Annotated in this window: 448 protein-coding genes, 5 tRNA genes, 10 pseudogenes, 1 riboswitch and 1 other annotated feature (1 of these 465 cut by a window edge); of the genes and pseudogenes, 208 read left to right on the top strand and 255 right to left on the bottom strand. The window is 58.3% G+C overall.

Annotation, left to right across the window (positions count from 1 at the left end):
* Nucleotides 1-98 precede the first annotated feature (98 nt).
* From PVE98_RS07700 to PVE98_RS07600, 21 genes are all read right to left on the bottom strand, one after another.
* Complete coding sequence (locus tag PVE98_RS07700; protein ID WP_333620326.1) at nt 99-713, bottom strand: hypothetical protein; 615 nt, start codon at nt 711-713, stop codon at nt 99-101.
* Nucleotides 703-828: a YlcG family protein gene (locus tag PVE98_RS07695; RefSeq protein WP_313619256.1), complete on the bottom strand. Its 126-nt coding sequence runs from the start codon at nt 826-828 to the stop codon at nt 703-705. Before PVE98_RS07695 ends, PVE98_RS07700 begins: the two co-directional genes overlap by 11 nt.
* Entirely contained in the window at nt 825-1,211 is a 387-nt protein-coding gene (locus PVE98_RS07690) for a hypothetical protein (RefSeq protein WP_048781791.1), read from the bottom strand. Before PVE98_RS07690 ends, PVE98_RS07695 begins: the two co-directional genes overlap by 4 nt.
* Complete coding sequence (locus PVE98_RS07685; RefSeq protein WP_333620325.1) at nt 1,208-1,570, bottom strand: RusA family crossover junction endodeoxyribonuclease; 363 nt, start codon at nt 1,568-1,570, stop codon at nt 1,208-1,210. Before PVE98_RS07685 ends, PVE98_RS07690 begins: the two co-directional genes overlap by 4 nt.
* The gene (locus PVE98_RS07680) at nt 1,567-1,857 is read right to left on the bottom strand and encodes a DUF1364 domain-containing protein (protein WP_333620324.1); all 291 of its coding nucleotides are present in this window, start codon (nt 1,855-1,857) and stop codon (nt 1,567-1,569) included. The genes PVE98_RS07685 and PVE98_RS07680 overlap by 4 nt, the downstream gene beginning before the upstream one ends.
* 264 nt (nt 1,858-2,121) lie before the next feature.
* Complete coding sequence (locus tag PVE98_RS07675) at nt 2,122-2,376, bottom strand: hypothetical protein (RefSeq protein ID WP_333620323.1); 255 nt, start codon at nt 2,374-2,376, stop codon at nt 2,122-2,124.
* Between the two features lie 2 nt (nt 2,377-2,378).
* Complete coding sequence (locus PVE98_RS07670; RefSeq protein WP_333620322.1) at nt 2,379-2,579, bottom strand: hypothetical protein; 201 nt, start codon at nt 2,577-2,579, stop codon at nt 2,379-2,381.
* A complete protein-coding gene (locus PVE98_RS07665) occupies nt 2,572-2,778 on the bottom strand; it encodes a hypothetical protein (RefSeq protein ID WP_333620321.1) in 207 nt (68 codons plus the stop codon). Before PVE98_RS07665 ends, PVE98_RS07670 begins: the two co-directional genes overlap by 8 nt.
* Complete coding sequence (locus tag PVE98_RS07660) at nt 2,775-3,332, bottom strand: phage N-6-adenine-methyltransferase (protein ID WP_333620320.1); 558 nt, start codon at nt 3,330-3,332, stop codon at nt 2,775-2,777. The genes PVE98_RS07665 and PVE98_RS07660 overlap by 4 nt, the downstream gene beginning before the upstream one ends.
* Complete coding sequence (locus PVE98_RS07655; protein WP_333620319.1) at nt 3,329-3,763, bottom strand: recombination protein NinB; 435 nt, start codon at nt 3,761-3,763, stop codon at nt 3,329-3,331. The genes PVE98_RS07660 and PVE98_RS07655 overlap by 4 nt, the downstream gene beginning before the upstream one ends.
* A complete protein-coding gene (locus PVE98_RS07650) occupies nt 3,735-3,932 on the bottom strand; it encodes a hypothetical protein (RefSeq protein WP_333620318.1) in 198 nt (65 codons plus the stop codon). The genes PVE98_RS07655 and PVE98_RS07650 overlap by 29 nt, the downstream gene beginning before the upstream one ends.
* A gap of 3 nt (nt 3,933-3,935) precedes the next feature.
* Nucleotides 3,936-4,205: a hypothetical protein gene (locus tag PVE98_RS07645; RefSeq protein ID WP_333620317.1), complete on the bottom strand. Its 270-nt coding sequence runs from the start codon at nt 4,203-4,205 to the stop codon at nt 3,936-3,938.
* A 273-nt stretch (nt 4,206-4,478) separates the two neighbouring features.
* Complete coding sequence (locus PVE98_RS07640) at nt 4,479-4,823, bottom strand: hypothetical protein (protein ID WP_407568560.1); 345 nt, start codon at nt 4,821-4,823, stop codon at nt 4,479-4,481.
* Entirely contained in the window at nt 4,820-5,017 is a 198-nt protein-coding gene (locus PVE98_RS07635) for a hypothetical protein (protein WP_033748095.1), read from the bottom strand. Before PVE98_RS07635 ends, PVE98_RS07640 begins: the two co-directional genes overlap by 4 nt.
* Entirely contained in the window at nt 5,017-5,202 is a 186-nt protein-coding gene (locus PVE98_RS07630) for a hypothetical protein (RefSeq protein WP_033748098.1), read from the bottom strand. The genes PVE98_RS07635 and PVE98_RS07630 overlap by 1 nt, the downstream gene beginning before the upstream one ends.
* The gene (locus tag PVE98_RS07625) at nt 5,195-6,550 is read right to left on the bottom strand and encodes a replicative DNA helicase (protein ID WP_033748101.1); all 1,356 of its coding nucleotides are present in this window, start codon (nt 6,548-6,550) and stop codon (nt 5,195-5,197) included. The genes PVE98_RS07630 and PVE98_RS07625 overlap by 8 nt, the downstream gene beginning before the upstream one ends.
* A 1-nt stretch (nt 6,551) precedes the next feature.
* A complete protein-coding gene (locus tag PVE98_RS07620; RefSeq protein WP_096073377.1) occupies nt 6,552-7,424 on the bottom strand; it encodes a replication protein in 873 nt (290 codons plus the stop codon).
* A gap of 53 nt (nt 7,425-7,477) precedes the next feature.
* Complete coding sequence (locus PVE98_RS07615; protein ID WP_033748106.1) at nt 7,478-7,666, bottom strand: hypothetical protein; 189 nt, start codon at nt 7,664-7,666, stop codon at nt 7,478-7,480.
* Nucleotides 7,663-7,806 carry a hypothetical protein gene (locus PVE98_RS07610; RefSeq protein WP_158086851.1) on the bottom strand — a complete coding sequence of 48 codons (144 nt, stop codon included), beginning with the start codon at nt 7,804-7,806 and terminating at the stop codon, nt 7,663-7,665. The genes PVE98_RS07615 and PVE98_RS07610 overlap by 4 nt, the downstream gene beginning before the upstream one ends.
* A gap of 39 nt (nt 7,807-7,845) precedes the next feature.
* Nucleotides 7,846-8,124, bottom strand: coding sequence for a lambda phage CII family protein (locus tag PVE98_RS07605; RefSeq protein ID WP_033748108.1), 279 nt, complete (start codon nt 8,122-8,124; stop codon nt 7,846-7,848).
* A gap of 151 nt (nt 8,125-8,275) precedes the next feature.
* Entirely contained in the window at nt 8,276-8,494 is a 219-nt protein-coding gene (locus PVE98_RS07600; protein ID WP_072010384.1) for a helix-turn-helix transcriptional regulator, read from the bottom strand.
* A gap of 108 nt (nt 8,495-8,602) precedes the next feature.
* Here PVE98_RS07600 and PVE98_RS07595 point away from each other — a divergent pair, with 108 nt between their 5' ends.
* The 4 genes from PVE98_RS07595 (at nt 8,603) to PVE98_RS07580 (ending at nt 10,451) form a co-directional block, all read left to right on the top strand.
* The gene (locus tag PVE98_RS07595) at nt 8,603-9,250 is read left to right on the top strand and encodes a LexA family transcriptional regulator (RefSeq protein WP_033748110.1); all 648 of its coding nucleotides are present in this window, start codon (nt 8,603-8,605) and stop codon (nt 9,248-9,250) included.
* A gap of 4 nt (nt 9,251-9,254) precedes the next feature.
* A complete protein-coding gene (locus PVE98_RS07590) occupies nt 9,255-9,353 on the top strand; it encodes a YoaK family small membrane protein (RefSeq protein ID WP_143807664.1) in 99 nt (32 codons plus the stop codon).
* 127 nt (nt 9,354-9,480) lie between these two features.
* Complete coding sequence (locus tag PVE98_RS07585; RefSeq protein ID WP_033748113.1) at nt 9,481-10,050, top strand: Panacea domain-containing protein; 570 nt, start codon at nt 9,481-9,483, stop codon at nt 10,048-10,050.
* The gene (locus PVE98_RS07580) at nt 10,047-10,451 is read left to right on the top strand and encodes a hypothetical protein (protein ID WP_072010385.1); all 405 of its coding nucleotides are present in this window, start codon (nt 10,047-10,049) and stop codon (nt 10,449-10,451) included. Before PVE98_RS07585 ends, PVE98_RS07580 begins: the two co-directional genes overlap by 4 nt.
* A 466-nt stretch (nt 10,452-10,917) precedes the next feature.
* Here PVE98_RS07580 and PVE98_RS07575 read toward each other — a convergent pair whose 3' ends face one another.
* On the bottom strand, nt 10,918-11,124 hold the full coding sequence (locus PVE98_RS07575) for a hypothetical protein (protein ID WP_033748118.1): 207 nt from the start codon (nt 11,122-11,124) through the stop codon (nt 10,918-10,920).
* A 331-nt stretch (nt 11,125-11,455) separates the two neighbouring features.
* Here PVE98_RS07575 and PVE98_RS07570 point away from each other — a divergent pair, with 331 nt between their 5' ends.
* The 18 genes from PVE98_RS07570 to PVE98_RS07485 all read left to right on the top strand — a co-directional run bounded on the left by PVE98_RS07570 (nt 11,456) and on the right by PVE98_RS07485 (nt 19,382).
* Nucleotides 11,456-11,824, top strand: a complete 369-nt coding sequence (locus PVE98_RS07570; RefSeq protein WP_033748120.1) for a hypothetical protein — start codon at nt 11,456-11,458, stop codon at nt 11,822-11,824.
* Nucleotides 11,825-11,830: 6 nt separating this feature from the next.
* Nucleotides 11,831-12,334, top strand: a complete 504-nt coding sequence (locus tag PVE98_RS07565) for an HNH endonuclease (RefSeq protein WP_033748122.1) — start codon at nt 11,831-11,833, stop codon at nt 12,332-12,334.
* A 97-nt stretch (nt 12,335-12,431) separates the two neighbouring features.
* Nucleotides 12,432-12,746: a hypothetical protein gene (locus PVE98_RS07560; protein WP_075203268.1), complete on the top strand. Its 315-nt coding sequence runs from the start codon at nt 12,432-12,434 to the stop codon at nt 12,744-12,746.
* Between the two features lie 19 nt (nt 12,747-12,765).
* Nucleotides 12,766-12,975, top strand: a complete 210-nt coding sequence (locus PVE98_RS07555) for a DUF551 domain-containing protein (protein WP_075203267.1) — start codon at nt 12,766-12,768, stop codon at nt 12,973-12,975.
* A gap of 143 nt (nt 12,976-13,118) precedes the next feature.
* On the top strand, nt 13,119-13,604 hold the full coding sequence (locus PVE98_RS07550; RefSeq protein WP_075203237.1) for an HNH endonuclease: 486 nt from the start codon (nt 13,119-13,121) through the stop codon (nt 13,602-13,604).
* Nucleotides 13,605-13,616: 12 nt separating this feature from the next.
* Entirely contained in the window at nt 13,617-13,784 is a 168-nt protein-coding gene (locus tag PVE98_RS07545; protein ID WP_161801262.1) for a hypothetical protein, read from the top strand.
* Nucleotides 13,781-13,918 carry a hypothetical protein gene (locus tag PVE98_RS07540; protein WP_161801238.1) on the top strand — a complete coding sequence of 46 codons (138 nt, stop codon included), beginning with the start codon at nt 13,781-13,783 and terminating at the stop codon, nt 13,916-13,918. The genes PVE98_RS07545 and PVE98_RS07540 overlap by 4 nt, the downstream gene beginning before the upstream one ends.
* Nucleotides 13,915-14,112, top strand: a complete 198-nt coding sequence (locus tag PVE98_RS07535; protein WP_127908386.1) for a hypothetical protein — start codon at nt 13,915-13,917, stop codon at nt 14,110-14,112. The genes PVE98_RS07540 and PVE98_RS07535 overlap by 4 nt, the downstream gene beginning before the upstream one ends.
* Nucleotides 14,109-14,264 carry a hypothetical protein gene (locus tag PVE98_RS07530; RefSeq protein WP_161801239.1) on the top strand — a complete coding sequence of 52 codons (156 nt, stop codon included), beginning with the start codon at nt 14,109-14,111 and terminating at the stop codon, nt 14,262-14,264. Before PVE98_RS07535 ends, PVE98_RS07530 begins: the two co-directional genes overlap by 4 nt.
* 14 nt (nt 14,265-14,278) lie before the next feature.
* Nucleotides 14,279-15,151, top strand: coding sequence for an ATP-binding protein (locus PVE98_RS07525; protein ID WP_407568559.1), 873 nt, complete (start codon nt 14,279-14,281; stop codon nt 15,149-15,151).
* Nucleotides 15,152-15,628 carry a single-stranded DNA-binding protein gene (gene ssb, locus PVE98_RS07520; protein WP_048781560.1) on the top strand — a complete coding sequence of 159 codons (477 nt, stop codon included), beginning with the start codon at nt 15,152-15,154 and terminating at the stop codon, nt 15,626-15,628.
* Nucleotides 15,629-15,651: 23 nt separating this feature from the next.
* Entirely contained in the window at nt 15,652-15,960 is a 309-nt protein-coding gene (locus PVE98_RS07515; RefSeq protein ID WP_033750859.1) for a hypothetical protein, read from the top strand.
* A gap of 49 nt (nt 15,961-16,009) precedes the next feature.
* Nucleotides 16,010-16,570 carry a hypothetical protein gene (locus tag PVE98_RS07510; RefSeq protein ID WP_033750861.1) on the top strand — a complete coding sequence of 187 codons (561 nt, stop codon included), beginning with the start codon at nt 16,010-16,012 and terminating at the stop codon, nt 16,568-16,570.
* Between the two features lie 159 nt (nt 16,571-16,729).
* Nucleotides 16,730-16,948, top strand: coding sequence for a hypothetical protein (locus PVE98_RS07505; protein ID WP_033751915.1), 219 nt, complete (start codon nt 16,730-16,732; stop codon nt 16,946-16,948).
* Nucleotides 16,945-17,181, top strand: coding sequence for a hypothetical protein (locus tag PVE98_RS07500; RefSeq protein WP_033750864.1), 237 nt, complete (start codon nt 16,945-16,947; stop codon nt 17,179-17,181). The genes PVE98_RS07505 and PVE98_RS07500 overlap by 4 nt, the downstream gene beginning before the upstream one ends.
* Nucleotides 17,182-17,237: 56 nt before the next feature.
* Nucleotides 17,238-17,717 (top strand): class I SAM-dependent methyltransferase, encoded by a 480-nt coding sequence (locus PVE98_RS07495; protein WP_048781562.1) that lies wholly within the window; start codon nt 17,238-17,240, stop codon nt 17,715-17,717.
* A 97-nt stretch (nt 17,718-17,814) separates the two neighbouring features.
* Nucleotides 17,815-18,072, top strand: a complete 258-nt coding sequence (locus PVE98_RS07490) for an excisionase family protein (RefSeq protein ID WP_313619244.1) — start codon at nt 17,815-17,817, stop codon at nt 18,070-18,072.
* 32 nt (nt 18,073-18,104) lie between these two features.
* The gene (locus PVE98_RS07485; protein WP_048781566.1) at nt 18,105-19,382 is read left to right on the top strand and encodes an Arm DNA-binding domain-containing protein; all 1,278 of its coding nucleotides are present in this window, start codon (nt 18,105-18,107) and stop codon (nt 19,380-19,382) included.
* 35 nt (nt 19,383-19,417) lie between these two features.
* Here PVE98_RS07485 and fliE read toward each other — a convergent pair whose 3' ends face one another.
* Nucleotides 19,418-19,729 (bottom strand): flagellar hook-basal body complex protein FliE, encoded by a 312-nt coding sequence (fliE, locus tag PVE98_RS07480; RefSeq protein ID WP_033749815.1) that lies wholly within the window; start codon nt 19,727-19,729, stop codon nt 19,418-19,420.
* A gap of 232 nt (nt 19,730-19,961) precedes the next feature.
* Here fliE and fliF point away from each other — a divergent pair, with 232 nt between their 5' ends.
* The 15 genes from fliF to PVE98_RS07405 all read left to right on the top strand — a co-directional run bounded on the left by fliF (nt 19,962) and on the right by PVE98_RS07405 (nt 33,783).
* Entirely contained in the window at nt 19,962-21,665 is a 1,704-nt protein-coding gene (fliF, locus tag PVE98_RS07475; protein WP_096073379.1) for a flagellar basal-body MS-ring/collar protein FliF, read from the top strand.
* Nucleotides 21,662-22,654, top strand: a complete 993-nt coding sequence (fliG, locus tag PVE98_RS07470) for a flagellar motor switch protein FliG (protein WP_033749817.1) — start codon at nt 21,662-21,664, stop codon at nt 22,652-22,654. The genes fliF and fliG overlap by 4 nt, the downstream gene beginning before the upstream one ends.
* Nucleotides 22,647-23,339, top strand: coding sequence for a flagellar assembly protein FliH (gene fliH, locus PVE98_RS07465; RefSeq protein ID WP_096073380.1), 693 nt, complete (start codon nt 22,647-22,649; stop codon nt 23,337-23,339). Before fliG ends, fliH begins: the two co-directional genes overlap by 8 nt.
* Entirely contained in the window at nt 23,339-24,691 is a 1,353-nt protein-coding gene (gene fliI / locus PVE98_RS07460) for a flagellar protein export ATPase FliI (protein WP_033749819.1), read from the top strand. Before fliH ends, fliI begins: the two co-directional genes overlap by 1 nt.
* A gap of 26 nt (nt 24,692-24,717) precedes the next feature.
* Nucleotides 24,718-25,161 carry a flagellar export protein FliJ gene (fliJ, locus tag PVE98_RS07455; protein WP_033749821.1) on the top strand — a complete coding sequence of 148 codons (444 nt, stop codon included), beginning with the start codon at nt 24,718-24,720 and terminating at the stop codon, nt 25,159-25,161.
* Nucleotides 25,158-26,435 (top strand): flagellar hook-length control protein FliK, encoded by a 1,278-nt coding sequence (locus PVE98_RS07450; protein ID WP_096073381.1) that lies wholly within the window; start codon nt 25,158-25,160, stop codon nt 26,433-26,435. The genes fliJ and PVE98_RS07450 overlap by 4 nt, the downstream gene beginning before the upstream one ends.
* Before the next feature lie 129 nt (nt 26,436-26,564).
* Complete coding sequence (gene fliL / locus PVE98_RS07445; RefSeq protein WP_033749823.1) at nt 26,565-27,050, top strand: flagellar basal body-associated protein FliL; 486 nt, start codon at nt 26,565-26,567, stop codon at nt 27,048-27,050.
* A gap of 4 nt (nt 27,051-27,054) precedes the next feature.
* The gene (gene fliM / locus PVE98_RS07440; protein WP_033749825.1) at nt 27,055-28,062 is read left to right on the top strand and encodes a flagellar motor switch protein FliM; all 1,008 of its coding nucleotides are present in this window, start codon (nt 27,055-27,057) and stop codon (nt 28,060-28,062) included.
* The gene (fliN, locus tag PVE98_RS07435; RefSeq protein WP_033749826.1) at nt 28,055-28,459 is read left to right on the top strand and encodes a flagellar motor switch protein FliN; all 405 of its coding nucleotides are present in this window, start codon (nt 28,055-28,057) and stop codon (nt 28,457-28,459) included. Before fliM ends, fliN begins: the two co-directional genes overlap by 8 nt.
* 5 nt (nt 28,460-28,464) lie before the next feature.
* A complete protein-coding gene (gene fliO, locus PVE98_RS07430) occupies nt 28,465-28,854 on the top strand; it encodes a flagellar biosynthetic protein FliO (RefSeq protein ID WP_096073917.1) in 390 nt (129 codons plus the stop codon).
* A complete protein-coding gene (gene fliP / locus PVE98_RS07425; protein ID WP_033750714.1) occupies nt 28,854-29,585 on the top strand; it encodes a flagellar type III secretion system pore protein FliP in 732 nt (243 codons plus the stop codon). The genes fliO and fliP overlap by 1 nt, the downstream gene beginning before the upstream one ends.
* A 25-nt stretch (nt 29,586-29,610) precedes the next feature.
* Complete coding sequence (gene fliQ / locus PVE98_RS07420) at nt 29,611-29,880, top strand: flagellar biosynthesis protein FliQ (RefSeq protein WP_033749828.1); 270 nt, start codon at nt 29,611-29,613, stop codon at nt 29,878-29,880.
* Nucleotides 29,880-30,665: a flagellar biosynthetic protein FliR gene (gene fliR, locus PVE98_RS07415; RefSeq protein ID WP_033749829.1), complete on the top strand. Its 786-nt coding sequence runs from the start codon at nt 29,880-29,882 to the stop codon at nt 30,663-30,665. The genes fliQ and fliR overlap by 1 nt, the downstream gene beginning before the upstream one ends.
* 635 nt (nt 30,666-31,300) lie before the next feature.
* Nucleotides 31,301-31,936, top strand: coding sequence for a transcriptional regulator RcsA (gene rcsA / locus PVE98_RS07410; RefSeq protein WP_033749830.1), 636 nt, complete (start codon nt 31,301-31,303; stop codon nt 31,934-31,936).
* A 134-nt stretch (nt 31,937-32,070) separates the two neighbouring features.
* Nucleotides 32,071-33,783, top strand: a complete 1,713-nt coding sequence (locus PVE98_RS07405; RefSeq protein WP_051905601.1) for a methyl-accepting chemotaxis protein — start codon at nt 32,071-32,073, stop codon at nt 33,781-33,783.
* Nucleotides 33,784-33,909: 126 nt separating this feature from the next.
* Here PVE98_RS07405 and dsrB read toward each other — a convergent pair whose 3' ends face one another.
* Both dsrB and PVE98_RS07395 read right to left on the bottom strand, forming a co-directional pair.
* A complete protein-coding gene (gene dsrB / locus PVE98_RS07400; RefSeq protein ID WP_096073382.1) occupies nt 33,910-34,104 on the bottom strand; it encodes a protein DsrB in 195 nt (64 codons plus the stop codon).
* Between the two features lie 54 nt (nt 34,105-34,158).
* Complete coding sequence (locus PVE98_RS07395; protein WP_033749833.1) at nt 34,159-34,317, bottom strand: YqaE/Pmp3 family membrane protein; 159 nt, start codon at nt 34,315-34,317, stop codon at nt 34,159-34,161.
* 357 nt (nt 34,318-34,674) lie between these two features.
* On the opposite strand from PVE98_RS07395, the gene PVE98_RS07390 reads away from it, so the two are divergent.
* The 3 genes from PVE98_RS07390 to PVE98_RS07380 all read left to right on the top strand — a co-directional run bounded on the left by PVE98_RS07390 (nt 34,675) and on the right by PVE98_RS07380 (nt 37,300).
* On the top strand, nt 34,675-34,911 hold the full coding sequence (locus PVE98_RS07390; RefSeq protein WP_096073383.1) for a DUF2525 domain-containing protein: 237 nt from the start codon (nt 34,675-34,677) through the stop codon (nt 34,909-34,911).
* Between the two features lie 346 nt (nt 34,912-35,257).
* Nucleotides 35,258-36,046, top strand: a complete 789-nt coding sequence (locus PVE98_RS07385; RefSeq protein WP_096073384.1) for a mannosyl-3-phosphoglycerate phosphatase-related protein — start codon at nt 35,258-35,260, stop codon at nt 36,044-36,046.
* 33 nt (nt 36,047-36,079) lie between these two features.
* Nucleotides 36,080-37,300, top strand: a complete 1,221-nt coding sequence (locus tag PVE98_RS07380) for a glycosyl transferase (protein ID WP_033749838.1) — start codon at nt 36,080-36,082, stop codon at nt 37,298-37,300.
* On the opposite strand, the gene dgcQ is transcribed toward PVE98_RS07380, so the two are convergent.
* From dgcQ to PVE98_RS07350, 6 genes are all read right to left on the bottom strand, one after another.
* On the bottom strand, nt 37,297-38,946 hold the full coding sequence (gene dgcQ, locus PVE98_RS07375) for a cellulose biosynthesis regulator diguanylate cyclase DgcQ (RefSeq protein ID WP_096073385.1): 1,650 nt from the start codon (nt 38,944-38,946) through the stop codon (nt 37,297-37,299). The two genes, PVE98_RS07380 and dgcQ, sit on opposite strands and share 4 nt — an antisense overlap.
* Nucleotides 38,947-39,055: 109 nt before the next feature.
* Nucleotides 39,056-39,235, bottom strand: coding sequence for a YodC family protein (locus PVE98_RS07370; RefSeq protein WP_033749842.1), 180 nt, complete (start codon nt 39,233-39,235; stop codon nt 39,056-39,058).
* Nucleotides 39,236-39,413: 178 nt separating this feature from the next.
* On the bottom strand, nt 39,414-39,545 hold the full coding sequence (locus PVE98_RS07365; RefSeq protein WP_255351574.1) for a hypothetical protein: 132 nt from the start codon (nt 39,543-39,545) through the stop codon (nt 39,414-39,416).
* 41 nt (nt 39,546-39,586) lie between these two features.
* Nucleotides 39,587-40,498 carry a DUF808 domain-containing protein gene (locus PVE98_RS07360; protein ID WP_033749843.1) on the bottom strand — a complete coding sequence of 304 codons (912 nt, stop codon included), beginning with the start codon at nt 40,496-40,498 and terminating at the stop codon, nt 39,587-39,589.
* Between the two features lie 10 nt (nt 40,499-40,508).
* Nucleotides 40,509-40,781 (bottom strand): hypothetical protein, encoded by a 273-nt coding sequence (locus PVE98_RS07355; RefSeq protein ID WP_033791378.1) that lies wholly within the window; start codon nt 40,779-40,781, stop codon nt 40,509-40,511.
* A gap of 65 nt (nt 40,782-40,846) precedes the next feature.
* On the bottom strand, nt 40,847-41,323 hold the full coding sequence (locus PVE98_RS07350) for a very short patch repair endonuclease (RefSeq protein ID WP_033791379.1): 477 nt from the start codon (nt 41,321-41,323) through the stop codon (nt 40,847-40,849).
* Nucleotides 41,324-41,510: 187 nt separating this feature from the next.
* Here PVE98_RS07350 and dcm point away from each other — a divergent pair, with 187 nt between their 5' ends.
* The gene (gene dcm, locus PVE98_RS07345; RefSeq protein ID WP_407568558.1) at nt 41,511-42,905 is read left to right on the top strand and encodes a DNA (cytosine-5-)-methyltransferase; all 1,395 of its coding nucleotides are present in this window, start codon (nt 41,511-41,513) and stop codon (nt 42,903-42,905) included.
* Nucleotides 42,906-43,020: 115 nt separating this feature from the next.
* A complete protein-coding gene (locus PVE98_RS07340) occupies nt 43,021-44,613 on the top strand; it encodes a methyl-accepting chemotaxis protein (RefSeq protein ID WP_096073386.1) in 1,593 nt (530 codons plus the stop codon).
* 40 nt (nt 44,614-44,653) lie between these two features.
* On the opposite strand, the gene PVE98_RS07335 is transcribed toward PVE98_RS07340, so the two are convergent.
* Nucleotides 44,654-44,905 carry an Arc family DNA-binding protein gene (locus PVE98_RS07335; RefSeq protein WP_048781596.1) on the bottom strand — a complete coding sequence of 84 codons (252 nt, stop codon included), beginning with the start codon at nt 44,903-44,905 and terminating at the stop codon, nt 44,654-44,656.
* Nucleotides 44,906-44,983: 78 nt separating this feature from the next.
* Nucleotides 44,984-45,682 (bottom strand): phosphohydrolase, encoded by a 699-nt coding sequence (locus tag PVE98_RS07330; RefSeq protein WP_033749854.1) that lies wholly within the window; start codon nt 45,680-45,682, stop codon nt 44,984-44,986.
* Nucleotides 45,683-46,286: 604 nt separating this feature from the next.
* On the opposite strand from PVE98_RS07330, the gene PVE98_RS07325 reads away from it, so the two are divergent.
* The 3 genes from PVE98_RS07325 to PVE98_RS07315 all read left to right on the top strand — a co-directional run bounded on the left by PVE98_RS07325 (nt 46,287) and on the right by PVE98_RS07315 (nt 48,080).
* Entirely contained in the window at nt 46,287-46,964 is a 678-nt protein-coding gene (locus tag PVE98_RS07325) for a hypothetical protein (protein WP_033749856.1), read from the top strand.
* A 160-nt stretch (nt 46,965-47,124) separates the two neighbouring features.
* Entirely contained in the window at nt 47,125-47,901 is a 777-nt protein-coding gene (gene mtfA, locus PVE98_RS07320; RefSeq protein WP_048781600.1) for a DgsA anti-repressor MtfA, read from the top strand.
* A 103-nt stretch (nt 47,902-48,004) separates the two neighbouring features.
* Nucleotides 48,005-48,080, top strand: a tRNA-Asn gene (locus tag PVE98_RS07315).
* Nucleotides 48,081-48,473: 393 nt separating this feature from the next.
* Here PVE98_RS07315 and PVE98_RS07310 read toward each other — a convergent pair.
* Nucleotides 48,474-48,731 carry a LysM peptidoglycan-binding domain-containing protein gene (locus PVE98_RS07310; RefSeq protein ID WP_096073387.1) on the bottom strand — a complete coding sequence of 86 codons (258 nt, stop codon included), beginning with the start codon at nt 48,729-48,731 and terminating at the stop codon, nt 48,474-48,476.
* Between the two features lie 415 nt (nt 48,732-49,146).
* Here PVE98_RS07310 and PVE98_RS07305 point away from each other — a divergent pair, with 415 nt between their 5' ends.
* The 3 genes from PVE98_RS07305 (at nt 49,147) to PVE98_RS07295 (ending at nt 50,235) form a co-directional block, all read left to right on the top strand.
* On the top strand, nt 49,147-49,407 hold the full coding sequence (locus PVE98_RS07305; protein WP_096073388.1) for a GlsB/YeaQ/YmgE family stress response membrane protein: 261 nt from the start codon (nt 49,147-49,149) through the stop codon (nt 49,405-49,407).
* A gap of 21 nt (nt 49,408-49,428) precedes the next feature.
* Entirely contained in the window at nt 49,429-49,809 is a 381-nt protein-coding gene (locus PVE98_RS07300) for a YidB family protein (RefSeq protein ID WP_096073389.1), read from the top strand.
* Between the two features lie 81 nt (nt 49,810-49,890).
* The gene (locus PVE98_RS07295) at nt 49,891-50,235 is read left to right on the top strand and encodes a hypothetical protein (protein ID WP_033749866.1); all 345 of its coding nucleotides are present in this window, start codon (nt 49,891-49,893) and stop codon (nt 50,233-50,235) included.
* Between the two features lie 273 nt (nt 50,236-50,508).
* On the opposite strand, the gene PVE98_RS07290 is transcribed toward PVE98_RS07295, so the two are convergent.
* The 11 genes from PVE98_RS07290 to PVE98_RS07240 form a co-directional block, all read right to left on the bottom strand.
* Complete coding sequence (locus PVE98_RS07290) at nt 50,509-51,261, bottom strand: alpha/beta hydrolase (protein WP_333620292.1); 753 nt, start codon at nt 51,259-51,261, stop codon at nt 50,509-50,511.
* Between the two features lie 8 nt (nt 51,262-51,269).
* Nucleotides 51,270-52,334 (bottom strand): class I mannose-6-phosphate isomerase, encoded by a 1,065-nt coding sequence (locus tag PVE98_RS07285; protein WP_096073391.1) that lies wholly within the window; start codon nt 52,332-52,334, stop codon nt 51,270-51,272.
* Between the two features lie 18 nt (nt 52,335-52,352).
* A complete protein-coding gene (locus PVE98_RS07280; protein WP_096073392.1) occupies nt 52,353-53,210 on the bottom strand; it encodes a glucose 1-dehydrogenase in 858 nt (285 codons plus the stop codon).
* Nucleotides 53,211-53,421: 211 nt separating this feature from the next.
* Nucleotides 53,422-55,224 carry a DNA/RNA non-specific endonuclease gene (locus tag PVE98_RS07275; RefSeq protein ID WP_227741486.1) on the bottom strand — a complete coding sequence of 601 codons (1,803 nt, stop codon included), beginning with the start codon at nt 55,222-55,224 and terminating at the stop codon, nt 53,422-53,424.
* A gap of 123 nt (nt 55,225-55,347) precedes the next feature.
* Nucleotides 55,348-55,518: a hypothetical protein gene (locus tag PVE98_RS07270; RefSeq protein ID WP_187143647.1), complete on the bottom strand. Its 171-nt coding sequence runs from the start codon at nt 55,516-55,518 to the stop codon at nt 55,348-55,350.
* A 107-nt stretch (nt 55,519-55,625) separates the two neighbouring features.
* On the bottom strand, nt 55,626-57,044 hold the full coding sequence (locus PVE98_RS07265; RefSeq protein ID WP_033749875.1) for an EmmdR/YeeO family multidrug/toxin efflux MATE transporter: 1,419 nt from the start codon (nt 57,042-57,044) through the stop codon (nt 55,626-55,628).
* A gap of 119 nt (nt 57,045-57,163) precedes the next feature.
* Nucleotides 57,164-57,913, bottom strand: coding sequence for an ABC transporter ATP-binding protein (locus PVE98_RS07260; RefSeq protein ID WP_033749877.1), 750 nt, complete (start codon nt 57,911-57,913; stop codon nt 57,164-57,166).
* Nucleotides 57,906-58,781 carry an ABC transporter ATP-binding protein gene (locus PVE98_RS07255; RefSeq protein WP_048781748.1) on the bottom strand — a complete coding sequence of 292 codons (876 nt, stop codon included), beginning with the start codon at nt 58,779-58,781 and terminating at the stop codon, nt 57,906-57,908. Before PVE98_RS07255 ends, PVE98_RS07260 begins: the two co-directional genes overlap by 8 nt.
* Nucleotides 58,774-60,051 carry a high-affinity branched-chain amino acid ABC transporter permease LivM gene (gene livM / locus PVE98_RS07250; protein ID WP_096073394.1) on the bottom strand — a complete coding sequence of 426 codons (1,278 nt, stop codon included), beginning with the start codon at nt 60,049-60,051 and terminating at the stop codon, nt 58,774-58,776. The genes PVE98_RS07255 and livM overlap by 8 nt, the downstream gene beginning before the upstream one ends.
* A 7-nt stretch (nt 60,052-60,058) precedes the next feature.
* Nucleotides 60,059-60,973 carry an ABC transporter permease subunit gene (locus PVE98_RS07245; RefSeq protein ID WP_096073395.1) on the bottom strand — a complete coding sequence of 305 codons (915 nt, stop codon included), beginning with the start codon at nt 60,971-60,973 and terminating at the stop codon, nt 60,059-60,061.
* A gap of 83 nt (nt 60,974-61,056) precedes the next feature.
* Nucleotides 61,057-62,172 (bottom strand): branched-chain amino acid ABC transporter substrate-binding protein, encoded by a 1,116-nt coding sequence (locus PVE98_RS07240; protein WP_333620291.1) that lies wholly within the window; start codon nt 62,170-62,172, stop codon nt 61,057-61,059.
* 346 nt (nt 62,173-62,518) lie between these two features.
* Here PVE98_RS07240 and PVE98_RS07235 point away from each other — a divergent pair, with 346 nt between their 5' ends.
* On the top strand, nt 62,519-63,973 hold the full coding sequence (locus PVE98_RS07235) for an AMP nucleosidase (protein ID WP_096073397.1): 1,455 nt from the start codon (nt 62,519-62,521) through the stop codon (nt 63,971-63,973).
* 76 nt (nt 63,974-64,049) lie between these two features.
* Here the strand turns inward: PVE98_RS07235 and PVE98_RS07230 are convergent, their stop codons facing one another.
* The gene (locus PVE98_RS07230) at nt 64,050-64,691 is read right to left on the bottom strand and encodes a hypothetical protein (protein WP_096073398.1); all 642 of its coding nucleotides are present in this window, start codon (nt 64,689-64,691) and stop codon (nt 64,050-64,052) included.
* Between the two features lie 397 nt (nt 64,692-65,088).
* The gene (locus PVE98_RS07225) at nt 65,089-66,387 is read right to left on the bottom strand and encodes an NCS2 family permease (RefSeq protein WP_222707488.1); all 1,299 of its coding nucleotides are present in this window, start codon (nt 66,385-66,387) and stop codon (nt 65,089-65,091) included.
* A gap of 429 nt (nt 66,388-66,816) precedes the next feature.
* Between PVE98_RS07225 and PVE98_RS07220 the strand changes: the two genes are divergently transcribed.
* Nucleotides 66,817-67,551: a response regulator gene (locus PVE98_RS07220; RefSeq protein WP_096073399.1), complete on the top strand. Its 735-nt coding sequence runs from the start codon at nt 66,817-66,819 to the stop codon at nt 67,549-67,551.
* Nucleotides 67,552-67,573: 22 nt separating this feature from the next.
* On the opposite strand, the gene PVE98_RS07215 is transcribed toward PVE98_RS07220, so the two are convergent.
* The 3 genes from PVE98_RS07215 to PVE98_RS07205 form a co-directional block, all read right to left on the bottom strand.
* Nucleotides 67,574-68,512 (bottom strand): ABC transporter substrate-binding protein, encoded by a 939-nt coding sequence (locus PVE98_RS07215; protein WP_033749891.1) that lies wholly within the window; start codon nt 68,510-68,512, stop codon nt 67,574-67,576.
* A 69-nt stretch (nt 68,513-68,581) separates the two neighbouring features.
* Nucleotides 68,582-69,562, bottom strand: a complete 981-nt coding sequence (locus PVE98_RS07210; protein WP_033791420.1) for an ABC transporter permease subunit — start codon at nt 69,560-69,562, stop codon at nt 68,582-68,584.
* A gap of 13 nt (nt 69,563-69,575) precedes the next feature.
* Nucleotides 69,576-71,090: a sugar ABC transporter ATP-binding protein gene (locus PVE98_RS07205; protein WP_096073400.1), complete on the bottom strand. Its 1,515-nt coding sequence runs from the start codon at nt 71,088-71,090 to the stop codon at nt 69,576-69,578.
* Between the two features lie 144 nt (nt 71,091-71,234).
* On the opposite strand from PVE98_RS07205, the gene PVE98_RS07200 reads away from it, so the two are divergent.
* Nucleotides 71,235-73,811 (top strand): ATP-binding protein, encoded by a 2,577-nt coding sequence (locus PVE98_RS07200; RefSeq protein WP_096073401.1) that lies wholly within the window; start codon nt 71,235-71,237, stop codon nt 73,809-73,811.
* On the opposite strand, the gene phnE (PVE98_RS07195) is transcribed toward PVE98_RS07200, so the two are convergent.
* The 14 genes from phnE (PVE98_RS07195) to phnF all read right to left on the bottom strand — a co-directional run bounded on the left by phnE (PVE98_RS07195) (nt 73,765) and on the right by phnF (nt 85,208).
* Nucleotides 73,765-74,649: a phosphonate ABC transporter, permease protein PhnE gene (gene phnE, locus PVE98_RS07195; RefSeq protein ID WP_096073402.1), complete on the bottom strand. Its 885-nt coding sequence runs from the start codon at nt 74,647-74,649 to the stop codon at nt 73,765-73,767. The two genes, PVE98_RS07200 and phnE (PVE98_RS07195), sit on opposite strands and share 47 nt — an antisense overlap.
* Nucleotides 74,646-75,506, bottom strand: a complete 861-nt coding sequence (gene phnE, locus PVE98_RS07190; RefSeq protein WP_313621336.1) for a phosphonate ABC transporter, permease protein PhnE — start codon at nt 75,504-75,506, stop codon at nt 74,646-74,648. Before phnE (PVE98_RS07190) ends, phnE (PVE98_RS07195) begins: the two co-directional genes overlap by 4 nt.
* A 283-nt stretch (nt 75,507-75,789) precedes the next feature.
* Nucleotides 75,790-76,716, bottom strand: coding sequence for a phosphonate ABC transporter substrate-binding protein (gene phnD / locus PVE98_RS07185; protein WP_313621338.1), 927 nt, complete (start codon nt 76,714-76,716; stop codon nt 75,790-75,792).
* 26 nt (nt 76,717-76,742) lie between these two features.
* Nucleotides 76,743-77,573: a phosphonate ABC transporter ATP-binding protein gene (gene phnC, locus PVE98_RS07180; protein WP_096073404.1), complete on the bottom strand. Its 831-nt coding sequence runs from the start codon at nt 77,571-77,573 to the stop codon at nt 76,743-76,745.
* A gap of 83 nt (nt 77,574-77,656) precedes the next feature.
* Nucleotides 77,657-78,427 carry a phosphonate metabolism protein PhnP gene (gene phnP, locus PVE98_RS07175; RefSeq protein ID WP_096073405.1) on the bottom strand — a complete coding sequence of 257 codons (771 nt, stop codon included), beginning with the start codon at nt 78,425-78,427 and terminating at the stop codon, nt 77,657-77,659.
* Nucleotides 78,424-78,960: a ribose 1,5-bisphosphokinase gene (gene phnN / locus PVE98_RS07170; protein WP_096073406.1), complete on the bottom strand. Its 537-nt coding sequence runs from the start codon at nt 78,958-78,960 to the stop codon at nt 78,424-78,426. Before phnN ends, phnP begins: the two co-directional genes overlap by 4 nt.
* Nucleotides 78,960-80,090 carry an alpha-D-ribose 1-methylphosphonate 5-triphosphate diphosphatase gene (phnM, locus tag PVE98_RS07165; RefSeq protein WP_096073407.1) on the bottom strand — a complete coding sequence of 377 codons (1,131 nt, stop codon included), beginning with the start codon at nt 80,088-80,090 and terminating at the stop codon, nt 78,960-78,962. The genes phnN and phnM overlap by 1 nt, the downstream gene beginning before the upstream one ends.
* On the bottom strand, nt 80,087-80,791 hold the full coding sequence (phnL, locus tag PVE98_RS07160) for a phosphonate C-P lyase system protein PhnL (protein ID WP_096073408.1): 705 nt from the start codon (nt 80,789-80,791) through the stop codon (nt 80,087-80,089). The genes phnM and phnL overlap by 4 nt, the downstream gene beginning before the upstream one ends.
* A 14-nt stretch (nt 80,792-80,805) precedes the next feature.
* Entirely contained in the window at nt 80,806-81,567 is a 762-nt protein-coding gene (phnK, locus tag PVE98_RS07155) for a phosphonate C-P lyase system protein PhnK (protein WP_033749912.1), read from the bottom strand.
* Nucleotides 81,557-82,405: an alpha-D-ribose 1-methylphosphonate 5-phosphate C-P-lyase PhnJ gene (locus PVE98_RS07150; protein ID WP_033749914.1), complete on the bottom strand. Its 849-nt coding sequence runs from the start codon at nt 82,403-82,405 to the stop codon at nt 81,557-81,559. Before PVE98_RS07150 ends, phnK begins: the two co-directional genes overlap by 11 nt.
* The gene (locus PVE98_RS07145; RefSeq protein WP_096073409.1) at nt 82,398-83,474 is read right to left on the bottom strand and encodes a carbon-phosphorus lyase complex subunit PhnI; all 1,077 of its coding nucleotides are present in this window, start codon (nt 83,472-83,474) and stop codon (nt 82,398-82,400) included. Before PVE98_RS07145 ends, PVE98_RS07150 begins: the two co-directional genes overlap by 8 nt.
* Entirely contained in the window at nt 83,474-84,049 is a 576-nt protein-coding gene (phnH, locus tag PVE98_RS07140; RefSeq protein WP_033749918.1) for a phosphonate C-P lyase system protein PhnH, read from the bottom strand. Before phnH ends, PVE98_RS07145 begins: the two co-directional genes overlap by 1 nt.
* Nucleotides 84,049-84,495: a phosphonate C-P lyase system protein PhnG gene (phnG, locus tag PVE98_RS07135; protein ID WP_033749920.1), complete on the bottom strand. Its 447-nt coding sequence runs from the start codon at nt 84,493-84,495 to the stop codon at nt 84,049-84,051. The genes phnH and phnG overlap by 1 nt, the downstream gene beginning before the upstream one ends.
* Nucleotides 84,495-85,208 carry a phosphonate metabolism transcriptional regulator PhnF gene (phnF, locus tag PVE98_RS07130; protein WP_096073410.1) on the bottom strand — a complete coding sequence of 238 codons (714 nt, stop codon included), beginning with the start codon at nt 85,206-85,208 and terminating at the stop codon, nt 84,495-84,497. Before phnF ends, phnG begins: the two co-directional genes overlap by 1 nt.
* 316 nt (nt 85,209-85,524) lie before the next feature.
* Here phnF and PVE98_RS07125 point away from each other — a divergent pair, with 316 nt between their 5' ends.
* Nucleotides 85,525-87,684: a bifunctional diguanylate cyclase/phosphodiesterase gene (locus PVE98_RS07125; RefSeq protein ID WP_096073411.1), complete on the top strand. Its 2,160-nt coding sequence runs from the start codon at nt 85,525-85,527 to the stop codon at nt 87,682-87,684.
* Nucleotides 87,685-87,723: 39 nt separating this feature from the next.
* Here the strand turns inward: PVE98_RS07125 and PVE98_RS07120 are convergent, their stop codons facing one another.
* From PVE98_RS07120 to PVE98_RS07020, 21 genes and pseudogenes are all read right to left on the bottom strand, one after another.
* A complete protein-coding gene (locus PVE98_RS07120; RefSeq protein WP_033749924.1) occupies nt 87,724-88,566 on the bottom strand; it encodes an oxidoreductase in 843 nt (280 codons plus the stop codon).
* Between the two features lie 117 nt (nt 88,567-88,683).
* Complete coding sequence (locus tag PVE98_RS07115) at nt 88,684-90,462, bottom strand: thiamine pyrophosphate-requiring protein (RefSeq protein ID WP_333621426.1); 1,779 nt, start codon at nt 90,460-90,462, stop codon at nt 88,684-88,686.
* A gap of 56 nt (nt 90,463-90,518) precedes the next feature.
* The gene (locus PVE98_RS07110; protein ID WP_096073920.1) at nt 90,519-92,480 is read right to left on the bottom strand and encodes a hydantoinase B/oxoprolinase family protein; all 1,962 of its coding nucleotides are present in this window, start codon (nt 92,478-92,480) and stop codon (nt 90,519-90,521) included.
* Nucleotides 92,481-92,482: 2 nt separating this feature from the next.
* A complete protein-coding gene (locus PVE98_RS07105) occupies nt 92,483-94,534 on the bottom strand; it encodes a hydantoinase/oxoprolinase family protein (protein ID WP_096073413.1) in 2,052 nt (683 codons plus the stop codon).
* 49 nt (nt 94,535-94,583) lie between these two features.
* Nucleotides 94,584-94,997 carry a GNAT family N-acetyltransferase gene (locus tag PVE98_RS07100; RefSeq protein ID WP_407568557.1) on the bottom strand — a complete coding sequence of 138 codons (414 nt, stop codon included), beginning with the start codon at nt 94,995-94,997 and terminating at the stop codon, nt 94,584-94,586.
* A 189-nt stretch (nt 94,998-95,186) separates the two neighbouring features.
* Complete coding sequence (locus PVE98_RS07095; RefSeq protein WP_033749928.1) at nt 95,187-95,465, bottom strand: type II toxin-antitoxin system mRNA interferase toxin, RelE/StbE family; 279 nt, start codon at nt 95,463-95,465, stop codon at nt 95,187-95,189.
* Nucleotides 95,466-95,493: 28 nt separating this feature from the next.
* Nucleotides 95,494-95,754 (bottom strand): type II toxin-antitoxin system RelB/DinJ family antitoxin, encoded by a 261-nt coding sequence (locus tag PVE98_RS07090; RefSeq protein WP_033749930.1) that lies wholly within the window; start codon nt 95,752-95,754, stop codon nt 95,494-95,496.
* A 93-nt stretch (nt 95,755-95,847) separates the two neighbouring features.
* On the bottom strand, nt 95,848-96,360 hold the full coding sequence (locus PVE98_RS07085) for an Lrp/AsnC family transcriptional regulator (protein WP_033749932.1): 513 nt from the start codon (nt 96,358-96,360) through the stop codon (nt 95,848-95,850).
* A 141-nt stretch (nt 96,361-96,501) separates the two neighbouring features.
* Nucleotides 96,502-97,818: a 4-aminobutyrate--2-oxoglutarate transaminase gene (gabT, locus tag PVE98_RS07080; protein WP_096073415.1), complete on the bottom strand. Its 1,317-nt coding sequence runs from the start codon at nt 97,816-97,818 to the stop codon at nt 96,502-96,504.
* 113 nt (nt 97,819-97,931) lie between these two features.
* Nucleotides 97,932-99,066: pseudogene (locus PVE98_RS07075) on the bottom strand (M20 aminoacylase family protein).
* 5 nt (nt 99,067-99,071) lie between these two features.
* Entirely contained in the window at nt 99,072-99,998 is a 927-nt protein-coding gene (locus PVE98_RS07070) for a glyoxylate/hydroxypyruvate reductase A (RefSeq protein ID WP_033749937.1), read from the bottom strand.
* A complete protein-coding gene (locus PVE98_RS07065; RefSeq protein ID WP_096073417.1) occupies nt 99,998-100,846 on the bottom strand; it encodes a GNAT family N-acetyltransferase in 849 nt (282 codons plus the stop codon). Before PVE98_RS07065 ends, PVE98_RS07070 begins: the two co-directional genes overlap by 1 nt.
* Nucleotides 100,847-100,856: 10 nt before the next feature.
* On the bottom strand, nt 100,857-102,188 hold the full coding sequence (locus tag PVE98_RS07060) for an FAD-binding oxidoreductase (RefSeq protein WP_096073418.1): 1,332 nt from the start codon (nt 102,186-102,188) through the stop codon (nt 100,857-100,859).
* 157 nt (nt 102,189-102,345) lie between these two features.
* On the bottom strand, nt 102,346-104,010 hold the full coding sequence (locus PVE98_RS07055) for an ABC transporter ATP-binding protein (RefSeq protein WP_033749943.1): 1,665 nt from the start codon (nt 104,008-104,010) through the stop codon (nt 102,346-102,348).
* On the bottom strand, nt 104,007-104,855 hold the full coding sequence (locus tag PVE98_RS07050) for an ABC transporter permease (RefSeq protein ID WP_033749946.1): 849 nt from the start codon (nt 104,853-104,855) through the stop codon (nt 104,007-104,009). The genes PVE98_RS07055 and PVE98_RS07050 overlap by 4 nt, the downstream gene beginning before the upstream one ends.
* A complete protein-coding gene (locus PVE98_RS07045) occupies nt 104,852-105,808 on the bottom strand; it encodes an ABC transporter permease (RefSeq protein WP_033749949.1) in 957 nt (318 codons plus the stop codon). Before PVE98_RS07045 ends, PVE98_RS07050 begins: the two co-directional genes overlap by 4 nt.
* 24 nt (nt 105,809-105,832) lie before the next feature.
* The gene (locus PVE98_RS07040) at nt 105,833-107,419 is read right to left on the bottom strand and encodes an ABC transporter substrate-binding protein (RefSeq protein WP_096073420.1); all 1,587 of its coding nucleotides are present in this window, start codon (nt 107,417-107,419) and stop codon (nt 105,833-105,835) included.
* Nucleotides 107,420-107,464: 45 nt separating this feature from the next.
* The gene (locus PVE98_RS07035) at nt 107,465-108,742 is read right to left on the bottom strand and encodes an FAD-binding oxidoreductase (RefSeq protein ID WP_096073421.1); all 1,278 of its coding nucleotides are present in this window, start codon (nt 108,740-108,742) and stop codon (nt 107,465-107,467) included.
* 10 nt (nt 108,743-108,752) lie between these two features.
* Entirely contained in the window at nt 108,753-109,421 is a 669-nt protein-coding gene (locus PVE98_RS07030) for a haloacid dehalogenase type II (RefSeq protein ID WP_033749958.1), read from the bottom strand.
* A 28-nt stretch (nt 109,422-109,449) separates the two neighbouring features.
* A complete protein-coding gene (locus PVE98_RS07025; protein ID WP_033749961.1) occupies nt 109,450-110,919 on the bottom strand; it encodes an aldehyde dehydrogenase in 1,470 nt (489 codons plus the stop codon).
* Between the two features lie 375 nt (nt 110,920-111,294).
* Nucleotides 111,295-112,755 carry an NAD-dependent succinate-semialdehyde dehydrogenase gene (locus PVE98_RS07020; protein ID WP_033749965.1) on the bottom strand — a complete coding sequence of 487 codons (1,461 nt, stop codon included), beginning with the start codon at nt 112,753-112,755 and terminating at the stop codon, nt 111,295-111,297.
* A 162-nt stretch (nt 112,756-112,917) separates the two neighbouring features.
* On the opposite strand from PVE98_RS07020, the gene PVE98_RS07015 reads away from it, so the two are divergent.
* A complete protein-coding gene (locus PVE98_RS07015) occupies nt 112,918-113,583 on the top strand; it encodes an O-methyltransferase (protein ID WP_096073423.1) in 666 nt (221 codons plus the stop codon).
* On the opposite strand, the gene cbl is transcribed toward PVE98_RS07015, so the two are convergent.
* A complete protein-coding gene (cbl, locus tag PVE98_RS07010) occupies nt 113,580-114,539 on the bottom strand; it encodes an HTH-type transcriptional regulator Cbl (RefSeq protein WP_033749969.1) in 960 nt (319 codons plus the stop codon). The two genes, PVE98_RS07015 and cbl, sit on opposite strands and share 4 nt — an antisense overlap.
* 250 nt (nt 114,540-114,789) lie before the next feature.
* Here cbl and PVE98_RS07005 point away from each other — a divergent pair, with 250 nt between their 5' ends.
* The 3 genes from PVE98_RS07005 (at nt 114,790) to PVE98_RS06995 (ending at nt 116,181) form a co-directional block, all read left to right on the top strand.
* Complete coding sequence (locus PVE98_RS07005; protein WP_227741487.1) at nt 114,790-114,933, top strand: hypothetical protein; 144 nt, start codon at nt 114,790-114,792, stop codon at nt 114,931-114,933.
* A gap of 117 nt (nt 114,934-115,050) precedes the next feature.
* On the top strand, nt 115,051-115,503 hold the full coding sequence (locus PVE98_RS07000; RefSeq protein ID WP_227741488.1) for a hypothetical protein: 453 nt from the start codon (nt 115,051-115,053) through the stop codon (nt 115,501-115,503).
* 198 nt (nt 115,504-115,701) lie between these two features.
* Nucleotides 115,702-116,181 carry a type VI secretion system tube protein TssD gene (locus PVE98_RS06995; RefSeq protein ID WP_096073424.1) on the top strand — a complete coding sequence of 160 codons (480 nt, stop codon included), beginning with the start codon at nt 115,702-115,704 and terminating at the stop codon, nt 116,179-116,181.
* A gap of 89 nt (nt 116,182-116,270) precedes the next feature.
* On the opposite strand, the gene nac is transcribed toward PVE98_RS06995, so the two are convergent.
* From nac to PVE98_RS06975, 4 genes are all read right to left on the bottom strand, one after another.
* Nucleotides 116,271-117,188 (bottom strand): nitrogen assimilation transcriptional regulator NAC, encoded by a 918-nt coding sequence (gene nac / locus PVE98_RS06990; RefSeq protein ID WP_033749973.1) that lies wholly within the window; start codon nt 117,186-117,188, stop codon nt 116,271-116,273.
* A gap of 402 nt (nt 117,189-117,590) precedes the next feature.
* Nucleotides 117,591-118,613 carry an ABC transporter permease gene (locus tag PVE98_RS06985; protein WP_187143682.1) on the bottom strand — a complete coding sequence of 341 codons (1,023 nt, stop codon included), beginning with the start codon at nt 118,611-118,613 and terminating at the stop codon, nt 117,591-117,593.
* Nucleotides 118,614-118,636: 23 nt separating this feature from the next.
* A complete protein-coding gene (locus PVE98_RS06980) occupies nt 118,637-120,121 on the bottom strand; it encodes a sugar ABC transporter ATP-binding protein (RefSeq protein WP_033749979.1) in 1,485 nt (494 codons plus the stop codon).
* 32 nt (nt 120,122-120,153) lie between these two features.
* Nucleotides 120,154-121,077, bottom strand: a complete 924-nt coding sequence (locus PVE98_RS06975) for a sugar ABC transporter substrate-binding protein (protein ID WP_033749982.1) — start codon at nt 121,075-121,077, stop codon at nt 120,154-120,156.
* 506 nt (nt 121,078-121,583) lie between these two features.
* Here PVE98_RS06975 and PVE98_RS06970 point away from each other — a divergent pair.
* Nucleotides 121,584-121,659, top strand: a tRNA-Asn gene (locus tag PVE98_RS06970).
* Nucleotides 121,660-121,756: 97 nt separating this feature from the next.
* On the opposite strand, the gene PVE98_RS06965 is transcribed toward PVE98_RS06970, so the two are convergent.
* Nucleotides 121,757-122,230 carry an Lrp/AsnC family transcriptional regulator gene (locus PVE98_RS06965; RefSeq protein WP_096073425.1) on the bottom strand — a complete coding sequence of 158 codons (474 nt, stop codon included), beginning with the start codon at nt 122,228-122,230 and terminating at the stop codon, nt 121,757-121,759.
* Nucleotides 122,231-122,445: 215 nt separating this feature from the next.
* Here PVE98_RS06965 and PVE98_RS06960 point away from each other — a divergent pair, with 215 nt between their 5' ends.
* The 3 genes from PVE98_RS06960 (at nt 122,446) to PVE98_RS06950 (ending at nt 123,460) form a co-directional block, all read left to right on the top strand.
* Nucleotides 122,446-122,748, top strand: coding sequence for a Dabb family protein (locus PVE98_RS06960; RefSeq protein WP_313620904.1), 303 nt, complete (start codon nt 122,446-122,448; stop codon nt 122,746-122,748).
* A gap of 29 nt (nt 122,749-122,777) precedes the next feature.
* On the top strand, nt 122,778-123,200 hold the full coding sequence (locus PVE98_RS06955) for a DUF2000 domain-containing protein (protein WP_033749990.1): 423 nt from the start codon (nt 122,778-122,780) through the stop codon (nt 123,198-123,200).
* An 89-nt stretch (nt 123,201-123,289) separates the two neighbouring features.
* Nucleotides 123,290-123,460: a hypothetical protein gene (locus PVE98_RS06950; RefSeq protein WP_187143648.1), complete on the top strand. Its 171-nt coding sequence runs from the start codon at nt 123,290-123,292 to the stop codon at nt 123,458-123,460.
* A gap of 496 nt (nt 123,461-123,956) precedes the next feature.
* On the opposite strand, the gene PVE98_RS06945 is transcribed toward PVE98_RS06950, so the two are convergent.
* The 3 genes from PVE98_RS06945 to PVE98_RS06935 are packed head-to-tail and all read right to left on the bottom strand — an operon-like array spanning nt 123,957 to nt 126,548.
* Nucleotides 123,957-124,604 (bottom strand): methionine ABC transporter permease, encoded by a 648-nt coding sequence (locus PVE98_RS06945; protein ID WP_407568556.1) that lies wholly within the window; start codon nt 124,602-124,604, stop codon nt 123,957-123,959.
* Nucleotides 124,585-125,703 carry a methionine ABC transporter ATP-binding protein gene (locus PVE98_RS06940; RefSeq protein WP_096073427.1) on the bottom strand — a complete coding sequence of 373 codons (1,119 nt, stop codon included), beginning with the start codon at nt 125,701-125,703 and terminating at the stop codon, nt 124,585-124,587. Before PVE98_RS06940 ends, PVE98_RS06945 begins: the two co-directional genes overlap by 20 nt.
* A gap of 11 nt (nt 125,704-125,714) precedes the next feature.
* A complete protein-coding gene (locus PVE98_RS06935; protein ID WP_096073428.1) occupies nt 125,715-126,548 on the bottom strand; it encodes a MetQ/NlpA family ABC transporter substrate-binding protein in 834 nt (277 codons plus the stop codon).
* Between the two features lie 213 nt (nt 126,549-126,761).
* Between PVE98_RS06935 and PVE98_RS06930 the strand changes: the two genes are divergently transcribed.
* The 3 genes from PVE98_RS06930 to PVE98_RS06920 all read left to right on the top strand — a co-directional run bounded on the left by PVE98_RS06930 (nt 126,762) and on the right by PVE98_RS06920 (nt 129,706).
* Nucleotides 126,762-127,403: a TetR family transcriptional regulator gene (locus PVE98_RS06930; RefSeq protein WP_033750734.1), complete on the top strand. Its 642-nt coding sequence runs from the start codon at nt 126,762-126,764 to the stop codon at nt 127,401-127,403.
* Nucleotides 127,404-127,476: 73 nt separating this feature from the next.
* Nucleotides 127,477-128,859 (top strand): D-arabinono-1,4-lactone oxidase, encoded by a 1,383-nt coding sequence (locus PVE98_RS06925; protein WP_096073429.1) that lies wholly within the window; start codon nt 127,477-127,479, stop codon nt 128,857-128,859.
* A gap of 19 nt (nt 128,860-128,878) precedes the next feature.
* Nucleotides 128,879-129,706, top strand: a complete 828-nt coding sequence (locus tag PVE98_RS06920; protein ID WP_096073430.1) for a glycosyltransferase family 8 protein — start codon at nt 128,879-128,881, stop codon at nt 129,704-129,706.
* Between the two features lie 37 nt (nt 129,707-129,743).
* Here PVE98_RS06920 and PVE98_RS06915 read toward each other — a convergent pair whose 3' ends face one another.
* Complete coding sequence (locus PVE98_RS06915) at nt 129,744-130,865, bottom strand: Gfo/Idh/MocA family protein (protein ID WP_096073431.1); 1,122 nt, start codon at nt 130,863-130,865, stop codon at nt 129,744-129,746.
* Nucleotides 130,866-131,194: 329 nt separating this feature from the next.
* Here PVE98_RS06915 and PVE98_RS06910 point away from each other — a divergent pair.
* A tRNA-Asn gene (locus PVE98_RS06910) sits at nt 131,195-131,270 on the top strand.
* A gap of 70 nt (nt 131,271-131,340) precedes the next feature.
* Here the strand turns inward: PVE98_RS06910 and PVE98_RS06905 are convergent.
* Nucleotides 131,341-132,552 carry an MFS transporter gene (locus tag PVE98_RS06905; RefSeq protein ID WP_096073432.1) on the bottom strand — a complete coding sequence of 404 codons (1,212 nt, stop codon included), beginning with the start codon at nt 132,550-132,552 and terminating at the stop codon, nt 131,341-131,343.
* A 201-nt stretch (nt 132,553-132,753) separates the two neighbouring features.
* On the opposite strand from PVE98_RS06905, the gene PVE98_RS06900 reads away from it, so the two are divergent.
* Together PVE98_RS06900 and PVE98_RS06895 are read left to right on the top strand one after the other, a co-directional pair.
* Complete coding sequence (locus tag PVE98_RS06900) at nt 132,754-133,296, top strand: TetR/AcrR family transcriptional regulator (protein WP_033750028.1); 543 nt, start codon at nt 132,754-132,756, stop codon at nt 133,294-133,296.
* 76 nt (nt 133,297-133,372) lie between these two features.
* Complete coding sequence (locus PVE98_RS06895; RefSeq protein ID WP_096073433.1) at nt 133,373-134,569, top strand: MFS transporter; 1,197 nt, start codon at nt 133,373-133,375, stop codon at nt 134,567-134,569.
* 42 nt (nt 134,570-134,611) lie between these two features.
* Here the strand turns inward: PVE98_RS06895 and PVE98_RS06890 are convergent, their stop codons facing one another.
* Complete coding sequence (locus tag PVE98_RS06890; protein ID WP_096073434.1) at nt 134,612-135,634, bottom strand: LLM class flavin-dependent oxidoreductase; 1,023 nt, start codon at nt 135,632-135,634, stop codon at nt 134,612-134,614.
* 210 nt (nt 135,635-135,844) lie between these two features.
* On the opposite strand from PVE98_RS06890, the gene PVE98_RS06885 reads away from it, so the two are divergent.
* Both PVE98_RS06885 and PVE98_RS06880 read left to right on the top strand, forming a co-directional pair.
* Nucleotides 135,845-136,903, top strand: coding sequence for a fatty acid desaturase (locus tag PVE98_RS06885; RefSeq protein WP_033750038.1), 1,059 nt, complete (start codon nt 135,845-135,847; stop codon nt 136,901-136,903).
* Entirely contained in the window at nt 136,809-137,567 is a 759-nt protein-coding gene (locus tag PVE98_RS06880) for a phosphate/phosphite/phosphonate ABC transporter substrate-binding protein (RefSeq protein ID WP_096073435.1), read from the top strand. Before PVE98_RS06885 ends, PVE98_RS06880 begins: the two co-directional genes overlap by 95 nt.
* A gap of 12 nt (nt 137,568-137,579) precedes the next feature.
* Here PVE98_RS06880 and fusA read toward each other — a convergent pair whose 3' ends face one another.
* Nucleotides 137,580-139,676 (bottom strand): elongation factor G, encoded by a 2,097-nt coding sequence (gene fusA, locus PVE98_RS06875; RefSeq protein ID WP_096073436.1) that lies wholly within the window; start codon nt 139,674-139,676, stop codon nt 137,580-137,582.
* Between the two features lie 141 nt (nt 139,677-139,817).
* On the opposite strand from fusA, the gene PVE98_RS06870 reads away from it, so the two are divergent.
* Together PVE98_RS06870 and PVE98_RS06865 are read left to right on the top strand one after the other, a co-directional pair.
* Nucleotides 139,818-140,123 (top strand): helix-turn-helix transcriptional regulator, encoded by a 306-nt coding sequence (locus PVE98_RS06870; RefSeq protein WP_033750046.1) that lies wholly within the window; start codon nt 139,818-139,820, stop codon nt 140,121-140,123.
* Between the two features lie 72 nt (nt 140,124-140,195).
* Nucleotides 140,196-141,107: a ketopantoate reductase family protein gene (locus tag PVE98_RS06865; protein ID WP_033750048.1), complete on the top strand. Its 912-nt coding sequence runs from the start codon at nt 140,196-140,198 to the stop codon at nt 141,105-141,107.
* On the opposite strand, the gene PVE98_RS06860 is transcribed toward PVE98_RS06865, so the two are convergent.
* A complete protein-coding gene (locus PVE98_RS06860; protein ID WP_096073437.1) occupies nt 141,108-141,887 on the bottom strand; it encodes an ElyC/SanA/YdcF family protein in 780 nt (259 codons plus the stop codon). It lies immediately after the preceding gene.
* A gap of 85 nt (nt 141,888-141,972) precedes the next feature.
* Between PVE98_RS06860 and PVE98_RS06855 the strand changes: the two genes are divergently transcribed.
* Genes PVE98_RS06855 through PVE98_RS06845 form a run of 3 tightly spaced genes read left to right on the top strand, consistent with a single transcriptional unit; the run spans nt 141,973 to nt 143,567 of the window.
* Nucleotides 141,973-143,034: a LacI family DNA-binding transcriptional regulator gene (locus tag PVE98_RS06855; RefSeq protein WP_096073438.1), complete on the top strand. Its 1,062-nt coding sequence runs from the start codon at nt 141,973-141,975 to the stop codon at nt 143,032-143,034.
* A 52-nt stretch (nt 143,035-143,086) separates the two neighbouring features.
* The gene (locus tag PVE98_RS06850) at nt 143,087-143,323 is read left to right on the top strand and encodes a DUF4160 domain-containing protein (RefSeq protein ID WP_096073439.1); all 237 of its coding nucleotides are present in this window, start codon (nt 143,087-143,089) and stop codon (nt 143,321-143,323) included.
* Nucleotides 143,304-143,567: a DUF2442 domain-containing protein gene (locus PVE98_RS06845; RefSeq protein WP_096073440.1), complete on the top strand. Its 264-nt coding sequence runs from the start codon at nt 143,304-143,306 to the stop codon at nt 143,565-143,567. Before PVE98_RS06850 ends, PVE98_RS06845 begins: the two co-directional genes overlap by 20 nt.
* Before the next feature lie 123 nt (nt 143,568-143,690).
* On the opposite strand, the gene tmaR is transcribed toward PVE98_RS06845, so the two are convergent.
* Nucleotides 143,691-144,011, bottom strand: coding sequence for a PTS system regulator TmaR (gene tmaR, locus PVE98_RS06840; protein WP_033791495.1), 321 nt, complete (start codon nt 144,009-144,011; stop codon nt 143,691-143,693).
* A 161-nt stretch (nt 144,012-144,172) separates the two neighbouring features.
* Nucleotides 144,173-145,231: an FUSC family protein gene (locus tag PVE98_RS06835; protein WP_187143649.1), complete on the bottom strand. Its 1,059-nt coding sequence runs from the start codon at nt 145,229-145,231 to the stop codon at nt 144,173-144,175.
* A gap of 207 nt (nt 145,232-145,438) precedes the next feature.
* On the opposite strand from PVE98_RS06835, the gene PVE98_RS06830 reads away from it, so the two are divergent.
* Genes PVE98_RS06830 through PVE98_RS06820 form a run of 3 tightly spaced genes read left to right on the top strand, consistent with a single transcriptional unit; the run spans nt 145,439 to nt 149,162 of the window.
* Complete coding sequence (locus PVE98_RS06830) at nt 145,439-146,191, top strand: gluconate 2-dehydrogenase subunit 3 family protein (RefSeq protein WP_102990973.1); 753 nt, start codon at nt 145,439-145,441, stop codon at nt 146,189-146,191.
* Nucleotides 146,188-147,951: a GMC family oxidoreductase gene (locus PVE98_RS06825; protein ID WP_096073441.1), complete on the top strand. Its 1,764-nt coding sequence runs from the start codon at nt 146,188-146,190 to the stop codon at nt 147,949-147,951. The genes PVE98_RS06830 and PVE98_RS06825 overlap by 4 nt, the downstream gene beginning before the upstream one ends.
* Nucleotides 147,948-149,162 carry a cytochrome c gene (locus tag PVE98_RS06820; RefSeq protein WP_333620475.1) on the top strand — a complete coding sequence of 405 codons (1,215 nt, stop codon included), beginning with the start codon at nt 147,948-147,950 and terminating at the stop codon, nt 149,160-149,162. Before PVE98_RS06825 ends, PVE98_RS06820 begins: the two co-directional genes overlap by 4 nt.
* Nucleotides 149,163-149,196: 34 nt before the next feature.
* Here PVE98_RS06820 and dacD read toward each other — a convergent pair whose 3' ends face one another.
* A complete protein-coding gene (dacD, locus tag PVE98_RS06815) occupies nt 149,197-150,360 on the bottom strand; it encodes a serine-type D-Ala-D-Ala carboxypeptidase DacD (protein ID WP_187143650.1) in 1,164 nt (387 codons plus the stop codon).
* 267 nt (nt 150,361-150,627) lie between these two features.
* Here dacD and PVE98_RS06810 point away from each other — a divergent pair, with 267 nt between their 5' ends.
* The 3 genes from PVE98_RS06810 (at nt 150,628) to sbcB (ending at nt 152,800) form a co-directional block, all read left to right on the top strand.
* Nucleotides 150,628-150,795 (top strand): type II toxin-antitoxin system HicA family toxin, encoded by a 168-nt coding sequence (locus tag PVE98_RS06810; protein ID WP_096073443.1) that lies wholly within the window; start codon nt 150,628-150,630, stop codon nt 150,793-150,795.
* 46 nt (nt 150,796-150,841) lie between these two features.
* The gene (locus PVE98_RS06805) at nt 150,842-151,246 is read left to right on the top strand and encodes a type II toxin-antitoxin system HicB family antitoxin (protein WP_033750073.1); all 405 of its coding nucleotides are present in this window, start codon (nt 150,842-150,844) and stop codon (nt 151,244-151,246) included.
* 129 nt (nt 151,247-151,375) lie between these two features.
* Nucleotides 151,376-152,800, top strand: a complete 1,425-nt coding sequence (sbcB, locus tag PVE98_RS06800; protein WP_096073922.1) for an exodeoxyribonuclease I — start codon at nt 151,376-151,378, stop codon at nt 152,798-152,800.
* 75 nt (nt 152,801-152,875) lie between these two features.
* Here sbcB and PVE98_RS06795 read toward each other — a convergent pair whose 3' ends face one another.
* The 5 genes from PVE98_RS06795 to ltnD form a co-directional block, all read right to left on the bottom strand.
* Nucleotides 152,876-154,231: a GntP family transporter gene (locus tag PVE98_RS06795; protein ID WP_096073444.1), complete on the bottom strand. Its 1,356-nt coding sequence runs from the start codon at nt 154,229-154,231 to the stop codon at nt 152,876-152,878.
* Nucleotides 154,232-154,339: 108 nt separating this feature from the next.
* Nucleotides 154,340-155,125 carry an HPr family phosphocarrier protein gene (locus tag PVE98_RS06790; RefSeq protein ID WP_096073445.1) on the bottom strand — a complete coding sequence of 262 codons (786 nt, stop codon included), beginning with the start codon at nt 155,123-155,125 and terminating at the stop codon, nt 154,340-154,342.
* A complete protein-coding gene (locus PVE98_RS06785; RefSeq protein WP_096073446.1) occupies nt 155,125-155,751 on the bottom strand; it encodes an aldolase in 627 nt (208 codons plus the stop codon). Before PVE98_RS06785 ends, PVE98_RS06790 begins: the two co-directional genes overlap by 1 nt.
* On the bottom strand, nt 155,744-157,012 hold the full coding sequence (otnK, locus tag PVE98_RS06780; protein WP_096073447.1) for a 3-oxo-tetronate kinase: 1,269 nt from the start codon (nt 157,010-157,012) through the stop codon (nt 155,744-155,746). The genes PVE98_RS06785 and otnK overlap by 8 nt, the downstream gene beginning before the upstream one ends.
* A gap of 2 nt (nt 157,013-157,014) precedes the next feature.
* Nucleotides 157,015-157,914: an L-threonate dehydrogenase gene (gene ltnD / locus PVE98_RS06775; RefSeq protein WP_033750092.1), complete on the bottom strand. Its 900-nt coding sequence runs from the start codon at nt 157,912-157,914 to the stop codon at nt 157,015-157,017.
* Nucleotides 157,915-158,175: 261 nt separating this feature from the next.
* Between ltnD and ygbI the strand changes: the two genes are divergently transcribed.
* Nucleotides 158,176-158,937, top strand: a complete 762-nt coding sequence (ygbI, locus tag PVE98_RS06770) for a DNA-binding transcriptional repressor YgbI (RefSeq protein ID WP_033750096.1) — start codon at nt 158,176-158,178, stop codon at nt 158,935-158,937.
* A gap of 65 nt (nt 158,938-159,002) precedes the next feature.
* Here the strand turns inward: ygbI and PVE98_RS06765 are convergent, their stop codons facing one another.
* Both PVE98_RS06765 and PVE98_RS06760 read right to left on the bottom strand, forming a co-directional pair.
* Nucleotides 159,003-160,358, bottom strand: coding sequence for an APC family permease (locus PVE98_RS06765; RefSeq protein WP_033750099.1), 1,356 nt, complete (start codon nt 160,356-160,358; stop codon nt 159,003-159,005).
* 349 nt (nt 160,359-160,707) lie between these two features.
* Nucleotides 160,708-162,123, bottom strand: a complete 1,416-nt coding sequence (locus PVE98_RS06760; protein ID WP_096073448.1) for a glutamine synthetase family protein — start codon at nt 162,121-162,123, stop codon at nt 160,708-160,710.
* Between the two features lie 209 nt (nt 162,124-162,332).
* Here PVE98_RS06760 and puuD point away from each other — a divergent pair, with 209 nt between their 5' ends.
* The 3 genes from puuD to PVE98_RS06745 are packed head-to-tail and all read left to right on the top strand — an operon-like array spanning nt 162,333 to nt 164,953.
* Entirely contained in the window at nt 162,333-163,097 is a 765-nt protein-coding gene (gene puuD, locus PVE98_RS06755) for a gamma-glutamyl-gamma-aminobutyrate hydrolase (RefSeq protein WP_096073449.1), read from the top strand.
* Nucleotides 163,094-163,651 carry an HTH-type transcriptional regulator PuuR gene (gene puuR / locus PVE98_RS06750; RefSeq protein ID WP_033750109.1) on the top strand — a complete coding sequence of 186 codons (558 nt, stop codon included), beginning with the start codon at nt 163,094-163,096 and terminating at the stop codon, nt 163,649-163,651. Before puuD ends, puuR begins: the two co-directional genes overlap by 4 nt.
* Nucleotides 163,652-163,675: 24 nt before the next feature.
* Nucleotides 163,676-164,953, top strand: a complete 1,278-nt coding sequence (locus PVE98_RS06745; protein ID WP_096073450.1) for an FAD-binding oxidoreductase — start codon at nt 163,676-163,678, stop codon at nt 164,951-164,953.
* 7 nt (nt 164,954-164,960) lie between these two features.
* On the opposite strand, the gene PVE98_RS06740 is transcribed toward PVE98_RS06745, so the two are convergent.
* Nucleotides 164,961-165,788: an SDR family oxidoreductase gene (locus tag PVE98_RS06740; protein WP_096073451.1), complete on the bottom strand. Its 828-nt coding sequence runs from the start codon at nt 165,786-165,788 to the stop codon at nt 164,961-164,963.
* A 147-nt stretch (nt 165,789-165,935) separates the two neighbouring features.
* Here PVE98_RS06740 and hisL point away from each other — a divergent pair, with 147 nt between their 5' ends.
* From hisL to PVE98_RS06680, 12 genes are all read left to right on the top strand, one after another.
* Entirely contained in the window at nt 165,936-165,983 is a 48-nt protein-coding gene (gene hisL / locus PVE98_RS06735) for a his operon leader peptide (protein ID WP_100396937.1), read from the top strand.
* Nucleotides 165,959-166,079 (top strand) — a sequence feature (His leader region). (Overlaps the previous gene by 25 nt.)
* A 50-nt stretch (nt 166,080-166,129) precedes the next feature.
* Entirely contained in the window at nt 166,130-167,029 is a 900-nt protein-coding gene (hisG, locus tag PVE98_RS06730) for an ATP phosphoribosyltransferase (protein WP_033750117.1), read from the top strand.
* A gap of 3 nt (nt 167,030-167,032) precedes the next feature.
* Nucleotides 167,033-168,340, top strand: coding sequence for a histidinol dehydrogenase (gene hisD, locus PVE98_RS06725; RefSeq protein ID WP_096073452.1), 1,308 nt, complete (start codon nt 167,033-167,035; stop codon nt 168,338-168,340).
* A complete protein-coding gene (hisC, locus tag PVE98_RS06720) occupies nt 168,337-169,413 on the top strand; it encodes a histidinol-phosphate transaminase (RefSeq protein WP_033750121.1) in 1,077 nt (358 codons plus the stop codon). Before hisD ends, hisC begins: the two co-directional genes overlap by 4 nt.
* Entirely contained in the window at nt 169,410-170,477 is a 1,068-nt protein-coding gene (gene hisB / locus PVE98_RS06715) for a bifunctional histidinol-phosphatase/imidazoleglycerol-phosphate dehydratase HisB (RefSeq protein WP_407568555.1), read from the top strand. Before hisC ends, hisB begins: the two co-directional genes overlap by 4 nt.
* Entirely contained in the window at nt 170,478-171,068 is a 591-nt protein-coding gene (gene hisH / locus PVE98_RS06710; protein ID WP_033750126.1) for an imidazole glycerol phosphate synthase subunit HisH, read from the top strand.
* Nucleotides 171,068-171,805: a 1-(5-phosphoribosyl)-5-[(5-phosphoribosylamino)methylideneamino]imidazole-4-carboxamide isomerase gene (hisA, locus tag PVE98_RS06705; protein ID WP_096073453.1), complete on the top strand. Its 738-nt coding sequence runs from the start codon at nt 171,068-171,070 to the stop codon at nt 171,803-171,805. Before hisH ends, hisA begins: the two co-directional genes overlap by 1 nt.
* Nucleotides 171,787-172,563, top strand: coding sequence for an imidazole glycerol phosphate synthase subunit HisF (gene hisF, locus PVE98_RS06700; protein ID WP_048784158.1), 777 nt, complete (start codon nt 171,787-171,789; stop codon nt 172,561-172,563). Before hisA ends, hisF begins: the two co-directional genes overlap by 19 nt.
* Nucleotides 172,557-173,168, top strand: a complete 612-nt coding sequence (gene hisIE / locus PVE98_RS06695) for a bifunctional phosphoribosyl-AMP cyclohydrolase/phosphoribosyl-ATP diphosphatase HisIE (RefSeq protein WP_033750134.1) — start codon at nt 172,557-172,559, stop codon at nt 173,166-173,168. The genes hisF and hisIE overlap by 7 nt, the downstream gene beginning before the upstream one ends.
* A gap of 79 nt (nt 173,169-173,247) precedes the next feature.
* Complete coding sequence (locus PVE98_RS06690; protein WP_096073454.1) at nt 173,248-173,724, top strand: YbaK/prolyl-tRNA synthetase associated domain-containing protein; 477 nt, start codon at nt 173,248-173,250, stop codon at nt 173,722-173,724.
* A 62-nt stretch (nt 173,725-173,786) separates the two neighbouring features.
* Nucleotides 173,787-174,581 carry an ABC transporter substrate-binding protein gene (locus PVE98_RS06685; protein WP_096073455.1) on the top strand — a complete coding sequence of 265 codons (795 nt, stop codon included), beginning with the start codon at nt 173,787-173,789 and terminating at the stop codon, nt 174,579-174,581.
* 106 nt (nt 174,582-174,687) lie between these two features.
* Nucleotides 174,688-175,986 carry a succinylglutamate desuccinylase/aspartoacylase family protein gene (locus PVE98_RS06680; RefSeq protein ID WP_096073456.1) on the top strand — a complete coding sequence of 433 codons (1,299 nt, stop codon included), beginning with the start codon at nt 174,688-174,690 and terminating at the stop codon, nt 175,984-175,986.
* A gap of 33 nt (nt 175,987-176,019) precedes the next feature.
* Here PVE98_RS06680 and gndA read toward each other — a convergent pair whose 3' ends face one another.
* The 24 genes from gndA to wbaP all read right to left on the bottom strand — a co-directional run bounded on the left by gndA (nt 176,020) and on the right by wbaP (nt 206,026).
* On the bottom strand, nt 176,020-177,429 hold the full coding sequence (gndA, locus tag PVE98_RS06675) for an NADP-dependent phosphogluconate dehydrogenase (RefSeq protein ID WP_096073457.1): 1,410 nt from the start codon (nt 177,427-177,429) through the stop codon (nt 176,020-176,022).
* Nucleotides 177,430-177,594: 165 nt separating this feature from the next.
* Complete coding sequence (locus tag PVE98_RS06670; RefSeq protein ID WP_313619070.1) at nt 177,595-178,809, bottom strand: hypothetical protein; 1,215 nt, start codon at nt 178,807-178,809, stop codon at nt 177,595-177,597.
* A 12-nt stretch (nt 178,810-178,821) separates the two neighbouring features.
* Nucleotides 178,822-179,949 (bottom strand): glycosyltransferase family 4 protein, encoded by a 1,128-nt coding sequence (locus PVE98_RS06665; RefSeq protein WP_096073459.1) that lies wholly within the window; start codon nt 179,947-179,949, stop codon nt 178,822-178,824.
* Complete coding sequence (locus PVE98_RS06660; RefSeq protein WP_096073460.1) at nt 179,949-180,851, bottom strand: glycosyltransferase; 903 nt, start codon at nt 180,849-180,851, stop codon at nt 179,949-179,951. The genes PVE98_RS06665 and PVE98_RS06660 overlap by 1 nt, the downstream gene beginning before the upstream one ends.
* Nucleotides 180,848-182,002: a UDP-galactopyranose mutase gene (gene glf / locus PVE98_RS06655; RefSeq protein WP_096073461.1), complete on the bottom strand. Its 1,155-nt coding sequence runs from the start codon at nt 182,000-182,002 to the stop codon at nt 180,848-180,850. Before glf ends, PVE98_RS06660 begins: the two co-directional genes overlap by 4 nt.
* Complete coding sequence (locus PVE98_RS06650; RefSeq protein WP_096073462.1) at nt 182,003-183,907, bottom strand: DUF4422 domain-containing protein; 1,905 nt, start codon at nt 183,905-183,907, stop codon at nt 182,003-182,005.
* A gap of 11 nt (nt 183,908-183,918) precedes the next feature.
* Nucleotides 183,919-184,656 carry an ABC transporter ATP-binding protein gene (locus PVE98_RS06645; protein WP_096073463.1) on the bottom strand — a complete coding sequence of 246 codons (738 nt, stop codon included), beginning with the start codon at nt 184,654-184,656 and terminating at the stop codon, nt 183,919-183,921.
* Nucleotides 184,656-185,423, bottom strand: coding sequence for an ABC transporter permease (locus PVE98_RS06640; protein WP_096073464.1), 768 nt, complete (start codon nt 185,421-185,423; stop codon nt 184,656-184,658). The genes PVE98_RS06645 and PVE98_RS06640 overlap by 1 nt, the downstream gene beginning before the upstream one ends.
* Before the next feature lie 302 nt (nt 185,424-185,725).
* Entirely contained in the window at nt 185,726-186,739 is a 1,014-nt protein-coding gene (galE, locus tag PVE98_RS06635; protein WP_096073465.1) for a UDP-glucose 4-epimerase GalE, read from the bottom strand.
* Between the two features lie 53 nt (nt 186,740-186,792).
* Nucleotides 186,793-187,689, bottom strand: a complete 897-nt coding sequence (gene galF / locus PVE98_RS06630) for a UTP--glucose-1-phosphate uridylyltransferase GalF (RefSeq protein ID WP_048784187.1) — start codon at nt 187,687-187,689, stop codon at nt 186,793-186,795.
* A 275-nt stretch (nt 187,690-187,964) separates the two neighbouring features.
* A complete protein-coding gene (locus tag PVE98_RS06625; RefSeq protein ID WP_096073466.1) occupies nt 187,965-189,305 on the bottom strand; it encodes an MOP flippase family protein in 1,341 nt (446 codons plus the stop codon).
* The gene (locus tag PVE98_RS06620; protein ID WP_033750174.1) at nt 189,302-190,525 is read right to left on the bottom strand and encodes a glycosyltransferase; all 1,224 of its coding nucleotides are present in this window, start codon (nt 190,523-190,525) and stop codon (nt 189,302-189,304) included. The genes PVE98_RS06625 and PVE98_RS06620 overlap by 4 nt, the downstream gene beginning before the upstream one ends.
* 4 nt (nt 190,526-190,529) lie before the next feature.
* Complete coding sequence (gene wcaK / locus PVE98_RS06615) at nt 190,530-191,792, bottom strand: colanic acid biosynthesis pyruvyl transferase WcaK (RefSeq protein ID WP_033750177.1); 1,263 nt, start codon at nt 191,790-191,792, stop codon at nt 190,530-190,532.
* A gap of 185 nt (nt 191,793-191,977) precedes the next feature.
* The gene (locus PVE98_RS06610; protein ID WP_096073468.1) at nt 191,978-194,188 is read right to left on the bottom strand and encodes a phage tailspike protein; all 2,211 of its coding nucleotides are present in this window, start codon (nt 194,186-194,188) and stop codon (nt 191,978-191,980) included.
* Nucleotides 194,189-194,278: 90 nt separating this feature from the next.
* Nucleotides 194,279-195,313 (bottom strand): glycosyltransferase, encoded by a 1,035-nt coding sequence (locus PVE98_RS06605; RefSeq protein WP_033750181.1) that lies wholly within the window; start codon nt 195,311-195,313, stop codon nt 194,279-194,281.
* Between the two features lie 40 nt (nt 195,314-195,353).
* Nucleotides 195,354-196,106 carry a glycosyltransferase family 2 protein gene (locus PVE98_RS06600; protein ID WP_033750743.1) on the bottom strand — a complete coding sequence of 251 codons (753 nt, stop codon included), beginning with the start codon at nt 196,104-196,106 and terminating at the stop codon, nt 195,354-195,356.
* 65 nt (nt 196,107-196,171) lie between these two features.
* Nucleotides 196,172-197,089, bottom strand: coding sequence for a glycosyltransferase family 2 protein (locus PVE98_RS06595; protein WP_033750183.1), 918 nt, complete (start codon nt 197,087-197,089; stop codon nt 196,172-196,174).
* An 84-nt stretch (nt 197,090-197,173) separates the two neighbouring features.
* Nucleotides 197,174-198,376, bottom strand: coding sequence for an acyltransferase (locus PVE98_RS06590; RefSeq protein WP_096073469.1), 1,203 nt, complete (start codon nt 198,374-198,376; stop codon nt 197,174-197,176).
* A gap of 33 nt (nt 198,377-198,409) precedes the next feature.
* Nucleotides 198,410-199,132 (bottom strand): SGNH/GDSL hydrolase family protein, encoded by a 723-nt coding sequence (locus PVE98_RS06585; protein ID WP_033750188.1) that lies wholly within the window; start codon nt 199,130-199,132, stop codon nt 198,410-198,412.
* Between the two features lie 13 nt (nt 199,133-199,145).
* Nucleotides 199,146-200,282: an EpsG family protein gene (locus PVE98_RS06580; RefSeq protein ID WP_033750190.1), complete on the bottom strand. Its 1,137-nt coding sequence runs from the start codon at nt 200,280-200,282 to the stop codon at nt 199,146-199,148.
* A 238-nt stretch (nt 200,283-200,520) separates the two neighbouring features.
* Entirely contained in the window at nt 200,521-202,698 is a 2,178-nt protein-coding gene (gene wzc, locus PVE98_RS06575; RefSeq protein WP_033750193.1) for a tyrosine-protein kinase Wzc, read from the bottom strand.
* Nucleotides 202,699-202,710: 12 nt separating this feature from the next.
* A complete protein-coding gene (locus tag PVE98_RS06570) occupies nt 202,711-203,145 on the bottom strand; it encodes a protein-tyrosine-phosphatase (RefSeq protein WP_033750196.1) in 435 nt (144 codons plus the stop codon).
* An 8-nt stretch (nt 203,146-203,153) separates the two neighbouring features.
* Nucleotides 203,154-204,293 (bottom strand): polysaccharide export protein, encoded by a 1,140-nt coding sequence (locus PVE98_RS06565; protein WP_033750198.1) that lies wholly within the window; start codon nt 204,291-204,293, stop codon nt 203,154-203,156.
* 299 nt (nt 204,294-204,592) lie between these two features.
* Nucleotides 204,593-206,026 (bottom strand): undecaprenyl-phosphate galactose phosphotransferase WbaP, encoded by a 1,434-nt coding sequence (gene wbaP / locus PVE98_RS06560; RefSeq protein WP_096073470.1) that lies wholly within the window; start codon nt 206,024-206,026, stop codon nt 204,593-204,595.
* Nucleotides 206,027-206,824: 798 nt separating this feature from the next.
* On the opposite strand from wbaP, the gene PVE98_RS06555 reads away from it, so the two are divergent.
* Nucleotides 206,825-208,399 (top strand): TerC family protein, encoded by a 1,575-nt coding sequence (locus PVE98_RS06555; RefSeq protein ID WP_048784200.1) that lies wholly within the window; start codon nt 206,825-206,827, stop codon nt 208,397-208,399.
* A 1-nt stretch (nt 208,400) separates the two neighbouring features.
* Here the strand turns inward: PVE98_RS06555 and asmA are convergent, their stop codons facing one another.
* From asmA to udk, 3 genes are all read right to left on the bottom strand, one after another.
* Nucleotides 208,401-210,224 carry an outer membrane assembly protein AsmA gene (gene asmA / locus PVE98_RS06550; RefSeq protein ID WP_096073471.1) on the bottom strand — a complete coding sequence of 608 codons (1,824 nt, stop codon included), beginning with the start codon at nt 210,222-210,224 and terminating at the stop codon, nt 208,401-208,403.
* A gap of 20 nt (nt 210,225-210,244) precedes the next feature.
* A complete protein-coding gene (gene dcd, locus PVE98_RS06545) occupies nt 210,245-210,826 on the bottom strand; it encodes a dCTP deaminase (RefSeq protein WP_033750209.1) in 582 nt (193 codons plus the stop codon).
* A gap of 83 nt (nt 210,827-210,909) precedes the next feature.
* Nucleotides 210,910-211,551 (bottom strand): uridine kinase, encoded by a 642-nt coding sequence (gene udk / locus PVE98_RS06540; protein ID WP_033750212.1) that lies wholly within the window; start codon nt 211,549-211,551, stop codon nt 210,910-210,912.
* A 297-nt stretch (nt 211,552-211,848) separates the two neighbouring features.
* Here udk and PVE98_RS06535 point away from each other — a divergent pair, with 297 nt between their 5' ends.
* From PVE98_RS06535 to yegD, 3 genes are all read left to right on the top strand, one after another.
* The gene (locus tag PVE98_RS06535) at nt 211,849-212,463 is read left to right on the top strand and encodes a phosphatase PAP2 family protein (protein ID WP_033750215.1); all 615 of its coding nucleotides are present in this window, start codon (nt 211,849-211,851) and stop codon (nt 212,461-212,463) included.
* Nucleotides 212,464-212,629: 166 nt separating this feature from the next.
* Nucleotides 212,630-215,191, top strand: a complete 2,562-nt coding sequence (locus PVE98_RS06530; protein WP_096073472.1) for a diguanylate cyclase — start codon at nt 212,630-212,632, stop codon at nt 215,189-215,191.
* 63 nt (nt 215,192-215,254) lie between these two features.
* Complete coding sequence (yegD, locus tag PVE98_RS06525) at nt 215,255-216,607, top strand: molecular chaperone (RefSeq protein ID WP_096073473.1); 1,353 nt, start codon at nt 215,255-215,257, stop codon at nt 216,605-216,607.
* 205 nt (nt 216,608-216,812) lie between these two features.
* Here the strand turns inward: yegD and PVE98_RS06520 are convergent, their stop codons facing one another.
* Complete coding sequence (locus tag PVE98_RS06520) at nt 216,813-218,153, bottom strand: carbohydrate porin (RefSeq protein ID WP_187143653.1); 1,341 nt, start codon at nt 218,151-218,153, stop codon at nt 216,813-216,815.
* A 212-nt stretch (nt 218,154-218,365) separates the two neighbouring features.
* A complete protein-coding gene (locus PVE98_RS06515; protein WP_096073474.1) occupies nt 218,366-219,325 on the bottom strand; it encodes an aldo/keto reductase in 960 nt (319 codons plus the stop codon).
* 238 nt (nt 219,326-219,563) lie between these two features.
* Here PVE98_RS06515 and PVE98_RS06510 point away from each other — a divergent pair, with 238 nt between their 5' ends.
* From PVE98_RS06510 to PVE98_RS06450, 13 genes are all read left to right on the top strand, one after another.
* Nucleotides 219,564-220,787, top strand: coding sequence for an MdtA/MuxA family multidrug efflux RND transporter periplasmic adaptor subunit (locus PVE98_RS06510; RefSeq protein ID WP_313621043.1), 1,224 nt, complete (start codon nt 219,564-219,566; stop codon nt 220,785-220,787).
* Nucleotides 220,787-223,909 carry an MdtB/MuxB family multidrug efflux RND transporter permease subunit gene (locus tag PVE98_RS06505; RefSeq protein ID WP_096073476.1) on the top strand — a complete coding sequence of 1,041 codons (3,123 nt, stop codon included), beginning with the start codon at nt 220,787-220,789 and terminating at the stop codon, nt 223,907-223,909. Before PVE98_RS06510 ends, PVE98_RS06505 begins: the two co-directional genes overlap by 1 nt.
* The gene (gene mdtC / locus PVE98_RS06500; protein ID WP_033750233.1) at nt 223,906-226,980 is read left to right on the top strand and encodes a multidrug efflux RND transporter permease subunit MdtC; all 3,075 of its coding nucleotides are present in this window, start codon (nt 223,906-223,908) and stop codon (nt 226,978-226,980) included. Before PVE98_RS06505 ends, mdtC begins: the two co-directional genes overlap by 4 nt.
* 14 nt (nt 226,981-226,994) lie before the next feature.
* A complete protein-coding gene (gene mdtD / locus PVE98_RS06495; RefSeq protein ID WP_096073477.1) occupies nt 226,995-228,401 on the top strand; it encodes a multidrug transporter subunit MdtD in 1,407 nt (468 codons plus the stop codon).
* Nucleotides 228,398-229,786: a two-component system sensor histidine kinase BaeS gene (baeS, locus tag PVE98_RS06490; RefSeq protein WP_096073478.1), complete on the top strand. Its 1,389-nt coding sequence runs from the start codon at nt 228,398-228,400 to the stop codon at nt 229,784-229,786. Before mdtD ends, baeS begins: the two co-directional genes overlap by 4 nt.
* 6 nt (nt 229,787-229,792) lie before the next feature.
* On the top strand, nt 229,793-230,500 hold the full coding sequence (gene baeR, locus PVE98_RS06485) for a two-component system response regulator BaeR (RefSeq protein WP_033750242.1): 708 nt from the start codon (nt 229,793-229,795) through the stop codon (nt 230,498-230,500).
* Between the two features lie 117 nt (nt 230,501-230,617).
* Nucleotides 230,618-231,982 (top strand): tRNA 5-hydroxyuridine modification protein YegQ, encoded by a 1,365-nt coding sequence (yegQ, locus tag PVE98_RS06480; RefSeq protein WP_096073479.1) that lies wholly within the window; start codon nt 230,618-230,620, stop codon nt 231,980-231,982.
* Nucleotides 231,983-232,204: 222 nt separating this feature from the next.
* Complete coding sequence (yegS, locus tag PVE98_RS06475) at nt 232,205-233,104, top strand: lipid kinase YegS (RefSeq protein ID WP_033750248.1); 900 nt, start codon at nt 232,205-232,207, stop codon at nt 233,102-233,104.
* 221 nt (nt 233,105-233,325) lie between these two features.
* On the top strand, nt 233,326-234,540 hold the full coding sequence (gene manD, locus PVE98_RS06470) for a D-mannonate dehydratase ManD (RefSeq protein WP_333620664.1): 1,215 nt from the start codon (nt 233,326-233,328) through the stop codon (nt 234,538-234,540).
* A 10-nt stretch (nt 234,541-234,550) separates the two neighbouring features.
* Nucleotides 234,551-235,558, top strand: coding sequence for a Zn-dependent oxidoreductase (locus tag PVE98_RS06465; protein WP_033750254.1), 1,008 nt, complete (start codon nt 234,551-234,553; stop codon nt 235,556-235,558).
* A gap of 82 nt (nt 235,559-235,640) precedes the next feature.
* The gene (locus PVE98_RS06460; protein WP_033750256.1) at nt 235,641-236,924 is read left to right on the top strand and encodes an MFS transporter; all 1,284 of its coding nucleotides are present in this window, start codon (nt 235,641-235,643) and stop codon (nt 236,922-236,924) included.
* 64 nt (nt 236,925-236,988) lie between these two features.
* Nucleotides 236,989-238,449 carry a mannitol dehydrogenase family protein gene (locus PVE98_RS06455; RefSeq protein WP_333620663.1) on the top strand — a complete coding sequence of 487 codons (1,461 nt, stop codon included), beginning with the start codon at nt 236,989-236,991 and terminating at the stop codon, nt 238,447-238,449.
* Nucleotides 238,450-238,549: 100 nt separating this feature from the next.
* Nucleotides 238,550-239,236, top strand: coding sequence for a GntR family transcriptional regulator (locus tag PVE98_RS06450; protein WP_333620662.1), 687 nt, complete (start codon nt 238,550-238,552; stop codon nt 239,234-239,236).
* A 337-nt stretch (nt 239,237-239,573) separates the two neighbouring features.
* Here the strand turns inward: PVE98_RS06450 and fbaB are convergent, their stop codons facing one another.
* The 3 genes from fbaB to thiM form a co-directional block, all read right to left on the bottom strand.
* Entirely contained in the window at nt 239,574-240,626 is a 1,053-nt protein-coding gene (fbaB, locus tag PVE98_RS06445; RefSeq protein ID WP_096073483.1) for a class I fructose-bisphosphate aldolase, read from the bottom strand.
* Nucleotides 240,627-240,773: 147 nt separating this feature from the next.
* Nucleotides 240,774-241,574 (bottom strand): bifunctional hydroxymethylpyrimidine kinase/phosphomethylpyrimidine kinase, encoded by an 801-nt coding sequence (gene thiD, locus PVE98_RS06440; RefSeq protein ID WP_033750269.1) that lies wholly within the window; start codon nt 241,572-241,574, stop codon nt 240,774-240,776.
* Nucleotides 241,571-242,365: a hydroxyethylthiazole kinase gene (thiM, locus tag PVE98_RS06435; RefSeq protein WP_369826201.1), complete on the bottom strand. Its 795-nt coding sequence runs from the start codon at nt 242,363-242,365 to the stop codon at nt 241,571-241,573. Before thiM ends, thiD begins: the two co-directional genes overlap by 4 nt.
* Nucleotides 242,366-242,399: 34 nt before the next feature.
* Nucleotides 242,400-242,496, bottom strand: a riboswitch (TPP riboswitch).
* A gap of 181 nt (nt 242,497-242,677) precedes the next feature.
* On the opposite strand from thiM, the gene PVE98_RS06430 reads away from it, so the two are divergent.
* Together PVE98_RS06430 and PVE98_RS06425 are read left to right on the top strand one after the other, a co-directional pair.
* The gene (locus PVE98_RS06430) at nt 242,678-242,875 is read left to right on the top strand and encodes a hypothetical protein (protein ID WP_033750751.1); all 198 of its coding nucleotides are present in this window, start codon (nt 242,678-242,680) and stop codon (nt 242,873-242,875) included.
* Between the two features lie 76 nt (nt 242,876-242,951).
* The gene (locus PVE98_RS06425) at nt 242,952-243,911 is read left to right on the top strand and encodes an AEC family transporter (RefSeq protein ID WP_096073485.1); all 960 of its coding nucleotides are present in this window, start codon (nt 242,952-242,954) and stop codon (nt 243,909-243,911) included.
* 53 nt (nt 243,912-243,964) lie between these two features.
* Here PVE98_RS06425 and ahpF read toward each other — a convergent pair whose 3' ends face one another.
* Nucleotides 243,965-245,533, bottom strand: coding sequence for an alkyl hydroperoxide reductase subunit F (gene ahpF / locus PVE98_RS06420; RefSeq protein WP_096073486.1), 1,569 nt, complete (start codon nt 245,531-245,533; stop codon nt 243,965-243,967).
* A 71-nt stretch (nt 245,534-245,604) separates the two neighbouring features.
* On the bottom strand, nt 245,605-246,168 hold the full coding sequence (ahpC, locus tag PVE98_RS06415) for an alkyl hydroperoxide reductase subunit C (protein ID WP_033750273.1): 564 nt from the start codon (nt 246,166-246,168) through the stop codon (nt 245,605-245,607).
* A gap of 287 nt (nt 246,169-246,455) precedes the next feature.
* Between ahpC and PVE98_RS06410 the strand changes: the two genes are divergently transcribed.
* Nucleotides 246,456-246,884: a GNAT family N-acetyltransferase gene (locus tag PVE98_RS06410; protein WP_096073487.1), complete on the top strand. Its 429-nt coding sequence runs from the start codon at nt 246,456-246,458 to the stop codon at nt 246,882-246,884.
* A 22-nt stretch (nt 246,885-246,906) separates the two neighbouring features.
* On the opposite strand, the gene apbC is transcribed toward PVE98_RS06410, so the two are convergent.
* Nucleotides 246,907-248,019: an iron-sulfur cluster carrier protein ApbC gene (gene apbC / locus PVE98_RS06405; protein ID WP_033750276.1), complete on the bottom strand. Its 1,113-nt coding sequence runs from the start codon at nt 248,017-248,019 to the stop codon at nt 246,907-246,909.
* A gap of 163 nt (nt 248,020-248,182) precedes the next feature.
* On the opposite strand from apbC, the gene metG reads away from it, so the two are divergent.
* The 6 genes from metG (at nt 248,183) to sanA (ending at nt 255,253) form a co-directional block, all read left to right on the top strand.
* Nucleotides 248,183-250,213, top strand: coding sequence for a methionine--tRNA ligase (gene metG / locus PVE98_RS06400; protein ID WP_096073488.1), 2,031 nt, complete (start codon nt 248,183-248,185; stop codon nt 250,211-250,213).
* Nucleotides 250,214-250,460: 247 nt separating this feature from the next.
* Nucleotides 250,461-250,850: a CidA/LrgA family protein gene (locus PVE98_RS06395; RefSeq protein WP_096073489.1), complete on the top strand. Its 390-nt coding sequence runs from the start codon at nt 250,461-250,463 to the stop codon at nt 250,848-250,850.
* Nucleotides 250,843-251,535: a CidB/LrgB family autolysis modulator gene (locus PVE98_RS06390; RefSeq protein WP_096073490.1), complete on the top strand. Its 693-nt coding sequence runs from the start codon at nt 250,843-250,845 to the stop codon at nt 251,533-251,535. Before PVE98_RS06395 ends, PVE98_RS06390 begins: the two co-directional genes overlap by 8 nt.
* A 119-nt stretch (nt 251,536-251,654) precedes the next feature.
* Nucleotides 251,655-252,545 (top strand): cytidine deaminase, encoded by an 891-nt coding sequence (gene cdd, locus PVE98_RS06385; protein ID WP_096073491.1) that lies wholly within the window; start codon nt 251,655-251,657, stop codon nt 252,543-252,545.
* 155 nt (nt 252,546-252,700) lie between these two features.
* Nucleotides 252,701-254,398 carry an NAD-dependent malic enzyme gene (locus PVE98_RS06380; protein ID WP_048780743.1) on the top strand — a complete coding sequence of 566 codons (1,698 nt, stop codon included), beginning with the start codon at nt 252,701-252,703 and terminating at the stop codon, nt 254,396-254,398.
* 135 nt (nt 254,399-254,533) lie between these two features.
* The gene (gene sanA / locus PVE98_RS06375) at nt 254,534-255,253 is read left to right on the top strand and encodes an outer membrane permeability protein SanA (protein WP_048780744.1); all 720 of its coding nucleotides are present in this window, start codon (nt 254,534-254,536) and stop codon (nt 255,251-255,253) included.
* A 299-nt stretch (nt 255,254-255,552) separates the two neighbouring features.
* Here sanA and mglC read toward each other — a convergent pair whose 3' ends face one another.
* The 4 genes from mglC to galS all read right to left on the bottom strand — a co-directional run bounded on the left by mglC (nt 255,553) and on the right by galS (nt 260,523).
* Nucleotides 255,553-256,563 (bottom strand): galactose/methyl galactoside ABC transporter permease MglC, encoded by a 1,011-nt coding sequence (gene mglC / locus PVE98_RS06370; protein ID WP_033750298.1) that lies wholly within the window; start codon nt 256,561-256,563, stop codon nt 255,553-255,555.
* Nucleotides 256,564-256,582: 19 nt separating this feature from the next.
* On the bottom strand, nt 256,583-258,103 hold the full coding sequence (gene mglA / locus PVE98_RS06365; RefSeq protein WP_048780745.1) for a galactose/methyl galactoside ABC transporter ATP-binding protein MglA: 1,521 nt from the start codon (nt 258,101-258,103) through the stop codon (nt 256,583-256,585).
* 69 nt (nt 258,104-258,172) lie between these two features.
* Nucleotides 258,173-259,168: a galactose/glucose ABC transporter substrate-binding protein MglB gene (gene mglB / locus PVE98_RS06360; protein ID WP_033750304.1), complete on the bottom strand. Its 996-nt coding sequence runs from the start codon at nt 259,166-259,168 to the stop codon at nt 258,173-258,175.
* Nucleotides 259,169-259,482: 314 nt separating this feature from the next.
* Nucleotides 259,483-260,523 (bottom strand): HTH-type transcriptional regulator GalS, encoded by a 1,041-nt coding sequence (gene galS / locus PVE98_RS06355; RefSeq protein WP_033750307.1) that lies wholly within the window; start codon nt 260,521-260,523, stop codon nt 259,483-259,485.
* Between galS and PVE98_RS06350 the strand changes: the two genes are divergently transcribed.
* Nucleotides 260,522-260,677, top strand: coding sequence for a hypothetical protein (locus PVE98_RS06350; protein ID WP_187143654.1), 156 nt, complete (start codon nt 260,522-260,524; stop codon nt 260,675-260,677). The genes galS and PVE98_RS06350 overlap by 2 nt on opposite strands.
* Here PVE98_RS06350 and yeiB read toward each other — a convergent pair.
* From yeiB to PVE98_RS06335, 3 genes are all read right to left on the bottom strand, one after another.
* Complete coding sequence (gene yeiB, locus PVE98_RS06345) at nt 260,670-261,830, bottom strand: DUF418 domain-containing protein YeiB (protein ID WP_096073492.1); 1,161 nt, start codon at nt 261,828-261,830, stop codon at nt 260,670-260,672. The genes PVE98_RS06350 and yeiB overlap by 8 nt on opposite strands.
* A 67-nt stretch (nt 261,831-261,897) precedes the next feature.
* Nucleotides 261,898-262,563 carry a GTP cyclohydrolase I FolE gene (gene folE / locus PVE98_RS06340; protein WP_033750312.1) on the bottom strand — a complete coding sequence of 222 codons (666 nt, stop codon included), beginning with the start codon at nt 262,561-262,563 and terminating at the stop codon, nt 261,898-261,900.
* A gap of 122 nt (nt 262,564-262,685) precedes the next feature.
* Nucleotides 262,686-263,816 carry a YbfB/YjiJ family MFS transporter gene (locus PVE98_RS06335; RefSeq protein WP_096073493.1) on the bottom strand — a complete coding sequence of 377 codons (1,131 nt, stop codon included), beginning with the start codon at nt 263,814-263,816 and terminating at the stop codon, nt 262,686-262,688.
* Between the two features lie 104 nt (nt 263,817-263,920).
* Between PVE98_RS06335 and ptrR the strand changes: the two genes are divergently transcribed.
* The 3 genes from ptrR (at nt 263,921) to fghA (ending at nt 266,900) form a co-directional block, all read left to right on the top strand.
* On the top strand, nt 263,921-264,832 hold the full coding sequence (gene ptrR, locus PVE98_RS06330) for a putrescine utilization regulator PtrR (protein WP_033750317.1): 912 nt from the start codon (nt 263,921-263,923) through the stop codon (nt 264,830-264,832).
* An 88-nt stretch (nt 264,833-264,920) separates the two neighbouring features.
* Nucleotides 264,921-266,045, top strand: a complete 1,125-nt coding sequence (locus tag PVE98_RS06325; RefSeq protein ID WP_033750320.1) for an S-(hydroxymethyl)glutathione dehydrogenase/class III alcohol dehydrogenase — start codon at nt 264,921-264,923, stop codon at nt 266,043-266,045.
* A gap of 12 nt (nt 266,046-266,057) precedes the next feature.
* Nucleotides 266,058-266,900: an S-formylglutathione hydrolase gene (gene fghA, locus PVE98_RS06320; protein ID WP_033750323.1), complete on the top strand. Its 843-nt coding sequence runs from the start codon at nt 266,058-266,060 to the stop codon at nt 266,898-266,900.
* Between the two features lie 31 nt (nt 266,901-266,931).
* On the opposite strand, the gene PVE98_RS06315 is transcribed toward fghA, so the two are convergent.
* The 5 genes from PVE98_RS06315 to PVE98_RS06295 all read right to left on the bottom strand — a co-directional run bounded on the left by PVE98_RS06315 (nt 266,932) and on the right by PVE98_RS06295 (nt 271,774).
* A complete protein-coding gene (locus tag PVE98_RS06315) occupies nt 266,932-267,720 on the bottom strand; it encodes an ABC transporter ATP-binding protein (protein WP_096073494.1) in 789 nt (262 codons plus the stop codon).
* On the bottom strand, nt 267,717-268,775 hold the full coding sequence (locus PVE98_RS06310; protein WP_033750328.1) for an iron ABC transporter permease: 1,059 nt from the start codon (nt 268,773-268,775) through the stop codon (nt 267,717-267,719). The genes PVE98_RS06315 and PVE98_RS06310 overlap by 4 nt, the downstream gene beginning before the upstream one ends.
* 146 nt (nt 268,776-268,921) lie before the next feature.
* Nucleotides 268,922-270,388 (bottom strand): amino acid permease, encoded by a 1,467-nt coding sequence (locus tag PVE98_RS06305; RefSeq protein ID WP_096073496.1) that lies wholly within the window; start codon nt 270,386-270,388, stop codon nt 268,922-268,924.
* Nucleotides 270,389-270,517: 129 nt separating this feature from the next.
* The gene (gene yieE, locus PVE98_RS06300) at nt 270,518-271,384 is read right to left on the bottom strand and encodes a DNA-binding transcriptional regulator YeiE (protein WP_033750334.1); all 867 of its coding nucleotides are present in this window, start codon (nt 271,382-271,384) and stop codon (nt 270,518-270,520) included.
* 9 nt (nt 271,385-271,393) lie between these two features.
* Complete coding sequence (locus PVE98_RS06295) at nt 271,394-271,774, bottom strand: YkvA family protein (RefSeq protein ID WP_033750337.1); 381 nt, start codon at nt 271,772-271,774, stop codon at nt 271,394-271,396.
* Nucleotides 271,775-271,874: 100 nt separating this feature from the next.
* Between PVE98_RS06295 and PVE98_RS06290 the strand changes: the two genes are divergently transcribed.
* Both PVE98_RS06290 and nfo read left to right on the top strand, forming a co-directional pair.
* A complete protein-coding gene (locus tag PVE98_RS06290; RefSeq protein WP_096073497.1) occupies nt 271,875-272,927 on the top strand; it encodes a YeiH family protein in 1,053 nt (350 codons plus the stop codon).
* Between the two features lie 54 nt (nt 272,928-272,981).
* Nucleotides 272,982-273,827 carry a deoxyribonuclease IV gene (gene nfo, locus PVE98_RS06285; protein ID WP_033750342.1) on the top strand — a complete coding sequence of 282 codons (846 nt, stop codon included), beginning with the start codon at nt 272,982-272,984 and terminating at the stop codon, nt 273,825-273,827.
* 286 nt (nt 273,828-274,113) lie between these two features.
* On the opposite strand, the gene fruA is transcribed toward nfo, so the two are convergent.
* The 4 genes from fruA to PVE98_RS06265 form a co-directional block, all read right to left on the bottom strand.
* Nucleotides 274,114-275,811, bottom strand: a complete 1,698-nt coding sequence (fruA, locus tag PVE98_RS06280; RefSeq protein ID WP_033750344.1) for a PTS fructose transporter subunit IIBC — start codon at nt 275,809-275,811, stop codon at nt 274,114-274,116.
* A gap of 16 nt (nt 275,812-275,827) precedes the next feature.
* Nucleotides 275,828-276,766 carry a 1-phosphofructokinase gene (gene fruK, locus PVE98_RS06275; protein ID WP_033750346.1) on the bottom strand — a complete coding sequence of 313 codons (939 nt, stop codon included), beginning with the start codon at nt 276,764-276,766 and terminating at the stop codon, nt 275,828-275,830.
* On the bottom strand, nt 276,763-277,893 hold the full coding sequence (gene fruB / locus PVE98_RS06270) for a fused PTS fructose transporter subunit IIA/HPr protein (protein WP_096073498.1): 1,131 nt from the start codon (nt 277,891-277,893) through the stop codon (nt 276,763-276,765). Before fruB ends, fruK begins: the two co-directional genes overlap by 4 nt.
* 274 nt (nt 277,894-278,167) lie before the next feature.
* Nucleotides 278,168-278,422, bottom strand: a complete 255-nt coding sequence (locus PVE98_RS06265) for a YkgJ family cysteine cluster protein (RefSeq protein WP_033791692.1) — start codon at nt 278,420-278,422, stop codon at nt 278,168-278,170.
* Between the two features lie 160 nt (nt 278,423-278,582).
* Here PVE98_RS06265 and yeiP point away from each other — a divergent pair, with 160 nt between their 5' ends.
* The 9 genes from yeiP to yejF all read left to right on the top strand — a co-directional run bounded on the left by yeiP (nt 278,583) and on the right by yejF (nt 289,463).
* Complete coding sequence (yeiP, locus tag PVE98_RS06260) at nt 278,583-279,155, top strand: elongation factor P-like protein YeiP (protein ID WP_033750350.1); 573 nt, start codon at nt 278,583-278,585, stop codon at nt 279,153-279,155.
* A 72-nt stretch (nt 279,156-279,227) separates the two neighbouring features.
* Nucleotides 279,228-280,214: a GTP-binding protein gene (locus PVE98_RS06255; protein ID WP_096073499.1), complete on the top strand. Its 987-nt coding sequence runs from the start codon at nt 279,228-279,230 to the stop codon at nt 280,212-280,214.
* Between the two features lie 33 nt (nt 280,215-280,247).
* Nucleotides 280,248-280,949 carry a phosphatase PAP2 family protein gene (locus PVE98_RS06250; protein WP_096073500.1) on the top strand — a complete coding sequence of 234 codons (702 nt, stop codon included), beginning with the start codon at nt 280,248-280,250 and terminating at the stop codon, nt 280,947-280,949.
* A gap of 545 nt (nt 280,950-281,494) precedes the next feature.
* Entirely contained in the window at nt 281,495-282,064 is a 570-nt protein-coding gene (gene mepS, locus PVE98_RS06245; protein ID WP_065426286.1) for a bifunctional murein DD-endopeptidase/murein LD-carboxypeptidase, read from the top strand.
* 225 nt (nt 282,065-282,289) lie between these two features.
* Nucleotides 282,290-283,870 (top strand): cyclic di-GMP phosphodiesterase, encoded by a 1,581-nt coding sequence (locus tag PVE98_RS06240; RefSeq protein WP_333620709.1) that lies wholly within the window; start codon nt 282,290-282,292, stop codon nt 283,868-283,870.
* A 65-nt stretch (nt 283,871-283,935) separates the two neighbouring features.
* Entirely contained in the window at nt 283,936-285,744 is a 1,809-nt protein-coding gene (locus tag PVE98_RS06235) for an extracellular solute-binding protein (protein WP_033750361.1), read from the top strand.
* Between the two features lie 10 nt (nt 285,745-285,754).
* Nucleotides 285,755-286,840, top strand: coding sequence for a microcin C ABC transporter permease YejB (locus PVE98_RS06230; protein WP_033750363.1), 1,086 nt, complete (start codon nt 285,755-285,757; stop codon nt 286,838-286,840).
* On the top strand, nt 286,837-287,862 hold the full coding sequence (locus PVE98_RS06225) for an ABC transporter permease (protein WP_187143683.1): 1,026 nt from the start codon (nt 286,837-286,839) through the stop codon (nt 287,860-287,862). The genes PVE98_RS06230 and PVE98_RS06225 overlap by 4 nt, the downstream gene beginning before the upstream one ends.
* Complete coding sequence (gene yejF / locus PVE98_RS06220) at nt 287,859-289,463, top strand: microcin C ABC transporter ATP-binding protein YejF (RefSeq protein WP_187143655.1); 1,605 nt, start codon at nt 287,859-287,861, stop codon at nt 289,461-289,463. The genes PVE98_RS06225 and yejF overlap by 4 nt, the downstream gene beginning before the upstream one ends.
* On the opposite strand, the gene PVE98_RS06215 is transcribed toward yejF, so the two are convergent.
* The 3 genes from PVE98_RS06215 to rsuA all read right to left on the bottom strand — a co-directional run bounded on the left by PVE98_RS06215 (nt 289,450) and on the right by rsuA (nt 292,200).
* The gene (locus PVE98_RS06215; RefSeq protein ID WP_033750373.1) at nt 289,450-289,770 is read right to left on the bottom strand and encodes a hypothetical protein; all 321 of its coding nucleotides are present in this window, start codon (nt 289,768-289,770) and stop codon (nt 289,450-289,452) included. The two genes, yejF and PVE98_RS06215, sit on opposite strands and share 14 nt — an antisense overlap.
* Before the next feature lie 503 nt (nt 289,771-290,273).
* Complete coding sequence (locus tag PVE98_RS06210; protein WP_096073504.1) at nt 290,274-291,470, bottom strand: Bcr/CflA family multidrug efflux MFS transporter; 1,197 nt, start codon at nt 291,468-291,470, stop codon at nt 290,274-290,276.
* Nucleotides 291,471-291,480: 10 nt separating this feature from the next.
* Nucleotides 291,481-292,200 carry a 16S rRNA pseudouridine(516) synthase RsuA gene (rsuA, locus tag PVE98_RS06205; RefSeq protein ID WP_096073505.1) on the bottom strand — a complete coding sequence of 240 codons (720 nt, stop codon included), beginning with the start codon at nt 292,198-292,200 and terminating at the stop codon, nt 291,481-291,483.
* Nucleotides 292,201-292,363: 163 nt separating this feature from the next.
* Between rsuA and PVE98_RS06200 the strand changes: the two genes are divergently transcribed.
* Both PVE98_RS06200 and rplY read left to right on the top strand, forming a co-directional pair.
* Nucleotides 292,364-294,118 (top strand): DEAD/DEAH box helicase, encoded by a 1,755-nt coding sequence (locus PVE98_RS06200; protein ID WP_033750382.1) that lies wholly within the window; start codon nt 292,364-292,366, stop codon nt 294,116-294,118.
* 130 nt (nt 294,119-294,248) lie between these two features.
* Entirely contained in the window at nt 294,249-294,533 is a 285-nt protein-coding gene (gene rplY / locus PVE98_RS06195) for a 50S ribosomal protein L25 (protein ID WP_033750384.1), read from the top strand.
* Nucleotides 294,534-294,596: 63 nt separating this feature from the next.
* Here rplY and yejK read toward each other — a convergent pair whose 3' ends face one another.
* Entirely contained in the window at nt 294,597-295,601 is a 1,005-nt protein-coding gene (yejK, locus tag PVE98_RS06190) for a nucleoid-associated protein YejK (protein ID WP_033791618.1), read from the bottom strand.
* A gap of 158 nt (nt 295,602-295,759) precedes the next feature.
* Here yejK and PVE98_RS06185 point away from each other — a divergent pair, with 158 nt between their 5' ends.
* From PVE98_RS06185 to PVE98_RS06165, 5 genes are all read left to right on the top strand, one after another.
* On the top strand, nt 295,760-295,987 hold the full coding sequence (locus PVE98_RS06185; protein WP_096073506.1) for a YejL family protein: 228 nt from the start codon (nt 295,760-295,762) through the stop codon (nt 295,985-295,987).
* 21 nt (nt 295,988-296,008) lie between these two features.
* Nucleotides 296,009-297,763, top strand: coding sequence for an LPS biosynthesis-modulating metalloenzyme YejM (yejM, locus tag PVE98_RS06180; RefSeq protein ID WP_033750389.1), 1,755 nt, complete (start codon nt 296,009-296,011; stop codon nt 297,761-297,763).
* A 71-nt stretch (nt 297,764-297,834) separates the two neighbouring features.
* A tRNA-Pro gene (locus PVE98_RS06175) sits at nt 297,835-297,911 on the top strand.
* A gap of 481 nt (nt 297,912-298,392) precedes the next feature.
* On the top strand, nt 298,393-298,596 hold the full coding sequence (locus tag PVE98_RS06170; RefSeq protein WP_033750392.1) for a hypothetical protein: 204 nt from the start codon (nt 298,393-298,395) through the stop codon (nt 298,594-298,596).
* Nucleotides 298,597-298,657: 61 nt separating this feature from the next.
* Nucleotides 298,658-299,410, top strand: a complete 753-nt coding sequence (locus PVE98_RS06165) for a 4'-phosphopantetheinyl transferase (protein ID WP_227741491.1) — start codon at nt 298,658-298,660, stop codon at nt 299,408-299,410.
* On the opposite strand, the gene PVE98_RS06160 is transcribed toward PVE98_RS06165, so the two are convergent.
* The 3 genes from PVE98_RS06160 to apbE all read right to left on the bottom strand — a co-directional run bounded on the left by PVE98_RS06160 (nt 299,407) and on the right by apbE (nt 302,828).
* Entirely contained in the window at nt 299,407-301,077 is a 1,671-nt protein-coding gene (locus tag PVE98_RS06160; RefSeq protein WP_096073508.1) for a multidrug ABC transporter permease/ATP-binding protein, read from the bottom strand. The genes PVE98_RS06165 and PVE98_RS06160 overlap by 4 nt on opposite strands.
* An 84-nt stretch (nt 301,078-301,161) precedes the next feature.
* Nucleotides 301,162-301,803, bottom strand: a complete 642-nt coding sequence (alkB, locus tag PVE98_RS06155; protein WP_096073509.1) for a DNA oxidative demethylase AlkB — start codon at nt 301,801-301,803, stop codon at nt 301,162-301,164.
* 17 nt (nt 301,804-301,820) lie between these two features.
* Nucleotides 301,821-302,828 (bottom strand): FAD:protein FMN transferase ApbE, encoded by a 1,008-nt coding sequence (apbE, locus tag PVE98_RS06150; protein ID WP_227741492.1) that lies wholly within the window; start codon nt 302,826-302,828, stop codon nt 301,821-301,823.
* A gap of 400 nt (nt 302,829-303,228) precedes the next feature.
* Here apbE and PVE98_RS06145 point away from each other — a divergent pair, with 400 nt between their 5' ends.
* Nucleotides 303,229-303,378, top strand: coding sequence for a hypothetical protein (locus PVE98_RS06145; RefSeq protein WP_187143656.1), 150 nt, complete (start codon nt 303,229-303,231; stop codon nt 303,376-303,378).
* Here the strand turns inward: PVE98_RS06145 and PVE98_RS06140 are convergent, their stop codons facing one another.
* Complete coding sequence (locus PVE98_RS06140) at nt 303,379-303,834, bottom strand: nuclear transport factor 2 family protein (protein WP_033750406.1); 456 nt, start codon at nt 303,832-303,834, stop codon at nt 303,379-303,381.
* A 105-nt stretch (nt 303,835-303,939) separates the two neighbouring features.
* Between PVE98_RS06140 and PVE98_RS06135 the strand changes: the two genes are divergently transcribed.
* A complete protein-coding gene (locus PVE98_RS06135; protein ID WP_033750409.1) occupies nt 303,940-304,503 on the top strand; it encodes a TetR/AcrR family transcriptional regulator in 564 nt (187 codons plus the stop codon).
* 25 nt (nt 304,504-304,528) lie between these two features.
* On the opposite strand, the gene ompC is transcribed toward PVE98_RS06135, so the two are convergent.
* Nucleotides 304,529-305,641 carry a porin OmpC gene (ompC, locus tag PVE98_RS06130; protein WP_033750412.1) on the bottom strand — a complete coding sequence of 371 codons (1,113 nt, stop codon included), beginning with the start codon at nt 305,639-305,641 and terminating at the stop codon, nt 304,529-304,531.
* 925 nt (nt 305,642-306,566) lie between these two features.
* Here ompC and PVE98_RS06125 point away from each other — a divergent pair.
* From PVE98_RS06125 to rcsB, 3 genes are read left to right on the top strand one after another with little or no spacing between them, the layout of a single operon-like run.
* A complete protein-coding gene (locus tag PVE98_RS06125; RefSeq protein ID WP_096073511.1) occupies nt 306,567-307,721 on the top strand; it encodes an MFS transporter in 1,155 nt (384 codons plus the stop codon).
* Between the two features lie 23 nt (nt 307,722-307,744).
* Nucleotides 307,745-310,399 (top strand): phosphotransferase RcsD, encoded by a 2,655-nt coding sequence (gene rcsD / locus PVE98_RS06120; protein ID WP_333620492.1) that lies wholly within the window; start codon nt 307,745-307,747, stop codon nt 310,397-310,399.
* Between the two features lies 1 nt (nt 310,400).
* Complete coding sequence (rcsB, locus tag PVE98_RS06115; protein WP_033750421.1) at nt 310,401-311,051, top strand: response regulator transcription factor RcsB; 651 nt, start codon at nt 310,401-310,403, stop codon at nt 311,049-311,051.
* Between the two features lie 65 nt (nt 311,052-311,116).
* On the opposite strand, the gene rcsC is transcribed toward rcsB, so the two are convergent.
* Together rcsC and gyrA are read right to left on the bottom strand one after the other, a co-directional pair.
* A complete protein-coding gene (gene rcsC, locus PVE98_RS06110; protein ID WP_096073512.1) occupies nt 311,117-313,969 on the bottom strand; it encodes a two-component system sensor histidine kinase RcsC in 2,853 nt (950 codons plus the stop codon).
* A 195-nt stretch (nt 313,970-314,164) separates the two neighbouring features.
* Nucleotides 314,165-316,804, bottom strand: a complete 2,640-nt coding sequence (gene gyrA, locus PVE98_RS06105; protein WP_033750427.1) for a DNA topoisomerase (ATP-hydrolyzing) subunit A — start codon at nt 316,802-316,804, stop codon at nt 314,165-314,167.
* Nucleotides 316,805-316,981: 177 nt separating this feature from the next.
* Between gyrA and ubiG the strand changes: the two genes are divergently transcribed.
* From ubiG to yfaE, 4 genes are all read left to right on the top strand, one after another.
* Nucleotides 316,982-317,710 carry a bifunctional 2-polyprenyl-6-hydroxyphenol methylase/3-demethylubiquinol 3-O-methyltransferase UbiG gene (ubiG, locus tag PVE98_RS06100; RefSeq protein WP_033750429.1) on the top strand — a complete coding sequence of 243 codons (729 nt, stop codon included), beginning with the start codon at nt 316,982-316,984 and terminating at the stop codon, nt 317,708-317,710.
* 395 nt (nt 317,711-318,105) lie between these two features.
* The gene (gene nrdA, locus PVE98_RS06095; protein WP_048780900.1) at nt 318,106-320,391 is read left to right on the top strand and encodes a class 1a ribonucleoside-diphosphate reductase subunit alpha; all 2,286 of its coding nucleotides are present in this window, start codon (nt 318,106-318,108) and stop codon (nt 320,389-320,391) included.
* 78 nt (nt 320,392-320,469) lie between these two features.
* Entirely contained in the window at nt 320,470-321,600 is a 1,131-nt protein-coding gene (gene nrdB / locus PVE98_RS06090) for a class Ia ribonucleoside-diphosphate reductase subunit beta (RefSeq protein ID WP_033750434.1), read from the top strand.
* Nucleotides 321,601-321,602: 2 nt separating this feature from the next.
* On the top strand, nt 321,603-321,863 hold the full coding sequence (yfaE, locus tag PVE98_RS06085) for a class I ribonucleotide reductase maintenance protein YfaE (RefSeq protein WP_033750437.1): 261 nt from the start codon (nt 321,603-321,605) through the stop codon (nt 321,861-321,863).
* 187 nt (nt 321,864-322,050) lie between these two features.
* On the opposite strand, the gene PVE98_RS06080 is transcribed toward yfaE, so the two are convergent.
* Together PVE98_RS06080 and elaB are read right to left on the bottom strand one after the other, a co-directional pair.
* On the bottom strand, nt 322,051-323,247 hold the full coding sequence (locus PVE98_RS06080) for a nicotinamide mononucleotide deamidase-related protein YfaY (RefSeq protein WP_333620489.1): 1,197 nt from the start codon (nt 323,245-323,247) through the stop codon (nt 322,051-322,053).
* Between the two features lie 167 nt (nt 323,248-323,414).
* Entirely contained in the window at nt 323,415-323,726 is a 312-nt protein-coding gene (elaB, locus tag PVE98_RS06075; RefSeq protein ID WP_033750444.1) for a stress response protein ElaB, read from the bottom strand.
* Between the two features lie 272 nt (nt 323,727-323,998).
* Between elaB and PVE98_RS06070 the strand changes: the two genes are divergently transcribed.
* Nucleotides 323,999-325,657, top strand: a complete 1,659-nt coding sequence (locus PVE98_RS06070) for a glucan biosynthesis protein (protein ID WP_313619115.1) — start codon at nt 323,999-324,001, stop codon at nt 325,655-325,657.
* Between the two features lie 35 nt (nt 325,658-325,692).
* On the opposite strand, the gene PVE98_RS06065 is transcribed toward PVE98_RS06070, so the two are convergent.
* The 15 genes from PVE98_RS06065 to lrhA form a co-directional block, all read right to left on the bottom strand.
* Nucleotides 325,693-326,142, bottom strand: a complete 450-nt coding sequence (locus PVE98_RS06065; protein ID WP_096073515.1) for a GNAT family N-acetyltransferase — start codon at nt 326,140-326,142, stop codon at nt 325,693-325,695.
* A gap of 63 nt (nt 326,143-326,205) precedes the next feature.
* On the bottom strand, nt 326,206-327,663 hold the full coding sequence (nuoN, locus tag PVE98_RS06060) for an NADH-quinone oxidoreductase subunit NuoN (protein WP_033750453.1): 1,458 nt from the start codon (nt 327,661-327,663) through the stop codon (nt 326,206-326,208).
* Nucleotides 327,664-327,669: 6 nt separating this feature from the next.
* A complete protein-coding gene (nuoM, locus tag PVE98_RS06055; RefSeq protein ID WP_033750456.1) occupies nt 327,670-329,190 on the bottom strand; it encodes an NADH-quinone oxidoreductase subunit M in 1,521 nt (506 codons plus the stop codon).
* Nucleotides 329,191-329,402: 212 nt separating this feature from the next.
* Complete coding sequence (gene nuoL, locus PVE98_RS06050; RefSeq protein ID WP_033750458.1) at nt 329,403-331,238, bottom strand: NADH-quinone oxidoreductase subunit L; 1,836 nt, start codon at nt 331,236-331,238, stop codon at nt 329,403-329,405.
* A complete protein-coding gene (nuoK, locus tag PVE98_RS06045; RefSeq protein ID WP_003854236.1) occupies nt 331,235-331,537 on the bottom strand; it encodes an NADH-quinone oxidoreductase subunit NuoK in 303 nt (100 codons plus the stop codon). The genes nuoL and nuoK overlap by 4 nt, the downstream gene beginning before the upstream one ends.
* The gene (gene nuoJ / locus PVE98_RS06040; RefSeq protein ID WP_033750465.1) at nt 331,534-332,073 is read right to left on the bottom strand and encodes an NADH-quinone oxidoreductase subunit J; all 540 of its coding nucleotides are present in this window, start codon (nt 332,071-332,073) and stop codon (nt 331,534-331,536) included. The genes nuoK and nuoJ overlap by 4 nt, the downstream gene beginning before the upstream one ends.
* 10 nt (nt 332,074-332,083) lie before the next feature.
* The gene (nuoI, locus tag PVE98_RS06035; protein WP_033750468.1) at nt 332,084-332,626 is read right to left on the bottom strand and encodes an NADH-quinone oxidoreductase subunit NuoI; all 543 of its coding nucleotides are present in this window, start codon (nt 332,624-332,626) and stop codon (nt 332,084-332,086) included.
* 12 nt (nt 332,627-332,638) lie between these two features.
* On the bottom strand, nt 332,639-333,616 hold the full coding sequence (gene nuoH / locus PVE98_RS06030; RefSeq protein WP_033750471.1) for an NADH-quinone oxidoreductase subunit NuoH: 978 nt from the start codon (nt 333,614-333,616) through the stop codon (nt 332,639-332,641).
* Nucleotides 333,613-336,336, bottom strand: a complete 2,724-nt coding sequence (gene nuoG, locus PVE98_RS06025; protein ID WP_313620756.1) for an NADH-quinone oxidoreductase subunit NuoG — start codon at nt 336,334-336,336, stop codon at nt 333,613-333,615. Before nuoG ends, nuoH begins: the two co-directional genes overlap by 4 nt.
* Nucleotides 336,337-336,439: 103 nt before the next feature.
* Entirely contained in the window at nt 336,440-337,780 is a 1,341-nt protein-coding gene (gene nuoF, locus PVE98_RS06020; protein ID WP_187143684.1) for an NADH-quinone oxidoreductase subunit NuoF, read from the bottom strand.
* Between the two features lie 2 nt (nt 337,781-337,782).
* Nucleotides 337,783-338,298, bottom strand: coding sequence for an NADH-quinone oxidoreductase subunit NuoE (gene nuoE, locus PVE98_RS06015; RefSeq protein WP_033750480.1), 516 nt, complete (start codon nt 338,296-338,298; stop codon nt 337,783-337,785).
* A 2-nt stretch (nt 338,299-338,300) separates the two neighbouring features.
* Nucleotides 338,301-340,100, bottom strand: coding sequence for an NADH-quinone oxidoreductase subunit C/D (gene nuoC, locus PVE98_RS06010; protein WP_033750485.1), 1,800 nt, complete (start codon nt 340,098-340,100; stop codon nt 338,301-338,303).
* Between the two features lie 117 nt (nt 340,101-340,217).
* A complete protein-coding gene (locus tag PVE98_RS06005; protein ID WP_033750488.1) occupies nt 340,218-340,895 on the bottom strand; it encodes an NADH-quinone oxidoreductase subunit B family protein in 678 nt (225 codons plus the stop codon).
* A gap of 15 nt (nt 340,896-340,910) precedes the next feature.
* Nucleotides 340,911-341,348 carry an NADH-quinone oxidoreductase subunit A gene (locus PVE98_RS06000; RefSeq protein WP_033750490.1) on the bottom strand — a complete coding sequence of 146 codons (438 nt, stop codon included), beginning with the start codon at nt 341,346-341,348 and terminating at the stop codon, nt 340,911-340,913.
* A 661-nt stretch (nt 341,349-342,009) separates the two neighbouring features.
* Entirely contained in the window at nt 342,010-342,933 is a 924-nt protein-coding gene (gene lrhA, locus PVE98_RS05995) for a transcriptional regulator LrhA (RefSeq protein WP_033750492.1), read from the bottom strand.
* 960 nt (nt 342,934-343,893) lie between these two features.
* On the opposite strand from lrhA, the gene PVE98_RS05990 reads away from it, so the two are divergent.
* Together PVE98_RS05990 and yfbR are read left to right on the top strand one after the other, a co-directional pair.
* Nucleotides 343,894-345,111 (top strand): pyridoxal phosphate-dependent aminotransferase, encoded by a 1,218-nt coding sequence (locus PVE98_RS05990; protein WP_096073518.1) that lies wholly within the window; start codon nt 343,894-343,896, stop codon nt 345,109-345,111.
* Between the two features lie 68 nt (nt 345,112-345,179).
* On the top strand, nt 345,180-345,779 hold the full coding sequence (yfbR, locus tag PVE98_RS05985; protein WP_033750499.1) for a 5'-deoxynucleotidase: 600 nt from the start codon (nt 345,180-345,182) through the stop codon (nt 345,777-345,779).
* A gap of 30 nt (nt 345,780-345,809) precedes the next feature.
* On the opposite strand, the gene PVE98_RS05980 is transcribed toward yfbR, so the two are convergent.
* The 3 genes from PVE98_RS05980 to yfbV form a co-directional block, all read right to left on the bottom strand.
* A complete protein-coding gene (locus tag PVE98_RS05980; RefSeq protein WP_096073519.1) occupies nt 345,810-346,469 on the bottom strand; it encodes a sugar phosphatase in 660 nt (219 codons plus the stop codon).
* A 12-nt stretch (nt 346,470-346,481) separates the two neighbouring features.
* Nucleotides 346,482-346,976: a YfbU family protein gene (locus tag PVE98_RS05975; protein WP_033750503.1), complete on the bottom strand. Its 495-nt coding sequence runs from the start codon at nt 346,974-346,976 to the stop codon at nt 346,482-346,484.
* 144 nt (nt 346,977-347,120) lie between these two features.
* Nucleotides 347,121-347,573: a terminus macrodomain insulation protein YfbV gene (yfbV, locus tag PVE98_RS05970; protein WP_033750506.1), complete on the bottom strand. Its 453-nt coding sequence runs from the start codon at nt 347,571-347,573 to the stop codon at nt 347,121-347,123.
* 339 nt (nt 347,574-347,912) lie between these two features.
* On the opposite strand from yfbV, the gene ackA reads away from it, so the two are divergent.
* Nucleotides 347,913-349,115: an acetate kinase gene (gene ackA, locus PVE98_RS05965; protein ID WP_033750509.1), complete on the top strand. Its 1,203-nt coding sequence runs from the start codon at nt 347,913-347,915 to the stop codon at nt 349,113-349,115.
* 67 nt (nt 349,116-349,182) lie between these two features.
* A complete protein-coding gene (gene pta, locus PVE98_RS05960; protein ID WP_033750511.1) occupies nt 349,183-351,327 on the top strand; it encodes a phosphate acetyltransferase in 2,145 nt (714 codons plus the stop codon).
* A 168-nt stretch (nt 351,328-351,495) separates the two neighbouring features.
* On the opposite strand, the gene yfcD is transcribed toward pta, so the two are convergent.
* Both yfcD and yfcF read right to left on the bottom strand, forming a co-directional pair.
* Complete coding sequence (gene yfcD / locus PVE98_RS05955; protein ID WP_033750514.1) at nt 351,496-352,014, bottom strand: NUDIX hydrolase YfcD; 519 nt, start codon at nt 352,012-352,014, stop codon at nt 351,496-351,498.
* A 113-nt stretch (nt 352,015-352,127) separates the two neighbouring features.
* A complete protein-coding gene (yfcF, locus tag PVE98_RS05950; protein WP_033750516.1) occupies nt 352,128-352,769 on the bottom strand; it encodes a glutathione transferase in 642 nt (213 codons plus the stop codon).
* A gap of 172 nt (nt 352,770-352,941) precedes the next feature.
* On the opposite strand from yfcF, the gene PVE98_RS05945 reads away from it, so the two are divergent.
* On the top strand, nt 352,942-353,838 hold the full coding sequence (locus PVE98_RS05945) for a TIGR01777 family oxidoreductase (protein WP_033750518.1): 897 nt from the start codon (nt 352,942-352,944) through the stop codon (nt 353,836-353,838).
* 94 nt (nt 353,839-353,932) lie between these two features.
* On the opposite strand, the gene PVE98_RS05940 is transcribed toward PVE98_RS05945, so the two are convergent.
* From PVE98_RS05940 to dalD, 3 genes are read right to left on the bottom strand one after another with little or no spacing between them, the layout of a single operon-like run.
* Nucleotides 353,933-355,213: an MFS transporter gene (locus PVE98_RS05940; protein ID WP_096073520.1), complete on the bottom strand. Its 1,281-nt coding sequence runs from the start codon at nt 355,211-355,213 to the stop codon at nt 353,933-353,935.
* 29 nt (nt 355,214-355,242) lie between these two features.
* Nucleotides 355,243-356,712 carry a xylulokinase gene (gene xylB / locus PVE98_RS05935; protein ID WP_033750522.1) on the bottom strand — a complete coding sequence of 490 codons (1,470 nt, stop codon included), beginning with the start codon at nt 356,710-356,712 and terminating at the stop codon, nt 355,243-355,245.
* A 12-nt stretch (nt 356,713-356,724) separates the two neighbouring features.
* Nucleotides 356,725-358,107, bottom strand: coding sequence for a D-arabinitol 4-dehydrogenase (gene dalD, locus PVE98_RS05930; RefSeq protein ID WP_033750525.1), 1,383 nt, complete (start codon nt 358,105-358,107; stop codon nt 356,725-356,727).
* A 196-nt stretch (nt 358,108-358,303) separates the two neighbouring features.
* On the opposite strand from dalD, the gene PVE98_RS05925 reads away from it, so the two are divergent.
* Nucleotides 358,304-359,251 (top strand): sugar-binding transcriptional regulator, encoded by a 948-nt coding sequence (locus tag PVE98_RS05925; RefSeq protein WP_033750529.1) that lies wholly within the window; start codon nt 358,304-358,306, stop codon nt 359,249-359,251.
* A gap of 89 nt (nt 359,252-359,340) precedes the next feature.
* Here the strand turns inward: PVE98_RS05925 and hisP are convergent, their stop codons facing one another.
* From hisP to PVE98_RS05850, 15 genes are all read right to left on the bottom strand, one after another.
* Entirely contained in the window at nt 359,341-360,114 is a 774-nt protein-coding gene (gene hisP / locus PVE98_RS05920) for a histidine ABC transporter ATP-binding protein HisP (RefSeq protein ID WP_033750531.1), read from the bottom strand.
* A gap of 8 nt (nt 360,115-360,122) precedes the next feature.
* The gene (locus tag PVE98_RS05915) at nt 360,123-360,839 is read right to left on the bottom strand and encodes an ABC transporter permease (RefSeq protein WP_033750535.1); all 717 of its coding nucleotides are present in this window, start codon (nt 360,837-360,839) and stop codon (nt 360,123-360,125) included.
* The gene (locus tag PVE98_RS05910) at nt 360,836-361,522 is read right to left on the bottom strand and encodes a histidine ABC transporter permease HisQ (RefSeq protein WP_033750538.1); all 687 of its coding nucleotides are present in this window, start codon (nt 361,520-361,522) and stop codon (nt 360,836-360,838) included. The genes PVE98_RS05915 and PVE98_RS05910 overlap by 4 nt, the downstream gene beginning before the upstream one ends.
* Before the next feature lie 127 nt (nt 361,523-361,649).
* Entirely contained in the window at nt 361,650-362,432 is a 783-nt protein-coding gene (gene argT / locus PVE98_RS05905; RefSeq protein WP_033750540.1) for a lysine/arginine/ornithine ABC transporter substrate-binding protein ArgT, read from the bottom strand.
* Nucleotides 362,433-362,700: 268 nt separating this feature from the next.
* Nucleotides 362,701-363,270 carry a UbiX family flavin prenyltransferase gene (locus PVE98_RS05900; RefSeq protein ID WP_033750543.1) on the bottom strand — a complete coding sequence of 190 codons (570 nt, stop codon included), beginning with the start codon at nt 363,268-363,270 and terminating at the stop codon, nt 362,701-362,703.
* Between the two features lie 112 nt (nt 363,271-363,382).
* A complete protein-coding gene (gene purF / locus PVE98_RS05895; RefSeq protein WP_033750546.1) occupies nt 363,383-364,900 on the bottom strand; it encodes an amidophosphoribosyltransferase in 1,518 nt (505 codons plus the stop codon).
* A 36-nt stretch (nt 364,901-364,936) separates the two neighbouring features.
* Nucleotides 364,937-365,422, bottom strand: coding sequence for a colicin V production protein (gene cvpA / locus PVE98_RS05890; protein ID WP_021509181.1), 486 nt, complete (start codon nt 365,420-365,422; stop codon nt 364,937-364,939).
* 252 nt (nt 365,423-365,674) lie between these two features.
* Complete coding sequence (gene dedD, locus PVE98_RS05885) at nt 365,675-366,451, bottom strand: cell division protein DedD (protein WP_096073522.1); 777 nt, start codon at nt 366,449-366,451, stop codon at nt 365,675-365,677.
* Complete coding sequence (folC, locus tag PVE98_RS05880; protein WP_407568554.1) at nt 366,441-367,715, bottom strand: bifunctional tetrahydrofolate synthase/dihydrofolate synthase; 1,275 nt, start codon at nt 367,713-367,715, stop codon at nt 366,441-366,443. Before folC ends, dedD begins: the two co-directional genes overlap by 11 nt.
* 86 nt (nt 367,716-367,801) lie before the next feature.
* The gene (accD, locus tag PVE98_RS05875; protein WP_033750560.1) at nt 367,802-368,713 is read right to left on the bottom strand and encodes an acetyl-CoA carboxylase, carboxyltransferase subunit beta; all 912 of its coding nucleotides are present in this window, start codon (nt 368,711-368,713) and stop codon (nt 367,802-367,804) included.
* A gap of 150 nt (nt 368,714-368,863) precedes the next feature.
* Nucleotides 368,864-369,526: a DedA family protein gene (locus PVE98_RS05870; protein WP_033750563.1), complete on the bottom strand. Its 663-nt coding sequence runs from the start codon at nt 369,524-369,526 to the stop codon at nt 368,864-368,866.
* Nucleotides 369,527-369,553: 27 nt separating this feature from the next.
* Nucleotides 369,554-370,357, bottom strand: coding sequence for a tRNA pseudouridine(38-40) synthase TruA (gene truA / locus PVE98_RS05865; protein ID WP_096073524.1), 804 nt, complete (start codon nt 370,355-370,357; stop codon nt 369,554-369,556).
* Nucleotides 370,357-371,367 carry an aspartate-semialdehyde dehydrogenase gene (locus tag PVE98_RS05860; protein ID WP_096073525.1) on the bottom strand — a complete coding sequence of 337 codons (1,011 nt, stop codon included), beginning with the start codon at nt 371,365-371,367 and terminating at the stop codon, nt 370,357-370,359. The genes truA and PVE98_RS05860 overlap by 1 nt, the downstream gene beginning before the upstream one ends.
* Nucleotides 371,368-371,471: 104 nt before the next feature.
* A complete protein-coding gene (gene pdxB / locus PVE98_RS05855) occupies nt 371,472-372,605 on the bottom strand; it encodes a 4-phosphoerythronate dehydrogenase PdxB (protein WP_096073526.1) in 1,134 nt (377 codons plus the stop codon).
* A gap of 58 nt (nt 372,606-372,663) precedes the next feature.
* The gene (locus tag PVE98_RS05850; RefSeq protein ID WP_096073527.1) at nt 372,664-373,443 is read right to left on the bottom strand and encodes a helix-turn-helix domain-containing protein; all 780 of its coding nucleotides are present in this window, start codon (nt 373,441-373,443) and stop codon (nt 372,664-372,666) included.
* A 95-nt stretch (nt 373,444-373,538) separates the two neighbouring features.
* Here PVE98_RS05850 and PVE98_RS05845 point away from each other — a divergent pair, with 95 nt between their 5' ends.
* Both PVE98_RS05845 and flk read left to right on the top strand, forming a co-directional pair.
* On the top strand, nt 373,539-374,435 hold the full coding sequence (locus tag PVE98_RS05845) for a DMT family transporter (protein ID WP_096073528.1): 897 nt from the start codon (nt 373,539-373,541) through the stop codon (nt 374,433-374,435).
* Nucleotides 374,436-374,535: 100 nt separating this feature from the next.
* A complete protein-coding gene (flk, locus tag PVE98_RS05840; protein WP_096073529.1) occupies nt 374,536-375,567 on the top strand; it encodes a flagella biosynthesis regulator Flk in 1,032 nt (343 codons plus the stop codon).
* A gap of 17 nt (nt 375,568-375,584) precedes the next feature.
* Here flk and PVE98_RS05835 read toward each other — a convergent pair whose 3' ends face one another.
* Both PVE98_RS05835 and fabB read right to left on the bottom strand, forming a co-directional pair.
* The gene (locus PVE98_RS05835) at nt 375,585-376,760 is read right to left on the bottom strand and encodes an arabinose transporter (protein ID WP_096073530.1); all 1,176 of its coding nucleotides are present in this window, start codon (nt 376,758-376,760) and stop codon (nt 375,585-375,587) included.
* A gap of 97 nt (nt 376,761-376,857) precedes the next feature.
* Nucleotides 376,858-378,078, bottom strand: a complete 1,221-nt coding sequence (gene fabB / locus PVE98_RS05830) for a beta-ketoacyl-ACP synthase I (protein ID WP_033750590.1) — start codon at nt 378,076-378,078, stop codon at nt 376,858-376,860.
* 156 nt (nt 378,079-378,234) lie between these two features.
* On the opposite strand from fabB, the gene mnmC reads away from it, so the two are divergent.
* A complete protein-coding gene (gene mnmC, locus PVE98_RS05825; protein WP_096073531.1) occupies nt 378,235-380,247 on the top strand; it encodes a bifunctional tRNA (5-methylaminomethyl-2-thiouridine)(34)-methyltransferase MnmD/FAD-dependent 5-carboxymethylaminomethyl-2-thiouridine(34) oxidoreductase MnmC in 2,013 nt (670 codons plus the stop codon).
* A gap of 28 nt (nt 380,248-380,275) precedes the next feature.
* Here mnmC and PVE98_RS05820 read toward each other — a convergent pair whose 3' ends face one another.
* The 6 genes from PVE98_RS05820 to prmB are packed head-to-tail and all read right to left on the bottom strand — an operon-like array spanning nt 380,276 to nt 384,866.
* A complete protein-coding gene (locus PVE98_RS05820; protein ID WP_096073532.1) occupies nt 380,276-380,557 on the bottom strand; it encodes a YfcL family protein in 282 nt (93 codons plus the stop codon).
* Nucleotides 380,558-380,588: 31 nt separating this feature from the next.
* Nucleotides 380,589-381,134, bottom strand: a complete 546-nt coding sequence (locus tag PVE98_RS05815; RefSeq protein WP_033750599.1) for an elongation factor P hydroxylase — start codon at nt 381,132-381,134, stop codon at nt 380,589-380,591.
* Nucleotides 381,135-381,184: 50 nt separating this feature from the next.
* Nucleotides 381,185-381,982: a sulfite exporter TauE/SafE family protein gene (locus PVE98_RS05810; protein ID WP_033750601.1), complete on the bottom strand. Its 798-nt coding sequence runs from the start codon at nt 381,980-381,982 to the stop codon at nt 381,185-381,187.
* Nucleotides 381,983-381,991: 9 nt separating this feature from the next.
* Entirely contained in the window at nt 381,992-382,816 is an 825-nt protein-coding gene (gene mepA, locus PVE98_RS05805) for a penicillin-insensitive murein endopeptidase (protein WP_048780928.1), read from the bottom strand.
* A 4-nt stretch (nt 382,817-382,820) separates the two neighbouring features.
* Entirely contained in the window at nt 382,821-383,906 is a 1,086-nt protein-coding gene (gene aroC / locus PVE98_RS05800; protein WP_096073533.1) for a chorismate synthase, read from the bottom strand.
* Nucleotides 383,907-383,933: 27 nt separating this feature from the next.
* Nucleotides 383,934-384,866 (bottom strand): 50S ribosomal protein L3 N(5)-glutamine methyltransferase, encoded by a 933-nt coding sequence (gene prmB, locus PVE98_RS05795; protein ID WP_096073534.1) that lies wholly within the window; start codon nt 384,864-384,866, stop codon nt 383,934-383,936.
* A 160-nt stretch (nt 384,867-385,026) separates the two neighbouring features.
* On the opposite strand from prmB, the gene smrB reads away from it, so the two are divergent.
* Nucleotides 385,027-385,575 (top strand): endonuclease SmrB, encoded by a 549-nt coding sequence (smrB, locus tag PVE98_RS05790; protein WP_033750612.1) that lies wholly within the window; start codon nt 385,027-385,029, stop codon nt 385,573-385,575.
* 32 nt (nt 385,576-385,607) lie between these two features.
* Here smrB and sixA read toward each other — a convergent pair whose 3' ends face one another.
* The 4 genes from sixA to PVE98_RS05770 form a co-directional block, all read right to left on the bottom strand.
* Nucleotides 385,608-386,090 (bottom strand): phosphohistidine phosphatase SixA, encoded by a 483-nt coding sequence (gene sixA / locus PVE98_RS05785; protein ID WP_033750613.1) that lies wholly within the window; start codon nt 386,088-386,090, stop codon nt 385,608-385,610.
* 204 nt (nt 386,091-386,294) lie between these two features.
* Entirely contained in the window at nt 386,295-388,412 is a 2,118-nt protein-coding gene (fadJ, locus tag PVE98_RS05780; protein WP_096073535.1) for a fatty acid oxidation complex subunit alpha FadJ, read from the bottom strand.
* Nucleotides 388,412-389,722, bottom strand: a complete 1,311-nt coding sequence (gene fadI, locus PVE98_RS05775) for an acetyl-CoA C-acyltransferase FadI (protein WP_096073536.1) — start codon at nt 389,720-389,722, stop codon at nt 388,412-388,414. Before fadI ends, fadJ begins: the two co-directional genes overlap by 1 nt.
* Nucleotides 389,723-389,883: 161 nt before the next feature.
* Nucleotides 389,884-390,180, bottom strand: coding sequence for a YfcZ/YiiS family protein (locus tag PVE98_RS05770; protein WP_096073537.1), 297 nt, complete (start codon nt 390,178-390,180; stop codon nt 389,884-389,886).
* Nucleotides 390,181-390,541: 361 nt separating this feature from the next.
* On the opposite strand from PVE98_RS05770, the gene fadL reads away from it, so the two are divergent.
* Nucleotides 390,542-391,825 carry a long-chain fatty acid transporter FadL gene (gene fadL / locus PVE98_RS05765; protein ID WP_033750620.1) on the top strand — a complete coding sequence of 428 codons (1,284 nt, stop codon included), beginning with the start codon at nt 390,542-390,544 and terminating at the stop codon, nt 391,823-391,825.
* A gap of 240 nt (nt 391,826-392,065) precedes the next feature.
* Here the strand turns inward: fadL and mlaA are convergent, their stop codons facing one another.
* Genes mlaA through ccmA form a run of 10 tightly spaced genes read right to left on the bottom strand, consistent with a single transcriptional unit; the run spans nt 392,066 to nt 399,820 of the window.
* Complete coding sequence (gene mlaA, locus PVE98_RS05760; RefSeq protein WP_033750623.1) at nt 392,066-392,830, bottom strand: phospholipid-binding lipoprotein MlaA; 765 nt, start codon at nt 392,828-392,830, stop codon at nt 392,066-392,068.
* Between the two features lie 35 nt (nt 392,831-392,865).
* Nucleotides 392,866-394,077, bottom strand: a complete 1,212-nt coding sequence (ccmI, locus tag PVE98_RS05755) for a c-type cytochrome biogenesis protein CcmI (protein ID WP_096073538.1) — start codon at nt 394,075-394,077, stop codon at nt 392,866-392,868.
* Nucleotides 394,074-394,532, bottom strand: coding sequence for a cytochrome c-type biogenesis protein (locus PVE98_RS05750; RefSeq protein ID WP_033750627.1), 459 nt, complete (start codon nt 394,530-394,532; stop codon nt 394,074-394,076). Before PVE98_RS05750 ends, ccmI begins: the two co-directional genes overlap by 4 nt.
* Nucleotides 394,529-395,083 carry a DsbE family thiol:disulfide interchange protein gene (locus PVE98_RS05745; protein WP_033750630.1) on the bottom strand — a complete coding sequence of 185 codons (555 nt, stop codon included), beginning with the start codon at nt 395,081-395,083 and terminating at the stop codon, nt 394,529-394,531. Before PVE98_RS05745 ends, PVE98_RS05750 begins: the two co-directional genes overlap by 4 nt.
* The gene (locus PVE98_RS05740) at nt 395,080-397,038 is read right to left on the bottom strand and encodes a heme lyase CcmF/NrfE family subunit (RefSeq protein ID WP_096073539.1); all 1,959 of its coding nucleotides are present in this window, start codon (nt 397,036-397,038) and stop codon (nt 395,080-395,082) included. Before PVE98_RS05740 ends, PVE98_RS05745 begins: the two co-directional genes overlap by 4 nt.
* Complete coding sequence (gene ccmE / locus PVE98_RS05735) at nt 397,035-397,520, bottom strand: cytochrome c maturation protein CcmE (protein ID WP_033750634.1); 486 nt, start codon at nt 397,518-397,520, stop codon at nt 397,035-397,037. The genes PVE98_RS05740 and ccmE overlap by 4 nt, the downstream gene beginning before the upstream one ends.
* Nucleotides 397,517-397,750: a heme exporter protein CcmD gene (ccmD, locus tag PVE98_RS05730; RefSeq protein WP_033750637.1), complete on the bottom strand. Its 234-nt coding sequence runs from the start codon at nt 397,748-397,750 to the stop codon at nt 397,517-397,519. Before ccmD ends, ccmE begins: the two co-directional genes overlap by 4 nt.
* Complete coding sequence (locus PVE98_RS05725) at nt 397,747-398,487, bottom strand: heme ABC transporter permease (RefSeq protein WP_048784707.1); 741 nt, start codon at nt 398,485-398,487, stop codon at nt 397,747-397,749. The genes ccmD and PVE98_RS05725 overlap by 4 nt, the downstream gene beginning before the upstream one ends.
* A gap of 56 nt (nt 398,488-398,543) precedes the next feature.
* Nucleotides 398,544-399,203 carry a heme exporter protein CcmB gene (ccmB, locus tag PVE98_RS05720; RefSeq protein ID WP_096073540.1) on the bottom strand — a complete coding sequence of 220 codons (660 nt, stop codon included), beginning with the start codon at nt 399,201-399,203 and terminating at the stop codon, nt 398,544-398,546.
* On the bottom strand, nt 399,203-399,820 hold the full coding sequence (gene ccmA / locus PVE98_RS05715) for a cytochrome c biogenesis heme-transporting ATPase CcmA (RefSeq protein ID WP_096073541.1): 618 nt from the start codon (nt 399,818-399,820) through the stop codon (nt 399,203-399,205). The genes ccmB and ccmA overlap by 1 nt, the downstream gene beginning before the upstream one ends.
* A gap of 243 nt (nt 399,821-400,063) precedes the next feature.
* Here ccmA and PVE98_RS05710 point away from each other — a divergent pair, with 243 nt between their 5' ends.
* From PVE98_RS05710 to PVE98_RS05675, 8 genes and pseudogenes are all read left to right on the top strand, one after another.
* On the top strand, nt 400,064-400,981 hold the full coding sequence (locus PVE98_RS05710; RefSeq protein ID WP_084882585.1) for a formate/nitrite transporter family protein: 918 nt from the start codon (nt 400,064-400,066) through the stop codon (nt 400,979-400,981).
* Between the two features lie 75 nt (nt 400,982-401,056).
* Nucleotides 401,057-401,131, top strand: a tRNA-Arg gene (locus PVE98_RS05705).
* 175 nt (nt 401,132-401,306) lie between these two features.
* Complete coding sequence (locus tag PVE98_RS05700; protein WP_007851503.1) at nt 401,307-402,506, top strand: phage integrase central domain-containing protein; 1,200 nt, start codon at nt 401,307-401,309, stop codon at nt 402,504-402,506.
* Nucleotides 402,507-402,649: 143 nt separating this feature from the next.
* Nucleotides 402,650-402,871: pseudogene (locus tag PVE98_RS05695) on the top strand (transposase); the annotation flags it as partial.
* Between the two features lie 236 nt (nt 402,872-403,107).
* Nucleotides 403,108-404,190: a DNA-binding transcriptional repressor LacI gene (gene lacI, locus PVE98_RS05690; RefSeq protein ID WP_007851507.1), complete on the top strand. Its 1,083-nt coding sequence runs from the start codon at nt 403,108-403,110 to the stop codon at nt 404,188-404,190.
* A gap of 121 nt (nt 404,191-404,311) precedes the next feature.
* On the top strand, nt 404,312-407,386 hold the full coding sequence (gene lacZ, locus PVE98_RS05685) for a beta-galactosidase (RefSeq protein WP_015386474.1): 3,075 nt from the start codon (nt 404,312-404,314) through the stop codon (nt 407,384-407,386).
* 51 nt (nt 407,387-407,437) lie between these two features.
* A complete protein-coding gene (gene lacY / locus PVE98_RS05680) occupies nt 407,438-408,691 on the top strand; it encodes a lactose permease (protein WP_003846917.1) in 1,254 nt (417 codons plus the stop codon).
* 65 nt (nt 408,692-408,756) lie between these two features.
* Nucleotides 408,757-408,897, top strand: a pseudogene (locus PVE98_RS05675) (maltose acetyltransferase domain-containing protein); the annotation flags it as partial.
* 14 nt (nt 408,898-408,911) lie between these two features.
* On the opposite strand, the gene PVE98_RS05670 reads toward PVE98_RS05675, so the two are convergent.
* The 3 genes and pseudogenes from PVE98_RS05670 to PVE98_RS05660 form a co-directional block, all read right to left on the bottom strand.
* Nucleotides 408,912-409,609, bottom strand: a protein-coding gene (locus tag PVE98_RS05670; protein ID WP_407568553.1) for an IS1 family transposase whose coding sequence is annotated in 2 segments (ribosomal slippage) — nt 408,912-409,360 and nt 409,360-409,609 — 699 coding nt in all. Because the reading frame shifts where the segments join, the coding sequence is not laid out codon by codon here.
* 184 nt (nt 409,610-409,793) lie between these two features.
* Nucleotides 409,794-409,898 (bottom strand): annotated as a pseudogene (locus PVE98_RS05665) (transposase domain-containing protein); the annotation flags it as partial.
* Nucleotides 409,855-410,118, bottom strand: a complete 264-nt coding sequence (locus PVE98_RS05660) for a transposase (protein ID WP_004118209.1) — start codon at nt 410,116-410,118, stop codon at nt 409,855-409,857. The pseudogene PVE98_RS05665 and the gene PVE98_RS05660, both read right to left, overlap by 44 nt.
* A gap of 14 nt (nt 410,119-410,132) precedes the next feature.
* On the opposite strand from PVE98_RS05660, the gene PVE98_RS05655 reads away from it, so the two are divergent.
* From PVE98_RS05655 to PVE98_RS05615, 9 genes and pseudogenes are all read left to right on the top strand, one after another.
* A complete protein-coding gene (locus PVE98_RS05655) occupies nt 410,133-410,396 on the top strand; it encodes a hypothetical protein (protein WP_015386469.1) in 264 nt (87 codons plus the stop codon).
* Nucleotides 410,397-410,639: 243 nt separating this feature from the next.
* Nucleotides 410,640-410,921: a helix-turn-helix domain-containing protein gene (locus PVE98_RS05650; protein WP_004152118.1), complete on the top strand. Its 282-nt coding sequence runs from the start codon at nt 410,640-410,642 to the stop codon at nt 410,919-410,921.
* Nucleotides 410,922-410,955: 34 nt separating this feature from the next.
* Nucleotides 410,956-411,525 carry a small heat shock protein sHSP20 gene (gene hsp20 / locus PVE98_RS05645; protein ID WP_004152117.1) on the top strand — a complete coding sequence of 190 codons (570 nt, stop codon included), beginning with the start codon at nt 410,956-410,958 and terminating at the stop codon, nt 411,523-411,525.
* Nucleotides 411,526-411,630: 105 nt separating this feature from the next.
* Nucleotides 411,631-414,426: a heat shock survival AAA family ATPase ClpK gene (gene clpK, locus PVE98_RS05640; RefSeq protein WP_004152116.1), complete on the top strand. Its 2,796-nt coding sequence runs from the start codon at nt 411,631-411,633 to the stop codon at nt 414,424-414,426.
* Entirely contained in the window at nt 414,426-414,623 is a 198-nt protein-coding gene (locus tag PVE98_RS05635; protein WP_004152115.1) for a hypothetical protein, read from the top strand. Before clpK ends, PVE98_RS05635 begins: the two co-directional genes overlap by 1 nt.
* A 237-nt stretch (nt 414,624-414,860) precedes the next feature.
* Nucleotides 414,861-415,007 (top strand): annotated as a pseudogene (locus tag PVE98_RS05630) (diguanylate cyclase); the annotation flags it as partial.
* A gap of 114 nt (nt 415,008-415,121) precedes the next feature.
* Nucleotides 415,122-415,610, top strand: a pseudogene (locus PVE98_RS05625) (phosphate-starvation-inducible PsiE family protein).
* A complete protein-coding gene (locus tag PVE98_RS05620) occupies nt 415,597-416,559 on the top strand; it encodes a zinc metalloprotease HtpX (RefSeq protein ID WP_004152113.1) in 963 nt (320 codons plus the stop codon). The pseudogene PVE98_RS05625 and the gene PVE98_RS05620 overlap by 14 nt, the downstream one beginning before the upstream one ends.
* A 155-nt stretch (nt 416,560-416,714) precedes the next feature.
* Nucleotides 416,715-417,901 (top strand): annotated as a pseudogene (locus PVE98_RS05615) (IS3 family transposase); the annotation flags it as partial.
* A 153-nt stretch (nt 417,902-418,054) separates the two neighbouring features.
* On the opposite strand, the pseudogene PVE98_RS05610 reads toward PVE98_RS05615, so the two are convergent.
* Together PVE98_RS05610 and PVE98_RS05605 are read right to left on the bottom strand one after the other, a co-directional pair.
* Nucleotides 418,055-418,429, bottom strand: a pseudogene (locus PVE98_RS05610) (GNAT family N-acetyltransferase); the annotation flags it as partial.
* Nucleotides 418,430-418,452: 23 nt separating this feature from the next.
* Nucleotides 418,453-419,573 (bottom strand): IS3-like element ISSen4 family transposase gene (locus PVE98_RS05605; RefSeq protein ID WP_087451024.1). Its coding sequence is split into 2 segments (ribosomal slippage): nt 418,453-419,315 and nt 419,315-419,573, totalling 1,122 coding nucleotides; the frame shifts between segments, so codons are not numbered across the junction.
* A gap of 641 nt (nt 419,574-420,214) precedes the next feature.
* On the opposite strand from PVE98_RS05605, the gene PVE98_RS05600 reads away from it, so the two are divergent.
* Together PVE98_RS05600 and PVE98_RS05595 are read left to right on the top strand one after the other, a co-directional pair.
* On the top strand, nt 420,215-420,406 hold the full coding sequence (locus PVE98_RS05600) for an AlpA family transcriptional regulator (RefSeq protein WP_013098166.1): 192 nt from the start codon (nt 420,215-420,217) through the stop codon (nt 420,404-420,406).
* Between the two features lie 229 nt (nt 420,407-420,635).
* Complete coding sequence (locus PVE98_RS05595) at nt 420,636-421,634, top strand: hypothetical protein (protein ID WP_015386466.1); 999 nt, start codon at nt 420,636-420,638, stop codon at nt 421,632-421,634.
* On the opposite strand, the gene PVE98_RS05590 is transcribed toward PVE98_RS05595, so the two are convergent.
* The gene (locus tag PVE98_RS05590) at nt 421,631-422,578 is read right to left on the bottom strand and encodes a hypothetical protein (RefSeq protein ID WP_333620403.1); all 948 of its coding nucleotides are present in this window, start codon (nt 422,576-422,578) and stop codon (nt 421,631-421,633) included. The two genes, PVE98_RS05595 and PVE98_RS05590, sit on opposite strands and share 4 nt — an antisense overlap.
* Nucleotides 422,579-422,670: 92 nt before the next feature.
* Between PVE98_RS05590 and PVE98_RS05585 the strand changes: the two genes are divergently transcribed.
* The 11 genes from PVE98_RS05585 to PVE98_RS05535 all read left to right on the top strand — a co-directional run bounded on the left by PVE98_RS05585 (nt 422,671) and on the right by PVE98_RS05535 (nt 428,401).
* On the top strand, nt 422,671-423,555 hold the full coding sequence (locus PVE98_RS05585) for a GTPase family protein (protein WP_007869717.1): 885 nt from the start codon (nt 422,671-422,673) through the stop codon (nt 423,553-423,555).
* Nucleotides 423,556-423,815: 260 nt separating this feature from the next.
* Nucleotides 423,816-424,553 (top strand): DeoR family transcriptional regulator, encoded by a 738-nt coding sequence (locus PVE98_RS05580; RefSeq protein ID WP_013098169.1) that lies wholly within the window; start codon nt 423,816-423,818, stop codon nt 424,551-424,553.
* 56 nt (nt 424,554-424,609) lie between these two features.
* On the top strand, nt 424,610-424,882 hold the full coding sequence (locus PVE98_RS05575; protein ID WP_007869719.1) for a hypothetical protein: 273 nt from the start codon (nt 424,610-424,612) through the stop codon (nt 424,880-424,882).
* Between the two features lie 43 nt (nt 424,883-424,925).
* Complete coding sequence (locus tag PVE98_RS05570) at nt 424,926-425,222, top strand: hypothetical protein (protein ID WP_015386464.1); 297 nt, start codon at nt 424,926-424,928, stop codon at nt 425,220-425,222.
* A gap of 126 nt (nt 425,223-425,348) precedes the next feature.
* Nucleotides 425,349-426,170, top strand: coding sequence for a DUF932 domain-containing protein (locus PVE98_RS05565; protein ID WP_007869723.1), 822 nt, complete (start codon nt 425,349-425,351; stop codon nt 426,168-426,170).
* A 23-nt stretch (nt 426,171-426,193) separates the two neighbouring features.
* Nucleotides 426,194-426,433 (top strand): DUF905 domain-containing protein, encoded by a 240-nt coding sequence (locus PVE98_RS05560; RefSeq protein WP_007869725.1) that lies wholly within the window; start codon nt 426,194-426,196, stop codon nt 426,431-426,433.
* A 103-nt stretch (nt 426,434-426,536) separates the two neighbouring features.
* Complete coding sequence (locus PVE98_RS05555; protein ID WP_013098170.1) at nt 426,537-426,995, top strand: antirestriction protein; 459 nt, start codon at nt 426,537-426,539, stop codon at nt 426,993-426,995.
* Nucleotides 426,996-427,010: 15 nt separating this feature from the next.
* Complete coding sequence (radC, locus tag PVE98_RS05550) at nt 427,011-427,487, top strand: DNA repair protein RadC (protein WP_013098171.1); 477 nt, start codon at nt 427,011-427,013, stop codon at nt 427,485-427,487.
* A gap of 8 nt (nt 427,488-427,495) precedes the next feature.
* A complete protein-coding gene (locus tag PVE98_RS05545) occupies nt 427,496-427,723 on the top strand; it encodes a DUF987 domain-containing protein (RefSeq protein ID WP_013098172.1) in 228 nt (75 codons plus the stop codon).
* A 13-nt stretch (nt 427,724-427,736) separates the two neighbouring features.
* Entirely contained in the window at nt 427,737-428,054 is a 318-nt protein-coding gene (locus PVE98_RS05540; protein WP_007869729.1) for a type IV toxin-antitoxin system YeeU family antitoxin, read from the top strand.
* A 20-nt stretch (nt 428,055-428,074) separates the two neighbouring features.
* A complete protein-coding gene (locus PVE98_RS05535) occupies nt 428,075-428,401 on the top strand; it encodes a TA system toxin CbtA family protein (RefSeq protein ID WP_007869731.1) in 327 nt (108 codons plus the stop codon).
* Nucleotides 428,402-428,789: 388 nt separating this feature from the next.
* Here PVE98_RS05535 and PVE98_RS05530 read toward each other — a convergent pair whose 3' ends face one another.
* Together PVE98_RS05530 and PVE98_RS05525 are read right to left on the bottom strand one after the other, a co-directional pair.
* Entirely contained in the window at nt 428,790-429,257 is a 468-nt protein-coding gene (locus tag PVE98_RS05530) for a hypothetical protein (RefSeq protein ID WP_313620403.1), read from the bottom strand.
* A 10-nt stretch (nt 429,258-429,267) separates the two neighbouring features.
* On the bottom strand, nt 429,268-429,642 hold the full coding sequence (locus tag PVE98_RS05525) for a hypothetical protein (RefSeq protein WP_127908387.1): 375 nt from the start codon (nt 429,640-429,642) through the stop codon (nt 429,268-429,270).
* A 392-nt stretch (nt 429,643-430,034) separates the two neighbouring features.
* On the opposite strand from PVE98_RS05525, the gene PVE98_RS05520 reads away from it, so the two are divergent.
* Nucleotides 430,035-430,292, top strand: a complete 258-nt coding sequence (locus tag PVE98_RS05520) for a hypothetical protein (RefSeq protein WP_096073543.1) — start codon at nt 430,035-430,037, stop codon at nt 430,290-430,292.
* A 110-nt stretch (nt 430,293-430,402) separates the two neighbouring features.
* Here the strand turns inward: PVE98_RS05520 and PVE98_RS05515 are convergent, their stop codons facing one another.
* On the bottom strand, nt 430,403-430,792 hold the full coding sequence (locus tag PVE98_RS05515; RefSeq protein ID WP_096073544.1) for an antiterminator Q family protein: 390 nt from the start codon (nt 430,790-430,792) through the stop codon (nt 430,403-430,405).
* A 461-nt stretch (nt 430,793-431,253) separates the two neighbouring features.
* Here PVE98_RS05515 and PVE98_RS05510 point away from each other — a divergent pair, with 461 nt between their 5' ends.
* The 5 genes from PVE98_RS05510 (at nt 431,254) to PVE98_RS05490 (ending at nt 437,078) form a co-directional block, all read left to right on the top strand.
* Complete coding sequence (locus tag PVE98_RS05510) at nt 431,254-431,973, top strand: hypothetical protein (RefSeq protein WP_096073545.1); 720 nt, start codon at nt 431,254-431,256, stop codon at nt 431,971-431,973.
* A 9-nt stretch (nt 431,974-431,982) separates the two neighbouring features.
* The gene (locus PVE98_RS05505) at nt 431,983-433,092 is read left to right on the top strand and encodes an ImmA/IrrE family metallo-endopeptidase (protein ID WP_096073546.1); all 1,110 of its coding nucleotides are present in this window, start codon (nt 431,983-431,985) and stop codon (nt 433,090-433,092) included.
* A gap of 352 nt (nt 433,093-433,444) precedes the next feature.
* Complete coding sequence (locus PVE98_RS05500) at nt 433,445-434,944, top strand: AAA family ATPase (RefSeq protein ID WP_096073547.1); 1,500 nt, start codon at nt 433,445-433,447, stop codon at nt 434,942-434,944.
* Nucleotides 434,941-435,825 carry a hypothetical protein gene (locus tag PVE98_RS05495; protein WP_096073548.1) on the top strand — a complete coding sequence of 295 codons (885 nt, stop codon included), beginning with the start codon at nt 434,941-434,943 and terminating at the stop codon, nt 435,823-435,825. Before PVE98_RS05500 ends, PVE98_RS05495 begins: the two co-directional genes overlap by 4 nt.
* A gap of 683 nt (nt 435,826-436,508) precedes the next feature.
* Complete coding sequence (locus PVE98_RS05490; protein ID WP_127908388.1) at nt 436,509-437,078, top strand: hypothetical protein; 570 nt, start codon at nt 436,509-436,511, stop codon at nt 437,076-437,078.
* Between the two features lie 213 nt (nt 437,079-437,291).
* Here the strand turns inward: PVE98_RS05490 and PVE98_RS05485 are convergent, their stop codons facing one another.
* Entirely contained in the window at nt 437,292-437,582 is a 291-nt protein-coding gene (locus PVE98_RS05485) for a replication protein P (protein ID WP_187143657.1), read from the bottom strand.
* Entirely contained in the window at nt 437,557-437,661 is a 105-nt protein-coding gene (locus PVE98_RS05480) for a replication protein P (protein WP_407568592.1), read from the bottom strand. The genes PVE98_RS05485 and PVE98_RS05480 overlap by 26 nt, the downstream gene beginning before the upstream one ends.
* A gap of 396 nt (nt 437,662-438,057) precedes the next feature.
* On the opposite strand from PVE98_RS05480, the gene PVE98_RS05475 reads away from it, so the two are divergent.
* Both PVE98_RS05475 and PVE98_RS05470 read left to right on the top strand, forming a co-directional pair.
* Entirely contained in the window at nt 438,058-438,621 is a 564-nt protein-coding gene (locus tag PVE98_RS05475; RefSeq protein WP_333620405.1) for a hypothetical protein, read from the top strand.
* Nucleotides 438,622-438,936: 315 nt separating this feature from the next.
* Nucleotides 438,937-439,257 carry an ASCH domain-containing protein gene (locus tag PVE98_RS05470; RefSeq protein WP_096073552.1) on the top strand — a complete coding sequence of 107 codons (321 nt, stop codon included), beginning with the start codon at nt 438,937-438,939 and terminating at the stop codon, nt 439,255-439,257.
* A 364-nt stretch (nt 439,258-439,621) separates the two neighbouring features.
* Here the strand turns inward: PVE98_RS05470 and PVE98_RS05465 are convergent, their stop codons facing one another.
* Both PVE98_RS05465 and PVE98_RS05460 read right to left on the bottom strand, forming a co-directional pair.
* The gene (locus PVE98_RS05465; RefSeq protein ID WP_096073553.1) at nt 439,622-439,999 is read right to left on the bottom strand and encodes an Ltp family lipoprotein; all 378 of its coding nucleotides are present in this window, start codon (nt 439,997-439,999) and stop codon (nt 439,622-439,624) included.
* Between the two features lie 293 nt (nt 440,000-440,292).
* Nucleotides 440,293-440,748 (bottom strand): annotated as a pseudogene (locus tag PVE98_RS05460) (replication protein P).
* 341 nt (nt 440,749-441,089) lie between these two features.
* Here PVE98_RS05460 and PVE98_RS05455 point away from each other — a divergent pair.
* Entirely contained in the window at nt 441,090-442,103 is a 1,014-nt protein-coding gene (locus PVE98_RS05455; RefSeq protein ID WP_096073555.1) for a hypothetical protein, read from the top strand.
* Between the two features lie 736 nt (nt 442,104-442,839).
* Here PVE98_RS05455 and PVE98_RS05450 read toward each other — a convergent pair.
* Nucleotides 442,840-443,808, bottom strand: a complete 969-nt coding sequence (locus PVE98_RS05450; RefSeq protein ID WP_013087110.1) for an IS5-like element IS903B family transposase — start codon at nt 443,806-443,808, stop codon at nt 442,840-442,842.
* 82 nt (nt 443,809-443,890) lie between these two features.
* Here PVE98_RS05450 and PVE98_RS05445 point away from each other — a divergent pair, with 82 nt between their 5' ends.
* Nucleotides 443,891-444,112 (top strand): hypothetical protein, encoded by a 222-nt coding sequence (locus tag PVE98_RS05445; RefSeq protein ID WP_407568552.1) that lies wholly within the window; start codon nt 443,891-443,893, stop codon nt 444,110-444,112.
* A gap of 8 nt (nt 444,113-444,120) precedes the next feature.
* On the opposite strand, the gene PVE98_RS05440 is transcribed toward PVE98_RS05445, so the two are convergent.
* Nucleotides 444,121-444,342, bottom strand: coding sequence for a hypothetical protein (locus PVE98_RS05440; RefSeq protein ID WP_096073557.1), 222 nt, complete (start codon nt 444,340-444,342; stop codon nt 444,121-444,123).
* Between the two features lie 162 nt (nt 444,343-444,504).
* Here PVE98_RS05440 and PVE98_RS05435 point away from each other — a divergent pair, with 162 nt between their 5' ends.
* Entirely contained in the window at nt 444,505-444,696 is a 192-nt protein-coding gene (locus tag PVE98_RS05435) for a hypothetical protein (protein WP_096073558.1), read from the top strand.
* Nucleotides 444,697-444,838: 142 nt separating this feature from the next.
* On the opposite strand, the pseudogene PVE98_RS05430 reads toward PVE98_RS05435, so the two are convergent.
* Nucleotides 444,839-445,228, bottom strand: a pseudogene (locus tag PVE98_RS05430) (antiterminator Q family protein).
* Between the two features lie 264 nt (nt 445,229-445,492).
* Here PVE98_RS05430 and PVE98_RS05425 point away from each other — a divergent pair.
* Complete coding sequence (locus PVE98_RS05425; RefSeq protein WP_096073559.1) at nt 445,493-446,716, top strand: anaerobic sulfatase maturase; 1,224 nt, start codon at nt 445,493-445,495, stop codon at nt 446,714-446,716.
* An 81-nt stretch (nt 446,717-446,797) separates the two neighbouring features.
* Here PVE98_RS05425 and PVE98_RS05420 read toward each other — a convergent pair whose 3' ends face one another.
* From PVE98_RS05420 to PVE98_RS05410, 3 genes are all read right to left on the bottom strand, one after another.
* Nucleotides 446,798-448,477: a sulfatase gene (locus tag PVE98_RS05420; protein ID WP_096073560.1), complete on the bottom strand. Its 1,680-nt coding sequence runs from the start codon at nt 448,475-448,477 to the stop codon at nt 446,798-446,800.
* A gap of 34 nt (nt 448,478-448,511) precedes the next feature.
* A complete protein-coding gene (locus PVE98_RS05415) occupies nt 448,512-449,957 on the bottom strand; it encodes a carbohydrate porin (protein WP_096073561.1) in 1,446 nt (481 codons plus the stop codon).
* Between the two features lie 569 nt (nt 449,958-450,526).
* Complete coding sequence (locus PVE98_RS05410; protein WP_096073926.1) at nt 450,527-451,378, bottom strand: helix-turn-helix domain-containing protein; 852 nt, start codon at nt 451,376-451,378, stop codon at nt 450,527-450,529.
* A gap of 202 nt (nt 451,379-451,580) precedes the next feature.
* On the opposite strand from PVE98_RS05410, the gene PVE98_RS05405 reads away from it, so the two are divergent.
* Nucleotides 451,581-452,480, top strand: a complete 900-nt coding sequence (locus PVE98_RS05405) for a DMT family transporter (RefSeq protein ID WP_096073562.1) — start codon at nt 451,581-451,583, stop codon at nt 452,478-452,480.
* Between the two features lie 36 nt (nt 452,481-452,516).
* Here PVE98_RS05405 and PVE98_RS05400 read toward each other — a convergent pair whose 3' ends face one another.
* Nucleotides 452,517-452,753 carry a hypothetical protein gene (locus PVE98_RS05400; protein ID WP_033753607.1) on the bottom strand — a complete coding sequence of 79 codons (237 nt, stop codon included), beginning with the start codon at nt 452,751-452,753 and terminating at the stop codon, nt 452,517-452,519.
* Nucleotides 452,754-453,028: 275 nt separating this feature from the next.
* On the opposite strand from PVE98_RS05400, the gene PVE98_RS05395 reads away from it, so the two are divergent.
* Complete coding sequence (locus tag PVE98_RS05395; RefSeq protein ID WP_096073563.1) at nt 453,029-454,249, top strand: MFS transporter; 1,221 nt, start codon at nt 453,029-453,031, stop codon at nt 454,247-454,249.
* Nucleotides 454,250-454,307: 58 nt separating this feature from the next.
* Here the strand turns inward: PVE98_RS05395 and PVE98_RS05390 are convergent, their stop codons facing one another.
* Nucleotides 454,308-454,470 carry the 3' portion of an SMP-30/gluconolactonase/LRE family protein gene (locus PVE98_RS05390; protein ID WP_096073564.1) on the bottom strand. It continues 713 nt past the right edge of the window, so 163 of the gene's 876 nt are visible here — the last part of the coding sequence; its start codon lies off the right edge, out of view; it ends in the stop codon at nt 454,308-454,310.

The raw sequence follows: 454,470 nt of genomic DNA, 5'->3' as shown, positions 1-454,470 counted from the left end.
GTGATGGAACAGAGTGCTCAACGACTACTGCCGCGAGCATATCAGAACTCTAGCACTTTCATTTTGCGTTTTCAAATTATTTTTGCGATTTCTCCGATTTAAGCTGCAATCTTCTGCTTGTTAGCCTCCAGTTCGAACACGATCGCGTGAAACACGCTTGCTTCTAGCAGCTCTCTGCACCACTTAATGCGTCGCCATGCTGACTGACTGTCGATGCCAGTGAGCCTTGCCAGCTCTACCGCGATATCTTGCGAGCATTTGCGCTCGCAGTAGTATTTAATTGCAACATGTCGGATCGGGTTGTTGGGTGCAAAGAGACGGCAGATTACAGATTCAACCAAGTCGGCATCTTCTTGCTCGTTGGCGCGCTCGAGAAGATTGCTGACTGAGTTCTGAGGGTTGATGATTTGCTTTGCTCTAATAAAAAGCTCATCGCCTTTGTAACCCTGCTTGTGCAGATTCTCCACCACTTCCATGATGCGTTCTGACTCCCGGTCATTCCATTCCTTACGAATCATCAGGCGCCCTATCACGCTTACCTTTCCGCTGTCGGGGCCGACGTGGCCGCCATACTTCTCTCCCCATACATCGAGCAGGCAGCGAACCCATGCGGACTGCAGTGGAGTAATAAGCTTAACGGGGTGAAGGTATCGCTTCTTCAGGTCTGATTTGCGCATTACCTGCGCCAGCTGTGCGAGTGCGTCAGATTGCATGTTTTACCCCCAGCATTTTTGCCATGCGCTTGATGATCTGATAATCGACTGCAAAGCCGCCTTCGCGTTTGTATATGCGCAGCTTCTGCCATTTCTCTCTGAGGTATTCGTTCATGATTCCACCTTCTCGTTTTGCCAGAGAGGAAGCGGTGCTTTATGCCCAGAATTACGGATTCTTGCTTTGGCATTTCGCTCTATCTGGATGAGCTTTACGATGTTCTGGCGGCGCTGCTTTTCTTCTCGACGCAGATATTTGACGTTCTCGATGTACCGCGACTCCGTGTCACACAGCGATGCGACGTAGTCAAAAGGATCGAGCAGCGTTTCGCAGCGGCGACACCTCAAGGTTCTTTCTTTGTCGTTAACCAAAACAGCGTCGTGAGTACAAAAAGGCTTGAATGCCGCCTCTCTACCAATGACCTGCGAATCCTTTAGGTCTTCCTTCCTCTCCGGGAATGAAACCACGTTGTTAAGCTCATCTTCGGTTTCTGTATTCATGCTGACTCCATCTCGGTGATGATGATTTCCAGCCTGCCGCCCTTAACCACTTCACAGCGCACCATGCGCACGTCATCAATGAGGCTGTCGTCAGCGATGACGCCTGCCTGGGTGAGTGAGTCGAGGGGTGCTTTGAAGAGGTTGTCCAGGTCACGCCGGGCGCGTGTAGGTGGATATGCGAGGATTTTTACTTTTAGCCTGCCGGCCAGTTGGTATTGCTGATTTGCTTCGGTGACTTGTTTTGCTACTGCGGTGGTGTATTCCCTGCCTTTCTTGCTTTTGATTTTCCTGCCGCGAAACACTGAAAAGAGGTGATTGTTTCCGGGCGGCCAGGGTAGCTCTATTCGGTATTCGTTCATCGCTTCACCTTTCCTTCCCGCAACAGAGCGTCCTGCGTGCGAATAACACCCTCCAGATGGGCTATGCGCGCTTCGGTGACATCACAGTGACGTGTGCGCCGGTCTATCTCGTCGTGGCATCCTGAGCAGGCCCATGCGCCAAAAAGGTCGTCTGGCTTCATTCCGGTTCCGCAGATGCCGACCATGCGGTAATGCGCGAGTACGACTGTTTCAGGATTGCCATTGCAAATGCCCGGCAGCCTGACCTGGCATTCCCTGCCCCGCGCTTCATTTCGTAGCTTGCTCATGGCTCTCTCCGCACATCCGGTAATTGGGGTCCTGCATCAGGCTTATTTCGCAGCTTGTGCAGCAGTACACCACTGACTCTGGCAGCGCCGCAGAACAGAAAGCGCACACAGAAACAGATGGCTCGCCAGCGCCAGTAGGCTGACTTGATTGGCTGGTCCCGTTCTTGGTCTTCATAGCGGTAATCTACCTCGCAGTTTTCGCAGTTAGCCCCGTAGTGATACTTGTCTTCTGAGGTGAGGGTTATGTGGCAGCGGCAGCAGCGTTCACGCATTGGGTTGCCCCTTCTCATGCTGGCGGATGGCACTGATAGCCTGGCGCAATTCATCTTTTTCCTGCTCAGTCCACGCATCGTTCAACTGCTTGCTTACCCGGGCCAACCTCTCGGATTCATCGCGGTCCATCAGCATTAACCGCCGTCCGCTTTCAAGCCAGATATCAACCTGCGTTACTTTCTCGCCATACAGCTTTTCCGCTGCAAAGGCAGACAGATGAAGTAAGGCGTTCCATAGAATTTTCATCTTCAGCTCCACATTGGGTTTTTATACTGCCGGCTCGGCTTTGGCTCTTCCCGGAACTCAGGCAGCAATGCGGACACAACCCACAGGCGCGGATCGAGTGCGAGTGTCTTCTGAGTTTTGATATTGCGGGAGGCGTAGCGGGAAAGGAGTTCTGAAGCGGTTTCGGTGTCTACAGGGTCATGCACGAACCACGTCTCACGCATGATGCCTCCAGCTCTGCATTCCGGCTGCAGCCCTGACCGTCTCCAGATACTCAGGCGCTTTGCGTAGCCCAAGCTCACGGGCTTTGTTTGTAACCTGCTGGCGGGGTTTATCGAACATGATTGCCAGTAAATCAGTTGATGCATTTGCGTAGTCTCTGGCGAGGATTTCGAGATGCTCGCGGCTCCAGGTGTTTATCATGCTGCTCTCTCCAGTTTGCTGTTTATGAGCTTGCGGCCATATGCCATCAGCGCGTCACGCTCTACGTAGGTAGTCACCGGCACCGCCGATCGGACAGGTCGCCAGATGAGAAGCATTGAACCTTTGTTGTTGCCGTTTACTGGCTGCTTTGTGTCGGCTCTTACGAACGACAAGCGGCCGGAGGTGATGATCCTTACTTCGCTCACGCTCAGCAGCGCCTCGCGGAACCAGCCCACGGACATATCAGCCGGGACAAGCATCACGGTGCCAACTGAACCATACCTATTCTGGTCGGCAGCCTTCTGCACCCATGGAGTAATGTCGCTGTATGGTGGATTGCACCAGCAGTAACCGCTCAGGCCGGGAACAGACCACGATTGCGTCAGCCCGCTGTTGTGCTCAGTGAAGTAGTTCGGATAGAGGTGATTCTGATCGCTTGCGGCCACATCCAGTACGAAGTTGAATTCATCGTGCAGTGCCGCAGCAATTTCTGGCGGGGTTTGCCAAAGGTTACGAATATCGATCGGAGTATTGCTTCCTGTGTAATCGCTCATGCTGCACTCCCAAATCTTCCAGCCCATTCAGCAGCACGCGCTGACTCGTCGCTAAACCTGACGTTCTGCTCGGCACCGAAGGCATGGATTAAGGTGATTAGGTCACGCATCTCGCCGACGCGCATTTTGCTTGTTGACTGGCCCAGCACCACAAAGCCGCCATTGATACCCGGCACCGTCTCCTGCCCTTTCAGGCTGGCGCTGAATATGTGCTTCCAGCTCTCTGAGTCGAGTTTCCTCCCGTACCAGACCACCTGGCTTGATACGTCATGCAGGCAGGCCCAAAGCATGCGATTCTGCGCAAGGCTTCTGGTGTCTTCCTGGATGGTTACCTGCAGAGGTTTGTCGGGATTGGCGGGGAGTTGCTGGATGGCGGTGATGCAGTTCTGTCGGATGTTGCTGTCACGCAACAGGTAACGTTGAGTCTCCATCGCGTTTGTCTCGCTTTAATGCGTCGCTGAGTAACTTCCTGATGCCGTGGCTCAGGCACATTGAGTCCGGGTAGCGTTTAGCAAAGCTGCTGATGTCATTTGCCAGCTTATCCAGTTCGGCGTCTGATATGACGTGCTCAGAGCGTTTTAAGGGGATTACGTTGTTCATGAGCTACTCCTTTACGATTATTCCACGTTTAGCCAGAGTCCGGATTAACTCGGTAGTCCAGACAGCATCTTCACCGCAGTCGTAAGGCGAAAAACTATCAAAGTCATAGATTTCAATTTCGATAGCAGCGCGACTTGCCTGCCATGCTTCCCATCTGTCACGAATGCGTGAATGAAAATAAGTCTCTTTCGCTGGGCCAACTTTCAGCAGAGATTCATCTCTTACTCCGCATTTTTCTTTAAGCCACAACTCAAATCTATCTCTTTCACCCATATCACTGCTCTCCGTTCTGATTAGTTGGCATGTAAAGCGCGATTATCCAGCATGTAACTGGCAGCGTGATTGTCACGGCAATCATCCAGAACACTACCCAGACTGAAAAAACAAAATCCCTCACCGAATCATCAAGGCTGATAGCTGGAATATGCCGTCCCCAGGCCTTGGAGGAAAATGCACGATTAATTACAGCGCTAACCTTGGTTAGGTAGCATGGGCAGTACCCTTTTTTTACGGCCCCATCTGGACTTTCGATGTAATCGTAAATGTTCAGACATCACCTCCGTTCTGATTGGTGGCCCGCTCCGAGATGATGCGGTAGGCGATGATATTAATCATGAAGCGTGAGTGCTCCCAGCGCCAATCTCTGGCATATCCAATGTCGGTTGAACCGGAAGACCACCTCACCTCTACAACCCCACTTACTGGAGAAACAGGTCCTCCACCCCACTCAACCCACTCACCCTCACCCCGCTCCTGCTGCTCCAGTACAGGGAGTGCAATGCGGTAGGCCTGAAGGTGCATTTCATATACTTCTGCCAAAGTGCCTGCCTCTTGCATGAGAGACCACATCTCAATTTTCTTTCTGCACTTCTTAGCGGTTAGCTTGTTCATTTGGTGGCTCCTTTCTGTGCTGCGATTGCCTCTGCGCATTTCTCAGCTAATTCGATAGCCACGTCGAAGCCTGCGCTCATGTAGATTTCTGTCACATCCTTTGGATTATCGTCCGATGCGCGTTGCTGTCTGGCTGCATGAACGAAAGCCATGATGCCGGCCACCATTGAATCGATGTCGTGTACCTTTTCCATCAGAATCCCCTCAGATGGTCTTCAAGTCGCAACGCATTGTCAGCGGCCATCCTGCGCGCACTGTCGAGCCGCAGTTGCTCATCTTCGTTTTCAGCTGTGACCAGAGTTAGCTCTGCTGCGATCCGGTAAAACATCGCTTTTGCTCTTTCGAGTGCCATCTGGTCTTCTTTGGTTCGATTAGCCATTGCTGCCTCCATAGCGCCAGTCGTTGGCCGGCTGCTCTTTGTTCTTGTTGTCGGAATACTGACGCGCCGCTGTTTCCTGGTCGATGTTGACGAAGTGACCATTCTTCCAGCCCATGTAGAACGTCTTTGGCTGGCCGGAGCGGTATTTGCCGATGATGATTTCTGCCAGACCTTTAAGGTCGGTGTTGTCGTTGTAGACCTCATCGCGGTACGGGAAGATGATGACGTCTGCGTCCTTTTCGATTGAGCTGGAGCCTGCCAGATCGCCCATGTTTGGCCGCTTGTCGCCTCGCCCGTCAACGTTGCGGTTGAGCTGGGCCAGCAGCACCACGGGAACCTTGTTGCGCAGGCAGAACTGCTTCAGCTTACGGGTGACTTCTGCAATCGCGAGGTCTGCACGCTCAGCTTTCGGCATGTCGATAAGGGTCAGGTAGTCGATAGCCAGAAAGCTCAGGCCGCCATCCATGTTCATGCGCTCCGCCTGGCTGATAATTTCGTCGATGGTGAACGAGCCAACCAGAGCATGGTTGTTTTCATCAAGCAGGGTGCCGGTTGCAGTCGTCAGTCGGGTGTAATCCTCCTGAGTCATGCCCAGCGGGTTGCGCAGCGTTCCAATTGACAGCCCGCCACGGTCAGCGATGTGGCGCTCCACTACCTGCGTCTCTGACATCTCCATTGAGATAAGCAGCCCTGTTCCCTTTTGCCGGCCGATTGAGTTAGCGATGTTGATAGCCAGCTCTGTCTTGCCCATGCCGGGACGACCAGCGATGATAATCAGGTCGGTGCGGTCGAAGCCGCCATACTCGTTGTCCAGCGCCTCAATGCCAGTCTGAAGATACAAACCAGACTCAGCGCCCCTCATGCGATCTTCCAGCACATTCAGGTAGTCCTGAATCATGTCTCCAATGCGGCGAGGAAGTTTGTCGTTGGTTTCCAGCTGGAGCTTTGAGGCAAGGCGCGCAGCTTCGGCAATGCTTTCGTTCAGGTTATGCGGTGTAGCGCTGGCAAGCAGCTGTGCTGCCCTTGTCAGCTCTTCAGCGCCTTTGCGAAGCATCCAGCACTGGCGAACCTTCTTGGCCCATGCCTTGATGTTCGCGGCACTCTTACAGGCTGTCGCGATGCTCAGCACGTAATCACGGCTCTCCTGCGGGATGGAGTCACGAACAGTAAACGGGTCGATTGGCTCAGCTTTGTCCAGCAGGGTGACGATTGCCTGATACATGCTGCGCAGGTGGTGATTGGCGAATGCCGCCACCGGGAGCTTGCTGGCAATGTCACGGCAGTCGATATGGTCTCCCTTGATGAGCATTGCGCCGATCAGCTGCTCTTCGTAATCGAGGCTTTCCATGTCATTCCTCCTGGCTGATGATTTTGTCGATCATCTTCTGAGTTAGAGCAGTATCGATGCCGTATTTTTTGCCAGCATCGTTTTTCCCGCAGGCATAATCGGAAGGCGTGTAACCAAACTCGATATAACCATTGATGAACGTGTCAACGTTCTGAGGCGGACGCTTGGTCTCTTTGCAGTGCTCGAGGTGTGATTCGTAGAGTCGCTTAATTCCAGCAAGGGTGGTTTTGCTGATGCTTATCACGCGAGGCAGACCGTACTGTTGAGCTTTGCGGTTCCACGTTGCCTTGAATCGCTCTCGGTCGAATTCAAAGGGCTCAGAAGGTTTTCGCTTTTTCTTTTCAGGCTTATCAGACGAGTCCCCTTCAGGGGATATAGGGGTATTATTTAATTCTTGTTCTAGTAACTTCTTGTTCTGTTCATCGGATGGTTCATCGCGAGGTTCATCGGGTACAGCCCTTGAAGCCGCGCCAGCACTGGGTTTGATGTTATCGCGAGGTCTTTCGCGAGGTTCATCGGGTAAAACAGCCTGATATTCTGCGTAATTTGTTATGCAAACCACTGTTCCGAAACGAGTTCCTTTTGTGGTTATCATTCCCTCTCTGGCGAAGAAGTTAAGCATCCGGGTAACAGCCTGCGGACTCTTTTCCTTGTCATCCTGATCGCGTAATTTTCTCGCCATAATCGCCGCTGTCGTTACAAGCTCGCCGGGCTGAAGATTCCATGTCTTACCGGCAAACTCCACTGTACGAGGCCTATAAGCAGCATCACCGATAAGGCGTATCCACATGGCTAGCTTGGCTGTGTCTTTGGCCCAATCCTTAGACAGAAGGCTCCTGAACAGGGCAAAATGCCCCTGCTTTTGGTTTTCCATCCGTGAACTCCTGCGCTCATGTGCAGCGCTGAAATCGTATAATCTGGCGGTTGTCATTTCATGCTCCTGCGCGGGTCAAAAATTCGGAGGATTTCGTTAAATTGATCCACCGAGAAATCACATTTAAGTAGCTCATCCATAAAGCTATTAGGTAAAAACACGTACCCAGCTTCTGATGGACAGCGTTTAACTTCTTCCCGCGCCTTAGCTTTGAAAAGCTCGAAATCTTTAACGTTACTCATTTGCCCTTCTCCTTCGCTTTGGCCTCTTCCAGAATGTGCTTCAGTTTCTCCGCGACAGTCGGGTTGAAGCCTTTGCAGAACTCGATGCGGGCAAGGTTTTTGCGCATTTCTGCCTGGCGTAAAACGTGTTTCTTTGGCATAATCATCTCCGGGATATGCATCGTGGTTGTTGCCCCACCCTACGCCTCAAAGAGTTCATTGCTCTTTGGGGCGTTTCCTTTTGCGAGAAGCTGCGCCACCTGCCGGGCTAAATGAGCCATCTCGTCATCCACGACACCCCATTCCAGTACTGCCAGAAGCATCGAGAACTTCGGTATCCAGTCTCGTTTCCAGCGGCTTATCTGCGCCTTATCGACACCAACAGCAGCTGCTGTCTTTTCAGTGCCTAACAGGGCGATTTTGTTGAGCAAGGCGCTTTCAATGCGCAATGCCTCGTTGCGTTTCTTTGCATGATCCATTTCGTATGATTCCTTGGTGATAAGTTGTTGTTCAGACGTGACAAAGCCGCAGCTATTGCCACGAACGTTTTGTTGTTTCGTTTGAGTTAGTCGCCACGTTCTCGGTGGCTTCCGTAGGACTTCATGTCCGTTGTAAAAAGAGCGGGTACTGCTAAGCGGCTTTACTTTTTGAAGGTGGGAAAACATCATCTAGAGAACAATGGCATCCCAGCTTCTTTAGGCCTTCAACAATCAGTCGACAATCGTTGAGTCCAGGGGTACGGATATTCAGCTCATAGTTGGCAATTCGTGACTGTCCCCAACCAATCGCCGAAGCAAGAACAGCCTGCGAAACTCCGATTTTCTTTCGCTGCTGTGCAATGTTGTTCATTGCGTTCTCCTTGGCGTTAAACAGAACACCATTACACACAAAATGTGATTAACAGTCAACCTCAATTAGTGTACGGAGTGCAATCACGAACCGTGGTAAATTTATTGGATGAAAACAATGCATGAATTAATCGGGGAAAGGATTAAGTCCCTGCGTGAAGCAAAAGGACTTAGCCAGGTACAGCTAGCCAAACTTTGCGGTTGGGCGGCTCCGTCTCGTCTGGGGAATTATGAGTTAGGCACACGTAAGGTAAGTGCTGACGACGCGGTAATCCTTGGTTCTGCCCTTGGCGTATCACCAGCCAAGATCATGTTTGGTGATGAGTCTGATTCAGTTTTCAAACAATATGAATATCCATTGTTCGCGCACGTCCAGGCTGGCCCATTTGCCGAGGTCGGCAGCTACACGGCCAGTGACGCTAAGGCATGGGTGCCAACGACGAAGAAAGCCAGTGAGAAAGCGTTCTGGCTTGAGGTAAAGGGACATTCAATGACGGCACCACAGGGTGTGCGCCCGAGCTTTCCTGAAGGGATGCTGATACTGATTGATCCGGCTGAACCGGTAGAGTCGGGTGATTTCTGTATTGCATCTGCGAACGGTGACTCAGAAGTAACGTTCAAGAAGTACGAGCTGGACAGTGGCGTTAGTTACCTGGTGCCGCTGAACCCTGCATACAGGATTCTGGACTGCGACCACAGTATCCGCATCATTGGCAAGGTGGTTAAGGCTCAGTGGCCGGAAGAGACGTTTGGGTGATGAAATGAAGATTGGATACATCTTCCCTGCTGTTTGTGGGATAGCAGGGATAGCACTCCTGGTATGGTTCATTGCCAGCGGCGCCTGGATGCCAGGTGCTTAGGCCGGAAGATACGTTTGGGTAAAATGAGGCTGAAGGGTTACAGGCCAATAAGCCTGATTGACTACAGCATCACTTGTATTCATAATCACACTTGAGATTACTAATTAGGTAGTCTGGGAGGTTGAGTATGTACAGCGAAAATAAAGCAGCTCAAATGGCTGGTTACCTACTGTTGAAACGTGGTGGGCGCATGGCATATATCAAACTCATGAAACTGCTTTACCTGGCTGATCGTGAGTATATGATCAGTTATGGCGACTCAATGACTGGTGACCGCGCAGTGTCCATGAACAATGGTCCTGTATTGTCACGAACCTATGACCTGCTTAAGTCAGGCAGCCCTCTTGAAGAATCACCTTGGGATGACTGGATAAAAGGTGAATCGAATTATGAGGTTTCAGTCAAAAAGCCAGTTCATGGGCTTGAAGACGATGATGCTTTCGATGAGCTAAGCCGAGCTGATATAAAAATTCTGGATAAAGTTTTCTCAGAGTTTGGTCATTATAAGCGCTTTGAGCTTTGTGAATTAACGCACCGAATTTGTTCTGAGTGGCAAGATCCTCACGGGTCGTCTGTTGCGATCAATCCAAAATCCATTTTCATGGCTGGCGGGAAATCTGAAGCGGAAGCCGAAGCTCTCCTTGATAGAATGAGAGCGCGCGACCAACTCAAAAAATTCAGCAGTGAGCTAGCATGACAGTTTACTCACCATACAGGAAAGGCACCGTATTGGCCCCTGTTGGTGGGTCTAAACATCTACATATCATTTGTAACGATCCAGTGTACCATCCTGTCCATGGTTGCGAATGCGTACTGGTCGTTAATATCACCACGGTATATCCGGCTCCAGTACACCACGATCCAGCATGTATTTTACGTGCTGGAGAGCACCCATTTGTGCATCATGACAGTTATGTTTTCTATGCCGATGCTATTGTATGGAAAGTCCCTAATGTGGTTTCTAGGGAAGAAAGCGGAGAATTGGAAAAACACGCTGATATGGAAGAAAGCGTTTTTCAGCGTGTACTATCAGGATTCGAATCTTCTGATTTTACACCTAACAAGGTGCTAAAGTTTTATCGCCAACACTGCAAATAAACCCGGCCACAGCGCCGGGTTTTTTATTGCGCCGATCCCCATATGACCGCCACCCTATCTCGTTGATATACCAGTAGAAGATCTCAATACCTTCAGTTTTGCCCGCCACACCGATCCCTATGGTTAACGATGTCATTAATGGTAAACGGTTTACCAATGGTGAACTCGTTGCCACTCCTGCACCCGCCACCGCACCGGGTTTTTCATGCCCACCCCTAAAGCTATCTCCTGCCGTGCCGATAACACTAATGTCCAGAGAGACACGGCCTCAGGGCCGGAACAAGCTGATTGTCCGCATCACTCTTGCCCGCCGTGTGCGGGCTTTTTTTGCCGCTTACGCTTGCAGGTAAAAAAATATCGGCCAATAATGAAAGTGAAATATATCCATCACTTTGCTTGTTGCTCGACAAGTTACCGCCAGCGCTGGTCTGGCGGTTTTTTTTGCCCGCAATCCTGACCTGCACCGTCAGTGCGTCGTCGACAGCAGAGCCAGCGCCATCTGCACTACTATGTCATCTGCTTTATCAGCATAAAGACCTGTTATCTTCTCCTTTATTGCCAGATTAGTTATCGCCCGCCCCTCCCTCAGCAGCTCCATAGTCCCCCTACCAAGAACCTCTCCCACCTCAGGCATCATCTTCCTGTGCAAGTCAGCCACATCTTTGTTTCTCATGCCACCAACCTCCTCCTGTTAAGCCATGAAATCTTAGCACTGAGTCGAGCGCTGTACGGGTTTTTTGCGGCTGTAGAAAAATAAATACACAAAAAAATCACACACATAGCGTGTCATATTAAATTTATACACAATTTGTGATTGACCATTAAATCACAATATGTGAATATCTCTCCATCAGCAGGACGCTGGCGCAGTACGAAACGGATAGCAGCTCTTTGTAACAACGAGCGGGAAGCTCTACGGAAGGTGCCGAGAACGCACCGAACTCAAACAGTGGTTACTGAGTGCATTGTTGCGACAGTGCAGCCAGTAACTAACCGGAGGATTTATGGCGAACATCGTCTATGGCAAATCACTTAACCCTGTTGGAAAAGATAACGCGAAGTCACGCCGCAACGCTCGCCGGGCTGAAGAGGCTATTAAGGCGCGTGAGATTGAAGCGATTCTGGCGAGCGCATTTAGTCAGGAAGCGCCGCAGCGTCGCGTGGAACTGAGCCGCGCTGAGATTGCCTGCAAACGGCCGGCAGCTGACCGCGTAGTCAAGGCTGTAGAAACAGAGACGGAGTATCACAAGCAGATTCTGGCGGGCGCTGAGAAGTATGTCGGCGGCCAAATCGAAAACGGCATGTGCCTGCCGCAAGTTTCCATCTACGCAGCTGGCTATCGCAAATCTAAAGACATCGTAACGGCACGGTAACTATCTATGAACCAGAGCAGAATCACGGCAGCCCGACTTAGGGAGCAACTCACCTACGACGAAGAAACCGGGGTGTTTTGCTGGAAGATTCAGAAGGGATGGAAGTTCCCCGGAGATGTGGCCGGGTACATCCGTCAGGACGGATACGTTTATATCAGGGTTGATGCAATTCTTTATGCCGCGCACCGTCTTGCCTGGCTATACATGTACGGTGAGTGGCCTAAGGAATGCGTTGATCACATCAACAATGTCAAAAGCGATAACAGCAAAAATAACCTTCGAGCTGCTACCAATCAGGAAAACATGTGGAATCGTGTTGCGCAGAAAAATAACACCTCTGGATATAAAGGTGTTGGCTTCAACAAGCAAACGAAGAAGTGGAAAGCCACGATCAAATGCCACGGTGTAAAGATTCCACTGGGCGAATTCAAAACGCCTGAGGAGGCCCACAAGGCTTACTCGGAGGCATCTGAGAGACTTCACGGAAAATTTTCAAATACGGGCCTGTAAGGCCTTTTTACTGGAGCCCACAATGAGCAACACAGACTGGATTATCTGCTGGATAGTCACCGGGGCGCTTATGGTGGCGGGTTATTTAGGAGGGTGAATGAGCAAAGCAATTGAAGATGTTGTGAATGAGCGTCAGAGGCAGTATTTGATTGAGGGTTACACCAATGAGGGTGACGACAACTACACGCACGGAGAGCTGGCGGGCGCAGCGGCGTGCTATGCACGGCATGTTAACGGTCGATCATGGGTGTTCGGTAGCAATCCGGAAGATTACCAATGCGAACCTGTTCCAGATAGCTGGCCCTGGGATGAAGAATACTGGAAGCCCAAATCACCTCGTCAGGATTTAGTACGAGCAGCAGCACTTATCATCGCGGAAATTGAGCGCATCGATCGAGCATCGGGCCAGTAACCACTACAGGAGAGAGAGGATGGAGTGGATAAAGTGCAGTGAGAGCATGCCTGGAATTGACGCCCGTGTGCTAGTAGCTCTGCATGGAAAGTACGTTCAAAGCGCAACTTATCGACAGTGGTCAGGCGCAAAAACGGAGAAAGGTCGCACCCCTCGATTTGAGGATCAGCGGGGAATTGTTTATGGCGCAACCCACTGGATGCCATTACCTGAACCGCCAACTGATTGACACCGTAAAGCTGTCTGCTAAGACGGCTTTGAGGTGCTAGTCACCAACGCCTTTAGAGGGCTTGAAATAACCAGACAGTAGCATTCCCTATGGGCGCCGCAATGGCGCCCAACTTTTTTTCAAAAACAAAGCGAGGGTAAAGAATGCCTCCTCTCAATCTAATCAGAGATTTGCTTTTTTATAATGAAAAGACAGGGGTGTTTTTTTGGCGAGTGACTCGCGGGGTGCGTAAGAAAGGAGCGGTGGCTGGCACTATTGACCCTAAGGGATATGTCTCAATAACCATTAGCAAAAAAAGATACAGAGCACATCGGTTGGCTTGGTATTACTTCTATGGTTCAGAGCCTGACTTAGATATTGATCATATAAATAGAAAGCCATCTGACAATCGCATCTCAAATTTAAGACTGGCCACAAAATTTCAGAATCACCACAACCAGGGAGTTTCAAAGAATAATAAGACCGGATTTAAAGGGGTTCACTTCTCGCAAAGAGAAGGAAAGTATTTATCCCAAATAACCATCAATCATAAACGAATTTCTCTCGGGTATCACAATACCGCGGAAGAAGCTAATCAAGCCTATCTAAAAGCGGCCGAGCTTTATCAAGGCAAATTCTCATTAAAATAACAGGAACCCACGATGTCATATGCAATCGCGGGCGATGCCATCGTGGCTCGCCCACAAAACACCATGTTCGCATTCAAATTAACCGGCGCCGACGTTATGTCGTGGAAGCCGAAGAGCCGCCTGCAGAAGCTTGTAGAGCGCCTGATTCAGTCAGTAACGCAACCGGGTAATCCGCAATGAACGCCCCGGCAGCAGTTGAGCAGTATCGCAAGCAGCAGGAAGAGCTGGAGCGCCAGCGTCGCGAAGAAGAGCGACTGGCTGGCTTCGATTTCACCCGCATGCTCCTGCAGAAATTAGGCCTGAGAGGTAAGTGATGAAGCTGAAACTCGAATGCGGCGAGCTGAAGACTCGCGCCGGTTATCGCCCCGGCATGATGGTTATCGAAGCTGATGAAGTGTCTCTGCTCGACTTCAACGGCAAGCAGTTGATCAACCAGTTCGACATTAAAGACGTAATGGAGTGGCTTACAGAGCAGGGTTACACGATTCGTCAGGAGATAGCAGCATGATTGACCCGGATATGTATTTCATCGAGATGATGAAAGCCATCTTAGAGCCAGTGCTGGAAGAGATGACACCACAGCAGGCTGCAATGGATGCAGCTGCTGATCATCGTACGGAGCAACAACAGAGCCGCATCGACTGGTGCGCCCATAACTGACACTGAGGTGTGTGATGAAATTTGAAAAAGCCATGAGGAAGAAAGCCAAGCTGCGGCTGGCACTTACCGGGCCAAGTGGTTCAGGAAAGACATACAGCGCGCTGCTGGTAGCCAAGGGTATTGGCGGACGCATTGCGGTGATAGATACGGAAAAAGGTAGCGCGTCACTTTACTCAGATGTTGCTGGGTTTGACGTGCTGGAACTGGATCCCCCATTTACCCCAGAGCGCTTCATTGAAGCTATCAGCGCCGCTGAGCAGGCAGGATATGACACTCTCATCATTGACAGCATCACCCACGAATGGGGTGGAGTTGGCGGCTGTCTGGAACTGGTAGACACCATCGCCAAGACAAAGTACCGCGGAAACCCATGGTCTGCATGGAGTGAAATAAACCCACGCCACCGATCATTCCTTGACGCCATTCTTCGCTCATCAATGCACATCGTTGCCACCATGCGCAGCAAAACTGAAACCGCTCAGGTGGAGGAAAACGGCCGCAAAAAGGTCGCTAAGCTCGGTATGAAGTCAGAGCAGCGCGACGGCGTTGAATACGAATTCACTACCGTTCTGGATATCGGGCACGAAACGCATCATGCGATCGCCAGCAAAGACAGGACGAAACTCTTCAGCAATGCGGATCCGGTAATCCTGAGTGAGCAAACGGGTAAGCAGTTACTGAACTGGCTTGAGTCCGGCGCTAATCCGGCAGAAGAGTCGCTGAAGGTGTTCACGCAGGCGGCCTCAGAAGCTGGCGGCATTGACGAACTGAAGCCTCTATTTGAAGAGGCTTGGCGCACACTGCGCGGCACCGAATATCAGGCTAAGGCCAAAGAGATTTATGACATCCGCAAGGCGGAACTTGAGCAGAAAAGCGAGGCAGCATAAATGGCAAGTCGTGGAGTCAATAAAGTGATACTGGTCGGAAACCTCGGGAAGGATCCGGAGGTTCGCTATCAGCCATCAGGCGGCGCAGTAGCCAACCTGACCATAGCGACGTCAGAGCAGTGGCGGGACAAGTCGACCGGCGAGAACAAAGAGATAACTGAGTGGCATCGCGTAGTCATCTTCGGAAAGCTGGCAGAGGTGGCTGGCGAGTACCTGCGTAAGGGCTCGCAGGTTTACATCGAAGGCCAGCTGCGCACACGGAAGTGGCAGGCGCAGGACGGCTCTGAGAAGTACACCACTGAGATAGTCGTCAACGTTGGCGGAACGCTGCAGATGCTCGGCGGCAAGCAGGAAGGTGGTCAGGGAAACCGACCGCAAACAAATCAGCAGCAGCGACCGCAGCAGCAGGCTGGGCCATCTACTCCACCGGCAAACAATGAGCCTCCTATGGAATGGGATGACGCTCCACCCTTCTAACATTTACCAATAAGGCACCGACCATGAACCTCACCGAAACTTCGGCGGACTCTGCACGCCCTGATGAAACGCAATCACAGCGTCTGCATCGGCTGGCTATGCAGGACGCACAGCAGCAGATTGCCGCCCGGTACGGTGAGCGGTGCCGGATTGAATCACGCACGAAGGAATCACTGGAGACACGGCGCAGGGGGCGCGCCACGAAGGAATACGCACGACTGGCAGCCTTCTATCCGCAGCTGCCACGCATCATCGTGACGAAGCCTGATGTTGTCTGGAATGACTATCAGACAGAGCTGCGCGGACGCTTTGGTGCCGTGGTGCAGGACTAACTATTTTCGCCGCGGCATTGAGCCTGACAGCGGCATAAGGGGTAAGAGAATGAGTGAAGAAGAGAAGCAGGCGCTGACAGGTCTCTGCAAGATTGAGATTAAGCGCTGGAAGCAGGCATCAGAATCGAATCCTGACATGCGTTACATGGTCGAATTGATGGAGGTGGCGCTTGCCACTCTGAATGCGCCTCCAGATGACTGGCAGCAGCGCGCAGAAGCAGCAGAGACGAAACTGGCAGAGCTGGAGAATCAGGAGCCTTTTGCATGGGTTCTCAAAGATGCCCACCGAGAAACCAGTCATGTCGAGCGAAACAAGCAGGTGGCTGACTTGTTTTCGGTGTTTAAAGGCAATCAGGTTACGCCACTCTTCGTCCGCCCCGCGCCCGCCGTCAGCCTGGCGGAGCTGGTGCAAGAAGGCTGGAAGCTGGTACCGGTTGAACCAACGCAGGAGATGAAAGGTCAGCGCCATACGCTTGCCGATGCTGATTGCCCGGAATGCGGTAAGAATTTCGGCGTGGACGTTACCTTTAATATTGTCTACTCATGGGAAGATATGCTGGAGGCGGCACCACTACCAGACTTACTGTGCAACATTGATGAGGCGAAATGAAAAGCAAAGAGGACATCATGATTCACATCTGGTGGGTGCTTGTGGTGGGTGTTATTGCGTATTTATCCTGGTGGCTTGCATGAAAAACTACGAACCCATTGAGCATCAGCACATGACCGCGCAATGCGGTTTTTTTACGCCTGTAATTTGGAGAAGACAATGAACTTTCCAGACCCTATTGATGAAGCCGCAGAACGCGAGCAGCAGATGATTGAGATTGCCCTGGCTAACCGACCCAAGCCCACGATGACCTACACCGGCCTTTGCCATAACGGCGACTGTGGAGAGAAGACCACGAAGGGTTTCTTCTGCTGCAGCGAGTGCCGGGAATACTACGAGCGTATTGAGCGCGCTAAGCAGCAAAGGAGGGTCGCATGAGTGTTTACACGTTGGTAGTTGAATTCCCGGATGGCAAAGAGCCACCAATTGGCCCGCTAACAGATATCCTTGGCGGCAGAGCAATGACTGTCGCTTTCTTCGACCATCGGGATGATCACCTTTCTGCTGAACAGGCATCTCTAATCGAGAAGGCAGTTGAGGAGTACTGCGAGAATCACGACAAGGATGATTTGGATATCTGGCACAAATTGCAGTTTCTCACCAAAGAATAACCTCTCTACACCCCCACTCACCCTATTCACTATCGCGCTCTGCGTGAGGAGTTGTTATGTCTGAAGTAAGCATATTGGACATGTGCTGCGGTTCTCGCATGTTCTGGATGGATAAGCAGGATGACCGCGCGGTGTTTACTGACCGACGCGCTGAGCAGCATGTTTTATGTGACGGGCGCACACTGCAGATTAGCCCGGATATCATCGCTGATTTTCGCGCGCTACCATTTGCTGACAACACATTTGCTCAGGTTGTGTTTGATCCGCCTCATTTAGACAGAGTCGGCGAAAATGCCTGGATGAAAAAGAAGTATGGCGCTTTGGATAAGAAAACATGGACAGACGATATCCGCGCAGGATTCGCTGAGGCATTCAGGGTGTTGCGGCCACACGGCACGCTGATATTCAAATGGAACGAAACACAGATTCCCGTCAGCAAAGTTATCGCTCTTACCGACCAAAAGCCAACTATCTGGCAGCGAACTGGCAAAAGCGATAAGACGCACTGGATTCTCTTTCTGAAGCCTGCAGCATGAACACCATCCACGACATCTCCCCCGGCGAGTTCCTTATTTGGCTCGCCGTTTTTATTTGTATCGTGCTGGTCTGGAACTGGCCGGATAAGGAGTAGATATGGAAAACGTAATTCAGCTGGCTCCCAATAAGTGGGTAACTGAATCAGTTCTGATGGCAGTAACAGGGATGCGTCCCGGCACGATAAAGCGGGCACGCGAAAAGGCGTGGATGCAAGGAAGGGAATACCTGCTGTTCTCACCAGAGGGTGAGCCGGGGCTTAATAGCCAGTGCATGTATAACCGCGAGGCTATCGACAAGTGGATCGAGTCGCAGCTGAAGAAGCAGCCTGATGCGAGAGACCGAAAAAAAGCATAACCTGATCGCCCTTTTCACCCAGAGGATAAACAATGGCAGCATACCCAAAAGGCGTCGAGAACCACGGAGGGTTCTTGCGCATCAGCTTCCAGTATCAGGGGGTGCGAGTGAGAGAGTCGCTCGGCATTCCCGATACTGCTAAAAACAGGAAGTCGGCAGGCGAGCTGCGGGCTAACATCGTCTACGAGATAAAGACCGGATCGTTCAGTTATCAGAAGACCTTCCCCGAATCAGCCAACCTTTCCCGCTTCTGTGCAATAAAGGAAGAACTCAGCGTAAAAGAGATGGCAGAGCGCTGGCTCGCAATAAAGGAGTCAGAGATAAGCCGCAACACTCTGGCCTCATACAGAACGCGACTGAACACCACCATCGGCATCATTGGATCCGACAGGATGATACGCGCCATCCGGACAGAAGATATTCAGCGCATGCGCATGGAGCTTCTGAAAGGCAGCTACGTATACGGGCGAGGCAAGAATATGCACGGCAAGGGCCGGTCAGTGGCTTACGTCAATACCTGCATGTCAGACCTGCATTCGCTATTCAAATTCGCCCACGAGAACGGCTATGCCGATCGCAATGTTATCTCTACCCTGTCGCCTCTTAAAAAGGACAAGCCGCAACCTGACCCGTTAACCCGGGAGGAATTCACCAGGCTGATTGATGCCTGCCAGTCGCGCCAGCTGAAAAACTTCTGGTCACTCGCCGTCTACAGCGGCATGCGCCACGGTGAGCTTTGCGCGCTGGCGTGGGAAGACATCGACCTGATTAAGGGCAGGGTTACGGTGAGACGCAACCTGACCATTCAGGACGATTTTACTCCACCTAAGACGGCATCCGGAGAGCGCACAGTTTTCCTGGTTGATTCAGCGGTCAGGGTGCTGAAAGACCAGTTGGAACTGACGCGCATGCGGCCGCCAGCATCTGTCACTATGCATTCCCGCGAGTACGGCAAAAGCAGCAAAGAAGAGCTTACCTTCGTATTCAATCCCAAAGTTACCGCAGTTAACAGAGCAAGCGACGATTACTACACGGTAGCCTCTATTCCTCAGACGTGGCGTTCTGCAATAAAGCGCGCCGGCATTACCTACCGAAAGCCATATCAGTCCAGACACACCTACGCGTGCTGGTCATTGTCTGCAGGAGCAAACCCCAACTTCATCGCCAGTCAGATGGGGCATGCTAATGCGCAGATGGTGTATCAGGTATACGGATCCTGGATGAAGGAAAATGACGAAGCACAAAGGAGCCTACTCAACGAAAAACTGAACGAGTTTGTCCCATCCATGCCCCACACCAAAGCGATCTAACCTTTAATTTTATATTTATTAGTTAGTTAGATGACCTAAACCTGCATATTCATAATATCGGTATAAGCCGCCACCAGCTTATTCCTCACCTGAATCCCCATCTGCATCGAGATAGAAGACTTCTGCATATCCACCATTACATCGTTTAGCGCGATGCCCGGCTTGCCCATTTCAAAATCCTGCGCCTGCGTGCGGGCGGTGTTCTGCGTATCGCTGATCTTATCAAGCGCCGCTTTCATGGTGGCGGCGAAGTCGACCGGCTGCGTCGCCTCGCTGCTTTTGTTACTGGCCTGCAGCGAAGTCAGCTGAAGCTGCTGTAAAACGCCGTCGATTGCCTGAATGGACATGCCGTTACCTCATTGAAAGAGAGATGGAATTTTCTACGTTCAAAAAGTTATCACATTGTCAATGAGACAAAGGCGCTAAATAACCGCAAAAAACCCGGCTTATTCGCCCATCGAATTTTGCGATAAAGAAAATAATGCCATGCATTGAAGTGGAGTTTCTTTTACGCAGTGTCAGGGAGTCTGTTTTGTCACTACAACAAACCCGGTCAATTATGTCAGGCAGGAATAGGTCATGAACGCGAGCGCAGCCGCTACACAGGATTCAGCCAAAAAAGGTTTCAGTGACCTTATCGCTCGCCTGCGCGCTAACCCGCGTATTCCCCTTATCGTTGCCGCCGCCGCCGCTATCGCCATCGTGATGGCGCTGGTGCTGTGGGCGAAAGCGCCCGATTACCGCGTGCTGTACAACAATCTCTCTAATGAAGACGGCGGCGCGATTGTTACCCAGCTCACCCAGATGAACATCCCCTATCGCTTCGCCGATAACGGCGGCGCGCTGATGGTGCCGGCGGAAAAGGTGCATGAGCTGCGCCTGCGCCTGGCGCAGCAGGGGCTGCCGAAAGGCGGATCGGTGGGCTTTGAGCTGCTCGATCAAGAGAAGTTCGGTATCAGCCAGTTCAGCGAGCAGGTCAACTACCAGCGCGCGCTGGAAGGCGAGCTGGCGCGCACCATCGAAACCTTAGGGCCGGTGAAAACCGCGCGCGTCCATCTGGCGATGCCGAAGCCGACGCTGTTCGTGCGCGAGCAGAAAGCGCCTTCCGCCTCGGTCACCCTGAACCTGCAGCCTGGCCGCGCGCTCGATGAGGGCCAAATCCAGGCCATCGTGCATATGGTCTCCAGCAGCGTGGCGGGCCTGCCGCCGGGCAACGTTACCGTTGTCGATCAGAGCGGACGCCTGCTGACGCGTTCAGACAGCGAAGGCCGCGACCTCAACGATGCACAGCTGAAATATACCGCCGAAGTCGAAGCGCGCTACCAGCAGCGCATCGAAGCGATCCTGAATCCGATTCTCGGCCAGGGCAACGTGCACGCGCAGGTGACGGCGCAGATCAACTTCGACAAGAGCGAGCAGACCGACGAGAAGTATCAGCCGAACGGCAACCCGAGCAGCACCGCTATCCGCTCGCGTCAGACCAGCACCAGCGATCAGACCGGTAGCCCGTATCCGGGCGGCGTGCCGGGTGCCCTCTCCAACCAGCCAGCGCCGGCCAACACCGCGCCGGTCAATGCGCCGAACGCGCAGAACGGGCAAAACGCGCAGAACGGCCAGCAGAACAACGCGAACAACGGCACGGCCAGCAGCAGCGTGCCGACCAACTCGCGCCGCGACGATACCGTGAACTATGAGCTGGACCGTACCATTCGCCACACCAAAATGAACGTCGGCGACGTGCAGCGCCTCTCAGTCGCGGTAGTAGTTAACTATCGTGCCGACGACAAAGGCAAGGCGATCGCCCTTAACGAACAGCAGCTGAAGCAGGTTGAAGATCTGACGCGCGAAGCGATGGGCTATTCCCAGCCGCGCGGCGACAGCGTCAACGTGGTCAACTCCGAGTTCACCGCAGCCGATCCAACCAGCGGCGACCTGCCGTTCTGGCAGCAGCAGGCCTTCTTCGATCAGATGATGAACGTCGGCAAATGGCTGCTGATCGCGCTGGTCGCCTTCATCCTCTACCGCAAAATGGTGCGTCCGCAGCTGATGCGTAAACGCGAAGCGGAAAAAGCCGCCGTGGAAGCCGCAGAACAGCGCGCCGCCGCCGTGCAAGAGGAAGAAGCCTACAGCGTACAGCTCAGCAAAGATGAGCAGGATGCAGAGCGCAAGTCTAGCAACCGCATGAGCGCCGAGGTGATGAGCCAGCGCATCCGCGATATGTCCGAGAACGATCCGCGCGTCGTTGCGCTGGTTATCCGCGAATGGATGAGTAAAGAACTATGAGTCTGACCGGAACTGAAAAAAGCGCCATCCTGATGATGACCATCGGCGAAGAGCGCGCCGCCGAGGTGTTCAAGCACCTTAACCAGCGTGAAGTGCAGCACCTGAGCGCCGCGATGGCGAATATGCGCCAGGTGTCGCACAAGCAGCTTACCGAGATCCTGCGTGAGTTCGAGACCGACGCCGAGCAGTTCGCGGCGCTGAGCCTCAACTCCAACGAGTACCTGCGTTCGGTGCTGACCAAAGCGCTGGGCGAAGAGCGCGCCGCCAGCCTGCTGGAGGATATTCTCGAGTCCCGCGAGACCACCAGCGGCATGGAAACGCTCAACTTTATGGAGCCGCAGGCTGCCGCCGATCTTATCCGCGACGAGCATCCGCAGATCATCGCGACTATCCTGGTGCACCTTAAGCGTGGCCAGGCGGCGGATATCCTGGCGCTGTTCGACGAACGCCTGCGTCATGACGTCATGCTGCGTATTGCCACCTTCGGCGGCGTACAGCCGGCGGCGCTGGCAGAGCTGACCGAAGTGCTCAACGGCCTGCTGGACGGCACCAACCTCAAGCGCGCGAAGATGGGCGGCGTGAGAACCGCGGCGGAAATCATCAACCTGATGAAAACGCAGCAGGAAGAGGCGGTTATCGAAGCGGTTCGCGACTTCGACGGCGAACTGGCGCAGAAAATTATCGACGAGATGTTCCTGTTCGAGAACCTGGTGGAAGTGGACGACCGCAGCATCCAGCGTCTGCTGCAGGAAGTGGAGTCCGAGCAGCTGCTGGTCGCGCTGAAAGGCGCCGAGCAGCCGCTGCGCGAGAAGTTCCTCAAGAACATGTCGGCGCGCGCCGCCGATATCCTGCGCGACGACCTCGCCAACCGCGGTCCGGTACGTATGTCGGCGGTGGAGAACGAACAGAAAGCTATCCTGCTTATCGTGCGCCGTCTGGCGGAATCGGGCGAGATGGTAATTGGCAGCAGCGAGGAAACCTATGTCTGATGCCTTTTCCGCCCGCCCGTGGCAGCTCTGGCAGCCTGATGATTTAGGCCGCCGCGACGAGCCGGCGCCGGAAATCCTGCCGGAGCCTGAGGTGTTTGAATCGGAAGCCGACGAGCAGCAGCAGCTCTTCGAGCGCATGCAGCAGCAGGCGCGCAAAGAGTCGCAGGCGCAGGGCTATAACGAAGGCCATCAGCAGGGCTTCACCGAAGGCCAGAAAGCGGGCTACGACGCCGGCTTTCAGCAGGGGCTGGCCGATGCGCAGCAGCAGCAGGCGCCGCTTCAGGCGCGCATGCAGCAGCTGGTTACCGAGTTCCAGCACTCGCTGGAGGCGCTCGACAGCGTCATCGCCTCGCGTCTGATGCAGCTGGCGCTGGAAGCCGCGCGCCAGGTCATCGGCCAGGCGACCACGGTGGACGGCAGCGCCCTGCTGCGTCAAATCCAGCAGCTGCTGCAGCAGGAGCCGATGTTTAGCGGCAAACCGCAGCTGCGCGTGCATCCCGACGATCTGCAGCGTATCGAGCAGACCCTCGGTCCGACGCTCGATCTGCACGGCTGGCGTTTGCTGGCCGACAGCACGCTGCATCCTGGCGGCTGCAAGCTGAGCGCCGAAGATGGCGATCTCGACGCCAGCGTGGCGACGCGCTGGCAGGAGCTGTGCCGTCTCGCCGCGCCAGGAGAGTTTTAATGACCTCGCGACTTTCCCGCTGGCTGGGCGCGCTCGACGCCTTTGAAACCCGCATCGCGCAGGTGCAGCCGGTGCGCCGCTACGGCCGTCTGACGCGCGCCACCGGTCTGGTGCTGGAGGCGACCGGCCTGCAGCTGCCGCTCGGCGCCACCTGCGTTATCGAACGCAACGACGGCAAGAACCTGACCGAAGTCGAAAGCGAAGTGGTGGGCTTTAACGGCCAGAAACTCTTTCTGATGCCGCTGGAAGAGGTCGACGGCATTCTGCCCGGCGCCCGCGTCTATGCGCGCGACAGCGGCCACAGCGGCAAACAGCTGCTGCTCGGCCCGGAACTGCTGGGCCGGGTGCTCGACGGCAGCGGCAAGCCGCTCGACGGTCTGCCGTCGCCCGATACCGGCTACCGCGCGCCGCTGATCACCCCGCCCTTCAACCCGCTGCAGCGCACGCCGATTACCGACGTGCTCGACACCGGCGTACGCGCCATCAATGCTCTGCTTACCGTCGGGCGCGGCCAGCGTATGGGCCTGTTCGCCGGTTCCGGCGTCGGCAAGAGCGTGCTGCTCGGCATGATGGCGCGCTATACCCAGGCGGACGTCATCGTGGTCGGGCTGATCGGCGAGCGCGGCCGCGAAGTAAAAGATTTTATTGAAAATATTCTCGGCGCCGAAGGCCGTGCGCGTTCGGTGGTGATCGCCGCGCCCGCGGACGTCTCGCCGCTGCTGCGTATGCAGGGCGCCGCCTACGCCACGCGCATCGCTGAAGATTTTCGCGATCGCGGCCAGCACGTGCTGCTGATCATGGACTCCCTGACGCGTTACGCCATGGCGCAGCGCGAGATCGCGCTGGCCATCGGTGAGCCGCCTGCCACCAAAGGCTATCCGCCCTCGGTGTTCGCCAAGCTGCCGGCGCTTGTGGAACGCGCCGGCAACGGCACGCACGGCGGCGGCTCGATTACCGCCTTCTATACCGTACTGACCGAAGGCGACGATCAGCAGGATCCTATCGCCGACTCGGCGCGCGCTATTCTCGACGGCCATATCGTGCTGTCGCGTCGGCTGGCCGAAGCGGGCCACTACCCGGCGATCGATATCGAGGCCTCTATCAGCCGCGCCATGACCGCGCTGATCGACGAGGATCATTACGCGCGGGTGCGTCAGTTTAAGCAGCTGCTCTCCAGCTTCCAGCGCAACCGCGACCTGGTGAGCGTCGGCGCCTACGCCGCAGGCAGCGATCCGATGCTGGACAAGGCGATCCGCCTCTACCCGCAGATGGAAGCCTTTCTGCAACAGGGCATTTTTGAACGCAGCCACTACGACGACGCCTGCCTGCATCTGCATGCGCTGTTCGGCTAACGGCGGCGTAACGGGAGGAGTAAGCGATGAAGAGCGCCAGTGCCATCGACACGCTGCGCGATTTAGCGGAGCAGGATCTGGAGAAAGCGGTGATGCACCTCGGCGATATGCGCCGCGGCGTGCGCCAGGCGGACGAGCAGCTCACCATGCTGCTCGACTACCAGGATGAGTACCGCAATAAGCTAAACAGCGATATGTCGGGCGGCATCGCCACCACGCGCTGGACCAACTACCACCAGTTTATTCAGACGCTGGAACAGGCGATCGAGCAGCATCGCGCTCAGCTGAGACAGTGGAATCAGCGTCTGGAGCAGGCGCTGGCCAGCTGGCGCGAGAAGCAGCAGCGTCTTAACGCCTATCAGACGCTGATCAGCCGCGCGGCGGACAACGCATTACGAGTAGAAAACCGTCTCGATCAGAAACGGATGGATGAATACGCCCAACGGGCCGCATTGAGGAAAGGCGAATGATTACGCTGCCAAATATTGTCACCGCCGCCAGCGCGAAAGGCGAGCTGAAAAGTTCAGATTCCGCTGAGGTTTTGCACAGCGTCAAATCGCTGCCGCAGGACTTTCTGACCGAGCTGGGCAACCGTCTGCTGACGCTGGCGAAACAGCAGGGAAACGCGGCGCAATCTGCTGAAAGCGCAGAGGAAAAGGAGGACGCGCCTGCGCTAAAGGGTCAGCCTGACGCGCTGCTGACCGCCTTTGACAAAACCGAGGGTTTGAATGCGCTGCTGACGCCGGAAAATATTAAAGCCGCCACCAAATCCGCCGATGATAAGGATAAGGCGAGCGCGGAAACCTTAACCAGCAGCGAGGCGCAGACCATGCAGGCGCTGTTCGCCATGCTGCCAGCGTCGCCGGTTGCGCAGAGCAGCGTTTCCGCCGCTTCCGTCGCCGCCGAGTCGGGCGCCGACACGCGCCGCGGCGCGCTCGCAGGCAATGCGCTCTCGACGCTGAGCCAGGCGCTGAGCAATTCGCTGGCGCAAAGCGCGTCGCCATCGGCCAGCGCGCCAGCGCACGCTGAGACGAAGGCGAGCCCAACGCAGCTGAACGCCGCATCAACGGGCGCGGCAGCCAGCACGGCCAACGCCAGTGCGCCGCTGACGCTGGACGGCAGCTTTCAGCAGGCACTGAGCAACTTTAGCCGACAGGATGAAAAAAGCGCGCCGCTGACGCAGACGGACAGCAGCGCGCTGACCAGTACGCCGGCCAGCAGCAGCACGGCGCCGCTGATGACGCAGACCGCCTCGGCCACGACCAGTACGCCGTCGACGCCGATGCTCAACGCGCAGCTGGGCAGCGACGAATGGCAGCAGGCTCTGAGCCAGCAGATTGTCATGTTCACCCGCAACGGCCAGCAAAACGCCGAGCTGCGGCTACATCCGGCGGATCTGGGCGCCATCCAGATCAGCCTGAAGCTGGATAACGACCAGGCGCAAATCAGTATGGCCTCCAGCCACAGCCACGTCAGGGCCGCGCTGGAAGCCGCCCTTCCGCAGCTGCGTAACGCGCTGGCGGAAAGCGGCATTAACCTGGGACAGAGTCAGGTAAGCAGTGACAGCTTCGCGCAGAGCCAGGGCTTCCAGCAGCAGCAACAGCAGCAGGAGGCGCGCCGCGACGGACAGCACGGCACCTTCTCTCTCTCCCAGGATGACGATAGCGAGATAACGCCGATCGCCGTTCCCGCCGCCCTTCAGGCGCGCATCCTCGGCACCGGCGCTGTCGATACTTTTGCCTGACAGCGACAAACGCTGAAGGTAAGCGTAAAACCCGCGTCTTTTCTTCCCATTGTTTGACTTAAGACGCGGGATAATCTGTCCAGGCAAACCGAGAGGTTTGCCGATAATTCACAGGAAGTTACTGCAAAAATGTCTGATAACGCGAAAGCAAAAGGCCGCAAACGTTCACTCTTAATTCCGGTGTTGCTCATTGTAACGCTGGCCGCTTGTAGCGTGGCAGGCTATGCAGTCTGGCGAATGATGAATAAACATGAGAGTGGCACACCGGAAGCTGCGAAAGTAGAACCGCCACCCGCTCCCGTCTTTTTTGCGCTTGATACCTTTACGGTCAACCTGATCAATCCCGACAACGATCCGGACCGCGTACTGTACGTAGGCTTTACCCTGCGTCTGCCGGACGAGGATACCCGTCGTCGGATGAATGATTATCTGCCGGAAGTGCGTAGCCGCCTGCTGCTGCTGCTCTCGCGACAGAGCGCCGCCGCGCTGGCGTCGGAGCAAGGTAAGCAAGCGCTGATTGAACAGATTAAGCAGGTGCTGTCACCTCCGCTGGTGAAAGGACAGCCTGCGCAGGTGGTAAATGACGTACTGTTTACCGCCTTCATTTTGAGGTAAACCAATGGGCGATAGCATTCTCTCCCAGGCTGAAATTGACGCGCTGCTTAATGGCGACAGTGACAGCGCGGTAGATGAAAAGAGTCAAAGCGGGCCGGAAGGCGACATTCGTCCTTACGACCCTAATACCCAGCGTCGCGTGGTGCGCGAGCGCCTTCAGGCGCTGGAGATTATTAACGAGCGTTTCGCCCGACATTTCCGTATGGCGCTGTTTAACCTGCTGCGCCGCAGCCCGGATATCAGCGTCGGTGCGATCAAGATTCAGCCGTATCACGAGTTTGCCCGCAACCTGCCGGTGCCGACCAACCTGAATCTTATCCACCTGAAACCGCTGCGCGGAACGGCGCTGGTGGTGTTCTCGCCGAGCCTGGTGTTTATCGCCGTGGATAACCTGTTCGGCGGTGACGGCCGCTTCCCCACCAAGGTGGAAGGCCGTGAGTTTACCCACACCGAGCAGCGCGTGATCCGCCGCATGCTGAAGCTGGCGCTGGAAGGCTACAGCGACGCGTGGAAGGCGATCTACCCGCTCGACGTGGAATATGTCCGCTCTGAAATGCAGGTGAAGTTCACCAATATCACCACCTCGCCGAACGATATCGTGGTCAACACGCCGTTCCAGGTCGAGATTGGCAACCTGGTGGGCGAGTTCAACATCTGTATTCCGTTCTCGATGATTGAGCCGCTGCGCGAACTGCTGGTTAACCCGCCGCTGGAGAACTCCCGCACCGAGGATAACCACTGGCGCGAGAACCTGGTGAAACAGGTGCAGCATTCGGAACTGGAGCTGATCGCTCACTTTGCCGAAACCTCGCTGCGGCTGTCGCGCATTTTGCAGCTGAAGCCTGGCGACGTGCTGCCGATCGAGAAACCAGAGCGCATTATCGCGCACGTCGATGGCGTCCCGGTGCTGACCAGTCAGTACGGCACCATGAACGGCCAGTACGCCCTGCGCGTCGAGCATTTGATTAACCCGATTTTGAATTCGCTGAATGAGGAACAGCCCAATGAGTGACAGCAATAAACCGTCCGACGACATCTCTGCGGACGATCTGTGGGCTGAGGCGATGAATGAGCAGGCCGTTAGCAGCGCACCGCAGGCCGACGACGTCTTCAAAACGTTCGAAAGCAGCGCTGCCGCCGGTTCGCTGCAGGACATCGACCTGATTATGGATATCCCGGTCAAGCTTACCGTCGAACTGGGCCGCACCAAAATGACCATTAAAGAGCTGCTGCGCCTGACGCAGGGTTCCGTGGTGGCGCTGGACGGTCTGGCGGGCGAGCCGCTCGATATCCTGATCAACGGCTACCTGATCGCCCAGGGCGAAGTGGTGGTGGTTAACGATAAGTATGGCGTACGCATCACCGACATTATTACGCCGTCTGAACGTATGCGTCGTCTGAGCCGCTAAATATGATGAACACCCAGTCCCACGCGCTGCAGCCCGCAGCGCCGGCCATCTCCGGCGGTTCCGTCGTGACCCAGGTCAGCAGCGTGCTGGCCGTGATTGTCCTGCTGATCCTCGCCTGCGCCTGGCTGGCGCGCCGCCTCGGCTTCGCGCCGAAAACGGTAAGCAGCCAGGCGCTGAAGGTGAGCGCCAGCGTACAGGTCGGCCAGCGCGAACGCGTGGTGATTGTGGATACCGCCGAGGCGCGCCTGGTGCTGGGCGTTACAGCAGCGCAGATTACCCATCTGCACACGCTGCCGCCGGTGGCGCCGGATGCCCGTCCGGCCGCCGCGGCCGCACCGCAAGATTTCCGTCAGCTGTTGCAAAACCTGGTTAAACGTCCCGGAAAACCCCAATGATGCGTCGACTGCTCTCTCTTCTGCCGCTATTACTGCTGGCGCCGGCCGCTCATGCCCAGCTGCCGGGACTGGTGAGCCATGCGTTGCCCAATGGCGGACAAAGCTGGTCGCTGCCGGTGCAGACGCTGGTTTTTATTACCTCGCTGACCTTTATTCCCGCCGTGCTGCTGATGATGACCAGCTTTACCCGCATCATCATCGTGTTCGGCCTGCTGCGCAACGCCCTCGGCACGCCCTCCGCGCCGCCGAATCAGGTGATGCTCGGCCTCGCGCTCTTTCTGACCTTCTTTATTATGGCGCCGACCTTCGACAAGATTTACGACGACGCCTATCTGCCCTTTAGCCAGGACAAAATCAGCATGGACGTCGCGCTGGAGAAAGGCGCGCAGCCGCTACGCGACTTTATGCTGCGTCAGACGCGCGAAGCGGACCTGGCGCTGTTCGCCCGCCTGGCGAATACCCCGCCCATCGAAGGGCCGGAAGCGGTACCGATGCGCATTCTGCTGCCCGCCTACGTCACCAGCGAGCTGAAGACCGCCTTTCAGATTGGCTTTACCGTTTTTATCCCGTTTCTGATTATCGACCTGGTGGTCGCCAGCGTGCTGATGGCGCTGGGGATGATGATGGTGCCGCCGGCAACCATCTCGCTGCCGTTCAAACTGATGCTGTTTGTACTGGTGGATGGCTGGCAGCTGCTGGTCGGTTCGCTGGCGCAAAGCTTCTATTCCTGATTATTCCGATTTCCCGGAGAAACTAATGACGCCAGAATCCGTTATGGCAATGGGCCAGGATGCGCTGCGCCTGGCGCTGATGCTCGCCGCGCCGCTGCTGCTGGCGGCGCTGGTCAGCGGGCTGATTATCAGTCTGCTGCAGGCGGCGACCCAGGTGAACGAGCAGACGCTTTCCTTTATACCGAAGGTGCTGGCCGTGGCAGCGACGGGCGTGATTGCCGGCCCCTGGATGCTGAATCTGGTGCTGGACTATATCCGCACCCTCTTCAGCAACCTGCCTTATATGATCGGCTAATGGTTACCCTCGACAGCGACCAGCTGGTCCACTGGGTCAGTCAGTTTTTCTGGCCGCTGGCGCGTATGCTGGCGCTGTTCGCCACCGCGCCGCTGCTGAGCGAGCGCGCTATCAGCAAACGCGTCAAAATCGGCCTGGCGGCGTTAATCACCTGGATAATGGTGCCAACGCTGCCTTCAGTCGAGGTAACGCTGTTTTCGCCCGCGGGCTTCTGGCTGCTGCTGCAGCAGATGCTGATTGGTATCGGGCTGGGGTTCACGATGCAGCTGGCGTTTGCTGCGGTGCGCCTCTCTGGCGAGGTGATCGGTTTACAGATGGGCCTCTCTTTCGCCACCTTTTTCGATCCAGGCAGTCGCTTAAATATGCCGGTTCTGGCCCGTTTTCTCGATATGCTGGCAATGCTGCTGTTCCTGACCTTCAACGGACACCTCTGGCTGATCTCGTTGCTGGCGGACAGTTTTCATACATTGCCGATTGGCGGGCAGCCGTTAAACGCCAACGCTTTTAATGCACTGGTCAAAGCAGGCGGTTTAATTTTCCTTAATGGCATGATGTTAGCGCTACCCTTAATCGTTTTGCTGCTTCTGATTAACCTGGTACTGGGTTTGTTAAACCGTGTTACACCTCAGCTCTCTATTTTCGCGGTTGGCTTCCCAATTACCTTAACAGTGGGAATTTTGACCATGGGGTTGATGATGCCTTTGGTTGCGCCCTTCTGTGAGCATCTGTTCAGCGAAGTCTTTGATTTGCTCGCCCAGTTCCTATCGGAACTGTCTCACCCCTGATGATTAAGTATCTCACTATCTTTCTAAAGTGATACTTAAGCCACCTAAAACATTCTGTGCATTTTTCAAACCAGTTTTCTCAGAAATCAACTAAGGAAATTCTGATAAGTGAGAAGTAACTCTGAAAATTATTCTTATTAAACCGCGCTTCAAGTATTTTATTTCACAGATTCCCGGTACAGCTAACTTGGTGGAATCGTTGACAAAATCGGCAACAGATTGTTTTGGAACAAAAAAAATCCTTTAACGATTTTTCTTGTCAGGACCTTTTTTTTCCGGCATTGTCAACACTCGCTAAAACGTCACACTTTCGTGAATCAAATGTTTTTAAGAATCGTCCTATCAGAATTGACTGTGTTATGCGCGATAGTGACGAGGATCTCAAAACAGGGTGTTATGCACGCTTATTGCAAACCGCCAGCGATTCCCGCTATCACTGGAGGGATAAGTGACGTTAAGGCAGCACAAAAACAACTTTGCAGAAACGGGTCAGGGAAGAATACTTTTGGCAGGCGTATGGCCTGTCGCCAGACTGCTGAGCAGAATAAAAAAGTGTCTTAGAAATCTCTCTCGTACCGCAACGCGTAATTCATCGTTGATTTAAACGGATAACAAATTGGTGAGGGTCGCTAAACATGCCAACGATTATTATGGATTCATGCAACTACACACGCCTGGGATTATCGGACTATATGTCCTGTAAGGGAGTCAAAAAGAAAAACATCTTTTCTGTCTCCGATATTGAGCAATTACAGCAGCGCTGCGAACAGTTAAAACCTGGCGTAGTGTTTATTAACGAAGAATGTTTTATCCATGAATCAGATTCCAGCGACCGCATCCGAAATATTATTATGCAGCACCCGGAAACGCTGTTCTTCATCTTCATGGCCATTTCTAATATCCATTTTGAGGAATACCTCTACGTTCGTAAGAACTTGATTATTACATCAAAATCGATAAAAACGACGACACTTGACTCCTTACTCAGCACCTATTTGCAGAAAAAGCTCAACGCGTCTACCCGTATTTCATCAGGTCTGGATGTACACCCTCTGACGTTAAGTCAGACGGAGTCAAATATGCTGAAAATGTGGATGTCAGGTCATGACACCATTCAGATCTCAGACAAGATGCAAATTAAGGCCAAGACCGTTTCGTCACACAAAGGAAATATTAAACGCAAGATCAAAACCCATAATAAACAGGTTATCTATCATGTGGTGCGTTTAACTGACAATGTGACGTCAGGTATCTATGTCAACGTGAGATAGTCAACTCGCGAAAGAACCGGCCGCCAGGCCGGTTTTTTTTCGCCTTTTTTGCGAGCCAGATCTCACTCCACCCTCTAACCCTTTCCCCTTCTCTGCCGATGTTAGTTTCATAACCCCGACATGAGATCAAGGATATGAACACACCACTGGATTCTTCCACGCCGTCCAAGGCTGGCCTGTGGCGCAACCTGCGCCTGGTGCCGCTCTTCAGTATGATTTTCGGCGGTATTCTGCTGCTGTTTGCCCTCTGTATCGCCCTTGCCAGCTATTTTCTCATCCAGAGCAACCAGTCGCTTAAGGATGCCACCGACGAGATCCAGGTACGTATGGGGATCTCCAACAGCTCTAACCACCTGCGCACCGCGCGCCTTTATATTATCCAGGCTGGCGCCGCCGCTCGCATCGGCGAGATGGATGAGTTTAAAGCCAGCGTCGCTGCGACCGAAAAGCGTATTCAGCAGGCGCAGGAAGGCTTTAAGGTTTATCAGGAACGGAAGATCAAAACCCCTGAAGATATCGCGCTCGACGCCCCGCTGACGGCGCGCTTCAACGACTATGTCGAAAAGGGGCTGAAGCCGATGATCAACGCCGGCAAACAGGGCAGCTTCGAGGGCATTATCGCGCAGGAGACCGACGTCACGCGCAAACTCGACAACGCCTATAACGACGTGCTGCTGCAGGCGATTAAATTGCGTAACCAGCGCGCCGACGCCATTAACGCCACGGCGGCGCATCAGTCGCGCATCGGCTTTATCGCGATGGCGGTCGCCTTCGCCGCCGCCTTGCTGCTGACGCTGATGACCTTTGTGTTCTTGCGTCGCGTGGTGATCAGTCCGCTGCGCCAGTCGGTCGCGCGTATTGAGCGCATTGCGCAGGGCGACCTCACCGCCCCGCCGGAACCGCACGGCCGCAGCGAAATTGGCACGCTGCTGCATAACCTGCAGCTGATGCAGGATTCGCTGGTGAAAACCGTCGGCACGGTGCGTGAAGGCGCGGTGGCGATCTATCAGGGCTCCGGCGAAATCTCTGCCGGGAATACCGATCTCTCTTCCCGTACCGAGCAGCAGGCCGCCGCGCTGGAGCAGACCGCCGCCAGCATGGAGCAGTTAACCGCCACGGTGAAACAAAACGCCGAGAACGCTCACCACGCCAGCCAGCTGGCGGCAGACGCCTCCGGCAAAGCCCGCAGCGGTGGCGAGCTGGTGAGCGGCGTGGTGAAAACCATGACTAATATCTCCGGCAGCTCAAAGAAAATCGCCGAAATCACCAACGTCATCAACAGCATCGCCTTCCAGACCAATATTCTGGCGCTGAACGCCGCGGTGGAAGCGGCGCGCGCCGGCGAACAGGGTCGCGGCTTCGCGGTAGTCGCCAGCGAGGTACGCAGCCTGGCGCAGCGCAGCGCTCAGGCGGCCAAAGAGATTGAGTCGCTGATTGCGGAGTCGGTCAATTTGATCAAAGACGGTTCGCATCAGGTCGGCGAAGCGGGCGAAACCATGGGCGAGATTGTCGAAGCGGTACGCCGCGTCACCGATATCATGGCGGAGATCGCTGCCGCCTCGGATGAACAGAGCCGCGGCATTCAGCAGGTCAGCCAGGCGGTCACCGAGATGGATAACGTCACGCAGCAAAACGCCTCGCTGGTGGAAGAGGCCTCTGCAGCAGCCGCATCGCTGGAAGATCAGGCTGGTAAACTCACCAAAGCTGTCGCCGCGTTTCGCCTGCAGGAGCATCCGGCGCTGACAACAGCAACGGTGGCTGCTGCTGCGCCCGCGCTGAAATCGCCGCGCCTGACGCCGCGTCCGGCACTGGCGACCTCCGGCAACGACAACTGGGAAACGTTCTAAGGCAGAGAAAAATAAAGGCGCTCTGAGGCGCCTTTATTATTGTCGATTTAGCATGAAATAAGGCGCCGTCTGGCGCCTTATTATTGCCGCGATATTCAGAGAGAATAAAAGCAACGCCCTGCGCATCTATTCCGCCACATAAGGCTCGACAAATATCCCTTCCGGATGATCGCCTTCATTAAAAAACCAGATGCCGAGCGGATAATCTTCCAGCGCCACCAGATACATGACCCCTTCGTTAAACGGCTCTACAGCGAGAATAGTGCCGAGGCGGCGCGGGCCGCCATCGGTCTTTACGGTGACGCGGTCATTGACCTTCATGCGCGTTGCTCCTGATGATTTTCCTGTGCATCAGTGTAAACGATGAGGCCCGCCTCAGCGACGCGCAATCACCCAAACCGCATGAATGATACCGGGGATATAGCCGCACAGCGTCAGTAGAATATTGAGCCAGAAAGCGCCGCCAAAACCGACCTGCATAAATACGCCCAGCGGCGGCAGAATAATAGCGATAATAATGCGTAACAGATCCATGGTCTCTCCTTGTCACGTTATGGTTTAACTCCGCCTGTAACTATAGACGATGCCGCTGATAACAAAGGAAAAACCAGGTAAATTTACGTAAGCGGGCGCTTTTTCGCTTTCTTAACGTTTCGCGACAAGACTTCTGACACGGCAACCTTTTACACTTCTTTTACTGCTCCACCCCAAAGGGGCAGTCAACCTAAAAGTAACAAGGATTTTGCCCGCGCAGCGCGGGCTTTTTTTTTGCCTGTTTCTTTTCCTGCCGCAGAGTTATTCACCTGCCCTGGCCGCCGTCTATACTTAGCTGATCCGTCGCAATCCCTGGTCGGAGATAAGCGAAATATCCTTTTAAACAAAAGGAGAGCGATGATGGCGCAAATTAATCCAGGCGGCCCTGACCTTCAGCCCGGCGAGAAACCCGACGTGGACTCGCTGCTCGACAGCCTGCCGCGCAGCACGGCGGCCCTCCCGCAAACCTTCCCCGAGGTGGACAACAGCCGCCATCTCAGAACCGGCGGCCGGGCCTGGGGAAGCAGTATTGAACTGGCGGACGAGTATGAACTCGATATTCGCGACTGCACCTGTAACGAAATGAACCGCTAATCGCAGGCCAAAAAAAACCCGGCAGGGAGCGCCGGGTAAATAACCACGTAAATTCGTTACATCAGGAAATGCTTGATACCTCTGCAGAGTACGCCTGACCGACGCTAAGACAAGTCCTGGCTATGCACAATACTGCTGCCCTTTTTGTATGAAACCCCCTGGCGTTACCGGAAACAGCCTGATTTCAGCCGCTTTGCGCCATGCGTTTTTTGTGCATCCCGCTTCGCTTTATCGTCAGGTTTTAAGAATTATCCTGGATGTGCCGTACGACAGACGAAAAGCAGGCGCAATCTGGTATCAACTATAATACTGAAAATCCGCCAGTTAATGTCGCAAGGAGCCTGCTATGCCCAGTTTGCAACAGCCGCTGTTAGTGATTACCGATCTGGATGGTTCCCTGCTCGATCATCATACCTACCGCTGGGATGCCGCCGCAGAATGGCTGGCTGAACTGCAGCGTCAACAGGTGCCGGTCGTGCTCTGCTCCAGTAAAACCGCAGCGGAAATCGCGCCGCTGCAAAAGCGTCTCGGCCTGACGAATACCCCATTTATCGCGGAAAACGGCGCGGTGGTGCAGATGTCGGCGCAGCGACGCGAACGGATCCCGCCGCAGAGCCTCGCCTATGAGGCGCTCTGCCGCACGTTGAGCACGCTACAGCCTGGCTTTCGCTTTCAGGGCTTCAGCCGCTTCACCGATGCCGAAGTCGCCGCGATGACCGGTCTGACCGAAAGCGACTCGGGGCTGGCGCGCCAGCGCGAAGCGTCGGAAGTGATTGTCTGGCGCGACGACGAAGAGAAGCTGGAGGCGTTTCGCGCCGCGCTGGCGCAGCATCAGCTGCAGCTGACCCAGGGCGGGCGCTTCTGGCACGTCATGCCCGCAGGCAGCGGCAAAGGCGAAGCGCTGCGCTGGCTGCTCGGCCAGTATGACAGCGCGCCCGCCACCATCGGCCTCGGCGACGGCCCCAACGACGCGCCGATGCTGGATGCGGTTGACTACGCCGTGGTGATAAAAGGCTACAGCAAAACGCCGGTGACGCTGACCCGGCAGGACAGGCAACGGATCTACCATACGGCGCACTACGGCCCCGAAGGCTGGAAAGAGGGACTCGACTATTTCCTGACTCAGCCCGATTAAGCCGCAACCACTGATGATTAAAAGGATGGCGCGATGAGTGATTTTTATCAGAATGGCGTGATTACCAACTTTCATAATCTGACCAACCGCAGCGTTGAGTCGCTGGAAAAAGAGATGGTGCGCTTCGCGCGCAAACGCAAAATGGGGCTGATTCTCCCGTCGCTCTTCTCCGAACTGGAAGGACCGGCGCTGGGCAATATCGTCGATGAGCTGGCCAAAGTGCCCTACCTCGACGAGATCGTTATCGGGCTCGATCGCGCCGACCGCGATCAGTTTCTCTTCGCGCGCGAATTTTTTTCGCGCCTGCCGCAGCGCCACCGCATTTTATGGAATGACGGCCCGCGCCTGAAGGCGATCGACGCCGAGTTGGATAAAGAGGGGCTTTCGCCTTCCCAGCCGGGCAAAGGGCGCAACGTCTGGTTCTGCACCGGCTTCACTCTCGCCTCGGATCGCACACAGTGCGTGGCGCTGCACGACTGCGATATCGTGACTTACGAACGCGGCATGCTGGCGCGTCTGCTCTATCCGCTGGCGAACCCGGCGTTTCAGTATGAGTTCTGCAAAGGGTTTTACGCACGCGTCGCCGACGGCAAGCTGAACGGCCGCGTAGGCCGCTTGCTGGTCGGCCCGCTGCTGCGCTCGCTGCAAAAGGTGTATGGCCACTCCGAATATCTCGACTATCTCGCCAGCTTCCGCTACCCGCTGTCGGGCGAATTCGCCATGCGCACCCACGTGCTCAACGGCATTAAAATTCCCGGCGACTGGGGGCTGGAGATTGGCGTGCTGTCGGAAATTTACCGCAACTACACCACGCGTCAGACCTGTCAGGTCGAGATCGCCGACAACTATGACCACAAACACCAGCCGCTGGCGGAAGATGACGGCACCGGCGGCCTGAAGCGCATGAGCAGCGATATCGTGCAGTCGCTGCTGCGTAAGCTGGCGACGATGGGCGTGCCGCTGACCAGCGACTCGTTCCGCGTGCTGAAGGCAACCTACTACCGCAACGCGCTCGATATGATGGAGATCTACAACCACGAAGCGGCGATGAACGGCCTGAAGTTTGACCAGCATATCGAAGAAGCGGCGGTAGAGATGTTCACCCAGTCGATTCTGGAGGCGGGACAAGCCTTTATCGAGCGTCCTAACGATAAGCCGTTTATTCCCAGCTGGAGCCGCGTTCAGTCCGCCTTCCCCGATATCCTGCAGCGTATCTATCAGGCGGTGGAAGAGGACAACGCCGGCAACGTTTAACCTCCAGCTACCACGCGGTTGCGGCCCTGACTTTTCGCCAGATAGAGTCGGCGGTCCGCTTCCGCCTGCAGGCTAGTCGTCTGGTAGTCGCCCTGCTCTTCGCTGCTGGCGACGCCTGCGGAGAGCGTTACGCTAAAACAGTGGCTGGCGTTGACCAGAATGGTTTTCGCCGCCAGACGCTCGCGCATCCGCTCCGCTACCTTTTCCGCATCCGCCAGGCCGGTTTCCGGCAGCACCACGCAGAACTCCTCGCCGCCGACGCGGCCGGCCAGGTCGTTTTTCCGCAGCGCCTGGGAAACGATCGCGGCGACGCGCATCAGCGCCTGGTCGCCCGCCTGATGGCCCCAGGTGTCGTTCACCGCTTTAAAGTGGTCGATATCGAGCTGGATCACCGCCAGCGGCGCGTTAAGCGCCCGGCAGCGCGTCGCCTCCGCTTCGAAGCGTTCAAAAAAGGCGCTGCGGTTAAGCAGCCGCGTCAGGCCGTCGTAGCTGGCGCGCCACGCCAGCCGGTCGGAGAGCTGGCTCAGCCGTCGCACCAGACGCACAATGATTTGATGCGCCAGCAGCAGCAGCAGCACGAACAGCAGCCACATCACCAGCATAAACAGCATGGCGCGTCCTAAATCCTGGCGTAGCCCTTGTGCCAGAATTTGCTGATTCACCAGATAGCCGTCTACGTTTTTCAACCTGCTCCAGCTGATGAACTGATGCTCAAGCCGCAGCGTGCCCTGCGGCTGACGCGCAATCTGCGCATAGAGCTGCCGCTGCGCGCCGTCGCTCAGCGGCTTAGCATCCGACGCGTTAAGGGAGGCCACGAGCTGCTGCGCTTTGTCGAGCAGCACCACGCTGCCCTGCAGCGCGCTGTGGTGCATGTTACTCAACTGACTGGCGATACGCTGCTGCGTGAAATCCATCGACAGCGCGCCATACCAGTAGCCGTTGATAAAGATAGGCGTGCTGACCGTCAGCATCGCGCCCTCATCCTCCCCGCCCTGATAGACGGCAGACCAGCGCAGCTCCTGAGGCGACGCCAGCGTCGCCATGGCGCGAAACCAGGGGCGGGAAACCATGGTGGCGTAGTTGGCGGCGAGCGCGGAGAGGCTTTGCGGCGGACGCGAGGTGATAAAGAATCCGGCGCGCGAGGTGTACCAGAAGCGCGAATGGAAATCGGCTTCCGCATCGCTGAACTGCATAATAAAGCTGAACTCCAGCGCCGCGAGCACCTCGCCGTCAAGCCGGGCCGGATCGCGCTGCAGCAGCGCGTCCTGCGCCAGCCCGCTGTCGCCGACACCGTTGATCGGCATGCTGCGCGGCATATTGAGCCGCAGCTGCCATGCCGGTTGCGCGCGCAGCTGCTGAAACTCCGCCAGCGCGCGGCGCGCGTGGTGAGCGTCGAGCGGATGCGCCAGCGCATAGGTGAACATGCGCCGGTAATAGATCATCCCGTCGATGCTCTCCTGAAACTGGCTCTCCAGCCCGTTCTGCATATCCGCCAGCGCTGCGCGCTGCCGATCTTCATAGTTGATTTTCAGCGTGTGGAGTTCACGCCAGGTCAGAAAAAAAGAGAAAAGAAAGACCGCTAAAAACAAGAGATGAACGCGCAGTTCGGGACGCAATTTACGAATAGAGAGCGGCAAAGCAGCCATCAGCAACGGTGCTCCGAATAACGGGGATCAGGCGAGTATAGCAGGCGCAGGGGATCAAAAAATGAGGGAAATCACGGGGGATGAATAGCGCATCCCCGTTGAATAGCGCTTAGCTGGCGAGCTGCGTCTCAGAAATCGCGTGGCTCAGCTCATCCTGGTGAAAGGCTTCGCGGCGCACGGCGTAGCCATCATACCAGCGACACTCTACCATTCCGCTGGCGTAGCCGGTAACAACCATGGCAGGCCCGCCCTCTTTATGCTGCACTTCATCGCTAATCGTAAAGCTCATAACGCATCCCTCTTTTGACCGTTAAAAGAACCTTTTTATCTATAGCAGCCATCTGGACACCCTGCCCGTTAAGGCATGGAAAAAAAGCGTAAATTCAGAATAAAGTGGTAATAAATGTTGAAAATAAAAAAAGCGGATAAAAAGGCTTATCCGCTTTTAACATCTACTGGCGCTGAAATCAGATTTTGCAGCCTTCGCAATCCGCTTCGTCGCCTAAGTCGTCAGGCACTTCATTGACCTTTTCCGCCGCTTTGGCTTCGGCCTGCTCAAGCTGGGCATCAATATCAAATTCAAACATATCGTCGTTCATAGCGTCTCCTCTCCTGACTTCACATCATATGGCAGTGCGCTTTATACCGATTTACCGCGCAGTTTAGCAATCAGATTCACCGCTAACAGCACGATCGACCCAACGATAAAACCGAGCACCAGGTTGGCGCCGTTGCTGAGCAAACTGGCCACTAGCCCGCTCATATCGCCGGTAATCGATTCGATCAGATGATGCAGCGGCGTCAGTCCGTGCACGATAATGCCGCCGCCGACCAGGAACATCGCCAGCGTGCCGACCACCGATAAAATTTTCATCAGCCAGGGCGCGAACGCCAGCAAAAAGCGACCGATGCCCTGCGCGATCGAGGAGGATTTCTCATTCAGCCAGTAGCCGAGATCGTCGATTTTAACGATGGCGGCGACGATGCCATAGACCCCGATCGTCACCAGAATCGCGATGCCGGCGAGGATAAGAACCTGATTAAGCAGCGGCGCATCGGAAACGATGCCGAGGGTAATGGCGACAATCTCTGCGGAAAGAATAAAGTCGGTGCGCACCGCGCCCTTGACTTTGTTCTTCTCGAATTCGCGCGGATCCTGCTGCGCCAGCTTGTCCAGCCGCTGCTGGCGCGCCTCCGGGCTTTTCTCCTGCTTATCGTGCTGCAGGCTATGCATCACTTTTTCTACCCCTTCATAGCAGAGGTAGGCGCCGCCGATCATCAGCAGCGGCGTGATAAGCCAGGGGGCGAAGGCGGAGATCAGCAGCGCCAGCGGCACCAGGATCAGCTTATTAAGAAAAGATCCCTTGGCGACGCCCCATACGACCGGCAATTCGCGATTGGCCTTAACGCCCGTTACCTGCTGCGCGTTCAGCGACAGATCGTCACCCAGCACGCCCGCCGTTTTTTTCGCCGCCACTTTGCCCATGACGGAAATATCATCCAGAAGTGTTGCAATATCATCTAATAAAGTCAGTAAGCTGGATCCTGCCAAAATATCTTCCTTATTCCGGTTCGTTATGTTGACAACAGGGACAGCGTTCCAGCGTCGCGACGGTGATGTCAGCGATGCCGTCGCACTCCCACTCTACGCGGACCGCGCCTGCCAGCTCGCCTGCATGCAGGTATTTGCTGACCGGGCTTTCCGTCATGCCGGTGATCTCCTCCGTCGCGACCAGGGTGTCGCCGATATAGACGCGTGCGGTCGCATGGGCGTTGACCATGCGCTCGTCGCGCAGCTGATAGAGGCGTTTTACCGTCAGTTTAATACTGCTCATCCACAACTCCTGATCGCGGGGGAAGGCGAAATCTAACCCGGCGAAGCCGACAAGGCAAGGCGACCTCAGCGCGGGCGATAGTGCTGAATGCCGTTGTGATCGATCTCGGCGCTCTGGTCCATCGCCAGCAGCCACTCCTCCAGCCGCTCCTGCAGATCGCCGTCGCTGAGCCGCAGTTTGTTGCGCAGCGCGCACTCCCAGATAATCAGCACCTTCCAGCCGCTCTCCTGCAGCTGGCGCACGTAGCGATTATCGCGCTCGACGTTGCTGTTGATCTTGCCGACCCAAAACTCGGTGCGCGTCGCCGGCACCTTAAAGAGATAGCAGTGGTGGTGATGCCAGAAACAGCCGTGCACGAAGATAATCGCCTGCTGCTCCAGCAGAACGAAATCGGGACGGCCCGGCAGATTCTTATCCTGAACGCGGTAAGCGAAACCGCGATCCTTTAGCAGCTGCGCCACCCGCAGTTCAATGGCGGTGTCCTGCTGGCGTATCGCACGCATATTTTTGCTGCGCGTCGTGCTGGAGTGTACATCGGCCATGGCGTCTCCTTTTTGCCTTCTCTATCAACTTTAGCCTGACTCACTGAAAGCGAAAGCCTGCGCCGCGCTTAGCGAGGCGGGTAAAATCCCGGCGATGCGTCCTGCAACGGCCTTAAGGCATCGCACGCCAATTTCTTCGCAGCCAGAGGAGTGTTAGCATAGCCCGTTCACAGTTAAGGAAAAACGCATGCTTGTCGATGACGCCACCGCAATGACGGAACCCGCTTCTCCCCTGCTCTCTGCCGATAGCGAAACCGCTGACCTGATGCGCCAGGCGCTGGCGATTTACGCCGCGCGCGATTTAGCCGCGACATTTCACCAGGCGGGCTTCCACGACTGGACGCCGCAGCAGCTGACCCGTCTGCGGCAAAACAAAAGCGCGCTGCCGCCGCTGAGCGAAGGCGAACTCACGCTGTTGCGCACTCTGCTGCCGACGCGTCCGGCCCACTACGACAACCCGCTGTTTCGCTTTATCGATCTCTTCGCGGGCATCGGCGGCATCCGCCGCGGCTTCGACGCCATCGGCGGAAAGTGCGTTTTTACCAGCGAGTGGAACAAAGAGGCGGTGCGCACCTACAAGGCGAATCACTACAGCGATCCGCAGGAGCACAGCTTCAATACTGATATCCGCCTGATAACCCAGCCAGACGGCCTGCGCGACGAGGCGGCTATCTATCGCCATATCGACGCGGCGATCCCCGATCACCAGGTGCTGCTGGCCGGTTTTCCCTGCCAGCCTTTTTCGCTGGCGGGCGTCAGCAAAAAGAATGCGCTGGGCCGCGCGCACGGCTTCGAGTGCGAAGCGCAGGGCACATTGTTTTTCGACGTGGCCCGCATTATCGCCGCCAAAAAGCCGCCGATCTTCGTGCTGGAGAATGTCAAAAATCTCAAAAGCCACGATAAAGGCCGTACCTTCGCCGTCATTATGGCGACGCTGGACGAGCTGGGCTACGACGTGGCGGACGCTGATGCCGCCGCGCCGGACGCGAAAATCATCGACGCGCGCCACTTTCTGCCGCAGCACCGCGAGCGTATCGTGCTGGTTGGCATCCGCCGCGACTATCCCTTCAGCAACACGCTGTCGCTGCGTCAAATCCAGCAGCTTTATCCGCCTGCAGTGCCGAGTCTGCAAAGCCTGCTGGAGCCTGAACCGGAAGAGAAATATATTCTTTCCGCCCAGCTGTGGCGCTACCTCTACGACTACGCCAGAAAACATAAAGCGAAAGGCAACGGCTTCGGCTTCGGGCTGAACGATCCGCGTCAGGCCGACGTCTGCGTCCGCACCCTCTCGGCGCGCTACTACAAAGACGGCTCAGAAATCCTTATCGATCGCGGCTGGGATCGCGCGCTGGGCGAAGCGGACTTCAGCAACGCCGCCAATATGGCGCGTCGTCCACGCCGCCTCTCGCCGCGCGAGTGCGCGCGCCTGATGGGCTTTGAGGCGCCAGGCGAACGCCGCTTCCGCATCCCCGTTTCCGACACCCAGGCCTACAAGCAGTTCGGCAATTCGGTGGTGGTGCCGGTTTTCGCCGCGGTAGCGAAGCTGCTGTTGCCCTATATCAGGCAGATAAATCAGCCGTAACAGGTCCAGAGTTTAGCTTAGTCACGCGCATTATGCTGTTTTTCGGCGAATGCGCTCGCTGTCACAATGCTGTCACGCAACCGGCGAATACTCGCTTTTATTTTCAGGTTGCGCTATGTCCTCTGTCACTCTGTTCCCTCGCCGTTTTCATCTGCGTAAGCCGGGATTTCCTGGCTGGCTTAGCAGCCTGCGCGGCAACTTTACCCTGTTCGTCATCCTTTTCTGCCTGCTGCAGGCGCTGGGCGTCACGCTGCTCGCCGCGCAGGTCAGCCATACGCAAAGCGCGCTGGCGCAAACCGCCCTGCTACGGGAAAGGCTGGCCCTGCTCGATAAAGCGCGCATCGAACTGCTTACCGCCAGCGACAGCAGCCACCGCGCGGGTATCTATCTGATGCAGGATCAGCAGAGCGGCTCGGTAGACAGCTGGAAAAGTCTGGCCGACGGCGCCAGCGCTTCGCTGAAGCAGGCGAAAGCGCTGTTCGCGCGCTACCATGCCGACGAGAAAGGCGCGCTGGCGCAGGGCTTTACGCTGCTGGCGCAGGGGCTGGAAGAGCAGCTAAAAGGATTGAAGGATAACCAAATCGACGCCTTTTTTATGGTGCCGATGCAGGCCTATCAGCAGCAGTTTAACGACGCCTGGTTTGCGGAGATCGACGCGGCCAACAAAGCGCTCGGCGCGGTCAACCGCAGCACGCTGGCGAGTATGACGCATAGCCGCAACCTGTCGCTGCTGGTCAGCGCACTGCTGTTCGCGCTGCTGCTGGTGGGCGGCGTGCTGCTGGCGCGCGGCGTTATCGCACCGCTGCGCCACGCCAGCGTCCAGCTGCAGCGCATCGCCACTGGCGACCTGCTTCCGCCGCCCGCCGCCGGACGGCTGCAGTCGCGCGAAACGCAGCAGCTGTTCAGCGCCATGGCGGAGATGCGCCACGGGCTGCGTCATATCGTTGATGAGATCAATACCATCGCCGCCGGCGTGGCGGCGGGCGCAGGCGAGATGCAGCAGCATAACGCGCGCGTAAGCGCTCAGCATCAGTCGCAAAACGCCAGCTTCACCCATTTGTCGCAGCGGCTGCGTCGCGTGGCGGACGAGGTAGAGAGCAGCGCGCAGGTGTCGCAGCAGGCGACGCAGCAGGCGTACGACGCCGATCGGCTGATGCAGCAGTGCGTCTCGCGGGTAGACGAGATGGAGACGCAGATGCGCCAGATTGTCGCCGCCTCCGGGGATATCGCTGGGATCGTCGAGATGCTGGATAGCCTTTCGCTCCAGACGCGCCTGCTGGCGCTTAACGCGGCGATTGAGTCTGCGCATGCCGGCGTATACGGCCGCAGCTTTTCGGTGGTGGCGAAAGAGATCGGCATGCTCTCCAGCCAGAGCAGCGGGTCGACGCAGCGCATTGACGGTTTGATCCAGCATACGCAGCAGCATGTCGCTCAGGGTTTTAACAAGGTCAAAGTGCTGGAAACGCTGTTTCAGACCATCAGCAGTGCGGTAGCTGATATCGCCGTACAGCTGCAGGCGCTTCAGCAGAACGCCACGGCGCAAAGCACGCGCGTCAGCCATATCGCCGCCGAGATCCACAAGCTGGACGAGACGCTACAAGCCAACGCCGGTCTCAGCGCGCAGCAGCAGCAGGCCGCCGACGCCCTGCAGCAGCAGGCGGCGCGTCTGGCGCAGGGCGTGCGGCAGTTCCGCATTGAGCAGGCGTAAACGACGCCCATAAAAAAACCCGTCTCGCGACGGGTCTTTTTTATTTCTTCTTCTTGGTCTGTTTCTTCAGCAGGGCGCGAAGCTGTTTGACCTCGTCCGCGGAAAACGCGTTTGACGCAGTTTCCGCCGTATCCTGATTGTCTACCGCAGAGGCGGTGGGCGGCAGCAGGCTCTCCTGTAAACGCTGAACAATCTCCTGACTCATTGAGATTTGATTCTCCAGCGCCAGCTGTTTCAACTGCTCTTTCAGCGCCGGATCGATCTTAATCGTCAAATTTACCGTCTCAGTCATTCTGTTACTCCCTTCGTTATTTATCATCAACGTAGCGGAAGTCACGGGCGTTTAACATACTGTCATAAAAATTTAATATTAGGCGCGTAAGGGGCTGAAATCACGCAACACTGACTCATCGAAGCTGGTGAGGTTGCCCTGCAGCTCAGCGCATAGCTTGGCCATATAGTGCACCAGGAAGTCGGCGTTATGCTGCGCCAGCGCCCTGCCCGCCTCGGTCTGCATCGTATCGGGGAGCCGCAGCAGCTTCTTCTGAAAGTGATCGAGCGTCCAGTTGACGTCGTTGAGCTCGCGCATCTTGCCGAGCGGATCCTCATTATCGAACAGCGGCCGGTTAAGCGCGCCGGCCGTATAGAACACGCGCGCCAGCCCGATAGCGCCCAGCGATTCGAGTCGATCGGCGTCCTGGACGATTTTCGCCTCTAGCGTTTCCGGCGCGATAGCCGCGCTGAAGCTGTGCGCCTTAACGGCGTGCGCCACCGCCGGGATCAGCGCATCAGGAAAGTCGGGAAAATCCTGCGTCAGAATGCGTGCGGTCTCTTCGGCAGCATAGGTCGAGGCAAGATGGCGTTCGGGGTGATTTTTCGGCAGGTTGACCACATCGTGAAAGTAGCAGGCGGTGAGCACGACCAGCGGACTGGCGTCGCTGCCTGCCATAATACGCTGCGCGCTCATCCAGACACGACGCAAATGGGCGATATCGTGCGCCTTGTCATCATGAACCCAGTTAATCTGAAACCAGCTTTCGAAGCGCGTTTGCCAGAGTGAGAGCGACATGGCTTATCTCCCTGTTAATGTTTTGGTACTGGTCTTAACATCGGACCGTACGCAGTGGGACGTCATCTTACCGAGTAGCTGATGACAAATTTTTGACACAGGGTGGTGTAAAATGCGCAGTGACAAAACCGGTTCGAAAAAAATGAGACCGGGATCGAGTTATAGCGCTAATTCAAGCATTATCCCAGTTTTTAACAAACTTTCAGCATTAACCCATATCAATTAGCTTAAGCAAAACTTATTAATATCGCTCAAAATTGACGCGCTGCGTCTGAAGCCGGCAAGGAAGCTCACCTGAGGCGAAACCCAGGCCCATTCAGGATATCGCCGCTTTGTGAAGGTTAAAGAATCTGAAAAGGTTTCAAAAATGCCCGATATAACGTACTGTATCCGGGTTATACCAGGTAAGGGACCACTTAGTAGACTCGGACTGGTGCGTTTTTTGCATTTTCGCTTTTTCCTAAAGGCAAATCGTTGTGTTGCCGTTACTGTAAGGCATCAAATTGTTAAGCGGATTGATGTAAATTCATCACCCCTGCACGCAGGCGCAAGACAGCGGTTTAATGTGTGTCCACCGGGTTCTATGTATATTCAGAGGTAATCAATGAAAGAACGGCCGATTCTTTTTTCCGAACAGCGGGTTCGCGCCCTGCTGGTTGGCCAGCAAACCCAGACCCGGCGCATCATGAAAACGCAGTCTTTCGGACCCGGTCAGGATCACCATGAAGGCGTGCATGCCTTTGACGTTAACGCCAACCATCTGCACGGCTATAAGCTGATGTCGATGGCCGATATCAGCCAGCACTGCCCTTACGGCAAGCCGGGCGATATTCTCTGGGTGCGCGAAACCTGGCGCGGACCTATCGTGCCGGAAAACGATCTGGCGGAGTATGAGCGCGATCCGGCGCCGTTCCGCCTGCCGGCGTTTTGCCAGTACCGCGCCGACAATAACGAGCTGGGACACCATGCCCAGAGCGGCCCGGAAGCCGATCAGTTCGGCTGGCAGACCGCCATTCACATGCCGCGCTGGGCCAGCCGCATCAACCTGCAGATCACCGCCGTGCGCGCGGAAAAAATCCAGGATATCAGCGAAGATGACATCATGGCCGAGGGCGTGCAGACCGATTCGCACTTCCTCAATAACTTCTTCACCATGAACATGAATGCGGAGTCGCCTAAAGAGGCCTACCGCAAGGCGTGGCAGAAGCAGTACGGCGCCACCAGCTGGGAAGTGAATCCCTGGGTCTGGGTGATTGAATTTGAGCGCGTCGCGCGCAATTAATAGCGCTTTGCGGGCTGAATCACAGACAAATTGCATGCTAAGCGGTTGAATAGACAGCTTTCACCCCTGCAGCCTGATTAAGGTGCCAGCGACCGCTTCGGATGCTGGCATTTTTTCTGGCGGACAGGATAGCGCGGGTAATTCGTCAGCGAGTATTGCGATGTTTAAATGGCCATGGAAAAACGAGAACCGCACCGTGCTTGCCGATCTTCCCTGGCGTCAGGCGCTGGCGCAGCCGGTGTTCAGCTGGCTGGACGAGGATGAGCAGCAGGCGCTGATCGCCATGGCGCAGCGTTTCCTGCAGCAAAAGAAACTGGTGCCGCTGCAGGATGTCGAGCTGGATGAACTGCACAGCGCGCGGCTCGCCCTGCTCTTCTGTCTGCCGGTATTAAAGCTGGGGCTGGAGTGGCTCGACGGCTTTCACGATGTGCTGATCTACCCGGAACCTTTTGAGGTAGCGGACAGCTGGGAAGATGAACAGGGACTGGTGCATCACGCCGCTGCGGTGCATGCCGGACAGAGCTGGACGCAGGGTCCAATCGTGCTCAACTGGCTCGACCTTCAGGACGCTTTCGATCTCTCCGGCTACAACCTGGTGATCCATGAGGTGGCGCACAAGCTCGACGCGCGCGGCCGCGGCTATACCAGCGGCATACCGGTGATGCCGCTGCGTGATGTGGCGGTGTGGGAAAAAGATCTGCGCGCCGCAATGGACGAGATTGAAAACGAGGTTGAACTGGTCGGCGAACAGGCCGCGACGATCGATCCCTACGCTGCCAGCGATCCCGCCGAGTGCTTTGCCGTGCTCTCCGAATACTTTTTTACCGCGCCTGATTTGTTATACGAGCGTTTTCCGGCGATGTACCGTCACCTGAGCCAGTTCTATCGTCAGCATCCGCTGCCGCGTTTTGACGGCTTTTTCACCGCCACCGCCTAATTCGCGATCGCTTTGCTGCAAAGCTAGCCAGTTGAATGCTAATGTGTTTTTCGCTGTTGACAGGCCGGAGCGCGGCCATTAATATGCGCCCCATCGACACGATTCCTCTGTAGTTCAGTCGGTAGAACGGCGGACTGTTAATCCGTATGTCACTGGTTCGAGTCCAGTCAGAGGAGCCATATTTGTACTTTCATGCCGCTTCGCGAATCTCGCTACGATGCAGATTCAACGGGTAAGCGTGAAAAGCCTTTCCGATGCGTGTTCTCTACCCGCAGCGCATCGGACAAGAGCGGTGGTCAGACTTCGCGTACTTTCATCGCCATGATGGCCTGGCCGCCCTCTCTCTCCGAAGCTCCCTCAATACGCAGCCTCAGCTTTCTCATAACTCTCTTTATGCGCATTCACTATTTTAATCATCCCGACTATCTTGCTATACAAGCGTATTAAGTAAAATTTTTCTTCCTGCCGCCTCGATGACGAGCAAGCGCTGAAAAAAGATTCACCGGCAGGCAAAATAAAAACGCCAGCTGCTTTTTATTCACTGCAACTGGCATAGAGAGATAGTCTGGCTATCACTCAGGAATATGCAGCACCTGACCCGGCATGATTTTATCAGGGCTGGTCAGCGTAGATTTATTCGCGTCGAAAATCTTCATATAGAGAGCAGCATCGCTGTAAAAATGTTTGGCAATAGAGCTTAACGTATCGCCTGACTGTACAGTATAGGTACGCTCATCTTTATTAGCGGTGGTGCTTTTCGCTTCATCGCTGTTTTCCACTGTTTTAAGCAGATCGCTGCCGATATCCTTAACCTTATCTAAAATACTCATATTCAAACCCTGTTTATTAAAACAATGCGTTTTTGAAATCGCTATATAAAGCTTAGCCTTTAGAGTGTAAGAAAATCTCAACGCATAAACAATTAATAGAGAATAAACAGAGAAACTATTCTCTTTTGTTAATTTAATTATCAATCATCTACAAGTGTATACATACATTCCATTATGATTATTTAAAGTATCGGCACAATCAGAAGAGAAACAAAGAATTAACAGTACCCCTGTAATAAACAACATCAGCTTAGCCTTCTTGTCATTTTTTAGCGCGACGAAGCGCACCCTCTTTATTAACTCTTCGATTGTTTACCCGAGGTTTAGAATGAAGATTGTCATAAAAATAACTCGCCATATACCATATACGCCTGACGATTTTTAATCAGATCAACCGATAACTAAGGAATGCGCAATGGGTATATTGTCATGGATTTTTTTTGGATTAGTCGCAGGCGTTCTGGCGCGATGCGTTATGCCTGGTAAGGAACATTTAGGGATTATCATGACTATCCTGCTCGGGGTCACAGGCGCGCTGATCGGCGGCGTAATCAGTACCGCGCTTGGATTCGGCCAGGTCAGCGGATTCAACCTTTACAGCATTTTAATTTCTACCGCGGGCGCCATTATCGTTTTGTTTGTGGTGCATAAAATCAGAGCGCTAAAACAAGCATAATATTTACTTAAGGTGATAAAGATGGGTTTACTGGATACTATTCTGGAACTGGTTGGCGTTAATGATAAAGCTGGGCAGGAATTAAAAGGCGTTTTGCAATGGATAGAACAACAAGGCGGTATTCAAGCCATTATTAATCATCTGCAGGCGGGTGAATTTAGCGATATCGTCAAATCCTGGCTCGGCGATGAGAATAATATGGCCATTAGCAGCGATATCGTGCAAAGAATGTTTAGTACGGAAGCGGTTCAACAGTTAGCCAGTAATGTCGGCGTAAACAGCGAGGATGCCGCTAACCTGCTGGCTAAATATCTTCCTCAGTTAGTTGACAAAATCTCTTCTGCCGGGGCTATTGCTAAAGAGGCCGATCTTGCCTCTGCGATTAGCGGGTTCAAGCGCTAAGGTAAGCACCAGAAAATTCGAGCCCCGGCGCATTAGCCGGGGCTTATGATCCTGCCCGATATCGATACAGTTGAGTGACAGATGATCATTCCGAAAGCCAGATTTTTAAGGCAATGCTATTTGAAAAATCTATCCCAGTCGCAACATCTCGCCCAGAGAGAATCTTTTAAAATCACCAACGACATTGTCAACGCACTGCGACAGCCTGAAACGCACAAACTCGGCTCTTTCGTCTATGCCGGCCTAAAAGAGAAGTATCCTCTGCTGTCGAGCGGCGCATTCGAAGAATACCTGACAGAGATAAAAAACAGGTTTGAAGATGCAGGCTATAAGGTGGAATATGCATTTGCTAATAACGGCCTCTCTTTCCATATTGACTGGAGAAGCGAAGAGATAAGCCAGGAGATAACCGATAAGAGTGAATAGTTGCATTACCTTAGTCCTGAGTAAACGCCACACCTGAGTTAACAGACTTCCAGCCGCACTGCCTCAGCCGCGCTTTATGCCCGCTTCTTTTAACAGCGAACGACTTTTCGTTCAGTTTGTCCTCCAGCCGTTTATCTTATCAGCCTCAGCGGCGACCAGCGTCACGCACCTCTGCCAATCGCCAACAGCCAGAGCGGTTTTCAGAAGGTTAAAAAGCCCGCTCAGAGCAAACTGAGCGGGCCATGTGGGTAGTTTAACGCTTTAACCACAGGCTCAGAGATGGCGCTGTGCAAACGCCAGCATCCGCTCCGCCAGCGCCTGCGGCGTCTGCATCGGCATCAGGTGCCCGGCGCCGTCGATGATCTCCAGCTCGCCCTGCGGCAAATGGGCGCGCATCACCTCCAGCTGCGCCTCAACGCCTGGCACGTTGCCATCCTCGCTGCCGAGCACCATCATGGCGGGCAGCTCAAGACGGCCAATCTGCTCGCGCAGATCTTCCCGACTGCCGTGCAACGCCCAGGCGTGAAAAGCAGCCGGCGCGGCACTTTGCGCATCGGCAATCGCCACCTCGCGCAGCCCGTCCGGCAGGCGCGCAGAGCAGGCGCCGTCGACAAAGGTCTCTGCCTGCTGGCGCGAGCCGTCAAAAGCGGCCTGCGCCTGACGATCCTGCTCGCTCATCGGCTGCGGCCCGGGCGGCGATGGCGCCACCAGCACCAGACGCTGAAGGTAATCGGGCCGCCGGGTGGCAAGCGCCAGCGCCACTTTACCGGTCATAGAGTGGCCGACAAGGATCACCTTCTCCAGCTGCAGATGGCGAAGGGTTTCATCAACCCGATCCGCCATTGCAGCCACATCATAATCGTCCATGCCCGATGCTGCGCCAAAGCCCGGCATATCTAGCGCCACGCAGCGGGCGGCGCGGTCAAGCCAGGGCAGCGTGGGAAACCAGGTGCGATGCGATCCGCCCAGATAGTGCATCAGCACAAATGTCGTCTCGCCCTCTCCCTGCAAGCTGTAAGGCAGCATAGCCCCTCCTATATCATCGTGCCGTGAATGTCGCCCAGCTGCGCAATCGCCGCCTCGCTATAGCCCGACTGCCGCAGCGGCGCGACCACCTCGCGCGCCAAATCGGGTACATAGCCGATTAGCAGTTCACCGGCGTCGCGCAGCGTCGCCTCCGCCAGCGCGGCGGGCAGTAGCAGCGATTCGGCGCGGCCCAGCGCGACGCTGACGCCGTTCGCCTCGACCGTTAACGGCTCGCCGAGGTTGGAAAGGATACGCGCGCTGTCGAAGCTGAGCCGCTGCGGCTCGCTAAAGCGCCAGCGCTCCAGCGCAAAATAGGGGCCCGCGCAGCAGAACAGACGCGTCAGCCCTTTCGCCTCCAGCGCCAGTCCCGGCTGCGGCGCGCAGCGCAGTTCCGGCCGCAGCTCCTGCAACAGCGCGTCGATATTGTTTTCCCACTCCCTCTGAGAAAGGCGCGAACCATCCTCCATACGCCACGGCATCGCATGCTGCTGGATATTGGAGGTTTGCTCAATTTCATAGATCAGGGTGTCGGGGCCGAAGCTGTGCAGCATGCCGCCGGGCACATAAAAGGTGTCGCCCGCTTTTACCGGCACCCGATGCATCACCGCATCGTAATCCTGCGCCAGCAGCGCGGCCTTAAGGCGAGCGTTATCTACGCCGTCGCGCACGCCCAGCAGACAGGTGGCGTCAGGCGCGGCCCACAGGATATGCCAGGCTTCGCTTTTGCCGTTCGGCTGTTGCTCAAGCCGTTGTGCCAGCGCGTCGTTAGCGTGCAGGTGAACCGGCAGCATGCCGCTTCCGTCGATAAACTTACTGAGCAGCGGAAAAAAGGGGCCGCGCCAGCCAGGGGCGACCATCTCGTCAGGATAGCGTTCGGTGAGCTGGCGCAGCGTCTGGCCCGCCAGCTCGCCGTTGGTGACGGAGGCGATCATGCCGTCCACGTCGCTGATTTCCCAGCTCTCCGCCACGCGCGTCTCAGGCAGCTCCGCTTTTCCCAACTGCTCTCTGATACGCTGCCCGCCGAAGATATGCGTGGCGAGGGGCGTAGTCAGCTTTAAAGGATAAGCGTTCATCTCTCCTCCTGGACGAAATCAGATAACCGCGACGCCGCCTGTCACTGCAATAGTCGCGCCGGAAATATAGCTGGCTTCGTCACTGGCCAGCATTACATAGGTCGGTACCAGTTCGGCAGGCTGCCCCATACGCTCCAGCGGCACTTCGCTGCCGAAGCTTTCCACCTGCTCCGGCGGCATAGTGGCCGGGATCAGCGGCGTCCAGATGGGGCCAGGCGCAACGGCGTTGGCGCGGATCCCTTTCTCCGCCAGCAGTGCCGCCAGACCGCCGGAAAAGTTTACGATAGCGGCTTTGGTCGCTGAGTAGGGAAGCAGTTTCGGCTTTGGCTGGTCGGCATTCACCGAGGCGGTATTGATAATGGAACCGCCGGCCGGCATGTGCGGCACGGCCGCCTTGCAGATATAGAACATGGCGTAAAGATTGGTTTTCATGGTGCGATCGAATTCGTCATCGCTGATCTCCTCCAGCGCGGTGCGCGTCATCTGGAAGGCGGCGTTATTCACCACGATGTCGATTTTGCCGAAGCGCTCAGCCGTCTGCGCCACGATGCTGCGGCAATGCTCTGCTTCGGTCACGTCGCCGGCGATCAGCAGCGCCTGCTGGCCCGCCTCTTCCACCAGTTTCGCCGTATCTTTCGCGTCTTCATGCTCATCCAGGTAGGAGATCACCACGTCCGCGCCTTCGCGGGCGTAGGCGATGGCAACGGCGCGGCCGATACCGGAGTCGCCGCCGGTAATAATGGCGGTTTTGCCTTTCAGGCGGCCGGATCCCTGATAGCTGGTTTCACCATGGTCGGGTTTAGGATCCATTTTGAGGAAGCTGCCGGGCCATTCCTGCTGCTGCGCCTGCTGAGGATTCTGGGGACGATCTGTCATAGGTTCTCTCCTTTTAGCAACTCTCGCACGCTCGTCAGTAGAGCTGAATCGTTATCAGCCTCGAGCCCTAAGTGTAGCAGCCATGTCAGAATCGCAAGTCTGCGTGCTAAGCGTAACGGTTTGAAGGAACAACGATTTTAGCGAAAAGAGAGCGTAAAAAAGCCCGCGCAGACGAGGCTGAGCGGGCTTTCAGGCGCAGCAGGCGCAGCGGCTAAAGCAGATCTTCCCAGCTCATAATCAGCTTCGCCGGCAGCGGTTGCGCCAGTAGAGTTTCATCCGGCTGCCAGCTCTCCCAGTCGCGAAAAGCGGCGAAGTTCAGCCCGGTCAGCGTCTCCAGCGCGCTGACCGTCACACGGTACTCGTCAACGTTGGGGCGCGGCGTCGTCTGCGCATGAGGCAGCACGCGGCGCGGCTCATCCAGCAGCTCCGCCTGGCTGACCAGCAGCGCCGTTGCCTGCGGCTTGCCCGCGGCGTTGATGCGCAGCACCACCTTCCAGAACATCAGCGGCACCTGCCATTCTGCATACTGCCGCCACTGATCGTTCAGGACCGGGCCGGTCAGCACGCTGATTTTCTGCTTCGACGCCAGCACGCCCGACTCCAGAATATAGCGCTCGACGCCCTGCCAGTACTGCAGGCTCTGATTGAAGCGAAAATGCTGCGGCGAACAGTTGGTAAAGTGAAAAGTATCTTTGTTGGCGCGTACCGCTTCCGCCGCCGTGCCCCAGGTGGGATCGCTGCGGCGCGTGAGATGGCCGCGATCGAACCAGCGGCTGAACTCGCTGTAAAAGGCCTGGCCGGTAACGTAGCGGCTGTCGATACGGCTCTCGTCGACCCAGCGATCTCCCTCCTCCAGCAGCGACGGCTGACCGTTGCCGCGATCGATGGCGATATAGCGCGCGCCGTCGATGTTGGTGGCGGTAAAAAAGGCGAGACGCCGTTCGGCGTTCATCAGCAGAGAGAAGTGCTCATAGTCGAGCTGCGCTGCTGCGCCCTGACGGCCGTCGCGCAGCGGCGCCACTTCGGCGGCGCGCGGCGCGATAATAGCTGCCAGATCGATCGGCGCGTTCTCAAGGAAATCTGCCTGAAAGCCGTCGCGGTTGCCGTAGCCGTTCTCCGACGCGGCAGAGGTTGCCAGCGGAGCCGCGCTGTCGCTGGCGGTCAGCGCCTGTATCAACAGCGCCTGCTGCGGCGCAGGCAGCTGTGGCAGCTCGCCCTTCAGCCAGTCGATAACGGCGCTGATGCGAATCCCTTCATTCACCCAGCCGTCGTCGCTCTCCACGCCGCCGTGGTGCAGCGCCACCAGCTGCCAGCCATCGTTGAATACTGGCGCGCCGGAGGAGCCGCCGTCGGTATCGGCCGCGTAGTGCAGCAGCTGCTCGTGACGCGCCAGCAGCGCGTTGTTGCGCAAGGTAATCTGCTGCGGCGCGCCGCCCGGATGGTGGATAAGGTTGAGGCTGATGCCCAGCGCATGTTTGTCGTTGCGATCGTTAAGCGCCAGCGGCTGCGGCGCATCGCCGTCTCCACCGGTAACCTCCCCCAGCGCAATCAGGGTGCAGTCGAGCTCATCGGTGGGGCTGGTGAGAAAAAAACGCGCGGCATCGACGCCACAGGTGACGCCGTCCACCAGCTCGCCCGCCTCGGTGCGCCGCCAGCCGAACTGCAGAGTAATACGGCCCGGCGCAGGCGGCTCTGGCAGCAGATGATGGTTGGTGATAAGCAGGCCGCCGTGGGTTAAAAACGCGCTGCCAGCAGGCACGCCATCGTCGCGTAGCAGCGCCACGCCGCGCGCACAGGCCAGGCCCTGCGCTAAAAAGGCGACCGGCAGCAGATCGTTACTGTTGCCGGTGATGACGCCCTGACGCAGATGCTGTTGAAAGGCGTAGCGCTGCGCGCGGGCGCGATCCGGCTCCGCGGTAACGCCCTGCGCCAGTGCGGCGCGGGTCTGCGCACGCTGCTGCGCGGTCAGTGCCAGCCGCGCGCTAATCAGCGCGGCACTCTCTTTATCGCTCATTCGCTTCTCCAGGATAAAAGGCATGCTGCCCTGTTAACCATAGCCGCTGCGGCTCTACCACAGACGAAAAAAAGCCCGCCGGGTGAGAGCGGGCTTTAGTGCCGATAGCGATAACAGGGCGCGCTATTTTTCATGGTAGCGATGCACGGAGGGAAAATATTCAAAGCCGTAAAGCTGGCTAATGGGAAGCAGCAGCTCCTGCTCCAGGCTTAATTCACTCTCGCCGTGCAAATCGCGTTTGCGCGCCTGCCAGACGGCGACGCGTTTTTTCCACAGCTGCAGCAATGCTTTCATCGGGTTGATCCTCCGTTGTTGAGAGGTTCAGTAAACCCTCGGCGCTGCCGCAGCTGAACCATTAATTTCTGCGTTTTATTGCCGAAAAACAGCTAAACGCCGGACGGCTACTGCTGCTTCGCCATCTTCGCCATCATTTTGCGGTAATTATCTAGCCACTTGCCGCTCTTCAGCCGCCACCAGAAACAGGCGCCGCGCACCGCCCAGTCGAGGAACATGCCGAGCCAGACGCCGACCACGCCCATGCCGAGCATGATGCCCAGCACGTAGCCCACCACGACGCGCGCGCCCCACATGCTGAACATTGAGACGTACATGGTGTAACGCGCGTCGCGCGCGCCTTTCAGCCCCGCAGGCAATACCCAGGAAGCGGCCCAGATCGGCATAAAGGCGGCGTTGAGCCAGATAAGATGCTGCGTCACGCTGATAACGTCCGGATCGCGGGTATAGAAGCGCGCCAGCACGCCGGAGAGCGGCACGGTCATAAACGCCAGCGCGCAGAGACAGAGGCTCGCCAGCCAGAAAACGTGCCTGATCTGCCGCTCCGCCTGATAGACCTGGTTGCGCCCCAGACGGGTGCCGGTGATGATGGTCGAGGCAGAGCCCAGCGCGTTGCCCGGCAGGTTAATGAGCGAGGCGATAGAGAAGGCGATAAAGTTGCCGGCGATGGCGTCGGTGCCCATGCCCGCCACAAACACCTGGGTCAGCAGCTTGCCGCCGTTGAAGAGCACCGATTCGATGCTCGCCGGCACGCCGATGCCCAGCACTTCCATCAGGATTTTTAAGTCCCAGCGGCGGAAATAGCTCGGCAAGCTGATCTTCAGCGAGGCGTTAAAACCGATCATCAGCACGTAAATCACGCCGATTGCGCCAATATAGCGCGAGATGGTCAGCCCCAGGCCGGCGCCGACGAAACCCAGCCCCTCCCAGGAGAAGGCGCCGTAGATCAACACGCTGCTGATGACGATATTGAGGATGTTCATCCCGCCGTTGATCAGCATCGGGATTTTGGTATTTCCTGCCCCGCGCAGCGCGCCGCTGCCGATCAGCGCTATCGCCGCCGCCGGATAGCTCCACGCCGAAGTCTGCAAATAGCTCAGCGCCAGCTCTTTGACTTTGGGCTCCGCGCCGCCGGCGATCAGATCGATGATCAGATGCCCCCACAGCTCGATGGCGAACACCAGCACCAGCGACAGCACCGTCATCAGCGCCAGCGACTGGCGCGTGGCGGCGCGGGCGCGCTTGCCGTTGCGCTTCGCCAGGCTGAAGGCGACCACCACCGTGGTGCCGAGATCGATGGCGGCAAAGAAAGAGATGATGATGATGTTGAAGCTGTCCGCCAGCCCAACGCCCGCCATCGCCTCTTTGCCCAGCCAGCTCACCAGGAATGTGCTTAATACGCCCATCAGCATCACGCACAGGTTTTCGATGAAGATGGGCACCGCCAGGGGCGTGATCTCACGCCAGAACAGCGTGCGATAAAAGCGGCGTTTGGGATACCACGCCGTGCGCTTTATCGCCTGCATCACTGCTACGCCAGGATTTTGCAAGGGAATAACCAAATCAGAACAGATTGGACAGGAGTTGTAATGATGGGTCCGCTTAACTATTTATGCAAAGCGTTTCCCTGTCTTTTCAATCATTATTACACTCTTTTCTCGCTCTTCACCGCAGCGGCTGCCGCGCCGCCCAGATAGGCGCTGCGCACCTCTTCGTTATCGAGCAGCTCCCGACCGCTGCCGCTGAGGCGAATCTCGCCGTTCGCCATTACATAGCCGCGATCGGCGAGCGCCAGCGCATGACGGGCGTTCTGCTCGACCAAAAACAGCGTCATGCCCTGCTGCGTCAGCTCGCGCAGAATGGCGAAGATCTGCTTAACCACAATCGGCGCCAGCCCGAGGCTTGGCTCGTCGAGCAGCAGCAGCCTGGGACGGCTCATCAGCGCGCGGGCGATGGCCAGCATCTGCTGCTCGCCGCCGGAAAGGGTCATCGCCCGCTGCCTGCGCCGCTCCAGCAGGCGCGGAAAGAGTTCATACATGCGCGCCAGATCGGCTTTCTGATGCGCGCTGCCGATGGCGATGGTGCCCATCAGCAAATTCTCTTCCACCGTCATATCGGCGAAAATCCGCCGGCCTTCTGGCGCCTGAGCGATGCCGCTGGCGGCGATAAAGTGGGTCGAGCGCTGGCTGATGGGCTCTCCCTGAAAGTAGATTTCTCCCTGCGCGATGCGCGGCTGGCCGAAAATCGACATCAGCAGCGTCGATTTGCCGGCGCCGTTGGCGCCGATCAGCGCCACGGTCTCGCCGGGCTGCACGCTAAGCGACACCTTTTTTAACGCCTGCACCGGGCCGTAGTAGAGATCGACCGCGTCAAATTTCAGCATCGGTTCAGCCATGAAGATCTTCCTCCTCTGCGCCAAGATAGGCGGCGATAACGCGTGGGTCCTGCTGGATCTGGCGCGGCGCGCCCTGAGCGATCACGTCGCCGTGGTCGAGCACCACGATATGGTCGGAGATCGCCATCACCATCGGCATATCATGCTCAATCAGCAGCACGCTGATACGGTGATCGGCGCGCAGGCGGTGCAGAATCGCGCTCAGCGCCTCGGTCTCCACGGGATTGAGCCCTGCCGCCGGTTCGTCGAGGCAGATTAGCTCCGGCTGGGTGCACATAGCGCGCGCTATCTCCAGCCGCCGCTGCTGGCCATAGGAGAGCGTTCCGGCCAGCCGATTGGCCGTCGGCGTCAGATCCACCGTCTCCAGCCAGTAGAAGGCGCGATCGAGCGCGCGGCTCTCCGCCTCGCGATAGCCGCGGGTATTGAAAATGCCCGCCAGCAGGTTGCGATTCGCCAGCATATGTTGCGCTACCAGCAGATTCTCAATCACCGACATCTCGCGGAACAGGCGGATATTTTGAAAGGTGCGCGCCAGTCCGGCGCGGTTCACCAGGTGCGCGCCGCCGAACATCTTGTACCAGAGCCGCGATCCCAGCTGCGTCGGTCGCAGCCAGTCCTGCGGCTGGATTTTCTGGCCGAGGATCTGAATGACGTCGGTGCTGCGCGCCTGAGCGTTCAGCAAGATGCGGCCGCCGCTGGCGCGGTAGAAGCCGGTCAGACAGTTAAAAACCGTGGTTTTGCCCGCGCCGTTAGGACCGATCAGCGAGGTGACCGAGCCGCGCTGCACGCGCAGGCTGACGTCGTTAAGCGCCTTGATGCCGCCGAAGCGCATCATCAGATGATCGACCTGCAAAATAGCGTCACTCATGGCGCACTCCTTTACGCGGCGCGACGCCGACGCGGCTGGTGCGCACCAGGCCGCGCGGCCGCCAGATCATCATCACCACCATCAGCATGCCGAACAGCAGCACGCGGTATTCGGCGAAGCTGCGCAGCAGCTCCGGCGCCACCGTCAGCACAAAGGCCGCCAGCACCACGCCGAGCGTCGAGCCCATTCCCCCCAGTACCACAATGGCGAGGATCAGCGCCGACTCGAAGAAGGTGAACGAGGTCGGATTGACGAATCCCTGATAGCTGGCGAAAAAGACGCCCGCGATGCCCGCCGTCGAGGCGCCGAGCATAAAAGCGGAGAGTTTCACCAGCACATGGTTTAGCCCCATCGCGCGACAGGCGATCTCATCTTCGCGCAGCGCTTCCCAGGCGCGCCCGACCGGCATGCGCGTCAGGCGATGCTTGATAAACAGCACCAGCGCCACCACCAGAACCAGCACCACATAGAGAAAGATAAACTTCATATTGGGGTTGTAGTCGAGGTGGAAAAACTCATGAAAAGGCACGCCGCCTTCGCGCGCGCGCCGACCAAACTCCAGACCGAGAAAAGTCGGCGACGGCACGGACACGCCGTTCGGGCCGCCGGTAAAGCTCAGCCAGTTGGTCAGCACCAGGCGGATGATCTCGCCAAATCCCAGGGTGACGATCGCCAGATAGTCGCCGTGCATGCGCAGCACCGGAAAGCCGAGCAGCGCCCCGGCGAAAGCGGCCAGCAGTGCGGCCAGCGGGAGCATGCTCCAGAATCCCAGCCCGAGATACTGATAGCCGAGCGCCAGCCCGTAAGCGCCGATAGCGTAAAACGCTACGTACCCGAGATCGAGCAGGCCCGCCAGCCCCACCACGATATTCAGCCCCAGCCCCAGCAGCACATAGATCAACCCGAGGATCGCCACGGTCAGCAGATATTTGCTGGAGAGAAAGGGAAACAGCAGCGCCGCCGCCAGCAGCAGCGGCAGGATCCAGCGCAGCCGCGAGCGATAGCCCGGTTCGCGCACGTAAACGCCGTCGTCCGCGCCTTCGAAGCGCCGCAGCAGCGCCCGTCCGCGCTCGGTCTGCAAAAAGAGACTGAGCAGCAGCCGCCCCGCCATCACTCCCGCCACCAGCAGCGCCACGCGCGCAGGGGCGAGCTGGAAGGCGTACCCTTTCAGCACCACGCCGACGATCGGTCCAAACACCACCACCGCAATCAGCCCGGCCAGCAGGGTTTCGCGCAGCGCCTGAGACACATTGATAGATCGACTCATCATCGCGCCCTCATACTTTCGCTACCAGCGGACGGCCAAGCAGCCCCTGCGGGCGGAAGATCAGGATCACCACCAGCAGCGCGAAAGAGAAGACATCTTTGTAGTCCGAGTTCACCAGCCCGGCGAACTGCGCCTCCGCCACGCCGAGCAGCAGCCCGCCGAGCATCGCGCCGGGCAGCGACCCGATGCCGCCCAGCACCGCCGCGGTGAACGCCTTGATGCCGATGATAAACCCGGCGTAAAAATCGAAGGTGCCGTAGTTCATCGTCACCAGCACGCCCGCCAGCCCGGCCATCGCCGCGCCGATAACGAAGACCAGCGAAATCACGCGGTCGGTATTGATGCCGAGAATGGCCGCCATACGCCGATCCTGCTGCACCGCGCGACAAATCCGGCCGAGGCGCGTGTACTGAATAATCCAGGTGAGCAGCGCCATGCCGCAAAAGGCGGCGGCGAGAATAAAGAGCTTGGTCCAGGTGATCTGCACCAGCCCGCCGTCGAACTCGACGCGCAGCACGCCAGTCAGCAGCGTCGGCACACCCTGCTGATTCGGTCCCTGACTCAGCTGAACATAGTTCTGCAGGATCAGCGACATGCCGATGGCGGAGATCAGCGGCGCCAGCCGCGTCGAGTGGCGCAGCGGCCGGTAGGCGATACGCTCGATGGTCCAGCCGTAGACCGCCGTCACCACCACGGTGAAGAGCAGCGTGCCGAAAATCAGCAGCGGGAAAGAGTGCACGCCGAAGAAGGAGAGCAGCGCCAGACCGATAGCGCAGAGATAGGCGGAGATCATATAGACCTCGCCGTGCGCGAAGTTAATCATACCGATGATGCCGTACACCATGGTGTAGCCGATCGCAATAAGGCCATATACCGCGCCCAGCGTCAGCCCGTTGATCAGTTGCTGAAGTAAAAAGGCGTCCATAACGAAGTCTCTGCGCAAAGCGGACCGCGCAACCGGGCGGTCCGGACAGGAAACGCCCTGCGCTGCGCAGGGCGGGCTCAGGCTTACAGCTGGTGATACTTGCCTTTGTCGTCCCACTGATAAACGACGTAATCGGAGACTTTCAGATCGCCTTTTCCGTCCCAGGCTTTTTTACCCATCACGGTCGGCACGTCGTGAGATTTCAGCCATTCGCTGGCTTTCTCGTTATCTTTGCCCGCGCCTTTGTAGGCGGCCGCCAGCGCCTGGATAGAGGCGTAGGCGTAAAGGGTATAGCCTTCCGGCTCGAAGCCGCCCTTGCGGAATTTATCGATCACCGCTTTGCCGTCGGCGATCTGACGCGGATCGTTGCCGAAGGTCATATAGATGCCGCTGGTGTACTGCGGCCCGCCCGCGGCGGTAACCAGCTCCTGCGTTACGATACAGTCGCCGGAGAAAAAGTTCGCTTTTACGCCCTGCTCACGCATCTGGCGCACCAGCGGACCCGCCTCGGGATGACAACCGCCGAAATAGACCACGTCGGGATTCGCCTGGGCGATTTTGGTCACCAGCGCGTTAAAATCTTTCTCGCCGCGCGACAGGCCCTCATACATCACCTCTTTGACGCCGCGCTTCTCCAGCGCCGCTTTGGTGGCGTCGGCCAGCCCCTGGCCATAGGTATCTTTATCGGGGATAACCGCGACCTTCTTCGCTTTCAGCTTGTCGAGCATAAAGTTGGCGGCGATGGCGCCCTGCTGGTCGTCGCGTCCGCACATGCGAAACAGGGTTTTCATGCCGCGCTCGGTGATCTGCGGGTTAGTGGAGCCAGGCGTAATCGACAGCACGCCGGCGTCATCGTAAACCTCCGAGGCGGGCATGGTGCTGGAGGAGCAGAAATGGCCGACGACCGCCATCACCTTATCCTGATCGACCAGCCGGTTCGCCACCGCGACCGCCTGTTTAGGTTCGCAGGCGTCGTCGCCCTGCACCAGCACGATTTTCTCGCCGTTAATGCCGCCCGCCGCGTTGATATCCTCCGCTGCCTGTGTCGCCCCTTTCCAGTACTGCGCGCCATAGGTGGCGTTAGGGCCGGAGAACGGCCCGGCGACGCCGATTTTAATATCGGCCTGCGCGCTGAGCGCCGCACCGATACAGCCTGCAATTACGACGTTTAACGACAACTTGATCAGTTTCTGAGACATGCTGTCTATCCTCGACACAGTGAGTTTGCGTTCGCCAGACCACGGCGCAGGAGCGGTGAATGTTTTTATTCGGTTCGGACATGCTATGCGCGGCGACAGAGGCCGCTATCAATCGCAAGCAAGAATCTCGCCAGAACGCAACGGGCCGCGAGATTTCGCTAAAGGAAGGTGGCAACGCCAGCGACAGCGCACGACGTCACCTTCTGATTCATTTAAACGTAGGCGGGGATTGGCAACACGCCAGCACCCTGTTGGTGCATAATGCGGTCGATCACAGATTCTTGCTTTGCGGCGGCGGCAAACCCGCTAAGCTGTGGGGAAAGTTCGCTACATATCAGGAGAGTTTATGCCTACACAACGGAACGGCCTTACCCGCCAGCAGGCGCTGGATGAACTGGAGCGTCTGTACGACGACGCGGTGAACGCGCTGCGCGCGGCGATAAAAACCTATACCGAACAGGGCACGCTGCCCGAGGCGGAGGCGCGTCGCCAGGGGCTGTTTGTCTACCCTGAACTGCGCATTACCTGGCGCGGCGAAGGCCCGCAGCAAAACCGCACGCGCGCCTGGGGACGTTTTACCCATACCGGCAGCTACAGCACCACCATCACGCGTCCGGCGCTGCTGCGCCACTACCTCAGCGAACAGCTGGCGATGCTGGAAAAAGAGTATGAGGTGGAGATTCAGGTCGGCCCGTCCAGCCAGGAGATCCCCTACCCTTACGTGATTGACGGTTCCGATCTGTCGCTGGACCGCACCATGAGCGCCAGTATCGCGCGCTATTTTCCCACCACCGAGCTGTCGCAGATCGGCGATGAAACCGCCGACGGCCTGTTCAACCCGGACGCGATTTTCCCCCTGTCGCACTTCGATGCGCTGCGCACCGACTTCTCTCTGGCGCGTCTGCGCCACTACACCGGCACCTCGGTAGAGCATTTCCAGCCGTTTGTGCTGTTCACCAACTACACGCGCTATGTGGATGAGTTCGTCCGCTGGGCGACTGAGCAGGTGCGCGATCCCGCCAGCGACTATGACAGCCTGGCCTGCGCGGGCGGCGCGGTGATTACCGCCGATACGGCGGAGAGCGACGCGGCGATGCTGGATCTGGCGTGGAAAAAGCATCAGATGCCGGCCTGGCATCTTACCTCGCCTGGCCGACGCGGCATCACGCTGGTGAATATCGGCGTCGGTCCGTCCAATGCCAAAACCATCTGCGATCACCTGGCGGTGATGCGGCCGCACGCGTGGCTGATGATCGGCCACTGCGGCGGCCTGCGCGAAAGCCAGCGCATCGGCGACTACGTGCTGGCGCACGCCTATCTGCGCGACGACCACGTGCTCGACAGCGTGCTGCCGCCCGACATTCCGGTACCGAGCATCGCGGAGGTGCAGCGCGCGCTCTATGACGCCACTAAAGCGGTGAGCAATATGCCAGGCGAAGAGGTCAAACAGCGACTGCGCACCGGCACCGTGGTGACCACGGACGATCGCAACTGGGAGCTGCGCTACTCCGCCTCAGCGCTGCGCTTTAACCTGAGCCGCGCGGTGGCGGTGGATATGGAGAGCGCCACTATCGCGGCGCAGGGCTATCGGTTCCGCGTCCCTTACGGCACGCTGCTCTGCGTTTCGGACAAGCCGCTGCACGGCGAAATCAAGCTGCCGGGCCAGGCGAACCGTTTTTATGAAGGGGCGATTTCAGAACATTTGCAGATCGGTATTTGCGCGGTAGAGCTGCTGCGCGCCGAAGGGGATAAGCTGCATTCACGCAAACTGCGTACCTTTAACGAGCCGCCGTTCCGTTAACTGAGCAGAGCACGAGACACGCCTCTCGTGCTCTGCCTTAGCAAAATATAGACAATAGGCAACAACGCCCGCTTTGCTACATTTTCAGCCAGAACTCTCTCGCCAGCCAGCCAAGCACGGCTAACACCGCTGGCACCAGCAGCGTCCAGGTCATGCGATCGTTGAGACGGTCAAATCTTTCATCAATGCGTTTAAACTTCTCGTCAATAGAGACAAAGTTCTCGTCTGCACGCTTAGTCCATTCATCTATACGGGCAAACTTCGTGTCAATACGAGCAAACTGTTCAGCAGTCTGCTTCTCAGACCGGGCAAACTGTTCGGCGGTCTGCTTCTCAATCCGGGCAAACTGTTCGGCGGTCTGCTTCTCAATCCGGGCAAACTGCTCGGCGGTCTGCTTCTCAATTCGGGCAAAGCTCGTGTCATGCCGGGCAAACTGTTCAGCGGTCTGCTTCTCAATTCGGGCAAATTGTTCGGCGGTCTGCTTCTCAATTCGGGCAAAGCTCTTGTCATGCCGGGCGAACTGCGCGGCAGTCTGCGTTTCAAGCCGCGCAAATCCCTCAAGCATTTCGCAGCGCAGTTTGAACTGGTCCGTGCGCAACCCTTCCACATCCGCCTTAGTGGCAAAATTTTGCGAGCGTTCGGTCAGCACAGCCAGGTCGGTTTTAATCTGATGCGTATCCTGTTCTAGCCGATCAACACGTTTAGTCAGTCGTTCCATCTTGTTTCCTCCTGGCTGACGAAGAGGGAGTAAAAGCGGAGGCAAATAGCGCGGCTCAGGGTTTAATGAGTGCTCTATGAGGTTCCTTCTCCTTACGACGTTGTTCATTCTGTCGCTAACGCCTGCCCTTGCTGCTGGCAATTTAACCAAATTTCCGTTTACATAACATTCCACGTTCCGCTAATTCGTTGAAAATTAGCCATGGGGTAGCAGAGCAGAGTGGTTTCAAGAGTGGCAGCCTATCTGCAGACAGGCGGCGGTAACAGGTTTTTCGACGCACACTGGAAGCCAGTACGCAAACCGGTTGGAAAGACAAAAAAAAGCGCGGAAGAGAACATTTGTCTTCCGCGCAGAGGGTGAATAAGCCGCACAGTCTGCATCAGCGCGGCGATCGCTATCAGGCGCTGAGCCAGCCCAGCTTGATCACGAACAGTAAAGAGAGGATCACCAGCGCCGCGTTGACCTCTTTCGTGCGGCCGCTCAGCAGCTTCACCACCGTCCAGGTGATAAAGCCGAAGGCGATGCCGTTAGCGATAGAGTAAGTCAGCGGCATGGTCAGCGCGGTAACGGTGACCGGCGCCGCGGTGGTGATGTCTTTCCAGTCGATCTCCGCCAGGCCGGAGGCCATCAGCACCGCGACAAACAGCAGCGCCGGCGCGGTAGCGTAGACCGGCACGCTGCCCGCCAGCGGCGAGAAGAACAGCGCCAGCAGGAACAGAATAGCGACCACGACCGCCGTTAAGCCGGTGCGTCCGCCCGCGCTCACGCCCGCTGCGGATTCCACATAGCTGGTGGTGGTCGAGGTGCCGAGCAGCGCCCCAAACAGCGCCGCGGCGCTATCGGCCACCAGCGCGCGCCCCATTTTCGGGATATTGCCCTGTTCGTCCGCCAGTCCGGCGCGTTTGGTCACCCCCAGCAGCGTGCCGGTGTTGTCGAAGACGTCGACAAACAGGAAGGCGAAAATCACGCTGACCAGGCCGACGTTAAAGGCGCCGGCGATATCGAGCTGCATAAAGGTGGGCGCGATCGACGGCGGCGCGGAGAAAACGCCGGCAAATGGCGACAGGCCAATGCCCATAGAGATAAAGGTAATCAGCAGAATGCCGATCAGCACCGCGCCGGTGACGCGACGCGCTTCCAGCACCACAATCACCACAAAGCCCAGCAGCGCCAGCAGCGGGCCGGGTTTGGTCAGATCGCCCAGCCCGACCAGCGTCGCCGGGTTATCCACCACGATGCCTGCGCCTTCCAGCGCGATTAGCGCCAGGAACAGCCCAATGCCCGCCGCAATGCCGGCGCGCAGCGGCAGCGGAATGCTGGCGATAATCCACTCGCGGATTTTGAAAATCGACAGCGCAAAGAAGATGACCGCCGACAAAAACACCGCGCCCAGCGCGATCTGCCAGGTGTAACCCATATGCAGCACGACGGTATAGGTGAAGAAGGCGTTCAGCCCCATGCCCGGCGCCAGCGCGATCGGGTAGTTGGCGATCAGCCCCATCAGGACCGATCCGATCGCCGCCGCCAGACAGGTGGCGACGAAAACCGCGCCTTTGTCCATCCCCGTAGCGCCCAGAATGCTTGGGTTAACAAACAGGATATAGGCCATCGCCAGGAAGGTGGTGATCCCGGCGATCACTTCGGTGCGGACCGTCGTGTTATGCGCTTTTAGCTTGAACAATTTTTCTAACATCATCATCTCTCAAGAGCGGAGACGGCACGAATGCGCGTTCTCACTTGCCAGTGTGGGTTACATGCTGATTATTGTGGTACCGCACGACGCGCCGCTGCATGCTGACGGCCGCTGTCGTCACGCCCTGAATCTCCATAAGGCCTGAAGTCATAGCAATCGCTATGCCAGCCGCAAACGCAATCGTTTACCTTGTCAGGCCTGGCATTTTCTAAGAGAAATCTGAACCAAAAGAAGGCGCGATTATGGTGCATTGCCCCGCTACCGCGCAATCGTTTTCATCGCCTCCCCTGCGACGCCGGAAAATTCTGCGCCAACGCACGCTTCAGTAAAGCCGATGGCGATATCGCTCACGTTTCCATCGCTTGTCGATGCGGCGTAAAACGCGCCATGTACACTCTTGTTAACCTTTTTTTAACCCCGAGGTCGCGCTGCATGAAGCCCGCCATTCTGGTTGTCGATGATGATAAAGCCGTCTGCGAACTGCTGCAGGATGTGCTGGATGAACAACAGTTTAGCGTTTACTGCTGCCACTACGGCCGCGACGCGCCGGCGCTGCTGGCGCAGCACGGCGACATCGCGCTGGTGATGCTGGATATGATGCTGCCCGATACCAACGGCCTGCTGGTGCTGCAACAGCTCCAGCGTCAGCGCCCGGACCTGCTGGTGATCATGCTGACCGGCATGGGCTCCGAAGCGGAAATGGTGGTCGGACTGGAGATGGGCGCGGATGACTATATCGCCAAGCCTTTTAATCCGCGCGTGGTGGTGGCGAGAGCGCGCGCGGCGCTGCGGCGCGGCGGTCGGCTTATGCAGCCGGCGGCGGCGGAGAGCGGCTGGCGCTTTAACGGCTGGCAGCTGGATGAAGCGCGCTGTCAGCTGCTTAATCCGCAGCACGAATCGGTGCCGCTGACGCAGGGCGAATATGCGCTGCTGCGCGCGCTGGTGCGCCATGCGCGCAAGGTGCTGACGCGCGATCAGCTGCTGGAGCTGACCCACGGCGAAAGCCTCGACGTTTTCGACCGCACCATCGACGTGCTGATTATGCGGCTGCGGCGCAAAATTGAAACCAATCCGCATCAGCCCAGCCTGATCCGCACCATTCGCGGCCTCGGCTATGTCTTTTCCGCCGATGTGGCACGTCCGGAAGCGGTCCGGCTGAGCGCCTGAGGGCGAACAGCCGGGAACGCGGCTATTTCACCGTCCAGCCCTTGTAGCTGCCGACGTTGTTGCGATCAATCAGGGAAACCGGGATCAACACCGGCTTATCCGGCGCCGGTTTGCCCTGCAGAATGTCATAGCCGATCTCGACCGCTTTCGCCGCCATCACCTGCGGATCCTGCGCAGGGGTGGCGACGAAGAGCGAATTCTTGCGCTTCAGCGCCTCTTCGCCGTCGGGCGATCCATCGACGCCGACAATAAAGAACTCGTTGCGCTGCGCCTGTTTCGCCGCCAGATCGGCGCCGATGGCGGTCGGATCGTTAATGGCGAACACCGCGTCCACTTTCGGATTGGCCGACAGCAGGCCGGTCATCACTTCCAGCCCACCTTCACGGCTGCCTTTGGCGTTCTGGTTCCAGGAGAGCAGCTTGATCTCGGGATGGCGTTTCAGCTCGGTCATGCAGCCCTCGACGCGGTTCTGCACGGCGGAAACCGGCGGGCCGTTGATGATCAGCACATTGCCCTTCTCCTTCAGGCGATCGGAGATGTATTTACAGGCCATCTCGCCCGCCTGGGTGTTGTCCGAGGTAATGGTGGCGTTGGCGCCGTCGGCCGCTACGTCGACCGCCACCACCACGATCCCGGCGTCGCGGGCGCGTTTCACCGCTGGCGCAATACCTTTGGAATCGGCGGCGTTCAGGATAATCATGTCGACTTTCGCCGCGATAAAGTTATCAATCTGCGCCACCTGCTGGCCCAGATCGTAGCCGCTGGAGACCAGCGTCACGTTGACTTTGTCCCCCGCCAGCTCGCGCGCTTTCATCTCCGCGCCTTTGGTAATTTGCACGAAAAACGGGTTGGCGAGATCGCCGACGGTGACGCCGATGGATTTGAGATCTTTCGCCTGGGCGAAGGCGCCGCTGAACAGCGTTGCCGCCAGCAGCCCGGTTACGATCGGATTAAAACGCATAGAGCTTCTCCTGCTGTTATTAGAATCGCCAACGGCTGAATGGCGTAGGGTAAAAAAGGGGCGCCGCGCTCAGGAGACGTGGTGCCGGGTGCGATATTTATCGATCAGCACCGCAATAATGATCACCGCGCCTTTGATCACCAGCTGCCAGAAATAGGAGACTCCCATTAGCGTCATGCCGTTATTGAGCGTGGCGATAATCAGCGCGCCGATCAGCGTGCCGGTAATGGTGCCGATGCCGCCGACGAAGCTGGTGCCGCCTAATATCACTGCGGCGATGGCGTCCAGTTCATAGCCGACGCCGAGATTGCCGTTGGCGCTATAGAGGCGCGACGCCGACATCAGCCCGCCTAATCCGGAAAGCAGCCCGCTCATGGCGTAGACGAACACCAGCACCGCGCCGACCTTAATGCCGGTCAGCCGCGCCGCCTGCATATTGCCGCCTACCGCGTAGATATGAACGCCCAGCGTGGTGCGGCGCAGGATAAACCAACAGACGGCGATCACGGCGAAGGCGATCACGATCAGCCAGGGCACCGGGCCGAGATAGCCGTTGCCTATCCACTCGAAGCTGATATCGGAGTTAATCACCGTGGTGCCGTTGGCCAGCAGATAGGCGGCGCCGCGCAGCGCCGTATAGGTGCCGAGGGTGACGATAAAGGGCGGCAGCCCGGCCCAGGCGACCAGAATGCCGTTGAACAGCCCCATCACCAGGCCTGCGCCGAGCGCCATGGGGATGGTCATGCCGGCGAGCATCGGATCGAGCGAGGCGACCATCGCCACCACCGCCGTGGTGCCGAGCATCGAGCCCACCGAGAGGTCGATGCCGCCGGTCAGGATGACAAAGGTCATACCGGCCGCCAGCACGATATTAATCGAGGCCTGGCGGGTAATATTAAGCAGATTGCCCTCGGTGAAGAAGTTCGGCGCGACAAAGCCGAATACCACCACAATCAGCACCAGGATCGGCAAAATGCCGACGGTTTGCAGCATGTCGCCTATCAGCGCCCGCTTAACGGTGGGCGGTTTCGCCCGCGTGGTCTCTGTCATCGATCTCTTCTCCTTATATTTCCTGCGGCGAGGCGCTATGCGCCCCGGTGGCCAGCGTCATAATGTTTTCCTGGCTGATCTGATCTTTACCCAGCTCCCCGGCGATAGCGCCCTCGCGCATCACGTACACCCGATCGCTCATGCCGACCACCTCAGGCAGCTCGCTGGAGATCATCAGGATCGCCACGCCCTGCTGCGCCATCTGATTCATCATGCGGTAGATCTCGCTTTTGGCGCCGACGTCGACGCCGCGCGTCGGCTCATCCAGAATCAGGATGCGCGGCCCAATGGATACCCAGCGCGAAATCAATAGCTTCTGCTGGTTGCCGCCGGAGAGGCCGCCCGCCCGCACCTGCGCATGCGGCACGCGAATGTTGAGTGTGGCGATGGCATCGCCGGCGATCTGCCTGCCTTTGCGCCGGTTAAGCAGCCCGTAGCTGGCGTCGCGCTCCAGCGTCGCCATCACAATGTTCTCCTGCGCCGCCATCTCCAGAAACAGCCCCTGCTCTTTGCGGTTTTCGGTAAGAAATCCGATGCCGCGCGCAATGGCGTCGCGCGGCGAGTGGATAGCGACCTGCTGACCGTCGATCCAGATCTCGCCGCCGCTGGGTTTATGCACGCCAAAAATCAGCTGCGCCAGCTCGCTGCGCCCTGCGCCCACCAGTCCGGCCAGCCCGACGATTTCCCCGGCGCGCACCGCCAGGCTGCTCGGCCGCACCTTGCCGCCGTCAGTCAGGTGATTGACCGCCAGACGAATGTCGCCGAACGGGATAGTGCGATCCTTGTTAAAGAGATCGCTCAGCGGACGGCCGACCATCATGCGCACTAGCTCGCTGGCGTTCAGGGTGTCATGAGTCAGGCTGCCGACATACTGCCCGTCGCGCAGCACGCTGACGCGATCGGAGAGTTCATAGACTTCCGCCATGCGGTGGCTGATATAGATAATCGCCATGCCTTCGGCGCGCAGGCGCTTTATTAACGCGAAGAGCTGCTCGGTTTCGCGGTTGCTTAGCGCGGCGGTGGGTTCGTCCATTACCAGAATGCGGCTGTTGCGGTGCAGCGCGCGCGCGATCTCGACCTGCTGCTGTTCGGCGATGCTGAGGCGGCTGACGCGGTCGGTGGCGCTAAACTGCGCGCCGAGGCGATCGATCACCTGCTGCGCCTCTTCGGCCATCTGGCGACGCCGAATCAGCCCGCCGCGCGTCATTTCGCTGCCGAGAAAGATGTTCTCCGCTACCGTCAGGTTGGGCGCCAGGTTGATCTCCTGATAGATCAGCGTAATGCCCGCCGCCAGCGCCTCTTTCGGTCCCCGGATCGCATAGGGACGCCCGTCGATCAGGATTTCGCCGCTGGTGGCGCTGTAGGCGCCGGCGAGGATCTTCATCAGGGTGCTCTTGCCCGCGCCGTTCTCGCCCATCAGCGCGTGGATTTCGCCGGCATACACCGTGAGATCGACTCCCTTTAGCGCATAAAACTGGCCGAAGCGCCGCGTGATGTCGCGCATTTGCAGTATCGGTGTGGCTGTCATGGACCGCTCCAGATAACGGTGATGAGGGCTGAGTAAAGCAGCGCCAGATAAATGGAAAATGTCAGCAGCCGTTCATATTTGTCATAAATGCGCCTGAGCCGCGCCCTATACTCGCCTCAGTCACGGCGGGCGCGGAGGCGCGGTATGCGACATCAACATCCCTGGCAGGCGGGCGCGCGCGGCCGCCTGCTGCTGTTTAATCTGCTGGTGGTGTGCGTCACGCTGATGGTGAGCGCGGTGGCGATACTCGGCTTTCGCCATGCCGGACGCATCCAGGAGCTGGCGCAGGCGCAAACCCTGAGCGATATGAGCGCCAGCCTGGCGCTGGCGCGCGATACCGCCAGCGTCGCCACGGCAGCGGTGCGCCTGTCGCAGGTGGTGGGAGCGCTGGAGTATCAGAGCGAATCGCAGCGGCTGCAGCAGAACCAGCAGGCGTTGCAGCAGTCGCTGACGCTGCTCGCCTCGGCGCCGCTCGCGGCGCGTCAGACGGCGCGGGTAGCGCGCATCCGCGCGCGCAGCCTGATGCTGGAGCAGACCATTACTCAGCTGCTGATCAACGGCCATCAGCGCCATCTGCAGCGCAACGCCCTGCTCAGTGGTCTGTGGCAGTCGCAGCTGCTGCTGGATCATATCAACCAGCTCGTCGCGCGACGCGGCCCGGCGGCGGAGCTGCGTCAGCAGACCGAGCGGCTGCTCGCGGCGGCGATCCGCACGCCGTCGCCTGTCGCGGTCGTCGACCAGCTGCAGCAGGTGATGACGGCGTGGCGGCCCGATTCCGGCGATGCGGTGCTGGATGAGAAAATCGCGCGGCTGATCGCCACCCAGCAGTCGCTGCGGCCGCTGGCGGATCGCCTGGCGGAGAACGATCTCGCTATCGCCTATTCAACCTATCGCATCAAGGCGCTGGTGGCGGCGCTCAATGACGACATCACCGCCTGCGTGCAGCAGGTGGCGCAGCAGAGCGAAATGCGCAGCGCGGAGACCCATCGCGAACTCAACTCGGTGATCCTGTTTATCGCGCTGTTCGCCCTGCTGGCACTGGCGATCACCGGCTATGCCGGGATCTATATCTACCGCAACCTCGGCTCCAGCCTGACCGCCATCGCCGACGCCATGACGCGGCTGGCGCAGGGAGAACAGCATGTTTCGGTGCCGGGCCTGCAGCGGCGCGACGAACTGGGCGATCTGGCGCGCGCCTTTAACGTCTTTGCCCGCAATACCGCCTCGCTGGCGCACACCTCGCGCCTGCTGAAGGAGAAGAGCAGCCAGCTTGAATCCACCTTTCTCGCCATGCGCGACGGCTTCGCGCTGTTCGACAACCAGGGTCAGCTGGTGGTGTGGAATGCGCAGTATCCGCAGCTGCTGGGTCTCTCCGGCGAGGCGCTGCATCGCGGCCTGCACTATCGCCAGCTGCTGGGGCGCGTGGGCGTGGATCTGCAGCATCCGGGCGAGCCGCAGGAGGTGCGGCTGGCGGACGGGCGTACGCTGGAGCTGCGCTTCAGCCCGGTGCCGCGCCGCGGCATCGTCAACACCGTGCTGGAACGCACCGCGCGCAAGGCGCTGGAAGAGGCGCTGGTGCACAGCCAGAAGATGAAGGCGGTCGGCCAGCTGACCGGCGGCATCGCGCACGACTTCAATAACCTGCTGGCGGTAATCATCGGCAGCCTGGCGCTGACGCAGGGCCAGCTGGCGCCGGGCAGCCTGGCGAGCCGCATCGAACGCGCGCGTCAGGCGGCGGATCGCGCCGCCCTGCTCACCCAGCGGCTGCTCGCCTTCTCGCGCAAGCAGGCGCTGCATCCGCGCGCCGTGTCGGTGGCGCAGCTGGTGGAGGAGCTGCAAAATCTGCTACAGCACTCGCTGCTGCCCGGCCAGCGCCTGATGGTCGAAGCGCCGCGGCCCGGCTGGCTCGCCTGGATCGACGCCAGCCAGCTGGAGAACGCGCTGATGAATCTGGTGGTGAACGCGCGCGACGCTATGCAGCAGAAAAGCGGCGAGATCCGCCTGCGTATCGCCAGTCAGCGGCGCGAGCAAGGGGAACGCGTGGTGATTGAGGTGATCGACCAGGGCTGCGGTATGACGCCGGAAGTGCGGGAACAGGTGTTCGAGCCTTTCTTCACCACCAAAGAGACCGGCAGCGGCAGCGGGCTGGGATTGTCGATGGTCTATGGCTTCGTGCGGCAGTCAGGCGGCCAGATCGAAATCGACACCGCGCCCGGTCAGGGCACTACCGTACGCCTGCTGCTGCCGCGCGCGCCGGACAGCGCGGTCGCATCGCCGCCGGCGCAGCCGATCGCCCCGCCGACGCCGCGCGACAAGCTGGTACTGGTGCTGGATGACGAACCGGCGGTGCGTCAGACGCTCTGCGAGCATCTGCACCAGCTCGGCTATGTGACGCTGGAGTGCGCCAGCGGCGAAGAGGCGCTGGCGCTGCTGCGCCAGACGCCCGATATCGATCTGCTGATCAGCGATCTGATGCTGCCCGGCGACCTGAACGGCGCCGAGGTGATCCGCCAGGCGCAGCAGCAGTGGCCGCAGCTGGCGACGCTGCTGATCAGCGGTCAGGATCTGCGCCTGCAGCCGGTGGCGCTGCCGCTGTGCGAACGGCTGGCGAAACCCTGGCAGAGCGCGCAGCTGGCGCAGGCGCTGGCGCGCGCCTGGCAGCGCAGCGAACGGCTCAGTCGCGCGCGGCTGGCTGCCAGAGTGGCACCGGCTTCCCGCTGATATAGCGCTTGCGCAGGCGGCTGGAGAGCGCATCCATGATCATCACCACCGCCACGAGGATCAGGGTTAAAAACATCACCACGTCCCAGTTCCACAGGCGCATATTCTCGGCGTAAACCAGCCCGACGCCACCCGCGCCGACAAAGCCCAGCACCGCCGCCGAGCGGGTATTGGATTCGATCTGATAGAGGCTAAGCGCCAGGAAATGGGGAAACGACTGGGTAAAGATGCCGAAGCGGTGTTTTTGCAGGCTGTTGGCGCCGACCGCGCTCAGGCCGCGGCTCGGCGAGCGCTCTACCGCCTCGTGTCCTTCCGAGTAGAGTTTGCCCAGCAGGCCGACATCCTGCATCACAATCGCCAGCACGCCCGCCAGCGGCCCCATGCCGACGGCACGGACGAATATCAGCCCCCATATCGCCATATCAATGCCGCGCAGCAGATCGAGCAGGCGACGCACCGCCCAGGCGATCGGCCGCGTCGCGCGGCCGTGCATCACGTTGCGCGCGGCGAAAAACGACAGCGGCAGCGCGATAATCGATGCGGTCAGGGTGCCGGCGAAAACGATCGCCAGCGTAATGCCGATTTGCGAGAAGTAGTAGCTGAACGGCCAGTTAACGAAATCGTGCCAGACGAACATGCGCAAAAAATAGCGGCCGAGCTGCTGCGCGCCCATTGCGGCGCGGCTCCACTCGATACCGTAAAATTCAAAGAAGAACAGGTAGTAAAGCAGGATGGCGATCGCCGCCAGCGCGAGTCGGCGCAGATAGCGCTTCTGCGCCGCGAACAGCGCAGGGTTTTCCTGCCTGATTTTGCCGATGTCCGGCGCCAGCGCGATCATGCGGAACCCTCCACGACGCGGCGGCGCAGCCGACCGGAACAGGTGTCCAGCAGCGATACCACCACGATAATCAGCAGCAGCGTAATGCTGACCTGATCGTAACGATCGAGTTTGATATTGGTCATCAGCTCCTGGCCGATGCCGCCCGCGCCCACCAGCCCCAGAATGGTCGAGGAGCGAAAGTTAATCTCCAGACGCATAAAGCTGTAGGAGAGAAAGATCGGTTTCACCTGCGGCCAGAAAGCGAAGCGCATGCGCTGCAGTTTGCTGGCGCCGCAGGCGGCCAGGCCGCGCACCGGCCTGTCGGAGGCGCTTTCAATCGCCTCGTAAAAGAGCTTGGTCAGGCTGCCGACGGTATGCAGCGCCAGCGCGAGAAAGCCGGGAATGGCGCCGATGCCGAACGCCATCACGAACATCACCGCCCAGGCCAGCTCCGGCATGGTGCGAAGAAATGCGACAAAGGCGCGAATAGCAAAGCGCAGGCTCGCCGGAGTTTTGGTGTTGTCGGCGGCGAAAAAGGCCAGCACCGCAGCGATACAGACCGCCACGATAGTGGAGGCGAGCGCCAGCTGCAGCGTCTCCCAGATCAGCGGCAGCTGAAAATGAAGGCGGTAGCCCCAGTAGGCAAGCGATCCTTCCGTTTTTAAGCCGTCGAACAGCGTGGAAAAATGCAGTACCGGCAGCGTTTCCCACAGGTAGTCGAAGAAGTGCGGCATCGACGCCCACAGCGTGGTCAGGCTGAACTCTGACATTTTGCCTGCCAGCAGGTAGAGCATCACCAGCAGCAGCGACCAGATCAGCGTGTCGCGTTTCTGCTGGCTGCGGATGCGTTGGTAGTAGCGTTCAAAGTCAGTCAAAAGAAGATTCCTGCGTAATAAAAGAAATTAACTGAGCGTGCAACAGGCAGATTCTCAGGCCGCAGAATGGCTTACTCAGCGGGTTACAGGGGGAGAAGAGCAAAGCGTCCCGCGCCATGGACAAAAACGCCGGGAGCGTTTTTGAACAACGCCGCGCGTTGGCCCGTTTACGAGCGCATCTCACGGATGAGATGCGTACCCGCGCGGGCCGAGCCGGCAGGGATGCCGTCCTTGCGTCTTTGCGATCTCTCCCTGTCACCCGCGTCAGCACCGGGTATCGACCTTAGCCGCGCTGTCCTTTCGCCAGGTCGCGCTTCATATCGATAATATTCTGATAATCCGCCACCGACGCCGGACCGATATGCTGCGCGCCGCCGACGGCCTTCACGAAACAGGCGTGCTGCTCTTTATCCAGCTTCTGAATCGTCTCAACTACTTTCTGTTTGAAATCGGCCGGCAATTTATTGCTCACCAGCAGCGGGCCGTTCGGGATCAGCGGCGACTGCCAGATAATGCGGATCTGCCTCATCAGATCGGGGTGATCCATGCGGATCAGACGACCAAAAGCGCCGGAGCTGTAGCCGCTGTTGTAGTCGCCCACCAGCGAGCTCCAGGTCACCGCGCCGTCGAACTGGTTGTTCAGCACGCCGAGAATGTCCTGCTCGTGGCCGCCGGAAAAGGTGACGCTGGAGAAAAAGCCGTTGTACTTGTCATCGACGCTGCCGCCGAACTGCTTCTTAAAGGCCTGGTTCGGCATCAGGAAGCCGGAGGTCGAGTCAGGATCGGCCATGCCGAACGATTTGCCCTTCAGGTCTTCCAGTTTTTTATAGGGGCTGTCGTTTTTCACGATCACCACCGAGTGGTAGCCTTTCGAGCCATCTTTGTCGTCCACCAGAATGCCCACGATATCCACGGCTTTGGCATCCTGCAGATAGACGGAGGCGTAAGAAGCGGGCGACATGCTCAGCACCATATCGATCTTGCCGCCGAGCAGCCCCTGAATTACGCCCGCGTAGTCGGAGGAGTTGCGCAGCTTCGTATCAACCTTGAGTTCCTTATCAAAAAAGTCCTTCACGCACTGGTTATCGCCAATCTGCTGGGTGGCGTTCTGGCCGCCGAGAATGCCCAGATTCAGCTCTTTCGGCGCATCCGCTGCGTTCACGCCAAAGGTCATTACGCTGGTCAGTAACGCTAATAAAGTCAGTTTCATTCGAGGTTTTTCTCTTGCCGTGGAGGTTAGTGAAGCTGATTAATTTCATCGCCGTACAGCTGCTGCAGCAGGCTGTCGGTCAGGTGCGCCGGATGGCCGTCGAACAGCACCCTGCCGCGCTGAATGCCGATCACGCGCGTGCAGTAGCTTTTCACCAGCTCAACCGAATGCAGGTTCACCATCACGCTGATGCCCTGCTCGCTCACCTGGCGCAGAACATCCATGATGCGTTTGGTATTTTTGGGATCGAGCGACGCCACCGGCTCGTCTGCCAGCAGGATTTTCGGGTTCTGCATCAGGGCGCGGCAGATGGCCACGCGCTGCATCTGGCCACCCGACAGGTTCTCGGCGCGCTGCAGCGCCTGCGGCAGCATATTCATCCACTGCAGCAGTTCGATGGCATGGGCGCGGTCGCTGTCGGAGAAGAGTTTAAAAAAGGATTTCAGCGTCGAGGTCTGGCTAAGACGGCCCAGCAGCACGTTGGTCAGCACGTCGAGGCGCGGCACCAGACAAAAGTCCTGAAAAATCATGCCGCATTCGCTGCGCCACTGGCGCAGCTGGCGGCTGTTGAGCGCCAGCAGATTGCGCTGCGGCTCGCCGCCGCGCAGGCTGTACACCGCGCCTTCCGAGGCGTCGATAGTGCCGTTAAGCATATGCAGCAGCGTCGATTTGCCTGCGCCCGAGCGGCCGATCACGGCGACCATTTCTCCCGCATGCAGATCAAAACTGACATTGTCCAGCACGCGGTTCTCGCCCCAGCGCTTGCCCAGACCCTGCACCGACAACACTTTCTCTCCGGTCTGGCTTAGCGGCGCGCTGCTGTTATCCACCACCGTTCTTAACAGTGCCTGTGCCATGATTCACTCCGTATGCGTTGACAAGGGATAAGTTGACGTCTATTACGGCCCGGCGTGATGACTCTCTGATGACAGTGAGGTGATCAAACGGTGACAGGGTCGTCCGCGCTCAGCGACAGCGTCAGTCCGTCGGCAGCAGCATAAACTGACTCGGGCAACCGGTTGTTTGCTAACCAGTTATCCATTTGATGCGACAGATGGATCAGCCAGGCGCGACGCGGCGCCAGCCGGTCGACGATCGCCAGCGCGCGCGTCAGATCGTTATGGTTGCGCGCGACCGGAGACGGCGGATCGTTGCAGTCGATCACCAGCTCATCGATGCGCTGGCCGGCGAGAAAATCTTCGGTGTCGGGCGGCAGACCGCAGGTGTCGCACAGCCAGGCGAGCCGCGCGCCGTGCCAGTCGAACAGGTAGCCGTGCGTCAGCTTCGAGTGCTGCAGCGGCAGCGGCGTCACCTGCAGCGCGCCGAAAAGATGGGGTACGAAGGGCGTCAGCGACGGGCGGAAATCGAGCAGGCCGGGATGCTTAAAGAGATCGTCGCAGCCCCGCTCGTCCGGCGGCCCCCAGACGGGGATCGCCTCGCCCACGCCCCAGCGCAGCGCGAACAGCCCCTGCACGTGATCCATGTGGTAGTGCGTCAGCAGAATGCGCGACAGCTCGCCGGGGGCGAAGCGCTCCGCCAGCAGCGGCAGCCCGGCGTCGAGCAGGATGCGCTCGCCGCCCGCCTCGATTAACGCGCTGCACGGCGCGCGTTGCCGTTTCCTGTCGCCGCGCGCCCTCAGGCAGGCGGCGCAGTCGCAGCCGAAAAGCGGCGCGGCGGTGACTCCGCCGGTGCCGAGAAATGTCAGCTTCATGATAACGGCTCCAGCAGCTGGCGCAGCTGCAGCAGGGTATGCGACAGCGCGCCGTTGTTGTTCAGCAGGCGGCAACCCGCCGGCAGCGGCTGCGCGGCGCGATCCAGCCGTCGCGCGATCTCGCTCTCGCTCTCCCGCCCGCGCTGGCGCAGACGCGCCGCCAGCAACTCCGGCGACACCGTCAGGCAGAGCGGCAGCAGCCGCGCGCCGTAGCGCGCCTGCGCCTGCGGCAGATGGTGGCGCGAGCCGTTGACCAGCACGTCGTGGCCGCGTTCAAGCCAGAGATCGAGTTCCAGCCCAAGTCCGTAGTGCAGGCCGTGCGCCGTCCAGCGCAGGGCGAACAGCCCCTGCGCCGCGCGGCGCGCGAACTCCGTTTCGGTCAGGGCGATATGGTTCTCGCCGCCCGCGTCGGCCGCGCGCGTAATATAGCGATGGGCGATCAGCAGATTCGGCGGCGGCGCTTCACGCAGCGCGTTGAGCAGGCTGTCCTTGCCCGAGCCTGACGGCCCGATAAGCCAGATCAGGCGCGCCATCAGTAAACCTGCCTGCCCTGCGCCCAGACGTGACGAATATGCGGATGGCCGTGGTCGGTGTGCGCCAGCACCAGATCGGCGCGGCGGCCTTCGGCAATGACGCCGCGATCCGTCAGGCCAAGCGCGCACGCCGGATTGCGCGTCACCAGCGCCACCGCCTGCGGCAGCGGGTTGCGCTCGTCGGCGGCGAGACGGAACGCCGCGTCGAGCAGCGACGCCGGATAGTAGTCGGAGGAGAGAATATCGAGCAGTCCCTCCGCCGCCAGCGCCCAGGCGGCGACGTTGCCGGAGTGAGAGCCGCCGCGCACGATATTGGGCGCGCCCATCAGGATCTGCATCCCCCTGGCGCGCGAGGCGCGCGCCGCCGCCAGCGTAGTGGGAAACTCGGCGATGGCGCTGCCGACGCCGTGCGACTCCTCGACGTGCGCCTCGGTGGCGTCATCGTGGCTGGCGATCGCGATGTGGCGCGTGCGGCAGAGCGCGGCGATCGCCTGGCGATTCGGCTGCGACCACTGCGCCGCCAGCGTCAGCTGCTCATGCTCGAACGCATCCATCTCCTGGTCGTTGAGCGCGTATTTGCCCTGGTAATATTCACGGTACTTCTCCAGCGAGGCGTACTGACGCTGACCCGGCGAGTGATCCATCAGCGACACCAGCGACAGCTCCGGCGTGCCCATCAGCGCCTCGAACAGCGGCAGCGTGGCGTGGTGCGGCAGCTCGCAGCGCAAATGCAGCCGGTGTTCGACGCGGTTTAGCCCTTTGCGGTTGCTGTCGCGAATGGCGTCGATCATTTTGCTCAGATTGTCGAGACGATGGCCGCCGTCGCGCACGTCGCCGACGCCGATGGCGTCCAGCACCGTGGTAATGCCGCTGGCCACCATCAGCGCGTCGTGGCTGCTCATCGCCGAGTGGGCGGGCCAGTCTACCTTTGGCCGGGGTGCGAAGAACTTATCGAGGTTGTCGGTATGCAGCTCCACCAGGCCCGGCAGCAGATAGCCGCCCTCGCCGTCCAGCGCGCCGGGCTGGCGGCTCGGCGTTTCGCTGAAGCTGGCGATCAGGCCGTCGCGCATCTCCAGCGATCCCGCCACCAGCTCGTTTTCCAGAATCAGTCGAACATTGTTGATAATCATGCTTCCGCTCCGCTGTTGATCGGCTGCATGACGTGCAGGCGATCCGCCACCCGTTCGCGCACCCCTTCATCGTGAAAAATGCCGACGATCGCCGCGCCGCGCGCGCGCGCCTGCTCAATCAGCTCCACCACCGCCGCGCTGTTGGCTTTATCCAGCGAGGCGGTCGGTTCATCCAGCAGCAGCACCGGGTAGTCGGCGATAAAGCCGCGCGCGATATTGACGCGCTGCTGCTCGCCGCCGGAGAAAGTCGAGGGCGCCAGCGACCAGAGGCGCGGCGGCACGTTGAGCCGCGTCAGCAGCTCTTTTGCGCGCTTCTCGCAAAAGGCGCGCTCCACGCCGCGCTCCAGCAGCGGCTGCATCACGATCTCCAGCGTCGGCACGCGCGGTATCACGCGCAGGAACTGGCTGACCCAGCCGAGGGTGTCGCGGCGCATCGCCAGCATCTGACGCGCCGGGGCATGCGCCATATCGACCCACTCGCCGTCGTGACGCAGCCAGATATGGCCGCTGTTGGCCTGGTAGTTGCCGTAGAGCGCGCGCAGCAGCGTCGATTTGCCGCTGCCGGAGCGGCCGTGCAGCACCACCACTTCGCCCTGCGCCACCTCAAGCGAGGCGTTCTGCAAAACCGGCAGCTCGACCCCGCTCTGATTGTGCAGCACGAAGGTTTTACACAGATTCTCGACGCGCAGTTGTATGTTCATGCGTTTATCCGTCATTAGTTGAGCACCGATGAAACCAGCAGCTGAGTGTAGGGATGGTGCGGATCGTCCAGCACGCGGTCGGTCAGGCCGCTCTCCACCACGCGGCCCTGCTTCATCACCAGCAGCCGGTGCGCCAGCAGGCGCGCCACGCCAAGATCGTGGGTGACGATAATCACCGCCAGGTTCAGCTCGCGCACCAGGGTGCGCAGCAGATCGAGCAGCCGCGCCTGCACCGAGACGTCCAGGCCGCCGGTTGGCTCGTCCATAAACACCAGCTTCGGCTGGGTGACGAGGTTGCGGGCGATCTGCAGGCGCTGCTGCATGCCGCCGGAAAAGGTCGTGGGCAGATCGTCGATGCGGCTGGCGGCGATCTCCACCTCCTGCAGCCAGCGGCTCGCCTGGGCGCGGATGTCGCCATAGTGGCGGTTGCCCACCGCCATCAGCCGCTCGCCGATATTGCCGCCCGCCGTGACCTGCGCGCGCAGCCCGTCGAGCGGATGCTGATGCACCACGCCCCATTCGGTGCGCAGCAGGCGGCGGCGGTCGCTCTCCGACAGCGCGTAGAGGTCGCGCTGGTTATAGAGAATGTTGCCCTGCTGCGGCGTCAGGCGCGCGGAGAGGCTGCGCAGCAGCGTGGTTTTGCCGGATCCCGATTCGCCGACGATGCCCAGCACTTCGCCGGGATAGAGATCGAAGCTCACCGCTTCGAAGCCTTTGCCCGGCGCATAGAGGTGCGTCAGGTTATTGACCGCAAGCAGCGGCTGTTCACTGTGCATGGTGCTGTTCCTGCTGCTGGTGGCAAAAATCGGTGTCGGAGCAGACGAAGAGGCGCGTGCCCTGGTCATCCATCACCACCTCGTCGAGATAGCTGTGGCGCGAACCGCACAGGGCGCAGGGCTCATCCCACTGCTGCACGGTAAAGGGGTGATCCTCGAAGTCGAGGCTCTCGACTCTGGTAAAGGGCGGCAGCGCGTAGATGCGCTTTTCACGGCCTGCGCCGAACAGCTGCAGCGCCGGCATCATATGCATCTTCGGGTTGTCGAATTTCGGGATCGGCGACGGATCCATCACGTAGCGATCGTTGACCTTTACCGGATAGGCGTAGGTGGTGGCGATATGGCCGTAGCGCGCGATATCTTCATAGAGCTTCACCTGCATCACGCCGTACTCCTCCAGCGCGTGCATGGTGCGGGTCTCGGTTTCGCGCGGCTCGATAAAGCGCAGCGGCTCCGGAATCGGCACCTGGAAAATCAGGATTTGATCCTCCCCCAGCGGCGTCTCCGGAATGCGGTGGCGCGTCTGGATCAGGGTGGCATCGGTGGTGCGTTCGGTGGTCGCCGCGCCGCTGACGCGCTGGAAGAAGCGGCGGATCGACACCGCGTTGGTGGTGTCGTCCGCGCCCTGGTCGATCACCTTCAGCACGTCGGCGTCGCCGATGACGCTGGCGGTGATCTGAATGCCGCCGGTGCCCCAGCCGTAGGGCATCGGCATCTCGCGTCCGGCGAACGGCACCTGATAGCCGGGGATCGCCACCGCTTTCAGGATGGCGCGGCGAATGGCGCGCTTGGTCTGCTCATCGAGATAGCCCGGGTTATAGCCGCTCAGCTCAGCCATGATTGCGCTCCTGGTGATCCTGACGCAGGCGCTTCAGCAGCTCCAGCTCCGCCTGAAAATCGACGTAGTGCGGCAGTTTTAAGTGGGAGACGAAGCCGGCGGCCTCGACGTTGTCGGCGTGCGCCAGCACGAACTCTTCGTCCTGCGCCGGACTGGTGATGCGCTCGTCGTGCTCGCGGGTTTGCAGCGCGCGATCCACCAGCGCCATCGCCATCGCCTTGCGCTCGGCGCGGCCGAACACCAGGCCGTAGCCGCGGGTAAAGTGCGGCGCCTCTTCGCCCTGCGTGGTGAAGCCGTTGACCATTTCGCATTCGGTCAGCAGCACTTCGCCGATCTCCAGCTCGAAATCGAGCTCTTCCGGGCAGATGCTGACGCTGAGGTAGCCGGTGCGGATCTCCCCGGCGAAGGGATGGGTGCGGCCGTAGCCGCGCTGGGTGGAGTAGCCGAGCGCCAGCAAAAAGCCCTCGTCGCCGCGCACCAGCTGCTGCAGGCGCGCCGCGCGCGTCGCCGGGAAGCCCATCGGCTCGCGGGTGATATCCACCGGCTTGCTGCCGTCGTCGATCTCCCTTGCCGCCAGTCCTTCATCGCTCATCATGGCGAACATATGCGGACAGCGCGTTGCCAGCGCCTCGTCGCCGCGCGGCGCGGCCGGCGCCTCGCCGTTGGCCAGCAGCGTAAAGTCGAGCAGGCGGTGGCTGTAGTCGTAGGTCGGCCCCAGCACCTGGCCGCCAGGCAGATCTTTATAGACGGCGGAGATGCGGCGCTCGAGGCGCATCTCGCCGGTCGCCAGCGGCGCGCTGTCGGCCAGGCGCGGCAGCGTGGTGCGGTAGGCGCGCAGCAGGAAGATCGCCTCCACTAAATCGCCGCTCGCCTGTTTGATCGCCAGCGCCGCCAGTTCGGGATCGTAGATGCCGCCCTCGGTCATTACGCGGTCGACCGCCAGCCCGAGCTGCTGCGCCACCTGATCGCAGCCCAGCTCTGCCACCTCGCGCGCGCCGCGCCGCAGATCCGCCTGTAGCTGATGGGCGTTGGCAATCGCCTTCTCGCCCCCTTTCACGGCTACGTACATCAGCACACCTCCACGTCGGTGGTGCGCGGCAGCGCCATCATCGCTTCGCCGCAGGTAAAGATTAGATCGACGCCCTGCGGGAAGGGATGCGGGCGGTTGCGCAGGTAATCCAGCACGCTCTCCGGCAGCTGCGGCGCGATAGCGCGCGACTCGCGCAGGCCTGGCCCGGAAAGACGCAGCGTCAGCCCGCCGTTGAGCGACGGCACTTCAATAATCAGCGTGGTGCTCTTTTCCGGCGCGAGGTTGTCGCCGGCGGCGAAGTCCGCCGGGCGCGGGCTGCTGGCGGCATGGCTCAGTGCAAACGGCGCGTCGCGGCTCTCGCTCAGCGGCGCGCCGGTATGGAAGCGCAAATTGCTACGCAGGATCTCATTATCGACCTGCGGCTCGATCCAGAGCGGGCTCTCCTGATCCACCAGCGTCAGCAGCACCGCGGTCGCGGCGGGCGACAGCGCGCCCCAGCCCTGCGCCAGCGGCAGCGAGACCATCACGCCCGGCTCGCTCATCGCTTTCAGAATGCGACGGAAGGCGCGCTGCGCATCGGCCACCGGATGGTTAAAACTAGCCAGTAAAGTCATCAGTTATCTCCGCGAACCAGCGTAAAGAAATCTACTTTCGAGCTGGCGACTTCCCGTGCGCGCAGCTGGCGCTGCTCCTCGCGCAGTGCCGCCAGCGGCGTTATTACTTTTTCCGTCAGCAGCGCGTGGGTCTGCGGCTGCTGCAACAGCGCGTCAATCAGGGCGCAGCGCTCGGCGTGCGCCTTGTCGCGGCCCAGCACGTAGCTGTAACCGAGCGTGCCGTCCTCGAGCTGCACCACGGCGCGCGTCACGGTGGCGTCGCCCATCACAAAGCGCTTGCCGCTGGCGCCCATGCGCGCCATCAGGCGCGTCAGGCCGATTTCCGCCGGGCGAATCAGCGAGAAGCGCGGCGCGAGGCGCAGCGCCTGCCAGTGCTGCGCCAGCGCCGGGGCGCTGCTGTGCGCCAGGACCGACAGCCACTGCTGTCGTTGCGTTAAGCTTTCCATCAGTGCTCCAGGGTCAGTTCGATCATGTCGCCGCGCGTCAGGCTGACGGAGTACTCCGCCAGCGCGCCGTCGCGGGTCTTATTCAGGGTGCGCACGCAGAGCAGCGGCGCGTGCAGCGCGATTTCCAGCAGGCGGCACTCTTTGGCCTGAGCGCGACGCGTGCTGATGCGGGTCTGGCTGCGCACCATCTGGTGGCCGCCCTGCTGCTGCAGAAAGTCGTGCAGCGAGCCGCTGCTAAAGCGCTGCAGCGCCGGCCACCAGCTCAGATCGGGCAGAAAGTGATTAATCACGCAGACCGGCACGCCGTTAACCCGGCGCAGGGTGCGCAGATGGATCACGCTGTCGCCCTCGACGACGCCCAGCGCGCTGGCGACGTCGGCGCTGGCGGGACGCACCACCGCCAGCAGACGTTCGCTGGTGGGATGGCTGCCCTGCTCCATCAGGTTCTGGCTAAAGCGCGCCTGCGCATGCAGCGGATAGTCGTAAGGACGCATCAGCACCAGGATGCCGACGCCGTGGCGGCGCTGCAGCAGACCTTTATTGACCAGTTCGTCCACCGCGCGCCGCAGCGTGTGGCGGTTCACTTCGTAGCGCTCGGCCAGCTGTTGCTCGGAAGGCAGATAGTCGCCGCTGCGGTAGTTTTCCCGCAGCGCCTGCTCCAGCTGTGCGGCGACGGCCTGGTAAACAGTGGTCGGATGTCTGGATATCTCCATCTTGAACAGATCCTCAACCTTGACTGAGTGGGGAGCGCAGCGATAAGTCCGGCTGCGTGTTGGCCACTACCTTGACCTGCGCAGATGACAGAAGGGTGACCGTGCAGTGACGCGACGATGAATTCCAGCCGGAAGCGCCGGACGGCGCAGCCAGATGCGGCACAATTAATTAATGCTGCTGAACGGTTTCACCTGCGCAACGGGGCCTGTTTTTTGATGCATAATCAATAACAACCTTGCGCGCCAGTCAGCGTGCAGGCTGGAAGATTTCTGCCAGGCTAATAACTGACATATCTTTGCTACGTGAAAAATCAAAATGATTAACAGCGCCAAACTTTCCGCGGGCCTACGCGGCAGTTTTATTCGTGAAGTATTGCTGCCGCTGGCGGCGATTCTGCTGCTGACGCTGGCGGGCGCCGGAACCGGCCTTTTTCTCAGTACCGCTATCAGCAACCAGAAAGCTCAGGCGCAGCAGCAGCGAATGATCGAGGCTTCGTTTTCGCAGAGCCTGACGGAACATCAGCGCCAGCTGCACAGCCTGTCGAGTTGGGCGCCGCTGCAGGCGCATCTCGACGCGGCGCAGCCCGACCAGCGCTGGCTGGATGATAATGTCGGCCGCTGGCTCTACGAGATGTTCGGCCACCAGCTGATTATGGTGCTGGACGAGGCGCGTCGGCCGGTGCAGGCGTGGCGCGACGGCGCGCTGCTGGCCGACCCGACGCGCGATGCCGGCGTGCAGGCGATTTTGGCCAGCCTGCAGCTGCGCGCCGCGCCGCAGCGGGAGACGGCGGATCTCGCCCGCGTCGACGGTCGCGTGGCCGCGCTGGGGATCGGCGCCATCCGCCGCGATGCGCAGGCCGCGTCTCGCTTCATGCTGGTCAGTCTGAAGTATCTCGACGATGGCTACCTCGCCGCGCTGGCGGAGCGCAGCCAGCTCAAGGGACTACGCTTCTCCGACCCTGGCGCGCCGCCGGTTGCGCCGGCGCGCTTTATGCTGACGTCGCAGACAGACGGCGACGTCGGCTATATCAACTGGGAGCCGGCGCGGCCTGGCGCGGAGATGCTGCGCGCCATCGGCCCCTCAACCGGCGTCGCCGTGCTGGTGGTGACGCTGCTCTGCCTCTATATGGTTCGTCGGCTCTGGACCTCTTCCCTTAACCTGTCGCAGTCGATGCTGAAGCTCGGCGCCAGCGAAGCGCAGGCGCTGCACCTGGCGTTTCATGACGTGCTGACCGGACTGCCGAACCGCGCGCTGGTGGAAGATCGGCTGACCCAGGCGCTGGCGCTGGCGACGCGCCACGAGCAGCGCGTGGCGCTGCTGCTGATCGATCTCGACCGCTTTAAAAATATTAACGACACCTACGGCCATCACGCCGGCGACGAGCTGATTATCGCCGTAGCCCATCGTCTCGCCGGCCTGATGCGCCCCTGCGATACCGTGGGGCGCATCGGCGGCGACGAATTTCTGGTGGTGATGCCGGAAGTGGACAACATCGGGCAGGTCGAGGCGCTGGCGCAGCGTATTCTCGAGGCGCTCAGTCAGCCTTTTCCGCTGTTTGGCGGCGAAGTGTGGAGCGGCGCCAGCATCGGGCTGGTGCTGGCGCCGAAAGACGGGGTAGATCGTCAGGAGCTGGTGCGCAAAGCGGACATCGCGCTCTACGAAGCGAAAAGCAGCGGGCGCGGCAAATATCGCCAGTTTGAACGGGTGATGGACGAGTCGATCCGCACGCGACAGAGCATCGCCGCCGATCTGCGCGCCGCGCTGCAAAACTTTAAGGGGCTGGCGGTCTGGTACCAGCCGTTGATGGATATTGGTGGCAAGAATATGGTGGGCGTCGAGGCGCTGTTGCGCTGGGATCATCCGACGCGCGGCGCCATCCCGCCAGGGGATTTTATCGCCATCGCTGAAGAGACCGGGCTGATTATTCCGCTGGGCGAGTGGGTGCTGCGCGAAGCCTGCCTGACGCAACAGCGCTTTCCCGATTTGATGGTGGCGGTCAACGTCTCGCCGGTGCAGTTCCGCGCCACGGGGTTCGTCGCGCGCATGGTGGAGATCGTGCGCGAGAGCGGCGGCGATCCCCAGCGGATCGAGCTGGAGATCACCGAAGGGGTGCTGATAGAGGATGAGCATGAGGCGCGCGCCATTATCATCGCGCTGCGCGACGCCGGTTTCCGCATTGCGCTGGACGACTTCGGCACCGGCTACTCCAGCCTTAACTATCTCAGCACCTTCCCGGTGGATAAAATCAAGATTGATCGCTCTTTTACCCAGTCGCTGGGCGTGGCGGAGAATTCGGTGGCGATTATCGAATCGGTGGTGAAGCTGGGGCATGCGATGGGACTGACAGTGACGGCGGAAGGGGTCGAAACGCCGGGCCAGATGAGCGCGCTGGCCGACGCCGGCTGTAATCAGCTGCAGGGCTATCTGTTCAGCAAGGCGGTGCCGTTTGAGCGGCTGGAGGAGTGGAAACGCTAGCGAAAACGCGCGCTGCTGCGCAGCAGCGCGCAGGCTACGTTATTCGGGAAAGTCGGTCTCGACAGAGGTCTGCTTCCAGGCTTCAATCTGCGCCAGACGCTCTTTCAGCTTCGCCGTTACCGCGTCATAGCCCCAGGCGCCCATCACCAGATGGCGCGGCGGGTCATCGCGCTCGGTAATGGCGATCATCGCCTGCGCCGCGCGCGCCGGATCGCCCTTCTGCGTGCCGCTGTACTCTGAGGTCGCCTTCATGCGTGCGGCCGCGGTTTCCGCGTACTCCGGCAGCCTGCTCGGCGTCTGATGCAGCGAGCGGCCAGCCCAGTCGGTGCGGAACGGGCCCGGCTCGACGCAGGTGACGTGAATGCCGAGCGGCGCGGTCTCCAGCGCCAGCGAATCGGACCAGCCCTCGACCGCGTGCTTGCTGGCGGAGTAGTAGCCGGAGCTGGCGAAGCCGATGAAGCCCGCCACCGAGGTAATATTGATGATATGACCGCGACGCTGCTGGCGCATGGTCGGCAGTACCGCGCGCGTCAGGGCGAACAGGCCAAAAACGTTGGCGTCGAACTGGTCGCGGATCGCCTGTTCTTCACCCTCTTCCACCGAGCTCTGGTAGCCGTAGCCGGCGTTGTTCACCAGCACGTCGATAGTGCCGAATTTTTCCAGCGCCGCCTTAACCGCGCCGTCGATGCTCTGCGACTGGGTGACGTCGAGCGCCACCGCCAGCGCGTTGCTGTGGCCTTCCACCAGGTCGGCGACTTTCGCGGTGTCGCGCGCCGTCACCACTACGTTGAAGCCGCGCGCAATGGTCTGCTGCGCCAGTTCGCGACCAAAACCTGTCGAACATCCTGAAATAAACCATACCGGATTGTTATCTGTAGCCATGAGTGACTCCCAAACTGATTGGTGGCGAATCGCCTGAACCCCGACGCGAACGGCCTGGGGAAAGAGAGTGGGTAAGCGTAGCGGCCCGCGACCGGGCCGCTTAACGCTTCGTGCCTGTTACTTTTTATGCAGCAGCTGGCTGGCGGTGTCGCTGATAATTTGCGCCGCGCCGCGATCGCCCTTCGCCATCGAGCTCATAAAGGCTTTCGCCTGTTTAAAGGTGATGTGCGGCGGCAGCGGCGCCACTTCCGGATCGGTTTTCACCTCCAGCACCACCGGACGATCGGCGCTCAGCGCGCGTCGCCACGCATCTTCCAGCTCATCCGGGTTGTCGACGAAGATGCCCTGCAGGCCAAGCGATTCGGCAAACTGGGCGTAGCGCACGTCCGGCAGCAGCTGCGTCGCCTCGAAGCGCGCATTGCCCTCCATAACGCGCTGCTCCCAGGTGACCTGGTTCAGATCCTGATTGTTGAAGACGCAGACGATAAGGCGCGGATCGCTCCACTGCTGCCAGTATTTCTGAATGGTGATCAGCTCCGCCATATTGTTCATCTGCATCGCGCCGTCGCCAACCAGCGCTACCACCGGTTTGTCGGGATGGGCGAATTTAGCGGCAATGGCGTAAGGCACCGCCGCGCCCATGCAGGCGAGCCCGCCCGACAGCGTGGCGCGCTGACCCTGCTTGACGCGATAGTCGCGCGCGAACCAGTTGGCGCAGGAGCCGGAATCGGAGGTGACGATAGCGTTGTCGGGCAGCTGCGGCGACATCTCCCAGACCACGCGCTGCGGGTTAACCGGGTTAGCCGGCGCGTGGGCGCGATCTTCCATCACTTTCCACCAGTCGCGCACCTGCACCGCAATCTCCTCCTGCCAGCTGCGGTCCTCTTTATGCTCCAGCAGCGGCAGCAGCGCGCGCAGGGTTTCCGCCGCGTCGCCGTGCAGGTTCACTTCGCAGGGGTAACGCAGGCCAAGCATCGCCGGATCGATATCGATCTGCACCGCGCGCGCCTTGCCCTCTTCCGGCAGGAATTCGGTCCAGGGGAAGCCGCTGCCGATCATCAGCAGCGTGTCGCAGTTCTGCATCAGCTCCCACGAGGGTTTGGTGCCGAGCAGGCCGATAGAGCCGGTGACGAAGGGGGCGTCGTCCGGCAGCACATCTTTGCCGAGCAGCGCCTTGGCGACGCCCGCCGCCAGCACGTTGGCGGTCTGCACCACCTCCACCGCCGCGCCGCGCGCGCCCGCGCCGATGAGAATGGCGACTTTTTTCCCGGCGTTAAGCACCTCGGCGGCGCGCTGCAGATCGGCCTCGTAAGGCACCACTTTAGGACGCTGATAGCCGGGGCCGGAGTGGGTAAAGCCGTGCAGATGCTTCGGCGCTTCCCAGGGTTCGTCCTGAATATCTTTCGGCACAATCACCACCGCCACGCCGTTTTGCGCTTTGGCGATACGCACGCCACGGTCGATCAGATGACGTACCTGCGCCGGCGCGGCCGCCTCCTGCACAAAGTTGGCGACGTCGGCGAAGACGCGATCCAGATTCATCTCCTGCTGGTAGCTGGCGCCGCGCGCCGTGACCTCCGCCTGGCCGGCGATCGCCAGCACCGGCGCGTGATCCATTTTGGCGTCGTAGAGGCCGGTCAGCAGATGGGTCGCCCCCGGCCCGCCGGTCGAGAGGCAGACGCCCAGCTCGCCGGTAAACTTGGCGTGACCAGCCGCCATAAAGGCCGCCATCTCTTCGTGCCGCACCTGAATAAATTCAATGCCGTCGCCCTTCTCATTGGCGCGCTGGATGGCACCGAGCACACCGTTAATGCCGTCGCCGGGATAGCCGTAAATACGGGTTACGCCCCAGGCTTTTAGCCGCTGCACAAAGAAATCGCTGGTTTTCATGCTCATCGTTGTCGCCTCCTTGAAAATCCGTGTCAGAGAATAAGGGTAGTCGACAATCTGGCTTATTCGCCTGCTAATGCGGGAAAGCGCAGCCGTAACTCGCTGAATATTTGCGCCATATCCGCCGCTTCCCCTGCCTGCTCGACGGCGTGAAACACCTGGGTTTTCAGAAAATGACGCCAGCTGACCGGCGCGTCGGCGAGAAAGGCGGTGAGCGCACGGTAGCGTTGCGGCGTCCAGATCGCCTCGAATGCCTGGCGTGCCGCACCGTGATGAAAATGCGCCTCGACCTGCTGCGGCATCGCGGCGCGCAGCTGCGCCGTCGCCGCCTCATCTAACTCGCCGTCCGCTAGCGCCACGCCGTACTGCGCGCGCGCCGCCGCCGCGCTGAGAAAGCCGCAGCGCACGTCGCTGAGCACCGCCTCAACGTCGCGCTGCGACGGCAGGCCGTAGCCGCCCGCTCCTGGCCCGCGCACCTCGACCACATCGCCCGGCTGGCAGTGGATTACGTCGCGGTTGCCGTGCTCCAGCGTCTTGCCGTCACGCAGGGTGCGAAAATGAGAAAGCCCGCCCGCGCGCCCACCCGCCGCGCCCGCCGAGGCGAACACCGAACGGTTGCGGTTGCGCGCGGTGACGGTGGTCTCCGGCGTAAAGATCTCAAAGGCCATTTCGGTTGCCAGCCCGCCGCGAAAGCGTCCGGCGCCGGCGCTGTCGGGCGCCAGGCCGTAGCGCAGAAAGCGGATCGGCACCTCCGCTTCGTTGATCTCGATGGGGGTGTTTTTTAGAAAGGCGGAGAGCCCGCCGGAGCCGTCCGGGCCGTCGTGACGCGGCGTGCCGCCGGCGCCGCCGCCAACCGGGCCGAGCGACGCCACAACGCTGCGGTTGCGCGCGTCCAGCGTGCGGATATTCATAATCGAGTTGCCGCCCGGCGAGTTGGCCGGCAGCCGATCCGGCAGCGCCAGCGAAAAGACGCCGACGGTGGCGATTTGCGACAGCGCGCAGGTGAGCGAGCGCATGCCGACCGCGGCGGGCGCTTCGCAGTTCATCACCGTGCCCGACGGCAGAATGGCGCGTGTCGGGCGCAGCGTGCCGGCGTTAAGCAGCAGCCGCCGGTCCAGCGTCGAGAGCACGTAAGTCACGCCTACCAGCGCCAGCGGATGGCGCTCGCGGCCGCCGGTCGGCATGTTCAGCGACGAGGCGAGCTGCGGATCGCTGCCGGTATAGTCCAGCTCCAGCCGATCGCCGCACACTCGCAGCGTAATCGCCACGCGGCAGGGATAGCCGCCTTCGCCATCTTCGTCAGCGTAATCGGCGTAGAAGTATTCGCCGTCGGGGATGGTGCGGATAATGGCGCGCGCCTGCTGCTCGGCGTAGTCCAGGATCCCCTCAATGCCCTGCAGGAAATCCGCCGCGCCGAAACGGGCGACAATCTCGTGGATCTTGCGTTCGCCGATGTTGACCGAGGCGATTTGCGCTTTGAAGTCGCCCCAGTTCTGTTCCGGCACGCGCACGTTCAGCCGCAGGATACGCGCCACATCCTCGTTCAGTTCACCGTTGCGGACAATCTTCAGCGGCGGAATGCGGATGCCCTCCTGCACGATATCGGTCAGCGAGCGCGACAGCGAGGCGGGCACCGCGCCGCCGATATCGGTGTTGTGGATATGGCCGACCACGAAGCAGAGGATTTCGCCGCCGTAAAAGACCGGCTTCCAGATATGAATATCGGGGGAATGGGTGGCGACGTTGCCCGCATAGGCGTCGTTGGTAATGCAGATATCGCCTTCGTCGTAATTGTCGATCAACGCCAGCACCGGCGCATAGTCGATGCCGCTGTACCAGGGCGCGCCGAAGCTGCGCGGCGAGGCGAACGCCAGCCCTTCTCGGCTGACGATCTGGCAGGAGAAGTCCTCCGTCTCTTTAACAAAGGTGGAGTGCGCGGTGCGCATCAGGGTAAAGGCCATGGCGTCAGCCGCCGCCGCGCAGTAGTTAGCGAGTATTTGCAGATTACGTCCGTCGATAGCCACGATCACTTCTCCTCGCTCAGCGGGGTAATTAACAGATTGCCGAAGCTGTCCACATCGACCTGCATGCGCGGTGGCACGCAGGTGGTGCAGTCGTCCTGCGCCACGATAACCGGCCCGCGCAGCCGATGACCGGGACGCAGCGTCGCGCGCAGCACCAGATCGACCTGATGAAAAGCGCCGTCTATCCACGCTTTGACCTGCTTCGCCACCTGCACCGGCTCGCGGGCTGTGGGAAGGCGGTTCAGCGCCGGTTTCGGCGTAGGCGAGGCGATAACCAGCCGCAGGTTGATCAGCTGCACCGGCGCAGCGGCGTCGCTGTGGCCAAACAGCTGGTGATGCTGCTGGTCGAACGCCGCGTGCAGCGCCGCCACGTCGGCACTCGCCAGCCACGCCGCCTCCAGCGGCACGTCAATCTCGAACGACTGGCCGCGATAGCGCATATCGGCGCTGAACTGCAGCGTGAATGGCATCTCCTTGCCGTGCTCGGCCGCCAGCCAGGCCTGCGCCCGCTGGCTCAGGCCCTCCGCTTCGGAGGCGAGCCGATCCGCCAGCTGCGCGTTGAGATCGCCGTACAGCGTGCGGATAAAGTCGTTGCGGATATCCGCCACCAGCCCGCCCAACGCCGAGAGCACGCCCGGCGTCGGCGGCACAATAACGCCTTTCATGTTGAGTTCGCGCGCCAGAAAGCAGCCCATCATCGGCCCTGCGCCGCCGAAGGCGAGAAACCAGAACTCGCGCGGATCAAGGCCGAAGCGCGACAGCAGGCCGCTGGTGTCGCCGTACATGCTGGAGATCGCCAGCTCGATAGCGGTTTCGGCGGTCTGCTCCACCGAGACGCCGAGGCGATCGGCCAGCGGCTGCCAGGCGGCGCGCGCGGCGGCGACATCCACCTGCACGGCGTGGTAGCCGAGATCGCCATGGCCGATCATGCCGCAGGCGGCGAAGGCGTCGGTAGCAGTCGGCTGGGTGCCGCCGCGCTGAAAACAGACCGGGCCCGGCAGCGAACCGGCGCTGTCCGGCCCCATTTGCATCACGCCCTGCCCGTCGATCCACGCCAGCGAGCCGCCGCCCTGTCCGACAGAGGTCACCGCCACCGAGGGTATATAGATCGGGAAGTCGCCGATGATTTCGCCGTTGCCCTGCGCCACCTCGCCGTTAACGATCACCGCCACGTCGGCGCTGGTGCCGCCGATATCCAGGCTAAGGATGCAGTCGAAGCCGCAGGCGCTGGCGAGATAGCTGGCGCCGATCACGCCCGAGGCGGTGCCGGAGAGCACCATCTGCACGCATTCGCGCTTCGCCTGCTCGACGCCCATCACGCCGCCGTTGGATTTGGTGATGCGCGGCGGCGTGGTCACGCCTCTGGCGCGCAGCGCGCCTTCAAACTTCTCCAGATAGTTGATCACCATCGGCTGCACGTAGGCGTTGATGGCGGCGGTGATGGTGCGCTCATATTCGCGGATAATCGGCCAGATGTCGGCGGAACAGGAGGTCAGCAGGTCGGGCGCGACCTCTTCGACGATCGCCTTAACCGCCGCCTCGTTGTGCCCGTTGCGGTAGCTGTGCAGCAGCGCCACCACGATGCCCTGACAGCCCGCCGCGCGCGCGCCGTCGATGGCGGCCAGCACGCTCCCGCGATCGACGGGCTGCAGCACGTTGCCGTCGCGGTCGGTGCGCTCGTGGATGGCGAAGACGCGATCGCGACTAATCAGCGGCGCGGGCCGGCGGGAGAAGAGATCGTGGATATGGGGAATTTTCAGCCGCGCCAGCTCCAGCACGTCGCAAAAGCCGGCGGTGGCGAACAACGCCAGCCGGACGCCGCGCCGCTGGATAACTGCGTTGATGCCGACCGTGGTGCCGTGGGTAAAGTAGCCAATCTCTGTGGGATCGAGGCCGTCGCGCTCGGCGAACTGCGCCAGTCCGGTGAGAATTTCGCTGCCCGGCGCATCGGGCCGCGACAGCACTTTAAGGGTATGGATCTGGTTGGTTTGCCGATCCAGCACGGCGAAATCGGTAAAGGATCCGCCAATGTCCACGCCAACGCGGTAACGCATCTGTATCACTCCAGAGTCAGGAGAGAGGGAACTCCATCAGCTTGTGCGGCTACTGCACCACGCGCCAGCCAAGCCGCTGGTAGAGCTGATGGGCATCATTTGTCGAAAGCATCCAGCGCCGCACCGTGGCCAGTTCCGGATGCTCGCGCACGCAGCTTGCCAGCCAGCTGCCCAGGCCATGTCCACGCCACGCTTCATCGATAATGACGTCGCATAGCCAGCCGAAACGGGTGTAGTCGGTAATCAGCCGACCAAAACCGATCTGCGCGTCAACGTGATAGAGCCCGAACGGCAGCGATGCGGCGATGGCCCGCTCGGTGGCGGCGCGCGACTGCCCTTTCGCCCAGTAGGCGCGCTCGGCCAGCTGGAAATGAATCCAGTCCATATCTAGCCGCGCTCGTTTGGTAGAAAGGATAAAGGCGTCGCGCTGCCAGATATGGTCGGCGATGATGGGTGCGGTCATAAATAACTCCTTGTCGCGGCTTGGGTTTATAGTAAGCGCGCAGGCTCAGCCGACGCGGCTGAAGAGGCGCGGCGAACCGGTCAAATGCGGTGAAAAAAGCACGGAAAAGAAATTTTATGCTGCTTGAAAGAGGCTGGCTGCAGGCTTAAAAAAGCCCCATAGCGGGGCTGAATATAGAAATGCGCTTTGTTAAAACAGGTCGGCGTGCGTGCCGGTTCTTTCGAACCTTACTAGCTCATTTGTGATTTTGTAGATCAGTAGCCAGTCGGGTTCAATATGCGCATCTCTGTAACCGTTATAGTTGCCTTGGAGCGGATGATCTCTATAAGCCGCAGGCAGAGGCAATCGATTGTTGATGAGCAGCGACATAAGCGTTTTAAGTTTGCTCATCTCTTTGCGTCGCTTCTGCATCTTTTTCACGTCTTTGTAGAACTGGCTTGAGTAGGCAATTTCCTTTTGCTTAGCCATGAGGTTTCCTTCCCGTCGCGCTGCCCTGTTAAATACCTAACTGATCAAACAGATCCTTTTCATCTTTCGCTTTTTTCACGCCTTTCCCTTGCTCACTTGCTTCAATACTGCTGGCTGTAATGTCGTTGGGAATGCGCATATCAAAAGGCAGCGCCTTTTCCCTGGCGACCTTAGTCAGGGTGATGCGTACCAGGTCAGAGACGGTTAATCCCATTTCAGCCAGCACGGCGGCGGCTTCATTTTTTAATGTCTCGTCTATACGGGCGCGTACGAATGCATTTGCGGGCATAATCGTTCATCTCTCTTAAAGTAGAGAGAGTGTAGCTCAGCTGAGCTACAGCATCAAAGTGGTATATAAGTGATACGCAGTACGCGTTGAAAGCTACAGCGCGCCCAGCACGTCATTCTGCCGGGTAATCAGCGAGCGCAGCGGCACGCTGCTCTTCATTACCGGCGATTTGATCACGATATAGCTGAAGTATTTGTCGATGCCGATTTGCGCATCCAGCATCTTTTCTATCACTTCCTGATAGTGCTCGATGCTGCGGGTGATAAAACGCAACAGATAGTCGTAGCCGCCGGTAATCAGATGACACTCCATCAGCTCGTCCACGTCGCGCAGCGCGCTCTCGAACTTCATAAAATCTTCGCGGCGATGGCCGGAGAGCGTCACTTCGGTAAAGACCGTGACCGAATCGGTAATTTTAGTGAGATTGATATGGGCTTCATAGCCGGTGATAAAGCCCGCCTGTTCAAGGCGCTTGACGCGCTGCAGGCAGGGGCTGGGCGAAAGTCCCACGGCATCGGCGAGATTAACGTTGCTGATACGGCCATCTTTTTGCAGTTGCACCAGAATGTTGATATCGATGCGGTCAAGTTTCATTAAGCCGTTCATACCACCCCTCATTGTTAACCAATTGTGCAGGACGTGCTGATGGTATAACACGCTTTGCGCCGCCAGCGCCAGCGGTAACGCGCGCGTTATCCATCAGGAAAAATTATAATTATTCCAGCAATATCAATGAGGAAGATAGCATCAGCCCAGACGGCCGGTGGCGCGCGCCAGCGCAATATCGAAGATATGCAGCGCCTCCTCCAGCTGTGAATCCGTGGTGACAAGCGGCGCCAGGAAACGCACCACATTGCGCTGAACGCCGCATTTGATCAGCAGCAGCCCTTCCTGACAGGCGCTGTCGAGGATCTTCTGCGTCAGCGCGGCGTCAGGCTTGCCGGTCTCGAAGTCGAGGATCTCTACCGCCAGCATAAAGCCGAGGCCGCGCACGTCGCCGATGCAGGCGTACTTCTCCGCCAGCAGCTGTAGCCGCGCCAGCAGCTGTTCGCCAAGCACATTCGCCCGCGCCAGCAGGTTGTCATGCTCGAGCAAATCAAGCACCGCCAGCGCCGCCGCGCAGCCCAGCGCGTTGCCGCCGTAGGTGCCGCCCAGGCCGCCCGGCGTTGGCGCGTCCATGATCGCCGCCTTGCCCACCACGCCGGAGATCGGCAGGCCGCCGCCGAGGCTTTTGGCCACCGTTACCAGATCGGGTTTGATATTGAGATGCTGGAAGGCGAACATTTTTCCGGTGCGGCCAAAGCCGGTCTGCACTTCATCGCAGATCAGCACGATGCCGTGCTGCTCGGTAATGCGGCGCAGCGCCTGCATAAACGCCGGACCGGCGGGCAGGAAGCCGCCGTCGCCCTGCACCGGTTCGATAATGATCGCCGCCACGCGCTCCGGCGCGATCTGCACGGCGAAAAGCTGATCCAGCGCCTTCAGGCAGTCCACTTCCGTCACGCCGTGCAGCGGATTAGGAAACGGCAGTCGATAGATATCCGCCGGGAACGGGCCAAAATTCTGCTTATAGGGCTGGCTCATACCGGTCAGGGTCACGCCCAGCAGCGTACGCCCGTGAAAGGCGCCGTCGAAAGCGATCACGCCGGAGCGGTTGGTGTGTGCGCGGGCGATTTTAACCGCGTTCTCTACCGCCTCTGCGCCGCTGGTAAAGAAGACGCTCTTGTAGGCTTCTTCGCCGCCGACCAGCTGATTAAGCCGCTGCGCCAGTTCGATATAGCCCGGATAGGCCACCACCTGAAAACAGGCGTGCGAGACAAGGCCCAGCTGACGCGTAACCGCATTGACCACCGCCGGATGGTTGTGCCCGACGTTGAGCACGCCGATACCGCCGACGAAGTCGAGATAGCGGTTGCCCTCGACGTCCCAGACTTCGCTGCCCCTGGCGCGCTCAATCACCAGCGGATGGGCGGTCACCACGCCGCGCGGCACATTCTGCTCGCGCGCGTCCAGCAGCAAACTGTTGTCTGAATAGGTCTGTTGTTCGGCCATGACATTCTGCATTTTTATACCTCATCCACGTAACGTTCGGTTGGCTCAAGTATCGCAACCCACTGGTTTCGCATGCTGCCGTTATGGGTAGTGCTGCGGCATATCCTGTTAAAATGCGTGCCCTTTCAGCAGGGAAATTTCTTAACGCAGCGCGCGTCGGGCGAGTGCCGTCCAGGCGCGTACGCCGTAAGGGATCAGCGCGTCGTTGAAGTCGTAGGCGGAGTGGTGCAGCGGCCGCGAAGGCGCGGAGCCGATCCAGAGATAGGCGCCGGGTTTCACCTGCAGCATAAAGGCGAAATCCTCCGAGGTAAGCGCGGGCTGCCGCGCGACGCCGGCGCTGAAACCCGCCTCGCTGAGCGCCGCTAAGGCGAGATTCACCTCCGCCTCGCTATTTACCGTGGCCGGGTAGTAACGCAGATAGCTGACCTCCGCCTGCAGCCCGTGCGCGGCGGTGACGTGCCGCGCCATCTCGCGCAGCCGCGCTTCAAGCGTATCCTGCGCCGTCGGGCTAAAGGTGCGCACCGTGCCGGTGATCGACGCCTCCGCCGGGATCATATTGTGCGAAAAGCCGCCCTGTATGCGCGTCACGCTCAGCAGCGCCGCCTCGCAGGGATCGATGGCGCGCGCCACCAGCGTATTGAGCTGCACCACCAGCTCGCTGGCCGCCAGCAGCGTGTCGCGCGTCAGATGCGGCTGCGCGGCATGGCCGCCACCGCCTTTGACCGTAATATCGAAGCGATCCGCCGCCGCCATAATGGCGCCGGGCCGGGTCTGCACCTCGCCGAGCGGCAACTCCGGCCAGTTGTGCAGCACATAGACCGTCTCGCAGGGAAAGCGGCTGAACAAGCCGTCGTCGATCATCGCCTTCGCGCCCGCCAGCCCCTCTTCCGCCGGCTGAAAGATAAAGCAGAGGGTGCCGTCGAGATCCTCGGCTGCGGCCAGCTGCTGCGCCGCGCCGAGCAGCATCACGGTATGGCCGTCGTGGCCGCAGGCGTGACAGACGTTTTCCGTCCTGCTTTTCCAGGGCGCGTCGCCCTGATCCTGCATCGGCAGCGCGTCCATATCGGCGCGCAGGCCGATAACGCGCGGACTGTCGCCGCGCTTCAGCACGCCGACCACGCCGGTTTGGCCGATATCGCGATAGACCTCCAGTCCGAGCTGCTGCAGAAAGCGCGCCACGATATCGCTGGTGCGCCTCTCCTGATAGCCGAGTTCCGGGTGGGCGTGCAGATCGCGTCGCAGCGCGATAAGAGAGTCAATGTCCATCAGTAACCTCGCGCGCGGTCGATAAGGCCGATCATCGGCTCGCCGCGCTGATAGCGACGCAGGTTCTCCAGCAGCGCGGCGACGGCGCTCTCGTTTTGCGTCTGGCTGGCGATGTGCGGCGTCAGCCAGATGGCGGGATGACGCCAGAAAGGATGCGACGGCGGCAGCGGTTCGGGATCGGTGACGTCGATCACCGCCGCGCCGAGTCGGCCGCTGTCGAGCGCCGACAGCAGATCGGCATGATTAAGCTGTGCGCCGCGTCCCGCCTGCACCAGCGCCGCGCCGGGCGGCAGCTGCGCAAACAGATTGCGGTTAAGCAGGCCGCGCGTCTCCGCCGTTAACGGCAGCAAGCAGACCAGTATGTCGCAGCGCGCCAGAAAGTCGCCCAGCTGCGCCGCGCCGTGAAAGCACTGCACGCCGTCGAGCTGGCGCGACGTCCGGCTCCAGCCTGCGCAGTCGAAACCGAGCGAGACCAGCTGGCGTAGCGCCGCCTGGCCCAGCTCGCCCAGCCCCATGACGCCGACCCGTCGCGCGGCGGCGGGCGTAACGCTGTGCGCCTGCCAGCGCGCTTCGCGCTGCTGTTGCAGGTAGCGCGGCATGTCGCGATGGATGCCGAGCACCGCAAAGGTCACGTACTCCACCATGCCCTGCGTCAGTCCCGGCTCGATCATGCGCACCACCGGCAGGTCGGGCGGCAAGGCGGCGAGATCGAACTGATCCGCGCCCGCGCCTACCGACAGCAGCGCTTTCAGGCCAGGAAAGGTTTCCAGCAGCCTCTCCGGCGGCTGCCAGGCGATCAGCATCTCCACCTCCAGCGGGTCGCCGATGTCGGGCCAGAGATGCAGCTGAATATCGGGCGCGTGCTGCGCCAGCCACTGCTGCCACAGCGCGCCGCGCTGGGGATCCGATTTATAGAGGATATGCATCAGGCCATCGCCTGGGTCATCAGGCCGAACGCCTGCATGCCGCTCGCTGGCGGCGCCCAGGGCGTGCCGCGCACCATGGTGGTGGGGTTATCTACCTGCGCCAGGCCGAGCGTGGCGAGCCAGGGGGCCAGCGGCAGCGCGGCGTCGGTGTCGATACGGACAAATTCGCCGCGCAGGCCCTGCATCAGCGAGGCGACCAGCGCCTGCGCTGTCGGGAAATCCGACGCGATAACCGGCCCAATCGCCCAGCCGTGGCCGAAGCGGCGCAGGCTGGCGAAACCGCGGATGTCGCCCTGCACGTCTTCCAGCAGCACCGTCTGATGCTGGTTAATCAGGTGATCGATCAGCTGCGGACGCAGCATGCCGTGCGCCTGCTGGTCGAGGGCGGTGAGGGAAGACGCATCCTGCGCCTGCGCGCGGCGCAGCGTTAATCCCGTCGGGATAGCCACGGGCGGCACCGCCTCCAGCGCACGCGTCTGGTGCTGGAGAATCAGCCCGGTCGTCACAAAGCCGAGCTTTTCATACAGCCCTTTGCCCATCTCGGTGGCGTGCAGCCGCACGTTATAGTCGGGCACTTTTTCCAGCAGGGTCAGCATCAGCTGCTTGCCCAACCCGCGCCCCTGCTGCTGGCCATCCACGATCACCAGCCCGATGGTGGCGGCGCGTTCGCCCCAGCGCCAGAGGATGGCGCTGCCGAGCAGCTTGCCCTGCTCTTCAATTACCACGCCTTCGCCTAGCGCCAGCGCCTGCTGCCAGTCTTCGCGGCGATGCGGCCACTTCAGCTGCTGCGTCATGGCGTAGCAGGATTCGATATCGTGCGCCTTCATGGCGCGAAAAGTAGTGGTCATGCGTTGCTCCTTACATCATGCCAGGCGTTTCAAGTGCGCTGCCGTCAACCAGACGGCTGTAGCGATAAGGTGTAGGGTCGACAATCGGCGCGTCGCTGGCGGCGAGATCGGCGGCGAGCCGTCCCGCGCCCGGCCCGATGCCGAAGCCGTGCGCGCTGTAGCCGGCCGACAGCACCAGGCCCGGCAGCTGCGCCACGGTGGAGATGACCGGAATGGCGTCGGGCGTGCTGTCGATCATGCCGCCCCAGGCCTGCGCCAGCTTAAGACCCGCCAGCGCCGGGTATTCGTTGCGCATCGCGTCCAGCCCCGCCTGCACGGTCGCCGCGTCGGCAGCGGGATCGAGAATGCGCGCGCGCTCAAACGGCGATTCGCGATCGAAGGCCCAGCCGCCGAGCGCTTCCGGGCCGTGGAAAAAGGGTTTAAGTCTCATGTTCAGGCGCAGATTTTTACGGCGGCTCTTAAAAACAGGATAGAAGTGGCGCGCATAGCGGATGCCCTGCGCGCCCGGCTCCAGGCGGCCGCGCCCGGATACGGAAACGGTATAGCTGCCGTCGAGCTGCGGACGGCAGGCGAAGCCTGGCGTATAGAGCGGCATCGCAATCGCCTGCGCGATGGGCTGGGTGCGAAACGCGGTGCCGATAACGTTGCCGAGCGGCAGGTCGATGCCGTGGCGGCGGCAGAACATTGAGGTCCATGCGCCTGCGGCGCAGATCACGCGGCTGGTTTTGATCAGGCCGCGCTCGGTCCAGACGCCGCTGACGCGACCGGCGGCAATGTCCAGCCCGCGTACCGCGCACTGCTGGAACACCCGCGCGCCGAGCCGCTGGGCGGCAATCGCCAGGCCCGGTGCGGCCAGGCGGGGTTCGGCATGGCCGTCGGTCGGCGATGAGACGCCGCCGAGCCAGCGCGTGGTGCTGCCGGGCGTCATCGCTTTCGCCCGATCCGCCGTCAGGATCTCGCTCTGCACATCATAATTTTTCGCCATGCGGTTCCAGCGCTCCCATGCGGCGATATCCGCCTCGCTGCGCGTCGCGTAGATCAGGCCGCTGCGGCGGAAGCCCAGCTCTTCGCCGGTCTCTTCGCCCAGTTCGCCCCAGCGCTGGAGCGCGTAGATGATCAGCGGCAGCTCGCGCTCGTCTCGGTTCTGCTGGCGGCACCAGCCCCAGTTGCGGCTCGACTGTTCGGCCCCGACCAGGCCTTTTTCCAGCAGCGCCACCGTCAGCCCTTTTTTGGTCAGTTCCCAGGCCGCGGCGGCACCGGCGATACCGGCACCGATAATCACCACGTCGACGGCGTCGGGGAAGTCGACGCTGTCCTGTACATAGCGGAGTGGAGCGGGCATAGCGTTGATACCTCTTTTTTTGCAGTGAAAAGCTACCATGTCAGAGCGTTATCTGCGCAGCCAGATTGTTCACGGCCAGCGCACAGCCACCGGAGCGTACTCAAGTACGTGAGAATGGCGCGCACTGCCCGGGAACAATATGGCAAGCAAGATAGCCCTATTCCGCTTTTAAAATCTCTTCGTGCTCATCCAGCCACCCCTGCCGCAGCTCCGGCACCGCGCGCTTCAGGCGCTCGAAATAGAGCTCGCTGGTGGGCTTGTCGTAATCTTCCCGCGCCAGTTGGGTGACGATGCGTCCCGACTTCATCACCACGATGTTGTCGCACACCGCCCGCACCGCGTGCATATCGTGGCTGATAAACAGCACCGACAGGCCCAGCTCGCGCCGCAGCTCGCTGATAAGATCCAGCACCGCCGCCGCGACCACGGTGTCGAGCGCCGAGGTCACTTCGTCGCACAGGATCAGATCCGGCTCCGCCGCCAGCGCGCGCGCCAGATTAACGCGCTGCTTCTGACCGCCGGAGAGCGCCCAGGGCCGCCGCCAGAGCACGCTGCGCGGCAGCTTCACCAGATCGAGCAGCTGATGCAGGCGCTGAGTCAGCGCCTGGCCGCGCAGGCCGTGAAACAGCGCCAGCGGCCGCGACAGGATGCGCTCGACGCTGTGCGCCGGATTGAGCGCGGTGTCCGCCATCTGAAACACATACTGAATGCGGCGCAGCTCGTTGTCAGGCCGCTTGTGCATATCGCCGGCGATATAGTGGCCGTTAAACAGCATATGACCGTGACAGGGGGCGTTGAGCCCGGCGATGGCGTGCGCCAGGGTGGTTTTACCCGAGCCTGACTCGCCGATAATGCCGATCGCCTGCCCTTTCCACAGCTGGAGATTGATATCTTCGAGGATGCGGATCTTCGGCTGGCCGTCGCTGCCGCGCGGGCCGTAGCCGGCGCTGAGGTCGCGCACCTCCAGCAGCGGCTGCCGCTCGCCGCTCTCCGCGCGCCACGGGCTGGGGCGCTCTTGCTGACGCGCCGCGTCCATCAGCAGCCGCGTGTAGTCCGCCTGCGGCGCGCCGATCAGCCGTTCGGTGGTGCCGTATTCGGCGATCTGGCCGCGCAGCAACACCAGAATGCGGTCCGCCATCTGCGCCACCACCGCCAGATCGTGACTGACGTAGATGGCGGTGACGCCGCGCTGCGCCACCACGCGACGAAAGGCCTTCAGCACTTCCACCTGCGTAGTGACGTCAAGCGCGGTGGTCGGCTCGTCGAGGATCACCACGTCGGGATCGCCGATCAGCGCCATCGCGGTCATCAGACGCTGCAGCTGCCCGCCGGAGACCTGATGCGGCCAGCGGTCGCCGATGGTGTCGGGATTGGGCAGCGCCAGCTCGCGGAACAGCGCCACCGCTTTGGCTTTCGCCGCTTTGCGCGTCATGGTGCCGTGGATCACCACCGGTTCAATCACCTGATCGATGATCTTCATGCCGGGATTAAACGAGGCCGCCGCGCTCTGGGCGATATAGGCGACTTTGTTGCCGCGAAACGCGCGCAGCTGCTGCGGGCTCAGGCTGTTGACGTCGACGCCCGCCACATGAATATTGCCCTCGGCGATGCGGCAGCCGGGACGGGCATAGCCCATCAGCGCCATGGCGATGGTGGTTTTTCCCGATCCCGATTCGCCGATCAGGGCGAGCACTTCCCCTTTCTGCACGGTAAAACGGATATCCGACACCAGGTCGATCGGGTCGCCCCTGTCGCTCTGCGCCGTGACGCGCAGCTTTTCCACCGAGATCACCGGCATTGCGGTATGCGGCATCACGTTCATACGCCCTCCTTCGCCAGCGTCAGCGGACGCATCTGTTGCAGGCTATCGATAAACAGGTTGGCGCCGATGGTCAGGCTGGCGATGGCCAGCGCAGGCATCAGCACCGCCGGCGAGCCATCAAACAGCCCCTGAATGTTTTCGCGCACCAGGGTGCCCCAGTCGGCATAGGGCGGCTGGACGCCGAGGCCGAGAAAGCTCAGGCCGCTCAGCAGCAGCACGATATAGACGAAGCGCAGTCCGAAATCCGCCAGCATCGGATGCACCATATTGGGCAGAATATCGTGAATGGCGACGTACCAGCGGCTTTCGCCGCGCAGCCGCGAGGCACGCACGTAGTCCATATTGCGCAGGCTGCCCGCCATGGCGAAGGCGATGCGGAACGCGCCCGGCCAGTAGGTGAAGATGGCGGTAAGCAGCAGCATCGGCAGCGACGAGCCGAAAACCGCCACGATCATCAGCGACAGCACCTTGCCCGGCAGCACCAGCATGGCGTCGTTGACGCGGCCGAGGATCTCCTCCAGCCAGCGGCCGGTCACCGCCGCCAGCAGCGCCAGCAGCGTGCCGATCAGGCTGGCGCCGATCGCCGCGCCCAGCGCCAGGCCGATAGAGAACTTCGCGCCGTAGAGAATGCGGCTGAGAATATCGCGCCCCAGCGCGTCGGTGCCGAGCCAGTTGTCGGCGGTAAAGCCGCCGAACAGCGGGCCGCCGCCGATATCTTCGACGTTGTGCGGCGCCAGCTGGTTGCCGAACAGCGCCATCAGCAGCCAGAAGATGGATACCGTCAGGCCGAGCCGCCCGGAGATCGACAGCGACTGAAAGAAACGAACGGGAAGTAAAGTATTCATGCGCTTCTCCATTTCGGGTTGAAGGCGATGGTCAGCACGTCGGCCAGCAGCAGCAGCAGCAGATAGCAGCCGGCGAACAGCATTACGCAGAACTGCACCACCGGCAGGTCGCGGTTGCTGACCGCATCCACCAGCTGGCTGGCGAGGCCGGGATAGCTGAAGATGGTTTCGATAATGATGACGCCGCCGAACAGATAGGAGAGGCTGAGCGAAATGGCGTTGGCGATAGGGCCGACCGCGTTAGGCAAGGCGTGGCGCAGCACGGCGCGCAGCGGCGAAACGCCTTTCAGCAGCGCCATCTCCAGATAGGGGCTGTCGAGCTGGTTGATAATGGCGGCGCGCGTCATGCGCGCCATCTGCGCCACCAGCACGCAGCAGAGCGTCAGCACCGGCAGCGCGTAGGCTTTCAGATAGCTGACCAGATCCATATTGGGCGAGCCGAAGGACATGGCCGACACCCAGTGCAGCTTCACGGCGAAGATCAGCACCGCCACCGTCGCCACCAGAAACTCCGGCACCGCCACCGTCGCCATGGTGCCGATCACCAGCACGCGATCCAGCAGCGAGCCGCGCGTCATCGCTGCCGTTATGCCGATCAGCAGCGCCAGCGGCACGCAGATCAGCGTGGTGATCGCCGCCAGCTCAAAGGTGGCGGGAATGCGCTGCGCCACCAGCTGCATCACCGGCAGGTGGCTGGCGAACGAGGTGCCGAAGTCGCCCTGCAGCATGCCGCCCAGCCAGCTGAAGTAGCGCAGCAGCAGCGGCTGATCCAGCCCGAGCTGGGCGCGCAGCGCCGCCACCGTCTCCGGCGTGGCGTTTTGCCCAAGGATCATCTGCGCCGCGTCGCCCGGCAGCAGGCTGGTGATAAAGAACACCACCGCCGAGACGATCAGCAACGTCAGGATGCCGGCGCCGGTGCGCCGGGCGATCAGGAACAGCATGTATCGGTTCATCGGCGTTCTCCAGTGTCGAGAGGGTTAAGCGGACAGCCAGGCGAATTCGTGAAAGCGATAGCCCATCATCATGCCGGATGGCCAGGCTTCGACGCCCTTCACCTTTTTGCTGTAGCCGTCGGTGGAGCTGATAAAAGTCGGGATAATGGTGCCGCAGTGGTCGTAGATCAGCTTCTGCATATCGCCGTACATCTGTTTGCGCTTCGCCTGATCCCGTTCGCCGCGCGCCGCCACCACCAGCTGGTCGAACTGCGCGTTCTTCCAGCCCGACTCGTTGTTGGGCGCGCCGGAGAGATAGAACTGCGAGAAGAGCATATCGAGCGTGGGACGCGGGTTGATAGAGCCGTAGCCCACCGGATCTTTGGTCCAGTGCGTCGACCAGTAGCCGTCATAGGGCACACGGCGCACCTTGATGTTGATGCCGGCGTTGCGCGCCACCTGCTGGATCAGCTGGCCGCCTTCTACCGCGCCTTCGATGTTAGGCGTGGTGACGATCTCCACCGTTGCGCCCTTCATGCCCGCCTTTTCGATGTGGAATTTCGCCTTCTCCACATCAAGCGGACGCGGCTTCAGCTCGGCGTTGTAAAGCGGATGCCACGGCGGCACCGGCGTATCGTTACTGACGTCGCCGTAGCCCTGCAGCACGGTTTTCACCAGCATCTCGCGCGGCTGCAGATATTTCAGCGCCAGCACGAAATCTTCGTTGCTGCCGGGCTTGATATCGGTGCGCACGATCAGGTTGGTGTACATGCCCGATTTGCTCTCCAGCACGCCGAAGTCGCTGGTCGCCTTAATGCGCTTGCAGTCGTTGGCGCTCAGGGTCGAGACGATATGCAGGTCGCCCGACATCAGCGCGTTGACGCGCGCCGCCTGGTCGGTGACGCCCAGCAGCTCTACCTCGTCGAGATGCGGCAGGCCTGGCTTAAAGTAGTTAGGGTTTTTCGTGCCGACCGAGCGCACGCCCGGGGTAAACTCCTTGCAGACGTAAGGCCCGGTGCCGATGCCCTTAGTAAAGTCTCTGGTGCCGTCCTGCACGATCAAAAACGGCGGCGCGGCGAGGATATAGGGCAGATCGAAGTTCGCCTGGCTCAGCACCAGCTGCACTTCGTTGTCGTTAACGACGCTGATAGCCTTAAACTGCTCGGCAATTTTAAAGGCGTTCGAGGCGACCGCCGCGTCTTTGTGTCGGCTAAGCGAGTAGACCACATCTTTCGCGGTCAGCGGCTTGCCGTCGTGGAAGGTCACGCCGCTGCGCAGCTTGATCTGCCAGGTGACGCCGTCGGCGGAGTCGAGCGACGCTGCCAGCGCCGGCAGCGCTTTGAGATCTTTATCCAGTTCGGTCAGGCCGTTGTAGAACATACACTGGCGGGTATAGTCGCCGCTGTTGTTGGCTTTGGCGGGATCAAGGGTATCGGTGGCGGAGGCGTTGGACATGGCGGCGCGAATTTTGCCGCCTTTCACCGGCGTTTCGGCGGCGAAGCCCAGCTGCGGAAAACCGATAATGCCGCTGCTCATCACCGCGCCGGCGGAGAGCATTTTCATCAGGCCGCGGCGCGACAGCGTGCCTTCGGTCAGCATGCGCGTCAGCGCGTTATTATCATTTTGACTCATCTGCGTACCCTCAATAAGCGTTTAAGTTCACCTGGAATGCAAGCATCAAGAGAAACGATCTTTGGCTTTGTAATAGAGTCCGGCCAGCGGCAAAAACCACGGTTTGCCGTGATAACCGGGCAGCGCAGGCCAGGCGTCGCGCTGCCAGGGGTTGCGGTTGCTTTTTTCGGCGATCAGATCCGCCATCACCGCGCCCATCCACACCGACATCTGGGTGCCGTGTCCGCTGTAGCCCATGGAGTAAAAGACGCCGTCATGTTCGCCCGCGTGCGGCAGCCGATCGGCGGACATATCCACCATGCCGCCCCAGCAGTAGTCGATGCCCGCCTGCGCCAGCGGCGGAAAGAGGCTGGCCAGCGTCGCCTGCAAAATTTCGCCGCTGCGCGAATCGGAGGTAGGATTGCTGACCGCGAAGCGCGCGCGACCGCCGAACACCAGCCGACGGTCGGCGGTGGTGCGGAAGTAGTTGCCGAGATTGAGCGAGGTAACATAGGTGCGATCCTGCGGCAGCACCTGGCGGATCAGCGCGTCGCCCAGCGGCGCCGTGACCACGATAAAGCTGCCCACCGGCACGATGCGGCGCTGGAACCAGCGAAACGGTCCGACGTTGGAGCAGCCGGTGGCCATCAGCACTTTATCGGCAATGATCTCGCCTCTGGCGGTCTGCACCCGGTGGCGGTAGCCGTCAAGGCGCGACAAGCCGGTCACCGCGTGGTGCGGGAAGATTTTCGCCCCGCTGCGCGCCGCCGCTTCCGCCAGCCCGATGCCGAATTTGCCCATATGCATCTGGCCGCCGCGCTTTTGCAGCAGGCCGCCGTGAAAGGCGTCGCTGCCGACTTCGCGGTGGATCTCCTCTTTGCCGATCAGCTCGATATCGGGGTCCACGGTGCGGCGCATTAATTCCCAGGCCTCGCGCAGCCCGGCGAAATGGGACGCCTTGCTGGCGAGCTTGAGCTTGCCGCACAGGCGGAAATCGCAGTCGATCTGTTCGTCGCGCACCAGCTGTTCGACGTAGCTCACCGCGTCGTCGTAGGCGCGGTAGAAGCGCGTGGCTTTCTCGATGCCCTGGCTCGCCACCAGCGAGGCGAAGTTCTGCGCCACGCCGGTATTGCAGTGGCCGCCGTTGCGCGCCGAGGCCTGACTCATCACCTCGCCGCCCTCCAGCAGCACTACGTCGAGGCCGCTGCGCGCCAGGCTCAGCGCCGCTGAGACGCCGGTAAAGCCGCCGCCGATCACCACCACGTCGGCGCGCGACGGCAGCGAACCTTCCGCCGCGCCGTGAAACGTCGGTGCGGTGGCCTGCCAGAACGATTCGAGTTTCATAGCGCGATCCTCAGAGTCCGACCAGGGCAGGCAATCCGCCGATGTCAGGGATTTCGGTATAGCCGTAGTAAGGGTTGGCCGGTTCATGGCCGCGATTAACCCAGGCTTTATGGGTGATGCCGAGATCGTGCGCCGTCATCAGGTCGTAGCGGAAGCTGGAGGAGACGTGCAGGATCTCCTCCGGCCGGCAGTCGAGCTTCTGCAACATATATTCGAAGCCTTTCATCTGCGGTTTGTAGGCACCCACTTCTTCGGCGGTAATCGCCAGGTGGATCGGCGCGCCCAGTCGCGGAATATGGTGCGGCAGCAGATCCTTCATCGAGTTGCTGAGCAGCACCAGCGGGAATTCGGTCGCCAGCTTCGCCAGTCCGGCCGGCACGTCGGGATGCGGGCCCCAGGTGGCGCAGTCGGTGTAGATAAAGTCGCTGTCCGCCTTGTCCCACGCGACGCCCCACTTTTTACAGGTGCGCTGTATCGCGTTGCTCACCACGTCGTAGTAAGGCTTCCAGGCGCCCAGCACTTCATCCATGCGGTAGCGGGAGAAATCGGTAGTGAAGGCCTGCATCTCCTCTGCCGCCACGCGCTCGCTAAAACAGCGCGCCGCCGCGCCCGCCATGTCGAAGTTAATCAGCGTGCCGTAACAGTCAAAGGTGATGAATTTCGGTTTAAACAGTGCCATGACGCGACCTCGTCTTGATCAGGAAAGGTTAAAAATCGATGAGTACGCTTTTCTGGCGCTGGCAGGCCTGAAACGCCTGCCGCCCCAAATCTTTGCCGATGCCGGAGCCGAGAAAGCCGCCGGTGGGAATGATGAAATCGCCGGAGCGGCCGTAGCGGTTGACCCATACGGTGCCCGCCTCGATGGCGCGTATCGCCCGCATAGCGCGCGGCAGGCTCAGGGTATGCACGCCCGCGCACAGCCCGTAAATCTCATGCGCCGCCAGCCGCAGCCCCTCTTCTTCCTCGTCGAAGGTCTGCACCGTCAGCACCGGGCCGAAGATCTCCTGCTGCACCGCCGGGTTATCCTGCGCCACGCCGCACAGCAGCGTCGGCTGCCAGAACCAGCCCTCCTCGGTGTCGGCGAAACGCTCGCCGCCGACCAGCACTTCCGCGCCCTGCGCTTTCGCGGCGGCGATCACCGACGCGACTTTTTGCCCCTGCCGTTCGTCGATCAGCGGCGCGTAGCGGCTGTCGCCGTGCCAGGTCGCGCCGGGCCGCACGCTGCGGCACAGCGCGGCGAGGCGATCGAGCAGCGGCGCGGCGATGGCGCGCTGCACGATAAGGCGGGTGCCGGCGACGCACGCCTGGCCGCCGTTAGCGGTAAAGCCGCGCAGGATGCGCTGCGCCAGCACCTCGATGTCGCCCGCGTCGTCAAACACCAGCTGCGGGCTTTTGCCGCCCAGCTCCAGCGTTACCGGCTTCATGCCGTGCTGCGCCACGTCGCTCATGATGCGCGCGCCGGTCAGGGTCGAGCCGGTAAAGGAGACTTTGCGTACCAGCGGATGGGTCACCAGCGCGTGGCCGGTTACCGCGCCGCTGCCCTGCACGATGTTGAGCACGCCAGCAGGCAAACCGGCCTGCACCGCCAGCTCCGCCATGCGCACCGTTGAAAACGGCGTCAGTTCAGAGGGTTTGAGCACCACCGCATTGCCCGCCGCCAGCGCCGGGCCGCACTTCCACGACGCCATCGACAGCGGGAAATTCCACGGCGTAATGGCGCCGACCACGCCGTACGGCTCCGCTATCAGCATGCCGAGGCTGCTGTCGCGGGTCGGGAAGAGATCGCCGCTGTACTTGTCGGCGCACTCGGCGTAGAAGCGGATCGCTTCGGCGGTAAACGGAATTTCATGCTGCGCCACGTCGCCGATGGGACGCGTGGAGCCAAGCGCCTCCAGCTGCGCCAGCAGGCTGTCCTGCTCGATAAGATCGGCCCAGCGGCGCAGCACCCGGCCGCGTTCGCGCGGCGCGCAGCCCGACCAGCCGCTGGTTTTCAGCGCCTGATGCGCCGCCTGCACCGCGCGATCGACATCGGCAGCGTCAGCCTCATGCAGCGTGGCGTAGACTTTGCCGTCCGACGGGCGTTTTACCGCGAACGCCGCACCCTGGGTCTGAATGTGATGGCCGTCAATATAGTGGCCGACAGGAAGCAAAACTTTTTCAGGGTCGAAACTTAACATGGATAAATCCTTATTTGTTACACCCGTCAACCATTATGGAATTAGCGCGCTGGCAGGGCTTATATTCAGCGCGAATAAGCTCATGACAAAAGGTAATGCAGAAAGTATGCCAGCCAGCTAAAAAATAAAAATGCGTTTAAAACTGCGCAAAAAAATTTTCTGCCGTATTGAAAGCGGAAATTTTGCGTAATTGCCGAACCAATAAACAGATGATTTAGCTCACAAATTTCATGCATTGCCGTGGTGCATCGCGCATGAAACTTGCACTAAAATGGCCAGTGAAGATAAAAACACGACATAGCGCACAAAATAAAAAAGCGTTTGCCGCGGGTGCGACAAACGCTTGCATTAGGGGAATTATATAAGAAGGAAAAATTAATTCAGGCTGCCAATATGGAACGCTTTCTGCTCCAGATATTCTTCAATGCCATAGCGCGATCCTTCCCGACCTATTCCCGATAATTTTACGCCGCCGAACGGTGCGACCTCTAATGAGATGGCGCCGGTATTAAAGCCGACCATGCCAAATTCCAGCGATTCGGCGACGCGCCATGCGCGGCGAATATTTTCCGTAAAGAAATAGGCGCCCAGGCCATAGGGCGTATCGTTGGCCATCGCGATCGCCTCCTCTTCCTCGTCGAAGATAAACAGCGGTGCCACCGGCCCGAACGTCTCTTCATGGGCGATACGCATCTGGGTCGTGACCCTGCCGAGCACCGTCGGCTGTACGTATGTGCCGTTGCCGTGGCTGGCGCCGCCGGTCAGCAGCTCCGCGCCCTGGCCCAGCGCATCCTCGATGTGGCCGTTAACTTTCTCTACCGCGCGGTCGTTGATCAGCGGGCCGATGGTGCTGCCGGGCGCAAAGCCGTCGCCCACCTTGAGCGTAGCGACCGCCTCGAGCAGCTTCGCCGCGAAGCGGGGATAGATGCCGCGCTGCACCAGAATACGGTTGGCGCAGACGCAGGTTTGTCCGGCGTTGCGGAATTTGCTGACCATCACTCCCGCCACCGCGATATCGATATCGGCGTCGTCAAAGACGATAAACGGCGCGTTGCCGCCCAGCTCGAGGCTCAGACGTTTAACGCTGTCGGCGCTCTGCTGCATCAGCAGCTGGCCGATGCGCGTCGAGCCGGTAAAGGAGATCTTGCGCACCAGACGGCTGCTGGTCAGCGCCGCGCCAATCTCCGTCGGCAGGCCGGTCACCACCTGCAGCACGCCGGCCGGAAAGCCCGCGCGCTCCGCCAGCACCGCCAGCGCCAGCGCCGACAGCGGCGTCAGCTCCGACGGCTTCACGATAATCGGACAGCCTGCCGCCAGCGCAGGCGCGACTTTGCGGGTGATCATGGCGATGGGAAAGTTCCACGGCGTGATGGCCGCCGCCACGCCGACCGGCTGCTTCAGCACCAGGATGCGGCGATCCTCGCTCGGCGCAGGAATGGTGTCGCCGTAGATGCGGCGCGCCTCTTCGGCGAACCATTTGACGAAACTGGCGCCGTACAGCACTTCGCCCTTCGCTTCCGCCAGCGGCTTGCCCTGCTCGGCGGTCATGATGGTCGCCAGGTCGTCGGCGTTGTCGAGGATCAGCTGATGCCACTTCTCCAGCAGCGTGGCGCGGCTGGCGTTGGGGGTCTTGCCCCAGGCGAGGCGCGCCGCGTCGGCGCAGGCGATGGCGGCTTCGGTCTCCGCACGGCCCAGCGCCGGAATGGTCGCCAGGGTTTCACGGGTGGCGGGATCGACCACCGGCAGGGTTTCGCCGTTGTGTGCATCCTGCCAGCGGCCGCCGAATAGTGCCTGCTGGCGCAGCAGATCGGAATCCTTTAGTTGAAGACGCGACATCTTACTCCCCTGTTTAATCGGTTTTCTTCCACTCTATCGCGTCGCCTCAGCGCAGGATGTTTTTCTCGCCGAGCAGAAACCTTAAACGGCGAGTTTTGCGCGCGGAAAGAAAATTTTATGCCGCGCGGCTGCTATGCTCAGTTTTTAAACAAGGAGATAACCATGAGCGATCATATGTGGCGAGCGGTCGATGACTACTTTATTCAGACGCTGGTGAAACCGGATGCGGCGCTCTCGTCGGCGCTGGCGCGCAACGCGGCCGCCGGCCTGCCGCCGATTGACGTCGCGGCCAACCAGGGCAAGCTGCTCTATCTGCTGGCGCGCATGATGAACGCCTCGCGTATTCTGGAGATCGGCACGCTGGGCGGCTACAGCACGCTGTGGCTGGCGCGTGCGCTGCCGGAGAACGGCAAAATCGTCACGCTGGAGTTTTCGCCGCAGCATGCGCAGGTGGCGCGCGAGAATTTCGCCGAAGCGGGCGTGACAGATAAAGTCGAGCTGCTGGTCGGGCCGGCGCTGGAGAGTTTGCCGACGCTGCAGGGACCGTTCGATATGATCTTTATCGATGCCGATAAGCGCAATAATCCGCACTACCTGCGCTGGGCACTTAAGCTGGCGCGCGTCGGCAGCGTGATTATCGGCGATAACGTGGTGCGCAGCGGGCGGATCGTCGACTCGCAGTCCACGGATGAAAACGTGCAGGGGCTACGGCAGTATCTGCGCGATATCGGCGAGAATCCGCACCTGACGGCCACCGCGCTGCAAACCGTCGGCAGCAAAGGCTGGGATGGCCTGCAGCTGGCCATCGTCGAGTCGCTGCCGGATTAAATCTGAAAGTCGATCGCCGGCTCTTCTTCGCTTTGATAGGAGAGCGCCTGCCGTTTGATCTCCTCCAGCGACAGGTTGGCGTTGCACAGCTCCATAAACTGCCAGACGTAGTTGCGCTGCAGTTGCCCGCGCTTCAGACCGAGCCAGACGGTATTGGCGTCAAACAGATGATGCGCGTCGATACGCACCAGCGCCTCTTCCGGCTGAATTTCGCACGCCTGATCGGCAAGGATGCCGACGCCTAATCCCAGTTCGACATAGGTTTTCACCACGTCTGAATCCTGCGCGCTCAGCACGATATCCGGCTTCAGGCCCGCGCTCTGGAAGGCGCGGTCGACGCGCGAGCGTCCGGTGATGCCCTGGCGATAGGTAATCAGCGGGTAGCGGCTCAGGGTGCTGAGCGAGACCGGCTGCTGCTGCACCAGCTCGTGATCGCTCGGCACCAGCAGCGCATGATGCCAGCTGAACCAGGGAAAGGCCGCGAGGCTGGGGTTGTTCACCAGCAGTTCGCTGGCGATGCCGACGTCCGCTTCGCCTGCCAGCAGCATGGCGACGATCTCCTGCGGCGAGCCCTGGTTAAGCTCGAGCCGCACGTTGGGATAGAGCTGGCGAAACGCCTTGATAACGCGCGGCAGGCTGTAGCGCGCCTGGGTGTGCGTGGTGGCGATCGTCAGGATGCCGCTGGTTTCGTTGGTAAAAACGTCCGCCAGCCGGCGTACTTTTCCTGCCTCGTCGAGGATGCGTTCGGCGATGGTCAACAGCGCTTTGCCCGGTTCCGTCATGCCCAGCAGGCGCTTGCCGCGGCGAATAAAAATCTCCACGCCCAGTTCATCTTCCAGATCGCGGATATGACGGCTGACGCCTGACTGCGAGGTAAATAGCGTGTTTGCCACTTCCGTCAGATTGAACTCGCAGCGCGCCGCCTCACGGATGATTTTAAGTTGCTGGAAATTCACGGTATTTACCTCCCTTTACGAAATTGTTACCTCCGATGGTAAGAAGGTTTATTGATATCAACAAATAATAAAAACTTTGTGCTTATGCGCAGGGGGAATATAAGGCAGCGGGTATGCGCACTGTGGGAGAGCCTTTCTTACGCTTTAGCGCTAACGGGGTCACAAAACGAGAGCGCGACTGCTAAAGCGGCTTGAAGACGAAACGCTTCAGCGCATACCCTGATAACACCACAAATAGTAGGGATACTTTATGCAGGCTGCAGATGTCTTAAAGATGAAGTTGCAAAGCGACAGGCTGCTGGCGCTTTATGCGCAGCAGGGCGTGACCTCAACCTGGAAGGCAATGAAGGGAATAGGCTCTGATATTTACTCTGGCGTGGAGCGGGCAAGCTAGTATGCGTCGTGCCTGATTCCGGCATATCACGATGTATGCAAGCAATTGTATTCCGAAGACAAGAGAATGCTCTGCTCTATTCGCTCTCTTTACCGATATCGGGACGTAATTGGCCATATGCTTTATCTGTATTTCAAAAAGGTTATTGAGGATATAGATAATGGCAACGAGGATGATATGGCGCGTTCTGTTAATTCAAATCTTGCAGGAAGCATTGCCAGAATGCCGGCAGGAAAAGCAACCCGTTTAAGCCTGGCTGTCGCGCTATCTGAGGCGCTTTCCATGTCTGAAGTTGTATCGCGTTCAGTTGTTGAAAGGCTAGCTGCACGTGTGCCTAACGTTGTTTGGTTATTCCAGGTATTTGGAACAGATCAGAAATGTGCTCTTGCAGCCCGCAGGCTGAAATATATGGATGAAAAATACTATTTAATACTTTATAGCGCGGAATTAGAAATGCTCTATTACTTTATTGAACCTGTCTTATCTGAAGTTATAAAAAACGTGCAGATGGAACGCTATCGTAACTTCGATGAAGTTTACAAAGCTATCAAGAGCAAATATCATGTTTAAAACTTTCCTGTCGCTCATTTTTAATGAAGGACTCATTCTGGTCAGCCTAATCGGATTTGGTTTATTTTACCTGAAGTTTTTTCCGACATACTGGCTGCTATTAACGATAATCTCAGTCATTGTGCTTATCATTCTGTTGCCGAAGTTTACAGCCAGGTTTGATAAATACGATAAGTAATCACTTTAAAAGGGAATTTTATGTCTAATCCAGCTTACCTGTGGTTAACAGATGAAAATGGCTCGCCGATAATGGGGCCGTCGCTTGTGTCAGGCCGTGAAGGGGCGATCGAGCTAAAATCATTTACCCACAACGTCAATATTCCTGTGGATGGCAACACCGGCAGATTAACGGGAACGCGCGTCCATATGCCTATTATGTTTCAGAAAGAATTTGATCGCGTGACGCCGCTGCTCTTTCGGGCGTTAAGCACCGGTAAAACGCTCAGGTCCGCGACGATTAAAATGTACCAGATTAATGAAGCGGGTATAGAGCAAGAATATTTCAATATTATCCTCGAAGGGGTAAAGCTGACCTCTATTACGCCAGACCTCTATCCCGGCGCGCAGACGGGCACGCACCTTGAAACGATTTTGTTACGCTATGAGAAAATTACCTGGAAGCATTGCGACGGGAATATTCTGTTCACCGACTCGTGGAATGAGCGAGCAACCTATTAAGGCGGTGGGCTGCCATATAAACAGGCCAGCCACTCTTCGATACCCTGCCTGAAGGCGCAAAAGCGGTCCCGCAGGACCGCCTGACAGTCTTAACTTACCAGCAGCAGCGCCCGCTCTTCCGCCATCGGCTTATTCAGCAGCGACAGCAAAATATCCTTTACCGCCTGCGCGGACGGCGAGAGCGGCAGACGCGCGGACACGTTCAGCGACAGCGGCAGATTAAGCGCCGGACTGTTGATGCGCGCCATCCAGGCCTGGGTTGAGCCGACCAGCGCACGCGCGGCGGACTCCGGCAGCACCGTGACGCCCATACCGCTGGCGACGGCGGCGGTCAGCATTGACAGCGATTCGATCTCGCCGATAATGCGTGCGCTAAGACGACGCAGCGAAAAGGCTTCATCAACCCGCTTGCGCACCGCGCTGTAGTCGCGCGGCAAAAACAGGCTCATCTGCGCCACCTCGGCTAAATCTACCGATCCGCCGGGGCAGTCAGTGGCGCCGACCAGATAAAGCTCCTCTTTCATCAGCGGCAGACTGGTGATGCCCGCCGTCGGCGCGCGGTCGTAAAGCACCGCCATATCAAGCTGGCCGTTCATCACCTTTTCATTAAGCGTACTGCCGCTGTTTTCATGCAGATAAACCAGAATTTCCGGATGCTGCTCGCGCACCGTTTGCAGCAGCGGCATGGTCAGCGAAGAGGCCGCCGTGCCCGGCGCCATGCCGATGGAGACCTGACCGCTCAGCACCTGCCCGGCGTTGATTACCGCCGTCTGCGCCTGTTCGCACTGCCGCAAAATCGTACGCGCATGTGCATAGAGAATTTTACCGGCTTCGGTCGGCGTCACGCCGCGCTTGGTGCGAATCAGCAGCTGTTGATCCAGCTCGTTCTCCAGCGTGGCGACCTGTTGACTGAGCGCAGGTTGCGCGATGTGCAGCACTTCAGCCGCCTGCGTCAAACTGCCAATATCGACGATTTTCACAAAGTATTTCAGTCGTCTTAAGTTCATCTTGCCTCCGTCACATTCCCCGAATGCCAATAACATCTGTTCTTGTGGCCTGCTGGCCTGGTAAGGAACAAATTGCAATTAGCAGGCCACTTTTTCTCAAAGCGCTGCCAGGCTACTGCAGAAAAATCCTAACAACCCGAAAAATAAGCCTTTCTGATTACCCAATAAGAGTTAATAAGCAGCGAGAATGGCGAGGTAGCGAAAAAGGCAAGCGCGACTGCACTCCGCTGGTGCAGCCTGTGCGAGCCAGACGTGCATAAAAGTGATGACCCGAAGCGGAACAGACGCGATAACGCGACGGGAAGCGGAAAAACGCGCGGTATCCAGCAGGAAAACTTATTCAAAGCAGGACAAAAGGCCTGCCCGGCTTTTCAGGCGCGAGCAGGCCAGCAGCTGGAAAAATCAGCGTTTTTTGCGGTTGCGGTGCATATCGATCGCCACCGCGGCCACGATAATCATGCCTTTGATAATGTCCTGAACGTAGGCGTCGACGCCGACGAAGGTAAAGCCGCTTTTGATCAGCCCCAGGATCACCGCGCCAATCAGGGTGCCGGTAATGCGCCCGACGCCGCCCATCAGGCTGCTGCCGCCAATCACCGCCGCGGCGATGGCGTCCAGCTCATAGGACATCCCCATGCTTGACTGGCCGCTGCTGACGCGCGCCGCCAGCACCACGCCCGCCAGCCCGGAGAGCGCCCCAGCGATGGTATAAACGATCACCAGGTATTTATTCACGTTGATGCCGGAGACTTTGGCCGACGTCATGTTGCCGCCGATGGCGTAAACGTATTTGCCGTAGCGGGTATGCTTCAGGGCGATATGAAACACCAGCGCCACCACCAGGAAGATAATTACCGGCATCGCGCCCTGCCCGATAGAGGTAAAACCGTCGGAGAGAAAGCTGATCGGGTTGCCCTGCGTGTAGTACTGCGCCAGACCGCGCGCCGACACCATCATGCCCAGCGTGGCGATGAAAGGCGGAATGCCGGTGCGGGTAATGAGTACGCCGTTGACCAGGCCGCAGAGCAGACCCACGCCGATCCCGGCACCGATAGGCACCACGGCAGGCATATCGACCAGCGCAGGAAACATCGGCGAAAGGCTGTCGGAGGTTTGCGCCAGGCTGGCCGCGACCACGGCGGTCAGCGCGATCACTGAACCCGACGAGAGGTCGATGCCGGTGGTGATGATCACCTGCGTTACCCCGACCGCGATCACGCCGATAATCGCCACCTGCAACAGGATCAGAATCAGTCGGTTGGTGTTCATCAGAAACGACTGGTCGCGCACATACCAGCCGGCGATTTCGAAGATCAGCGCGATGCCGACCATCACGATAAAGATGCCGGTATCTTTAGGCAGCTTATGCCGCAGATTGCCGAAGAACGACGAATGTTCAGCCGTTGGAGTAGCCGTTGCTTTGATATTGCTCATAGGTGTCTCGCGCCTCACTCGGATGCCAGCGACAAAATGGTTTCCTGATCGGCCTCTTCTTTATCGAGGATGCCGGTAATCCGTCCCTGATGCATCACCATCACGCGGTCGCTCATGCCGAGAATTTCCGGCAGTTCCGACGACACCATGATGATGGCCACGCCGCGGTTGGCCAGCTCAGAGATCAAACGGTAGATTTCCGCTTTCGCGCCGACGTCGATACCGCGCGTCGGCTCGTCGAGGATAAGAATTTTGGGTTGCGCCAGCAGCCAGCGGGCAATCAGCACCTTCTGCTGGTTGCCGCCGCTCAGATTGTTGATGATCTGATCCATGGTCGGCGTTTTGATATTCAGCCGCCGGATCTGCTCCATGCAGTCCTGCGCCATCTTGACGTGGCTGACGAAGCCGCTCTTGCCGCTGTACTCGGGCATGTTGACGATGCTCATGTTCTCCATCACCGACAGCACGAGAAACAGCCCCGACTTTTTGCGATCCTCGGTTAAAAACGCCATGCCCTTTTCAATCGCCGTTGAAGGCGAATCGATAGTGACCGGCACGCCGTCAATCAGCACCTCGCCGCTGTCGATGCTCTCCATGCCGAATAAACTTTCCATCACTTCGCTGCGCCCGGCGCCGACCAGGCCGGCGACGCCGAGAATTTCGCCGCGCCGCAGGCTGAAGCTGACGTCATGGAAGCGATCTTTACTGGTAAGGCCGCGTACCGTCAGCACCTCTTCGCCGATGGCGTTGTTGAATTTGGGAAAGAGCTGGGTCAGTTCGCGCCCTACCATCTGGGTGATCAGCGACTGACGAGTAAACTGCGCGGTGTGGTTGCTGCCGACCCAGCTGCCGTCGCGGAAAATGCTGATCTCATCGGTAATGGCGAAGATTTCATCCATTTTGTGGCTGATATAGATGATGGCTTTGCCCTGTGCGCGCAGGTCGCGAATGATAGTGAAAAGATGCGCCACTTCGCTTTCGGTCAGGGCGGAGGTGGGCTCATCCATAATCACGATGTCGGCGTTCCACGAGACCGCTTTGGCGATCTCCACCATCTGCTGCGCGGCGATACTTAACTCGCCCACCAGCCGGTCAGCCTTGAGGCGAATATTGAGCTGGTTGAGCAGCGTCTGCGTCTGCTGGTTGAGCTTGCCGTGATCGACAAAGCCGTACTTCATCGGCTCCCGTCCCAGCCAGATGTTCTCGGCGACGGTCATGTAGGGCACCAGATTAAGCTCCTGGTGGATCATGGAAATGCCGGAACGCAAGGCGTCCATGGTGTCCTGAAACTGCACCGGCTCCCCTTTAATGCGGATGGTGCCCCGATCGGGACGGTACATCCCGATCAGGCACTTCATTAAAGTGGATTTGCCCGCGCCATTTTCGCCCATCAAGGCATGAACCGATCCCGGACGCACGCGCAGCGAAACGTTATCGAGTGCCTTCACACCGGGAAAGAACTTGCTGATGCCTTCGGCTTCAAGCGCAAAAGCGGTCATACATCACCTCCGTACGGCTGAGTCGGGATCGGTTATTTCTGATTACGGTTCACGAACTGCTGCATATTGTCTTTGGTGATCAGCTGATAAGGGATATCGATAATCTTCTGCACTTTTTCGCCCTTCGCCAGCTTAACGGCCGCCTGCACCGCGCCTTCGCCCTGTCCGCGTGCGTCCTGGAATACCGTCGCGACCATCTTGCCGTTCTTCAGCATTTGCAGCGCGTCAGGGGTGCCGTCCACGCCGGCGATCAGGATATGGTTGGGGTTTTTGCCCAGCGCCTGCAGCGCGCCGATCGCCATTTCATCGTTGTTGGAGGCGATGGCCTGGATATCGTCGCCTGCGGTCAGCCAGTTGCTCACCACGTCTACCGCGTCGTTACGCATAAATTTGGCGGTCTGCTTCTGCACCACTTTGATGCCGGGATATTTAGCGACCACCGCTTCGACGCCTTTGGTGCGGTCGCGCGTCGATTCGTTAGCGAGATCGCCCATCAGAATAGCGACGTTGCCTTTGCCGTTCATCGCCTTGGCCAGCGCCTCCATCTGCAGGCGACCCGCCAGTTCGGAGTCCGATCCCACATAGGCCATTTTGTCGGTCAGCTCCGCCTGAGGACGACGGTTAACGAAGATCAGCGGAATGCCGGCTTTGGTAGCCTGATCCATGATGGGTTTGACGGCGTTGGTATCCACCGGATTGACGATGATGGCGTCGACGCCCTGGCCGATAAAGTTCTGTACCTGCTGCAGCTGCTGCGAAACATCCCCTTTGGCGTCTTCCAGCTGTCCCTTAACGCCCTCTTTCTGCATCTCTTTTTGCATTGCGGTACGCAGAATGGTGAGGAAGTTGTCGTCGAACAACGCCATCGATACGCCGACGGAGAGATCTTTCGCCATCGCGGCGGCAGGCAACATGCAGGCTAACAGTGTGACAGCGAGCGTTTTTTTGATGTTCATGAGTAACCCTTATTGTCGTTAACTTGCCGACGCCGCTGATACCGCGAATGAAAAATATCTTTTACATTCACTCAACATTGCTGGCGGTTTCAGGTCTGTTTACAGAGGTGAGTGCTGGGCATCGCGCTTTTTTGTGACCAACCCCTCCTTTTTACAATCACTTGTTTATACAGGGAATAATTTTAAAATCCTGTTCCACTTTTACGGAGTGATTCCGCTGGTGATAATAAGCAGTTTGTTTGTTCCATTAACACTGGTTTTGAAATTTTTATCATAAAAGCACTGAAACAGTTGTTTTAACATCGGCAAATAACAAAACTTTGACACGCATCTAACATCTGCCGGGAAATGCGTTTAAAGTGAGATCCTGTCGGCAGTTTGAAATCTCGCCGAATCTGTTGAAAAAGCGGCAAACCGCTGCTTTTGCGAGCGTTCGGTTGGGAAAAGTGAAATCGTGCTTTGACAAGCAGGAACGGCATCGTTAATATTCGCCCCGTTCCAACAATTCCTCTGTAGTTCAGTCGGTAGAACGGCGGACTGTTAATCCGTATGTCACTGGTTCGAGTCCAGTCAGAGGAGCCAAATTCAAAAAGCCCGCTCAGGGAAACCTGAGCGGGCTTTTGTTCGTCTGGATGCCTGATAAGCGTTACGTCTCTGCCTTACGCCGGCGGCTTACAGCTTACTCCGCTGTCTTCTTTATGGGATAAGTCACGAGAGGCTTGATCTCTTTAAGCACAAACATACTCTGCATCTCTTTAATTCCCGGCAGTCTGCGCACTACTGACATAGCGAAATCGGCATAGGAGTCGAGATCCGATGCCACCACCTGCAGCAGGAAATCGGCGTCCCCCCCGATGCTATAGCAGGCCACAACATCCTCCAGCGCGGTGACCTCTTCTTCAAACTTTCTCGCCTCCGCTTCACTATGGCTGTCGATAGCAACCCGAACGAAAACCATCACACCCAGCCCGATTTTTTTACGGTCAAGAACGGCGCGGTAGCCCTGAATCACTTCATCTTCCTCAAGCTTGCGCACTTTACGCCAGCAGGGAGACGCTGAAAGGTTTATCTTCTCCGCCAGTTCCTGATTCGTGACGCGCGCATCGTCCTGTAAAATTTTCAGGATATTCATATCTGTCAGGCTGAGGGCCATAGAAGGAAATTCCTTTCTCATTAAAAGCAATAAAGGGGAATTTTTACCGGACAATCCGCGTTGAGTAAATGATATAGGCAACAATTTCCTCTTTTGCTAATGCATAATACATTCAACTTTCTAATGATTTAAGGCAGCAGCACAAGGACAGAACTGACCCTATGTTAATGCACATCGTCATGTTTACGTTAAGGAACCCATGAAGCTGGTCATCTCTGGAAGCCATAGTTGCTGAAAGAGCCACGCGTGCTCACCCTCATCACATTGATGAAATTAAAGGATGGAGCTGCGGCAGTAATACCACTAAGCGCGATATTGCAGCGGATTTCGTGGTGATTGGCCTGTTTGAAAACCGATCGGATCTGAATGCCTATATTATCCACCCCGATCATCAGAACGGGCTAGCGAAATGGAAATATATTGCGGACTGGAAAGTTGTTGATATAGAGCTTCCCAGCGATTTCACGCTAAACAGTGGTTTGCTCTCAGTGTTAAATGAACTTCCCGTTTCCGGTTGAAATAATCCCTGTGCTATTGAGGATAAATGATGAAATTTGATGCAAGCCAACATCGCTGTACGATTATTATTGATAAAGATCTCCCCGCGGGCCTTGCTATGAATGCCGCAAGCGTTATAGGTATTAGTTTCGGCCGTACCGTTGAAAATCTTGTTGGACCTGATATGCAAAGCCTGGACGATATTAATTTTCCAGGCGTGATTTACGCACCGCTTCCGGTTTTGCTGGCGTCAGGTCACTCTTTGCGTGAAATACAGGTGAGTGCGGAAAGCGACGAGGAGATTTACGTGATGCCGTTTAGCGCCCTGGCACAGTCGTGCAAAACCTATGATGAATACGGGGAAAAAATTTCCTCGGTAAAAAGTGAAAACATTGAGCTGGTGGCTATTGGCATCATTGGTCCAAAAAAGAAAATCACCAAGCTGACCGGAAACCTCCCGCTCTATAAATAAATCACCACATATAAGAACATATCAGCAGCGATAGACTGCTGATTATTGTGCTGCACGCATAACGACTTTACCTAGCTAAGGATGACAACATGTATGCTATTTTCAAAGAAAAAATAATTGAACAGGCCAGAGAGGTCTATCATCAACACTGTGACTTTAATACAGGAAAATTCAGTACTGAACAGCTCTATATTCACCAGAGCAACCAACTGCGCGAGGTCGTCTGGATTTCAGCACCCCTGATGGAGGTGCATTGGTGAACAACGCCGCAATCAGCGCAATGTGACCGATCGTTACGGCGGCGGAGGCGGTGTAGCTTTGTTAACAGCAGCGTCCCGTCGCTGTCGATTGCCCTGACGCTGGCGAGAGGGATCATCTCATCGTAAAACCGTTTTTCATTGCCGGTGTTATATCCGGCGCAGCAGAACGCCTGTCCTCATTCCCGCAGAACCACTATTGCAGCAAGCACACTGGCGCGGTCACTTAGGTGTAAAGCAATAGCTATGAGTATGTTGTAACGAAATGGGCAAATTATACGTCTTTTAAGCAACTGGAAGGCACATTCCAGGCTTTCACTACTCAAAACTGCAACGGTTCAACGCACAGTGATTCAGGCCGCAAAACTTAGCCAGAGAGAGCGTAAGAGAACAAGGCAGGCCCGCCGTTCAGATAAGCGGCGGGAAGAGATAAGCAGAATACGGCGCAGTGACAGGTTCACGCTGTCGCGCTACCTTTACGGGAAAAAGCACAAGCGCGCTAGTGCCGTTTATCAATGCGCGCCACCAGCCGGTCGCCCAGCCACTGAATGCCGCACACCAGCACGATCAGCACCGCGATCACTGCCACCATTACCGCGGTATCGAAGCGCTGATAGCCGTAGCGAATCGCCAGGTCGCCCAGTCCGCCCGCGCCAATCGCACCCGCCATCGCCGACGCGCCGATCAGCGTCACCACGAAGCCGGCCAGAATGCCCGGCAGCGCTTCGGGGATGAGCACGTCCCAGACGATGCGCAGCTTGCTGGCGCCCATGGCGCGCACCGCGTCGATCAGACCGCGATCGACGTCGCGCAGCGACACCTCCGCCACGCGCGCAAAATAGGGCGTGGCGGTAATGGATAACGGCACGATCGCCGCCCAGGTGCCGAGCGAGGTGCCGACCAGAAAGCGGGTAAAGGGGATCAGCGCCACCAGCAGAATAATAAAAGGCAGCGAGCGGAAACCGTTGATAATCAGGCCGAGCACGCGGTTGACGCCGCGATGTTCGGCGATGCCGCCCGGGCTGGTCATCACCAGAATCAGGCCGAGCGGCAGTCCGGCGAGCAGCGAAAAAAGCCCGGAGATCGCCGTCATGATCAGCGTTTCCCATAGCGCATTGAGCAGCAGATCAATCATCACTGGCGACATAACCCACCTTTTCTACCTGAGCCTGCTGCTGCTGCAGCCAGGCGAGAACCCGTTGCTCATCGGCGCTGTTGCTGGCCGGAATGGCAATAAAGAAGCGCACCACCGCGTAGTGCTGAATATGGTCGACGCCGCCCTGAATCAGGCGAAACGCGCCGGGCAAGGCGCAGGCGAAACGCGTCAGCAGCTCGCCCTGCGCCTCCTGCCCGGCGAAGTGCACGTTGTAGATCACCTCGCCCTGTTTTTGCTGGCTCAGGCGCGCGGCGATGTTGTCGGGCAGCTGCGGCAGCAGCCCGCGCAGCAGCGTGCGCGTTAGCTGCGCCTGCGGATGCGCGAACACCTGCCACACCGGCCCCTGCTCGATAATCTCACCGGCGTCGATGACCGCCACGCGATGCGCCACTGACTTAATCACCTCCATCTCATGGGTGATCAGCAAAATAGTGATGCCGAGCCGCTGATTCAGCGATTTCAGCAGCGCGAGGATCGAACGCGTGGTTTCCGGATCGAGCGCCGAGGTCGCCTCGTCGCACAGCAGCAGCGCCGGGCTGGCCGCCAGCGCGCGGGCGATGCCGACGCGCTGCTTCTGGCCGCCCGAGAGCGCCGCCGGGTAGTGCTGCGCCTTATCGGACAGCCCCACCAGCTCCAGCAGTTCCGCGACGCGCCGGGCGCGCTGGGCTTTCGCCATGCCGGCAATCTTCAGCGGCAGCGCCACGTTCTGCGCCACGGTTTTCGCCGACAGCAGATTGAAGTGCTGAAACACCATGCCGACGCGGCTGCGGACTTTTTGCAGCTGCTTCTCCGACAGGCCGGTAATCCGCTGCCCCTCAATCTCAATTTCGCCCTCGTCAGGCTGCTCCAGCCCGTTAAGGCAGCGGATCAGCGTCGATTTACCCGCGCCGCTGCGGCCGATAATGCCGAGGATCTCGCCCCTGCGTACCCTGAGCGATACGCCCTTTAGCGCCTGGGTCGCGCCGAAGCGGCGCGACACCTTTTGCAGGCGCACCACGCTATCGCCGCTCGCGGCAATCTCCTCCGCCTCCTCGGCCACGCCGCGCACTACCGCGCTGAGCGGAGCGACTGTCTCTGAAAATACCGTCATGCTCGCTATCCTTACCAGGCGGTCAGGCCGGTGCCTTTGTAGACCTGATCAAACACCTTCTTCACCGCGTCGTTCTGGTAGGAGGCGACCAGGGTTTTTACCCAGGGCGCGTCGACGCTCTCTTTTTTCACCGCGATAAAGTTGTTGTAGGGGTTATCTTTCACCGGCTCCTGCGCAATGCGGTCTGCTGTGGTCAGGCCGCTTTTCAGCGCCCAGTCGGTATTTACCACCGCCGCGTCGAGATCGGGCACCGAGCGGCCGATAATGCCGGAGTCCAGCTCTTTGATCTCAATGTGGCGCGGGTTGTCGGTGATATCGGCCGTGGTGGCGGCGATACCTGCGCCTGCGCGCAGTTTGATCACGCCCTGCTGCTCAAGCAGCACCAGGCCGCGCGCCTCGTTGGAGGGATCGTTCGGCACGCCGATGACCGCGCCCTCTTTCAGATCGGCTGCGGATTTGACCTTTTTGGAGTATAGGCCGATCGGCCAGACGGCGGTGTCGCCGACGCGCACGATGTCGTAGTGGTTAACCTTAATCTGATTGTTGAGGAAGGGCTGATGCTGGAAGGCGTTCGCATCGACTTCACCGTTCTGCAGCGCCTCGTTCGGCTGGTTATAGTCGTTAAATACCACGGTTTTTACCGTTAGCCCTTTTGCCGCGGCCTGCTTCGCCACTTCGCGCCAGACATCTTCATCTTCGCCGCTCATAATGCCGACCTTGATTGCGGTTTTATCGGCGGCCCAGGCCGCTGAAATCGGCGCCAGCGCCGCGCCCGCCAGCAGCAGCAGCGCCGCTGTGGTGAGAGTAAAAAATTTATTTTTAGCCTGTACCGCGTAAGTGTGCATAAGGTGTTTCCTGAAAGTTATAATCGCGGGAGTCAAAGTTAACCGTCGCAACGACAGTTAGCCGCAGTATACGCAGTTGCTTATATCCACATTATGATTTTTACGGGAATGCTATTCCTGAAATGAATATAAACAGGCAGCCGTTCGCGTCGCCAGACCGATCCGACGGGCTGTGATACCATGCTGGCTGGATTTTCTTTGTTACTGAGCGCTATGTCGGACACCACACCAAAACGAAAAAACGACCCTGAAGGGCTGAAAAAACGCATTCTCGCCGGCGCCCTGACTACCTTCGCCGAGTTCGGCATGCAGGGCGCGCGTCTGGAGCAGATCGCCGAAAACGCGCAAACCACCAAACGCATGGTGGTTTATCACTTCGGCAACAAAGAGAAGCTCTATATTGAGGTGCTGGAGCAGGTCTACCAGGCGATCCGCCAGCATGAGACTGGCCTGAACCTGGCGGCGATGGAGCCGGAACTGGCGATGAGCAAGCTGGTGGAGGCCAGCTTCGACTACCACGTCTCTCACCCCGACTTTATGCGGCTGGTCTGCACTGAAAACCTGCTGCGCGGCCGCTATATCTCGCAGTCGCCGCGCATCAAGGCGCTGAACCGCAGCGCGCTCGACGTGCTGGACGATATTCTGGCGCGCGGCCAGCAGCAGGGCGTGTTTATTCGCGAGGTCGAAACCATCGACGTGCACCGCCTGATCAGCAGTATCTGCGTGCATCACGTCTCTAACCGCTACACCTTCAACGCCCTTTTTAGCCCCGACAACAGCGAAGAGGAGAGCGTCCGCCGCAATCGCCAGCTGGCGGTAACGGCAACGCTGCGCTACATCCGTAAAACGGGTTAAGGGAAGCGACAACGCTGTGATGGGCTACGCTTAACTGACGCCAATTTACCGATCTCAACACAGGAACGCAGTCGTGAGCAGAGACGCCGAACGTTATCCTCTACGCAACACCACCCTCAGCGCCGAAGACGACGCGCTATGGAACTGGGCGCAAAACGCCCGGGTTGGCAGCCGCCAGCAGTTACACCAACCGCGCAGCGAGGCGGAGTTACAGCAGCTGCTGCGCAATACCCAGGGCCGCGTGCGCGTGGTCGGCAGCCGCCTGTCGCCGGGCCGCATGCTGAATGTCGAAGAGGATGACCTGCTGGTGGATATCAGCGCCCTTTCCGGCCTGCTGGCGCAGGATGAGCAGAGCGTCACCGTCGGCGCGGGCACCACGCTCAACGATCTCTATATTCAGCTTACCGCGCTGGACCGCATGCTGGCCGCCTCGCCCGGCGTGATTGCGGTACAGAAGTTGGCGGGCGCGATGGCGACCGGCACCCACGGCCAGGGCCTGCAACAAAGCTCGCTGGCGGACGAAGCGCTGCGCATTCGTATGGTGCTGGCCGACGGATCGATCCGCGAGTTTACGCGCGGCGAGCCGGACTTTCCCGCCGCGCAGGTGACGCTCGGCGCGCTCGGCATCGTTACCGCCGTCACGCTGCGCACTCAGCCCTTCCGCATTTACACCTGCCATAAAAACGCCGTGTCGGCGGATAATCTTGAGCAGGATCTGCTGCGCTGGAACAGCGAGTACGCGCTGAGCAAAGCCTGGTGGTTTGTCGACGATAATCTGATGCACGTCTGGAACGCGAACGAAGCGAGCGCGCAGGAAACCGCCGAGTGGCAGGCTAACGGCCGCCAGGTAGTGAAGCACGCCGACCAGGGCGACGACAGCCTGAACAGCACTATCGACCAGACGCTGGAGCAGATGCATCGCGACACGCAGATCCACGGCAAAGGCGGGAAACAGTTCCGCACCGTGACGCGCTTTCGCGACTTTACCGACGTTACCGGCGACATCTATCAGCTGTTCTGCCGCGGCATTGCGGTACCGCAGATTAACGTCGAAATCGGCGTTCCCCTTTCGCGTACCCCTGCCGTTATCAGCAAAATCAAACGCTGGTATGCCGCAGACCGGCCGCATATGCACTACCCGATCATCCTGCGCTGTACCGGCGCATCGGAAGCCTGGCTCAGCCCGGCCTACGGCGAGCCGACCTGCTTCTTCGGCTTTGTGGTCTATTACGCCGACGACGGTTCGCTGTCGCAGGATGGCCTGCACTTTCTTACCGAGGTAGAGAAGCTGCTGGCGGAAGAAGGCGGACGCCCGCACTGGGGCAAATATTACGATGCCGGACGCTACGCCTGGCGCGACGTTTACCCGCACTGGGACGACTTCCGCACGCTGTGCCGCGAACTGGATCCGCAGCGCCGCTTCAGCAACGATTATCTGACCGCGCTTTTTGACTGACTTTTACAGGGAGAGAACCATGTTTGCATGGGTTACGCTGCTGACGCAGTCCGATTATCTGGTGGGCGTTAAGGCGCTGCACCGTTCGCTAAAGCAGAGCGGCACGCGCTGGCCGCTGGTGGTGATGACCACCGATGCGATCCCGCAGGCGGATTGCGCAGCGTTACAGGCAGAGGGCTGCGTAGTGCAGCCGGTCGATCCGATCTATCCCAACAGCGCGCTGGAACAGCACTACGCCTCGGCGCAGTTCGGCGAAGTCTGGACCAAGCTGCGCGCCTGGCAGCTGACCGACTACGCACGGGTGGTGTTCCTCGATGCCGATATGCTGGTGCTGCAAAATATGGATGAGCTGTTTACGCTCGATCTCGGCGACAACCTGCTGGCGGCCTGTCACGCCTGCCGCTGCAACCCTAACCAGATCGCCTCTTATCCCGCCAGCTGGCAGCCGGAAAACTGTCACTATACCTGGCAGGATCGCGGCGAGCCTGCGCCTGTTCTGCTGGATAACTACCTTAACGGCGGTTTTCTGGTGCTCACGCCGGACAGTGAGGTCTTCGAACAGCTGGCGGACCGCGTTGCCGCGATTGTGGACCTGAAAGCTTATCCCTTCTCGGAACAGGATTTGCTGAACGAGGCGTTTCACGGACGCTGGCTGCCGCTCTCCTATATCTACAACGCGCTGAAAACCCTGCCGTTTCAGCACAGCCGGATGTGGAAAGAGAGCGAGGTGAAGAACCTGCACTTTATTCTGGCGAAGCCGTGGAAGCGCGATTTGCAACAGCCAGAGAGCGAACGCGACCGCTACTATGCGCTGGATAAACTGTGGTGGGAGAAAGCCGCAGGTTAATGATTGGGCGCGCGGCTACAGGCCGCGCGCTGCTCCGCTAAACCGCCTGCCAGCGCCGCTCGGCGGCGGAGACCGCAATCGCCTCCAGCACCTTCTGCACCTGCAAGCCTTCGGCAAAATCGGGCCACAGACGATCGCCCGCCGCGATGCCGTTAACCAGGTCGCGAATTTCCACCGTTTTCTGATCGTTAAAACCGATGCCGTGCCCGGCCGAGACGCAGAAGTTGGCGTAGTCGGGATGCGCCGGACCGGTCAGAATGGTTTTAAAACCCTGACGCCCCGCCGGTTCATCATGCAGATAGAGCTCCAGCTCCGCCATGCGCTCCTGGCTGTAGCGCAGCGTACCTTTGGTGCCGGTGACGACATAGGTCAGTCCCATTTTGCTGCCGCAGGCGATGCGCGAGGTTTCAATCACGCCGTGCGCGCCGTTGCGAAAGCGCAGCAGCGCACTCGCCTGATCTTCATTCTCTACCGGCAACTGGCGGCTGGGATCTTTCGCGTCGGGACGCGTTTTGATCACCGTCATCATGTCGCCGCTCACCTCTTCGATGTCGCCCACCAGATAGTGCGCCATGTTGACGATATGCGCCGCCAGATCGCCCAGCGCGCCGAGGCCCGCCAGCGCTTTCTGGCAGTGCCAGTCGAGCGGCGTCTCCGGCTTCGCCAGATAATCTTCGTTGTGGGTGCCGTAGAAATGCACCACCTCGCCGATCTCGCCGCGCGCGATAATCTCTTTTGCCAGCTGGCTGGTGGGGTTCTTCATATAGTTAAAGCCCACCAGAGTTTTCACCCCGGCTGCCTGGGCCGCCTGCACCATCTCCTCTGCGTCGGCCACCGAGAGCGACAGCGGCTTTTCCGAATAGACATGCTTGCCGTGGCGAATCGCCTCCAGCGCCATCTCTTTATGCAGGAAGTTGGGCGCGCAGATATCCACCACGTCAATCGCCGGGTCGCGCACCAGCTCGCGCCAGTCGCCGGTTGAACGCGCAAAGCCAAAGGCGGCCGCCTGCTTCTCCGCCAGCACAGAATTGACCTCCGCCAGCATCTCGCGCACGATTTCGCCCTTTAGCGGAAAAACCGTCGGCGCCTGTGCGTAGGCGATAGCGTGGCAGCGTCCGATATAGCCGCTGCCGATCATGCCGATTCTGACTCTGTTCATCGACTGCCCTCTTGTTTCATAATTGATTTTTTACGGAATATACGTTTCGAAATAAACCCAGGCAAATGGCAGAGAGGAGAAGTGTGAGCCGCTTTGAAATCTTTATCTTAAGGGAGCATCCGGTAGATTCAGGTAGAGTGAAGCACATGCCGCAACAGGCTGTTTTTTTCATTCGTCATTTTGGGGAAAAATAATTTTCATTTGTCAGGCGTGAGCTTTTTTACCGGCGCATCGGCCTGTGGCGTTTATTTCAGCAGTTGAACGTTTTTGTGAAAAAGGGCTTTGACATGGCCGATGCGGGTCGATAATATGCGCCCCGTTCAAGCGATTCCTCTGTAGTTCAGTCGGTAGAACGGCGGACTGTTAATCCGTATGTCACTGGTTCGAGTCCAGTCAGAGGAGCCATATTTAGAGAAGCCCGCTCAGGGAAACCTGAGCGGGCTTTTTGCATTTATCGTCCCGACAGCCCGCCTCGCTACTCAGCCTGCCGCAGCTTTCTGATCCCCGGCACCAGACAGGCCGCCAGCGTCGCCGCCAGCACCGCCGCAGCGCAGCTCAGCAGCACCGTCTGGTTGCCGAAGCGCATCGCCAGCGGCCCGGCGGCCAGCTCGCCCAGCGGAATGGTGATAAAGGACCCCATCGCGTCGTAAGCGTATACCCGCGCCAGCCGATCGCGCGGAATATGGGTTTGCAGCGCCTGCGCCCAGATGACACCGAACTGGCCGAACCCCATTCCGGCGATGCAGAATGCCCCCATCAGCCAGCCAGCCGACGCGCCGCCCGCCAGCAGCAGCATGGGAAAAGCACAGAGCGCTACCAGCATCACGCCGGTAAACATGGCGCGGCGCGGACGCCAGCGCAGCGCGATGCCGGAGCCGATAATCAGCCCGACGCTTTGCGCCGCGATCATCACGCCCCAGCGGGCGCGGCCAAAGGCGCCGTCAGCGATAACCGGTCCCAGCACCATCACCATGCCGGTAAAAGCGGCGTTAACCACGGCGAACTGCGCCACCACCGCCCAGACCCAGCTGCGGGCGGTGAATTCTCGCCAGCCGTCGCGCAGATCCTGCCAGAGCGACGCGGCAGATACCGCCGCCTGCGAGCCGGTGCGCACCGCGTAATAGAGCGGCGCGGCCAGCGCGAAGCCCAGCGCATCCACCGCCAGCCCCCAGCCAGCGCCCAGCGAGCTGGTAAGTATGCCGCCCAGCGAGGCGCCGATAATGGTGCCGCCATAAACCCCTGACTGAATAAAGGCGTTCGCCTGGCGCAGCCTTGGCGCCGGCACGGTTTGCGGCACCAGCGCCGATGAGGCGGGCAGCGCGATGCCTGCGGCCGCGCCGTTAACGGCGCTCAGCATCGCCAGGGTGATCAGGGTGGCGGCCTGCTCGAGCACCAGCCACGCGACGCAGCTCTGAGAGAGCGCGGCAACAAGCGACGAGAGCAGCAGCACCCGATTACGCGAGTAGCGATCCGCCAGCACGCCGCCAAACAGCAGAAAGAGGACGTTGAACAGCGAGCGAGCGGCGACCACAACGCCGAGGTCGGCGGCGGACCCGCCCATGTCGAGCACCGCAAAGGCGAGCGCCACCGGCGCGACGCTGTTGCCCAGCACCGTCAGCGTGCGGGCGAAAAAGAGATGGCGGAACGGCGCGTAGTGAAAGGCGTGACGCGGGGTGTTACTCTTCACGGCTGCGCTCCCTGCTGCCGACCTTGATCCTTATGCAGCTGATAGTGCCTCCCTGCCGCTGGCTGCCGTCGATATCGTATAGGGCGAAATCATAACCGGAGTGGCGCGTGCTGCCCAGCCGAATCCCGCCCGCGCCGCATGCTTTGTCGCCGCCGAGCGGTTATCCTTACCCTGTTTACGTCAGAGAAATGAGAGCAGTTGATGGCCGTTACACGGGATATTAAAACCGACATTCTGGACGCGACGCTGACGGTGATAATCAACGAAGGCGTGCGCGGCACCACCTATCGACGGGTAGCCGATCAGGCGGGCCTGTCGCCCGGCACCCTCACCTATCACTTTCCGCAAACCGATCTGCTGCTGATGGGCGCCTTCAGCTATATGGTCGATACCATCTCCCAGGCGTTCCGCCAGCGCATGCAGAGCGCGACCGAATGCGCGGACGCCTGCGAAGCGGTAGTGGATTTGATCTGCGGCGACGTCTGGGCCAGCCAGCGTCATCTGATCCTGAGTTTCGAGCTTTACTCGCTGGCGGCGCGCAAAGAGGCGTTTCGCCAGCTGCTGCAGCTGTGGATGTCGCGCAGCCGGGCATCGCTGCACCTCTGCTTTCCTATGGAGACCGCCTGCGCGCTGGATGCGCTGATTGAGGGCTTAACCATCCATAACCTGCTCAACGACGCGCCGATGAGCCGCGACGCCATTCTGCGCGCGGTGCGAAAAATAGCGGACCCGATTCGAGAATAATATTTCACCTGTTCGCTCGCGCCGCGCCATTTTTGTATTATTCTCTCGTACATCCGTACGACAAACAGGAGTCGTGATGACGCCTCAACAACAGGCTCGCGGCAAGTGGGCCATTTTCGGTCTGATGTTTATTCCCGGCTTTACCTGGGCTTCCTGGGTCAGCCGCACGCCCTTTATGCGCGATACGCTCGACGCCTCAACCGAACTGATGGGCATGATTCTGTTCGGCTTCTCCTGCGGATCGATGCTCGGCGTGCTGCTGGCCGGCAAGCTGATCGCCCAGCTCGGCACGCAGCGGGTGATGCGCTACGGCATGGTAGTGCTGCTGATCGGGCTGGTGCTGATGGCGCTCAGCCTGACGATAGCGAGCGCGCTGGGCGTCTTTGCCAGCCTGACGCTGCTGGGGGGCGGCACGGCGCTGATGGATGTGGTGATCAACGTCGAGGGCGCCGCGTTCGAACGGGCGCTGGGCCGCTCTGTCATGACCATTATTCACGGCTTTTTCAGCCTCGGCACGCTGGCGGGCGCGCTGGCCGGGCTGGCGATGACCGCCGCGGATATCAGCACCAGCCTTCATTTTGCCGCCGTGCTGCTGGCGGATGTGCTGATCGCCGCCGTGGCGCTGCGCCACCTGCCAGCGACCAGCGATGGCGAACGCAGCGAACAGACGCACAGCGGCGGCTTTATCGCGCAGGTACGCCATGAGCTGCGCGATCGCCAGCTGCTGATCCTCGGCGTGGTGATCCTGGCGATGGCGCTGGCGGAAGGCTCCGCCAACGACTGGCTGCCGCTGCTGATGATCGATGGCCATAACCTGAGCCACACGCAGGGCACGCTGGTCTATGCCGGTTTCACCGCGGGCATGACGCTGGGCCGTTTCCTCGGCGGCTATGTGGTCGATCGCATCGGCCGCGTCTGGATGCTGCGCGTCAGCGCCTTCTCCGCCGCGTTCGGCCTGATGCTGGTGATCTTCTCCGATAATTCATGGCTGGCTGCGGCCGCCGTGCTCTTCTGGGGCATCGGCGCGGCGCTCGGTTTTCCGCTCACGGTCTCCGCGGCAGGCGACGGCAACAACAGCGCGATTCGCGTCACCATCGCGGCGACCCTCGGCTATCTGGCCTTTCTGGTGGGACCGCCGGGACTCGGCTTTATCGGCGAGCATGCCGGGCTGCGCATGGCGATGCTGCCGGTGCTGGCGCTGGTGGTGATTGCCCTGTTCTGCGCCGGGGCGGCGGGCAGCCGCAAGCTGGAAAAAGCGCAACAGACGAGTTAATCCATGCAAAAAAAACGGCGGCCTCGGCCGCCGTTTTCACGCTTAGCGCCAGCCTAACTCCGGCGCGACATATTTTAGAATCGCTTCAATCACGTGCACGTTGTAGTCGACGCCGAGCTGGTTCGGCACCGTCAGCAACAGCGTGTCCGCTTCGGCAATCGCTTCATCCTGCGCCAGCTGCTTGATCAGCGCTTCCGGCTCCGCCGCGTAGCTGCGGCCGAAAATAGCGCGCGTTTTCTCGTCGAGGAAGCCGACGGAATCCTGCTCCTGGCCGCTGCGGCCGAAGTAGGCGCGGTCCATATCGTTCACCAGCGCAAAGATGCTGCGGCTGACCGATACGCGCGGCTCGCGCTTGTGCCCCGCCGCCTTCCAGGCTTCGCGATAGGCGCGGATCTGTTTCGCCTGCTGAACGTGGAACGGCTCGCCGGTTTCGTCATCCTTCAGGGTAGAGCTTTGCAGGTTCATGCCCATTTTCGCCGCCCACTCGGCGGTGGCGTTGGAGCCGGAACCCCACCAGATGCGCTCGCGCAGTCCTTCCGAGAAAGGCTCAAGGCGCAGCAGGCCCGGCGGGTTCGGGAACATCGGCTGCGGATTCGGTTTGGCGAAACCTTCGCCGCGCAGCACCTCTAAAAAGGCTTCCGTATGGCGACGGCCCATATCGGCGTCGGTTTCGCCCTCCTGCGGCGCATAGCCGAAGTAGCGATAGCCTTCCACCACCTGCTCCGGCGAGCCGCGGCTAATGCCGAGCTGCAGACGGCCGTTGGCGATCAGGTCCGCCGCGCCGGCGTCTTCCGCCATATAGAGCGGGTTTTCGTAGCGCATATCAATCACGCCGGTGCCAATTTCGATTTTGCTGGTGCGCGCGCCGACCGCCGCCAGCAGCGGGAACGGCGAGCTGAGCTGACGCGCGAAGTGGTGCACGCGGAAGTAAGCGCCGTCCGCGCCCAGCTCTTCAGCGGCGACCGCCAGATCGATGGACTGCAGCAGCACGTCCTGCGCAGAGCGGGTGGCGGACTGTGAAGAGGGCGTCCAGTGGCCGAAGGATAAGAAGCCAATATTTTTCATAATTCAGTTCCTTTCGCGGGCAGGTTTCGCCCCTGCGTGAGAGATAAGATTCGATGGGCAAAGGTTACGTCAGCCGTGTCCGCACTGATAGCCAATAGTTTTCAACCGCATCATCAAGTTTTTCGACATAAGTAAGTCACTCAGGATCTTTCTCTTTTTGTCCGCCTTCGCGCATGTTGTGCTGAATTTGGTCACCTGCGGCAGGTTGCTATGACAAGAGGCTCATCCGACTATCTTCACGCGCAGCAGCGCGCGCAAATCCGGCAGTGGAAACAAAGCTGGCTGTGGCGCAGCGAGCTGCCCACCTGGCTGCTGATGGCGACGATCTACAGCGGCTGGTTCGCCACGCTGGCGTACTGGCAAACACTGGGCCTGTGGCCCGCCACGGGTGTGCTGATCCTGTTTACCAGCTGGTATCTGTCGCTGCAGCATGAGCTGATCCACGGCCACCCGACGCGCTTTCCACGCCTGAACCAGCTGTTTGGCACGCTGCCGCTGGCGGTCTGGTATCCCTTCGGGCTTTACCGCGATTCGCATCTGGCGCACCACCGCAACCACAGCCTGACCGATCCCGACGACGATCCCGAAACCTGGTATCTGTCACCGGCGCGCTGGGCGCGGCTGCGGCCCTGGCAGCGCCGGGCGATCCACCTGCGCAATACCTTTCCCGGCCGGTTGCTGCTGGGGCCGCTGCTGGATATTTACGCGGCGCTTCAGTCGCTGCTGCTGGCGATCTGCCGTGTTGACGGGCGCGCAATCGCCATGTGGATCGTGCATCTGGCGCTGCTGGCCGTGCTGTTCGCCTGGATGGCGCGCCAGGGCTTCTCGCCGCTCTGGTTTACGCTGGCGGTAAGCTACCCCGCGCTGATGCTGACCAAAGTGCGCTCTTTCTATGAACACCGCGCTGCTGCCGATCCGCTGGCGCGCTCGGTCAACAACGAAGCGGGCTGGGCGTGGCGGCTGTTGTTTCTTAATCTCAACTATCACGCGGTGCATCACGACCTGCCAGGCCTGCCGTGGTATGGTCTGCGCAGGGTCTATCTGCTGTGGCGCGACGATTATCACCAGCGCAACCGCGGCTTTCGCGCGGCAGGCTACGGCGAATGGATCAGGGATTACACCACCACGCCCGTTAACGTTAACGCCCATCCGGGCTGGCAACAGGATCTCTCGCATGAAACGGCTTTCGCTACCGATGTACGACATCCATCGTCCGCACACCCAGGCGCTGACCGCCAGGCTGGCACAGCCGTTACGGGCGGATGTTGAATGGCCGGAGGATCTGCTGGCGCACTGGCGCGCCGACGATCTGCTGCTGAGCCAGACCTGCGGCTATCCGCTGATGACGCAGCTGCCAGACGTGCAGCTGGTCGGCGCATTTGAACTCAGCGCACCGGGCTGTCGCGGCGCGCGCTACCGCAGCTGGCTGGTGGCGCGCGAAGAAGATGAAAACAGCGCGCTGGTAGATTTTCGCGGCCGCCGCGCGGTGGCCAACAGCGTCGATTCCCACTCCGGCTATAACGCGCTGCGCTACCTGATTGCGCCGCTGGCGCAGCAGGGCCGCTTCTTTAGCGCGACCCGTTTCAGCGGCAGCCACCGCCAGTCGCTGGCGCATTTGCGCGCCGGGAAAGCGGATATTGCGGCGATTGACTGTTTGACATGGGCGCTGCTGCGGCGACACGCCGCACACGAGCTGGCGGGGCTGGCGATCGTCGGCGAAACGCCGCTCTGTCCCGCTCCGCCGCTGATTACGTCCGCGCAGACGGATGAGGAGACGCTGACGACGCTGCGCCGCGTACTGACGCAGTTTGTCGAGGAGAAGGCGGCGCGCGCCAGCTTTATTACCGGTTTTACCGTGCCGGAGCGCGCCGCGTATCAGGAGATAATGCGCTGGGAGTCGCAGGCCGCCGCGCTCGGCGTGACGGCCCTGTAACGCGCCCCGCGCTTAGTGACGCGCGGCGACCACCGCGTCCGCCACCTGACGCGGCGCATGCGCGTAGTGGGCGAACTCCATGCTGTAGGTGGCACGCCCCTGCGTCAGCGAACGCAGCGCCGTGGAGTAGCCGAACATCTCCGCCAGCGGCACTTCGGCGCGGATAATGCGACCGCCAAAGTGCTCATCCATGCCCTGTACCTGTCCGCGACGCGACGAGAGATCGCCCATAATGCCGCCCGCATACTCTTCCGGCGTTTCGACCTCTACCTTCATCACCGGCTCCAGCAGCACCGGATCGGCCAGCTTCGCGGCGGCGCGGAAGCCGAGAATGGCCGCCATGCGGAACGCCATCTCCGAGGAGTCGACGTCGTGATAGGAGCCGAAGGTCAGCGTCGCCTTCAGGTCGACGATCGGGTAGCCGGCAATCACGCCGCTGTTCAGCGCCTCGCGGATGCCCTTCTCCACTGACGGTATATATTCGCGCGGCACCACGCCGCCCTTGGTGGCGTCTTCGAACACAAAGCCGCCGCCCGGCTCCAGCGGTTCCAGCGTCAGCACCACGTGGCCATATTGCCCTTTACCGCCGGACTGGCGCACAAACTTGCCCTCGACGTCGCGCGCCGCCTTGCGCAGCGTTTCGCGGTAGGTCACCTGCGGACGGCCGATATTCGCCTCGACGCCGAACTCGCGCTTCAGGCGGTCGACGATGATCTCCAGATGCAGCTCGCCCATGCCGGAGATAATCGCCTGGCCGGACTCCTCGTCGGTGTGCAGCCGGAACGAGGGATCTTCCGCCGCCAGCCGCTGTAAGGCCAGGCTCATCTTCTCCTGATCGCCTTTGGTTTTCGGCTCGATCGACAGCGAAATCACCGGTTCCGGGAACTCCATGCGCTCCAGCGTGATGATGGCGTGGGGATCGCACAGCGTTTCGCCGGTGGTGACCTCTTTCAGCCCGACGCAGGCGGCGATATCCCCGGCGCGGATCTCCTCTATTTCATGGCGCGCGTTGGCGTGCATCTGCACGATGCGGCCGATACGCTCTTTTTTGCCCTTGACCGCGTTCCAGACGCTGTCGCCTTTGCGCAGCACGCCGGAATAGACGCGCACAAAGGTCAGCTGGCCGACGAAGGGATCGCTCATCAGCTTGAACGCCAGCGCCGAGAAAGGCTCGTCATCGCCCGGATGCCGCTCCGCCTCGTTGCCGTTCTCATCCACGCCTTTGATCGCCGGAATATCGGCCGGTGACGGCATCAGCTCGACCACCGCATCCAGCATGCGCTGCACCCCTTTGTTTTTGAAGGCGCTGCCGCACAGCATCGGCTGGATCTCGTTGCGCAGCGTGCGCTGCCGCAGGCCGGCGATAATCTGGTCATGCACCAGATCGCCGCTCTCCAGCCAGGCTTCCATTAGCTCATCGCTCGCTTCGGCCGCCGCCGAGACCATTTTTTCGCGCCAGGCATTCGCCTCGTCCAGCAGCGCGTCGGGGATTGGCGCGTAGCTAAAGGTCATGCCCTGCGACGCCTCGTCCCAGTAAATCGCCTGCATTTTCAGCAGATCGACCACGCCGCTGAAGTGCTCCTCCGCGCCGATGGGGATAACGATCGGCACCGGATTGGCGCTGAGGCGATCTTTCATCATTTGCACCACGCGGAAGAAATCCGCGCCCTGGCGATCCATTTTGTTGACGAACGCCAGTCGCGGCACGTGATATTTATTCGCCTGTCGCCACACCGTTTCCGACTGCGGCTGCACGCCGCCGACGGCGTCATACACCATTACCGCGCCGTCCAGCACGCGCATCGACCGCTCGACTTCGATGGTGAAATCGACGTGGCCGGGCGTGTCGATAATATTGATGCGGTGCGGCGCGAAGCTGCCGTCCATGCCGGGCCAGAAGCAGCTCACCGCCGCCGAGGTAATGGTGATGCCGCGCTCCTGCTCCTGCGCCATCCAGTCGGTCGTTGCGGCGCCATCGTGCACTTCACCCAGCTTGTGGCTCATTCCGGTGTAAAACAGGATGCGCTCGGTCGTGGTGGTTTTACCGGCATCGATATGCGCGGAGATGCCGATGTTGCGGTAACGCTCAACGGGAAGTGTTCGGGGCATGATGCGTCCTTAGTCGGTTGACTTGTGGCGCGGCGCGCAGGATTGCGCGCCGTCGAAAAGCAGCTTACGCTCACTGTACGACTAAATGCGAACAGTTTGAGCTATAATTGCGCAATTGATAGATCGTAGAACAGGAATACCATGCTGGAAAATCATCCGCAGCCGCACGAGATAAAACTGGAGAACGTGCTGTTTGCGCTCGGCAATCCGATTCGCCTCGCCATTCTCCAGACGCTGGCGCAGCACGGCGAGCAGAGCTGCAACGCGCTGCGCGGCGAGATCGCCAAATCGACCATGACGCATCACTGGCGCGTGCTGCGCGACAGCGGCGTGATTTGGCAGCGGCCCGTCGGGCGGGAAAATCTGATTTCGCTGCGCCGCGACTGCCTGGATCAGCGCTTTCCCGGCCTGCTCCCCGCCCTGCTGGCGGCGATAGCGCGGCGCTGAGCAACGCGACGCTGGCAACCGCCGCCGTCAGGTTTTAAGGTAAGAGCCTCAACGGCTAAGGGAAAATCGATCATGCGCATTCTTATCGTAGGCGCCGGAGCAACCGGCGGATATTTTGGCGCGCGTCTGGCGCAGGCGGGACGCGACGTTACCTTTCTGGTGCGCGAGCGTCGCTTCAGGCAGCTTAGCGAAAACGGCCTGGTGCTGCGCACGCCGCAGGGCGTGGAGAAACTTCAGCCGCAGCTGGCGCAGGCGGGATCGCTGCGCGGTCCCTACGACCTGATTATCCTGACGGTGAAAAGTTTTGCGCTGGCGCAGGCGATAGAAGACATTGCGCCCGCCGTGGGCGAACAGACGCTGATTATGCCGATCCTCAACGGCATGCGTCATTTCGACACGCTGCGCGAACGCTTCGGCGATAAGGTGATCGGCGGACTGGTAAAAATCAACGCGACGCTCGGCGAACAGGGCGAAGTGGTACGGATGACGGCGCTGCACCAGATCTATTACGGCGCGCTGGACGGCCGTAACGACGCGCGGCTACAGCGCGTGGACGAGGCGCTGCGCGCGGCCAGCGTCGACACCATTTTTTCCGATAATATTATCGGCGAGCTCTGGGAGAAGTGGCTGCTGCTGAGCACGCTCGGCGCGGTCTGCTGTCTGGCGCGCGGCGATACGCAGCAGGCGCTCACCGCCGAGGGCGGCGAAGCGCTGCTGCGCGGCATCTTCAGCGAGGTGCTGGCGACCATTACCGCCGACGGCTACCAGCCGCGGCCGGCGGTGACGGCGAAAATCCTCGAGCTGCTGAGCAATCCCGCCACGCCGATGACCTCCTCGATGTATCGCGATTTATGTCAGGGCTTTGATATCGAAGCGGAACAGGTGATCGGCGATCTGGTGAAGCGCGCGGCGCGCAACGGCGTCAGCGTGCCGCTGCTCAACGCGGTGAACGTCAATTTACAGGTCTATTTAAAGAGCCGTTAACTAGCGCCCGGCAGCCAGCCGCGCCTGCACGGCGGGCAGCTGCATCAGGCGATGCCAGCCGGCGTCTACCGCGTCGGGCATCTCGACTTCGCCGAAAAAGCCGGCCCCGCGCGGGCCGTAGCCCTGTTCATCGTTGCGCAGGCGCTGCACTTCGCCCATCAGCAGCTGCACGAAGCGCTCCAGCGACCACAGCCCCTGCGGCGGCGCGCCGGTGATGCGCGCCATGCCGGAATCGAGCGTCACGACCGGGATAAATACCGGCCAGTTGATAAAGCGAGGCGCGTCGTCGCGCTCGCGCCACTGCCAGCGGAAGGTGGCGTCGGCGCGGCGCTGCAGCAGCGGATCCTGAATCAGCACCACGCGCTGCGGCCGCAGCTGGCGGGCATCGAGCAGGCGCTGGCTGAAGGCGGCGTTTTCGCCGGAGTTGCGCGACGCCTCCTCCAGCAGCAAATCTTCTTCGTCGAGGCCGCCGAAAACGCGGGCAATCGCCGCCAGCATCTGCGCCTCGCTTTTGCCGCGCGTCTCGATATCGCGATAGAGCGGATGCAGCGCCATCGCCTGCGCCAGCGCGCCGGTGGCGTGGCCGATGCCGCCGCTGAGCAGCAAGGGCAGCCCGAACCTTTTCGCCAGCGCCACCGCGCCCTCGATATTCGGCAGCACGGCGTGGCCGGCAAGTATCGCCATATCCGCTTCAATGTCGCCTTCGACGGGCATATCGTCCAGCGCCAGCCAGGCGGCAATAAGATTGAGATCCTGTATGGCCTGAGGGTTAAGCTGCATCTTTCCTCCGTTCGGGTTGTGCGCAGACGCGCCTGCGCGACGAAAATTTTGTTACACTGGCCGCCTCTGTCCAGTGGAGAAATCAATGACTTCCCGCGCTATCACTCTTGATGACGTCGCCCGCCTTGCCGGCGTCTCCTACCAGACCGTTTCCCGCGTGCTTAACCATTCGCCGCAGGTCTCCCCGCGCACGCGGGCGAAAGTGGAAGCGGCCATGCAGCAGCTCAACTATGTGCCAAACCGCGTGGCGCAGCAACTGGCGGGCAAAGCGACGCGCACGCTCGGGCTTGCCACCAGCGATCTGGCGCTGATGGCGCCGGCGCAGATCGCCTCGGCGATCCAGCAGCGCGCCAGCCGCGACGGTTACCATCTGGTGATCGCCATGCGCAGCCACAACAGCGCCGCCGAGACCGTCAACGAACTGCTGGCGCAGCGCGTCGATGCGCTGATGATTAATCTGCCGCTGGCCGCTGCGGAAGCGGAGCAGATCCAGACGCTGTGCGGCGACAAGCCGGTGATTTTTATGGATGTCGAACCTCAGGCGCAGGTAGCGCAGTGTCAGTACTCCAACGCGCGCGGCGCGCGGGCCGCCGTCGAGCACCTGGTCGAGCTGGGGCATCGCCAGATCGGCCTGCTGAACGGCCCGGCGCAGGCGATTTCGGCGCAGCTGCGCGAAGCGGCGTGGCGCGAGGCGCTGGCGGCGCACCGCCTGACGCCCTTCTGCGCGCTGCGGGGCGACTGGAGCGCGCAGTCTGGCTATCAGGCGATGCTGCAACAGCTGCCCGATCGCCTGCCGCAGGCGCTGCTGGTGGCGAACGATCAGATGGCGCTTGGCGCGATGCGGGCGCTGCATCAGCACGGGGTGGCGATTCCGGGCGAAATCTCGGTGGTCGGCTATGACGATACTGCCGAAAGCGCCTGGTATCAGCCGCCGCTGACTACGGTGCGTCAGGATCTGCAGGCGCTGGGAGAACAGTGCGTCGAAACGCTGCTGGCGCGTCTGCAGGATGCGCCGCCGCCCTCCCGACCGCTGGAGCCGACGCTGGTGCTGCGCGCCACCACCGCCGCGCCGGGCGGCGAAGTACCGGATGGCGAGGCGCTGGCGCAGCAGCTGCAGCGCATCGCGCGCCAGCTGCTGCAGCGCTGAAGGTGGAGTAAAAGCGTCTATTCTTTTCACACCGTTTGTCAGGGAGATAAACATGCCGACTGTTCTTAGAATTGGCCCTTACCGCTTCTATTTCTACAGTCATGAACCCAACGAACCCGCGCACATCCACGTTGATAAGAAGAGTGCAACGGCTAAAATATGGTTGCATGACTTGAGCGTGGCGCGCAGTGTGGGTTTTGCTTCGCATGAGCTACGTGAACTTCAGCGCCTGGTGAAAGAGAACCAGAATCATCTTCAGGAGGCCTGGGATGCTTACTTTACAAAGTGAGAATGATATACGCGTCATGAAGGTCCATATTGACGACGACCGTCTGACTGTGGACCTGATGGATGGGCGCACTATCTCCGTGCCAGTTGCGTGGTACCCGCGTCTGGCTGCCGGCACGCCTGAACAGCGTCAAAAATGGGAATTGTGTGGCGCAGGCTACGGCATTCACTGGCCCGATCTTGATGAAGACCTAAGTACAGAGGGTCTGCTGCGTGGTGCAAAGGGAATATTAACAGGACAATGACGCTGATCTTCTCTGTATCCGTACCGCTATTCGTGACGAAATGCATATGAAAAAAAAACCGCAGACTTAAAAAGCTGCGGTTTTTTTACGCTATGAAGATGAATTTGTCTTCAGTACGGCCAGTTACTGCGCTTTCGGCTCACCCATCGATTTCAGTTTTTTCGACAGGTCGCGACGCTCTTTCGACAGATCGGCGTTTTTGATGATGTATTCATCGACGCGATCTTCGTAGTCGGAACGCATCGAGGCGATGATTTCCTGAATCGCCTCAATGCTCATGCCCGGTTTAATATATTCGCTCAGGTTGTCCAGCAGCAGAACGCGCTTCTGGTTATCACGGATTTTCTTTTCGTTATCAGTGATTTCACGCTGCAGTTTGTTTTTACGACGGAACATACGCACAAACTCCAGTACGTCCTGAAATGATTGCTTGGCATTTTCCATGGTGGCACCTTTTTTTGGGCCTGCTTACGCAGGGGGTAGAGTCATAACCTTCAGCTTAGCGGTTCGCCAGCCGGGGCGACAATTGTCGCCGCTAAAATCGGACTGGCGCTTATCTTAGCGCAAAGAATGCGCCTTTCGCATTAAGTCATTGTCCCTGGTGATTATTTGCGCAGCGCCAGGCGGATCAGATCGGTCATGCGCTCCAGCTGCTTCGCCAGCTCCAGACTTAGCCAGACATAGCCGTAGATAGGCGTCTCTTCCAGCCGTTCGCTGCCCGCATCGGCGATCAGCTGCTTGAGCTCGCGGGTGATTTCCGTCAGCTCGTGGCTGTTGGCCACCACCTCGTCGGTCTCGCCGCGCAGCGCCAGCGCCGAAAGCGCGTGCAGCGTCTTTTCGGTCATCTGCTGGGTGCGCCGCAGCGTCGGCGCGTTGAGCAGGATAAGATGCGTTTCGCGCGAGGCCCACCAGGCTTCGATCTGCATCTCCACCGTGTTCACCATATTGCGGTTGATGGTCTGAATCGCCTCAAACACCGATTTGGGAATTCGCGTCTCTTTACTCGCCGGCACCAGCAGCGCGCGCATTTTCACGACGTTGGTCAGCAGCTTGCCCAGCGGCTTTTTCAGGCGCGGCTTCTCTATCAGGTTGGGGGAAAAACCGGCATGATAAATTTTGGCGATCTCCGCCAGCGAGTCCGACAGCTGTATGCGCCAGTGGGTATAGGCGCGCTGCGCCCAGATGGCGCTGAACAGCAGCGCCAGCAGCGAGCCGAGAATTACGTCCCCGCCGCGCCACAGCGCCACGGTGAAATCGCCCGCCGGCGCGCCGACCACCACGCTGAGCGTAATGCCGATCAGCAGCGCCATATAGGGATGTTTCCCCAGCGTCAGGTAGCCGCACACCATCATCACGATGCCGCACCATGCCAGCATCACCGGCAGCGACATCATCTCCAGCTTGAGGGCAATCAGGCCTGAGATGGATCCGGCGAAGGTGCCGCAGATACGCTGGATGGCGCGTGGGAAAACGTTGCCCCAGGTAGAGATCGGCCCCATCACCACCACCAGCGTGATCAGCGGCCAGGTGCCTTCGGGAATACCGGTGAGCCGCACCAGCAAAAAGGTAAGTAAAAAGGCGATGGCGATGCGTACGCCATGCACGCTGCGATAGTGGCGATAGAACCAGAACTCGATATTCGATATGGGCTTATCTGGGCGCAAGTTGGCTTTCCGGCTGAGGATCATAAAGTGCGTTATTTTATCCCATGACGTTGCTAAGGCTTAATGCCGCTTCTACATTTCAATACAGTTTTGACACCTTCTTACAATTATCAACATTGCCTTTACAAGCACCCAAAATCATAAAAACAACCACATAACCACATCTCCTATTTTCGTTTATTTGATAACACGACTTAAGGAAGCGACATGAAGAAAAGAGCCAAAACGTTGCCGGGCGTCACGCGACGGCAGGTGTTGACCTGGTCTACGCTAGGCGTAGCCGCCAGCGTTACCCGCGCGGCCGACGCCGTCTCCTTGAAAGGTTCGCCGGGCTGGACGCCCTTCTCCGATAATCCCCCTGAAACCTTCGACCAGCCCGGCTGGCTCTTTTTCACTCAGGAAGAAGCTGAAACCATTGAAGCCATCGTCGATCGCCTGATCCCCGCCGACGAGCTGAGCGTGGGCGGCAAAGAAGCGGGCTGCGCGCAGTTTATCGATCGTCAGCTGCACGGTTTTTACGGCACTTTCGAGCGCATTTATATGGAAGGCCCATTCCAGAAAGGCACCGTCGAACAGGGCGATCAGTCGCCGCTGGTGCCGCAGCAGCGCTACCGTCAGGGCCTGGCCGCGCTCGACCGCTATGTACAGCAAACCTCTCAGAAACGTTTTAAAGAACTGATGCCGCAGCAGCAGGACGCGCTGCTGGCCGCGATGGAGGCGGGCAAGGTGCACTTCGAGGGCTTCGATGCGCAGTCGCTGTTTATCGAGGTGCTGAACAACACCATGGAGGGCTTTTTCGCCGATCCCATCTACGGCGGCAATCGCGATATGGCGTCATGGAAAATGCTGGGCTTTCCCGGCGCGCGCTACGACTATCGCCCCTACATCGAGCGGCACAACGAAGATCTGCATCTCGAACCCATCAGCATCGCACAGTGGAAAGGCAGGGATAAGCCATGAAAAAATTACCTAAAACGGATGTCGTGGTGATCGGCCTCGGCTGGGCGGGCTCGATTATCGCCAATGAGCTGGCCGACGAAGGGCTGGAGGTGATCGGCATCGAGCGCGGTCCGTGGCGCGATACCGCGCGCGATTTCAATATCGGCACCGTGACCGATGAACTGCGCTATGTGATGCGCGAAGAGCTCATGCTGCGCACGCGACAGAATACCTGCACCATGCGCAATAACCCGTCGCAGACCGCGCTGCCGATGCGCACCTGGGGATCCTTTCATCCCGGCAACGGCACCGGCGGCGCGGGCAACCACTGGGCGGGCATTACCTTTCGCTTTCAGCCGCACGAATTCCAGCTAAAGAGCTATCTCACCGAGCGCTACGGCGCCGACGCGATGCCCGGCGAGCTGACTCTGCAGGACTGGGGCACCAGCTGGGAAGAGATGGAGCCGCACTATATGCAGTTTGAGCGCGTAGCGGGCACCTCCGGTTACGCGGGCAACCTCAACGGCGAGAAGCGCGCCGGCGGCAACCCGTTCGAAGGCCCGCGCAGCGGCGACTATCCCACGCCGCCGCTGCGTCAGCCTTACGGCCCGACGCTGTTCGCGCAGGCGGCGAAAGAGATGGGCTATCAGCCCTTCCCTGTGCCCTCTTCGCTGGTCTCCGAGGCCTATACCAATCCCTACGGCGTCACCATGGGCCCCTGCACCTTTTGCGGCTTCTGCACCAACTACGGCTGCGCCAACTACTCCAAAGCCAGCGCCATTACCACCGTGCTGCCCGCGCTGATGCGCAAAGAGAACTTTACCGCCTATACCAACTGCGAAGTGCTGGAGGTGCTGACCGATTCCAGCGGCAAAAAAGCGACCGGCGTCACCTACGTCGACTCCTCCGGCGATACCTGGGAACAGCCAGCCGATCTGGTGATTGTCGCCGCCTTTACCTTTGAGAACGTGCGCCTGATGCTGCTGTCGCAGATCGGCGAGGCCTACGATCCGGTCACCAACAAGGGCACAACCGGCCGTAACTACGCCTACCAGACCGCCAACAACGTGACGCTGTTTTTCGATGACAAGAACTTCAATCCCTTTATCGGCGCGGGCGCGGTCGGCATGGGCATCGACGAGTTCAACAACGATAACTTCGACCACAGCGGCCTCGGCTTCTTCGGCGGCGGCAGCATCCGCGTGACGCCGATCGGCTCCGCGCCCATCGGCTATCGTCCGCTGCCGCCCGGCACGCCGAAGTGGGGATCGAAATGGAAGCGCGCGCTGAAAGATAACTACCTCAGCACCATGTCGATCGGCTGCGAGGCCAGCAGCTATACCACGCGCACCAACTACCTTTCGCTCGATCCCAACTATAAAGATCCGCACGGCCGTCCGCTGCTGCGCATTACCTTCGACTTTTCGCACAACGATCTGAAGATGGCGCAGTACTGCACCGGCAAAGTGGCGGAGATCGCCAAATCGATGAACCCGCGCGAGATGATCGTTAAACCGATGACCGGCCACTGGAGCAGCGTGCCTTATCAGTCCTCTCACGTCGTCGGCGGCTTTGTGATGGGCGCCGATCCCAGCACCAGCTCGGTCAACAAGCATCTGCAGGTCTGGGACGTGCCGAACCTGTTCGTGGTGGGCGCCTCCGCTTTTCCGCAGAACCCCGGCTACAATCCGACCGGCACCGTGGGCGCGCTGGCGTTTAAGGCGGCGCACGCGATCCGCACCTGGTATCTGAAACGTCCGGGGGAGATGATTACCGCATGAAAACGCTGAATGCACTCTCCGCCGTGCTGCTGCTGGTTGCGAGCGTCGGCAGCCAGGCGCAGCCGGAGTATGACCAGTACGCGCGCGGCAGCTATCTCGCCACCCTCGGCGACTGCACCGCCTGTCATACCACCGATGCGAAGCAGCCCTATGCGGGCGGCGTCAAGATTAATACCCCATTCGGCGTGCTGGCCGGCGCCAATATCACGCCGGATCGCGAGACCGGCATCGGTGACTGGAGCTATGACGATTTCCGCCGTGCCATGACGGAAGGCATCGGCCACAACGGCAAACGGCTCTACGGTGCGATGCCGTTTACCGCCTACACCAAGATGTCCGAGCGGGACCTGCAGGATCTCTGGGCGTGGATACAGACGCTGCAGCCGATCCATCATGAAGTCGAAACCAACCAGCTCCCCTTCCCCTTTAATATTCGCACCAGCCTGATTGCCTGGAACTGGCTTAACTTCGATAAGGGCACGTTTATACCCGATGCGAAAAAGTCGGCGGAGTGGAATCGCGGCGCCTATCTGGTGCAGGGGCTCGGGCACTGCGGCACCTGTCACACCTCGAAGAACTTTCTCGGCGGCGATAAGGGCGATCGTTTCCTCAGCGGTAGCGAAGTAGAGGGCTGGTATGCGCCTAACCTCGGTGCGGACGCCCATACCGGGCTGGGAAAATGGACGCCGGAGGATATCGTCAGCTATCTGCGCACCGGCGTGAACCGTTATGCCATCGCTTCCGGTCCGATGGCCGACGCGGTGCGTCACTCGACCCAGTACTGGCGCGAAGAGGATCTGCGCGCGGTAGCGACCTTCCTGAAAGAGGGGAAAACCCACGATGAAGAGGTGCCGCAGCCGCTGGCCGCCAGCGACGATCGCATGAAGCTCGGCGCGCAGATTTATGAGGCGAAGTGTTCCGCCTGTCACAGCCCTGGCGGACGCGGCGAGCGGAATATTTTCCCGCAGCTGGCGTCCAATCCGCTGATCAACCAGCCGAACGCCACCTCGCTGATCCGGGTAGTCAGCGCAGGCAGCCGCGGCGTCGATACCGACGCCCGACCGACGGCGCCCGCCATGCCCGCCTTTGCCGGGGTGCTGGATGACGAGCAGATCGCCGCCGTGCTGACCTATGTGCGCAACAGCTGGGGCAACGCCGCCGCGCCGGTGTCGGCCAGCGACGTTAAGGATGTGAAGGACGATCTGAAGTAATAACCAGAGGCGGCACGGAGGCCGCCCGATGCTGTCAGAACTTCTGCTTCAGGTAGTCCTGAAGACGCGTGAAGACGCCTGCTTTCTCTACCGCTGAGAGCGTGACCAGCGGATAGCTCGCCAGCTGTTTGTCCTTATCGATCACCTGAATCTCGCCGATGGTTTCGTTGGCTTTCAGCGGTGCCTCAAGGTCCTTACGGTTAATTACATATTTGGCCTTCACGTTCTGGATCTCGCTGCGCGGCAGCGACAGGTAGACGTCGTTGGCCGTGCCGACGGCGACGCTGTGCGGCGCGCCGTACCAGACGTTTTCAGTGCCGATTTTCTTGCCCGCGTGGAACAGCTGCACGGTGTCGAAGGTGTTCTGACCCCAGACCAGCAGCTTGCGCGCCTGCTCTTCACGCCCTTTTGGGCTTTTGCCGCCCATCACTACCGCGATCAGACGATGCTGGCCGACCACGTTAGAGGCGATGATATTGAAGCCCGCGGTTTCGGTATGGCCGGTTTTCAGGCCGTCGACGTGCAGATTGTTGTCCCACAGCAGCCCGTTGCGGTTGTTCTGCGTGATGCCGTTCCAGGTGAGGGTTTTCTCGCTGTACATGGCGTAGAAATCGGGTTCGCCGCTGATAATGGCGCGCGACAGCTTCGCCATGTCCCGCGCGGAGGAGAACTGGCCCGGCGCGTCGAGACCGTGCACCGTCTCGAAGTGCGTATTGGTCAGGCCCAGCTTCTGTACGTACTGATTCATCATATTGACGAAATTCTGCTGACTGCCCGCCACGTAGTCGGCCAGCGCCACGCAGGCGTCGTTGCCGGAGTCGATGATGACGCCGCGGCTGAGGTCGCGCACGGTGATCTTGTCGCCAGGCTTAATAAACATCAGCGAAGAGCCTTTAAATACCGGGTTGCCCGCCGCCCAGGCGTCTTTACCGACCGTCACCATGTCGTCGCGGGTGATTTTTTTTGCGTCGATGGCGCGGTCGACTACGTAGCCGGTCATCAGCTTAGTCAGGCTGGCGGGGTTGCGGCGCTCGTCCGGATTGCCGGCGGTCAGCACCTGTCCGGTGGTGGCGTCCATCAATACCCAGGAAGCGGCGTCAATCGACGGTGGCGTCAGGGGAAACGGCATATCGTCGGCCTGGGCCAGCGAAGCCAAAAAAAGAGTTCCAGTTACAGTGATCAACAGACGCCTTTTCAACACTTCATCCTCAAGGTTACGGGGAAAACAGCGGCTCGTTTTACGGCAAAAGGCATAAACAGGTTTGATTAAATTGAAAAAAAGTGTGATCGGCTGCGGAGCGCGCCGCATAACGTTCTCGTTGTGCTTTTCCTGCTTACCCGGAATTACGCATTCTCACCTGAATATCGTGGTCTGACTTTAGTAACTTCATTGCGCTCTTATATCGGTTGAATCTGTGGTTATAGTGGGTATAAAATTAATCCGCAATGGCACAAGGAGGTGCTTTTGAGCAGTAAAGAGATGATGAAGCTCCTGCGGGAGCATGGCTGGATGCTGGTACGCGTAAGAGGAAGCCATCATGTATTTGTGAAACCAGGTAAGCCTTATCACATCTCGCTGCCCCATCCGGAAAAGGACTTAGCGGTCGGTACGCTAAAAAAATCATCAAGCTGATGAAATAACGCAGGCCACCTGCCTGAACAGTAATAAGGAGATGGCAATGAGATTTCCCGTCTATTTGCATAAAACCGATTCCGAAAGCTATTCGGGATTTGCCCCTGATATAGAGGGCTGCTTTTTTGCCGGCGAAACGGTAGATGATACCCTGCAAGATGCGGCTGAAGCGTTGCATATTCATTTTGAAGCCATGGCAGATAGCGATATGCCTGTACCGGAAACCAAAGGCATTGAGTTTTATCTTCAGGACGATGCCTGTCAGGGCGGCATCTGGGCCTTTGTGGATATAGACGTGAGCAAATATGATGGTAAAGCCGTCAAGCTTAATATTACCCTGCCGCAGCACCTGCTGACGCGTATCGACCGCTTTGTGGAATCACATAAAGAGTTCGGTTCCAGAAGCGGTTTTTTAGCTGAACTGGCGCGGCGCGAGCTGGCGAAAGCCTAATCTGCCATCTGTTTTACCGCCCCGGCGCTCACGCCTTTCGTTACCAGCCCGCCTCCCGCGCTGGCGTGGTTGTGACCCGCGACGCAAGCGACTATGCTGTGCGTTGTTTTCTCAGTACAGGATATGCTCGTGCCCGCCTCTGAACGCACTTTTCTCTTTCACGATTACGAGACTTTCGGTAAAAGCCCCTCGCTGGATCGTCCGGCGCAGTTTGCCGCGCTGCGCACCGACAGCGATTTCAACCCGGTCGGCGAGCCGCAGATTTTCTACTGCCGTCCCGCGGACGACTATCTGCCGCAGCCAGAAGCGGTAATGATCACCGGCATTACGCCGCAGGTCGCGCGCGCGCGCGGCGTATCGGAGGCGGAGTTCGCCGCCCGGATTTATGCGCTCTTTACCGAAGAGCAAACCTGCGTGGTGGGCTACAACAATGTGCGCTTCGATGACGAGGTCACGCGCAACATCTTCTATCGCAACTTTTTCGATCCTTATGGCTGGAGCTGGCAAAACGGCAACTCGCGCTGGGATCTGCTGGATGTGATGCGCGCCTGCTACGCGCTGCGTCCCGACGGCATCGTCTGGCCGGAAAATGAGGACGGCTTTCCCAGCTTCAGGCTGGAGCACCTCACCAAAGCCAACGGCGTGGCGCATGAGAACGCACACGACGCCATGTCGGACGTCCACGCCACGCTGGCGATGGCGAAGCTGGTGAAAGAGAAACAGCCGAAGCTGTTTGAGTTCCTGTTTACGCATCGCAATAAAAACAAGCTGATGACGCTGATCGACATTCCGCAGATGAAGCCGCTGGTGCACGTCTCCGGCATGTTCGGCGCGGCGCGCGGCAATACCAGCTGGGTCGTGCCGCTGGCGTGGCATCCGGACAACCGCAACGCGCTGATCGTCGCCGATCTTGCGGGCGATATGACGCCGCTGCTGGAGATGGACGCGGATGCGCTGCGCGAGCGGCTCTACACGCGCAAAAGCGATCTGGCCGACGATGAAGCGTCGGTGCCGATCAAGCTGGTGCATATCAACAAGTGCCCGGTGCTGGCGCCCGCCAACACGCTGCGCCCGGAAGATGCGGCGCGTCTGGGTATCGATCGTGAAGCCTGCCTGGCGAATCTGGCGCTGCTGCGTCAGCATGCCGAAGTGCGTGAAAAGGTGGTCACTCTGTTCGCCGAGGCTGAGCCCTTTAGCGCGCCGGACGATGTCGACGCGCAGCTCTATGACGGCTTCTTTAGCGACGCCGATCGCGCGGGAATGAACATTTTGCGTCAGACAGCGCCTGCCAATCTGCCGGCGATGGATCTCGCTTTCCAGGATGCGCGCGTGGCGAAGCTGCTGTTCCGCTACCGCGCGCGCAACTTCCCCGGCACGCTGGATGATGCCGAACAGCAGCGCTGGCTGCAGCACCGCCGCGAAGCCTTGAACGCGGAGCGCGTGCAGGCATTTTTGCTGGAGCTGGAGTCGCTGGCGAGCCTGCACGAAGGGGATGCAGAAAAGATGGCGCAGCTAAAAGCGCTTTACCTCTACGCGCAGGAACTGGTCTCATAATGGAATAACGATGCGCTAGTGCGCACTCTTCTCCTTTTCTCCCCCACCCTCCGGGGGAGAAACGTCATAAGCCGGTTACACCAGCGCCCACACCAGCCAGGTCAGCGCAAAGCCGCTCAGTCCCATCAGCGTGGTCAGCACCGTCCAGGTTTTCAGGCCGTCGCCGACCGACAGCCCCAGATAGCGCGTGACCACCCAGAAGCCCGCATCGTTAACGTGCGACAGTCCCAGACCGCCGAAGCACGCCGCCAGCGTCACCAGCACACGCTCCATATCGCTGGTGCCGCTCACCGCGGAGGTGAGCAGTCCGCTGGTGGTCAGGATCGCCACCGTGGCCGATCCCTGCGAGGCGCGCAGCGCCAGCGACAGAATAAAGGCGGCGGGCACCAGCGGCAGATGCAGCGTCTCCAGCGTCAGCGCCAGCGCCTTGCCGACGCCCGACTCCACCAGTACTTTGCCGAAGGCGCCGCCTGCGCCCGCCACCAGGATCACGCTCGCCGATCCTGGAATGGCGCGGCCGGTCAAATCTTCCAGCTTGTCCTTGCTCCAGCCGCGACGCACGCCCAGCAGCCAGGCGGCCAGCGCTAGCGCAATCAACAGCGCGATGGGCGGCGTGCCGATCACCGTCATCACTTTACCCGGCAGGCTGTCGGCCGCCAGCAGCGAGTGGGAAATCGTGCCGAGCACAATCAGGAGGATCGGCACCACAATCAGTCCGGCGATGGTGAGCGCGCCTGGCGGCGCCGGCTCGTTCTTCTTCTCCGCGCCTTCCGGCTTCGCCATTTGCAGCTGTTCCAGCACCTCTACCGACAGATGATACTGGCGGCGATTCATCGCTTTCGCGACGTAGTAGCCGATAATGCCCACCGGCACCGAAATCGCCAGGCCGATCATCATCAGCCAGCCCATGTCAGTATGCAGAATGCCTGCCGCCGCCGCTGCGCCTGGATGGGTCGGCAGCGCCACGTGAACAGTGAGCATCACGCCCGCCATCGGCAGGCCGAACTTCAGCGGCGAGACGCGCGCCACCTTGGTGAAGCCGTAAATCAACGGAATGACGATAATAAAGCCGACCTCGAAAAACACCGGTATGCCGAGAATAAAAGCCGCCATGGTTAGCGCTGCGACGGTGCGCCGGATGCCGAGGCTTTTGCTGAAGCGCTGAGCCAGCGACTCCGCGCCGCCCGAGGCCTCAATCACCGCGCCGAGCATCGCCCCCAGCACGATGATAATGGCGATATGGCCGAGCAGGCTGCCCATGCCGCTCATAATGGTTTCCATAATCTTTTCAGCCGGAATGCCCGTTGCGATGGCGACCAGCAGGCTAACGATCAACAGGGCAACAAAGGGATGGACTTTGGCTTTAATAACCAGCAGCAGCAGGATAACGATGCTGGCGGTCGCAATGGCTAACAGCAGTGCGGTGGACATGGTAAACCTCAGATAGGGTTATCTTTATATGAATAATGAGTACAGTGATGCCTGGCTCTGGTGCAGGATGAAAACCGGCGTCGTCACGCCGGGGTATTCAGTCTCTCTTCAGCTTTTTTTCGCCCAGGGCGCGAACCAGCCGAGGCCGTCCAGCGTATTGCCGCGCGGAATATACTCGCAGCCGATCCAGCCCTCATAGCCCACCTCGTCCAGCAGGTTAAACAGCCAGGGATAGTTGATTTCGCCTTCATCAGGCTCATGGCGGTTCGGCGCAGAGGCGATCTGGATATGGCGGTAGCGCCCGATATTGTCGCGGATCAGGCGGCTGAGATTACCGTCCACCAGTTGCGCGTGGAACAGGTCGAGCTGGGTAAAGACGTTGGGGCGATCGATGCGCGCCGCCATCTCCAGCGTCTGATACTGGCTGGCATAGAGATAGTGCGGCTTGGTTACCGGATTAAGCGCTTCCAGCAGCAGGTTGATGCCGTGCGGCGCAAAACGCTCCGAGGCATAGTGCATATTGCGCACAAAGGTGTCGGCGTAGGCCGCGCGATCGCTGCCCGGCGGCACCGTGGCGGCCATGATATGCACCTGCGGCACCGCAAGCGCCAGCGCATACTCCAGCGCGCGGTCGATATCGGCGCGCGCTTCCGCCTCACGGCCAGGAATGGCCGATACGCCCCACTCGCCTGCTGCGACGTTGCCCGGCGCGGTGTTGAACAGCACCAGTTTCAGGTTGTGCTCGTCGAGCAACTGCTTTAGCTGCGCCGCCGGGTAGTCATAAGGGAACAGAAACTCGACCGCGTCAAAACCGGCCTGCGCCGCGGCGGCGAAGCGTTCGATAAAGGGCACTTCGTTAAACTGCGTTGAGAGGTTTGCGGCAAACTTCGGCATTATCGGCTCCTTAATTCCGCCACTTCGCTGTCGCTGAGATAGCGAATGGCGCGGTCGCCTAGGGTAAACATCAGGCGGGCGGTCTCTTCCAGCTCCTCGGTATTGTCGGCGGCTTCGCGCAGCGATTTGCCGACCACCACCGGGCCGTGGTTCGCCAGCAGGAAGGCGCGATACTGGCCCGCCAGCCGCGATAAATCTTCCGCCAGGCGCTCGTCGCCGGGCTTGTAGTACGGCACCACCGGCACGTCGCCGACGCGCATCACCACATAAGGGGTGAACGGACGGATACAGTTCTGCGCGTCCAGTCCCTCAAGGCAGGAGAGCGCCGTCAGGTAGTGGCTATGCAGGTGAACCACCGCTTTGCAGTCGGGGTCGCCCACGTAGAGCGCGCGGTGAAAAGCGATCTCTTTCGACGGCTTGTCGCCCGAGAGCCACTCGCCCGCCAGCGTCACTTTCGACAGGCGATCGGCATCCAGCTCGCCGAGGCAGGAGCCGGTCGGCGTGGCCAGCAGATTACCGTCTTCCAGCAGCAGAGAGAGATTGCCGGCCGAGCCGGTGGCGTAGCCGCGGGCGAAAAATGAGGCGCCCAGCTTCACCATCTCTTCGCGGGCCTGTTGTTCAGTCATGGGCAAACTCCGTTTGTGCGCGGCGGAAAAACGCTTCGTCGCCAAAATTGCCGGACTTCAGCGCCAGCGAAAGCGGTTGATGAATATCCCGCACCCAGGGCACGCCAGGTGAAATCGTCGGGCCAATATGGAACGCGGTGACACCAAGGCTCTGCGCCACCACGCCAGAGGTTTCGCCGCCCGCCACGATAAAGCGCTGCCAGCCGCGCGCCTTAAGCTCGCGCGTGACGGCGGCGAACAGCTGCTCGACCGCCTCGCTGCTGCGCTGCGCGCCATACTGCTGCTGGATTTTTTGCAGCTGCTGCGCATCGGCGGTGGCGTAAAGCAGCGGCGCCAGCGGCTGGTCGCTATGCGCTACCACCCAGTCGCACAGCGCCTGCGCGTAGGCGTCGGCGTTCTCCAGGCAGCGCGCCACCTCGACCTCATGGGAAGGAGCCTGCTGACGATAGGCGCTGACCTGCCGGTTGGTCATCTGCGAGCAGGAACCGGAGATCACTACGGCGCGCTCGCCCTGCGGACGGCCTGCGTTTTCCGCATCAGCGACCGCGCTGCCGGCCTCGGCCCACTGGCGCGCCAGCCCGATCGCGAGGCCCGAGCCGCCGGTCACCAGGCGCATATCGCGTAGCGCTTCGCCCTGGGTCAGCAGATGCTGCTCGTTGAGCGCGTCAAGCACCACGTAGTTAACGCCCTGCGCCTTGAGTTCGTTCAGCTGCTCACGTACCGCCTGCGCGCCCCGATCCAGCAGCGGCGCGGCGATCAGCCCCGCTTTACCAGCTGACTGGCGCGCCATCAGGCGCAGCAGGTTGCTGTCGGTCATCGGCGTCACCGGATGATGTCGCATGCCGGAATCGCTCAGCAGCTGCTCGCCGACGAACAGATGTCCCTGGTAAACGGTGCGGCCGTTGACCGGCAGCGCCGGGGAGATCGCCGTCTGGGTTTCGCCCAGCGCCGCCAGCAGCGCATCGGTGACCGGGCCAATATTGCCCTGTTCGGTGCTGTCAAACGTAGAGCAGTATTTGAAGTAGAAGCGATCGCAGCCCTGCGCCTGCAGCCAGCGCAGCGCAGTGAGCGACTGCTCTACCGCCTGCTCTGGCGGACAGGAGCGCGACTTCAGACTGATCACGATCGCCTGCGCGGTCAGCGCGTCATGCTGCTGCGGCACGCCGTTGAACTGGATCGTGGAGAGCCCGTTCTGCACCAGAAAGCTGGCGATGTCGGTAGCACCGGTAAAGTCGTCGGCGATGATGCCTACACGCGTCATGTTCACCCCTTTGCCTGCGGCAGCTCAATACCGCTGAAAATCTTGATCACCGCGCTGTCGTCTTCGCGGCCGTGGCCGGCGTTGCTGGCTTCGGTAAACATATTGAGCGCCGTGGAGGCGAGCGGCAGCGGAAAGCGCAGCGATTTGGCGGTATCCGCCACCAGCGTCAGATCCTTAACGAAAATATCGACGGCCGATTTCGGGCTGTAGTCGCCGTCCACGACGTGGCGCATGCGGTTCTCGAACATCCAGGAGTTGCCCGCCGCGTTGGTCACCACGTCATACATGGTATCGAGCGGGATACCGGCGCGCGCCGCCAGCGCCATCGCTTCCGCGCCGACGGCGATATGCACGCCCGCCAGCAGCTGGTGAATGATTTTAACCGTCGAACCGAGGCCGATTTCGCTGCCGACGCGGTACACCTTAGCCGCCACCGCATCCAGCACCGGCTGCAAACGCTCGAACGCCGCGTCGCTGCCGGACGCCATCACCGTCATCTCGCCGGTTGCCGCTTTCGCCGCCCCGCCGGAGACCGGCGCGTCGAGCATCAGCAGCTGATGCTGCGCCAGCTGCTGTTCAATCTGCTGCGCGTCCTGCGCGGAGATGGTCGACGAGACCATCACGACGGTGCCGGGCTTCAGCTTTGCCGCCAGCCCGCTGTCGCCGAACAGGATGCCCTTCACCTGCGCGGCGTTCACCACCAGCAGCAGCACCGCTTCCAGCTGGTCAGCAAAGCCGTCGGCAGAGGATTGCGCATCGCGCCCGCCTGCCTGACGCAGCGTCTCCAGCGCGGCGGGATTGAGATCGACGCCCCAGGTATTCAGCCCGGCGCGAATACAGGACGTCGCTGCGCCCATTCCCATGGAACCTAACCCGATAACACAGACGTTTGAGAGTGGCACTGTCGGCCTCCGCTGTTAATTTAAGTGATTATTTGTTTGATGTTGTTAATTCTGGCAGGATCGCAGAGGGATAAACGTGCTTTATGTCACATATCTTCACTAAACAGACTAGCCCTGAACATTTATTCACAAATAGCGCATGACACTGAAATTTATGATTATTAGTGAAATAGCCACCCAAAAAAGCGGCCATTTTTTTCATTCAGCTGATGACGCAAATGCTTTACACTGTGAAAAATTGATAAGCAAGGAGTGCAGGGAATGATACCGATTGAACGCCATCAGCAGATTCTGGCGCTGGTCGCCGAGCGCGGCGTGGTCAGCATTGCCGAACTGACGGAGCGGCTCGGCGTATCGCATATGACAATCCGGCGGGACGTGCAGAAGCTGGAGGAACAAGGCGCGGTGCTGTCAGTCTCCGGCGGTGTGCGGTCGGCCGACCGGCTGGCGGCGGAGCCGTCGCATCAGACGAAAACGACGCTCTATAACGCCGAGAAGAACGCCATCGGCCGCTACGCCGCCCAGCATATTCCGCGCAACAGCTGTATCTATCTGGATGCGGGCACCACCACGCTGGCGCTGGCGCGCGAGCTGCTGGACCGCGACGATCTGCTGGTGGTAACCAATGACTTTATGGTGACCAACCTGCTGATGGAGGCGAGCGACTGTCGGGTGATTCACACCGGCGGCACGGTGTGCCGCGATAATCGCTCCTGCGTAGGCGAAAGCGCGGCCCGTAGCCTGCGCCATCTGGCGATCGATATCGCCTTTATCTCCGCCTCCTGCTGGGGCCCGCGCGGCCTGTTTACCCCCGACGAAGACAAGGTAATGGTGAAGCAGACGGTGAGCGAGGTAAGCAGCAAGCGCGTGCTGCTGAGCGACAGCTCGAAGTACAACAAAATCGCCACTTTCCTGGCGCTGCCGCTGGCGCGTTTCGACAGCATTGTGACCGATACGCAGCTCAGCACCGCCGCGCGCAGCGCGCTGAGCGAAGGCAGCTGGGAGCTGGTGCTGGCGGAGTAAGTGCGAAGACGCGCATAAAAAAAGAGGTGAGGCTTGCGCCTCACCCCTTTTTCACCGCAGGCGAATTACACTTCTTCGCTGTACTGCGGCACCGGATTGCGGAAGCTGCGGGTGACGAACGCGAGGTAGACAATCCCCACGGCGGCCCAAATCAGGCCCAGCACCATCGAACTCTCTTCCAGGTTAATCCACAGCGCGCCAACCGTCAGCGCGCCGAGCACCGGCAGCACCAGATAGTTGATATGGTCGCGCAGCGTGCGGTTACGCTTCTCGCGGATCCAGAACTGGGCGATCACCGAGAGGTTAACAAAGGTAAAGGCCACCAGCGCGCCGAAGTTAACCAGCGCCGTCGCGGTCACCAGGTCGAAACGGATCGCCATCAGCGCCACGGCGCCGACCAGCAGCACGTTCAGCGACGGCGTACGCCATTTCGGATGGATATAGCCGAAGAAGCGCTCCGGGAAGACGCCGTCGCGGCCCATCACGTACATCAGACGCGACACGCCCGCGTGCGCCGCCATACCTGACGCCAGCACGGTCACCACCGAGAAGATCAGGATGCCGAACTGCAGCACATGGCCCGCCACGTACAGCATGATTTCCGGCTGCGACGAATCGGGATCCTTGAAGCGCGAGATATCCGGGAAATAGAGCTGCAGGAAGTAGGAGGCCACGATAAAGATCAGGCCGCCGATCAGCGCCGTCAGGAAAATCGCGCGCGGAATGGTGCGCTCCGCGTCTTTGGTCTCTTCCGACAGCGAGCTGATGCCGTCAAAGCCCAGGAACGAGAAACAGAGGATAGTCGCGCCGGTAATCATCGGCACCACATGGGCGTCAGGAGACCAGAACGGCTGCGAGCTGGTGAGCGTGCCCGCGCCTTCGCCGTGCGCCACGCCGTAAATCACCATGCCGGTAATACCGATCATCACCACAACCTGCAGCACCACGATCACGCTGTTAAAGTTGGCCACGGTTTTAATGCCGCGCAGGTTGGACATCGTCATAAACGCCACCAGCAGCACTACGAAGATCCATGACGGAATGCCCGGCACCAGCGCTTCGAAATAGTTTTTCGCCAGCAGGATGTTGATCATCGGCATGAACAGGTAGTCCAGCAGGGATGACCAGCCGACCATAAAGCCGACGTGCGGACTGATCGCCTTCTGAGCGTAGGTATAAGCGGAGCCCGCAGATGGGAAGCGGCGTACCAGCTTACCGTAGCTTACGGCGGTAAACAGAATCGCAATCAGCGCAAAGGCGTAGGCGGTGGCGACGTGACCGCTGGTCAGACCCGACACGATACCGAAAGTATCAAACAGGGTCATCGGCTGCATGTAGGCAAGGCCAATCATGACGACCGGAAGCAGGGTCAGAGATTTTTTCAGGTGGGCACGCTGTGGTGCTGAGGTATCAAGCGACATGTTTCAGACCTCCCTGAGCTGCAACCTGACTGGATTGCATCACGGGAGCGAGGAAGGCGGCGTTATGAGCCTGCACGGCGCCGTAGTCATCACGGAAACGAGAGCCAGCGCGGGCTGGCTGAATGAATAACATCCCCATCTTTGTATCCTCAGTTCGTACGCTTGCGCGTTTTTTAACGTGTATCTATCCGGGCGCGCCCGGCCTCATGCGAATCGGTTAAGTACATGCAAAAAAAATAACCGAGGCTCTTAAAAGCATCGGTTATATTCGGAATTTTGCAGGCCGCGTATTCTGCCCCAAAATGCAGCAAAAACACAAGACCCGCTGATAAGTATAGCGACTTTTTTCTCAGGCGTTTTTCAGCATCCAGTCGATCTCTGTGGCGGTGACCAGCCGTTCGAACTGCATCATCTCGTGGCGCTTACAGCTGTGCCACACCGCGCCGAAGCGCTCGCCCAGCAGTTTTTGCAGCGGAAAGCTGCTTTCAAATTCAAACAGCGCTTCGCTCTGGCGCACCGGCAGCGGGATGCCCTCCGCCTCGTGACCGTTGCCCTGCACCGGCTGCGGCAGCGGCAGCGCGGTATCCAGACCGTGCAGAATGCCCGCCAGAATCGCCGACATCACCAGATAGGGGTTGGCGTCCGCGCCTGCGACGCGGTACTCGACGCGGTGGTTTTCCACGTCGCCGCAAGGAATGCGCAGCGCCACGGTGCGGTTGTTGTGCCCCCACGACGCCTGTAGCGGCACGTAGGCGTCCGGCACGAAGCGGCGATAGGCGTTGACGTTGGGCGCCAGCAGCGCCATCGAGGCGGGCATCAGGTCGAGCATGCCCGCCAGCGCGCGCTTCAGCAGCGGCGAGTCGCTGCCGTCATCGGCGGCGAAGGCGTTATGATCGGCGGCGTCCAGCATGCTGATATGCACGTGCATGCCGCTGCCCGCATACTCTTCATAGGGTTTGGCCATAAAGGTGGCGGTCATGCCGTGGTTCTCCGCCACCTGACGGATCAGCCTTTTAAGCTGTACCGCGTGGTCGCAGGCGCTCAGCACGTCGCGGGTATGGTGCAGGTTGATCTCAAACTGGCCGGGCGAGGCTTCCGCCAGCGCGCCGTCGGCGGGAATGTTCTGCTGGCGCGCCAGCGCGTCGATATCGCGCAGCACCGCGCCGAAGTAATCGAGATTATCCACCGAGTAGACCTGGCTCTGCATATTGCGTTCGCTGCTGCCAGGCGCGCACGGCGGCTGAATATAGCCCTCGGCGTCGCGGGCCTTGTCGACCAGATAGAACTCCAGCTCTACCGCTACCACCGGAAAGAGTCCTCGGTTGCGCAGCTGCTGCCACAGCCGGTTCAGGACATTGCGGGGTTCAACGTCAAAGGGAGTGCCATCTTGGTTGCACATGGTCAACAGCAGCTGAGCGATGTGCGCAGGATCGGAAGCGGAGGGAACTAAGGTGCCGGGAACCGGCATGCAGAGATTGTCAGGTTCGCCGAGAGATTGCCCGAGGCCGGCCTCTTCGACGGTATTGCCGAGGATATCCATAGCGAAAACCGAGGCGGGGAAATAACACCCTTTTTCCAGCTTCGCCAGCGCGGCTATCGGGATGCGTTTGCCGCGAAAGACGCCGTTTAAATCATTCAATAAAATATCGACATACTGCGTTTCAGGATGGCGTTCCAGCCAGTTTTTCACTTCAAGCTGGAACGCGCTGGTTCGTCTCTCTTCACTGTGACGCGTGAAGTCTTCTACTTCCACGAGGTTCGTCATATCCCACCCGCCTTCTACCGTTGATTGGTTTGCGCAATGCTCAAAATAACAGCCACTCCTCTAACATAGCGCCAACACAAAAAGTGTGCAAATGTAACAAATCTGTTTGAGAAACAAACAGCGCATTGCTAGATTGAAAAAATATTGCACGTTTTTACCCGCTGCGGGCCCGATCGGTGAATTTTTTGAACGGCGAGTCGAGGAATGAGATGGGCATTATTTTTAACAACCCTTTGATCGGCGTAGCGATGTGCCAGATTAACCATGATGGCCATCTCACTCAGTCGGTGCATAACAAATATCTGACGGCGATAACCCAGGCGGGCGGCGTGCCGCTTGCCCTGCCCCAGCAGCTTTGCGCGACGCCGCATCTGCTGGAGCAGGCGCTGGCGACGCTCGACGGCGTGATGCTCACCGGCAGCCCCAGCAATATCGAACCCTGGCACTATGGCGAAGCGGGCAGCGAGCCGCACGCCGATCCCGGCCGCGACCGGCTCGCCTTCGCCCTTATTACCTGGGCCACCAGCCGCAGAATGCCGCTGTTCGGCATCTGCCGCGGCATGCAGGAGCTGGTGGTAGCCAACGGCGGCGCGCTGTGGCGCGATCTCGACCAGCGTAAAACCGGGCTGCCGCATCATGCAGAAGCGACGCTACCGCTGAGCGAACAGTACGCCCCGGCGCATGACATCTTTCCCGAAGCGGGCGGCCTGCTCGCCTCTCTGCTGGGCGGCGACGCTATCCTGGCGGTCAATTCGCTGCATCATCAGGGCATCCGCGAAACGGGGCCGCAGCTGCGCATCGAGGCGCGCGCGCCGGACGGCCTGATCGAAGCGGTCAGCCTGCGCCATCATCCGTTCGCCCTGGCGGTGCAGTGGCATCCCGAATGGCAGCCGGAACAGAACGACGCCTCGCGCGCCCTTTTTGCGGGGTTTATCCATGCCGCACGGCACTATCACGAGGAAAAATCACCATGAACGATGCCGCTCTGGCGCCTGGACGACGCTTATCGCAAATCCGGCAAGAGTTGGGATTGTCTCAGCGCCGCGCCGCTGAACTGTCAGGTTTAACCCATAGCGCAATCAGCACCATTGAACAGGATAAGGTGAGTCCGGCGGTCAGCACGCTGCAAAAGCTGTTAAAGGTGTACGGGCTGTCGCTGTCGGAGTTCTTCTCCGAACCCAAACACCATGACGCGCCGAAGGTGATCGTCAGGCCAGACGATCTGGTGGAGATCGGCAGCCAGGGCGTGTCGCTGAAGCTGGTGGATAACGGGCAGGCGAAGCGCTCGCTCGGCATGCTGCTCGAGACCTATCAGCCCGGCGCCAGCACCGGCGAAAAGCTGCGTCATCCGGGCGAAGAGACCGGGACGCTGCTGGAGGGAGAGATCACCCTGGTGGTCAACGGACAAAGCTACCACCTTAACGCGGGCGAAAGTTATGTGATCGATACCGGGCTGCCGCACAGCTTCACCAATCTCTCGGCGCAGCCCTGCCGTATCGTCAGCGCCCATACGCCCGCTAATTTCTGACGCATTCGCAGGCAGGAGGTTGTGATGAAACATGTTGAAAGCTACTACGCGGCGACCGCCAACGACCATGCACCCTGGCCCACGCTGCAGGAGAGCATCCAGTGCGACGTCTGCATAATCGGCGCGGGCTTTACCGGCCTTTCCGCCGCGCTTTACCTTACCGAGGCGGGCTATGACGTGGTGGTGCTGGAGGCGGCGCGCGTCGGCTTCGGCGCCAGCGGCCGCAACGGCGGGCAGGTGGTCAACTCCTACAGCCGCGACGTGGACGTCATCGAACAGCGCTACGGCAAAGAGAGCGCGCGCCTGCTCGGCAGCATGATGTTCGAGGGCGCGGAGATCATCCGCGATCGCATCGATCGCTACGCCATCGCCTGCGACTACCGGCCTGGCAATATCTTCGCTGCGCTTAACCCGCGCCAGATGAATCATCTGCGCCGCCAGCAGCGGCTATGGGAGAAGTACGGCAATCACGATCTGGAGCTGCTCGACGAGCGCGGCATCCGGCGCGAAATCGCCACCGAGCGCTACGTCGGCGGCCTGCTGGATCGGCGCGGCGGCCACCTGCATCCGCTCAATCTGGCGCTGGGCGAAGCCGAGGCGATTCGGCGGCACGGCGGGCGCATCTATGAACGCTCCGCCGCGACGGCGCTGACCTACGGCGCGCCCAATCGGGTAAAAACCGAGCACGGCGAGGTGAACGCCACCTTCGTGATTTTTGCCGGCAACGCCTATCTGCCCTCGCAGCTGGAGCCGCGCCTGACGCGCAACAGCATGGCGTGCGGATCGCAGATCCTCGCCAGCGAGCCGCTGAGCCGCGATCGCGCGCTGGCGCTGCTGCCGAATAATCACTGCGTCGAAGACTGCAACTATCTGCTCGACTATTTCCGCCTGACGGCGGATAACCGGCTGCTTTACGGCGGCGGCGTGGTCTACGGCGCGCGCGATCCCGGCGACATCGAGGCGCTGATCCGCCCCAAACTGCTGCGCACCTTCCCGCAGCTGCGCGATCTCGCCTTCAGCTATCGCTGGAGCGGCAACTTTCTGCTAACGCTGTCACGGCTGCCGCAGTTCGGACGGCTGGAGAATAACGTCTACTTTATGCAGGGCGACAGCGGCCACGGCGTTACCTGCACGCACCTTGCCGGCAAGCTGATTTGCGAAGCGCTGCGCGGGGATGCGGAGCGCTTCGACGCCTTCGCGAAGCTGCCGCACCTGCCCTTCCCCGGCGGATGGCGCTTTAAAGTGCCGCTGACCGCCATGGGCGCCGCCTGGTATGCGCTGCGCGACCGGCTCGGCGTTTAGGCGGCGACTATTCCAGCGGCATTTTCGCCGGATCGTCGTAGCTGTACTCGAACCCCAGCTCGTTGCAGATGCGCGAGCCGTCAATCAGCTTGCCGGTGTCGCTGGACGCTGAGGGCAAAAAGGTCGGCGGCGTCAGACTCAGCTGGCGCGAGACGGCGGGATAAAAGGTCGCGCGCGACGGGTGTTTCGGCGCGCAGAGGTTATAGACGCGCCCGCCCTTCGGCGTCTGCAGCAGCAGGGTAATCGCGCTCACCACATCATCAAGATGCACCAGATTGACGCCGTGCGCGCCGTTCTCCAGCCCGGTTTTCCCCGCCAGGAAGCGGCCGGGATGACGACTCGGCCCCACCAGTCCCGCCAGCCGCAGAATATCGACCTGGGTGCCGGGCAGATCGTGCAGCCAGCTCTCCAGCGCGGTCAGGGTTTTGCCCGCCACCGTCTCCGGCTGGAGCGCGCTGTTTTCCTTCATTACGCCGCTGCCGCTGCCGTAGACCGAGGTAGAGCTGGTGAAGATAATGCGCGGCACCTGCTGCGCCAGCGCGCTGTCCACCACGTTCTGCACCGCCTGCATATAACTTTCGCCGCCTTCCGCCGTGCGGCTGGCGGGCAAGGTCACCACCAGCGCGTCGACCGCCAGCAGCAGGGCGAGATCCTCGGCGTCGCACTCGATTTCCGGCGTCAGCCGCAGCTGCACCGCGTCGATGCCGCAGCGGCGCGCCGCCTCCACGCCGTCCAGCGTGGTTTTGCTGCCGGTAACCTGCCAGCCGCGCGCCGTTAGCGCCAGACCCAGCGGCATGCCCAGCCATCCCAGACCGATAATTGCGACCTTCTTCATATTGACTCCTGCGCTTGACTCACTGCCGTCCATCTTAGTGCGCCGCGCCGTCGAACCGCAAAGGTTAAAAAAGGGTTGCGCATCGTCGCCATCTTCGCTAGGTTAATCAACACGCAAATGAATACTCATTCAGCAACGGAATTTATTATGACACGCGTTCAGTTCAACCATCATCATCACCATCATCCTGACTAGTCTTTCAGGCGATGTGTGCTGGGAGACATTCAGATCTTCCAGTGGTGCGAACGCAAAGAGAACCCCCGGAAGATCGTCTTCCGGGGGTTTTTTTATGGGCTGGCGCAATACCTTTTCAGACAGGAATGAAACAGAGGACAGGACCGATGTTAGATAACAAGCGAATTCGCATAGCTATGCAGAAATCTGGCCGTTTAAGCGATGACTCACGCGAGCTGCTGGCGCGCTGCGGCATTAAAATCAATCTGCAGCAGCAGCGTCTGATCGCCTTCGCAGAGAATATGCCGATCGATATCCTGCGCGTGCGCGATGATGATATTCCCGGTCTGGTTATGGATGGCGTGGTGGATCTCGGCATTATCGGCGAGAACGTGCTGGAAGAGGAGCTACTGACGCGCCGCGCGCAGGGCGAAGATCCGCGCTACTTCACCCTGCGCCGTCTGGACTTCGGCGGCTGTCGCCTGTCGCTGGCGATGCCGGTAGATGAAGAGTACACCGGTCCGCAGTGCCTGAATAACGCCCGCATCGCCACCTCCTATCCTCACCTGCTGAAGCAGTACCTCGACAAAAAAGGCCTTAACTTTAAACCCTGTATGCTCAACGGCTCGGTGGAAGTCGCGCCGCGCGCCGGCCTGGCCGACGCGATTTGCGACCTGGTATCGACCGGCGCCACGCTGGAGGCCAACGGCCTGCGTGAAGTGGAGGTGATCTACCGTTCAAAAGCGGTGCTGATCCAGCGCGACGGCGAGATGGCACCGGAGAAGCAGGAGCTGATCGACAAGCTGATGACCCGCATTCAGGGCGTCATTAAAGCGCGCGAATCGAAATACATCATGATGCACGCGCCGAGCGATCGCCTGGAAGAGGTGATTCAGCTGCTGCCCGGCGCCGAGCGTCCGACCGTGCTGCCGCTGGCGGGCGATCAGAGCCGCGTGGCGATGCACATGGTCAGCAGCGAAACCCTGTTCTGGGAAACCATGGAAAAACTGAAAGCGCTGGGCGCCAGCTCGATTCTGGTGCTGCCCATTGAAAAGATGATGGAGTAAGCCATGTCCTTTATGACCCCCGTCGAATGGCAGCAGTGCAGCGAGGCGCAGCGTCAGGCGCTGCTGCAGCGTCCGGCCATCGCCGCGTCCGACGCCATCAGCGCCACGGTGCGCGCGGTGCTGGATCAGGTAAAGAACAGCGGCGATGCGGCGCTGCGTGAGTTCAGCGCGCGCTTCGACAAGGCGCAGGTAGATGCGCTGCGCGTGACGCCCGCCGAGATCGCCGCCGCTGGCGCGCGACTCAGCGACGAGCTGAAGCAGGCGATGGCCGTTGCGGTCGCCAATATCGAAACCTTCCACAACGCGCAGCAGCTGGCGACGGTGGATGTCGAAACCCAGCCCGGCGTGCGCTGCCAGCAGATCACCCGGCCGGTGCGCTCGGTCGGTCTCTATATTCCCGGCGGCTCAGCCCCGCTCTTCTCTACCGTGCTGATGCTGGCGACCCCGGCGCGTATCGCCGGCTGCGGCCGCGTGGCGCTCTGCTCGCCGCCGCCCATCGCCGATGAGATCCTCTATGCGGCGCAGCTGTGCGGCGTCGAAGAGGTGTTTCAGGTCGGCGGCGCGCAGGCGATCGCCGCCCTCGCCTTCGGCACCGAGAGCGTGCCCAAAGTCGATAAGATCTTCGGGCCGGGCAACGCGTACGTCACCGAGGCGAAACGCCAGGTGAGCCAGCGTCTCGACGGCGCGGCGATCGATATGCCCGCCGGTCCGTCGGAAGTGCTGGTAATCGCCGACGAAGGCGCGACGCCCGCTTTTGTCGCCTCCGACCTGCTGTCGCAGGCGGAACACGGTCCCGATTCGCAGGTGATCCTGCTGACGCCCTCGCTGACGCTGGCGCAGCAGGTGGCCGAAGCGGTAGAGGCGCAGCTGCAGGCGCTGCCGCGCGCCGCCACCGCGCGCCAGGCGCTGGCGAGCAGCCGCCTGATTGTGGCGCGCGACCTGGAAGAGTGCGTGGCGATCTCTAATCAGTACGGCCCGGAACACCTGATTATTCAGACGCGCCAGCCGCGCGATCTGGTCGACGCCATCACCAGCGCCGGGTCGGTGTTTCTCGGCGACTGGTCGCCAGAGTCGGCGGGCGATTACGCCTCCGGCACCAACCATGTGCTGCCGACCTACGGCTACACCGCGACCTGTTCCAGCCTCGGCCTGGCCGATTTTCAGAAGCGCATGACGGTGCAGGAACTGACGCCGCAGGGCTTCCTCAACCTCGCCGCCACCATTGAGACCCTGGCCGCCGCCGAGCAGCTGGAAGCCCACAAAAACGCCGTTACGCTGCGCGTCGCCGCGCTGAAAGAGGAGCAGGCATGAGCCGCAATATTGAAGAGCTGGCGCGCGATAACGTGCGTGCCCTGACGCCTTACCAGTCTGCGCGCCGCCTTGGCGGCAACGGCGACGTCTGGCTCAACGCCAACGAATTTCCGCTGCCGGTGCCCTTTGAGCTGTCGCAGCAGACGCTGAACCGCTACCCGGAGTGTCAGCCGAAGATCGTGATTGAGCGCTACGCCGCCTACGCCGGGCTACAGCCGGAACAAGTGCTGGTGAGCCGCGGCGCCGACGAGGGCATCGAGCTGGTGATGCGCGCCTTCTGCGAGCCGGGCAAAGACGCCATTTTGTTCTGCCCGCCCACCTACGGCATGTACAGCGTCAGCGCGGAAACCATCGGCATTGAGTACCGCACCGTGCCCGCTCTGGAGAACTGGCAGCTGAACCTGCCGGCTATCGCCGCACAGCTCGACGGCGTGAAAGTGGTCTATATGTGCAGCCCCAACAACCCGACCGGCAATCTGATCGATCAGGAGGATATCCGCGCGCTGCTAGAAATGACCGCAGGAAAAGCGCTGGTAGTGGCCGATGAAGCCTATATTGAATTCTGTCCGCAGGCGACGCTGAGCGGCTGGCTGAAAGATTATCCGCATCTGGTGATCCTGCGCACGCTGTCGAAGGCGTTTGCGCTCGCCGGCCTGCGCTGCGGCTTTACGCTGGCGAATAAGCCAGTCATCGATCTGCTGATGAAGGTGATCGCGCCCTATCCGCTGGCGACGCCGGTCGCCGACGTCGCCGGTCAGGCGCTGAGCGATCAGGGCATCGCGCTGATGCGTCAGCACGTTGCCGAGCTGAACGCCAGCCGCGCCTGGCTGCTAGAGCAGCTGCCGCAGCTCAGCCTGGTGCAGCAGGTCTTCCCGAGCGAGACCAACTATATCCTGGCGCGCTTCGCGGATTCGCCTGCGGTGTTTAAATCCCTGTGGGATCAGGGCATTATTCTGCGCGACCAGAACAAAAATCCGGGCCTTGCGGGATGCCTGCGCATCTCAATCGGCACGCGTACAGAGTGCGAGCGCCTGATCGCCGCGTTACAGGCTTTATCTGTGGAGAGAGCATGAGTCAGAAGACCCTTTTTATCGATCGCGACGGCACCCTGATCGCCGAGCCGCCTGAAGATTTTCAGGTGGATCGCCTGGAGAAGCTGGCGTTTGAAGCCAACGTCATTCCGGCGCTGCTGGCGCTGCAGAGCGCCGGCTACCGGCTGGTGATGATCACCAACCAGGATGGCCTGGGCACCAGCAGCTTTCCGCAGGCGGATTTCGACGGCCCGCATAACCTGATGATGCAGGTGTTCAGCTCGCAGGGGATCCATTTCGACGACGTGCTGATCTGCCCGCACAAGCCGGAAGATAACTGCGACTGCCGCAAGCCGAAGACCAAAATGGTCGAGGCCTGGCTGGCGGAAGGCGCCATCGACGTGGCGAACAGCTATGTGATCGGCGACCGGCTGACCGATATTCAGCTGGCGCAGAATATGGGCATCCAGGGCATCCGCTTCGGCAGCGAAGGCGAGAACTGGAGCGCGATTCAGGCGCGCCTGACCAAACGCGATCGCCATGCGCTGGTCAACCGCAATACTAAAGAGACGCAGATTCGCGCCGAGGTGTGGCTGGACCGCGAAGGCGGCAGCAAAATTAATACCGGCGTCGGCTTCTTCGACCATATGCTGGACCAGATTGCGGTGCACGGCGGCTTCCGCATGAACATTGAGGTGAAAGGCGATCTCTATATCGACGATCACCATACCATCGAAGACACCGGACTGGCGCTCGGCGAGGCGCTGCTGAAGGCGCTGGGCGACAAGCGCGGCATCGGCCGTTTCGGCTTCGTGCTGCCGATGGATGAGTGTCTGGCGCGCTGCGCGCTCGATATTTCCGGCCGTCCGCATCTGGAGTTCAAGGCGGAGTTCAGCTATCAGCGCGTCGGCGATATGAGCACCGAGATGGTCGAGCACTTCTTCAGCTCGCTCTCCTACGCCATGATGAGCACCCTGCACCTGAAAACCAAAGGCAAGAACGATCACCATCGCGTGGAAAGCCTGTTTAAAGCCTTCGGCCGCACCCTGCGCCAGGCGATCCGCGTTGAGGGCAACACCCTGCCCAGCTCGAAAGGAGTGCTGTAAATGAACGTGGTGATCCTCGATACCGGCTGCGCCAACCTGTCGTCGGTGAAGTGGGCGGTAGAGCGCCTCGGCTACACGCCCGACGTCAGCCGCGATCCTGACGTGGTGCTGCGCGCCGACAAGCTGTTTTTGCCGGGCGTCGGCACCGCGCGGGCGGCGATGAACCAGCTGGAAGAGCGCGATCTCGTTGACCTGATCAAAGCCTGTACCCAGCCGGTGCTCGGCATCTGTCTCGGCATGCAGCTGCTCGGCAGCAGCAGCGAGGAGAACGGCGGCATCCCCACCCTCGGCATTATCGACGCCGAATGCGGGCTGATGGACACGCACGGCCTGCCGCTGCCGCATATGGGCTGGAACCAGATTACCGCCCAGGCGGGCAATCACCTGTTTCGCGGCATCGACGAAGAGAGCTACTTCTATTTCGTGCACAGCTACGCCATGCCGGTCAACGCCAGCACCATCGCCCAGTGCGATTACGGCCAGCCGTTCACCGCGGCGGTGCAGAAAGATAACTTCTTCGGCGTGCAGTTCCACCCAGAGCGTTCCGGCAAAGCGGGCGCGCAGCTGCTGAAAAACTTCCTGGAGATGTGATGATTATCCCCGCGTTAGATTTGATTGACGGCAAAGTGGTGCGTCTGCATCAGGGCGACTACGGCCAGCAGCGCGACTACGGCAGCGATCCGCTGCCGCGCCTGCAGGATTACGCCAGCCAGGGCGCGACGGTGCTGCACCTCGTGGACCTTACCGGCGCGAAAGATCCGGCGCAGCGCCAGATCCCGCTGCTGAAAACGCTGCTGAACGGCGTCGACGCCGTGGTGCAGGTCGGCGGCGGCATCCGCACGCGCGACGACGTCAGGGCGCTGCTGGATGCGGGCGCCAGCCGCGTCGTCGTCGGCTCTACGGCGGTAAAAGCGCCGGAAGAGGTGAAAGCGTGGTTCAACGAGTTCGGCGCCGAGGCGATCGTGCTGGCGCTGGACGTGCGCATCGACGCGGCGAACCGCAAAGAGGTCGCCATCAGCGGCTGGCAGGAAGCGGCCGGCGTCACGCTGGAAGAGGTCATCGCCTGGTTTGAACCGGTGGGCCTGAAGCATGTGCTCTGCACCGATATTTCGCGCGACGGCACCCTGAGCGGCTCTAACGTCGCGCTCTATCAGGAAGTGACCGCACGCTATCCCGACATTGCGTTTCAGTCCTCCGGCGGCATCGGCGGCATTGAGGATATCGCGGCGCTGCGCGGCAGCGGCGTCAAGGGCGTGATCGTCGGACGCGCCCTGCTTGAAGGTAAATTCACGGTTTCGGAGGCTATCGCATGCTGGCAAAACGCATAATTCCCTGTCTTGACGTGCGCGACGGCCAGGTCGTCAAAGGCGTTCAGTTCCGCAATCACGAGATCATCGGCGACATCGTGCCGCTGGCGCAGCGCTACGCGCAGGAAGGCGCGGACGAGCTGGTGTTTTACGATATCACCGCCTCCAGCGACGGCCGCGTGGTCGACAAAAGCTGGGTGTCGCGCGTGGCGGAAGTGATCGATATTCCCTTCTGCGTAGCGGGCGGCATTAAAAGCGAAGAGGACGCGGCGCGCATTCTGGAGTTCGGCGCCGACAAAATCTCCATCAACTCCCCCGCGCTGGCCGATCCTGAGCTGATCACCCGCCTGGCGGATCGCTTCGGCGTGCAGTGCATCGTGGTAGGCATCGATACCTGGTTCGACGAAGCCACCGGCAAATATCACGTTAACCAGTATACCGGCGACGAGGCGCGCACCCGCGTCACCCAGTGGGAAACCCTGGCGTGGGTCGAAGAGGTGCAAAAGCGCGGCGCTGGTGAGATCGTACTGAACATGATGAACCAGGATGGCGTGCGCAACGGTTACGATCTGGTGCAGCTGAAAAAAGTGCGCGACGTTTGTAAGGTGCCGCTGATCGCCTCAGGCGGCGCGGGCACCATGCAGCACTTTCTCGACGCCTTTGAGCAGGCGAACGTCGACGGCGCGCTGGCCGCTTCGGTGTTCCATAAGCAAATTATCAATATCGGCGAGCTGAAAAGCTTCCTGAAAGAGAAAGAAGTGGAGATTCGCGCGTGTTAACCAGAGAACAGCTGGCCCAGCTTGACTGGGTCAAAACCGAGGGCATGATGCCCGTGATCGTGCAGCACAACGTCTCCGGCGAAGTGCTGATGCACGGCTATATGAACCAGGAAGCGCTGGCGAAAACCCTGAGCGACGGCAACGTCACCTTTTTTTCGCGCACCAAACAGCGTCTCTGGACCAAAGGCGAGACCTCCGGCCATTTCCTCAAGGTGGTGAGCATTACGCCGGACTGCGACAACGATACGCTGCTGGTGCTGGCGGACCCCATCGGCCCGACCTGCCATCGCGGCACCTCAAGCTGCTTTTCGCCTGCCGCGCCTGACTGGGTGTTTCTGCATCAGCTGGAGCAGCTGCTGGCGTCGCGCAAAAGCGCCGATCCGGCCAGCTCCTACACCGCACAGCTCTATGCCAGCGGCACCAAGCGCATCGCACAGAAAGTCGGCGAAGAAGGCGTCGAGACCGCGCTGGCGGCGACGGTGAACGATCGCCACGAGCTGACCAACGAGGCCTCCGACCTGCTCTATCACCTGATGGTGCTGTTGCAGGATCAGGATCTCGACCTCAGCGCCATCATCAACAACCTGCGCGCGCGGCATAAATAGCGGTGCAATATGTTGCTCAATATCGGGACAGGTGCAGGATGTTGAGCAGCATGGTTCTCTTTTCGTTTCAGGATCCGGTATGACCACCCATGAAAAATTGATTGCCCTGCTGGAACAGCATCAGGCGCGCTATCAGCTGATGAGTCATGAACCGACCGGCAAATGCGAAGCGGTGGCGGCGATCCGCGGCACCGAGGTCGGCCAGGGCGCGAAGGCGCTGGTGTGTCACGTTAAGGGCAACGGCGTCAAACAGCATGTGCTGGCGGTGCTGCCGGCCGATCAGCAGGCGGATTTAGCCAGAGTGGCGGACGCGGTGGGCGGCCGACGCGCCTCGCTCGCCAGTCCGGCTGAGGTTGATACGCTAACCGGCTGCGTGTTCGGCGCCATTCCGCCCTTCTCGTTTCATCCCGATCTCAGGCTGGTAGTCGATCCGCTGCTGTTCGAGCGCTTTAGCGAGATCGCCTTCAACGCCGGACGGCTCGACAGGTCGGTGATATTGAACACGGAAGATTACCGCCGCCTCTGCAATGCTAACGTAGTGAAAATAATCCAGTAATTGTCATCGTGATAGCTGGCAGGTACTCTGCTTTATTCAACATCACGATAAAAGAAGAGACTATGACCACTCCTGGCTTCTCACGTCTGCGCGCCGCGCTGATGACCGCCGTACTGGCAGGCTGCGCCTTTGGCGCGCAGGCAAAAATCGAACAGGTACGCTTCGCCGTCGATCCGACCTATCCGCCGTTTGAATCCAAAACGCCGCAGGGCAAGCTGGTCGGTTTCGATATCGACCTGGGCAACGCCCTGTGTCAGCAGATGCAGGCGAAGTGCGTCTGGGTGGAAAGCCAGTTCGACGGCATGATCCCGGCACTTAAAGCGCGTAAGTTCGACGCTATTCTCTCCGATATGGGGATCACCGAAGAGCGCCTGAAGCAGATCGACTTTACCGTGCCGCTCTATGACACCCATACGCAGCTGATTGCACGCAAAGGCTCCGGCCTGCTGCCGACCGCCGAGTCGCTGAAGGGCAAAACCGTCGGCGTCGAGCAAGGCACCGTGCAGGAGCGCTACGCGCGCGCTAAATGGCAGCCCTTCGGCGTCAACGTGGTGCCTTACGGCGACCAGGCGCAGGTGGAGAGCGATCTGATCTCCGGACGGCTTGATGCGGTATTCACCGATGCCGCGCAGGCGGCGATAGGCTTCCTGAAGCATCCGCAGGGCAAAGATTTCGAGCTGGCCGGTCCGATTGTGCAGGATCCGATTATCGGTCCGGGAACGGCGATCGGCCTGCGTAAAGGCGACAGCGAGCTGAAGAGCGCGCTGGACAGCGCCTTTGCCGAAATCAAAAAGAACGGCACCTTCGACAAGATTCAGAAGCACTATTTCGCGACCGATATTTCCATTCAGCAGTAGTCTGAGGCGACCCGAGTGGTCGCCCGCTTTGATTCGGCACTATACTTTTCTTCATTTCCTGGGCGCAGTTGCGCCCTCTTCTAAATGACAGGACAATCAGCGCCCTATGCATCAACAACATCATCCCCTTCTCAGCGCCTCGCTGGGCACGCAGCGCGAAATCGTCAGCTTCCACTTCGGCGAAGAAAAATATAAGCAGGTCTATATCCAGGCGTCGCTACACGGCGACGAAATCCCCGGCATGGCGGTCGCCTGGTTTCTCAAGCAGAAGCTGATGGCGCTGGAGTCCGCCGGCAGGCTGCGCGCCGGCTTTACGCTGGTGCCGGTAGCCAATCCGCTGGCGCTAAGCCAGCACTGGCACGGCACCCATCTGGGACGTTTTCACAGCGAGTCGGGTCAGGACTTCAACCGTCGTTTTCCTGCGCTGGGCGAGAAGCTGGCGGAAGAGCTGGCGGGATCGCTGACGCCGAACGAAGGCGACAATAAACGGCTGATCCGCGACGCTATCGATCGCCACTACCGTGACGTAATTGCCAAAACCGAGCTGGAAGCGCAGCGCTTTACGCTGATGCGCATGGCAAGCCAGGCGGATTTGATGATTGATTTGCACTGCGACTGGGAAGCCCTGACTCACCTCTACACCACGCCGCACGCCTGGCCAGATATTGAGCCGCTGGCGCGCTGGTTGGGTAGCGAAGTGCAGCTGCTGGCGCAGATTTCCGGCGGCGAGCCGTTCGACGAAGCCTGCTGTGAACCCTGGCTGACGCTGGCGCAACGCTTCGGCGACCAGTATCCAATGCCGCGCGGCCTGCTGCCGGTGACGCTGGAGCTGCGCGGCGTGCGCGACGTCGATCCCGATCAGGCGGAGCAGGATGCGGAGGCGATTATCAATGCGCTGCGCGAAAGCGGCTATATCGCTGCGGAAAGTCCGACGGTGTCGGCGGAAGTGGCGGCGCCGGTGATTGGCGGCGACGAGCTGGCGCTGGTAACGGCCAATGCCGAGGATATTGCCGGCATGACCGAGAGCAGCGCGGCGGCTAGCGCGCTGGAAGCGGTGGATGTGCCGGAAGAGAGCGGCGTGATTAAGCAGCGTCATACCGAAGGCGCAGGCGCTATTTCCCCTGCCCTAAAACATCCGGCGACCCCGCTGGCTGCGTGCGAGTATATTCACTCGCCGGTATCGGGACTGATTCTGCATCGCAAGAAGCTGGGCGCGCATATCCGTCCGGGCGAAGTGGTAGCTGAAGTGGTGGATCCGGTGACGGACTTTGTGACGCCGCTGGTGGCGGAGTTCGGCGGCGTGCTGTATGCACGGCACTGGACGAAGTTTGCGACGGCGGGAATGCTGGTGGTCAGGCTGGCGGGGGAAGATGAGGTGAGGAGCGGGGATTTGCTGGTGGGATGAAAAAAAGGCTTCCGGATGGAAGCCTTTTACTGTTTAGTCCAGCCACTCGGTGTGGAACACACCCTCTTTATCGATGCGCTTATAAGTATGCGCGCCGAAGTAGTCGCGCTGCGCCTGAATCAGGTTAGCAGGCAGCACTTCTGAACGGTAGCTGTCGTAGTAAGCGATAGCGGCAGAGAAGGTCGGCGTCGGGATACCGTTCTGAACGGCATAGGCCACGACGTCACGCAGCGCCTGCTGGTATTCGTCAGCAATGTTTTTGAAGTACGGCGCCAGCAGCAGGTTGGCGATATTGGCGTTTTCTGCATAGGCATCAGTAATCTTCTGCAGGAACTGCGCGCGAATGATGCAGCCAGCGCGGAAGATTTTAGCGATTTCGCCGTAGTGCAGATCCCAGTTGTACTGCTCGGAAGCCGCGCGCAGCTGAGAGAAGCCCTGTGCATAGGAGACGATTTTGCCCAGATAGAGCGCGCGACGCACTTTCTCAACAAATTCCGCTTTGTCACCGGTAAAGGCCTGGGCCTGCGGGCCGCTCAGTACTTTAGACGCGGCAACGCGCTGCGTTTTCAGCGAAGAGAGGTAACGGGCGAATACGGATTCAGTGATCAGCGACAGCGGTTCGCCGAGATCCAGCGAGCTCTGGCTGGTCCACTTGCCGGTGCCTTTGTTAGCTGCTTCATCCAGAATAACGTCAACCAGGTAGTTACCCTCTTCATCTTTCTTGGTGAAGATATCCTTGGTGATGTCGATCAGGTAGCTGCTCAGCTCGCCGTTGTTCCACTCGGTGAAGGTTTTCGCCAGCTCTTCGTTGCTCAGACCCAGCGCGCCTTTTAACAGCGCATAGGCTTCTGCGATCAGCTGCATGTCGCCATATTCAATGCCGTTGTGCACCATCTTCACATAGTGACCAGCGCCATCCGGACCAATGTAGGTTACGCAGGCTTCGCCATCTTCAGCGCGGGCAGCGATTTTGTCCAGAATCGGAGCAACCAGCTCATAGGCTTCTTTCTGACCGCCAGGCATAATAGACGGGCCTTTCAGCGCGCCCTCTTCACCGCCGGAAACGCCGGTGCCGATGAAGTTAAAGCCCTGCTCAGACAGCTCTTTGTTACGACGGATAGTGTCTTTATAGAAGGTGTTGCCGCCGTCGATCAGGATGTCGCCTTTGTCGAGGTGCGGGGTCAGGGAGGCAATCGTTTTGTCAGTCGCTTCGCCCGCCTGCACCATCAGCAGGATACGGCGCGGTTTCTCAAGGGACTCCACAAACTCTTCGATGGTGTAGTAAGGCGCCAGTTTTTTGCCCTGGTTCTCAGCAATGACTTCATCAGTCTTTTCGCGAGAGCGGTTGAAGATAGAGACGGTGTAACCGCGGCTTTCAATGTTGAGAGCCAGGTTACGTCCCATTACTGCCATACCTACAACGCCGATCTGTTGCTTGGACATTATTTACTCCTGTCTGAGTTTGAGGCTAATAATCATACAAAATGAAATGAGCTTTGTTATCTTACAGTAGTATTGAGATAACATGTATCAGCATAATAAAATCAAGCACTAACTGACAAAATCCGTACAATTAGTATGCGAAAGGAATTAAAGTATTTTATAATTCTATATTTTGTTTCGGAGTTGCTCTAATTGTTCTTCACAAGTGCGCACACGCTCTATATATCCCTGAAGCTCAGACGCTAAAATAGCTTTTTCCTTTTTAAGATCCTCATAAAGGTCTATTGCGGCGTAAGCATCTAATGTTGATTGTTTTGATTTACGCTGCTCGTACTCAAGACGGCCCTGAAGATCGAGAATTATAGGCATTAAAACATCAGATGGATTAATTTGCGCATCAATATCGCCAAATTCAGGATCAAAATTAGCTATAGCAATATCTATTGCATTATCGAAATCAGATGGAGATTCAGAGTTTATCCAATATTTTGTAAGAATATAAGTAAGCATTTTCTTTTGAAAAAGATTCATTTTTTCAGGATGTGAGGAAAACGCTTTTCTAAGATCGTTCTTATCGGAGATAATGTTGCAGCATTGCTGCCATTCGCATTTCCCAGAGCAAAACACACTTGCGCCATCAATCAATGCTTCAATACCGACGCCTGAATTAACGGTTATCACTGATCTCGATTTTCTTATTAAGTCATGAATATTACTATTAGTACGGATAACCCACGGATTGCTTTCCGTCAAAAGGGTAATGCTTTCTTCTACGGCGAAGGACTGGCAAAATGGATGCCGCTTTACAAGCAAGTATACTTGATTTTCTCTTGCTAGTTCTGCCGCATCGTAAAGTAGCTTAACACCATCATAGGAACTATGAATAGATACAGGATCATTTTGAACTTGCATAGGGTAAAAGACAAAATCAGTGGCTACTTCTGGAACTGACTCATCTGACTGCGGATATTTAGAGTTATTCTTATCAATAAATCGTTGTCTCCATTCATCAAGAATATGAGTGACAGCCGATTCATCTATTTTATTAATTTCGCTCTCGTAACGGTTAAAATTCAGCGAAATATCCGACCATCCTGAATAACCAGAAAAATCCATTGAAAATAATGGAGTAACAGCTGCCTCTTTCATTCTTACAATATTTTTCTCTGTACCCCAAGAATGATAAGAAAAAACCAGAGTTCCTTTTTCAGGTTGCCGAGGTGCTTCATCAGCTCCAAATGGCACCTCCCTGAAGTACAAAGGAATCTTTCTTTCTGTCAAGGCCAAAATAAGATTCGTAATAAAAGATTTATGTTTATATCCATCTACAGGGTTTTTAGTCCAGGATACAGGCACTTCTACTACTATTTTATTAGGCATTAATTTCCCCGCTTATTTAACCAGATACTGGTAAATTCTTAACGTCTTTTCTATTACATATTTTGAGCAAAAATGTGTTTTAACTCTTAGATGGGCTTTATGCCCAAAACTATTTCTTAATTGCTTATCTTTTATTAAACATTCTAACTTAGCCGTTAAATCATTTATATCTTTATTAGCTATAAAGCCGGTCTCTCCATCTATTATAATACTGTTACATCCTCCAGTATTATAAGCTATAGAAGGTCGACCGACGGCTGCTGCTTCAATGAGAATACGGGGAACGCCCTCTGCATAGACAGAAGGTAATGCAACAATGTTACAATTTTCAATCAGTCTTTTGACATCATCGCGCTTTCCTAGCCAATGTATAGCTTTAGAATCAGACCATTGCTCGATTATATCGAGAGGTATAGAATCGGGATCATTTTTAACGGTTATACCTGCAACCATTAATTCAAAATTAATGCCTCTTTTTTCGAGCGCAGCCTTTGATTGCACTAAATCTGCTAATCCTTTACTCCAGATAAGCCGGCTTGCAAAAAGAACGACCGGAATAGCATTTGGGGGATCTGGCAAATATTGAAACTCATCCGTGTTAATGCCTGCGCCATCAATGACCATTGTTTTTTCTTGACTTACGCCGGTGATTGCAATCAAATCTGCCCGATCTTTTTCATGTTCAAAGATCATAAATATATCTGGTTTAGCGCTAAGCCATCCATAAAAAGCAGAAACGAAATATTTAATAATTTTATATTTTACAGAGCCAGAAGAAAAAACTCGACCTAACCCGACAAAACTCATAACAAGTTTTCTTTTGAAAAGTTTCGCATATAACCCCCCGATAATGCAGGGTTTAATAGTGATACAGTGCAAAATATCTGGATCTATGTTGTTAATGATTTTAAAAGAATTTATTAAATCTTTTACTAAAACTAGAGGGTTAAGAGATTGCTCAGACATTTTTGAATTATGAACTTTTAGGCCTGCAGCTTTAAAATCATCCATAACACCCTGGTCTTCAAAACTGCAAACCAAATGCACCTCATATCCATTTTCTTTAGCTGCCAGTGCTCGCTCTTTCCAATGTAAATTAAAATACCAATCAGAATTGATATAAAAACAAAGTTTTTTCATTAAACCCTGCCATTCTTAGATTCCTTTAACCTGAAACCGATTCCATCAAAGATTCCTTTTGTCAGATACCTAATATAACTGAGCTTGTTATCTGATTTCAAAACCATAGAATAGCATTTCACTAATCGTAGTATAATAGAGAGCAAACTAAATGGTTTAGCGCTTTTGAAAAGGGATCTTGATAAAATCAAGTTTCGCGACAAATAATAAACCTTCCATGGCAACATTGCTGAGTTTGATTCCAGAACATCGTGATAGAATTTCAAGTCTGGATTGCAAATCATTTTGCAACCATTAAGATGAAGATCCCACGAGAAATAAACATCGTCAAAATAAATAAACAACTCTTTATTTATTTTATGGTAAGTGTTTCTAAGGATGTTAAAGTCAACGAAAACACCAACGAAGGAAAAAGTAACCACTTCTGAAATAGCTGTGGGAGAAGCTTCATACTGAGAAGGTTTTTTATAATAGCTTATTATCTCTCCAAAGCTATTCGGAATTTTATGCCATGGAATGTTCATCTTACATCTTGAGCCTTTCATATCAACAACGTTAGTAACAATTACCTGCGCATTGTCTTTATGAATGGCCATGAATTTTTTAAGTATGTTGGGCTCAGGGTAGGCATCATCATCAAAAAACAGCACCCAATCGGGGGTACTGTTTTTCGCTAGCCATTCAGAACCCTTATAAAAGCCACCTGCACCACCCTCATTCACATCATTTGAAACAACTCTTAAACGCGAATCTTGTAGCTTATCGAGCCACTCTCCTGTTGCATCAGTTGATGCATTGTTCACGATTATTATTTCATGAAATGAAAGAGGCTCAATTGCAGCCCAACATTTTTTTAGTTTGTCAAGACGATTGTAGGTGACTATTACAGCAGCGATATTCATCTAGGATTGACCACAAAGACAGGCATCTGAAATTCATTTTGAATACAATTACGGAATGTCTTAACAACATCTAAAGCTTCTTTTATCGTGACATCCATATCCAGATAACGATAAGTGCCAAGGCGCCCAATAAAGGTAAGATTACTTTCTTTTTCTGCGGCATCCAGATATTGATTCAACAATTGCATTTCACCCATTTGTCGAATGGGATAATATGGAATATCTTTTTCTGTTGCAGAACGACTAAATTCCTTATAACACACTGTGTTATCATGGCTCTCCCAAGGCGCAAAGTACTTATGCTCTGTTATCCTTGTATAAGGAACTTTAACGTCGCCATAATTCATAACTGCACAACCCTGAAAATCACCTTCCGCCTCAAAGCGCTGAAAGTCTAGTGTTCTATAACCCAGGCGACCTAATGCAAAGTCAAAATAGCCATCTAAAGGTCCACTATAAAATACATGATCGTAATTGTTCTTTCCGTTCTTATCAAAAAAAGTATTTAATTCAACATGAATATTTTCATGATTCAAAATGGATTCTACGATAGCAGTATATCCATCCTTAGGCATGCCTTGAAATTTATGATTGAAATAATTATCATCATAATTAAATCTTACAGGCAATCTTTTCAATATAGAAGCAGGCAATTCTTTAGGCTCAATGCCCCATTGCTTTATTGTATAACCTTTAAAAAAAGCTTCATACAGCTCTTTGCCAACAAATCTCAGCGCCTGCTCCTCAAAAGTTTTAGGGTCGGCGATGCTCTTATCGCCCTTATTTTCAATTAATTCTTTAGCTTCTGAGGGATTACATGTTTTATTGAAAAATTGATTTATTGTATGCAGATTTATCGGCAGCGAATAAACGCTTCCATCCACTGTTGCTTTAACCCTGTTAACATAAGGCATCATAACGCCATGAGCATTTATATAATTCCATACCTCTTCATTATCAGTATGAAAGATATGAGGTCCATAGGTATGTACCATTACATTAGTGCTGCTGTCCCTTTCACTATAACAGTTACCGGCTATGTGATTTCGCGAATCAATAATATGGATATTATGTCCATCTTCTGCCAGTTCGCGCCCAATAACTGCACCAGAGAAACCTGCACCAACAATCAAAATATTCTTTTTCATAATTTAACCTAAAATTACGCGGCGGACTCTATAATAATTACGAGCTATTAGCTGCCTACGTTTACTTCCCACAGGCGCATACTTATTGAAATAAGGCATTAACTTCCTTTTTATTTTCGTCTGAAATAAAACCTTATTATTATTCATACCAGCCGGGGCTGATGAAAATGTTCTATTGAGCCGGTCATAAACTTCTTTTTGCCACGGCGTATTATTTACATACGAGATGAAATTATCAAAAAAATCAACATGAGGTGTATCCCATGGCTTATTTTCACCTGCAAAATGTATCATTTTAGGCTGCTGGCGTGACTGTAAAAACCCCATATAGGTTTCAAATTTTAAGTTAGGAAAAAAATCATCTGTATTACCATTACCATGGTATACATTCCAAGCATTTGAAAGATAATAAACACGATCATTGAAGACCTTATTCATTATATCCTGATCAAGGAACCAATAATTTCGTGCTTTCATGGCTTGCATTAGCTTACCGTAAGTATTCTCTTTTTGCATTTGAGCAATATTAAAGAGTATAATTCCTGCCTGGAAGTATTGCTGTGTATCTTTCATCTCCAAAACGGTTTCAAGGTATTCCTTTGCAGTAATTTTTTTAGGCTCATCTATATGGGCTATTGCACCAAATTTGACGAAACCCTCCATCACTATATCTCTAACAGCAGCAATTAAGTTATCGCCAAGTTCAATGTGAACAAGCTCACCTACATCGCTTTCAACAATAGTATCAGCATCGATAAAGAGAACTTTTTCGAAGCTTGAGAAAAGTGAGGGAATAAATAGTCTTGCATAAGTGGCTGCGCTAAAATGAGCGCGCGTGTAAACGCTTTTCATTTCGCTAAAAGCATTTACATCAAAGAAGCGAATAGAAAAATTATGTTTTCCCTTTAGCAAAGAACAAAAACGAGTTTTATTCCTTACTGAAACGCCATTTTCAAGAATAACAATGTCATAGTTATTTTCTGAATAGCTATTTTTAATAATAGAGTTAATTAACGCGCCGCCGCTTAGAGAATAATTATCGTCAAAGCAGATGACGACAGGAACATTTTTTTCAGAAAAAGCCGGATTTAACTTACCATTAAATGTTTCAGTTTTAACAAAAGTTCGCTGTAGTTCTTTTTTCTTTAAAGAAGAACTTTTTTCTTTATGAATAATGAATATATTGAAAAGTCTTTCTGATATATGACCAATAACTCTTTTTTCTTGTGCATCATAATTTCGCAGTGCGAAATTCGCCTCAAGATCATTAAATATGCTAAAAAGCCATTCTGAGTATTCTGCAAAGAGGTCGGTTCGCATGACAAACATATTTGTGTAATATCCATCATGTGCACTGTTGAACATTTTGACTGCAGAAGCATACTCCGGGTAAAGATACAAAAGGCTATCTATTGCTGCCTGATAATCCTCAATATGCAGATGAAGGGAAACTTTATAATGCTCGTAATTATTTTTGCTGCCTGCTTGCTTAACACTCCATTTTTTAGGCAAAAGAATATCACAATCTCCAATTGCTTCAATTATGGATCTTTCATTCAGTCCGAATTTTTCTTCATATTCAGGGGAAATGATATCTTCATTTACAACTCCCCATACATCCTCTGGATAATCTTGTTTTTCAGAAAAATTCAAGTGTCTTCTGTAGTGCATGAAGCCTACATATTCAGATGAGATATCGTTCTTCCAAACCCAATATTGAGCTGTCAATTCACAATAGAATGGATTTTTAAATGAAATGTTGTCGCCTGTGTCATCTCCATCACAACAGATATCATTGTAGCTGTTAGCTTTACCGACGTGAATAGGTTTAATAACAGGTGATGATAGAAATGCGCTTGGCTTGTGGTGACTCGTATAGAGTTTTACTTTTTCTTTATAATTACTCATGCGATGTTTCCTTACATTGAAGAACGATACTGTTTAAGTATATTTTCAGCATTACCACTCGCTTTTAACCTATGGTTTTCAATCCAGATTACCCGGTCACAAATTTTTTCTATATCACTCAAATTATGACTAACAAACAGAATCGTAACCCCTTTAGCTTTGAATCTATCAATGGTTTCAATGCATTTTTTTTGAAACGCATAATCGCCTACAGCGAGAACTTCGTCGATTATGAGAATATCCGGATCCACTTGAGTTATTACTGAAAACCCCAGTTTCGCAAGCATACCACTTGAATAAACTCTAATAGGCTCATCGATAAATTCACCTAGTTCAGAAAACTCAATTATTTTGTCTAATCGTTCGTTTAATTGCTTACGGCGTAAACCAAGAAGCGTGGCATTGAGGCGAATGTTTTCTCGACCAGTAAGTTCTGGATGAAACCCACCGCCTAATTCGAGCATAGATGCGACTCTGCCTTTGGTTGTTACGGTCCCGCTGGTTGGCTTGATTACTCCAGCAACTAAGCCAAGCGAAGTGCTTTTACCTGCACCATTTCGCCCAATGAGTGCAACCGATTCACCTTTTTTGACGGTGAAGCTTATATCTTCAATTGCCAGATAACTTCTACCCGAGAGCAGTGTTAAGGCACGTTTTGGGTTAAAAATGAGCTCTTTGATTCCAGAACCAATATGGTGATATAAAGGATAACGTTTAGTTACACCTTTGAATTCTATTGCGACTTCCATTATAATATCTCAGCAAATCGGAATTTTAATTTATTGAATACCCATGAACCAATTATAAGTGTGATTATGCTCATTCCATATAAGGAAAGGATTTTTTCATAGTCAACATAACCATTCATAAATAATTCCCTCCAGCTTAAAACCATATCAGCTAATGGATTGTATTTTATTAGCCACTGGTAGTTTTGAGGGATCATGTCTCCGGCATAGAGTATCGGCGTGCAATAAAAGAGCAACATAATACCCAAGGTAATAAATCTTTCTAAATCTCGGAAGAAAAGATTTAATGTAGAAAGAAAAAGGGCAATACCATACGAGAACAGTAATTGTGCAATCCCGATTAACGGAATGCCATATATCCAGTTCCAGTGTGGCGTCATATCATAAATAAGTAAAAAAACGATAATTACTGGAATAGTACATAAAAAATGTAGACATTCCATCATAACGTTGCTAAAGGGAATGACAGAGCGAGGAAATACCGTCTTTTTAATTATTTGAGCGTTGGCTATAAATGAGAATAGTGAGTTCGACGTGGTACTCGCAAACCATTGCCATGGGAATAATCCTGTAATGATGAAAATGGTGTAATTAGGAATTTGTACCCGCATGATAAGTTTGAAAATAAAGTAATAAATCATGGCAAAAAGCAAGGGGTTTGCTATTGACCACAAATATCCTAAAAAGCTACTTTTGTATCGAACCTTGAGCTCTTTCTCAGTGATAACTGATACTAAATCAATGAGATAACCTAAACTAAACTTCATACTTTACGCTCTGTATTCAACTTTTCAAAATCGATTAATTTATGTTCGGTCAAGTGCATTAAACATGCTACCGCCCCTGGCTCAACAGCTACCAGTAGACTACACACTAAGCCACGTTTTAGGGTCCTTCAGTAAGGACAGTAAAGGCTATAACCGCCTGTCAGCACCATATGACTGCTGCAACGAAATATGATAAACGTTTGATATTATCATTTCCTTTTATGACTTCAAAGCTTACAAGTTCATATTACTTATAACGTAAAAAAGCCTGTCCATAGACAGGCTTTTAATCAGTTTATCAGTTATTTAAATCCGTTAGGATTTTTCGACTGCCAGTTCCACGTATCGCGCATCATCTCTTCGATCCCGCGCGTCACGCGCCAGTCCAGCTCTTTATCCGCCAGGCTCGCATCGGCCCAGAAGGCCGCAAGGTCACCGTCGCGACGCGGTTTGATCTCGTAAGGAATCTGCTTACCGGACGCCGCTTCAAACGCCTTGATCATCTCCAGCACCGAGTAGCCTTTACCCGCGCCGAGATTGTAGGCCTTGTAACCTTCAACCTTCGGTAAATGGTCGAGCGCTTTCAGATGCCCTTCCGCCAGGTCGACGACGTGGATGTAGTCGCGCTGACAGGTGCCGTCCGGCGTCGGGTAATCGCCGCCGAACACGCCGAGCTGCGGCAGACGGCCAATCGCCACCTGCGCGATATAGGGCAGCAGGTTGTTGGGAATGCCGGTCGGGTCTTCGCCGATTTCGCCAGACTCGTGCGCGCCGACCGGGTTAAAGTAGCGCAGCGCGATAGCTTTGAATTTCGGTTCGGCGAAGGCGAAGTCGCGCATCACGAACTCAATCATCAGCTTGGAGGTGCCGTAAGGGCTGGTCGTGCCGCCAATCGGCGTGCTTTCCACGTAGGGAACCGGCGCATCGGCGCCGTAGACGGTGGCGGAAGAGCTGAAGATAAAGTTATAGACGCCAGCGGCGCGCATCTCTTCCAGCAGTACCACGGTGCCGGCAACGTTGTTCTCGTAGTACTCCAGCGGCATACGGGTCGACTCCCCTACCGCTTTCAGCGCGGCGAAGTGAATCACCGCCGCGATATCGTTGCTGGCGAACAGATCGCGCAGGCAGGCGCGGTCGCGAATATCGCCTTCGACGAAGGTCGCTTTTTTACCTGCCAGCTTCTCAACGCGATTAATCGCCTCGCGCGAGGCGTTGCACAGGTTATCCAGTACTACAACGTCGTCGCCGCGCTGCAATAACGCCAGCACCGTATGCGAGCCGATGTATCCCGCCCCGCCCGTTACCAAAATAGCCATGTGTGCTCCTGTCTAAGCTGCCGCGTCGGTGCGCGGCAAAACGTGAGAAAAGGTTATTTTGCCAGAATTTTCTCAATGGCGGCGCGGAAATCCTGCCCCATGCCGTTGCTGCGCAGGCCGTAAGTAACAAACGCCTGCATATAGCCGAGTTTACGACCGCAGTCGAAGCTGCGACCGGTCAGCAGCGCGGCATCGACCGGCTTCTTCTGGCTCAGGCTGGCGATAGCGTCGGTAAGCTGAATACGACCCCAGGCGCCCGGCTCGGTGCGCTCAAGCTCGCCCCAGATATCAGCAGAGAGCACATAGCGGCCGACTGCAGCCAGATCGGAGTTCAGCGGCGCTGGCTGATCCGGCTTCTCAACGAAGTCGGTGATGGTGCTGACGTCGCCCGGGTTATCCAGCGGCTGCTCGGTGGTGATAACGGAGTACTCAGAGAGATCGGCGGTCGGCATATGCTGCGCCAGCACCTGGCTGTGGCCGGTCTCTTCGAAACGCGCCACCATAGCGGCAAGGTTGTAGCGCAGGTGGTCGGCGGTGGAGTCATCCAGCAGCACGTCCGGCAGCACCACAACAAAAGGGTTGTCGCCGATCATCGGGCGGGCGCACAGAATAGAGTGGCCAAGACCCAGCGGCTGCGCCTGACGTACGTTCATAATGGTCACGCCCGGCGGGCAAATTGACTGCACTTCGCTCAGCAGCTGACGTTTTACGCGTGCTTCGAGCAGCGCTTCCAGCTCGTAAGTGGTATCGAAGTGGTTTTCCACCGCATTTTTGGAAGCATGGGTGACCAGCACGATCTCTTTGATGCCTGCAGCAACGCACTCATCAATGATGTATTGAATCATCGGCTTATCAACGACAGGCAGCATCTCTTTTGGAATTGCTTTCGTCGCCGGGAGCATATGCATACCGAGACCCGCAACCGGGATTACTGCTTTAAGCTTGGTCATATTTTTTCCATTTCATGAAGTGAATACGTGCGGTCGATTATGCAGGATCGGCCAGAACTGCAAGTATAATCTTTATCCGAAAAACCGACACTAAATGCCTGTCATCCCTTAGAAATTCATCTTTTTCCCACTGTTCAGGCACGCCATAAAGTGAGCAAACACAAGCGCTAAGCGCCGGGTTAAAACCTGGGTGGGTAACGCCGTTCGGCAAAGGTTAATGCCAGGCTAAAAAAGACTCGGGCGGCACGCTGGCCGCCCGAGAGGAACCGCGCCGATCAGAGCCAGCGCTCAAACCATTCCGGCTTAACGAACAGGTTGAAATGGTTTATCAGCGCGATGACCGCGATAAATATCGCCGATACCGACACCCACTGTCGCGCATAGGGCATAAAGCGAATGCCAATCACCGGCTTGATAAAGAACGGATGCGCGAAGGCGGAGATCAGCACCTGCGAGATCGACAGTGTCAGCGCCACATAGAGCACGTTCGGCCAGATAAAGGTGGTCGCCAGCACCGCCAGCACCACCAGACTCGCCACCACATTCCAGTAGAACTCGACGCTGGTGCGCCCGTTGGCCTGCGAAATCGCGCCGGTCAGCCCGCCCATCGGCCGCAGCATGCCGAACAACAGCATCAGCGGGATCAGATGGTAGACCTGCTCGTGCGACGCCCCATACAGCACGCGCACAATCACCGGCGAGAGAATGCCGATGGCGAGGTACATCGCGCTGCTGAACAGCATGATGACGAAGGTGCCCTTCAGAAACAGTTTTTTCAGCTGCTCTGGATCCTGCTGCTTCTCGGCGAAGCGCGGCAGCGCCAGGCGGTTAATCACCGGCGACACCAGCTTGAGCGGCTGGAGGATCAGCTCTTTCGCCAGCGAGTAGATGCCGAGCATCTCGGCGCCCATCACTTTGCCGACAATCAGGGCATCCGCCTGAGTACGCAGCTGGTTAATGGTCTGCGAGCCGAGCTGATAGATGCCGTAGCGCACCGCGCTGACAAAGGTGGCTTTGTCAAACTCTCGGGTTGGCCGCCACGACTTCTCGCCAAAGGCGATCAGGCAGAGGATGCGGGTAAAGGCGTTGATAAACAGGCCGAGGATCGCCGCAGCGACCGTCAGCGAGGTGAAGTAAAGCATGGCCACGGTGCAGGCGAACGCAAACAGCTTGGTCGCCATCTCGATTTTCGCCAGCAGCACCATGCGTTTGGTTTTGATGTAGTGCGCCTGATACTGCGACAGATGCCCCAGCACGAGGAAGTTGAGGCTGGTGAGCATAATCAGCCCCACCAGCTCCGGCAGGTGGTAGAACCAGGCGATGGGATACGCGACGCCAATCAGGATCAGACCGGTTACCAGGCTCAGCGAAACGTTGACCCAGTAAATGGTGCTCTGCTCGCGTCGGCTAATCTCCTGGCGATGCACGATATAGCTGCTCATCCCCATATCCTGCAGCACGGTGGCGACCGCCAGAATAGCGTTGACGATCGCCAGCAGCCCCAGCTCGTGCGCCTCCAGCTTGCGCGCCAGCACGCTAAGCTGCAGCACCTGCAGCACTGCGGCAAAACAGGTACTGCCAAACAGCCATATCGCCTGTTTTTTCAAACCACTCACGCCAGCTGCTCCAGTAGCCTCGCCAGCTCGCCGTAGGCGATATGTTGGTTAAATTCCGTTTCGACCTTGCGGCGCGCCGCCGCAACGACCGGCGCGACGTCGATATCGCCCTGAGAGAGTCTGAAGAGCGTATCTGCCAGCGCCTCGGCGTCGTTTTCCGGCACCAGCCAGCCTGAAACGTTGTTCTCAATCAGTTCCGGAATGCCGCTGTGGAAGGTGGATACCACCGGCAGCCCTACCGCCATCGCCTCCATCAGCGCGACCGGAATGCCTTCCATATCGCCATCGGCGGCGGTTTTCGACGGCAGCAGGAAGATATCTGCTTCGCTCAGGGCGGCGCGGATCTCCTCCTGCGGCTTAAAGCCCGGCATGCTGACGCAATCCTCCAGCCCGGCGTTGGCGATATGCTCGCGCATCATCTCATCCTGATCGCCGTTGCCGATAATGGTGAACTCAAACTGGCCGCCGCGCTGCTTCAGGAGTTCGCTGGCCTTCACCGCGACGTCGAGCCCCTTCTTCTCGGTGAGACGCGCCACGGAAACGATGCGCAGCGGCGAGTGAAACGCCTGGCGCGGCTCGAAATTGAACTTCTCCGGCTCGATGCCCATGCGCGTAACGTGGATCTTCTCTGGCGGGCAGCCCATCTCAATCAGCTTGCGCTCCCACAGATGGCTAATCGGCAGCAGCAGCTCGCTCTGTTCGAACAGATTAACGTAGTCCTGCTTATGCTCTTCCAGGATATGGCGACGCGAAATATCCGCGCCATGGAACACCGTCGCCTGTTTGCCTACCAGCACGCCGAGTTCGCGCAGCTTATTGGCCAGCGCGCCCGCGTAGCCGAAGTGCACCAGGAATACGTCAGCGGTATAGGGCTGGCGTGTATTCGCTACGATAGAGGGCAGCAGCAGCTTGCTGGACTGCGCGCCGTAGCGGCGCACGTTTAGCGAGCGGATCAGCGCCGGTTTCGCCACTTTCGGCAGCACCAGCTTCAGGCGCTGGTTGAGCTTGTCGAGGTTCGAAACCTTCTCTTCCGGCAGCAGATAGTGGGTGCGCGCCGCCAGCTGATATTCGTCGAAGGCCGCATGACGGTTCACCAGATCGCCCGGGAACACGGAGATAATCTCGACGTCGTAGCCGGCGTCAATAAAATGGGTCACCTGGTTCAGCACGAAGGTCTCAGAGGCGACCGGGAAACGCATGGTGAAAAAAGTCAGTTTCATAGCATTACCCCAATACGTTGAGGATCTCTTCTGTGATCCGGTTACCGACTTCGCGCTCATGCGCAACCGCCGTATCGACCTGCTGCTTGATGGCGTCGTAATTCGCCAGCACCTCTTTTACTTTGCCGATCAGCGAGCCGTCCATCAGGCTCTTCACGTCGGTCGCCATCTGCGGCAGGCCGAGCTGATTCATGACGCCCATCGACTTGTGTTCATAGTTGATCGCCACGGCGGGCGTGCCAAAGTTCATGGAGATAATGGCAGAGTGCAGGCGCGTGCCGATAGTGAGATGGCAGCGGCTCAGCAGAATACCCAGCTCCAGGTCATTGAACTCATCCATGATGACGTGGTAGTTCTCCGGCCGCTCGACGCTGTCGCGCAGGGTCAGCGCCACCATGCGATCGTCTTTGGCGTAGCTGTCAATGCCGGTGCAGGTGGAGAAGGCGACCACCTGATAGCCTTCGGCGATCATCGCGTTGATCACGCGGCCAAAGGCGGCTTCATACTCTTGCTGCGTCACGCCCAGGCGCTTGTCGAACGGCGCCAGCTCGCGCACGGTAATGGCGATGGTTTTGCGGCTGCTGATGATGTTTTGCCAGTGCAGCAGGTTATGGCTCGGCTGCTCGACGCTGCGCGCGCGCACCAGAAAGGCGGTGTCGACGCCCGGCGCGACTTTCCGCGTGGTGACGCCATCTTTTTTCATCAGGTCGAGGCTGACCGACTCGCGCAGCACCAGGCTGTCGACGCGGTCAAAAACAAAGTTCGCCAGCGCGTTGACGCGCGGGTTCTGAAAAGGGCCGACCGAGTGGCCGATCAGATAGATCGGCTTTTTCGCCATCAGGGCGCAGAGCGCATGGTCAAACTGCGTCACGCCGTAAAGATCGACGAAGAAAGAGCCGCCGACCTGGATAATGGCGTCGTACTGCTTCAGGCTGTCGGCGAAAGTTTGCAGATGCGCCGGTACGCCAAAGGATTTAAACAGGCCGCCTTTACCCAGATGCGCCATCATAATGTTCGGCATCAGTCGGTTGGCGACCTTGCGCTTTACCGTGCCGATCAGGCCCTTCGCCGCCTTGCTGTTGTGCAAAAACAGCGAGTCCTGCTGAATGTCCTGCTGGAGCAAATACCCAGAGCTCGTTGGATAACGACTGATCGCGTCAATCTCTATATCACTGCGGGCGGCATGTATTGAATCGATCAGCCCGCGGAGAATCGCGCCATCCCCGCGATTCCCACACGTGTGGTTACCCACCAATAAAATTTTCATCAACAACTCCGAAAAATTCTTTTAATTTTTTACCCGACCGGTACCGCTGCGATGCGTCGGGTAAACAAGCCGCCCTGTCCTGACGGGCAAAGTAAACTCTGCGTTCAAAAAAAAACCAATATGCTAGCTAAAAAAGGCTCCAGAGGATGCTGCTCGCGCGCCTCCCTGCGCGCGATAAACGGTTATTAGCCCTTCACGGCGAAATAGGGCACGGCGCACTGTTCGCCGTTAATCACCATTGAGATAAAGCCTTTCGGCTTGCTGGTGTCCACCTGCTCAGCGTTAAGCGCGCGCGACGCCAGCAGCAGATCGCCCTGCTCGTTGCCGCCGATGCCCGCCTTGCCGTTATGCAGGCTAAAGCGCTGCGGCGCCGCCACGTTGCCGGACGGCGGCGCCGCTTTCTCCATGCTGGCGCTGACGCGCGCGCAGCGGCCGGTGGCGAAGCGATCTTTGCTGGTGGTCTTCATCAGCACCACCGCAGACGGCGTCCAGCCCGCCAGCTTCACGAAGATACGCACTTCGCTGTCGTTGGCGGCGACGTAGCGCACTTCGACAACCGGGCTACTGCCCTCCGCCGACCAGCTCGCTTCCGCCTTGCTCTTCTTACGCTGCACCTGGATTACCGCGCGGCCGCCGGTGGAGCGATCGGCGATCGGATTCATCAGCGGCTGGCTGGTGCTGCCGTTGCTGAACTCCGACTGGCCGAAGATTTCGATCTCCCAGGCGTCGCCGACAGAGGGCGAATAGAGCGTGCCCAGCTCAAACCACGTCTGCTGGTCGCTGTTGTTCTCCAGCCGCCAGCGGGAGGTGATGTAGTTGTATTTCAGGCTGCCGTCGATGGCGACGCCGTAAGACTCTACGCGCGTCGATCCCATCTCCCAGACGTTGAGCCAGCGCTCGCCCTGATCGGAGTTATCGATCCAGCTACCGGACTGTAGATTGGTCTGGCGCATATTTAGGCGCGAGTTGTGCGCAATCAGCGGGTTTTTGCAATCCTCCAGGCTCAGGGCATCGACGATCCACTGACCGTTGGAGATGTCGCCCGGATGATCGCAGTGCTCGATCCAGCCATTATGAATAATCGACTGGCTGCAGCGCGGCAGGTTTAGCACCATGCCGCCGCGGCAGTTCTGCGCGTTGAAGTTGGAGAGCTCGATAGCGGTGCTGTGATCCCATGCGCCCGCCTTGCGGCCCGACCAGCCCGCTTTTATCACGTCGCCGGTGCAGCGTGAGGCGTACCACTGGTCGATTTTGCAGTCGAGCGTATCCAGCAGGCTGAGCGCGGTGCCGCCCACCGCGTTAAAGCGCAGACAGGCGCCACGGAAGAACTGGCCGCCGTCGCAGGTGTTGCGGAACAGCCCCTGTTTATTGGGACGCTTGTCGCTGTTGCCGTTGAAGATCAGGTTAGAGATCTCGACCCAGCGCGCGTTGACGTCGAAGACGAACTCCGACTGGCCGTCGGAGACGATGGTGGTGGCCGGGAAGTAGCCGAAGTTGACCATCGCGCCGGAAATGCGGAAAAAGCGGCGCCCTTCGCTGCCGAAATCGCAGGCGGAAACGAAGAAGGTGCCGGCGGGAAACTGCACGCAGATAGGCTGCTGCGCCTGTTCCGACCACTGGTACATCGCTTTGATGGCGGGCGCGGCGTCGGTTTTGCCGTCGGCGATGGCGCCGAAGTCGAACAGCGACAGGCGGTTAAAATCGTCCACCACGCGGCGCCAGTGAAAGCCCTCGCCGGCGAAGTTCACGCCGCCGTCGTCTTTCGCGCTCTGGAAGCTGCCGACAAACTCGCCGCCGCCCACTTCCAGCCCTTCATGCCAGCTTTTCAGCTTGATTTTTGCCCCTTCGAACAGCGGGCGGGTTTTGCGCAGCTCTTCAACCGAGGCGATCTCGCCAATCAGCTGATAGCCGCCCGGCTGCGCCAGACGCTGGCTGAACGCCGCCTGGCCCGGTCGGCTGACGTCGGGAATGTTAAACAGCGTGTTGCCGTCTTTGTCTTTCACCGTCATCGAGTGCGACGGATCGGCGATCAGCGCGGCGTTGTCGTGAACGAAGCGGGCAAAGCTGCCTTTGTTGAGCGCGATCGGCTGGGTGATTTGCGCCAGCTTGCCGCTGTCGTCGCGCAGAAAAACCGGGATCTGGTTGCCGGCCTGGCTGGCGTCGCTGCCCGCCTTGCCGATCCAGAGCTGCCCTTCGAAGCCCTGCCAGAACTGCGGCGGCATGGCGTAGAGGTTCTCCGGCGTCAGAATCGGCACGTCGCCTTTCGGCACCGCCGCCGGGTCGACCGCTTTCAGGGCGACGCCGCTGGTTTTCGCGGCGTGGCTGGAGAACGCACTGACGGAGAGTGCGGCAACAATGGAGGAGGCTGCGCTCTGCAAGACTTCTCTTCTTTTCATGCATCTAATCCCGTAGTCGATGGGGCCGCGCAATGGGCCATAACAGTGTCCCCTGAGGCACGTTGCAATCAGGCCCGTCCCTTGCCGCTGTTAAACCAGCGCCAGCCAGCTCTGCTTGATCTGCTTACCGTCGAATTTCAGCGCGGTAATTTTTGTTTTCTGACTCATGGCGTAGAAAAGCGCGTCGTCGCTGGCGAGCTGATCCATGCGCGCCAGGAAGGTCGCTTTGTCGTTCATCGGCACCAGGAAGCCATCTTCGCCTTGGTTGATAATCTCCTGCGGGCCGGTCGGGCAGTCATAGGCCACCACCGGCAGCGACCAGGATTTGGCTTCGAGCAGCACCAGCGGCAGCCCTTCATAGCGCGAGGTCATCAGCGCCATATCGCTGTCGCGGTAGTAGTCGTTGATATTGCTGACGCGGCCAACGAAGTTAACGCTGCCGGTGATGCCGAGCGCCGCCGCCTGATCTTCCAGCTGCTGGCGCAGCTCGCCGTCGCCGGCGATCACCAGCGTCCACTCCGGATGGGTTTGCGCGAAGTCGCGCCAGATATCGAGCAGTAGATCGAACCCTTTCTGGTGATCGAGGCGGCCCACCGCCAGCGCCTGACGGCTGCGCGAGGTGCGCTCAAAGGCTTTGTACACCACCGGATTGGGGATTTGCTTGCTCGGAATGCGCCAGCGGGAGAAGACCTGATGGTCTTTGTCGGTCAGGACGATGACCTGATCGTAATAGCGCAGCAGCAGGTACTTGAGGAGTTTGATCGGCTTGCTGAAGGAGTTGATGGCGATATGTTCGCAGGCATAGGCCTTGAAGCGTTTTTTCTTGCCGGAGAGCAGGCTCCAGAAAGCGAACATCACGCTCAGACGCCCCATGCTGATCAGAAATACGCTGTCGACCTCTTCGCTGTGAATGCGTCTGACAATGCTTTTGATCGGATTGCTGTGTCCCTCGAAGCTGACGATCTCTTTGACGTGCTCAAAGGGATAGAAGGTTTTACCGCTGCCTTCCAGCGAATAGATGGTGACGTCGTGCGTTTCGCCCAGACACTCGGACATAAAGTTGCAGATGTTCTCAGTGCCGGCATACGAATAGGCATCTTTGATCACCAGGACGATTTTTTTCATTTAACGCTACCCACCTCAAAAGAGTAAAAAGACAATCCTGTTATCGATGCTTAAGGGTAAACAGTACGCCGTTCACCATATACCAGCCGTAATAGTAATAGATTTTTAAAGGATTGTTTTTATAGATAATTCTTAATAATTCCAGGTGCCACTTCGCCGCTTTATTCTTGTTGCGCGAAAGGGAATCGCCTAATTCGTAATAGTTGACGAGAATGCTCTGAATCACGCGCGCCTGTTTGTAGCGGGTGAAGAGTTCATAGAGGAACAGGAAGTCCTCGTGCCCTTTACGCTGGAAGAAAATCCCCTGCGGCGGACGGCGGAAGCAGACTGAGGAGAAACAGACGCGATACTGCTTCTTCACGAAGTTTTCCTGCTGAAGGTAAGGTTTGCTGTAGGTGATGTCGTGATCGGCGTTTTTGGTTTTGTAGTGATATTCGGTGATCACGAAATCGTCGCCGGAGGCGATGGCGGCCGCCTGCTGCGCCAGCTTGTCGACGTGCCATTCGTCGTCGCTGTCGAGGAAGGCGATAATCTCCTCTTTCGCCGCGCGCAGCCCGACGTTACGGGTCTCCGCCGCGCCGAGGTTTACCTCGTTGTCGAGAATGGTAATGCGCGGATCGTTACAGTGCTCGCGCACCAGCGCCAGCGAATCATCGGTAGATTTGTCGTTGATCAGGTAAAGGTGCCAGTCCGGCCAGGTCTGGTTCATTACCGACTGCACGGCGCGCAAAACCGTCTGGCGTGCGTTATACATCGGCATCACAATGCCTACGGTGCCAACATGATTCGTCATATTCATACCTGAATAAAAAAGTGTCGTTCCGGGAAAACGCTCCCGCGTCGGGGAGCAAGAAAGAGTCAGGAAACCGCTTTTTCACCGCCCAGCCGCGCCCTTAACTTGTCTTTCACGCGGTTAAGGAAGTAGGACTGGTTGTCTTTGTTGGTGAGAAAGAAGTAGCGCGCGAAGGTCAGGCTCGCCATCAGCGACTTGCCGTCCATTTTGTAGCGCAGCGGCAGCTTAAACGCCTTGTAGGTGTCGATATCGCGCGCGGTCAGGTGCGGCTTCATGGCATCCAGCCAGAAAAGCGAATATTTCACCGATTCGCCTTTATGCTTGGATCCAAATTTCGTCACCAGATGGTAGGTGGCGAGCGGGCGCGCGATCATCACGAACTCATAGCCGAGACGATCGGCGCGAATGCAGAAGTCGTAATCCTGATGGCGAATATAGCGCGTATCAAACTGGATGCGCGCGGCATCCTCGCGCTTCAGCACGATGGTGCTGGTCTGGATAAAGCCGTAGCAGCCGAAAAGATACTCCGCCACGGTTTCGTTTTTGCCTGGCGTTTGCATCGGCATCACCTTCAGGAAGCTGCCGTCCTGATAGATGTTCACCTGGCTGTAGATTACGAACTTGCTTTTGCCCTGCGCTTCCAGCTCCTGGATTTTACGGCTGGTCTCCAGCAGTTTGTCGGCGTGCCACTCGTCGTCCGCGTCGAGAAAGGCGATGTAGTCCCCTGTCGCCAGCTCAATGCCTTTATTGCGCGCGCCTGCGCCGTTCAGTTTCACCTCAGAGAGCACCAGGTTAATGCCCAGATCCTGATAGCGCTCGCTGTTGACTACCTCCGCCAGCGCCGCCGCATCGGCGGATTTATCGTCAACGATAATCACTTCGAAATTGCGGTAGCTCTGCGCCTTGACGCAATCCAGCGTCGCGACGATCGACTGCGACGCGTTATACGCGGGGATTACAATGGAGAAACGAATGTCCTTCATGCCAGTACCTCTTAAAAACAGGGCTGAAATCGATAAAAAAACGCGCTGCGTGCCGCACGGCGGCGCCGGACGCAGCCGTGATAATCAGTAAGGGTTACCGGTGCGATCCTGCTTGGTGGGCGCAACCTCGGCCGCTACCTTCTTCTTGTTGCTGCTGCCGATAAAGGGCTTTTCAACATAGAGATAGGTCATCTTCGCCACGTAGAACGACAGCACGAAGAACAGCGTGGAGATCAGGGTGTAGACCACCATGTTATGCGGCACCATGCTGAGCGGGATCTGCTTAATGAAGTAGAGCACCACGCCGTGGATCAGATAGAGGCTATAGCTCACCTCGCCAATCGACATCAGGGTTTTGTTCTCCAGCATGCCCAGCAGGCTGTTGCCGCTGCTCACCACGAAGAAGATCGCCGTCAGGCAGCAGAGGAACACCAGATACCAGAAGGCGTTGCTGGTGAAGGCGAGCGCGAAAATCGCCAGCAGGATGCAGACCACGCCTGCGATACGCGACTGTTTAAACACCGCCAGCCGGTCGCGCCAGGTATAGGCGAAGTAGCCCATCGCGAAGCCCAGCACCGGACGCGGGTCGGTATAGGTTTTGCCCCACAGGCGCAGCGCCACGGCGACGCAGAAAATCGCGCCGATGGAGCCGAGGATCAGCAGGGTTTTGTACTTGCCGCTGGTGGCACGGTTCACCACGAAAATCAGCGGGATAGAGAGATAGAGCAGCCACTCCAGACGCAGCGTCCACTCCACGCCGGCGTTGACGTCGGCGGTGAGAAAGTCGCCCATATGATAGCTGCCGACAAACAGCAGCCAGAGCACGGCGTCGGTTATGCTGTGCGCGTTGATATGCAAACCGCCCTGCGCCAGGCCGACCAGAATGATCACCAGCCCGGAGAACCAGAACATCGGCACGATGCGGCGCACGCGCGACTTCAGCAACTTCCAGGTGAGCTGGCTCGCCGACATGCCGTCGTTGTCCAGCCAGCGATAGAACAGAAACGCCGAGATCATAAAGAACAGCAGCACGCCGAACTTGCCGGCGTTGACGAAAAAGTTGCCTTCGGAGAACCAGACGAAATAGTCCTTATCGAAGATCCAGTTGCCGTCCAGCGAGTAGAGATAGTGCACTAGATGGGAAAAGGCGACGATGCTGGCCAGCAGCGCGCGCAGACCGGAGATGCTTTTGATGCCGCTGCCGTTGTAGACGCCTTTATGGAACCCGGTCGCGCGCAGAAAGAGCAGCGCCAGACAGAACGACACCACCATGATTAATACGTACATGACAACTCCTGAAGCCACAGAGTGAGGTTGGGTTTAGCTGCCGGGCTGCGACAGCTGTTTACCGAAGTTGGCATTGATGACGTCAAAGGTCTGCTGCGCTTTCAGCTTATAAAGGGATTCGGACGGATGGATACAATCCGCCGACATGCCGCTCTGCCAGTCGCGCTGCGCCTTAATGGCCGTCCACTGCTTCACGACAGGCACCCCTTCCGCCTTCGCGACCTCATTGAGCTGATAGACGTAGGGCCAGACGTTCCAGCGCTCGACTTTGCCGCAGATGGGATTCGGCTCCTGCAGCACCACCAGCTTGTTGTGCGCCTTCGCCTCTTTGACCAGCGCGGTCATAATGCGGCCATACTCTTCCGGGCTTTCCAGATGGGCGTTCTTGTCTTTAAAAAAGTAGTGACGCGCATCGTTGATGGCATAGTTGAGCAGGATAAGCTGCGCGCTGGAGTTCGCCATGCGCTCGCTCCAGCCGCTGGGATCGTCCTTGCCCTTGTTGTAGAGCAGTTCCGCCGCCTGCGCGCCCGGCACGCCGTGGTTTTTCACCTCGATAGCGTCGCCATATTTGCTTTGCAGCATTTTTTGCAGCCAGGCCATCTCATTACCCGGCGCGATGATGTTTTTTCCACCGGAGGACATCACGCCCGCCGTGGTGGAGTCGCCGTAGGCGTCGATAATAAAGGGGCCACGTTCGGCGGCCTGCGCGAAGCAGGCGGCCGAAAGGATGGCTGCAGCAATAAGTGATTTAGTCATGTTACCTCCCCGGTTAATGGAACAGCTTGAATTCCTGAGCAACTTCATAGCCGACAACGGCCTGCTTCAGAGAAATCGTGTTGTAGTAGAGGTAATAGACAAGGAAGAACGCGAACATCGCGAACATAGCCGGCTTGAGTATCGGGCGAACCTGATACACCAGCGAGGCCAGAATAATCGGCTCGACCTGCAACAGATAGTTGGAGAGGCGCGCGCCCGACGAATAGTTATAGAAGAAGATACGGATGCCGCCGCCGATGGCGAAGGTCAGCACCAGCAGGTAGTTAAGGCGATACTGCTGGTAGTTATATTTTTTAATCTCGTTGCTCAGCAGGAAGTAGACGAAGATAAACACCAGCATGATGTTTTTCAGGTTCGACACCGAGAAGATGCTGCCTTCGCCCGCGTTGGAGGTTTCGTTGCTGTAGCCTTCCGCCCTCTCCCCCAGCGATCCCATGTGCGCCGAGATCAGCGAGATAAAGCTGGTGCCGCCGACTTTCGAGGCGGGAATGCTCAGCAGGATAATCGCCACCGGCCACCAGCGCGAGTCGCGGATAAACAGGAACGGCACGATGGTCACCACCATTACCGCGGTGTTGTGGCTGAAAAACGACAGCAGGGTAAAGGCGAGCGCCATCCAGTAACGCTTCAGGTAGATATACCAGATCACGCCGAGGAACAGCGCCGAGCTCAGGCCGAAGCGGATCTGGTTCATATCTTTGTTGATAAAGATATGCGCCGAATAGAGCGCCAGCGCCAGGATCGGATAAGGCGACATCTTCTTGAAGAAGACCGCGTTAACCGCCACCGCCAGCAGGCAGAAGATAAACAGGAAAATGTCGGCGTTGTGCGATACCAGGCTGGTGAGATACGCCAGCACGAAAATCAGCGGTTCATAGCGGAAAAACGCCACTGTTTCGGCGAAGCCGTTCACCTGAATGCGGTTGATAAAGTCGGCGAAAAAGCTGCGGTACTGATAATCATCCATGCCGGTGCCGAGGCCGCGGATACCGCCGAACACCACCAGCGTCGCTGCGGCGATGCAAAGCAGATAAGTCAGGATGTGCGTGGTGCGTTCGTCTTTTTTCAGCAGGATTTCTACGATGGAAATCAGCAGCAGAAACCCTGATATATACCAATATGGAGCCATGGTGTGATTCCTTAATTCCACACGTTGCCAGCTGACAGGCGTTTACGCTTTCTGCGTAAAGCCGCGCCTGAAGGCGCCTGCCTGTTGCTGAACCATTCTGTTATGGGCGCCCGCCCGGTTATGCGTGTTATGCGTGGCGTCTGGCGCGAAACACAGAATCACCTGTGTACATCGTTGCGTGTCGTCTTTAACAGACGATAAAAAGGGGCGGTCTTGCCGCCCCGTTAATCGTCAAAGTTTAGCTTTTGGTCGGCTTGCCATATTCGTAGTCGTAATAGTCGTAGCCATAACCGTAGGCATTAGCGGCTTTACGCACCACGGCGTTAAGAATGACGCCTTTGATCTCGATGCCGTTTTGCGCGAAGCGCTTGAAGCTGACGTCGATCTCTTTCGCGGTGTTGGTCTCAAAGCGCGCCACCATCAGCGAGGTGCCGGCCAGCTTGCCGATAATCGAGGCGTCGGTAACGGCCAGAATCGGCGGCGTATCGATCAGCACCAGGTCGTAGTTCTTGCTCGCCCAGTCCAGCAGCTCACCCATGCGGCGGTGCATCAGCAGCTCCGACGGGTTCGGCGGCACCTGACCGCGCGGCAGGAAGTCGAAGCCGTACGGACCGCGCTGAATCATCGCCGGGCTGAACTCGGTTTTGCCGGAGAGCACGTTAGAGAGACCAGACTTGTTATCCGCGCCGATCAGGTCGTGGGTATAGCCGCGACGCATATCGCCGTCGATGAACAGCACGCGCTGACCCGCTTTCGCCACCAGCGTCGCCAGGTTGGCGCAGATAAAGGTTTTACCAATGCCTGGGCTCGCGCCGGTGATCATCAGGATATTGTTTTTCGCTTCCATCATCGCGAAGTGCAGGCTGGTACGCAGGCTACGGATCGCTTCGATAGAGAGGTCGGTCGGGTTGCCCAGCGCCAGCAGCGTTTCGTGCGGGTCGGTCTTCACTTTATGACCGCGACGCGCCAGCGCTTCGGTGTCTTTCTTACGCTGCCATTCAGAGAGCGGCACGCTCGCATAGACGTTCATACCCAGCTCTTCCAGCTGTTCCGGGTTCTCGATGCCGTGATGCAGCAGCGCCTTCAGCAGCACCAGACCTACAGAGATGACCAGACCAAGCAGCAGGCTGGCGGCGATGATCAGCGTTTTCTTCGGCGCGACCGGCGCATTAGCCGTTTCCGCATTATCGATGATACGCACGTCGCCGACGGTGCTGGCTTTACTGATGCCCAGCTCTTGCTGACGGTTCAGCAGCTGCATGTAGATCTCCTGACCCGCCTGTACGTCGCGGGTCAGACGCAGGATCTCTTGCTGCGTCTGCGGCATCTGAGAGATTTTCTTGTTCAGCTGCGCCTGTTCGCCTTCCAGCGTTTTGCGTTTTTCCAGCAGCGCGCGGTAGGTCGGGTGGTCTTTGGTGAACAGCTGCGACACTTCAGCTTCGCGGAAGGTCAGCTCGTTCAGCTGGCTCTGCACGCTGACGGAGGAGTCGAGCGCCGATTTCGCTTCCAGCGACATATCGACCGATTCGTTCTGACGACGGAACGCGTTCAGCTTGTTCTCAGCGTCGTCCAGCTTGGCGCGCACCTGCGGCAGCTGGTTGCGCAGGAACTCGAGGCTCTTCTCAGCCTGCTCGGATTTGCGCTCGACGTTTTGCAGCAGATAGTTGTTGACGATCTGGTTCAGCACCTGGCTGATGTGCTCCGGATCTTCACCCACATACTGCAGGCCCAGCACGCCGGTGTCTTTGCCTTTATCGGCGACGGTCAGGTTCGCCAGCACGGAGTTGATCGCCTGCAGCTCGTTCAGCTTGGTGACGGTGAAGCTGGTGCCCTCTTCCGCCTGAATGCCGCTGACCAGCATGGTGATTTCGCCGTGCTGCTCCAGACGACCTACCTGGCCTTTAAACAGCTCGTCGCCATCTTTGGTCACGGTATAGGTTGTCGGGCTGTTAACTTCCAGCTCAACGCTGCGCTTGTCGACAGTGCGCGGGATATCCAAACGGGAGATGGCGATCTGCGCCGGTTTGTTGCCCATCAGGCGCGACAGGCCTTTACCGATAATCGGGAAGTACTTCTGCTCGACCACGGTATCCAGACCGAGATCGCTCACGGTCTTGCCGATGACCATGCGCGATTCCAGGATCTGAATCTCGGTATCCGACTCCGGCGTCGCCGGCATCAGGGTTTGCAGATCCGAAAGCACGGAGCTGCTGTTTTTCTGCTCAACCTGCACCATGGCGTCGGCGCTGTAAATCGGCGTTGCAAAGAGTGTGTAGAGCGTTCCCACCAGCATAAAGAAGGCGGTTACGGCGACAATGATCCAGCGATGATCGATCAGCTGTCCCAAAAGGTGGCCAAGATCGAATCCCGTCGACTCCTCTCTTGGCGCGGTCATAACCTTATTTTTAATATTCATGGATAATCCCAACTATCGGCTTAATACGTTGACCCATTTCTGGGTAGCGTTTTCCAGTAACCCGTAAACCTCTTCAAAGGCCTCACGACTTTTTCTATACGGATCCGCGATTTCCTGTTGGTTGAGCCAGTGCCCAAGCAGCATGGTTTTTCCGCGCGCGGCTGGATCGATGCGATTGACCTGTTCGATATGACGTTTCTCCATCACCAGAATCAGGTCGAAATCGCGGCACATACTGGCGGTTAACTGCTGCGCGTGATGCCCCTCCAGCGAGAGGCCATGACGTGCGGCCACCTCGCTGGCGGTTTGATCCGCCGGATAGCCCTTGAGGGCGCTGAGCCCCGCCGAGGCGATACGCTTTTCCGGCAGCGCGCGCTTCAGTAAGCGCTCTCCGGTAGGAGAGCGGCAGATGTTGCCGACGCAGACCACTAACACGGACGTAATCATGGCTTAACCTAGTTCGACCAGTTGCGGAAGCGCAGCGCCGCCTCGCTCGCGTCGTTGATGCCGGCGATGGTCGGCAGCAGCTGCGAAATCACGCGGTTCCAACGCGTCAGCGGCGTCGAGGTGACATAGACGATATCGTAAGGTTCAAGTTGGAATTCGGTACCCATGACCATCGCCGCCGCATCTTTGGTGTTCAGCTGATAGATGTTGGCGATTTTGGTGCGGTTTGTGCCGCGAATCGGACGGATAACGAATACGCCGGTGGCGTCTGCGGCAGTCTGATCCATACCCTGAGCGTTGCCCAGCGCTTCTGCCAGCGTCATGCCGCTGCGGTCCATCTTCAGCGTCGACTGCTGACGCACTTCGCCCATCACGAAGACTTTGAGATCGTCGTTGCGCGGTACGTAGAGGATGTCGCCCGGATAGAGCAGGTGGTTCTGGCTCAGGTCGCCGTTCTGCATCAGCGCCTGCAGCGAGATGCGCTGCTCGGTGCCGTTGTGCGTCAGCACCACGTTGCGCCAGTCGGCGTCCGCCGCCAGGCCGCCCGCGGCGTTGATGGCGTCCAGCACCGTCAGCGGCACGTTGGTGATCGGCTGCTGACCCGAAGTGGTCACGGCGCCGGTCACGTAGGTTTTCTGCGACTTAAAGGAGGCGATGCTGACATCAACCTGCGGGCTCTCGATATACTGCGCAAGGCGACGCGCGATTTCGCCGCGCACTTCGGTGACCGTACGGCCAACCACGCGGACTTTGCCGATATAGGGATAGAAAATGGTGCCGTCGGAGTGCACCCAGTTGCCGGTGTCGCTGGCGCTGCGGTACTGGCCGGCAGGCGTGGTCAGCTCTGGGTGATCCCAGACGGTCACGTTAATGACGTCGCCGATGCCGATGCGGTATTCATAGTTCTGAATTTCGTTCTGCAGCCCCGGGTTGGCCTGCGCCACCAGCGGCTTGGGTCGCATCTGCTCGACCAGGCGCGGCGTTAACGGGAAGACATTGACATATTTGTCGATGTCATAGTTGCTGTCCTGCTGCTCAACGACATCTTTTCCGCTAGTGGAAAGGTGCTGGCCTGGAACAACCGTACACCCTGAGAGAAATGTGGCGGATACCAGCATGGGTATCAATTTCGTTTTGATTGTAATCATCTAGATCTTCGCTATCAGTTATTGATTGATAGAGGCGAAAACGCCGCTGTGTAAGCGCTGAAAAAAAATAAACTCGCCAGCCTAAGCACTGAAAATGCCTGTCATTATCACTTGCTCCCTAACTCTTTTTTGTTGCTACCGTTTAACTGAACGGAATAAGCAAACGCACTACCTTGCCTTCCGCATCAATTAACGGCTTCCTTCAGCCACGATAATGGCGGCTATCGCCAATGACGTTGCCAGCAGCGGCGCCAGGAACCCGGGAGCGTGCATATTTCGCTCCCCGCACTCGCCTGCTATCAATACGCCCCATCGCGCTTCAGTACGACACCGACCGTTTTGAACAAAATGGCGATATCGTTCCACAGCGACCAGTTTTTTACGTACCACGAATCGAAATAGACGCGCGTTTCGTAATCAACGTCGTTACGACCGCTGACCTGCCACAATCCCGTCATGCCCGGTTTCGCCATCAGATAGTAGTCGACATCCCCGGCATAACGACAAAGTTCATCTTCAATCACCGGGCGCGGACCGACGAGGCTCATGTCGCCGCGCACTACGTTCCACAGCTGCGGCAGCTCATCCAGGCTGGTTTTACGGATGAAGTGGCCGACCTTGGTGATGCGTGGATCGTTTTTCAGTTTGAAATCTTTATCCCACTCGGCGCGCGCCACCGGATCGGTGCGCAGCACCTCTTCCAGCACCTCTTTGGAGTTGATCACCATCGAGCGGAACTTCAGGCATTTGAACTTGCGGCCGTTCATGCCGACGCGTTCGTGTCCGTAAATCGGCGGTCCGCCATCGCGGCCGACCAGAAAGCCGAGCACCAGCAGCGCAGGCAGCAGCATGATAATAATCGACAGTGCGCCGACGATATCGAACGCTCGCTTCAGGAAGCGCGAGGTACGCTTCGCCAGATTGTTATTAACGCGCAGAATCATCACTTCATGGCTGAAGATATAGGCCATGTCGGTGCCGTAAAGCGGCACGCCGCGCAGCGTCGGGATAACGGAGACCGAGCGGCAGTTGTGTCTCGCCAGGTTCTTCAGCCACAGATCGCGATACTGGCTCTGCTCATATTCGACCGCCACGATGAACTGCGTTTCGCTGTGGGTCAGATTCCAGAGTTCCGCCTCTTCGCGCAGCACCGGCACGCCGGAGATGCTCGCCTGCGGGCAGGTGCCGTCGACATCGTAAAAGGCGATAACGTCGAAACCCATGACCTCTTCGCTCTGCAGCGCCTGCCAGGCTTCCTGCGCATTTTTGCTGCTGCCGATAATAATGGTCTGCTTTTTCCACAGGCCATAATGATTAAGCAGATGTTTAACCACCGCGCGCAACACCGGAATTAACACCAGCGCCAGCACCCAGGTCAGCAACCAGACGAAGCGCGACATTTGCCACTGCGACAGTGCGGTAATCGACAGGTCGATAATAGAAAAAATAAGAATGGTACGAAAAACTTCTTTCAGCTCGAACCAGAATGGTTTGCGGTAGGTAAAGTGACGCAGCCTGACCCAGAACCATCCGACGCAAATTACCGACAGGAGAATATGCGTAGCTATTTTCAAATGCAGATCTTTTTCAGAAATATCTGCCAGCGGCGAATCAGACATCATATTAATTAACGCCAGCGCTATGAATAATGCAGCGTTAAAACAAATTAAATCCGAACCTGCCAACAACAATTTAGTGAAAAGACTTTTAAACGTAATTTCAGTATCGCGCATATTTAACTCTTTATTTTATTTCCTTTAACCCGTGACGCCCTGAGCTGTGTAATAATTGAGCGAATCAGTCTCTCGTCGACATATGCGTAACTGAGGGGAGTTCCAGGGTGCGTTCACACCAGATTCCTTATCAAGAAAACAAGAAAATCATGATGAATACCAACAGATTACTCTGACTTAACCTGTCGTGACGCACTGATTATTTTCTAAACATAAAAGGCGTTTCAGGCACGCTACCGCCCTTGGCTGTCGCTGCCAATACCGCTTTTGATATCCTGTTTCCGGCCTGTCTTTCCCGGGCCGGTTGCCTGATGCATACCCACGGGACAGATCACAATTCACAACATTGGGTGCCAAATCAGTGGGCGAATATCAACATAAGCGCAGACTTTTAACAGCACGTTGCTATACTAGTTATTACTGGCTTCTTTACAAGTAGGCCCCGCCGTCCCCTGACTATTTTAGGAAAAAGACTACCAGCCATTAGTATTGAGGCCCGCCATCCGGCAAAAATGAAAGTGCAATACCCCGCGCAAAAATCAGATTATTACCATATTCGCCACGCTAATAAATTCTCCCGCCGCCATGATGGATTCAAAATCGATTCATCAATAATTCATCGGGTCGCCATCTTATCCTTTACCTAATTCTGGCTCGGTGCTGAAAGAAATCAGACGCTATCCTTTCATTATTCCCTGTGGACGCGCTAAACATCGTGCGCGACGGCCTGTTGTGCCCTGCCCTCTGCTCCACTATCCTCAGACTTTACTGACTTCGATATATTCAGGCGGCTAAGGCATGTTGGAGGTGTTTGCGGATCCCTCGCTATGGGCGGGGTTAATTACGCTAATCGTTCTTGAACTGGTGCTGGGGATCGATAACCTGGTCTTCATCGCCATTCTGGTGGAAAAGCTGCCCGGCAAAGATCGCGACCGGGCGCGCGTTATTGGTTTACTGCTGGCGTTGCTCTGTCGTTTGCTGCTGCTGGCGTCGCTTTCCTGGCTGGTTACCCTGACGCAGCCGCTGTTTACGCTACGCGGCCATCCCTTTAGCGCACGCGATCTGCTGCTGTTACTTGGCGGCCTCTTTCTGCTATTTAAGGCAACCACCGAGCTGAATACCCGGCTGGAAGGTCAGGATCACGACGATAATCAACAAAAGCGCGGCGCTAAATTCTGGCCAGTGGTGGCGCAAATCGTGGTGCTGGACGCCATTTTCTCGCTGGACGCGGTGATCACCGCCGTCGGCATGGTGAACCAGCTGCCGGTGATGATGACCGCCGTTACCATCGCGATTCTGCTGATGCTGCTGGCCAGCAAGCCGCTGACGCGCTTCGTCAACCGCCACCCTACTATCGTTATCCTCTGTCTGAGCTTTCTGCTGATGATCGGCTTTAGCCTGGTGGCGGAAGGACTCGGCTTCGTCATTCCCAAAGGCTACCTTTATGCAGCGATCGGCTTCTCAATCGTGATTGAGGCGTTTAACCAGCTGGCGCAGCGCAACCGCCGCCGCGCGCTGTCGGCCGGTCGCCCGCTGCGTCAGCGCACTGCGGAAACCGTGCTAAGGCTGCTGCGCGGCGAAGCGGACCACGCCGAGCTGGACCCGCAAAGCGCGATGCTGATCGCCGACAGCGATCGCCACGCGCTGTTTAACCGGCAGGAGCGGGTGATGATCGCCCGCGTGCTCAACTTCGCCCAGCGCCACGTCAACAGCATCATGACCTCGCGTCACGATATCGAACATATCAATCTGGATGACGACCCGGCGGAGATTATGGCGCGGCTCGACCGCAATCAGCATACGCGTCTGCTGATCACCGACCAGAGCAACGAGCTGCTGGGCGTGGTGCACGCCATCGACCTGCTACATCAGTCGCTGCATCATCAGTCGCTGGATTTGCGCGCGCTGGTTCGTCAGCCGCTGGTGTTTCCCGAGCGGCTGACGCTGCTGCAGGCGCTGGAGCAGTTCCGCCAGGCGCGTACCCATTTTGCCTTTGTGGTAGATGAATTCGGTTCGGTGGAGGGCGTGGTGACGCTGAGCGATTTGATGGAAACCATTGCCGGCAACTTGCCCCTTGAGGGCGAGGAGATCGACGCCCGCTACGACGTGCAGACGCAGGGCGAAGGCCACTGGATCGTTAACGGCAATATTCCGCTGGAGGATTTAGCGCTTTACGTCAGGCTACCGCTGGATGAGCGACGCAGCTACCACACGCTGGCGGGTCTGCTGATGGACAGCCTGCAGCACATTCCCGAAGAGGGTGAGACGTTGCAGGTCGGCAGTTATCAGCTGCGCACCCTGCAGGTGGAGAATCATCGCGTCCAGAAGGTGGAGATCCTGCAACAGCCGCAGGATCCCGATTACGAAGTGTGACTTACGGCCGCAGCAGCTTGCGCAGGCTATCGTTGTCGCTGTTTTTCGGCTGGCGCTCCAGCCACTGATTCAGACGCGACTTCGCCTCGCTCTGCAGCTGCTGGCGCAGCAGCTGATCGACCGGCAGCGAGTACTGCACCTTATTCCAGCTGCCGTACATGCGCAGCGGAATCGCCTGCTGCGACAGCAGCGCGACTACCTTGTCGTCGCCTTTCCAGCCGGTGAGCGTCAGGCCGAAGGTGACATCCAGCTGCTGCGTCGGCATATTGACCTCGCCGCCGCCCTGCAGCTTGAGCCGATCGCCCTCGCCTTGCAGATTCGCCAGATGCAACACGCCATTGTTCAGCGCAAGCGTGCCGCTAAGCTGGCGGATCCCCTGATCGGCGCTATCGTCGCTGCTGACCCGATCGCTGGCACGCGCCACCGCGCGACGCACCATCTGCTGTAGGTTAAGCTGCGCCAGCTTAACGTCGCTGGCGTTCAGCTGCGCTTCGCCGCGCCAGCGACGTTTGGCCGCCTCCAGCGACAGGCCCTCGCCGCTCAGGTCGCCCTTAAGCGAGACGGCGCCCTGAACGGTCTGCGGCATGTCGAAGGCGGCAAGCAGCGGCTGAATCGCGACGTGGTTCAGCACCGGCTGCAGCGCGACGCGGGTTTCCGGCTGACGAATATCGACGGTGCCCGGCACGGAAAAGTCGCCGTCGCCCAGCTTGCCGCTCAGCGCGCGCAGCGCGATCAGCCCCTGCTGACTGGTAACGTCCAGCGCAAAGTTCTGCAGCGACAAACCACGCCACACCGCGCTATCCGCTTTTAAATTTACCGCCAGATTCATATCGTTAAGCGGCGAATCGAGATTGTTTTGCTCGCGCGGCGCGGCAATGACCGGCGCGCGCGCCACCGTGGCGTGCTGCGTTCCGCTCTCGCTTGCCTGAGGCGCATTCGCCATCAGGTTATCGAGGTTCAGCTGCGTGGCGTGCAGCTGAAGCGCAAGCTGCTGCGGCGGCGTCAGCGAACCGGTCGCCTCGCCCGACAGCGCGCTGTCGTTGGCGCTCAGCTGCATCTGCGTCAGCGCGAACTGCTGCGTCTCTGCGCGCCAGCTGCCCTGCGCGCTCAGCGTGCCTTTAATGCCCTGCGGCGGCATATTGGCGCCGCTCAGCGCATAGTTAAGCTCGTCGATTTTGCCGCTCAGGCGGTGCGGATACTGCGACGCGTCGAGCTGGCCTTTCAGCGACAGCACCGCGTTGCGCTGATTGCGCGTCAGGCTGGTGCTGAGCTCGATATTCGCCAGATGGCGCGCGTCCTGATTGAGGTTGAGATTAAGATTACGGAAGTTGTACTCGTCGCCGCCCGGCTGACGCCAGATCAGCAGACTATCGGCGACGCGCAGCTGGCTGATATCGAACGACCAGCCGCTGGCGGGCGCGTCGGCTTCGCTGCGGCCGGGCGCGACCGGGGCGTTTTGCGGCTGCTGCGGCGCGCTTTCCGGCGTGGCGCGCACCACGGCGTTGCTCAGCATCACCTGGCTGACGCTGAGCTGATGCGACAGCAGCGGCCAGAGATTAACGTCGAGACGCATATTTTCCGCCGTGACCAGCGGCTGCGACGCGCCGGGGGCGGTCAGGCTCATACGTCCCGCCAGAATGCTGAGCTTAGGCCAGACGTGCCAGCGCAGATCGCCGCTCACCTCCAGCCGATAACCACTGCGTTGCTCGACCTGTTTCACCATGTAGGATCGAAAATCGTTTGGATTGACCAGCAGCACCAGCGCGGTCATGCCTGCAACGATGACCACCAGTAAAATGGCCAGCGTGGTTATCACTCTTTTCATCACATCCCCATGTTCGCGGTTTAATCTTTGTCGATACGACTGGCGACAGCACCCTGCTGTCCGCGATATTTGGCGTCTTCACGACGGTTGTAAGGCCGCGCCGCCGGACCGGAAAGCGGCTCGAAGCTCAGCGCGCCGATCAGCATGCCAGGACGTAGCGCCAGCGGCAGCTTACCGGAATTATAGAACTCCAGAACGATGCGGCCCTGCCAGCCGGGATCGATGCGGTGCGCGGTGACGTGCACCATCAGCCCGAGCCGCGCCAGCGAAGAGCGGCCGTCCAGCCAGCCTACCAGATCGTCTGGAATGGTGACCGACTCGAAGGTCACCGCCAGCGCCAGTTCGCCGGGATGCAGGAAAAAGGCCTCGCCTTCCGGCAGCACGATCTCATCGCTCATGACCCGGTCCAGCGCCGCGCTGACCTCATCTTTCGGACCGCTTAAATCAATAAAGGCCGCCGTGTGGCCACGGAACGTCCGGAACTGGTTGCCCAGGCGCACGTCCACGGTCGCGCCGTTAATACGCTCGACCGGCGGACGCGGATCGATAGCTAGCCGGCCGTCATCCAGCCAGGCTTCAATATCGCGGTCACATAATCTCATTCACCTGTCTCCATGATATAAGTGTAGCGAACCGCCTGAAACTCGCGTGGCAGGCGGCTCGCCGCGCGTCAGACCCGACGCGTCTATTCGAAAAACTGATTGATCCTGGACTTAAGAATATCAATGGCGATACGGTTTTTCCCGCCGCGCGGCACGATAATGTCGGCGTACTGCTTAGAAGGTTCGATAAACTGCAGGAACATCGGACGCACGGTTTTCTGATACTGGCTCATCACCGAATCCATCGAGCGGCCGCGCTCGTTCACGTCACGCTTCATGCGGCGCATCAGGCAGATGTCGAGCGGCGTATCGACGAAAATCGAGAAGTTCATCTCCTGACGCAGGCGCGCGTCGGTAAGCAGCAGAATCCCCTCCAGAATAATCACCTTCTTCGGCTTCAGGTGAATGCTGTCGCGGGTGCGCGTATGCTCGACGTAGCTGTAGACCGGCAGATCGATAGCCTGGCCCGCTTTTAGCGCCTGCAGATGCTGCAGCAGCAGATCGTGATCCATCGCGCTGGGATGGTCGTAGTTGGTTTTTACCCTCTCTTCCATGGTGAGGTGGCTCTGGTCCTTGTAATAAGCATCTTCCGGGATGACCCCGATATGCTCGTCACCAACCTGATCACGAATTTCACGATAGAGCGTGCTGGCGATTAAACTTTTTCCGGATGCGGAGGCACCGGCAATGCCCACAATCACGCACTGATGAGACTTGTCAGTCATACTTTTTTTAAGACCTGATACTGGAGCCTGCGCTGTACGCGGATTAGGCGTTTTGACGCAGGACGGAATGGAGAGGGTTTAGTAGGCGCTAAGTATAGGGATTTCATTCTTTTGACGCCAGAGAAAAGCCGCTCGCGCCATTTCAGAATTTCCCCTTTTCAAACCGAAACCATTACCCGATAAACTATCTGACAGATCTGTTTTTACTTATGCGGCTGGCGCATCAGGCGACGGAAGCGCGTTCCGCCCCGGCGATGGCGCGGGAATACGACTGCCGGCCCACAATAAAGGAAGCTTATGCACTGGAGAACACTGACCTATTTCGGCGACAGCATGCTGCTGATCCCGACTGCGGTAATTATCGCCCTGATCCTGCCGTGGAAGAGCGATAACCGCCGCACGGTCTGGTACTGGCTGCTCGCCTTTGGCCTTGCCGGCCTGCTGGTGAGCTTGTCGAAAATTCTGTTTCTTGGCTTCGGCATCGGCAGCGCCCGTTTCAACTTTACCGGCTTCAGCGGGCACAGCGCGATGTCGGCGACGCTCTGGCCGGTGATGCTGTGGCTGGTCTCCGGCCGCTGGCCGAACCCGCTGCGGCTGCTCGCCATCGGCGTCGGCTATCTGATTCCGCTGATGGTGGGCTTCTCGCGGCTGGTGATCCATGCGCACTCCGCCAGCGAAGTGGCGACCGGGCTGCTGCTGGGCTTTACCCTCAGCTCCGCGTTTCTGCTCAGCCAGCGCCGTACCGCGCTGAAGGGCTTTAGCTGGCCGCAGGTCGGCGCGGCCTTTTTAGTGCCGCTGCTGCTGATGGGCCACGGACGCATCGCCACCACGCAACAGTTTCTCGAACGTTTCTCTGCCGATCTGGCTGGACTGGAAAAACCCTTCACCCGCGCCGATCTCTTCCGCCAGTAGCCGCGCTGTGCTCTGTTGCGCCGCAACAGAGCCAGTCAATTCGTTGAATAACGCACTAATTTGATTTAACAGACCTATGGCGGCGTCGATGTGCTAGCATGCCCGAAAGAGTATGACTGGCGCATTTTTCGTCATCCAGACGCCGTGCGCGCTGCCGGGTTAGTGAATGAGTGTTGAACTATTGTCCTCGCCGGACAAACCGCGAAATCGCCTGCTGAGCGCGCTGATTCTGGCCGCGCTCGCTTTTCTGCTGACGCTTTTTTGCCTTGAGCTGATCGTATTCAGCGGCCGCATTTCGCCTGTCTGGTTTGCGACCGCGCTGATGACCATCGTCGCCTTTCGCTCTCCTTCCCGCCATGCGCCGCTGCTGCTGTTAGGCTGCGCGGCGGGCACCGCGCTCGCGAACGCGCTGATCCTCGGGATCGATTTAGCCAATCTGAAATTTACGCTGCTCAACGTGCTGCAGGCGATGGTGGGCGGCGCGCTGCTGCGCGCGCTGCTAAAGCGCGAGGCGCCGCTGAACTCGCTGCACGACTGGCTACGCTTCGTGTTCTCGGTCGGCATGCTTACTCCGCTGCTGGGCGGCCTGCTGGCGCTGTGGATGCTGAATATCAGCGGCAGCGGCAGCTTTTCTTTTCTCTCGACCTGGGTGATTTCTGAAGTCATCGGCATGCTGGCGCTCGGTCCGGTGCTGCTGCTATTGCCCTGGCCGCTGCGGCCCGCCGCGGTTAGCCTGCGCCGCCTGGCGGAGTTCCTTTTTACCCTGCTGCTGACGACAGGCGCGAGCTGGCTGGCGCTGCGTTTTATGCCCTGGCCATTCACCTTTATCGTGGTGCTGCTTTTCTGGTGTGCCGTGCGGCTGCCGAAGCGCGACGCGTTTCTGTTGTTTCTGCTGAATGCCTGCGCGATCTCGCTGATCCTGGCGCTGGGCCTCGCGACGGTCGAGACGCGCGGCGAGGTGCCGGGTCAAATCGCCAGCTGGCTGCCCTTTCTGCTGGTGCTGATCCCGAGCCACGTGATGGCGCTGGTGATGGACGCTTTCCGGCGCGAAAAGCACCACATCAGCGAAAGCGAAACCCGGTTTCGCCACGCGATGGAATATTCCGCCATCGGCATGGCGCTGGTGTCGCCGCAGGGAGGCTGGCTGCAGGTTAATCACTCTCTCTGCCTGACGCTCGGCTTCCCTGACGCCGAGCTGAAAAAGCTCACCTTCCAGCAGATTACCCATCCCGACGATCTGGAAAACGATCTGCAGCATGCCGACCGGCTGCTGCGCGGCGAGATTGACGCCTATACCATCGAAAAACGCTACTTCCGCAAAAGCGGCGAAATCGTCTGGGCGCGCCTGACGGTATCGCTGGTACGCGACGGCGCGCACCAGCCGCTCTACTTTATTTCGCAGATTATCGACATCTCGGAGCTGAAGCAGAGCGAGCAGGTGAACCGCCATCTGATGGAGCGCATTACGCTGGCGAACGAAGCGGGCGAAATCGGCGTTTATGAATGGAATCTGACGCGTAACGAGATGATGTGGGACCGCTATATGTACCGGCTGTTCGGCCTGCCCGCGCACCAGCCGCCCAGCCGCGAGCTGTGGCGCAGTCAGGTGCATCCGGCGGATCGCGAGCGGCTTGACCGCGCCCTGCAGCCATCGGAAAAGGTCGACGTTTTCGATATCGAGTACCGCATCCAGCGCGCCGACGGCGTGCGCACCCTGCGCACCCAGGCGCGCCGCTTCTTTAACCAGGACGGCCGCATCGAACGCATGCTGGGCATCTGTCAGGACGTGACCCACCTGCGCAACCTGACCGACGCGCTGTTTCAGGAAAAAGAGCGCATGGCGATTACGCTCGACTCTATCGGCGAAGCGGTTATCAGCACCGACAGCGACATGCGCGTGACCTTTATGAACCCGGTGGCGGAAAAAATGAGCGGCTGGCGGCAGGAAGAAGCGGCGGGCATCCCACTAAGCGAACTGCTGCATATCACCCAGGGCGTTCACGGCGCGCCGGTGGAAAACCAGCGGCTTCGCCGTCTGCCGACGGAGAAAGTCACGCCCGATCTGGATGACGAACTGGTGCTGCACGCTGCCGACGGCGGCGTTGTGGAGATTCACTACAGCATTACGCCGCTGCGCACGCTGCAAGGTGAAGAGATCGGCGCGGTCATGGTTATTCAGGACGTCAGCGAGTCGCGCCGGATAATGCAGCGCCTGAGCTACAGCGCGCTGCATGACACGCTGACCCGACTGCCTAATCGCGCCAGCTTCGAGCGTCAGCTGCAGCGTCTGCTGGCCGACGCGGTGACGCGCGGGCATCAGCATGTGCTGGCGTTTATCGATCTCGACAAGTTTAAAGCGGTCAACGACAGCGCCGGACACGCGGCGGGCGACGCGCTGCTGCGCGAACTCGCCGATCTGATGCAGCGCCATCTGCGCGGCGCCGATTTTCTGGCGCGCCTCGGCGGCGACGAGTTCGCCCTTCTGATGCCGGAATGCGCGCTATCGCAGGGGTGCGAGATCGTGCAGCGCATCGTCACGGCGGTCAATAGCTACGCCTTTAGCTGGCAAGGCGGCACTTATCAGGTTGGCGCCAGCGCCGGACTGACGCAGATTGCCGCCGACAACGGCATCGGCGCGGAGGTGCTGACGCAGGCGGACATCGCCTGTTATAACGCCAAAAAAGCCGGCCGCGGGCAGCTTATGGTATACGCGCCGCCGGCGCGCTGAGCCGCTTGCCAGCCCCGCTCAGCTGCGCTAAAGTCGCCCCCTTTTTTCCGGGAGGGGCATCAGATGTTCATTGGTTTCGATTACGGTACGGCGAACTGTTCCATTGCCGTGTGCGAAGAGGGTACGCCGCGCCTGCTGACGCTGGAGAAGGGTCAGCGCCTGCTGCCGTCGATGATTGCCGCACCGACGCGCGAAGCGGTGAGCGAATGGCTCTATCGCCATCATCAGGTTCCGACTCCCGATGCGGAAACCACCGCGCTGCTGCAGCGCGCGCTGCGCTATAACCGCGAAGAGGACATCGAGGTGTCGGCCGCCAGCGTGCAGTTCGGCCTGAATGCGCTGCAGCACTATATGGCGGACCCGGAAGAGACATGGTTCGTGAAATCCCCTAAATCCTTTCTTGGCGCCAGCGGCCTGAAACCGCAGCAGATCGCGCTGTTTGAAGATCTGGTGTGCGCCATGATGCGCCATATCCGCGAACAGGGCGAAGCGCAGCTCGACGCCGCGATCGATCAGGCGGTTATCGGCCGCCCCATTAACTTCCAGGGGCTCGGCGGCGACGACGCCAACGCGCAGGCGCAGGGCATTCTGCTGCGCGCCGCGCAGCGCGCCGGTTTCCGCGACGTGGAGTTTCAGTTCGAGCCGGTCGCGGCGGGACTCGATTTCGAAGCGACGCTGGAGAGAGAGACGCGCGTGCTGGTAGTGGATATCGGCGGCGGCACCACCGACTGCTCGATGCTGCTGATGGGGCCGGAGTGGCGCAAGCTGTCGGACCGCCGCGCGAGCCTGCTCGGCCACAGCGGCTGCCGCGTCGGCGGCAACGATCTCGATATTATGCTGGCGTTTAAGACCCTGATGCCGCTGCTCGGCCTGGGCGGCAGGACGCAAAAAGGCACCGCCCTGCCCGCGCTGCCGTGGTGGAACGCGGTGGCGATAAACGACGTGCCGGCGCAGAGCGAATTTTACTCCGCCGCCTGCGGCAAGCTGCTGCGCGATCTGGTGCGCGACGCGGAACAGAGCGCGCAGGTGGCGCATCTGCTGAAGGTCTGGCAGCAGAAGCTTGGCTATTGTCTGGTGCGCGCGGCGGAGGAGAGCAAGATCGCCCTTTCCGATCGCGCCGCTTTCGACGCCAGCCTGGACTTTATCGCGCCGCAGATGCACGCCGCCATCAGCGACACCCTGCTGCAGGAAGCGATCAGTCAGCCGCTGGAGCGTATTCTGGAGCAGGTGCATCTGGCGCTCGCCAGCTGCGACGTGAAACCGGAAGTGATCTATCTGACGGGCGGCAGCGCGCGTTCGCCGGTGCTGCGCGCCGCGCTACAGCAGGCGCTGCCGGAAACGCCGATCGCCAGCGGCGATGATTTCGGCTCGGTGACGGCCGGTCTGGCACGCTGGGCAGAGGTGATGTTTCGCTAACGAGTCTGTCTGGGTAGCGCTTTCAGGCAGCTGAGAAGTTTAATACGCGGGAGGCAGGGTCCGAAGAGCAAAGCGTCCCGCGACAGCGATGTCGCGGGCCGAGCGCGCAGGGAAGCCTTGAGCGACTTTGCGATCGGATCCTGCCTCCCGCGTAAGCGCCTTAATAGTAGCATTAAGCGGCCCATGGCAGCCGCTCGCTGCGCTATCAGAAGTTGATATTGGCGCTGATGCCGCCGACAAAGGCATCCTTCACTTCGCTCACCGCGCCCGGCGCGACGATATACTGCAGGTTCGGACGCACCTGCAGCCATTTCGCCAGCTTCACGTTGTAGTAAAGCTCGTAGTTATATTCCGAACCATCCTGAATCGGCAGATAGGTCGGGCTGTCGAAGTCCGTTTCACCGTTGGCGGCGTTTTGCTGACGCTGCGCGCGGGTGTAATCGCTGTTAACGTGAATGCGCGCCGCGGCAATGCCGATCTCATCTTCAGGACGGGCGTCGAACGGGCCCGCCCAGGTAAAGGCGATCGACTGATAGTTGTCGGTCTTCGAGGTTTTGTGATCGTTCATCACCGCCTGGACCGATACGCCGATGCCGCGGCTGGCGTCGCCGCCCTGCGCGGTCAGCTGCTGCTGCAACAGCACATAGCCGCCGTAGGCGTGATCTTTATCCTGATAGGCGCCGTCGCGCCAGCTGCCGTAAACGTCGCCGTTGGCGGACGAATAGTAGTAGCCGATGCGGTAGTTACCCGGCAGCTTGTCCGGACCCAGCGTCGGCTTCCAGCCCAGTTCCACCGGCACCAGGTTACCCTCGGAGTTGCTGGTGTCGAGGCGGAAACCGTCGCCGCGATCGTAGTTGGCGCGGTTCTGGTTATAGAAGCCGACCTGGAAGAAAACTTCCGGCGTGATGTTGAGCTTCACGCGGCCGCCCCACTGCGACACCGGCCAGTTAAACCAGCGGTCACCGCGCCAGTTGCCCGCCTGGCCGCTGCCGAACGCCAGGTTCTGGAACTTGCTGTCGAAGTTGTCGAAGTCTTCGCCGACGGTAACGCGACCCGCTTTCAGGTTGACGACGTCATCAAACAGCCCCTTGCTCAGCCAGAACTGCGTCAGACGCCAGGTCTGGCCGCGGCCATACACTTCCTGCACCGAAGAGAGCATGCCGGTACGACGGTCGGCTACCTGATCGGAAATATTGCGGCCGTCACGGTTGGTGATGGTGGCCTGGAACTGCGTATCCTGCCAGCCGAGCAGCTTTTCCAGATCGAGATTGGCGCCGAACGCCCACTGATCGCTGTAGCGCATTGAGGTGTTGGTATCGGCGCCGCCGCCGAGGTTCGATGCGCTTTCCATGGTGTAGTTGACGTCAAATTTAACGCCGTCATTTTCCAGCTGCGTTCGCGAGCCGCCCCAGTCGCCGAACATATAAGGCGAGTCATAGCTAAAGGCATCTGCGGCCACAGCAGACGCGCTCAGCATGGCAAACATCAGGGAGCCGGCCGCCACACGGCGCAGCGGGAAGCGTTGCACTGCTTTTTTTCTGTTCATAATCGTTCTTCTTATCTGAATAAGGGTTAATTCCATGCAGAGAATAGTGCTGCAAAAAGTTCAACTTTTGTAAAAATGTGCGCACGAATAAGCAAAGAGACAGTTTTTTCAAACAAGTGTGAAGGGGATCGCTGAACGGAATCGCGGCCGTGATTAACGCATTATTTGGCACGCAAAATAATGACGAGGCGCTAGCGCCCCGTCTGGCGAGATTAGCGGCTGGCCTGCGCCAGTTTTTCACTCTCCTCGGGCGTCAGGCGCAGCTGCGTCGCGCCGATCAGATCGTCAAGCTGGGCGAGCGAGGTGGCGCTGACGATCGGCGCGGTAATGCTCGGCCGCGCAATCTGCCACGCCAGCGCGACCTGGGTCGGCGTCACGCCGTGCGTCTGGCTGATGTCGTCCAGCGCCGCCAGAATAGCCAGGCCGCGCGGGTTAAGATACTTCTCGACCACGCCCTGCCCGCGCGCGCTTTTGCCGGCATCCGCCGCGCTGCGGTATTTGCCGCTCAGGAAGCCGCTGGCCAGCGAGTAGTAGTTAATCACGCCCAGCCCGTGCTGCGTCGCCACCGCCTCCAGCGCCGACTCGTAGCCTTCGCGATCGTAAAGGTTGTATTCAGGCTGCAGGGTGGCGTAGCGCGCCAGGCCCTGCTCTTCGCTGATCTTCAGCGCCTCCTGCAGGCGGGGCGCGCTGTAGTTCGAGGCGCCGATGGCGCGCACCTTGCCCTCTTTGATCAGCGAATCGAACGCCGCCAGGGTTTCCGCCAGCGGCGTATCGGTATCGTCGCGGTGCGCCTGATAGAGATCGATATAGTCGGTTTGCAGACGGCGTAGCGAATCCTCTACCGCCTGACGAATATACTGCGGCTTCAGGCCGGTTTTCTCCGGCGAGAGTTCCATGCCGACCTTGGTCGCCAGCACGATGCGGTCGCGTTTGCCGCTCTTTTTCAGCCAGTTGCCGATAATGGTTTCCGATTCGCCGCCTTTATTGCCCGGCGCCCAGTGCGAATAGACGTCGGCGGTATCAATAAACCACAGCCCTTTTTCCACCAGCGCATCAAGCAATGAAAACGACTTCGCCTCATCCAGTGTCCAGCCGAAGACGTTACCGCCAAAGGTTAACAGCGGCACCTGAATGCCGGTATCGCCGAGCTGGCGTGTTTCAACCTGACTCATCCTCTTCTCCTTGTGTAAGAAATGCCCAGACAAAGAGCATAGCAAAAGCGAAAAGCGCGCTTTATGCGTAATTCCTCGATAAGTTTGTTCTGAAAGGGATACTTACGTCGGGCTGACAGATATCCTTAATTCCTTCAACTTCTGCCCGCGTTGCGGGTCTACACTCTGCTATTTGCAGGCTGCCGCGTTTCAGCCTGCGTTTTGGGGATTTCGCTACTGCTGGAGAGCAACCGATAAGATGAACCGACCTTCCTTGTTGAAAAAGAGCCTGCTGACGCTGTTCGTGCTGGCCGCCGCCGCAGGCGGCTACTACTGGTGGCACCATCCGGCGCAGCCTGACGCCGATCCTCAGGCGTCGACCCGACCGCATCGCGGCAAAGGCGGCGCGGGCGCTCCGCCGGCGCCGGTACAGGCCGCCGCCGCCGTCAGTCAGAGCGTGCCGCACTTTCTCAGCGGGCTCGGCACCGTGACCGCTGCCAGCACCGTGACGGTGCGCAGCCGGGTCGACGGCGAGCTGATGGCGATCCACTTTCAGGAAGGGCAGCAGGTTAAAGCGGGCCAGCTGCTGGCGGAGATCGATCCCCGCCCTTATCAGGTAGCGTTAACCCAGGCGCAGGGTCAGCTGGCGAAGGATCAGGCGACGCTGGCGAATGCCCGCCGCGATCTGGCGCGCTATGAAAAGCTGGCGAAAACCTCGCTGGTGTCGCAGCAGGAGCTCGATACCCAGCGTTCGCTGGTGAGCGAAACCCAGGGCACCATCAAGGCGGACGAAGGCAGCGTCGCCAGCGCTCAGCTCAATCTGACCTACAGCCGCATTACGTCGCCGATTGAGGGCCGCGTCGGCCTGAAACAGGTGGACGTCGGCAACTACATCACCAGCGGCGACACCAACGGTCTGGTGGTGATCACCCAGACCCACCCCATCGACGTGCTGTTCAGCCTGGCTGAAAATTATCTGCCCGACATCATGCAGGCGCAAAAGAGCGGCCAGCCGCTGGTGGTGGAAGCCTGGGATCGCAGCAACCAGACGCTGCTGACCCAGGGCACGCTGCTCAGCATCGACAACCAGATCGACGCCACCACCGGCACCATCAAAATGAAGGCGCGCTTCGACAATCAGGACGACAAGCTCTTTCCCAACCAGTTCGTTAACGCGCGGCTGAAGGTCAATACCCTGCAGGATGCGATCGTTATTCCAGCCGCCGCGCTGCAGATGGGCAATGAAGGCCACTTTGTCTGGGTGGTGAACAGCGACAATAAAGTGAGTAAGAAAAGCGTCACCGCCGGACTGCAGGACAGCCATCAGGTGGTGATTAACGCCGGCCTGAGCGCAGGCGAACGCGTGGTCACCGACGGGCTGGATCGCCTGACGGAAGGGGCGCAGGTGGACGTCGTCGCGCCGCAGAGCACCGCGCTGAAAAGCAGCCGCGCGGCGCAACCGGCCAAAGGAGCGAGCGAGTAATGCAGGTTACGCCTCCTGACGCCAGCGGCGGGCCGTCGCGTCAGTTTATTTTACGTCCGGTCGCTACCACGCTGTTGATGATCGCTATTCTGCTGGCGGGCGTTCTTGGCTACCGTTTTCTGCCGGTTTCGGCGCTGCCGGAGGTGGATTATCCCACCATCCAGGTGGTGACGCTCTATCCCGGCGCCAGCCCGGACGTGACCACCTCCGCGATTACCGCGCCGCTTGAGCGCCAGTTCGGCCAGATGTCAGGGCTGAAACAGATGGCGTCGCAAAGCTCCGGCGGCGCGTCGGTGATCACCCTGCAGTTCCAGCTGACGCTGCCGCTCGACGTCGCCGAGCAGGAAGTACAGGCCGCCATTAACGCCGCCACCAGCCTGTTGCCCAACGATCTGCCTAACCCGCCGGTCTACAGCAAGGTCAATCCCGCCGATCCGCCGATCATGACGCTGGCGGTGACCACCAGCAGCATGCCGCTGACCCAGGTACAGGATATGGTGGAGACGCGCGTCGCGCAGAAAATCTCCCAGGTTTCCGGCGTCGGGCTGGTGACGCTCTCCGGCGGTCAGCGACCGGCGGTGCGCGTGCAGATGAACGCTCAGGCGCTGGCGGCGCTCGGCCTGACCAGCGAAGAGGTGCGCACCGCCATCAGCAGCGCCAACGTCAACTCGGCGAAAGGCAGCCTCGACGGCCCGGAGCGTTCCATTACTCTCTCCGCTAACGACCAGATGAAGTCGGCGGAGGATTACCGTCAGCTGATCGTCAGCTATAAAAACGGCGCGCCGGTGAGGCTCGGCGATGTCGCCACGATCGAACAGGGCGCGGAAAACCGCTGGCTTGGCGCCTGGGCGAACCGCGAAGCCGCCATCGTGCTCAACGTGCAGCGCCAGCCGGGCGCCAACATTATCGCCACCGCCGATAATATCCGCGCGCTGCTGCCCTCGCTCACCGCCTCGCTGCCGAAGTCGGTGAAGGTCCAGCTGCTGACCGACCGCACCACCAATATTCGCGCCTCGGTCACCGATACCCAGCACGAGCTGATGCTGGCGATTGGCCTGGTGGTGATGATTATCTATCTGTTCCTGCGCAACGTCCCGGCGACGATTATTCCCGCCGTCGCGGTGCCGCTGTCGCTGGTCGGCACCTTCGCCGCGATGTACTTCCTCGGCTTCTCTATCAATAACCTGACGCTGATGGCGCTGACTATCGCCACCGGCTTCGTGGTGGATGACGCCATCGTGGTGATCGAAAACATCACCCGCTATCTGGAGAAAGGGGAAAAACCGCTCACCGCCGCGCTCAAGGGGGCGGGCGAAATCGGCTTTACCATTATCTCCCTTACCTTTTCGCTGATCGCGGTGCTGATCCCGCTGCTGTTTATGGGCGACGTGATCGGCCGTCTGTTCCGTGAGTTCGCCGTCACGCTGGCGGTGGCTATCCTGATCTCCGCCGTGGTCTCGCTGACGCTGACGCCGATGATGTGCGCGCGCATGCTGAGCGCCGAGTCGCTGCGCAAGCAGAACCGCTTTTCGCGCGCCAGCGAAGCCTTTTTCGAGCGGGTGATTGCCGGATATGGCGGCTGGCTGCGCAAAGTGCTGGCGCATCCCTGGCTGACGCTGTCGGTGGCGCTCGGTACGCTGCTGCTCACCGTGCTGCTGTGGATAGTGATTCCGAAAGGCTTTTTCCCGCAGCAGGATAACTCCATTATCCAGGGCACGCTGCAGGCGCCGCAGAGCGCCTCGTACGCCAGCATGGCGGAGCGCACGCGCGATGTCGCTTCGCTGATCATGAAAGATCCGGCGGTGCAGAGCATGACCTCTTTCGTCGGCGTCGACGGTACCAATGCCGCGCTCAACAGCGCGCGTCTGCAGATCAACCTGAAGCCGCTGAGCGAGCGCGATGACCGGATCCCGCAGGTGCAGCAGCGGCTGCAGCAGCAGATAAGCCAGCTTCCCGGCGTCACGCTGTGGCTGCAGCCGGTACAGGATCTGACGATTGAAACCCAGGCGAGCCGCACGCCCTATCAGTTTACGCTGCAGTCCGGCTCGCTGGAGTCGCTCGGCACCTGGGTGCCGAAACTGCTGGACGCGCTGCGCCAGTCGCCTGAGCTGCGCGACATCAGCAGCGACTGGCAGGATCAGGGGCTGGAGGCGTACGTCAATGTCGATCGCGACAGCGCCAGCCGCCTCGGCATCAGTATGGCGGACGTCGATAACGCGCTCTATAACGCCTTCGGCCAGCGCCTCATCTCCACTATTTATACTCAGGCGAACCAGTATCGCGTGGTGCTGGAGCAGGACAACCGCGCCACGCCGGGCCTGGCGGGCCTGGAAGGCATCCGGCTGACCAGCACCGACGGCGGCAGCGTGCCGCTCAGCGCCATCGCGAAAGTTGAGCAGCGCCACAGCGCGCTGAGCGTCAACCATCTCGATCAGTTCCCGTCGGCGACCTTTTCCTTTAACGTCGCCGACGGCTATTCGCTGGGCGACGCGGTGAAAGCGGTCAGCGCGGCGGAAGAGCGGCTCGGCATGCCCGCCGAACTGATGACCCAGTTCCAGGGCAGCACCCTGGCGTTCGAGGCGGCGCTTACCAGCACCGTCTGGCTGATCGTGGCGGCCATCGTGGCGATGTATATCGTGCTGGGCGTGCTCTATGAGAGCTTTATCCATCCCATCACGATTTTGTCGACGCTGCCCACCGCCGGCGTCGGCGCGCTGCTGGCGCTGATGCTGAGCGGCGGCGAGCTGGATATCGTCGCCATTATCGGCATTATTCTGCTGATCGGCATCGTGAAGAAAAACGCCATCATGATGATCGACTTCGCGCTGGCCGCCGAACGCGAGCAGGGCATGACGCCCTATGACGCCATCTATCAGGCGTGCCTGCTGCGTTTTCGCCCGATCCTGATGACCACGCTGGCGGCGCTGCTGGGCGCGCTGCCGCTGATGCTCAGCACCGGCGTCGGCGCAGAGCTGCGTCATCCGCTCGGCATCGCCATGGTGGGCGGTCTGATCCTGAGCCAGGTGCTGACGCTGTTTACTACGCCGGTGATCTATCTGCTGTTCGATCGCCTCGGCCAGGCCGCGCGCCGCCGCTTTAGCGGCCGGGAGGCGGAGCAGTGAGATTTTTCGCGCTGTTTATCCATCGCCCGGTGGCGACCACGCTGCTGACCCTCGCCATTGCGCTGGCGGGCGTGCTCGGCTTTCGCCTGCTGCCGGTCGCCCCGCTGCCGCAGGTCGACTTCCCGGTAATAGTGATTTCCGCCTCGCTGCCAGGCGCGTCGCCGGAAATCATGGCTTCGTCGGTGGCGACGCCGCTTGAGCGTTCGCTGGGCCGCATCGCCGGCGTCAGCGAAATGACCTCCACCAGCTCGCTCGGCAGCACGCGCATTATTCTGGTGCTCGATTTCGACCGCGACATCAACGGCGCGGCGCGCGACGTGCAGGCGGCCATCAACGCGGCGCAAAGCCTGCTGCCGACCGGGATGCCGAGCCGCCCCACCTACCGCAAGGTCAATCCCTCGGACGCGCCGATTATGATCATGACGCTGACCTCGGATATCTATAATCCAGGCCAGCTCTACGACTACGCCTCGACCCAGCTGGCGCAGAAGCTGTCGCAGATCGAAGGCGTCGGCGACGTTACGGTCGGCGGCAGCTCGCTGCCTGCGGTGCGCGTCGCGCTGAATCCGCAGGCGCTGTTTAACCAGGGCGTCTCGCTGGATGCGGTGCGCGAGGCGATCGCCAACGCCAACCAGCGTCGTCCGCAGGGCGCGGTGGAGGATCGCCAGCAGCGCTGGCAGCTGCGCACCAACGACGAGCTGAAAACCGCCAGCGACTACGCGCCGCTGGTGGTGCACTACAGCAGCGGCGCGGCGGTGAAGCTGGCGGACGTCGCCAGCGTGCAGGACTCGGTGCAGGACGTGCGCAACGCCGGGATGGCGGACGGCAAGCCCGCGGTGCTGCTGCTGGTGCGCAAAACGCCGGAGGCGAACGTGATCGATACCGTCGACCGCATTCGCGCCGAGCTGCCGACGCTGCATCAGACCATTCCCGCCGCCATCGACCTGCAGATTGCGCAGGATCGCTCGCCTACCATTCGCGCCTCGCTGCATGAGGTCGAGCAGTCGCTGACCATCGCCGTGGTGCTGGTGATTATGGTGGTGTTCGTTTTCCTGCGCTCCGGCCGCGCCACGCTGATCCCCGCCGCCGCGGTGCCGGTTTCGCTGATCGGCACCTTCGCCGCGATGTACCTGTGCGGCTTCAGCCTGAATAACCTGTCGCTGATGGCGCTGACCATCGCCACCGGTTTCGTAGTGGATGACGCCATCGTGGTGCTGGAGAATATCGCGCGCCACGTCGAGGCGGGCATGAAACCCTTGCAGGCGGCGCTAACCGGCGTGCGCGAAGTGGGCTTTACCGTACTGTCGATGAGCCTGTCGCTGATCGCCGTCTTTTTGCCGCTGCTGATGACCGGCGGGCTGATAGGCCGCTTCTTCTCTGAATTCGCCATTACGCTGTCGGTGGCGATCGCCATCTCGATGGTGATTTCCCTCACCCTGACGCCGATGATGTGCGCGTATTTGCTGAAGCCGCATGCGCCGCGCGCCCAGCCGCGTCGGCGCGGCGCAGGCCGGATGCTGCTGGCGATCCAGCAGGGCTATGGTCGCTCGCTGGGCTGGGTGCTGAACCATGCGCGCTGGGTGCTGCTGCTGCTGTTCGGCACCGTCGCCCTGACCGTCTGGCTGTTTATTCAGGTGCCGAAAACCTTTATGCCGGAGCAGGACACCGGCCGCCTGTCAGGCTTTATCTCCGCCGATCAGAGCATCTCCTTCCAGGCGATGCGCCAGAAGCTGCAGGATTTTATGGTGATCGTGAAGGCCGATCCGGCGGTCGAGAGCGTGGTGGGCTTTACCGGCGGCATGCGCACCAACAGCGGCTCGATGTTTATCTCGCTGAAGCCGCTCTCCGAGCGCAGCGAAAACGCCCAGGCGGTGATCGCCCGGCTGCGCGCGAAGCTGGCGAAAGAGCCCGGAGCCAGCCTCTATCTCAACGCGGTGCAGGATCTGCGCGCCGGCGGCCGCGAATCGAACGCCAGCTATCAGTATTCGCTGCTCTCCGACGATCTTGCCGCGCTGCGCGAATGGGAGCCGAAAATCCGTCAGGCCTTCTCCGCGCTGCCGCAGCTGGCGGACGTCAACTCCGATCAGCAGGACAAAGGCAGCGAAATGGCGCTGATCTACGATCGCGAAAGCATGTCGCGCCTCGGCATCGACGTCTCTGAGGCAAACGCCCTGCTGAACAACGCTTTCGGCCAGCGGCAGATCTCCACCATCTATCAGCCGTTGAATCAGTACAAGGTGGTGATGGAGGTCGATCCGCGTTACACCCAGGACATTAGCGCGCTGGATCAGATGTTTGTGATTAACAGCGACGGCAAACCGATTCCCCTGTCGTGGTTCGCCCGTTGGCAGCCCGCCAACGCGCCGCTGTCGGTCAACCATGAGGGACTCTCCGCCGCCTCGACCATCTCTTTTAACCTGCCGGAAGGCGTTTCGCTGTCGGAAGCCTCTGCGGCGATCGATCGCACCATGACGGCTATTGGCGTGCCCTCCAGCGTGCGCGGCAGCTTCGCCGGCACCGCGCAGGTGTTTGAGCAGTCGCAGAGCAGCCAGCTCTGGCTGATGCTCGCCGCCATCGCCGCCGTCTATATCGTGCTGGGCATATTGTATGAGAGCTATGTCCATCCGCTGACCATTCTCTCGACGCTACCCTCAGCGGGCGTCGGCGCGCTGCTGGCGCTGACGCTGTTCGATACGCCTTTTAGCCTGATCGCCCTTATCGGCATCCTGCTGCTGATCGGCATCGTGAAAAAGAACGCCATTATGATGGTAGATTTTGCGCTAGAGGCGCAGCGCAACGGCAACCTGAGCGCGCGCGACGCCATTTTCCAGGCCTGCCTGCTGCGTTTTCGCCCGATTCTGATGACCACGCTCGCCGCGCTGTTCGGTGCGCTGCCGCTGGTGATCACCAGCGGCGACGGCGCGGAGCTGCGCCAGCCGCTCGGCATCACTATCGCCGGCGGGCTAATTATGAGCCAGCTGCTGACGCTCTATACCACGCCGGTGGTCTATCTCTATATGGACAAGCTGCGGCGCAAGCGCGGTAAAATCGGCCAGCCGGTGGAGAGTTAAGGAGAGAACAGGAAATGAACGCCCAAAACGCCACGGTTCGCTGGCAGCTATGGATTGTCGCTTTCGGCTTCTTTATGCAGACGCTGGACACCACCATCGTCAACACCGCCCTTCCCTCAATGGCGCAGGATCTGGGCGTCAGCCCGCTGCATATGCATTCGGTCATCGTCTCCTATCTGCTGACGGTGGCGGTTACCCTGCCGATGAGCGGCTGGCTGGCGGATCGCTTCGGCGTGCGCAACATTTTCTTCAGCGCCATCGTGCTGTTCAGCATCGGCTCGCTGCTCTGCGCCTTCTCTTCGACGCTCGATCAGCTGGTGATGGCGCGCGTGGTGCAGGGCGTCGGCGGCGCGATGATGGTGCCGGTCGGCCGCCTGACCGTGATGAAAATCGTGCCGCGCGAGCAGTATATGTCAGCGATGACCTTCGTCACCCTGCCGGGACAGATCGGCCCGCTGGTGGGTCCGGCGCTGGGCGGCATGCTGGTGGAGTATGCGAGCTGGCACTGGATCTTCCTGATCAATATCCCGGTCGGCATTATCGGCGCTATCGCCACCCTGACGCTGATGCCGAACTATTCGATGCAGACGCGGCGCTTCGATTTCCTTGGTTTTCTGCTGCTGGCCGTCGGCATGGCGACGCTGACCCTGGCGCTCGACGGCCAGCGCAGCAGCGACGGTTCCTCACTGCTGCTCGGCGCAATGATCCTGACTGGCCTCTTTTCGCTGTTGTATTATCTGATGCACGCGCGCGGCAACGACAATGCGCTGTTCAGCCTGAAGCTGTTCGACAACCGCCTCTACTCAATTGGCCTGCTCGGCAGCTTTTTAGGCCGCATCGGCAGCGGCATGCTGCCTTTTATGACGCCGATATTTTTGCAGGTCGGCATGGGCTTTACGCCGTTTCACGCCGGGCTGATGATGATCCCGATGGTGCTCGGCAATATGGGCATCAAACGCATGGTGGTGCGTATCGTTAACCTGTTCGGCTACCGCAACGCGCTAGTCGGCACTACGCTGGCGCTCGCCGTGGTGGTGGTGCTCTTTCCGCTGGTGGCGCTGCTCGGCTGGCTGTGGCTGCTGCCGCTGGTGCTGCTGATGCAGGGCATGGTGAACGCGCTGCGCTTCTCCTCGATGAATACCCTGACGCTGAAGGATCTGCCGGACGAGCTCGCCTCCAGCGGCAACAGTCTGCTGTCGATGATTATGCAGCTGTCGATGAGCGTCGGCGTCACTATCGCCGGCCTGCTGCTGGGCGCGTTCGGCCAGGATGCGCTGGCGAACAGCGACCATACCCACAGTCTGTTTATGACCGCCTACGCCTGCATGGCGCTGATTATCGCCCTGCCCGCGCTGGTGTTCTGGCGCGTGCCGAAGGAAACCAGTCAAAATGTCGATCTGCGACGCCGGAGAAAACCATGAAGTTGCCGTTGCGCCTGGGCATCAGCGCCAAACTCTTTTTAGCGATTTTTTCCACCTGCATGCTGGTGCTGATCACTATGCACTGGGGCGTGCGTCTGAGCTTCGAGCACGGCTTTGTCGACTACATCAAGCGCGGCAACGAGCAGCGGCTCGCCATGCTCGGCGATGCGCTGGCCGATCAGTATGAACAGCACGGCAACTGGGATTTCCTGCGGCATAACGATCGGCTGGTGTTCACCATGCTGCGCTCGCTGGAGCAGAATCCCGACAGCAATAACCAGCTGCCGCCCCACGGCTGGCGCACCCAGTTCTGGATTATCGACCAGCAATATAAGGTGCTGGTCGGGCCGCGCGCGCCGGTGCCGCCGGAAGGCTCGCGCCGCAATATCACCACCAGCAACGGTAAAGTGGTCGGCTGGGTAGTGGGTTCGCCGCCGGAGCGGCTGACGCGCAGCACCGATATCAATTTCGATCACCAGCAGAAGCGCACCAGTTGGCTGATTGTCGGCCTGTCGACGCTGCTGGCGGCGCTGGTCACCTGGCTGATGTCGCGCGGCCTGCTGGCGCCGGTCAAGCGGCTGGTGGCAGGCACCCATCATCTGGCGGCGGGCAATTTCGCCACGCGCGTCGAGGTCGGCAGCCGCGACGAACTGGGCCAGCTGGCGCAGGACTTTAACCGCCTGGCCAGCTCGCTGGAAAAGAACGAGAGCATGCGTCGCGCCTTCATGGCCGATATCTCCCACGAGCTGCGCACGCCGCTGGCGATCCTGCGCGGCGAGCTAGAGGCGATGCAGGACGGCGTGCGCAAGCTGACGCCAGAGGCGATCGCCTCGCTGCAGAGCGAAGTCGGGGTGCTCAGCAAGCTGGTGGACGATCTGCACCAGCTTTCGCTCTCCGACGAAGGCGCCCTCGCCTATCGCAAACAGGCCACCGATCTGGTGCAGCTGCTGGAGGTGGCCGCCGGCAGCTTCAACGAGCGCTATCGCAGCCACGGGCTGACGCTGACGCTGCAGATGCCGGACGAAGCGCCTTTCTTCGGCGATCCCGATCGCCTGATGCAGCTCTTCACCAACCTGCTGGAGAACAGCCTGCGCTATACCGACGCGCCGGGACAGGTCGAGGTACGTCTCACCTATGAGGCGCCCTGGTGGCAGATGAGCTTTGTCGACAGCGCGCCAGGCGTCGACGCGCAGCAGCAGGCGAAGATCTTCGAGCGCTTTTTCCGCACGGAAGGATCGCGCAATCGCGCCAGCGGCGGCTCCGGACTGGGGCTGGCGATCTGCAAAAATATCGTCGACGCCCACGGCGGCCATATCGCTGCGGAGCACTCTGATTTAGGTGGACTGAAAATCGCGCTACAATTGCGCTATGTTCCCCAGCCGTAACTGACGATGACCGCCGAAAAAACCGACCCGCTGATTCTGGTAGTGGAAGACGAGCCGAAGCTGGCGCAGCTGATGATCGACTATCTTGAAGCTTCCAACTACCGCACGCACCATATCGCCCACGGCAGCGACGTGCTGCCTTTCATCCAGCAGACGCCGCCCGATTTGATGCTGCTGGATCTAATGCTGCCCGGCAAAGATGGCCTCTCGCTGTGCCGCGAAATCCGCCGCTTCTCTGAGCTGCCGATTATTATGGTGACGGCGCGCACCGAGGAGATCGATCGCCTGCTTGGCCTGGAGATCGGCGCGGATGACTACATCTGTAAGCCCTTTAGCCCGCGCGAAGTGGTGGCGCGCGTGAAAACTATCCTGCGCCGCGTGAAGCGCGCGCCAGAAGAGCCCGGCAAGGCGTCGCTGCTGAAAATCGACGAAGGCCGCTTCCAGGCGAGCTGGCGCGAACAGCCGCTGGAGCTGACTCCGGCCGAATTCCGCCTGCTGAAAACCCTGGCGCTGGAGCCGGGCAAAGTCTTTTCGCGCGAGCAGCTGCTCAATCATCTCTACGACGACTACCGCGTCGTGACCGATCGCACCATCGACAGCCATATCAAAAATCTGCGGCGCAAGCTGGAGAATCTCGACGCCGACCAGCCCTTTATCCGCGCCGTCTACGGCATGGGCTATCGCTGGGAAGCGGATCTGTGCCAGTTGATCTAGATCAACTGACTGACGCGCGTCGCCGCCTACAATTTTGCACCTTTTGCCGGGCCGCTCACCTTGCGGCCGCGGCACGTGCCGCGCCAGGCGGCATGCTGACCTGACATCAGTGAGAACATCATGAAACCAGAACTGCTTTCTCCAGCGGGCACGCTGAAGAATATGCGCTACGCCTTCGCCTATGGGGCCGACGCGGTTTATGCCGGGCAGCCGCGCTACAGCCTGCGCGTGCGCAATAACGAATTCACCCATGACAACCTCGCCAAAGGCATTGCCGAAGCGCACGCGCTGGGCAAGAAGTTCTATGTGGTGGTGAATATCGCGCCGCATAACGCCAAGCTAAAGACCTTTATTCGCGACCTGACGCCGGTGGTGGAGATGCAGCCGGACGCGCTGATCATGTCCGATCCCGGTTTGATTATGCTGGTGCGCGAGGCCTTTCCGCAGATGCCGATCCATCTTTCGGTGCAGGCCAATGCGGTCAACTGGGCGACGGTGAAGTTCTGGCAGCAGATGGGGCTGACGCGCGTGATACTGTCGCGCGAGCTGTCGCTGGAGGAGATCGCGGAGATCCGCCAGCAGGTGCCGGAGATGGAGATCGAGATTTTCGTGCACGGCGCGCTCTGCATGGCCTACTCCGGCCGCTGCCTGCTCTCCGGCTATATGAACAAGCGCGACCCGAATCAGGGCACCTGCACCAACGCCTGCCGCTGGGAATATAAGGTCGAGGAAGGTAAACAGGACGAGGTCGGCAATATCGTCGAGGTGCAGGAGGTGACGCCGACGCTGGGGCTTGGCCAGCCAACCGATAAGGTCTTTCTGCTGGAAGAGAAGATGAAGCCGGGCGAAGTGATGAGCGCCTTTGAAGATGAGCATGGCACCTACATCATGAACTCTAAGGATCTGCGCGCCGTGGCGCACGTTGAACGCCTGAGCGAGATGGGCGTCCATTCGCTGAAGATCGAAGGCCGCACCAAATCGTTCTACTACTGTGCGCGGACGGCGCAGGTTTACCGCCGCGCTATCGACGACGCCGCAGCCGGCAAACCTTTCGATCCTGAGCTGCTGACCACGCTGGAAGGTCTGGCGCATCGCGGCTATACCGAGGGGTTTTTGCGCCGCCATACCCACGACAGCTATCAAAACTATGCGCAGGGCTATTCGATCTCGGAGCGTCAGCAGTTCGTCGGCGAATTTACCGGCGAGCGGCGCGGCGACTGGGCGGAGGTCGCGGTGAAGAATAAATTTCTGCTCGGCGACAGCCTGGAGATCATGACGCCGAACGGCAACCTGAACTGCACGCTGGAGGCGCTGCAGGACGCGCGCGGCGGCGCCATTGAGGTTGCGCCCGGCGACGGCCATCGCGTCTGGATGCCGGTGCCCGCGGACGTCGAACTCGCCTTTGGTCTGCTGCTGCGCAATTTTACCGACGGCAGCAGCACGCGCGATCCTCATAGCAAATTACTCACGTCGCGCAAGTAAACCGATGAAGTTAGAACAGGATCACAGACCGCCGCGGCGCGCTCCTTTATAGTCGCGCCTGCTGCGAACGAGTAACAACTAATAGCTGTTGTATCAGGAACCACCTCATTCACCCGCCCGGCTCCCCCGTGCGGGTTTTCTTTTTTCCGCTTTTCTCCCGTAAATTTTCCCGCCTGACTATGCTATAAGCAGAAATCTTTGTGGGTTTTCAAGGAACGGAAAATGGAAAAACGACCGCTTACTCTACTTATTCTTAACGGCAAAGGCGCAGGCAACGAAGATTTGCGTGCGGCCGTCACCGCGCTGCGCGATGAAGGCTTCGACGTCGCCGTGCGCGTTACCTGGGAGAAAGGCGACGGCGAACGCTACGTTGAAGAAGCGCTGCGGCTGGGCGCTGAGACCGTGGTCGCCGGCGGCGGCGACGGCACCATTAACGAGATCGCTACCGCGCTGGCCGCTGTTGACGCCGCGCGTCGGCCGGTGCTCGGCATTCTTCCTCTGGGCACCGCCAATGATTTCGCCACCAGCGTCGGTATTCCTGCCGAGATGGAGCCCGCGCTGCGCCTCGCGGTTCAGGGCAAAGCCCACGTAATCGATCTGGCGCGGGTTAATCAGGATCGCTATTTCATTAATATGGCGACCGGCGGTTTCGGCACCCGTATCACCACCGAAACGCCGGAAAAGTTAAAATCTGCGCTGGGCGGCGTCTCCTATTTTATTCACGGCCTGATGCGCATGGATACGCTGAAGCCAGACAGCTGCGAGATTTCCGGCCCCGGTTTTCAGTGGCAGGGCGACGCGCTGGCGATCGGCGTCGGCAACGGACGCCAGGCGGGCGGCGGGCAGCGCTTGTGTCCATCGGCACTGATTAATGACGGCCAGCTCGATGTGAGCATCGTCACTGCGCAGGAGCTGCTGCCTACCCTGCTGCACTCGCTGACCAGCAACGATGACAACCCGAATATCGTGACCGCGAAGCTGACCTCGCTGCGCATCGTTTCCCCTAATGAGATGACCTTTAATCTGGATGGCGAGCCGCTCTCCGGCCGCGAGTTTGAGATTGAGGTGATGCCCGGCGCGCTGAGCTGCCGCTTGCCGCCGCAGTGCGCGTTGTTAGCTTAAGGTCGCGTTTCAGGCTGTAAGATAAGCGCTTGCGCGGGCAGCCTGGCCCGCGTTTTAACTTTTATGCAGCCTGTAAATGCAAATAAAGCTCGATTCCTTACCCCAGGCAGCGCGTAAATTTCTCTCTGTGATTGCCTTCACAACTCTGTTACATCAACTTGTATGGTAGTATAAATGCGCGTACTTTTTCAGCATTGATTGCTGAAAGAAGGCTACGAGAGATGAAAATTGTTAACGCTGAAGTCTTTGTTACCTGCGCAGGCAGAAACTTCGTTACGCTGAAAATTACCACCGACGACGGCATCACCGGCATCGGCGACGCCACGCTCAACGGCCGCGAACTGCCGGTCGCCTCTTACCTGAAAGATCATATCTGCCCGCAGCTGATCGGCCGTGACGCGCATCAGATCGAAGATATCTGGCAGTACTTTTATAAAGGCGCCTACTGGCGCCGCGGGCCGGTCACTATGTCGGCGATCTCCGCGGTCGATATGGCGCTGTGGGATATCAAAGGCAAAGCCGCCAATATGCCGCTCTACCAGCTGCTGGGCGGCGCGTCGCGCACCGGCGTTATGGTTTATTGCCATACCACCGGCCATACCATCGACGAAGTGATGGACGACTACGCGAAGCACAAAGAGATGGGTTTCAAGGCGATCCGCGCCCAGTGCGGCGTGCCGGGCATGAAAACCACCTACGGCATGGCGAAAGGCAAAGGTCTCGCCTATGAGCCAGCGACCAAAGGTAACTGGCCGGAAGAGCAGCTGTGGTCGACCGAGAAATACCTCGACTTTACCCCGAAGCTGTTTGAAGCGATTCGCGATAAGTTCGGCTTCAACGAACATCTGCTGCACGATATGCATCACCGCCTGACGCCGATTGAAGCGGCGCGCTTCGGCAAAAGCGTCGAAGATTACCGCCTGTTCTGGATGGAAGATCCGACGCCAGCGGAAAACCAGGCGTGTTTCCGCCTGATCCGCCAGCATACCGTGACGCCGATTGCGGTCGGCGAATTCTTCAACAGCATCTGGGACTGCAAACAGCTGATTGAAGAGCAGCTGATCGACTATATCCGCACCACCATTACCCATGCGGGCGGCATCACCGGCATGCGCCGCATCGCTGATTTCGCTTCGCTCTATCAGGTGCGCACCGGCTCGCACGGCCCGTCAGATCTCTCGCCGGTCTGCATGGCGGCGGCGCTGCACTTTGACCTGTGGGTGCCGAACTTCGGCGTGCAGGAGTACATGGGCTTCTCTGAGCAGATGATGGAGCTGTTCGACGCCAGCTGGACGTTCGAAGACGGCCTTATGCATCCGGGCGACAAGCCAGGCCTGGGTATCGAGTTCAACGAGAAGCTGGCGGCGAAATATCCCTATGAACCCGCCTATCTTCCGGTGGCCCGTCTGGAAGACGGCACGCTGTGGAACTGGTAAGGAGCGCATCATGAAAAGTGTCGTGATTGAACAACCCGGCGAGCTGGTACTGGCGGAGCGTCCGCTGCCGACGCCCGCAGCGGGTGAAGTCCGCGTCAAGGTGAAATACGCCAGCATCTGCGGCTCTGACGTGCATATCTGGCACGGCCACAATCCTTTCGCGAAATATCCGCGCGTCATCGGCCACGAGTTTTTCGGCGTGATTGACGCGGTCGGCGACGGCGTCGACGCCAGCCGCATCGGCGAGCGGGTAGCGGTCGATCCCGTCGTGAGCTGCGGTAGCTGCTATCCCTGCTCGGTGGGCCGTCCTAACGTCTGCACCACGCTGAGCGTCATCGGCGTGCATCGCGACGGCGGCTTTAGCGAATATGCGGTTGCGCCGGCCGGTAATGCGTACCGGCTGCCAGCGGCGATCCCGGACAAGCTCGCCAGCATGGTAGAGCCGTTCACCATCGCAGCCAATATCACCGCGTTCCTCAAACCGCAGCCGCAGGATGTGGCGCTGATCTACGGCGCCGGTCCCATGGGCCTGACGGCGATTCAGGTGCTGAAGGGCGTCTATAAGGTGGCGCAGGTGCTGGTGGTGGATCGTCTGCCGGAACGTCTTGAGCTGGCGAAAGCCAACGGCGCGGATCGGGTGTTCAACAATGCCGAGGTGCCGCTGGCGGCCCAGCTCGAAGGCGTGCAGCCCACGCTGATTATCGACGCCGCCTGTCACCCCTCTATTCTGGCGGAAGCGGCGGCGCTCGCCTCGCCCGCCGCCCGTATCGGTCTGCTCGGCTTCTCCGGCGAGCCCTGCAGCATTACCCAACAAAGCCTGACCAGCAAAGAGCTGTCGCTGTTTACCTCGCGTCTTAACAGCCACCGCTTTCCGCAGGTAATTGAATGGATGGAGCAGGGCCTGATCCAGCCGGAAAAACTGGTTACGCACTACTTTTCGCTCGATGAAATCGAACGCGCGATGACGCTGTTCGAAAAAGACCCCCGTACCTGCTGCAAGGTCGTGCTGGCCATGTAGCTGTTGCACTACCCTCACCGGGGATTCAGCCGGCGGCGCGCTGCCGGCGTTATATCACTATAAAAAAAGCGTTGGAGCCACTATGTTTAAAAATCTGCGCTGGACAATCGTACTGCTGTTGTTTCTTGTTTACATGATCAATTACCTCGATCGTGTCGCCCTCTCTCTGACCCTACCGCTGGTAGAAAAAGATCTGGCGATCAACGCCGAACAGTTCGGCATGATCTTCGGCAGCTTCTTCTTCGGCTATGCCCTGTTCAACTTCGTCGGCGGCGTCGCCACTGACCGCTTTGGCCCCAAAATCGTGCTCGGCATCGCGGTTGGCATGTGGTCGCTGTTCTGCGGCATGACCGCGCTGGCGACCGGCTTCTGGTCGATGCTGATCCTGCGCGTGCTGTTCGGCATGGCGGAAGGCCCGATTTGCGCCTCGGCCAACAAAGCGATTAACGGCTGGTTTCCGAAAAAACAGGCGGCCACCGCAATGGGCCTGCTGAGCGCCGGCTCGCCGCTGGGCGGCGCGATCGCCGGGCCGATTATCGGCTATCTCGCGCTCGCGTTCGGCTGGCGTCCGGCCTTCGTGATCATCTGCCTGATCGGTCTGGTGTGGATGGCGATCTGGCTGTTCGTTTCAGCGGATAACCCGGCGAAGAGCCGTCACGTTTCCGCCGAGGAGCGCGCGCTGGTCGACAAACTGAAAGCCGAGCAGCCGGGCGAAGAGGCGGATCTGGCGCAGGCGTCGCACGGATTCGGCTACTATCTGCGTCAGCCGATTATCCTGGTCACCGCTTTCGCCTTCTTCTGCTACAACTATATTCTGTTCTTCTTCCTGAGCTGGTTCCCTGCCTATCTGGTGCAGGCGCACGGCCTGGATATTAAATCGATGTCGATCACCACCATGATCCCGTGGATTGTCGGCTTCGTCGGCCTTGCGCTCGGCGGCTGGATCTCAGACAAGATCTTCAATATTACCGGCAGGTTACTGCTCTCCCGTAAAATTGTGCTGGTGGTCTCACTGTTCGCCGCCGCCGTTTGTGTGGCGCTGGCGGGTACGGTAAAAGAGGTCAACTCTGCGGTCATGATGATGTCGATCTCTATCTTCTTCCTCTACATCACCGGCGCCATCTACTGGGCGATTATTCAGGACGTGGTGCACAAGAGCCGCGTCGGCAGCATCAGCGGCTTTATCCATCTGGTGGGCAGCCTGTCGGGCATTATCGGTCCGATCGTTACCGGCTTTATCGTGCAGCATACCGGCAAATTCGACAGCGCCTTCGTGCTGGCAGGCGGCGTCGCTGCCGTCGGCGCCTTCCTGGTGCTGTTCGTTATCCGCAGCCCGAAAGCGAGCAAGAAGCCGATTTCGGCATAAGCAGCAGGTTTTACATGACTGAATCACGGGGCGCTGGACGCCCCGTTTGCCATAAGGACGAACTATGTTAGAGATTGATCGCCTTCCCGCCGACGTGCAGCGCCCGCGCTACGATCGCAGCAAACTGAAAACCCGCATGGTGCATATCGGCTTCGGCGCTTTTCATCGCGCGCATCAGGCGTTATGCAGCGACAAGCTGGCTGAACAGGGCAGCGACTGGGGCTATTGCGAAGTTAACCTCAATAGCGGCGAGCTGATCCAGGCGCTGCGCCAGCAGGATCACCTCTATAGCCTGACGGAAATGGCCGACGATTCGCTCAACACGCGGATTATTGGCGTGATTACCTCGGCGCTGCACGGCAAAAGCGACGGCATCGAGGCGGTGATCGCCGCCATGAGCCAGCCGGACGTAGCAATTGTCTCGATGACGGTCACCGAGAAAGGCTACTGCCATCATCCCGCCAGCGGCGATCTCAACCCGGACCATCCCGATATTGTGCATGACCTGGCCCATCCCGATGCGCCTCGCTCGCTGCCGGGCCTGATTCTGGCGGCCATCCGCCGCCGTCGCGACGCAGGCCTGCCGCCCTTCAGCGTGATGTCCTGCGACAATATGCCGGAAAACGGCCACGTCACGCGCAATGTGATCGTGCAGCTGGCGCAGCGGCAGGATAGCGCGCTGGCGGACTATATCCAGCAGCATGTTACCTTCCCCTCTACCATGGTCGATCGCATCGTTCCGGCGATGACCGACAGCGCGTTTGCCCAGCTTGCCGAGCGCCTCGGCAGTCGCGATCCGGTCGCGGTGGAAGCGGAACCGTTTTTTCAGTGGGTCATCGAGGATAATTTCGTCAGCGGCCGGCCCGCCTGGGAGCAGGCAGGCGCCGAGCTGGTTAAGGACGTGCTGCCGTTTGAGGAAATGAAACTGCGTATGCTTAACGGCAGCCACTCGTTTCTGGCCTATCTCGGCTTCCTCTCCGGTTATGAGCACATCAGCGACTGCATGGCGGACGCAAACCTGCGCACCGCCGCGCGCAGGCTGATGCTGGAGCAGCAGGCGCCGACGCTGCGCACCCAGGGCGTAGATCTTACCGCCTACGCCGACTCGCTGATCGCGCGCTATGAAAACCGCGCCATCAAGCATCGCACTTACCAGATAGCGACCGACGGCACGCAGAAGCTACCGCAGCGCCTGCTCGACAGCGTGCGCTGGCATCTGCGCAACGGCAGCAACTGCGACCTGCTGTTGCTGGGCGTCGCCTGCTGGATGCGCTATGTCGGCGGCGTGGACGAGCAAGGCGCGCCGATCGACATCCGCGATCCGCTGAAGGCGGAACTGGCGGAGCGCGTAGCGGCCAGCGCCGAAGGCGAAGCGCGCGTGAAGGCGCTGCTGGGCATGAAAGCGGTCTTCGGCGAGGATCTGGCGCAGAATGCCAAGGTGGTCGCGACGCTGACGCGCTTCTGGCTACAGCTACGCGAGCACGGCGCGCGCGCCACGGTGGCGCAGGCGGTGGGTTCGCCGTAATTGTTCAGTATCAAAAGCGCTGGCGCAGTTGCAGCGCGCTGATTAGACTGACACTTTCCCAACGGGCTGGCTGCGGCCAGCCGTAATACGGATATGCCGCATGTCAATCGCCTATACCATCACCACCAGCGAACCGGTTAACCAGCAGATTTATCGTTATCTGCGTAAGGATATCGTGACCTGCGTCATTCAGCCGGGTTCGCTGCTGTCAGAAAAAGAAGTGTCGGCCCGGTTCAACGTGTCGCGTCAGCCGGTGCGCGAAGCTTTTATCAAGCTGGCGGAAGCGGGTCTGGTGCAGGTGTTGCCGCAGCGCGGCACCTTCGTGCGTAAAATCTCCGCGCGTCGCGTCTCGGACGGCCGCTTTATTCGCGAAACGGTTGAGGTGTCGGTAGTGCGCCGCGCGGCACTGGAGATAGAGCCGGTAGCGCTAATGGCGCTGGAGCACAACCTTCAGCTACAGAAAATGGCCGCCGATCGCCATGACAGCCAGGCGTTTCTCAGCCTCGACGATGAGTTTCACCGCCTGATTGCCGAGAGTATCAACTGCCTGCTGGCGTGGGAGACGGTAGAAAATATTAAAGCGGCGATGGACCGCGTGCGCTTTCTGACGCTGAGCGAGGTCTCGCCACCGGACAGCCTGATTGAGCAGCATGAAGAGATCCTCTCAGCGCTGAAAAACCACGATGCCGACGCGGCCGAAGCAGCGATGCGCCGCCATCTGCAGGAGATGATTTTCTCGATTACGCCGATTGCCGAGCGCAACAGCGAGTGGTTTGAGTCGCTGTAAACTGCACGCAACCATCAAAAAGGCCAGCGCTCAGCTGGCCTTTTTTGTCTCTGCGCCAGATGGCACGCCCCTGGCGTCCAGCGCTGTATAACGCCTTCGGCGAGGAACCCTGCTAAATTAGCCAGCCTGCCCACGCGCCACAACATTAACCTGCCGACAGGTACAGTCTGTTAACCCCCGTATGTCCGGTAAACTTAGCGACGAACACACGCGATTAAGCCGTCGGTGGCGAAGCCAGTTCACGCCCGGCTAGCGCGCAGGGCCTGGGAGCATACTCAGGTATGTGACCAGGACCGAGCACTGCCCGGGCGGGAAATGGCGAGCAAGCCAGGCTTAATCAGGCGATGGTGACCTCTTTCGACAAATAAACATCCTGCACCGCATTAATCAACGCCACGCCATCCTTCAGCGACTTCTTAAACGCCTTACGCCCCAGGATCAGCCCCATGCCGCCCGCGCGCTTATTGATCACCGCCGTGCGCACCGACTCCGCGATATCGGTTTCGCCCGCCGACGCACCGCCGGAGTTAATCAGCCCGGCGCGGCCCATATAGCAGTTCGCCAGCTGGTAGCGCACCAGATCGATCGGGCTATCCGTGGTCAGGGTGCTGTAGACGCGCTCGTCGGTATGACCGAACTTCACCGCCTTATAGCCGCCATTGTTCTCCGCCAGCTTCTGCTTAACGATATCCGCCCCGATGGTCGCCGCCAAATGGTTAGCCTGGCCGGTCAGATCGGCGCTGGCGTGATAATCGACGCCATCTTTCTTGAAATCGTTATTGCGCAGATAGGCCCAGAGCACGGTAACCATGCCCAGCTCGTGCGCGCGTTCGAAGGCGGCGGCTATCTCCTCTATCTGGCGGCGCGACTGTTCGGAACCGAAATAGATCGTGGCGCCGACCGCCACCGCCCCCATATTGAACGCCTGCTCGACGCTGGCATAGAGCGTTTGATCGTACTGCGTCGGGTAACTCAGAGTTTCGTTATGATTCAGCTTCACCATAAAGGGAATGCGATGCGCATAACGACGCGCCACTGACGCCAGCACGCCATAGGTCGACGCCACGCAGTTGCAGCCCGCCTCAATCGCCAGCTCGACGATATGTTTGGGATCGAAATAGTGCGGATTGGCGGCAAAAGAGGCGCCCGCAGAATGTTCGACGCCCTGATCCACCGGCAGAATAGAGAGATAGCCGGTTCCCGCCAGGCGGCCGGTGTTATACAGCGTCTGCATATTGCGCAGCACAGCAGGCGAACGGTTATTGTCGATCATCACGCGATCAACATAATCCGGACCGGGCAAATAGAGGTTTTCTGCGGGAAGCGCCAGACAGCGATGCTGAAGAAGAGAATCCGCGTCCTGGCCCAGTAACTGTACGATGTCCGTCATGTTAACTCCTGTCAGAAAAAGGTGATGCGCCGGCGCAGACCGGCGCGAGCCACCACAGCCTGAACGTCGCCGAATCGCGACGCAAATTGCTGACTCCATTTTTCAGACGGATCCGTAGCAAAATTGACCCGTTAAAGGCGTTTTACCCTACCACCAGCGATGAAAATGGTGCACCGGCCCAATTCCCTTGCCCACTTCCAGCGTATCGGCCTGCATCAGCGCCTGCTGCAGCCAGGCTTTCGCCTCGCGCAGCGTGTTTGCCCAGCTGCTATGGCGCGGACGCAGCGCCGCCAGCGCGGCGGAGAGCGAACAGCCGGTGCCGTGGGTATGGCGCGTATTGACGCGCGGCGCGGTAAAGCGCTCCGCGCCGTCACGGGTGATAAGCCAGTCCGGGCTTTCGCTGTCGCTGAGATGGCCGCCCTTCATCAGCACCGCCTGGCAGCCGAGCGCCAGCAGCGCTTCGCCCTGCTCCAGCATCGCCTCTTCGCTGTGCGCCGGCGCGCACTCCAGCAGCGCCGCCGCCTCCGGCAGATTGGGCGTAATTAACGAGACCTGCGGCAGCAGCAGCTCGCGCACGCTGGCGATAGCGTCAGGCGAGAGCAAGGGATCGCCGCTTTTCGCCACCATCACCGTATCCAGCACCACGAAAGGGATGTCGGCTCGTTTCAGCTTTTCCGCCACGATCTGCACGATGGCGGTTTCCGACAGCATGCCGATTTTCGCCGTGTCGATGCGCACGTCGCTGAGTACCGAATCAAGCTGCGCGCCCACAAAGTCTGGCTCAATACGATAAACCGACTGCACGCCGCAGGTGTTTTGCGCCACCAGCGCGGTAATGACGCTGGTGCCATAGGCGCCGAGCGCCGAAAAGGCCTTGAGATCGGCCTGGATGCCGGCGCCGCCGCTGGGATCGGTGCCGGCAATGGTCAGCGCGTTGATACGCTTCATGCGCGCGCCTCCTGTGCCAGCTGCCACAAGGCATCGATAAACAGCGCGGCGAAGCTGCCGGGTGCGGCAATCTGCGCGGCGGCGCGTTCGCCCGCCAGCGCCATGACGCGGCAGGCGCTGGCGACGTTGCTCAGCCGGTCGCCAGGCAGGCTGCAAAAGGCGGCCACCACGGCGGAGAGCGCGCAGCCGGTGCCGACCACGCGCGTCATCAGCGCGCTGCCGCCGGGTACGCTCAGCGTCTCCGTGCCGTCGGTGACGTAGTCAACCTCGCCGCTAATCGCCACCAGCGTCTGATGTTGCCGCGCCAGCTCGCGCGCCGCCTCCAGCGCCGCTTCCGACTGGTGCTGCGTATCCACGCCGCGTCCACCTGCGCCCTGCTGCGCCAGCGCGAGAATTTCAGAGGCGTTGCCGCGCACGGCGGCAGGCCGCAGGGCAAGAAGCTGCTGGCAGAACTCAGTGCGCAGGCGCAGCGCGCCGACCGCGACCGGGTCGAGCACCCAGGGCTTTTGCGCCGCGTCGGCGGCCTGCACCGCCGCCAGCATGGCGTCACGGCGATCGCGGGTCAGCGTGCCGACGTTGATCAGCAAGGCGTCGGCCACGGCGGCGAACTGCGCGGCCTCTTCAGGATCGATCACCATGGCGGGCGAGGCGTTGAGCGCCAGCAGGACGTTAGCGGTGATGTTCTGTACCACGTCGTTGGTCATGCAGTGCACCAGCGGCTGGCGCTGAACGAAGCGGGCGAGAACGGGCGCGAAGTGCGCATCGGAAAAACGTTGAGGTTGGCGGATCATCATAACTCCCAACCGGCGAGCAAGAAGGCGAATGCGGTCAGGCATCTGACTTCCCTACGCTGGCATTATCCAGATCAGGTAATACGGGTTTTTCTCAGCCTTCACGCAGAAGGGCACCCCGAGTCGAATGTTACGCCAGCAGCATAGGAGAGGCGGCAAACGAAAGCAATATACCTACCTCTTAAGAGGTATTACCAGTTAGCACGGTTCAGCATGATCTCGATCAACCAGTGGCGGCCGAAAAACAAGCCTAATGCTCCGGGCCCGCAAACCATGCTGTTTAATCCTGGCTATCCGTTTCAGAGGAACCTGATGAAACTGCTCTCGCTTATCCCGCACTGGCACCACTGGCAGGATGTTGTAATTACTCGTGCCAATGCCATTGCCCCGAATGGCAGAAGCTATTTTTCTACTCATATTACTGCCCGCTGCAGAAGCTGCGACCAGACGCTGCATCGCGTCTATTATCGCGATATCAGCGACGCGCAGGCGCGACGCTGGCTGGGCTAGAGAATGCGCTGCCAGGTGACGCTTTTCGCAACATCATGTTAGGCTGATGTTACCTGATGCCGATAACAGACGCGCTATGCCTGGCTTGCTTGATACCCTTACCCATCAGATTTACCTTTCCGCTCCGCTGTTTATTTTGATTTTTCTTGGCTACGCCCTGACGCGCGTTGGCAAATGGCCGCTAACCATCAGCGAAGGCATGAACCGCTTTGTCTTCAACGTCGCCCTGCCCTGCATGCTGTTCCGCGTAATGAGCGACTTCTACAAAAGCCCGCCGGTGGATGTGCGGCTGCTGCTGGCCTTTTTCGGCAGCTGCTTACTGATATTTATCCTCGGCCGCGTCCTGGGCGCGCGGCTGTTTAAGCTCGACGGCGTCGCGGGCACGGTTTTCGCGCTCGGCGGCATCTTCTCCAATAACGTGATGCTCGGCATTCCGGTGGCGACGGTGCTGCTCGGCCCGCAGGCGCTGCCGTCGGTGGCGCTGGTGCTGGTGTTCAACAGTCTGATCCTCTGGACGCTGCTGACGCTCTCGGTGGAGTGGGCGAAACAGGGCAGCTTCTCGCTGAAAGGCATCGGCCATACCCTGCTCAGCGTGGCGAAGAATCCGCTGATTATCGGCATCCTCAGCGGCACCGCCTGGAGCTTTTTAAAACAGCCGCTGCCGACGATCGCCGCCGAACCGCTGCGCATGCTCGGCTCTATCGCCGCGCCGCTTTCGCTGGTAACGCTCGGTATGAGCCTGGCGCACTATCGCGTGCGCGACGGGCTACGCGAAAGCTATACCATCTGTTTGCTTAAGCTGATTTTACAGCCGATGACCATCTGGGCGATCGCCTGGCTGGTGCATCTGCCGCCGCTGGAGAGTCGGGTTGTGGTGCTGCTCGGCTCAATGGCGGTCGGCGTCAACGTCTATCTGATGTCGCAGAAGTTCAACGTGCTGACCGGCCCGGCGGCGGCAAGCATGCTGTTTTCTACGCTATTCGCGGCGGTGACCACGCCGGTGTGGATGATGCTGATGTCGTGCGCGGGCTATTAAAAAAAAGCCCCGAGACAGAGGTCCCGGGGCCGTTGCGTGGCTATCGCAAAACGTTATTCAGCCGGTTTGGTGCGGATCAGGTAGTCGAAAGCGCTCAGGGAGGCTTTCGCGCCTTCGCCGCTGGCGATGATGATCTGCTTGTACGGCACCGTGGTGCAGTCGCCCGCCGCGAATACGCCTTTCAGGCTGGTTTCGCATTTCGCGTCGATCAGGATCTCGCCCATTTTATTGCGCTCTACCGCGCCTTCCAGCCAGGTGGTGTTCGGCAGCAGACCGATCTGCACGAAGATACCGCTCAGCGCGATGTCGTGCGCCGTCTGGTTGTTGCGATCGATATAGGCCAGGCCGGTAACTTTGCTGCCGTCGCCTTTAACTTCCGTGGTCTGCGCGTTCAGGATCACATCGACATTTTTCAGGCTGCGCAGTTTGTTCTGCAGCACCTGATCGGCGCGCATTTCGCCGGCGAACTCCAGCAGGGTCACGTGTTCGACGATGCCCGCCAGGTCGATAGCCGCTTCAACGCCGGAGTTGCCGCCGCCGATAACCGCGACGCGTTTGCCTTTAAACAGCGGGCCGTCGCAATGCGGGCAGTAGGTAACGCCTTTGGTGCGATATTGATCTTCGCCAGGCACGCCCATGTTGCGCCAGCGCGCGCCGGTGGCGATGATGATGCTGCGTGATTTCAGCACTGCGCCAGAGGCGGTTTCAATCGCGTGCAGGCCGCCCTCTTTCGCTGCCGGGATCAGCTTGATAGCGCTCTGGGTATCAATCACGTCAACGTCGTAGTCGTCAACGTGGGCGCGCAGCGAGCCAGCCAGCTTAGCGCCTTCGGTTTTCTGCACGGAGATGTAGTTTTCAATGTCTACGGTGTCGAGCACCTGGCCGCCGAAACGCTCGCCCATCAGGCCGGTACGGATGCCTTTACGCGCCGAGTAGATCGCTGCCGCCGCGCCTGCCGGGCCGCTGCCGACGATCAGCACTTCATAGGCGTCGCGCTTGTTCAGCTCTTCCGCCGCGCGCTTATCGGCATTGGTGTCGACCTTGCCGACGATCTCAGCGAGGCTCATGCGGCCCTGACCGAACTCTTTGCCGTTCAGGTAGACCGCCGGCACGCCCATCACGTTGCGCTCGGTAATTTCATTCTGGAACATGCCGCCGTCAATCGCCGTGTGCGAGACGCGCGGGTTGATAATCGCCATCAGGTTCAGCGCCTGCACCACGTCAGGGCAGTTGTGGCATGACAGCGAATAGTACGTTTCGAAATGCAGGTCGCTATCCAGCGAGGCCACCTGGTCAAGCAGGCTCTGCGTCTCTTTCGACGGATGGCCGCCGGTCTGCAGCAGCGCCAGCACCAGAGAGGTAAATTCGTGACCCATCGGCGAACCGGCAAAGCGCGGGCCGCTGTGCGAGCCAGGGTTGGTGATCAGAAAAGAGGGTTTACGCACCGGACGATCGTTCTCTTCGCGGAAGCTGACTTTTTCAGACAGGCTTGCGATATCCGCCAGCAAATCGCGAATTTCCGCTGATTTGGCGCCATCGTCCAGGGTGGCGATCAACTCAACAGGCTTGGTTAATTTCTCAAGGTAGGCCTTGAGCTGGGTTTTTAAATTTGTGTCGAGCATAGTGAGTTCCTGTCAGAAGAAATCGGGTGCCGCAGCACCCGATAGAGAAGATCGAAAAGCCGGTGTGGAAATTAGATTTTGCCAACCAGGTCCAGAGACGGAGCCAGGGTTGCGTCGCCTTCTTTCCATTTAGCCGGGCAAACTTCGCCTGGGTGAGAAGCGACATACTGAGCGGCTTTCACTTTACGCAGCAGGTCAGACGCGTCGCGGCCGATACCTTCAGCAGTGATTTCGATCGCCTGGATGATGCCTTCCGGGTCAACGATGAAAGTACCGCGGTCAGCCAGACCTTCGGCTTCGCGCATGATTTCGAAGTTGCGGGTCAGCGCGCCAGTCGGGTCGCCGATCATGGCGTACTGGATTTTCGCGATGGTTTCAGAAGAACCGTGCCAGGCTTTGTGGGTAAAGTGGGTGTCGGTAGAAACAGAGTAGATATCTACGCCCAGTTTCTGGAATTCTTCATAGTGGTCAGCCACGTCGCCCAGTTCGGTCGGGCAAACGAAGGTGAAGTCAGCCGGATAAAAGAAGAACACACTCCATTTACCTTCAACGTCTTTCTCAGTTACGTCGATAAATTCGCCGTTTTTAAACGCAGCGTTTTTGAACGGTTTGATTTTGGTATTAATGATAGACATCTGAAGTCCTCCGCTAAAAGATGTGATGTACGTTACAAAATTTTCGGGCCAACTTCTAATACGCAGTCGTTATCAATCAGATAAACGAAAGCTATCAAACGCGGCAAGCCGCACCGCTATTGACGCCGCCCCGGCATTCTACACGCAAAGCACCTTGATTTAACGCGGTTTATCTTTTCATCGCAGAACTGCTAGTTTTGTAGAGACGCTTATTGATAACGAGCCAGCGCCCTCTCTCCCGTTTGCGGATATGGCCAGCACTCTGATTGCCGTTAAGGGAGTTTACCGTGCAGATACGTTCTTATACCGAAGCCGATCGTCCGTTCCTGCGCACGCTGTTTCTTGCCGCGCGTCGCCATAACTGGCGCTGGCTCGACGACAGCCACTGGCAGCTGGAAGATTTCGACAGCGTGATCCTGGGCGAGACCGTCTGGGTGGCCGAGCTTGACGGCCACCGCGTCGGCTTTGCCGGCGTGCTGGAAAATGACAACTTCCTTCACAGCCTCTACGTCGATCCCGCTTATCAGGGCCGCGGCGTCGGCGCCGCGCTGCTGGAGAGAGTGCAGGCGAGTTTTACCAGCACCGGCGCGCTGAAGTGCCTGTTAATGAACAAGGCGGCGCAGGCGTTCTATTTAAAGCACGGCTGGAAGATTATCGCGCAGGGCGAGAGCGAGCAGGGAAAATATGTGCTGATGCACTTTCCGCTGGCGTCCTGAGCCGACGCCAGCGGCGCGCGGTTTACAGCGCGCGGAAGGCGATGTCGCCGGGGATCACTTCGCCCTGCCAGTAGAGGCGCGAGGCGACGCGGCCCGCCAGCTGGCGATAGAGCGCGGTAAATTCGCTCTCCGGTCGGCGGATCACCGTGGGTTCGCCGTCATCCAGATCTTCGCGCAGGTTGATATGCAGCGGCAGCTGCGCCAGCAGCTGCGTCTGATAGTCCGCCACCAGCTTTTCCGCGCCGCCGGTGCCGAAGATTGGCTCGTGGAAGCCGCAGTGGCTGCAGATATGCAGGCTCATATTCTCCACCACGCCGAGCACCGGCACGTTGACCTTCTCAAACATCACCATGCCTTTGCGCGCGTCGATCAGGGCGATATCCTGCGGCGTGGTGACGACAATCGCGCCGGTTACCGGCACGCTCTGCGCCAGCGTCAGCTGTATGTCGCCGGTGCCTGGCGGCATATCGAGCACCAGGTAGTCGAGATCCGGCCACAGCGTTTCGTTAAGCAGCTGCATCAGCGCCTTGCTCGCCATCGGCCCGCGCCACACCATCGCATTATCGTCGGTCACCAGATAGCCGATCGAGTTAGTGGCGAGGCCGTGCGCCATAATGGGCGCCATATGGGTGCCGTCCGGCGAGGTGGGACGTTCATGCTCGGTGCCCAGCATATTGGGCACCGACGGGCCGTAAATATCCGCGTCGAGAATGCCGACGCGCGCCCCTTCCGCCGCCAGCGCCAGCGCCATATTGACGGCGGTGCTCGACTTGCCGACGCCGCCCTTGCCGGAGCTGACGGCGATAATGTTCTTCACGCCGTTAACGCCGGGCTGGCCTTTGACGCGCTTCAGGGTAGCGATATCGTGGCGCAGCCGCCAGTCGATCGCCTGAGTGCCGGTCAGGCGCAGCAGTTCGGCGCTGGCCTGCGCCTTTAGCTCTTCAAACGCGCTCGCCCAGGCGAAGGGCATACAGAGTTCGATATGCAGCTTGCCGTCCAGCAGCGCCACATGGTGCAGCGCTTTCAGCGCGGTGAGGTTGCGATCGAGGGTCGGATGCCGGAAGCCGCTTAACACGCCCATAACCACGGCGCGCAGGGCTTCAGGTGAATGTGATGTCCGGGATTGTGCTGTCATCCCCACTCCTTGTTATTTTTTCTGTCGCTGGGTTCAGCGGTATCACAACAATGATATCAGATGTCGGCGCGGTCGACGCCAGACCGCCCTTGTGTTTACGCCCGCCAGGGCATGAGTTACCATCTAAGCCCGTTTTTTCAATCAACAGAAAGCTACGCAAACTATGACTCAAGTCGCTAAAAAAATAATGGTAACGTGCGCCCTGCCGTACGCGAACGGATCAATCCATCTCGGCCACATGCTCGAGCATATCCAGGCAGACATTTGGGTGCGTTACCAGCGAATGCGTGGCAATCAGGTCTATTTCATCTGCGCCGACGACGCGCACGGTACGCCGATCATGCTGAAAGCGCAGCAGTTAGGCATTTCGCCGGAGCAGATGATCGCCGAAATGAGTCAGGAACATCAGGTCGATTTTGCTGGTTTCAACATCAGCTACGACAACTATCACTCGACGCACAGCGACGAGAACCGCGTGCTGTCGGAGCTGATTTATACCCGACTGAAAGAGAACGGTTTTATTAAGAACCGCACTATCTCTCAGCTCTACGATCCGGAAAAAGGCATGTTCCTGCCGGACCGTTTCGTAAAGGGCACCTGTCCGAAATGCAAATCGCCGGATCAGTACGGCGACAACTGCGAAGTGTGCGGCGCGACCTACAGCCCGACCGAGCTGATCGAGCCGAAGTCGGTGGTCTCCGGCGCGACGCCGGTGATGCGCGACTCAGAGCACTTCTTCTTCGACCTGCCGTCGTTCAGCGCCATGCTGCAGGCCTGGACGCGCTCCGGCGCGCTGCAGGAGCAGGTGGCGAACAAGATGCAGGAGTGGTTCGAGTCTGGGCTGCAGCAGTGGGATATCTCACGCGACGCGCCCTACTTCGGCTTCGAGATCCCCGACGCGCCGGGCAAATATTTTTATGTCTGGCTCGACGCGCCGATCGGCTATATGGGCGCCTTTAAAAACCTGTGCGACAAGCGCGGCGATATCGATTTCGACGAGTTCTGGAAGAAAGATTCCACCACCGAGCTTTATCACTTTATCGGCAAGGATATCGTTTATTTCCACAGCCTGTTCTGGCCGGCGATGCTGGAAGGCAGCCAGTTCCGCAAGCCTAATAATCTGTTCGTGCACGGCTATGTGACGGTGAACGGCGCCAAGATGTCTAAGTCGCGCGGCACCTTTATTAAGGCGAGCACCTGGCTGCAGCATCTGGACGCCGACAGCCTGCGCTACTACTACGCCGCCAAGCTCTCTTCGCGCATCGACGATATCGACCTGAATCTGGAAGATTTCGTGCAGCGCGTAAACGCCGATATCGTCAATAAGGTGGTGAACCTGGCGTCGCGCAACGCCGGCTTCCTGACCAAACGCTTTAACGGTCAGCTTTCGGCCGAACTGGCGGATCCGGCGCTCTATCAGACCTTTGTCGACGCCTCTGAGAAGATCGGCGAAGCCTGGGCGAGCCGCGAGTACAGCCGCGCCATTCGCGAAATCATGGCGCTGGCCGATCTGGCTAATCGCTATGTGGACGAGCAGGCGCCGTGGGTGGTGGCGAAGGAAGAGGGCCGCGACGCCGATCTGCAGGCGATCTGTTCGATGGGCATCAACCTGTTCCGCGTGCTGATGACCTGGCTGAAACCGGTGCTGCCGAGCCTGAGCGAGCGCGCCGAGGCGTTCCTGAACAGCGAATTACGCTGGGAAGCTATCCCGCAGCCGCTGCTTAATCATCAGGTGGCACCGTTTAAAGCGCTCTATGGACGTATCGAAATGACGAAAGTTAACGCGCTGATTGAAGCGTCGAAAGAAGATGCCGCCGCGGCCAGCCAGCCAGCGACCGGCCCGCTGGCGGACGCGCCGATTGGCGATACCATTACCATTGACGATTTCGCCAAAGTCGATATGCGCGTAGCGCTGATCGAACACGCCGAGCTGGTGGAAGGCTCCGATAAGCTGCTGCGTCTGCAGCTCGATCTGGGCGGCGAGAAGCGCCAAATTTTCTCCGGCATCCGCGCCGCCTATCCGGATCCGTCGGTACTGATCGGCAAAATGACGATTATCGTCGCCAACCTCGCGCCGCGTAAGATGCGCTTCGGCGTGTCGGAAGGCATGGTGCTGTCAGCCGGTCCGGGCGGCAAAGATCTCTTTGTGCTCTCCGTCGACAGCGGCGCGCAGCCGGGCATGCCGGTTAAGTAAGGGAACTGGCTGTCGATTTGGCAGCCACGCTCAATGCCTCAGAGCGGGTGGCCTGGACCGAAGAGCAAAGCGTCCCGCGACAAGGATGTCGCGGGCCGAGCTGGCAGGGATGCCGCCTTTTGCGTCTTTGCGATCGGGCCAGGCCACCCGCGACGGGCACGTAGTTAAAGCCCCAGGGCGACAGCAATGTCGCCCTTTTTTATCCCATGTCGCGTATGATGTTGTGCAGTGAAAACAGGAGCCTGCTATGCCCACTGTGCTGTCTCTGTGCTGGCGCTACGTGCGCGCCTTCGTCATCATCTATCTCTGCCTCTATGCGGGCAACGCCCTCTCCTTGCTGCTGCCTATCACCATTCCCGGCAGCATCCTCGGCATGCTGACGCTGTTCGCCCTGCTGGCGACGCAAATCCTGCCCGTCGACTGGGTCAAACCTGGCTGCCACCTGCTGATCCGCTATATGGCGCTGCTGTTTGTGCCCATCAGCGTCGGCATCATCAACTACACCGACGTGCTCAGCGCGCAGTTCGGTCCGATCGTGGTCTCTATCGTGGTCAGCACCTTTCTGGTGTTAACAATTGTCGGCTGGAGCGCCCATAAAATTCATACGCGCAGCGTGCAGGAGAAGCCCAGTGAGTGACATCTGGTGGTCGCTGCCGCTCAGCGTTGGCGCCTTTATGCTGGCGCGTCGCCTGGCGGCGAAGCTGAAAATCTCGCTGCTTAATCCGCTGCTGGTGGCGATGGCGATCATTATCCCGCTGCTGCTGGTGCTGCACATCCCCTACGCGCGCTATTTCGCCGGCAGCCAGATCCTCAATCAGCTGCTGCAGCCGGCGGTGGTTGCGCTGGCGCTGCCGCTCTATGAGCAGATGCATCAAATCCGCGCGCGCTGGAAATCGCTGATCGGCGTCTGCTTTATCGGCAGCCTGACCGCGATGGTCTCCGGCACCGCTATCGCACTGTGGATGGGCGCGACGCCGGAAATCGCCGCTACCATTCTGCCGAAATCGGTGACCACGCCCATTGCGATGGCGGTCTCCGCCTCGCTGCACGGCATCCCCGCTATCAGCGCCATCTGCGTGCTGATCGCCGGCGTGCTCGGCGCGGTCTTCGGCCATATGGTGCTGAACCTGCTGGGGATAAAAACCCGTGCGGCGCGCGGACTGGCGATAGGCAACGCGTCGCACGCGCTCGGCACGGCGCGCGCGGCGGAGGTGGATTACCAGGAAGGCGCGTTCAGCTCGCTGGCGCTGGTGCTGTGCGGCATTATCACCTCGCTGCTGGCGCCCTTTATTTTTCCGGTGCTGCTGCATGCGTTCGGGTAAAACTTTGCGATAGATCTCGCAAAGTTGAAACGATGCAAATCTGTTGCATTGTCAGAGCGATACAGATCACATATAACCCCTCTGGCGGCAATGGGCCGCCCGATATTAACGAGGCTATCATGCATCCACGTTTCACCTCCGCCTTCGACGCGCTGCCCGCTGCTCTGCAAAGCGCGCTGCGTCCGATTCTTGACGACGCGCAGTTTCAGGCGGCGCTGACGCCGGAGCAGGTCGCATCGCTGATGCAGCAGACCCAGCTGGATGCCGATGCGCTGGCGCTGTCGCTGCTGCCGCTGGCGGCGGCCTGCGCGGTCGCGCCGGTCTCGCGCTTCAACGTCGGCGCCGTGGCGCGCGGCGTCAGCGGGTGCTGGTATTTCGGTGCCAATATGGAGTTTGCGGGCGTGGCGATGCAGCAAACGGTCCATGCCGAGCAGAGCGCTATCGCGCACGCCTGGCTGCGCGGCGAGCAGCGCCTTGAGGCGGTCACGGTCAACTACACGCCGTGCGGCCACTGCCGCCAGTTTATGAACGAACTCAACAGCGGCACCGATCTGCGTATCAGCCTGCCCGGCCGCGGCGTCAGCACCCTGGCGGACTACCTGCCGGACGCCTTCGGTCCGCGCGATCTGAACATCACTACCCTGCTGCTGGATAAAGTGGATCACGGCTATCAGGGGGAAGGCGACGCGCTCGCCCAGGCGGCCATCGCCGCCGCCAACCAGAGCCATGCGCCCTACAGCGGCTCGCACTGCGGCATTGCGCTGCGCACCGCGAGCGGCGCGACGGTTACCGGACGCTACGCCGAGAACGCCGCTTTCAACCCGAGCCTGCCGCCGCTACAGGCCGCGCTGATCCTGCTTAATATGCAGGGCGAAGCCTGCGAAAACATCAAGGCCGCCGCGCTGGCCGAAGTGGAAAACGCCACGCTGGATCAGTTCGCCGCGACGCAGGCGACCCTGGCCGCGCTCGGATGCGAACAGCTGACGCGCGTTACGCTGCGCCAGGGCTGAGGCACAGAACACGCTTTCCAACACTTACGATATCTTTTATTTACAAAAGCTGTACATCGGCGAGAAATTTCATAGGATCGTGCGCCAGCAACACAAAAAAAGAACGACTGGCGTCTGAGCTTTGCCAGACAACACCGCAACCGGAGCATCAATTCATGGAACATGAGTACGAAAGTAAGCGTCCGCTGTACATCCCCTACGCTGGCCCGATCCTGCTGGAATTTCCCCTACTGAATAAAGGCAGCGCCTTCTCGCTGGAAGAGCGCAACGAATTTAACCTCAATGGCCTGCTGCCTGAAGCGGTCGAGAGTATTGAAGAGCAGGCAGAGCGCGCCTGGCGTCAGTTCCAGGACTTTAAAAACAATAACGATAAGCACGTCTACCTGCGCAACATTCAGGACACCAACGAAACCCTTTTCTATCGCCTGCTCGACAACCATCTCGAAGAGATGATGCCGATTATTTATACCCCGACCGTCGGCGCGGCCTGCGAACACTTCTCCGAAATTTACCGCCGCGCGCGCGGCGTCTTCATCTCCTATCCGAATCGCGCCCATATCGAAGACATGCTGCAGAACGCCACCAAGCAGAACGTGAAGGTGATTGTGGTCACCGACGGCGAGCGCATTCTCGGCCTTGGCGATTTGGGCATCGGCGGCATGGGCATTCCCATCGGCAAGCTGTCGCTCTATACCGCCTGCGGCGGCATTTCGCCGGCCTATACGCTGCCGGTCGTGCTGGACGCCGGCACCAACAATCAGCAGCTGCTTAACGATCCGCTCTATATGGGCTGGCGTCATCCGCGCATCACCGGCGAAGAGTACGACGCCTTCGTTAACGACTTTATCCAGGCGGTAAAACGCCGCTGGCCGAACGTGCTGCTGCAGTTTGAAGACTTCGCGCAGAAAAACGCCATGCCGCTGCTGCAGCGCTATCGCGACGAGATCTGCTGCTTCAACGACGATATTCAGGGCACCGCCGCCGTGACCGTCGGCACGCTGATCGCCGCCAGCCGCGCCGCAGGCAGCCGCCTGTGCGAGCAGAAAGTGGTGTTCCTCGGCGCAGGCTCCGCCGGATGCGGCATCGCCGAACAAATTATCGCGCAGATGAAATCGGAAGGTCTGAGCGACGAAGAGGCGCGCGCCCGCGTGCTGATGGTCGACCGCTTCGGTCTGTTGACCGACAAGCTGCCGAACCTGCTCGATTTCCAGAGCAAGCTGGTGCAGAAGAGCGAGAACCTGAAAACGTGGGACACCGCCAGCGATTCTATCTCGCTGCTGGACGTGGTGCGCAACGCCCGTCCCGATATTCTGATCGGCGTCTCCGGCCAGCCGGGTCTGTTTACCGAAGAGATTATCCGCGAGATGCATAAGCACTGCGCGCGTCCTATCGTAATGCCGCTGTCGAACCCGACATCGCGCGTAGAGGCGACGCCAGCGGATATTATCGCGTGGACCGACGGCGCGGCGCTGGTCGCGACCGGCAGCCCCTTCTCGCCGGTGAGCTGGAAAGGCAAAATCTACCCGATCGCGCAGTGCAATAACTCCTATATTTTCCCGGGCATTGGTCTGGGCGTGATTGCCGCCGGCGCGACGCGCGTCACCGACTCGATGCTGATGACGGCAAGCCGCGCGCTGGCCGACTGTTCGCCGCTGGTGAACGAAGGCGAAGGTCCGGTGCTGCCGGAGATCAAAGATATTCAGGGCGTGTCGAAAATCATCGCCATGGAAGTGGGCAAAGCCGCGCAGCTGGCGGGCGTCGCGGTGGTCACGTCGGAAGATGTGCTGTCGCAGGCGGTCGCCAGCAATTTCTGGCTGCCGCAGTATCGTCACTATCGTCGTACCTCTATCTGACAACCGGTCGCCGGGCCGTTTCAGGCCCGGCTGCCGCGCAAAAATCCATCAGCCAACCGGCGGCGCCTTGCTTCGTAACCGGTCCTCAAGTAGCCTTGATGCACCGATTTTTCCTGACCCCGAGCGCTCACGCGTATGTTGAAACGCGTTTTTATTGGTCTTTTATTCATCATCTTACTGGTGGTGGCGATCGCGCTCGGCCTGGATCGCTGGATCAGCTGGAAAACCGCGCCCTATATTTATGAAGATGTCGCCTCGCTGCCGCATCGTCAGGTTGGCGTGGTGCTGGGCACCGCCAAGTATTACCGCACCGGCGTCTACAATCAGTATTATCTCTATCGCATTCAGGGCGCGCTGAACGCCTATAACAGCGGCAAGGTCAATTATCTGCTGCTGAGCGGCGACAACGCCATGAGCAGCTACAACGAACCTATGACCATGCGCCGCGATCTGATCAAAGCCGGCGTCGATCCGCAGGATATTGTGCTGGACTACGCCGGTTTCCGCACGCTTGACTCTATCGTGCGCACGCGCAAGGTGTTCGACACCAACGACTTTATTATCATTACCCAGCGCTTCCACTGCGAGCGCGCCCTGTTTATCGCCCTGCATATGGGGATTCAGGCGCAGTGCTACGCGGTGCCGTCGCCGAAGAATATGCTTAGCGTCCGCTTCCGCGAGGTAGGCGCGCGCCTTGGCGCGCTGGCCGATCTCTACGTGATGAAGCGCGAGCCGCGCTTCCTCGGCCCGCTGGTGCCGATCCCGGCGGTGCATGAGGTGCCGGAAGATGCGCAGAGCTATCCGGCAGTAACGCCGGAGCAGCTGCTGGAAAGCGAGCAGAAAGCGCGGAAATAGAAAGAGCTCCTTGCCGTTTCATTCAGGCGGCTCAGAAGCCGGCCAGGTGGGCGACAGGGGCTGTGGAGCAAAGCGTCCCGCGCCAGTGACAAAAACGCCGGGAGCGTTTTTGAACAACGCCCCGCGTTGGCCCGGTACGGGCGCACCTCAGGGACGAGGTGCGTGTCCGCGCGGGCCGAGATGCCTTGAGCGACTTTGCGGAACAGCCCCTGTCGCCCGCGCCGCTTCTGACACACAAGGGGCACCCGCAAACAAAAAGAGCGACCCGAAGGTCGCTCTTTTTCAACATACTTTTGCTCTTACTTCTTACGCGAGTACTTCAGCGAATCCAGCGCCACGGCGAAGATAATGATGCCGCCCTTGATAATGTATTGCCAGTAAGGGTTCACGCCGATATAGGTCAGACCGTAGTTGATCACGGTAAAGATGAGCACGCCGGTCACTACGCCCGCCACCGTTCCTACGCCGCCGGCAAAAGAAACGCCGCCTACCACGCACGCCGCAATGGCGTCCAGCTCATACATAAAGCCGAGGTTGTTGGTGGCGCTGCCGATACGGCCCGCTTCCAGCATGCCGCCGAAGGCGTAAAACACGCCGGAAAGCGCATAGATCAGAATCAGGTTAAGGTTGACGTTAACGCCAGACACTTTCGCCGCTTCCGGGTTGCCGCCGATAGCAAAAATGTTCTTGCCGAAACGGGTCTTGTTCCACAGGATCCAGATGAAAATGATGGCGGCAATCGCGTAGAAGGTAATATAAGAGAGCTTAAAGTCGCCAAAGCGCAGGAAGCCCTGAGCGAACTTCGAGAAGCCGCTGTCAAACCCGGCAATGGGCGACGCGCCGACGAAATCGTAATAGAGCGAGTTGATGCCGTAGACGATAATCATGGTGCCGAGCGTGGTAATAAACGGCGTCACCTTGAGGTAGGCGATGATCAGGCCATTCACCAGGCCGATCAGGCCGCCAATAACGCACACCACCAGAATCACCACCGGAATCGGCACGGTATCCAGCGTTGGAAACACCTTATTGGCGTTATCCATCGCCTGCAGCAGCGTCGCCGCCACCACCGCCGCCAGCCCCACCTGACGACCGGCCGACAGGTCAGTGCCCTGCGTAACGATCAGCCCCGCCACGCCCAGCGCGATAATAATACGCACCGAGGACTGGGTGAGAATATTACTCAGGTTCATCAGGCTTAAAAATGTCGGATCCTGGAAAATAATAATAGCCAGCAAAACCAGCAGAACGACATAAATGCCGCCCTCTTTCAGCCAGGTTAGCGCATTCTTTTTAGTAGTCGCTTTCATGTTAACAGCCCTTGCTTCATTAAAGGTGTAATGACGCTAAACGCAATATTTCGTTCTGCGTGGTTGTCTTGGTATCTACGATGCCCGCTACCTGACCGTTGCTCATCACCAGAATACGATCGGTGATGCCCAACAGCTCCGGCATTTCGGAAGAGATAATAATGATGCCCTTCTCTTTCTTCGCCAGTTCGGAAATCAGCTGGTAAATTTCGAACTTCGCGCCGACGTCAATGCCGCGCGTCGGTTCGTCGAGCATCAATATTTCAGGCTGGGTCAGTAACCAGCGGCCGATAATCACCTTTTGCTGGTTGCCGCCCGAAAGCGATCCAATTTGCGTATGGTGGCCCGGCGTTTTTACGCGCATGGCGTCGATAACCCACTGGGTATCGCTTTTCATCCGCTTGTTATCAAGCAGCCCGATATTGTTTTTATACTTCTTGATATTGGAGATTAACGAGTTAAACCCGATATCGAGAAAGGCATAAATACCGGTCGAGCGGCGCTCTTCCGTCACCAGCGCGAAACCGTGGTTAATCGCTTCGTTGGCGCTGTGGTTATTAATCGGCTTGCCGTGCAGCTTAATGGTGCCGCTTACCTTCTCGCGGATCCCAAACAGGGTTTCAACGATATCGGTACGCTTGGCGCCCACCAGCCCGGCGATGCCCAGAATCTCCCCTTTGCGCAAATCGAACGACACGTCGCGAATCGACGGCTGACGCAGCGACGTTAAATGGCGCACCTCAAGAATGGTTTCGCCCGGCACGTTGCTTTTGTCAGGAAAGCGCTGGTTCAGGGAGCGGCCGACCATCATGGAGATGATCTTATCCATATCCAGCCCTTCCAGCGGCTGGGTGGCGATCCACTGGCCGTCGCGCAAGATCGTAATCTCGTCGCACAGCTGGAAAATCTCTTCCATCTTGTGCGAGATATAAACAATGCCGCAGCCGCGATCTTTCAGCTTGCGAATAATGGTGAACAGATGGTTCACCTCTTTCTCGGTCAGCGAAGAGGTCGGCTCGTCCATGATGACGATTTTGGCGTCATAGGAGAACGCCTTGGCGATTTCGATCATCTGCATTTGCGACACAGAGAGCGTCGCTACTTTGTCGCGCGGATCGATATCGATATCCAGCTCGTCGAAAATCGCTTTGGTATCGCGATACATTTTGTCCTGATCGACGAACGGCCCTTTTTGCGGATAGCGGCCCAGCCACATATTGTCCATGACGGTGCGCTGTAAAACCAGGTTCAGCTCCTGATGCACCATCGAAACGCCGTTTTCCAGCGCCTCTTTCGAACTTTTAAAATCGATTTCCTCACCCTGAAACAGGATGCTCCCCGTATCTTTTTTATAAATACCAAACAGGCATTTCAATAATGTCGATTTACCGGCGCCGTTTTCACCCATCAATGCATGAACGGAGTGAGGCCGCACTTTTAAATTCACATTATCTAAGGCTTTAACCCCTGGAAATGATTTAGAGACGTTCGTCATTTCCAGCAGATATTCACGCTGCGCGGTCGGATTATCACTGGCCATAATTTACCTGGCTAAAAAAAGCGTTGGTCACGTGAAAACAGGGCGCGGCTCAGCCGCGCCCGGACAGGATTACTTCTGGAACTGAGACAGGTTCTCTTTATCGACCGGCACGTAAGGCACGCGGACGATCTTATCGGTGATTTTATAGCTGGTGCCCTCGGTCGCGGCTTTGCCGTCCGCCAGGTTTTTCGCCATATCCAGCGTCGCCTTCGCCTGGTTTTCCGCATCGTTCAGCACGGTGCCCGCCAGCGCGCCCGACTTAACCAGCGCCAGGGCTTCCGGCAGCGCATCGACGCCGAACACCGGAATTGAGGTCTTGTTATGCGCTTTCAGCGCTTCGACAGCGCCCATCGCCATGGCGTCGTTGTTGGCGATCACCACTTCGATTTTGTTGGCGTTCGGGCCGGAGAGCCACGCATCCATCTTGTCTTTCGCCTGAGCGGTATCCCACATCGCGGTATCCATCGCCAGCTGCTGGGTCTTGATGCCGTCCTGATTCAGGGTATCGATAACGTATTTGGTGCGCGCTTCAGCATCCGGATGGCCCGGTTCGCCTTTCAGCAGCACGAACTGAATCTGACCATCTTTGTTCAGGTCCCAGTTCGGCGAGGCTTTCCAGTGCTTCTCAATCAGTTTGCCCTGAATAATGCCGGACTCTTTAGAGTCGGTGCCGACATAGTAGGCTTTGTCGTAGCTGGCCAGCACTTTCGCGTTCGGCTCTTTGTTGAAGAACACCACCGGCACGTCGTTGCCGCGCGCTTTGTCGATCACCACGGCCGCCGCGGCCGGATCCACCAGGTTAATCGCCAGCGCCTTCACGCCTTTCGCCATCAGCACGTCGATCTGGTCGTTCTGTTTGGACTGGTCGTTCTGCGAGTCATTCATCAGCAGCTGGACGCCGCCGAGGTTTTTAGCCTCTTTCTCGATGTCCTTACGAACCATCGACATAAAGTTGTCGTCATACTTATAGATGGTCACGCCGATACGCGTGTCCGCTGCGTGTGCCGTTGCGCCGAACATCATGCTGGCAACCAAAGCTGTGAGCGTGAAAACCTTCTTATTCATGGTATCTCCGGTTTTTTGCAGGGTAGTACTGGCTCAGACGCGTCAGGCGCGCATGAGCTTTCGGTAAAATAAGATTCGGCGAGCCGCAAAGAGGCGAGTGAAATCGCGCTGCCCCGCTGAATCGCCGTCCAGAAACCTGACTTCCATGTGCGACAACGCATCCTGAAGATGTGATGAACCTTTTCAACGGGTTGCTGAAACCACGCCTGCTGCGGTTAGTGCGGCGTTACATAATGTTTCAGTCCGGTAAGACGCTGCCATCATAGTGAGCGGCATGTTAATTAACTGTGAATACAATCACAGATTGAAAACGGTTACATGGCGCTATCGCCTGAATTAGTGACCGACTCCACATTTTGCCGCTGCGCCACAGAATGACGACGCACCAGCGTCGGCATAAAGATGTGCTGCGCGCTGACGTCCAGCTGGCCCGCCGCGCCGCTCAGCGCCAGCTCGGTGGCGAGTTTAGCCATAGAAACAATGGGATAGCGCACCGTAGTGAGTTGAGGATCGGTGTAACGCGACATCGGAATATCATCGAAGCCGATGACAGAGAAATGCTGCGGCACCTGAATGCCATTATCTTTCAGCGCAGTAAGCGCGCCGGCTGCCATGCCGTCGTTGTAGGCGAAAATAGCGCTGAGATGCACGTTGCGTCCCAGCAGTTCCACCATCGCCGCCTCGCCGCCCTGCATATCGGGCTCGGCGCTGGCGATCCAGCTCTCCTGCGGCCGAATCCCCTGCTCCGCCAGCGCCTGCTCCCAGCCTTCGCGCCGCTGCTGCACATCTTCGATGTCATGGCTGGAGCAGAGATAGCCGATGCGGCCGTGTCCCTGCTGCAGCAGCATGCGGGTCGCCATCAGCGCGCCCGCCACGTTATCCAGGCTGACGCAGCGATGGGCGAAGCCCGGCACGATGCGGTTGACCATCACCATGCCCGGCACCTGCTGCATAAACGAGGCGAGCTCTTCGTCTGAAAGCGTTTTCGCGTGCACCACCAGCGCGTTGCAGCGCTGACGGATCAGCACCTCAATCGCATGGCGCTCTTTATCTTCCTGATGCCAGGAGTTGCTGATCAGCACATGTTTGTGCAGGCGCTGCGCCACGGTATCCACCGCTTTCACCAGCGCGCCGAAGAAGGGATCGGAGACGTCCATCACCACGACGCCGATGGTGTCGCTGATCTGCGTTGCCAGCGCCTGCGCGTTGGCGTTGGGCCGGTAGCCCAGCGAATCCACCGCCTGCAGCACCGCGTCGCGCGTCTCCGCGGTAACGGCGCTGCTGTTATTCAGCACGCGCGAGACGGTCGCCACCGACACGCCAGCCAGACGGGCAACATCACGAATCGTTATCATGCAGCTGTTCCACAGAGGAAAAAAAGGCATCACGCCAGGAAGTAATCCGGCGCTATTCTGGCAGGCGCGGCGCGGCAGCAGCGTGAATCACGTCACACTCATGAAAACGGTTACATACAATTATGTAACCTTTGTGATGAACATCATTATCTGAATGAGGAGCGATGCGGCGTTTTGCCAGCCGCCAGCCGCGTCAGGCGACGCCATAGCCATTCGAGCGGGCCCTGAGGAAAAAAGCGCAGCCAGATCACCGAGAAGAGAATATTGACCAGCCAGACAGCCGGCACAAACGCCAGCAGCTGCAGCCGATCGAAACGCATAAAGAGATCGAAGCGGTAGAACAGCGTGGTGCAGATCAGCGTTTGCAGCAGATAGTTGCTCAGCGCCATGCGGCCGACGCACTGAATCGCCGAAGTGAGGCGCCAGCGCGCCAGCTGCGGCCAGTAGCCGAGGATCAGCGCGGCATAGCCGAGACTGATAAAGGGGCTGGCGAGATCGCGCGGCACCTGCAGGTAGAAGCCGCTCCAGCGAAACGACCAGTGCAGCATCCACTGCGACGCCACCCCAGACAGGGCGATGACATAGCCGACGGCCAGCAGAAGCGCGGCGCAGCGCCGGTAGTGGCGCAGGCTAAATTCGCCGGTCAGCCAGCCGCAGCGCAGCAGCGCGGCGCCCATCATCATCAGCCCGGCCAGTTGCCAGCCATACTGCGCCGCCAGCGCCATCAGGCTGGAGGAGAGATGGTCGAGGCGGTTCTGCACCGCTTCCCAGCCGCCGGCCAGCTTCCAGAAGCGTTCATACTCCAGGTCGGCCGCGCCGGGCAGCCACGAGCGGCTCGGTTCGGGATCGGAGATGGAGCCGAAGATCAGCAGCACGCCGCAGCCCACCAAATAGAGCAGCGCGCCGGTATGAAACAGGCTGCGCGTCGAAGGCGCGTCGCGCAGCATACGCCAGACGATAAGGCCGATAATGGCGTAATCGAGCAGGATATCCCCTTCCCACATCGCCACGGCGTGAAACAGGCCGATAAGCGCCAGCAGCGTCAGGCGCGCCGACAGCCAGCGGCCGCCGCGCGGCAGCTGAAGCTGCAGGCCCGCGCCAAACAGCAGCGCGAACAGGGTGAGGAATTTCAGCTGCGCCAGCATGTCGAGCACTGCCCAGGTCCAGACCTCGTCGGTTGCGGGATCGCCGCGCCAGGCGGGATTAAGGTAGGCGGCGGAAGGTAAGGCGAAGCCGACCATATTGAGCAACAAAATGCCGAGGATGGCGCAGCCGCGAATGAAATCCAGCGCATGATAACGTTGCATAGCGATCCCTGTTGGCGTGAAGCACCGCCGCCTGATAGCAGGCGGCGGCTAAGGCGGTGGGTAACCTTTAAATATGACGCACCGCGCGCAGGAACTCCTGACGGGTATTCTGGCTCGACTTAAACAGGCCGCCCAGCGAGGTGGTGGTGGTGGCGCTGGTGGCGTCTTTCACCCCGCGCGCTTTCACGCAGTAGTGTACCGCATCGATAGAGACCGCGACGTTGTTAGTGCCGAGCAGCGTTTGCAGCGCTACCAGCACCTGCTGAGTCAGACGCTCCTGCACCTGCGGGCGCTGGGCGAAGAACTGCACGATGCGGTTAATCTTCGACAGGCCGATCACCTTCTCTTTCGGAATATAGGCCACGGTGGCTTTGCCGTCGATAATCACGAAGTGGTGCTCGCAGGTGCTGGTCAGTGTGATATCGCGCACCGTCACCATCTCATCCACTTTCATCTTGTTTTCGATGACGGTGATCTTGGGGAAGTTAGCATAATCCAGACCGGAAAAGACCTCATCCACATACATTTTGGCGATGCGATGCGGCGTCTCCATCAGGCTGTCATCCTCAAGATCCAGATTCAGCAGCTGCATGACCTCGGTCATGTGGCCGGCGATCAGGCGCTTACGGGTTTCATCATCCATTTCACGCGTCGGCGCGCGTAACGGCGTTTCCAGGCCTCGCGCCAGCAGCGCTTCGTGGACCAGGATAGCTTCCTGACTAAGGGTGCTCATCGTACTCATCTCCGCAGGTGTAACGCCCGCCGGAGAGACCGGCGGGTTCAATTCTGAGCGCGTATTGTGAAGCTTTCCGCTGGGGTAATCCAGTAATCAATCCAATCGGCGATGAAAGCTTTTCACGACGATCGTCGCCATATCAGCAGTCCGGCGGCCGCCAGTCCCAGTCCGGCAATCCACAGCGCCGGCTCCAGCCGATGCAGCAGCGCGGTCGAGAGCGACGACAGCACCGGCCCCACCAGCTGCCCGACGGCGTAGCCGGTGGTCAGCAGCCCCGCCATATAGCGCGTGTGCTGCGGCGCCAGCTCGCGCGCATAGGCCAGCGCCAGCTGCACCACGCAGAGGAAGCCGCCGCCCACCAGCAGCGCGCCGAGCAGCAGGCCGCTAAAGCCGGGCAGCGCCGCCGCCGCCGCCACGCCCAGCGCCTGCGCCCAGAGCACGAAAGCGAGCCGCCGGTTATTGCTGGCGAGGCCGCGCGTCGCAATCCCTAGCGCGATGCCGACTATCGCCGCGCCGCCGAAAATCGGCCAGACGAGCTGGGCGAAAGCGCCGTCGGGAAAGCGCGCCGCCGCCATCTGCGACAGAAAGGTGGCGGGCAGGATATAGCCGAAGCCCGCCAGGCTGTAGCTCAGCACCAGCCGCCGCAGGTCAGCGGTCAGCACCAGCGGATCCGGCGTCTGATCGGGACGATGCAGCTCGCCGACGCGGCGCGGCAAATTGCGCGCGATAGCGGCGATAATCAGCAGCGCCAGCAGGCCGTAGGCAGCCCACGCCAGCGAAGCGGACGCCTGCGACGCATGCAGCTGCACCGCCAGCAGGCCGCTGATGAAAATGCCCGCGCCCGGCCCGGCGAACACCGCCGCCGACAGGCTGGGCCGACCGTAGTGATGCAGCTGCTCGCTGCTCCAGGCCGCCACCAGCACCAGCGCCACGCCGCTCGCCCAGCCGATTAAAAAGCGCACCGCGCCGTGCAGCCAGGGGCCGCTGACGCAGGCGGAGAGCAGCGTCAGGATCACCGCGCCCCAGACGCCCAGCTGCAGGCGCAGCTCGACGCGCCGTCGCGCGCGCATCGCGTCAAAAGAGCCGCACAGATAGCCGAGATAGTTGAGCGCCGCCACCAGACTGGCGCTGGTCAGCGTCAGCTGGCCGTCGTGGATCATTAGCGGCACCTGCGGCGTAAAGGCGAAACGTCCGATGCCCATCACCACCACCAGCGCCAGAAAGGCGCTGAGCGCCACGCGAAAAGCCATATCCCTACTCCTGGGTTTTATTAGTGCTTGCTTATAACATGCCAGCTTATTAAACTCACGAAAACTGAATAATTCACATCAAGTTGTTTACGGGAAGAGAATATATGGATCTTGTCCAGCTACGCATGTTCTGTTCCGTGGCCGAAACCGGTTCGCTGGCGCGTGCCGCGGAACAACTCCATCGCGTCCCATCCAACCTCACCACGCGGCTGCGCCAGCTGGAAGAGGAGATGGGCGTCGATCTGTTTATACGCGAGAAACAGCGCATTCGTCTGTCGCCGATGGGCCACAACTTCCTTAACTATGCGCAGCGCATCCTGGCGCTGAGTGACGAGGCGCTGAGCATGGCGCGCGCGGGCGAACCGGCCGGCAACTTCGCGCTCGGCTCGATGGAGAGCACCGCGGCGACGCGTCTGCCCGGCCTGCTGGCGGCCTATCATCAGCGCTTCCCGAAGGTAGCGCTGTCGCTGATCACCAGCACCTCCGGCGAGATTATCGACAAGGTGCGTGAAGGCACGCTGGCCGCCGCGCTGGTTGACGGTCCGGCACCTTATGACGATCTCAACGGCTGCATCGCCTTTCGCGAAACCCTGACGCTGATCACCAGCCTGGATCATGCGCCGGTGGAGAGCGCGCGCGACGCGCAAAACGACACCCTGTTCGCGTTTCGCAACAGCTGCTCCTATCGCGTGAAGCTGGAAGCCTGGTATCGCGACAGCGGCGTCGCCCCTGGCAGCGTAATGGAGATCCAGTCCTACCACGCGATGATGGCCTGCGTGGCGGGCGGCGCAGGCGTGGCGATGATCCCCGAATCGGTGCTGAAGCAGATGCCTGAGCGCGCCCGCGTGCAGGCGCATCAGCTGCCGGCGGCGTATCGCGATACCGCCACCTGGCTAATGTGGCGTCGCGACGCCTTTACCCCCAACGTCGAAGCGCTGAAATATTTGATTATTGATATGTTCGACGACCGGCCGCAGGACGACCAGCTGCTGCATCCGCTGCAGCTGGCAGAGTAATTGCCGATTACGCGCTATTTTTATTGATATCACGACTCACGGACGCGTCCAGACCGGCGCGTCCCTATCTGACCGCAAGAGGGATTGCATGAACATGATTAAAACCCGCGCCGCCGTTGCCTGGGCTGCTGGCGAACCGCTGAAAATCGAAGAAGTGGATTTGATGCCGCCGCAGAAAGGCGAAGTGCTGGTGCGCATCGTTGCTACCGGCGTATGCCATACCGATGCCTATACCCTGTCCGGCAAAGATCCGGAAGGCGTATTCCCGGCCATCCTCGGTCATGAAGGCGGCGGCGTGGTAGAAGCGGTCGGCGAAGGCGTGACCAGCGTTGAAGTCGGCGATCACGTGATCCCGCTCTACACCCCGGAGTGCGGCAAGTGCAAATTCTGCCTGTCGGGCAAAACCAATCTCTGCCAGGCGATCCGCGCCACCCAAGGCAAAGGCCTGATGCCAGATGGCACCACGCGTTTCTTTAAAGACGGCAAGCCGATTTTCCATTACATGGGCACCTCAACCTTCTCCGAGTACACCGTGGTGCCGGAAATTTCGCTGGCGAAAATCAGCAAAGAGGCGCCGCTGGAAGAAGTTTGTCTGCTGGGCTGCGGCGTGACCACCGGCATGGGCGCGGTAATGAATACCGCCAAAGTGAAAGAAGGCGATACCGTGGCGATTTTCGGCCTCGGCGGCATCGGCCTGTCGGCGATTATCGGCGCGAAGATGGCAAAAGCGGGACGCATCATCGCTATCGACATCAACACCAGCAAATTCGACCTGGCGCGCAAGCTGGGCGCTACCGACCTGGTGAACCCGAAAGATCATGAGAAGCCGATTCAGGAAGTCATCGTCGAGATGACCGACGGCGGCGTCGATTTCTCCTTTGAGTGCATCGGCAACGTCAACGTGATGCGTTCCGCGCTGGAATGCTGTCATAAAGGCTGGGGCGAATCGGTGATTATCGGCGTGGCTGGCGCGGGCGAAGAGATCTCAACCCGTCCGTTCCAGCTGGTGACCGGTCGCGTCTGGCGCGGTTCCGCCTTCGGCGGCGTGAAGGGCCGCTCGCAGCTGCCGGGTATCGTACAGGATTATCTGGACGGCAAATTCGCCCTGAACGACTTTATTACCCACACCATGCCGCTGGAAGAGATCAACGACGCCTTCGATCTGATGCATGAAGGGAAATCGATCCGTTCGGTGGTGCACTTTAACAAGTAATCGGGAGGCGATATGGCATCCACGCTGGAACTGCTGGAAGAACACCGGATGTTCGGCGGCTGGCAGCAACGCTGGCGGCATCAGTCAGTCGCGCTTAACTGCCCGATGACCTTCAGCATTTTTTTGCCCAGTCCGAAAGGCGACACGCCGCCGCCTGCGGTGTGGTTTCTGGCAGGCCTGACCTGCACGGATGAGAACTTCAGCACCAAAGCCGGCGCGCAGCGCGTCGCGGCGGAGCTGGGCCTGGTGCTGATTATGCCGGACACCAGCCCGCGCGGCGAGGCGGTCGCCAACGACGAGGCGTACGATCTCGGCCAGGGCGCGGGGTTTTACCTTAACGCGACCCAGGCGCCCTGGTCGGCGCACTTTCGCATGTTCGACTACCTGAGTCAGGAGCTGCCGGCGCTGGTCGCCGACAACTTCAACATCAGCGAGCGGCAGTCGATTATGGGGCATTCGATGGGCGGCCACGGCGCGCTGATGCTGGCGCTGCGTCTCGGCAACCGCTTTGCGTCGGCGTCGGCCTTTGCGCCTATCGTCAATCCGGGCGAGGTGCCCTGGGGGCAGAAAGCGTTCAGCACCTATCTGGGCGAGGATCGCGCAGCCTGGCGCGAATACGACAGCTGCGCGCTGATGCGCGAGGTGCAGTCGCGCTTGCCGATCCTGATCGATCAGGGCGACAGCGATCAGTTCCTGGCGGATCAGCTGCAGCCGGAGCGGCTGGATGTGGTGGCGAAAGAGGTTGGGTTTCCGCTGACGCTGCGCGTGCAGCCGGGCTATGACCACAGCTACTACTTTATTGCGACCTTCGTCGAGGATCATCTGCGCTTCCATGCGCAGCACTTGCTGGTGTAGGTCGTTCAGGGCCGCGATGCGGCCCTTTTTCTTAAACCAGTTCCGCGCCGACCAGCCCGTCGATCATCACCTGCGGCATTCCCTGCGAACAGTGTTCGATACGCCCTTTCACGCCGTACACCTGCGCCAGCGTCTCCGGCGTAATCACCTGCTCCGGCACGCCGTCCGCTATCAATGCACCTTCTTTCAGCATCAGCGCATGGTGCGCATGCCGTAAGGCGATATTGATATCGTGCACCACCACCACGGTAACGATATTGCGCTGGGCGGTTTCGCGCCGCACCAGATCCATCACGTGAAACTGATAGTTCAGGTCCAGCGCGCTCAGCGGCTCATCCAGCAGCAGCAGCTCCGGGCGACGGATCAGCGACTGCGCCAGACCGACCAGCTGTTTCTGCCCGCCTGAAAGCTGATCGAGATAGCGCATCGCCAGATGCGAAATGCCGAGCTGCTCCAGCAGATACATGACTTCCGCTTCGCTGGCGGCGTTATGCAAACCGCCCGAGGCGCGCTGCGCCACGATAATCGACTCCAGCACGTGCAGATGCACGCCCGCCGGCAGCGACTGCGGCAGATAGACCACGCGCTGGGCGCGGCGCGCGAACGGCTGCTGCATCAGCTCTTCGCCGTTCAGCCACAGCTCGCCCTGCCCTTTGTTCAGCCCGGCCAGCGCGCGCAGCAGCGTCGACTTGCCGCAGCCGTTTGGCCCCAGCAGCACGGTGATCTGGCCGCGCGGCAGCAGCCCCACGCTGAGATCCTCAATGACCTTGCGTTTGGGATAGCCCGCGGTGAAATGTTTTAACGTCAGACCCTGAGTCATACATTCCCCCGATGGCGCAGAATAATGCTCAGGAAGAACGGTACGCCGACCAGCGAGGTGACGATGCCAACCGGAATAATCACGCCGGGAATAAGGTTCTTGGAGGCGACCGACGCCATCGAGAGCACCAGGGCGCCGGTCAGGGCGCTGGCGGGCAGATAGTAGCGGTGATCTTCGCCGAAGATCATGCGGGCGATATGCGGCGCTACCAGCCCGATAAAGCCGATCGGCCCGACAAAGGCGACCGCCAGCGCGGAGAGAATACTGATGCGCAGCAGCGTCGCCAGGCGCAGGCGGCGCACGTCGATGCCGAAGCTGACGGCGCGATCTTCGCCGAGGCGCAGCGCGGTCAGCTTCCAGCTGCTGAGCAGCGAGAACGGCAGCAGCAGCGCGAAGGCCGCGCTCAGCACGCCGAGCTTCTCCCAGGAGGCGCGCGCCAGGCTGCCCATGGTCCAGAACACCAGCCCCTGCAGGGTATCTTCGCTGGCGATAAACTGCATCATCGACACCAGCGCGTTAAAGGTGAACACCAGCGCGATGCCGAACAGCACCACGCCCGAGGTGGAGACCCGCGTCCAGCGCGTGACGCCGTCGAGCATCAGCGCGGCGAACAGCGCGAACACAAAGGCGTTGGCGGAGATCAGCCACTGATCCGGCACGCCGGGAATGCCGATGCCGAGAATAATCGCCAGCGCCGCGCCGAACGCCGCCGCCGAAGAGACGCCGAGGGTAAAGGGACTGGCCAGCGGGTTATTGAGGATGGTTTGCATCTCGGCGCCCGCCAGTCCGAGGCAAAAGCCGACCACGACCGCCATCAGCGCGTAGGGCAAACGAATATCCCAGACGATGACGCGCGTGCCGGCGTCAACCGTGGCGGGATGGAGCAGCGATTGCCAGAGAGTCGGCAACGAGAGGCCGGCCGGGCCAAGGGTAAAGTCCAGCACCAGCGAGGCGATAATCGCCAGCACCAGCACGGCGATCATCAGCATGCGGCGGCGCAATACCTGATGATAGCGGCCCATAGCGCCCTGCGCGGGCAGAGTTGAGTCCGTCATAAAAAGCCTGTTTTAAAGGTTCGGTCGAAAACGCTGCCACAATAGAGCAGATGATAATAATTATCAATTCTTCAACCTAAACAAAACGGCACCTTAACGAAAAAAGCGCGGCCAGGCCGCGCTTACTGTGATGGTGAAGGTTAACCTCACTCTTTATGCGTCGGGAATTCCATCTCGCTGTACTTCACGAAGCGGGTGCCGCGCGTCAGCTTATAGCCCATCCAGATCAGCAAAAACAGCGGCAGGCCGATATAGGTAGCGGCGACGCCGTACCAGTCGATGCTGTCGTTGAGGAACGCCTGGTAGTTCTGGCCCAGGGTGATGATCAGACAGAGCACGAAGGCGAAAATCGGGCCGAGCGGGAAAAAGCCCGAGCGGTACGGCAGGTCATCCAGACTATGGCCCTGCTTGATATAGCCGCGACGGAAGCGATAGTGGCTGATGGCGATACCCAGCCAGGCGATAAAACCGGTCATGCCCGAGGTATTGAGCAGCCAGAGATAAACTTCCTGATTGCCGAACTTCGAGGTCAGGAAGCAGAGGCCGGCTACGACGGTGGTCGCCAGCAGCGCGTTGCGCGGCACGCCGCCTTTCGACAGCCGGGCGAAAATGCGCGGCGCTTTGCCTTCGCTTGCCAGGTTATAGAGCATGCGCGTCGAGGCGTACATGCCGGAGTTGCCCGCCGACAACACCGACGTCAGGATCACCGCGTTCATCACCGCCGCCGCCGAGAGCAGTCCCGCGTTCTGGAACACCAGCGTAAAGGGGCTGACGCTGATGTCGGTGACGTCGTTGTGCAGCAGCTGCGGATCGGTGTAAGACAGGATCAGGCTGATAATCAGAATCGCGAAGATATAAAACAGCAGAATACGCCAGAACACCTGGCGCACGGCGCGCGGAATGTTTTTCGCCGGATCTTCTGATTCGCCCGCCGCGATGCCGATCAGTTCGGTGCCCTGGAAAGAGAAGCCGACAATCATCGCCACGCCGATCATCGCGGCGAATCCGCCGGCGAACGGCGCGTCGCCGACCTGCCAGTTATGCCAGCCAGCGTGCTCGCCGCCGCGCAGGATGCCCACGATCATCAGTACGCCGACCACGATAAAGATAATCACGGTCGCCACCTTGATCAGCGAGAACCAGTACTCCGCTTCGCCAAAGCCTTTGACCGAAATAACGTTAAGCAGGAACATCAGGCAGAGGAACAGCGCGCTCCAGATCCAGCCCGGCGTATCGGGAAACCAGTAGTTCATCACCAGCTGCGAGGCGACGAGATCCACGGCGATGGTCACCGCCCAGTTGTACCAGTAGTTCCAGCCGAGGGCGAAACCAAAACCCTCTTCCACATACTTTGCGCCGTAGGTGGCGAAGGAGCCGGAAACCGGCATAAAGGCTGCCAGCTCGCCGAGGCTGGTCATCAGAAAGTAGACCATCAGGCCAATCAGCGCGTAGGAAAGCAGCGCGCCGCCCGGCCCCGCCTGGGAGATGGTAGCGCCGGAGGCCACGAACAGGCCGGTGCCGATCGATCCGCCGATGGCGATCATCGTCAGGTGACGCGCCTTTAACTCGCGTCGTAACGCAGGTTGTTGTGTTGTATTTGTGTCGTTATGCATGTGTAAACACTAGGCTCGCTAAAAATGAGGCGCGATTGTAGCAATTCACCCTGCTCTGTATAGCATTGACGCCGTGTTATTAGTTACCTTCATGATCGCCGCTGAATTATAAGCAAAAACCTCTTGCGGCTACTCGCGGCAGTAGGAGAGAAAGCGGTCAAGCGCTCTGGAAAGGTGCTTCTGACGATGATGGATGCGGTACAGGGTACGCGTCAGCCGCGGCAGCGGAATCGTCAGCTCCACTAAGGTGCCCGCCTCCAGCAGATCGGCGATCACGCGCCGCGACAGGCAGCTGATGCCCATATTGTGCCGCACCGCATGCTTGATCGCCTCGGAATTGCCCAGCTCCATGCCCAGTTGAAACGCGGGCAGGTGCGAGAGCAGCAGATAGTCGACGATTTCGCGCGTGCCGGAGCCGTGCTCGCGCAGGATCCAGGGCGCGTTCCCGAGGCTTTCCAGCGTCACCGGCTGGCGCAGGATCTCCGCATCGGGCGCGGCGAAGACCACCAGCTCATCCTCCAGCCAGGCATCGCTTACCAGCTCGGTCATATGGCACGGCCCTTCGATCAGGCCGACGTCGACGCGAAAATCGGCCACCGCGTTGATCACATCCTGGCTGTTGCCGACGCTCAGCTCCAGCGGCAGGCCGGGAAAGTCGCGGCGATAGGCGGCTATCATGCCCGGCAGCAGGTAATTGCCGATGGTGCTGCTGGCGTAGATGCGGATCGCGCCGTTGTCCTCTTTGAACAGCTGTTCGATTTCGCCCGCCTGCTCCAGCAGACCAATGGCGCGCGGATAAAGCAAACGGCCGTGTTCGTTGAGCACCAGCCGCTTGCCGACGCGATCGAATAGCTGCACGCCAAGCTGGCCTTCCAGATCCGCCAGCGCCGCACTCACCGCCGACTGCGAGAGCGCCAGCACCTGCGAGGCCTGTGTGGTCGAGCCGCTTTTCAGCACTTCGGTAAAGACTTCGATCTGTCGCAGCGTGATATGCATGGATTTTCCTTACATCGCGTAGCGCTGGACAAGGTAGTACAGCACTCCCAGCCAGATCAGCACCATCAGAAACAGGCCGAAGCCGCTGACCACTTTTTTGCCACGCGCGCGCTGCACTTCGGCGCGCTCCGCGCTGCCGATACGGACGTCGCGCGGCAGCAGACGCAGCAGGATCAGCACGCCGAGCGGAATGATAATCGCATCGTCGAGCAGGCCGACGATGGGGATGAAATCGGGGATCAGATCGATGGGGCTGAGCGCATAGGCCACCAGCCCAAACGCCAGCAGCTTGAACCACCATGGGGTGCGCGGGTCGCGACAGGCGAACCACAGCGTCAGCACATCTTTTTTAATCAGGGCGGCCCAGCGGCGCAAACGTCCAAATAACATCTTTCGGCCTTATCGTTTTATCTGGTTAATTATAAATATATTATCAATTTCACTTTTAAGCCAGCGCGACGCATGCTTTGCCTGACACAAGGAGCAGATTATGGCAGAGCTGACTTTTCCCCGACTTCCCTTTTTTATTCAACACCGTTTTCCCGGCCTGCTGCTGACCGCTGCGATTGCCGGCGGTGCGGCCTGGCTGGCGCAGCGCCCGGAGATCGCCGGTCTGGGCCTCGGCGCGCTGACGCTGGCGATTATGCTCGGCATTCTGGTCGGCAACACGCTTTACCCTTCTCTCGCCCCGCACTGCGACGCGGGCGTGCTACTGGCGAAGCAGAAGCTGTTGCGCCTCGGCGTTATTCTGTTCGGTTTTCGCATTACGCTGCAGCAGATCGCCGACGTCGGCGCGAGCGGCGTGCTGATCGACGTGCTGACGCTGAGCTCAACCTTCTTTATTACCTGTCTGCTGGGCGTAAAGCTGCTGAAGCTTGACCGCGAAACGGTCTGGCTGATCGGCGCGGGCAGCAGCATCTGCGGCGCGGCAGCGGTGCTCGCCACCGAGCCGGTGGTGAAAGCGTCGCCGACGAAAGTGGCGGTGGCGGTGGCGACCGTGGTGCTGTATGGCACCCTCGCGATCCTGATCTATCCCCCGCTCTGGCTGGTGGCGCAACACTCTTTCCCTCAGCTGAGCGTTGCGCAGTTCGGCATCTTTACCGGCTCGACCATCCATGAGGTGGCGCAGGTGGTGGCGGCCGGTCATGCAATCGGCCCGGAGGCGGAGAACAGCGCGGTGATCGCGAAAATGCTGCGCGTCATGATGCTGGCGCCGTTTCTGCTCTGCCTGAGCGGCTGGCTGCGCCGCGCGCCGCAGCAATCGCCGCGCCAGGGCATCGCGTTTCCCTGGTTCGCGCTCGGTTTTATCGGCGTGGCGCTGTTCAACTCGCTGCATCTGCTGCCGGCCGCCTGGGTCGCCGATATTAATCAGGCCGCCAACCTGCTGCTGGCAATGGCGATGGCGGCGCTCGGCCTCACCACGCGCTTCGGCGCGCTGCGTCAGGCAGGCGTGAAACCGCTGCTGTTGGGGCTGATGGTTTTTGTCTGGCTGATCGTCGGCGGCGGCGCCATCAATCTGCTGGTGCAGCATTTCTTGCAGTAGATGCATCGGGTATGATGCGGGCTTCTTTTAGTCAGCCTTTTCTGGAGAAGCGGCATGAAATATATCGGCGCACACGTCAGCGCGTCTGGCGGCGTAGAGCAGGCAGTGATTCGTGCCCATGAACTGGAAGCCACCGCGTTTGCCCTGTTTACCAAGAATCAGCGGCAGTGGAAGGCGGCCCCGCTTTCGGCGGAGACCATCGACGCCTTTAAGGCCGCCTGCGAAAAATATCACTTTGGCCCGCAGCAGATCCTGCCGCACGACAGCTTTCTGATTAACCTGGGCCATCCGGAAGCGGAGCCGCTGGAGAAGTCGCGCGCCGCTTTTATCGACGAGATGCAGCGCGCCGAGCAGCTGGGTCTGACGCTGCTTAACTTCCATCCCGGCAGTCATCTGAACAAGATAGACGAAGAGGCGTGCCTGAAGCGCATCGCCGAGTCGGTGAATTTCGCGCTGGATAAGACCTCGCAGGTGGTGGCGGTGATCGAGAATACCGCCGGCCAGGGCAGCAACCTCGGCTTTCGCTTTGAACATCTGGCGACCATTATCGAGCACGTCGAGGATAAATCGCGCGTCGGCGTCTGTATCGATACCTGTCATGCCTTCGCGGGCGGCTACGATCTGCGAACCGAAGCGGCGTGCGAAGAGACCTTCGCCGAGTTCGAGCGCATCGTCGGCTTCCAGTATTTGCGCGGCATGCACCTGAACGACGCCAAGAGCGCCTTCGGCAGCCGCGTCGACCGTCATCACAGCCTGGGCGAAGGCAATATCGGCAAAACGCCGTTTAGCTGGCTGATGAAGGATGCGCGCTTTGATGGTATTCCGCTGATTCTGGAGACCATTAATCCAGATATCTGGAAGGATGAGATCGCCTGGCTAAAGGCAGAGCAGAAAAACTAAAAGAGGGAGCCACATGGCTCCCTTATCGTTGTTAATGCTGTGCTCATCGCAGGTGACAGGGCCCGATCGCAAAGACGCAAAAAACGGCATCCCTGCCAGCTCGGCCCGCACAATACGCACCTCATCCCTGAGGTGCGCCCGTTACCGGGCCAACGCGCTGCGTTGTTCAAAAACGCTCCCGGCGTTTTTGTCCTTGTCGCGGGACGCTTTGCTCTTCGGTCCCTGTCACCGGCTTTATAAACTACTCAGCCGCTGTAGGGAGTCCGCAGACGCCCCGCAGCAAGGATCAGGCTTTCGCCAGCTCCTCTTCCGGGCGTTTCAGGATCGCGTAACCCAGTCCCGCCACCGCGGTGCCGACGATAATCGATACCAGGTAGCCCAGCACCGGCGTAATCGCGCCAGGAATAAGCAGCACGAACAGACCGCCGTGCGGCGCCATCAGCTTCGCGCCGATATACATCGAGATAGCGCCGGTCAGTGCGCCGCCGACGATACAGCACGGCAGTACGCGCATCGGATCGCGTGCCGCAAACGGAATCGCGCCCTCAGAGATAAAGCAGAGCCCCAGCACCAGCGCCGCTTTACCGCCCTCCTGCTGACCTTTATTAAACTTACGGCGCGCCACCAGGGTCGCGACGCCCATCGCCAGCGGCGGCACCATGCCCGCCGCCATAATCGCCGCCATCGGCGCGTAAGTCTGCGAACTCAGCAGGCCGACGCCGAAGGCGTAGGCCACTTTATTCACCGGACCGCCCATATCGGTACACATCATGCCGCCCAGAATCGCGCCCAGCAGCACCGCGTTCGCCGTGCCCATGTTCGCCAGCCAGGCGGTCAGGCCGGTCATGATCGCCGCGACCGGTTTGCCTACCACGTAGATCATCAGCAGGCCGGTAATCAGGCTGGCCACCAGCGGGATAATCAAAATAGGCTTCAGCGCTTCCATACTTTGCGGCAGCTTGAGCTTGCCGCTGATCAGCTTCGCCGCATAGCCGGCGATGAAACCGGCGATAATGCCGCCGAGGAAGCCGGCGTTAATGCTGGTGGCGATCATGCCGCCAATCAGGCCCGGCGTCAGGCCCGGACGATCGGCAATGGAGAACGCGATAAAGCCCGCCAGCACCGGCACCATCAGCGCAAAGGCGCTGCCGCCGCCGATCTGCATCAGCGCCGCCGCCAGCGTGCCCGGCTCTTTAAAGGCGGTAATGCCGAAGGCGAAGGAGAGCGCGATGCTCAGGCCGCCCGCTACCACCATCGGCAGCATATAGGAGACGCCGGTCAGCAGGTGACGGTAAGCGCCCGCTTTCTCTTTTTTCTCTTCCTGCGGCTCGCCGCTCTGCGCGCCGGCAGCTTTGTAAGGTCTGGCTTCGGCCACCGCCTTATCCAGCTCCTGCGCCGTCTTCTTCAGCGCCAGACCGGTTGAGGTGCGATACATCGGCTTGCCGGCGAACTTCGCCAGGTCGACTTCGATATCCGCCGCCACGATCACCAGATCGGCTGCCGCCACTTCTTCCGGCGTAATCGCATTGCCTGCGCCGACGGAGCCGCGGGTTTCCACTTTCACCCACCAGCCGCGTTTGGTCGCTTCCGCCTGAATCGCTTCGGCGGCCATAAAGGTATGCGCCACGCCGGTCGGACAGGCGGTGACCGCGACAATGCGTTTCTGCGCATTCGGCTGTACAGCCGTCGGCGCCGCAGCTGTTGCGACGGCCACTGGCTGCCAGGGTTTCGCTTCCGCTTTCGCCTGGGCAAGGAACTGCTCAGGCGCGCGCACCGCCTGCTGCGCATCGCCCAGCCAGACGGATTTACCGTTCAGCGCGGCGTCGTTCGGCAGCTCGCGACCGAGGACGATCGCCAGCTCCGCTTCCGCCGGGTTGTCCGTAAAGGAGAAACCCGCCTGCGCGGCGGCGGCGGTCAGACGCTGTTGCGCCATCCAGGCCGAGGCCTGACCAATAGAAGGATCTTTTATCAGCAGCGTTTTCATTATCGCTCTCCTGCTGTCAGTTAACGGGTTGTAAGTCGACGCGCGCCATCATCGCGGCCAACTGGGTACGATCGGTAACGCCGACGTTGCTCTGGCTGACGGCCATGGCCGCCACCGCCGTCGCAAGACGCAGCGTGTGTTCGCTGGATTCGCGCATTAGCAGGCCGTAAATCAGGCCGCCGACCATTGAGTCGCCCGCGCCCACGGTGCTGACCACTTCGCACACCGGCGGTTTAGCGATCCATTCGCCTGAGGCGTTGACCCAGAGCGCGCCCTCCGCGCCCAGCGAAATCACCACGTGGGCGATGCCCTGCTCGCGCAGCTCATGCGCCGCGCCAATCACATCCTGCAGCGTCGGCAGTTTGCGCCCTGCCCAGATCTCCAGCTCGCGACGGTTAGGCTTCACCAGCCAGGGCGCGGCTTTCAGGCCTGCCACCAGCGCTTCGCGGCTGCTGTCGAAAATAATGCACGGGCAGTGGGTGCGCAGGTCGCTCATCCAGCGGGTAAAGGCTTCCGGCTGTACGCCTGACGGCAGGCTGCCGCTGACGCACACCATGTCGAACTGGCCGAGCCAGGTCAGCGAATCGCTGGTAAAGCGATCCCAGTCCTGCTGGCTTACGTCAAAGCCGGAGAAGTTAAGATCGGTGACGTCGTTATTTTGCTCGGTGAGCTTGACGTTGATGCGCGTGCGGCCTGGCACCACCTGAAAACGGTTGGCGATGCCCAGCTCGCTAAACAGCTGCTGAAAGCCGTCCTGATTCTCTTTGCCGAGGAAGCCGCCTACCGTGACGTCAATGCCGAGATCTTTCAGCACCTTCGCCACGTTAATGCCTTTGCCGGCCGCATGCAGGCCGGTGGTTTTCACCAGGTTGACCTCGCCGCGCTCGATCTCCGGGACGAAGCCCACCAGATCGTAAGCGGGATTCAGCGTAATAGTTGCGACGCGTCTGCTCATGCTGCCCCCTCGCCCAGGCCGGAATTAATCGCCTCTTCAATGGCGTTCAGCGCCTGCTGCGCATCTTCGCCGCTGGCGGTAAAGCGCAGGCGATGGCCTTTCTTCACGCCCAGCGCCACCACTTTCATCAGGCTGCGGCCGTTAGCCGGTTTGCCGCTGCCGTCGAGGTTGGTAACGGTAATATCGCTATTGAACTGTTTGATCACGCTGACCAGCGCCGTGCCGGGACGCGCGTGCAGCCCGTGCTCGTTGCGGATGGTGAACTCTGCGCTCAGCACCTCGGCCTGCTCGTCTACTTCGCTGGTGAGCAGCGCGTAGACGCCCGCCGCGTCCGCTTTCAGCAGGCGATCCGCCTTGCCGTTTTGCAGCAGCGTGCTGAGATAGCTCAGCACCTCCAGCGGTCGCTCGTCGACGGCGGATACCGTGACCATCAGCGCCACTTTCTCGCCCTGATGTTCGCCCGGCGCGGCGGCGCGGCTGACCGCGACCGCGCTGCGCAGGTTGCCGCGGCTGCTGTCGCTCAGCCAGATGCCCTGGCCCAGGCTCAGCGGCGTCGCGGCCATTACGTCGGCGACAAAGCTGGCGTCTACCGCGCCTGCGGCCTGCAGGCGGCCGGCGTTCAGCGCCTGCAGCGTAATCAGATCGCTGGCGGCGACGTCTAAGGTAATCAGCGAGGTATCGAAGCTGAATTCGGCCGCCTGTTTTTCGCCCATCAGCAGCGCGCGCAGATCTTCCGCCGAGGCGGTTTTGAGCTGTTCGGCGACGCTGTCGTCGCTCAGCACGTGCGTCAGCTGACGCAGCAGCGCCAGGTGTTCGTCAGATTTCGCCGCGATGCCGATCGCCACATAGGCGGTCTGATCTTCGCCCCAGGCGACGCCCTGTGGAAACTGAAACACCTGCACGCCGGTTTTCTGCACCAGGTCGCGCGTATCGGTGGTGCCGTGCGGAATGGCGATGCCGTTGCCCAGAAAAGTTGAGGTCTGCTGCTCGCGCGCCAGCATGCCGTTGACATAGCCTTCCGCTACGTTGCCCGCTGCGGTCAGCGCCGCCGCGACCTGACGGATCGCCTCTTCTTTATTTTGTGCGCGGGCTCCGGTGTGGATGGCCTGCAATTCGAGCTGGAACATATTTCTCCTCGCTTACTGAAATTGAATCGTTTCAGCCTGGTGGCCGTTAAAAGCGCGGCGACGGGGCGCAAAGCGCGTCTCTGCCGCGCTGAAACGTTTCAAGGAGTCTGGTACAGCCCATCATGCCATGCAAGAAAATGCGTAAAATGCGTAGCAGATTTTTGACGTTACGCACACTTCATAACAGAGAGAGTAAGAATAACCTCAGGGAGCTGAACGCGCGCTGTAACGGTGTGCTCGCGCGTCGGCGCACGCGTCAGCAACTTCAGCTCGGTCAGGGCGCGGTGTCCGCTTCCAGCTGCAGCAGATAGACCATCGCGTCGTGGCGCGTGGCGCCGCACATATCGCGCGACGGCTGCAAACCGGCGCAGACGGCGGGCCGCAGCGGCGAGCCGAACAGTTTGCAGCGCAGGTCGGCGTCAAGCTGAACGCAAGGGGTATTGGCGGGTTTGCCCTGAGGCATGCCGGGGATCGGCGAAGAGATCGAAGGCGCGGTACAGCAGGCGCCGCACTGACTACGGCATTGCATGATGCGCTCCAGCGAGAATTGAGCCGCGACAATAGCAGGCCGCGCGCGCGAAAGCCACGTCTGCGTCATTGCGCGCATTTTTTCCGACGCCATATTGCCTGTTTAACCCGGCGCGAGTAACGTGGCGCGCATCGGAATCCTTCTTTAAGCGAGAGTTGCAATGCCAAGAGCGAATGAGATCAAAAAAGGGATGGCGGTGAGCTGGAACGGCAAGCTGCTGATGGTTAAAGATATCGATATTCAGAGTCCGAGCGCGCGCGGCGCCGTGACGCTGTATAAGATGCGCTTCACAGATATCCGTACCGGGCTGAAGGTGGAAGAGCGTTTCAAAGGCGACGATATTCTGGACGTCATTCAGCTCAGCCGCCGCAGCGTCACCTTTTCTTATATTGACGGCGACGAATACGTTTTTATGGATGACGAGGACTACACGCCCTACTCGTTCAAAAAAGATCAGATTGAAGAAGAGCTGCTGTTTATTCCCGAAGGCGGCATTCCGGGCATTCAGGTGCTGACGATGGACGGCCAGGTGCTGGCGCTTGAGCTGCCGCAGACCGTGGATATGGAAATCGTCGATACCGCGCCTGGCATTAAAGGCGCGTCTGCCAGCGCGCGCACCAAACCGGCCGGCATGAGCACCGGTCTGAGCATTCAGGTGCCGGAATACCTGAGCAACGGCGACCGCATCCGCATTCATATCGCTGAACGCCGCTATATGAGCCGCGCTGACTAACAGACGCAGTTTATGTTATAAAGTAACATTATGGCCGCTTTCGCGGCCATTCTCGTTTAAGGAGGCAGGAACATGACGCGCGTCAATCTTATTACCGGCTTTCTCGGCAGCGGCAAAACCACCCTGCTGCGTTATCTGCTGGCCCGCAAGCCGGCGCAGGAAAACTGGGCGATTCTGGTTAATGAGTTCGGCGAAATCGGCATCGACGGCGCGCTGCTGCGCGACAGCGGCGCGGCGTTAAAGGAGATCCCCGGCGGCTGCATGTGCTGTGTCAACGGCCTGCCGATGCAGGTGGGGCTGAATATGCTGCTGAAGCAGCACCGCCCGGATCGCCTGCTGATCGAACCCACCGGTCTCGGGCACCCGCGCCAGCTGCTGGAGATGCTGAGCGCGCCGGTTTATCAGCCGCTTCTGCAGCTGAACGCCACGCTGACGCTGCTCGACGCCCGCCAGCTCGCCGATGCGCGGGTGACGACCAATGAAAATTTTCGCGATCAGCTGGCGGCGGCGGATGCGATTATCGGCAACAAAAGCGACCGCTGGGACGAAGACGATCGCCAGCGCCTGCAGCAGTGGCAGGAGGCGATGCTTAACGGCCGTGCTTTTATCGAAACGCGCTTCGGCGCGGTCGACGCGGCGCTGCTCGATCTGCCGCGCACGAACCGTCAAGCGCTGCCGCAGCCTGCGCATCATCATGCCCATCGTCAACGCGATAGCGTCCTCGCCGCGCTGCGCCTCGATGGCGAGACGCGCTGGCGCCGGGCGCTAACTGAAGGCCAGGGCTACGTTGCCTGCGGCTGGATCTTTGACAGCGCGACGCGGTTCGATGGCGCCGCGCTGCTGGCGTGGGCGCGTCTCGTCCCGGTCGAGCGCATTAAAGGAGTGCTGCGCACGCCGGACGGCACGCTGCGCCTCAATGGTCAGAGCGGCGATGTGCAGGTCGAAACCCTGACCGCCGATGCGCCCGACAGCCGTATTGAACTGATCCACTCGCAACCTGTGGACTGGAATCGTTTGCAGTCTCAGCTGTTGAGGCTTCGTTTAAACTGGCCAGGTTAGTTTCTGCCGTTAATTTTTATTTGAGTGAATACGATGCGCGCAACTCGTTTTGTCACAATACTGCTGCTCAACGCGCTTGGCGTTGTTCTGTTTCTCTCCTGGTATCTGCCGCCCGATCACGGTTTCTGGGCCGGCGTCGATAAAGGGATCTTCTTCAGCTTTAATAACCAGATGGTCGATCATCCTGGCTTTGCCCTGCTGGTGGCGATCACTAATTTCCGCGGCTTCGATCTGGTGTCGCTGCTGGCGATGGGCGCGCTCTATCTCTTCTACTGGCGCCGCGAAACGCCGCCGGGCCGCCGCCGTATGCTGGCGATCGGCGTCACCATGCTGCTCAGCGCGGTTATTCTCAACCAGCTCGGCCACCTGCTGCCGGTGCAGCATAAAAGTCCGACGCTGTTTTTTGAAAACGCCCATCGCGTCAGCGAGCTGACCGGCATTCCGGCCAAGGACGCTTCGTCCAACAGCTTCCCTGGCGATCACGGCATGATGCTGATGATTTTCGCTTGTTTTATGTGGCGCTATTTCGGCTTCCGCGCCTTTCTTACCGGCGCGGCTATCGTGGTGATTTTCGCCCTGCCCCGCGTGATGGCGGGCGCGCACTGGTTTACCGATATCGCCGTCGGCTCGCTTTCGGTGCTGCTGGTAGGACTGAGCTGGGTGCTGTTGACGCCGCTGAGCGACGCGATTGTCAGCTTCTTCTACCGCAAACTGCCCGGCAAATATAAGCCCTGAATAGCCGCAGGTAATTAAATCTCAAATCTATTGATAAGCGCGGAGTGAAGAATGGCCATATTCTTATCTCTCCGCGCTTATTAAAATCCCGCCAGTATTATTAGCAAGCTAACCATATAGCGATATATAGAAAATATTATGATGTTTTCTGCTGATAAAGGCGCTTTCTCCCACGCTGTCCAGCGCTAAAGCTCTTAAAAAGCGCCCTACCCGAAGAATTGACCCCATTTGATGTCCTTATTTTAAGGATAATTTTCAAAAACTGCGGATAAAGTAACCAGTCTGTTAAAGACTGATTTCACATCAAAAAAAGCTATTAGAAATTGCGTAAAACCACTCGCCACGGCGTCTGGAATCGGTTAACCTCCAAGGCGTTGAGGGTATGGCAGCAGAAAATTCGGCTCCTTTTTATACAAAAACGTGTTCGTTAACACATTTTAGTAATTAAGGAATTGTCTTAGAGAGCAGTGCTTATTAATCTCAATCCGTTTTGTCATCTGGCTGGCGACATTCTGTCGTAAGGACATCGAAGGAATATACGAACAATGGTCAAGTCTCAACCAATACTGAGATATATCTGGCGGATTGTGCCTGCAGTGGCGCTGGCAACACTCCTCTCGGCATGCAGCAGTACCGGTCAACACGCAAAAAACGAGAATCATGAAGTTAACAACCAGAATGGTTTTTTACTTCAGGCGTCTCAGGATGAATTCGAAGAGATGGTGCGGAGCGTGGATGTTAAGTCCCGCATCATGGAGCAATACGCCGACTGGAAAGGCGTTCGTTACCGTCTCGGCGGCGACACCAAACGCGGCATCGACTGTTCCGCTTTCGTTCAGCGCACTTTTCGCGACCAGTTCGGTTTAGAGCTGCCGCGTTCAACCTCTGAACAGCAGGACACCGGCAGCGAAATTTCACGCGGCAAACTGCGTCCCGGCGATCTGGTGCTATTCCGCGCCGGCTCAACCGGTCGTCATGTAGGGATCTATCTCGGCAACGATAATTTCGTTCACGCGTCCACCAGCAGCGGCGTGATGATTTCCAGTCTGAACGACAGCTACTGGAAAAAACGCTACCGCGAAGGGCGTCGGGTATTAAGCCGCAATCCCAGCTGATTCCTGACCTTCGATCGTTTCTCAGCCAGAGAAAACAGAACGCTGCTTCGGCAGCGTTTTTTTTCGCCCCTGCACCGGATAAATGCATAGTAATCACGTAAAAGTGATTGTTTATCAGAAGAATAACGAGACATTTCCTGTCTTCTCGTTATATTCTCATGGCCTTCGCCAGAGAGCAGTCGTGCACAGTCAATAATAAAAGATAAGACAAGGGGAAAGCACTTCATGCCATTGTCCAGGGCGCTGATGCGCCAGGCCACCTATCCTCGCCGCATCGCCTGGAGCAGCGCGATTTTCGGTAGCCTGTTCTTTATTCTGTTTACCCTGATTTTGCTGACATTCATCTGGCATAAGCGGCAGCTACAGCATCAACAGCTGCTGCACGACAGCCGCGATGCGCTACAGCAGTCGCTGGACAGATTAGTCACCCATACCCTGAATCCCCTTCTCTCTTTTAGCCGTTTCGACTGTCACGCCATCAGCCAGGAACTGACCTCTCGCGCCGCCTTCGCCGGCGATCTGCGGGCGATTTTGCTGGTGCGCGAAGGCTACGCTTTTTGCTCCTCGGCGACCGGCGCGTTTCGCCTGCCGCTCAACGCCATTTCCGACCAGACCGATCTCAGCCGCGATCGCGATCTTCGCCTGCTGAGCGGCACGCCGTTACAGCCCGGCAAGCCGGTCTTCGCTCTCTGGCTGCGCAATCCGCAAAGCGTGCAGTCCGGCGTGCTCGCCACCATCAACCTTAACCTGACGCCCTATCAGCTGCTGGCCTCTTATCATCCTGAAATTTCCGGCATGGCGCTGGTGGCGCAGAACAGCGCGCTCGCCAGCTGGCAGCCTGTTACGATCGCGAAGAGCGACCTGCCGCCGCAGCCGCTGATGCAGCTGGCGCTCGACGGCTATCCGCTGCAGTTTGTTCTCTATGGCGATACGGTATCGATGCGCGATATTCAGATGATCGTGCTGAGCGGCATTTTGCTGTCGCTGCTGGTAGGCGGCGGCTGCTGGCTGCTGCTGTCGATGAACCAGCGTCCTGGCAAAGAGATCCTGCTCGGCATCAAACGCGGCGAGTTTCACGTCGAGTATCAGCCGCTGATCAGCACCCTCAGCGGTCGCGCCTACGGGCTGGAAGCGCTGCTGCGCTGGAACCACCCAAGCGAAGGCCTTATCCCGCCGGATATGTTTATCAGCTACGCCGAGTCGCTGAACCTGATTATTCCGCTGACGCGTCATCTGTTCGAGCTGGTGGCGCGCGATGCGCACCGGCTCAATCCCTACGTTCCCGCCGGTACCCATATGAGCCTGAATCTTTCGCCGCTGCATCTGGCGTCGGAGAGTTTTCAACAGGACGTTAAGCGCTGGATCGCCGCCATGCCGGATAACCATTTCAGCTACGTGTTTGAAGTGACCGAACGCACCATGGTGCGCGATAAAAATGCCGGAGAGGTTTTCGCCTGGCTGCATCAGAACGATATTCAGATTGCGATAGACGATTTCGGTACCGGCCACAGCGCGCTGATCTATCTGGAAAAATACCCCTTCGACTATATCAAGATCGATCGCGGCTTCGTGCAGAGCATCGGGACGCAAACCCTGAACTCGCCGGTGCTGGACGCGGTGCTCCATCTGGCGAAGAAGCTGAACCTGAAAACCGTCGCCGAAGGCGTGGAAACCGGCGAGCAGGCGGCATGGCTGGTGCAGCGCGGCGTCAGCCATATGCAGGGCTACCTTTTTAGCCGGCCGCTGAAGCCGGACCGGCTAATCGACTATTACCGCAGCCGCAGCCTGGCGACCCTGGCGGGATAGCTGGCCGCCCCGCCCCGGATGCTGCTACGCTAGCCTGCGAATAACCACGGGAGAACCTGAATCCTATGCTGTTTCGCCTGATATCGCTGCTGCTGTTAATGGCCCTTTGCGCGCCGTTGCGCGCGGAAGTCGTGCGCGAAAGCCGCGCCTTCGCCACGCTGGGTGAACCGAAATACGCCCCCGGTTTCAGCCACTTTGACTATGCGGATCCCGCCGCGCCAAAAGGCGGACAGCTTACTCAGGCAGTAGTAGGCACTTACGATAACTTTAACCGTTACGCCTCGCGCGGCAATCCCGGCGCAGGCACCGAGACGCTTTACGATCGCCTGTTTACCTCTTCCGACGACGAGCCGGGCAGCTACTATCCGCTTGTCGCCGAGTCGGCGCGCTATGCCGACGACTTCCGCTGGATGGAGATTCGCCTTAATCCGCGCGCGCGGTTTCACGACGGCACGCCCATCACCGCACCGGACGTCGCCTTTACCTTCGCTAAGTTTATGCATGAAGGCGTGCCGCAGTTTCGCGTGATTTATCGCGGGACGACGGTAAAGGCGCTGGATCGCCAGCGCGTGCGCATCGATCTGCCGAAGCCAGACCGGGATTTAATGCTGGGGCTGCTGACGCTGCCGGTGCTGTCGCAGCGCTTCTGGCAGGATAAAAAATTTAACGAGCCGCTGAGCGCCCCGCCGCTCTCAAGCGGCCCCTATCGCATCAGCCGCTATAAGCTGGGTCAGTATATCGAGTACAGCCGGGTGAAAAATTACTGGGCGGCGGATCTGCCGGTAAACCGCGGTCGGTTCAATTTCGATACGCTGCGTTACGACTACTACCTAGACGATAACGTCGCCTTCGAAGCCTTTAAGGCGGGCGCGTTCGACCTGCGCGAGGAGGGCTCCGCCAAAAAGTGGGCGACCCAGTATCGCGGCCGCAATTTCGACAATCAGCAGATTATCAAAGAGACCACGCCTAACCAGGCGTCGACCAATACCACCTGGCTGGCCATCAACAACGAAAAGGCGCCGTTCCGCGACCGTCGGGTGCGCCAGGCGCTGACGCTGGCGTTCGACTTCGAGTGGATGAATAAGGCGCTGTTCTACGGCGCCTATCAGCGGGTCAGCAGCTATTTTCAGAATACCGAATACGCCGCGCACGGCCTGCCGGACGCCGCGCAGCAGGCGCTGCTGGCGCCGTTTAAAGATCAACTGCCGCCGGAGATCTTCACCACGCCCTACGCGCCGCCGCGCACCGACGGCAGCGGCTACGATCGCGCGAACCTGCTGAAAGCGCTGGATTTGCTGCGGCAGGCGGGCTGGCAGGTAAAAAACCAGCAGCTGGTGAACGTTCAGACCGGTCAGCCGCTGCGCATCGAGCTGCTGCTGCGCAGCGGCGCCAGCAACGACTGGGCGCTGCCGCTGCAGCATAGCCTGTCGCGCCTCGGTATCAGCCTGACGCTGCGCGTGGTGGACGCCTCCCAGTATCTGCGCCGGCTGCGCGAAGGCGATTACGATATGACCGCCAGGGTCTATCTGGCGATGCCCATCCCCAGTTCCGATTTGCAGGTCAGCTGGCAGTCCGACTACATCGACTCCTCCTGGAACAGCGCGCGGCTAAAAGATCCGCTGGTCGATCACTTTGTTAAAGCGATTGTGGCGCATCAGGGCGATAAAGCGGCGCTGCTGCCGCTCGGCCAGGCGCTGGATCGCATCCTGTTATGGAATGCCTATATGATTCCGATGTGGTACAACGCGGAAGATCGCATGGCCTACTGGGATAAGTTTTCCCATCCCGCCGTCAAGCCCGCCTATGCCAGCGGGCTGGAAAGCTGGTGGTATGACGTGAACAAAGCCGCGCATTTGCCGGCTGAACGACGCTGAGGAGCCTGAGTTGGCCGCCTATTTCTTGCGCAGACTGCTGTTAATTATCCCCACGCTGTGGGCGATTATCACGCTGAACTTCTTTATCGTGCAGATCGCGCCCGGCGGTCCGGTCGATCAGGCGCTGGCCAACATTCAGTTCGGCCAGACCACCGGCCTGCCGGGCGGCGGAGAAAGCGGCGCGCGCGGCGCCCTCAACCGCGTCGGCCCCGGCGACAGCGAGTACCGCGGCGCGCGCGGGCTCGACCCGGAAGTGATCGCGGAAATCAAAAAGCGCTACGGCTTCGACAAGCCAATGTGGCAGCGCTATGTCGAGATGCTGTGGAACTATGTGCGCTTCGACTTCGGCGACAGCCTGTTCCGCAGCGCATCGGTGCTGCAGCTAATTAAAGAGAGCCTGCCGGTTTCCATCAGCCTGGGGCTATGGAGCACGCTGATTATCTATCTGGTGTCGATTCCGCTGGGCATTAAAAAAGCGGTGCGCAACGGCAGCGCCTTCGACGTCTGGAGCAGCACCTTTATCATCATCGGCTATTCGGTGCCCGCCTTTCTGTTCGGCATCATGCTGATCGTGCTGTTCGCCGGCGGCAGCTATTTCGACTGGTTTCCGCTGCGCGGCCTGACCTCGCCGCAGTTTGACTCGCTCTCCTGGTACGGCAAGATCGGCGACTACCTGTGGCACATCAGCCTGCCAGTGCTGGCGACGGTCATCGGCGGTTTCGCCACCCTGACCATGCTGACTAAAAACAGCTTCCTGGATGAGATCCGCAAGCAGTATGTGGTGACGGCGCGCGCCAAAGGGGTCAGCGAGCGGCGCATTCTGTATCATCACGTTTTCCGTAACGCCATGCTGCTGGTGATCGCCAGCTTTCCCGCCACCTTTATCGGCATGTTTTTTACCAGCTCGGTGCTGATCGAGGTGATGTTCTCGCTGAACGGACTGGGCCTGCTGGGCTACGACGCGACTATCCAGCGCGACTATCCGGTGATGTTCGGCACGCTCTATATTTTCACCCTGATCGGGCTGCTGATGAATATCCTCAGCGATCTGACCTATACGCTGGTCGATCCCCGTATCGATTTCGAGGGCCGCTGATGCGCTTGTCTCCCGTTAATCAGCAGCGCTGGCTGCGCTTCCGCCATAACCGACGCGGCTACTGGTCGCTGTGGATCTTTCTGGTTATCTTCGCGCTGTCGCTCGGCGCCGATCTGCTGGCGAACGAGAAGCCGCTGCTGGTGCGCTATCAGCAGCGCTGGTTCGTGCCGCTGCTGGTGAGCTACAGCGAAAGCGATTTCGGCGGCGCGCTGCCCACCGCCGCCGACTATCAGGATCCCTGGCTGCAAAAACGGCTAGAGCAGCAGGGCTGGGCGCTGTGGGCGCCAGTCCGCTTTAGCGACAGCACCATCAACTTCGCCACCTCGACCCCCTTCCCTTCGCCCCCCTCGGCGCAGAACTGGCTGGGCACCGACGCCAGCGGCGGCGACGTGCTGGCGCGCCTGCTCTACGGCACGCGCATTTCGCTGCTGTTCGGCATCCTGCTGACGCTGTTTTCCAGCGTCATCGGCATTATCGTCGGCGCGGTTCAGGGCTATTTCGGCGGCCGCGTCGATCTAATCGGCCAGCGCGTGATTGAGGTCTGGTCCGGCATGCCCGCACTGTTTTTACTGATCCTGCTCTCCAGCGTGATCCAGCCCAACTTCTGGTGGCTGCTGCTGGTCACGGTAATTTTCGGCTGGATGGGGCTGGTCAGCGTGGTGCGCGCCGAGTTTCTGCGCACGCGTAACTTCGACTATATCCGCGCCGCGCGGGCGCTGGGCGTTAGCGACGGGCGCATTATGCTGCGGCATATGCTGCCCAATGCGATGGTTGCCACTCTCACCTTTCTGCCCTTTATCCTGTGCGGATCGATCGCCACCCTGACCTCGCTCGATTTTCTCGGCTTTGGTCTGCCGGTGGGATCGCCGTCGCTCGGCGAGCTGCTGCTGCAGGGCAAAAATAATTTGCAGGCGCCGTGGCTGGGCCTGGCAGGCTTCTTTACGCTGGCGATCCTGCTGTCGCTGCTGATATTTATCGGCGAAGCGGTACGCGACGCCTTCGATCCGGCCAGAGGAGTGTGACGATGTCGCTGCTTGCCATTCATCATCTTTCCGTCGCCTTTTCCCGCGGCGGCGTGACGCGCAACGTGGTCGAGGAGGTTTCCCTCAGCGTCGACGCGGGCGAAACCCTGGCGCTGGTCGGCGAGTCGGGATCGGGCAAAAGCGTGACGGCGCTTGCGGCGATGCAGCTGCTGCCCACGCCGCCGGCGAGCTACCCCGCCGGCGAGATTCTGTTTAACGGCGAGGATCTGCTGCGCGTTGGCGAGCGGCGGCTGCGCGCGCGGCGCGGCAACCAGATGGCGATGATTTTTCAGGAGCCAATGGTCTCTCTCAACCCGCTGCACACCATCGAGAAGCAGCTTTACGAAGTGCTCTCTTTACATCGCGGCATGCGGCGCGAGGCGGCGCGCGGGGAGATCCTCAGCGCGCTCGATCGGGTCGGCATCCGTAACGCCGCCGCGCGGCTGAATGATTTCCCTCATCAGCTCTCCGGCGGGGAGCGCCAGCGCGTGATGATCGCCATGGCGCTGCTGACCGAGCCTGCGCTGCTGATTGCCGATGAGCCATCCACCGCGCTTGACGTGACCGTTCAGGCGCAAATCCTGCGGCTGCTGCGCGAGCTGCAGCGCGAACGCAACATGGCCATGCTGTTTATCACCCATGATTTAGGTATCGTCCGCCAGCTGGCGGACAGGGTCAGCGTGATGCGCCAGGGCAGAATCGTCGAGCAGAGCAGCAGCGGTCAGCTCTTCAGCCAGCCGCAGCATCCCTATACGCGGCAGCTGCTGGCGGCGGAGCCGGAAGGTCGCGCCGTGCCGCTGCGCGACGACGCGGCGCCGCTGCTGCAGGTGCGCAACCTGCGCGTCGGTTTTCCGGTGCGGCGCGGCCTTTTCAGGCGGCAGGTGGCGGAAAACGTCGCCGTCCGCAACCTCAGTTTTACCCTGCGCCGCGGCGAGAGCCTGGGGCTGGTAGGCGAATCCGGCTCCGGCAAAAGCACCACCGGACTGGCGCTGCTGCGGCTGCTCGCCGCGCAGGGCGAAATCTGGTTTGACGGCCAGCCGCTGCATGCGCTGTCACGCAAGGCGCTGCTGCCGCTGCGCCGCCGCATTCAGGTGGTATTTCAGGATCCGAACTCCTCGCTCAATCCGCGCATGACGGTGCAGCAGATTATCGCTGAGGGCCTGGCGGTGCATCAGCCCGATCTCGGCGCTGCCGAGCAGCAGGCGCGCGTTATCGCGGCGATGGAGGAAGTGGGATTAGAGGCAGAGAGTCGTCACCGCTATGCGGCGGAGTTTTCCGGCGGTCAGCGGCAGCGGATCGCCATCGCCCGCGCGCTGGTGCTGGAGCCGCAATTGCTGATACTGGATGAGCCGACCTCGTCGCTGGATCGCTCGGTACAAAAACAGATCCTCACGCTGTTGCGCAGCCTGCAGCAGCAGCGCCAGCTGACCTATCTCTTTATCAGTCACGATCTGCAGGTGGTGCGCTCGCTGTGCCATCAGGTGATGGTGCTGCGCCAGGGCGAAGTGGTAGAGCATGGCGACTGCGAGAAGCTGTTCGCCGCGCCCGCAGCAGATTATACGCGCGAGCTGCTGGCCTCGGCGCAGCTCAGTGACCGTTGAAGGTTTCCGCGATCGCCACGCCCTGGTTTTTCAGGCAGCAGCTGGTGGCGCTTTCGTCGCTGCGCAGGATAAAGAGGCAGGGCGAGCCTTCGCACTCCGCCACGCGGCACTCGACCTGAATCGACGCCAGCGCGTCCTGCAGCTGATGCATGATTTCCCAGCCGGGGTGCCCGTCGTGGCTAATCAGGCGCAGCGCAATGAGATCCTGCTCATTGGCGACGCCCTCTTCCGCCACGATGGCGCTATGTAGCTCGCTGGCCCAGCGATAGCGCTGCGGCAGACGATGCACGATGGAAAGTTGCAGCATAGTTAATTGATATCCCAGAGCGATTAACTTCAGTCACGATGAACGGCGCTTGCTGTTGCTGCTAAACGGCAGAAACGGACGTCAAGGCTTGCTTTCTCGTTTCCCAACATACGGTGTGGGGAAAGATTGTTTTTTGCGAGTCGGCTCGCATTTTGGCCTATTAGTACCGCGTTCATCGACAGTTAACAATCAGTTTAGACGCATTCTGGTTACTTTCTTAATCATTAATGTTCACAACTAAGAAACATATTAGGCTGGGTACAGGGAAACGAAGCGGAGAAAAGGGATTATTTTGCAGCGGCATCAACGCAGAGTGACAGGGTCCGATCGCAAAGTCCATGGCATCCATGCTCGCTCGGCCCGCGCAAATACGCACCTCATCTCTGTGGTGCGCCCGTTACCGGCCAACGCTGCGCTTTTGTCCATGGCGCGGGACGCTTTGCTCTTCGGGCCATGCCGCCCTGCTTTGCTGGCTTTGTCAGCTGTCTGAAAGAACGATCGGGTTAGTGTCTGATCGCGCGCGGGCGCGAGGCGTACAAAAAGAAAAGCATCGAGCATGTGGCGCACGCCGCGATGGTGCCCACCATCGGCCAGGCGCTGTTAAAGCTGGCCGTCGACAGCAGCGCGCCCACCAGCCCGCCGACGCCAAACCGCAGCGTGCCCGCCAGCGACGATGCGGTGCCCGCCATATGGGGAAATTCGTCGAGGATCACCGCCATGGCGTTGGAAGAGACCACCGACACACAGCCGATAAACATCGCGACGCCCAGCACCAGCGGAATGAAGCCCATATGCAGCGCGCTCACCGCCAGCAGCCAGATGCCCATCGCAAACTGGATTATCAGCCCGGCGCGGAACATCGCCAGCGGACCAAAGCGGCGCACCGCGCGGCTGTTGATCAGCGTCATCACGAACAGAAACACCACGTTCAGCGCGAAGTAGTAGCCGAAGTTCTGCGGCGAAACGTGATTGACCTCGATGTAGACGAAGGGACCGGCGTTGAGAAAGGTAAACAGTCCGGCAAACGAGAAGCCGCTCGCCAGCATATAGCTGAAGGCGCGCTTGTGGCGGAACAGCGTAATGAAATTGCCCAGCATGGTGCGCAGGTGAAAACGCTGGCGCTGCTCTGGCCTGAGCGTCTCGCGGATCTGCGTCATCACCATCACGGTGGTGATCAGCGCGGCGATCGACAACGTCCAGAAAATGGCGTGCCAGTTCCACGCCAGCAGCAGCCAGCCGCCGATGATCGGCGCCAGCAGCGGCGCGATGGTGGTGATCAGCATGACAAAGGACATCATGCGCGAGAAATCCTCTTTCGAGTAGCTGTCGCGCATCAGGGCGTTGATCACCACGCTGGCCGCCGCCGCGGAAAGACCGTGCAGAAAGCGCATCAGAATCAGCTGGTCGATGGTCTGCGCCAGCGCGCAGGCGGCCGCCGCGCAGGCGAAAATCAGCGTGCCGAGCACGATCACCGGCTTACGGCCGTAGCTGTCCGCCAGCGGGCCGTAGACCAGCTGGCCGATGGCGAACCCCAGGATATAGAGGTTAAGCGTCATCTGCACGCTGCCTGCCGACACGCCGAACTCGCGGGCGATCTGCGGCATCGCGGGCAGGTACATATCGATGGAAAGCGGCATCAGCATCGCCAGCAATCCCAGAATCACCACCAGTCCCGCAGCTGAGTTTTTATCCTTGCGCACGGCCGCTCCGCTATTTCTGTTTTAACTCGTCGGGCAGCCCGACGCTGTTAATTTCATCTTCCGTCAGCGGACGATATTCGCCCGGCTCAAGATCGTCATCCAGCACAATGCCGCCGATACGTTCGCGATGCAGCCCGACCACGCGGTTGCCGACCGCGGCAAACATGCGCTTCACCTGATGATAGCGCCCTTCGCTGAGGGTCAGCAGCACCTCGGTCGGCGTAATTTCTTCCATTTTCGCCGGCTGGGTCAGCGATTTTTCGCCGTGCAGCTGAATGCCCTCGGCAAACTGCTGCGCCACATCCGCGGCGACGGGATGCTCCAGCGTCACGCGGTAGGTTTTCTCGCAGTGGTGGCGCGGCGAGGTAATGCGGTGCGACCACTGTCCGTCGTCGGTCAGCAGCACCAGCCCGGTGGTGTCGATATCGAGGCGTCCCGCGGCGTGCAGCTTCCACGCGGTCGGCTCTTCAATAAAGTAGAGGATGGTCGGGTGATCGGGATCGTCGGTGGAGCAGACATAGCCCTGCGGCTTGTTCAGCATAAAGTAGCGCGGGCCCACCTGCAGCTGCAGCGGATTGCCGTCATATTCCACCTCATGCTCGGGCTGGACTTTAAAGGCGGTGTCGCGCACCACTTCGCCGTTAACGGTGACTTTTTGCGCCCGGATTTCACGGCCGGCGATAGCCCGGCTGACTTCCAGTTGCTGAGAGATGAATTTATCGAGTCGCATGAATTCGCTTTGCCTGTACTGCGGAGGGAAACTGAAACGGGGTTTTACCCGTTGAAAAAGTGCGGGAAGTATATCTTGAACCAGCGCTGCCGCACAGAGCCGTTCCTGCGTTTCATCCATTTTCATGGCATAATCTCGCTCAGTTTCGCAAAAGTGATCGGCCATGGCTTTTACTCTACGTCCCTATCAGCAAGACGCGGTTAACGCGACCCTCAACCATTTTCGTCGTCACGCCGAACCGGCGGTGATCGTGCTGCCCACCGGCGCAGGCAAAAGCCTGGTGATCGCCGAACTGGCGCGGCTGGCGCGCGGGCGCGTGCTGGTACTGGCGCATGTCAAAGAACTGGTAGAGCAGAACCACGGCAAATATCAGGCTTACGGGCTCGAAGCGGATATTTTCGCCGCCGGCCTGCAGCGCAAAGAGAGCCAGCGTAAGGTGGTATTCGGCAGCGTGCAGTCGGTGGCGCGCAATCTGGCGCAGTTCGACAGCGCCTTTTCGCTGGTGATCGTCGACGAGTGCCACCGCATCAGCGATGACGACAACAGCCAGTATCAGCAGATCTTCAGCCACCTGCGTCAGCATAACCCGCAACTGCGCCTGCTGGGACTGACCGCGACTCCGTTTCGACTCGGCAAAGGCTGGATCTATCATTTCCACTATCACGGCATGGTGCGCGGCGACGAAAAGGCGCTGTTCCGCGACTGTATCTACGAGCTGCCGCTGCGCTATATGATTAAGCACGGCTTTCTGGTGGAGCCTGAGCGGCTCGATATGCCGGTAGTGCAGTACGATTTCAGCCGCCTGACGGCGCAGGCTAATGGCCTGTTCAGCGAGGCGGATCTTAACCGCGAGCTGAAGCAGCAGCAGCGCGTTACGCCGCATATCATCAGCCAGATCGTGGAGTTCGCCGAGGATCGGCGCGGCGTGATGGTGTTTGCCTCGACGGTGGAGCACGCACGCGAGATCCTGTCGCTGCTGCCCGCCAACAGCGCGCTGATTTCGGCAGAGACGCCAGCGAAAGAGCGCGACGCCACCATCGCCGCCTTTAAGGCGCAGCAGCTGAAGTTTCTGGTCAACGTCGCGGTGCTGACTACCGGCTTCGATGCGCCGCACGTCGATCTGATCGCGATTTTGCGTCCCACCGAGTCAGTCAGCCTTTATCAGCAGATTGTCGGACGCGGGCTGCGCCTGTCGCCCGGCAAAACTGACTGCCTGATCCTCGACTACGCCGGTAACCCGCACGATCTGTTTACCCCGGAAGTGGGCGCGCCGAAAGGCGCCAGCGACAATGAGCCAGTGCAGGTGTTCTGTCCCGCCTGCGGCTTCGCCAACACCTTCTGGGGCAAAACCACGGCGGACGGCATGATTATCGAGCATTTCGGCCGCCGCTGTCAGGGGGTGCTGGAAGATGACGAAGGCCACCGCGAGCAGTGCGATTTTCGCTTTCGCTTTAAAAGCTGCCCCGACTGCGGCGCGGAAAACGATATCGCGGCGCGCCGCTGTCACCAGTGCGACAAAATCCTGGTCGATCCCGACGATATGCTGAAGGCGGCGCTAAAGCTCAAGGATGCGCTGGTGCTGCGCTGCGGCGGCATGACGCTGACGCACGGCCGCGACGACAAGGGCGAGTGGCTGAAGGCGACCTATTTCGACGAGGACGGCACCAGCGTCGACGAGCGCTTCCGCCTGCGCACGCCCGCGCAGCGCAAGGCGTTCGAGCAGCTCTTTATGCGGCCGCATCAGCGCGCGCCGGGCGTGCCGCTCGGCTGGCAGACCGCCGCCGACGTGGTGGCGCTGCAGCCGCTGCTGCGCCATCCCGATTTCGTGGTGGCGCGCGCGAAAGGACAGTTCTGGCAGGTGCGCGAGAAAGTTTTCGACTATCAGGGCCGCTTCCGCCGCGCCAATGAGCTGCGCTAAGCGGCAGAATCATTTGCCCGCCCCGCCCATTACCGCTATACTGCCGCCCGCTTTTGCATTCGCAATCGCCTTTGAACAACCTGCCTGCTGCTGGGTCGCCTGTAGCAGGAATTATTGAAGAGACATAACCATGTTGACCATCAACGCAGAAGTACGTAAAGAGCAGGGTAAGGGTGCGAGCCGCCGCCTGCGCACAGCGAACAAATTCCCGGCCATCATCTATGGTGGCAGCGAAGCCGCTGTTTCTATCGAACTGGATCACGACTCTGTGATGAACCTGCAGACCAAACCAGGCTTCTACACCGACGTGCTGACTCTGGTTGTCGACGGTAAAGAAACCAACGTTAAAGTGCAGGCCGTTCAGCGTCACCCGTTCAAGCCAAAACTGCACCACATCGACTTCGTACGCGCGTAATCGCCTGCGAATCGACATAAAAAACGCCGCTTATGCGGCGTTTTTTTTTGGCTGGCTGAAGGCCTACTTGCCGCTGGTGCGGCGCTGCAGCTGATCGCGCAGGTTCGGCGGCGTGCCTTTGATCGTCAAGGTATCGGTAGCCGGATCCCAGAAAACGCGCTCGCCCAGCAGCCCGGCGTCAAAATTGAGCGTCAGACCGCCGCCGCTGCCGGCGAATTTGGTCAGCTGGCGCAGCGTGCTGCGATCCGCCGGAAAATGCTCTTCCAGCTCGTAGCCCTGCTCCTGGGTAAAGGCCTGAAAGGATTTTTCGCCGAGCGGCGGCAACTCCTTCGACAGATCCTCCAGCGCAATCTCCTCGCCCGCCTGCAGCTGTTCGTTGCAGTAGCTGTAAACCTGCTGGCGATAGTTCTGCCGCTCGCTTTTATCCAGCTCCGACTCCGCGCAGTAGTCGTCCACCGCCTGCAGCAGACCGCGGTTCTGCGCTTTGGTATCCAGACCGACGCTGGCGCCGAGGAAATCCATAAAGAAATCGGCGACCTTGCGCCCTACCCGTCCGCGCAGGAAGGTCAGATAGCGGGTGGATTCCGGCGTCAGCTCCCATTCGGTCAGATCGATGCGCGCCACAATGTCGGCATGGTTAATGTCGAGATAGTGCGTACTGCTGATGTCGAGCTGCTCGTTGACGCGCATGCTGCGCTGGCTGTTGAGCACCGCTATCAGCAAATACTCTACCGCCAGATAGCGATAGTGCACAAACAGCACTACTCCGCCTTCGGCGAAAGGATATTTAGCCAGCTCGTCGCGCAGGCGACCGGTCGCCGCGCGGCTGAACGCCAGGAAGTCGTCATTGCCTTTGCGGCAGTTGCGCAGCGCCTCCGCCAGTTCGCTCTCTTCGTTAAACAGGCCGTAGGCTTTGTTTTTCGCGCTGTAGACGCGGTGCAGCTCTTCTACCATCGCTTCCACGGTGGCGTTAGCGGGCAGCAGCGTATCGCGCAGTACCAGCTCAAGCTGATTTTCGTCGCGCTTGATCAGCTGATGCAGGGCAATCTGGTCGATATCCAGACTCATGGTAGACTCTCCTTTTAGTTCAGGCGCGTATTCAAACACCGCCCGCATCGGCTTTCAACTCCATGCTTTAGCCGATCGATGCGCTTTCGATAAAATTGCGGTAAAAACCCTGTCGTTACGGTACTATACCGCCTTTTGAAACGAGATTAGTCGACGATATGCCACAATCATCCCGTTACAGCGACGAACGCGTGGAAAAACTCCTCGCGCAACTGGCCCAGGTGCTGCAGAAAGACAAAGCGCCGACCGACCTTTCCCTGATGGTGCTGGGGAATATGGTGACCAACGTGATCAACAGCGACGTTGCGCCGGCGCAGCGCCGTTCGCTGGCACGTTCTTTCGCGGAAGCCCTGCAGGCCTCCGTACGCGACGACAACGCCCATTAATCGCTGATTTGATCGCATAATATGGTAACCAACCGGCAGCGCTACCGCGAAAAAGTCTCCCAGATGATCAGCTGGGGGCACTGGTTTGCTCTGTTTAATATTTTATTCGCGTTGATATTAGGCAGCCGCTATCTGGTGGTCGCCGACTGGCCCGCGTCGCTCGCGGGGCGCATTTACGCCTTCAGCAGCTGGATCGGCCACTTCAGCTTTATTGTGTTCGCCGTCTATCTGCTGGCGATATTCCCGCTCACCTTCGTGGTGATGTCGCAGCGGCTGCTGCGCGTCCTGTCGGCGATTATCGCCACCGTCGGGCTGACGCTGATTATGGTCGACAGCGCGGTGTTCAACCGCTTCCATCTTCACCTTAATCCGGTGGTGTGGGAGCTGGTGATCAACCCCGACCAGAGCGAGATGGCGCGCGACTGGCAGCTGATGTTTATCAGCGTGCCGCTGATTTTCCTCGTGGAGATGCTGTTCGCCACCTGGAGCTGGCAGAAGCTGCGCAGCCTGAACCGGCGCTCGTTCGGCAAGCCGCTGGCGGCGCTGTTTATCACCGCCTTTTTCGCCAGCCATCTGCTCTATATCTGGGCCGACGCCAACTTCTATCGTCCGATCACCATGCAGCGCGCCAATTTGCCGCTCTCTTATCCAATGACCGCACGACGCTTTCTGGAGCGCCACGGTCTGCTGGATGCGCAGGCTTACCAGCAGCGCCTGATTCAGCAGGGCGATCCGGAAGCGGTGTCGGTGCAGTATCCGCTCAGCGATATCGCCTTCCGCGACGGCGGCACGCGCAATAACCTGCTGGTGATCACCGTGAAGTCGCTTAACGCCGGCGATATGGCGAAAGCGCTGCCGCAGCTTAATCAGTTCGCTGGCGATAACCTGCGCTTTACCCAGCACTTCAGCGCGGGCGACCTGCCGGAAAAAGGACTGTTTGGCCTGTTCTACGGTATTTCCGCCAGCTATATGGACGGGGTGCTGTCGGCGCGGATGCCGTCGGCCCTGCTCGGCGCATTAAGTTCGCAGGGCTATCAGTTCGGGCTTTTCTCCTCCGAAGGCTTCAACCAGCCGCTCTATCGCCAGGCGCTGCTGACGGACTATAGTCTGCCCGCTACTGACAGCCAGCCTAACGGCAGCACCGTCACCCAGTGGCAGAACTGGCTGAACGGACAGAAAGGCGACGGCAATCCGTGGTTTTCCTGGCTGGCGCTGGACGGCGTCGATCTGAACGGCGCCCCGGCGAAAACGCGTCAGCGTAGCTACCTGCGTCAGGCTGCCGCCATCGATGAGCAAATTCATACGGTACTCGCCACGCTGGAGCAGCGCGATCTGCTGAAAAATACCGTGGTGGTGATCACCGCGCAGCAGGGTATTGCGCTGGACGGCAATCTTGATAGCGTGGGCAACCGTGCGAACCTGCAGGTTCCGCTGGTGATCCACTGGCCGGACACCCCTGCGCAGACCATCGATCGCCTTACCGATCATCAGGATGTGATGGCGACGCTGATGCAGCGCCTGCTGCACGTGCGCACCAACCCGGTGAACTATTCGCAAGGTGAAGATCTCTTCGCCGCACAGCGCCGACATGACTGGGTCGCCAGCAGCGAAGATAATCGTCTGGTGGTGACGACGCCGCAGGTGACGCTGGTGCTCAACAATAACGGCAGCTATCGCGCTTACGATGCCAGGGGCAACGCCCTGAAAGATCATAAGCCGCAGCTGGCGTTATTGCTGCAGGTGCTGACGGAAGAGAAGCGTTTTATCGCTAACTGATTATTTATGAGGCAGTTAGACGGCTGCTGCTTGCATTCCGCCAGAGAAACAGTAGACTAAGCCCCACTGTTCGGCACGTAGCGCAGCCTGGTAGCGCACTGTCATGGGGTGTCAGGGGTCGGAGGTTCAAATCCTCTCGTGCCGACCAAAATTCCCAACTAAAGCAGCCTGTTAAGGCTGCTTTTTTTATGCCTGCCGTTAGCCTTTTCTCTCTTGCGCCCAGACCCATACGCTCCGCCTCCTGCGGCTTCCGCATTCTGCGTGCAGAAACATGGTCTATACTGAGTTCTGTGTGGGTAACGAAGAGGAGAGTTTATGCATTATATTGAAAAAGACGATCCAAACAACGCGCCCGAGTCAGGCGACAAACGTCCTGAACCGGATCAAAAGCAGTAACCCACAAAGGCCGCCTCGGGCGGCCTTTTTACTGACTATAGCCACGCGGGATGTATCAGATATTTACCCACCAGATTAAATATCGCTTATCTCTTCAGCCGCTTACTCTGTGCAATCTACCCTGATCTTCTTCACAAAAATCGCAGGCCGCCGCGCTTTTTAACCTTAGTGAAACAAAACTGTCATAAAAATTCCTTAATCTTAATCCCTCTGAATTTCGGATGGATATCACTATGGTTATCAAAGCGAAGAGCCTGCAGGATGCGGAAGAACTGCTTCATTCAGGCGTCAGCAAAGTGGAACTGGCTTACAATATCGGCAGCGACGATTTTTTTCGCCTGGCCTCGCGCTGGTGCGATCGCGGTGCGCGCATCACTAAAGGTCACCATCACTTCGTGGTTTCCGTAAAGGGCTTTGCCATCCCGCCTAACGACTAAGCGGTTGCCCCGACCATGGCGGGCTGCTTTAATGCCCTTTTGCGCGCCGCCGTGGAACCTTATGTATCCTCACATTATTTCTCTGCCGCCTCCCGAAGGCGGCTTTATTCGCTGCGCGCATCTGCGCCATGACGATGTGCTGCTGGCGCAGGCGCGCTTCGACCTGACGTTCTATGACGACAGCTTCAGCGCGCGCTGGAATCTGCCCCTTCCATCTGCTTTGCGGCATGCGGTAAAAAAGCGCCGCGCCGAGTACCTGGCCAGCCGCTGGCTGGCGCGCGAGGTGACAGGCCGGATTGGCATCCCCGACTTTCTGCTGCAAAACCATAGCGACCGGTCGCCCATCTGGCCGCCCGGCGTGCAGGCGTCGCTGTCGCACACCGACGGCGCGGCGGCGCTGGCCGTGACCCGGCAGCCGCTCTGCATCGGCGTCGATATTGAAAGCGTGATGAGCCCGCGCACTGCAGAGGAAACCGCCGCGCTGCTGATGAGCGACCAGGAAGAGGTACGGCTGCGCGCGCTGCCGCTGCCGTTTTCACAGGCCGCAACCCTGCTGTTTTCGCTGAAAGAGAGTTTGTATAAAGCGCTGTGGCCGCAGCTGCATCAGCCGATGGATTTTCCTCAGGCCAGTCTGCTGGAAGCGGATATCGCCGCAGGCAAAGCGGTGCTCGTGCTGAACCACAGCTTTAGCGCGGCGTTTGCCGCCGGTATGCGGCTGGAGGCGGAATTTCAGCTGGAGGCGGATCGGGTGCTGACGCTGCTGACCTGTCCTGCGGCAGGTAATAAAAAACCAGCGTCGTCCCCTTTCCGCTAAGCCTTTTCTTCCTGCTGATAAGTGAGGTTGGTACGCTGCACCGCGTCCAGCGTCGCCATGTCGCGCTCGCGTCCGGTCAGCTCGCTGAGTTTGCCTTCGCGCATCTCCAGCAGACGGTCAGCATGCATAAAATAGTGGTCGTCATGGCTGATGGCGAACACGGTTTTGCCCGACGCCTGCAGCCAGGGCAGCAGTTCGCGATAGAAGACGCGGCGGAAATGGGGATCCTGATCCGCCGCCCACTCGTCCAGCAGCAACACGTCGCGCTCTTCCGCCGCCGCCAGCAGCAGCGCGACCCGCTTGCTCTGCCCTTTCGACAGCTGCAGGTTGAGTATTTTGTTGCCTTCGATTTTCAGCTTATCCTGCATCTTCAGGCGCTCAAGCCAGGCCTGCACCAGCTTAGGATTCGCGGGCGCGCCTTCGCGCCCGATTAGCCGATCGAACAGGTGCACATCGGTAAACACGGCGGAAAAGTGCTTGCGCCAGCGATCCAGCTCTTGCGCGCCGATCGGCTCGCCGTCCAGCAGCAGCGTGCCGCTGTGCGGCTGGTAGAGGCCGGTCAGCAGCATCGCCAGCGTCGACTTGCCGCTGCCGTTGCCGCCAATCAAAAACACCAGCTCACCGCGCCGTAGCGTCAGGTTGATGGGGCCGACCTCGAAACCGTTTTTTCCGTAGTGGAAGCAGACGTCGCGCAGCTCAAGCGTGTGCCACTCCGCCAGCGGCGGCAGCGTATGGAAGCCCTCCTGATGGGGCGCAAGATCGAAGGCGTTAAGCTTGCGAAACGCCACCTGGGCGCTGAGCAGCGTCGGCAGCGCGCCGACTGCCGACAGCAGCGGCGTGCGCAGGAACAGCAGCGTCAGCGAGAAGGTTGCCGCCACCGCGGTGTTCGCCCATCCCAGGCTGTTGGCCATAAAAAACACCATGCCGATAGCGCCGAGCGTCATGATATTCGACCAGTTCACCGCGCTAAGGTGGTAGGTGTCGGCGCGCACGATATGGTGGCGGTAGGCTTTCGCATCTTCCTGATAAACGGTTTCGTAGATCAGCTGGGCGCGCTCGCGGTTCAGGTGCAGCTCTTTGCGCCCTTCCGTCACCGTCTGGAAATCGCGATAGAGATCATCTTCTACCTCGCGCAGTTTCGCCATATGGCGATAAACGCGCGACACCAGCAGCCAGCCGCCCACCAGCGTGACCGCCATCCACAGGCTGGAGACCATCAGCATTTTAGGCGAGAGCCAGGCGAGATAAATTGCCGATCCCAGCGTGATGATAATGCCCTGAATCAGCTCCGGCAGGCGGACGAAGGCGATGGTGATGGCGCGAATATCGCTGGTCAGCCCGGCCAGCAGCTGCGCGTTGCCGATCTGCTCCAGCCGCTCGACGCGGGTATCCAGAATACGTTTGATAAATTCGCCGCGCAGCCGCCAGACAAACTGGTGCCCCAGCAGCGTCAGCGCCAGCTGGGCGGCGAGCGTCACCGCCATCAGCAGCACTAGCTGCAGCAAAAAGCCAGGCAGAACGGAGAAGGAAGTATTGATGGCCGAGATCATTTCGCTGTTGATATAGGCGATCATGGCGATGCCGAGCACGGCGCTGAGCAGCGTCAGCAGGATCACGCCGATAAAAGGCCAGCGAAACTGGCGGAAAACAACCTTGAGCAACGCCATAACAAAGTCCAGCAGTCAGGAAAGCAGCCAGCAGTTTAAAGCGATGCGTAATGATAGCAATAGTTATTCGCAATCGCGCCGCGCTCAGAAGGCGCGGCGGAAGGTCAGGTTGTAGCGGAACGCGCCGGCCAGCGGATGATCGCCGGGCTTAAGCGGCAAAATGCCGTGGTAGCGCAGGCGCGAGGGTCCGCCCCATACCACCACGTCGCCATGCTCCAGCAGCACGCGCTGGGTGGCGTCGCCGCGCGCGAAGCCGCCGAACTGAAACACCGCCGGCAGCCCCAGCGACACCGACACGATCGGCTGACGCAGATCGCGCTCATCTTTATCCTGATGCAGCGTCAGCTTTGCGCCAGGCTCGTAGCGGTTGATCAGGCAGGCGTCGGGAGCGAACTGCGGAAATCCCGCCTCGCGCGCGCAGTCGAGCGCGAGCTGGCGGAACAGCGGCGGCATCGGCGGCCACTTGCGGCCATTTTCCGCGTCCTGCTCGGTGTACTGATAGCCGCGCGAGTCGCTCGACCAGCCGAAGTCGCCGCAGTTGGTCATCGCCACCGACATGCGGTGGCCGCCCGGCGTGATGCGATGGTGGAACGGATTCTGCTGCGCCACCGCCAGCAGCGCCTCTATCAGCGCCGGCGCGTCGTCGCGCGCACGGCGTCGCAAAATGGTCGCGCCGTCCGCCAGCGGCTCCTGCCACGGCGCGTCTTCACTAAACAGATCAAGCATCATTCCCCCTTGCGCTGTTATTCGCCGTCGATCAAAAAGGCTTCGAACTGCGGCGACATCCAGCTGACGAATTTATCGCCCTCTTTACTGATAAGGTAGACCGCCAGCTGCTGCTGCAGCGCCAGCGCCTTCGCCTTCTCACTGCCCAGCACCATCAGGCCAGTATCCCAGCCGTCAGCTTCCAGCGCCGTGGTGGCGATCACCGTGGCGGAAACCAGCTTGTGCTCAATGGGGCGGCCGGTCGCCGGATCGATGACGTGTGAAATACGTTTGCCATCCAGTTCATAATAGTTGCGATAGCTGCCGGATGTGCTGATGCCGTGCCCCTGCAAGTCAACCCGCGCCTGCACGGCGTTTACGCTGTCGGTGGGTTTCTGGATCGCCACGCGCCAGTGCTGGCCCTGCGCGTTCTCTCCACGGCTCAATACCGCGCCGCCGACCGAAACCAGATAGTTGTTGATCCCTTCGCGCTCCATCAGGCGCGCCAGGTGATCGGTAGCGTAGCCTTCGCCCATAGTAGAGAGATCGACATAGAGTCCCGGCAGATCTTTCTGCAGCCACTGTCCTTCCACCGTCTCGATAACGCGCAGGTGCTGTAGCCCGGTTTGCCCTTTCGCGGCGGCGATCTCCGCCTCCGTCGGGCTGTGCGCAGGCTGTTTCGCCGGGCCGAAGCCCCAGAGATTCACCAGCGGCCCCACGGTGATATCCATCGCGCCGCCGGTTTTCGCGCCGATACGCAATGCCTCGGTGACGATATCCGCCATATCGGCGCTGACCGGCTGCGGCGCGTCGCCCTGATAGCGGTTGAAGCGCGACAGCACGGAATCGGGTTTCCAGGTCGACAGAGTATGGTCATCCGCATCAAGCTGCTGCTGGATCGCCTGCTGCAGTTTCGCTTTGCGCGCGACGTCGACGCCCGCCAGCGACACGCGCCATACCGTGCCCATGGTTTTGCCTTCCAGCACCATCGCCTGCGACGGCGTTTTGCTGTCGCAGGCGCTCAGGGCGCAAACTGCCGCTGTCATTAGCAGAATATTCCAGTATCGCATTCTTCCCTCATCTGTAACGCTATATTCCAGCCTGAAACAAAGCATAAGCCGTTAGTAAAGTAGTCAAAAGCGGCTTGTAAACCCGCACTGCCTGACCCACTCTCTGGCAGGGAACCGGCTGATAACAGGAGGCCCCAATGATCTATCTGATTCTCGCGTTCGCAGGCGGACTATTTATTTTCAGTATTGTTAAGCTGCTGCAACAGCGGCGTCAAAAGCGCCTTGACTGGGGCGCGGCGCGCCAGCGTTGAGCAGGTGTGCACCAAAATGCTGCGGCAGTGTAGCAAAGCGGGCGGGAAATCCGTGGCTGTGAGAGCGATCGAGCTGGCATGAATAGTGCACTGTTTAGACCGGGTTTAATTCCGGGAGGTGCAGCATGCGTAAATCGTCATCAACGCTCGGTCAGTGGCAGCAGTGGCTGAGTTTTTCCGCGTTCACCCTGGCGGGAGTAGGATTTGAGGGCAGCGCCCCGCCGCAGCCAAAAACGCCGCCTGCGGCCAGCCGCAGGCGGACGCTGCAGTCGTAGTTACATCCCCAGTTCGCTCAGACCCGGATGCTCGTCCGGGCGTCTGCCGAGCGGCCAGTGAAAACGTCGTTCGCTGGCCGCTATCGGCAGGTCGTTGATGCAGGCGAAACGTTCAGTCATCAGGCCGTCAGCGCCGAAGCGCCAGTTCTCATTGCCGTAGCTGCGAAACCAGTTGCCGCTGTCGTCATGCCATTCATAGGCAAAGCGCACCGCCAGCCGGTCATCGTGCCACGCCCATAGCTCTTTGATCAGCCGGTAATCCAGCTCTCGGATCCATTTGCGGCTGAGAAACGCCACCACCGCGTCACGCCCCTGCACGCTTTCGCTGCGGTTGCGCCAGCGCGTCTCCAGGCTATAAACCTGCGACACCCGCTGCGGATCGCGGCTGTTCCAGGCATCTTCCGCCATACGTACTTTTTCGATTGCGCTCTGTTCATTAAAGGGAGGAAGCAGCATTGTCGTCTCCTGCGGCTAAAGTCAGTAGGTAGACAGGTTTGTCTACTTGCTTTACTCTGCTGCATGTAGACAATTCTGTCTACTAAAAAAATGGGAGGACTGATTATGCTCGCTCCGCTTGTTTTCGATCCCGCCGCCGCCGCCCGCGACCGCATCCTGACTGCGGCGCAGCGGCTCTTCTACCAGCAGGGCATTCGCGCCACCGGCGTCGATCGCGTGATCGCAGAGGCGGGCGTGACCAAGGTGACCTTCTACCGCCACTTCCCGGCGAAAAACCAGCTGATCGCAGCGGCGCTGGAGCAGCGGCATCAGCGCTGGATGCAGGGATTCCAGCAGGCGCTGGCGCAGACGCCCTCTCTGCAGGACGCCCTGCCCGCCGCGCTAAAAAGCTGGTTTAGCGAAGCGGATTTCCGCGGCTGCGCCTTTATCAACGCCAGCGCGGAGCTGGGCGAGAGCCTGCCTGAAATCAGCGCGCTGATCCGGCAACATAAGCAAGAGATGGCAGACGCCATCGCCCGCAGGCTGGCGCAAAGTGAACGCGGCAAAATCGGACAGATTATGTTGCTGGCGGAAGGCGCCATTGTGCGGACGCAGCGGGGAGAAGAGCCGGAAGCGGTAACCGAGGATTTAGCCGCCGCGCTGGCGGCGATTCTGCAAACGGGAGCGTAGCCCGCAGGCTACGCTCCTGGCCGGTTTAGAACTGATAAACCAGACCCAGCGCCACGGTATCGTCGGTGTTGATGCCGGCCGCGTCGGTGAAGTCATTGTCGTCCATCAGGTTGATCTGGTAATCAACGTAGGTGGACATGTTTTTGTTGAAGTAGTAGGTCGCGCCCACATCAACATATTTTTTCAGATTCTGTTTGCCCCAGTTCTGAATGTCGGTGCCACGTGAGGTCACGAACGCCAGGGAGGGACGCAGGCCGAAGTCGAACTGATACTGCGCCACCAGCTCCCAGTTATCCGCTTTATCAGCGAAACCGTGGATGTCGTCGTCAGTAGAGCCGAAGCGGCTAGCGTTATAGGAACGGCTGTACATCGCCGCCAGGTAGATATTGTTGGCGTCATACTTCAGACCGCCAGTGTAGACTTCCGCTTTGTCGCCGCGACCCAGAATGGCCGGATCGCCGCCGTTCTGATTGTTGGTACGGTCAGACGAGAACATCGCCGCGCCGATACCCAGGCCAGAGCCGAGATCGTAGGTAGTGCTCAGGCCCCAGCCGTCGCCGTTCTCGCCCAGCACGTCGCGGCCGGTGGTTTCACGGCTCGGATTGTCGTTTTTACCCTGATACTGAACGGCGAAGTTCCAGCCGTCTACCAGGCCAAAGAAGTTAGAGTTGCGGTAGGTCGCCATGCCGTTGCCGCGCTGGAACATAAAGTTATCCGCGCCGTAGGTGTCGCCGCCGAACTCCGGCAGGACGTCGGTCCATGCGCCGATGTCGTATGCTACGCCGTAATTGCGGCCGTAGTCGAACGAGCCCGCATCGCCGAATTTGATACCGGCGAAGCCAACGCGCGTGTAGCTGTTAGCGGTGCCTTCGTCTTCCGACGTGTTCAGCGCCGCCTGATATTCCCACTGGCCGTAACCGGTCAGCTGGTCGGAAATCTGGGTTTCGCCTTTGAAGCCGAAGCGCAGGTAAGACTGATCGCCGTCATTACCGTCGTTGTCTGAGAAATAGTGCAGACCGTCGACTTTACCGAACAGGTCTAATTTGTTGCCGTCTTTGTTGTAGATTTCCGCTGCGCTTGCAGAACCCGCTGCGACCAGCAGCGCAGGGATCATCAGGGAGAGAACGCGACGTTTCATTTTATTGCCCTCTGTTATATGCCTTATTTTTGCCACTGCGAGCTGAACGCTTAAAAATTCAGCCGGCACGCCATTGTTATTTTATAAAGAGCAATAAGCCATCACGAAAATGCTACGAAATTTCCAAAACTGTTTCATAATGCGAAACAGTTATTTCCATATGTAAATTTTGCGGAACTAATAACCAGCACGTATCGATAAAAATTATCGCACAAAATATCAAACCGTTTTTTATACTTTTACTTTCATGCTGTTACATACGGTGTTATATGAGCACTGAATGATAAAACATATACGTCATCTGAGAATACAATAGATCCCGCTATCATCATTTATTTCATTATTACCTTCATTCACCCCGAATGAGATGTTTACCCTAATTTCCCGCCGGACCTGTATGTCCGGCATTTTTTTGCCCAGAATTTGTCCCTTCTAATCTACCCGAAAGTAAACTTAATTAACGACGCTAAAATAACGTTGCCGACGACCGGCATTTATTGCTAATAATCGCACGTCTGGCTAATTAACCTTCTGAATATTTCCCATGTTAATTTATCACCGTAATAAAGCGCCTCTTTTCACAGGCTACCCGTCTTATTTAGACGCACTGCCGCGCGCCGGAAAATATCGCCACAAAGCGTTCAGAATATCATCGCCTTACTGATAGCGCCGAGTCAGTGGCTGGCGACGTCATCCCTGGCCAGACGGATTAAAAACGTAACCTGCGAGGGTGAAAAGTGACGCTCAAGTCATCAGCTTTTTCGGAAAGGTGCCAGGAAAGTTCTGGAAAAGTTCAGAGACGGGGTAAAAGTCGTTAAAATGCCGACTTTCACGCCGCTTTATCGCTACTCTGCCCTTCCCGGCAGCGCATGCGGCTGCGGCTTTGATGCTACACTTCGTCGCTTTAATACTCACGAATATCACTATGACCGCAATGGACGCCGCCCCAGCCAGGAAACTTCACAGCCGAGTCAGTCTGGGAACACGCCTCGTTTTTCTTATCGCCGGTCTCGGCATGTCCTCCTGGGCGCCGCTGGTGCCCTTCGCCAGCGAGCGGCTGGCGCTGAACGGCGCGTCGCTGGGCGCGCTGCTGCTCTGTCTCGGCATCGGTTCGCTGGCGGCGATGCCGGTGACAGGCGCGCTGGTAGGCCGTTTCGGCTGCCGCCGGGTCATGTTCGGTTCGACGCTGGTGATTCTGGCGATGCTGCCGCTGCTGGCGACGGTGGAGGTCATGTGGATGATGGCCGCGGCGCTGATAGTTTTCGGCGCCGGGCTGGGCATGCTGGACGTGGCGATGAACGTGCAGGCGGTCGAGGTGGAAAAAGCGGCCGGCAAGCCGATGATGTCCGGCTTCCATGGCTTCTTTAGCCTCGGCGGCATTCTGGGCGCGGGCGCGATCAGCCTGCTGTTGGGCGCCGGTCTGTCGCCGCTGGCGTCGGTGGCGCTGGTGCTGCTTCTGATGGCGCTGCTGCTGGCGGCCAGCCTGCCGACGCTGATGCGCGAGCGCCTGCATCAGCCCGATCAGCCGTGGCTGGTGGTGCCGCGCGGCTTCGTCGCCTTTCTCGGCCTGCTCTGCTTTATTCTGTTTCTCGCCGAAGGCGCCGTGCTTGACTGGGGCGCGCTGCTGCTGCTGCAGCGTCCCGCCATGTCCACCGCGCACGCCGGACTCGGCTATGCGGTCTTCTCGGTGGCAATGACCATCGGCCGCCTGACCGGCGACCGCATTATTCACCGCTTCGGCCGTTTTCCCGTGATGCTGACGGGCGCGCTGACCGCATCGGCCGGCCTGGCGCTGGCGGTTTTTCTGCCCTGGCCGCAGATGGCGCTGCTCGCTTTCCTGCTAGTGGGCTTCGGTTTATCCAATACGGTGCCGATGTTATTCAATGCTGTCGGGAATCAACAGGATATGCCCTCGAATCTGGGGATTTCCGCCATGACAACGCTGGGATATGCGGGTATTCTCTCAGGTCCGGCCTTAATCGGATTTATTTCTCAATGGCTGAGCCTCAGCGGTGCCTTTCTGCTCATCGCGCTGCTGCTGCTGGCTGTGGCCGCCAGTGCCCGACTGGTTGCGCGATGATTTCAGGTGCCTGACACGCTATGTTGCCCTTTAAGTTTCCACTGACATCCGGCAATGTCACCCGCTTTTTTGTGGTTTTCAATCTGGTGCTGCTGCTGGCGCTGGGCTTTATGGTCCACAACTCGGTCAACGCCTGGCTGACCGAGAAACGCTATGCCATGGCCGATCTGGCGCGCGCGACGCAAAAGCGCATCGACGCCTATCGCTTCGCCACCTGGCAAATTTACGAGAATCTCGCCACCAGCGCGGCGGGAAGCTCGCCCAATAGCAGCCTGCAGGAGACGCGGCTGCGTCCGGACGTCTACTATCTGGAAAAAACCCGCCGCAAAACCGAAGCGCTGATCTTCGGCTCGCACGACAGCAGCACGCTCGATATGACCATGCGCATGTCGAGCTACCTCGATACGCTGTGGGGCGCGGAAAATCCGTCCTGGTCGATGTATTTCCTTAACGGTCAGGATAACAGCCTGATCATGATCTCTACGCTGCCGTTGAAGGATATGGCGACGCGCTATAAAGAGAGCGCCATCAGTTCGCTGGTGGATGGCCGTCGCGCCGAGATGCTGCAGCAGGCCAACGCGCTGGACGAGCGCGAAAGCTTCTCGCCGCTGCGCCACTTCTCGTTTCAGAACGACCACTACTTTACCCTGCGCACCACCTTTAACCAGCCGGGCCATCTGGCAACGGTGGTCGCCTTCGACCTGCCGATCAACGATCTGACGCCGCAGAACATGCCGATCGAAAACTTCCAGCTGCGTCAGGACACCGCGCTGCCCGCCGCTAGCGGTCAGGAAGAGAGCGAGAGCACGCAGATTGCCCTTGTGAATCCCGATCTGGAGATTGCCGCTACCCTGCCGAGCACGTCGCTGCAGCTGGTCTATCGGGTACCGCTCACCAGCCTGATGATGGATACGCTGCATAATCTGCTGTGGCCGCTGCTGGTGAACCTGCTGCTGTTTCTGCTCTCTTTCGCCGGCATGACGCTGCTGCGCCAGCAGTCGCTGCGCCCGAGCGAAAACCAGAGCGCGGAGCTCGATTCGCTGCGCGTGCTCAATGAAGAGATCGTCGCCAGCCTGCCGGTCGGTCTGCTGGTGTATGACTTCGCCAGCAACCGCACCATCCTCAGCAATAAGATTGCAGAACATCTTTTGCCGCATCTGAATCTGCAAAAAATCATTAATATGTCCGACCAGCATCAGGGCGTGCTGCAGGCGACCATCAACAACGAAGTGTATGAGATCCGCCACGCGCGCAGCGTGCTGTCGCCGCATACCCAGCTGTTTTTGATGCGCGATCAGGATCGCGAGCTGCTGGTGAATAAAAAGCTGCAGAAGGCGCAGCAGGTGCTGGATCGCAACCATCAGATGCGCCAGCAGCTGCTGCAAAATCTGGGTCACGCCCTTAACCGCCCGCTGGAAAACGTGGTGGCGCAGCTGGTGCAGCTGAGCCAGCGCGACGAAGATGAAACCGTGCTCGATCTGCTGGACGAGAGTCAGGGTCTGGCGCGGCTAGTGGACGACATCGTTTTGCTTAACCGCCTGGAGGCGCATGACTGGTCGCCAGACGCCAGCGTTTTCAGCCTGCAGGAGTTGCTCGACGAGGTCGCGCTGGAAAGCCTGCCGCTGATGCGCCGCAAGGGCCTGTCGCTGGTGGTGAATAACCTGCAGCCTAATGATGAACAGCGCTTCGGCGACCGCCGCGCGCTGCGTAAAGTGCTCGCCACGCTAATGCACTATGCGCTGACCACCACGCGCTGGGGCAAGATCTCGCTGACGGTGAGCGCCGACGAAACGCATCCGGAACGTCTGCTGATTCAGCTGGTGGATACCGGCGCAGGACTGACCGTCGACGAGCTGGCGAACGCCGACTTCCCCTTCCTCGGCGAAACCAGTCAGGATCGCTACGGTCAGGCGTCCGGCATGGCCTTTTTCCTCTGCAAGCAGCTGTGCAAACAGATGGGCGGCAGTCTGGAAATTACCGCCAAACCGGATATCGGCACGCGCTACAGCATTCAGCTTCCGCTGGCGGTAGAGCCGCGGCCGGAAGAGGAAGAGGAGAAGCTGCTTGACGGCGTGACCGCGCTTATCGAGATCGAGGTGGAGGATGTCTACAAAATCGTCTGCCGCCATCTGGAGAACTGGGGCGCGCGCTGCCTGTCGCCCGAAGAGCGGCTGTCAGGCCAGGAACATGACGTGCTGGTGACCGACGATCCCAACAAGCTGAGCGGCTGGGCGCTGCTGCTGGCGGAGGATGAGCTGGGTCACCACGCGCTAAACGATCGGCAATACCGGGTCAACTTCAATCTCAGCAATGCGCTGCAGGATGCGCTGCTGGCCTTGATTGAACAACAGCTGGCCCATGATTCCATGGATGAGAGTACAGAAGACGAGGAATTAACCCCGCTGCTCAGCGGCGGCTACTTCCAGCTGTTTACCGAGACAGTACCGCCTGATGTAAAGAGACTGTATACTGAGTCGGCGGAAAAGGACTACGCCATGCTTGCTCAGACAGCGCATCGCCTGAAAGGCGTGTTTGCCATGCTTAACCTGACGCCAGGCAAACAGCTTTGTGAAGAGTTAGAACTGCACATCAAAGCATGTGACGATTCAAACATTACAAATACCACCAGTGACATTGACGCTTACGTCAATGAACTGCTGCAGCAAGGTAACCAATAAGATGAATAACTTAAATGTAATTATTGCCGATGACCATCCAATTGTTCTTTTCGGTATCCGAAAATCTCTGGAACAAATTGAATGGGTCAACGTTGTAGGTGAGTTCGAAGACTCAACAGCACTGATTAACAGCCTGTCAAAGCTTGACGCCAACGTTCTGATCACCGATCTCTCCATGCCTGGCGAGAAATATGGCGATGGCATCACGCTGATCAAATATATTAAACGTCACTATCCGGACCTGTCGATTATTGTTCTGACCATGAACAACAACCCGGCCATCCTGAGCGCCGTGCTGGATCTGGATATCGAAGGCATCGTGCTGAAACAGGGCGCGCCGACCGATCTGCCGAAAGCGCTGGCTGCGCTGCAAAAAGGCAAGAAGTACACGCCGGAAAGCGTCGCGAAACTGCTGGAGAAGATCAGCGCCGGCGGCTATGGCGACAAGCGTCTGTCGCCGAAAGAGAGCGAAGTGCTGCGCCTGTTCGCTGAAGGCTTCCTGGTGACGGAGATCGCCAAGAAACTGAACCGCAGCATCAAAACCATCAGCAGCCAGAAAAAATCGGCGATGATGAAGCTGGGCGTCGATAACGATATCGCCCTGCTGAACTACCTCTCCTCCGTCAGCGCAACTCAGATCGACAAAGACTAACGCGTTGTTCAGACGGCGCTCAGGCGCCGTCTGGTTTTGCTTTGCGTCACGATGCTGACGTCCGCCTACCCTTCCCGCGCTTTTCTTACCCGCTCCGCGTAAACCGCCAGCGTCGTCTTCAGCACGTCCAGCGTCACCGGTTTCGACAGGCAGTTATCCATGCCGGCCTCCATACAGCGCTGCTTCTCTTCTGCCAGCGCGTTGGCGGTAACGCCGATCACCGGGAAAACATGGCCAAGCTGACGCAGCCGCTGCGTCAGTCGGTAGCCGTCCATATTCGGCATGTTGACGTCGCTCAGCACGATATCGATCTCGCTGCGGCTGATGACGTTAAGCGCGTCGACGCCGTCCTGAGCGGTTTTCACCTGATAGCCCAGCGTACCGAGCTGCTCCGACAGCAGCATGCGGTTAATGGGATGGTCGTCGACAATCAGGATCATAATATCGTCGTTGCTGATCACCTCTTCTGCCGGCGCAGAGAGCGCAAGGTTAGTCGCCGTGTCGCTCTGAATGGCGATGCGGTAGATGCGCGCCAGCAGGCTTGGCAGCTCGTGCGGCGTCGCCGTGCTGTGCAGCCAGCGTCCCGGCGCGATTTCACGCGGCATATCGATATGGGCGCCGCTGAAGATAATGACCGCCCGCAGCGTCTGCTCGCCTTCCGGCTCATAATCGGTGATCAGCACGTCGTCGCTGCCGCCTTTGCCGTTATACGGCTGAATAGCGATGCCCTGCTGCTGCAGATCGCGCTCGATAAAACTGGCGAGATAGTCGTTGCGCATATCGATCCACAGGTTTTTTTCATGCAGCCCGTCGAGCAGCGGCGGCGCAGGGTGCTGGCCGTTATAGACCGGAATACGCACGATAAACTGGCTGCCCATGCCGGGCTCGGAGTCCACTTCGATATCGCCATCCATCATATTGGTCAGCTTTTCGCAAATGGCGAGGCCCAGGCCGGTGCCCTGGAAGTTGCGCTGCACGCCGTTGCCCACCTGGAAGAAAGGATCGAACAGCCGCGTAATCTCTTTGCCTGGGATCCCCACGCCGGTATCGCGAATGCGAAACGCCAGATAGCCCTCTTTCACATAGGCATGCAGAATAATGCAGCCGGTGTGGGTGAACTTGATGGCGTTGTTAAGCAGGTTGGAGATGACCTGCTGCAGCCGCAGCGGATCGCCATCGAGCGCCAGCGGCACGTCATGCTCGATAAAGCAGTAAAGTGTCAGCCGCTTTTTCATCACCAGCGAGAGATAGTTGCCGGCGATATGGCTGAGGACTTCGCGCGGCGAGAAGGGACGCGGCTCGATCTTCAGCTGCTCCGACTCAATCTTGGAGAAGTCGAGAATGTCACTGATGATCTTCAGCAGCAGGCTCGACGAGTTGTTCATTGCGGTGACCAGCGAATCGACCTCTTTCGGCAGCTGCTTAGTCTGCAGCAGGTCGAGGTTGCCGATAATGCCGTAGAGCGGCGTGCGCAGCTCGTGGCTGACGGTAGCGAGGAACATCGACTTCGACTGGCTCGCCTGTTCCGCCGCCTGCGCCATCTCCTGCAGCGACTGCTCCATGCGCACGCGCGCGGAGACGTCCACCAGCACGCAGATCGCCACGTTTTCGTTGCGGTAGCGCGAGTGCACAAAGCTGATCTGCAGGTTGGTGTTGCTGCCGGTCAGCACGTCGACGAAGTTGACCTGCTGGCTGCCGATAATTTCATTGAGCCGCTGGCGATCTTCCTGCGTCAGCAGCGTCAGATAGTTGTGCGCCAGCTCGTTGCTGAGAATATTGGTGCCGTCGCGGGTGCGCAGAATGCAGATGCCCACCGGCGCCGAGGCGACGATTTTGCGGTTGAACTGCTCATGCTCCTCCAGCCGGTGCGCATTCTCTTCGGCGGGCAGGAACATCCGGCGCTCAAACAGCCAGGCCAGGGTAAAAAGCACAATCGCGCTGAGCAGATTGAGCAGCAGCGCGTTGATGATCATCAGCTTGAGCTGATCCACCAGCACGCGGGTCGACACCGACCACACCACGTTGAGATCGGAAGGCGGCAGCGGCTTTTTCAGCACCAGCTGGCGATAGCCGTCGAGATAACCGAACCAGCTGGTGTCGTCCGACAGATCGTTAAGCGAGAAGCCGGCGCCGCCGCGACGCGACGTCAGCAGCGGCCGGTAATTTTCATCGATAATGGTGGCCACCACCGGCAGGCTGCCGGGCTGAATAAACTCGTCCAGCCGGATATTCTGCTCGACGCCCAGCAGCGCCTGCAGCTTATTGGCGACGTAAACCGGCACCATCATATAAAAGGTGCCGACACCGGGCTGCGCGCTGGCGTTAATCCAGTAGACAGGGTTGCGGCGCTCTTCGTCGTTGCCGTTGCGATAGCGCAGCACGCGCTCGCGCAGCGCCTTGAGGCTGCGTTCGCGATCCACGTTGCTGCTGCCGATAGTGAAGTCCGCCAGGCACTGGCTTTCGCCGCCGATGAAAAAGACGCGGTTCAGCTCGTAGGTGGAGGCGAAGTTGCTTTTCCAGTAGTTAATGTAGTAACTGAGCGAATCGAGCGAGTTACGCCAGGTATTGCTCATCGAGGAGCAGTCGCCGTCGGAAAAGAGCGGCGTAAACTGCGGCAGCGTCGATTTGCCCGGCAGCACACCGTTAATCATATCCAGGCCGCTGCTGGCGCTGGTGAGGCGATTTTCAGTGATGTACTTCAGCTCGCGCATTATGTCGGCGGAGTGGCGCACATACCATTCCGCCTGGCCATAGTTGCTGGCGAACTCTTGCCGTACGCTGCTCTCTTTGTCATGCAGCACGCTGATGATAAAGAAGGTGGTCAGCACCGCGCCCAGCGTCCAGAGCAGCAGCGCCAGCGCACGGAACAGGTAGCGCGAGATGCGCAGCGTGGTTCGGAAAGAGACCAGATATTTCAAGGGAAACTCACTACGGCAAGGTTAATGACGGGCTGGCTTCAGAATGCTCATTACACTAGCTTTATCAGGGGAGAAAAGCCAGTCGGCATCTGCGCTTAACGTGCCGCGCCGCAAAAAGCAACGGCAGGTCGGGTTGCCCTTTCCTGCCGTAAAATTGAGTGCCGCCTTCCCTGGCGGCGGCGCAAGCGTGAAGCGTTACTCTTCTTCGTCCGCTTCCGGCGCGTCGTCTTCAGCTTCCGCTTCCGGCGCGATATCTTCCTCGCCTTCCGCTACGCTGCCGTCGATAGCGTCGAGCTCTTCCTCTTCCACCGGTTCGGCCACGCGCTGCAGACCCACTACGTTCTCATCTTCCGCGGTACGGATCAGGATCACGCCCTGAGTGTTACGGCCGACGATGCTGACCTCGGAGACGCGGGTGCGCACCAGCGTGCCGGCATCGGTGATCATCATGATCTGATCGCTGTCCACCACCTGCACCGCGCCAATCACCGGACCGTTACGTTCGGTGACTTTAATGGAGATCACGCCCTGGGTGGCGCGCGAACGGGTCGGGTACTCGCTAATCGCGGTACGCTTGCCATAGCCGTTTTGCGTCACGGTCAGAATGGCGCCCTCTTCACGCGGCACGATCAGCGACACCACGCGATCCCCTTCCGCCAGCTTGATGCCGCGCACGCCCGAGGCGGTACGGCCCATGGCGCGAACGGCGTTCTCCGCGAAGCGCACCACTTTGCCGCCGGCAGAGAAGAGCATCGCCTCGTCGTTGCCGTTGGTCAGCGCCACGCCGATCAGCTCGTCATCTTCGCGCAGGTTTACCGCAATGATGCCCGCGCTGCGCGGACGACTGAACTCTTGCAGCGCCGTTTTCTTCACGGTGCCGCTGGCGGTCGCCATAAAGATGTTGAAGCCTTCGGTGTATTCGCGCACCGGCAGGATGGCAGTAATGCGTTCGTCAGGCTGCAGCGGCAGCAGGTTGACGATCGGACGACCGCGCGCTCCGCGGCTCGCTTCCGGCAGCTGGTAGACCTTCATCCAGTAGAGGCGGCCGCGGCTGGAGAAGCAGAGGATGGTGTCGTGGGTGTTGGCCACCAGCAGACGGTCGATAAAATCCTCTTCTTTGATGCGCGCCGCCGACTTGCCTTTGCCGCCGCGACGCTGCGCTTCGTAGTCCGAAAGCGGCTGATACTTCACATAGCCCTGATGCGACAGCGTAACCACCACATCTTCCTGATTGATCAGGTCTTCGATGTTGATGTCGGCGCTGTTGGCGGTGATCTCGGTGCGGCGTTCGTCGCCGAACTGGTCGCGCATGGCGATCAGCTCTTCCCGGATCACTTCCATCAGACGCTCGGCGTTCATCAGGATGTTGAGCAGCTCGGCGATCTGCTCCAGCAGCTCTTTGTACTCATCGAGCAGTTTTTCATGCTCAAGTCCGGTGAGCTTCTGCAGACGCAGATCGAGGATCGCCTGCGCCTGCTGTTCGGTCAGGTAGTAGCGACCGTCGCGGATGCCGAACTCGTCGTCCAGCCACTCCGGACGCGCGGCGTCATCGCCCGCGCGCTCCAGCATAGCGGCGACGTTGCCCAGATCCCACGCCTGCGCGATCAGGCCCGCTTTCGCTTCGGCCGGGTTCGGCGCGCGACGGATCAGTTCGATAATCGGATCGATGTTAGCCAGCGCGATCGCCAGACCTTCAAGGATATGCGCGCGGTCGCGCGCTTTGCGCAGTTCGAAAATAGTACGGCGCGTGACCACTTCGCGACGATGGCGCACAAAGGCTTCGAGGATCTCCTTCAGCGTCATGATCTTCGGCTGGCCCTGATGCAGCGCCACCATGTTGATGCCGAATGAGACCTGCAGCTGCGTCAGCGAGTAGAGATTGTTCAGCACCACTTCGCCGACCGCATCGCGCTTCACTTCGATCACGATGCGCATGCCGTCTTTGTCCGACTCGTCGCGCAGTGCGCTGATGCCTTCGACGCGCTTCTCTTTCACCAGCTCGGCGATCTTCTCAATCAGACGCGCTTTGTTGACTTGGTAAGGGATCTGGTGCACCACGATGGTTTCGCGGCCGGTTTTGGCGTCGGTTTCCACTTCGCCGCGCGCGCGGATGTAAATCTTGCCGCGTCCGGTGCGATACGCCTCTTCAATGCCGCGACGGCCGTTGATGATGGCGGCGGTCGGGAAATCGGGCCCCGGAATGTGCTCCATCAATCCTTCGACGCTGATATCTTCGTCGTCGATATAGGCGAGACAGCCGTTGATCACTTCCGTCAGGTTATGCGGCGGAATATTGGTCGCCATCCCTACTGCGATGCCGGAGGAACCGTTCACCAGCAGATTGGGGATTTTGGTCGGCAGAACTTCAGGGATCTGCTCGGTGCCGTCATAGTTCGGTACGAAGTCGACGGTCTCTTTTTCCAGGTCTGCCAGCAGATCGTGCGCGATACGCGACATGCGCACTTCGGTATAACGCATCGCCGCGGCGGAGTCGCCGTCGACGGAACCGAAGTTGCCCTGTCCGTCCACCAGCATGTAACGCAGGGAGAAAGGCTGAGCCATGCGGACGATGGTGTCGTAAACGGCGGAATCCCCGTGCGGGTGATATTTACCGATGACGTCACCGACCACACGGGCGGATTTCTTATAGGGTTTGTTCCAGTCGTTACCCAGTTCGCTCATCGCGTAGAGCACGCGGCGGTGGACAGGCTTCAGGCCGTCACGAACATCGGGTAAGGCTCGGCCAACAATGACCGACATGGCGTAATCGAGATAGGAGCTCTTTAACTCTTCTTCGATATTGACCGGTGTAATTTCTCTTGCAAGGTCGCTCATGGAGCCGCATTCCCTCTACATATGCCCGGATTTTAAAGGTGCGAAAGTATATCACACACCAGCCCGCTGGTGAACGTTAACCGCCGTTTTCCGGCGCTTTTCGTCGCGCCGGAAAGGTGCCCCCGAAAGCAATAAGCGTTTATACTCAGTCAACATTTTTTCTGGAGTAATGATTCAATGAATGCACAACCGCAGGAAACGCAGCCCAACGTCGATGCGCAGGAAATCGCTAAGTTTGAGGCGGTCGCCTCACGCTGGTGGGATCTGGAAGGCGAATTCAAGCCTCTGCACCGCATTAACCCGCTGCGCCTGGGCTTTATCGCGCAGCACAGCAACGGTCTGTTCGGCAAAAAAGTGCTGGACGTCGGCTGCGGCGGCGGCATCCTGGCGGAGAGCATGGCGCGCGAAGGCGCCGAGGTGACCGGTCTTGATATGGGCGCCGAACCGCTGCAGGTGGCGCGCCTGCACGCGCTGGAACAGGGGGTGACGCTCGACTACGTGCAGCAGACGGTAGAAGATCACGCCGAGGCGTTCGCCGGCCAGTATGACGTGGTGACCTGCATGGAGATGCTGGAGCACGTGCCGGATCCGCGTTCGGTGGTGCACGCCTGCGCCCGTCTGGTGAAGCCGGGCGGCGAGGTGTTCTTCTCAACCATCAACCGCAACCCGAAGGCCTGGCTGATGGCGGTGTTCGGCGCGGAGTATGTGCTGCGCATGGTGCCGCGCGGCACCCACGACGTGAAGAAATTTATCCGTCCGTCCGAACTGCTGGGCTGGGTCGACGAAACCGCGCTGCGCGAGCAGCACATCATCGGCCTGCACTACAACCCGCTGAGCGACAAGTTTCGCCTCGGCCGCGGCGTCGATGTGAACTACATGGTGCATACCCGTCACGTGAAAAAGTAACCCGCTGGCGCGCAAGGCGATTGCGCGCCTGTTAACTTGCCCCCATCGGTTTTTCTCTCTCTGTCGCTCCGCCGCTAGTCGGTTGTCGGGAAAAAACACAGCGATGTGCGAAAAATCAGCGGTCGATCAAAATCTCGAATTTTTTACCCTGGCAGTTGACACGCCGTTGGGCCTTATAAGTCGCGGGGTTAAGAAATTCCGCACAAAATACAAGCCCCAGGGTCATCATTTTTCTGTCTTGTTATCTGGCGGCAGGTCACTAGAATAACCTCCATATTGTTACTCAATCTCTCCCAACCCCCAACATATAGTGTTTATCCACAGAATTATTCACATTGAATAACCCTGTGAATAAACAGGGGACTCTTTTTCACTTACGGATGGTATAACGCGACATGAATCAAAGTCTGCTCGTTACTAAACGCGATGGCCGCCAGGAACGCATTGATCTCGATAAAATTCACCGGGTACTCGACTGGGCCGCTGAAGGGCTGAACAACGTCTCTGTCTCCCAGGTCGAACTGCGTTCCCATATCCAGTTCTACGATGGCATCAGAACTTCTGATATTCATGAGACCATCATCAAGGCCGCAGCAGACCTGATCTCGCGTGACGCGCCGGACTATCAATACCTTGCTGCCCGCCTGGCGATTTTCCACCTGCGTAAAAAAGCCTACGGCCAGTTTGAGCCGCCGAAGCTGTACGATCAGGTGGTGCGCATGGTGGAGATGGGCAAATATGACCCTCATCTGCTGGAAGACTACACGGTTGAAGAGTTCGAGCAGATGGACGGCTTTATCGACCACTGGCGCGATATGAACTTCTCCTATGCGGCGGTCAAGCAGCTGGAAGGCAAATATCTGGCGCAGAACCGCGTCACCGGCGATATCTACGAGAGCGCGCAGTTCCTCTATATCCTGGTCGCCGCCTGCCTGTTCTCCGGCTATCCGCGTGACACCCGTATGGATTACATCAAGCGCTTCTACGACGCGATCTCTACCTTTAAGATTTCGCTGCCGACGCCGATCATGTCCGGCGTGCGCACCCCGACGCGCCAGTTCAGCTCCTGCGTGCTGATCGAGTGCGGCGACAGCCTTGACTCCATCAACGCCACCTCCAGCGCCATCGTGAAGTATGTGTCGCAGCGCGCCGGCATCGGCATCAACGCCGGCCGCATTCGCGCGCTGGGCAGCCCGATCCGCGGCGGCGAAGCGTTCCACACCGGTTGTATTCCGTTCTATAAGCACTTCCAGACCGCGGTGAAATCCTGCTCGCAGGGCGGCGTGCGCGGCGGCGCGGCGACACTGTTCTACCCGATGTGGCATCTGGAAGTAGAAAGTCTGCTGGTGCTGAAGAACAACCGCGGCGTGGAAGGCAACCGCGTGCGTCACATGGACTACGGCGTGCAGATCAACAAGCTGATGTACACCCGTCTGCTGAAGGGCGAAGAGATCACCCTGTTCAGCCCATCCGACGTGCCTGGCCTGTACGACGCTTTCTTCGCCGATCAGGACGAGTTTGAGCGCCTCTACACCAAATATGAGAAAGACGACAGCATCCGCAAGCAGCGTGTAAAAGCGGTCGATCTCTTCTCGCTGATGATGCAGGAGCGCGCCTCTACCGGACGTATCTACATCCAGAACGTTGACCACTGCAACACCCACAGCCCGTTCGACGCCAGCATCGCGCCGGTGCGCCAGTCTAACCTCTGCCTGGAGATCGCGCTGCCGACTAAACCGCTGGAAGATGTCAACGACGAGAATGGCGAAATCGCCCTCTGTACGCTGTCGGCGTTCAACCTCGGCGCGATCGAGAGCCTGGACGATCTCGAAGAGCTGGCGACCCTGGCGGTACGCGCCCTCGACGCCCTGCTCGACTATCAGGACTACCCGATTCCGGCCGCGAAGCGCGGCGCGATGGGCCGTCGTACCCTGGGTATCGGCGTGATCAACTTCGCTTACTACCTGGCGAAGAACGGCGTGCGCTACTCCGACGGCAGCGCTAACAACCTGACGCACAAAACCTTCGAAGCGATTCAGTACTACCTGCTGAAAGCCTCGAACGAGCTGGCGAAAGAGCAAGGCGCCTGCCCGTGGTTCAACGAAACCACCTACTCGCAGGGCATTATGCCGATCGATACCTATAAAAAGGATCTCGACAGCATCTGCAACGAGCCGCTGCACCTGGACTGGGACGGCCTGCGCGAGTCGATCAAGACGCACGGTCTGCGCAACTCAACGCTTTCCGCGCTGATGCCGTCCGAGACCTCGTCGCAGATCTCCAACGCCACCAACGGCATCGAGCCGCCGCGCGGCCATATCAGCATCAAAGCCTCTAAAGACGGCATTCTGCGTCAGGTGGTGCCGGAGTATGAGCGTCTGAAAGATCAGTACGAACTGCTGTGGGAAATGCCGTCCAACGACGGTTATCTGCAGCTGGTCGGCGTGATGCAGAAGTTTATCGATCAGGCGATCTCCTCCAACACCAACTACGATCCGTCGCGCTTCGCCAACGGCAAGGTGCCGATGAAGCAGCTGCTGAAAGATCTGCTGACCGCGTACAAGTTCGGCGTGAAAACGCTCTACTATCAAAACACCCGCGATGGTGCGGAAGACGCGCAGGACGATCTGGCGCCTTCTATCCAGGATGACGGTTGCGAAAGCGGCGCTTGTAAGATTTAAGGTTGGGCGGGAGCGCGTCTCCCGCCTGCGTTATTTCACGGGGCCGCGCTGCGCCCCGTCTACATTTGGACAGTTTGTATGGCTTACACTACGTTCTCACAGAATAAAAACGATCAGCTGAAAGAGCCGATGTTCTTTGGTCAGTCCGTCAACGTGGCGCGCTTCGACCAGCAGAAATATGACATTTTTGAAAAGCTGATTGAAAAGCAGCTCTCCTTTTTCTGGCGTCCGGAAGAGGTCGACGTCTCGCGCGACCGCATCGACTATCAGGCGCTGCCGGAGCATGAGAAGCATATCTTTATCAGCAACCTGAAATACCAGACCCTGCTCGACTCGATTCAGGGCCGCAGCCCGAACGTCGCGCTGCTGCCGCTGATTTCCATTCCCGAGCTGGAAACCTGGGTCGAAACCTGGGCCTTCTCCGAGACTATCCACTCGCGCTCTTACACCCATATCATCCGCAATATCGTCAACGATCCGTCGCTGGTGTTCGACGATATCGTCACCAACGAGCAGATCCTCGCGCGCGCGCAGGATATCTCCAAGTACTACGACGATCTGATCGAGATGACCAACTACTGGCATCTGCTGGGAGAAGGCACCCATCAGGTTAACGGCAAGAGCGTGACCGTGAATCTGCGCGCGCTGAAAAAGCAGCTCTATATCTGCCTGATGAGCGTTAACGCGCTGGAGGCGATTCGCTTCTACGTCAGCTTCGCCTGCTCTTTCGCCTTCGCCGAACGCGAGCTGATGGAAGGCAACGCCAAGATTATCCGTCTGATTGCCCGTGACGAAGCGCTGCACCTGACCGGCACCCAGCATATGCTGAACCTGATGCGCACCGGCGAAGACGATCCAGAGATGAAAGAGATCGCCGCCGAATGCCGTCAGGAGTGTTTCGATCTGTTCAAGAAGGCGGCCGAGCAGGAGAAAGAGTGGGCAGAATATCTGTTTAGCGGCGGTTCGATGATCGGCCTGAACAAAGATATTCTCTGCCAGTACATCGAGTACATCACCAATATCCGTATGCAGGCGGTGGGCCTGGATCTGCCGTTCCAGACGCGCTCTAACCCGATTCCGTGGATTAACTCCTGGCTGGTGTCGGACAACGTGCAGGTCGCGCCGCAGGAAGTGGAAGTGAGCTCCTACCTGGTGGGTCAGATCGACTCAGAAGTAGGCGAAGACGACTTTAACGATTTCCAGCTGTAAGTATGAGCCGTGCCGTTATTATCCTGCGCAGCTCCGGCCAGCGGCTGGAGTGCGCAGAGCATCACCCTAACCTACTGACGACGCTGGAAGCGCATAACCTGTGCGTGGAGTTTCAGTGTCGCGAAGGCTACTGCGGTTCATGCCGCACGCGCCTGGTGAAGGGCGAAGTTCACTATGCCGAAACGCCGCTGGCGTTTGTGGAGCAGGGCGAGATTTTGCCCTGCTGCTGTCTGGCGAAAGGCGAGATTGAAATCGAGCTGTAGCTGGCTTCTTTGCTCTCACAGACCACGCAATAGTCAAAACGCGGAAGGCAGGAAGCGAAGAGCAAAGCGTCCCGCGCCAGGGATGGCGCGGGCCGAGCTAGCATGGATGCCGCTTTTTGCGTCTTTGCGATCGCTTCCTGCCTTCCGCGTGGGCTCACGAAGCGACAGACGCCTCCGCTACCCTGTTTTACAGCTTCACCGACTCCAGCACGTCAATCCAGCCGTGGCCGGTGCTGACCTCGCTGCCGTGCAGCCAGCGGCGCAGCATATTCATCGCCATCATCGCCACCACCTTTTGCCGCGTCTCCAGATTGTGCCGACCGTGGGTAAACTTCACCCGCTGTCCCCAGCTCGCTTCCGGCGTATGCAGCGCCAGCGACACTTCGCCCTCTTCCAGCGCGCCGGTCGACAGCGCCAGCACCGTACCCTGGTGCGCCGCCAGCGCGCGCGTGCGCTGCACCTGCTCCTCCAGCCCCTCCTGATGCGCCGGCAGAATTTCCGCCGCGCTCAGCGGCACCTCTGCCGCTGCCAGCTGCCAGTGCAGTAATCCGGCGGTGTACTGCTCGCTGAGCGCCAGACGGAAGCCGCGATCCTTGAGTTCGCGCGCCAGCAGCGCCGGCAGGCCTTCCGTGCCCTCAAAAATAGTGCACTCCGCCAGCAGCAGACGCACCTGCTGCCAGACCTGCTCCATCGCCACGCGCTGGGAGGCCGGTCCGGTGAGTTTGATTTCGATAATCGGCATTGAAGAGCGATAGCCCATCACCACGCCTTCCGGCAGCGCCAGCGGCTCCAGCTCGGCGGCGATATCGCTCTCGCCGCGGCCGAAGGTGGTAAGGCGCAGGCAGAGCGGCGGTTCAGGCAGGTCGAACTGCTGCTTGAGGCGCGGCAGAATCTGCTGCTCCACCATCACCTTAAACTCAGAGGGCACGCCGGGCGTAAAGAAGATCCAGCAGCGATTTAGCCGCAGCGCAAAGCCACAGGCGGTGCCGACCGGATTATCCAGCATTTCGGCATTGGCAGGGATCTCCGCCTGCTTGCGGTTGCTCGCCGCCATCACGCGGCCGCGGCTGGCGAACCAGGCCTCGATGTTGTCCAGCCACGCCTGATGCATCACCAGCTCGACGCCGCTGGCTTTCGCCGCCACCAGCGCGCTGAGATCGTCGCTGGTCGGGCCGAGGCCGCCGTTGACGATCAGCACATCCGCCACCTCGCTGCGCGCCTGCAGCGTTTCCACCAGCGACGATAGCGAATCGCCTACCGTGCTGCGGCTGCTCATCGGCAACCCGTTCTGAAACAGCACATCCGCCAGCCAGGCGGCGTTGGTATCGACGATTTGGCCGTGCAGCACCTCATCCCCTGTAGACAGCATCTCGACTCTTATCACGTTGTCATCTCCTTTTGTCCATCGATCTACTGTAGGAAGCGCGTTAAGTAAACTCAACACAATAGTGCGCATTTCGCGTCAGCGAGCAGTAAGGGGCAAAACAAGAAAAGAATGCGAGGAAGGGAAAAACAAACGGCGGGTCGCCCCGCCGTTTTGAGCAGCTCGTCTTAGCGACGCGCCAGCAGCAGGCCCAGCACCAGACCGGCGGCTGCGCCGATGCCGATACCCTGCCAGGGTTTCTCATGCACGTAGTCGTCGGCGCGGTAGGCGACGTTTTTCGCGCGATAGTAGTAGCTGTCGGAAGCCTGGCTTACGCGTGACTTCACATCTTCCAGCGCCTGCTCCGCTTTGGTTTTGAGCTCGATGTACTTCTGATCGGTCGGATCGCCTGACGACTTCAACACTTCTTCCAGCGTCTCGGTCAACAGCGCCAAATCATCATCCAGATTGGTGTCGAAAGCTTCTGTCTCTTTTACCATCATTTCCTCCGTGTCATTTACAAAGCAGTCTTTTAACTATAGCGGCAAAATCGCCGTTTGCAGGATGGTTTCACCAGGATTCCCCCGAGTTTCCCTTAGCGCGACCTCTGACGAAATCCCTCGGCCTTCTTGATTAATCTGATAAATTTAAGGCGGACTGAATTTTTCACCTGGCAGACTGTCGTACCCTGCTGTTATCTGCGCTTTTACATCACCTGCGCGCAGAGCAGGACAGTCACAACACACTCGAACGCTAAGGAATAATTTCTGGCATGAATCGAAGAATGTTTATGAAAGCGTCAATGGCCTTCTCCGCCGTCAGCGGCATGACCGGCCTGTCCACGCTGTTTGCGCAATCCGCCTGGGCAGAAGATGGCATTGCAGACGGTGCCGCCGTGCGCTTCGATTTCGATGTACTGAAAAAGAAAGCCGCCGCGCTGGCGAAGCAGCCCTGGGGTGGCGCGCCGGGCGCGCTGCCAGAGACGCTGGCGACGCTGACGCCGCAGGCGTACAACGAAATTCAGTACGACGCCGGTCACTCGCTGTGGAACAACATCCCCGATCGTCAGCTCGACGTGCAGTTTTTCCACGTCGGCATGGGTTTTAAGCGCCGCATCCGCATGTTCTCGGTCGACGCCGACAGCCGCGAAGCGCGCGAGATCCACTTCCGCCCGGAACTGTTCAACTACAACAACGCGAAGGTGGATACGCAGCAGCTGGTGGGCAAAAACGATCTCGGCTTCGCCGGCTTCCGCGCCTTTAAAAAACCTGAGCTGGCGCGCCGCGATATCGTCTCTTTCCTTGGCGCCAGCTATTTCCGCGCCGTGGACGACACTTATCAGTACGGCCTCTCCGCGCGCGGCGTGGCGGTCAATACCTTCAGCAACGGCGGCGAAGAGTTTCCTGACTTCACCGCATTCTGGTTCGAAACGCCGAAAGCAGACGACACCACCTTTGTCGCCTACGCCCTGCTGGACGGCGCCAGCATTACCGGTGCCTATAAGTTCACTATTCACTGCGAGGCGAACCGCGTAGTCATGGAGGTGGAGAACCATCTCTATGCGCGCAAAGAGATCCGCCAGCTCGGCATCGCGCCGATGACCAGTATGTTCAGCTGCGGCACCAACGAGCGCCGTATGTGCAACACCTATCATCCGCAGATCCACGACTCCGATCGCCTGGCGATGTGGAGCGGCAGCGGCGAGTGGATCGCGCGTCCGCTGAATAACCCGCAGAAGCTGCAGTTTAACGCCTATCAGGATGAGAACCCGCGCGGCTTCGGCCTGTTGCAGCTCAATCACGATTTCAAGGATTATCAGGATGTTATCGGCTGGTATGACAAGCGTCCCAGCCTGTGGGTCGAGCCGGTCGGCAAATGGGGCAAAGGCGCCATTAATCTGATGGAGATCCCCACCACCGGCGAAACGCTGGATAACATCGTCTGCTTCTGGCAGCCGTCCGAGCCGGTGAAGGGGGGCAGCGAGTTCAGCTTCTCCTACAAACTTTACTGGAGCGGCCTGCCGCCGGTGCGCAGCGGTCTCGCGCGCGTCGACGCCACCCGCACCGGCATCGGCGGCTTCCCAGAAGGCTGGGCGCCGGGCGAGCACTTCCCTGAGACGTGGTGCCGTCGCTTCGCCATCGATTTCGTCGGCGGCGATTTAAAAGCGGCCGCGCCGAAGGGCATCGAGCCGGTGATTACCCTGTCATCCGGCACCTTTAAGCAGGTGGAAATCCTCTACGTCGAGCCGATGAACGGCTATCGCATCCTGTTCGACTGGTATCCAGAGAGCGACGCCACTACGCCGGTTGAGATGCGTCTGTTCCTGCGCACGAAAGATGAAACCCTGAGCGAGACCTGGCTCTATCAGTATTTCCCGCCGCCGGCGGATCAGCGCAAATATGTTGATGACCGCCAGATGACGGTTGGCTAAAAGAGAAACGGCGAGCTTTTTAGCTCGCCGTTTTTTTATTTGCGCATATCAATATGCGGAATATTGTCTTCCAGATAGATCTCGCCGACCGCCTGAAAACCGAGGCGCCCATAGAAATCCTGCAGGTGCGCCTGCGCCGACAGATAAACCCCGCGCCCCGGCCAGTGCCTTTCGCAGCTGCGCAGCGCCTGCTCCATCAGCCGGTTGCCAAGATTGATTCCCCGCGCGCTGGCGGAGACGATCACGCGCCCAATCGCCACCGGGGCGGCCTCGTCCGCAGGCGTCAAAATACGCGCGTAGGCCACCAGCTCGTCGCCGCGCATCCCCAGAATATGGCGGTTATCCGCCACCAGATCCTGACCGTCGACGTCCAGATAGGGACAGGTCTGCTCCACAATGAACACTTCGCAGCGCAGCGCCAGCAGCGCATAAAGCTGCTGCGCGCTCAGTTCGCTATGATGTCTGTCCTGCCAGCTGATATCCATAGGCTCTCCTGAAGGCAAAAAAAATCAGGCCCGTGGGCCTGATTTCACAAGGGTAAACGCAGTTTACATCAGCGGCTGCGCCATCTGCACCAGCGTAATCAGCGGCTGCGGATAAACGCCGAGCAGCAGCACCAGAATCGCTGAAATCAGCACTACCACGCCGCCAGCGGTAAACGCCCAGTTGGCCGGGGTGTCGCGCGTATGCAGCTCCGGCGGACTGAGGTAGAGACTCACGGTCACGCGCAGATAGTAGTAGAGGCCGATGGCGCTGCCGACAACCACAGCCGCCGTCAGCCACCACAGCTTCGCGTTGACGCCGGAAGCGATCACGTAGAATTTGCCGATAAAGCCGAGCGTCATTGGAATGCCGGCCAGCGACAGCATCATCACCGTCATCACCGCCGACAGCACCGGACGGTGCCAGAACAGGCCGCGATAGGAGTAGAGCGAATCGGCGTCCGGGCCGCGGTACGGGCTGGACATCAAACTAACGACGCCAAACGCACCCAGGCTGCTGAACAGGTAGCCCGCCAGGTAAACGCCGGCGGTCTCCAGCGACAGCTGATGGGTTTTCACCGCGATCAGCGCCACCAGCAGATAGCCGAGGTGCGCAATCGAGGAGTAGCCCAGCAGACGTTTAATGTTGCTCTGCGAAATCGCCATCAGGTTGCCGAACAGAATCGACACGAAGGCGATCAGACCCAGCACCGTGCGCACGGCCTCGCTGTCGGTCAGCGGCGCGTACATAAACAGACGCATAATCACGCCGAAGATGGCGATCTTGCTGGCGGTGGCGAGGAAGGTCGACACCGGCGCAGGCGCGCCCTGATAGACGTCCGGGGTCCAGAGGTGGAACGGCACCAGCGACAGCTTAAAGCCGAGGCCGATAATCATCATGCCGAGACCCACCAGCAGCAGCGGCTGCTGAATCATGGCGTCGTTCAGGCTCTCTCCCAGCTTCACGAAGCTCAGACTGCCGGAATCGGCATAGATCAGCGCGATGCCGAACAGCAGGAAAGAGGAGGCGGCCGCCGACAGAATGGTATATTTCAGCGCCGCTTCCAGCGAACGTTTCTGGCGGAAGGCGTAGCCGATCATGCCGAACAGCGGCAGCGACAGCAGCTCGACGCCGATAAACAGCGATGCCAGATGATTGGCGCTCGCCAGCACGATGCCGCCCAGCGCCGCAATCAGCACCAGCAGATAGAACTCATCCTTGTTGTCCGGGAAACCGGCCAGCCAGGGATAGGCGAAGGTACAGGTCGCCAGGCTCGCCAGGATCACCAGCGCGGTGTAGAACACGGCGTAAGGATCGACCCGCAGCAGCGGCGTCACGTCCATGGCGCCCGCCTGCCCCACAAACCAGAGCGAAACCAGCGCCAGGTTGAGACCGATGACCGTCAGCGTGGCGTTAACAAAATGGTTGCGTCGCCAGGCAATGGACAGCATCACAACCACCACCGTCAATCCGACGATCAACAGCGGCAGCAACGCGATCAATTGTTGAAAAGTTATTGTCATGGCGAATTACGGCCTTGTAGTTGAAATTGAAGCGGTAAACCACTGCTGAATATTGCTCATGGCGGCATGGGACGTATCCAGAATCGGCTGCGGGTAAACGCCCAGCAGCACCAGCAGGACCACCAGCACCATAATCATCGTAAATTCACGCGGCGACATGCCGGGCAGCGGATCTTTCGACTTCGCTTCGCCGTAGTAGGCACGCTGCATCATGATCAGCGAGTAGACCGAGGCGAACACCAGGCCGAAGGTGGCGATAACGATAATCACCGGCACCACCTGGAAGCTGCCCGTCAGGATCATAAATTCGCCGGCGAAGTTACCGGTGCCTGGCATCCCCAGATTCGCGACCGCAAAGAAGAGCGACAGACCGGGAATCCACTTAATGCGCGACCAAAGACCGCCCATCTGACGCATATCGCGCGTATGCAGACGCTCATAGAGCTGACCGCACAGAATAAAGAGCGCGGCGGCGGAGAGGCCGTGCGCAATCATCTGCACCACTGCGCCCTGGAAGGCGAGCTGGCTGCCGGTGTAGATAGCGATCAGCACGAAGCCCATATGGGAGATCGAGGTGTAGGCGATCAGGCGTTTGATATCGGTCTGCGAGAAGGCCATCCAGGCGCCATAGAAGATGCCGATAATGCCCAGCCACATGGCGATCGGCGCAAACTCCGCCGAGGCGTTGGGGAACAGCGGCAGGCTAAAGCGCAGCAGGCCGTAAGCGGCGGTTTTTAGCAGGATGCCGGCGAGGTCAACCGAACCTGCAGTCGGCGCCTGGCTGTGGGCGTCCGGCAGCCAGCCATGCAGCGGCACCACCGGCATTTTTACCGCGAAGGCGATAAAGAAGCCCAGCATCAGCAGATATTCCACCGTATGCGACATCGGCGTTTTCAGCAGCTGCTCGTAGTTGAACGTCCAGACGCCGGTGGCGTTGTAGTGCACGAACACCAGCGCCAGAATGGCAATCAGCATCACCAGACCAGAAGACTGGGTATAGATGAAAAACTTGGTGGCGGCGGTGATACGGGTTTTACCGTCGGATGCCTTATGACCCCAGAGCGCGATGAGGAAGTACATCGGCACCAGCATCATCTCCCAGAAGAAGAAGAACAGGAACATATCGATCGCCAGGAAGACGCCGATGACGCCGCCCAGAATCCACATCAGGTTGAGATGGAAGAAGCCCTGATACTTCTCGATTTCGTTCCAGGAACAGAGCACCGCCATCAGGCCGAGCAGTCCGGTCAGCACCACCATCAGCAGCGACAGGCCATCCAGCGCCAGATGGAAATTAATGCCGAAACGCGGGATCCAGGAGGCGGAGAACTCCGACTGCCACTGCGGCATGCCTGCGGCCTGCGTCAGTGAATAGCCGCCCTGCAGCCAGAGCTGCAGCGAAATCGCCAGCGTCAGGCCCATGGTGATCAGGGCTATCCAGCGCGGCGTTTTCGCGCCGAGGCGCTCAGCCAGCCAGCAGAGCAAGCCGCCGACGAATGGAATGATTATTAGCCAAGGTAGTAGCACTGAAGTCTTTCCCTTTTTTCTGCCTGTTTTCGGGCTATCTTGCTTGTCATTTTTGCCTCCGGCAGTGCTCGCAATCCTCACGTACTTCAGTACGCTCCGGTTGCTGCGCGCTGGCGGTGCCAAAACTAACTGCGCCGATAACGCCCTCATATTGGGCAATTTTTAACATTCTTGACCTGGGGCGACTCGCCGAGCCGCCCCGCTCATCAACCTTACACCACCAGCATCAGCGCCAGCACTACTACGGCGCCTACGCTCATCGAGGCGACATACCAGCGCAGATAGCCGTTTTCGCTGACCACCAGACCTTTGTTGGCGATACGCGACACCAGCGCAGGCAGGTTCATCACCGCATTCAGCGGATCGCGCTGCAGCAGCCAGGCGATACCGAGATAGGGTTTGACGAACACTTTGTCATAGAGCCAGTCGAAGCCCCAGGCAGCGAACCACCAGGTGCCGAAGAAGCGGCCCGGCGCGCTGTTGGCGACGCGGTTGACCAGCTGACGTTTGCCCAGCCAGAGCGCGGCGGCGATCAGGATACCGACGACGGCGACCACGCCGGAGGCGATCTCCAGTCCGACCTTGCCCGCTTCGCCGGTTTCGCTGTGCGGCAGCACGCCCGCCAGCGGCGGCGTGATCAGCGCGCCGACGAAGGTCGACAGCACCAGCAGCACGATCAGCGGCAGATGATGAGTAATCCCTTTGCCCGCATGCGCGTGGATCTTCTCTTCGCCGTGGAACACGATGAAGATCATGCGGAAGGTATAAATCGAGGTCAGGAAGGCCCCCACCAGGCCAGCCATCATCAGATTGATGTGGCCGTTCGCCAGCGCGCCAAACAAGATTTCATCTTTACTGTAGAAGCCTGCGGTAATCAGCGGCAGCGCAGCCAGCGCGGCGCCGCCCACCAGGAAGCAGGCGTAAACCAGCGGAATGCTCTTACGCAGGCCGCCCATTTTAAAGATGTTCTGCTCGTGATGGCAGGCGAGGATCACCGAACCTGAAGAGAGGAACAGCAGCGCTTTAAAGAAGGCGTGCGTCATCAGGTGGAAAATCGCCGCGTCCCACGCCTGCACGCCGAGCGCCAGGAACATGTAGCCGATCTGGCTCATGGTCGAGTAGGCCAGCACGCGTTTGATGTCGGTCTGCACCAGCGCAGCGAAGCCCGCCAGCACCAGCGTAATGGCACCAACGATGCCGACCAGATGCAGCACGTCCGGCGTCAGCAGGAACAGGCCGTGGCTGCGGGCGATCAGGTAGACGCCCGCGGTTACCATGGTCGCGGCGTGGATCAGCGCCGACACCGGCGTCGGACCGGCCATCGCGTCCGCCAGCCAGGTTTGCAGCGGCAGCTGCGCCGATTTACCCACCGCGCCGCCCAGCAGCATCAGCGTCGCCCACTGCAGCATATGGTTGTCCGCCGCAAAGTGCTGCGGTGCCAGCTCCATCATCTCGCGGAAGTTGAGCGTGCCCAGTTCGTTGTAGAGGATAAACAGCGCAAAGGCGAGAAAGACGTCGCCGACGCGGGTGATGATAAAGGCCTTCATCGCCGCTTTGCCGTTTTCCGGGTTGCTGTAGTAGAAGCCGATCAGCAGATAGGAGCAGAGCCCCACCCCTTCCCAGCCGAGATACATCAGCATCAGGTTGTCGGCCAGCACCAGCACCACCATGCTCGCGATGAACAGGTTGGTGTAGGCAAAGAAGCGGGAGTAGCCCTCTTCGCCGCGCATATACCAGGAGGCGAACATATGGATCAGGAAGCCGACGCCGGTCACCACCGACAGCATGGTGAGCGACAGCCCGTCGAGCGTCAGATTGACTTTAATGTCGAAGTTGCCGACCTGCATCCAGGTCCAGAGCGCCTGGTTAAAGGGCTGCTGGCCATTGGCGAAAAAGTCGATGCCGACATAGAGCGTCACCAGCGCCGCCAGGCCCACCGAGCCCATACCGATCGCGGCCGACAGGTTCTCCGACCAGCGACCACGGGAAAACGCCAACAGCAGGAAGCCGATTAGCGGAAACAGGATTGTTAAGTAGAGAAGATTCATCCGCGCATCTCGCTCACAGTATCAATGTTCAGCGTCTGACGACGACGATAGAGCTGGAGCAGCAGCGCCAGGCCGATGCTGGCTTCCGCCGCCGCAAGGCTGATCGCCAGGATATACATCACCTGCCCATCCGCCTGTCCCCAGTAGCTGCCTGCGACGACCAGCGCCAGCGCGGCCGCGTTGATCATAATTTCAAGGCCGATCAGCATAAACAGCAGGTTGCGGCGTATCACCAGTGATGTCAGTCCAAGGACAAACAGCACGGCGGCAAGAATTAAGCCGTGTTGTAACGGGATCATGCGTGCTCCTCCTTATTGGCGTCGCGGTTGCTCAGCACTTCGCCCTGGCGCTCTTCGCGTCCGACGTGGAACGCCACCACCAGACCCGCCAGCAGCAGCATAGAGGCGAGTTCTACCGCCAGAACGTAAGGACCGAACAGGCTGATGCCTACCGCTTTGGCGTCGATGACCGTGCCGTCTATGCCCTGATCGTTGGCGGTCAGAATGGCGTACACCATTACCACCAGCAGCAGCAGCGAGACGATGCCGGGACCAATCCACAGCGAGGGCTGCAGCCAGTCGCGCTCCTGCTTCACCGTGGCGTTGCCCAGGTTGAGCATCATCACAACGAAGACGAACAGCACCATAATGGCGCCGGCGTAAACGATGATCTCCAGCGCGCCGGCGAAATAGGCGCCGAGGGAAAAGAAGACGCCCGCAACGGAGAGCAGCGACACGATCAGGTACAGCAGCGCATGTACCGGATTGGTGTGGGTAATGACGCGCAGCGTCGTCAGCACCGCCACCAGTCCGCAAAGATAAAACGCAATTTCCATGCCGGGCTCCTTAAGGTAACAAGCCTTTGACGTCGATGGGTTTGGCTTCGTTTTCGGCGTCGCCCTTCTCTTTCCCTTCGATCGCCATACCTGCCATGCGGTAGAAGTTGTACTCGGGATATTTGCCCGGACCGGAGATCAGCAGATCCTCTTTTTCATACACCAGATCCTGGCGCTTGAATTCGCCCAGCTCGAAATCGGGCGTCAGCTGAATCGCGGTGGTCGGGCACGCCTCTTCGCACATTCCGCAGAAGATGCAGCGCGAGAAGTTGATGCGGAAGAATTCCGGGTACCAGCGGCCATCTTTGGTCTCTGCTTTCTGCAGCGAGATGCAGCTAACCGGACAGGCCACCGCGCAGAGGTTACAGGCGACGCAGCGCTCTTCGCCGTCGGGATCGCGCGTCAGCACGATGCGACCGCGATAGCGCGGCGGCAGATAAACCGGCTCTTCGGGATACATCTGCGTTTCGCGTTTGGCGAAGGCATGCATGCCGATCATCCAGATACTGCGCACTGTCGTGCCGAAGCCAACGACAATATCTTTTAAAGTCATCTCAAAAACCCCTTACTGCGCGTTGTACAGAATCACTGCGGCGGTCGCCAGCAGGTTCAACAGCGTCAACGGCAGACAGACTTTCCAGCCGAACGACAGCACCTGGTCATAGCGTGGACGCGGAAGCGCAGCACGAATCAGGATAAACATCACCATAAAGAACGCCGTTTTCAGGGCGAACCAGATGAACGGCGGCAGGAACGGGCCCTGCCAGCCGCCGAAGAACAGCGTCACAATCAGCGCCGAGACGGTGGTGATAGCCACATACTCGCCGACGAAGAACAGGCCGAACTTCATACCGGCATATTCGATGTGATAGCCGTCCGCCAGCTCCTGCTCCGCTTCCGGCTGATCGAACGGATGGCGGTGACACACCGCCACGCCCGCGATACAGAAGGTCAGGAAGCCAAAGAACTGCGGGATGATGTTCCACAGATGCGCCTGGCTCTCGACGATAGCGGTCATATTGAATGAGCCCGCCTGTGCCACTACGCCCATCAGCGACAGGCCGAGAAACACTTCGTAGCTCAGCGTCTGCGCGGAAGCGCGCATCGCGCCCAGCAGCGAGTATTTGTTGTTGCTCGACCAGCCGGCGAACAGCACCGCGTACACCGCGAGACCCGCCATCATCAGGAAGAAGAGCAGCCCGATGTTGAGGTCGGTCACCATCCAGCTCGGCGATACCGGCACGATGGCGAACGCAAGCAGCAGGGAAACAAACGCGATTACCGGCGCCAGGGTAAAGATAAAGCGGTCGGTAAAAGGCGGAACCCAGTCCTCTTTAAAGAACATTTTGATCATATCCGCGGCGAGCTGCAGCGAACCGCCCCAGCCCACGCGGTTCGGCCCGTAGCGGTTCTGCCACAGACCGAGCAGGCGACGTTCGGCGAAGCTCATAAAGGCGCCGCACGCCACCACGACCAGCAGAATGACGATCGCTTTGACCACGGTCAGAATGATGTCGATAACGTCCGGTGTTAACCAGCTCATTGCGCCGCCTCCTGCAGTTTGTCAATGTGCGCGCCCACCAGGAACGGCGGCACGCCCGGCATACCCAGCGGCAGGCCAATCTGGCCCGGCTGCAGCGCGCTGGAGATGCGCACCGGCAGACGCAGGGTTTCGCCCGAACAGGTGAACTCCACGGCTGCGCCTGCGTTCACGCCCAGCTTCGCCGCGTCCTGCGGGTTGATCACCAGCATCGGCTGCGGCATACGTTTCTGGAAGACCGGCGAACGCTGAGACATCTCCTCGCTGCCAAACAGCTGGTAGCAAGGCGCCACGCGCCACTGTTCGCCGCCGACGAATGCGGTCGGCACCTCAGTGAACCACGGCAGCGACGCGTCGCCCGCCTCAAACAGACGTACGCCGGGATCGCCGTTGCGCAGCTTGCCGCCCACTTCGGCCTGGAATTTGTTCCACGCCTGCGGGGAGTTCCAGCCTGGCGCCCAGGCGAACGGAATTTGCGAACGCGGCGCGCTCGGCTGGTTGTTGCCTTCCATCGAGAAGGCGAACATGGTGTCCCTGTCCTGCGGCTGACGCGGCTCGTGCACGTTGATATTGGCGCGCGCGGCGGTACGTCCGCTGGAGCGAATCGGCGAGCGAGCCAGTTTCTGTCCGCGAATGCGGAAGCTGGCGTCCGGCGCCGCCTCTTTAATGCCCTTCAGCTGCGGCAGCTTCGCCACGACAGCGTCGATAACGTGATCGAGCTGCGTCCAGTCGATATGACGGCTTTCCAGCGCGCTGTGCAGCGAGTGCAGCCAGCGCCAGCTCTCCAGCATTACGATGCTGTGGTCGTAGTAGGCGGGATCGTAAACCTGGAAGAAGCGCTGCGCGCGGCCTTCATGGTTGATCGAGGTGCCGTCGCTTTCGGCGAAGCTGGCGGTAGAGAGCACCAGGCCCGCTTTCTCCAGCGTCGCGGTGCGCTGATGGTCGACCACAATCACGTTGCTGGCGTTAGCCAGCGCGGCATCCACCAGCGCCTTCGGCGCGTGACGGTAGAGATCGTTCTCCAGCACCACCACCGTATCCGCTTCGCCGCTGCGCAGCTGTTCCAGCGCGCTGTCGAGCGTGTTGCCGCCCATCAGGCCCAGACCCATGCTGTTCGCCGCGCCAGCCAGCAGCGTAATGCCGACGTCCGCGCCGCGCGCTTTCAACGCTTTGGCGACGTTCGCCGCCGCTTCGATCATCGCCGTGCTGCCCGAATGGGTGCCGGAAATAATCAGCGGTTTTCTCGCGCCGGCCAGCGCCTGCACCACGACGTCCAGCTTGCCGTTCAGGCTGCTGTCGAAGTCGCTTACCGCAGGCGCGCTCTCATCCAGCGCGCTGGCGATGGCGAAGCCGAGACGCGCCTGATCTTCCACCGGCGCGCGATAGCTCCACGCGGCGATATCGTCGAGGCGGGTTTCGTCGACGTTAGTCACGAACAGCGGATGTTTCGCGTGCTGACCGATATTCATAATTGCGGCGATCTGCCAGTCGGCGACTTTCTGCGCCGCGGCCATTTCGCGCGCTTTGCCTTTCACCGCCTGACGCACCGAGAGCGCCACGCGCGCGCCGACCTGAGTGAGATCTTCGCCCAGTACCAGCACCGCATCGTAGCTTTCCATTTCGCGCAGCGACGGCGTATAGATGCCGCTTTCGCGCAGCACTTTCAGCATCAGCTCAAGGCGCGCCTGCTCGCCCGCCGGCATGCCGGTCGAGAAGTTTTCCGCGCCCACCAGCTCGCGCAGCGCGAAGTTGCTCTCAACGCTGGCGCGCGGAGAGCCGATGCCGATCACGCGTTTCGCCTGACGCAAAACGTCAGCCGCCGCGTTGACCGCCTGTTCCGCATTCAGCTGGACCCAGTCGTTGCCGCGCAGCAGCGCGGGGTGACGAGGACGATCCGCGCGGTTGACGTAGCCGTAGCCGAAACGGCCGCGGTCGCAAAGGAAGTAGTGGTTAACCGTGCCGTTGTAGCGGTTTTCGATACGGCGCAGTTCGCCGTAGCGCTCACCTGGGCTGGTGTTACAGCCGACGCTGCACTGCTGGCAGATGCTCGGCGCGAACTGCATATCCCATTTACGGTTATAGCGTTCGGAGTGGGTTTTGTCGGTGAAGACGCCGGTCGGGCAGATTTCCACCAGGTTGCCGGAGAATTCGCTCTCCAGCGTGCCCTCTTCCGGACGGCCGAAGTAGACGTTGTCGTGCGCGCCGTAGACGCCCAGATCTTTGCCGTCGGCGTAATCTTTGTAGTAGCGCACGCAGCGGTAGCAGGCGATACAGCGGTTCATCTCGTGAGAGATAAACGGGCCGAGATCCTGATTCTGGTGGGTGCGTTTCGTAAAGCGGTAGCGGCGGAAGCTATGGCCGGTCATCACCGTCATATCCTGCAGGTGACAGTTGCCGCCCTCTTCGCACACCGGACAGTCGTGCGGGTGGTTGGTCATCAGCCACTCCACCACGCTTTCGCGAAACTCTTTCGCTTCGCCGTCGTCAATGGAGATAAAGGTGCCGTCGGAGGCCGGCGTCATGCAGGACATGACGAGACGGCCGCGGGTATCCTCGGCGTTCTGGAATTGCTTCACCGCGCACTGGCGGCAAGCCCCAACGCTTCCCAGCGCCGGATGCCAGCAAAAATAAGGAATATCAAGGCCCAGAGAGAGACACGCCTGCAGCAGGTTGTCCGCTCCGTTCACATCATATTCTTTACCGTCTACATGGATTGTAGCCATAGTGAACATGCTTCCGTAAGGCTCGTCAGAGACGAGCGTTAATCATATTCTCGCCCCGGTTGTGGGGCTGCGGCGCAGAGCCGGTTCCGTGTGCTGCGGCGAATTACCAGCGTGCTTTCAGCAGGTTAGGCTGAATACCGCCAATCGCGCGCGTATTGCCGAAGACCTGCGGCGCCATGCCGGCTTCAAACTCTTCACGGAAATATTTAATCGCGCTCTGCAGCGGTTCCACCGCGCCAGGCGCGTGGGCGCAAAAGGTTTTGCCCGGACCGAGCTGGCGGCAAAGCTGTAGCAGGGTTTCGATATCGCCCGGCTGACCTTTGCCCTGCTCCAGCGCGCGCAGGATCTTCACGCTCCACGGCAGGCCGTCGCGGCACGGCGTACACCAGCCGCAGGATTCGCGCGCGAAGAACTCTTCCAGGTTGCGCACCAGCGACACCATATTGATCTCGTGGTCGACCGCCATCGCCAGCGCCGTGCCGAGACGACTGCCCGCTTTACCGATGCTGGCGAACTCCATCGGCAGATCGAGGTGCTGCTCGGTAAGGAAGTCGGTGCCCGCGCCGCCTGGCTGCCAGGCTTTGAAGCGCAGGCCGTCGCGCATGCCGCCGGCGTAATCTTCCAGAATCTCGCGCGCGGTAATGCCGAACGGCAGTTCCCACACGCCTGGATTTTTCACGCGGCCGGAAAAGCCCATCATCTTGGTGCCGGCATCTTCGCTTTTCGACAGGCCTTTGTACCACTCGACGCCGTTGGCGAGGATCGCCGGCACGTTAGAGAGCGTTTCCACGTTATTGACGCAGGTCGGCTTGCCCCACGCGCCCGCGCTTGCCGGGAATGGCGGCTTGGAGCGCGGGTTAGCGCGACGCCCTTCCAGCGAGTTGATCAGCGCCGTCTCTTCGCCGCAGATGTAGCGGCCCGCGCCAGTGTGCACGATCAGCTCGAAATCGAAGCCGGTGCCGAGAATGTTCTTGCCGAGAAAGCCCGCTTCGGTCGCTTCGGCGATAGCACGACGCAGATTTACCGCCGCCTCGATATATTCGCCGCGCAGGAAGATATAGCCGCGATAGGCCTTCAGGGCGAAGGCGCTGATCAGCATGCCTTCCACCAGCTGGTGCGGCATCTGCTCCATCAGGAGGCGGTCTTTATAGGTGCCCGGCTCCATCTCATCGGCGTTACACAGCAGGTAACGGATGTTCATGGATTCATCTTTCGGCATCAGGCTCCACTTCAGACCCGTGGAGAAGCCTGCGCCGCCGCGCCCTTTCAGGCCGGAATCTTTCACTGCCGCGACAATTTCGTCCGGCGCCATGCCGTTCAGCGCCTTTTCCGCGCCGGCATAGCCGTTTTTGCTGCGGTATTCTTCGAACCAGACCGGCTGCTTGTCATCGCGCATGCGCCAGGTCAGCGGGTGCGTTTCCGCAGTACGAATGATCTGTTTGATGGTCATTGATACTGCTCCAGTAGCGAGGCGATGCCTTCCGGCGTCAGATGAACGTGCGTATCTTCATCCACCATCATGGTCGGGCCTTTGTCGCAGTTGCCCAGGCAGCAGGTCGGCAGCAGCGTAAAGCGGCCGTCCGCCGTGGTCTGGCCGGGCTTGATGTTCAGATTCTGCTCCAGCGCCGCCTGAATGCCCTGGTAACCGGTGATGTGACACACTACGCTGTCGCAATAGCGGATAACGTGACGACCGACAGGCTGGCGGAAAATCTGGCTGTAGAACGTGGCGACGCCTTCGACGTCGCTGGCCGGAATGCCCAGCACCTCGGCGATGGCGTTAATGGCGCCGTCCGGCACCCAGCCGCGCTGCTTCTGCACGATCTTCAGCGCTTCAATCGACGCCGCGCGCGCATCTTCATAGTGGTGTTTCTCGTGCTCGATGGCGTGATGCTCTTCCGCGCTCAGCACGAAGACCTCGTTCGGGTCGATCGTATGAATGGCAATTTTTTGATCGTGCATAATTAGCGGTCCACGTCTGACATAACAAAATCGATACTACCGAGGTAAACGATCAGGTCGGATACCAGGCTGCCGCGGATCACCGACGGGATCTGCTGCAGGTGCGGGAAGCTCGGCGTACGCACGCGGGTGCGGTAGCTCATGGTGCTGCCGTCGCTGGTCAGGTAGTAGCTGTTGATTCCTTTGGTCGCCTCGATCATCTGGAATGATTCGTTGGCTGGCATTACCGGGCCCCATGAAACCTGCAGGAAGTGCGTGATCAGCGTTTCGATATGCTGCAGCGTACGCTCTTTCGGCGGCGGCGTGGTCAGCGGATGATCGGCTTTAAACGGACCCTCTGGCATATTGTTCAGGCACTGCTCGAGAATACGCAGCGACTGCCACATCTCTTCCATCTTCAGTTGTACGCGCGTGTAGGCGTCGCTGATGCCCGCGCCGACCGGGATCTCGAAGTCGAAGTTTTCGTAGCCTGAGTAGGGACGCCATTTGCGCACGTCGAAATCGAGACCGGTGGCGCGCAGCGCGGCGCCGGTAGTGCCCCATGCCAGCGCCTCATCCATATTGTAGGCGGCGACGCCTTTGGAACGGCCGACCAGCACGCTGTTGCGCAGCGCTGCCTTGTCATACTCTTTCAGGCGCTTCGGCATCCAGTCGAGGAAGTCGCGCAGCAGGCGCTCCCAGCCCTTCGGCAGATCGTGCGCCACGCCACCGATGCGGAACCAGGCCGGGTGCATGCGGAAGCCGGTAATGGCTTCGACCACGTCATAGATCTTCTGGCGATCGGTAAAGGCGAAGAACACCGGCGTCATCGCGCCAACGTCCTGAATAAAGGTCGAGATATAGAGCAGATGGCTGTTGATGCGGAACAGCTCGGAAAGCATTACGCGAATGACGTTGACGCGATCTGGCACCACGATGCCTGCCAGCTTTTCTACCGCCAGTACGTAAGGCATTTCATTGACGCAGCCGCCAAGATACTCGACGCGGTCGGTATAGGGGATGTAGCTGTGCCATGACTGGCGCTCGCCCATCTTCTCCGCGCCGCGATGGTGGTAGCCGATATCCGGCACGCAGTCAACGATCTCTTCGCCGTCCAGCTGCAGGATGATGCGGAAGGCACCGTGCGCCGACGGGTGGTTCGGTCCCAGGTTGAGGAACATAAAGTCCTCGCTGGTGGTGCTGCGCTTCATGCCCCACTCTTCCGGCTTGAAGGTCAGCGCCTCCATCTCCAGATCTTCTTTTTGTTTGGTCAGCGTGAAGGGATCGAACTCGGTGGCGCGCGCCGGGTAGTCTTTACGCAGCGGATGACCTTCCCAGGTCTGCGGCATCATGATGCGCGTCAGGTGCGGGTGGCCATCAAAAGTGACGCCGAACATCTCCCAGGTTTCGCGCTCGTACCAGTTGGCGTTCGGGAAGATTTTCGTCAGCGTCGGCAGATGAAGGTCGTTCTCCGACAGCGCCACCTTGAGCATGATGTCGCGGTTACGCTCGATCGACAGAAAATGATAGAAAACGGAAAAATCCGCGGCGGGCAGACCGGCGCGGTGGGTACGCAAACGTTCATCCATGCCATGCAGGTCATAGAGCATGATGTACGGCTTAGGCAGCTTGCGCAGGAAGGTCACGATCTCCAGCAGCTGCTCGCGCTTCACCCAGACCACGGGAATGCCCGTGCGGGTTGGCTGAACGGTAAAGGCATCCGGCCCAAAACGGTTACGCAGCTCGCCGATCACCGGGTCATCCAGGTGATCCCGGGTTTGCCATGCAGGCTGAGCGAGATCGTGCGTGGTTAAATCTGTCATACGTTACTCACCATTCCGGCCTGTCGCCAGGCACTCAAAAGAAGGCGTCAGGATGGGGCCGCGCATTAAATTGTGATGTTTTGCCGCGGGTGTGGAATCCATCCATGTACGGTGTTCTTACACTTCGTCAGGCGTGCGAAGATTGGTAACAGCGATGCGCTCGCCGCGTTTTCTCTCACGTTCCGACTGCATATTGGCGCGATAAACGCCCTGATCGCCGACGACCCACGACAGCGGGCGACGCTCTTTGCCGATCGACTCGCGCAGCAGCAGCAGCGCCTGCATATAGGCTTCCGGGCGCGGCGGGCAGCCGGGAATGTAGACGTCAACCGGCAAAAACTTATCGACGCCCTGCACCACAGAGTAGATGTCGTACATGCCGCCGGAGTTAGCGCAGGCGCCCATCGAGATCACCCACTTCGGCTCCAGCATCTGGTCATAGAGACGCTGAATTACCGGCGCCATTTTGGTGAAAGGCGTACCGGCGATCACCATAAAGTCCGCCTGACGCGGCGAGGCGCGCATCACTTCCGCGCCGAAACGCGCGACGTCGTGCACGGCGGTAAAGGAGGTGGTCATCTCTACGTAGCAGCAGGACAAACCAAAGTTATAGGGCCACAGAGAGTTCTTACGGCCCCAGTTCACCATGTCATGCAGGGCATGCTCGAGCTTGCCCATGTAGACGCTGCGATGAACGTGCTGCTCAAGGGGATCGGCAACGATCTCCTGTTTTTGCAGAGGATAACGGTCGTTCTCACCACCGTTGGGGTCTATGCGGGTGAGCGTATAGTCCATCAGATTGCCTCGCTTTTACTGCTTATGAGGGTTGGTGTGACCGATCGGGCTGGATTTGACCACCACGCGACGACGTGCAGGCGCCCAGTCCAGCGCGCCGATACGCACCAGATAGACCAGCCCCGCCAGGAGCACCAAAATGAAAATTGCGGCTTCGACAAAGCCGACCCAGCCGCTTTCGCGGATTGAGGTCGCCCATGCGTATAAAAAGAGCGCTTCTACGTCGAAGATGACGAAGAACATCGCGACGAGGTAGAACTTCGCCGAGAGGCGGATATGGGTGTCGCCCACAGATTCGATACCGGATTCGAACGGCGTCTCTTTATGACGCGCGCGGGCGCGGCCGCCTAAGAGCCATCCTCCGGTAAGCATAAAGGCGCAAAGGCCGAAAGCGATAATGACAAATATGATAAACGCCCAGTGATGAGCGACGACTTCGGTGGCTGTTGACATACTCTTTGCTTACTCATCAAAAGTGGCGATGGCATCCTGCGCGGGTCACTTGCAGCAAACGCACCACATCGATTCAAGGGAAGGAAAAAAACCTTATAAATTATGCTGTCATTATCAATTAGGCAGCAATTTTATGGGGTCTTTTACTCCTTTCTATAACCTTTTGTCAACTTTGACAAAAGTATCCAAACATTATTTTACACGCGCATCAAAATTTTAACATATGATGCGCGCGTTGCCAGCTAAATCGCTTCAGTCTGTATGGTCTTTTAGAATGTAGCGTGAATTCAAATGCATGGATCGTGCATTTATCCAACGTATTCTGGCAGGCTTTAGCGCTTTTTCCTTCCCCTTGTCAGGGGTATTTTTTTGATCCAGGACACAAAACTGGCCTTTTTGTCCTTTTTTTCAGCAAATGTCGCTCAAATACGGAACAGAGTTTTCACATCTTCAGACAAAGAATTTCATCTTTACCCTGATCGAAATGGCGTTTTAGTTTGTTAATGCAGGAAAAGCGCTTGAGGGCGGACATGGCGAGACAACGGCCTTTTAGGCGGATAAAAAAAGCCCTTCGATGCAAAAGCATAACGAAGGGCTTTTTTATTACAGTTTTAACAACTGGCAGGCGGAACAAACAGGAACGGGCAATCGTCTCTGCCGGTTACTCTTCATCATCCAGCAACAGCGTCCCATCTGGGTTGGCGCTCAGATTGTAGGGATCGTTGGTGGACTGCATGGCGTTGAAGATCGCCAGCGCCAGTTCGTTATCGCTGTCAGCATTACGGCACAGCAGGTACTGCGTATCCGGCAGCACTGGCAGCCCTTCCGCCGCGCCCATGACGCGCAGTTCCGGACTCATCATCTCCACCGGACGTGCCGTCACGCCAAGGCCCGCTTTGACCGCGGCGCGTACCGCAGCCAGCGTAGAGGCGACGTAGGAGATACGCCACGGAATGCCCGCTTCGTTAAGGTGATCGATCGCCATGTCGCGGTACGGACTCGGTTCGTCCAGCAGCACCAGAGGAATCGCTTCGCCGCGCTGAAAGATATAATCCGCCGCGCAGTACCACAGCGTCGGCGACGTACGCAGCACCTGATGGGTAAAGCTGCCGGGGCTTGAGGTGGTCACAACCAGATCGACCTCGCCCTGGTTCAGCATCTCCATCATAAAGGGATTGCGTTTTACGCGGACGTCGATCGCCAGCTTCGGATAGACCGATGTCACGCGGTTAAGCAGGAACGGCAGGATGGTGTCGGAGGTATCATCTGAAGCGCCGATGGTCAGCACGCCCTGGATGTTGCTGTACATCAGCGATGTGCAGGCCTCGTCGTTGAAACGCAAGATTTTCCTGGCGTAGCCTAAAAGCTGAATACCGTGCTCAGTTAATAATTTATTACGTCCATGTCTGGCAAACAGCTCTTTACCTACCAATTGCTCCAGACGCTGCATCTGCTGGCTGACGGCCGACTGGGTTCGGCATACAGCGGCAGCCGCCGCCGCAAACGTGTTCAGGTCAGCAACGGCAACAAACGTTCTCAGCAGATCGAGGTCGAGATTCAGTATCGGACGATTTGCATTAGTCATGTTTTCTTCACTTATAAGATTTTTAAAAAACTACTACCCTGGTGTTATTACGCTACTTATCAAAGAGATAAGTGGTAATGATGCTCATTGCCGGTCCTGTGTGAGACCGTCAAAGAAATTCGTGTCAGGCGTATACCGACAAACGCGCATCCCGAAAAAGCGGGAAAGCAGCGTTGAGTAGACAGAAACAACTTCTGGACCGACAGCGCGGGAGCGCAATTGCAGGAAGCTGCGTTGGTGTCTAGGGTTCCGTACCTAAAGCGGACGGAAAAAGCCAGCTACGGGATTATGAATTGCGTAGCAGCTAAATGCGACAAATAATAAATTATACTTAATCATTTTTAACTTCAAAATGGAAATGATTTTGTGAAAAGCATCGTAATTTTTGACCAGATCGCATTTCAGGCCCATCCTGGCACACCACTGCACAATTTTTAACCGCCCTCTTTCTGAAAGTCGAGATAAAGTGCGAAGATACGCCTTAAATACCTTTTATCAGGTATGGATTGGCCCTTTCGCGCAGGGAACTTTTCCGGCTATTTACAGGCGTTAAGGCGACCTGACGGGCGCGATCGCTTCCCGGTTGGCTTATCCTGCTAACAAGCCGGGAGGTTTTATGAACATTCATATAAAATAGCTTAACTATTTCCCTGTTCATCTAATTGCCTCAGCGCTCATATTTTAGCCGGAAACTTCGCCATTGCTTCTCTGCGCGACGGACAGCGCCGTTTACAGTCAAAATCGTACGGGCCAGAGAAAAATATCGTTCATGGACTAAAAATCAGTTTTTGTAACCAGTTAATTGCAAACAAATTATGCTTTACCCCATGACTGCCGCAAAAAGATGGCAAAGACGCCAAAACCTGCCGCCGCCCTTCTTTTGTCGCATTGAGGAGAGTACATTGTGCTGGTTTGATTTCTGCGGCAGTAAAAGGATTCTGCCCATAAAGGCGATTAAAAATGACTTTTCAAATTGATAAATCCGGCAAGCTGGAAAACGTCTGTTACGACATTCGCGGGCCGGTACTTAAAGAGGCTAAACGTCTCGAAGAAGAAGGTAACAAAGTTCTTAAGCTCAATATCGGCAACCCCGCGCCTTTCGGTTTCGAAGCGCCGGATGAAATTTTGGTCGATGTTATTCGCAACCTGCCGAGCGCGCAGGGTTACTGCGATTCAAAAGGGCTCTACTCGGCGCGTAAAGCCATTATGCAGCACTACCAGGCGCGCAATATCCGTGATGTCACGGTCGAAGACATCTACATCGGCAACGGCGTTTCCGAACTGATCGTGCAGGCGATGCAGGCGCTGCTGAACAGCGGCGACGAGATGCTGGTGCCCGCGCCCGACTATCCGCTCTGGACGGCGGCGGTGTCGCTCTCCAGCGGCAAAGCGGTACACTATCTGTGCGACGAATCGTCCGACTGGTTCCCGGATCTCGACGATATTCGCAGCAAAATCACGCCGCGCACCCGCGGCATCGTGATTATTAACCCGAACAATCCCACCGGCGCGGTCTACAGCAAAGAGCTGCTGCTGGAGATCGTCGAGATCGCGCGTCAGCATAACCTGATCATTTTCGCCGACGAAATCTACGACAAGATCCTTTACGACGCCTCGCAGCACCATTCGATCGCCGCGCTGGCGCCCGATCTGCTGACCGTGACCTTTAACGGCCTCTCGAAAACTTACCGCGTAGCCGGTTTTCGTCAGGGCTGGATGGTGCTTAACGGGCCGAAGAAACATGCGAAAGGCTATATCGAAGGGCTGGAGATGCTGGCCTCGATGCGCCTGTGCGCCAACGTGCCGGCGCAGCATGCGATCCAGACCGCGCTGGGCGGCTATCAGAGCATCAGCGAATTCATCGCGCCGGGCGGCCGTCTCTACGAGCAGCGCCAGCGCGCCTGGGAGCTGATCAACGATATTCCCGGCGTCAGCTGCGTGAAGCCGAACGGCGCGCTCTATATGTTCCCGCGCATCGATGCGAAGAAGTTCAACATTCACGACGACCAGAAAATGGTGCTGGACTTCCTGCTGCAGGAAAAGGTGCTGCTGGTGCAGGGCTCCGCCTTTAACTGGCCATGGCCCGACCATGTGCGTATCGTTACCCTGCCGCGCGTCGACGATCTGGAGATGGCGATCGGCAAGTTCGACCGTTTCCTGCAAGGCTATCGCCAGTAAAACCCGCCGCGTATACTGACAGCATTTGGGGAAGCGCGACGCTTCCCCCGTTGCTGACAGGATAACGCATGACCCGAAGCCACTTTTTCGCCCATCTCTCCCGCCTTAAACTGATCAACCGCTGGCCGCTGATGCGCAACGTGCGCACCGAAAACGTGTCGGAGCACAGCCTGCAGGTCGCGATGGTGGCGCATGCGCTCGCCGTGATCAAAAACAAAAAATTCAGCGGCGCGCTTAACGCCGATCGCATCGCGATGCTGGCGCTTTATCACGACGCCAGCGAAGTGCTCACGGGCGATCTGCCGACGCCGGTGAAGTATTACAACGCGCAAATCGCCCATGAGTATAAAAAGATTGAGAAGATCGCCCAGCAGAAGCTGATCGAGATGCTGCCGGAAGAGCTGCAGGAGGAGTACCGTCCGCTTCTTGACGAGCATCAGCACAGCGAAGAGGAGCAGTCGGTGGTGAAGCAGGCGGACGCGCTCTGCGCCTACCTGAAGTGCCTTGAGGAGCTCTCGGCCGGCAATAACGAGTTTCTGCTGGCCAAGGCGCGTCTGGAGAAAACGCTGCAGCAGCGTCGCACGCCGGAAATGGACTATTTCGTCGAGGTGTTTATTCCCAGTTTTAGCCTCTCGCTGGATGAGATCTCGCAGGATTCCCCGCTGTAAACCGGCGGCGTTTCGCGCCGCCGGTTGCGCTCAGCTTTGCAGATGCAGAGAGAAGCCGCCTTCGGCCTGCGGCGTGACCCGCAACGAGGCCAGCGAATTAAGCTGCATCAGGGTTTCGCCGAGGCGCGGCGTATCGGCGGGCGGGTTGATCGCGATCACGGCGCAGCCGGCGTCCAGTCCAGAGAGAATGCCGGCAGGTGCGTCTTCGACCACCACGCACTTTTCCGCCGCCAGCCCCAGTTTTTCCGCGCCCAGCAGATAGGGATCCGGCGCGGGCTTGCCCTTCTCCACCTGTTCGGCCGTGATAAATACCGACGGCAGCGGCAGCCCGGCGGCCTTATGGCGCGCGTGCGCCACCGGCACCGAGCCGGAGGTCACGATAGCCCAGGGGATCTGCAGCGCGTTTAAGCGCGTCAGCAGCGCGTGCGCGCCCGGCAGCGCCCGCACGCCGTCGGTGTCCTGCGCTTCGTTTTGCTCCAGCGCGCGAAACTCCGCCTGAATCGCCGCTTCCGGCTGGCCCGCCATAAAATGGCGCAGCGAGGCGATCGCCTGCTTGCCGTGAATAAAACTCAGGATCTCCTCGGACGCGATGCCGTGCCGCGCGCCCCAGCTGCTCCACGCACGCTCTACCGCTGGCAGCGAGTCCACCAGCGTGCCATCCAGATCAAACAAAAAACCGCTATAGGTCACAAGACGCTCCCGTCAGGCGTTAATAATCTGCGCGATTTCCGTCGCGCTGAGATGATATTGACGCGGACAAGTGTGCCACACCGCCAGCATACGTCGATACTTTTCCCACATCGGCGTCTGCGCATTGAAGCCGTGCGTGCCGGAATCAAAGTGGGTATAGCGCCCTTCGGTATTGACCATAAAGCGCACGTAGCCGAGGTAGCGCGCTTCCGTGGCGGCATCAAAGCCGAGGAAAGCGAGACGACGTTCGTCCAGCGAGGATTTATCGCCAAGATTCGACCAGGAGACGTGCAGCGCATGGTGCATCTCCATAATGTCGATAATGGTGCGGCAGGTCTCTTCCGTCAGTTCGCCGAACTCTTTATCCAGCTCGCGCATCTGCAGCCCGTAGCCGCGCTCGATAATGGTCTGATAACGGCGATAGCGCTCGGCGTTGTCCGGCTCCAGCATGGCCATCATTTTGTACTGGTTAGAGAGAATCAGACGCTGCGCGTGGGTCATTTCCATCGTAGGCTCCTGGGCCGACAGGCCGCTCAAGTATTAGACGGAAAATAGTGGCATAAGGCGGGTGATGCGGGTATGCCCGCATCACTTTTCTTTGATTTGGACCCGGTTGAGCGACAAATTCTCTCTGCGGGAAAAAGGCGGTGATCAAAGATCGTCGAGGAAGGTGCGATCCAGCTGCTTAAATGCCCGCTTTAACAGGTCGGCCAGCGCCTGATAGGTCGGCTTGCCCTCGACCGGCGCAATCGCCTGACCCGCTTCTTCCAGGCGGGCGCGCACTTCATGGAACCAGTGCAGCAGCGTAGGCGGCAGCGGCGTTACCGAGCGTTTGCCCAGCCACCACAGCCCCTGCATCGGCAGACTGCAGGCGAAGAGCGCGGTCGCGACTGCCGGGCCCAGCTGCCCGCCAAGCGCGATCTGCCAGCTCAGCGTGAACACCGCCAGCGGCGGCATAAAGCGGATGGCGAAACGGGTTACGCTCGAGACGCGGTTTTCAGGAAAGATCGGCGCGAGGCGTTTGTCATTCGGCCAGGTCTTCATATAGTGCTGACCGTTTTGAAAAATACGGAACCAGCCAGTATTGCCAGAATCATTCGCCATGGCGGACCTCAACTAAAACTGCAAAAAATAAAATTATTTTATATCTACACAACTTTACGTGACATCCTTCAAAATTTTTTGTCTTTAAAAGGCAGTCTCGCTATTCTGACCCCGCCTCAATAACCTACTGGAAGCGGGTAAAAACGTAAATCACAAACGTAGCGGCCAGCTTTCGCTAAGCAAATTTCAAAAAATTGCGTAAAATTACCGAAATTTTTTTGCGGAGACGCAACATTTTGACTACCGCAACAGGGTTATGATTAAGCTCCCCGCATTCATGGGCTACGCTGATAGTCTGATTGCCTTTTTTTTAGCCACTTTTAACAAATAGGTACTTCCATGTCGAGTAAGTTAGTACTGGTTCTGAACTGCGGCAGCTCTTCACTGAAGTTCGCCATCCTGAATGCCGCCAGCGGAGAGGAATACCTGTCCGGCCTGGCTGAATGCTTCCATCTTCCGGAAGCGCGCATTAAGTGGAAACTGGACGGAGAAAAACACGAAGCCCCTCTAGGCGCCGGCGCCGCACACAGCGAAGCCCTGAATTTCATTGTTAAAACTATTCTGGCACAAAAACCAGAGCTGTCGGCACAAATTGCTGCAATTGGCCATCGCATCGTGCATGGCGGCGAGCAGCTGACAGAATCGGTCATTATTACCGACGCCGTGGTGCAGGGCATCAAAGACAATGCCTCTTTCGCACCGCTGCATAACCCGGCGCATCTGATCGGCATCGAAGAGGCGATGAAAAACTTCCCGCACCTCTCCGACAAGAATGTGGCGGTTTTCGACACCGCTTTCCATCAGACTATGCCGGAAGAGTCCTATCTCTACGCCCTGCCTTACCGTCTTTATAAAGAGCATGGCGTTCGCCGCTACGGCGCGCACGGCACCAGCCACTACTACGTCACGCACGAAGCGGCAAAAATCCTGAACAAACCGGTCGACGAGCTCAACATCATTACCTGCCACCTCGGCAACGGCGCCTCGGTGGCGGCGGTGCGTAACGGCAAGTGCGTCGATACCTCAATGGGTCTGACGCCGCTGGAAGGTCTGGTGATGGGCACCCGCAGCGGCGACATCGATCCGGCGATCGTCTTCTATCTGCACGATACCCTGGGCATGAGCGTCGACGCCATCAATAAGCTGCTGACCAAGGAGTCCGGCCTGCTGGGCCTGACCGACGTCACCAGCGACTGTCGCTACGTCGAAGACAACTACGAAACCAAAGAGGACGCGAAGCGCGCCATGGATGTTTTCTGCCATCGTCTGGCAAAATACATCGGCAGCTACAGCGCTATGATGGAAGGCCGTCTGGATGCGGTGATCTTTACCGGCGGCATCGGTGAAAACGCGGCGATGGTCCGCGAACTGTCGCTCAAAAAGCTGGGCCTGCTCGGCTTTGAGGTCGATCATGAGCGCAACCTGGCGGCGCGCTTCGGCAAATCCGGCTTTATCAATAAAGAAGGCACCCGCCCGGCGATTGTCATCCCCACGAATGAAGAGCTGGTGATCGCCCAGGATGCGGCGCGTCTTACCGCCTGATGTTTCCTTCACCGTCAGCTTCGGCTGACGGTGTTGTTTTTGACACTACCTAAAGCGAGGTTCAAACGTGTCGCGTACAATCATGCTTATTCCTACCGGCACCAGCGTCGGCCTGACCAGCGTCAGCCTCGGCGTTATTCGTGCCATGGAGCGTAAAGGCGTTCGTCTCAGCGTCTTCAAACCTATCGCGCAGCCGCGCGCTGGCGGCGATAAGCCGGACCAGACCACGATGATCATCCGCAAGAACTCGTCGATTCCTGCCGCCGACCCGCTCAAGATGTCGCGCGTCGAGTCGCTGCTGGGCGCTAACCAGCAGGACGTGCTGATGGAAGAGATCATCGCGCGCTACCACGAAAACACCAAAGATGCGGAAGTGGTGCTGGTTGAAGGCCTGGTGCCGACGCGTAAGCATCAGTTCGCCAACGCGCTCAACTATGAGATCGCCAAGACGCTTAACGCCGAGATCGTGTTTGTTATGGCGCTGGGCAACGATTCACCCGCCCAGCTGAAAGAGCGCATCGAGCTGACGCAAAGCAGCTTCGGCGGCAGCAAGAACAAAAACATTACCGGCGTCATCATCAACAAGCTGAACGCGCCGGTGGATGAGCAGGGCCGCACGCGCCCGGATCTGTCGGAAATTTTCGACGACTCCACCAAGGCGAGCGTCGCCAATATCGATCCGAAACAGCTGTTCGCCGACAGCCCGCTGCCGGTACTGGGCTGCGTGCCCTGGAGCTTCGATCTGATCGCCACGCGCGCCATCGATATGTGCCGCCACCTGCATGCCGAAGTGATTAATGAAGGCGAAATCGCCACGCGCCGCGTTAAGTCAGTGACCTTCTGCGCGCGCAGCCTGCCGCATATGCTGGAGCATTTCCGTCCCGGCTCGCTGCTGGTGACCTCGGCAGACCGTCCTGACGTGCTGGTGGCCGCCTGCCTGGCGGCGATGAACGGTGTAGAGATCGGCGCCATCCTGCTGACCGGCGGCTACGAAATCGACAACCGCATCGCGAAGCTGTGCGAGCGCGCCTTCCAGACCGGCCTGCCGGTCTTTATGGTGAAAACCAACACCTGGCAAACCTCGCTCAGCCTGCAGAGCTTCAACCTGGAAGTGCCGAGCGACGATACTCAGCGCGTGGAAAAAGTGCAGGAGTATGTCGCCAGCTATATTAACGCCGACTGGATCGAATCGCTGACCGCGACCTCCGAGCGCAGTCGTCGCCTGTCGCCGCCGGCCTTCCGCTACCAGCTCACCGAGCTGGCCCGCAAAGCGGGCAAACGCATCGTGCTGCCGGAAGGCGATGAGCCGCGCACCGTCAAAGCCGCCGCCATCTGCGCCGAGCGCGGCATCGCGACCTGCGTGCTGCTGGGCAATCCCGATGAGATCCAGCGCGTTGCCGCCGCACAGGGCGTCGAACTGGGCAAAGGCATCGAAATTGTCGATCCCGAAGTGGTTCGCAACAACTATGTGCCGCGTCTGGTCGAGCTGCGTAAGAACAAAGGCATGACCGAAGTGGTGGCGCAGGAGCAGCTGGAAGACAACGTGGTGCTCGGCACCATGATGCTGGAAAGCGGCGAAGTGGACGGCCTGGTGTCAGGCGCCGTGCACACCACCGCCAATACCATTCGTCCGCCGCTGCAGCTGATTAAAACCGCGCCGAACAGCTCGCTGGTCTCCTCGGTATTCTTTATGCTGCTTCCGGAGCAGGTGCTGGTGTATGGCGACTGCGCCATCAACCCGGACCCTACCGCGGAACAGCTGGCGGAAATCGCCATTCAGTCTGCCGACTCCGCCCATGCGTTCGGTATTGAACCGCGCGTGGCGATGATCTCCTACTCGACCGGCACCTCCGGCGCGGGCAGCGACGTGGAAAAAGTGCGCGAAGCGACGCGTATCGCGCAGGAGAAACGTCCGGATCTGGTGATCGACGGTCCGCTGCAGTATGACGCGGCGATTATGGAAGATGTGGCCAAATCCAAAGCGCCGAACTCGGCGGTCGCCGGTCGCGCCACGGTGTTTATCTTCCCGGATCTCAACACCGGCAACACCACTTACAAAGCGGTGCAACGCTCGGCGGATCTGATCTCTATCGGTCCGATGCTGCAGGGTATGCGCAAGCCGGTTAACGATCTGTCGCGCGGCGCGCTGGTCGACGATATCGTCTACACCATCGCCCTGACCGCAATTCAGTCGCAGCAGGCAGAAGGCTAAGCCTTCTGGGTTCACATCCTCGCCGCAGGGAAGCGGCGGCCGAGGCCACACGGACGTGTTCACGCCGACTTTACGTAACCGGCTGTTGCCCGCGACTGAACAGCACCAGCATCACAGGCCGCAAAAATAAAAAAACGCCCAGACGGGCGTTTTTTTAACCAACTATTTTTAAGCGTCGCCGTTACGCGTCAGCCACAGCGACAGCGCCTTGAGTGAATCATCGGTGAACTCGTCGCAGCGCGCGGTAATCTCATCGGGGGTCATCCAGAACACCTCATCGACCTCCTCTTCCTGCATAGCGAACGGGCCGTGATAGACGCAGCTGAACAATCCGCCCCAGACGCGGACATGCTCATCTTCGAAGTAGAACTTGCCGTGCTCGGCGAAAGGCACATCGGCAATGCCCAGCTCCTCCTCGGCTTCGCGGCGCGCCGACTCCAGCAGATCTTCGCCGCTCTGCACCACGCCGCCCGCGGTGGCGTCCAGCATGCCGGGCATGAAGTCTTTCGTCTCGGTGCGGCGCTGCACCAGAATCTTGCCTGCGCCGTCATGCACCACGATATAGGTGGCGCGATGGCGCATACGCTGCGCGCGCATCTGCGCACGCGTCGCCTGTGCAATCACTTCATTCTCTTCATTAACGATATCGACCCACTCGATAGCGTCGCCCGCGGTTTGATCCACCATCCGGTAACCCTTTTCTGTTCTGGCGTGCCGTGCGACACGCGCCTGATTGCCACGTCGTTGTTATAGTGTGCTGTAAGGTAATCACTTCCGCTCGCCTGAGCAAGCGGCGCAATCTATCGTTGTTTGCCGCTTTCCGCCAGCCAGAGCTGTACCGAGGCGCGCTGCCACTGAAATTCAGCATATTCCCTGAGCTTATCCGGCAGCGCATCGCCGTGCAGCGCCAGGCGATTCAGCATCAGCGCTAAATCCGTATCGGCAACGGACCACTCGCCGAACAGATTCTGCTGCTTGTCCGGTAGCAAGCGCAGACTCGCCGCCATTAGCTTATCTGCCGCCTGCGCCGCCGCCGCGCTCAACGGCGGGAAACGCTCGCCAGCGAATAACACCTCCGTCGGCCGCTCCTGACGAATGGGTAAAAAATCGCTGCGCAGCCACGCCTGCACTTCGCGCGCCCGCGCACGCTTCTCGCGATCGCGCGGATAGAGACGATCGAATTCAGGCGCAGGAAAACGCTCTTCCAGATACTCAGCGATAGCAGAGGATTCGCTCAGCACGAAATCGTCAATCTGCAGCGTCGGCACGCGGCAGGTAAGCGATAGCGCGCGATAGTCGCTATGGAACTGCTGATTTTGCGAAAGATCGACGCGTTTCAGCGAGAAGGGAATGCCCTTCTCCGTCAGCGCGACGTAAACCGACATGGCGTAAGGACTAAAAAACAGTGAATCAGACCACAGGGTGATGGACGGGTAATTCATCTGCTACCTCAACAGGCTTATCCGGGTAGCCTGATATTTACCGACTTTCTTTGCGCAAAGCAATGTCCGGCTGGTCCGATCTTCTCAAAGCGCGACGCAGTCCGGCAGCGCGCGGCCGCGCTTCTTCTATGCTGAAACAGTGCGTATCAGAAAAATGATAAGGAGACGCGAGATGCACATACTTATGACCGGCGGAACCGGGCTGATCGGCCGCCATCTTATTCCTCGCCTGCTGACGCTGGGGCATCAGGTCAGCGTCGTCACGCGCGATGTCGCCGCCGCGCGCGAAAAGCTCGACGCGCGTGTCGCACTCTGGTCAGGCCTGGCGCAGCAGCAAAACCTCGACGGGATTGACGCCGTCATCAACCTCGCCGGCGAACCCATCGCCGACAAGCGCTGGACCGAACAGCAGAAGCAGCGGCTGTGCGAAAGCCGCTGGCAGATCACCGAACGCATCGCCTCGCTGATCAACGCCAGCCACGTGCCGCCGCGCGTGCTGATCTCCGGGTCGGCAACCGGCTACTACGGCGATACCGGCGAGCTGGTGCTGACGGAAGAGGATCAGGGTCAGGAGGAGTTTACCCACAGCCTCTGCGCGCGCTGGGAGCAGCTGGCGCTGAGCGCCGAAAGCGAGCGCACCCGCGTCTGCCTGCTGCGCACCGGGGTGGTGCTGGCCAGCGAAGGCGGCGCGTTAAGCAAAATGAAGCTGCCGTTCAAGCTCGGCGTCGGCGGTCCTATCGGCAGCGGCAAACAGTATCTGCCGTGGATCCATATCGATGATATGGTCAACGCCATTCTCTGGCTGCTGGATCGCGACGATCTGAGCGGCCCGTTCAATATGGTGGCGCCCTACGCGGTGCGCAACGAGCAGTTCGCCGCCACGCTCGGCCATGTGATGCATCGCCCGGCCTTTATGCGCACGCCCGCCAGCGCCATCAAAATGATAATGGGCGAATCGGCGGTGCTGGTGCTGGGCGGGCAGCATGTGCTACCGAAGCGGCTGGAGGCCTCCGGCTTCGGCTTTCGCTGGTACGATCTGCAGGAAGCGCTGCAGGATGTCGCCGGCTAACGCGCGCTTTCATTTAAGCAACGGCAGGCAGCAGGATTAACGTTTTCTGGCAGCCATACCGACAGCGACCGCTGTGGGTATGGCTGCCTCAACCTCAACTGCGCTGCTGCGCAATTGACGATTTCACTGACGAGGCTGGCCGCGTGTGCCCTGGCTGCGGCACGCGGATGATAAAGGTCAGCACGCCGGCGAACAGGTAAAGCGCGGTATAGGCCCACACCACGCCAACAATATCGAAGAACGGCAGCAGCAGCGAGGCAATCGCCGGCGCGACAAAGTTGCTCAGTCCGGCTGACAGGTTGTAAATCGACACCGCCGCGCCTTTATGATGCGGTTCCAGCGTCGGGAACACCGCCGTCATCGGCACAAAGGCGGCGACAAAGATCCCCAGCATCACGGCCGGAATCAGCGCCACCCAGAAGTTATGTCCTGCATACAGCGGCAGGTAGTAAAATGCCAGGCTGGAGATCGCCATACCGAGGCAGCCGAACCAGCGCACCTGCCGGATCCAGCCCAGCTTCTCGCCGGTAATACCCCAGAAAATATTGGTAAAAATGGTGACAAAGAAGAACACCGCCCAAATCTGCAGCCATTCGGAGATAGTAAAGCCGAGCCGATCGACAAACAGAAGCGGCATAATGATGGCAAAACCAAACAGCGACAGCGTATTGATGATGCGGATCATGCAGGCGTAAAACATATGCTGATTGGTGAACAAGATAGTCACGGCACGCGACATCTCGGTCATCTTATCGCGCAGCGGCAGATTAACGCGTGAACGGTCAACCGGGACGTTGCGCAGGCTGAAATAGGCTAACACACCGCCGCAGGCGACCCAGACAATAGCCAGCCACAGGGTGCCGGTTTCGCCCAGCATCGGAATGGTCAGACTCGGCAGGTAGCTGCCCACCACGCCAATACCTACGGAGTACATCGCCCAGAACCAGCCGGTAGCGGCGGCCAGCTTGTCACGCGGCAGCACCTGCACCAGCATCATCATGAACGAATAGATAAAAAGCGGATAGGCCAGGCCGCGAATGCCGTAGAACAGCACCATCAGCGGATAGTTACGCAGCCCGAGTCCCAGCGACATAAACAGCGCATGCATGACGATCCACAGCATAAAGCCAATCATCATGGCGCGCTGCGGCGTAATCAGCTCCGCCACCACGCCAGAGGCCCACGCGGCCAGCGCGGCGGCGAGGCCATAAAAAGTAAACACCACTGCCGACTGGGCCGGAGAAAAGCCCATGTCAGTGATGTGGCGCGACAAAAACGCCATTTCGAAGCCGTCGCCCGCCATAAAAATTGCGATAGCCAGGAACCCCCAGAACATCTTTTTCGGTAAGCCAAACCAGTATTCATTCGATTGCATGACAATCTTCCTTCCGTTCGCTAATCCGATCAGGCAGGCAGCAATGCGCGCGCCTGCTGTTGTTGTACGTAGAGTTCACGGAACAGGCGCAGACGCTGCTGCAGCACCGCCCCCCGCGCCGCATCAGGCTGATAACGCGCCTGCACCGGCGGCTTCAGGCACACTTCTGCCTCGCGGCCGCCATCCGCTAACCACGCCAGCCGCGCCGCGCCCAGCGCGCCCGAGGCGCTGGCCGGATGGGTCACTATTGGCAGTTGCAGCACGTCGGCAATCAGCTGCGCCCATAGCGTGCTGCGCGCGCCGCCGCCGGTCAGGCTGCACTGTTGAATCTGCTGCTGCGTATCGCCCAGCACTGCCAGACCATCCGCAAGACCAAAGGCTACGCCCTCGATCACCGCATAGCCGAGCAGCGCACGTGGCGTTTCGTGGCGTAAATGGAAAAATGTACCGGTCGCGTGCGGATCGTTGTGCGGCGTGCGTTCGCCGGAAAGATAAGGCAGAAAGAGCGGTGCCTGCCGCAGCTGTTCCGCGCTAAGCTGCGCCATTTCGTCCATCAGCTGGCTTTCCGTGACCGAAAGCAGATTACACAGCCAGCGCAAACAGCTGGCGGCGCTGAGCATCACGCTCATCTGATGCCAGCGTCCCGGCAACGCATGGCAGAATGCGTGCACGCCGGATTGCGGATCGGCGCGCAGCCGATCGTTAACCACAAAGATCACGCCAGAGGTGCCGAGAGAAATAAAGGCATCGCCCGCGTTGACCGCGCCGACGCCTATCGCCGACGCCGCATTGTCGCCGCCGCCGCCAGCGAGGCGCACCGTGGGCGATAAGCCCCATTCGCTGGCCAGATCGGCGCGCAGCGTGGCGCTGACCGCACTGCCTTCAACCAGTTCGGGCATCTGCGCGCGCGTCAGCCCGCTGATCGCCAGCAGTTCGTCGGACCAGTCACGCTGCGCCACATCCAGCCACAGCGTCCCAGCGGCATCTGACGGCTCGCTGACAAAGCGCCCGGTAAGTCGCCAGCGCAGGTAATCCTTCGGCAGCAACACCTTATCGATGCGGCGAAATATTTCCGGCTCATGTTCAGCCACCCAGCGCAGTTTCGGCGCGGTGAAGCCAGGCATAATCAGGTTGGCGGCGATCTGCATCATTTGCGGATATTGCTGGCGCAGCGCATCACACTGCGCCGCGCTGCGCGTATCGTTCCACAAAATGCACGGTCGCAGCACCACACCGGCCGCATCCAGCAGCACCGCGCCGTGCATCTGACCCGAGAGACCGATGGCGCGAATCGCGGCCCATATTTCCGGCACCTGCTGGCGCAGCCCGGCGATCGCCTGGCCACAGGCCTGCCACCAGCACTCGGGATCCTGTTCCGCCCAGTGCGGATGCGGGCGCTGCACGCTGAGCGTGACGTGATTCGACGCCACGATCTCGCCCTGTGGGTTCAGGATCAGCGCTTTGAGTTCAGAGGTACCAATATCAATACCGAGATACATGATGTGCGCTCCTTACACCGTCGCTGGCTGCAGCAACTGCTGCTCCAGGGCGTTTACGCTGCGCGCCACCAGCGCATGAAAGGCGCGATCGTCAGCCAGTTCAGCAAACAACGACGTGTCGCTGAGAAACGTCTGCAGCGCATTTTCACCGGCCAGCTGCTGGCGCAGCGCGTCGGCGTTGAGCACGCCATCCTGATAAGCGTACGGCAGCTGACCACTGGCCCAGCGTTGCAGAAACAGGTAAAACAGCGCCGGCAGCACAGCGGTGGCCGTGGGTTCTGCGCCACGCTGATAGCATTCGCGCAGCGTAGGCGTCACCATGCCCGGGATTTTCGATAGCCCGTCGGCACCGACGCGCTGGTTGGTATCTTTAATGTAGGGATTGCTAAAGCGTGCCAGCACCACGTCGCGATAATCCGCCAGATCCAGCGGGCTGGGCGACAGTGACGGAATCACATCCTGGGTGATGTAGTTATAAGCCAGCTGATAAATCGCAGGCTGGCGCGTGCTGTCATCAATGTAATCCTGCCCGGTGAGCGTGCCGGCCCAGGCTATCGCTGCGTGCGTAGCGTTAAGAATGCGTATTTTCGCCTCTTCCCAGGGTAGCACCGATGTCACCAGCTCTACGCCCACTTGTTCCAGCGCCGGACGTCCGGCAATGAAATCATCCTCAATCACCCACTGGATGAAGGATTCCGCCATTACCGCTGCGCCATCGTCTTTGCCGGTAGCTGCTTTGACGCGCTCGGCAACATCCGGCGTCGGGCGCGGCGTGATGCGGTCAACCATGGTATTGGGCGAAGTGGTGTTATCACGCACCCAACTGGCCAGCGCGCTGTCGCCCTGCGCGGCAAGAAACGTCAGCAGGCCGTGACGGAAGCGTTCGCCGTTGTGGCGCAAATTATCGCAGTTGAGCAGCGTGACCGGCGCACCGCCGCTGGCCACGCGCTGGCGCAGAATGCGTGCCAGCGCGCCATAAATAGTGCGGACTTCACCGCGAAGATCGGCCTGGATGTCTGGCTGGCCGAGATCGAGCTCATGTGCGGGCGTCAGATAGTAGCCAGCTTCAGTCACGGTAAAACCAATGACTTTGGTATGGGCACTGGCACCTTGCGCCACCAGCGCGCTGATTTCCGCGTCCCACGGCAAAATGGTGCGCAGCGACGTGATGGTTTCATACGCGCGCTCGCCCTCCGGCGTTACGGTTTCCAGCACATATTCGCCGTTTTGCGCCTGCAGCTGGTCAAGCAGCGCTACCGCGTCGCCACGGATGTTGCCGAGCGCGATGCTCCAGCTGTCATCGCCCTGCTGGCGTAGCTGATGCAGATACCACGCCTGATGCGCCCGATGAAAAGAACCTGCACCGATATGCATCCATACTGATTTCGTCGTCATAGCCGCCTCGAATTAAACATTTGCCAAAATTAAGGGCATTTGCCCGATACGGCGTAGCATAGTCGCCGCCGGGGCGATCGTTCTGAGAGATTCATCACAATTAATACTTTTGCTCTTTTTGAGGGCTTTTGCTCAGTTAGCGCTTTAGATGCAAGACGCGATAAACTGGCGTATCGGTTTTTGACGGAACAATGCGATGAGCAGAGAAGAGAAGAAGCAGGAGCTGGCGGCACGGGCAGCCTGGATGTATTACGTGGCGGGCCTGACGCAACAGGAGATTGCGCGCGCGCTGGGCTTATCGCGCCAGGTGGCGCAGCGGCTGGTCTCAAGCGCGCGTGAGATGGGGATGGTTAGCGTGAAGATTGACCACCCGATTACCCACTGCCTGCATCTGGCGCGCGAGATAGCGCAAAAGTTTGGCCTGACGCTGTGCCGCGTGGTGCCGTCAGCCGGGCTGGATGACGCGGCGATTCAGCAAATGCTGGCCGTAGAGGGCGCGGCGGTGATGGCGCAGTTTATTAACGAAGAGACCCCGCAGGTATTTGGCATCGGTTCCGGTAAAACGCTGCGCTCAATCATTGATGCGCTACCCTGGGTTGAACGCCCACAGCATCAGTGCGTATCGATGATTGGCGCGATTGCGCGCGACGATTCCGGCACCCGCTACGACGTGCCGCTGAAAATGGCGGAAAAAATGCAGGGCAAGTATTTCTTCATTCCGGCACCGCTTTACGCGGATACGCCGCAGGACAAAGCCATGTGGGTGCAGCATCAGGTGTACCAGCGCGTAGCCCAGCGTGCGCTACTGGCGGATGTCGCGTTTGTCGGCATTGGTGAAGTGATGCCGGGCTGCCCGCTCAATGCCGAAGGGTTTATTACCGATGCACAGGTCAAGGCGCTCAACGCGCGCGGCGTGGCTGGCGAAATGCTGGGGCACTTTTTCAATCAGCAAGGGGAACGCGTTTTCGGCGAAACCGATGAGCTGCTGACCAGCGTGCTGCTGGAAAGCCAGACGCAGCGCAACATTATCGGATTTGCCGGCAGCGCGCGCAAATACGCGGCAATTCAGGCCGCGCTAAACGGGGGCTGGGTTTCCGGGCTGGTGACCGATGAAGACACCGCGCTGAAGTTGCTGCGTGAGTGATTAAAAAGCGCGGCGCGATTTATCGCGCGGACCATAGCGCCGCATAGCTGGCCAACGCGCAATGAACCGCGCCGCTACAAATCTGTTGCCTATTTCAGCGAGCCTTTAAGAAACTGCTGCAGCCGCGGGCTTTTCGGATTGCCGAACAGCGCGTCCGGCGGCCCTTCCTCTTCAATCTTGCCCTGATGCAGGAAGATCACGTGGCTGGAGACGTGGCGCGCGAACTCCATCTCATGGGTCACCACCACCATGGTTTTGCCCTCTTCCGCCAGCTTCTGCATGATACGCAGCACTTCGCCTACCAGCTCGGGATCGAGCGCCGACGTCGGCTCGTCGAACAGCAGCACCTCCGGCTCCATCGCCAGCGCGCGCGCGATTGAGACGCGCTGCTGCTGACCGCCCGAAAGGTGCACCGGATATTTCGCCTGCGCGCGCTCGTCGATGCCGACCTTATTGAGATAGTTGACGGCGCGGGCGCGGGCGTCCGCTTTGCTCAGTCCCAGCACCTGAATCGGCGCCTCCATCACGTTCTCCAGCACCGTCATGTGGCTCCACAGATTAAAGTGCTGAAACACCATGGTGAGGCGAGTGCGCAGCGAACGCAGCTGCTCTTTATTGGCTACCTTGAGCTGACCGTCGGTGTCGCGCACCAGGTTGATCGGCTCGTTGGTCACGGAAATGGTGCCTTCGCTCGGCTTTTCCAGGAAATTAATGCAGCGCAGGAAGGTGCTTTTCCCCGATCCCGACGATCCGATGATGCTGATCACGTCACCTGCATCGGCCTGTAAAGAGACCCCTTTTAATACTTCATGGTCACCGTAACGCTTATGCAGTTCGGTCACGCTTAATTTGTTATCAGCCATAGTTCTACTCAATGCGATGACGAAGGTTTGATGTGTGCGAGAAAGCGGCGCTCCGCCAGACGGAACAGGCTAATCAACACATAAGAGATAATCAGATAGAGCACCGCCGCGATGCCGAACGCGGTAAAGGGCTGATAGGTCGCCGAGTTAATATCGCGCGCGATCTTCAGCAGGTCAGGCACCGTTGCGGTAAAGGCGAGCGCCGTGGAGTGCAGCATCAGGATCACCTCGTTGCTGTAGGCGGGCAGCGCGGTACGCAGCGCGGACGGCAGGATAATGCAGCGGTAGAGCTTAAAGGTAGAGAAGCCGTAGGCGCGCGCCGCCTCGATTTCGCCGTGCGGCACGGCGCGGATCGCCCCGGCGAAGATCTCCGTGGTATAGGCGCAGGTATTAAGGGTAAAGGCCAGCAGCGTACAGTTCAGCCCGCTGCGGAAAAAGGCGTTAAGCAGCTCCGAGCCTTTTACTACCTCTAGCGTGTACATGCCGGAGTAGAACACCAGCAGCTGCACATAGAGCGGCGTGCCGCGAAACACATAGGTAAACAGCCAGACCGGCGTGCTGACAAAGCGGTTCGGCGAGACGCGCGCGATGGCCAACAGCACCGCCAGGCAGCCGCCGATCACCACCGACAGGATCAGCAGCCACAGAGTAATGGCGACGCCGGTAAAGCGATAGCCGTCGGTCCAGAGCAGGGATTTCCAGTACTCCTGAATAATATCGATCATAGCTCCGCCCTTTTTACGCCGACCGAGTAGCGGCGATTCAGCCACCACAGCACGCCGTTCGACAGCGTGGTAAAGATTAAATAGATCGCGCCGGCGACGATGGCGAAGTAGAACGGCTGCCAGGTGCTTTTACCCGCCAGCTGCGTCGCTTTCACCACATCCTCCAGCCCCAGCAGCGACACCAGCGCCGTGGCTTTCAGGATCACCTGCCAGTTATTGCCGATACCGGGCAGCGCGTAGCGCATCATGCCGGGAAACAGAATGCGGCGAAACACCTGTGAACCGGTAAAGCCGAAGGCGGTGGCCGCTTCGATCTGCCCTTTCGGCACGGCGAGAAACGCGCCGCGAAAGGTTTCGGTGAAGTAGGCACCGTAGATAAAGCCGAGCGTAATGATACCGGCCACCATCGGGTCGATATCGAACTGGGCGAGGCCCATGGCGTCGGTCAGCGCGTTCAGGGCGATCTGCAGGCCGTAAAAAATCAGCAGCATCAGCACCAGGTCGGGCACGCCGCGGATCAGGGTGGTATAGCCTTCAAACAGCATCGCCAGCGGGCGACTGCGGGAGAGTTTCGCGCCCGCGCCGATCAGGCCGAGCACAACAGCCAGCACCACCGAGCTGAGCGCCAGCTCCAGCGTCACCAGGGTGCCTTTGAGAATAACCTCGGAATAGCCGTACAACATTTAATCGATCCTGTCGTGGAGAAAACATCAATGTCCTGCCCGCGGGCGCGCCAGCGGGCAGTCCTGACCAGATTGCGCGTTGCGCCGCGCGGCTCAACGCTGGAGGATCAGGTAAAGGTCGACAGGGTTAGTCACCGTACACATTGAAATCAAAATACTTTTTCGCGATCTTGTCGTAGGTGCCATCTTTACGCATCGCCTCGAACGCGTTGTCGATGGCCGTCTTCAGCTCGCTATCGTCTTTACGCAGTCCCATGCCGGTGCCGACGCCAAAAATCTTGTCGTCTTTCACCGCCGGACCGGCGAAGGCGTAGTTCTTGCCTACCGGCTGCTTCAGGAAGCCTTCGCTCGCCTGCACTTCATCCTGAAACGCCGCGTCGATACGACCCGCGTTCAGATCCTGATAAACCAGATCCTGGTTCGCGTAAGGCGTTACGTTGACGCCTTTAGGGCGCCAGTTCTGATTGGCGTAGGTTTCCTGCGTGGTGCCCTGCAGCAGGCCGATGTTTTTGCCTTTCAGCGACTCGATGGTCGGCTGAATCGGCGAGCCTTTCGGCGCCACCAGACGGGCGTTGGCCGCATAGAGTTTGTCGGAGAAGGCGATCTCTTCCTGACGTTTGGCGGTAATGGAGAGCGAGGAGATGATGGCGTCGATCTTCTTCGCCTTCAGCGACGGGATCAGCGCGTCGAAATCGCTCTCGACATAGGTGCACTTCGTATTGATGCGTTTACAAATTTCGTTGGCAAGATCGATATCGAAGCCAACGAGCTGTCCTTGCGCGTTTTTCGATTCAAACGGCGGGTAAGTCGGGTCAGTCCCAATGCGAATCGACGACGGCACCGCGGCGAAAACGCTGGCGGCGCTGGTCAGGCCCAGCATGAGAGAAAGAGCCAGAACTCGCTTTTTCATAGATTACCCTCAGTGAAGTGCTTTTTGTTATGGGTGCGTGATGTGTTTGCGCTTGTTAAGCCACATATTTCTTGCATATTTCATGCCAGCAATGCAAGCCATTCGCGCGCCCGGCAGCGCGTCAGTAAGGCGTTGCCGCCGGGTTTGTGAGGGAAATATATCAGTGATGTCAGAGAGAAAAAGCGACCTTGTTAACTTTTGGTGCACCAAATGCACGAAGAGTGATCGCTAGCGCGCATTTGCACCTGGTCAGTGCAAAATATGACGGTTATGCACCATTCCAGCGCGTAAAAAGATCCTGCGGCAGCGTAATGTCGAACTGATCGACGACGCGGTTAACCGTCTGATCCACCAGCTCCATAATCGACTGCGGGCGATGATAAAAGGCCGGCACCGGCGGCATTATCACCGCGCCCAGCTCGGCGGCGGTGGTCATCATACGCAGATGACCGATATGCAGCGGGGTTTCGCGCACTCCCAGCACCAGCTTGCGCTGCTCTTTCAGCACAACATCGGCGGCGCGCGTCAGCAGGCTGTCGCTGTAGCTGTGCACGATGCCGGAGAGGGTTTTCATTGAGCACGGCAGGATCGCCATGCCCAGGGTCTTGAACGATCCCGACGAGATGCTGGCGGCGATATCGCGCACGTCATGCACCACATCGGCCAGCGCCTGCACTTCGCGCAGCGTATAGTCGGTCTCCAGGCTAAGCGTCTGCCGCGCCGCCGGACTCATCACCAGATGGGTTTCTACCTCGCTGACCTGCTGCAGCACCTGCAACAGCCGCACGCCGTAGATCGCGCCGCTTGCGCCAGAGATGCCAATGATGAGTCGTTTCATGCGTGTTCCTTGCGGGTTCAGAGAGGCGCTATGATAGCGCGGGCCAGAACAGGAAAACAAACGGGGCGGATTTCTCCGCCCCGTACTTTTCCTGTCATCGCTGAGAACGCGCTTAGCCTTCGTTATGCAGCTCGAGGTTCTCGACTTCGTTCTGACGCTGCAGCGCTTTGGCGTCGTCGTTGCGCAGCGACTGGAGATACTCCAGGTACTGCTGATCGACATCTTTGGTGACGTAGACGCCGTTAAACACCGAACATTCGAACTGGGCGATATCGGGGTTCTCTTCGCGCACCGCTTCGATCAGGTCGTCCAGATCCTGGAAGATTAGCGCGTCGGCTTTAATCAGCTGGCAGATCTCATCGACTTCGCGGCCGTGCGCGATCAGCTCGGTGGCGCTCGGCATATCGATGCCGTAGACGTTCGGGAAGCGAATTTCCGGCGCGGCGGACGCCAGGTAAACGCGTTTCGCGCCCGCTTCGCGCGCCATCTCGATAATCTGCTCGGAGGTGGTGCCGCGCACGATAGAGTCATCCACCAGCAGCACGTTCTTGTCGCGGAACTCGGCGCGGTTGGCGTTGAGCTTGCGGCGAACGGCACTGCGGCGCAGCTGCTGGCCCGGCATGATAAAGGTGCGGCCAACGTAGCGGTTTTTCACAAATCCCTGACGATAGGGCTTGTCGAGAATGCGCGCGATCTCCAGCGCGATATCGGTAGAGGTTTCCGGAATCGGGATCACCACGTCGATATCGAGATCTTCCCACTCGCGGGCAATTTTCTCGCCCAGCTTGGTGCCCATGCGCACGCGCGCGCTGTAGACGGAGATCTTGTCGAGGAACGAATCGGGACGCGCAAAGTAGACGTACTCGAACAGGCACGGGTTGCTTTTTGGGTTCTCGGCGCACTGGCGCGTAAACAGCTGGCCTTGCTCGGTGATATAGACGCCTTCGCCCGGCGCGACGTCGCGCAGGAACTCAAAGCCCAGCGTATCGAGCGCCACGCTCTCGGAGGCAACCATATACTCGACGCGGCTGTCAGGCAGTACGCGCTTGCCCAGCACCAGCGGACGAATGCCGTTGGGATCGCGGAAGGCGACCATGCCGTGGCCGATGATCATGGCGACGACGGCGTAAGCGCCCCGCACCTGCTGATGCACCGCTGCCACCGCCGCGAAAATGTTATCCGCTTCCAGCGGGTCGTTCTGAAAACGGTCCAGCTCCTGCGCGAAGATATTCAGCAGGATTTCAGAGTCTGATGTGGTGTTGACGTGACGGCGGCCCTTTTCGAACAGGTGCTTGCGCAGGTCGTGCGCGTTAGTCAGGTTACCGTTATGGGCCAGCGTAATACCGTACGGCGAGTTAACGTAGAACGGCTGCGCTTCAGAGGCGCTGGAGCTGCCTGCGGTCGGGTAGCGAACGTGGCCGATTCCCATATTGCCCTGCAGACGCTGCATGTGGCGAGCTTCAAAGACATCGCTGACGAGGCCGTTCGCCTTACGCAGACGGAAGCACTTCAGCGCATCGATAGTACAAATGCCTGCGGCGTCCTGCCCGCGGTGCTGCAGCACCGTTAACGCATCATAGATCGACTGGTTGACCGGCATAAACCCGGTGATACCAACAATACCGCACATGTTGTCATTTCCTCATTAGCCGCACTCCCGGTGGCGTCACCGGGGCAAAAAACTCGACGTGCTTTTCAGGTAGTCAAAAAACCATCTGATTATATAACTGAACTGGGGAATGAGCTGGGACTGCTGCCAGTCCGGACTTTTGGAAAAGCCGGTGAATGTGTCGAGGAAGAAAAGGATCGCGCTAACGATCAGCACGCCGCGTAACGCCCCGAAACAGACCCCCAACACCCTGTCGGTTCCCGACAGGCCGGTCTTTTCAACCAGCGAGCCGATCACATAATTGACTATCGCGCCGACAATCAGCGTCGCGACGAACAGCACCGCGATGGCGATGCCGTTACGCACCAGTTCGTCGTCAAAACCTGTAAACCAGACTGCAAGGTAGGCGTAGTAATGACTGGCGACAAAAAACGCGCATCCCCAGGTAACGAGAGATAAGGCTTCACGGACAAACCCTCGAATCAGGCTGACCAGAGCCGAAAAACCAACTACCGCAATAATGACGTAATCAATCCAGATCATGAACTCTTCCAGCGCCAGTGCGTTTGCACCCCTGCATCCAGTTCGGGGCGCATTCTAACAGAAAAAGAAAACGTTTGCGTAGCGCTTTTCCTTTTCACCTTCCATAAAAAGGGCGATGAAAAAAACTTTCCTCGCCCTCTGGAGATTCAACTGTTCAAGCCGTTGAATCTAAAATATTTATATTGCGCCGCGCGGCTTTAACACTGCGTGCGGCGCCGCCTTTTTATACCATAGGCGGCGCCAATCGATGCCTTAGCGCGCGCTATAGGGCTTCACCACGCCGCCGAGGCCGGAGACGCTCTGCAGCTCTGAAAGCGAGCTCTGCAGTTTGGCTTTTGAAGCGTCTGGGCCGACATAGATACGGGTGATTTGTCCCTGCACGGGCGTAGACGGCACGGTAAAGGAGCGATAGCCCGACAGACGCAGCTTCGCGACAATTTCGCTCACCTTTGCCGCGTTTTTCAGCGCGCCGAGCTGCACCACGTAAGCCTGACCGGCAGGCGCGCTCTGCTCTGCGGCCTTTGGCGTTTCCACTGGCTTAGCCGGTTCGCTCTGCTTCGTTTCTACGGGCTTCGTTTCCACCGGCTTAGACTCGACCGGTTTCGGCTGCGCTTTCGGCTGCTCGACCGGTTTCGCTTTCGGCGTTTCCGCCGGCCGGGTTTTCGGCTGCTCAACCTGACGCGGTTTCGCCGGCGCGTTCTGATGCACCGGCGGCGGCGTCACCACGCTGGGTTCGCTTTCGCTCTGCGGCGTGGCGTTGCCCTGCTCGGCGACCGGGTTGGCGGCGGCGCTGCTGCCGCTGCTTACCGCGCTGCCCGCGCCCTGCGGCGGCTGCGCCGGCAGCGGCTGCGTCACCGGCGGCACCATCTCGCTATCCTGCTGGTCGTCCGGCTTCGGCACCAGCGGGATCGCCGCGAACTCCTCTTTATAGTGCTTCTTTTTGCCGTCCAGCAGGCCCGGCAGCACAATCACGCCGACCGCCACCAGAATAATGGTGCCGACCAGGCGGTTCTGAAACTTACTTGCCACGACCTTTCTCCGTCTCTGTCGATTCCATGACCTGCGCCACGGTATGGAAAGATCCACATACCAGCACGATGCCCTGCGCCTCGGCCTGCCCGCGCGCCGCCTGCCAGGCGCTTTCCACGTCGGCAAAGGCGGTCGCCGCGTCGCGAGGCAGATGCGCCATTAGCTCATCGGCGGTGGCGCCGCGCGGTCCGTCAAGCGGCGCGCAGTACCAGCGATCGATTTGCGGCGCCAGCGCCGTCAGGGTGCCGGCGATATCTTTATCATGCAGCATCCCCACCACCGCGTGCACCCGGCCGCGTTTCGGCAGCTGCGCCAGACGCGATGCCAGATAGCTCGCCGCATGGGGGTTATGCGCCACGTCGAGGATCACCCGCGGCGATTCGCTTACCGTCTGAAAACGGCCGGGCAGGATCGCCAGCGGCAGGGTATTGCGAATAATCGCTTCGCTGACCTTCAGGCCGGAGGCGCGCAGCGCCGCCAGCGCCGTGGCCGCATTGGGCAGCGGCACCTGCGGCAGCGGCAGGTCGTTCAGCTCGCCCTGCGCGTCGCGGTAAGCCCAGCTTTCCGGCTGCTGGCTGTAGTGCCAGTCACGGTCGCGACGCAGCAGCTGCGCGCCCTTCTCCGCCGCGACGGCAGCGATGCTGGCGGGCATATCCGGCTCGCCGACCACCGCAGGCTTGCCGCCGCGAAACACGCCCGCTTTCTCGCGGCCGATGCTTTCACGATCGGGGCCGAGCCAGTCGGTATGATCCAGCGCGATGCTGGTCACCACCGCCACGTCGGCGTCGACGATATTGGTGGCGTCCAGGCGGCCGCCCAGCCCGACTTCGAGGATCGCCACATCAAGCTGCGCCTGTTGAAACAGGTTCAGCGCGGAGAGCGTGCCGAATTCAAAATAGGTCAGGGAAACGTCGCCGCGTCCCGCTTCGATTTTCGCAAAGCTGGCGGTATGCAGTGCGGCGTCAAGCTCTTCGCCCTGCACGCGCACGCGTTCGGTATAGCGCACCAGATGCGGCGAGCTGTAGACGCCGACGCGGTAGCCCGCCGCCATCAGCAGCGTTTCGAGCGTACGGCAGGTGGTGCCTTTGCCGTTGGTGCCGGCGACGGTGAAGACGAAGGGCGCGGGTTTTAGCAGGTCGAGGCGCTGCGCGACGCAGCGAATGCGATCCAGGCCCAGCTCGATGGTCTGCGTGTGCAGATGCTCAAGATAGTAAAGCCACGTGGCCAAAGGCGACGTGGCTTGAGGAAGGTGAAGAGTGTCCATATGTCCCGTTTAACAGATTTTGACCCGGTTCAGCCGGTTCGACGGTGCATTGGTGAAAGGCGCGGCGCGCGCGCCTCTCTCTCCTGTCAGGCCTCGTTGCTTTCCGGCTCTTCCGCAGGCGCGGTCGGTTCGCCATCGTGCAGCGGCGCGGGAAGATTCATCATCTTCGCCAGCAGGCTCGCCAGTTTATAACGCATTTCCGGGCGGCGAATGATCATATCGATCGCGCCCTTCTCAATCAGGAACTCGCTGCGCTGGAAGCCCGGCGGCAGCTTTTCGCGCACGGTCTGCTCGATAACGCGCGGACCGGCGAAGCCGATAAGCGCCTTCGGCTCAGCGACGTTAAGGTCGCCCAGCATCGCGAAGCTGGCGGAAACGCCGCCCATGGTCGGGTCGGTCAGCACCGAAATATAGGGCAGACCGCGCTCCTGCATTTTGGCCAGCGCGGCGCTGGTTTTCGCCATCTGCATCAGCGACATCAGCGCTTCCTGCATACGTGCGCCGCCGCTGGCGGAGAAGCAGATCAGCGGACAGTTGTCTTCCAGCGCCTGCTCGACCGCACGCACGAAGCGCGCGCCGACCACCGAGCCCATCGAGCCGCCCATAAAGGCGAACTCGAACGCGGCGGCCACAATCGGCATGCCGTGCAGCTGGCCTTTCATCACGATCAGCGCGTCTTTCTCTTCTGTCTCTTTCTGCGCGGCGGCAAGGCGATCCTTATACTTCTTGGAGTCGCGGAATTTCAGGATATCCTTCGGCTCCAGCTCGCTGCCCAGCTCGGTCTGCGTGCCCTGATCGAGCAGGCTGTTGAGGCGCTCGCGGGCGTGCATGCGCATGTGATGGTCGCACTTCGGGCAGACCTCAAGATTACGCTCCAGCTCGGCGCGGTACAGAACCTGACCGCAGCTGTCGCACTTGGTCCAGACCCCTTCCGGGATGCTGGCACGGCGTGCAGGCGTAACGTTGCTTTTATTAAGAATGCGTTCAATCCAGCTCATTGAAGACCTTTTTGTTTAAAACTGACCTGGTCCAGTCATCTTATTTGCCGCTGAAAACCGCTTCAGCAGACATGAAATGTCGCTCATTAAACCACAACCCATTCCGACTGTGGATAAAAATCTGGTCTAACCGCGGCGCGACCGAACCCGTTACGGCTGTTTACCCTGTTTCGCCTGGCGGCGATGACGCCACACTTCAATCACGCCGGGCAGCACCGACACTACAATGATCCCCACGATCAGCAGCTTAAGGTTCTCCTGCACCACCGGCAGGTCGCCAAACAGATAGCCCGCGTAGGAGAACAGCAGCACCCACGCCAGCGCGCCGGCGACGTTAAACAGGGCGAAATGGCGATAGGACATATGCCCCATGCCGGCGACAAAAGGCGCAAAGGTGCGCACAATCGGTACGAAACGCGCCAGGATGATGGTTTTGCCGCCGTGGCGATCGTAAAACGCATGGGTTTTATCGAGATAGCTGCGGCGGAAGATGCGCGAGTTCGGATTGCTGAACAGACGCTCGCCGAACAGACGGCCGATGGTGTAGTTCACCGCGTCGCCCAGCACGGCGGCCACCACCAGCAGCGCCGCCATCAGGTGGACATTGAGGTCGTTGCCCGGCAGCGCCGCCAGCGCGCCCGCTACGAACAGCAGCGAGTCGCCCGGCAGGAAAGGCGTGACCACCAGGCCGGTTTCGCAAAACAGGATCAGGAACAGAATGGCGTAAATCCAGATGCCGTACTGCGCAACCAGCTCGGCCAGATGCACATCAATATGCAGAATAAAATCAACCAAAAAATGGACGAACTCCATAACGCCTCTCTGAAATGACCTGCTAAATTAATCCACCAGGAACAACGGCCCCATTGGCGGTTCGGGTAACGCAAAATGCGACGGATAATCCACCGCCACTAAATAGAGTCCTTCCGCTCTGGCCGTCGCCGCCGCCAGGGTGCGATCTTTCGCCGCCAGCAGCGTCGCCATCCACTCCTCCGGCTGGTTGCCGCAGCCGATCTCCATCAGGCTGCCGACGATATTGCGCACCATGTGATGCACAAAGGCGTTGGCCTTGATATCGACGATCACGAACGCCCCCTGCCGCGTGACGTTCAGGTGCATCACGTTGCGCCACGGCGTGCGCGACTGGCACTGCACGGCGCGGAACGAGGTAAAGTCGTTTTCGCCCAGCAGGCACTGACCGGCGCGGTGCATCTTCTCAGCATCCAGCGGATGATAAAAATGGGTGACGCCGCGTCCCAGGATCGCCGGACGCAGCCGCTGGTTGTAGATCAGGTAGCGGTAGCGCCGCGCCGTCGCGCTGAAGCGCGCGTGGAAGTCGTCCGGCACCGCTTTTACCCAGCGCACTGCGATATCCTCCGGCAGATTGGCGTTGACGCCCAGCGTCCAGGCGCCGTCGGCGCGCTGCGACGTGGTTTCGAAGTGCACCACCTGGCCGGTGCCGTGCACGCCGGCGTCGGTGCGCCCGGCGCAAAACACGCTCACCGGGTGATTCGCCACTTTCGACAGCGCTTTTTCCAGCTTCTCCTGCACGCTGCGCACTTCCTGCTGGCGCTGCCAGCCGTAGTAACGGCTGCCGTCATACTCGACGCCCAGCGCCAGCTTATAGGTCTGACCTTCCGACATTACCAGAGATACTCCTGCACCAGCTTCTCAGCCGTTTTCACCGCCATCAGCGCGCCGCCGAAGCGAATGTTGTCCGCCACCGACCAGAACTGCAGCAGTTCGGGAATGCCGTAGTCGTTACGCACGCAGCCGATGCTGAGCTGTTCGTTGCCGGAGGCGTCGCCCACCTGCGTTGGATAGCTCTCTTCGTCGCTCAGATTGATATCGGCCGCCTGCGCCAGCTCGGCGCGCGCCTCGTCCGCCGACAGCGGACGCAGGCTCTCCAGGTGCACGATCTGCGCGTTGCCGTAAAACACCGGCGCCTGCACGCTAGTGACCGCTATCGGCAGCCCGTCGTCCTGCAGCACCTTACGCACCTGCTCGACCAGGCGACGCTCGCTGGCGACGCTGCCCTCCGCGTCGGCCTGCTGCGGCAGCAGGTTAAACGCCAGCTGACGGCCGAAAAAGTGCTCTTCCGCCGGCACGCCGTTAAGCAGTCGCGCGCTCTCGCCCGCCAGGCCGTCGACCGCGCTTTTGCCGTGGCTGGAGACGGAGAGCAGGTTAGTGACCTGCAAACGGCCCAGGCCCGCCGCGTCAACCAGCGGCTTGATGGCGCTGAGCAGCTGACTGGTCAGGCTGTCGGCGACGCTCACCAGGTTGCGGTTGCGATAGTCCGCCAGCACCTGCGGGTTAACGTCCGGCACCACCAGCGGCACGTCTGGCGACAGCGCGAAGCAGTCGCTGCTGTCGATCACCAGACAACCGGCGCTGGCGGCCTCGTCGGCATAGCGCGCCGAGGCGTCGCGTCCGGCGACGAAAAAGGCGAGCTGCGCCTGCGACCAGTCGAAATCGGCCGCGTTTTCGACGCGCAGCGAGCGCCCCTCAAAACGCAGCGTTTCGCCGGCGCTGTTTTCGCTCGCCAGCAGATACAATTCACCAACCGGGAACTGGCGTTCCGCCAGCAGTTCCAGTACAGCGTTCCCTACTGCGCCTGTCGCGCCAAGTAGCGCAATATTCCAGCCGTCAGACATGTTGGTTTACTCCAGACAATGACATAAAAACAGAAGGCGGTGATATTCACCGCCCAGGTTTCGGAATTATCCCCCGCCGCGTCCGGCGCGGCGAGAAGATTAATTTAGCTGTTGTTGAGACGCGCGCAAAAACCGAGGGCGTTCAACAGGCTGGCGGTTTCTGCGTCGTTGCAGATCACCTCCAGCGATGACCACTCGCGGCGCTCCTGATAGGTTTTACGCAGGCGGTCGAATTCGCCGGGTTTCGCCGCCACTTTACGCAGCGGCGCGTCGTCGCGGCGCACATCATACACCAGATGTGCCAGACGTTTCAGCGTTGCCTGATCGAGCGGGCCGTTGAGCGTGACGCTGCTGAATTCCGGCGTCGGCAGCAGCTCGCTGAGCGGCACCTGCTGCGGCTGACCGAGGAAGTCGCACCAGGCTTCGAATACCTGGGTAGTACCGCGCGCTTTCCCCTCCAGCGTATAGCCAGCGATATGCGCGGTGCCGATATCCACGCGCTCCAGCAGCTCGAGCGACAGCGCCGGTTCTGGCTCCCAGACGTCGAGCACTACGCTGAGATCGCGGCGCATTTTCAGCACCTCCAGCAGCGCGGCGTTATCCACCACCGGCCCGCGGCAGGCGTTGATCAGAATGGCGTTGGGCTTCAGCGCCATCAGCAGCGCCGCATCGGCGAGATGCCAGCTTTTATAGCGGCCCTCTTTGAACAGCGGCGTATGGAAGGTCAGGATATCTGCCTCCGCTACCAGCGCGTCGAGCGAGCGGAAGTCGCCTGCGTCGCCGCGATCGGCGCGCGGCGGATCGCACAGCAGGGTTTTTACGCCCCAGGCTTCCAGCCGTTTTTGCAGCCGGCCGCCGACGTTGCCGACGCCGACGATGCCGACTGTGCGGTCGCGCAGCGCGAAGCCGTCGCGCTCCGCCAGCAGCAGCAGCGCGGAGAAAACGTACTCCACCACCGCGATAGCGTTGCAGCCCGGCGCGGCGGAGAAGGCGATGCCCGCCTGTTGCAGCCAGGCTTCATCGATATGATCAGTGCCCGCCGTGGCGGTGCCAACGAACTTCACCGGCTTGCCCGCCAGCAGTGCTTCATTTACCTGCGTCACCGAGCGCACCATCAGGCCGTCGGCATCCTCCAGCTCCTGCTGCGGCAGCGGACGGCCCGGCACCGCCAGCACCTTGCCGGTACGGCTGAACAGTTCACGCGCATAGGGCATATTTTCATCGACAAGAATCTTCACCACGGCTTTCCTGCTGGTTGCGTTATTGAGATGCGTTATTGTGGCACAAACGCGCCGGTTAACCCAGGCGTGCGCGGTAGCGATCCGGCGTGGTCCCCGCCTGCTGCTGGAACATCACGATCAGCGCCGACGCTGAGCTATAGCCGAGATCGTGCGCAATCGCCTGCACGCTTTTGCCCTGCCCCAGCTGCGCGACGGCGTGCAGAAAACGCAGCCGCTGCCGCCATTCGCCGAAAGACATATGCAGCTCCTGACGACAGCGGCGCGCCAGGGTGCGCTCGGTGGTAAAGACCCGCGCCGCCCATTCCGCCAGCGTGGTGTTATCGCCGGGATGCGCCTCCAGCGCGTGCAGCACCGGCGCGAGAAACTTATCCTGCGAACCGGGCAAATAGCTCTCCTGCACCGGCGCCAGCCGCAGCCGATCGCGCAGCACCTCGCACAGCCGCCACTGCTCCGCGCTCTCTGGTTGTTCGAGGCCGAGGCGGGCGAACTCGTCCATAATCGCATGCACGATGGCGTCGACGTTTAGCAGGCACGCCTGCTGCGGCAGGCCGTCGCACAGCGCGGCGGCGAGATTAAAGGTGCGGAACTGCGCCTGCTGATGGTTATAGCTGGCGTGCCGCTGTCGCGGCGGTATCCAGATAGGGACGCTGGCGGGCGTCAGCAGCCGTTCGCCCTCGACGTTCATCTCCAGCACGTGACGCGTCACGAAGATCACCTGTCCCCATTCGTGAGCGTGCGGCAGATATTCGGTTTTCGCGTTGGTTTGTTCATAGCGCATAAAATAGCGAAGCCGCAGCGCATCTTCGGGCGGCTGGTATTTAACCTGTAAATTCATTCTGTCCGGTCAGCAATGTTTTTTTGTCTGCTTTTAACTATCTCCTTAAAAGCGGTCAAAAGTAAACTAGCCGCCTACATCCGCAGGAGAAGACCATGAACTTACTTTTTCCGCTGCTGGCGGTGCTGATCTGGTCGGTGAATACCATCGTCAGCAAGCTCTCCGCCGGCAGCATCGATCCCGCCGCTATTTCGTTTTATCGCTGGCTGCTGGCGCTGGTGGTGCTGACGCCCTTCGCGCTGCCGGGCGCGTGGCGACATCGTCACGCCATCCGCGCCAGCCTGGGACGCCTGCTGATCCTCGGCCTGCTCGGCATGGTGCTCTACCAGAGTCTGGCCTACTACGCGGCGCACAGCGTCTCGGCGGTGATGATGGGCATTCTCGGCGCCACTATTCCGCTGCTCACTATTCTGCTGAGCCTGGTGGTGCTGCGGCTGGCGCCGACGCGCGGCATTCTTATCGGCGGCGTGCTGTCGTTCGCGGGCCTGGTGTGGCTGGTGAGCGAAGGCCATCCCGCCCAGCTGCTGCACCAGCGTCTCGGCAGCGGCGAGCTGATGATGCTGGCTGCCTCAACCTCCTACGCACTCTACGGCGTGCTGACCAGGCGCTGGGCAATCCCGCTGCCGACGTGGCAGAGCCTCTACGTGCAGGTCTTTTTCGGCGTACTGCTGCTGCTGCCCGGCTTTCTGCACGCGCCCGACGTCGCGCTAAATGCGCGCAATATTCCGCTGGTGCTGTTCGCCGGCCTGTTCGCCTCGATTATCGCGCCCTTTCTGTGGATCCTCGGCGTGCAGCGTCTGGGCGCCAGCACCACCAGCATTTTTATGAATTTCGTTCCGGCCTTTACCGCCGTTATCGCGGTGCTGTTTCTGCATGAGCAGCTGCGCGCTTATCACTGGATTGGCGGCGCCATGACGCTGGTGGGCGTGATCCTCGCTCAGCGCCTGAAGACTCCGCTCAGGCGTCCTAAGGCGGAGCCGACGCCCGGCTGAATAAACAGTGGCCCCCGTGGGATTTCCCGGGGGCTTTTGCTATCATGGCGCATCTTTTTTCCGGCGCACCCCACGCTGTCTTGTTTTCAAGGATTCCGCCATGCAACCTCTTAGCGGCCCCGGTGCGCCGATGGGCGATCGCTCTGCTGTCACGCCGTCAAACGGCGCGGCCCGTCCCGGCGCGACGCCTGGCGAGCAGCCACTCTCACCGGCCCAGCGCACCACGCTGGAGCGCCTGATCGTGCGCATTATCTCCTTCAGCAACTTAAAAGCGCCTGAACTCTGGGCGGGCGTGCAGCGCGAAGTGGGGGTAAAAAGCGAAGCGGAGCTGCAATCGCGCCATTTTCCGGCGGCGGAGCAGTATCTCAATAGCCGTCTGACGCAGGCGGAGACCGGACGCGCCACGCGTCAGCTGCTGACCCAGCTCACCGACCTGCTGCCGAAGGGCAATAACCGTCAGGCGGTAAGCGATTTTATTCGTCAGCAGTTTGGCCAGACAGTGCTGAGTTCGCTGTCGCAGGATCAGCTGCGTCAGGTGCTGACCATGCTGCAGAACGGCCAGATGGCGATCCCGCAGCCGCAGCAGTCGCGCACTACCGACCGCACGCTGCTGCCCGCCGAGCACCAGACGCTGAACCAGCAAATCGCCCGGCTGGCCGCCGCCACCGGCGAGCCCACCGGCAAAATCTGGGCTTCGGCGCTTAAGCTGGTCAACCTCACCAGCGGCGATCCCATTCCGTCGCGCCACTTCCCGCTTTTGACGCAATATTTGCAGGTGCGTCAGACGCTGAGCCAGCACAGCGCGCCGACGCTGCAGGTGCTGGAGGCCTCGCTGAAGCAGCCGCTCGATAGCAACGAACGCCAGCAGCTGGAGGATTACAGCCTGCAGCGCTTCCAGGCGACGCCGCAGACGATTCTGACGCCGGCGCAGACCCAGGATCTGCTCAACCATCTTTTTGCGCGCCGCGCCGAAAGGCATCAGGAACAGCCGCTGGCCGACAGCGCGCTGCGTCCGCAGCCCATCTGGGCGCCTTTTATCGCCGCGCTGCCCCAGCCGCTGGCGCAGCGCCCGATGCTGGGCGTCGCCGCGGCGCTGATCGTCGTCCTCTTGCTGCTCTGGCTGGTGATCTGAGTGAGACGCCGCGCGCGTCAGGCGCGGCGGGAAAAACGCCAGGTAATGAAGATCCCCAGCAGCGCGCAGCAGGCGCCGGCCACATAGACGGAGCCGTAGCCAAGCGCGGTCGCCAGCAGTCCGGCAAGCGGCCCGCTGGCGCCGTAGGCGACATCCTGAAAGGCGGAGAAACCGCCCAGCGCCGTGCCGCGCACCTGCGGCGAAACGCGTTTTACCACCTCCACGCCCAGCGCCGGGAAAATCAGCGAACAGCCGCAGCCGGTCAGCGCCGCGCCGATAAGCGCTATCCAGCCTTCAGTGGCGAATGCCAATAGCAGCAGACCCGCCGCCTCCACCAGCAGCGAAATCAGCGCGACGCGGATGCCGCCGTGCCGATCCGGCGTGCCGCCGAACAGCAGACGCACCAGCACAAAGGCGACGCCGAACGCCGTCAGGGTAAAGCCCGCGTTGCCCCACTGCTGCGCGGCGAAGTAGAGCGAGGTGAAGGTGCCGATCACCGCAAAGCCGACGCCCTGCAGCGCCAGCGCGAAGCCCGGCTGGAAAATGGTGCGGATCACGCTGACCAGCGACGGCCGCTCGCCGCCCACCACCGGCACCGGACGGATGGCGCTGTTGAGCGCCAGCGCCACCAGCGGCAGCGCCGTGGCCACCGCGCTCAGCAGCGCAAAGCCGCCGTGCTGATGCAGCAGCAGACCGAGCGGCGCGCCGGCCGCCAGCGCGCCGTAGATCGCCATGCCGTTCCATGACATCACCAGACCGGATCGCTTCGCGCCCACCAGCCCCAGCCCCCACGTCAGGTTGCCGGTAAGCAGCAGGCTTTCGCCGAAGCCGAGCAGCAGACGCCCCAGCGCCAGCAGCGCGAATTTAATCAGCGCCGGCGCCGGCAACAGCGCGGCGGCGAGGTAAGCGACGCCCACCAGCATAATCGCCAGCATCCCCTGCTGAGTGGTGCGCTTCGCCCCGTGTCTGTCGGCGCGGCGACCGGCAAAGCCGCGCGTCAGCAGGGTGGCGAAAAATTGCACGCCCACCGCGACGCCGACCATCACGTTATTCATGCCCAGTTCCTGATGCACATAGAGCGGAATAACCGGCAGCGCCAGCCCGGCGGTTAGATAGGTAATAAAGACGGCCAGCGAGGAGCAGGCCAGCGGCAAGGTAGACGCAGCCTGCGGTTCAGTTGCGGTGGTGGTCATAACGGACGTAGCTCCCTGATGTCAAACACGTCTGCACCCGATCCACAAAAAGAAAAAGGGCCGGTCAGACCGGCCCTTTATAAAACATTTTTAGCAATTACGCCTGAAACTTACGCATCGTCAGGGTGGCGTTGGTGCCGCCGAAGCCGAAGCTGTTGGACATTACGGTGGTCAGCGCTTTTTCCGTCGGTTTAGTGACGATGTTCATGCCTTCCGCCGCCGGGTCCGGGGTTTCGATGTTGATGCTCGGCGCGATAAAGCCGTGCTCCAGCATCAGCAGGGTGTAGATCGCTTCCTGTACGCCCGCTGCGCCCAGCGAGTGGCCGGTCATCGCTTTAGTGGCGGAGATAGCCGGCGTGTTGTCGCCGAAAACTTCACGGATAGCGCCCAGCTCTTTCACGTCGCCTACCGGCGTAGAGGTGCCGTGGCTGTTGAGATAGTCGATTGGCGTATCCACGCCGTGCATCGCCATCTTCATGCAGCGCACCGCGCCTTCGCCCGATGGCGCAACCATGTCCGCGCCGTCAGAGGTTGCGCCGTAGCCGACGATCTCAGCGTAGATGTGCGCGCCGCGCGCCAGCGCGTGCTCCAGCTCTTCCACGACAACCATGCCGCCGCCGCCGGCGATAACAAAGCCGTCGCGCTCGCTGTCATAGGTACGAGACGCTTTTTCCGGCGCGTCATTATATTTGGTTGAGAGCGCGCCCATGGCGTCGAACTCGCACGCCATTTCCCAGCACAGCTCTTCGCCGCCGCCGGCAAAGACGATGTCCTGTTTGCCCAGCTGGATCTGCTCGACCGCATTGCCGATACAGTGCGCAGAGGTCGCACAGGCGGAGCTGATAGAGTAGTTTACGCCGTGGATTTTAAACGGCGTGGCGAGGCAGGCAGAAACGCCGGACGCCATCGCTTTGGTCACCACGTAGGGGCCGACCGCTTTCAGGCCGCGCGGACTGCGCATCGCGTCAGCGCCGAATACCTGGAAACGCGGCGAACCGCCGCCGGAGCCGGCGATCAGACCCACGCGCGGGTTGCTCTGATACTGTTCGTCGGTCAGACCGGAATCTTTGATCGCTTCTTCCATGGAGAGGTAGGCATAGATGGACGCATCACTCATAAAACGCACAATTTTGCGATCGATAAGGCCGGTGGTATCCAGTTTGACGTTACCCCAGACGTGACTACGCATGCCGGAATCCTTCATCTCCTGAGAGAAGGTAATGCCGGAACGGCCTTCACGCAGAGAAGCGAGCACTTCCTGCTGGTTATTACCAATGCTGGAAACAATCCCCAGGCCAGTAATCACTGCACGTTTCATTCAGTTGTCCTCATTCCACTTCTTTTTGGATTGACGTGCACTCTAGCTTACACTTGTACGCCGAACAAGTCCGATCAGCCATTTCCTTTTGTAAATTTGCGTCATGTGACCCTGGTCGCTAAAATCGCGCCACTGCCTGAAAAATGAGCCTTTGCCGTGAAATTATCCCCGGTTGAACATGCCCAGCTAAGCTGGAATGAACAGGGTACACCTGTTTCCCGAGCCTTTGACGATGTCTATTTTTCCAATGACAACGGTCTGGAAGAGACGCGCTACGTGTTTCTCGGCGGCAACGATCTGCCCGATCGCTTCGCGCATCATCCGCGCGATCTCTTTATCGCGGCGGAGAGCGGCTTCGGCACCGGGCTTAATTTTCTCATGCTGTGGCAGGCGTTCGACGCCTTCCAGCAGGCGCATCCCGACGCCGCGCTGCGGCGGCTGCACTTTATCAGCGTGGAAAAATTTCCCCTGACGCAGGCCGACTTAACGGCGGCGCATCAGCGCTGGCCGGCGCTGCAGCCCTGGGCCGAGCAGCTGCAGCGGCAATGGCCGATCGCCCTGCCCGGCTGCCAGCGTCTGCTGTTCGACGGCGGACGCGTGACGCTCGATCTCTGGCTTGGCGATATTAATACCCTTATAGAGACTTTTGATGACAGCCTGCATCGTCAGGTAGACGCCTGGTTTCTTGACGGTTTCGCGCCGGCGAAAAATCCCGACATGTGGACGCCGCGCCTCTTCAACGCTATGGCGAAGCTCGCCCGGCCCGGCGGCACCTTCGCCACTTTCACCGCCGCCGGCTTCGTGCGCCGCGGACTGCAGGAGGCAGGTTTTGAGGTCAAACGCCGTAAAGGGTTCGGCGCTAAGCGCGAGATGCTGTGCGGCACTCTGACGCATGCGCCGGAACTGCCCGTCGCGCAGCCCTGGTTCGCGCGACCTGCCGCGCGGGAAAAAGAGACGGCGATTATCGGCGGTGGCGTGGCGAGCGCGGTGCTGGCGCTCGCTCTGCTGCGCCGCGGCTGGCGCGTCACGCTCTACTGCGCCGACGAGGCGGCCGCGCTGGGCGCGTCGGGCAACCGCCAGGGCGCGCTCTATCCGCTGCTGAACCAGCACGATCCGGCGCTGGCGCGCTTCTTTCCTGCCGCCTTTAGCTTCGCCCGTCGGATCTATGATGCGGCGCCGGTAAGCTATGAGCACTGCTGGAGCGGCGTGCTGCAGCTCGGCTGGGATGAGAAAAGCGCCGACAAAATCGCGCAGATGCTGGCGATGGCGCTGCCGGAGGCGATCGCGCGCGGCGTCACGCCTGAAGAGGCGGAGGCGCTGGCGCAGGTCGATCTCGGCGTCGGCGGCGTTTTCTACCCGCTCGGCGGCTGGCTCTCGCCCGCCGAACTCACCGCCGCCCTGCTGGCGCACGGCGAAACCCAGGGGCTGCGCATCCACTGGCTGCACCGGCTGACGCAGCTCTCTCCGGCGGATCAGGGCTGGACGCTGCGCTTTGCCGATGGCAAAACGGCGATGCATCACAATGTGACGCTGGCGACCGGCCATGCGCTCAGCGCCCTGCCGCAAAGCGCGCAGCTGCCGACCTATGCGGTTTCCGGTCAGGTGAGCCACGTGCCCAGCACGCCCGGCCTTGACGCCCTGCAAACCGTACTCTGCTACGACGGCTATCTCACGCCGGTAAGCCCGCAGTTCGGCACGCACTGCATCGGCGCCAGCTATCATCGCGGCGATACCTCGACCGCTTACCGCGAAGAGGATCAGCAGCAGAACCGCACGCGGCTGCTCCACTCGCTGCCGGGCCGCCGCTGGGCGGAAAACGTGGAGGTCAGCGCGCGCGACGCGCGCATTGGCGTGCGCTGCGCCACGCGCGACCATCTGCCGATGGCGGGCGCGCTGCCGGACTATGAGGCGACGCTGGCGCGCTATCAGGATCTCGCTGCTCAGCGCGCGCGCGGCGAAGCTATCGCCGAAGCGCCGCATCACGCGGGCCTGTTTGTGCTGGGCGCGCTCGGCTCGCGCGGGCTGTGCAGCGCGCCGCTCGCCGCTGAAACGCTGGCGGCGCAGATGAGCGGCGAACCGCAGCCGCTGGATAGCGCCACGCTGGCCGCGCTCAGCCCGAACCGCTACTGGGTGAGAAAGCTGCTGAAAGGAAAAAAAGCGGGAAAATAGCATTGGGGCGGCACGCCGCCCCAATGGTTCAGGCGGTCTGACGCGCCTGCAGGAACAGGTTGTCCCACATGCCCACCACCAGCACCTGGTCGCGCGGCGAGAGCTCGCCGGCGGCAATGGCGTTTTGCAGGCTGTTGGCGACCTGGATTTGCAACGCTTCCGGCGTATGGTCGCCCGACTGTTCGATTTCCGCGACCGCGAGGGTCAGGTGACCGCGCAGATAGCCGCTGGCAAACAGCTCGTCATCGCTGGCGTGATCGACCATATCGTCGATCAGGGCCAGAATACGCGCTTCAAATTCTGCGATCATCTCAATTCCTCTTTAATATTGTCTGCACTCATCACAGATCGTCTGGCCAGGGAAACTGTGCTGACGTCAGTGCAGGCGTGCCATAAAAGTCCGCCAGAGCGGCGATAAAACGCGCGGGCCGCGCAGGAATGCCGTTCTCAAGATAAGACATAACCTGAGCATGGACCTTACGCTGAAACGCGACGCGATCCGGCTCACAATCTCCGTCGAGATTGTCACAGCTAACGTTGAACGGGAAGCCCGCTGCAACGCAGAACATCCACTCCAGCGCCTGCGGCTTGATCTCCACGGACTCGAACTGATTTTGCGTCTGGGCGTCGCGGCCATCCGGACAGTACCAGTAGCCGAAATCCACCAGCTTGCGCCGCGCCTCGCCGGCGATGCACCAGTGGGAAATTTCGTGCAGCGCGCTGGCGTAAAAGCCGTGGGCGAACACCACGCGGTGCCACGGCGAACGCTCGTCTGCCGGAAGATAGATGGGTTCGTCGTCGCCTTTAATTAGACGGGTCTGAAACTCGTCGCGAAAGCAGCTATCGAAAATCGTAATCAGTTGTTCGTAATGGTGCGTCGTGTTCATGGTGTCATCGTAAAAACGGCGGCATTATCGCGGCGCCGAGAATGAATGTATTACAGCGCGGCGATCCACGCCAGCAGCGCGCTGCCATGAGCGTCCCACAGCAGCTTCGCGCTCATTACCGCAGAAACGATCACCACCATTGGGCGGATCAGTTTCTGTCCGCGGCTCAGCACCAGCCGCGCCCCAAGCCGTGCGCCGCAGAAGGCGCCGAGCAGCATAATAAAGCCGGTTCCCCAGATCACTTTGCCGCCGAACATAAAGAACAGCAGGCTGGCGAAATTGGAGGTGAAATTCAGAATTTTGGCATGCGCGGTGGCTTTGGCGAGGTTAAAGCCGCAGAGCGTGACAAAGGCGAGCGCGTAGAAGGATCCGGCGCCCGGGCCGAAGAAGCCGTCGTAAAAGCCGACGCAGCCGCCGCCCACCAGCGCATACGGCAGCCCGTAAAGGCGACGCGCGCGATCCTCTTCGCCGAGACGCGGCATCAGCAGAAACCACAGGCCGATGGCGATCAGCAGCAGCGGCAGCACCTGGCGCAGCGCATCGGCGTTCAGGTGCTGGATCAAAATGGTGCCCAGCACCGCGCCGATAAAGGTCATGGCGATATTGAGCCGCTGTTCGCGCAGATTCACCGCGCCGCGGCGGATGAAGTAGAGGCTGGCGGAGAACGAGCCGCCCACGGACTGCAGCTTGTTGGTGGCCAGCGCCTGCGCGGGCGAGAAACCGGCCGCCAGCAGCGCGGGCACGGTAAGCAGCCCGCCGCCGCCGGCGATAGAGTCGATAAACGCCGCCAGCACGGCGACCAGAAACAGCACCCCGACCACTATCGGGCTGACGACGAACCACTCCATGGAGATCCCTTATAAAAGATGTTTATCCAGCAGCGCCTGACACGCCTGCGGCAGCGGCGGCGGCTCACGCTTCACCGGCGCGCCGCTGCCCGGTTTCTTCGGCAGGAACCAGCTCTCCAGCTCGGCGCCGCAGCCGTCGCCTGGCGGCGGTGCAGGCTGATCTTCACAGCCGATGCTGTTGGCCGGGCAGCGCAGACGCACATGCATATGCGCGCGATGCGCGAACCACGGGCGCACCTTGCGCAGCCAGTCACGATCTGCGCCTGCGTCGGCGCAAAGCTGCTTTTTAATTGCTGGATTGACGAAGATACGCGTGACATCGTTGTCTTTCGCCGCCAGTTTAATCAGGCTGTCGATCTCCGGCCGCCAGTGGCGCGCCACCACGCTTTTGTCATCCGCCGTCACCAGATCCAGCGGCTGCGGCTTCAGCAGCTGCTGCGCGCTCCAGCGGGTTTTCGGCAGCTGCAGCCAGATATCGACGTCGAGTCCGGTCTGATGGCTGGCGTGTCCGCTGCTGAAGCGCCCGCCCGCCGCCATGCCCATATCGCCAATCAGCACGTTGCCCAGCTGCAGGTTATGCACCTGGGTGCTGAGACGCTGAATAAACAGGATGAGATCGGGATGGCCGAAATAGCGCCGCTGATCCTGGCGCATCACCTGATAGTCGGGCGCGTTGAGCGGCAGCGCCTGTGCGCCGACGATGCAGCCGTTGGCGAAAGAGCCGATAGACTGCGCGCTGCCCGGGATCGGCTGCTGAATACGCTGCCACGGCGTCGCGGCCAGCCCTGAGGCGCTGAAGAGCAGCGCCGATACGAGAATAAGCAGTGATTTCATGGCGTCACCAGCGCGGCACGGTGCTGTTGACGTCTGCGTTCTGCGCGCGCTGGCGCAGCAGATGATCCATCAGCACGATCGCCATCATCGCTTCGGCGATCGGCACGGCGCGAATGCCCACGCAGGGATCGTGCCGCCCTTTGGTGATCATCTCCACCTCTTCGCCGCTGCGGGTGATGGTCTGGCCCGGCACGGTGATGCTGGAGGTCGGCTTCATCGCCAGGTTGGCGCTGATGGTCTGGCCGCTACTGATGCCGCCAAGGATGCCGCCGGCATGGTTGCTCTGGAAGCCGCTGGCGCGGATCTCGTCGCGATGCTGACTGCCGCGCTGATTCACCACCGCAAAGCCGTCGCCGATTTCGACGCCTTTCACCGCGTTGATGCTCATCAGCGCATGCGCCAGATCGGCGTCAAGACGATCGAAAACCGGTTCGCCGAGGCCCGGCGGCACGTTTTCCGCCACGACCGTGACTTTGGCGCCGATGGAGTCGCCCTCTTTCTTCAGGGCGCGCATCAGCTCGTCCAGCGCCTCCAGCTTGCTGGCGTCCGGACAGAAGAAAGGGTTCTCTTCAACGATGCTCCAGTCCTTCAGCTCGCAGGCTACGTCGCCGATCTGCGCCAGATAGCCGCGCACCACGACGCCGTGCTTCATCTGCAGATATTTTTTGGCAATCGCGCCCGCGGCGACGCGCATCGCGGTTTCACGCGCCGACGAGCGGCCGCCGCCGCGGTAGTCGCGCAGCCCATACTTTTGCTCGTAGGTGTAATCGGCGTGGCCGGGACGGAAGAGATCTTTAATCGCGCCGTAATCCTGCGAACGCTGGTCGGTATTTTCAATCAGCAGGCCGATCGAGGTGCCGGTGGTGACCCCTTCGAAGACGCCGGACAAAATTTTCACCTGATCCGGCTCGCGACGCTGGGTGGTATAGCGCGAGGTGCCGGGACGGCGGCGGTCAAGATCGTGCTGGATATCCGCTTCGGTCAGCGGAATGCCCGGCGGCACGCCGTCAACGATGCAGCCCAGCGCGATGCCGTGCGACTCGCCAAAAGTGGTTACGCGAAAGAATTGTCCGATGCTGTTTCCGGCCATGGTGATTCCTTGTTACGAAGCGTTCGCTCAGTCTTTATAAATAGAGAAGTGATGTTGTGCGTCGACAATCTGCTGGCGCGTCAGCATAAAGACGCCGTCGCCGCCGTTGTCGAACTCCAGCCAGGTAAAGGGCACGTCGGGATATTGCTCGATCATATGCACCATGCTGTTGCCGACTTCGCAGATCAGCACGCCGTTGTCGCTCAGGTAATTCGGCGCGCAGGCGAGAATGCGGCGCACCAGCTTCAGGCCGTCGCTGCCCGCCGCCAGGCCGAGCTCCGGCTCGTGGCGATATTCGTTCGGCAGATCGTCCATATCTTCCGCGTCCACGTAGGGCGGATTGGTGACGATCAGATCATATTTCACCGGCGGCAGCTCGCGGAAGAGATCGGCGCGGATCGGCGTCACATGATGGATCAAACCGTGATCCTCGATATTCTGCTCGGCCACCGCCAGCGCGTCATAAGAGATATCCACCGCGTCCACTTCCGCTTCCGGGAAGGCGTAGGCGCAGGCGATAGCGATGCAGCCGCTGCCGGTGCACATATCGAGGATATGGCGCGGCGCGTCGGCGATCAGGCCGGCGAAGCGGTTTTCAATCAGTTCGCCGATCGGCGAGCGCGGCACCAGCACGCGTTCGTCGACATAGAACTCGTGGCCGCAGAACCAGGCTTTATTAGTGAGGTAGGCAACCGGTATACGCTCGTTGACGCGGCGGATAACGCGCTCAACGATGCGGTGACGCTCGCTGGCGGTAAGGCGCGCGCTGCGCATATCTTCCGGAATATCCAGCGGCAGCCAGAGCGTGGGCAGGACCAGTTGTACCGCTTCGTCCCACGGATTGTCGGTGCCGTGACCGTACCAGATCCCGGCGGCGGAAAAACGGCTGACCGCCCAGCGCAACATATCCTGAATGGTGTGCAGTTCGTTGACTGCCTCATCGACGAAAATTTTGTCCACGTAGCCCTCCGCAGGCCCAATTGCTAAATCGGCCGATAGTGTGCCATGAAGCCGGGGAGAATTCAGCGCAGCAAGGTGAAAAAGCTGACAATTAGCGGATCGGGCGGTAAGGTAACGCCATTCGCTGTTTTCCAGCCTTATCAGACAAGATTCGCCTGCAATGAGTAAAAAAACATCTCTTAACGACGACGACAAAGCGCTGTTTCGCCAGCTAATGAGCGGCACGCGCAAAATAAAGCAGGATACCGTAGTGCATAAGCCCGCGGTGAAAAGCCGCGAGCTGCCGCTGAAGCGGCTGATTTCCGAACAGGTGGACAATAGCCACTACTTTTCCGACGAGTTTCAGCCGCTGCTGGCGACCGACGGCGCGACGCGCTACGTGCGCGCTGACGTCAGCCACTACGAGCTGAAAAAGCTGCGGCGCGGCGACTATACGCCGGAGATTTTCCTCGACCTGCACGGCTTAACGCAGCAGCAGGCTAAACAGGAGCTGGGCGCGCTGATCGCCGCCTGTCGTCGCGAGCATCTGTTCTGCGCCAGCGTCATGACCGGCCACGGCAAGCATATTCTCAAGCAGCAGACGCCGCTCTGGCTGGCGCAGCATCCGTACGTGATGGCGTTCCATCAGGCGCCGAAAATGTTTGGCGGCGACGCGGCGCTGCTGGTGTTGATCGAGGTAGAGGAGTGGCAACCGCCCGAGCTGCCTTGAGAAGGGATGGGCCGCTGCGCGGCCCGCGGGCGTTAGATGGCTTTCGCCAGTTTAGAGGGGCTGACCTGCCACAACAGCTTGCCTTCGCAGCTGGCGGGATCGAAATCGACGCAGGCGATGGCGGAGGTGGCGAACATCGGCGGCGCTTCCTGCGGGCAGAGTTCTGAAACCAGATAGCCGACCAGCGGCAGATGCGAAATCACCATCGCCGATTTCACGCCCTGATTTCCCAGCGCCTGCAGATAGCAGGCCACGAGCCCAGGATCGCCACCAGGCGTCAGCTCCGGCAAAATCTCCTGCCCTTCCGGCAGATTCAACGCTTCGCGTACCGTCGCCAGCGTCTGCTGGGCACGAAGATAGGGACTGACCAGCACACGTTCTACATCCACCGTCTGACTGTTAAGCCAGCTCGCCATCTGGCGTGATTCATCACAGCCACAATGGGTGAGAGGTCGGACCGAATCACTGGCGGCTTCAAGAGCAGCATCGCCGTGACGCATGATAAAAACTTGCATAAAGCACCGCTGTTGTTTGTCGATATCGCCTGACGCGGAAGCGCCTGACTCTTCATTCTGCGAATGAACGCTGTGTTGTACCCCAATGACTTGAGTATAGTCAACCGGTTGTTTATTTAATAAGCGCTTCTCAGAATCGTGCCGCGCCGCCTGCTCTGACGGCGCTTTTCTAACCCGCTGAATCGGTGCGGATATTCCATTCGGTCAGGAAATGTAAAATTTCCTTCCCTGCTCTTCCGCCTCCAGCAGCGCCTCGCATGGGGCAAAACGGTCGCCATACTGGCGCATTAAGGCGCGTAATGTTTGCGCGATATCCGCCGCGCCGCGCTGGTTCATATAGCGGAACGGCCCGCCGAGAAACGGCGGAAAGCCGATGCCGAATACCGCGCCGACGTCGCCGTCGCGCGCGCTGCGGATCACCCCTTCGTCGAGACAGCGCGCCGCCTCGTTCAGCATCATCATCATGCAGCGCTCGGCGATTTGCGCTTCGCTCAGCTTCGCCGCGGGCTGCACGCCGAGCAGCGGATAGATTGCCGGATCCGGCTTTTTGCCGCCGCGCCGACCGCCGCCATAAAGGTAGAAGCCTTTGCCGTTTTTACGCCCTTTGCGATCGTCCTTCAGCACCGCCTCAAAAGCGGCTGGCGCGGCGAAGCGCTCGCCGTAAGCCTGCTGCAGCACTGGCGTGATCTTGCTGCCGACGTCGATACCGACTTCGTCCAGCAGCTGAATCGGGCCGACGGGAAAGCCCGCCCGGACCAGCGCGCGATCGATATGCTCCACCGATTCGCCCTCCAGCAGGCAGCGCATCGCTTCATTTATATAGGGCGCGAGAATGCGATTCACATAGAACCCGGCGCGGTCCGCCACGACAATGGGCGTTTTGCCCTGCTTTTTCGCCAGCGCGACGGTGGTGGCCAGCGTCTGCTGCGACGTGCCGGCATGCGGGATCACCTCTACCAGCGGCATCTTTTCCACCGGACTGAAGTAGTGCAGGCCGATAACGTTTTCCGGCCGCTGCGCCTGGGCTGCGATATCCGCGATCGGCAGCGAAGAGGTATTTGAGGCGAAAATGGCGTGCGGCGCGCAGTGGGCTTCGACTTCGGCGACCATTTGCTGTTTGAGCGGCAGATCTTCGAACACCGCCTCAATCACCAGATCGCGCTGGGCGAAGCCCTGATAATCGGTGCCGCCGGTCATGCGCGCCATCTGCTGCTGGCGCTGCGCCGCGCTGATCTGACGCCGTTTGACCTTTTTGCTCAGACCTTCCCAGCTCGCTTTCAGCGCATGGTTGACGCCCTGCAGGTGAATATCCTTGATGCGGACCGGCAGCCCGGCGTTGATCGCCGTGACGCTGGCGATGCCGCCGCCCATCAGCCCGCCGCCCAGTATGCCGACCTGCCGCAGCGTGCGCGGCTCGGCTTCGGCGCCGGTCTCTTTTTTCATCGCCGTGCTGGCGAAAAACAGGCCACGCAGCGCGGCGGATTGCGGCGTCATCGCCAGTTCGCCGAAGGCGCGCGCCTCCGCCCGATGACCCGCCTCGCTGCCCTGCTCGATGCCGGTGCGCACCACGTCAATAATGCGCTGCGCGGCCGGGTAGTTGCCGTGCGTTTTGCGCGCGGTTTCGCGCTGCGCCAGCGCAAAGAGCGCGTGGCGCGCCAGCGGCGCCTGCATTACGCGATCGCGCAGCGGCAGCTCGCGCGCGGCATGCCTGCCCTTCAGCACGCGCGCCGCCGCGGTTTCCAGCAGGATCGCCTGCGGCACCACATCATCCACCAGCCCCATCCTGCGCGCCTGCTTCGCCCGCAGGGTTTTACCGGTGAGTATCAGCGGCAGCGCCTGCCGCAGCCCGATAAGTCGCGGCAGGCGCTGGGTGCCGCCCGATCCCGGCAGCAGTCCCAGCTGGACCTCCGGCAGACCGAGTCGGGTTTTATCGTCCAGGGTACAGATGCGCGCATCGCAGGCGAGCGCCAGCTCTAGCCCTCCGCCCAGGCAGGCGCCGTGGATCGCCGCCACCACCGGAAACGGCAGCGCCGCGAGCGCCGCCATCGCTTCCTGGCCTTGTCGCGCCAGCGACTCCGCCTGCTCGGCGCTGCGGCAGTCGGCGATCATGCTGATATCGGCGCCGGCGATAAAATTGTCAGGCTTGCCGGAGATCAGCACCAGGCCGGCCAGCTGCGCATCGCGCCGCGCCTCGTCAATGACCGCCGTCAGCTGCTGCGCAAAGGCGGCCCGCAGCGTATTCATTTTTTCGCCCGGCACGTCGATGACGATGACGCCGACGTGATCCGGCCGCATCCGTAAAGAGAAAGCGTTCTGCTCCATTATTCCGCCTCCAGAACCATGGCCGCGCCTAAGCCGCCTGCCGCGCAGGCGGTGACCAATGCCAGCCCGCCGCCGCGACGTCGCAGCTCATGCAGCGTTTGAGTAATCATGCGCGCGCCGGTGGCGGCGAAAGGGTGCCCGTAGGCGATCGAGCCGCCGAGCACGTTAAAGCGCGCTTCATCGACCTCGCCCAGCGCATGCGGACGGTTAAGTTTTTCCCGCGCGAAGCGTTCGTCGTTGAAGCACTGCAGGTTGCAGAGCGTCTGGGCGGCAAAGGCTTCGTGCATATCGATCAGCGTCAGATCGCTCAGCGCGACGCCAGCGCGATCCAGCGCCAGCGGCGAGGCGTAGGCGGGACCGAGCAGCATGTCCTGCTGCACGTCGATGGCGGTAAAGGCGTAGCTGCGCAGATAGCCCAGTGGCGGAATGCCCAGCTCGCGCGCGCGTCCTTCGCTCATCAACACCACCGCCGCCGTGCCGTCGGTAAGCGGCGTGCTGTTGGCCGCCGTGACGCTGCCGTGCTGGCGGTCAAACGCCGGCCGCAGCCGCGCATAGTCTTCGATTTTCGCCGCCATGCGCACGTTGTTGTCCTGCTCGATGGGCGCTTTCCACGGCGGCGCGAAGGCGGGCATCACCTCCTGCTGCAGCACGCCGGATTGCCAGGCGCTGGCGGCGTGCTGATGCGACCGCAGCGCCAGCGCATCCTGCGCCGCGCGGCTAATGCCGTGCGTTTTCGCCATCTGCTCCGCCGTATCGCCCATGCGCAGGCCGGTGGAGTACTCGGCGACGGCGGGCGGAACCGGCAGCAGATCGCGCGGCCGCAGGCGACGCAGAATCTGCGCTTTCTGCCCCAGGCTGCGCGCCTTGCTGAGATCGAGCAAGGCGCGCGCCAGGGTTTTGCTGACGCCGATCGGCAATACCGATGAGGAATCCGCGCCGCCCGCGATACCCGCGCGGATGGTGCCCGCCATCAGGCTTTCCGCTACGTTGGCGACCGCCTGAAAGCTGGTAGCGCAGGCGCGGCTGACGCTGTAGGCGTCAGTATGCACGCTCAGCCCGCTGCTGAGCACGATTTCCCGCGCGATGTTGGGCGCTTCCGGCATCTGGATCACCTGCCCGAACACCAGCTGCTCTATCGCCTCGACCGGCAGTTCGCTGCGCGCCATCAGTTCGCTTACCACCATCCGGCCCAGTTCCACGGCAGGAATGCCATGAAAACCTGTCGCCTGACGCAGGAACGGCGTGCGAAGTCCGTGGGTAATGGCGATGCGATCGCCCGCACGCGTCAGCAACGGCTGCGCTTTGCTCATCTGTTTCACCTGTGAATGTTGACCGGGCGTCATTGCCCTGAGAGGTCTGACCTGATCCACAGTGTTAACGACAAGCGGGCGCGCCGCCAATCAGGAAAGAAAAAAAGTGCGAGGGGAAACACGAAAATGAAAAACGCCGTTAAGCAACGGCGTTCAGAGGCTTAGCGCAGGCCCAGCTGAAAAATCAGGGTTTCCGCCTGGCAGGCGAAGGTGAAATCGATATCCAGCTGCACGCCGTTGTCGCGCTCATCGAAGCGGGCCTCGATCTGGCAAGGATCTGACTCTATCTGCCGCGCTTTTTCCGTCAGGCTCGCCAGTTTCGCTTCCGCCTCGCTGCGCTGCGCGAACCACTCTGACCAGCTGGCGGTGCAGTCACTGTTATCCATCACGGTGCCGACATCCACGCAACAGCAGGCAGCGGTTTCATTGGCGCTGCATTTATTCATGGTATTGGTCATTGTGTTCTCCTGGGGATAAATCTGTTAGCGATCTGGATTAACGCCCGAAATTTTACGCCTCCGGTTTGAAATGCGCTATGTCAGACTCGCTAAGTGACGAATATCACAATAAAATTTGATCCAAAACAAATTAGAGTCGCTATGCTGCTCTCTGCTCCGCTCTTTTTGTTAAGCGGATCGAAATTTTGCAGATCAATTCAGAAATATTTTAAAAACAATATTGCAACATCTACACAGGTCAGACCTATACTTGCCGCACTGGTCTGATTTGTCAGCTTCTGGTCAGTCCCTACAATCCGCCGACCCTTGTTACGCGATGTAACAATTACAGTTTAATAATAATTCACATGAGGTTGTGGTCATGAGCCATAAAAACCTGTTCGCAAAGTCAGCCGTGGCGGCTGCAGTGGCGCTTGTCTCTTCACACGTATACGCAGCGGGCTTTCAGCTTAACGAATTCTCCTCTGCCGGTCTGGGCCGCGCCTATTCCGGCGAAGGCGCGATGGGCGATACCGCCGCCTCGGCCAGCCGCAACCCGGCGACTATGGCGCTGATGGATCGTCCGATGTTTTCTGTCGGCGCGGTCTTTATCGATCCCGATGTCGATATTACCGGCAACAGCCCGACTGGCCGCAGCCTCGACGCCAGCAATATCGCGCCAACGCAGTGGGTGCCTAATATTCACTATGTGCAGCCGATTAACGATCAGTGGTGGATTGGCGCGTCCGCAACCTCAAACTATGGTCTGGCAACGGAATTCAACGACGGCTATACCGCTGGCGGCTACGGCGGCAAGACCGATCTGATGACCGGCAACCTTAATCTCAGCACCGCCTATCGTCTTAACGAGCACTTTAGCTTCGGCGTCGGCTTCGACGCGGTTTACGCGCGCGCCAAGATTGAGCGCTACGCGGGCGAAGCAGGCGCGGCGCTCGGCATTCCCGCCGATACTCAGGTGGCTCATCTGAAGGGCGACGAGTGGGGCTACGGCTGGAACGCGGGTATCCTGTATGAGGTGGATAAAAATAACCGCTTTGGTCTGAGTTATCGCTCGGAAGTAAAAGTCGATTTCGACGGCGACTACAAGAGCAGCCTGCCCTCTTCGATTAACCGCATCAATCAGGCAGCCAATTTAGGTCTTCCTTACGCTACCGGCGGTTCCACCATTCCGGGCGCGCTGACGCTAAACCTGCCGGAGATGTGGGAAGTGTCCGGCTGGCATAAAGTGGCGCCGCAGTGGGCAGTGCACTATAGCCTGGCCTACACCAGCTGGAGCCAGTTCCAGGAGCTTAAGGCGACCGGCTCCAACGGCCAGACCCTGTTCTATAAAGATGAGAGCTTCAAGGATGCCTACCGTATCGCGCTGGGCACCACCTACTATTACGATCAGAACTGGACTTTCCGTACCGGCATCGCCTTTGATGACAGCCCGGTTCCGGCGGACAAGCGCTCTATCTCTATTCCCGATCAGGATCGTCTCTGGCTGAGCGCCGGCGCTTCGTACGCCTTTAATGACGACGCTTCGGTCGATGTGGGCGTCTCTTATATGCACGGCCAGCACGTCACGGTGGAAGAAGGCCCATATACCTTTAACTCGGTGGGCAAAGCCTGGCTGTACGGCGCGAACTTTAACTACAAGTTCTGATGCTGAGGTTAGGATATAAAAATAGCGACCCCTGGGTCGCTATTTTTAATGGTATGCACTAATCGTAAAACGCGCGTGGCATGGGCAGAAGAGCAAAGCGTCCCGCGCCAGGGATGGCGCGGGCCGAGCTGGCAGGGATGCCGCTTTTTGCGTCTTTGCGATCGGCCCATGCCACGCGCGTAGGCACCTTAGCTGAAAAAAATGGCGACCCCTGGGTCGCCATGGCTATTTTTACCGCCGTTACTGCGCGTCGATATCTTTCAGATCGTCCTGAATCGCGCTGGCGTTCGGGTTCTCTTCCGGCTTCAGACGACCGCCGTTCGCCAGAAAATCGTGACGCTGGAAATAGGCGTTGCGAATAAAGGCGTAGGGATCCGACTGCTGCTTCAGCAGCGCATCCGAGTCTAGCAGCTGCGCGCGCGTCTCCACCCCTTCCAGCGTCCACTTAGCGATAGACATCGGCCAGGTCAGCCAGCCCAGCACCGGATAGAGCGTATCGACGTAGTCGCCGCCATCTTCGCGGATGGTGAAACTGCCGTAGGCCGGCAGCTCTACGTAGGGACCGTAGCCGACGCCGTAGTGGCCGAGCGTGCTGCCGAAACGGTGCGGCACTTCACGCGCCAGCTCCGGGTTCGCCTTGCCCGCCACATCGATAAAACCGCCCAGACCCAGAATCGAGTTCAGGAAGAAACGGGTAAAGTGAATCCCCGCCTGGCGCGGCTCGCCGACCAGAATCGAGTTCACCATGCTGGCCGGCTCTTCCAGGTTGCCGAGGAAATTGCTTAAGCCCGTACGCGCCGGCACCGGCACGTAGTCGCGCCACGCCACCGCGACAGGACGCAGCACGTAAGGATCCAGCACGTTGTAGTTAAAGTTGAACATCGTGCGGTTAAAGCCTTCAAGCGGATCGCTGCGCTGCGCAGGCGCCTCGCTGTCCGGCTTTGAGCTGGCGCATCCAGCCAGAATGACGCTGGCCAAAACCAGGCTGGTCAGGCGGTAAGCCATTGTTATCTCCCTGTGCGGTTTAATGAAGTATCGCTTCAGGGCTGCTGTTGATTAATCTCCACAGCCATGTGCTGATGACCATCCCAGGGCGTCACCGCGCTCAGACCAAACCAGTCGCCGGATTGGGGACTGGCGCTGCCGTCGCGAGAAATACGCACCCGAACCTGCACCTGATGCTGCGCCGAAAGCAGGCGCTCAGGCATCATGGCATTGCTGTCATCCAGCGTAAGCGATAACGGAAAGTGGCTCAGCGGCAAGCGCTTAACGGCCACGGGCACCGGTGAAACACCGTCAGAAACAGAAATATACATGACTCCGCCCGGCGGTAACATTTTTTCTGCCTCCGGCGTCAGCGTCACCGTCAGCGCCAGCTGCGTATTCTGCTGACCGGCGTCGGTTTTTGCTTGTTCAATGCTGCGCTCGATCATCACGCGGCGGCGATCGTCGGCCGGAATCTGTTTCAGCATAGCCTGCCAGCTGCTAATCGCCTGGTCATACTGCTGCTGTTCATAGGCGTTAAACGCCAGCAGGCCGAGCGTGCGCAGGTTGCCGCCATCTTCTTTCAGCATATCTCGCAGCATCAGGCCCGCCTGGCGGTTATCCTGCGGATCGCTGGAGCGGGTCAGTACTTCAGCATAGTCCTGTTTCAGGGCGAGGTTGTTGGGCGCGAGCTGCAGCGCATGCTCGAACGCCTGGCTGGCGCTGGCGGCATTGTTAAGCACCATGCCGAGACGACCCAGCATGGTCCAGTCGTTCAGGTTATCAGGCTGCGCCTGCAGCGCGGTACGCAGCCCAAGCTGGAGTCGCGCCAGCTCCTCCATGGTCAGCGGCTTCGCCTGCGGATCCATCACCCGCGCGCGCAGCGCCGGATATTCCTGCTGCACCTGCATCCAGCCGGCGACCTGCGTCAGGCCGCCGCTTTTCAGATAGAAGCCGAGCGACACCGCGATCAACGCTACCACGCCGGGCAGCAGTACCAGACGGCCGCTGGCGCGCGACGGCGCGGCATGCTGCGGCGGAATATCGGTCAGCAGCGTCTGCTGCAGTTCACTCACCATGGTGGCGCGCTCGCCGATAACGCCCTGCGCCTCATCCTCTTCCAGCTCGCGCAGACGCTGATGATAAAAGTCGGTATTAAGGCGATCGCGATCGGCCTCGCTCGCCTGGCGCTGACGCCAGCCTGCGCCGAGAAACAGGGCGCTGGCGGCCGCCAGCAGAATAATAATGCTTATCCACAAAGCGCTCATTTCAGCTTCCCGTCGCGTTTCAGTATCGCCGCAAGGCGCTGTTGATCGGTATCGTCCAGCTCGCTGCGCGTTTTACGCTGGCGACTGCGCAGGACGATTACCAGACCGCCGAGCACGGCGAACAGCGCCGGGCCGACCCAGAGGATCAGCGTCGACGGCGTCACCGGCGGCTCATAGGTGACGAAATTGCCGTAGCGCGCCACCATATAGTCGATGATTTGCTGGCGGCTCTGGCCCTGCTTCATCAACTCATAGACCTTGAGGCGCATATCCGCCGCGATCATCGCATTCGAATCGGCGATGCTGTTGTTCTGGCACTTCGGGCAGCGCAGCGAGGCGGTGAGATCGCGGTACTGCTCCTCCTGCGCCACGGAGTCGAACTGGTAAGTGTCGATCGCCGCCCACAGGCTGACGCTAAACAGCAGGCCGCAGAGCATCAAAAGCAAGCGCTTCATACGCCCTCCTTGCTGTATTTCCGCCACAGCGGCAGCACTTCCTGCTGCCAGACGCGCGCGTTGAGATCGCCCGCGTGGCGGTAGCGGATAATGCCGTTGCCGTCGATCAGGAAGGTTTCCGGCGCGCCGTAGACGCCGAGATCCAGCCCCAGCATGCCGTCGCCGTCATAAAGGCTAAGCGCATAAGGGTTGCCCAGCGTATTGAGCCAGGTCACCGCTTTAGTGCGATCGTCTTTGTAGTTGAGGCCCACGACGCGAATGCCCTGCTCTGCCAGCTGGTTGAGATACTGATGCTCCGCGCGGCAGGTCGGGCACCAGGTTGCCCAGACGTTCAGCAGGATCGGTTTGCCGTCGTTGAGGACTTTCTGGTCGTAGATCTTGCCGGGCCGATCGAGCGCTTCCAGCTTAAACAGCGGTACCGGCTTGCCGATCAGCGCCGACTCCAGCCGGGTCGGATCGTCGCCGCCGGCGTTGCGCGACAGCTGCCACAGCAGCGCCGCCGCCAGCAGCAAAAACAGGATCAGCGGAATAAAGAGAATTTTCTTGTTCATGCCCGTTCCTCACGCGCGGCTTTTTTCCGCGAGCGGTAGCGCGGATCGAGCAGGCAGAACAGGCCGCCGACCGCCATAAAAACGCCGCCGAACCAGATCCAGCGCACAAAGGGTTTGTAGTAGATGCGCACCGCCCAGGAGCCGTTATCCAGCTCTTCGCCCAGCGCGGCGTAGAGATCGCGCGTGAAGCCGCCGTCGATCGCCGCCTCGGTCATCATGGTGCGCGCCGCGGTGTAGAAACGTTTTTCCGCGTGCAGCACCGCTTCCGGCTTGCCGTTGCGGCTGACGTCGATAATGCCGACGCCGCCGCTGTAGTTAGGCCCCTGCAGGTTATGCACGTCGCGGAACACGAAGTGGTAACTGTGAATATCAATACTGTCGCCCGCTTTCATGCGCACGTCGCGCTCGACGCTGTACTGGGTGCTGAAGGCGATGCCGATCACCGTGACGCCGACGCCGATATGGCCCAGCACCATGCCCCAGTGGCTGCGCGACAGATGGCGCAGGCCGGGGAAAAAGGAGTGTCGGTGAGTGGCGCGCTCGTGCAGCTCCATGAGCGTCAGCACCAGGATCCACACCGACATCAGCAGTCCCACTACCGTCATCGCCTCGATGCGATCCTGCAGCAGCCAGGGCAGCAGAATGGCGCTGGCCAGCGTCACCACCAGCGCCAGCGCCAGACGCTTCCACAGCTTCTGCGGCTCGTCGCGACGCCAGCGCACCAGCGGCCCGATGCCGAGCATCAGCGCGAACGGCGCCATCAGCCAGCTGAACATGGTGTTAAAGAAAGGCTCGCCTACGGAGATGCTGCCGAGACCGAGCTGCTTGTGCACCAGCGGCAGCAGCGTGCCGAGCAGCACCACCAGCATGGCGGCGATCAGCAGCACGTTGTTGCCGAGCAGGAACGATTCGCGCGACCAGGTTTCGTTCTGCACGCGGCTGCGCACCTGCCCGCCCTTAATGGCGTAGAGCAGCAGCGAGCTGCCGATCACAATCACCAGGAAGGCGAGGATAAACATGCCGCGCGCCGGATCCGAGGCGAAGGAGTGCACCGACACCAGCACGCCGGAACGCACCAGAAAGGTGCCGAGCAGGCTAAGGGAAAAGGCGGTGATCGCCAGCAGCACCGTCCAGGCTTTAAAGGTGCCGCGCTTTTCCGTCACCGCCAGCGAGTGCATCAGCGCGGTGCCCGCCAGCCACGGCATAAAGGAGGCGTTCTCGACCGGATCCCAGAACCACCAGCCGCCCCAGCCGAGTTCGTAATAGGCCCATGCCGAGCCGAGCACGATGCCGATGGTCAGAAACACCCAGGCCGCCGTGGTCCAGGGGCGCGACCAGCGCGCCCAGGCGGTATCCAGCCGACCCGCCATCAGCGAAGCGATGGCGAAGGCGAAGGCTACCGAGAAGCCGACGTAGCCCATATAGAGCAGCGGCGGATGGAAGATCAGGCCGATATCCTGCAGCATCGGATTGAGGTCGCGCCCGTCGATGGGGAAGTCCGGCAGCGTGCGGGTAAAGGGATTCGAGGTGAGAATAATAAACAGCAGGAAGCCGAGATTGATCATGCCCATCACCGCCAGCACGCGCGCCAGCGCATCCTGCGGCATGCCGCGGCTGAAAATCGCCACCAGCAGCGTCCAGCTGCTGAGCAGCAGCACCCAGAGCAGCAGCGAGCCTTCGTGCGCGCCCCAGGTCGCAGCGATGCGGTAATACACCGGCAGCAGCGTGTTGGAGTTGGCGGCGACATAGCCGACGGTAAAGTCGTTAACCACGAAGGCGTGCACCAGTACGAGGAACGCCCCGGCGATGCAGAGGAACAGACCGCTCGCAAGCGGACGCGCCAGCCCCATCAGACGCGCATCCTGGCGCACCGCGCCCCACAGCGGATAGACGCTCAACAGCAGCGCGATGCCCAGCGCCAGGCAGAGCAGAAAACTTCCAACTTCTGGCATCATGACTGGGTTCTCGCCTGTTCCGCCAGCGCCTGCGGGCTCTTGTGATTCTTCTTCATCGCATCCTCGATTTCCGGCGGCGTGTACTTCTCGTCATGCTTCGCCAGCACCTCTTTGGCGTTGACCAGGTTGCCCTCTTCCAGCACGCCCTGCGCGACGACGCCCTGCCCTTCGCGGAACAGGTCCGGCAGAATGCCTTCGAAGCTGACGCTGACCACGCCGTTGGCGTCGTAAAGCTTAAAGGAGACGGCCAGCGTATTCGGGTCGCGCTTCACGCTGCCCGGCATCACCATGCCCCCGACGCGCAGGCGCTGCCCCGCTTCCGGCTTCTGATGATCCTCGCCTTTGCCGTAGAGGATTTCGCTCGGCGTGTAGAACAGGTCAATATTGGAACGCAGCGCATACATAACCAGCGACGTGGCGAGGCCCAGCCCCACCAGGATCGCCACAACAACGTACAGGCGCTGACGACGACGGGTATTCACATTGGATCTCCTGCCGCTTCACCGGCGGCTTGTTTCATTTTCGCCGAACGGATACGGCGCTCCCTGGACTGACGCTGGCGGATCTCAGCCAGCAGGCGGCGGCGCTGCAGCAGCGTATGCAGCAGCAGCCCGCCAAGCGGAACAAGGGTGCAGATCACCGCCAGCCAGACGTAAAAGGCGTAGCCGCCCATGGCGAAAAAGGCGGAGAGGGAAGAGAAAGCAGGCGTCATGCTTTGCGGCCTCCGTTGGCGAGGTTCGCCACCCAGGGGCGGTGACGCTCGGTGTAGAGGATAAGGTTACGCAGGCGCATCAGCGTCAGCGTAACGAACAGCAGCAGATAGCCGAGGATCGCCCAGCGCAGCGGCGTGCGCATGCTCGGCGCAATCGCCTGCTGCAGAATGCCCGACGAGCCCTGATGCAGGGTGTTCCACCACTGTACCGAGAAGTGAATGATCGGCAGGTTGACCACGCCGACCAGGATAAGAATGCCGGCCGCGCGTCCCGCCGTGCGGCGGTCGTCAAACGACTGATAGAGCGCTATCACGCCCATATAGAGGAAGAGCAGCACCAGCTCCGAGGTCAGGCGCGCGTCCCAGATCCACCAGGTGCCCCACATCGGCTTGCCCCAGGCGGAGCCGGTGATCAGGGCGATAAAGGTGAAGACTGCGCCGACCGGCGCCATCGCGGTAGAGACCAGGTCGGCCATCTTCATCTGCCACACCAGGCCGGTAAACGCGGCGACCGCCATCGCGGCGTAAACGCCCATCGACCACATCGCCGCCGGAACGTGGATGTACATAATGCGGAAACTATCGCCCTGCTGATAGTCGGCCGGCGCGAAACCAAAGCCCCAGATCCAGCCGAGCAGCAGCGTCGCCGCGCCCGCCACGGCAAACCAGGGAATTAAACGCCCGCAGAGCTGATAGAGCCGCTCCGGCCTTCCCAGCTGATGTAACCATTTCCACATGTTGCATTGCTCACAGGTTAAAAAATCATTCCCGACATGTCTGACGCATGTGCGGATCAGTGCAGCGCGATACGCAGCGCGGCAGCGGTGGCGAACGGCGCCAGCGTCGCGCTGGCCGCCAGCATCGCGCCGAGGATCGCCAGATAACCGCCGATCGGCAATCCCTGGCCCGCCGCGTCGATCGCCGCGCTGGCGAAAATCAGTACCGGCACCGCCAGCGGCAGCACCAGCAGGCTCAGCAGCACGCCGCCGCGCCGCAGCCCGACCGTCAGCGCGACGCCGATGGCGCCGAGAAAGCTGAAGGTCGGCGTGCCGAGCAGCAGCGTCAGCGCCATCGCCAGCCAGCTGTTAAAATCGAGCGACAGCAGCAGCGCCGCCAGCGGCGACAGCAGGATCAGCGGCAGGCCGGTGACCAGCCAGTGGGCGATCACCTTGCCCAGCACGGTAACCGGCAACGGCGTCGGCAGCAGCAACAGCTGCTCCAGCGATCCGTCGATAAAATCGTCGCGGAACAAGCGCTCCAGCGCCAGCAGCGATGAGAGCAAGGCGGCGACCCAGGCCACGCCCGGCGCGATGCGCGCCAGCTGCTGCGGTTCCGGCCCGATGCCGAGCGGGAACAGCGTAATCACGATCAGAAAGAACCAGAGCGGGTTAACCACCTCCGCGCCGCTGCGAAAGGCGATGCGCAGCTCGCGCTGAATCATGCGCAGCGACATCAGAGCAGCTCCGCGCCAGTAAGCCGTATTTTACGCACGCGCGCATCGCTTTTTGGCAGATCCTGGTGGGTGGTGAGAATAACCGCGCCGCCCTGTTCGGCATGTTGCGTAAAGCGCTTCATTAATTTCTCCACACCCTCTTTATCTATCGCCGTCAGCGGCTCATCCAGGATCCACAGCGCGGCGTCGCTGAGCCAGAGCCGCGCCAGCGCCACGCGCCGCTGCTGTCCCGCCGAAAGCTGCGCCACCGGCACCTCTTCGTAGCCCAGCAGATCGACGCACTCCAGCGCGTCAAATATCTGCGAGGCGTCGCGGTTCGGATGATAGAAGCGCAGATTTTCCAGCGGCGATAGTACTGCTTTTACGCCAGTCTGATGGCCGAGAAAAAGCAGGCTTTGATGCCATTGTTCGCGCTGTTGGCGTATCGACTCGCTTTGCCAGCGCACCTCGCCCTCTTCCGGACGGCTCAGTCCCGCCAGCAGGCGCAGCAGCGACGTTTTACCGGCGCCGTTCGGCCCTTCGATCTGTACGATATCGCCCGCCGCCACGCCGAACGACAGGCCATGGAACAGCGTGCGTTCGTCGCGAACGCAAGAGAGATTAATGACTTCGAGCATGCCGGAGGAGTCGCGCCAGGTAAAAAGTGGCCAGGATGATAGCACAAGGTTGCAGTGGGCCGAAGCCCATGGCGTGCGGCACGGCGCGCCTCGCATGATGGTTATGCCTCTTCTGAGGCGAATATGGATGAAAAACGCTCAACGTTAAAATTTTGTTACGCTTCATCTGAAAGATAGTTACATTTCGCCCTTGCCAAAACAGGCTACGCTTATTACGCGCAGCAATTATAACAAGGAGCAAACATGAAACCTTCCCCATCCAGTCACCAGGATGAAAACGATGTCGACAGCGAAGAGAAAGAGCAAGGAACGGAAATTGAGGTAAACGAAGAGGCCCTGCCTTCGCGTGCGGCGGCGATACATGAAGAGATTCGTCAGGATGGCGAAAAGGAGTTAGAGCGCGACGGGATGGCGCTGCTCTGGTCGGCGATTGCGGCTGGACTGTCGATGGGCGCCTCGCTGATGGCGAAGGGGATCTTTCAGGTGCATCTTGACGGCCTGCCCGGCGCCTTTTTGCTGGAAAACCTGGGCTACACCTTCGGCTTCGTTATCGTCATTATGGCGCGCCAGCAGCTCTTTACCGAGAATACGGTAACGGCGGTGTTGCCGGTAATGCACAAACCGACGCTGGGCAATGTCGGCCTGCTGCTGCGGCTGTGGGGTCTGGTGCTGCTCGGCAACCTGATCGGCACCGCCCTCGCCTCGCTCGCCTTTGCCGAGATGCCGATTTTCGACGACGCGACGCGCCAGGCCTTTAGCGCCATCAGCCAGAAAGTGATGGAAAACACGCCCGGCGAGATGTTCGCCAACGCGGTGATTTCCGGCTGGATTATCGCGACGATGGTCTGGATGATGCCGCAGGCGGGCGCCACCAAACTGATTGTGATCGTGATGATGACCTGGCTGGTCGGGCTCGGCGATCTGGCACATATCGTGGTGGGTTCGGTAGAGATCCTCTATCTGGTCTTTACCGGGCAGATTAGCTGGTATGAGTTTATCTGGCCGTTCGCGCTGCCGACCCTGCTGGGCAATATCACCGGCGGCACGCTGATTTTCGCGTTGATCAGCCATGCGCAGATCCGTAACGATATGAGCGAGGCGGCGAAAGAGGAAGCGAAAGCGAAACAGCGCGAAGCGAAGCAGCAGGAAAAGCAGCGCTAAGCTGTTGAGGAAATGAGCAAACGCGCCGCAGTTGGGTTATTCTTGCGGCGCGTTTGCGCTATACTGCGCGCCGCGGTCCCCTTAGTTAAATGGATATAACGAGCCCCTCCTAAGGGCTAGTTGCAGGTTCGATTCCTGCAGGGGACACCAGATATAACTCTCCTGATGTCTACCGAATTCAATAAAAACCTTTTATAATCAGCCATAACCCCTCTTCTCAGGCTATGCGACGTCAACTGAAGTCTACCCATATCTACGTGAATCAATAAACGTTTGGGGGCCTAAGTGGGGGCTTATCCTGTTCAACGGAAAATGAGGCCCCCAAATGCCACTGAATGCTCGTCAGGTCGAGACTGCAAAGCCCAGAGATAAAGCCTATAAACTCGCTGATGGCGGAGGGCTCTATCTCATGGTCAATACTAACGGTTCAAAGTACTGGCGAATGAAGTATCGATTTGCCGGTAAAGAGAAAAAACTCTCGTTCGGAACCTATCCTGACATCTCACTTGCGGAAGCCCGCACTAAGCGCGATGAAGCGAGAAAAACATTGGCAAATGATAAAGATCCCGGTGAAGTTAAAAAAGCCGAACTACTTGCCCAAAAACTATCGGTTACGAATACTTTTGAAGCGATAGCGGTTGAGTGGTACAACGCAAAAGTTTCTGGCTGGTCAAAAAACTACGCTGACTATGTTAACCGGGCCTTCAAAAACAATGTATTTCCCTTTGTTGGATCGCAGCCGGTTAATGAGATAAAGCCACTGGAGCTTCTGTCTGTATTGCAGCGTATGGAAAAGCGAGGTGCGCCGGAGCTTGCCAGTAAAGTGCGCCAACGTTGTAGCGAAGTGTTCCGTTACGCTATTGTTACTGGCCGAGCCGAGTACAACCCTGCGGCTGATCTTGGTAGTGCTTTACAGGGGTACGAGAAACAACATTATCCCTTTCTTACTGCTGCTGAGCTACCCGAGTTTTTACAAAAGCTTTCACAATACACCGGCAGTCTAGTAACGCTTCTGGCGACCCGACTACTCATGCTTACGGGCTTACGAACCGTCGAATTACGTATGGCAGAATGGAGTGAAATCGACTTCGAAAACCATATCTGGGAAATACCGAAAAGTAGAATGAAGATGAGGCGACCCCACATAGTGCCCCTTTCTGCTCAATCCTTAGCAGCACTTCGGCAACTAAAGCAATTGACCGGTACTTACCAGTTTATCTTTGCAGGTCGAAACGATGTTAATAAACCAATGAGCGAAGCCAGCATCAATATGGTTATTAAAAGGATTGGTTACGATAAGAGAGCAACCGGACATGGTTTTCGTCACACCATGAGCACAATCTTGCATGAGGAAGGATTCAACACTGCTTGGATTGAGACCCAGCTCGCGCATGTGGACAAGAACGCGATTCGCGGGACCTATAACCATGCGCAGTATCTTGAAGGGAGGAAAGAGATGATGCAGTGGTATGGGGACTATTTGGATGGATTGCGATTGGATGGAAACGTTGCCAGAGTTAGTTAATGAAGAGCCGATTCGAGTTCGGCCTTCGCACCAACAGTATGTAAATAGACCTCAACTGAGGTCTTTTTTTATGCCTAAAATGAATCGCCACGGGTTTAACAGACACCTCAGAGTCATTTAAGATGGCTTAAAGAGAGGTGCCCATGAGCGGTAAGCGTTATCCCGAAGAGTTTAAAACTGAAGCAGTCAAACAGGTTGTTGATCGCGGTTATTCTGTTTCCAGCGTTGCAACACGTCTCGATATCACCACCCACAGCCTTTATGCATGGATAAAGAAGTACGGTCCGGATTCTTCCACTAATAAAGAACAGTCAGATGCTCAGGCCGAGATCCGCCGTCTCCAGAAAGAGCTGAAACGGGTTACCGGTAATGCTGTCAACCTGTTGATGACTATTTTAATCTGTAGTCATTCAATCCTTGTAACATCAGGATGATCCTGGTGTCAGTGAAAATACGAAATCAACACGTTGGTATCATTACCCACCTGTGAACTGACGTCGGCATTTTGAATCTCACTTCGGCGTGCCCCCTCCGAATGGCGCAAAACATTTCGTGGTATGGCATGATAGCACCCGAAGAGAGTCAATTCAGGGTGGTAAATGTGAAACCAGTAACGCTATACGATGTCGCAGAGTATGCCGGTGTCTCTTATCAGACCGTTTCCCGCGTGGTGAACCAGGCCAGCCACGTCTCTGCGAAAACGCGGGAAAAGGTGGAAGCGGCGATGGCGCAGCTGAACTACATTCCCAACCGCGTGGCACAACAACTGGCGGGGAAACAGTCGTTGCTGATTGGCGTTGCTACCTCCAGTCTGGCCCTGCACGCGCCGTCGCAAATTGTCGCGGCGATTAAATCTCGCGCCGATCAACTGGGTGCCAGCGTGGTGGTGTCGATGGTAGAACGAAGCGGCGTCGAAGCCTGTAAAGCGGCGGTGCACAATCTTCTCGCGCAACGCGTCAGTGGGCTGATCATTAACTATCCGCTGGATGACCAGGATGCCATTGCTGTGGAAGCTGCCTGCGCTAATGTTCCGGCGTTATTTCTTGATGTCTCTGACCAGACTCCCATCAACAGTATTATTTTCTCCCATGAAGACGGTACGCGACTGGGCGTGGAGCATCTGGTCGCATTGGGTCACCAGCAAATCGCGCTGTTAGCGGGCCCATTAAGTTCTGTCTCGGCGCGTCTGCGTCTGGCGGGCTGGCATAAATATCTCACTCGCAATCAAATTCATCCGATAGCGGAACGGGAAGGCGACTGGAGTGCCATGTCCGGTTTTCAACAAACCATGCAAATGCTAAATGAGGGCATCGTTCCCACTGCGATGCTGGTTGCCAACGATCAGATGGCGCTGGGCGCAATGCGCGCCATTACCGAGTCCGGGTTGCGCGTTGGTGCGGATATCTCGGTAGTGGGATACGACGATACCGAAGACAGCTCGTGTTATATCCCGCCGTTAACCACCATCAAACAGGATTTTCGCCTGCTGGGGCAAACCAGCGTGGACCGCTTGCTGAAACTCTCTCAGGGCCAGGCGGTGAAGAGCAATCAGCTGTTGCCCGTCTCACTGGTGAAAAGAAAAACCACCCTGGCGCCCAATACGCAAACCACCTCTCCCCGCACGTTGGCAGATTCCTTAATGCAGCTGGCACGACAAGTTTCCCGACTTGAAAGCGGGCAGTGAGCGCAACGCAATTAATGTGAGTCAGCTCACTCATTAGGCACCCCAGGCTTTACACTCTATGTGTCCGGCTCGTATGTTATGCGAAAATGTGAGCGGATAACAATTCACGCAGGATACAACTATGACAATGATTACGGATTCACTGGCCGTCGTATTACAACGTCGTGACTGGGAAAACCCTGGCGTTACCCAACTTAATCGCCTTGCGGCACATCCCCCTTTCGCCAGCTGGCGTAATAGCGAAGAGGCTCGCACCGATCGCCCTTCCCAAGAGTCGCGCAGCCTGAATGGTGAATGGCGCTTTGCCTGGTTTCCGGCACCAGAAGCGGTACCAGAAAGCTGGCTGGAGCGCGATCTTCCTGACGCCGATACTGTCATCGTCCCCTCAAACTGGCAGATGCACGGTTACGATGCGCCTATCTACACCAACGTGACCTATCCCATTGCGGTCAATCCGCCGTATGTTCCCACGGAGAATCCGACGGGTTGTTACTCGCTCACATTTAATGTTGATGAAAGCTGGCTACAGGAAGGCCAGACGCGAATTATTTTTGATGGTGTTAACTCGGCGTTTCATTTGTGGTGCAACGGGCGCTGGGTCGGTTACGGACAGGACAGTCGTTTGCCGTCTGAATTTGACCTGAGCGCATTTTTACACGCCGGAGAAAACCGCCTCGCGGTGATGGTGCTGCGCTGGAGTGACGGCAGTTATCTGGAAGATCAGGATATGTGGCGGATGAGCGGCATTTTCCGTGACGTCTCGTTGCTGCATAAACCGAGCACGCAAATCAGCGATTTCCATGTAGCCACTCACTTTAATGATGATTTCAGCCGCGCTGTACTGGAGGCAGACGTTCAGATGTACGGCGAGCTGCGCGATGAGCTGCGGGTGACGGTTTCTTTGTGGCAGGGTGAAACGCAGGTCGCCAGCGGCACCGCGCCTTTCGGCGGTGAAATTATCGATGAGCGTGGTGGTTATGCCGATCACGTCACCCTACGTCTGAACGTCGAAAACCCGAAACTGTGGAGCGCCGAAATCCCGAATCTCTATCGTGCGGTGGTTGAACTGCACACCGCCGACGGCACGCTGATTGAAGCAGAAGCCTGCGATGTCGGTTTCCGCGAGGTGCGGATTGAAAATGGTCTGCTGCTGCTGAACGGCAAGCCGTTGCTGATTCGCGGCGTTAACCGTCACGAGCATCATCCTCTGCATGGTCAGGTCATGGATGAGCAGACGATGGTGCAGGATATCCTGCTGATGAAGCAGAACAACTTTAACGCCGTGCGCTGTTCGCATTATCCGAACCATCCGCTGTGGTACACGCTGTGCGACCACTACGGCCTGTATGTGGTGGATGAAGCCAACATTGAAACCCACGGCATGGTGCCAATGAATCGTCTGACCGATGATCCGCGCTGGCTACCCGCGATGAGCGAACGCGTAACGCGAATGGTGCAGCGCGATCGTAATCACCCGAGTGTGATCATCTGGTCGCTGGGGAATGAATCAGGCCACGGCGCTAATCACGACGCACTCTATCGCTGGATCAAATCTGTCGATCCTTCCCGCCCGGTACAGTATGAAGGCGGCGGAGCCGACACCTTCGCAACCGATATTATTTGCCCGATGTACGCGCGCGTGGATGAAGACCAGCCCTTCCCGGCTGTGCCGAAATGGTCCATCAAAAAATGGCTTTCGTTGCCTGGAGAGACGCGCCCGCTGATCCTTTGCGAATACGCCCACGCGATGGGTAACAGTCTTGGCGGCTTCGCTAAATACTGGCAGGCGTTTCGTCAGTACCCCCGTTTACAGGGCGGCTTCGTCTGGGACTGGGTGGATCAGTCGCTGATTAAATATGATGAAAATGGCAATCCGTGGTCGGCTTACGGCGGTGATTTTGGCGATAAGCCGAATGATCGCCAGTTCTGCATGAACGGTCTGGTCTTTGCCGACCGCACGCCGCATCCGGCGCTGACGGAAGCAAAACACCAGCAGCAGTTTTTCCAGTTCAGTTTATCCGGGCGAACCATCGAAGTGACCAGCGAATACCTGTTCCGTCATAGCGATAACGAGCTCCTGCACTGGATGGTGGCGCTGGATGGCAAGCCGCTGGCAAGCGGTGAAGTGCCTCTGGATGTCGCTCCACAAGGTAAACAGTTGATTGAACTGCCTGAACTACCGCAGCCGAAGAGCGCCGGACAACTCTGGCTAACGGTTCACGTAGTGCAACCGAACGCGACCACATGGTCAGCAGCCGGACACATCAGCGCCTGGCAGCAGTGGCGTCTGGCGGAAAACCTCAGCGTGACACTCCCCTCCGCGCCCCACGCCATCCCGCAACTGACCACCAGCGAAACGGATTTTTGCATCGAGCTGGATAATAAGCGTTGGCAATTTAACCGCCAGTCAGGCTTTCTTTCACAGATGTGGATTGGCGATAAAAAACAACTGCTGACGCCGCTGCGCGATCAGTTCACCCGCGCACCGCTGGATAACGACATTGGCGTAAGTGAAGCGACCCGCATTGACCCTAACGCCTGGGTCGAACGCTGGAAGGCGGCGGGCCATTACCAGGCCGAAGCAGCGTTGTTGCAGTGCACGGCAGATACGCTTGCCGACGCGGTGCTGATTACCACGGTCCACGCGTGGCAGCATCAGGGGAAAACCTTATTTATCAGCCGGAAAACCTACCGGATTGATGGAAGTGGTCAAATGGCGATTACCGTTGATGTTGAAGTGGCGAGCAATACGCCACATCCGGCGCGGATTGGCCTGACCTGCCAGCTGGCGCAGGTAGCAGAGCGGGTAAACTGGCTCGGATTAGGGCCGCAAGAAAACTATCCCGACCGCCTTACTGCGGCCTGTTTTGACCGCTGGGATCTGCCATTGTCAGACATGTATACCCCGTACGTCTTCCCGAGCGAAAACGGTCTGCGCTGCGGGACGCGCGAATTGAATTATGGCCCACACCAGTGGCGCGGCGACTTCCAGTTCAACATCAGCCGCTACAGTCAACAGCAACTGATGGAAACCAGCCATCGCCATCTGCTGCACGCGGAAGAAGGCACATGGCTGAATATCGACGGTTTCCATATGGGGATTGGTGGCGACGACTCCTGGAGCCCGTCAGTGTCGGCGGAATTCCACCTTAGCGCCGGTAGCTACCATTACCAGTTGCTCTGGTGTCAAAAATAATAATAACCGGGCAGGCCATGTCTGCCCGTATTTCGCGTAAGGAAATCCATTATGTACTATTTAAAAAACACAAACTTTTGGATGTTCGGTTTATTCTTTTTCTTTTACTTTTTTATCATGGGAGCCTACTTCCCGTTTTTCCCGATTTGGCTACATGACATCAACCATATCAGCAAAAGTGATACGGGTATTATTTTTGCCGCTATTTCTCTGTTCTCGCTATTATTCCAACCGCTGTTTGGTCTGCTTTCTGACAAACTCGGGCTGCGCAAATACCTGCTGTGGATTATTACCGGCATGTTAGTGATGTTTGCGCCGTTCTTTATTTTTATCTTCGGGCCACTGTTACAATACAACATTTTAGTAGGATCGATTGTTGGTGGTATTTATCTAGGCTTTTGTTTTAACGCCGGTGCGCCAGCAGTAGAGGCATTTATCGAGAAAGTCAGCCGTCGCAGTAATTTCGAATATGGTCGCGCGCGGATGTTTGGCTGTGTTGGCTGGGCGCTGTGTGCCTCGATTGTCGGCATCATGTTCACCATCAATAATCAGTTTGTTTTCTGGCTGGGTTCTGGCTGTGCATTCATCCTCGCCGTTTTACTCTTTTTCGCCAAAACGGATGCGCCCTCTTCTGCCACGGTTGCCAATGCGGTAGGTGCCAACCATTCGGCATTTAGCCTTAAGCTGGCGCTGGAACTGTTCAGACAGCCAAAACTGTGGTTTTTGTCACTGTATGTTATTGGCGTTTCCTGCACCTACGATGTTTTTGACCAACAGTTTGCTAATTTCTTTACTTCGTTCTTTGCTACCGGTGAACAGGGTACGCGGGTATTTGGCTACGTAACGACAATGGGCGAATTACTTAACGCCTCGATTATGTTTTTTGCGCCACTGATCATTAATCGCATCGGTGGGAAAAACGCCCTGCTGCTGGCTGGCACTATTATGTCAGTACGTATTATTGGCTCATCGTTCGCTACCTCAGCACTGGAAGTGGTTATTCTGAAAACGCTGCATATGTTTGAAGTACCGTTCCTGCTGGTGGGCTGCTTTAAATATATTACCAGCCAGTTTGAAGTGCGTTTTTCAGCGACGATTTATCTGGTCTGTTTCTGCTTCTTTAAGCAACTGGCGATGATTTTTATGTCTATTCTGGCGGGCAATATGTATGAAAGCATCGGTTTCCAGGGCGCTTACCTGGTGCTGGGTCTGGTGGCGCTGGGCTTCACCTTAATTTCCGTGTTCACGCTTAGCGGCCCCGGCCCACTTTCTCTGCTGCGTCGCCAGGTGAATGAAGTCGCTTAAGAAATTAATGTCGGATACGGCGCGAGCGCCTTATCCGACCAACTTATCAGGACGGAATGTTAAAAATGAACATGTCGATGACAGAAAAAATAAAAGCAGGCAAGCTATTTACCGATATGTGCGAAGGCTTACCTGAAAAAAGACTTCGTGGGAAAACATTAATGTATGAGTTCAATCACTCGCATCCATCAGAAGTTGAAAAAAGGGTAATGACTCCAACTTATTGATAGTGTTTTATGTTCAGATAATGCCCAATGACTTTGTCATGCAGCTCCACCGATTTTGAGAACGACAGTGACTTCCTGCCCAGCCTTGACAGATGCTGCCTCAGATTCAGGTTATGCCGCTCAATGCGCTGCGTATATCGCTTGCTGATAACGTGCAGTTCTCCCTTCAGGCGTGATTCATAAAGCGCCCAGCCATCCGTCATCCATACCACGACCTCAAAGGCCGACAGCAGGCCCAGAAGACGCTCCAGCGTGGACAACGTGCGTTCACCGAATACGTGCGCCACAACCGTCCTCCGTATCCTGTCATACGCGTAAAACAACCAGCGCTGGCGTGATTTAGCGCCGACATAACCCCACTGTTCGTCCATTTCCGCGCAAACAATGACGTCACTACCCGGTTGTATGCGTGAGGTTACCGACTGCGGCCTGAGTTTTTTAAGTGACGTAAAATCGTGTTGAGGCCAACGCCCATAATGCGGGCGGTTGCCCGGCATCCAACGCCATTCATGGCCATATCAATAATTTTCTGGTGTGTACCGGGCTGAGAGGCGGTGTAAGTGAACTGGAGCTGCCATGTTTTACGGCAGTGAGAGCAGAGATAGCGCTGATGTCCGGCAGTGCTTTTGCCGTTACGCACCACGCCTTCAGTAGCGGAGCAGGAAGGACATCTGATGGAAATGGAAGCCACCCGCACAGCGCGCTGGGATATCACTCCCCGAGGGAATACCGGCAGCGGACATCGTTAACTTAAGATACAAAAGCTGTTCGGAGATGGAGGGTCAAGATCAGGGTGACCTGCGCCATGATGTTATCCGAGCCCTGTTTCCTAATCACTACACCGGTATTTGATTACCCAGGTCAACTTCAGGCTGTTACAGGGACGGCAACCGTGTCAGCACATCCTTGAGATAGGCATACGGATCGTGCCCATTATTACGGGCCGACTGGATCAAACTCATGATCGCAGCAGCGCGCTTGAGTATGCGAACCCACGCCGAGCATTTGAGAAGGCAACGGGATGAACGCTGGCTGGATAGCCGTGGTTTTCTGGGTAGGCAGCCGAATCCATTTGTGATCGAGGTTGGCATTGAGGCTGTAGCCCAAGGCGATGTTTGCGATGGAGGCACCGGGTTCAGAACACTCCTGAATGACCTGAGCCTTGAAAGATTTGCTGTAGGTACGGCGCTGAGGGCGCATGGAAAATCCGCTTGATGGGCCATGGCCTTCGGCGGCGGTGTCGGGAAGGTGTGTTGGCCGGACGGATACTGTTGAACTACGTTGTCTGGGGCAACGGAAGTGTTTCGGCCCGACTCTGGAACGCGATCCGCAGCGACGACTGGGCAATTCCGCACGTTAGCCTGAGCAGCCTCGGGGAAATCGTCGTCTGGGCGCGCCCAGACGAGTTTCCGTCAAGGAACATGCAGACGAGCAAGGGGCTGCGGGCACTCGGCTACAACGTGAGGATCGGTGTTTGATCGAGGCGCCTGTGGTACACGCAGGCTGACGAGCCAGGCGCTGTCCATTGCCTGATCAGACCGCCCCGCTGCGCCTTGCCTGAGCAGTTGACCTGCATCAATGGGGCGGGAGAACGCTGTACATTGACTCTTGAAGGCTGTCATGGTAAGCGTAATATCTTACAAAGTATTACAAGGATTTCCTTGGCCGGAACCGCAAAGCGACGCGATTGGAGAGGGTGAGATGAAAGCGCACCTACAGGGATGAAAGCGCACCTACAGGTGATTTTCACGCTCGATGAATTGGCTGCGTACTTGAAAGTCGGCAAGCGGACGCTTTATCGGCTCGCCGCGCACGGGGAAATTCCGGCTTTCAAGGTGGGCGGGACGTGGCGGTTTCCTCAAAGTGAAATCGATCAGTGGATCAATGATCAGACCCGAGCCGCAGCAAAGAAGGAGGTGATGCGCAAGCGTGAACAGCAGAAGTCATCCGAGCAGCCCGTGTCGCCTGGGCGCACTGCCCGTCACAGCAGGCAAAGGGCTTGAGTAACTCGTTTTCCAATTTTTCTGGAGGTATGACATGGACATCGATTTCAAGAAGTTGGCTCCCTGGAACTGGTTCAAGAACGAGCAGCAAGAGCAGCAGACCGTCTCTTCCCTGCCGGTGCAGCGCAATGACCTGCCAGCGGCGAGCGGGCCAGTCAGCCCGATCCTGCAACTGCATCGGGAAATCGACCGGCTGTTCGATGACGCATTCCGGGGCTTCGGTTTTCCGGCGTTGAACATGCCGCAGTGGCCATCCGATTGGTCGGGCATGCTGAAGCCGGCCCTGGACATCCAGGAAACCGACAAGCAGTACAAGATTGCCCTGGAAGTGCCCGGTGTCGAGGAGAAGGACATCCAGATCACTCTCGACAACGACGTGCTGATGGTGCGTGGCGAGAAGCGCCAGGAACAGGAGAAGAAGGAAGGTGGCTTCCACCGTGTGGAGCGCTCCTACGGCAGCTTTCAGCGTGCCTTGAACCTGCCTGACGACGCCAACCAGGATTCGATCAAAGCATCGTTCAAGAACGGGGTGCTCACGGTCACGATCGACAAGCGCGAGGTCAGCGCGCCGAAGCAGGGACGCTCGATCCCGATCAACGGCTGACGTCGCCGGCTCGTTCGTCACAAGAAAAACCCGGCACGAGACGAGGAGTCGCGGTTCGCGATGCCTCGTCGCCTCAACCTTGTCAACCTTCTCAGGAGCATCAGCATGGCCAGAAAACAATGCCAGGTCTGCGGCCAACCCGCCACCGTGCGGGTGGAAGCCAATCTCAACGGTCGTCACAGCACCATGCTGTTGTGCGACGACCATTACCGGCAATTAGTGCGCCAGCAAAAGCGCACCGTTTCGCCGCTGGAAGCCTTGTTCGGCTCGCGCAGCGGCCTGTTCGAGGACTTCCTCGGCAGTGACTTCTTCCGCATCGGCGACGACGCGACGCCAGTTGCCGCCGATACCGATGACGTGGTCGATGCCTCGTTTGGCGAGCCCGCCGCCGCAGGTTCGGGTGCGCCGCGCCGTCGCGGCAGTGGGCTGGCCAGCCGCATCAGCGAACAGTCGGAAGCCTTGCTGCAGGAGGCCGCCAAACACGCTGCCGAATTTGGCCGCTCCGAGGTGGATACCGAACATCTGCTGCTGGCGCTGGCCGACAGCGACGTGGTCAAGACCATCCTGGGTCAGTTCAAGATCAAGGTCGATGACCTCAAGCGGCAGATCGAGTCTGAGGCCAAGCGCGGGGACAAGCCCTTCGAGGGCGAGATCGGCGTGTCGCCGCGCGTGAAGGATGCGCTCAGCCGCGCCTTCGTGGCCTCCAATGAACTCGGCCATTCTTATGTCGGTCCAGAGCATTTCCTGATCGGTCTGGCTGAGGAAGGCGAAGGGCTGGCCGCCAACCTGCTGCGCCGCTACGGCCTGACGCCGCAGGCGCTGCGCCAACAGGTCAGCAAGGTGGTCGGCAAGGGCGCCGAGGATGGCCGCGCTGAGACGCCGACCAACACGCCAGAACTCGACAAGTACTCGCGCGACCTGACCAAGATGGCGCGCGACGGCAAGCTCGACCCGGTGATCGGCCGCGCGCAGGAGATCGAAACCACCATCGAGGTGCTGGCCCGGCGCAAGAAGAACAACCCGGTGCTGATCGGCGAGCCGGGTGTGGGCAAGACCGCCATCGTCGAAGGGCTGGCGCAGCGCATGGTGGCGGGTGAAGTGCCCGAGACCTTGCGCGACAAGCGCCTGGTGGAACTCAACATCAACGCCATGGTGGCCGGCGCCAAATATCGCGGCGAGTTCGAGGAGCGCGTGCAGAAGGTGCTGAAGGAGGTGACCGAGCACCAGGGCGAGCTGATTTTGTTCATCGACGAGGTGCACACCATCGTCGGTGCCGGCCAGGGCGGTGGCGAAGGCGGGCTGGACGTGGCCAACGTGTTCAAACCGATGATGGCGCGCGGTGAACTCAACCTGATCGGCGCCACGACGCTGAACGAGTACCAGAAATACATCGAGAAGGATGCCGCACTGGAGCGGCGCTTCCAGCCGGTGACGGTACCCGAGCCGACGGTGGCCCAGGCCATCATGATTCTGCGCGGCCTGCGCGACACCTTCGAGGCGCACCACAAGGTCAGCATCTCCGAGGACGCGATCATCGCGGCGGCCGAGTTGTCCGACCGCTACATCACGGCGCGCTTCCTGCCGGACAAGGCGATCGACTTGCTCGACCAGGCGGCCGCGCGCGTGAAGCTGTCGGCCACGGCCCGGCCGGTGGCCGTGCAGGAGCTGGAGTCCGAACTGCACCAGCTGCGGCGTGAACAGGATTACGTGGCCGCGCGCAAGCAGTACGACCAGGCCGCCGAGCTCGGGAAGCGCATCGAAGCCAAGGAGGCCGAGCTCAAGAAGCTCGTCGAGGACTGGGAGCGGGAGCGGGCCTCCGGCAGTGCCGAGGTCAAGGCGGAACACGTGGCGCAGATCGTCTCGCGCCTGACCGGCATCCCGGTCAACGAGTTGACGGTGGAAGAGCGCGAAAAGCTGCTGCACTTGGAACAACGGCTGCACGAGCGCCTGGTGGGCCAGGACGAAGCGGTGCGTGCCGTGGCCGATGCCGTGCGGCTGTCCCGCGCCGGCCTGCGTGAAGGCAGCAAACCGGTGGCTACCTTCCTGTTTCTGGGCCCGACCGGGGTGGGCAAGACCGAGCTCGCCAAGGCATTGGCCGAATCGATCTACGGCGATGAGCACGCCCTGTTGCGCATCGACATGTCGGAATATGGCGAACGCCATACCGTGGCGCGATTGGTGGGCGCGCCTCCGGGCTATGTCGGTTACGACGAAGGCGGTCAGCTCACCGAGAAGGTGCGGCGCAAGCCCTACAGCGTGCTGCTGCTCGACGAGATCGAGAAGGCACACCCTGACGTATACAACATCCTGCTGCAAGTGTTCGACGACGGTCGCCTCACCGACGGCAAGGGCCGGGTGGTGGATTTCACCAACACCATCATCATCGCCACGTCCAACCTGGGTTCGGACATCATCCAGCGACGGCTGAAGGCGCGCGGGGCGGCCGGCGAGGAGTACGAAAAGACCAAGGCCGGAGTCATGGACGTGCTGCGCGGCCATTTCCGGCCCGAGTTCCTCAACCGCATCGACGAGATCATCGTCTTCCATGCGCTGGGCAAGGAGGAGATCCGCCACATCGTCGGCCTGCAGCTCGATCGCGTGGCGCGCAGCGCCGCCAGCCAGGGCGTGACGCTCACTTTCGATCAGACGCTGATCGACCATTTCGCGGAAGAAGGCTACAAGCCCGAGTTCGGTGCGCGTGAACTCAAGCGCCTGATCCGCAGCGAGCTGGAAACTGCGCTGGCGCGCGAGATGCTCGGCGGCGGTATCGGCAAGGGCGATCACGCCAGCGCACGCTGGGACGACAAGGCCGAACGCGTGGTGTTCGAACGCAAAGAGCCACCGCAGACCCCGGCCGAGCCGGAGCAGCCGGATGCCGCGAAGGCGAGCGACGCATCTTGATGGCGGGCGAGGCTGCCGTGTCCGACCCCATCGGCCTGGCACTGGCATGGGCAGCCTCCCTGGCCTCGATCGCGGTGGCGGTCGTGGCCGCAGGTCACGCGGGCGTCTACAAGCGTGATGAGCAGTCGGCCACGCCGTGGGGACTGCTCATCAGCGGCGGCACTGCCCTCCCGCTCGCTGGCCATCCGTTCGCGTGACGGCGCGGCCCATCTGTTCACCTGATCCTCTGGCAACTCGACTTTCGAGGAACAAGGCCCATGGCTGGGTGACGCGGGCAGGCAACTGATAGTCGGTACTCTGTTCGACATCTCTTCTCGCAAGGAAATAGAGCAGCAGTTGCTGCGTATGGTGATCACCGACCCCTTTGCTTCACGGTTGAGGGAACATGTTCGCGCAACCGACATGGCTGCCCGGATTGGGGGGAGGAATTCGCTGTGTTGTTGGAAGCGGTATCGATAGAAGGCGCCCAAGTATGGGCGGAGCGATTTCGTCAGGACACTGCGGCGACAGCGGTGGTGTGTGGAGAGGTGTCGATCAGCTATAGCGCCAGCATGGGGGTGGCTCTCCTTGACCCCCGTTTGCACTCTGTCGAGCAGGTGATGCTGCAGGCGGACAGCGCGCTCTACCAGGCAAAAAAGACGAGGGTGCAACCAAGTTGTGGGCGCACAAGTATTTCAGAATTGAGAGGAGTGGCGATGAAGGAAAAGCAAGCAGACCCGATCAAAACATTTCGCGCCCAATGGGCAGTGATGACGTTCTACGAGCGCTTTGAACAGGTGATCGCGCTCGCGCTGTCCGCAATCATTGCCGTTATCATCGTGGTCTCGCTGCTGCAGCTGATCTCGATCGTCTTCAGCCTGCTGATCATTGATGCATTCAATCCGCTCGATCACAAGGTCTTCCAGACCGTGTTCGGCATGATCATGACGCTGCTCATTGCCATGGAGTTCAAGCATTCCATCGTGAGGGTGGCCTTGCGGCGCGACAGCATCATCTAGGTCAAGACGGTGATCCTGATCGGGCTGATCGCCCTGGCGCGTAAATTCGTAATCCTCGACCCGGAGACCGGCCCCGCCAAGGTCGCGGCGCTTGCAGGCGCGACACTGGCCCTCGGGGCGACTTACTGGCTGCTGCGCGAGCGCGATGACCGGACAGCCGGGGAAAGCTCAGATGATCAGTCGTGATCTGCGCCACGCGCAGAATGTCGGCGCGCGGCATCGCTGGCACAATCGCCTGCAAACCGTGCTGTTGGTGCTGACCCTGCTCGGAATTGCCGCCGTCGCTGGCAGCCTGCTGTTGGGTGACGGCGGGCTTTGGCTGGCGCTTGCGGCTGCGGGGTTCACCCTGCTGCTTGAACCGGCGGCCGCCTCCGGGCTGACCTTGCGGCTGTATGGCGCACGCCCCCTGCACCCGGATGAAGCGCCCGATCTTTGGGCTGTGTTGCGCGAACTGGCGGCGCGGGCCGGGCTGCCTACCGTGCCGGTACCGCACTACGTGCCCAGCGGGGTCGTCAACGCCTTCGCCACCGGTTCGAAGCATCACGCGGCCATCGCGCTGACCGACGGCCTGCTGCGTAGCCTCACGCCCCGCGAGTTGACCGGCGTGCTCGGCCACGAAATCGCGCATATTGCGAACGAGGATTTGCGTGTCATGGGCTTGGCCGATTCCATCAGCCGGCTCACCCATCTTCTGGCCTTGTTGGGGCAGCTTGCGATCGTGCTCAGCTTGCCAACGCTATTGCTTGGAGTCACGGAAGTCAATTGGCCCGCGTTGCTTCTACTTGCGGTCGCGCCACAGCTGGCCTTGCTGGCTCAGTTGGGCTTGTCCAGGGTGCGCGAATTCGACGCCGACCGGCTCGCTGCCGAATTGACCGGCGACCCGCACGGGCTGGCCTCAGCGCTCGCCAAGATCGAGCGGGTGAGCCGCTCCTGGCGCGCCTGGCTGCTGCCCGGATGGGGCAATCCGGAACCCTCCTGGTTGCGCACGCATCCAGCGACGGCTGAACGCATTGAGCGCTTGCTGGAACTTGCTCCGCCGCCCGCGATGCCGCCGTTTCCATCGGCCCGTTTCGACCCCGAAGTGACCGTATCACCACGTCCGCCACGCTGGCGCACTGGCGGCCTTTGGCGCTGATTTCAACATGGAGAATGACGTGACCTACCCGACCCCTACAGCCGCCCGGCGCCGGATCGATTCATCCGGCGCTGGCTCGTCATCACTGGCTGCATCGCCGCACTCATGCTGCTGTGGCAGTTCCTGCCCGCCATCGAAGCCTGGTTCAGTCCCCACGAAACAAATGCTTCAGCCCGGAAGAGAGGTCTCAGGCCGTCCGGGAGCTCTGTAACCGACGTGGAACCGCGCGTAAAGTTGCACAAAGCATAGGCGTCAGCGTCCCGGTCCTGTACAAATGGAAGAAAGACCTTATCAGTGACGAGGCTTATCAATCCATGCGCAAACGAAAGTCAGCCCCTCAGGATAAAAATCAGGATGCTTTACTCGGTGAAATCCAGCGTCTCAGGAAGCAGATTCATCAGCTGCAGCTCGAACGTGACATACTGACAAAGGCGAATGAACTGATAAAAAAAGATCTGGGCGTCAGCTTTCTGAAACTGAAAAACAGGGAGAAAACCCTGATAGTTGATGCCCTTAAGAAAAAGTACCCCGTTGCTGAGTTGCTAAGCGTTCTGCAACTTGCCCGCAGCTGTTATTTTTACCAAAACGTCTGTACGATAAGTATGCGGTAATACGCGTGATCATGGCCGATATCTTTGAGGAGAATTACCGCTGTTACGGCTATCGGCGCCTTCACGCGATGCTTCGCGGTAACAACAGGGTTATTTCTGAAAAGGTTGTCCGCAGACTGATGGCAGAAGAGCAGCTCGTTGTTAAGCGCACCAGGCGACGACGATACAACTCTTACTGTGGCGAAATCGGCCCGGCACCGGAAAATTTACTCGCCCGGGATTTTAGTTCCTGCAGGCCAAATGAGAAGTGGCTGACCGATATTACGGAGTTCCAGCTTCCGGCTGGAAAAGTCTATCTGTCGCCGGTTATCGACTGCTTTGATGGCCTGGTTGTAAGCTGGTCGATAGGAACACGCCCGGACGCGACGCTGGTGAATACGATGCTCGATGACGCACTCGATACGCTCAACGAACATGATAAACCAGTGATACACAGCGATCGTGGTGGCCATTACCGGTGGCCGGGCTGGCTCGAGCGTATCAACACCTCCGGACTTATAAGGTCCATGTCGCGCAAAGGATGCTCGTCGGATAATGCTGCGTGTGAAGGCTTCTTCGGGCGTATCAAAAACGAAATGTTCTATGGCAGAGACTGGGCGGGTATCACGCTGGAAAAATTTATCTGCTTCCTGGACAGGTACATACGCTGGTATAACGAGAAACGTATCAAGCTATCATTAGGTGCAATGAGTCCTGTGAAGTACCGGCAGCATCTTGGGATCACAACATAACAGTCCAGGAAAACATCCGCAGCCCCTGAGACGACAATAACGCTTTGTGCTGACAATACAGGTGCGCATAACAAAGATTATGTTAAATTCAATGGTAAAATCATTATAAATCAATATCTTAAATATCGAACAAGCCCCTTTCTTCCTCAAACCTCACTGTGGTAACTTTAAAAACAATGTCCGTTCCTGAGTTTGTGATGCCTTAAAGCCATGGTGAAGATAAAAGTTTTTGGCTTCTTCAGTCAGTGCATGAACCATAATCGCACGGACTCCAATATTCTCAGCTACACGGTAACAGCGCAGAACTGCATCATGCAGTAAATCGGCCCCGAGCCCTTGGCCACGGTATGAAACATCAACTGCCAGGCGAGCAAGTATGATTACGGGAATTGGATCTGGCATATTGCGCCTGAGGCTTCCCATTGCTTCCACGTGGTTAACGCTGCCGGTGGCCAGAGAGTAAAAACCGACAACCTGTTTAGTGTCTCTTTTACAAACGACGAACGTTCGTGCTGCACCAAGTGACCTGCCCCCACGATTAGATACAACACTCAGTTAGTAACGTCGGAATCTTCATTCTCAGAATGACCCTTTCTCCAGCCCGCTGCAAATTCAGACGGTGTCTGATAATTCAGCGTGGAGTGCGGGCGGCATTCGTTATAATCCTGCCGCCAGTCATTAATAATTTTCCTGGCATGAACGATATCGCTGAACCAGTGCTCATTCAAACATTCATCGCGAAATCGTCCGTTAAAGCTCTCAATAAATCCGTTCTGCGTTGGCTTGCCCGGCTGGATTAAGCGCAACTCAACACCATGCTCAAAGGCCCATTGATCCAGTGCACGGCAAGTGAACTCCGGCCCCTGGTCAGTTCTTATCGTCGCCGGATAGCCTCGAAACAGTGCAATGCTGTCCAGAATACGCGTGACCTGAACGCCTGAAATCCCAAAGGCAACAGTGACCGTCAGGCATTCCTTTGTGAAATCATCGACGCAGGTAAGACACTTGATCCTGCGACCGGTGGAAAGTGCGTCCATGACGAAATCCATCGACCAGGTCAGATTGGGCGCCGCCGGACGGAGCAGCGGCAGACGTTCTGTTGCCAGCCCTTTACGACGTCTTCTGCGTTTTACGCCCAGGCCACTGAGGTGATAAAGCCGGTACACGCGCTTATGATTAACATGAAGCCCTTCACGGCGCAGCAACTGCCAAATACGACGGTAGCCAAAACGCCTGCGCTCCAGTGCCAGCTCAGTGATGCGCCCTGATAAATGCGCATCAGCAGCCGGACGGTGAGCCTCATAGCGGCAGGTCGACAGGGATAAACCTGTAAGCCTGCAGGCACGACGTTGCGACAGACCGGTCGCATCACACATCAACATCACGGCTTCCCGCTTCTGGTCTGTCGTCAGTACTTTCGCCCAAGAGCCACCTGAAGCGCCTCTTTATCCAGCATGGCTTCGGCAAGCAGCTTCTTGAGTCTGGCGTTCTCTTCCTCAAGCGACTTCAGGCGCTTAACTTCAGGCACCTCCATACCGCCATACTTCTTACGCCAGGTGTAAAACGTGGCATCGGAAATGGCATGCTTGCGGCAGAGTTCACGGGCGGGTACCCCAGCTTCGGCTTCGCGGAGAATACTGATGATCTGTTCGTCGGAAAAACGCTTCTTCATGGGGATGTCCTCATGTGGCTTATGAAGACATTACTAACATCGGGGTGTACTAATCAACGGGGAGCAGGTCAGAGTCAATAGCCGATTTAGGTCACAGCACTCAATCTGTAATGTTTCCAGCACTACATTAGTCAGCCTTGTAACAAGCAGCAGGTAACACCTGTCGCAACTTACTGCGGTGGTATAGCTGATGCCTTCCATTCAACATGCAATCAATGTTCAGCAATCTGCAGCAAGATGTTGTTTGATATAGCTGTCCATATATCGGTTACGCTGACTTTAAATATATCTTTAATTTTTATTTATTTGGTTTGATTGGCTGGGTTTTTAATTAATGTTTGAATTTATATTCCAATCTTGATCTGTTTGTAAGATTTAAATACTAGTAAATGCTGCGTGGGTAGCAACCTGAATCTTACCATTTTTACTTTAATGGCAGGTCTCATTTGATCATTTTGCATGATCAACTTAGGCGGTTTTATCGGAGCATCTTACAAAGACTACACCATCAATCGTTTCCTCCCCTCTAGTTCGCAACTGAAGTGAATTGTCAAGACAATTTCTAGAGCGATCTTTTGCCTGCACTTTGTGGCCCTATACAGCCAGTATCTTGCGAAAGGGCGGCACATCAGGAGAACAGTGTGGAAAGAAGTGAAAACAATGACATGCAACTTGTAGATATGAAGTGGATCGCAGCAACGCTGAAAGTCACTGATAAATGGATTTATAAGCAAATTCAGGACGGAAAATTTATGAAGCCAATAAAACTTGGCAGAAGTTCTCGTTGGAGGCTAAGTGACATACACGAATGGTTGGAAAACCGCGTGAAGTGAACATGGACGGTATGTAATGGCAATATGTTGCAGAAAAGGGTGCAAAGAGAATATAGCATCTATTAGCTATGAATATGGTGTCAGGCTTTGTTATATCCACTTTAATAGACGGAAGGAATTGAGCCGAAAAAGGAATGTAAAGAAAGACATTCGCTGTAAAGTTTGTGGTGCTAATTTCTCTGAAACGAGAAATAATAAATTTTGCTCAAATAAATGCAAAGGGATTGGTATGAGAACCCTTAAGGATTCTGATAAAACTGAAATCCATAATCACTCGTACTGGCTTAACACAGAGGGGTTTATTAAAAACAATCCATTGCAATTGAATTCAATTAACGGTCTTGAGGATATCGCCAACATCATTTCACTATACCGAATTAAATCCCGATTACAGATTCCATGTAGCCATTTTTTGAAAAAGAAAATACGAGGCAACTGCAAAAAAAATGAACACAAACTAACTCCATTTATTAAGCTGGATTTAAGTCATAAGTATCCAAATTCAAAAGGAGGGATGAATGTACCAGAGAACATTATGATTGCACCTTCATTTATAAACAAAATGAATAAAGATAAAATCCCTGAAAATGATGCTTTTGAGATGTTTAATGGTCATTCTCTAAGTAAGAAAAGGAAGGATATGCCGCATAGTCTCATCAATTCTATCGTTAGAAATTATTCAGACGATGAAGTTAATGCATTGTTTTGTAAAATTGGCAAGCTGCCAAGAATAAAAAATGGACAAAGCAGATATTTAAATGCTGACGCAGTTTTCAACCAGGTTTTTATTTTTGATCTATTGAATGCGGAACTGATTCGCTTAAAAGAAAGAACCATCCTTTATTGTCTGAAATACATATGTAAGCTTTTTCGAAACAAAATAATTAAGTTTAAAGGTAAGCGTGTCACTTTTATTACCTGCTACTTTGATATGATTGCACTTGCTTTCTTTCATGCTTATTTGCGAGGCGATCCTGAACGCTTTTTATCCAGAATTAAGAGGTTCGTGTGGGTAATGGAAAATGGGAAGAAAACAATGTTAAGGGTACGTGCGCTTTTTTCTTCACTATCTCTGTTTAGGCGGTATTGTAAAAAACACCTGTCAATATCTGTTAGCGATCCTGCGTCTGCTAAAGAGAGTATATTAGACATTTATGCGAAGTTTTTTGCGGTTAAACCCTCCTACATTTCCGATGAGGGCTATCCGAGGTGGATTCGCAAATGCTAGTGAGGTGTGAATTCATTATTATCAAGTTCATCGCAAAGTATATCCATGAAATAATCGATCGCGTTCTTGATATTACGCAACTCAGTGCCTGAGGAATTAAGTGAGTTGTTTATTTCAGTGTTTTTTAAGATTACGCCTTTAGCTGCGCTCAATATTAAAGCATCGATGATAACGAATGTGTCAAGTGTGAGCAATTTCCTTTTTATTGTTTCAAAACTCAGCCAATTATCTATATCATTTTGCACTTGTTTTGGATATGACTGCCTTTCGAGTTTGATGATGCCTGCAATTTGGCTGGAGAGAATATAATCAGAGTAACGAAGATCAATTGTAATCCATAAATTAGATAAAGAGGCCATTTCAGTTGAGTAAGGATAATTATCTGGAATGATTTGGCTGGTCAGATGATTGATTTTATTAAAAACAGAGCTTAACTCAGGATTGGCGCTTCGGGCATTAGGGTAATCATTAGGAGTGAAGGGGAAGCATGCATGGCATGCTTCAAGAAAACGCATGTGCTCCTTTATACTGGGATGTGCATTTCTGGATTCATTAAAAATCCTTTCAAAGGTAAGTTTTTGCACAGCCTGTCTGGGGTTTTGTTTCCAGATAATTAAATCCACATTGTCTTGCTTTAAAATATCAAGGTTTTCGATGCGTGTTGACAACGTTTTTAACTTTTCCTTATTTGAATCGTTTTGCATGAATTTGTTTCGCAGAGTTCTCTTTTGGCTGTCAGAAAGCTTTTTATTATCAAACTCCATGCTGTTTATTTCCATGCGTTTGATTGCTCTTTCACAGTTAAAGAATAACTCTCTGCAGTAGAATGCATTCATTAACTCTTCTTTTTTATAGGTTGATATACGCCTGGAGTATAGTGCTTTGTTCTTTTTAATGAATTCCAGAACTTCTTTTTTTGCTTTTTCTTGATTGTGACTTTTCATTTTTTATTCACGATTTAAATTTTCTTTAAATATATATCACCAGATTGACAGAGGCAAGCGATGCTTTCTTAATCAATTGATAAGGTGACATAATGAAATGCAATAAAGAATTAAATCAGCTGTATTCGCCACTTAGTCTGCTGCCCAGCAATGTTGCAGAGGAAGTCACTAAACGTCTGCACGACATTATTCATTACCAGCCCATCATCGGCATAATGGGAAAGACTGGTGCTGGGAAGTCGAGTTTGTGTAACGCACTGTTTCGCAGCACGGTCTCGGCCGTCAGTCATACCACTGCGTGTACCCGTGAGCCACAGCGTTTTACGCTGCAGGCAGGTGAACGCCAGGTGACGCTGATTGATCTGCCCGGGGTGGGCGAAAGCCCGGAGCGGGATGAAGAGTATCAGGCACTGTATCAACGTATCTGGCCGGAGCTGGACCTGGTGCTCTGGCTGATTAAAGCCGATGACCGGGCACTGACCCCCGACTGTGATTTTTATTTTCGGATGCTGTCACCAGGCAGTGCTGGGAGGGATAAGGTGCTGTTTGTCCTGACCCAAGCCGATAAAATCGAGCCTTCCCGTGAATGGAGCGGCTTTCTTAATCAACCTTCAGAGCAACAGTTAAAACACCTGAAGGAAAAGCAGCGCGCGGTGTGCTCGTTATTCAACCACCCGGCACTCCCGGTGATCACCGTATCAGCAGCCACTGGCTGGCATCTGCCTGAGCTGGTGGAGGTGCTGTTTCGCTCACTGCCTGCCCGCGCCAGCAGTGCCGTCAGTTCGGTCATCAGACCACAATACCGCACGCAAAAAATTGAGGCGCAGGCGCAACAGGATTTTGGCGATACGGTCAGCGACGTGATGACACACACCCTGTCGGAGCTGTCCCTTCCCTCCGCAGTGAATGCGGTGGTCAGTACCGTGATTAGTGCGGTGGTCTCTGTTGCCCGCAGTGTCTGGCGGTTTTTCTTCTGACGGCTGAAATGCCGTTATCCCGTGAGCAAATGCACCACTATGTGTGCACCTTGCATTCGCTCTCCGTTTGCCGGACACACCCTGTCCATTTTAGGTGTGGTGTATCCGGTTAAAAAACAGACTGAATACAGTCAGTGCCGCAGCCCGTACGGTACTGACGGGTGATAAAAATATTTTTCGCCCTGTCCATACCCTGACCCTCCCCCTGTTTACAGTAATCACATCTTTTTCAATACGTTCATCACGATGGAGAACATGCCATGTCACAGACTGAGCACCGCTATGACCGACTGGCGGTCAGACTGTCTCTCATTATCAGTCGTCTGCTGGCAGGCGAAACACTGAGCGTGAAGACACTGGCAGTCGAGTTTGGTGTCTCGGTACGCACCCTGCGCCGCGATTTTCGTGAGCGGCTGATATATCTGAACCTTGAGTACCGTCATGGGCACTGCCGATTGTTGTCAGATCCCGGTATGGCACAGCGTGCCCCGGGAACCCTGTGCTTTATGCGCAATGTTGGGCTTCAGCAGGTGTTTCCAGAAACGGACCTTCGCTTGGTAAACACGCTAACGGACAGTGAGGATATCTCATCCTGTCTGGTCTGGCAGGAGGACGCCGAAAGCGCCCCCGTCCGCCCCGGTCTCTTTTCCCGACTGGTCGATACCATCATTCAGCAGCAGTGCATCCGGGAACTGGCTGACGGTGTGCGGGCTGAACACCTGGCACCGTACCGGCTTATTTTCCTTGAGGGAGCGTTGTATCTGGTCGGTGAGCAGCACGGAAGGATCGTTGTTCTGCCGCTGTCCGGGATCACCGCCATCACCGTCCTGAGTGAGGGCTTCGAGCGTCGTGATACGGTATGTCAACTCACCCGTCAGGTGGCCTTCATCCGGGCGCTGCCTCATTTCCCGGTCATGCACGACGTGATGGCTGCATCCCATTCTGCGCCACCTTTAACAGAGGAGAAGAGCCCTGCTGCAACTAACACGACGGGGTGACCATCAGGCCATCCCTTTCATTGTTGTCTATTACCTACTTAATAAGGAAACACCGTATGCATCCGCGTTATCGTCGCATGATTGCCAGCGCCCTGGCCCTCAGCAGTGTCAGTCTTTTTATCCCCACCGTAGCCCAGGCTGGATACAGTGATTACGAGGCATTCCGTCTGGTCAGAACGGAGAACAGCGCCGCGGGCGGGGCACAGAAAATCTGCACGTATCAGAGTATGGTCACCCGAAAATATGTCCAGTTGGACATGCCCTATACCTGCCAAGGCATGATGTTTCGCAACCGGAACGACGGGCTGTTTTACGACAGAACAAACTAACTCACTGAGTTTATGGAAATTGCCATGTTTAAGGAGGGCTGCTATGCCTTTGAGCCTTTGTCTCAGCCTGTCAACCCTAGTGGGGCTGATTATCACGGTTGTTGATACCCGTATTGTCGGGTTCGGGTATTCAGCATGGGCCGCCGTGCTGCAGTGTGTCCTGCCGGGCCTGGGCGTCTGGCTGGGTAATCTCATCCGAAAATGGATCATGCCGGATGCGGTTTACGGAAGTACCGGTGCCGTCATTCAGGCCCGTCTGCTCTGGGCGGTATTGCCCCAGTTTATTGGCTGGTTCATCGGATTTATGGTCGCCATGAGCATACTGGGTATCCGGGCCTGAGCCTCCCGCGACAAACTCAACGACGGGTATTCCCCCTTCCGCACACTTTGCTGTTTAACCCCCTACCACGGCCTGCTCAGTTGAGCAGGCCGTTTTCGTTTGTTTTTTTCTCACAGGAGTCTCGCCATGACCCGATTAGCCAGCCGCTTTGGTGCGGTAAATCTTATTCGCCGTGACCGTCCGTTAACCCGTGAGGAGTTAATGCATTATGTACCGAGTGTGTTCAGCGAAGACAAGCATGAGTCCCGAAGTGATCGTTATACCTGTATTCCGACCATTACCCTTCTCGATAACCTTCAGCGCGAAGGCTTCCAGCCATTTTTTGCCTGCCAGACCCGGGTTCGGGACCAGAGCAAGCGAGAGCACACCAAACACATGCTGCGCCTGCGTCGCGAAGGCCAGATCACTGGCAAACAGGTCCCTGAAATCATCCTGCTTAACAGTCATGACGGCTCCAGCTCATACCAGATGCTGCCGGGGCTGTTTCGTGCAGTCTGCCAGAACGGGCTGATTTGCGGTGAGAGTTTTGGTGAGGTACGTGTGCCACATAAAGGCAATGTGGTGGAGAAAGTCATTGAAGGGGCTTACGAAGTACTGGGGATATTCGACCGTGTGGAGGAGAAGCGCGATGCCATGCAATCGCTTTTGTTACCGCCACCAGCACAGCAGGCACTGGCCAAAGCGGCGCTCACGTACCGCTTTCGCGAAGACCACCAGCCGGTGACGGAATCACAGATACTTTCCCCACGCCGCTGGCAGGATGAGAGTAACGACCTGTGGACCACCTACCAGCGCATTCAGGAGAATCTGATTAAGGGCGGTCTGCCGGGCAGAACGACCAAAGGCAAGCGAGCTCATACCCGTGCGGTAAAGGGGATTGACGGGGACGTGAAGCTCAACCGGGCGCTCTGGGTCATGGCGGAGAATATGCTGCACCTAGCGTCCTGACACGCTGACTATCCGGAGTCACCATGACTGAATCGTTAACCCTGCCTCCCGGTTCGTTCTCACGTCAGCAGGCCGAAACCCTTATCCGTCTGTACCGTAATATCACCATTGAAGACGACCAGGGCAGTCACTTCCGCCTGGTGGTTCGCGACACCGAAGGCCGGACGGTCTGGCGGGCATGGAACTTTGAACCGGATGCCGGTGAAGGTCTTAACGGCTACATCCGGCAGTATGGCATCCACAAAGACACCGTTACCCGCTGACCCCGAAGCATTTACCCGCGACATCTCACCTTCCCGAACACGCTTTGTTAACCCCATACGCCAGCCCTCGCCGCTGGCGTTTTTTATTGACGGAGACATATCCATGACAACGCAGACGCAGTACGACCTCGCACCCGCTAACCAACCCGAATTTGAACTGACCGTCACGCCAGTCCCCGATGAACAGCGTATCGATTTCTGGCCGCAACACTTCGGCAGCATACCGCAGTGGCTAACCTTGGAGCCGCATATCTTCGCCTGGATGGACCGCTTCTGTACGACCTACGGCGGTGGTATCTGGTCGTTCCACACCCTGAGCAACAGCGGGGCATTTATGGCCCCCGAGTATGACAGTGACGATAAATGGCATCTGTTTAACTGTCTGAATGGCAACGATGCAGATATGAGTGCAGAAGCCGCCGGTATCGCGGTCTGCCTGATTGAATACAGCCACCATGCCTGTCGCACCGAATGCGATGCAATGACCGCACACTTCTACCGCCTGCGGGACTACGCCCTGCAGCATCCTGAAGCCCACGCCATTCTGCGTATCATCGACTGACCGGAGGAACAACGAATGAAACAGCTTTCCTTTTTACCCGGCGAGATGACGCCACACGACCGGCGTCTCATCCAGCGGGCGCTCAGGGCGCTGGACCGGCACCTGCATGAGCCCGGCGTGGCCTTCACCTCCACCCATGCTGTCCGTGAATGGCTGCGACTGCATATGGCCGCACTTGAGCGGGAAGCGTTCCGGGTGCTGTATCTGGACAACCAGAATCAGTTGATTGCCCATGAAACGCTCTTCACCGGCACGATTAACCGCACTGAAGTCCATCCCCGGGAAGTGGTCAAACGTGCTCTGCATTTCAACGCGGCGGCGGTGATACTGGCGCATAACCATCCTTCCGGTGAGACAACACCCAGCCAGGCTGACAAAGCCCTCACGCAGCGACTGGTGCAGGTGCTTCAGCTGGTGGATATCCGCGTCCCTGACCACCTGATTGTTGGCGGCAGGCAAATCTATTCGTTCGCAGAACACGGTCTGTTGTGAGGTATGACATGAAAATTATCAGTAAACGCCGGGCAATGACGATATACCGCCAGCATCCTGAGTCCCGGATCTTTCGCTACAGCAGCGGAAAATATCAGTGGCACGGCAGCGTCTGTCATTACACCGGCAGGGACGTTCCGGATATCACCGGAGTCCTCGCGGTATACGCCGAACGCCGCCAGGACCGCAACGGGCCTTATGCCTGCCTGATGAGTATTACCCTGAACTTACAATAAAAGGAGAGCCCCCATGACCCACATCATCTGGGGCCTGCAGCGGGCTATCACGCCGCGCCTGGGAGCCCGTCTGGTACAGGAGGGCAACCGGCTGCACTACCTGGCTGACCGGGCCAGCATCACCGGTATGTTCAGTGACGCCGAATGCCGGAAGCTGGATGACACATTCCCACACTTTATCCGCCAGATGGAATCGATGCTGACCACCGGTGAACTCAGCCCCCAACATGCCCACTGCGTCACCCTGTACCACAACGGTTTTACCTGTGAAGCCGACACCCTTGGCAGTTGCGGCTACGTATACATCGCCATTTATCCCACTCAGCGTTAATTACCTTCACGAGAGCAAACATGAAAACTTTACCTGCAACAACTCAGCGGGCAGCGAAGCCCTGCCTGTCACCCGTGGCTGTCTGGCAAATGTTACTGGCGCGTTTGCTGGAACAGCACTACGGTCTGACAATAAACGACACCCCATTCAGCGATGAAGTTGTTATACAGCAACATATCGATGCCGGTATCACCCTGTCAGATGCCGTGAATTTTCTGGTGGAAAAATACGAACTGGTCCGTATCGACAGGAAGGGATTTCGCTGGCAGGAACAATCCCCTTACCTTCGGGCTGTCGATATTCTGAGGGCAAGACAGGCAATAGGTCTTTTACGAGGATCTCATTGAGATATGGTAAGATGAAGTTTTCGAGTACGATATCTATTAAGCGGAATCGAACCAAAGACGGTTAGTTATTATTCAATGAATTCTGTCAAAATAACTTTTGGGGGCCTTATTGGGGGCCCCTTAACTTTATTAACAACAAATAAACCTTAACTATCAACAAATAAACCATACATATTCGAAGTCTGCAGGGGGGGACACCATCCTGACCTGAACCTGCCTCTACCGACACGAACAAAACCCGCGCCCTGCCTGATTCCACTCCTGTTTGAACAGCACCGCCATGAACCGGCAAGTATTGACTACGCCATTTTTTTGCGGGCATATTGTGGGCACAGCAACACTCGTCCCCGGAACATGCTTACGGTAAAGCAGATCGACGCCGCTAAACCTAAAGATAAGTCATATCGTCCATCCTCTCGCCTTCTGTTGCTTTAGTTACTGCTTTAACTATGACTTTAGCAGCCGTCGTAAGCTCGCTTTCCGGCTTAATGATGACGCTATCCAGACAGGCTCTGAGCACCTCTGTTCGCTTGCGCTCCTCTTCCAGCTGCTGTCGCCTTTCGCGTCGCGAAGCATAATAAGTTTTGATCGTGAAGAACGCGGAGATCGCTGCGCCGATGCAAATAACGCAGTCGTAAAGCGTCAGCGTTGAGAAGAACGCCAGACACGCAGACCACCAGTACGGCATATGATGAGATATAGAATCCATATGATGCATACTCTGCCCTTTCTGGTGTGGCAACGATGGGTTAGAAGAAAAAAGCCGCGCGTTGGCGTGCACAGGGTGCGCGGTGGGAACCAGCGGCGACTCTGGGTATAAAAAAAGCCCGCCGAAGCGAGCCTTAAGCCTGTACATCAGAGATGCGTCATGAAGCCTTATTCAGTCTTTTTAAAACATTTTTAATGCATAACGGCATCATTCTTTCTCTAAAAAAATCTCTGGCTTCTGGATATGGAGTGGTCATTTTTCCGACCATCTTCCTGAAGCCTTCTCCCCCCTCTACCGATACTTTTATGAAGTCTTGTTCATCTATCGAGTATTCAGAAAGCGAATGGCCGTTTGCTTTAAATGCCTTAACTTCATCGAGCACTATCTGCTGAACACTGAGCTTTGTAGAGGATGACCTGTCTGTTATTCGCCACTCCATTTCGCACAAATCCTTAGCTGAAGTTTCAGGATCAGCCCAGGCTGCAAATGCAGTTAAAGAGGGTAGTAATAAAAGTGCGCATTTGAATCTCATATTTCCTCCTTGAAAAGAACAATCTTACCCTTCATAGCAAACCAGGGAAAGACAGCCTGAGCTCGAAAAGAATCAGGCAGTAGCAATGCCTGGTAGCTAGTGAGATATTAGAGTTCTTATCAGCGGCATGTCAGTAGTGACGATGATTTACTACAGCAATAAGCTTCATGCCATTGATAGCACTCTTACCATGATATTTGCTTTTTTACGATCGTAAAGCCTTCAGCAGTGATATTCTGCATGCACTCTGATTTCAGCCGGTGGTTTTCTCAGCTGATGAGCGTTGCCCCGGGACTTTAAGAGATTTATTGTGACGCCTGCGTTCCTCAATCACTCGCTTTGCATTAGTGAAAGCATTGAACAAACCTATCCCACAAAGCACAGGCTGAACCATGGATAAATTATCTCGCTTGTTTCAAGGTATTCGTGATGCTCAATCATCGTACAGGCGCATCACTGATGAAGAACTTACGTTAATTGCAAAAAAGTGTCATCGAGATGAAGTAGCAGCAATCCACATCAGACTAAAGCTGTTCCGGGCAGAGCTTGCCGTTTGCCCGGACTGGGATGGTGATACGCAGGATTCAATCTGGGAAGCTATCTTTATGCATCAGCGTCTTTTAGCAATGGTGCAAGCTTTGCTTAAATAGGCTATTTAACTGGTCAAATGTATATTTTTACTTTTCCTATATTGAAAAAATATATAACCACTCGTTTAAAGCTGCGATAAACCTGTCAAACAGTTTCTTATATTCAATATTCAGGCCTCAGCTTTCCGCCAGACATCGGCATCCATCTCAAGCTTGATATCCAGTGCCATCAGATAGCCATCAACCATTCCCTCAGCATTCTGCAGTTTCTTACTGATATGCGTATCAGAGCAATGATGCTCGCGTGCCAGCTGCATAAATGTTTTGCCAAAGATGTAGTAATCGAAGAGCAGATCGTGCGCGTCCGGATACTTACGGTGCAGTCTGGTCATAATGTCAGAGATAATCATTCCGTCATCGTCACAGCACTTCGGGCGGCTTTTAATTTTTGTCGGGATGATGCTAGCGAAACCGGCAGCGACTGAAGGCCACCAGATCGCTTCATGATGATCAGCCACCCACGCCCCCCATCGTTCAAGTACCTTTTGAATATTACGCATCACTCTGGTCTCCATCGTGCCTGAACCGAACCAAGGAAAACGATTATACGTTTCATTGATGAACGTTACTTGAGAAAGTCAGAGTTGCGCAGGTTTGAATAATGCGTGAAAAACCTGTCAAGGAGGAGCTGCACCGGAACACGCCTTGAAGGGGGCACTTTTGGAAGAGAGTTAGGAACAGCTATGTTCAGGCGCAGTATGCGATAATCGCCTCTCGGCTGCATGTCTTGGTTCTGCTCCCTACTTCCATTCAAGGGGGTAGATTTAGTGCCTCAAATGCCCTCCGCGATCCATTGCAAAGGACAGCCAGCCCAGATCAGGTCTGTAAGCACCCGGAACTAGTCTACTTTCTCTGACTCGAGCAATAGCGAATGCAGCTGTTATTTCACCCAGTTATTTTCTTGTTTTTTCACCTCGAATGAGGTATAAAAAACGGAAAATAGCAAAAGGAATGTCTACCAATGTCTTTACAAAATCTTATCAAAAATGAAATTTTGACTGCCCAGCATGATGTAGAATCTTATCTTAATAGTTTGAATCTTAGCCAGAGTGATCTGACGCAAATTCTTGAGCGCGGTTTGTCTGGTCGCTACTCAACGACACTGAACCACCCATTAACTTCGCGTGGCCAATTCTTTTATGGAGAAGCTGTGAGCGCTGCGCGCGAAATACTTGCGCCTAAAGGGTTTGAGCGTTTATCTGTGCGAAACGTAGAGCTCACTATTAGCGATAAGGTTGCTATTTACATTTGCCATGGCTGTAGCCAAACAGGTTTAGAGCTTGGTTACCCTGAGTCAAACTCACCCAAGGGAGACTTTACCTGTGAGCTGATGGGGTTGATTCATAATAACGCTCCTGGACAGGGTAAGCTTTCACTGGATGAAAGTCAGCTTACGCTAGAGTTCGACCAGCCAGATATGGATGTAATCCCAATACTACCGAACAAAATCGGACGCGACTTATGGTTCTTGCTTTACGAATTTTATGAACTGGATGAATTTAATCGCCTAGGTATCCGTGCGGAGTTGTCCCGTCCACTTTCGTACAATGACAATAATGTAGTGAATAGCTTTTCAACACGATTGATTCTTGATATGAATCAAACAGATGCTCTTTTCCGCAATAGTGAATTACCACAATTTACACCCAAAATTGATCTCGATATTTTTAAAACAGGTTAAAGATGCATCATGTTTAACTCAGAACGTTTACGTATAGCAAGAGAACGGAGAGGGCTGACACAAAAAGGGTTAGCGGAAGCTGCAGGCCTAGCCAGTAAAACGATATCTAACTATGAAAAAGCTGGTATATTTGATGAAATCGCCAGCGATAGTATGGAAAGGATTTCCACTGTATTAAATTATCCTATCGATTTTTTCAGGGACAAACATGTCCCGACCTTACCTTATGAAGCAGTTAGTTTTCGCGCAATGACAAAGCTGAGCGCGCAGAAACGCGACTCAGCTATTGGTGCCGGTAAGCTTGCTCAGGAATTGTCAACGTGGATAGATGGTCAATTCCAACTACCCAAAACAAACGTTCCTAATTGTAGTTTTGATGACTATTCCGAACCCGAGAGTGCTGCACGAGCTGTGAGGGAGGCTTGGGGAATTGGTGAACTTTCAATATCAAATATTATCCACTTACTGGAAGCAAATGGAGTAAAAGTTTTTTCACTTGCAGAAAACTGCATTGAAGTAGATGCATTTTCCTTTTGGATGGATGAAAAACCTTTTGTACTGCTTAATACAATGAAAACTCCTGAACGAAGCCGCTTTGACGCCGCTCATGAGTTAGGGCATCTGGTATTACATAAGCATTCCAGTAACAACGGACGCCAGGCTGAACTCGATGCAGACCGCTTCGCGTCAGCTTTTCTGATGCCTGAACGAAGTATACTTGCTTCAGTACCCAGGATGCCAAAATTAGACCATCTGATTTCTTTAAAGAAGAACTGGAAAGTTTCGCTTGCTGCTCTGGTTCGTCGTACTTTGGATCTAGGGTTATCAACTGAATGGCATTACCGGCAGCTATCCATTGAGTTGAACAGACGTGGATACCGCACTAAAGAACCTCAAGGTATGCCTGACCGTGAAGAATCATTGATTCTAGATAAGGTTTTTTCCGCATTGCGTTCTCAGGGTGCTAAACGCATAGAAATCCTTGAACAGCTAAGGTTTCCTTTAGATGAGTTAAGCGCACTAACATTTAATAACCGTTTCTTTATGGAAGCGTTAACGGGTGATAGTTTTCGAGCTAATGCGCTTAAGAATATTTCACATCTAAGTATTGTCAAATGAAAAACTCTACGGCGGCAATCCGCCGTAGAAATTCCTAAATAGTGTAAGGTTGTACCGGTCCTAAAATTCAATCTTCCTAAATATTTCCAAATAACCAAGTTATTCTGTTTTTATTAATCAATTTAAGCGGCCTGGGAATACTTTTCAGATAACAAATTAATGGGCTTAGTGCCCATGACACCTGATTAATTTCTCAAACTCTCATTTTATCATTTAATTAAAGATTTGCGCTTTCAATCAAATATTAAAAACTAAGTAATGCTGGAGTGCAGCCGAAAGATGGGTTATAATTTAAAAGATTTTATCTTGGCATTGATCATATCTGACAAGAACTTGTCGTCTTGGAGAAAAAATGAAAGAAGAAAAACTTGAAATAAAAGGAATGAAAATAGACGGCCTCTTTGAAGAGTTTAATTACTCTTTTTCTTTTAATCATGATATTAACATTATAACATCCCCCAATGGATATGGGAAATCTACCGTTCTTAGACTTATTTATAGCTTCTCAAATGCAAGTTACTTTTCCTTCTTTTCTGAAGTGTTTAGTGAGATAACTTTTCTTATCGAGAGCACTGAAAAAAAAGCAAACCAGACATCAATAAATATTGATGATGAGTTTTATAATGAAAATATCCTTTATCATAAAGTTCAGGAAGATAAATTTTTATTTGACGATGAATTGATCACAAAGGTTAATAACCGTGTTCACCTCGTCCAAATAAAAAAAATGAATAACCTTATTTCCATCACCGATCTTACAAACAGAAAAAATAAAACGGTAATTATCGACATAGATTCTGAAGGTGGAGTTGATGAATTATGGACTAAATTTTCTCATGAATTCCCTTACATTAATCGAGTAGCTTACGATCGCTGGGAAAATGAAATAACCGGTGAATTGTATAACAAAGAGTCAATTCTTAGAGTTTGTGGTGGGTCAGCTTTAGCCAGAAAAGATATTCCTAACATAGACTGGGTAGATGAAATAACAAAAAAAATTAAAAGTTATTACATTACTACGGATAGAATAAAAGTGAGCGAATATTCAAGTGTAGACCTTCGCTTTCCTAATGCCAGTTCAAGAAGACGTGCTGGCTTGTCCAACAAATCTATGATTAACATTCTTGCTAATGACGTTAAATCTAAAATTCAAGAAGGCATTAGAAATCAATTTGAATTAGGAAGAAGGCGTGAGTCTACTTTCCCACAACGCTTGATACAGAGTCTTCAAGGTGGAGAAGGCCCAGCAAGAGTTGAAGAAGTTATGAAGTCAATAAAAGACATACAAAAATATGAAGAGCGGTTCTCTTCCCTTGGTATTTTATCCAACGAAAAAGAAAGAACAACAGAACAGCTAAATCAGTTTTTTTCTTATCAACATGAAGGTACTGGGCTAACGGTTTTAAAAGTTTACTTAGATGACATCAAACTTAAATATAAAGTGCTTGACAACCTAGCGGTAAAATTAAATCTCTTTAAAAACTCTGTAAACAAATTACTCTCTTTCAAAAAAGTTGAAATTAATTTCGAGAATGGGTTTTCAATTTCACCTTTGAATAGAAAAGATGTACAAATTGATTTAAGCAGCCTCTCCTCTGGCGAGCAACACCTTATAGTCATGTTAGGCAAGCTTGTTTTTGGTGCTACAAAAGGCGACGTTGTGCTTATTGATGAGCCTGAAATATCATTCCATCCCGCATGGCAAGAAGACTTTATCGATATAATAAATGACATACGAAACATAAAGGACTTCACCGTTATTATGGCAACTCACTCACACATTCTTATAGGTGGTAGGTGGGAAAATGTTATCGAGTTAGCTGAACAGCATGCTGATGGCGGCAATTTATGAATAATACACACAGAAGCTCTTTAAAAAAATATCAAGAGAAACCATCTGTTTTAGTTGGTGCAGCTATACAATCTTTTAGAAGCCAAGGTAAAAAAACTATTTTTGTTGAAGGGGTTAACGATAAAAGTTTTTTGCAGCCATGGATTAATAAAGGCTTTAGATTTGACGGTTTTGTAGGCAAAGAGGTCGTTGAAGGAATAGCCAGGTATTTTAAAAACGACCGCATATCGCAAAAATACATAGAATCATCATTTTTTTTAGCCGACATAGATTATGATCTAACCACTGAAATTGGTACAGTATCTGGTGTGCAGTATTTTTTCATTAGTAATAACAATGAACATATTTATAACGATTTGGATATATTCATCTTCAACTCTAAAGCTTTAAAAAAACTCTTATCCAATTTAAGATTAGATCTTCCTCATGATGAGATAGATTATTTAAAAGATAAAATTGAAACTGCATCAAGGATTATTGGTAAGTATAGAGCTGCTGATTACAAAATGACTGGTGGCAATGAAGAAAAAACCATACTTAATGGATTGAATATAATTGATTTTTTCGACGCCATATCACTGGCGGTGGATGATGAAAAGATAAAAGCTAGCATTCAAAACTGGTCAACCTCATTAGATATTGATGAACTGGTCGAAGCGGCTGAGAATATCAACAGTAAGCATACAGCAAAATGGTCACTTTCTCGTGGTCATGATGTTTCTTTGATGCTGACCGAACATCTAAGGCAAAAATATCAAAAGAATTTTGTTTCGCAGCAATTTGTAGAAGAGCGTCTGCGCATAGGTTGTGAATTAAGCGAATTGCTTCAGACCCATACAGGGCAAGGATTATTAAAATTTGGAGCTATTCCATCGGATTGATATAGGCGATATTAAATATGGGCCTCTTTTTAAGCGGCCCTATCCCTGTTAATCATAAAGCTTAATCAAGATGACAACTATCAACCCTAATTAAAAATAAATTGTCTCTGCTGGCATAATTACTTACCTGATGAACCGCTAAATAAATCATTAGTTTTCTATCTAGCCTAGTAAGCCCTCAAAAAAGTTTGAGGAACTACTGTGAGTATCCCGGCAAACCGAACAATTCTTTTTTAGAGATTCTCAGATATGTAGATTAGGTTACCCTTTAAGCGAACTTCTGCTCATCGCTCAGAGCGGAGATTTAGCCAGTAAGCTTGTCCGCTTCGTGCCAGATATAGCTGAACTTGAGAAGCCACTTTTACACTTATTCAGTAGGCATTGTGTTTAGAGCTTCTCTTGGATCAAGATTTTTCGCCATCTAGTTTCGCTCATAGCGCTTCAGATGCGCAGAATCCATCAGAGCGGAATTTCACTATTTAGGAGAAGAAATACGGCCTTATCACCAAAGGCCTCCGGATCGGACAAGGGACTTTTGTAGAGTGTCTGAGCGTGTTACATTATACTAAATAAACGGAACGAACAATCACATAAAAAAACAAAAATAGTTGCGCCTTCTCTTTTTTTATATACTAATTACCCATACAGCTAGGATCTCTAAAAAAACACCAAAAGGATAAAAAATGAACAAAACCGAGCAAAAAGAATTAAAGAAAAAAATACAGAGCACTTTAGATTTGAAAAAACATAGGGAAAATATTTTAAATTTTGGTGAAGATGCTTACACTATAGATATCTCAAGATGTTACAAATCGGTAATACCACACTTAAAAAAAGCAGGCTACCAAAAGGTAACTTGGAAAAGATGCCCGGAATTGCTAACTAAATTTGTAGACCTCATCTTTAAATGCCAAGATTGCAGACCTTTTTTTCACATACATATAGAGAATGGCCTCCCTTACTGCTGGAATTCGCCAGCAAAAAAAGGATGGGATCTTAACTATATAAAATACGAGTGGGGACATATTAACTCTATAAATCAAAATAATGATTTGGCTCACAATGTAAATAATCTCTGCTTACAATCGGCCAGATGCAACCAGCATATACAAAGCTCACTCAACGTAGATGAACTAATTCAATATGGTGGGGAATTGGAAATCGTTATACGGAGGAATTTATCTAACAGAAAAAAATTGTTTGCATCTAAGGAATGGAAAGAACTGCTGGAAAGCCTTGATTCTCTCAAATAATTTACGATGTCATATTTTTTCTTGTCGTCCGAAGGGACGATTAAGATATTATAGATTGACCCGCCTCTCATCAGTTGATATATCGTAACCTTAGTAATTTATACATCAGCAACAATAATAAGCGTGAACTTCCGCTCCTCGCTCATACCGGAATTTTACTCCGGCGCTTTATGCTATTTTCTTTGAGCAAATATTTCAGCTGCCTAATATGGGCTATACCCTTTCAATGCTGGCTGGCACGTATAGCTTCTCAATCTGACGCCGAGGCGGCGTAATCTGCTCACCAGACCAGATGCGCGCAGCCATTTTACGCAGCTTGCCACGACACTTCACACGCAGTTCCTGCTCCGTCAGCTCCTGCGCCCGCATCGCGCTGTACAGACCAGTAACTATCCAGTAGTGCGTATTAGCTTGCCACGGATAGGCTTCTGGGGTTATATAAACCGCGTCGTGCACTGTAGCGCACATAAAGCGTATTTTAATCCGGCAAGCCTGCAGCGCCATTTTCACCGTCCTTGCACCAGTTGATGAACTGTCCAGGTGATGGCCTAAACGGTGAACCGCTCGCACGCGCATGCTTCATTCCAGCCGACGGTTGCTGCTTCGTATGAATTTCTTCGTCTAGTTGACTCCCAATTTCTGATCTTCCCAGCATCCCAGAAAAGTGCTGTCACTCTCCAGCTTACAGCCTTCCCAGACATTTGATACTATGCCCTTCCAATCCAGCTCCACATCAGTGCCTAGAGTAAAAATGAGGTTTTGATACTTAAGTCGGCTTTGTGCCTAAAGCTAGCTGTATTCACTTCATGGCAGGACGACCAGCTCCGGATAAGTAATACATGTGAAATCAAGCCGAGTTAACAACCAAAAAGCACAAAAAACGCAATCCAGATATTTAAATCCTAATGTATCGTACCGAATAGCCGATATCAGATATTACTTATCAGTTTACAAACCATTTATTGAAAAGGGGGTTGCGTTGAAGCGAGTAGAGCGCGATTTTATCTGCCTGTTTAACTGTGTGTGGTATCAAGATTTTCCTGTGTTCAAAGGTGAATATATCAACCGTTCCAACTGGACCATTCATGTTGGCCTGGTCATGCGAGAGTGTGCAAAGTTGATGGGCGCGAGAACGTTTTTTGAACAAGGCGGGCGTACCGATGCGGTCTTACGATACCCAGATAATCAAATTTTAACCTATGTTGAGTGGGAGTATAATCAGGCAGACAGAGACAGCGTTAACGAGTTAGATAAGCTGTTTGAAAAAAACGACAAGTGCTATTTCTCCACATTTGTCTCGTATTGTCAGCATGAAAACATCAATATTGTTATTGAAAAAGCAAGCAGAATATGGAGTGAAGCCAGCCGGCCTTTAATTTTTTTTCTTATCACTTATGAGCCTCAAGCGAAAAAAAGCCGCCATTTTTTAGAACTCAGAACTTATTTCTTCTCAAACAGCAAAAGGAAACTTGTTCGCAAACAACCTGCAATTCCATGGGATATCGAACAAAGAAAATACAATCTTGAACAAGATGCAGGATAAAAAGAGTGGGCATAAGGTTTTCACGACAGTCGCGTTTGGTTCCCTAATTAAATTTTTTATACTTAAAATTTAAATAGCTCTAGCTCCATATGAATGTCTTCGGGATACTAACGCGTCTCCAAGCCCGTTTTCCATTCATAGTAGATCTGACAACCAGTCCCGTCCGCTTTGTGCCAAAAGAGGACGTTTAAAATATACGCTTTGCTTTGCTATATAATTAACCTGTTTAAGACTAAATTCGATCCATTCGTCAAAAACCGACATTACTAGCTGATCGTTGTATCTAATACCTGGAGGAAGGTCACCGAAGGTAACGTGTCATTGCAGAATCTTGAAATCGTGCCTAGCCTGCTGCCGAACGTTCGCGCAGGCAGGAAGCGTCATACCATTCGATGGCGGGAACGCGAAATTGTGCCGGGCCCTATGCTTTACGTAAACGCGCAGAATGCCTTTGACAGGGTCATGGTGTGTGTCACACACGTTGAAAAAATTCCGCTTTCTAACGTTGCGACCAGGCTTGGAAAAAGGGCGGAATGGCCGAATGCTGAACTGCTGGAAGGGATGCGTGAGCACTACCTGTGCATAGAGATGGATTCCGAAGTTGCGGTCATCCACCATTTACCGCCTGCGGCGTAAGTTCGTGGCCGTGATGTTAGGGTAGTTCCGGGTGATATCCAGGTACAAAAAAGCCCCGGAGGGCTTTAGCTCAGTTACTAGAACGACAATCCCGGCACCAACTTTGATTTGTTGCCCCTGAAGGTATGGTTCTAAAACCAAAAAGCGCCTGAAGCTCACCAGCAGTGTGTGCAGTAGTCGTTCTGCATTTTGGGCAAGTATGCGGAAGGTTAACTATTCCTACCATTTAAAATTTCCTTAGAGGGGGCCACTTGGAAAACGGAAATTATCCTAGGTTAATAAAACCAGGATGCGGATGAAGCAAACTCCGGCGCAATGAAATTCGGTGATTCGAGTGTAACCGTCACTTAAACCACACCGTTTTTTAGCAGCCACCTGCCTGTTTTGCCCCGTATGTTGCTTGGTCAACGGTGTATTTATCTCCGGCACTTGAGGAAAGTTGCTTAATGAGGCCTTTGCATGAGAAGCCCGTCATACTGAGATACTCCTTCGCAGATTTCACCGCCTCCTGGTTCCAATCAATATTCAGGCTGTCCACTGCTACCGTAGCGTCAGAAATATCGTAACCATCCCCTGCATCCGATGAGAGTTGATGAATAAGTCCGTCCCGTGAAAAGCCCGTCATACTGAGATACTGCTTCGCAGATCTAGCAGCATTATTTTGAGGTCCAGTTAAATCTCCCGCCCATGTGGGCGCTGCGACAAACAAAGCTGCAGTAAGTACTGTCTTCATAAAACCCATTTTATCACTCCATTAGTTTATCCGATTGGGCTTGTTGCTATTCGACGGCTTCGACATTTTGGGCAGTAATCTGGCGTTCCATATCCAGTACGACTTGTCCATTCATGCTTTTTAATTCAAGCAATTAGCCCGGTGCATGATCGTTGCCATTGAATACTCCGTTGATTTTAAAAAATTTGTAAAATGCATTGTGCTTATCGGCAAGATAGACATGAACTTGAGTCGATTAAGAGATGTTATGTTTAACGTGGCAGGCCTTCCCTGTAGCTTTCATTTTGACGTCAGCTTTTCGCTCATACCAGAAGTTTACTCCGGCGCTTTGTGCCATTTGCTTTGAGCAAGGCCTTCAAATGCCTGATATGTGCCACTGCCCTTTCGGTACTGGTTGGCACATATAGCTTCTCAACCTGAGGGCGAGGTGGCGGAATCAACTCACCAGACTGGATGCGTGCAGCGATTTTCTGCAGTTCACTGCGACACTTCAGACGCAGCTCCTGTTCAGAAAGCCCCTGCGCGCGCATCGTGTTGTACAGGCCAGTAACCATCCAGTAGTAGTGCGCATTAGCTTGCCACGGATAGGCTTCTGGGGAGTTGTATAAACCGCATCGTGCACTGTAGCGCATGACTATTTCATAAAGCGTATTTTTATCCGGCAAGCCTGCAGCGCCATTTTCAACGTCCTTGCACTAGCTGATGAACTGCCCAGGTGATGGCCAAAACGGTGAACCGCTGGCACGCGCTCGCTTCATCCCTGCTGATAGCTGCTGTTTGGAGGTGATGCCGTTTTCGACGAACGCGGCGATCTATTGACGCTTCGCTGCTGCTTCATCCCTTGGATCTTTCAGTGTGGTGCTGATGGATGCCGGAAATACCAGCTTCAGACTTCGAAAAATTATGTCTACCAGCTGCTCCGCAGTTGAGTAGAAACCACGATTGTCCGGCTGCGCGCTGATACCATCCACGCCGGGCCCCTTTTAGTAGGGAAACCTTATATTAAGAAAAATTCAAAAGACAAATGATTCTTGACTTTAACTCTTTGTCGCCTTAGAAGAAGTGCGAGCCTATAAAACTTTATAAGGGAAGCTGACTCATGTTACCGAAGGATAGCCTTCAGCAAGAAATCATCGAATCAATTAAAAAAGCACTTACCTTTGACATCCTATATCAAAGAATAAGACCAGATATATCAAAGTTCATCACGGCCACCTCAAAGCTATCTTTAAAAGGCCTCGATGAATGGGAACGATTAATTAGAGCAGAGATGTCGTATTCTCTTAGGCATTACAATCAGAAGCAAAGTAACAATGATTTCCAGCAGGTCGGGTCACTTAGATGGATGGACATATGTAGCGCTGATGGTTTCAGACGCGAAAGAGCGCTGAGGACATTATCAGGCGGGGCACCAAATAGTTTTTTATTAGCTTTAGTTGTTCGGAAGCTAAATGACTGGGTTCCACAGGTAAGAGCTGCAGCTCGTGATGCTTTGCCATTGGTTGCTAAAGAATCCGACCCTGAGTTTATTGTTGATGTCTTATTTAAAATTCTTCCCTACTGGGATTCCTGGGGAAGAATGGGTGATATCGAAAAAGAGATACTCATGAAAGTTGTTTTAATGGAGAAAGTAACTAATGCTTTAAAAAAACGGCTTCTGACATCCTCTTCAGGACCTGTCGCCACTATATTTGTGCAGGCAGGGCGCACAACAGCTCTGGATAAATTTTTACCTGAGATTTCAGAAAAATCAGTTCAACCCTCCCTGCGAGCCAAAGCGTATCGTTGTCAGTTTGAAAGTAAATTTGTTTGGGCTGAAGGGCTGACATGGCAGTGGGTTGACAAAGCATACGGCATACGGCGACGTATCCCCGCCTTAAAAGAACGTGTAATACCTACAACTCGTCCCTTTATTGATATTTTGAGGATGGCAACAACCGACCGCTCACCAATGGTTCGGCGTATAGCTGGCGAAATGCTCATAAAAGAATTAGGCAGTATTGGTGATGAAGTATTTAAACTGGCAAATATATTGGCTGCTGATATATCACAATCAGTTGCAGAACGTGGAAGATATGCATTAGCCGACTTAAAAAGCAAAATTGACAATTAACACACATACATTGGTGTGCCTGTTGCCATTTTCGTTACAGTACATATTATTTTATCATGGGTGCATCCGCCAACAGTTGTGAGAACGAATGATAACTTCCGCTCCTCGCTCATACCGGACTAAGTGCACCATGACTTCTGTCGTTCTCACCTACACCGGAATCCTTCTGGAATCTCATAACCGGTATCAGGTATCACATTAACGTCACGTCGCGGTGCTTTGCTCACCTTATGCTGGCGTTCCTCCACCAGCCTCTGAGCCAGTTTCAGTGGTCACTGCGCGTACATGCCCAACGTAACTACACCAGACCGTTCTGTACCAGAAGCGGACTTTGCTCTGGCAGCTTCTTTTAGTCAGTCGGAAGCGATTTAAATTTTCATTGCCTCTCACTTTATCTAACGCGTGCACTTAGAAAAATGTTTTAATGTCCTGAATCGTTACTTTTTATATAAAATCTTATTCTTGAACTTATATATGGCAACGCGCTCAAAGAGGAAAAATGGATAAGTATGCGGAACGACTTACAGGGTTTATGCGGGCTGTAGGCTGTATGAATGATACGGCAAACCGCGTGTCTGATTATTTTGTGATTAAACTTGAGGAAAGCGACAGTTTGCTGACGTCCTTAGCGATGTATCATTCGTCTATCACAGATAAGTTTCCGGCTGCATACTGGCATCGGCTTTGTTGAATAAATCAGATTTCGGGTAAGTCTCCCCCGTAGCGGGTTGTGTTTTCAGGCAATACGCACGCTTTCAGGTATACCTGCTTTCGTCATTTTGTTCAGCGCTCGTACCAGGGCCATAGCCTCCGCAACCTGACCATCGTAGTCACGCAGCGTCAGTGAACCCCCGAACAGCTGTTTTACCCGGTACATCGCCGTTTCCGCTATCGAGCGACGGTTGTAATCTGTTGTCCATTTCCACCGCGCATTACTCCCGGTCATTCGCTGATTAGCCACTGCACGGTTACGGTCTGCATATTCACCGGGCCAGTAACCCGCACCTTTTCGGGGAGGGATAAGCGCGCTGATTTTCTTACGCCGCAGTTCATCGTGACATAGCCGGGTATCGTAAGCGCCATCGGCGGCGGCTGACCTGATTTTCCGGTGGGTTTGCCGGATTAACCCGGGGAAGGCCTCTGAGTCCGTAACGTTGTTCAGCGACAGGTCAGCGCAGATGATTTCATGTGTTTTACTGTCAACGGCGAGATGCAGCTTACGCCAGATACGGCGGCGTTCCTGGCCATGCTTTTTGACTTTCCACTCGCCTTCACCGAAGACCTTCAGCCCGGTGGAATCAATTACCAGGTGTGCGATTTCACCCCGGGTGGGCGTTTTGAAACTGACATTAACCGACTTTGCCCGCCTGCTGACACAGCTGTAATCCGGGCAGCGTAGCGGAACGTTCATCAGAGAAAAAATGGAATCAATAAAGCCCTGCGCAGCCCGCAGGGTCAGCCTGAATACGCGTTTAATGACCAGCACAGTAGTGATGGCAAGGTCAGAATAGCGCTGAGGTCTGCCTCGTGAAGAAGGTGTTGCTGACTCATACCAGGCCTGAATAGCTTCATCATCCAGCCAGAAAGTTATGGAGCCACGGTTGATGAGGGCTTTATTGTAGGTGGGCCAGTTGGTGATTTTGAACTTTTGCTTTGCCACGGAACGGTCTGCGTTGTCGGGAAGATACGTGATCTGATCCTTCAACTCAGCAAAAGTTCGATTTATTCAACAAAGCCACTGGCATCCACAACTTAGAGCATGTTCTCAAAAAATATTTATGGAGACAGTGGCATCATGGTTCTTTGAGCATACGGATACCCAGCTTCTGCCTTCATCGCTCAAGCAAAACCTCCTCGCAAATTTTATAGATGATCTCAATGAAATGACCGGTGATGCACTGTTCTTTAGCCTCATCACCAGCCCACCAGTGTGGTATGGCTCCCTGCACGAAGAGTTTGTTATTGAGTCACAATATGGCAATTACCTCGTTCATTTCAGTTGTCACTGACCCCTTCGTCACAATTCAAAGTCAGCAAAGCTTCCCCGAACAACTTCTACCCCGGTTAGGAAAATCAAGCTGAGGGTTTCCCACGCCAGCATGCTGACTACGGCTAGCCGGTCCGGATACGCGTCTGGGATCGCCTCCTGCTTTTCAACGAGACTGATAACCACCAAGATCATCTGCCGGGCCTGCTCCGTGAGCGAAGGCGTCTGAATGAGCTGTGTCACTTTGGCCATGAGGAGCTCCTTTTCGACTTGATTAGCGCCTTCAAGTGCGCCACGTGATTCAGGGCTTTCTCGTTGCTGGCCGGTACGTAAAGCTTTTCCAGTTGCACACGCGCTCAAGAACTCGTTTTGCCTGCCGATACCTCATGACTGTAATGATAAAGGAGAACATTAATGGAAAAGCCTAATCCACTCGCTTCACTTTCACTGGTAATCTGGTTTCTTACTTTCATACCATGCTATCGCATGGCTCAGAAGGCGGGCTTTGGCTGGAAGATGGCTCTCATCCTTTCGATGCCAGGGCTGCATTTCATAATGCTCTACGTTTTTGCTTATATGAAATGGCCTAATGCGCCTTATCGATAAGCACTCAACAACAGGCTGTGCGTGCGTTAAGTTCATTAAAATATGGCAAGAGCATGAGACCATTATTTTGGAAGCTAGCTAAAGTAGTATTTTCCTGCTCTTGTTGTATCCCCTGGATAAATCATTGTCTGATTTCCAGTATTCAGGCTTCTGCTTTCCGCCAGACATCTGCGTCCATCTCAAGCCTGATATCCAGCGCCATCATATAGCTATCCCTCCTTCCCTCAGCATTCTGCAGCTTCTTACCGATATACGTATCAGAGCAATCATGCGAGCGTGCCAGCTGCATAAATGTTTTGCCAAAGATGTAGTCATCGAAAAGCAGATCGTGCGCGACTGGATACTTACGGTGCAGTCTGGCCATAATGTCAGAGATAATCTTTCCGTCATCGTCACAGCGCTTCTGGCGGCTTTTAATATTTGTCGGAATGATGCTAGCGAACCCGGCAGCGGCTGACGGCCACCAGACAACTTAATGGCTACCGGCAACCTGGTCTCCCCAGCGTTCTAGCATTTGTCTGATACCAGGCAAAATGCGTTTCTAAAATTTACCGGTTAAATTAAGTATGTTTTACTGCATTTTAATAAAAGCAGACTGGTGCCCTGACATAAACCGATCGCTCATTGACTTTGATAACATAACGAAACCCACCTTTCAAAAACGCTTTTTCATCTCCAGAGATGGCGGTATATTTTTAGCGATCGTGACCTTAGCTGGGCGAAACCTGTTATTAACAGAAAACCTAACAACATCTGGCAACACTTATTTTTCCTGAAAATAAAAAAGGATCGCCAAATGATAATAGAGAATTTTCAGCTGATGGCGAAGCCGTCAGGGTCACTCTGCAATCTCGATTGCGCATACTGTTTTTATCTTGAAAAAGAGAAACTTTATCCAGAGAGAAAACAAAACTGGCGCATGACAGATGCAACGCTGGAAAAATATATTGCGTCGCATATCGCTTCGCAGCAGGGCGATGTGGTGGATTTCCTGTGGCAGGGCGGCGAACCCACCCTGCTGGGCATTGCGTTTTATCTTCGCGCCGTCGAGCTTCAGAAAAAATATCGCGGTGCAAAATCTGTTAACAATTTCTTTCAGACCAACGGCGTTAATTTAAATAAGGAATGGGCGACATTTTTCCGCGAGCACCATTTTCTGGTCGGCGTATCGATAGATGGCGACCGCGCCAGCCACGACGCGTACCGTATGACGCGAGCGGGCAAAAGCACCTTTGACGCGGTTCTCGAGGGAATCGCCCTGCTGAGGCGCTACCACGTTCAGTTTAATACGCTTACCGTGGTTAACGACGTCAACGTTCGCCGGCCCGTTGATCTTTACCGGTTTTTGAAAAGCATCGGTAGTCGCTATATGCAGTTTATCCCGCTCACAGAACGTCGGGCATCGACGCCGGCTGCGGATGGCCTTACCCTGATCCCGCCAGCGTTTTCAGGCGCCTGTCGCGTCGAGCCGTGGTCCGTCTCTCCTCAGGCCTGGGGTGCGTTTCTTAATGCGATCTTTGATGAATGGGCCATCAGGGATATCGGACAGATCTTCGTAATGAATTTTGAGCAAACGCTGGCGCAGCTATACGGCATGCAAAGCGCCTGCGTGATTGGCGCAACCTGCGGCGCCAATCCCATCGTGGAGGCGAATGGCGATGTTTACTGTTGCGATCACTTCGTCTATCCCGAATACAAACTCGGCAATATCCATCGACAGGATCTCGCCGCAATGGTGAACTCACCGCAAAATCTGGCCTTCGCCCAGCGAAAAGCGGCCGATATCAGCAAAGATTGTCTGAGCTGTCCTTTTTTGCAGGCCTGCAATGGCGGCTGCCCAAAACAGCGCTTCGCGCTCTCCAGCGATGGCAAACCCAATAAGCACTATCTTTGCGAAGGTTTCCGCATTCACCTGAGCCATGTGGTACCCGCGCTGCATCGTCTTTATGCGCTGCTGAGAAAAGAGGCGTCGCCAACGCGGATGAAGAAAGAGATGCAAGCGATGTTGCTAAACCGCTAGCCGCGCCAGGCTGCTACGCAGCATCAGGCGCCTGATAAAACTAAGGCGGAAAATGGTCTTTCCGCCTTAGCTGTGAGAGCGTTATTGCTCTTCTTTCATATACTGCTGCTTAATATATTCCCTGGTTTTCTGCATGGCTTCGCTCATTTTTTGCAGCTTTTGCGCTTTATCAGGCGTGTCCGGCAGGAAGCCGACAAACTTATCGCTGGTACCGTAAGGCCGCATCCAGCCTTTAGGGAAATCAGCGGCTTTCACGCCATTGCCGTGATCTTCGTAGCGCTGAACGATGCCTTCGGAAAGTCTGGCGTTATAAGGAATAACGTTCTTGCCTTTGTGGTCGCTGAGCTTGTTGAACAGCTCCTGACGCAGCGCCTGTTTAATTTTCACAATAGCGGGATCGGTCGCGTTGATCAGGTTATGCATCTCCTGGGGATCCGCTTTCAGATCGTAGAGCTCTTCCGTATCCCAGACGCCATAGTAGTTGATGTACTTATAGCGGTCGCCGCGAATAGCGAAGGTCGTTGGCGTATAGGGGAAGTTATATTCCCAGAAGTATTCATAGACGAAGGTTTTACTGCGCGGTTCGGCCGGCGCCTTGCCGCTGCCCAGCGCCAGGAAGCTGGAGCCGTCATAATTTTTCGGTTTGGCGATGCCAGCGGCGTCCAGAATGGTTGGCGCAATATCGATATTGGCGACTACGTCCTCTACCACGCGGCCCGCATCAAATCCCGGCCCGCTGGCAAGCAGCGGAACGCGAATCGACTCTTCGTAAGCGTTGCGTTTATCCGTCAGGCCATGTTCGCCGAACATAAAGCCGTTATCTCCCATCACCATGATGATGGTGTTTTTATCCAGGCCATGCGCTTTCAGATAGTGCCGGATACGTCCGACGCTCTCGTCAACCGACATCAGCGTTTCGTAATAACTCTCCAGCCAGCTGTTGTACTCCATGTTCTCCATATAGGGGAAATCGATACCGTGCCAGCTATTGCGCTGGTCTTTAACCCAGCGCGGTTTTCCTTCATAGTTCGCAGCGTTATTGACCCAGGAATCAGGTTTTTTGAATACCTTGCCTTTCAGCTTGCCGATATGGCGCGGCGCGGGCAGAAAATCGGCATGTACGCCCTTATGACCCAAATAGAGCATAAAGGGTTTCGATTTATCGCGGTGCTCCATCCAGTCAACCGCATAGTCGGTCAACTCATCGGTGATATATCCTTTCTGCTTAACGATTTTGCCATCGACATTTAGCTCGGAGGCGCTGCCAAACTCGTTGATGGGATAATAATTGCCCTGCGCGTTGGAGCCGATAAAGCCCACCCAGCGATCAAAACCGGCAAAGCCGGGTTTTGCCTCGGTCTCTACGCCGCCGAAATGCCACTTGCCGAAAAATGCCGTCTGGTAGCCAGCCGCCTTGAGGCGCTGCGGGAAGAAATCGAGGCCGTACACGTTATCGTTTTTATTGTTGTCCACCATGCCGTGATTATGCGCATACATGCCGGTCAGAATAGAGGCTCGGCTGGGTCCGCAAAGCGAGGTGGTAACAAAGGCATTTTTAAAATAAGTCCCTTCTTTCGCCATTGCATCCATATTGGGGGTAACGGCGTCGCTGTTAATAAAGCCCATAGCGTCATAGCGCTGATCGTCCACGAGAATATAGACGATATTGGGTTTTTCCTGTGCGCCCCAGGCGTATGTTGCCGTAGTGGTCGCGGCCAGACAGGACATACCGATCAGTGCAGCCAGTAAATTACGCTTCATTTTCTTCTCCTGTTTTCCCAGAAAAAACGTCTCTTCAGAAAAAGATGACATTCGCAGAAATACCGAATTTCCACTGGTCATCTTTATTATCTGCAAAGGCGACATTATCGAGCTGGTTGTCCAGTGCTTTTAGCCAGGTAGCATAAAAGCGAATTTCAGGCAGCAGCCCGAAGCTGCTTTTTTCAAAGCGGATCGTATGAAAGAGCGTTGTTTTAACGCCCGACTCGCTTAACGTCTTACCGAATTGCTTGCTCTTCTGATTGAAATATCCCAGTTCGACGCCGGTCTGGTTATTATTTTCCCAGATATAGGCGGGACGAAGGGCCGAGCGGAAAAAAGTCACGTCTGAATGCGGCGCAAAGGTTTCGGGATCGACGATATCGCTGGCTTTTCCCAGCGCGATGGCATGAACAACGCCAAAATGGTCGCCGATAAAATTCTCGCCTTGCGTCACGGCCCGATAGAGAAGGCCGCCGCTCTGCTCGCCAAAGTAGTTGTCGCTGTGACCGAGGTAGGGATTGGCGCCGTGCAGTCGGCTCATATTGGTGGCCATACCGTTGCTGGCTACCTGCAAAACCAGCTCGTTGAAGCCGCTATCTGCCCCGGCTTTCCTGATCGCCGCGCCCGCCATAAAGGCATCTTTTAGCGTGAAGAACTCGCCCGCCGCCGCGCGTTTTTTCTGGCTGTCGGAGGCGTTTGCCATCGCGTAATCGCCCAGCAGGTCCAGCGTGATATCGGGCGTCAGCCTGATATCGTGGTAACGCATCTGGACGGTATTGGTGGCGACCGAAGTACTGCCGCTCAGGTCGGTTTTAAACACCTTGTAGTCGTTGCGCCCGATCGCGAGATCGAGCGCGCCCGGCCCCATGCGCAAATTCTGGATGCCTGCGCCGCCGCCCTCTGCGGTGTAGGCGTACTTCCAGTCGAACATCAGGATTTCTTTCGCCGGAAGCTGATTGCGCCCTACCCAGAACGTGGCTTCAGGATGGCCGGGTATCAGCCCTTTGGTTTCCAGATACATTTTGCCGAAAGAGATATCGTTGCCGTCGGACCTGGCGAAGTTGTTATTGCTGCTGTCGAGGTCGATAGAGCCGTCCAGCAGCACCACCGCCTTCATAGAGACGCCATCTTTGTTGTAAAAGCGCTGGGATAAAATAAGATCGTACCAGCCGTAAAACTCATTGCCGTAGCGACCTAAAGCGCCCTGCGCCCAGTTGGGCCTTTCAAAGCTGATACCGGAGGCGCTCACGCCTTTGCCCAGCGTAACGGTGGCGTTGGTGGTGCCTTTCGCGGCGCTCTCCCAGCCGCCGCGGAAATAGCCTGCGAAATTGAAATCTTTGAGCTTGTCATTATCTGCCTCCAGCTTAGCCAGCCGCTCCTCAACGGCCTCGTAGTCCTGAAGCGCGGTGCTATTCGCCTCGGCGAGAAAAGGAAAAATAGCAAAAAGTGATAACGATAAAACCAGCCGTTTATGGTGCATTTTTGTTTTCCCCAGGATATGAAAATAAAAAAACCCGAGCGAGATATTCTTTTCAAATATCTCGCCCGGGTTTTGCCCGCATGATGCTGTCACAATCCCGTATCACTCACTGAGGCCGCTTTACTTTTTTGTATTAGATGAATCGATGATTATTCACTTCTGGCCGCCAGCGATAACCCGACAACGTAGTCGCGTGGTCTTTTATTAAAATCTTTATCCAAAAATAAAAAAACCGATCCGCAGCTTACGCCGCAAATCAGGTTTTGCCTGCCGAAACAGTGACAATCCTGTTTTGAACAAAAGTACATTATCATCGCTACTGTCATTTGCAAGCGGCTTAATTAACAGCATTTAAAATTTGTGAGCGGATTAACGAAGAATTTGAAAACTATTATTTAACTTACAAGAATAAACGCGTTGTTAAATATTTTAGCAAGATTATTAATACCGGCATTTATTAATAGAACCTTTAACAGGCGACAAATAAAATCGTTTGTATATCTCGGGAATTTCCGGCGCTTTGCCGCTTTGCGTATCACCCTCGGGTATCGATTTAGCCGGCCGCCACTTTATGCGCTCCGCTGGCCGTTACGGTAAGCCGAAGGCGAAACGCCATGGATCTGCCTGAAGCGGTTGCTGAAATGACTGGGAGAATGGAACCCGCAGCTGAGAGCGATGGTAGTCAGCGAAAGCGAGGCGTCCGCCAGCATCTGTTGCGCTCGCTGCATGCGACGCCGCATGACGTACTGGTGCGGCGCTTCGCCCATCGAATGGCGAAACATGCGCGCGAAGTGAAACTCGCTTAGCGACGCTTCATGACTGAGCTGCGCCAGCGTCAGCGGCCGATCGAGATGCGCGTCGATAAAGGCGAGCAGTCGACGCAGCACCGCAGGCGCCAGGCCGCCGCGCGTCTGAGGCGCGCGCCAGCGCACGTCGCTGTAGCGCTGCAGCAGGTGGGTCAGCAGCAGGGTCGAAGCGCTGCTCAGCATCAGCTGATTCGCGGGCTGCTGCCAGTCGCAGCTGAGCAGAAAATGGCGATAGAGCTGGGTAATGCGATCGTCGCTGGCGAAGACTTTCTCGTGCAGCTGAAGGTGCGCCGGACTGCGATCCCACGTCTCTTCCGCCAGCTGGCGCAGATGCGCTTCGGAGCAGTAGAGATGAACAAACGAGAGATCGGAACGCAGATCCCAGGTGGATTCGACGCCGGCGGGCATCAGGCAGAAGCGATCCGGCCCGCCGCCGTTACGCCAGCCGTTCGGGGTTTTGTGCCAGGTATCGTAGCCGTCGGCGATATAGAGGCTGAGGGTGTGATGGTTGCTGAGATTGGTCACCCGATCGCCGCTGTTGAACCAGTGCGCCAGCTGCGTGCCGTCGCTAAGCCGGGCGTGGTGACGCAGCTGGGCTTTATGACGTTGCAGCATATCGAAAGTCTGGTAAGTCGGGGCATTCACGGGCGTTCTCCTGCTAACAGGCTTCCAGTGTATGAAGAGCCGCCTGAAGAGAACAGTCTTATCCGACGCGACGGATAAAAAAGCGCAAGAATTTGCAAGTGCGCCGCAAGCGGTTGCAAGCCGCCTGCCGCTTTTCCGGTAATACTGCGGCCTGACTTGAAGGAGGCATGCAATGAATCTCGCTTTATACCTTTCCGTGGTGCTGATCTGGGGCACTACCTGGATCGCCATTTACGCCCAACAGGCGGCCAGCGGCGGCAGCGTCGGCGCGGCGGTGTTCTGGCGCTTTATCGTGGCGTCGCTGGTGATGCTGGCGGCGCTCAGGGCAATTAAGCGCCTGCGAGCGCTGACGGCGCGCGATCACCTCTTTTGCCTGCTGCAGGGCTGCTGCGTCTTCGGCTTTAATTTTCTCTGCTTTTACCACGCGGCTGCCTGGATCAACAGCGGGCTGGAGTCGGTGATCTTTTCGATGGCGGTGCTCTACAACGCGCTCAACGGCTGGCTCTTCTTCCGGCAGCGCCCTTCCCTGCGGCTGCTGCCGGCTGCCGCACTCGGCGCCGGCGGAATGGTGGCCCTTTTCTGGCGCGATCTGCACGGCAGCGAAGCTTCTGTGCAGCTGTTATGGGGTATTGGGCTGAGCGCGCTGGGCACGCTGGGGTTTTCGCTGGGCAATATGATCAGCCTGCGCCATCAGCGCCTGCAGCGCGATGTGCTGACGACCAACAGCTATGCGATGCTCTACGGCGCGCTGGCGATGGCGCTGGTCACGCTGCTGCAGGGCGAATCGCTCCAGCCTGTCTGGAACCGGCAGTGGCTGGGCGCGGTGGCGTATCTGGCGATTTTTGGCTCGGTGATTGGCTTCGGCGCCTACTTCACGCTGGTTGGCCGCATCGGTGCCAGCCAGGCTGCTTACAGCACGCTGCTGTTTCCGCTGGTGGCATTAGGGCTGTCGACGCTTTATGAAGGATATCACTGGCATGCGGAAGGCTTTATGGGATTAACGATGATTCTGGCAGGCAACCTGGTGATGTTTGCGCGTTTACCAGGCGGGCGCAGGCGCGTGCCGCAATAAAGCAAAGAGCGGGCATAACGCCCGCCCCGCTGAGCGTCATGCCCGGCGCTGCACAGGGGTAAGCCGATGAGGTCGGTTAATCGCCTTGCGCGCTATCCAGTAGAGCAGCACGCGCTCATCGTCATTGTCCTGGTCGGCCATGGAGAGCAGTTTCAATGCCAGTGTGGATTTGGTCACAGGCTGCTGCTCATCGCTGAGTTCAATCACTGCCTGACCGATGATGCAGCGGACTTCGTCCTCACAACTAAGGGATTCATATGCTCGGTCTTTCATATTTCCTCCTGTAAAGTGAGCTTTAAGCCTGGCAAATATTCTGCCGCTTTGCTTGCGAAAGCGCTTCAGAGACATATCTGGTTACGTCAGGTAACCAATCATTATCAGATTGCTGAGTTGTTCATACTTTAGCGAAGCGGATTCGCTGCCGTTCATACCCTGACAGCGGCATTTCATGACGCGTTTCATCCCGTTCATGCTTTTTCTCGTCGCGCGCGCGTAGCCCCGTTTTAATCTGGCGTTAGTGTCCAGATCCCCGGACGGGAGAGAAAATTATGAATCAGACAATGTCATCATCCTACCAACGCACCCGCTGGCTTACCCTGGTCGGCACGGTCATTACCCAGTTTGCGCTAGGTTCGGTCTATACCTGGAGCCTGTTCAACGGGCAGCTGGCGACAAAACTCGACGCGACGGTAAGCCAGGTTGCTTTCGCGTTCGGACTGCTGAGCCTTGGGCTGGCGGTCGCCTCGTCGCTGGCGGGCAAGCTGCAGGAGCGATTCGGCGTACGGCGCGTCGCTATCGGCGCGGGTCTGCTGATGGCGGCCGGCTTCTGGCTGACAGCCCATGCCGACAATCTGATGATGCTCTATCTCAGCGCTGGCGTGATGGTCGGGCTGGCGGACGGCGCGGGTTATCTGATGACCCTGTCGAACTGCGTGAAGTGGTTCCCCGAGCGCAAGGGCGTGATCTCCGCCTGCGCCATCGGCGCGTACGGCCTCGGCAGCCTGGGCTTTAAATTTATCTGCGGCGCGCTGCTGGGCGCGGTCGGCCTGGAGCAGACCTTTATTATCTGGGGCCTGGCGGCCATGGGGATGATTATTCTCGGCGCGCTGCTGATGCGTGACGCGCCGGTTCAGCGCGCGACGGGTCAAAGCGCGCAGCAGGCGCGCGACTATACGCTGGCGCAGGCGGTGCGTCTGCCGCAGTACTGGATGCTGGCGCTGATGTTTTTGACCGCCTGCATGAGCGGACTCTATGTGATCGGCGTGGCGAAAGATATCGGCGAAGGCCTTGTGCATCTCAGCGCGCAAACCGCAGCCAATGCGGTGACGGTGATCGCCATCGCCAACCTGAGCGGTCGTCTGGTGCTCGGCGTGCTCTCCGACAAAATGGCGCGTATTCGGGTGATCTCACTGGCGCAGATCATTTCGCTGGCGGGCATGAGTATTCTGCTGTTTACCCGCATGAATGAGACCACCTTTTTTGTTTCGCTCGCCTGCGTCGCCTTCAGCTTCGGCGGCACCATTACCGTCTTCCCGTCGCTGGTCAGCGATTTCTTCGGCCTCAATAACCTGACGAAAAACTACGGGCTGCTTTATCTGGGCTTCGGCATCGGCAGCGTGCTCGGCTCGCTGATCGCCTCACTGTTCGGCGGCTTTACCGTTACCTTCAGCCTGATTATGACGCTGCTGGTGATGTCGCTGCTGCTGTCGCTGATGATTCGCCTGCCGCAGCGCGAACCGCTGGCAGAGCAGATGCTGCAGCGGAGCTGAGCAGCAGCGCGGGCGCCATGGCGCCCGCGCCTTTATGCGTTAAGTGATGACCTGCGCGTTATTCCGGAAACAGCGGCTCCGCAATACCCGCTACCTCCACCTCTACCGCCAGAATATCCCCTGACTGCGGATAGCGCGCCAGCTCTTCTTCGGTGCGATCCTCGCGCGAGCTGGTGATATAGAGCGTTTTCAGGTCGGGGCCGCCAAAGGCGACCATGGTC

Origin of the sequence: Pantoea sp. GABEPS69 (assembly GCF_045780835.1) — a bacterium.
Taxonomy (GTDB): domain Bacteria; phylum Pseudomonadota; class Gammaproteobacteria; order Enterobacterales; family Enterobacteriaceae; genus Pantoea; species Pantoea septica.
The sequence above is the reverse complement of the archived record's forward strand: the minus strand, read 5'-3'. Positions and strand labels throughout refer to the sequence as shown.

Coding starts and splice junctions, on each gene's coding strand:
- PVE98_RS05990 (WP_096073518.1), top strand. CDS start 343,894: ATGACTTTTCAAATTGATAAATCCGGCAAGCTGGAAAACGTCTGTTAC.
- PVE98_RS05590 (WP_333620403.1), bottom strand. CDS start 422,578: ATGAAAAGTCACAATCAAGAAAAAGCAAAAAAAGAAGTTCTGGAATTC.
- hisD (WP_096073452.1), top strand. CDS start 167,033: ATGTCCTTTATGACCCCCGTCGAATGGCAGCAGTGCAGCGAGGCGCAG.
- fliN (WP_033749826.1), top strand. CDS start 28,055: ATGAGTGACAGCAATAAACCGTCCGACGACATCTCTGCGGACGATCTG.
- yfaE (WP_033750437.1), top strand. CDS start 321,603: ATGAGCCGTGCCGTTATTATCCTGCGCAGCTCCGGCCAGCGGCTGGAG.
- PVE98_RS05535 (WP_007869731.1), top strand. CDS start 428,075: ATGAAAACTTTACCTGCAACAACTCAGCGGGCAGCGAAGCCCTGCCTG.
- PVE98_RS05975 (WP_033750503.1), bottom strand. CDS start 346,976: ATGGAAATGACCCACGCGCAGCGTCTGATTCTCTCTAACCAGTACAAA.
- PVE98_RS05860 (WP_096073525.1), bottom strand. CDS start 371,367: ATGTCTGACGGCTGGAATATTGCGCTACTTGGCGCGACAGGCGCAGTA.
- PVE98_RS07045 (WP_033749949.1), bottom strand. CDS start 105,808: ATGAACCGATACATGCTGTTCCTGATCGCCCGGCGCACCGGCGCCGGC.
- PVE98_RS06555 (WP_048784200.1), top strand. CDS start 206,825: ATGTTGGAGGTGTTTGCGGATCCCTCGCTATGGGCGGGGTTAATTACG.
- PVE98_RS07300 (WP_096073389.1), top strand. CDS start 49,429: ATGGGTTTACTGGATACTATTCTGGAACTGGTTGGCGTTAATGATAAA.
- PVE98_RS07485 (WP_048781566.1), top strand. CDS start 18,105: ATGGCAGCATACCCAAAAGGCGTCGAGAACCACGGAGGGTTCTTGCGC.
- PVE98_RS07210 (WP_033791420.1), bottom strand. CDS start 69,562: ATGACAGAGACCACGCGGGCGAAACCGCCCACCGTTAAGCGGGCGCTG.
- PVE98_RS07500 (WP_033750864.1), top strand. CDS start 16,945: ATGAGTGTTTACACGTTGGTAGTTGAATTCCCGGATGGCAAAGAGCCA.
- PVE98_RS05565 (WP_007869723.1), top strand. CDS start 425,349: ATGACCCGATTAGCCAGCCGCTTTGGTGCGGTAAATCTTATTCGCCGT.
- PVE98_RS06585 (WP_033750188.1), bottom strand. CDS start 199,132: ATGACTAAATCACTTATTGCTGCAGCCATCCTTTCGGCCGCCTGCTTC.
- PVE98_RS06895 (WP_096073433.1), top strand. CDS start 133,373: ATGACGCCTCAACAACAGGCTCGCGGCAAGTGGGCCATTTTCGGTCTG.
- PVE98_RS06610 (WP_096073468.1), bottom strand. CDS start 194,188: ATGAAAAGAAGAGAAGTCTTGCAGAGCGCAGCCTCCTCCATTGTTGCC.
- PVE98_RS06235 (WP_033750361.1), top strand. CDS start 283,936: ATGCTGTTTCGCCTGATATCGCTGCTGCTGTTAATGGCCCTTTGCGCG.
- truA (WP_096073524.1), bottom strand. CDS start 370,357: ATGTCGGAAGGTCAGACCTATAAGCTGGCGCTGGGCGTCGAGTATGAC.
- nuoH (WP_033750471.1), bottom strand. CDS start 333,616: ATGAGCTGGTTAACACCGGACGTTATCGACATCATTCTGACCGTGGTC.
- ubiG (WP_033750429.1), top strand. CDS start 316,982: ATGAATGCACAACCGCAGGAAACGCAGCCCAACGTCGATGCGCAGGAA.
- PVE98_RS05440 (WP_096073557.1), bottom strand. CDS start 444,342: ATGGCCAAAGTGACACAGCTCATTCAGACGCCTTCGCTCACGGAGCAG.
- PVE98_RS05505 (WP_096073546.1), top strand. CDS start 431,983: ATGTTTAACTCAGAACGTTTACGTATAGCAAGAGAACGGAGAGGGCTG.
- PVE98_RS07495 (WP_048781562.1), top strand. CDS start 17,238: ATGTCTGAAGTAAGCATATTGGACATGTGCTGCGGTTCTCGCATGTTC.
- PVE98_RS07005 (WP_227741487.1), top strand. CDS start 114,790: ATGCAGGCTGCAGATGTCTTAAAGATGAAGTTGCAAAGCGACAGGCTG.
- PVE98_RS05850 (WP_096073527.1), bottom strand. CDS start 373,443: ATGAATTTACAGGTTAAATACCAGCCGCCCGAAGATGCGCTGCGGCTT.
- PVE98_RS07035 (WP_096073421.1), bottom strand. CDS start 108,742: ATGAAACTCGAATCGTTCTGGCAGGCCACCGCACCGACGTTTCACGGC.
- PVE98_RS06850 (WP_096073439.1), top strand. CDS start 143,087: ATGCCGACTGTTCTTAGAATTGGCCCTTACCGCTTCTATTTCTACAGT.
- PVE98_RS06450 (WP_333620662.1), top strand. CDS start 238,550: ATGTCAATCGCCTATACCATCACCACCAGCGAACCGGTTAACCAGCAG.
- PVE98_RS07665 (WP_333620321.1), bottom strand. CDS start 2,778: ATGATAAACACCTGGAGCCGCGAGCATCTCGAAATCCTCGCCAGAGAC.
- fliR (WP_033749829.1), top strand. CDS start 29,880: ATGGTTACCCTCGACAGCGACCAGCTGGTCCACTGGGTCAGTCAGTTT.
- PVE98_RS07260 (WP_033749877.1), bottom strand. CDS start 57,913: ATGGCTGAACCGATGCTGAAATTTGACGCGGTCGATCTCTACTACGGC.
- PVE98_RS06940 (WP_096073427.1), bottom strand. CDS start 125,703: ATGACGGTATTTTCAGAGACAGTCGCTCCGCTCAGCGCGGTAGTGCGC.
- PVE98_RS05570 (WP_015386464.1), top strand. CDS start 424,926: ATGCCTTTGAGCCTTTGTCTCAGCCTGTCAACCCTAGTGGGGCTGATT.
- PVE98_RS07370 (WP_033749842.1), bottom strand. CDS start 39,235: ATGAGCTTTACGATTAGCGATGAAGTGCAGCATAAAGAGGGCGGGCCT.
- xylB (WP_033750522.1), bottom strand. CDS start 356,712: ATGTATCTCGGTATTGATATTGGTACCTCTGAACTCAAAGCGCTGATC.
- manD (WP_333620664.1), top strand. CDS start 233,326: ATGAAAATTGTTAACGCTGAAGTCTTTGTTACCTGCGCAGGCAGAAAC.
- PVE98_RS06965 (WP_096073425.1), bottom strand. CDS start 122,230: ATGGCCCTCAGCCTGACAGATATGAATATCCTGAAAATTTTACAGGAC.
- PVE98_RS06665 (WP_096073459.1), bottom strand. CDS start 179,949: ATGAAAAAACTTTGTTTTTATATCAATTCTGATTGGTATTTTAATTTA.
- PVE98_RS05925 (WP_033750529.1), top strand. CDS start 358,304: ATGAGCAGAGAAGAGAAGAAGCAGGAGCTGGCGGCACGGGCAGCCTGG.
- mglB (WP_033750304.1), bottom strand. CDS start 259,168: ATGAATAAGAAGGTTTTCACGCTCACAGCTTTGGTTGCCAGCATGATG.
- PVE98_RS07020 (WP_033749965.1), bottom strand. CDS start 112,755: ATGTCGCGTCTTCAACTAAAGGATTCCGATCTGCTGCGCCAGCAGGCA.
- PVE98_RS05525 (WP_127908387.1), bottom strand. CDS start 429,642: ATGAGATTCAAATGCGCACTTTTATTACTACCCTCTTTAACTGCATTT.
- nrdA (WP_048780900.1), top strand. CDS start 318,106: ATGAATCAAAGTCTGCTCGTTACTAAACGCGATGGCCGCCAGGAACGC.
- PVE98_RS06760 (WP_096073448.1), bottom strand. CDS start 162,123: ATGACGAACCTCGTGGAAGTAGAAGACTTCACGCGTCACAGTGAAGAG.
- fadJ (WP_096073535.1), bottom strand. CDS start 388,412: ATGGAGCAGAACGCTTTCTCTTTACGGATGCGGCCGGATCACGTCGGC.
- PVE98_RS06255 (WP_096073499.1), top strand. CDS start 279,228: ATGACGCGCGTCAATCTTATTACCGGCTTTCTCGGCAGCGGCAAAACC.
- nuoG (WP_313620756.1), bottom strand. CDS start 336,336: ATGGCTACAATCCATGTAGACGGTAAAGAATATGATGTGAACGGAGCG.
- PVE98_RS06460 (WP_033750256.1), top strand. CDS start 235,641: ATGTTTAAAAATCTGCGCTGGACAATCGTACTGCTGTTGTTTCTTGTT.
- PVE98_RS07285 (WP_096073391.1), bottom strand. CDS start 52,334: ATGAACGCTTATCCTTTAAAGCTGACTACGCCCCTCGCCACGCATATC.
- PVE98_RS07675 (WP_333620323.1), bottom strand. CDS start 2,376: ATGAAAATTCTATGGAACGCCTTACTTCATCTGTCTGCCTTTGCAGCG.
- fbaB (WP_096073483.1), bottom strand. CDS start 240,626: ATGACGGACATCGTACAGTTACTGGGCCAGGACGCGGATTCTCTTCTT.
- ackA (WP_033750509.1), top strand. CDS start 347,913: ATGTCGAGTAAGTTAGTACTGGTTCTGAACTGCGGCAGCTCTTCACTG.
- PVE98_RS06510 (WP_313621043.1), top strand. CDS start 219,564: ATGAACCGACCTTCCTTGTTGAAAAAGAGCCTGCTGACGCTGTTCGTG.
- gyrA (WP_033750427.1), bottom strand. CDS start 316,804: ATGAGCGACCTTGCAAGAGAAATTACACCGGTCAATATCGAAGAAGAG.
- PVE98_RS07615 (WP_033748106.1), bottom strand. CDS start 7,666: ATGAGTAACGTTAAAGATTTCGAGCTTTTCAAAGCTAAGGCGCGGGAA.
- PVE98_RS06325 (WP_033750320.1), top strand. CDS start 264,921: ATGAACATGATTAAAACCCGCGCCGCCGTTGCCTGGGCTGCTGGCGAA.
- wzc (WP_033750193.1), bottom strand. CDS start 202,698: ATGAATATTAAAAATAAGGTTATGACCGCGCCAAGAGAGGAGTCGACG.
- PVE98_RS07310 (WP_096073387.1), bottom strand. CDS start 48,731: ATGAGTATTTTAGATAAGGTTAAGGATATCGGCAGCGATCTGCTTAAA.
- metG (WP_096073488.1), top strand. CDS start 248,183: ATGACTCAAGTCGCTAAAAAAATAATGGTAACGTGCGCCCTGCCGTAC.
- baeS (WP_096073478.1), top strand. CDS start 228,398: ATGAAGTTGCCGTTGCGCCTGGGCATCAGCGCCAAACTCTTTTTAGCG.
- PVE98_RS06690 (WP_096073454.1), top strand. CDS start 173,248: ATGACCACCCATGAAAAATTGATTGCCCTGCTGGAACAGCATCAGGCG.
- mepA (WP_048780928.1), bottom strand. CDS start 382,816: ATGAAATCACTGCTTATTCTCGTATCGGCGCTGCTCTTCAGCGCCTCA.
- PVE98_RS06765 (WP_033750099.1), bottom strand. CDS start 160,358: ATGTCGCTTGATACCTCAGCACCACAGCGTGCCCACCTGAAAAAATCT.
- PVE98_RS07670 (WP_333620322.1), bottom strand. CDS start 2,579: ATGCGTGAGACGTGGTTCGTGCATGACCCTGTAGACACCGAAACCGCT.
- nuoJ (WP_033750465.1), bottom strand. CDS start 332,073: ATGGAAATTGCGTTTTATCTTTGCGGACTGGTGGCGGTGCTGACGACG.
- PVE98_RS07660 (WP_333620320.1), bottom strand. CDS start 3,332: ATGAGCGATTACACAGGAAGCAATACTCCGATCGATATTCGTAACCTT.
- PVE98_RS05575 (WP_007869719.1), top strand. CDS start 424,610: ATGCATCCGCGTTATCGTCGCATGATTGCCAGCGCCCTGGCCCTCAGC.
- PVE98_RS07365 (WP_255351574.1), bottom strand. CDS start 39,545: ATGAACGACGATATGTTTGAATTTGATATTGATGCCCAGCTTGAGCAG.
- aroC (WP_096073533.1), bottom strand. CDS start 383,906: ATGGCCGGAAACAGCATCGGACAATTCTTTCGCGTAACCACTTTTGGC.
- PVE98_RS06685 (WP_096073455.1), top strand. CDS start 173,787: ATGACCACTCCTGGCTTCTCACGTCTGCGCGCCGCGCTGATGACCGCC.
- PVE98_RS07700 (WP_333620326.1), bottom strand. CDS start 713: ATGCAATCTGACGCACTCGCACAGCTGGCGCAGGTAATGCGCAAATCA.
- PVE98_RS07115 (WP_333621426.1), bottom strand. CDS start 90,462: ATGAGCATGAAAACCAGCGATTTCTTTGTGCAGCGGCTAAAAGCCTGG.
- PVE98_RS05655 (WP_015386469.1), top strand. CDS start 410,133: ATGGGCCATGGCCTTCGGCGGCGGTGTCGGGAAGGTGTGTTGGCCGGA.
- ssb (WP_048781560.1), top strand. CDS start 15,152: ATGGCAAGTCGTGGAGTCAATAAAGTGATACTGGTCGGAAACCTCGGG.
- PVE98_RS07280 (WP_096073392.1), bottom strand. CDS start 53,210: ATGACAGATCGTCCCCAGAATCCTCAGCAGGCGCAGCAGCAGGAATGG.
- PVE98_RS06640 (WP_096073464.1), bottom strand. CDS start 185,423: ATGAAGTTTAGTTTAGGTTATCTCATTGATTTAGTATCAGTTATCACT.
- lacZ (WP_015386474.1), top strand. CDS start 404,312: ATGACAATGATTACGGATTCACTGGCCGTCGTATTACAACGTCGTGAC.
- wcaK (WP_033750177.1), bottom strand. CDS start 191,792: ATGAAAATTTTATTGGTGGGTAACCACACGTGTGGGAATCGCGGGGAT.
- radC (WP_013098171.1), top strand. CDS start 427,011: ATGAAACAGCTTTCCTTTTTACCCGGCGAGATGACGCCACACGACCGG.
- PVE98_RS07150 (WP_033749914.1), bottom strand. CDS start 82,405: ATGGCTGAGCTGAGCGGCTATAACCCGGGCTATCTCGATGAGCAGACC.
- hisH (WP_033750126.1), top strand. CDS start 170,478: ATGAACGTGGTGATCCTCGATACCGGCTGCGCCAACCTGTCGTCGGTG.
- lacY (WP_003846917.1), top strand. CDS start 407,438: ATGTACTATTTAAAAAACACAAACTTTTGGATGTTCGGTTTATTCTTT.
- PVE98_RS07100 (WP_407568557.1), bottom strand. CDS start 94,997: ATGACCGCACCCATCATCGCCGACCATATCTGGCAGCGCGACGCCTTT.
- phnF (WP_096073410.1), bottom strand. CDS start 85,208: ATGGAGATATCCAGACATCCGACCACTGTTTACCAGGCCGTCGCCGCA.
- PVE98_RS05940 (WP_096073520.1), bottom strand. CDS start 355,213: ATGCAATCGAATGAATACTGGTTTGGCTTACCGAAAAAGATGTTCTGG.
- PVE98_RS06465 (WP_033750254.1), top strand. CDS start 234,551: ATGAAAAGTGTCGTGATTGAACAACCCGGCGAGCTGGTACTGGCGGAG.
- PVE98_RS07695 (WP_313619256.1), bottom strand. CDS start 828: ATGAACGAATACCTCAGAGAGAAATGGCAGAAGCTGCGCATATACAAA.
- PVE98_RS06000 (WP_033750490.1), bottom strand. CDS start 341,348: ATGTCAACAGCCACCGAAGTCGTCGCTCATCACTGGGCGTTTATCATA.
- fliQ (WP_033749828.1), top strand. CDS start 29,611: ATGACGCCAGAATCCGTTATGGCAATGGGCCAGGATGCGCTGCGCCTG.
- PVE98_RS07085 (WP_033749932.1), bottom strand. CDS start 96,360: ATGAACGGCTTAATGAAACTTGACCGCATCGATATCAACATTCTGGTG.
- PVE98_RS06295 (WP_033750337.1), bottom strand. CDS start 271,774: ATGTTATTTGGACGTTTGCGCCGCTGGGCCGCCCTGATTAAAAAAGAT.
- PVE98_RS05435 (WP_096073558.1), top strand. CDS start 444,505: ATGGAAAAGCCTAATCCACTCGCTTCACTTTCACTGGTAATCTGGTTT.
- PVE98_RS06265 (WP_033791692.1), bottom strand. CDS start 278,422: ATGCAATGCCGTAGTCAGTGCGGCGCCTGCTGTACCGCGCCTTCGATC.
- ccmD (WP_033750637.1), bottom strand. CDS start 397,750: ATGACGCCTGCTTTCTCTTCCCTCTCCGCCTTTTTCGCCATGGGCGGC.
- ptrR (WP_033750317.1), top strand. CDS start 263,921: ATGGATCTTGTCCAGCTACGCATGTTCTGTTCCGTGGCCGAAACCGGT.
- PVE98_RS06855 (WP_096073438.1), top strand. CDS start 141,973: ATGACTTCCCGCGCTATCACTCTTGATGACGTCGCCCGCCTTGCCGGC.
- PVE98_RS06670 (WP_313619070.1), bottom strand. CDS start 178,809: ATGCCTAATAAAATAGTAGTAGAAGTGCCTGTATCCTGGACTAAAAAC.
- PVE98_RS06830 (WP_102990973.1), top strand. CDS start 145,439: ATGAAGAAAAGAGCCAAAACGTTGCCGGGCGTCACGCGACGGCAGGTG.
- PVE98_RS05395 (WP_096073563.1), top strand. CDS start 453,029: ATGAATCAGACAATGTCATCATCCTACCAACGCACCCGCTGGCTTACC.
- PVE98_RS07505 (WP_033751915.1), top strand. CDS start 16,730: ATGAACTTTCCAGACCCTATTGATGAAGCCGCAGAACGCGAGCAGCAG.
- PVE98_RS06825 (WP_096073441.1), top strand. CDS start 146,188: ATGAAAAAATTACCTAAAACGGATGTCGTGGTGATCGGCCTCGGCTGG.
- hsp20 (WP_004152117.1), top strand. CDS start 410,956: ATGGACATCGATTTCAAGAAGTTGGCTCCCTGGAACTGGTTCAAGAAC.
- PVE98_RS07510 (WP_033750861.1), top strand. CDS start 16,010: ATGAGTGAAGAAGAGAAGCAGGCGCTGACAGGTCTCTGCAAGATTGAG.
- wbaP (WP_096073470.1), bottom strand. CDS start 206,026: ATGCGCGATACTGAAATTACGTTTAAAAGTCTTTTCACTAAATTGTTG.
- PVE98_RS06980 (WP_033749979.1), bottom strand. CDS start 120,121: ATGACCGCTTTTGCGCTTGAAGCCGAAGGCATCAGCAAGTTCTTTCCC.
- PVE98_RS07255 (WP_048781748.1), bottom strand. CDS start 58,781: ATGAGTGACGCTATTTTGCAGGTCGATCATCTGATGATGCGCTTCGGC.
- PVE98_RS07450 (WP_096073381.1), top strand. CDS start 25,158: ATGATTACGCTGCCAAATATTGTCACCGCCGCCAGCGCGAAAGGCGAG.
- PVE98_RS06605 (WP_033750181.1), bottom strand. CDS start 195,313: ATGAAAAAAATCGTCCTGGTGATCAAAGATGCCTATTCGTATGCCGGC.
- PVE98_RS06140 (WP_033750406.1), bottom strand. CDS start 303,834: ATGCTGCTTCCTCCCTTTAATGAACAGAGCGCAATCGAAAAAGTACGT.
- PVE98_RS06935 (WP_096073428.1), bottom strand. CDS start 126,548: ATGCACACTTACGCGGTACAGGCTAAAAATAAATTTTTTACTCTCACC.
- PVE98_RS07620 (WP_096073377.1), bottom strand. CDS start 7,424: ATGGAAAACCAAAAGCAGGGGCATTTTGCCCTGTTCAGGAGCCTTCTG.
- PVE98_RS06145 (WP_187143656.1), top strand. CDS start 303,229: ATGCGTAAATCGTCATCAACGCTCGGTCAGTGGCAGCAGTGGCTGAGT.
- PVE98_RS06520 (WP_187143653.1), bottom strand. CDS start 218,153: ATGAACAGAAAAAAAGCAGTGCAACGCTTCCCGCTGCGCCGTGTGGCG.
- PVE98_RS06135 (WP_033750409.1), top strand. CDS start 303,940: ATGCTCGCTCCGCTTGTTTTCGATCCCGCCGCCGCCGCCCGCGACCGC.
- gndA (WP_096073457.1), bottom strand. CDS start 177,429: ATGTCCAAGCAACAGATCGGCGTTGTAGGTATGGCAGTAATGGGACGT.
- accD (WP_033750560.1), bottom strand. CDS start 368,713: ATGAGCTGGATTGAACGCATTCTTAATAAAAGCAACGTTACGCCTGCA.
- PVE98_RS07645 (WP_333620317.1), bottom strand. CDS start 4,205: ATGGGTGAAAGAGATAGATTTGAGTTGTGGCTTAAAGAAAAATGCGGA.
- PVE98_RS06995 (WP_096073424.1), top strand. CDS start 115,702: ATGTCTAATCCAGCTTACCTGTGGTTAACAGATGAAAATGGCTCGCCG.
- PVE98_RS07025 (WP_033749961.1), bottom strand. CDS start 110,919: ATGTTAAGTTTCGACCCTGAAAAAGTTTTGCTTCCTGTCGGCCACTAT.
- PVE98_RS06005 (WP_033750488.1), bottom strand. CDS start 340,895: ATGGACTATACGCTCACCCGCATAGACCCCAACGGTGGTGAGAACGAC.
- ahpC (WP_033750273.1), bottom strand. CDS start 246,168: ATGTCTATCATTAATACCAAAATCAAACCGTTCAAAAACGCTGCGTTT.
- yegS (WP_033750248.1), top strand. CDS start 232,205: ATGGAAAAACGACCGCTTACTCTACTTATTCTTAACGGCAAAGGCGCA.
- PVE98_RS07105 (WP_096073413.1), bottom strand. CDS start 94,534: ATGCGTTACCGCGTTGGCGTGGACATTGGCGGATCCTTTACCGATTTC.
- fabB (WP_033750590.1), bottom strand. CDS start 378,078: ATGAAACGTGCAGTGATTACTGGCCTGGGGATTGTTTCCAGCATTGGT.
- fliE (WP_033749815.1), bottom strand. CDS start 19,729: ATGTCCATTCAGGCAATCGACGGCGTTTTACAGCAGCTTCAGCTGACT.
- smrB (WP_033750612.1), top strand. CDS start 385,027: ATGAGTAAAAAAACATCTCTTAACGACGACGACAAAGCGCTGTTTCGC.
- fruB (WP_096073498.1), bottom strand. CDS start 277,893: ATGTTCCAGCTCGAATTGCAGGCCATCCACACCGGAGCCCGCGCACAA.
- PVE98_RS06900 (WP_033750028.1), top strand. CDS start 132,754: ATGGCCGTTACACGGGATATTAAAACCGACATTCTGGACGCGACGCTG.
- PVE98_RS05595 (WP_015386466.1), top strand. CDS start 420,636: ATGAGAACCCTTAAGGATTCTGATAAAACTGAAATCCATAATCACTCG.
- PVE98_RS06535 (WP_033750215.1), top strand. CDS start 211,849: ATGCACTGGAGAACACTGACCTATTTCGGCGACAGCATGCTGCTGATC.
- PVE98_RS06595 (WP_033750183.1), bottom strand. CDS start 197,089: ATGAAGGACATTCGTTTCTCCATTGTAATCCCCGCGTATAACGCGTCG.
- yeiP (WP_033750350.1), top strand. CDS start 278,583: ATGCCAAGAGCGAATGAGATCAAAAAAGGGATGGCGGTGAGCTGGAAC.
- elaB (WP_033750444.1), bottom strand. CDS start 323,726: ATGGTAAAAGAGACAGAAGCTTTCGACACCAATCTGGATGATGATTTG.
- fusA (WP_096073436.1), bottom strand. CDS start 139,676: ATGCCCCGAACACTTCCCGTTGAGCGTTACCGCAACATCGGCATCTCC.
- PVE98_RS05815 (WP_033750599.1), bottom strand. CDS start 381,134: ATGAACACGACGCACCATTACGAACAACTGATTACGATTTTCGATAGC.
- PVE98_RS07580 (WP_072010385.1), top strand. CDS start 10,047: ATGACAGTTTACTCACCATACAGGAAAGGCACCGTATTGGCCCCTGTT.
- PVE98_RS07565 (WP_033748122.1), top strand. CDS start 11,831: ATGAACCAGAGCAGAATCACGGCAGCCCGACTTAGGGAGCAACTCACC.
- PVE98_RS06975 (WP_033749982.1), bottom strand. CDS start 121,077: ATGAACATCAAAAAAACGCTCGCTGTCACACTGTTAGCCTGCATGTTG.
- lrhA (WP_033750492.1), bottom strand. CDS start 342,933: ATGACTAATGCAAATCGTCCGATACTGAATCTCGACCTCGATCTGCTG.
- PVE98_RS07540 (WP_161801238.1), top strand. CDS start 13,781: ATGAACGCCCCGGCAGCAGTTGAGCAGTATCGCAAGCAGCAGGAAGAG.
- cvpA (WP_021509181.1), bottom strand. CDS start 365,422: ATGATCTGGATTGATTACGTCATTATTGCGGTAGTTGGTTTTTCGGCT.
- argT (WP_033750540.1), bottom strand. CDS start 362,432: ATGAAAAAGCGAGTTCTGGCTCTTTCTCTCATGCTGGGCCTGACCAGC.
- PVE98_RS05425 (WP_096073559.1), top strand. CDS start 445,493: ATGATAATAGAGAATTTTCAGCTGATGGCGAAGCCGTCAGGGTCACTC.
- PVE98_RS07065 (WP_096073417.1), bottom strand. CDS start 100,846: ATGACCACTACTTTTCGCGCCATGAAGGCGCACGATATCGAATCCTGC.
- PVE98_RS05620 (WP_004152113.1), top strand. CDS start 415,597: ATGATCAGTCGTGATCTGCGCCACGCGCAGAATGTCGGCGCGCGGCAT.
- folE (WP_033750312.1), bottom strand. CDS start 262,563: ATGAGCACCCTTAGTCAGGAAGCTATCCTGGTCCACGAAGCGCTGCTG.
- sanA (WP_048780744.1), top strand. CDS start 254,534: ATGTTGAAACGCGTTTTTATTGGTCTTTTATTCATCATCTTACTGGTG.
- PVE98_RS06335 (WP_096073493.1), bottom strand. CDS start 263,816: ATGGCTTTTCGCGTGGCGCTCAGCGCCTTTCTGGCGCTGGTGGTGGTG.
- PVE98_RS06455 (WP_333620663.1), top strand. CDS start 236,989: ATGTTAGAGATTGATCGCCTTCCCGCCGACGTGCAGCGCCCGCGCTAC.
- PVE98_RS07325 (WP_033749856.1), top strand. CDS start 46,287: ATGAAAGAACGGCCGATTCTTTTTTCCGAACAGCGGGTTCGCGCCCTG.
- PVE98_RS07550 (WP_075203237.1), top strand. CDS start 13,119: ATGCCTCCTCTCAATCTAATCAGAGATTTGCTTTTTTATAATGAAAAG.
- mtfA (WP_048781600.1), top strand. CDS start 47,125: ATGTTTAAATGGCCATGGAAAAACGAGAACCGCACCGTGCTTGCCGAT.
- PVE98_RS06590 (WP_096073469.1), bottom strand. CDS start 198,376: ATGTACGTATTAATCATGGTGGTGTCGTTCTGTCTGGCGCTGCTCTTT.
- PVE98_RS05710 (WP_084882585.1), top strand. CDS start 400,064: ATGAAACCTTCCCCATCCAGTCACCAGGATGAAAACGATGTCGACAGC.
- PVE98_RS05495 (WP_096073548.1), top strand. CDS start 434,941: ATGAATAATACACACAGAAGCTCTTTAAAAAAATATCAAGAGAAACCA.
- PVE98_RS05635 (WP_004152115.1), top strand. CDS start 414,426: ATGGCGGGCGAGGCTGCCGTGTCCGACCCCATCGGCCTGGCACTGGCA.
- PVE98_RS05455 (WP_096073555.1), top strand. CDS start 441,090: ATGTTACCGAAGGATAGCCTTCAGCAAGAAATCATCGAATCAATTAAA.
- galE (WP_096073465.1), bottom strand. CDS start 186,739: ATGGCTATTTTGGTAACGGGCGGGGCGGGATACATCGGCTCGCATACG.
- hisP (WP_033750531.1), bottom strand. CDS start 360,114: ATGGCTGATAACAAATTAAGCGTGACCGAACTGCATAAGCGTTACGGT.
- PVE98_RS07290 (WP_333620292.1), bottom strand. CDS start 51,261: ATGCTGCCTTACAGCTTGCAGGGAGAGGGCGAGACGACATTTGTGCTG.
- phnD (WP_313621338.1), bottom strand. CDS start 76,716: ATGAAACTGACTTTATTAGCGTTACTGACCAGCGTAATGACCTTTGGC.
- PVE98_RS05555 (WP_013098170.1), top strand. CDS start 426,537: ATGACAACGCAGACGCAGTACGACCTCGCACCCGCTAACCAACCCGAA.
- dgcQ (WP_096073385.1), bottom strand. CDS start 38,946: ATGGCTGCTTTGCCGCTCTCTATTCGTAAATTGCGTCCCGAACTGCGC.
- PVE98_RS07340 (WP_096073386.1), top strand. CDS start 43,021: ATGTCCTCTGTCACTCTGTTCCCTCGCCGTTTTCATCTGCGTAAGCCG.
- PVE98_RS05480 (WP_407568592.1), bottom strand. CDS start 437,661: ATGAAGCATGCGCGTGCGAGCGGTTCACCGTTTAGGCCATCACCTGGA.
- PVE98_RS05545 (WP_013098172.1), top strand. CDS start 427,496: ATGAAAATTATCAGTAAACGCCGGGCAATGACGATATACCGCCAGCAT.
- thiM (WP_369826201.1), bottom strand. CDS start 242,365: ATGATCCGCCAACCTCAACGTTTTTCCGATGCGCACTTCGCGCCCGTT.
- fliM (WP_033749825.1), top strand. CDS start 27,055: ATGGGCGATAGCATTCTCTCCCAGGCTGAAATTGACGCGCTGCTTAAT.
- PVE98_RS07630 (WP_033748098.1), bottom strand. CDS start 5,202: ATGGCTAATCGAACCAAAGAAGACCAGATGGCACTCGAAAGAGCAAAA.
- PVE98_RS07570 (WP_033748120.1), top strand. CDS start 11,456: ATGGCGAACATCGTCTATGGCAAATCACTTAACCCTGTTGGAAAAGAT.
- PVE98_RS07405 (WP_051905601.1), top strand. CDS start 32,071: ATGAACACACCACTGGATTCTTCCACGCCGTCCAAGGCTGGCCTGTGG.
- fliP (WP_033750714.1), top strand. CDS start 28,854: ATGCGTCGACTGCTCTCTCTTCTGCCGCTATTACTGCTGGCGCCGGCC.
- PVE98_RS07610 (WP_158086851.1), bottom strand. CDS start 7,806: ATGCCAAAGAAACACGTTTTACGCCAGGCAGAAATGCGCAAAAACCTT.
- fliI (WP_033749819.1), top strand. CDS start 23,339: ATGACCTCGCGACTTTCCCGCTGGCTGGGCGCGCTCGACGCCTTTGAA.
- PVE98_RS06215 (WP_033750373.1), bottom strand. CDS start 289,770: ATGCTGCAACTTTCCATCGTGCATCGTCTGCCGCAGCGCTATCGCTGG.
- PVE98_RS07575 (WP_033748118.1), bottom strand. CDS start 11,124: ATGAGAAACAAAGATGTGGCTGACTTGCACAGGAAGATGATGCCTGAG.
- PVE98_RS06310 (WP_033750328.1), bottom strand. CDS start 268,775: ATGACGGACTCAACTCTGCCCGCGCAGGGCGCTATGGGCCGCTATCAT.
- PVE98_RS07600 (WP_072010384.1), bottom strand. CDS start 8,494: ATGAACAACATTGCACAGCAGCGAAAGAAAATCGGAGTTTCGCAGGCT.
- PVE98_RS05910 (WP_033750538.1), bottom strand. CDS start 361,522: ATGTTGTACGGCTATTCCGAGGTTATTCTCAAAGGCACCCTGGTGACG.
- folC (WP_407568554.1), bottom strand. CDS start 367,715: ATGGACACTCTTCACCTTCCTCAAGCCACGTCGCCTTTGGCCACGTGG.
- PVE98_RS06745 (WP_096073450.1), top strand. CDS start 163,676: ATGAAACATGTTGAAAGCTACTACGCGGCGACCGCCAACGACCATGCA.
- PVE98_RS05510 (WP_096073545.1), top strand. CDS start 431,254: ATGTCTTTACAAAATCTTATCAAAAATGAAATTTTGACTGCCCAGCAT.
- yfbR (WP_033750499.1), top strand. CDS start 345,180: ATGACCCGAAGCCACTTTTTCGCCCATCTCTCCCGCCTTAAACTGATC.
- yeiB (WP_096073492.1), bottom strand. CDS start 261,830: ATGCAACGTTATCATGCGCTGGATTTCATTCGCGGCTGCGCCATCCTC.
- udk (WP_033750212.1), bottom strand. CDS start 211,551: ATGACTGACAAGTCTCATCAGTGCGTGATTGTGGGCATTGCCGGTGCC.
- PVE98_RS05810 (WP_033750601.1), bottom strand. CDS start 381,982: ATGGAGTGGTTCGTCGTCAGCCCGATAGTGGTCGGGGTGCTGTTTCTG.
- PVE98_RS06165 (WP_227741491.1), top strand. CDS start 298,658: ATGTATCCTCACATTATTTCTCTGCCGCCTCCCGAAGGCGGCTTTATT.
- yegD (WP_096073473.1), top strand. CDS start 215,255: ATGTTCATTGGTTTCGATTACGGTACGGCGAACTGTTCCATTGCCGTG.
- PVE98_RS06570 (WP_033750196.1), bottom strand. CDS start 203,145: ATGATTACGTCCGTGTTAGTGGTCTGCGTCGGCAACATCTGCCGCTCT.
- PVE98_RS06860 (WP_096073437.1), bottom strand. CDS start 141,887: ATGCAGCTTAACCCTCAGGCCATACAGGATCTCAATCTTATTGCCGCC.
- flk (WP_096073529.1), top strand. CDS start 374,536: ATGCAACCTCTTAGCGGCCCCGGTGCGCCGATGGGCGATCGCTCTGCT.
- PVE98_RS07655 (WP_333620319.1), bottom strand. CDS start 3,763: ATGGAGACTCAACGTTACCTGTTGCGTGACAGCAACATCCGACAGAAC.
- PVE98_RS07120 (WP_033749924.1), bottom strand. CDS start 88,566: ATGGCTACAGATAACAATCCGGTATGGTTTATTTCAGGATGTTCGACA.
- nuoC (WP_033750485.1), bottom strand. CDS start 340,100: ATGACAGATTTAACCACGCACGATCTCGCTCAGCCTGCATGGCAAACC.
- PVE98_RS07625 (WP_033748101.1), bottom strand. CDS start 6,550: ATGGAAAGCCTCGATTACGAAGAGCAGCTGATCGGCGCAATGCTCATC.
- PVE98_RS07050 (WP_033749946.1), bottom strand. CDS start 104,855: ATGAATACTTTACTTCCCGTTCGTTTCTTTCAGTCGCTGTCGATCTCC.
- PVE98_RS07640 (WP_407568560.1), bottom strand. CDS start 4,823: ATGAACAAGCTAACCGCTAAGAAGTGCAGAAAGAAAATTGAGATGTGG.
- nfo (WP_033750342.1), top strand. CDS start 272,982: ATGAAATATATCGGCGCACACGTCAGCGCGTCTGGCGGCGTAGAGCAG.
- PVE98_RS07595 (WP_033748110.1), top strand. CDS start 8,603: ATGAAAACAATGCATGAATTAATCGGGGAAAGGATTAAGTCCCTGCGT.
- PVE98_RS05485 (WP_187143657.1), bottom strand. CDS start 437,582: ATGGCGCTGCAGGCTTGCCGGATTAAAATACGCTTTATGTGCGCTACA.
- phnE (WP_096073402.1), bottom strand. CDS start 74,649: ATGATCGCGCTGGCGCCGGACATCGGCAAAATCAGGCAGGAAAACCCT.
- PVE98_RS06125 (WP_096073511.1), top strand. CDS start 306,567: ATGACCGCAATGGACGCCGCCCCAGCCAGGAAACTTCACAGCCGAGTC.
- PVE98_RS07015 (WP_096073423.1), top strand. CDS start 112,918: ATGAGCGATCATATGTGGCGAGCGGTCGATGACTACTTTATTCAGACG.
- phnK (WP_033749912.1), bottom strand. CDS start 81,567: ATGCACAGTGAACAGCCGCTGCTTGCGGTCAATAACCTGACGCACCTC.
- PVE98_RS06885 (WP_033750038.1), top strand. CDS start 135,845: ATGACAAGAGGCTCATCCGACTATCTTCACGCGCAGCAGCGCGCGCAA.
- cdd (WP_096073491.1), top strand. CDS start 251,655: ATGCATCCACGTTTCACCTCCGCCTTCGACGCGCTGCCCGCTGCTCTG.
- PVE98_RS07145 (WP_096073409.1), bottom strand. CDS start 83,474: ATGTACGTAGCCGTGAAAGGGGGCGAGAAGGCGATTGCCAACGCCCAT.
- PVE98_RS05560 (WP_007869725.1), top strand. CDS start 426,194: ATGACTGAATCGTTAACCCTGCCTCCCGGTTCGTTCTCACGTCAGCAG.
- livM (WP_096073394.1), bottom strand. CDS start 60,051: ATGATGAGTCGATCTATCAATGTGTCTCAGGCGCTGCGCGAAACCCTG.
- nuoK (WP_003854236.1), bottom strand. CDS start 331,537: ATGATCCCGTTACAACACGGCTTAATTCTTGCCGCCGTGCTGTTTGTC.
- PVE98_RS06505 (WP_096073476.1), top strand. CDS start 220,787: ATGCAGGTTACGCCTCCTGACGCCAGCGGCGGGCCGTCGCGTCAGTTT.
- PVE98_RS06930 (WP_033750734.1), top strand. CDS start 126,762: ATGTCGGACACCACACCAAAACGAAAAAACGACCCTGAAGGGCTGAAA.
- dcm (WP_407568558.1), top strand. CDS start 41,511: ATGCTTGTCGATGACGCCACCGCAATGACGGAACCCGCTTCTCCCCTG.
- yieE (WP_033750334.1), bottom strand. CDS start 271,384: ATGCATATCACGCTGCGACAGATCGAAGTCTTTACCGAAGTGCTGAAA.
- yejM (WP_033750389.1), top strand. CDS start 296,009: ATGGTAACCAACCGGCAGCGCTACCGCGAAAAAGTCTCCCAGATGATC.
- PVE98_RS07635 (WP_033748095.1), bottom strand. CDS start 5,017: ATGGAAAAGGTACACGACATCGATTCAATGGTGGCCGGCATCATGGCT.
- PVE98_RS07385 (WP_096073384.1), top strand. CDS start 35,258: ATGCCCAGTTTGCAACAGCCGCTGTTAGTGATTACCGATCTGGATGGT.
- PVE98_RS07225 (WP_222707488.1), bottom strand. CDS start 66,387: ATGATGTTAGAAAAATTGTTCAAGCTAAAAGCGCATAACACGACGGTC.
- PVE98_RS07230 (WP_096073398.1), bottom strand. CDS start 64,691: ATGGAACGACTGACTAAACGTGTTGATCGGCTAGAACAGGATACGCAT.
- PVE98_RS05420 (WP_096073560.1), bottom strand. CDS start 448,477: ATGAAGCGTAATTTACTGGCTGCACTGATCGGTATGTCCTGTCTGGCC.
- PVE98_RS05530 (WP_313620403.1), bottom strand. CDS start 429,257: ATGTACAGGCTTAAGGCTCGCTTCGGCGGGCTTTTTTTATACCCAGAG.
- rsuA (WP_096073505.1), bottom strand. CDS start 292,200: ATGCGACTCGATAAATTCATCTCTCAGCAACTGGAAGTCAGCCGGGCT.
- PVE98_RS07200 (WP_096073401.1), top strand. CDS start 71,235: ATGCGACATCAACATCCCTGGCAGGCGGGCGCGCGCGGCCGCCTGCTG.
- PVE98_RS05520 (WP_096073543.1), top strand. CDS start 430,035: ATGGATAAATTATCTCGCTTGTTTCAAGGTATTCGTGATGCTCAATCA.
- PVE98_RS07690 (WP_048781791.1), bottom strand. CDS start 1,211: ATGAATACAGAAACCGAAGATGAGCTTAACAACGTGGTTTCATTCCCG.
- ccmI (WP_096073538.1), bottom strand. CDS start 394,077: ATGAGCGCTTTGTGGATAAGCATTATTATTCTGCTGGCGGCCGCCAGC.
- PVE98_RS07355 (WP_033791378.1), bottom strand. CDS start 40,781: ATGAGCAGTATTAAACTGACGGTAAAACGCCTCTATCAGCTGCGCGAC.
- fruK (WP_033750346.1), bottom strand. CDS start 276,766: ATGAGCAGACGCGTCGCAACTATTACGCTGAATCCCGCTTACGATCTG.
- fliH (WP_096073380.1), top strand. CDS start 22,647: ATGTCTGATGCCTTTTCCGCCCGCCCGTGGCAGCTCTGGCAGCCTGAT.
- PVE98_RS06950 (WP_187143648.1), top strand. CDS start 123,290: ATGTATGCTATTTTCAAAGAAAAAATAATTGAACAGGCCAGAGAGGTC.
- PVE98_RS07330 (WP_033749854.1), bottom strand. CDS start 45,682: ATGTCGCTCTCACTCTGGCAAACGCGCTTCGAAAGCTGGTTTCAGATT.
- PVE98_RS07680 (WP_333620324.1), bottom strand. CDS start 1,857: ATGAGCAAGCTACGAAATGAAGCGCGGGGCAGGGAATGCCAGGTCAGG.
- PVE98_RS05745 (WP_033750630.1), bottom strand. CDS start 395,083: ATGAACAAGAAAATTCTCTTTATTCCGCTGATCCTGTTTTTGCTGCTG.
- dcd (WP_033750209.1), bottom strand. CDS start 210,826: ATGAGATTATGTGACCGCGATATTGAAGCCTGGCTGGATGACGGCCGG.
- PVE98_RS06395 (WP_096073489.1), top strand. CDS start 250,461: ATGCCCACTGTGCTGTCTCTGTGCTGGCGCTACGTGCGCGCCTTCGTC.
- PVE98_RS06680 (WP_096073456.1), top strand. CDS start 174,688: ATGCATCAACAACATCATCCCCTTCTCAGCGCCTCGCTGGGCACGCAG.
- PVE98_RS05580 (WP_013098169.1), top strand. CDS start 423,816: ATGTCACAGACTGAGCACCGCTATGACCGACTGGCGGTCAGACTGTCT.
- rplY (WP_033750384.1), top strand. CDS start 294,249: ATGTTGACCATCAACGCAGAAGTACGTAAAGAGCAGGGTAAGGGTGCG.
- PVE98_RS07125 (WP_096073411.1), top strand. CDS start 85,525: ATGATTAACAGCGCCAAACTTTCCGCGGGCCTACGCGGCAGTTTTATT.
- PVE98_RS07240 (WP_333620291.1), bottom strand. CDS start 62,172: ATGTCTCAGAAACTGATCAAGTTGTCGTTAAACGTCGTAATTGCAGGC.
- PVE98_RS07605 (WP_033748108.1), bottom strand. CDS start 8,124: ATGGATCATGCAAAGAAACGCAACGAGGCATTGCGCATTGAAAGCGCC.
- mlaA (WP_033750623.1), bottom strand. CDS start 392,830: ATGGCTTACCGCCTGACCAGCCTGGTTTTGGCCAGCGTCATTCTGGCT.
- alkB (WP_096073509.1), bottom strand. CDS start 301,803: ATGCTTGATCTGTTTAGTGAAGACGCGCCGTGGCAGGAGCCGCTGGCG.
- PVE98_RS06795 (WP_096073444.1), bottom strand. CDS start 154,231: ATGTCCACCGCACTGCTGTTAGCCATTGCGACCGCCAGCATCGTTATC.
- PVE98_RS05835 (WP_096073530.1), bottom strand. CDS start 376,760: ATGACCACCACCGCAACTGAACCGCAGGCTGCGTCTACCTTGCCGCTG.
- apbC (WP_033750276.1), bottom strand. CDS start 248,019: ATGACAGCACAATCCCGGACATCACATTCACCTGAAGCCCTGCGCGCC.
- PVE98_RS07350 (WP_033791379.1), bottom strand. CDS start 41,323: ATGGCCGATGTACACTCCAGCACGACGCGCAGCAAAAATATGCGTGCG.
- PVE98_RS07525 (WP_407568559.1), top strand. CDS start 14,279: ATGAAATTTGAAAAAGCCATGAGGAAGAAAGCCAAGCTGCGGCTGGCA.
- PVE98_RS06645 (WP_096073463.1), bottom strand. CDS start 184,656: ATGGAAGTCGCAATAGAATTCAAAGGTGTAACTAAACGTTATCCTTTA.
- PVE98_RS05725 (WP_048784707.1), bottom strand. CDS start 398,487: ATGTGGAAATGGTTACATCAGCTGGGAAGGCCGGAGCGGCTCTATCAG.
- PVE98_RS06290 (WP_096073497.1), top strand. CDS start 271,875: ATGGCAGAGCTGACTTTTCCCCGACTTCCCTTTTTTATTCAACACCGT.
- ygbI (WP_033750096.1), top strand. CDS start 158,176: ATGATACCGATTGAACGCCATCAGCAGATTCTGGCGCTGGTCGCCGAG.
- hisA (WP_096073453.1), top strand. CDS start 171,068: ATGATTATCCCCGCGTTAGATTTGATTGACGGCAAAGTGGTGCGTCTG.
- PVE98_RS07380 (WP_033749838.1), top strand. CDS start 36,080: ATGAGTGATTTTTATCAGAATGGCGTGATTACCAACTTTCATAATCTG.
- dsrB (WP_096073382.1), bottom strand. CDS start 34,104: ATGAAGGTCAATGACCGCGTCACCGTAAAGACCGATGGCGGCCCGCGC.
- PVE98_RS06160 (WP_096073508.1), bottom strand. CDS start 301,077: ATGGCGTTGCTCAAGGTTGTTTTCCGCCAGTTTCGCTGGCCTTTTATC.
- PVE98_RS07305 (WP_096073388.1), top strand. CDS start 49,147: ATGGGTATATTGTCATGGATTTTTTTTGGATTAGTCGCAGGCGTTCTG.
- nuoI (WP_033750468.1), bottom strand. CDS start 332,626: ATGACTTTAAAAGATATTGTCGTTGGCTTCGGCACGACAGTGCGCAGT.
- PVE98_RS06065 (WP_096073515.1), bottom strand. CDS start 326,142: ATGGATATCAGCTGGCAGGACAGACATCATAGCGAACTGAGCGCGCAG.
- PVE98_RS05740 (WP_096073539.1), bottom strand. CDS start 397,038: ATGATGCCAGAAGTTGGAAGTTTTCTGCTCTGCCTGGCGCTGGGCATC.
- PVE98_RS05650 (WP_004152118.1), top strand. CDS start 410,640: ATGAAAGCGCACCTACAGGTGATTTTCACGCTCGATGAATTGGCTGCG.
- PVE98_RS05915 (WP_033750535.1), bottom strand. CDS start 360,839: ATGATCGATATTATTCAGGAGTACTGGAAATCCCTGCTCTGGACCGAC.
- PVE98_RS06565 (WP_033750198.1), bottom strand. CDS start 204,293: ATGATTACAATCAAAACGAAATTGATACCCATGCTGGTATCCGCCACA.
- PVE98_RS06315 (WP_096073494.1), bottom strand. CDS start 267,720: ATGACTCAGGGTCTGACGTTAAAACATTTCACCGCGGGCTATCCCAAA.
- phnN (WP_096073406.1), bottom strand. CDS start 78,960: ATGGCGCGCCTGATCTGGCTTATCGGGCCGTCAGGCTCGGGCAAGGAC.
- PVE98_RS05945 (WP_033750518.1), top strand. CDS start 352,942: ATGCACATACTTATGACCGGCGGAACCGGGCTGATCGGCCGCCATCTT.
- PVE98_RS06170 (WP_033750392.1), top strand. CDS start 298,393: ATGGTTATCAAAGCGAAGAGCCTGCAGGATGCGGAAGAACTGCTTCAT.
- ompC (WP_033750412.1), bottom strand. CDS start 305,641: ATGAAACGTCGCGTTCTCTCCCTGATGATCCCTGCGCTGCTGGTCGCA.
- galF (WP_048784187.1), bottom strand. CDS start 187,689: ATGACCAAGCTTAAAGCAGTAATCCCGGTTGCGGGTCTCGGTATGCAT.
- nuoL (WP_033750458.1), bottom strand. CDS start 331,238: ATGAATCTTCTCTACTTAACAATCCTGTTTCCGCTAATCGGCTTCCTG.
- PVE98_RS06790 (WP_096073445.1), bottom strand. CDS start 155,125: ATGCCGAAGTTTGCCGCAAACCTCTCAACGCAGTTTAACGAAGTGCCC.
- PVE98_RS06740 (WP_096073451.1), bottom strand. CDS start 165,788: ATGAAGAAGGTCGCAATTATCGGTCTGGGATGGCTGGGCATGCCGCTG.
- PVE98_RS06200 (WP_033750382.1), top strand. CDS start 292,364: ATGGCTTTTACTCTACGTCCCTATCAGCAAGACGCGGTTAACGCGACC.
- PVE98_RS06865 (WP_033750048.1), top strand. CDS start 140,196: ATGCGCATTCTTATCGTAGGCGCCGGAGCAACCGGCGGATATTTTGGC.
- PVE98_RS07685 (WP_333620325.1), bottom strand. CDS start 1,570: ATGAACGAATACCGAATAGAGCTACCCTGGCCGCCCGGAAACAATCAC.
- PVE98_RS07650 (WP_333620318.1), bottom strand. CDS start 3,932: ATGAACAACGTAATCCCCTTAAAACGCTCTGAGCACGTCATATCAGAC.
- puuD (WP_096073449.1), top strand. CDS start 162,333: ATGGGCATTATTTTTAACAACCCTTTGATCGGCGTAGCGATGTGCCAG.
- gabT (WP_096073415.1), bottom strand. CDS start 97,818: ATGCAGAATGTCATGGCCGAACAACAGACCTATTCAGACAACAGTTTG.
- PVE98_RS05410 (WP_096073926.1), bottom strand. CDS start 451,378: ATGCTGCAACGTCATAAAGCCCAGCTGCGTCACCACGCCCGGCTTAGC.
- baeR (WP_033750242.1), top strand. CDS start 229,793: ATGACCGCCGAAAAAACCGACCCGCTGATTCTGGTAGTGGAAGACGAG.
- PVE98_RS07220 (WP_096073399.1), top strand. CDS start 66,817: ATGAAGCCCGCCATTCTGGTTGTCGATGATGATAAAGCCGTCTGCGAA.
- galS (WP_033750307.1), bottom strand. CDS start 260,523: ATGATAACGATTCGTGATGTTGCCCGTCTGGCTGGCGTGTCGGTGGCG.
- phnG (WP_033749920.1), bottom strand. CDS start 84,495: ATGGAAAGCTTAACGCAACGACAGCAGTGGCTGTCGGTCCTGGCGCAC.
- clpK (WP_004152116.1), top strand. CDS start 411,631: ATGGCCAGAAAACAATGCCAGGTCTGCGGCCAACCCGCCACCGTGCGG.
- hisB (WP_407568555.1), top strand. CDS start 169,410: ATGAGTCAGAAGACCCTTTTTATCGATCGCGACGGCACCCTGATCGCC.
- PVE98_RS07335 (WP_048781596.1), bottom strand. CDS start 44,905: ATGACTGAGACGGTAAATTTGACGATTAAGATCGATCCGGCGCTGAAA.
- tmaR (WP_033791495.1), bottom strand. CDS start 144,011: ATGGAAAATGCCAAGCAATCATTTCAGGACGTACTGGAGTTTGTGCGT.
- PVE98_RS05515 (WP_096073544.1), bottom strand. CDS start 430,792: ATGCGTAATATTCAAAAGGTACTTGAACGATGGGGGGCGTGGGTGGCT.
- PVE98_RS07070 (WP_033749937.1), bottom strand. CDS start 99,998: ATGCATATCCTCTATAAATCGGATCCCCAGCGCGGCGCGCTGTGGCAG.
- PVE98_RS05405 (WP_096073562.1), top strand. CDS start 451,581: ATGAATCTCGCTTTATACCTTTCCGTGGTGCTGATCTGGGGCACTACC.
- PVE98_RS07030 (WP_033749958.1), bottom strand. CDS start 109,421: ATGGCACTGTTTAAACCGAAATTCATCACCTTTGACTGTTACGGCACG.
- PVE98_RS06240 (WP_333620709.1), top strand. CDS start 282,290: ATGCCATTGTCCAGGGCGCTGATGCGCCAGGCCACCTATCCTCGCCGC.
- PVE98_RS07515 (WP_033750859.1), top strand. CDS start 15,652: ATGAACCTCACCGAAACTTCGGCGGACTCTGCACGCCCTGATGAAACG.
- PVE98_RS07585 (WP_033748113.1), top strand. CDS start 9,481: ATGTACAGCGAAAATAAAGCAGCTCAAATGGCTGGTTACCTACTGTTG.
- PVE98_RS07295 (WP_033749866.1), top strand. CDS start 49,891: ATGATCATTCCGAAAGCCAGATTTTTAAGGCAATGCTATTTGAAAAAT.
- PVE98_RS05900 (WP_033750543.1), bottom strand. CDS start 363,270: ATGAAACGACTCATCATTGGCATCTCTGGCGCAAGCGGCGCGATCTAC.
- PVE98_RS06870 (WP_033750046.1), top strand. CDS start 139,818: ATGCTGGAAAATCATCCGCAGCCGCACGAGATAAAACTGGAGAACGTG.
- PVE98_RS05870 (WP_033750563.1), bottom strand. CDS start 369,526: ATGGAGTTCGTCCATTTTTTGGTTGATTTTATTCTGCATATTGATGTG.
- PVE98_RS06250 (WP_096073500.1), top strand. CDS start 280,248: ATGCGCGCAACTCGTTTTGTCACAATACTGCTGCTCAACGCGCTTGGC.
- yfbV (WP_033750506.1), bottom strand. CDS start 347,573: ATGGCGAATGATTCTGGCAATACTGGCTGGTTCCGTATTTTTCAAAAC.
- PVE98_RS07395 (WP_033749833.1), bottom strand. CDS start 34,317: ATGGATCTGTTACGCATTATTATCGCTATTATTCTGCCGCCGCTGGGC.
- PVE98_RS05465 (WP_096073553.1), bottom strand. CDS start 439,999: ATGGGTTTTATGAAGACAGTACTTACTGCAGCTTTGTTTGTCGCAGCG.
- PVE98_RS06660 (WP_096073460.1), bottom strand. CDS start 180,851: ATGAATATCGCTGCTGTAATAGTCACCTACAATCGTCTTGACAAACTA.
- fliF (WP_096073379.1), top strand. CDS start 19,962: ATGAACGCGAGCGCAGCCGCTACACAGGATTCAGCCAAAAAAGGTTTC.
- dalD (WP_033750525.1), bottom strand. CDS start 358,107: ATGACGACGAAATCAGTATGGATGCATATCGGTGCAGGTTCTTTTCAT.
- PVE98_RS06600 (WP_033750743.1), bottom strand. CDS start 196,106: ATGACGAATCATGTTGGCACCGTAGGCATTGTGATGCCGATGTATAAC.
- ahpF (WP_096073486.1), bottom strand. CDS start 245,533: ATGCTCGACACAAATTTAAAAACCCAGCTCAAGGCCTACCTTGAGAAA.
- yejK (WP_033791618.1), bottom strand. CDS start 295,601: ATGAGTCTGGATATCGACCAGATTGCCCTGCATCAGCTGATCAAGCGC.
- PVE98_RS07530 (WP_161801239.1), top strand. CDS start 14,109: ATGATTGACCCGGATATGTATTTCATCGAGATGATGAAAGCCATCTTA.
- PVE98_RS06305 (WP_096073496.1), bottom strand. CDS start 270,388: ATGCATAACGACACAAATACAACACAACAACCTGCGTTACGACGCGAG.
- PVE98_RS05400 (WP_033753607.1), bottom strand. CDS start 452,753: ATGAAAGACCGAGCATATGAATCCCTTAGTTGTGAGGACGAAGTCCGC.
- PVE98_RS05415 (WP_096073561.1), bottom strand. CDS start 449,957: ATGCACCATAAACGGCTGGTTTTATCGTTATCACTTTTTGCTATTTTT.
- fliL (WP_033749823.1), top strand. CDS start 26,565: ATGTCTGATAACGCGAAAGCAAAAGGCCGCAAACGTTCACTCTTAATT.
- PVE98_RS07270 (WP_187143647.1), bottom strand. CDS start 55,518: ATGAAAGCATTGCTGCAGCTGTGGAAAAAACGCGTCGCCGTCTGGCAG.
- rcsB (WP_033750421.1), top strand. CDS start 310,401: ATGAATAACTTAAATGTAATTATTGCCGATGACCATCCAATTGTTCTT.
- fadI (WP_096073536.1), bottom strand. CDS start 389,722: ATGAGCAAAGCGCAGCCGTTGCTGACGCGTGCGGGCGATCGCATCGCC.
- fliJ (WP_033749821.1), top strand. CDS start 24,718: ATGAAGAGCGCCAGTGCCATCGACACGCTGCGCGATTTAGCGGAGCAG.
- phnL (WP_096073408.1), bottom strand. CDS start 80,791: ATGAACATACAACTGCGCGTCGAGAATCTGTGTAAAACCTTCGTGCTG.
- PVE98_RS06915 (WP_096073431.1), bottom strand. CDS start 130,865: ATGAACAGAGTCAGAATCGGCATGATCGGCAGCGGCTATATCGGACGC.
- otnK (WP_096073447.1), bottom strand. CDS start 157,012: ATGACGCGTGTAGGCATCATCGCCGACGACTTTACCGGTGCTACCGAC.
- PVE98_RS05845 (WP_096073528.1), top strand. CDS start 373,539: ATGAACTTACTTTTTCCGCTGCTGGCGGTGCTGATCTGGTCGGTGAAT.
- fghA (WP_033750323.1), top strand. CDS start 266,058: ATGGCATCCACGCTGGAACTGCTGGAAGAACACCGGATGTTCGGCGGC.
- nuoN (WP_033750453.1), bottom strand. CDS start 327,663: ATGACAATAACTTTTCAACAATTGATCGCGTTGCTGCCGCTGTTGATC.
- apbE (WP_227741492.1), bottom strand. CDS start 302,828: ATGACAGCGGCAGTTTGCGCCCTGAGCGCCTGCGACAGCAAAACGCCG.
- PVE98_RS06580 (WP_033750190.1), bottom strand. CDS start 200,282: ATGGCTCCATATTGGTATATATCAGGGTTTCTGCTGCTGATTTCCATC.
- PVE98_RS05770 (WP_096073537.1), bottom strand. CDS start 390,180: ATGACCAATACCATGAATAAATGCAGCGCCAATGAAACCGCTGCCTGC.
- PVE98_RS05490 (WP_127908388.1), top strand. CDS start 436,509: ATGAACAAAACCGAGCAAAAAGAATTAAAGAAAAAAATACAGAGCACT.
- PVE98_RS07275 (WP_227741486.1), bottom strand. CDS start 55,224: ATGAGCGATAAAGAGAGTGCCGCGCTGATTAGCGCGCGGCTGGCACTG.
- PVE98_RS07235 (WP_096073397.1), top strand. CDS start 62,519: ATGCCTACACAACGGAACGGCCTTACCCGCCAGCAGGCGCTGGATGAA.
- puuR (WP_033750109.1), top strand. CDS start 163,094: ATGAACGATGCCGCTCTGGCGCCTGGACGACGCTTATCGCAAATCCGG.
- asmA (WP_096073471.1), bottom strand. CDS start 210,224: ATGAAAAGAGTGATAACCACGCTGGCCATTTTACTGGTGGTCATCGTT.
- PVE98_RS06650 (WP_096073462.1), bottom strand. CDS start 183,907: ATGAGTAATTATAAAGAAAAAGTAAAACTCTATACGAGTCACCACAAG.
- PVE98_RS06880 (WP_096073435.1), top strand. CDS start 136,809: ATGAAACGGCTTTCGCTACCGATGTACGACATCCATCGTCCGCACACC.
- ccmB (WP_096073540.1), bottom strand. CDS start 399,203: ATGTCGCTGCGCATGATTCAGCGCGAGCTGCGCATCGCCTTTCGCAGC.
- mdtD (WP_096073477.1), top strand. CDS start 226,995: ATGAACGCCCAAAACGCCACGGTTCGCTGGCAGCTATGGATTGTCGCT.
- yfcF (WP_033750516.1), bottom strand. CDS start 352,769: ATGAATTACCCGTCCATCACCCTGTGGTCTGATTCACTGTTTTTTAGT.
- PVE98_RS06380 (WP_048780743.1), top strand. CDS start 252,701: ATGGAACATGAGTACGAAAGTAAGCGTCCGCTGTACATCCCCTACGCT.
- PVE98_RS07555 (WP_075203267.1), top strand. CDS start 12,766: ATGGAGTGGATAAAGTGCAGTGAGAGCATGCCTGGAATTGACGCCCGT.
- PVE98_RS05585 (WP_007869717.1), top strand. CDS start 422,671: ATGAAATGCAATAAAGAATTAAATCAGCTGTATTCGCCACTTAGTCTG.
- mepS (WP_065426286.1), top strand. CDS start 281,495: ATGGTCAAGTCTCAACCAATACTGAGATATATCTGGCGGATTGTGCCT.
- PVE98_RS05500 (WP_096073547.1), top strand. CDS start 433,445: ATGAAAGAAGAAAAACTTGAAATAAAAGGAATGAAAATAGACGGCCTC.
- nac (WP_033749973.1), bottom strand. CDS start 117,188: ATGAACTTAAGACGACTGAAATACTTTGTGAAAATCGTCGATATTGGC.
- mglA (WP_048780745.1), bottom strand. CDS start 258,103: ATGGCCAGTGATAATCCGACCGCGCAGCGTGAATATCTGCTGGAAATG.
- PVE98_RS06070 (WP_313619115.1), top strand. CDS start 323,999: ATGAATCGAAGAATGTTTATGAAAGCGTCAATGGCCTTCTCCGCCGTC.
- PVE98_RS07000 (WP_227741488.1), top strand. CDS start 115,051: ATGCTTTATCTGTATTTCAAAAAGGTTATTGAGGATATAGATAATGGC.
- yfcD (WP_033750514.1), bottom strand. CDS start 352,014: ATGGTGGATCAAACCGCGGGCGACGCTATCGAGTGGGTCGATATCGTT.
- phnH (WP_033749918.1), bottom strand. CDS start 84,049: ATGACTTTACTGGCTAGTTTTAACCATCCGGTGGCCGATGCGCAGCGC.
- PVE98_RS06820 (WP_333620475.1), top strand. CDS start 147,948: ATGAAAACGCTGAATGCACTCTCCGCCGTGCTGCTGCTGGTTGCGAGC.
- purF (WP_033750546.1), bottom strand. CDS start 364,900: ATGTGCGGTATTGTTGGTATCACCGGGTTTATGCCGGTCAACCAGTCG.
- rcsA (WP_033749830.1), top strand. CDS start 31,301: ATGCCAACGATTATTATGGATTCATGCAACTACACACGCCTGGGATTA.
- nrdB (WP_033750434.1), top strand. CDS start 320,470: ATGGCTTACACTACGTTCTCACAGAATAAAAACGATCAGCTGAAAGAG.
- PVE98_RS07245 (WP_096073395.1), bottom strand. CDS start 60,973: ATGGACGCCTTTTTACTTCAGCAACTGATCAACGGGCTGACGCTGGGC.
- PVE98_RS07095 (WP_033749928.1), bottom strand. CDS start 95,465: ATGGCTAAGCAAAAGGAAATTGCCTACTCAAGCCAGTTCTACAAAGAC.
- phnM (WP_096073407.1), bottom strand. CDS start 80,090: ATGATTATCAACAATGTTCGACTGATTCTGGAAAACGAGCTGGTGGCG.
- PVE98_RS06805 (WP_033750073.1), top strand. CDS start 150,842: ATGAGATTTCCCGTCTATTTGCATAAAACCGATTCCGAAAGCTATTCG.
- PVE98_RS07560 (WP_075203268.1), top strand. CDS start 12,432: ATGAGCAAAGCAATTGAAGATGTTGTGAATGAGCGTCAGAGGCAGTAT.
- PVE98_RS06845 (WP_096073440.1), top strand. CDS start 143,304: ATGCTTACTTTACAAAGTGAGAATGATATACGCGTCATGAAGGTCCAT.
- PVE98_RS07040 (WP_096073420.1), bottom strand. CDS start 107,419: ATGAGTCAAAATGATAATAACGCGCTGACGCGCATGCTGACCGAAGGC.
- phnC (WP_096073404.1), bottom strand. CDS start 77,573: ATGGCACAGGCACTGTTAAGAACGGTGGTGGATAACAGCAGCGCGCCG.
- fadL (WP_033750620.1), top strand. CDS start 390,542: ATGAGCCATAAAAACCTGTTCGCAAAGTCAGCCGTGGCGGCTGCAGTG.
- phnP (WP_096073405.1), bottom strand. CDS start 78,427: ATGAAGCTGACATTTCTCGGCACCGGCGGAGTCACCGCCGCGCCGCTT.
- PVE98_RS05700 (WP_007851503.1), top strand. CDS start 401,307: ATGCCACTGAATGCTCGTCAGGTCGAGACTGCAAAGCCCAGAGATAAA.
- PVE98_RS06430 (WP_033750751.1), top strand. CDS start 242,678: ATGAAACTGCTCTCGCTTATCCCGCACTGGCACCACTGGCAGGATGTT.
- PVE98_RS06945 (WP_407568556.1), bottom strand. CDS start 124,604: ATGTCGCCAGTGATGATTGATCTGCTGCTCAATGCGCTATGGGAAACG.
- mglC (WP_033750298.1), bottom strand. CDS start 256,563: ATGAAAGCGACTACTAAAAAGAATGCGCTAACCTGGCTGAAAGAGGGC.
- PVE98_RS06785 (WP_096073446.1), bottom strand. CDS start 155,751: ATGACTGAACAACAGGCCCGCGAAGAGATGGTGAAGCTGGGCGCCTCA.
- PVE98_RS06425 (WP_096073485.1), top strand. CDS start 242,952: ATGCCTGGCTTGCTTGATACCCTTACCCATCAGATTTACCTTTCCGCT.
- PVE98_RS07215 (WP_033749891.1), bottom strand. CDS start 68,512: ATGCGTTTTAATCCGATCGTAACCGGGCTGCTGGCGGCAACGCTGTTC.
- PVE98_RS05540 (WP_007869729.1), top strand. CDS start 427,737: ATGACCCACATCATCTGGGGCCTGCAGCGGGCTATCACGCCGCGCCTG.
- fruA (WP_033750344.1), bottom strand. CDS start 275,811: ATGAAAACGCTGCTGATAAAAGATCCTTCTATTGGTCAGGCCTCGGCC.
- PVE98_RS05660 (WP_004118209.1), bottom strand. CDS start 410,118: ATGCGCCCTCAGCGCCGTACCTACAGCAAATCTTTCAAGGCTCAGGTC.
- PVE98_RS05750 (WP_033750627.1), bottom strand. CDS start 394,532: ATGAAGCGCTTGCTTTTGATGCTCTGCGGCCTGCTGTTTAGCGTCAGC.
- PVE98_RS06920 (WP_096073430.1), top strand. CDS start 128,879: ATGTTTGCATGGGTTACGCTGCTGACGCAGTCCGATTATCTGGTGGGC.
- PVE98_RS07205 (WP_096073400.1), bottom strand. CDS start 71,090: ATGACAGCCACACCGATACTGCAAATGCGCGACATCACGCGGCGCTTC.
- PVE98_RS06530 (WP_096073472.1), top strand. CDS start 212,630: ATGAGTGTTGAACTATTGTCCTCGCCGGACAAACCGCGAAATCGCCTG.
- fliO (WP_096073917.1), top strand. CDS start 28,465: ATGAACACCCAGTCCCACGCGCTGCAGCCCGCAGCGCCGGCCATCTCC.
- PVE98_RS06620 (WP_033750174.1), bottom strand. CDS start 190,525: ATGAAACTGACTTTTTTCACCATGCGTTTCCCGGTCGCCTCTGAGACC.
- hisG (WP_033750117.1), top strand. CDS start 166,130: ATGTTAGATAACAAGCGAATTCGCATAGCTATGCAGAAATCTGGCCGT.
- PVE98_RS07060 (WP_096073418.1), bottom strand. CDS start 102,188: ATGCCCGCTCCACTCCGCTATGTACAGGACAGCGTCGACTTCCCCGAC.
- PVE98_RS06955 (WP_033749990.1), top strand. CDS start 122,778: ATGAAATTTGATGCAAGCCAACATCGCTGTACGATTATTATTGATAAA.
- ccmA (WP_096073541.1), bottom strand. CDS start 399,820: ATGCTCGAAGTCATTAATCTCTCTTGCGTTCGCGACGAACGCACGCTG.
- hisC (WP_033750121.1), top strand. CDS start 168,337: ATGAGCCGCAATATTGAAGAGCTGGCGCGCGATAACGTGCGTGCCCTG.
- PVE98_RS07490 (WP_313619244.1), top strand. CDS start 17,815: ATGGAAAACGTAATTCAGCTGGCTCCCAATAAGTGGGTAACTGAATCA.
- fliG (WP_033749817.1), top strand. CDS start 21,662: ATGAGTCTGACCGGAACTGAAAAAAGCGCCATCCTGATGATGACCATC.
- nuoE (WP_033750480.1), bottom strand. CDS start 338,298: ATGCACGATCAAAAAATTGCCATTCATACGATCGACCCGAACGAGGTC.
- hisF (WP_048784158.1), top strand. CDS start 171,787: ATGCTGGCAAAACGCATAATTCCCTGTCTTGACGTGCGCGACGGCCAG.
- sixA (WP_033750613.1), bottom strand. CDS start 386,090: ATGCAAGTTTTTATCATGCGTCACGGCGATGCTGCTCTTGAAGCCGCC.
- PVE98_RS07390 (WP_096073383.1), top strand. CDS start 34,675: ATGATGGCGCAAATTAATCCAGGCGGCCCTGACCTTCAGCCCGGCGAG.
- PVE98_RS07545 (WP_161801262.1), top strand. CDS start 13,617: ATGTCATATGCAATCGCGGGCGATGCCATCGTGGCTCGCCCACAAAAC.
- PVE98_RS07090 (WP_033749930.1), bottom strand. CDS start 95,754: ATGCCCGCAAATGCATTCGTACGCGCCCGTATAGACGAGACATTAAAA.
- PVE98_RS07055 (WP_033749943.1), bottom strand. CDS start 104,010: ATGAACGTGATGCCGCATACCGCAATGCCGGTGATCTCGGTGGAAAAG.
- thiD (WP_033750269.1), bottom strand. CDS start 241,574: ATGAAGCGTATCAACGCGCTGACCATTGCCGGCACCGATCCCAGCGGC.
- PVE98_RS05820 (WP_096073532.1), bottom strand. CDS start 380,557: ATGATCGCAGAATTTGAAGCGCGTATTCTGGCCCTGATCGACGATATG.
- PVE98_RS06350 (WP_187143654.1), top strand. CDS start 260,522: ATGCAGCTGTTCCACAGAGGAAAAAAAGGCATCACGCCAGGAAGTAAT.
- PVE98_RS07590 (WP_143807664.1), top strand. CDS start 9,255: ATGAAGATTGGATACATCTTCCCTGCTGTTTGTGGGATAGCAGGGATA.
- PVE98_RS07265 (WP_033749875.1), bottom strand. CDS start 57,044: ATGCAGGCGATAAAGCGCACGGCGTGGTATCCCAAACGCCGCTTTTAT.
- PVE98_RS06515 (WP_096073474.1), bottom strand. CDS start 219,325: ATGAGTCAGGTTGAAACACGCCAGCTCGGCGATACCGGCATTCAGGTG.
- PVE98_RS06185 (WP_096073506.1), top strand. CDS start 295,760: ATGCCACAATCATCCCGTTACAGCGACGAACGCGTGGAAAAACTCCTC.
- PVE98_RS06890 (WP_096073434.1), bottom strand. CDS start 135,634: ATGAAAAATATTGGCTTCTTATCCTTCGGCCACTGGACGCCCTCTTCA.